This window comes from Hymenobacter radiodurans, from assembly GCF_004355185.1.
Classification (GTDB): Bacteria; Bacteroidota; Bacteroidia; order Cytophagales; family Hymenobacteraceae; genus Hymenobacter; species Hymenobacter radiodurans.
On record NZ_CP037922.1, the window covers coordinates 1,206,477 to 1,667,849 of the forward strand.

Below are 461,373 nucleotides of genomic sequence, written 5' to 3' on the forward strand. Positions count from 1 at the left end.
TGGTTAGCGCGTTGCGGTTTACGGTGTTGTTGATGCTGATAAAGTTCGGGTTCTGAAAAATCAGACCGATAACGTCCGTCTTCTCATTGCGAAGCTGCTCCACGGTGTTACCCAGCGTCAGGGTACCGCTGAAATTCTCGCTGAACTGATGGTTCAGGGTCGCCAGGAAGTTGGAGTTCAGAATGCGGTTAGCGTTGGTGGTCTCGGCAATACCGCCATCCTGGTTGTTCACCAAGGAGGTACCCACAGCCCGTACCGAGCGCACGCGCTCCTGGTAAAAGTCGGTGCCCAGGGTATAGCTGAAATTCAACCACTTATAGGCCGCAAAATTCAAAGTCGCGTTGCCGATAAAGCGGTTGGTGCGGTCGGTTTGGGGGTTGCGGTTTACCGTAAAGTAAGGGTTGTCGGCGTCGTTGGCGCTGGTAGATGCACCCGTGAGGCGGCGACGGCTGCCGTCGGGGTTCAGGTAAATGCGCGCATCATCGTTGCGGGGCCAGTTGAGCAAGCTGATCAAATAGCCCCCGAGCCGCCAAACAGGCCGGGGCCCTGCACGGGGCGCTCACCGCCCGAGTTCAGGTAGTTGGCCGAGGCGTTGGCGCTGAACTTAGGCGAAATCTTCACGGTGCCCGCTAGGCGTACGGAGGCTTTGTCGTACTTGCTTTCGGGTGTAATACCTTTCGAGTCGAGGTGCTGAACCGAGAGGAGGAAGCTGGCTTTTTCGGTGCCGCCCGTCATGTTCAGGTAGTTCTGGAAAGAGGTGCCTCGCTGGTAAAAATCTTCCAGGTTGTTAAATACTGTTTCGCCGGGCGCAAAGCGCGGGCCCCACGACTGGCGGGTGCCTGGGTCAGAAATGCCCAACGAACCCTGCTTGTATTGGTCCTGTAGCTTAGGCAAGCGGTTCACCTGGTCCACCGAAAATTGCGTGCGGTAGTTGAGCGTAATCCGACCCGCCGTGCCGCTCTTGGTTTTGATGATTACGGCGCCGTTGGCAGCGCGCAGGCCGTAGAGTACGGCCGCTGCGGGGCCCTTCAGCACCGTCATGCTCTCAATATCCTCGGGGTTAATGTCCGAAGCGCGGTTGGTAGTGCCCACCGAGCGACCCAGAATGCCATTGAAGGCCGAACCACCGCCCGGCGCCGTCGATTCGGCAAACGAGGAGTTGTCCATAATCACCCCATCGATGACAAATAGGGGCTGGTTGTCGCCGTCGAGCGAGGTGCCTCCCCGAATAACAATGGCTGCGCCCTCGCCGGGGCCACCACCCGAGCTGGTGATGTTTACGCCCGCGATTTTGCCTTGCAGGGCATTCACGATATTCGGCTGGCGCGAGTTGACCAGTTCGGTGCCCTGTACTTCCTGCACGCTGGTAACAATGCTGCGTTGTTCTTTCTCGATACCAAACGAAGTCGTGACCAGTACTTCCCCCAGATTGGTGGTGCTCGTGGCCAGAGCGACATCAACGGTAGCACCTGTAGCGGGTCGCTCTTGGGCTGTGTAGCCGATAAAGCTAAAAACGAGAGTGCTGCCTTCAGCTACATTGCTGAGCGTGTAACGACCTTCGGCATCAGTCTGAACACCGTTGGTAGTTCCTTTCACAATGACGTTCACGCCCGGCAGGGGCGAGCGGTCCTCGGCGGCTGTTACGACGCCGGTTACGGTTCGGGTGGTTTGGGCATGGACTGGCGGGGCTAACAGCCACCCCAGCGCCAGGAAAAACCATAAAAGTTTTTTCATAGAAGGGAGAGAAAGGTGAATAGATGAGGCGAGTGGAAAAAAAGAAAAGACCGGAATCCGAGCGCTCGAAGCAGTTGGATTCCGGTCGATGAAACGTCCGAAGTTATTGGGGGACAATACACAAGCAAGTACAAGTACCCATAGAAAGAGGGAATAATCGAATTACAAAGTCAGCTTTACTGGGCGGCAACTCTGCGATTCTGCGCTTCCAGAGCAGAAAAATATGAGTTAAAGCTAAATGCATGATTTAAGCTGCACAACTATATATGTAATTTTATTTAGTGAAGCTTATACCGAAAATGAGTTCAGCCGAATCAGAGGAGCATTTCCTAAAGCGTTTCTTTACCTTGGCGGGGCTGGCGAAACGGGACCTCTCCGATTATTCAGGCTGCCTGACGTCTGCTTTTTGTTTCTGGTAAACCTTACCTCTAGCTCATTTAACCTATGCAATCCACTACGCAGGCCGCCATCGAAACAACGCACACGGTACCGTTGGTGGAGGCCAGCGGCCCGGCCCGGCTGGTGTCGCTCGATGTATTTCGGGGCATCACCGTCATGGCCATGATTCTGGTGAACAACCCCGGCAGTTGGGGCCACATTTATGGGCCGCTGGAGCACGCCAAATGGCACGGCTGCACCCCCACCGACCTCATATTCCCCTTCTTCCTGTTCATTGTGGGTGTCAGCATTGTGTACGCGCTCGATTCGGCCAAACAAGATAAAAGCCGCCACCCGCAGCTGTTGCTGCGCATTGTGAAGCGTTCAGCTATTCTGTTTGGGCTGGGGCTGTTTTCGGCGCTGTTTCCCAGCTTCGTGTTCGAAACGGTGCGGATTCCGGGGGTACTGGCGCGTATCGCCGTTGTATTCTTGGTGTGCGGTACGATATTCCTGAAAACGAACTGGCGCACGCAGGCGTGGCTGCTGGGGGGCATTTTGGTGCTGTATAACATCCTCATGCAAGTGGTGCCGGTGCCCGGCTTCGGCCCAGCCAACTTGGAGCCCGCCACCAACCTTGGCGCCTGGCTCGATCGGCTCATACTAGGTGAAAATCACTTGTGGAAATCCAGCAAAACCTGGGACCCGGAAGGGTTGCTGAGCACCTTGCCCGCCATCGGGACAGGCATTGCTGGCATGCTTGCCGGGCAATGGCTGCGTCGGCGCAATACAGAGTCGGCCACTAAAGTGGCGTGGCTTTTTGTAGCTGGCGGCGCTGCTATTGTGCTGGGAATGAACTGGAATGGGTGGTTTCCAATCAACAAAAGCCTCTGGACGAGCTCGTATGTACTCTATACGGGCGGGATTGCAATAGCAATGTTGGCGGCTCTGTACTGGCTCTGCGACGTGCACGGCTACCGCGCCTGGACCAAGCCTTTTTTGGTGTACGGTGTGAATGCCATTACCGTATTCTTTCTGTCGGGCTTGGTGCCGCGCTTGCTGCAGATGATTAAAGTACCTGGTGCTAATGGCGAGTCGGTGGGCCTGCGCACCTGGCTTTACGACACGTTTTTTGTGCCCTATTTCAGTCCTATCAACGCTTCGTTGGCGGGCGCTATCGTGTGCGTGCTGATTTGGTTAGGGATATTGTGGGTGATGTATAATCGACGGATTATTATTAAGGTCTGATGAGCTGAATTGCGCAAATTTTACGAACAATAGTTATCTAGATGGTCATGCAGAGCGGAGCGAAGCATCTCGCGGGCTGATGTTAGGTTACTAATCTAACGGCGCGGGCGAGATGCTTCGCTCCGCTCTGCATGACCATCTAGGGTTTTGTTTTAGAAAGTATAGCCCGCGAAATCCTGACGCAACTTGGTTTTGAGCAGTTTGCCTGTGGCGGTGTGGGGCAATTGGTCCACAAATTCTACCGCGTCGGGCGTCCACCAGCGCGCAATTTTGCCCTCGAAGAATTGCAACAGCTCTTCCTTGCTGACTTCAGCGCCCGGTTTGAGCACTATTACCAGTAATGGCCGCTCGCTCCACTTCGGATGGGGCACGCCGATAACGGCTGCCTCGGCTACGGCCGGGTGCGCAATCGCGTGGTTTTCCAGATCAATAGACGAAATCCACTCGCCGCCCGACTTGATGACATCCTTGGAACGGTCGGTGATTTGCATGAAGCCATCGGGGTCGATGGTGGCTACGTCGCCGGTTTTGAACCAGCCACTTTGAGTTAGCTGCCCCGGCTCACCGGCCCGGAAATAGTCGCCCACGATGAAGGGGCCGCGCACGAGCAAGTCGCCGAAGGCAACGCCGTTGTGCGGCAACTCTTGGCCGGCATCGTCCACGATTTTCATGTCTACCCCAAAGATGGCGCGTCCCTGCTTGGTTTGAATGGCGAATTGCTCATCGGGAGAGAGGAGCAAGTGCTTGGCTTTGAGCGTGCAGGCCGTGCCCAGCGGACTGGTTTCGGTCATGCCCCAGGCGTGACGGATTTCGATATGTAATTCCTCATCAAAGGCTTTTAGCAACGCCGGCGGGCAAGACGATCCGCCCACAATCATGCGCTTGAGAGTGCTGAATTGTAGCTTTTTCTCCCGCATAAACGTCAGCAGGCCAAACCAAATAGTGGGCACACCAGCCGTAAACGTGACTTTTTCCTGCTCATACAGTTCGAACAAGCTAGCAGCGTCGAGGCCGGGGCCGGGCATCACCAGCTTACAGCCATTCATGGGCGCCACGTAGGGAATGCCCCAGGCGTTGACGTGAAACATGGGCACGACGGGCAACACTACGTCGCGGGCCGAGCAGTTGAAGCAGTCGGGCAGGGAGGCGGCGTAGCTGTGCAGCAGGGTGGAGCGATGGGAGTAGAGCACACCCTTGGGCTCGTCGGTGGTACCAGAAGTATAGCAGAGCGACGAGGCGGTGTTCTCGTCGAAAACGGGCCACTCAAAGTCAGCTGTTTGGGCAGCTAGTAGCTCCTCATAGCAGAGCAGTTCGCCGGGCAAAGTGGAGTCGGCGGGCATGTGGGCGCGGTCGGTGAGCAGAACCCAGCCGGCAACTTTTTGGCAGTGGGGGGCTAATTTCTCAGCCAGCGGCAGAAAAGTGAGGTCCAGAAATATGTAGCTGTCCTCGGCGTGGTTGATGATGAATACCAACTGCTCAGCAAACAAGCGCGGGTTAATGGTGTGACAAATGGCTCCCAGCCCCGACACGCCATAATACAGCTCGAAGTGGCGGTGGTTGTTCCAGGCCAGCGTCCCGATTCGGTCGCCCATGCCGATACCCAAACTCTTGAGCGCGTTGGCTAACTGCTTGCTGCGCTGGTGGGCATCGTGGTAGGTGTAGCGGTGGATGCCGCCTTCCGTTAGGCGCGACACAATTTCCGTGTCGGAGTGCCATTTGGCCGCGTGTTCAAGAAGCCCCGCGATGCGCAGGGGCTGATTCATCATCAAGCCGAGCATAGAAAAATGGGTTGGGTGGGAAACGGACGATACCGCTTTCTAAGCTAAGAAAAAACAACGATTGGTCTCGCGTGCGCCTCACCCCCCGGCCCCTCTCCAAGGGGTAACGCGCATTGAGCGTTTGCGGGGGTGCCAGACGCTCAGCCTACGCGGCTACGTCGGCTACTGCCTCCGCAACCGCTACAGCGCGATTAGCTTTAACACAAAAAAGCCCCCAGAGAATTTCTGGGGGCTTTTTTATAACGCTTCACTTCCTAACGAAAGCGGTAGCCGTACTGGAGGCGCGAGCCAAAAGTGCGGCGTAGAATGATTAGCGTCAGGCTCCCCCTCTTCCCTTGGAGAGGGGGCCGGGGGGTGAGGCCAATCGTTGAAGCCTCTTAATTCTCCTTCAGCACCGGCGATTCAGTGGGCGTACTTTTGCCCTGCTGCACCGCTTCGATGGCAACTTGCAATAAGTGACTGCGCACGCTCAGGTCGCTGATTTTATTGTTGTTGCGAGTTGGGTTGACCCGGTTTGAAAGGAAGATAACCACCACATCATACTGCGGATCGACCCAGAAGTAGGTGCCGGTGTAACCCGTGTGGCCGTAGCTGCTTGGGCTAGCATTTTTGGCCGAATTCACCGAGGGGTTGGCAGCAGGCCGGTCGAAGCCGAGGGCGCGACGATTGTCGGGGCAGAACTGGCAGCGCGTGTACTCGGCTATGGTCTCGGGTTTGATGAGCTGCTGTCCACCATACTTGCCATTCCAGGCGTACATCTGCACTACTTTGGCTAGGTCATTGGCGTTGCCGAACAGGCCCGCGTGCCCAGAAATGCCCCCCAGCAGAGCTGCGCCTTCGTCGTGCACGGTGCCGTGCAGCTGGCTGTGGCGGAACAAAGAGTCATATTCGGTGGGAGTAATGCGGCTAAGCGGGAAGCGGCGGGTGGGGTTGTAGCCCATAGTTGTCGCGCCCAACGGCTTATAAATCTCATCCACCACAAACTGATTGAGCGGTTTGCCCGAAGCTGAGCGCACAAACTGCGGATACATGATAAACGACAAATCGGAGTACACGTAGCCGGGCTTCTCATTCAGCGGCGACTCGGCAATGGCTTCGCGAATGCGCTCGGGGAAGTCTTTGCGGGCCCACAGATTGGTGGCAGCCTGATAGGGAAAGCGAGCCGACGAATCGGAGCGGAAGAAGCGGCGGTTTAGCTCCGATGGCTTGGTGGCGGATACGTTGGCTGCATCGGGACTTTTGCCAAACAGCTTATTAAAAATGCCGCGGGGCTTGGTATAATCTTTCCAGAAGGGAATCCAGGCTTTGAGGCGGGCTTGGTGGGTAAGCACGTCACGTAGCTTCAAATCCTGCTTGTTCGTGCCCACAAACTCGGGGTAAAGCTGCCCCATGGTCATGTCGGGGTTGAACTTGCCCTGATCCTGAAGGCGCATGAGTGCCGGCAGTGCCGCCGATACTTTCGTGACTGAAGCCAAGTCGTAAATGTCGGTGTTCTGCACTGGGCGCGGCTTTTTGCCCCCCAAGCGTGGATTGTCGGCGTAGTCGTGGGTGCCGTAGCTTTTGCGCAACACTACCGTGCCGTTGCGGGCAATCAGCACTTCGCCACCGGGGAATGCCTTGGCTGCCAACGCCTGCTGCATCATCGAGTCCACGCGGGCTTCGAGGTTGTTGCTCATGCCCACCGCTTCGGGGTAGCTATAGCTCAGGCGCATGCCGCCCTGGGTGCTGAGGCCGAAGCCGCGCGGGTAGTCGTCGGAGATGGTGACGGGCAATTTGCCTTGGGCGCCAATGCCGCCAAAAATCATTTGCGCAGTCAGATCCTGGGCGTTTCTGCTTTCCTGATACGCTAGTACCACGGCATCGGCGCGGGCTAGGTCGCGGACTTTGGCCACGGCGTAGGCATTGCCAAACACGCTGACTACAATGCGCTGTTTGGCGGTTGCCAGCTCTCGCAGGAGCACGTTGGTTTCCGGCGTTACTCCAAAGTTGGTAGCTGGCAACCGGCCTAAGTTATTCAGACCGACAAGCAGCGTATTGTAGCCTTTCAGCGCCTCCCGAATCTTCACTAGCTCATCCAGTGTAGGCGTGGCCGACAGCCAAAAATGGTCGGCTGGTGCGTAGTCCGCCACCATGCGCTGGAAGTCGGTGGTGTCTTTGGTGCCGATGGCCACCGTGGCAATACGTAGCGTGTCCAGGCCTTGCAGCGGCAGCATGCTCTTCTCGTTGCGCAGCAAGGTTAGAGACAACTCGCTCAGGCGCTGACTCAGGTAGTTGGCGTGCGGGGTGTTGAGGTCCTTGTACAGGTTTTTGAGGTCGATGGGCTGATACTTATTCAGCCCCGCCCACTCCTTCAGCGCCAGTACTTTGCGACAACGGCGGTCAATTTCTTCCTGCGTGATTTCGCCCCGATTAATGGCTTCCCGAACCATCGTTAGGGCCAGCGGAATATTTTTGGAGAACTCCAACACGTCGTTGCCGGCGAGAAGGGCACGTACATCGCCTTCACCGGGCGGGAACATATTGGTGAGGCCCTTCATGTTCATAGCATCCGTGAAAATGACGCCTTCAAAGCCCATTTTCTCCTTCACCATGCCCGTCACGATGGGCTTGGAAAGGGTGGAGGGAATGCCAGTGCTGTCGAGGGCTGGGATGTTGAGGTGAGCAATCATAATGCCCCCCAAGCCGCGCCGCATCAGGTCGCGGAAGGGAAATAGCTCCAGGGTGTCAATGCGGCGCTTGTCTACCCGAATTAGGGGCAGGGCGAGGTGAGAGTCCGTGTCAGTGTCGCCGTGGCCGGGGAAGTGCTTGGCTACGGCGAGAATGCCGTTGTCCTGCATGCCGCGCATGTATTGGTAGCTCTTGGCCGTTACTTCTTCGCGGTTGTCGCCCCAGGAGCGGTAGCCAATGACGGGGTTAGCCGCGTTGTTATTCACATCGACCACCGGCGCAAAGTTGACGTGCATACCGGTGCGCTTGAACTGGCGGGCAATCTCGGCGCCCATCTCGTAGAGCAAGGCGGTGTCCTGCACGCCGCCCATGCTCATTTGGTACGGAAACCGCGTGGTACTATCCAACCGCATACCGATGCCCCACTCCGCATCCATGGCCACCAGCAGCGGCACTTTCGCTTGGGCTTGATAGCGGTTCAGCAACTTGCTTTGGCGCACTGGGCCGCCCTGGAAGAAAATAAGCCCCCCAACGCCGTACTGCTGCACCAACTGCGACACGGAGTCTTCATCGATGCGCTTGCGGTTAGAATACGCCGCCACCATAAAGAGCTGCGCCACCCGCTGATCGGGGGTGAGCGTGGCCATCACCGAATCAACCCAGTGTGACTTTGCCAGTTGGGGGGCAAAAGGCACCGGCGCGTTCAGTGAAACCGGCTTTATCGGAGCAGCAACTTTAGGTTTAGTCGGTTTCTTCCGTCGTTGCTGGGCCGAAGTGGCGAAAGGCAGGAACAACAGAAGCAGGATGAAGAGCGAGAAATTCCGGGGCGTAAGCAAGGGCGCAGGGTTCGGGTGGAAGTCAGCCGTAAAAATACGGCAACCCACGAAGTTATGCGAGAATACCTGAGAAAGTGGATCGGAAATAAAGACGAACAGGCTGTAGACTAATCTAGAGTTTTCCATATGCCCTTCATGCCGAGCACAGCGAAGTATATCTACCACCCCATTTGTCATCCTGAGCTTGCGAAGGACCTTATAGCAGTTGAACGACTCGTTCTCAGGTGAGAAGGTCCTTCGCAAGCTCAGGATGACAGAAGGGTTAGTTAACGACTCTAGGCAAGATGCTTCGCTCCGCTCTGCATGACGTTCTACTTATTGGTCAGTTTTGTTGAATTCGAGATAATAGTCGCACAAAAAAGAGCTGAAGATATCTTCAGCTCTTTTGGCTCACCAACAGAAGTCTGTATTACTGAATGACTGTTTTCTCCGCGTAAAAAACCTCTCCGTTTTCGCCCTTCAACTCCATAGTTGTTAGGAGCTTTTTGCCTTTCTGCCGAAGGCGAAACAGAGCATAGTGTTTCTGATTGACCAGCGGACCTACGCGGTATTTATTTGGCTCGCCAGTGTTGTTGGTAGCTGGGTGCGTGAGGCCACTGGACGTGACTTCGTACACGGGATAAGGTACGCTAGGCACGGTCATTTTAGCTATTTCGCCAATGTGGCGGTCGCCGCTCATGAGCAGCACGCCTTTAGCTTTCGTGCTGGCTAGCAATGCCAGAAAGCGCTGGCGGGCAACCGGGAAATTGGCCCATTTCTCATACCGATGCTCTTCGGCCAGAAACTGAATGCCGGAGCCAATAATATGGGCATCGGCGTCGCTGTTGGTCAGTTGTTCTTCCAGCCAACGCCATTGCGCCTCGCCCAGAATATCGCCGGTAGGGTTGGGTTGATACACTTTGTTGGCGTCCCGAAACAAGGCATCTTGATGGTAGCGGTCATCGAGCAAAATTACCTTCACTCGTTTCTTCCCGACAGTATAAGTATACGCGGCATAAATGCCCTCCTGCTGGCGGCGGGGGCTGGCAGCAGGCTCCTGCAAGAAGTCGAGGGCTAGTTGCTGACTTTCTTTTTTGGGGCCAAACGATTTGTCGCCATCGTTGCGGCCATAGTCGTGGTCGTCCCAGGTACCGATGACGGGGACTTGGGTGCGGAAGGCTTTGTACTCGGGTTGGTTGAACTGCTGGTCGTACTTGGCTTTGAGCACGGTCATGTCTTCCGTGTCGCCGTAAATGTTGTCGCCCAGCCAGATCCAGAGGTCCGGTTTATCCTTGGAAATTGTCCCCCAGATGGTCTGCGGAAGGTCTTGGCGGTCGCAGGAGCCGAAAGCAATTGTCATTGCTTTGTTGCGCTGAGCCACGGCCGTCGGGCTGCCCAGAGTTAAAAGTAAACTCAGGATCAGGAGATAGTTTTTCATGCTGCAAATATGAAAAATAGAGCAGAAGGAGCGACGTGCTTGGTGTGAAGCTACGGTTATAAAAAGCCCCCCAGCCGTCAAAAGCATCCGCCGCCGGTCTAATTTTTGTGAGTCGGGCACACGCCACGCCGCCGCTGCGCGTTAAGTGTGCTACTTGCCTTGAAAACTAACCGACTCTTGCCCTTGAATACGCTCCTGATTTTTCTTGCTTTTCTTCGTGTGCGCCTGCTGGGCGGTAAACTCGCTGCCCGCTTTGGTGTCGTCATACTGTTGGTTGGTGGCTTAAGCCACGGCGCCTATGCCCAGTATCCAGTGCGGGGTATTATCCGGGATAAAGAAACCAAGGAGCCGCTGCCATTCGTGGGCATTGGTGTAAAAGGCACCACTATGGGCACGGCCAGTAATGAGAATGGGGAGTTTACCCTGAGCTTGCCCTCGGTGCCGCAAACGCTGATTTTTTCCGAGCTAGCCCATATAAAGGATACCGTGCGGGTTACGCAGGCAGGTCAGTCGTTGGAAATAGAGTTGGCGCCGGCTACAGTGGTGCTGTCGGAGGTGAAAGTGGCCAGCTACGCCTACCAGCTGGTAGACCGCGCGTACCAGCAGATGAAGAAAAACTACGGCCGCAAATTCTACGGCAAAGCCTATTACCGCCAGATTACGCGCATCGACAACGACCCCACGGAGCTGCTGGAAATGGTGTGGAATGCCAAGTCCAACATCGCCCGCATTGAAGGCACGAGCATAGCACAGGGGCGCTACGCTGCCAAGCAAGCCCTGATCAGCGACAAAAACTTTTCGCTGTACACCAAAGCTTTCGGTCTCTACGACGACAAGGCCGACACAACCAAAGCGCTGGGCTTGTTCAGCCCCAACGTAGTGGCAAACTATCTGCTGGAAATAAAAGGCGTGTTGGAGAAAGGAGAGACCGGCGGCGTGGCCGAAATTGCCTTCGAAACGCGCCCCGAGCAAACCAAATACCGCTCGAAAGGCACCGTCTGGATTGACGTGGATACCTACCAGGTAATTCGCTACAAAATGACCACGCCCCAGCTTACCCGCAAAGCCAACAACCCGACGTTCTCCTTCAAAAATACGGAGCTGGAGCTGGACATGGTGTTTCAGAACGATACTACCGCCGTAAACCCATTGGAGCACATCAAAGCAGACATGACCTACGATTTGGTGCGGCCTGGTTTGCCACCATCCAAAATGAAAGTGTCGGCGTTTACCTTCTTCTATGACACCAGCCGCAAGCCTACTAACCTGACATACAACAAAGTCACCAGCAACGAGCGCGACCTGGAAACCATCCGAAAGGTGAAATACGACCCTGAGTTTTGGGCCAATAATCCGGTGGTAAAACGTACGCCGCTGGAAGATGAAGTAGCCAAGTCGTTTGAGCAGAAAGGCGCCTTCGGAACGATGGTGAAAAAGCCCGAGCCTAAGGCCGACGTCCGCATTCGCAATGGCCGAATAGAATAGCACGCTGGGGGGCTTTTTGCTAGCCCCAAAACAATACTTTTCAACACCACGCCCCAACTTCTGCACGGAGTTGGGGCGTGGTGTTTTTGATGAAAGTGGCATTTACTTATGTTGCTCCCATTCGGCCAGCTTGGTTCGGTGCTCCCAATAAATTCGATTGATAATAGCTGTATCCGGATTGGTGCCGAGCGCAATGGTAGTGCCTTGTTCGCGGGCGTAGCTATTCTCAATTTTGCCCAGGCGCTGGTAGCTGGAAAAATGCCCCCCAAATTCCTCCGAGTCATCCGTGACCAGTAGTATGTGGCGATATGGCTGGGCAGGGCGCGCGGGAAACCAGTACAAGTAGCTGCCATTGAAGCTATGCGCCGCTGGCATATTCCGCTCCCGATTATAGTAGTTTAAAGTCCCGGCCTGGCCGTAGTTATCGCACAGCACCAGCGTGCGGCTGCGCGAAGAGTCGGGCAGACTTTGGTACGCTTGCCAGGCTTTGTCGGCCAGCTCTTGCCAGCCCAGCATATCGGCAAAATCCTGGGGTAGTGGGTGAATTTTGCCGTCTTCCCAGCGGTTGGCGCCAGTGTTGCGGTAGGCTTCACCAATCTTCTGCATTTGGGCCGGCGGATAGAGCGCATAGGCATACGGAAACAGGGGTATAGCCAGCACCAGCAACACGGCCGGCAATAGGGGTCGCGCCAGCTTGCTCAGGCGCGGGAAGCGCTCCAACTGCTGCTCCAGCCACGCCGCGCCGGCCGCGAACAGAATAGGGTAATAGCCCAAGGCATAGTAGCTCTTGCCGTGCAGCACAGTCAGCAATAAAAGCCCCCCAATGAAGATTAAGCCCACGCTGCGGTACGGCCGAAAGGGTTGGTAGAACAACAGGGCCAACAGCCCCGGTACCCACACCCACAAAGCCGGAAAACACATCAGCAATTGGTCTTGCCAAAAGTCAGCCGCCGACACATTCACTAGCTGCGACTCGTGCAGCAAAGCCATATGATGCAGGAAGGGTATGCCGTGCCGCAGCTGCCAGATTAGGTTGGGTAAAAACAGCGCTAGGGCAATGCCAGCCGCTATCCAACCGGCTTTAGTGACCAGAATACGGCGTTGCTCAGTCAGAAGGAGAGCGGTGAGAAGTGCTCCGATGAAAAAGAAAGTGGTGTACTTATTCAGCAAACTCAGGCCCAGCACTACGCCAATACCATACAGGTAGCGCGGCTTTGGCTGGTGGCTGTAGGCAATCAGCCAGTAGCAGCTTAGCGTAAAGGCAAAGACCTCAAACGAGTTGGGTTGAAAGAGAAAGTTGAGGCGCGAGTAAGCACAGACGATATAACTGAGGCACGCCAGCACCTGCGCCCACTTGCTGCCGCCCAGCCGCTGGGCCGCTCGCCCTACCACATACACGGTGCCCGCGCCCCACAGCAAGGGCCAGAATTTTACCCAAAAATACCCCCCGCCCAAGGCCAGCGTAACCCAGCTTTGCATGGCCATCAGGGGTGGTACTTCTAGGTAGCCCCAGGCCAGGTGCTGGCCATAGTTGAGGTACAGATATTCGTCGCGGTGCAGCTCGTACACCCGGCTGGCCAACACGAAGCCCAGCACAAACTTAAGGCTGGCGAAGAGCAGCGGAATCAGACGTTTCATGTCGGAATATATTCGATTTGCAATAAATGCCGACGTTACGTTATTTCTGGCCGATTGATGCAGCCTTTTCAGAGTAGAGCCCTCTTATGCACCGAAGTAAAATAATGCGTTTGACCAACCATAAGGTTACCCTAACCCCGCTTCAGCCTGCAATGGTAGCCTTACTGTGTAACTGACTAGCTATATTGCTCCCCACTCAACTCCTCCTCATCTTTCACCCCTTTCCCCATGAAAAAACTAGCCCTTACCGGGTTGCTGGTTGGCTCGTTGCTAACCGCTTGTAATCAGCAGAAAACCACGGCCGATGGCGGCAGCGACACGGCGGCTACCGGCACCGCCGAAGTGAATGATCTGTCGACGCTGTTTGCGAATTTCTGGGAAGAAAACCTCAAGCTCTTTCCGCTGGACGCCACCACCCAGGGCGATAATCGCTACAACGATCGGCTGCCCAACGACCAGACCAAAGCCTTCCGCGACACGCTCCAGACGACGTATCAAGACTACCTTACCCAACTGCAAAAGTTTGACCGCGAAAAGCTGTCGGATAATGACAAAATCAGCTACGATATTTTCAAGTATGACCTTGAAAATAAGCTGGCCGGCCTGAAGCAGAATACCTGGATGATTCCGTTTCAGCAGTTCTGGGGCATGCCTCTTACGCTGGGGCAGTTTGGCTCGGGTTCGAGCATTCAACCCTTCAAAACGGTGAAGGACTACGACGACTGGCTGAGCCGCGCTAAAGGCTTTGCCGCCTGGGGCGACTCGGCCATCGGCAACTTCCGCAAGGGCATGGCCACGGGCGTGGTGTTGCCGCGTCCGCTGGTGGAGAAGATGATTCCGCAGATGCAGGATTTGGTGGTCACGGACCCCACCAAAAGCTTGTTCTACGGTCCGGTAGCCAAGTTTCCGGCTGGCTTCTCCGATGCGGATAAGCAGCGCCTCACCGCCGCCTATAAGGATGTTATTCTGCAGGACCTTGTGCCGACCTACCGAAAGCTGGGGACCTTTTTGAAGAATGAATACCTACCCAAAGCCCGCACCACCACGGGTATTTCGGCTATTCCTCAGGGTCCGGCTTTGTATACTTACCTAGTGAAGAACTGGACGACTACCGACAAAACGCCCGAGGAAATCTATCAGACGGGCTTGTCGGAGGTAAAGCGTATTCGCTCGGAAATGGAGCGGGTGAAGAACGAAACGGGTTTTAAAGGCGACCTGCCGGCTTTCTTCACCTATCTGAAAACGGACAAGAAATTCACGCCTTACCAAACGCCGGAAGATGTATTGGGAGCGTTCCGTGCCATTCAGGCCAAGATTGACCCGAACCTGAAAAAGATGTTTGGGCGCACGCCCAAAACGCCATTTGAGATTCGGCAGACGGAGGCTTTCCGCGCTGCCTCAGCCTCAGCCGAGTACAACCAGGGTAGCCCGACGGCTCGCGTCCGGGCGTGTTCTACGTACCAATCCTGAACGCCAAGGAGTTCAACACGACCTCGGGTATGGAGTCGCTGTTTTTGCACGAAGCCATTCCGGGTCACCACTACCAAACTTCCTTACAGCAGGAAAATGAAAGCCTGCCCAAGTTTCGCCGTTTTGCCTGGTATGGTGCTATGGGTGAGGGCTGGGCATTGTATACCGAAAGCCTGGGCAAGGAGCTAGGCCTCTACAAAGATCCGTACCAGTACATGGGTGCGCTTGGCGACGAAATTCACCGCGCTATTCGCTTGGTAGTAGACGTAGGTATGCACACTAAAAACATGACCCGCGAAGAGGCTATCAAATACATGATGGAGAATGAAGCCATCAGCGAGCAGGGTGCCACGGCCGAGATTGAGCGCTACATGGCCATTCCGGCGCAGGCACTGTCGTACAAAATCGGGGCGCTGAAGATCCGGGAGCTGCGCCAGAAGTATGAGAAGCAGCTGGGGGGCAAATTCAAGCTCAGCGCCTTCCACGACGAGCTACTGAAAGATGGTGTAATGCCCTTGGCCGTGCTGGAGCGCAAAATGGACGCCTGGGCCGCCACACAGAAGTAGCCTTGCTTCTGGTTACCTAAAGCCATGTTGTCTTTACTAAAAAGCCCCCAACTCCATTTGGGGGGCTTTTTTTAGCCTAGCTGCAGACACTGAAAAAGCATTTACATTTGATGAGTTCTACTTCTTCCAGATTTATGAAAAAACTTTTTCTCTTTGCCTGGTTAGTCGTCGCGCTGGTAAATACTGCCCTCACTACCCCGACCCTGGCTCAAACCGCCCTGCCTGCTACGGCGCCACTAGATGTGGCAGCCGTGGACGCTGCAGTGACCCGCACTTTGAAAGCCTTCGATGTACCCGGCATCGCCGTGGCCGTGGTCAAGGATGGAAAAATAGTTATGTCCAAGGGCTACGGCGTAAGTTCCCTGAAAACCAAGGCGCCGATGGACGCCAATACGTTAGTGGGCATTGCCTCTAATACCAAGGCTTTCACCACGGCGGCGCTGGGTATACTCGTGGACGAGGGCAAGCTGCGCTGGGATGACAAGGTGACAAAATACATCCCGGAGTTCAAAATGTACGACCCTTACGTGACAGCCGAGTTTACCGTGCGCGACCTGCTCTGTCATCGTAGCGGTCTGGGCCTGGGCGCGGGCGACCTGGCCCGGTATCCTGACTCTGCCAACTTCACCATTCAGGACATGATTCACAACCTACGCTATTTCAAGCCCGTGTCCTCGTTTCGCAGCAAGTATGATTATGACAACGTCCTGTACCTGGTAGCCGGAGAAGTAGTGGCGCGCGTATCGGGCCAGCCTTGGACTGCTTTCGTGGAGACCCGCCTGCTCAAACCCTTGGGCATGAGCCGCAGCGCCACTAGTTTTATTCGCCTTCCCGACCCCACAAATGTGACTGATGCCCATGTATTGGTGGAGAAGAAAGTGCAGGTTGTTCGGCGCTATTTGGGCTCAACTGCCGACCCGACTGGGGCCATGTTTAGTGCGGGCGGCATTTACAGCAGCGTGGCCGACCTGAGCAAATGGGCCCTGATGCTGCTCGGCGGACCCGGCGCTCCGGCGTCCCTGCTTAAGCCAGCAACTCAGCACGAACTGTGGTCGCCCCAAACCATTCTGCCTGTTGGCCCAGCCCCGGCTGTGCCCTCGCCATTCAGCTACAATACACACTTTGCGGCCTACGGTTTGGGCTGGAACCTGCGCGATGTGCGCGGCTATAAGGAAGTATCGCACACTGGCGGCACTACGGGTATGGTGACCAAAGTTACCCTGGTGCCCGAATTGCGCCTAGGCATCATCGTGCTCACCAATCAGGAAAGCGGCGCCGCCTTCACGGCCGTTTCCAACACCCTTTTGGACCATTACCTGGGCGTGACGGGCAAAGACCGGGTGCAGGAAATGACCGACATCATGAAGACGAGGACCGCCGGCAACACGCAAGCCGATGAGGCCGTGTGGAAACAAGTAGCCGACGCCCAGAAGGCCGCGCCTAAAAAACCGAAATACGGCGCCTACGTCGGCCGCTACCACGACGCTTGGCTGGGTGATGTGAACATCATTGCCCAGGGCAACCAGCTCTGGCTCAAAGCCAAACGCTCGCCCCGCCTAACGGGGCAGCTACTGCCCTATGAAGCCAACACTTACGTGGTGCGCTGGCGCGACCGTAGCTTCAACGCTGATGCTTTCGCCGCCTTCACCCTCGACGAGCAGGGCCGGGCCAGCAGCATCAAGATGAAGCCTATTTCGCCCGCGACTGACTTCAGCTACGACTTTCAGGATTTGGACTTGCAGCGGGTAGAGTAGCGGCGGGCAGCAACGTGCCTTCTACTTTGGCCGCTACGCAGAAGCAGGCTTCTGCACTTAAAGTTAGATTGCATAAAAAGGCAGCCATTCGGCTGCCTTTTTATGCTCAGCTAGTGGCTACTACCGGGGGCGTCCCGTTTAAGGAATTATCCATTATTCTGTTAACAGTCAATCCAATGTCTAAGCAACTCCAACAAACGCTCGCCCTTGGTGCGATAGCCGGTATGCGCAGCATGTCGGCGCCCGCCACCATTAGTCACGTCCTCAGCAACAATAAATCGAAGGCTATTGGCCGGTCGCCGCTGCGGTTTTTGCAGTCGCCAACCACGGCTAAGCTGCTGAAAGGAGTAGCTATATCCGAAATGGCCGCCGACAAACTGCCCGGTATGCCCGACCGCACCGCGCCGCCGATTTTGCTGGGACGTATTTTGGCGGGCGGCTTGGCGGGTGCGGCAGCTTATAAAACCCAGAAAGACAGTGTAGTAAAAGGCGCGCTTATTGGCAGTGCAGTGGCGGTGGCCGCCACCTACGGAGCCTTGTACCTGCGCAAAGCACTAGGTTCTAGTACCGGCGTGCCCGATCCGGTGTGGGCGGTGCTGGAAGATAGCTTGGTTCTCAAAAGCGCCCTTTCCGTAGTGCACGATGCTCGTCGCAGCACCAATAATCAGTTGTACTAGAGCTTTATAGTCGTAAAAAAGCCCCCAGAGGATCTCTGGGGGCTTTTTTGTATCTACTAGTAGCGATTCGCTACTGTAGTTAGTGGTCTGTTATTGCTGCGTAGTTTGTCCACCGCCACTACCTGACGTTGTGCCGCCTGTTGTAGCGCCGTTGCCACTCTGATCGGTGCCTGAGGCTTGCGATGGTGCCTGCTTCGCGTTTTGGCTGTTGCCGTCCTGCGCTTTATCCACCGGAGCTGGCTGACCCGAGGCCGTTTGCGGCGACGTAGCCGTGTTGCCGCCCGGAGCCGAGTTCATCGCGTTATCAACAGACTGCTGCTGATCGGCGGCCGAACCTTTGCCCGCTGGGGGCTGCACGTTCTGTACACGGTTCACGCTGTCGCGGTCAGTCTCGTTGCTGGTCGCGTCTTTGGCCGCTTCCGTGTTGAGGTTCTTGTCGAATTGGGTGTTTTCGCCGGGGCCCTTTTCGTAGTCGCAGGAGGCTAGCGGGGCCGTAGCGACCAGCAGAATAGCCAGCGCGTAACGCTGTTGAAGTTTCATAGAAAGTGTTTTGAGTTGAAAGACTAGGGTTGGAAGCCCTGTATACGACAAGCGGGCGTCAATAGCCGAAGCTACTGCGGCAAGAAAGTTTGGGAAACGCATTTTTGTCAGATGAGCTAATTCCGCATGGCCCGATACCTTTGCCGGATGCCCGTTTCAGCCCTAATGAATTGGAGTGGGGGCAAAGACTCCGCCCTCGCTCTCTACCACGCCCTGCGCGACCCCAGCTACCAGGTGACGCATCTGCTCACCAGCATCAACGCTCACTACCAGCGCGTATCTATGCACGGCGTGCGAGTGGCGCTGCTCGAAGCGCAGGCCCAGCGCATCGGATTGCCGCTGGTGCCGCTGGCACTTCCCGAATCGCCCAGCATGGAGGAATATGAGCGGCTTATGCACGATGCCTTGGCTCCGTTGCAGGCCCAGGGCGTGAGTCAGGCTATTTTCGGGGATATTTATCTGGAAGATCTTCGGGCCTACCGGGAGCAGCAACTGGCGCGTGTGGGGTTGGGGGGCATTTTTCCACTCTGGCAACGCCCTACTGCCGATTTGCTGCGCGAATATATCGACTTAGGCTTTCAGGCTGTAGTGGTGTGCGTGAATGAGCAGCACCTCGACGCCAGCTTCTGCGGCCGCCTCCTCGACGCTGATTTCCTCCGCGATTTGCCCCCCGGCGTTGACCCTTGCGGCGAGAATGGCGAGTACCACAGCTTCGTCTTCGACGCCCCGTATTTTAGCAGCCCGATCCCGTTTGTGCGCGGCGAGTTGGTGCGCCGCACCTATCCGGCCCCTACGCCCGGCGCACCTGAAGCCGGCTTTTGGTACTGCGATTTGCTGCCAGCCTCGTAGCTCATTCCTGCGGTGTGGGCAAGTAGGCGTGAAGAATGATTTTATCAGCATAACTTGAATAACGCATCCATATTCCTCTCCAAATCTGAACGCCGCATGAGCCAGCCGTATACTATCCCCGCCACCACTCGCATTGGCCATGTACACCTGAAAGTGGCTGATTTAGATCGCGCCATCGACTTTTACTGCGGCCTGCTGGGCTTCGAGATAACCCAGCGCTACGGCTCACAGGCCGTGTTTATCTCGGCGGGGGGCTACCATCATCATATCGGGCTGAACACGTGGCATAGCCTGGGCGGACCACCCGCGCCGCGCAACACGGCTGGCCTGTATCACTTAGCCATTCTGTACGCCACGCGGCCAGAGCTGGCCATGGCCCTGAAGCGGCTGCTAGATGCCAACTATCCCGTCACCGGGGCCGCCGATCATGGCGTGTCGGAAGCTATTTATCTCAATGACCCCGACGGCAATGGCGTAGAGCTGTACTATGACCGCCCGCAGGAGGAGTGGCCTCGTTCTGCCACCGGCGAAATCAATATGGTGACCGATCCGTTGGATATTCCAGCATTGCTGGCATTAGCTAAATAAGTGCAAGAACCAAAAAAGCCCCCATAAACATTTCTGGGGGCTTTTTTGGTTATAAGCAATAGTCGTTTGCTTGGGCCCCTTCGCGCAAAACCCAGTTGCCGGGCTTATTGAGCCAGTGCAGCTTTTCACCGGGAGCTACGCCGCGGGCAAAGTTGAGCGAGCATACATCAATGGTTTCAGTCTCAACACGATTCACCGATACGTGCTCCACATATTGAAGCACGAGCTTTTGCTCATCAATGCAGTGCGGATGCAGCGCCAGATTGTGCGAAGGGCTGTTCATGGCCGCCGACGGATACAGGAGGCCATCGAACTTTTCGCCTAACCCCAAGGCTTCGGTAAGGGCAATGGATAAGCGGTAGCGGTGCTCTTCGCCGGGCTTAATGGGCTGAGTGAAGCAGCCTGTCATAAACTCAGTCATGAGTCGCTCCGGCTCCGGTAGCTGCTTTAGTGCCTTCCGTAGTACCTTCTCGCGGTCAGAGTGCGGGTCGTCGGCGCAGAGGTCGGCGTGGCTGAAGCCTGCAATGCGCAACGGCTCCCGGGCCTGCCAGCGGCTGATGATGATTTGGTCGCCTTTTTTTACACCGGCCTCAAAAAATGGTGGGTGCCAGGTGGCGCTGCAGTAAAACATGGGTACGCCCGCCCGGTTGGCGCGCTGATCGTTTTTTACCCGCTCAGCCGGCGCATACGACACATCGGCGAAGCGGTGCGGGAGCTTCTCGCAGGGCGTACCCCGGTACAGCAGCAGGCCGGCATCAAAGTCCAGGCAGCGTAGTGAGTGACCCGCGAGTAGCTCACGCATCAGTGGTACCAGATCGTCAACGGATTGCTCGCGAAGGTCGAGCTTATGAATAGCGGCTATTTTCTCTTTAATTTCCTTCGCAGCCGATTTGTGGGTGTTGGGTTGGGAGGAACGCATGGGTGGGAAAGCTGAATAAGTATAGACGAGCTTGGTGGCTATAGAACCTAATGAGACCTCACCCCAGCCCTTCTGGAAAGGGGCAGAGTGAGGTCTCACTGGGGAATCCAGGGTAGTTTACGGCAAAAATTAGCGGCGGTAGCGCTTCTTGCCCTTTTTGTTCTTCACTACTACCAGCGCCACTGTGGCAGCCAAGCCCAACCCTAGCGCCCACTTAGAGAAGGCGGTGCTCACCGCCGGCGGTACCGAGGTCACGCCGGTTTCGTCAGCGGTAGCGGGCTGGGGCACGTAGCGGCCGTGCTTCGGAATGGCTACTTCATCGAAGTTATCTACGAGCGCCTGAAGCTGCTGCAGGAGTTGCGTGCCGTGCATCGGAATGCCGTGGCCGGTAGCAGCAATTTGGGGCTTCAAATCGGCCAGCAGCGCCACTGATTGGCAGGCCTGGGGCCAGTTGGGCGTGAAATAAGCGGGCGGACCATGTACCTCTTGGCGTTGCTCCCACACCGCCGAGCCCGATTCCTGCTTCACGGTCACGAAGGCGTCGCCGGCAAGCAGTACGCGGTCGTGCTCGCGGAAAAACGCAACGTGGCCGGGTGTATGGCCGGGCGTATGATACCAGCGCCAGCCGGGCAAGTGCGGTACCGAGCCATCGGCTGGCAGCTCCTGCACCCGGCTGCCGAGGTCGATGGGCTGCTTGGGGTAGAGAAAAGACAAAGCCGCCATCGCGCCGCCTCCCACGGTTGGGTCGGGTGGGGGATAAGACGAGCGGCCCGTGAGGTAAGGCAGTTCCAGCTTGTGCGCGTACACGGGCACATCCCACTCGGTGGCCAGCGTAATTAGCGCCCCTACGTGGTCGAAGTGGCCGTGGGTGAGAATGATGGCGGAGGGCCGCGCCTCCGGGCCAAATATCTCGGCCGCATGGCGACGAATAGTGCCAGCCGAGCCCGGCAGGCCCGCATCTACTAATACCCAGTCAGGGGTTGGCGCTTCCGGCTCGCGCACATAGTACAGATTGGTAAATACATTACGCAAACCCCAGATACCCGGCGCAACGGCCTGAAGCTGGGGCGTACTAGCTCGGTTAGCCATATAGAAATGTGTTTTGGTTAGAGATAATGAAGTAGGTAGGAAGTGATACGCCGGGGGGCTTTTTCTGGTTGATTTCAACCAGAAAAAGCCCCCCGTAAAGCCAGCGGCAACGCACTGGTCAAGGAAATGGCAGAGGCTGCTTATTTGGTGGGCAGCGCGGTTTCGCAGCTACAGAGCACTTCCCGAGTGGGCTTAACCACCCGATAGTTGGGCTGCGAAACTTCCTTCATATAAATGACATCCAGCCGCTGTACGGGGGCATTGCTGGAGTCTTCATTCCATACGCGCAACAGATAGTTGCAGTAGTACGGGCGCAGGTAAGCGTTGGAAATGAACAGGTAATTCTCAGAATACTTGCGCCACCGGTCGTTTTTAAACAACGACACCACCGACTTTGGCTTGGCCAACGTAACGGGCTTTCCCTTGCGATTCAAGTCAATATGTTGGCCTTTAGGCGTGGTGGCATCCAGAATGTACCAGCCGTCATCTTTGAAAACAGCCGGCGCAAACATGCCCCAGTGCTGATCGACGCGAAACAGATACCCAAACCACCGCAAGGGCTCCGACATGGTGAGTGAAGGCTTGGCAATCGAGTCGAGGTTCCACCAGCATATGTACGCCAGTAGCAACGTGACCACTCCGTTGCGTAAGCCGTGCAGTATTTGGATGGTCTTGGGGGGTAAATTCAGGCTCGATTCCACGTTTACCCGCACCGGGCTGCGCCAGCTATACAGGCGGGCCAAATGGGGCTGCAGGCGCTGCGTGCGCGTCCGCACGTGCCGATCTATCCAGTCCATGGCTGGTGTCGGCAACAAGCCCAGCACCGAGGCCATATTGATGAGGAAGAATAAGCCCACAAACAACGTCAGGCTGATGCCGAAGTGAAACCCGTACATCACCACCACAAACAGCACCCGCCAGAACGGCACGCCCACCGGGATAAACAGCACAAACGGCAGCAGCAGCTCGGTGTAATAAACTGCGAAGGTGAGAAAGCGCATCACCTCCGGAAACTGGTACAGAATCCGGCCGCCCGGCATCAACACTTGGTCGAGGCTAAGAGCGTAGTAGATGGCGGTGCCTTCCGTGGTCCATTCGGGGGCATTTTTGAGCAACGCCGTACACCAGTACACCAGTGCCAGCTGCACCACATACGCCACCGTGGCTGCGCTGAAGTACGAATACGAAGCTGGCTTAGGCTCCGTTCGGCCCGCATCGGCGGAGTACATACGACCCCAAGGCAGAAAAATGCCCCAGAACAGCAGCATCCGCAGCAAATCGTCGCCGCCCTGCCCGATGATGGGGTTCCTATTTTGCAGCGACACCAGCAGCAGCCACGATACCACCGTTGCTAAGCGGGTTTTGTAGCCCAGCAGCAGTAGTATGGCAAACCCAGCCGCCACCAAAAACAGCAGCGCCTGTATTTGCCACAACCCACTGATGTTGTGCAGACTAACTTGGTAAGCATTCCAGTTGCGCTCGTACAGCACATGCAGCGGCAGAATGCCCATGTTGGCATAGTGCGCCTCCAAATCGGTGCTGCGGATGGCAAGGTCGGTCAGAACAACGGCGGCTGTTGCTATGCGCAGCAAGGCCAGCGCCCGCAGGTCGAGCACGAACGGCCGGCGCAAAAAATCGAGGACACGGGTCATAGGAGCCGCGCTGGGGGGCAAAATGGGAGAAAAAAGAAAGCGAAAAGGTACGCCACCGAGTTGGATGGTTTGCCTTTTCGCCTTCAAAAAGAGCAACCGACTTTTAAGGTCGGAATCAGAAATTAGTTTGTCGTGGTGCCGGTAGTAGAGCCACTGGTGGTGCTACCGCTGGTAGAACCCATTGTGCTACTGCCACTAGTAGTGCCAGTGGTGGTACGACCTGACGTGGTGCCGGTGGTCGTACGGCCTGACGTAGTGCCGGTAGTAGTACTACCTGACGTGGTGCCGGTAGTGGTCCGGCCAGTACCCGTAGTAGTGCTACCCGATGTGGTACGGGTATTTGTGCGGCCCGACGTAGTACCGGTAGTAGAAGTGCGGGTAGACTGTGTAGCCGTGGTACGGCCACTAGTTGTGCCAGCAGTAGTTCCAGCAGTGGTACCGACCGTAGTGCCCGTGGTGCTGCCGGCCGTTGAGCCAGCGGTAATAGTGCCCGCCGTGGTGCTACCGGCTGTCATGGTGCCTGTGGTAGAACCGGTGGTCATGGTACCGGCGGTGCTGCCCGCCGTCATCGTGCCAGCGGTGGTTCCTCGGGTCGTACCGGCTGTGGTAGAGCCTGCAGTTACGCTTCCGGTAGTGGCACCAGCCGTAGTTCCATAGGTAGTGCCCGTAGTGGCACTTGTAGTGGTGCCCGTAGTCGAGCCGGTGCTACCGGTGGTCGAGCCTGCGGTAGTTTGTGCAGTGGCGCTAGCCGAAACAAAGACTGCTGCCAAAAGGGCTGCGAACGAAACAAAAGATGACTTTTTCATAGCTTTTTGAGAATGAGTGATAAGAACATGAACAGTAGCATAACAGAAACCATAAACGGTAACTTGTAAGCTGGTAAGCAACTTAAGAGTAGGCCTACGGTCGAAAAATGACCTCCGAAACCAACTTCTATCTATAAAAAGAGGGATAATTACTAGACAGTAATTATCCCTCTGGTCTTAGGTTATATGTTCAAATGAATGAACATGACCCTAGCGGGTGGTTGTGCCCGTAGTAGTGGAGCCCGTAGTAGTGCTACCTGAAGTAGTACCGGTGGTGGTACCAGTAGTGGTGCCCGTGGTAGTACCCATGGTCGTGCTACCGCTGGTGCTACCCGACGTGCTACCCATAGTAGTGGTGCCAGTAGTACCCGTTGTGGTTGAACCAGTCGTGGTGCCGGTAGTAGTAGTGCCGGTGGTGGTACCGCTGGTGCTGCCGGTATCATAAGTCGTGCTGCCGCTGGTGCTGCCCGAAGTAGAGCCGCTGGTGCTACCAGTTGAAGTGTCGCTGGTGGTACCCGTGGTGCTACCGCTGGTCGTGGCGCTATCAGTGCCAGTAGAGGCGCAAGATGACATCAGCGAAGCTGATACAAACATGCCGGCGAATGCGAGAGTCGAGAGAAGAATCCGTGATTTTTTCATTGGAAGGATTAGTTGGTGAATGGGTTAAACCAGAGCGGGATAGAATTCAAGGAGCCCCTTCTACGTGCAAACCGAAAGAAATAGTTACTGATAGATGCATTTATTTTTATGGACGTTTCAAAATAATAGACAATAAATCAAGGTTTTAATTATAAAAACTCGCCTGTAGGCCCTGATTTTACTACTATTGCAGGGTTAAATAAGAATCAGATATAGATCTGTAATTAGAGAGTAAAACAGTTGTAGGGGGCTTTTTAGCTATCGATTAGCGGGTTGTAGAACTACTATATACTCCAGCACCCGCACCTGCACTAGTAGCATCTGCGCCAGCCATTGAACCAGTTGGGCCTGCCGGTAAACTGTGGTGGTGCATACTGTTATGTCTGTGGTCGTACCAGCAATACCTATTGTTGAGTCAGCAGTAGTACTAGGGGCTGGTGGGCCGGGGAAAGTTTCGTCATCGCGGAGAACAACGCCTGCTGATAAGCCCATAACGCCAGTCGCAGTGGCCGATAGTAACAGCGCAATTAGAATGAAAAGTGATTTACCTGTACTACACGTTTGAGATGGAGGGATAACGAAACACTTATCTTTAATGTATTCAAACTAATCAACCGCATTATGTGTGGCTCGTATGGCTACTAAACGCTACGTTTCAGCGTAGCCGTTTGTGTTTGGAAGTAGTCGTATCCTCTATGAAAAATCAGCCCGCCGTTATCTTGTTCGATGGAGTTTGTAACCTCTGCAACGGCTTCGTGCAGTTCGTTATTAACCACGACTCCGGGAGGCATTTTCGGTTTACTTCGCTGCAATCGGAGGCGGGTCAGAAGCTGCTGACTCAATACGGCACAACCGTAACTCCCACTCCCGAAACAGTAGTATTGATTGAGCAAGGACAGGTATTTACTCACTCCACGGCCGTACTGCGCATCCTGCGTGGCTTAGGCGGAGCCTGGCAATTGCTGTACGTGGGTATTCTGCTGCCGCGCGCGCTGCGCGACGCGCTGTACCGTTTCGTGGCGCGGCACCGCTACCAATGGTTTGGCCAGCAAGAGTCGTGCATGTTACCTACACCTGAACTGGCACAACGCTTTTTATAGACTAGAGCGCTTCTAGAAAGTACCTGTACTCGAAGCGTCCAGCCAGCCTATGTAGCCGCCGCCTCGGTGACGGCGGGCAGCAATGTTTTTAGCTGCTTGAGCACCGCCGCATCGGCACCCATAGAGGCGAAAAACCGACTCTCAAATTCTTCTACGGCCCATGCGGCCTGCACCGCCGCCCGTACACCCGCCGGAGTAAGACTTATGGCTTTGGCGCGGGTATCGGTGGCATGTTCAGCGCGCAGGAGTAGGCCTTTGGCCTGCAGTGTACGGAGCAGCTTACTGGTCATCATCTTATCGATGCGGGCGTGGACTGCTAAGTCCGTCTGCGTAATTGTACCCTGCTGGCCCAGCCAATAGGCTGCCGCCAGCACCACAAACTGAGCATGGGTGAGCCCAAATTGCTCCAGTGCCTTCTTTATTTCCCGCTGCCAATGATTGCTGACCTGCCAAAGCAAAAAGCCAGGGCTGTCATCTGGGCTTTCAAAGGAAAAAAGCGAGTGGGCAACCATCGTGCGTAGTCATGAGAAGTAAGTGAACAGAATCTGCCGCTTCATCATACGGACAGGTGCATAATGGTGCTTAAAAAGCCCCCCAGTAATTTTTTAAGCCATGTTTGATCTCTCAAAGGAATCAGTACATTCGAGCTGCCGCCGTGATAAACTAATCAGATCATAGCGCCTCGCTAGCACAGCATGCATGGCTAGCCAACGAGCTAGATATAGCGCCCTCACCAGAGGAGAGAAAGCTTGATCTGAGTCAATAAGAGCGCATTTTATTAGCAAGGTGAGTAGTAATCGAGATTATAGTAATCATGTTTACTATAACTATGCGTGCGCTTTTTGCTTTCTCTGCGTACTAAATTCTATTCCCTCACTTACGCTACATTCATGCAAGTTTTACAACTCGATGGCATCAACCAGCCACTAGTTATTCAGGAAGTACCTACCCCCACACCAGCCGCTGGCGAAGTGCTGGTAGAACTTCGGGCCGCGGCCTTCAATCACCGCGATGTCTGGATTCAGAAGGGGCAATATGGTGGCCTTAAATTCCCGTGCATTCTGGGTTCCGATGGGGCTGGCGTAATAAGCGCCGTGGGGGAGGGAGGCGATGAGTCGCTGTTAGGCCAAGCGGTAGTTATTAATCCGGGCCATAACTGGGGCGACAACCCGAGGGCTCAAGCGAAAAACTTCAAGATTCTGGGCTTGCCCGATCAGGGTACGTTTGCTGAGTACATCAGCGTTCCCGCCCACTATGTGCGAGCCATGCCGGCCCATTTGAGCTTTGAGCAAGCCGCTGCGCTGCCCCTTGGCGGGCTTACCGCTTACCGCGCAGCCTTCACCCGGGCAGAATTGCAGGCGGGCGAGCGAGTACTCATCACGGGTATCGGTGGGGGAGTAGCAGTGCTGGCGCTGCAGATGGCCGTAGCACGCGGCGCTGAGGTGTGGGTAACGTCCAGTTCGGTTGAAAAGCTGGCTCGGGCCCAAGAGCTAGGTGCGAAAGGTGGAGCCAATTACAACGACGAAAACTGGGTGGCCGACCTCACGAAGGAGGCTGGGGGGCTTTTTGACGTAATTATAGATAGTGCTGCTGGTCCCAGCTTCAATGCCTTGCTTGATGCTGCCGCCCCTGGTGGTCGTATCGTGTTCTTTGGTGGCACGCTGGGGGCTATTCCGCAGGTGCCGCCGGCAAAGGTATTCTGGAAGCAACTCACCATCCTCGGCTCCACGATGGGCACGGAGCAAGATTTTGCCGCTATGGTGAGCTTGGTAGAGGAAAAGCAGATTGTTCCGGTCGTAGATCAGGTATTTCCGCTCGCCGAGGGAGAAGCTGCCATCCGCCGTCTGGCCGACGGCGCACAGTTCGGTAAAGTAGTCCTTAGAGTTAAGGACTAGAGCGCGGATTTCGGGCTTTTAAAGAAGGCTAAAATAGAGTAAGTAGAGGCGGTGTTTTAGATGCCAATCTGCGGAAAAATACAAGCTGATAATAGGCAAATCAGGGAATGAAAATGATGCTAAAGCTGTTGTCTTTTTGACTGCTTTTCTGATGTATACCTTACTGCTCTGGCTATGAAATCACCCGCTGAATACCTTACTGGTCCGGTTTTTCAACTGACTTATCCTACCGGCGAAACTGATGAGTCGGTGCCGGTCGTTACCTACGACGATGCATTGCGGGCGCTGGAAGAAGCGTTGGCTGACGCGGAAGAGTACAAGTATTTGTTGCTGCGTGCTATCCGTCGCAATGCCTCGGACGCAGTTGCTCCTGAAGGCACTATAATTACTCCCGAAATGCCGGTAGTTCCTATGTATGCCGAAGCGGCTTAGAGTATTAATCTAGTGATAATAAAGGGCGCCACATATGGCGCCCTTTTTTGTTGCTGGCAGGTTTGGAAAACGTACGTTTACAGTTGGCTAAGGATGTGTTGAGCCAGTGCAGCTGCCTGCTCCCGTAACTCGGGCACGGCTGTCGATTCGAAATAGGCAGGGCGTCGGCTGGGGCCTAAGGTGAAAAACAGCGAAGAAGCCAGGCCATCAGCATCCAGGAGTGCTCCGTGCTCGTCGGTCTGAATGCCCAAACGCAACGGGTCGGAAAGAAGATGCTGTGCTTCCCGGAGGCCTTTAATAAGTGGATCTTGCACGCGGCTGTAGTCGAGTAAAGGACCAGTGCAGGCAATAACATGACGAGCCAAAAGCTGCGCTTGTTGGCTACCGTGCGTTATTTCAACACTTAAGTCGGAGCCTTGGGGGGCAATTTGGCGCACGCGGCCCAAGTGGGTTTGAAGCTGTCCGCGGCTCCGCAGCTGCTCTACCATTGCTACATTCTGCTCCGGGCTTCGGTGCCGCACCACTGACCACAGAGATGATACATGACGCAGAAAACGCTCCTGCTCCGGCAGCGGCCAATTAGTCCATATCCGCCCCAGATCAGGGCGAAGCGAGTCCAGCACATCGCGCCAGTTGTAGCCAGCAGCCTGGGCCGCGCGGATGTGTTGGCGCACTACGCGCACTACCGCGCCTACATCTGTGAGATGAACTAAATCGGAAGCATAAAAACTGGGGTACTGCGCGTGCTGTCCTGGACCGTGCACCGTTGGCCACCAGCCATGACGCGAGACGGCCACAATGGAGCCCTGGTGCCCATCGGCGTGCAAGGCCATGAGTACATCCACGGAAGTAAGGCCAGTGCCAATAAGCAAAACGGAATCCTGGGGGGCAATTCCGGTTAGTGCGCCGGGCGTCCACGGATTGGGATGATAGTTAGGAGGAAAATTGCCCCCTAATCCCGCACTAGCAAGCCCAAGTGGCGGGAAATTGCCCAATGCCAATACCACGCGGTGGCTGCGCAACACGTGGCCATCCGCAAGCTCTACCAACGCCGTATTATCTGTCTTATCGATGGTAGCGGCTATTGCTGCCTGAGAATGCCATTGGATACGCATGCCATTAGCTGCCTCGCCCAGAACCTGACTGACGCATTCCTGGATGTACTGCCCATACGTCTGGCGCGGATAAAAAACGTCTTCGTCGCCCGGCAGGCCTTTTGCCCGTAGCCATTCCACAAAATGCTGTGGCTTATCAGGAAAGGCGCTGATACGGCCCGCCCGCACATTCAGCAAATACTCCGGCCGCGGCGCCGAATAAGCTAAACCCAGTCCCGGCGCGGGACGCGGGTCAACCAGATGTATGTCGTAAGGATAGTGGCCTTTCGCGTGGGCAAACTGCACAGCCAACATGGAACCCGAAAACCCCGCGCCTATTATCGTAATGGTACATCGCTGGGGCATGCAAGTGCAGTAAAAACGGGTGAACGAGTAAAAGCAGGAGGAAGCTCAGGCTTTAAAACGGACAGCCTGACCAAGAGTTTACCAAGGTCAGGCTGTTTTATATTTATCCGGAAAAAGGAGACCGACTGATTTATAAATAAGCGCCGCTCACTAAATAATTCTGCACGTAGTCTTGAATGCCATCCTCGAGCCGCGTGAATGGCCGATCATAGCCAATGCTGCGCAGCTTCTGCATTTCGGCCTGCGTGAAGTATTGGTAAGTATCGCGAATATCTTCGGGCGTGTCTTTAAAACGAATGTCCGCTGTTTGATTAAGGGCCGCGAATGTGTTCAGCGCCAGATCTAAGAAGGTGCGCGCCTCGCCGCTGCCCAAGTTATAAATGCCCGAATTTTTGCGGTGGTGCATCAGAAAATAGCACACCTCGCACACGTCCTTCACATACACAAAGTCGCGCTTCTGCTCGCCATCGGCGTATTCAGGGTTGTGAGAGCGGAATAGTTCCATGGAGCCCGTACGCCGAATTTGCTCGTAGGCGTGAAATATCACCGAAGCCATGCGGCCCTTGTGGTATTCATTGGGCCCATACACGTTGAAAAACTTTAAGCCGGCCCAAAAAAATGGCTTTTCAGTCTGCGCGACGGCCCAGTTGTCGAAGTCATTTTTTGACTCACCATAGGGGTTAAGCGGGCGTAGCAACGGCAGCAGCGCATCCTCATCGGCGTAGCCCAGCGTGCCCGAGCCATACGTAGCCGCCGACGAAGCGTACACCAGCGGCAGCTGGTATTGGCAGCAGGCCTGCCACACTTTTTTAGAGTACTCCAGATTCAGCAAATCCAGGATTTCACGACTCTTCTCGGTGGTATCGGTGCGGGCGCCGAGGTGGAAGATGAATTCTACCTGCTCGTGGTTTTTGTCGAGCCAGTCAAAAAAATCGGTGCGGTCCACGTACTCGCGCAGACGCTTGCCTTTGAGGTTGGCAAGCTTGCGCTCCACGGTGAAATTATCGACCACCACAATATCATTGAAATTGGCGGCATTCAGGCGGGTGACAAGGCAGCTGGCGATAAAGCCGGCGGCCCCAGTGACGACGATCATAGGGCTAATTTTGCCTTAAAAGTAGGCAAAAGCCATGGAGTAGACTCTCAATCCTCATGAACATACTGACAGATCATGCACAAATAGAACGTCATGCAGAGCAGCGCGACGCATCTCGCGTGATGACGTATGGTTACTAATCCAACTAAACACGCGAGATGCTTCGCTCCGCTCGGCATGACGGGCTAGAGTGACGCTCTATCAAATAGCTGTGAGGCAAGTGAAATCACCATCTTTGTGCTATGCATCGTTTTTTGCTTCAATTCCTGGCATTCCTCCCGTTTGGGCTGGTGCTCACGGCGTGTAATTCAGATCAAAAAGCCCCCCAAGCCACTGCGGTCGCCAGAAATGCCCCCCAGCACCTGCGCGACGACCTCGGGCGACCCGTGGTGGTGCCAGCGCATCCGCGGCGCATCATGGCGCTGGCCCCATCCATGACCGAGATGCTGTATGCCGTGGCCGATACTGCTACTATCATTGGCCGTACTCAGGTGTGTGACTTTCCGAATGCGGTGCTGAGTAAGCCTGTTGTGAATAGCTATCCGCTGGACATGGAGCGCTTAGTTGCTCTCCAGCCCGATATCGTGTTTACAGTAGAAGGCATCACCTCGCTCGATGATGCCACGCGCCTTCAGCAACTCGGCGTGCAAGTGTATTACCAACGCTATACCACCGTGCCTGATGTGCTGCGCGGCATGCGTGATATAGGCCGCATTCTGCACCGCGAGCCTCAAGCGCGCCGCCTCACCGACTCGTTGGCTGCGGAACTCAAGCAGTTGGAGCAGCAAACAACAAATAGCTCACGACCCAAAGTGCTGGCCATTACCTGGCAGGACCCCATTTACGTGTACGGCCAGAATACATTGTTTACGGACAAAATTTGGCGGGCTGGGGGGCAAAATGCGGTAGTTGAGAAGTTTACACAGCCCTATCCAGCGCTCACCCGCGAGTACATTCTGCAGCTTAACCCCGATGTGCTGTTAGGCGGTAGTTTCGGTAAGCTCGATAGCACATTCTTCAAAAGCTATCCGGAGCTACGCCGCATCCGGGCCTACCAGACGCGGCAAGTGCACGGCATCAACGGCAACCTGATGGAGCGCCCCGGTCCGCGCGTAGTAGAATCGGTGCGGGAACTCCAGCAGTTGTTGCGCCAAAGTCCGGCTCAGCTATGAGCCGCCGCGTGGGTCCCTGGCTGTTGGCCAGCCTGCTACTTACCATTTTGCTCTTGATTGTCGGGCTTCGGGTGGGCAGCTTCGAAACTGATTATGCCATCATCTGGCGCGCCCTAAGTCATTACGACCCCACCGATCCGGTGCAGTTGGTATTGGTGCAATTGCGCCTGCCGCGCCTACTTCTGGCCCTACTGGCCGGCGCGGGGCTGGCTTTTAGTGGCTACTTAATGCAAGCGATGGTCAATAATGCCCTAGCCGACCCGTATTTGCTCGGAACGGCTTCCGGTGCATCACTAGGGGCCATTCTGTGCTTTGCTTTTCTGGATACCTTAGTGCTGGGGGGCTTTTATCTGCCGCCCTTAGCCGCCTTGGCCGGCGCGTTACTCACCACGATAGTTGTAGTCACGCTTGGTACTCAGCAGGGCCAACTTCGGCCAGCCCAACTGCTACTGGGCGGAGTGGCCGTAGGCGCGCTCACCGCGGCTATTGGCAGTCTGGTTACATTTCTGGCCGCCACCGACGCCAAGCTAAGTACCGTTATTTTTTGGGCGATGGGAAGCTTCGAGCGAGCCGGCTGGAACCTGTTGCCCTACCCAGCCGTGGCCGTTGGCGGAGCATTATTGCTTTTTACTTTTCTACAAAAGGACCTGAATGTGTTGCTGCTAGGGGAGGAGCGCGCCCAGGCGTTGGGCCTGAATGTGATGCGCCTGCGCTGGATACTCATCCTCACCGCTTCCGGCCTGACGGGCTGTATTGTGGCGCTTTGTGGCCCTATAGGTTTTGTCGGGCTAATGATTCCTCACCTTACACGCTGGTTGCTGGGCGTCACGGGTAGGGCCAATTTATTGTTCTGCGCCTTGCTGGGGGGCAATTTTATGCTGGCCTGCGACTTACTGGCCCGCTTGCTCTACCCGCCCGCTGGGCTTCCGGTAGGCTTGATCACCGCCCTTTTCGGCGTACCGTTCTTCGTATATTTGCTGCGGAAAAAGCGCGTCGCGCTTTGAGAAGCTGATCTGCTGCGCTGTTAGTCATTTCATTCCCGTTTCAGCTTCTTTCGCATCCGCCTATTATTTTACTAGCACCGCCACAAATGATTTACGTCAGCCGCCAGGAGCATTTCAATGCCGCGCACAAGCTGCACAACCCCAACTGGTCCGACGAGCGCAACCGCGAAGTATTTGGCCCCTGCGCCAATACCAACTGGCACGGCCACAATTACGACCTCATCGTAACCGTAAAAGGCCAGCCCGATCCGGAGACCGGCTTCGTAATTGATCTCAAACAACTAAGCAACCTTATTCGCGAGCACATTACCGAACAGGTAGATCACAAAAATCTTAACCTGGATGTGCCCTTCATGCAGGGCAAAATGGCCAGTACCGAAAACTTGGTAGTAGCGTTTTGGGAAATCCTGACGCGTGAATTAGGCTCTATATCCTCCGCTCAACTCCACTGCATCAAACTGTACGAAACGCCCCGGAACTTCGTAGAATATTACGGCGAGTAAAGGGTTATTATGGTGAGCGTCACCCGCGAATAATCTGTCACCTATTCAATTCTGTACCCATTGAAATATTACCTCATTGCCGGCGAGCGTTCCGGAGATTTTCACGCCGCTAACCTGATGTGTGCGCTACGCACAGAAGATGCCGCGGCCGAATTCCGGTGTTGGGGCGGCGATATGATGGAGGCTGCGGGGGGCAAATTAGTGCATCATTACCAGGAAATGGCCATTATGGGTTTCCTAGAAGCGGCCACCAGTATTCTCAAGTTTCGCGGATTCCTGAAAGAATGTCAGCGCGATTTACTAGCGTACAAGCCTGACGTTTTGATTCTGGTTGATTATGCGGGTTTCAACCTGCGGGTTGCCAAGTTTGCCAAGCAGCACGGCATTAAGGTATTCTATTATATCTCCCCTAAAATCTGGGCTTGGAACCAAGGCCGCGTACATACGGTGAAAGCTGTAGTCGATAAGATGTTTGTCATCTTACCTTTCGAGCAGGAATTCTACCAGCGTTTCGGCTACGATGTCGATTACATTGGTAACCCTACCGTTGATGCCGTTGCCGAGCACGAAGCCTCGACTGACTTCCGCGAACGAAACCGAATTCCGGCTAACAAGCCCATCATTGCCGTTCTGCCTGGCTCGCGCAAGCAGGAAATTGAGAGCATGCTCTATGTGATGCTTTCGGTGCTGCCGCCGTTTCTAAATTACCAGTTCGTTATTGCTGCCGTCTCCAATCTGGACCGCAACTACTATCAGAACTTCCAACGTAGCGAAAACATCACCATCGTCTCCGACCAAACCTACGATCTGCTCCGCCACGCCGATGGAGCTATGGTTACGTCTGGTACGGCTACCCTCGAAACCGCGCTCTTCGATGTGCCGCAGGTGGTGTGTTACAGCACCAGCATTGTTTCCTACACCATTGCCAAAGCCTTAATTAAGGTGCCCTATATTTCCCTGGTGAACTTAGTGGCTGGCAAAGAAGTCGTGAAAGAATTGATTCAGGGCGAGTTCAACTCCCGTAATCTGGTGCAAGAGTTGAAAAATATTCTAGAGAATCCCGAATACATCGCTCGCCAAAAAGCCGATTATGCCGAGCTGCGAGAGAAGCTTGGGCGTAGCAATGCCGCGCAGAAAGCTGCTAAGCTGATGATAGGGTATTTACAGTAGCAGATCCAATGCGGTTGTGATAGTTCGATTCTAATAGCATTGCTTAAAAAAGGAAAGCCCGAGGATATATCCTCGGGGCTTTCCTTTTTTAAGCAATGCTTTAATCCACTAAGCTGCTCGCAACTGCTTCAGCGGTGATTTCTCAAATTTGCTTTGCGCGTAATCCAGGTCGATAACGAGTTCCTGAACATCCGTTTCAGAAGGCATATCAAACATGGCATCTGTCATGATGCTTTCGCAGATAGAGCGCAAGCCGCGAGCACCAAGACGATATTCGTCGGCTTTCACAACAATGTACTCCATAGCCGCCTCAGAGAAGGAAAGTTTGATGTTTTCCATCTCAAATAAGCGCTGATATTGCTTTACAATCGAGTTTTTAGGTTCTGTTAGAATCTTACGTAGCGTAGCGTGGTCGAGCGGATTTAGGTGGGTGAGTACCGGCAAGCGGCCGATCAGCTCAGGAATGAGCCCAAACTGTTTCAAATCCACGGCTGTCACGTAGCGCAGGAAATTCTGGGTATCGACCTTCTCATCCAACATCGTTTTGGAGAAGCCCATGGGCTTGGTGTTCAAGCGGCTCTTGATGATGCGCTCAATGCCAACAAAAGCCCCCCGCAGATGAACAGGATGTTTTCGGTGTTCACCGTAATCATCTTTTGCTCAGGGTGTTTGCGGCCACCGTGGGGAGGTACATTCACTGTAGTGCCTTCTAGGAGCTTCAGCATTGCCTGCTGTACACCCTCGCCACTCACGTCGCGCGTGATGCTAGGGTTGTCGCTCTTACGAGCGATTTTGTCAATTTCGTCGATATAAACGATGCCGCGCTCGGCAGCCTCTACATTGTAATCAGCTGATTGGAGCAGGCGAGTCAGAATGCTTTCTACATCTTCTCCCACATAGCCGGCCTCCGTAAGCACAGTAGCATCGGCAATGCAGAACGGTACTTGCAGAATGTTGGCCAGCATACGCGCCAGAAAGGTTTTACCCGTTCCGGTTTCGCCGACCATAATGATGTTTGACTTCTCGATTACTACATCATCCTTGGTGGCGGGTTTCTGCATCAGGCGCTTGTAGTGGTTATACACCGCCACTGACATCACCTTTTTCGCTTCATCCTGACCAACCACGTACTGATCCAGATACTCCTTCATCTCGCGCGGCTTCACGAGGTTGAATTTTGGCGTCTTGCTGTTTGAGCGAATTTTGTTCTCTTCGTTCAATATCTGCTGGGCCTGACCCACACAACGCTCACAGATGTGCGCGTTGATACCGGAAATCATTACCGAGACGTCTTTTTTGCTCTTACCGCAGAAGGAGCACGTAATATCTGCCATTGCCTGGATTATCAGAATAGGATAGGTAATCTCCGCTCACGCCGGAGCGGCATCAAAGGTACAAAAGGCTAACGCCCTGCGTACAAAAAAAAGTTGCCCTTCCTTAGAGCTTCTATTTAAAAGTAAAAATCCCATCCCTGGTTTTTAGGCCAGAAATGGGATTTCAATTTAGATTAGACCGTCGTATTGATCGATCAACAAAGACAGCTTAAGCTACTTTGCGCTCAAGTACTTCATCAATCAGGCCATATTCCTTGGCTTCATCAGCACGCATCCAGTAGTCACGGTCGGAGTTGTCATGAATTTCCTGATATGTCTTGCCTGTGTGCTGCGCCAAAATGTCGTACAGCTCTTTTTTGAGCTTCAGGATCTCGCGAGCGGTGATTTCGATATCAGAAGACTGGCCTTGTGCACCACCAGAAGGTTGGTGAATCATAACGCGAGCGTGGGGGAGGGCTGAACGCTTGTCTTTGGCACCACCAGCCAGCAGTACTGCGCCCATCGACGCAGCTAGGCCAGTGCAGATAGTGGCTACATCAGGACCCACATACTGCATGGTATCATAAATACCCAGACCGGCATACACGGAGCCACCGGGTGAGTTGATGTAGAGCAGAATATCCTTTTTGGCGTCCGCTGATTCTAGAAATAGCAGTTGAGCAGTGATGATATTGGCAATATAATCGTCAACGGCCGTACCCAGGAATACGATGCGGTCCATAATCAGGCGAGAGAATACGTCAATCTCAGCAAAGCGGGTGGGGCGCTCCTCAATGACCGAGCGGGTCATGCCCGTTACGGAATGGCGCATCTGGCCTTCCATGTGGTGCAGGTATTGATCGACACCCAAGCCGCTCAAGCCTTGGCCTTTAACAGCAAACTTGCGGAATTCTTGTTTATTCAGCATGGCAAATAATAATGGGAGAAGAAGTGTAAAAGCGAAGCCGTTGGGCAACAAAAAAGCCCTAACGGCAAGTAAGGGCTTTTTTGTGGGTTAGAAAACCGACAGACTAGCGTTGGCTAGCTGCCTGATTCCGGAAGTCCTCAGCCGAAATCGGCTTATCAGTAACAACAACTTTGCCGCGCAGGTTTTCAAGTACTTTCTCTGCCAGAATGGCCTCATACTCGTCTACGTAGTTTTTGCCATTCTCCTGCTTCAAGTAATTGTCGGCGAAGCTGCGGATAGAATCCTGCAGTTCTGGCGTCATTTCCATGTTGAACTGACCCAAAATCTTCTGCATAGTACGCTCTACGATTTCGTCGTTCGACACCTTCAGACCCTGCTCTTCTACTACTTTATTGCGAATCATCGACCACTTCAATTCGCGCTCGTAGTCGTCGTAGTGCTCTTCTACTTGCTCCTCAGTGAGTTTGCCTTTGTTCGCGCGCACCAGCCACTTCTTGAAGAACTCCTTGGGAACTTCGATGGTCGTATTATTTACCATCTGGTCCACTATCTGACGGTTAAGCAAGCCATCAGACTCACGGTCGTAGTTCTCCTGTACCGTAGTGCGCACTTTCTCATCGAATTCCTCGCGAGAAGTAATGATGTCCTTGCCGAAAACTTTGTCGAACAACTCCTGATCCAACTCGGGCTTGGTCGTGCGGTTGATTTTCTCAACATTCAGCACGTATTCGCCGCTTGCGTTGGCAGCCTCATCTTTCGAAAGGCCGGAGAAGTTGGCAATAGCAGAAGCATCGCCATCGAAAGCGTCCTTCAAATCGAAGGTCACGGAATCATTAGGCTTGACACCGATAAATTTATCGACGTTGTTCTTTACCTTATTAATAGGCAGCAACACCGTGCGGCCTTCGCCTTCCTCATCAGCTTTTTTGAGCTTACCATAGAGGTAATCAGTAGCTTCCGAGGCCTCAGGGTTGGTGCTCTCACCATACTGGCGAGAAATCTGGTCGTAGGTTTCCTGTAATGTAGCCTCGTCAACACCTATTTGATGACGCTCCACATTCAGTGTTTGATCAGCAGGCAGCTCAAAATCAGGAAGTAAGCCCAATTCGAACTTGAAATCGAAATCCTTCTGCGTGTCAAAGTCGATATCACTAGCCACGGGCAGGGGCTCGCCCAGAATGCGCACGTTGTTTTCTTTGATGTAATTATCAACTGCTTTGCCTAGCAAACCGTTGATTTCTTCTACCAGAATGCTCTTTCCGTACATCTTACGAACTAAGCCTACGGGTACTTTACCCGGCCGGAACCCTTTGATTTGCGCTCTCTTGCTGTAGTCCTTGAGCTTGTTATCAACTGTGGCAGCATAGTCAGCCTCAGTCAGGTGTACTGTCAGGATGGCACTAAGCTGGTCGTCGTTTTTATCGAGGGTAATATCCAAAACAGATGGTCGGTTAAAGGGTAACGGAAAAGAAACGGGCCGGCAGCCGGCGAAAAAGAAACCCCCAACGTTTGGGTTGAGGGTTTGGGCATTCTTTAAACTAATATGTGCGGATGGAGGGACTCGAACCCACACGCCTTGCGGCACCAGATCCTAAGTCTGGCACGTCTACCAATTTCGCCACATCCGCCGCAAGGCCAACTGCCTCGGGGCCGCAAAGCTACGCAACGAGTTGGGAAATTCAAACCAACTCCGCAATGAGTAGAGAAGGATTATAGTAAACCCGCGCAGATTTGCCCCCGCGCACTTTATTTAATGAAATTCAGTGCTGCTCGCTTTCATTCGGATAGCAATCTAGTCTTCTTAAGCCTGATTTTGCCCCCCAGCAGTTGAGCCGCACCTTTTTATGCTGCTGGGTTGTTATAAATGCAACTCGCCCGCTAATCATACGCTGAGTTCGTACTTTCGCAGATAACCACGGAGTATTTGCTCCGCCCGCTTACATGGCTACCCTAATTGATCCTGAAGTAGAGCGCAACGAGATTCTGCGGCATTATCGCCGCTTACTTCGTACCGCTAAGCCGTACTTGCACGGCAACGACGCTAAGCTTATTAAGAAAGCTTTTAATACTTCCTTGGAGGCGCATAAGAATATGCGTCGCAAGTCTGGCGAGCCATATATTCTGCACCCGTTGGCGGTAGCGCAGATTGCCGTGGAGGAAATCGGGCTGGGCACCACGAGTATTGTTTCGGCGCTGCTGCATGACGTAGTAGAGGACACGCCGATGGAAATATCGGATGTCGAGCGTGAGTTTGGACCCAAGGTGGCGCGCATCATTGACGGGCTAACCAAAATTTCAGGCGTGTTCGACTACGGTACCAGCGAGCAGGCCGAGAACTTTCGCAAAATGCTGCTTACCCTTTCCGAAGATGTACGCGTCATTTTGATAAAGCTTGCCGACCGGTTGCATAATATGCGCACGCTGGAGTCGATGCCCCGGCATAAGCAACTCAAAATAGCCTCCGAAACTATTTACTTATACGCTCCGCTAGCGCATCGTTTGGGGCTATATGCTATCAAAACCGAGCTGGAGGACCTGTACTTAAAGTACACCGATACGGAAGTCTATAATGACTTGGTGACGAAAGTACGCCAGAGTCGCAGCGCGCGTAATCGCTTTATTAAGGAGTTTGTCGCGCCTATCGACGAGGAATTGAAAGATCAGGGCTTCGATTTTGAGATTAAAGGCCGCCCCAAATCGATTTATTCCATTCTGCGCAAAATGCGTAAGCAGAACGTGACCTTCGATGAGGTGTATGATTTGTTTGCCATTCGCGTCATTCTGGATGTGCCGCAGGAGCAAGAAAAAGCCGCTTGTTGGCAAGTGTATTCGATCGTTACCGACTTTTATCAGCCCAATCCCGACCGCCTGCGCGATTGGGTAAGTACGCCCAAGGCCAACGGTTACGAAAGCCTGCATACTACGGTCATGTCGCGCACAGGGCAGTGGGTAGAGGTGCAGATACGCTCTAAGCGTATGGACGACATCGCCGAGAAGGGCTACGCCGCTCATTGGAAATACAAGGATACCGGCACCGTGCAAGCGGAATCGACGCTGGAGGCTTGGATTGCGAAGGTGCGTGAGATGCTTGAAACCAATAATTCAAGCGCGCTGGAGTTCATGGATGAGTTTAGGCAGAACCTCTTTGTTAAAGAGGTGTATGCTTTCACACCTAAAGGTAAGCTGGTGATTCTACCTGATAAGGCTACGGCATTGGATTTTGCCTTTGATATTCACTCGCAAATTGGCTTACAGTGCTTGGGGGCCAAAGTCAATCAGAAGTTGCAGCCATTAAGCTATCAGCTCCGCAACGGTGATCAGGTAGAAATCCTGACTTCTCACAAGCAGCGCCCCACGGAGGAATGGTTGCAGTATGTAATTACGTCGAAAGCCCGCTCAAAAATTAAAGAATACCTGCGTGATGATAAGCGCTCGAAAGCAGAGGACGGGCGTTATCTGGTAGAGAAGCGGCTGGAACTACTGGGAATCGAGAATAACCAGGAAAACTTAAACCGCCTGCTGGCTCACTTTAATATTTACAACGCACAAGATTTCTTCTATCGCTTGGCAATCGGCCAACTTGACGGGCGTGAAATCAAGGTGGAATTGTTCGATCCAACGATTGAATCGCCTCAGTTGCCTTCTTCCTTGGCGCCAAGATCCTTCGATCAGGAAGTGCAAAAGATTCGGGGTGTGAATGCCAATATGCTCGTTATTGGGGAGCACACAGATAAGTTCGACTATCATATTGCCCCTTGCTGCAATCCGATTCCGGGTGATGATGTGTTTGGTTTTGAGACAGAAACCGAAGGCATTATCATTCACCGAACGTCTTGTCCACAGGCTGTAAAGCTCATGTCGAACTACGGCAGTCGCATTGTGCGTGCCAAGTGGACTGATCAGTTGGAGCTGGCTTTTCTGGCTGGTATCCGCATCAAGGGTTCTGACCGGGTAGGCTTGGTCAATGACGTGACGCGTATTATTTCCAATAGCCTCAAAGTCAATATGCGCTCCATCACCATCGATTCGAACGATGGAATGTTTGAGGGGCAGATTATGGTTTTTGTCAATGATACCGACCACTTGCACAAAATGATTCAGCGCCTCAGTAGGGTAAATGGCGTGCTGCTAGTGGAGCGCTTTGCTACATAAGTTCTTAATAGTCCTAGTGAGCCCTAGTTGGTATAAAGAATAAGCTGGGGGGCTTTTTAGCGGTCAGTAATTGGCTTCATCATTATTCAATGGGCAGAAAAGCCTCCCAGTGCTGGAAAGAATTTGGTGATTTAGACAAACGCCCGAAAGTTGAGACTACTAACTCATCTTACCCCCTTACCTTTGTTACTCCTTATATATAAGGTTACAGAATGCTTGATAGAGATAAATTTGAGGAGGTGAAGAAAATTTTCACCGCTTACTTAGAGAATAAAGGATTGCGCAAGACCTCCGAACGCTATGCCATATTGGAGGAAATATATTCTCGTACCGGTCACTTTGATGTTGAGGAGCTGTATACTGGCATGAAAGCCCAAGGCCTACAAGTGAGCCGAGCTACAGTATATAATACGCTTGACTTGTTGGTAGAACATGGGTTGGTAAGCAAGCATCAATTCGGACGTAACCTCGCTCAATATGAGAAGTCATATGGCTACCGGCAGCACGATCATGTTATCTGTACGGAGTGCCACAAAGTAGTCGAATTCTGCGACCCCCGCATTCATGGCATTCAAACCATGGTCGGTGAGCTTTTGAATTTCCATATCTTGCACCACTCTTTGAATCTGTATGGCGTTTGTGGCGATTGCCGCGCTAAAGCCGCCCGCTTACTTCCTGAATGAAAACTGAATCCGCCGTTCAAGACGGTATCCTCTTCGTTCGCCTCACTGGCGACCTCATCGGCAGCCCCGATTCCCAGCCTCTACTGCAAACTATCAATGACCACCTCGGTGAAGGTATAATTCACTGTGCCATCGATCTGTCTAATGTGCGTTTTATCAATAGCACAGGTATTGGGGTAATGGTATCCATTCTAACAAAATTCCGCAACCAAGGAGGCGAATTAGTACTGATCAATCCTTCCGACCTCGTTCGTAAGCTTTTGGTTATTACCAAGCTCGACGCCATTTTCATTATTGCGGCTGATGACGCATCAGCTGCCGAACAATTGAAAGCTACAATCTAATGCCAGTTGACGTACTTGTTGGATTACAGTGGGGAGATGAAGGGAAAGGCAAAATAGTAGATGTATTAGCCCCCACATATGATGTGGTAGCCCGTTTTCAGGGTGGGCCAAATGCTGGTCATACCCTTACGTTTGATGGCCTAAAGCATGTGCTGCACCAAGTCCCTTCGGGTATTTTCCACTCACACATAATAAATGTAGTTGGTAATGGTGTTGTTCTTGACCCCGTGGTTTTCCGGGGTGAGCTGCAAAAGCTCACTGATCGGGGAGTCAACTGGGCTCCCAACCTATATATCTCTAAAAAAGCACAGCTTATACTTCCCTCTCATCGTGCTCTCGATCGTATTTCAGAAGAAATGCGTGGGGGGGCAAAATTGGGTCTACTCTCAAAGGTATTGGTCCCACTTATCAGGATAAGATTGGCCGTACAGGATTACGAATAGGGGATGTATTGTTGCCCACCTTTCGGCAGCGGTATACAGAAGCCGTAGCCCGGCATGCGCAGTTTGCGTCTTTCCACGGCCGAGATCTTGAGATTGAATCCTTAGAAGAGGATTTTTTCTCTGCAGTCGAATTTCTGCGTACGCTTCAACTCAGTGATACTGAGTACTTGCTGAACGATTTGCTAAGACAGGGAAAACGCATTCTCGCTGAAGGGGCTCAAGGTTCTTTGCTAGACGTTGATTTTGGAACCTACCCATTTGTCACTTCGTCTAGCACCATCGTTGCCGGCGCTTGTACAGGTTTGGGCGTAGCACCCCGTCATATTGACCGAGTATATGGTATTAGCAAAGCCTACTGTACTCGTGTTGGTAGTGGTCCATTCCCTACTGAGCTACATGATGAAGTAGGAGAGCAGATACGTCAGGCAGGTCGTGAATTTGGTTCTACCACTGGTCGACCGCGGCGTTGCGGTTGGATAGATTTGCCTTCCTTACGCTATAGCATTATGCTGAATGGCGTAACGGAACTGCACTTGATGAAGGCAGATGTACTTGATGAGTTTGCTGAAATTCAGGTATGCACTCACTATCGGACGCTAGATGGGCAGGATACAGACCTCCTGCCAGATTACGAAGCAATGCAGACCTTGACTCCGGTATATACTACATTGCCCGGCTGGCGTACTGAGCTACAAAATATTTCAGATGCTGAAGCCCTCCCCATTGAGCTTCAGTCATACTTGCAATTCCTTGAACACCACTTAGAAGTACCCATCCGTATAGTAAGTGTTGGTCCCGATCGGATAAGTACTTTACACTTGAAGTAAGAAAAAAGATACGGCGAGCCTTGACTTATTTAAAACTCGCCGTATCTTTGTCGTCCTATTCAGCAACAGGCTGAAAAGTGGTACTTAATTCTTTTGTTTTTCTCTTGAGATTGGACATATAAAGGTAGTAGCTTTGTAGCCCAATTGATTAGAAAAAGCATACGTTTAGCACTCACTGTGTTTGTATAGTAAGCCCAAAGCTGAGCAAAAATAAATCTTACTTATTTCTTGCTAAAAGGATTTTAAAAATAGTATCTTTGCAGCCCCAACGCAGAGACGCTTCAATCGGAAGCAGCGGCAAAAAATAATTTCTTTGTTTAGTTGCGGGAAAAGAAACAGTTCGTACCTTTGCCACCCCGAACGAAAAGCCACTCGGCGTAAGGCAGCAAAATAAGGCTACACGGGTAGCCACAGGGTTAGTCCAATTGGGACTGGCACACGTTCTTTGAATGATTGGAAAAGACAAATTGGTAAGGCTGCCCTAAGTAGGTAACTACCGCGGGCAGCAAGCGTAACCAGACGAGTTCAACACAAAGAGTTGGATCAAGCCCATGACAGCAGCCTATGTTCGCATAGGTGAAGAGAATTTATACAATGGAGAGTTTGATCCTGGCTCAGGATGAACGCTAGCGGCAGGCCTAATACATGCAAGTCGAACGGGTGTAGCAATACACTAGTGGCGCACGGGTGCGTAACGCGTAACCAACCTACCTGGATCTGGGGGATAGCCCGCCGAAAGGCGGATTAATACCGCATAAGCCGTGTGAGTGGCATCACTTGGACGGTAAAGATTTATTGGATTCAGATGGGGTTGCGTAGCATTAGCTAGATGGCGGGGTAACGGCCCACCATGGCGACGATGCTTAGGGGACCTGAGAGGGTGATCCCCCACACTGGCACTGAGATACGGGCCAGACTCCTACGGGAGGCAGCAGTAGGGAATATTGGGCAATGGGCGAGAGCCTGACCCAGCCATGCCGCGTGCCGGATGAAGGCCTTCTGGGTTGTAAACGGCTTTTCTCAGGGAAGAAAAAGAGGATGCGTCCTAAACTGACGGTACCTGAGGAATAAGCACCGGCTAACTCCGTGCCAGCAGCCGCGGTAATACGGAGGGTGCAAGCGTTGTCCGGATTTATTGGGTTTAAAGGGTGCGTAGGTGGCTTGTTAAGTCCGGGGTGAAAGCCCACAGCTCAACTGTGGAACTGCCCTGGATACTGGCAAGCTTGAGAGTAGTCGAGGGTGGCGGAATGGACGGTGTAGCGGTGAAATGCATAGATACCGTCCAGAACCCCAATTGCGTAGGCAGCTGCCTAGGCTACATCTGACACTGAGGCACGAAAGCGTGGGGAGCGAACAGGATTAGATACCCTGGTAGTCCACGCCGTAAACGATGGATACTCGTTGCCAGCGATAGACTGTTGGTGACTTAGCGAAAGCGTTAAGTATCCCACCTGGGGAGTACGCTCGCAAGAGTGAAACTCAAAGGAATTGACGGGGGCCCGCACAAGTGGTGGAGCATGTGGTTTAATTCGATGATACGCGAGGAACCTTACCTAGGCTAGAATGCGCGTGACCGCCTGAGAGATCAGGCTTTCCTTCGGGACACAAAGCAAGGTGCTGCATGGCCGTCGTCAGCTCGTGCCGTGAGGTGTTGGGTTAAGTCCCGCAACGAGCGCAACCCCTACTTTTAGTTGCCAGCGGGTTAAGCCGGGGACTCTAGAAGGACTGCCTGCGCAAGCAGTGAGGAAGGCGGGGACGACGTCAGGTCATCATGGCCCTTACGCCTAGGGCTACACACGTGCTACAATGGCCGGTACAGAGGGTCGCTACTGCGCGAGCAGACGCCAATCTCACAAAACCGGTCTCAGTTCGGATCGGAGTCTGCAACTCGACTCCGTGAAGCTGGAATCACTAGTAATCGCGTATCAGCAATGACGCGGTGAATACGTTCCCGGGCCTTGTACACACCGCCCGTCAAGCCATGGAAGTCTGGTAGACCTGAAGCTGGTGCTCGTCACAGAAGCCAGTTAGGGTAGAACAGGTAACTGGGGCTAAGTCGTAACAAGGTAGCCGTACCGGAAGGTGCGGCTGGATCACCTCCTTTCTGGAGCGGATCCAACTCTTGACCTTTAGTCGTTACACGACAAACCTACCAATACGTCTTTTCCTCTCATTCAAATGATTTTTCGGATTCGATTCTAAATCGAAACCCGGGCTAGTAGCTCAGGTGGTTAGAGCGCGACACTGATAATGTCGAGGTCCGTGGTTCGAGTCCACGCTGGCCCACAGGGGGAAGGCGGGGAGGAGCAGAGCACACGGGGGATTAGCTCAGCTGGCTAGAGCACCTGCCTTGCACGCAGGGGGTCAACGGTTCGAATCCGTTATTCTCCACTAGAGTTGCCCACAGATGGTGGGTAGGCTAGGAGAGTACTCAATACACACTACTAAGCGAGGTCACTCCTTAGTAGTACTGTGTCTTCAACCGGAAGACAGATGTTCTTTGACGTAGGATAACGAGTAAGAAGAAAAAGAAAGAAGCGAGGATTACTTCAATGTAGTTTCTTGTTATGAGCCCTCCTTTCCTTGTGGAAGGAGATAAGGTAAGTAAACAAGGGCACACGGGGGATGCCTAGGCTCTCAGAGGCGAGGAAGGACGTGATAAGCTGCGAAAAGCCGCGGGGATTGGCACATACGAGGTGATCCGCGGGTATCCGAATGGGGCAACCCACCTGTGTGAAGCACAGGGGCGTCTATCTTTAGTGGTAGACGGGCAAACCCGGGGAACTGAAACATCTAAGTACCCGGAGGAACAGAAAATAACAATGATTCCCTAAGTAGTGGCGAGCGAACGGGGACGAGCCCAAACCGGGTTGGTTACGGCCAGCGCGGGGTTGTAGGACCTCAACATCTGATTGTTTGGTTTTAGCTGAACGACGTGGGAAAGTCGATCATAGAGGGTGAGAATCCCGTAAGCGAGAGAATCAAGCACGGTAGAGGATTCCTGAGTAGGGGGGGACCGGAGAAATCCCCTCTGAATCCAGCGGCACCATCCGCTAAGGCTACATACTCCTGAGAGACCGATAGTGAACCAGTACCGTGAGGGAAAGGTGAAAAGAACCTCGAATAGAGGAGTGAAAAGAACCTGAAACCGTGTGCTTACAAGCGGTCGGAGCCCTTTTGTGGGGTGACGGCGTGCCTTTTGCATAATGAGCCTACGAGTTACTCCTCCCTGGCAAGGTTAAATGACTCAAGTCATGGAGCCGCAGCGAAAGCGAGTCTGAATAGGGCGCAGAGTCAGGGGGGTAGACGCGAAACTTTGTGATCTACCCATGACCAGGGTGAAGGTTGGGTAAAACCAACTGGAGGCCCGAACCAGTTTCCGTTGAAAAGGATTTGGATGAGTTGTGGGTAGGGGTGAAAGGCCAATCAAACTGAGAAATAGCTCGTACTCCCCGAAATGTATTTAGGTACAGCGTCGGCGTTGAGTTACGTGGAGGTAGAGCTACCGATTGGACTAGGGGGTGTCAAAGCCTACCGAATCCAGACGAACTCCGAATGCCACGTAATATAGCCGGCAGTGAGGCGTGGGGTGCTAAGGTCCCATGCCGAGAGGGAAAGAACCCAGACCATCCGCTAAGGTCCCTAAATTCGGACTAAGTTGAACAAAGGAGGTCCACTTGCCTTGACAGCCAGGATGTTGGCTTGGAAGCAGCCATTCATTTAAAGAGTGCGTAACAGCTCACTGGTCGAGCGAGAGGGCATCGATAATACGCGGGCATCAAGTCCGGTACCGAAGCGATGGATTTATGCTATGCATAAGTGGTAGGGGAGCATTCTAGCAGCGGTGAAGGTATGCTGTCAGGCGTGCTGGAGCGGCTAGAAAAGCAAATGTAGGCATGAGTAACGATAAGGCGGGTGAGAAACCCGCCCCCGATAGACTAAGGTTTCCTGCTCAACGCTAATCGGAGCAGGGTTAGTCGGGACCTAAGGCTACGCCGAGAGGCTACGTCGATGGACAGCTGGTTGATATTCCAGCACTTACAATGAGAAGTGATGCAGTGACGCAGAAGTGAAAGTACCGCGGGCGGACGGAAGTGCCCGTTGAAGCGCGTAGGTATAGAGACAGTAGGTAAATCCGCTGACTTTGCTGAAACGTGATAGTACCCTACGGCCTCGGCCACGGGGATAGTGTACCTAATCAGACTGCCAAGAAAACCTGCTAAGCGTTTTAATCTTATTGTAACCCGTACCGCAAACCGACACAGGTAGTCAAGGAGAGTATCCTGAGGGGCTCGAGTGAATCACGGCCAAGGAACTCGGCAAAATGGACCTGTAACTTCGGGAGAAGGGTCGCTTCCTTGTCGCAAGACAAGAAGCCGCAGTGAAAAGGCCCAGGCGACTGTTTAACAAAAACACATGACTTTGCGAACGCGTAAGCGGAAGTATAAGGTCTGACACCTGCCCGGTGCCGGAAGGTTAAGAGGGGAACTTAGTCGCAAGGCGAAGGTTTGAATCGAAGCCCCGGTAAACGGCGGCCGTAACTATAACGGTCCTAAGGTAGCGAAATTCCTTGTCGGGTAAGTTCCGACCTGCACGAATGGTGTAACGATCTGGGCGCTGTCTCAGCCGTGAGCTCGGTGAAATTGTAGTCTCGGTGAAGATGCCGAGTACCCGCCACGGGACGGAAAGACCCCGTGCACCTTTACTATAGCTTGACATTGACGCTGGGTAACACATGTGTAGGATAGGTGGGAGGCTATGAGCCGGAGGCGCCAGCTTTCGGGGAGCCAACGTTGAAATACCACCCTTGTGTTACTCGGTGCCTAATCTCCGAGACGGGGAAACAGTGTCTGGTGGGTAGTTTGACTGGGGTGGTCGCCTCCAAAAGAGTATCGGAGGCTTTCAAAGGTCCGCTCAGTACGCTTGGTAACCGTACGCAGAGCGCAATAGCAGAAGCGGGCTTGACTGTGAGGCCTACAAGCCGAGCAGGGTCGAAAGACGGATATAGTGATCCGGTGGTTCCGCATGGAAGGGCCATCGCTCAAAGGATAAAAGGTACGCCGGGGATAACAGGCTGATCTCCCCCAAGAGCTCATATCGACGGGGAGGTTTGGCACCTCGATGTCGGCTCGTCACGTCCTGGGGCTGGAGAAGGTCCCAAGGGTTCGGCTGTTCGCCGATTAAAGTGGCACGCGAGCTGGGTTCAGAACGTCGTGAGACAGTTCGGTCCCTATCTGTGGTGGGCGTTAGAGATTTGCGAGGACCTGTCCTTAGTACGAGAGGACCGGGATGGACCAGCCGCTAGTGCACCGGTTGTGGCGCCAGCTGCAGCGCCGGGTAGCTACGCTGGGATGAGATAAGCGCTGAAAGCATCTAAGTGCGAAACTCACCTCAAGATGAGATCTCTCATATACGAAGAGTCGTGGTAGACTACCACGTCGATAGGCTACAGGTGGAAGGTCCGAAATGGCTGAGCCGAGTAGTACTAATGACTCGAACACTTACCTAGTACCAGCTCTTTTCTGTGGCTTCTTACTCGTTTTCTACGTCAACGTTTTTGTTGTGGCTGTGCACTAGCCACAACCGCCAGTAATGGTGGCTTTAGCCCGGGTGTTCACCTCTTCCCATTCCGAACAGAGCAGTTAAGCCCCGGAGCGCCTATGGTACTACCTTCACCGGTGGGAGAGTCGGTCGCCGCCAACCTTACTTTCAGTTCAGCCCCCAGCGTCCCTTTATCAGCGGATGCGGGGGGCTGTTCGCGTTTACATACGAACCCCATTTTACCTAGGCGAGAAGCCGTCTTTCTCTCCTATGTGAAATAGGAGTAGACTATCTTTAAATGGTATCTTTAGCAATGGCGTTATTATCTCCGTGGTTTTTAATGGGATTACTTGCTGTAGCTATTCCTATTGTTATTCATTTTTTTGAGTTGCGCAGGCCTCAACTCATTCATTTTACCAATGTTGGCTTTATTAAGGAGGTAAAACTCGTAACTGCTCGTCAAAGGAAATTAAAGCACTTACTAGTTTTACTGGCTCGGATTGGGTTTATTCTGTTCTTGGTCCTGATGTTCTGTCAGCCATTTATCCCGGCCGCAAAGGAAGACATAAGGGAAGGAGACTCTGTTTCTATGCTTGTAGATACTTCACCAAGTATGCAAGCTCAAGGTAGTGATCAATCTTTGTTGGATAGGGCATTGGAAGAGGCTAGAAATCTTGCTGATGTCTATCCAGCCACAACTCGGTTTCATCTTCCTCCAGCTGGTAATACACTTAGTAAAGCTGCATTCCAGAGTGCTACAGAACAGCTTACTATATCAGGGCAAGCCGGAGGTTTAAGCACATTTTTAGTTAAGAGAGAAAGGTTGGCTAGAGATGGAAGTGGGCAAACTTTCATCTTTTCAGATTTTCAGAAAAATGATTTCTCTTCTGAACTATTATCTCAGCTTGATTCCACGAATAAGATTTTTCTGGTGCCTACAGGTCAGCAAGATATCGTCAAGAATGTATATGTAGATAGCGTAGTGCTAGATGATGCATTCGTGCGACGCGGTGCTGATATAATATTGCGAATTCGATTACGCAATGGCGGGCAAGAGGCGGTTGAAAATTGTCAGGTCAAGTTATTCATAGGTGATAAGCAAGCAGCGGTATATCGTACGACCGTTGGGATTGAGAACCCAATAACTACCCCCGTAAGGGTACGCATTGACAGTAATGAGTTGCAACGTTGTAGGGTAGAGATCGAGGATTTTCCAGTAACCTTTGATAATACCTACTACTTTACCCTCCAGCCTTCGCCGCAGATCCGTATCGTTGATTTGGCCACGGGTGAACCAGCTACGCAACGTTTATATGCAAATGAAGTCTTATTCTCATACAGAAAAAGCACTCCACAGACCATAAATTATAGTGAGTTAGCAGGGGCTAATCTTGCTATAGTTCAGCAGCCACGCGTGGATGCTAGCCTGCGCGAAAATATAAAGAGGCTAGTAGATAATGGCGGCTCAGTAGTTATTGTGCCACCTGCACTTGCCGCAGGGCGCGCATCTTACATGCAACTGTTCAAAGAGTTAGGAATAGGCTCGGTGCAATGGGAGCCTGTGCCTACTGGCACGCCAGGGCTCAAGGATGTATCTGTTCCAAGTCCTCAAAATCCTTTCTTTAAAGAAGTATTTGCAGCCCGTAACCGACAGACTGTAATGCCAAAAGTGTCGCCTGTATTACGCTGGTCAAGGTCTGAAACAGACATTCTGCGGCTAGCAGATGGCGACGGCTATCTAGCCAGCTTCAACAGCGGTAGGGGTACTGTATATTTATTTTCTGCCCCATTTGAGACAGAATATTCAGACTTTACTAGTCATGCTTTATTTGTGCCAGTAATGTACCGATTGGCAATGGAAAGCTTTCGAAATGACCAGAATCCAGCTTACCGATTAAATCAACGGACAGTAGTAGTGGCTGTACCAGAAGCAACAGACAATGCCGAGCAAGTATTTAAGCTAACAAAGGATAGTTCAACATTCATTCCTGTGCAGCGACTACAAGCGGGCGCGTTGCGTTTTGATGTTCCACCTGGAATGCAAGATGCCGGCTTTTATCAGCTTACGCGTAACGGTCGTACAGTCAAAACCCTGGCATTTAACCTCGATAAGCGAGAATCAGATTTGGCGCGCTACTCAGCCGATGAACTGCGGAACATGATTGGCAATAACCATCCAAATATTCAGGTTTATGACGCATCTGGGGGGCAAACTGTAGCAGCACAGTATCGGGCTGAGCGAATCGGTACACCCTTATGGCAATACTGCTTGTGGGCTGCACTTGCCTGTTTGCTGGTCGAAGCGCTGTTACTTCGTTTTATGACCAGACCTAAACTAGCGGAACCAATGGCCGTGGCCGCCTAGAAATCTATCCAATAGTCTTTGCGGCAGGTGTCTACTATCTTGCTTTACCACCTTCCAAATCAAGTGAACTCAGCCTCCGAACCTAACAAGCTTACTGTACGCCATGCGCTCCGCTACGGAATTGGAGCTGGATTCATATGTGTTATTTGGGTAATCGTACTTTATCTGACCGACAACAATCCATATGGACCTAAGCGTTTGCTGAGTGTGTTCGTACCACCATTGGCTGTATTACTCTGCCAATGGGCAATTCGGCGTTCCTTTTTGCCAGTGGGGCCAGGCTTGCGACGTGCATTATTAGCTGGTATTCTGACGACCGTTCTGGCTGCTGTGACGTCGGCGGCCGGTATCTATGGCTTTGCACGAATCACTGGGCAAGCACCAATTGATCGACATTTGGCAGAGATGAAAGTGCTTCTTGAGGCTAGTAAGGCAGAATTTGTAAAGCAGCCAGGAGGCCAAGAACAATACGACCGAGCCCGTCAAAGCTTAGCGCACACGCCGCAGGCGTTGGCATCTGATGATTTTGAGAAGAAATTGCTGTTTGGATTGCTTTTAAGCTTTCCGGGGGGCGTTTTCTTTAGAAAATAACTGCGTTATTGCCGCTATTATTCATCTTTCTCTCATTTCATAAATGCCATGGCAAATAATTCTACTCCAGTTTCTACTACCTCTGTTGGCTTACGTTATGGCCTTTTGACGGGTATTGTATCTATTATTTACTCCTTTATTCTGCTGGCTGCTAATCTGCAACAGAATAGTGCTTTAGCATTATTAAGCTTCGTTATTCTGATCGTTGGAATTATTCTAGCGCATAAAACTTATAAAGAGAGTAATAATGGTTTTATGTCCTATGGACAAGGGTTAGGTATTGGAGCGCTTGTAGGCTTAGTTACTGGTCTTTTAGGTGGTGTTTTTAATTATATATATACGACGTTTATTGATCCTAGCGCCGCTCAGCGTGCGATGGAGCAAGCGCGTGCCAAGTTGGAAGAATCAGGCAGTATGAGTGACGCTCAAATTGATCAAACTGTTCAAATGTCTCAGCGTTTCTCAAGTGGCCCAGTGGGGATAGTGGTCGCACTTATATCATTTGCGATTGCAGGGTTTCTACTTAGCCTTATTATAGCTGCTATTACCAAGCATAATCGTCCCGAATTTGAGTAAGCGTTTGCCTCAACATTTTCCTGTTGAAATATCAGTCGTAATCCCACTGCTCAACGAAGCAGAATCGTTGCCAGAATTGACACGTTGGATTCATCGGGTACTGGCTCAGCACGGACTCACGTACGAAGTCATTTTGATTGATGACGGTAGTACCGATGATTCTTGGGAGGTAATCGAGGAATTGGCGCAGGCCGATACTCATCTACGCGGCATCCGCTTCAATCGTAATTATGGTAAGTCGGCCGCTCTCAATGTGGGCTTTCGGGCAGCAGTGGGGCGTGTGGTGTGCACCATGGATGCCGACTTGCAGGATTCCCCGGAGGAGTTGCCCGAACTCTATCGTATGATTACGGAAGAGCACTATGACTTGGTGAGTGGCTGGAAGAAAAAGCGTTTCGACCCACTGAGCAAGACCATTCCAACCAAGCTTTTTAACGGCGTTACACGTTGGATATCAGGTATTCAGCTGCATGATTTCAACTGCGGTCTTAAAGCCTACGACCAACGCGTGGTAAAAGGCATTGAGGTGTACGGGGAGATGCATCGCTACATCCCGGTAATTGCCAAATGGAACGGCTTTGCCCGCATCGGGGAGAAGCCGGTACAGCATCAGGAGCGGAAGTACGGGGTGACGAAGTTTGGCCTAGAACGCTTTGTATACGGCTTTCTGGACTTGCTGAGCATCACCTTCGTAAGTCGTTTTCGGCGGCGTCCCATGCACTTTTTTGGCACGATGGGCACGTTGTCATTTCTGCTCGGAATGATCATCACCCTATGGATTGGGGGGCAAAAAGTCTATCTGGCTCTAAACAACTTAAAAGCGCGCGACGTAACCGCACAGCCTTTATTCTTTCTGGCTTTGGTAGCGGTAATTGTAGGTGTTCAATTGTTTTTAGCGGGATTTCTGGCCGAGATGATTTCTTTGAGCGGCGCCCGTCGGAATGACTACTTAGTAAGGGAGAAACTGAATATTAAATAGCGGAGTAGCCCGTAATCAGCAAGCGTTAAAACATGCTGATTACGGGCTGTTTCTTGTTTCATTTATGCCAAGCTGAAACTATGCGCGTCGTCATTATTGGGCCTGCGTATCCGTTACGGGGTGGACTAGCCACCTACAATGAGCGGTTAGCGCGGGCTTTCCGCGACGCCGGTGACGATGTGCGGCTCGTAACATTTAGCTTACAATATCCTAGCTTTCTATTTCCGGGGCAAACCCAGTTTAGTACCGAAAAAGCCCCCCACGACTTACAAATTGAGGTTAGTATTAATTCGGTGAGTCCGGTATCGTGGTGGCGCGTAGGGAATCGGTTGCGTCGCGAAAAGCCGGATTTGGTTGTTTTCCGCTTTTGGCTGCCGTTTATGGGCCCGGCGTTGGGCACCATTGCCCGCCTTATTGCCCGCAATCGCCACACGCGTGTAGTCGCCATCACCGACAATGTAATTCCGCACGAAAAACGCCCCGGCGACCGGCCCCTGACGCGCTATTTCCTGTCGGCTTGTCATGGGTTCGTGACGATGTCGCGCTCCGTGCTGGCTGATCTGCGCCGCTTGCATTTCAACCAGCCCGCTCGCTACCAGCCACACCCGCTTTACGATAATTTCGGCCCTTTAAAGCCCAAAAAGCAAGCTCTGCAGGCGCTAAATCTTAGCCCGGATTTTCAATACATTCTGTTTTTTGGCTTCATTCGAGCTTATAAAGGCTTGGATCTTTTGCTTGAAGCCTTCGCTGATACGCGACTTAGCGCCTTGCCAGTTAAGCTTCTTATTGCCGGCGAATTTTATGAGCCTGCTGCACCTTACGATGCTTTGATTCAGCAGTATAAATTGGAAGAACGGTTGGTGCGGGCCACCGACTTTATTCCCAATGAGCGCGTCGCTGACTACTTCTGCGCCGCCGATCTGGTCGTTCAACCGTACAAAAACGCGACTCAAAGCGGCGTATCACAGATCGCCTATCACTTTGAGCGCCCTATGCTGGTCACTGATGTTGGCGGCTTATCGGAGCTGATACCCGACGGCGAGGTGGGCTACGTTACCAAAGCACAGCCAAAAGCTATTGCCGACGCATTGGTTGATTTTTATCAAAATAAGCGGGAGCAGCAGTTTACGGCAGGGGTGCGAGAGCAAAAAAAACAGTTTTCCTGGAGTGAGATTGTAACAGCGCTCAAAGCCGTGGCAAACTAACTTTGTAGGATCGAAGTGGGCAATGAAGCCTGCACGGCTGCAAAAACCTTAGCGGGGGGCAAATCTTCCATACAGCTCGTCCCTACCTTACAGGTACCACGGTAAAAGCAAACACACTGCCGGTCAGGCTGCACGATCTGACCGCGGCCGTACAGATCGAATTCATGGGGATTGAAGATATTGTTCATCAGCACGGTTGGCTTGCCAAGCGCAATGCTAATGTGCATGGCCATCGTAACCTGAGTCACAACCAGATCCATCTGCTGCATCATGTTGATAAACTGCTCCAACGGAAACGTGCCCAGATAAGCAGCTCCGGTAGCTAGGCGCAGGCGCTGGTTACGTTCGTCTTCCGCAGTACCACCAAGTAGCACGGGCGTATAGCCAGCTTGTTGAAGTTGAGTGATTAGCTCTATCCAGTGCGTGTCGGACCATAAGCGGGTGGTCCAACGGTCGCCACAGCCAGTATTAAGACCAATGCGCGGGCGGCTCGTCGGTAAGGCGTCCCATTGGTATCCTTTATCGTCGTGGTTATCGAAAACGTACTCCTCGCCCCGAAACTCGTAGCCACACAGCTCAAAGATCTCCTGCACATACGGCTTCTGATTTTCTAAGCTCAACTCATCAAATACACCCGTAAGGAACTTGTGATTAGCCAAGGTATTGCCAGGCCATGGTATGCCATTCGGGAGCAGTGTATAACCAAACTTCTGCACCGCCCGAATAGTATCGTGCAGGGCGCAGGCTTCTTTGTCTTTATCTAAGTTGAATAGCAGCTCAAACTCGCGGGCCTGCAAGTGCAACACCGTGGCTAAGTCCAGCTTCAGAATCTCATCTACGGCGCTGGGGGGCAAAATAGCGGGCGTATGCGTGAGCCAAGTGATTTTAGCCGCCGGATATTCCTGACGAAGCCGGCGCAGCAGGGGGGTAGTCCGAATTACGTCGCCAATGGCACCGAGCTTAATGATGAGAATCCGTTGCTGCGTAGGTGCATATACTGGGCAGCCGGCGCATTGGTAGCCATGCTCTTTATTAGGCTGGCAAGGAACGTCACCGCGGAAATGGCGGCAGTCAGGGTGGACGAGGATGCCGTTGAGTTCGGGCATTGAGGGCTGGAATTATCTTTTGTTTAATCTGCAAGCTGGCGGATGGAGTTGTCACTCTAAGTACATTCGCCGGCAATCAACGGCTGTTAAATACCCACATAATTCATGGGAGAAATGGCTCGCAGCTCAGCCTTCACTTCTTCGCTTACCGTCAGGGTATCGATGAACTCCCGAATTGTTTGCTCAGTAATCGGGCCGTGGGTGCGAGTGAGCGCCTTGAGCGCGTTGTAAGGATCGGGGTAATTCTCGCGGCGCAAAATGGTTTGGATGGCCTCCGCTACCACGGGCCAGTTAGCGTCAAGGTCGCGGCGGAGGGCTTGTTCATCGAGGGCTAACTTGCTTAAGCCACGTTGTAAAGAGTTCAACGCCAATAGTGTGTGGCCAAGTGGCACGCCCAGATTACGCAGTACTGTGGAGTCGGTGAGGTCGCGCTGAAGGCGGGAGATAGGCAGCTTGGCAGCCAAATGCTCCAGCAAAGCGTTGGCTACTCCCAAGTTACCTTCTGCATTCTCAAAATCAATAGGGTTGACCTTGTGCGGCATAGCCGACGAGCCCACTTCGCCGGCCTTGATGGTCTGACGGAAATACCCCAGCGAAATGTATTGCCACACGTCGCGGGCGAAGTCAATCAGAATGGTATTCAGCCTCTTTAAGCCGTCGCAGGTAGCAGCCAAGTGGTCGTAATGCTCAATCTGAGTGGTCGGGTGGCTTCGATGCAAGCCTAAGGTGTTATTTACAAATTGGTTAGCAAACTCCTTCCAATCTACCAAGGGGTAGGCGACATGATGCGCATTAAAGTTGCCAGTGGCTCCTCCGAACTTAGCGCCGAACGGGACCTGAGCTAGCAGCTCCAACTGTGCTGCTAGCCGAGCAGCGAATACCTCTATTTCTTTACCCAGGCGGGTTGGGGAAGCCGGCTGCCCATGCGTGCGGGCAAGCATCGGAATTGCCCCCAGGTTTGGGAAAATGCCTGCAAATGCTGTTGCAAGCCAACATATTGTGGCAATATTATTTCCGTCAGTGCCTCGCGCAAGCTGAGAGGAATAGCCGTGTTATTGATGTCTTGAGAAGTGAGGCCAAAATGAATAAACTCCAGATAATCGCCTAACCCTAGTGAGGAGAACTGGTCGCGCAGGAAATACTCAACAGCCTTTACGTCGTGGTTCGTCACGCGCTCATGAGCTTTCACCGCTTCCGCATCCTTAATGGAGAACTTTTTGTAAACTTCTCTTAATGAGGCAAATGTATTAGAATCAACGCTGGATAATTGGGGTAGAGGTAGCTCACAGAGCGCAATAAAGTATTCTACTTCCACCCGCACCCGGTAACGAATCAGCGCCAGCTCGGAGAAATAAGGGGCTAATGGAGCCGTCTGGCGGTGGTAGCGGCCATCGAGGGGAGAGAGGGCCGTGAGCGGAGAAAGTGTAGTGTCAGGGGCAGACATGAGAGGCAGAAAAAGTCAGAAGGACCAAAGGTAGCGAATGCGCTCACGCTACCATAAACGCCGCGTTCGGCTTTTCGCTACCTTTGTGGCTCGTGCGGCCGTGGGTTCGGCGCGAATTTCGCAGAGCCTGGTCGCGATATCCTCTCCCTGATTATTCGCGTGACTCCTGCTACTAAGAAAAAAATCGCCCTTGGCTTCGGCATCCTCGTGCTGCTGTTGGCTGGCGCCGTTGGCGTATTCTTCCTGAAGCGCCAACAACTTCTGGACTATGCTCTCGCTCAGGTCAAAACGCGGGTAGAGCGAAAGTATCCTGTGCAGCTGACCCTTGGACCGGCTAAGTTTACTGACTTCAACACGGTGCGTGTTGAGGGCGTTTCTCTGGTGCCTACGGGCAAGGATACATTACTGCGGGCCCGTAGCATCAATGCTTCTTTGAGTGCCCGCTCCTTGTTCGCGGGGCGGCCGGTATTCAGCAATTTGCAGATCGATAATGCCCGACTAACGGCCCTTAAAACGGCTGCTACCGATAATTTTTCTTTCCTCTACAAAAAGAAAAGCCGGCCGACTGCCGTGGTGCGTGATACTACACAGGGCACCAATTATGGCCTGCTACTGAATCAACTCATCGAGGCCGGATTCGATAATATTCCCGCTGAGGCTGATTTTAAGAACTTTCTCGTCACCTACCGCAGCCCAGGCCATGCGGCGACCATTGATATGCCCAGCCTGACCATTGAAGATGGTAATATTGCGGGGCAACTAACAGCAACTATCGATTCCGTTGAAAATCGAGTAGGCATTCAGGGGCGGGTTGAACCCCGCGACTACGTGGTGCAGGCCAAGGTATATGGCTTAAATAAGCGCCCGGTAGTATTCCCTTACTTACAGCAGCGCTATAAAGCGCGCGTACAGTTTGATACGCTACGCTTTAGCCTGACCGATAAGGAACTAGATGACGATGAGCTGACACTACGCGGTACAGCAGCAGCCAGCAACTTTGCTGTTTATCAGGCCAAGCTTGCTGATCGGGATATTGTAGTGCGCAGTGGAGTTATGGATTTTGTGGCTACGCTGGGCCAGGGGGCTTTTTCGCTGGATGAGGGCACAAAGGTGACGCTGAATAAGATGGTGTTTTACCCCGCCATCAGTTTGCGCAAGCTGCCGGTTCAGCAGCGGCGCATCGGTAAAAAGCTGAACGGCCTAACCTCCCGCAATGACTTACTGGCCGGCTTGCAGTTTAAAGCGGATATCAAGTCGACGGAAACGACAGCCAATGACTTTTTCGCTTCGTTGCCGGAAGGCATGTTTGAAACCCTGGAAGGAACGAAGGGCGAGGGCACGCTTACGTACAGCCTGAAGGCAGCGTTGGACATGAACCAGCTCGATAGCCTGACGTTCAATTCAACACTGCGCAGCAAAAACTTCCGCGTTACGCGCTGGGGCAATGAAGATCTGAGTAAGCTGAATCAAGCCTTTGCTTATACCGCTTATAACGACAAGGGCGACTCTATTCGCACCTTCAAAGTAGGGACTCCTAACCGGGATTTTACGCCTTTCAACCGAATTTCCAATCACCTCAAAAACGCCATCCTGACGGCCGAAGACCCGCGCTTCTTCACGCATAAAGGATTCATGGAAAAGGCGTTTGTGAAGTCAGCCATTCAGAATATTAAAGAGAAGCGCTTCGCACGTGGTGGCAGCACTATCTCGATGCAGTTGGTCAAAAACGTATTTCTGACGCGTAAGAAAACTCTGGCTCGGAAAGCAGAAGAGACGCTGATTGTGTGGATTATTGAAAATACGCGTGTTGCGTCGAAGGAACGCATGTTTGAAGTGTATCTCAACATTATTGAGTGGGGACCCAAAGTGTATGGAGTAACAGATGCAGCCCGCTTCTATTTTGATAAATCACCCAGCGAGTTGAATTTATCCGAAAGCCTGTACCTAGCCAGCATTGTGCCCAAGCCTAAGTTCTACCGTTACTCCTTCGATAGCTACGGTAACCTGCGCGGCAGTGCGCGATATTTCTACCGACTTATTGCTGGTATTATGGCCAAGCGGGGTATGATCTCCCAAAGTGCCTATGATGATCTGTCGTTGGGTGTGGCGCTCAATGGTCCGGCGCGTAAGTACATTGTGACGGCCGTGGATACCGTACGCGCCTTCGCGCCTGCCGACTCTGCGCAGTTTGAGCCTCTGAATTTGATTGATTTGCTTGGGGGCAATACAACCCCTGATGCGGGCGTAAATACCACTCCGCCTGATCAAGATGATAACAACAACCCTACTCCAAATCCGCAACAGCCATAAGTACATTGTTGCCCGTGATTCAGGAAAATACAGTTACAAAAAAGCCCCCAGAATACTTCTGGGGAGCTTTTTTGTGGTCAATCAATTACTTGTGCAGTGGCAGAGTGTCTTCCTTTTCCTTCTTGGGCAACACCAGAGATAGGATAACCGATATCACCAGAATGAAGCCTACCACTCCCAAAGAAATGGCCATAGGAATATGGAGGTAATCAGTAATTAAGAGTTTGAAACCGATAAATATCAGGATCAGGGATAAGCCGTAGTGCAGGTAGTGGAAAAGTCGCATAAGCCCTTCCAAAGCAAAGTACAAAGCTCGCAGACCAAGCAGTGCAAACACATTGGAAGTGTACACGATAAACGTGTCGCGGGAAACGGCGAGAATGGCGGGGATAGAATCGGCGGCAAACACGACGTCTGTAGTTTCGACCATTACTAGTACTACAAACAGGGGAGTAGCGAACAGCAGGTTTTCTTTGCGCACAAAGAAGCGCCCATCTTCTATCTTGCTGGTAATGGGCATATAGCGACTCAAGAACTTGACCACGGGATTATTATCAGGGTCAATTTCGGGCTCACTACCGCTGGTGGCCATTTTGATGCCCGTATAAATCAGGAACGCGCCTAGTACATACAGCAAGAAGTGAAACTTGGCCAGTAAAGCCGCTCCTACCAGGATAAAGACTGCCCGCAGCACCAAGGCTCCAATAATTCCCCAAAAAAGGATTTTGTGCTGGTATTGCTGGGGAACCTTGAAGTAACTGAAAATGAGCAGGAACACGAATAAATTGTCCACACTCAGAGACTTCTCAATCAGGTAGCCGGTCAGAAATTCCAGTCCGGCCTGCTTGCCCATCGTGCGATACACGAGGTAATTGAACGTGAGGGAAAGGGCAATCCAGAATGCGCTCCAACCCAGGGCTTCGCGCATTTTTACCACATGGGCCTTGCGGTTGAACACCAGCAAATCCAGCATTAGCATTGCTAATACAAAGACGTTGAAGCCAACCCAAAAGGCGGGGGTATTTTCCATTCGTTGTTAGTAGGTAGATACTGGACCACGGCCCGGCAGCAACTCCGCCGTAGGTGCCTTACCTGGTTTGGCGGGCCGGGGTTACGGTCGGAACCGAAATAGCATTGGAACTAGCTGCTGAATTCCGGTCGAAGCGACGAAACCAACTGGCTACTTTCATCTGCACGACTCCGAAAAAAGCTTCTTTAAAAATACCCTTCGACATCTTGGAGGTGCCACGGGTGCGGTCGGTGAAGATGATCGGAACTTCTTTTATGCGGAAACCATACTTGTAAGCTAGCCATTTCATTTCAATCTGGAAGGCGTAGCCCACGAAGCGAATACGGTCGAGCTCAATAGTGCGCAGTACCTCCGCCGAATAGCATTTAAAGCCCGCCGTAGCATCGGCGATAGGCATACCCGTAATGAAGCGAACGTAGGCAGAGGCAAACCACGACATCAATACCCTATCCATGGGCCAGTTGACGACGTTTACCCCCTGACAGTAGCGGCTACCGATGGCCATGTCATAGCCTTCCACGGTGCAGGCTTCATATAAGCGCTGGAGGTCGTCGGGGTTATGCGAGAAGTCGGCGTCCATCTCAAAAATGTAGCTGTAGCCGTGTTGCAGAGCCCACCCGAAGCCATGAATATAGGCCGTGCCTAAGCCGAGCTTACCGCGCCGTTCTTCCAAAAACAAGCGACCCGGAAACTCATTTTGCAGTTCACGTACAACCTGAGCGGTACCGTCAGGCGAGCCATCGTCGATGACAAGCACGTCGAAAGCTTTAGGTAGCGAGAATACTTTACGGATAATCAATTCCGCGTTTTCGCGCTCGTTGTACGTCGGAATTAGGACCAGCCCATCATTCATTGGATCAAAGATAGAAATATAGGCACTCAAGCTGCACTATCAGCGATTTTTTCTGCCATTTGGCGCGCATAGCGTACGCAATCGGGTACACCAACTCCAGCCCGCCAATTAGCCACAGACTCTATTCCCTGCGCCGCCAGTTCATCGGCAGCAGCGTGTGCCGCTATAATGCGTGTATCAAATTGCGGAATAGCCTTCGCCCAGTAATATTGGTGCTGCCACAGTGGAGCACTCTTAATTCCGTAGAAACGACTTAACTCCTCATGCACAGCCGCCTTTTGCTCCTCGGCAGCCTGATCAGCTTGTGCTGCATATTGACTGCCGCCCACGAAGGTGGTGAACAGCACTTGATCGGTGGGCGCGCGGTCGGGAAAGATGGAGGTGGTCCAGATACTGCCGGCTGCGTAGGACTGCTCTACTTTTGGGTGGAGAGCCCCAAAGCCATCCAGCGGGTGAGTAACATCAGTACGGCGGTAGGCGGTGAATACGGCGGCCATGGGCGGATAATTCACAGCTGCTAGGGCAGAAGCTGCTTCCGGAAAAAGCGGTTTAAGTAGTGGGGCAGCGGCGTAGGCAGGTAGGGCCAGGGCGACGACATCATAGGACGCATCTGAAAAAGCCCCTCGAGCCGTCTGAACCTGGTAGTTGCCCGCCGTATCACGTGTCAGGCCCGTGACTAGCTGGCCGGTGTGGCGGTGGGTAAGCTGATTGGTAAGGGCTGTGGCCAGCGTTTGGAGGCCACCACGCAGGGAGAAAATTTTGCGCCGTCCACCCGCGCCGCCCGATTTGGCTAGGCCACGCAGCACGGAGCCATACGTTTGCTCCAGCGCGGCTAGTTTCGGGAAGGTCTTGTGCAGAAGGAGCTGTTCCGGGTCGCCAGCATAAATGCCCGAGATAAATGGATTGAGCGCGTAATCGACGATTTCGGAGCCAAAGCGTCGCCGAAAAAAGCCCCCCAGTGTCTCCTGCGCATCCGGCAGCACAGCAGGACGGGCCAATTCGCGCAGTATATTCAGCTTGGCTTTGAAGCTAAAAAAACCACTGGTAAGCAACGCTGGCGGCGAGGCAGGCAAGCGATGGTAGCGGCCATTGCGCAGGATGTAACGGTTGGCGCTGACGGCGGCCGTTTCCTGAATTTCGCTAGTAAGGTTCAAGTCGGCGAGTAGGTCGCCCAACTCGTCGCTGAGCTGAAGGGAGTTGGGGCCGGTTTCGAGCAGATAGCCATCGCGGCGCTCGGTGCGCAAATTGCCCCCCAGCGTATCATTAGCCTCAAATAGATCGTAAGCGACGCCAGCTTTTTGCAGATAAAAAGCGAGTGTGAGCCCCGAAATGCCTCCTCCCAGAATAGCGACTTTCATAGTCAGCGAAAAGTAAGTGCCGCTAAGTTGTGTGGGATGAACAGCGGCCCACAAGTGACACTCTTACCAACACAACCTACGGCTAATAAATGCCTTTTATCAGCAGTGGCATCAAAGTTAAGGCCGCTAATTTGCCCCCCAGCCAGAATCAGTAGCTTTATGCCAATGAATAACCCACAAACTGAGCATTCCTCTCATGCTAAAGCCATCTTTCTGGACCGTGATGGCGTTTTGAATAAAGAAATTGGCGAATACGTGTGGCGCCCAGCCGACTTTGAGATACTGGAAGGCGTGCCCGCAAGCCTAGCTCGTCTGAAAGCAGCCGGTTATTATCTGATTGTAGTGACCAACCAGGCCGGCATTGCCAAAGGCCTGTACACGGCTGCTGAGGTAAAGGCCTGCCACGCTAAGCTACAGGCAGCCTGCGGTGATGCACTGGACGCGCTTTACTTCGCGCCGGGTCATCCTTCGGTAAGTGAGTCGCTGTTGCGCAAACCGGATTCGTTGATGATAGAGAAAGGTATTGCCCGCTTTCAACTCGATCCGGCTCAGTGCTGGATAATCGGCGACCGGCTTCGCGACATGGAGGCCGGCGCACGCGCCGGCGTACGTGGCATTCTGATTGGCGATACAACTATTCACCCCAACCTTATGCAAGCCAATGATTTAGTGGGTGCTACCGACTTGATTCTGGGTAATAACTAAATAACTGCTTACCTCTCTACACGCACCAAAGCCGGCCTCCCCTGAAGGAAAGCCGGCTTTGGTGCGTGTAGCAAAACCTTTGGCAACCTACTGCCGCGCGGCCGAAGTTTGTTCTGCGCTAGCCGTAATGGAAGACGAAACCTGGGTAGCAGGCTTGGTAGTGGAATAAGCCGGGCACTTAGTGCGGCACGAGCCCAGGCCGGCCAGTCCGACAACGGCTACTAGAAGCAGTTTTTTCATGATAAAATACAAGTTGAGAGGAAATTCGGACGCTTACACTCTATTCCTCAAATGTTATGCCCGATAACGCTTAGTCGCGATTTAAATTATCTGTGAAGCTGCGAATAATCCAGAGCTTATGCGAAACCAATGCATCAGCTTATGTTTTAGTCTCTAATATACTTGGGTCTTCCCTAGTGTTCAAGTGTTCGTAGCGTTACGAATAATTTTCTCAGCATAGTGGCAGCTGAGACCTGTTCTTGACAACTAAAAGTATTTCTCTTAAGCAAAAAAGCCCCCCACATGGAATTTGGGAGGCTTTTTTGCTTATGTTAAAGGACCTTTTAACGGCAGCAGCATTAAAAAACTGCTGGTCTACTGCTGATAGCCCAGAATCCGCATCATACTGTCGCTGTTCTGCTCTGGGGCAAACTCCCAATCAAGGAGGGTTCCGTCTTCAGCGCGGTCGAGGATGACGTGCTTAGGGGCTGGAATCAAGCAGTGTTTAACGCCGCCATAGCCAGAAAGGCTTTCCTGATACGCGCCGGTATGGAAAAATCCAACGTACTGCGGCTCCACCGTTTCTTGATTCTTGGTGCGCAACTCGGGCAGGAAGACCTGATAAATGTGCTTCTCGGCGTTGTAGTAGTCTTGCGAGTCGCAGGTAAGGCCGCCCAGTTGAATCTTGTTGTAGCGCTTCTCCCAGCCATTCAATGCCAACATGATAAAGCGCTGATTCAGGGCCCAAGTGTCGGGAAGATTGGTAATAAACGAGCCGTCAATCATGTACCACAACTCCTTGTCGTTCTGTAGCTTCTCGCCCAGAATAGAGTACAGCGTCATGCCACTCTCGCCGACGGTAAAAATGCCAAACTCGGTGAAAATATGGGGTTCTGGTACACCTTCTTCCGCACAGATACGCTGAATAGTGCGCAGAATTTCTTCTACCATGTACTGATAATCGTACTCCGGCTGGATGCTGGTTTGAATAGGCAATCCGCCGCCGATATCGATGGTAGTAAGGGTAGGACACACCTTTCGTAGCTCACAATACTTGTGCACAAAACGGCTTAGCTCCGACCAATAGTAGCTGGTGTCTTTTATGCCCGTATTGATGAAGTAGTGCAGCATTTTGAGCTCGAAGCGCGGGTCATCCTTGATCTTCTGCTCATACAGCGGAATCGCATCGGCGTAGCGAACACCCAGGCGGGAGGTGTAGAACTGGAAACGTGGCTCTTCATCGGAGGCCAAGCGCATGCCGACGCTGCATTTCTCGCGGACGTGGTCGTGGTAATAATCGATTTCGCCCAGGTTATCGAGGATGGGCATACAGTTCACGAAGCCGTCGTTGATCAGATCGGAAATATCGCGCTTGTATTCTTCGCGCTTGTAGCCATTGCAAATCACGTACGTGTCTTTTGTGAGCTTGCCTTTCGCGTACATAGCCCGCACAATATTGATATCGAACCAAGATGAAGTCTCGATATGAATGTCGTTTTTGAGGGCCTCCTCAACAATGAAGCTGAAGTGCGACGATTTCGTGCAGTAGCTATAAGTGTACGTGCCGTTATAGCCTATTTTCTCGATTGCATCAGCAAACCATGTCTTGGCACGCTGAATCTGCGAGCTGATTTTGGGCAAGTACGTGAGGCGCAGCGGCGTGCCATGCTTGCGCACGATTTCCATGAGCGGAATATCATGGAAGCGTAGCTCGTTATTCTGAACAGTAAAATCGGCCGTGGGAAAATCGAAGGTTTGGGAAATCAGGTCGTGGTAGGTATCCATTAGGGGAAATGAAAGGGCTGAATGGGTAGAATTTTGGGGCGAAAAGGGTAATAAAGTGAGTGGGCGGTAATCCACTCATCATCATTTCCGCCAGTTAACAACAGATTGGCCTTTTGCGGGCTTTTCCGCACCTTTGTAGGCCGACAAAGATAGGCGGTAGGTGGGTACTCCGATGCGGGGCGCCCAGGGCGAGAGCGGTGAGACGTGGTCCTGCTCTCTGGTATTCGGCCAAGGCCCTTAGCCGTCCGTTCCTGTCGGCGCATCGTTCTTTTATGAAACGTATTAAGCTCATCGAAGTCCGCTCCGAGCTAGGAGCCGGGACTCGCGGGCCAGTCTGGGCGTAGATGCGCTACGGATTGCCTGTTTAAACAAAGGTTCTGATTATTTCCGCCGGTTCAATTCCGTAGCTGTGCCGGACCTGAATCATGTGCTGTTCGATAAAAACCACTTCCCTTACGCCAAGCACATCGACTCAGTTTATACGGTACAAAAAAACATTGCTAACACGGTTGAACAAACAGTACGCCTCGGAGAATTTCCACTAGTTCTGGCCGGCGACCATTCCAACGCTGCCGCCACTATAGCGGGCATTAAAACTGCTTATCCGCACAAAACGCTGGGCGTGGTGTGGATAGATGCCCACGCCGATATTCATTCACCTTACACCACACCCTCGGGCAATATTCACGGCATGCCCATCGCCATGGCGCTGAACGAGGACAACTTGGAGTGCCAGCGGAATGTGCCGGAGCCGGAAACCGAGTTTTTCTGGCATCGCTTAAAAAACTTGGGCGAACCCGGTCCTAAGATTAAGCCCGAACACCTGGTGTATGTGGTGGTGCGCGATACGGAGCACGAAGAAAACGAAGTAATTAAGCGCCATAACATCAAGAACTTCAGCTTGGCTGAGTTCAAAGAGAAAGGCCCGAAGCAGGTAGCCCGCGAGATTTATGAGCGCTTACGTTTCTGCGACTTAGTGTATATATCGTTCGACGTAGATTCTCTGGACTCACGCTTCAGCAAAGGCACCGGTACACCTGTGAAGGAAGGATTGAACGTAGATGAAGCAATTGCTTTATGCCAAGCCCTTTTGGATAACGACCGGATAGTATGCTTCGAAATGGTGGAAATAAACCCGACGCTCGACTCCGAAAATACGATGGCCAGAAATGCCTTCGACATTCTGGAAGCGGCCACGGATACCATTCAGAATCATCTGCACCTCGCCGACGCTACCTCGCGTCAGAGTCGCGCCACCACATAGCTCTATTGCGCCCAAAAAAGCCCCCCAGCGCTTGTTTGTGGGGATGAGTGTCAACTAAACAACTGCTGCCATTGAAGTCGGGGTATTAAAGCTGCGGCGGCTTGCCTATATTCAATTCCAGTTCAGGCTAAAACCTAGTAATATGAAGCTCAGGAACGTGCGGTTGGGAGTAATAGCTTTGGCACTTAGTGCCTGCTCCGTAACGCCCCAGAAGCGCGGCCCTGAAGGCGATGTGCCTGGCCAGACCGTAAGCGCCGCTGTTACGGGCACAGTGAGCTACCGCGAGCGAATAGCGCTGCCGCCCACGGCCATCGTAAAGCTGCAACTCCTAGACGTAAGCTTCGCCGATGTAGCCGCCACCGTGCTCGACTCCTTGACCTTGCGCCCTTCGGAGGGCAAGCAGGTGCCGTACGAGTTTTTACTGCGCTACGACCCCGCCCAAATCAAGGCGCAGAGTACTTACGCCGTGCAAGCTCGCATTCTGGCAGATGGCAAATTGCTATTCACGACCACCCAAGCCTACCCCGTTATTACCCACGGCAACCCCCTCGACGTGAACATTGTGCTCCAACAGGTGAGTGCTAAATAAGGGTCTGGGGGCTTTTTCGTAACCTAAGCCGTAGCTTGCACTACTTTTGTGCCGCTTAACTTCCTAATTCTCCGCACCCCGTGCAACAACTCGAACAAGACATCAAAGCGGCGCTGAGCGCCGCTATTCAGCAGATATTTGGCGCTACGGTCGCAACGGAGCAGCTTGTTATTCAGCCTACTCGCAAAGAATTCGCCGGCACATTTACGCTCGTGACGTTTTCCTTGACCAAAAGCCTAGGCAAAGGCCCTGAGCAGATAGGGCAGGCCCTAGGTGAATGGTTAACCACGCATGAGCCCCGAGTGAGCGGGTTTAACGTGGTCAAAGGCTTCCTGAACTTAGAAGTGGCCGACCGTGAATGGCTGCGCCAGTTTCAAGACTTGGTGCAGCAGCCCGAGAATGCGCCGGTACTCACTAACGGCCCTCAGAATGTGGTGGTGGAGTATTCCTCGCCGAATACCAACAAGCCTTTGCACCTAGGACATTTGCGCAATAATTTTCTGGGCTACTCTGTAGCTGAGATTCTGAAAGCCACTGGTGCTACCGTGTCAAAGGTAAACCTAGTCAATGACCGGGGCATTCACATCTGTAAATCGATGCTGGGCTACCAGCGGTTTGGCCACGCCGAGACACCCGAAAGTGACAGCATCAAGGGCGACCATTTGGTAGGTAAATACTACGTGCTGTTTGAGAAGCATTACCGGGAGCAAGTTGCTCAATTGGTAGCCGAAGGCGTGGCCGAAGACAAGGCTAAGGCGTCGGCGCCGCTGATGCTGGAAGCCCGCGACATGCTGCAAAAGTGGGAGGCCGGCGACGAGGAAGTGGTCAGCCTATGGCGGCAGATGAACGGCTGGGTCTACGAAGGTCACAATGCTACCTACGCGGCCATCGGTGTCGATTTCGACAAGTTCTACTACGAGTCGGGTACTTACCTACTGGGTAAGGAGCGGGTGCAGGAGGGGCTGGATCGGGGATTATTCTACCGCAAGGAAGATGGCTCCACTTGGGTAGACTTAGCTCAGGAAGGCCTCGATCAGAAGATTCTACTCCGCTCAGATGGCACCAGCGTTTATCTGACCCAAGACCTAGGTACGGCCGAGCTGAAGTATGCCGACTTTCACTACGACTCGAGCATCTACGTTATTGCCGACGAGCAGAACTACCATATGCAGGTGTTGCAGGCCACGCTTCAGAAGCTTGAAAAGCCCTACGCCGCCGCCATTCACCACCTCAGCTATGGCATGGTAGATTTGCCCACGGGTAAAATGAAAACCCGTGAAGGCACGGTTGTAGACGCCGACGAGCTGGTGCGCGAAGTAGTGGAAGCCGCCAAAGTCGCGACCCTTGAAAAAGGCAAAATCGAAGGCCTAACTGAGGACGAGCAAACCGAGCTGTTCCACATCTTGGGCCTCGGCGCCCTGAAATACTATCTGCTAAAAGTTGACCCTAAGAAGCGGATGCTGTTCAATCCGGAGGAATCGGTGCAGTTGGAAGGGCACACGGGGCCGTTTATTCAGTATTCCCACGCTCGGATTGCTCAGTTGCGCCGCAAAGCCGAGCAAATGGGCGTCAGCGAAAAAAACGATTTTCTGAGTCTTGGCGACTTGCAGAAGGCCGAGCGAGAAATGATTGAGGAACTGGCCCGGTATGCCAACGTGGTAAAGGAAGCAGCCCGCACTTTCTCACCGGCTATTGTAGCCCAGTATGCCTATGATTTGGCCAAAACCTACAACCGCTTCTACGCCGAAGTGCAGGTACTGGCCGAGCCCGACGAAGCCAAGCGGGCCTTCCGCGTGGCGCTGTCGGCCCAAACGGGCTGCGCCATCAAGGCTAGCATGAAGCTACTTGGTATTGCGGTGCCGGAGCGTATGTAAACCCTTTGAAACTCCTCTCCCTAAGCAAGAGGGGAGTTTTGCTTTAAGCCTATTGAATTACCAAACTTCCCAGATGAAAAGTGTAGCAGTATACTGCGGTTCCAGCGCCGGACACAATGATATCTACCGCCAGCAAGCAGACGCGATGGGGCAAGCCCTAGCTGAGCGCAACATGACGCTGGTGTACGGTGGCGGCCGGGTAGGCCTGATGGGGGCCGTGGCCGACAGCGTTATGCGCCACGGCGGCCGTGTCATTGGTGTTATCCCTGATTTTCTGGCGGATAAAGAACTGGCTCATTTAGGCCTTACGGAGCTGCACATCGTGAAGTCTATGCACGAGCGGAAGCTGCTGATGGCTGATTTGGCAGAAGGCTTCGTGGCCATGCCCGGCGGTTACGGCACTCTGGAAGAGCTTTTCGAGGTCCTAACTTGGGCTCAACTTGGGCTGCACCGCAAGCCGGTAGCGGTGCTCAATGTGGATGGCTACTACGACCAACTCCTGGCCCTGCTCGATACGATGGCGGGGGAGGGGCTGCTACGGCTGGAGAATCGTGGGCAGCTTTTGCAGGACGAATCGCCGGTGCTACTGCTGGATAAAATGCTGCGTTTTGAGCCAATAGCAGTCGAGAAGTGGCTTAGCCCACCCACTACATAAGTCGGCAGTAGGCTAATTAAGATAGAGTCGAGCGGGTTGTATCATCATTTTTGTGAGCTCCAAAACATTGGGTTCTTACTTGTGGTTTGGCCGATGCCAGGACGTAGTATCTTCATGCTCACCCATTGAAAAAGCCCCCCATGCAAGCTTTCAGTATTCTTCTGCTCGTTGCGCTCGCCTCCTGCGGATTTTCCTCCTCTCAACCCACAACTGCCCTTACTATGAATACCGCTTCCGAAACTGCTGCCGGCACCGTATACGACTATACCGTAAAAACTATTGAGGGTAAAGATGTGAAGCTAAGCCAGTTTGCAGGCAAGAAGCTGCTCATTGTGAATGTGGCCTCGGAATGCGGCTATACCCCGCAGTACAAGGAATTGGAAGAGCTACACAAAAAGCACGGCGACAAAGTAACGGTACTGGGCTTTCCAGCCAACAATTTCGGCGGTCAGGAACCTGGCACCAACGAGGAAATTGCCACCTTCTGCGAGAAGAACTTCGGCGTTACCTTCCCTATGTTTGAGAAAGTATCGGTAAAAGGCGACGACACGGCGCCTCTATTTCAGTTTCTGGCCGACAAGACGAAGAACGGGGCCATCAGCGACGCGCCTACCTGGAATTTCTGCAAATACCTGGTGGATGAGCAAGGCCACGTCGTTGGTTACTATCCTTCCAAAGTAAAGCCCATGAGTGATGAACTGGTGGCCGCTATTCTGAAATAGAAGGATTGTACCTTTGTTCCTTCCGCAAAACGTCATGCTTCGATAGTCTTAGCATGACGTTTTGGTTTTCGCTTCCGGCGTATGACTACTTCCTCGGCTTCTTCCACATCTCCAAACTCAAACCCAAGCTCCGTCAGCGCTTGGGTTTCGGCTTTTCGGCCACGCACGCTGCCCTTAGCATTGGCCAGTATTCTCACGGGGGCTTTTTAGCCGCTGCCGGGGGGCAATTCAATGGCGCCGTTGTGGGGCTGGCCGCGCTTACTACCATCTTACTCCAGATTCTGAGTAACCTCGCCAACGACTACGGCGATTCGCAGAACGGGGCCGACAGCGTGCACCGCGAAGGTCCGCTGCGGGCGGTACAGGCTGGCTATATCACACCGGCCCGTATGAAGCAGGCCATGGGCGTATTTGGCGTAGCGGCCTTTATCTCGGGGCTGGCGCTGCTATGGGTAGCACTGGGCGCGGCAGGCATGTGGATTCTGCTGATTTTTCTGCTGCTCGGCCTGGCCGCTATTTGGGCCGCTATCAACTACACAGCGGGCAGCAATCCGTATGGCTACGCCGGCTTGGGCGATGCCTCGGTATTCATCTTTTTTGGGCTGGTTGGCGTGGGCGGTACCTACTTTCTGCAAACCCAGACCCTGCCACTGGCTATTCTGCTGCCTGCCATTACCTTAGGCTGCTTCGCTACGGCCGTGCTCAACGTCAACAACATCCGCGACATTCGCTCCGACGAGCTAGCCGGTAAAATCACGATTCCCGTGCGGCTGGGGGGCAAATCGGCGCGGCGCTACCACTGGCTACTGCTGATCTTCGGCTTGGGCAGCGCTGCCATCTATGTAGCCCTCACGTACCATTCGCCCTGGCAGTGGCTATTCCTGCTTTCTATTCCACTGTTCTGGTTCAATGGTCGTCAGGTATGGGCCCGACAGGAATCAAAGCAGCTTGACCCGCTGCTGAAGCAAATGGCTATGAGCACGCTGGTGTTTGTGCTCTTATTCGGAATAGGGCAGGTGCTATAGCAACGACATTTGCACGCTCGAATGGAATGCTAGTGAGCGGTTTCTGGGGGGCAAATGTGTACATTAGCCTGCACTATGCGCGCACTAAACCTGCCCTCGTTCTTGTCTGGTCGACTTCTGTTACTGTGGAGCTGCTTACTTACTCTATGTGCCGCCATGTCGGCTCAGGCGGCAGCGGAGGATACATTGGTAATGCGGCCATCCGGCGCCGACTTTTTTATTGACGGCACTTATTACAGTGTGTTAGAGGACCCTACGGGTCAATTAACGCTACATGATGTGCGCCGTCCAGACAAGGCCAGGCAATTTGCCCCCTACACTGGCGCACCCAATATGAGCAATACGAATTCGGCGTATTGGCTGCGTTTTACCGTGCGCAACGATGACCATTCGGGTACGCACTGGTACCTCGATTTATTCGATTCTCACATCAACGACGTCCGGTTTTTTCAGCCTATCGCTAGCGGCGGCTACAAGCAGTTTCATACCGGTGCCGATCTGCCTTTTGCTACCCGGCCCCATCCCTACAAAGACTTTCTGTTTGATCTGCCCCAGCCGCTGGGCCAGACCCAAACGTATTACCTACGCTTAGCGTCTAATTCCAAAACGAGCTTCCGCGCCATGATGCGCAATGAGCCTGTGCTGCTCACCCATTTTCAGGCCCAATACGGCTTGCTGGGGGCCTTTTATGGAGTGCTTTTCATCATGGTGGTGTACAATCTGTGCATCTACCTTTTTATCGGGGAAGAAACCTACCTGCGCTATGTGCTATATGTGCTGAGCTGTAGTCTCCTTTTTTTATCGGAGGATGGGCTGGGGTTTGAGTATGTGTGGTCCGATTTGCCGTGGCTTAATCACCTGATCAATGCCGGGGCTCCCGTATTGCTGCTCTTTACCTTCATGCACTATGCGCGCGGCTTCCTCGATACATCCCTGCGCGTGCCCCAACTCGATTGGTGGATCCGGCTGATTGGTGCCCTGAGTGTTGTTCTGCTAGTAGCAGATATCATGGTAGTGCAATCAGGCTTCAGCTTCTGGCTATATCTGCTGCCTTACTGCCTTATTTATTATGCTGCCTTGCTGGTGTATCGGCAAGGATTGCGGGCGGCGCGCTATTTTCTGCTGGCGCATGCGTTGGTTGCTATCAGTCTGGTTTTCCTGATTACCCGCAAGCTTGGCATCGAATTTTTGAATAATCACTTCACCGTGTATAGCATGAACGTGGCGTTTGTGGTAGAAGTGACCATCTTATCCTACGCGCTGGGCGAAAAGATTAAGGGAATCAAGGATGCCCGGCTGGCCGTGCAGGCTCGCCTGGTTAAGCAGCTTCGCAAAAAACATCTTGCCCAAGACCGCTTAGTAGAGCAACTCCAGCAAAATCAACAGCTTAAGGATCAGCTGAATTCGGAGCTGGAGGCACAGGTAGCCCGCCGCACCCAGGAACTACGCCAGCAAAGCGAAACCATAGCCGCCCAAAACCGCGAGCTGGTGCAGGCCAATAGCCTCTTGGCTCTGCAATCGGCTGCTATTGAGAAGCTTAACGCCAACCTTCAGCACGATTTGCAGCAAGCACAAACCGCTCGCGTCTTGGCAAAGGAGGTGGACTTTGGCGAGTTCAGCCAGATATACCCCGATAAGGATGCCTGCCTGAGCTACCTAGCCGACCTGAAATGGGCACACGGCTACCAGTGCCGCAAGTGTGGCTACGAGAAGTATTGCGCTGGCCGTGAGCCACATGCAAGGCGCTGTACGCGTTGTCGCTACGTAGAGTCGGCCACAGCTTACACGATGTTGCAGAAGTGTAAGTTCTCTATTGTCAAGGCTTTGTATGCTGTCTTTCTAATTAATGCCCACCAAGGGAATTACTCTTCCCAAGAGATGTCCCGGCTTCTGGACCTGCGTCAGGCCACGTGTTGGAGTTTCAGCCAGAAGGTAATGGACGCCATGCGTCGCCGTCGCCAGTCGCCCGACTACGAAGTGAGTGAAAGCTGGACCCATATCCTGCTCGATGCTACCAGCGAAACAGAAGAAGCATCTGAGTCTGACTGCTCCACCACATTATCTCAAAAGGTGTAACCCTTACTCAAAGAAGCGCACCGGCTTGGGCAACGCATTGGAGTTAAGATAATAGTGGATCTAGATATTGCCTTGAACCAGTAACTATTTCGATTACGGAACAGCATTTCTGGTTTTGGAGAGTAAATAGCTTAGAATGTGGGACGGAGGCAGCTTTTGGCAAAAAAAATTAGCGGATGCCCACTTTTTTTCATTGTTTTTTAGCCGCTTCTGCGCGTCTCTAGCGAAAGTCAGCTAAAGCGCGTTAGCCCGCAATTAGCTCTATTTTACGTGTGTAGTAAGTGTATAAGTAAGATTTGATATACCTATAAAATCTTCGTTTTGAGGCTGTGGGGGGCTTTTTTGCCTTGCGTTTTCAAAACAAGGACGGATATATTTGGTGAAACTTCCCTGTCCTCATGAGCATACCTACTTCCTTTTTACGGGTATCTTTTCTTTTCACAAATACGGGAGTATCATCGGCGCGCCGTCTTCGTCAGCTTGGCTCACAAGGGCTCATGCTCGTCGCATTACTTAGTGCTGGTCAGAGTTGCCAGCGGGCAAGTACTTCTGCTGCCATAGCTCCAGCAACCACAGTCACGGCGGCGGCGCAATTCACAACCGGCTTTAAGTCCGTGCCCGTAAGTGAGCGGGTGCGGACCTTGCTTGCGCAAACGACGTTGGAGGAGAAAATCGGGCAGATGACCCAGCTCGCCAATACCACCATTAATAACACCGGACAGCAAAAGGATATAACACTGGATTCAGCCAAGCTAATACCGCTGATCAAGCAGTTTCATATCGGCTCCTTTCTAAATGGAGAGGCCGTGGCTCCGGCGCAGTGGGCTGCTTATTCAGCGGCTTTGCAGCGCATTGCGATGCGCGAATCGCGGTTGCACATTCCCATTATCTACGGCATCGACCATATGCACGGGGCCAGCTACGTATCCGGCGCAGCTATTTTCCCCCATAATCTGAACCTAGGAGCCACTTTCAATCCAGAGTTTTCGCGGCAGGCTGCTCGGGCTACCGTGCTTGAGTCGGCTGATCTGGGGCATCATTGGGTGTTCGCTCCGGTTCTGGACTTGGGCGTGAATGCGCAGTGGCCACGCTTGTATGAAACCTACGGCGAAGATCCGTTGGTAGCGTCGGTGATGGGTGCCGCTTATGTTCGGGAACTACAAGAGAATAAAGAAATTGCCCCCTACAAGGTGGCGGCCTGCGGTAAGCACTTTCTCGGTTATTCTGATCCACGTACTGACTGGGACCGCACAGTGGCGGAAATCTCCGATCAGCGCATCGAAGAATTTTTTCGCCCTTCTTTTCAGGCCGCAATCGATTCAGGCCTTAAGAGTATCATGATAAACAGCGGCCAGATCAATGGAGAGCCGGTGCACGCCTCGCGCCGCATTCTCACCGATTTGCTCCGCACCAAAATGGGCTTCCAGGGCGTGGCTGTTACCGATTGGGAAGATATTATACGCTTAGTGCGCATCCAAAAAGTAGCCGCCAACGAGAAAGAGGCAACGTTCATGGCCATCGACGCGGGCGTAGATATGGCTATGACACCCTACACCACTACATTTTGCAAGCTAGTTAAGGAACTGGTGAAGGAAGGACGCCTGACGGAAGAGCGCATCAACTTGTCGGCGGGTCGCATACTGCAATTGAAGGATGACTTGGGCTTGTTCGACAACCCCATGCCCCGCACCGACCGCCTTAGCCGAATTGGCGACCCTGCTCTGAAGCAACAGACGGTAGAAGCTGCCCGCGAGTCTATCGTACTGCTCAAAAACACGAATAATATACTCCCACTCTCGGCGTCCAAAGTGAAACGTCTGTTGGTAGTGGGCCCCTCCACCGACTCACGGGCAAACTTAGCCGGCGGCTGGACGCTGGCGTGGCAGGGCCGGCCTGAAGATGCGTATCCTAAGGAAGTTCTGACCATTTACGCCGCCTTAAAGAAGGAATATTCGAATACCCAGGTTGAAACCGTTGCTTACCGTGACGCAAAAGGTGCGTTGGCTTTGGCCGGCGTAACAGCTGCCGCTCGCCGTGCCGATGCCGTAATTATGGCTCTCGGCGAACGTCCCTACACGGAAGGGCTAGGTAATACCAGCGACCTGACGCTGCCCGAGGACCAACTGCAATTGGCTCGGGCAGTGCAGGCCGTGGGTAAGCCTTCGGTAATAGTAGTGATAGGAGGGAGGCCCAGTATTATTCGGGGTATAGCAGAGGGCTGGGGGGGCATTTTGTGGGGCGGATTGCCGGGCTTTGGTGGCGGACAGGCCATCGCGGAAATCATCAGCGGCAAGGTAAATCCTAGTAGTAAGCTACCCTTTACCTATCCACAGTTTGCCGGACACTTCTCGCCATATCACCACGACAATAATGAAAATAGCCTAGAGTTGAGTGACTTCGGAGCTGGTTTCGAGAACTGGGGGGCAAAATACAAGCCTTCTATGCTCACTGAGTTTGGCCAAGGCCTGAGCTATACCACCTTCCGCTACTCCGATTTAAGCCTTGCCGATACAGTGCTCAGCGGTAATACCACGCTACAGGCTACCGTGCGTGTAACCAACGTAGGCGCCCGCGCCGGAAAAGAGGCTGTGCTATGGTTTTTGACTGATGAAGTAGGCCGTATCACCCGCCCCGTGCGCCTACTTAAGCACTTCGAAAAAAGTGACTTCAAAGCCGGCGAAAGCCGTGAGTTAGTTTTTGAGATTCAACCCCAGCGCGACCTTACTTATCCCGACAGTGATGGTCGGCGGCTACTCGAAGATGGCTACTTTACACTTCGTGTTGGCGATCAACTAAAACGTTTTCGCTACAATGGTGCCACTGCACAAGTACCCACTTCATTGGGAGGTGCAACAGGTGCTATAAAGGGCTCGGCTCCTTAACCTTTACCTGGCTGTGCTATCCCACAAGCCGCACTACCAGGGAGTATTTCTGCATATGCTTTCAGCTTACTTATTCCTACCCAAATGACCCTAAATTCTTACTCATCCTTCTTGCGAAGAGCTATTCTGCTGACAGCCTGTGGGTTGCCAGTGGTAGCGGCTCCCGCCTTGGCCGGGCGAAATTTGCCCCCCAACCCCGTTGTTGCTACACTGGCAACAGCCGATGTGCCCGTCACGGGGCGCGTAACCCAGTCGAATGGTGATGGCCTGCCCGGTGTCACGGTGCTGGTAAAAGGCACTTCTCAGGGTACTTCCACCAACAGCGACGGCACGTTCTCGATTACTGTACCCGAGGGCAGCACATTGGTATTCAGCTCAATTGGTTTTACCAGCCGGGAATTGTCGGTTACTAGCTCGACTTCCATCCTCAACGTGACGCTGGAAGCCGATACCAAAGCCCTGAGCGAGGTAGTCGTGGTAGGCTACGGCACCCAGGAGCGCGGGAGCGTAACGGGCGCAATATCATCGGTTAACAATGCCGAGATAGTACGCCAGCCCGTGGCCGACCCCACGCAGGCAATTCAAGGCAAGGTTTCTGGTGTAACTATTATCTCTAACGGTGGCGCTCCTGGTGGCGCAGCCGGTACCTCAGTGCGGATTCGCGGTATAACTTCCGCTGGCAATAACAGCCCGCTGTATGTGGTAGATGGTTTTCCGCTACCTTCAAACGACCGGGAAAATCAGCTCAATGCTATTAGTCCTAACGACATCGAAAGCATTGATATTCTGAAGGATGCATCGGCTACGGCTATTTACGGGGTACGCGCGGCTAACGGGGTAGTGATTATCACGACCAAGCGGGGCAAAGCGGGTAAGACCAACGTGAACTTCGATGTGTACCGCGGTATACAGAACGTAGCTCGCAAGCTAGACTTGCTGAACGCGGAAGAATATGCAGTTGTCAACAATGAGAACCGCATCGCGGCAGGTTTGCCTATCGTGGTTGATAAGCTGCGCAATCCAGCCGCTCTCGGTGAAGGCACTGATTGGCAGGACTTAGTGTTCCGTCAGGCTCAGATTCAAAACTACGCTCTGTCGGCTACAGGTGGCACCGAAAGCGCCCGCTATGCCCTCTCGGGTACTTATTTTCAGCAAGATGGTACCATCGTAGGGACCAACTTCGAGCGCTTTACTCTGCGGGCCAACGGTGACGTGAAGGTTGGCCGCATGCTCAAACTAGGCAATAGCCTTCAGCTCACTCACTTGGAAGACCGCCAGGTAACGACCAACGACGGCGAATACGGTGTTGTACAGCACATGCTGCGTATTCCGGCCACGGTACAGCCCTACCGCCCCGATGGCTACTGGTATGAGCCTAGCGGCGGCGTCGACAATTTTATTGAGGAGAACCCCTTGGCCAGCGCTCAGCGGACCAACCAAAAATTCCAGCGCAACCGGGCTCTCATCTCTTTATATGCTGAGCTAGAGCCCGTGAAAGGCTTACGCTTCCGCACTAACGTAGGTGGTGACTTCGTCTTCGACAACTTCAACTCATTTGCTCCGTCTGCCCCAGTCCTGGCTGGCTATACCTCGCGGTACACGGTAGCCGGCGCTTCGGCGACATCTAGCTACTCACCTACTTATCTGATTGAGAATACGGCCACATATGATCACCTCTTCGGGGATAAGCACCAGGTGACTTTCCTGCTTGGGCAATCGGCGCAGGAGTTCAACTACAGCAACGTGGAAGCCTACCGCACTAACTATCTGCGTAATAGCCTGCAGGTAATCAACGCGGGCCCCATTAACACGCAGTTGGCTAACGCGGGTACCATAAATGCCCCCCAGCGCCTAGCCAGCTACTTCGGTCGTCTCAACTATGAGTTTGCTGGTAAGTACCTGTTCTCGGCCGTAGCCCGCTACGATGGCTCGTCGGTGTTTCCTCCCGGCGATAAGTTTGGCTTCTTCCCTGGTGTATCGGCCGGCTGGCGCATTTCGGAAGAAGAGTTCATGAAAGACAACAGCACCATCAGCAACCTGAAGCTGCGGGCTGGCTACGGTAAAGTAGGTAACCCCCTCAATGCTGGTCGCTTTGCTTATCTCTACTCTGTCAACTTCGGTATCACCTATCCATTTGGTCCGGATGGAACCATCAATACGGGCGGTGCTCCCACCCGTTTGGCCAATCCCGAACTGCGTTGGGAAACTAATAACCAGACAAACATTGGCTTGGACATGGGCTTCCTAGAAAACCGGTTCGAGGCCAGCATTGACCTCTACAACCGTAGCTCGCCCAACCTGATTGCCCCAGTGCCAGTGTCGCTTGTGTCGGGTACGTATGAAAGCGTAAATACCAACGCAGCTTCTGCTTACAACCGTGGCGTCGACTTCTCCTTCACTTCGCGCAACGTACAGGGCGCAGGTCAAGGCTTTAACTGGACGACGAATTTGAACTTTTCAGCCTTTAAAACAGAGTTGGAGTCATTGGGCCAAGGCTTGCCTTACAATGGCTTAGGTACTCTGAGCGGTACCGTTGTCCGCTATGACGAGGGTCAACCTTTCGGTTCGTTCTTCGGCTATGTAGCTGACGGAATCTTCCAGACGGCTGATGAAGTAGCTGCCCACGCCAAGCAACAAACTGGCACCTCTCCCGGCGACATTCGCTTCAAAGACCTGAACGGAGACGGCACTATCAATGCAGATGACCGCAAGTATATTGGTAATCCTAACCCAGATTTCGTATACGGTGTTACCAATACAATGACCTTCAAGGGTTTTGATCTGAGCTTCTTTATTCAGGGCTCACAGGGCAACGATGTCTACAACCAAAACCGCTACATCACGGAAGGCGCGTTATATGGTACTACCAACGGCACCACCCGCATACTGAATCGCTGGACTGGTCCCGGCACCAGCAATGATGTGCCCCGCGCCGTTAGCGGCGACCCGAACCAGAACCTGCGGGTATCGACCTACTTCCTCGAGGATGGCTCTTACGCCCGCCTCAAAAACCTGACCCTCGGCTATACGCTGCCCGCAAGCTTGATGAGCCGGATTTCGGCCACCCAACTGCGCGTATATGTTACTGCCCAAAACCTGGCAACGCTAACCAAGTACAGCGGCTTCGACCCCGAAGTGAGCTCCAGAGGTGTTGACCTCGGCATTTACCCACAGGCGCGTGTGTTCATGGCTGGCTTAAACATTGGGTTCTAAACCTTATAAACTCCCACACAACAATGAATATCTCAAAATATACGTGCGGCGCTTTCCTGCTCACGCTCGGTCTGCTGACCGGCTGCGGCGAGAAGTTTCTGGAAGAAGCCCCCACCGACCAGATAACGGACGCTAACTTCTACAAGACCCAAACGGACGCCATTCAAGCCGTGACGGCCGCTTACAGCGAGCTGACTAAAGAAGGCCAGTACAATGCCGCTCTGTGGGCCATGGATATTATGGCCGACGTATCGACTACCGGTGGTGGTGGCGGCGGGGATGGTATCGAGTATCAGCAGCTCGATAACTACAACATCCCGAATACCAATATTATCGCCTCTCGCCTCTGGGGCGGAAGCTTTATTGGTATTCAGCGCGCCAATATTGTGATACAGAAAGTGCCGCTGATTACCGACATCGATCCGGCTATTCAGAAGCGCTGCCTGGGCGAAGCGCAGTTTCTGCGCGCCAAATACTACTTCGATCTGGTGCGCGCTTACGGCGATGTACCACTATTTACGGCGCCTCCCGCCAGCGTAGCGGAGGTCTCTATTCCGCGTACGCCTGCCGTGCAGGTATATGCGCAGATTGAGCAGGATTTGATCGATGCTATTGGCAACCTGCCTGCTTCTTATAGTGGAGAAGATATAGGCCGGGCCACGAAGTGGGCAGCTACAGGTCTGTTGGCCAAGGTATACCTGACGGAAAATAAGAAACCGGAAGCCGCCCAGCGGGCTCGCGAGGTGATTGCCGGTTCAGGTAAAACCCTGTACGCCAACTACGCCGACATCTTCAAGGTCGAAAATGACAATGGGCAAGAATCACTGTTTGAGGTACAGTTTCAAAACGGCCGCAATCAGTATGACCGCAACAACGTAGGTTCGGCCGCCAATCAGTTTTTTGCCCCCCGCGGTGGTGGTCTCACGCCCGTTGGCGACGGATACGGCTTCAACATTCCGGAACCTGACTTTGTGAATGGCTACGAAGCCGGCGATACGCGCAAAGCTGTTTCCATCTTTGCTCCCGGCGACGCCTGGCCCGGTGGAGGCACCAATCCCAACAGCCTGCCTGGCTCACCCTTTGGCTTTAGCTCCAAGAAGTGGTTTATCGGCAAAGTGAACACCAACATCTGGGATTCACCCCTGAATATGAAAGTGCTTCGCCTGGCCGAAATGTATCTGATTCTGGCCGAGGCTGTTGGACCGACGCCTGAGGGAGTGGAGGCCATCAACAAAGTGCGCCGTCGTGCCTTTGGGTTGCCCATCAATACGCCATCGGCGGCCCGCGACCTCACAACCGCTACGCCCAACTTCACCGATGCCGTACTGCGGGAGCGCCTCTACGAGCTGGCTTTCGAGATGGACCGCTGGTTTGACCTCAAGCGCACGGGTAAGTTCATTTCGCGCATGACAGAGCACGCTGCTTTTCTGCGCACGGTGGGCGTACAGCGTGGCGTACCTACTGAAGCGAATCTGGTGCTGCCTATTCCGCAGTCGGAGCTTGACACCAACCCCGCTTTAGTTCAGAACCCCGGCTACTAAGCCACTTCCCACCGACGATTTTAGCTGACTTTATATGAAAAATACTTGGAACAAAGCGGTGTGCGTGCTGCTGGGCGGCTCCGTATTTCTGGCATCTTGCGAGAAGGAAGACACGGGCGAGCTGGAAGGCGTGGCACCCACGGCCGATTTTACGGCGGCCATCAATACAACGGAGTTTCCTACAGTTGTCACTTTCACCAATACCAGCCAGAATGGCTTTCTCTACCAATGGGAGTTTGGCGACAACTCTACGGGCACCGGCGAAACCGTAACGCATACGTACCCACGGGGCGGCACCTACAAGGTGCGCCTCACGGCCGCCGGGCGGGGGGGCACGGGCACTTCGCCCGAGAAGGACGTTGTAGTGCCTTCACCCTGCGCTAATGCCTCTTTCGCGGGACTGACTGATTGTGCCGGCGGTGGCGTCACCGTTTGGACCTATTCACAGGCAGCAGGCGCCATTGAGGTGCTAGCCGCCGATGATCGCACGGTGGTATCAAGTTCGGCTGCGAACAGCCTACCTGCCTGCCAGGCCGATGACCAGTTCAGCTTTAGCGGCGGTTACCAGTATATCTACAAGAGTGGGGGGCAAACTTCCGTGAACGGCGCCTGTGCTACGGCAGCTGACGTTACTACTAACTTCCGGTTCCGGCCCAACGGTAGCGGCCCCGCTCAGATTATTCTGCAAGCCGACAACGCATTCATTGGGACATCGAGCCCCGCCGCGGCCCGCACCTACGACATCGTAGAGGCTACCGCTCAGCGTTTGCGCCTGAAAAGCACAAATGCCAATGGCACCAAAACGGTGGTAACGCTTGTGCCTTTCAATGCTACCGATCCAATTCGCCAGCTGCTCACCGGCGGCTCGTCCAAAACCTGGATGCTGGATAATGCTACTGATGCGCCCATCATTGTAGGCACAGAAGGCAACCCACTCCAGTACTTCGCGGGCGTAAAGGCTGGTGAGCTGCCTACTTGTCAGTCGGACGACGAGTACACGTTCTCCTCCACCAATACGCTGACCTACAATGCCAAGGCCGAAACATTCTCGGCAGCGGCTGGCTTCACTTGTCAGCCCGCACAGTCCGGTACGTCGGCATTCACATTTGGGCCGGCTAGCGGCACTGGATTGGCTCAGTTCGTTCTGGCCCGGACCAATGCCTTTATCGGCACTACTGATGCTTCCCCTACAGAGCGCGTGTATCGCATCATTTCTATTGATGATAAAAAGATGACCCTGCGTGCTGGCAGTGGCTCGAATGGAGGTACCGTATTCACCATGAAGTTTGTCGCTAAGTAGTGCAGTGCTGCGGGGCAAAGATGTTGTTGATTAAATCACTAGGAAGCTTATGAAAAAGAATAGCTTACAATACCGCAGGGCACTGGGGGGCTTTTTGGGCGCTGCCATGCTGTGCTGCCTGACGGCCACGGCTTGCACTGAGGAGAAGGAAAAATCGGTTCCGACTCCAACTCCTACGCCTCCCGCCGCGACCGAAGTAAATGCCGAAGCTCGCGACTTCAGCCAATACACGGAGTTGGTGTGGAGCGACAACTTCGACGGGAGCGCCCTAGATCAGAGCAAGTGGACCTATGAAGTCAGCGACAACTGGTACAACAATGAACTGCAAGCCACTACCAATAGCAGCGAAAACTTGTATCTGAACGGCGGCAACCTGGTCATTCAGGCGAAGCGGGAGCAACTGCGCAACCGACAGTATACCTCGGCCCGCATCGTTACCAAGGGCAAGCAGGATTTTGCCTTCGGCCGTGTTGATATCCGGGCCAAACTCCCGAAGGGCAAAGGCATCTGGCCGGCAATCTGGATGCTCGGTTCCAACGACTCTCAGGCCCCTTGGCCGGCTTGTGGCGAGATTGACATTATGGAGCTGCGCGGTAGCCAACCAGCTGTGAATATTAGTACCATTCACTTTGGCAATACTACCGCCGACCGAAAGCAAAAAGGCACAGAAGTACGCCTACCCACCGGCGACTTCGCGGATGATTATCACATCTTCAGCTTGGTGCGTAGCAAAGGTCAGCTACGGTGGTACTTAGATGGCCAGCAATACTTCTCGGTCACGTCCAGCGAGGTTTCGCCTTATCCCTTCGACAACAAGTTCTACATGATTCTGAACATAGCCGTGGGGGGCGATTTTGACGGTAATCCTGATGCCAGCACCACTTTTCCCAAGCAGATGCAGGTAGATTATGTGCGCTACTATCAGTACAAATAATTGTATGGCGCTTGGGGGGCTTTTTTAAGCCTGCATTCTTGAGTAATTAATCTTACTCACACCGGTCTGCTCAATCCAGACTAGTGAGGGCCGGGGCCGGAGCTGTTGCGTTTGAGGTGCAGCCCGGCCTCTTGGCTTTCAGGCAAATGTTATCTGTTTAAAAGGCCGCTTTCTCTGGAATTTCACCAGGGGAAGCGGCCTTCGTATTTATTACAATGCGGCTGTTACTTTAGTTTATTGCGTTGCTAGGAGGGAGCCAGAGAAGGAGCATCTCATGGGGTGATACTTGTTTTGATACCCTTTATATAAGTGTATTGTCGCTAGCATCTGGTATAATATCAAGTACGTAAACGTCTAAGATATAATTTAATGCGAAAAATCACATATAGATAAAATATAACTTTAGCAACAATGTTTGCTAGTTTAAACGATTGTTATATAATAATTCTATGATCTATTTGTTCAGGTGAAATAAAGGCTATTTCTTGTCGGCGTCAGTCAAATATGTCTAACGCTTTAAAACCGACAAATGAGAAAAGTTTTACTACTGTGCATGCTTATGGTGTGTACTATTCTGGCCTATCGGGCAGAGGCACAGGTGCGTACCATCTCCGGAAAGGTGGTAGCATCTGATGGCAATACGCTGCCTGGCGTAACCGTGGTGGTGAAAGGCACTACCCAAGGCGCCTCTACCGATGCCAACGGTACTTACACCTTAGCTTCGGTGCCCACCACGGCCACCGTCTTAGTGTATTCTTTTATCGGCTACGACACGAAAGAGGTAGCAATAGGCGATAAGACGACCATTGATGTGAGCTTGGTGCCGAATACTACCGGCCTCGATGAAGTAGTAGTAATCGGCTACGGTACCCAGCTTCGCCGTGAGCTGACAGGCTCGGTGGCTACCATCAGCGGAGCTGATATAGCCCAGAAGCCTGTGCAAAGCTTCGAGCAGTCGCTGCAAGGGCGCGCTCCCGGCGTAAACGTCACGACTCCTAACGGCGTGCTGAATACGCCTCCCGTGGTTCGAATTCGGGGGGTGAACTCCATCAACCTCAGCTCTTCGCCACTATATGTTATTGACGGCATTCCGGCATTCAGCGGCAACAACTCGGCACTTTCCAGTGTGCCCAATAACCCGCTCAGCAACGTGAACCCCAATGATATCGAAAGCATTGAAGTACTGAAGGATGCTGCCGCTGCCGCTATCTATGGCTCGCGGGCAGCAGGCGGCGTTATTCTGGTAACTACCAAGAATGGTAAAAAAGGGCAGAGCCGTATCTCCCTCGATTCGTGGGTTGGCTGGAGCAAGCCTGTTCGCCTGTATGAGGTGCTGGGTGCCGAGGACTACATGCTGATCAAGAATGAGGCTGTTCGCAATCTGAATGCAAACCGTGCCTCCGTAGGGGCAGCGGCCAACAACCGAGAAGGTTTCCTGCCTTCGTATGATGCTGATGGAAACGTGGTTAATACGCGTTGGTATGACTATATCTACCGTACTGGCTTCTCTCATTCCAATGCCCTGAACTTCTCCGGCGGTACCGAAAAGACGAGCTATTATGCCTCGGTTGGCTACACGGGCCAGAATGGCATGTTGAAGAATAACGAATTCAAGCGCCTGTCGGGTCGAATAAACATTGACCACAAGGTGTATAAGAACTTCACCGTTGGCGCCCGCATTGGTTATTCTAATAACTACAACTCTTCGCCTAACTCCGGCTCAATAGGAGATGCGGCTTTCAGCATAGCAGGCTTGGGCCGGGCCCCACTGGTTTTGCCCCCCAACGTAGCTGCCCGCAATCCGGATGGCACTCCTAACATCAATACAGCAGGCAATGGCGTGGGTCCGGGAGCTAATACCAACCCAGCTCCCAACTACGCCCCCTTGGTTACTGGCTACTACAATCCCTTGGTTGACCTCGAGAACAACTACTTCACGTCGGAAGGCAACGAGATTCAGGGTAGCCTTTATGCCAACTGGGAAATCCTAAAAGGTCTGAACGTGCGAACCACATATGGTTTGAACAACAGCTCTTTTGAGGATCAATTGTTCTACACGGCGCTATCAGGTGATGGCTATGCTACGGGTGGACAGGCCGCCAACTACTTCCGCACCAATAAGCGCTGGAACTGGCAGAACACCGCTCAGTACGACCGCAGCTTTGGCAACCACAACGCATCTATTCTGCTAGGTGGCGAACAACAGCGCACACAGGTAGACCGCTGGGGTGCCAGCCGCACGCAGGTAGCTGATGACTTCTTTAACACGTATCAGGGCAACTACACCAATATTGCCGTATCCGGTAACTCACAGGGTGAGAACTACTTGGTGTCTTACTTTGGCCGTCTGACCTACGACTTCAACAAGAAGTATCTGGCCTCCATCAATGTGCGTCGCGATGGCTACTCAGCCTGGGGCAACGAAAAGTGGGGTAACTTCTACGGAGCATCTCTGGGCTACATTGTATCGGAAGAACAATTCTGGAAGGATGCTGCCTTTTCCAATGTCTTCAACTTTCTGAAGTTTACGGGTAGCTACGGCGAGGTAGGCAATAGTCAGGGCATCAATGACTTCGCTTCGCTGTCTACGTATGGTTCGGGCCTATATGGCTCTAGCGCCACGCTGGGTTACTCTACAGCTGGCAACCCTGATTTGACCTGGGAAACCAGCAAAAAGACCGATGTTGGCTTCTCTTTCGGCTTATTTCAGGATCGGGTACAGGGTGACTTCTCTTACTATCGCAACCTTGTTGATGGGTTGATTCTGGATGTACCTCAGGCACCTTCCAGAGGCGTTCCGAATAATACCATTGCCGCCAACGTAGGCTCGATGCGCAACACGGGTATTGAGTTAAACATGAACCTCCGCGCTATCCAGGGTAAAGACTTTAGCTGGACAGTAAACGGTAACTATACCACCCTGAAAAACCGCGTAGAGACACTTGTAACGGAAGGCCAGCGCATTGCGACCGCTACTTCTGGTCTTGAGATTGTCAACTTCACGGAAGTAGGCCGGTCAGTCGGCGAAATTCTGGCTGTTCCATCGTTAGGGGTTAACCCACTCACCGGGCAGCGCATGGTGCGCAAAATTGACGGTACTGTGGTGCAGTACAACCACTTAGGTACCACTGGCCCAGGCTCTACGGGCTGGACAACGCTCGATGGTGTAAACACTACGGCTCCTACGCAGCTGGCCGACGGTATTTACTATGGCCCAACACTGCCCAAGTGGTATGGTGGCTTCGACAACACGTTCCGCTACAAGAATTTTGACCTAGGCGTATTCATTCAGTTCTCGGGGGCAATTATATCTATAATGGCACCAAATCGGGCTTGCATGACCAGCGCTTCTGGAACAATGAAAAAGATATCATGAACCGCTGGACCTCGGAAAATACCAATGCTGAATGGCCCCGCGTCGTGTACGGCGATAACGTGTCCAACGGCTCAGCGCTGATCATGTCGAGCAACGTAGAGAAGGGTGATTTTGCTCGTCTGCGCAATGTGGCGCTGGGCTATTCGGTGCCTTCTACATTGGCTACTCGCCTGGGTCTGGCTACTGCCCGCGTGTATGTGCAGGTGCAGAATGCTGCCTTGCTAACGAAGTATTCCGGTATTGACCCTGAAATCTCGACGAACGGCAACACCAACACGGGTGCTGGCGTCGACCGCAACTCCATCGGTCAGGCCCGCACATTCACGGCTGGCTTCAACATTGGTTTCTAATACTAGCTCTCTCTGACACTGATGAATACGATACTAAAGAATAAGGCAAAGGTGGCTGTTTTCACTGCCTTACTAAGCATGGGAGCCTTCTCCTGCCAGACTGATTTGCTGGAGCCGGTTCCAGAAACTGTATTTTCTGACTTGGTAGTGTTTGACACCCCCACGCGTGTTGCACTGCAGGTTAATTCACTATACACCTATGTAAAGGCTGGCGCCTTTTATGGCGGCCGCTACCAGGTGTACGGCGATATTCGGGCCGACGATTTTATCGTGCAAACGAGTAATAACGTGACCGGCTACAGTGTATGGAATCATACGCTCACCGAGTCATCGCAAAACGACGTTACTAACCTCTGGAACGCAGCGTATGCCGCTATCAACCAGGTGAATGTGTTCCTGGCTGGACTTGACGCCAACACGGCGAAGTTTGTAGCTCCGGCTTTTCCCGCCGACTTTGCGACTACTACGGCCAACGCTTACCGGGGTGAGGCTCGGCTGCTCCGGGCGCTGAGCTACCACGCGCTTTTGCAGCTGTATGCCCGGCCTTATGCCGATGCTCAGGGTAGCAAGCCCGGCTTGCCCTTACGCATTCTGGCAGAAACAGGATCGACCAACAATGACCTGGCACGTAGCACAGTAGCCGAAGTGTATGACCAGATTTTGGCTGATCTGATCTTCGCTGAGCAAAACTTGCCCCTGACGTATAGTAGTGCTGCCTTAAGCACAACCAGAGCACATCGTAATACCGCTATTGCGCTAAAAACGCGGGTGCTTCTGACTATGGGCCGCTATGCTGAAGTTATTACGGAAGCCAATAAGATTGTGCCCGCCACTGCGCCTTTCACAGCAACCACCGGCGTAGCACATGCTTTGAATCCGTCGATAGCTGCCGTATTTACTTTTCCCCAGGAAACCACGGAGAACATTCTGGGCTTCCCGTTCACAGCTCAGAACGCACCTGGCACCCAGAATCAGCTTGGGTATTATTTCCTGCCCGGTTCGCGGGGAGGCAATGGCGAATATGCCCTGAACTCCGATGGTATTCTGGGCAATGCGGCTTGGTCGGCGACGGATACGCGCAGAACGAGTTTTGTATTCCGGGTCGGAACTACTCCTTATCTGACGAAGTATTCCAATGGCTCTACCTCCACAAATCCTTATCTGGATAAAGCGCCGGTTATTCGCTACGCCGAGGTGCTCCTGAATCTGGCAGAGGCTCGGGCTCGGGTAAATGGCCCTGCCGATGCTCAGGCAGTGGCCCTACTCAACGCTGTGCGTACGCGCTCGGCCGGCACGCCCTATACGCAAGCCACGGTGAACAATATTCTACTGGAGCGCCGTATCGAGTTTTTGGGCGAAGGAATTCGCAACATGGACATCATGCGTTTGAACGCAACAATTCCCGCCAAAAGCTCCGTTGGTGCCGTAGCCCCATCCGACCCACTCTATGTGTGGCCAATTCCGTCTGGCGAACTGCAAGCCAATGCGCTGATGACCCGCAACTAGACTATTCATCACAAGCCCAAAAAAGCCCCCCAAGTTGGGGGGCTTTTTTGGGCTTGTGATGAATGCTACTGAATCTTCATAGATGAAAATTTAGCGAACTGCAAATGGGAGAAATAAACTTTCATTCTCAGGCTCACAAGCAGCTATAGTTTCAATAAAAAGCCCCAGCTATCATTCAGGTAGCTGGGGCTTTTTATTGAAATTCTACGGCCAGATTAGTGGGCGTGAATGCGCTTGCGCTTTTGGATACGACGTTGTTGGGCCTGCTTAACCCGACGATACAACGCCTCTAGAGGCGTTTCGGCTTGGCGCGTGGTGGGAGCTGCATCTTTCAGCTCTTCAACCTTTTTTGATTTGGTAGGCTTCATAAGGGGAGTGTGTAAGTATCTCTCAACGGTAGAGTTCCCCGGAAAGATACGCCGCCTCGTTGGATTAGCCGACGTAAGGGTTGTTGATAAAAACATTTATGTATTCAGATTATGCAATAGGCATTACGTCGGCATCGTTGGAAATATGCACCCTATTTCCCCGGTAGCGACTCCGGTTCCGCGTCGCACTCGTATGAAGTACTGTAGTGTTTTCCTGTTGCTGATGGCACTGAGCGTGACCGCTTGCAGTGCCCAATCGGATGAGACGGTAGTGGCCCGCGGCGAGTTCGGCCAAGCGACGAATGGCCTTATCTACTCGCCGCAGACCATGCGCCAGCTCCGCCACATCGTGGACTCGCTGAACCTGCGGCATAAGGTGTGCGATGCGCGCCCGGTATACCGCAGCCAGTGCCAAGGGCGGGCGCACTATGTACGGTTGGATGAGGGCAACTTTAAGCAGGCTCGTCAAGCACTCGAACAAGGTATTACGCCCGAAGCATTTGCGGTGCGTTTTCCGAAAGCGACCATTGCGAAAAACTTGCTGGTAGTCTGCTACGAAGACGAGGAAGCAACAAGCGATGCCGACACAGGCGATGACCGAAAGAGAGTAAACGTCACGGTGTACCGCAGCATTCCTTTCAACGGAGAGGGTGATTACACGCTAAGAATTAGCGGTGCCAAGCGAAACCAGACCACAGAAGGTGGCCGCTGGGTCATGGATCACCAGTCGCAAACATCATATTCTGACCAGTATGTGGAAGGCTTTTGTTTTACCACGGAGCTAACGCAATCTACGCTACCAGTGCAGTATGCATCGATGGTGCAATATGCTGATTGCTTGATTGATACCACAACCCAGATTTACTTTGACTCCGCCAAGCGTACGGGCCGCAGGTATCAGCCAGAGCCGGCGAAAGCGCAGGAGGTTTTTATGAGCTATGTTCATCAGCAAATCCAGCGCCCGTCGACAGACTATAAGGAGAAGTTGACTGAGGCTCAGCAAGAGGCTCGGTGGCGGGCCTATTATGAATGGGATTCACTACGGCTAGAAAAGGTAGACGCGCTGGCCAAGGCGCCCAAGTTTCGGGCGTTGTTAACCCAAGCCGTTACGGATACAAACAGCCGGGGTACGACCACCGACGAATTTGAAGAATATGTAGCCCGGTACTATTCGCCTAAAAAAGCACTGGAGTTCAAGCGCAGCCGCATTGTGGTGGGCGGGTGCAGCCAGGATAATAGTCCGCGCTATCATGCGCTTAACATAGCCCAGCTTTCGGCGGAAACCGTGAATTGGGAGACGTTTCTGCGGGCCCACCTCGACATTATGAACGACCGGTTTGAGCGCGCATCGGATGGTAGCTACGCATGGGCTGCGCGCAAAACCTACTTGCGTGAGCTCGAAGAGCTGGATATTGATGTACCCAATCTGATGCTTGGCATCACGTTGCGCATCGACAAACCGAGCCGTAACCATTACTTCGGCAGTCTGGGGCGCTTAGGCCGTGCCCTGGCCGAAACCCAGCAACCCCGGGAACTAGAGCAACGCCTATTAGACATTGTCGCCGATCCTGCTCTGGACACCTACAACCGTGTGCTGGCTTACTACCTGTTCTTAAATTATAACAACTACTTGGAAAATGAGCAGCTTAAAAAGCAGAACGTAGTGAGGCTAAATGAAGCCGTACAGAAACTGCCGTCCTACTTAGTGGCCCGCGCGACTGTAAAGGAGAGTAGATAGAACCTAAAAAAGCCCCCCGGTATGAACTGGGGGCTTTTTTTAATTGATTTGCGAAACCAGGAGTTATTCTCCGGTAGACACGGGAGGTGCGGTCTGCGTGGTTTCTGCGCCACTAGCTTCGGGTCGCGGGCCACGGTTATTGCGGTTGCGGCCGCCACGCTTGCGGCGTTTCTGAGCTTCACCAGCTTCGCCTTCGGCCCGAGGCTCGCGTGGTGTCCTTGGTTGGCTGCTGCCATTCGTTGGTTCTCCCTCAGCTCTGGGCGCACGCGGCTCCCGCACTTCGCCTTCCGGGCGCGGGGCGCGGGGCGGGCGCTGGTAAGGCTGCGCTGGTGCACCACCGGCGTCGAGAGCAGCTAGGGCAGCATTGGCCTTCGCAATACGCTCTTTCTGCGCTGGGTCGTTGGCATCAGCATCGCGGCGGGGTGGGCGGCTGCCATCACGGGGGCCTTCGCGGCGTGGACCACGGCCGCCACCATCACGCGAGCTGCCACCGCCAGAATGACCATTGCGAGCCGGACGACCCCCAATTTTGCCCCCCAGACCACTAAAGCGCTTCGGATCGAACTCCGGAGCGGGGCCCAAACCTAGCTCTTCAGTAATATTCTTCTTTTCCAGCTCCCGCTCAATAAGCTTTTCAATCTTAAGCACGCGGTCCTGGTCCTGATCGGCAATGAAGGTAATGGCCGTACCGGTGGTAGCAGCGCGAGCCGTGCGGCCGATGCGGTGAACGTAATCTTCCGCGGCCCGCGGAATATCGTAGTTCACCACGTGCGAAAGGCTGTCAATGTCGATGCCGCGGCTAAGCACGTCGGTAGCTACCAGAATCGGGAACTGCTTGTTTTTGAAGTCGCGCATAATCTTCTCGCGCTCTTCCTGAGTGCGGTCGGAACTGATGCCCTGGGCCACGTAACCTAGCTTATTGATAGACCGCACAATGTTGCCCACGGCCGCTTTTTGGGAGGTAAATAGCACCATACTCTGCACATTCTGGGTTTTGAGAATGTGTTCCAGAATATAGATTTTCTGGCGGTCGAAAGCCATGTACAGCTGCTGATCGATGCCAGCAGCAGGCTTGGATACAGCCAACCGAATTTCCTCGGGCTCGTTTAGAATCTGCTTCGAGAAATCGCGGATTTTATTGGGCATGGTAGCCGAGAACAGCAGCGTCTGGCGCTTCTTCGGTAGCTGGCGCACGATGTTGAGGATGTCATCGGAGAAGCCCATGTCCATCATCTTATCGGCCTCATCCAGCACCAGATACTTGATCTGGTCGAACTTCACGTAGCCCATTTGCAAGTGGGCAATCAGGCGGCCCGGCGTAGCAATAATAATGTCGGCGCCGCTGGTGAGGGCGCGTTTCTGCTGCTCCCAACCTTCGCTTTTGCCGCCGCCATAAATTGCAATGCTGCTGGCTTCTACGAAGTAGCCAAAGCCCGTTACCTGCTCATCAATCTGCGTGGCCAGTTCACGGGTTGGCACCAGAATAAGGGTGGAGGTATGGCCGTGCTTGGCGTGCGAAATGCGGTCGAGGAGGGGGAGGAGGTAGGCCGCCGTTTTGCCGGTACCCGTCTGGGCGCAGGCAATCAGGTCTTTACCTTCAATAATTTTGGGAATCGCCTGCTCCTGTATGGGCGTGGCATTCAGATAATTCATGGCGTCCACACCGGCCAGGAGGTCGTCGTGGAGATTAAACTCGCTAAATTTCAAGGTACAGCTAAGTGAAGTGAAGAAATAGCTGACCTTGTTTTTCTGGTCAGCGAACCGCTTGATTTAAGGCAAAGATACGCCATTTTGAAGCGCTGCCGTTGAGGCTACATTTGCCTGCATTACTGAGGAGTGCGGCGTATATAGAATAAGACAATTACACCCGTACTGCGGTTCAAAAGCGACTACTGCCAGCTTCGAGAAGTGCCGCTTGCCGGATTTATCTTGTCGGACTTTTGATAGCTAAAAATGACTGTATCAATTCCGAATTCTACTACCTCCGTCGTTGAAAAAGCCCCCAGCCTTTCGCGGGCCTGCTTATTTTGGAGCTGGCCTCCGTGCTGGCGGGGCCGCAGGTCGGGCAGTTCTTCGCCGAGCTTGGGGCGACGGTACTAAAAATAGAAGCTCCCAGCGGCGACGTAACCCGCACCTGGAAGACCTCATCCGAAACTTCTGAAACGGATATCTCCGCCTATTTCGCCGCTTCCAACTGGGGCAAAAAGTCTATCGTGTTAGACCTGACCACGGATCACGGTCAAGAAGCTATTCGTGCCTTTGCCGCTCGTGCTGATATTGTGCTAACCAGCTACAAACCAGGCGATTCCGAAAAGCTGGGTGCTAATTACGCCACCTTTTCAGCTATCAATCCGCGCCTCATCTACGGGCATCTTACTGGTTACGGCCCTGCCACCAACCGTGCGGGCTACGATGCCGTGCTACAGGCCGAAGCAGGATTTATGTACCTGAACGGCCCGCCCGGCAGCGAACCACTGAAAATGCCCGTGGCCATGATCGATCTGCTCGCAGCTCATCAGCTAAAAGAAGGCCTGCTCACCGCGCTCTACCAGCGCACACACACAAACCGGGGTGCCTACGTGCAGGTGTCGTTGCTCGACAGCGCATTGGCTTCCCTGGCCAACCAGGCCGCAACCTGGCTTGTTACTGGCCACGATCCCAAGCCTTTAGGATCTGGGCATCCGGGCATTGTGCCTTACGGCACCGTGTATCGCGCCGCCGATGGCCGGCAGCTTGTGCTGGCCGTGGGCAGCGACCGACAGTTTGGATTGCTGTGTGAATTCTTGGCCCGACCAGAGTGGGCCGTGGATGCCCGCTTTCAAACGAATGTGCTGCGCGTGGCTAACCGGACTGTATTGGAAGAGCTATTGCGGCAACGCATAGGGCAGGTAAATGGCGACGAACTGCTCCAAACGCTGGAAAAGCAGGCGGTACCGGCAGGTGCTGTGCGCACGGTAGGAGAAGCGCTGCAACACGCGTCAGCGGCGCAAATGATTTTGCCCCCCACAGCTGATTTTCCGCATCCGGGTCTGCGAACGGTCGCTTTTCAGAGTAATACTTGGCAATGCGCGGCCGCACTCACGAGCCCGCCGCATCTTGCTCAGCATCAAGTAGAAACTGAGTCGTTGAACCCTGGATCTGGCCAGCACGATTTAGGCTAGACAGGCTTGGCACAGCTTTGGTTTACTAACTTATCAAGCTCAGCCGCGTAACTTCTTACGACTGCTCATGGCTTTCAGGGCCGATTGTAGCCTTTCTTTTCTTTGCGATTATGGCCAAAAGAACCTCTAAAAAATCAGTTGCCACCTCTGTAGGAGACGCTGAAACTGCTCAGACTCATGAGAAGGCAATGGCTGCCGCCGAAGAGGTTACGGCGGAAGTAGCCATTGAGCGTTTAGCGCTTATTTCTGAAGGCCTGAAGCAAAAAGCCACAGCCAAGCAAGCTATCTTCCGCAATACCAGCGCCGCCTTCGAACTGTTGCGTCAGGTATCGATGGAGCTGACGCTGGAGCTAAGCCGGCGCATCACAGCCATTGATTCTACAGTGGTAATTGAGTACCGACCCATCAACGAAATGGAGTTTCACATCCGTTTCTCCGGCGACCTGCTCATGTTCGTGATGCACTCCAACATTGTGACTTTCCCCGACGACTACGGTCCCATGCCGACCAAGTACGTGGAAGAGGATTTTCGGCGGCGCTTTTTCGGCCATATCATGGCCTACAATTTTATGGCCGACAGCATCAAATATCAGCGCCTCAATGACCCCGGTTATTTGGTTGGTCGATTGCTTATCAACATCGAGAATCACTACTTCATCGAGGGGGTAAAAGAGCTGGAATTGCCTGACATAAATATGGCGGATAACATGCTCACCCACGATGCCCTGAAGTTGTTCGTGGAAAGCGCCATGATTGCCGCCGTAAACAACGATTTAATTGCCCCTCCGCTCCAGGAAATTCAGAAAATTACGGTAAAACAAAAAATTGAGAATCAACAGGTAAGCCGCGGCAGTAAACTAGGGTTTAGCTTTTACAACGGGCAGCACCACCCCGAATAGCCATACTGCTGGCGCTTCAATTTACATGCCTTTTTTCAGCAAGAAAGCCCCCCAGAAGTACTTCTGGGGGCTTTCTTGCTGAAAAAATTTGCTACAGTTATACTGTTTTATTTATCAGGTTCAAGTAGATGTTTCTAGATCGAATACCCAACTTTTTCGCGCACTCTATTAAGAATCTCACGGCCATAAGTCTGCGCTTTGCGGGCACCTTCGGCCAAGCGTGCGTCAAGTTCAGGCAGGTTTTGCATGAAGAAATTAAACTGCTCCCGCTCAGTAGCAAAACGCTGCATAATCAGGTCGAATAACGCCTGTTTGGCGTGGCCATAACCGTAGCCGCCAGCCAGATATTTCTTGCGCATTATCTGAGTGTCGGCGGGGGAGGCGAGCAGGGAATACAGCTTGAAAATAGTATCGTTTTCCGGGTCTTTCGGGTCGTCAAGTCCGCGGCTATCCGTCACGATAGTTTTGATGGTTTTGAGCAGCTCTTTTTCGGGAGCAAATATGTCGATAATGTTGCCGTAGCTCTTGCTCATTTTCTGTCCATCGGTACCCGGAATCGTCATCAGTTGCTCATCGACACGGGCCTTCGGAAGCACAAACGTTTCGCCGTAGCGGCTGTTGAATGTAGCGGCAATATCACGCGTGATTTCCAGGTGCTGAATCTGGTCTTTCCCCACGGGCACGATGTCGGCATCATAGAGCAGAATATCAGCGGCCATAAGCACCGGATACGTAAACAGGCCCGCATTTACGTCTGCCAGACGATCCGATTTATCCTTGAATGAGTGCGCATTTGCCAGCATCGGATACGGCGTAAAGCAGCTCAGATACCACGTCAGCTCCGTTACTTGGGGCACATCGGACTGGCGGTAAAACAGGTTCTTCTCGGTATCAAATCCGCAGGCCAGCCAGGCTGCTGCTACGGCGTAGGTATTTTGCCGCAGTACCTGCGCGTCGCGCACCGTAGTTAGGGAGTGCAGATCAGCAATGAAATACAGCGAGTCGTTCTGGGCGCTTTTCGACAGCTCAATAGCGGGCAAAATGGCCCCCAGTAAGTTGCCGAGGTGCGGGCGGCCGGTGCTTTGGATGCCGGTGAGAATTCGGGACATGTTTAGTTGTGCGTAGTTCGTGGTTTTAAGCTCAGACTCAAGTCACTTTTGCTGCTAGTGCCGATAATCGACTTACTTGTCAAGCAGTCTTTTAATTTAAAAGATGTGTAATCAAAATCTGAATTACACACTTACATCGGCAGCGGCTTCCTGTTGCAATTCCACCGTTTCTTCTTGGCCTAAATATCTGTCTATGAGAAAATGGGCCAAATAAATAACCGGCGTCAGCAGAATTGCCGCCGCGAATTTATACCAGTAATTGGTGTTGGCTACGCTCAGCACTTGCTCAAACGACCAATTGCCGAATAAGTAAAACGCCACATACAGCACCACAAAGCTATCCACAAGCTGCGACACGAGAGTGGAACCCGTAGCGCGCAGCCACACGTAGCGCCCGCCCGTCAGCCGCCGAATAGCTTGAAATACCGTAGCATCGAGTACTTGCCCAATCAGAAAGGCTGTGATGGAGCCCGCAATAATGCCCAAGCCTTGGCGGAAGATGCTCTGGTAAGCGAAGTCAATATTGAAGGGGCGGCCAGCGGCATCGGTCTTGTTTACATCGAGCCAAAAGGCGGCGGGGGCAAATGTGTGGTGGCCAGAATAACCACGAAGGAATACAGGATCAGGCCCACCGTAAGGTAGCTGATGCGTAGCACGCCCGCCCGCCCAAAGTACTCGTTAATGATATCGGTAGTGACAAATACGACGGGCCAGATTAGTACGCCGGCCGTCAGGTTGCCGGGCAGTCCCATGAGGGCATCTACCGAAAAAATCTTGACTCCAATGATTTCTGCCAGCAGTGCATTCACCACAAAAATCCCGCTGAGCACGAGATAAAGCTGCTGTTTTTTGCGTGCGAAAGGAGTCATAAGTCTAAGAATGCGCCACGGCGCATTCAATCATTAGTAGGTTGAAAAAAGCCCCCCGCACCTCACTAAGCAGCGTATAGAGCGAACGCTCCGTGGCACATTCTTACAGCGTCACAATTTTGCCTTCGGTCGCCAACTCTACCCACTCAAACACTGCTTTTGCCTCATCTAATAAAGGCTCTAACTCGCGGTAACGGGAGGAGAAGTGACCAATGAGCAGGCGGTGAGCATTGGCCCGGCGCGCCAGATGTGCTGCTTGCCGCGCCGTAGAATGATGGGTGAGCGTGGCCCGCTCGCGCATATCATCCAAAAAAGTAGCTTCGTGATACAGCAGATCTACGTCGCGCACTAGGTCCGCTAGGGCAGGCGTGTAGAGCGTATCGGAGCAGTAGGCGTAGCTGCGTGAAGGCGAAGGATCAGTGGTTACGTCGGCGTTGGCCACTACTATATTGCCGGCTTCGTCGAAGATGTCTTCGCCTTGGGCCAAGCGGCTGAGCTGAGTGGGAGTGAGGTCGGCCGGGAGGCGGGTTTTATCGAGGTGGCGGCGCTTGGGGTGTTCCCGAAACAAGTAGCCACAACACGGAATCCGGTGCCGCATCGGCAGGGTATGCACCGTCAAATACTTGTCCTCATACACCAGCGCGTGCTGCGTGGTATCGACGGGCGTAAAGTTCAGCTCAAAAGAAAGCTGGGTATGCGAATAGCGAAACTGCGTACTAAGAATATCGTCGAGGCCAGCCGGGCCGAAGAGCAGCAGCGGCTCGGTGCGGCCGTGCAGATGCATGGTGGAAAGCAGCCCAAACAGTCCGAAGAAGTGGTCGCCGTGGAGGTGAGAAATAAAAATGGCCCCCAGTCGCTGGTGGCGCACCTTGTATTCCATCAGGCGTCGCTGCGTGCCTTCGCCGCAATCAATGAGGTAAGAGTTCGCGTCGACGGAGAGCACCTGGGCTGTGTGGTGCCGATTGAGAAAAGGCGTGGCCGAAGCACTACCCAGGATTTTTAGCTCAAACTCCATGTGAGAAAGATGAATGGCTGAATGGAGAAGTGAGGAAAGCGTCAGTCAGATAAATGACAGTCATTCCTTCATTCGGCCATTCACTCATCTAGCTATAAAAAAAAGTTGGTCGTCTACTATCAGCTTCGTTAAACTGACAACAGACAACCAACAGCAGATTACTAAAGAAACCTATTCCTTGCTGGTCAAGTCGCGCTCGATAGCGTGCAGAAATACGCGGTCAATACCTTCTTCAACAGTAGGCAGAATATGCAGTACTGATTCAAGCTTGCTGATGGTGATAAGCTTCATCACGTGATCTTGCAAGCCCGTGAGCACCAGCAAACCGCCGGTAGAGTTACATAAGCGGTTGGCAATCAGAATGGAGCTAAGGCCAGAAGAATCAGTGTACTTCACGTTGCCCAGATCCAAGATGAGGTTATTGATGCCTTCCGCGTTCAGCTTGACAAACTCCGATTTTAGGTCCGGGGCCACCGTGGTGTCCAGCTTCTTCTCATCAATAGTGATGATGGTGTAAGTTTCCTTTTTATCGATGGAGTACTTCATACGGACGTTAGGGACGGGTTAATGGGAATTGCGAAGGTAACAAAAAATCAGTTTGCGTGAAATGAGCGAGTCTCGGATAAAGAATACTCGTGCAGCGACAAAAATACGATAAGAGAATGCACTAATGGAGTTCATGTTAGCCGAATAAGTACCCAATTAGTCGTTATTCTCTGGCGAAAATCAAGTCTAAGCTAGGAAAAATACTGATTAAAATTCAGTACTAATACCCGGCATCTATACCCCCTTTTGGGGGGCAAATCCAAATGTAAGGGTAGTCCAGGTGCTTTGCCAATCGGCGGTTATGCGGTCTTTGGTAGGTACTATATGTACCGCACTGACCATATAGCTGCCCGGCGCCGACAAGTGAAACAGTACTCGCCCGTTTTGGTTGGTGTATAATTTGGTCCGACGCGTAATTGTTTGATTTGGGGCGCCACGCTGCCAGATCTGCACCATCGTTCCCGGCAATGGTTTTCCCTCATACAGCACGCGTACCGTGAGGGCGGCTCCTATTTTGAGCGCGTAAGGATTTTGCTCCGGAACTAGCTCCAAGGCCTGTCCGGTGACACAAGCAAATGTACTGTCGTGGGGAATGAGTGAGCCAGCGAGCAGCAGCGTTTTAGCGCAACGCCGGTACACTTCCCGACCGGGCTTAGTGGTTTCGTTACGCTGGCGGCGTAAGGCTAAGGCATTTTCAAGCCCAGCCTCTTGCAGATAAGCTGTGAACTGATCGGCTGTTAGCTCAGCAAAGGCATTCGTGGTTGAGAGCGTCACTAAGTGTAAGCCAGGTTTGTGAAAAGCAAGGTTGGCTTGCAGCGTATCCAAGCGAGTAGCCGCTGAAGTGAGGTTCAGAGAGTCGGTGGCAGTGTACTGCATAAGCCGGGCAACACGACTGCTTTTGCCCATCCAGCGCTTACCCAGAAAGTCTTCTCCTATAAATATATAAAGATTTTGCTTGCTCCCAGATACCACAAAAAAGCGCAATGGAAGTAGCCAGAATTCGCTGGCCTGAGCTATAATAGATGATGCTAATAACAGCACGTAAATCAAAGTCTTCAAGTATAAACGCACGGGATAAAAACGAGATTAAAATTGTAATATAGCTGATTTAAAGCTTTTTAATTAAAAATTAATATAAACAAATTCTACGTTAAGCAGTATTGATGTTTGAAATTTTGTTTAACATTTTACTTATAAAAACTAAACAAATGAAAATCAACAATTTCTTTCAACCGCTTCCTATGTATCGCGCCTTGCGGTTGCTTACTGTTGGGTTGTTTATTGGACTAAGTGCTACCAGCTGTGATGACGATGAAGTCATCATTCCGCCGGTTACTCAGCAGAACATTGTGCAAGTAGCGCAAAGCAATGCCGACTTCAGTGTACTGGTAGCGGCCGTCACCAAAGCTGATCTGGCCACCACGCTAAGCGGCGCGGGGCCGTTCACGGTGTTTGCTCCCAACAATGCTGCATTTGCCAAACTAGCCGGCGGACCTTTAGATGCCTTCAGCTCAGTAGCCAAAATTAATGCCGTAACAGATGCCAGCCAGATTGCTGCGTTGCGTGGAGTATTGCTCTACCACGTATTGCCAAGCAATGTGATGGCCAGCAATATTGCCACTGGGGCCAGCACTAGCACTACGGCGCGGCCCGCCAGCGCTTCCGGCGTCAACGACAACTCTATTTACCTGACCAAAACGGGTAGCAACGTCTTTATCAATGGCGCTACCAGTGTCGTAACAGCTGATATATCGGCCAGCAATGGCACCATTCACGCCATCGACAATGTATTGCTTCCCCCAAGTCAGACTATTGCCGGTATCGTACAGAGTAGTGCAGCCGCGTCGCCAGCTCAATTCACGCAGTTGCTGCGGGCTTTGCAGCGACCCGCTGCGCAAGCTTTGTTAGCGGCAGCAGCCAGCAACTCATCCAATATCACCGTATTTGCGCCCACCGATGCTGCCTTCCAAGCTGCTCTCACGGCGCTGAACTTGCAAAACGTAGATCAAATTCCTGATGCTACCCTCGTGGGTATTTTACAAAAGCATATCGTCAGTTCAGGTCGAGTATTCTCGTCTGATTTAGTGCCCGGCAACGTCGCTACGCTCAATGGTAACGTGACTATTGCCGCATCCGGTACAGGCTTCACGGTGCGCGGCGGCTCCGGCACTGCGGCCAATATTACTCCCGCCAATATTCTGGCTACCAACGGAGTGGTTCACGTAATCAATCAAGTTCTGCTGCCCTAGCGCGTATTCAATTAGTAAAAAGCAATAGCACACAGACGCCCGCTTGCCTAGGCAAGCGGGCGTCTGTTTTTTATAATGTCTGGGGGGCTTTTTTGCGGTTGTTACGAGCGTTCTAACGCCAAAGAGTAAGCTCTATCGTAATGCTCGCGCAGGTTTTTCCAGTCGAATAGCTCGGAAGAACTTTCTACTTTATTGCGCTGCATAATTCGCTCGCGCCGGTTAAGCAGCACAAAATTCCAGAGCATATTGGTGAGTTCTTCAGCGGCTTCGTCGAAGGTTTTCTCCTGACGCTGCACTACAAAAATGCCTTTGTCTTCGTGGTCCGGCACGTTCTGCATGACATAATCACCGAAGCCCGATAAGTCGCTGGTAATGGCTGGTACGCCGCGGGCCACGCACTCCAGTGGCGTATAGCCCCAAGGCTCATAATAGGAGGGGAAAATGCCCAAATGACAACCCCGCACAAACTGCCCGTATTCCATGCCAAACAAGGGCGACGTAGGCGAAACAAAATCAGGATGGTACACGATTTTGACGCGGTCGTGCTGGTGATTGATCATGTTTGAACGACGCAGGAAATTTAGAATATCATCCTTCGCGTCGTCAACTAGGTTGTGCGTAATAACTGAGGGTAGCGCATTGGTTTTCCAGCTTTGCAACGTGCGGCGGTAGCGCAGACGCCAGTAGTCGTCTACCATATCCGAGAGATTAGGCAGGCGATGATCGGTGCTGGCGGCGGCGGCATATACGAGGCGCTCGCCCACCTGCCGCTCAATAGCCGCGCAAGTTTCGCGCACTTCATCCAGCACCGCTCGGCTTTGAAGTACTAGTGGGTTTATGCTGGTAAACGGCCGCTTCGTAATGAAAAACATAACTACCTGACCTTCCATGCCGCTTTGCTGCAAGCGGTAGTTTAGGCGCGCCAACGCTTCCAGGGTTATGTCGAAGCCTTTGTTGTGATACTCATAGCGGCCCGAGGTGAACATGTACAGCGTATTATCCAGATCGAAGGCGTAGCTCTGGAAAAAGTGCGCCATCACAAAGTCATGAATCTTGGCTTTGTACTGCTGGTGCAGATTCTGGAATTCGTGCAGAGCCACAAAGCGCTCAATGTTGAGACCGTTGGGCAGTACCGCATCCGGAATCCGATCCAGTAAATAAATACACTCGCGCACCGTTAGCTCACTCACGGTAGTAAACACGTGGGAGCCGTGGGCCGCCGCACGCTCAATCCGCACCGCTGTTTCGATATTGAAATGGCGACATTCTGCTTCCCAATTGACCTGCATGAGATGGTCGTAGAAGTTGGGATCATTCATGGCCAAGTAGCGGCCCAGCAGCGTGGCATGCGTGGTAAACACAATGTGCGCAGGCACCTGCTCACGACGCAATACGGGAATAGCCACGCCCGTCATCCACTCGTGGAAATGCGCCACTACGCGCTGAGGCGGTACTACTTCAGCGGTCAGAATTTGCAGGAAAATAGTGGCCAGATGTCCGAAGGCTTCTACCTGATGCAGTAGGTCGTCGTGGTCGGGCGTGGGAATGCCGTGGTGCTGCCAGAGGTCGGCTTTAATGCTGCCCAAGCGGTCGTACACCTGAAAAGGATTGATGAGCACCACGCGCGGCCGACCCGTTACCAGCCAAGTACCATACTGCACGTCGTAGCCCATCAGGCGCATCTGACGCACGGCTCCGGCAAAGGGATCCGTCAGCAGAGTTAGCTCATGATCTTCGATGGGCTCAAACTCGCCTTGGGCCTGCTGCGGAAAATAAGGTCCAAGTAGGCAATAACGGTCGCCCCAGCCCTGCACGGTAGCCGGTACTTTGGAGCGAATAACGGTATAAATGCCCCCCACCTGGTTGCAGACTTCCCAAGCGACTTCAACAAGCAGAGCATCGGGAGCAATGATTTCGGGGGCTGATGGAGGTGGCTGCATGTGGGGAGAGTTTTAGTAGGTCGTAGGGCTGGCAAGATAGACGGGCTTACGGATTTTCCGCAGGCTGGCACATAGGAAAACGCAGAAGAGCGCAGAACTCGCTATTTGCTCTGCGCTCTTCTGTAAGCTTCGATTTACGACTTTTACTGCGAGATAATCAAGACTGAGTACGGCGCCAGTCCAAAACAGGCGTGAAATGGCAATTCATCGTACTCGCCTTCTTCGGCTTCAGCGCCAAAGCTTTCGAAGTTACTGAACTCTTGATCGTAGCCTTCCCAGTCGCTATTAAAGCGTACCTGCCACTGGCCCGCCGCGGGTAGCCCAATACAGTAGCCTTCGCGCGTGGTATCAGCAAAGTTCGCCAGAACGATGGTTTCATCACCGGGGCCGCCCTGGTCCCAGCGGCGGAAGGCAATAATCTTATCCTCGTTGTTGACGTGAAAGACCTCCGTATGCTGGCCCGAAAGCCCGCGCGTGGTGCCAGCGAAATTGCGGCGCAAGGCTATCAGGTCGCGGTAGAGATGAATCAGACCGCTATGTTTTTCGGCCCGGCTCCAGTCGAGGGGCTGATCGTCGGAGAAAAAGCCGTCGGCCAGCATCGCCTGACCTTGAAACAGCATCGGAATGCCAGGGGCCGTGAGTACCAATGCGGCCCCTAGCGTCGCGCGCTTTTTCGGGTACCAATGGTGGGCCGCGCCGGGCATAATTTCCTCCGGTACCCGCGACTTTCCATTGGCCACCTCGTCGTGCGACTCAGTGTAGATAACCCGCTGAAAAGCGTCGCCATTATACGTTTGGGCGATGGCGCCGGCTACGGCTTGCATGTCGCGGTCGGCGTCGTGCTGCGTTGTCAGGGCTTCGCGAATGGGATGCAAAAAGGCCATATCCCATTGAGTCGAAAATCCCTGCCCGTCCTGATCGGTGGGGCGGGTGATGTACTCATTGCCCAATAAGTCTTCCGCAATCGTGATTTTCCAGGGTGTACGGGCCTGAATTTCCTCGTTAATCCAGCGCATTAGGTCCCAGCCTTCCGGTAAGTCGGTGGAGGGGTCACTGCTGCCGTTCACGTTGCGAATGTGCGAAATAGAATCGGCGCGCAGGCCATCGACCCGAAACTCCTCTAGCCACATCAGAGCGTTGTCGCGGATATATTGGCGCACCTGGGGTCGGCCGTAGTCGGGGCGGTTGTGGCCCCAGGGCGTTTCGGCCCGCCAGTCGTTGTAGAAGTAGATGCCGCCCCCGTCATTTTCGTGCCAGCCGTCGAACTGCCACAGGTCGAGGTCGCCGGGACCAAAGTGGTTATACACCACATCCAGAATAACAGCAATGCCGTGACGATGAGCTTCTTTTATGAGCTGCTTAAGCGCTTTAGCCCCGCCATAATCAGTTTCGATAGCGAAAGGATGCGATGGATTGTATCCCCAACTGCGGCTGCCTGGAAACTCCGTGGGGGGCATTATTTCGAGGGCATTGATGCCTAGCTCCCGCAGATAATCCAGCTTCTCAATAACGTTGTAAAACGTGCCGGGCTTGTCAGGATCGGGGGCGTTGAAGGTGCCTACGTGGATCTCGTAAATAACGAGTGTGTTCCAAGGAGGCATTTCGAAGTGGTCGTCTTCCCAATCAAAGTCGTGATCAGGTACCACGGAGTTGCCAGCCGAGTGCGTGACTTCGCGGGCATAAGGGTCGTTTTTGCTTAGCTCCTGCCCGTTATTGCAGATCAGAAACCGATATTCATCACCGGGCTTCACGCCGGCCACATCGGTTGCCCAATAGCCATCGGCCTCGGGCTGGAGCGGGTGGCTTTTGTTGGACCAGTCGTTAAAAGTGCCTGTTACGTTAACTTCTTCAGCGTGAGGCGCCCATACGCGAAAGGTGGTGCCAGTAGAATGTGGAATAGCGCCCATACCCAGCTGTAGGGTAGAGGCAATGAGGGTAGGGTGAGTTGGCATGTAGGAGTAGTAATACACGGAGCCGTCGCAATAAAAACTAGACGGTAGAGCACGTTAAACTGCCGAGGTTCATATTTGGTTGTCTGGGGGGCAATTTGGGCCCTTAGGGCACTACCGCAGCCATTTGCCATCGCATTGCACAAGCCCGGAAATTTGCCGTGCTTAGTTGCTATGAATCCTGCTGCTCCATCCAATCACACCTTACTCTACGACAAGCGCCATGCGCTCCGCCAGCGGGCAAAGGGCCTTTCTCACCTGATGCCCGCGTTTGTGCTCCTGACCGGCATTTTGGCTGTAATAGGTGGCAAGGAGCCATTGACTACCATGGTCATCATTGAGCTGGTTGTAGGGGCCGCCTACATTATTCTGCTTGTGCAGGAACTGCGCCACCTGAGCCGGGGGCATCTGCATCCTGGCAAAGTGGCGTGGCTGGAAATTGCGGCTGGTGGCGTGCTGGCTCTGGAAGGGTACCACATCATGCACCGCCATCAGGTGGCCGAAGCGGCGGGCGCTCCACAGCGGTTTCATGTATTGCCCTGGCTGTATTTTGCGGTGGCAGTGGTATATGTAGGACTGGCGTTTTGGCTGCCGCGCGTATTAGGGCGGCGCCATTTGTATTTGCACGAGGCCGGTTTTGGCGGGCGTCTGCACCCGCTACGTCCAGGGTTTTCCTTTGCCTGGGAGCAAGTAGCGTCGGTGGAGGCCGTGGGAGCCGCCGACGTGCTGGTGCACCTGAAGGATGGTAGTGAAAAGCAGATTTCCTTCGCCAAGATGCACGACGGTGCTGCCCACCGCGACCGGCTGCTAGCTCATGCCAAGCAGAAGTTGAGGAACTAGCGCCCTGTTGCAGGCCCGTAAAAAAGTGACGAAAGCCAAGGGAGTAGCCAGTATTGCGGAATAAATTGCCGGCGTTTTGTGTTCTAAAATTTGCCCCCCAGCTATGCCCAACCTATTGGTGGGCGGCTGGTTGTTGAATTTTCGTATCTATTTCGCTTTCATGGCTCGACCTAAACCTGTTCGTTACGGCTTATACCCCTGGACTCCCGATTATGGCCTGCGCTACATCCATCCGGCCAACCGCCGCACCTTCGAGTGGCTGGAGCCGATGGGTAAGCTATTTGAGAAAATTGATGAAACCGATGACTGGATTTTGATTCGCTACGACGAGCAGCAGTTCAAAGTCAGCGGCGAATTGTTCACGGAACTGAGCGAGAAACCCGTATTCAGCTTCGGAGACTTGGTAGAAGAAGTTAATCCTGAGCCTGGCCGCGAACCGCACCGTGGCCTCATCTCCGACGTGTACTGGGACGAAAGCCGCGACCGGCCACGGTTTCAAATTGTAGAGAAAAAGCGCAAGATAAAGCGCGTGTTTGAGCCCGAAGAGTTGCGTAGCGTGTAGTGGCAATAGTAGTTATTTCACGAAAAAAGTCCCCCAGATACCTTTCTGGGGGCTTTTTTTGATGGATTATTGTAAACCGACTGTAATACCGACTACTACCGCCAGCGCGCCCAAGACTAGCAGCCCCAGATAGAGCGGCAGCACAAACTTCCACCACGCGTCAAACCGCACGCCGCAGGCCGCTACAATGGCCATCAGGGCGCCGTTGGTGGGCGTAATCAGTTCGCAGAGGCCAGCGCCGTATTGGTACGCCAGCACCGTCACCTGGCGCGACAACCCCAGCAAATCGGAGAGGGGCGTGAGAATAGGCATCGTGAGCACCGCCTGGCCGCTTACGCTAGGCACAGGCAAGTGCAGCGCCGTATGCACCGCCATCATGCCTAAGGCCGACAGCGTAACCGGTAGCCCAGCCAGTGGCGCCGACATAGCCTGCACAATGGTATCCACGATTTGGCCTTGTTCCAATACCACGAAAATGGCACGGGCAAAACCAATCAGCAAAGCCGAAAAAGCTAGGTCGCGGAAGCCGGCAATAAAGCTTTCAGCCGTGCCCGTCAGGCCCAATCCACCCACTAAGCCAGCGACTACGCCCAGCACGAAAAACAACGCGCCCATCTGCTCAAACTCCCACCCCAGATGTAGTACGCCGTACGTAAATGCGGCAAACGTGAGCAGGAGCAATAGCAGCACCAGCCCATGACGGCCTGCGCCGCCCGCCGTTTGCGTTTCGGGTTCTGCTAGCTCAGGTGCTACCCGATTGCGGGCAGCGTAGCGCATGGTTCCGCCAATCCAAAGAGCCAAGGCAGCGGCCAAAAAAATCAGCCGAAAGCCCGCTCCGGAAAGCAGCGGCAATTGCGCCAGTTTTTGAGCAATGCCTACCTGAAATGGATTGATTGGGCTAAAGGCTGCTCCTACTGCGGCCGCGCCTAAGCTCACTGCTGCGGCCGTCAGGACAGGATAGCCCAAACGACGCATAAGTACCAGCAATACGGGCACCAGCGGAATGATTTCCTCCTGCATATTCTCCAGTGCGCCCATCGTGGCGAAAAGCAGGGAAATAAGCGGAATAACGAGCGCCTCACGCCCTCGAAAGCGCGTCAAAAGCCAGTCGACGCCGCGCCGCAACGCGCCCGTTTGGTCTACCACGGTAAAAGCTCCACCCGTCAGGAAAACGAAGAAGATAACGCTGGCTGCTTCCTGCAAACCGCGCGGAATACTAACCACCGCCTCCAGCGGACTGACCGGCGAAGGCGCTACCCGGTGATAGGAGCCCGGAATTACTACTTCACGGCCGGTGGCGGCATCGGCGCGGCGCTCAAATACGCCAGCGGGTAGCACGTAGCTCAGCACGGTGGCCAGCACAATAAACCCAACCAGAAGAACTAGCGGGTGCGGAAAGCGAAAGGTGTTCATGAAGTGGAATAAGGAATGCTGAACAGTCAGCAAACATCCACGAAAAAACGCACTCTCTGCTCTCTTGCTCAGAAACTAAGTTGATCTGCGGCTAATTAATGGGCTGCTGACCATGCCGGCGCTATTCAGCGCTTGGCTGTAGCTCCCGATCAGGCGGAGATGCTGGCGTAGTGGTCATCAATAGCTTTATCCATCGATTCGCGAAAAGTCACCAGTAGCTTATTGCGCTCGGTATCGGGCATACTTTGCAATGCCTGCTCAAACGTAGTACGGTACACATGCACCATAAACTCCGCGCCATGACTAGCCAGAAAGCCGTCGTGAATGCTTTTGAACACTACCTTCTCAGCGGAGGAAATAGAAAGTGAAAGGGATAGCCACTCCTTCGCGTTATTGGCTAAGCTGAGGCGTAAGTCTTCGTTCATAAGCGTACTGGTAGAAGAAAAAGGTAATGATTGGAGGTTCGTGAAAAGAGTAACAATTCCGCTTACTACATGGCCCCTGACACTTACAAAGAACTAGGCGCAGGAGGCTCCGCTGACCAGTTTACCTGCCGCAGCAGCACGCGAAACTCTGCTTCGGAAGCCAGACGGCCTTGAAAGCTGTAGAGCATCTGACCATCAACTACTTCCAGCAAGGTGAGCTCATCGTCCTCATAGAGCACAACGGTTTCCTGACCGCAGGCGCTGGGGCGGCTGTACCGCATTTGGCGGGGTGGCGAGCGAAATTGTACGAAGCCCAAGGCTTGCAGCAACTCTGCGGATGGTTGATAAAAAACAGACATGTGGAACGGCCCCTGATGAGAGCGCCAAGCAACTACGCCGAGCGGTAAGCTATAACGCGTAATGAGCTAAAAGACTGGCCAATAGCCCGCTGCATGGGATGAAGAGCGGGCGTCGTATTGGCAGGTTTCGGCTTTCTCGTCTGTTGCAATAATCAGAATTGAAAGCGCGCCACCTATTCAAGCCTCCTTGTGCTTAACATATGATACACAAGGAACGGTCCAGCTTAGCCCAAGTTCAAGCAGTATCGGTTGGTAATTCCATATTTTATAGATGGTGATTCGTAAATATCTGTTTAATAAGTAGTTGTGTTAAAAATAAATAATCTCATCAGCTATATAACGCGTCATTATAAAGGCAAGGAGAAGAGGCAGAAAATACTCTTGTGCCCAGCGGCTCACAATTCGAGTCCCTTTCATATTTGCCCCCAGGAAGGTAGTCGTGGTCACTTAGGGGCGCCCGGCAGCGGAGGTAGGCTCGGTGGGCGGCATTGCGGCAGCGGAGGTAGGCTCGGTGGGCGGCATTGCGGCAGCAGCGGCATCGAGGGGGCGGTGGGAGCCAAAGAAAAGCCGATAGAAACCCAGCAGCTTGCGTTTTTCCAGCAAAAAGAATAGCACTGTACAAAAAATGGTCGTGAAAATAATGACGGCGAAAGTGATGGTTTGAATGGTGGAGCCGCTAGGCAGACCCCGCTGGGCGGGCAGCGTAGCCAGCACGGCCGCCCCAAACCCTTGGGAATCATAATGCTCATAAAAGACATATCGAACAGCGGGGCTTTGGTGTCGGCAGAAGCCAGCACAACCGGAATGCGCACCAGAAAAAGTAGAACGGTAATAGCAGCTCCCAGCCCTATGAGGTAGGCATTGTTGAGTACAATGGACATGCCTACATACACGAAGAAAAACGTGCGCAGCAGAAACACCATTTCGGAGAAAAAGTCTTTCTCCACGGAAGTAAGCTCGATGTGGTGAGTAGGCAGAAATGAGGAAAGCAGGCGCGGGCGCAGCAGCGTCACGTTGCCCAGCGTGATACTGAAAAACAGCACCGCAATCGGGCCGCTGAAATTCAGCAGTTCTACCAGCCCGTACACAATGAAGACAAAGGCTGGCGTGGAAAAGCGGGTTTTGAGCAATGTGGGTACTTTCGTCAGCAGTATTGACCACAGGTAGCCCGTGCCGACGCCCGCCACCACCGCCAGCACCAGTGAGGTGAAGATGTGCCCAAACATGGAGCCCAGACTAAACGAGGCGCCCGTGTAGAGGCTGATCAGAGAGATGGGAATGGCCAGGGTGTACACGTCGCTGAAGGCCGATTCCATGACTAGGGTGGTGGAGGTTTGCTCCTGTATATCCACCTTACGAGCCAAAGTGGTAACTACTGCGGAGGACGTGCCCCCAGAATAGTGCCCAGAATAACGGAGCTAAGGAAATCGAGGTCGGCGAACATCTGGGCCATGGCCGCCACCAGCATGGTGGTCACAATGAAGTTGAGCGTAGTGAGGGCAGCAGTGCCCCGCAGCGCCAGTTTCAGCTGCTCAAAACGTACCTCCAGACCACTTTCAAACAGAATAAATACCAGCACAATGTTGGTAAAAACTCGGCCCGCCTGCCCAAACGAAGCCGGATCGATGAGGTGAAATACGGGGCCCAGCAGTATTCCCACCAGCAGTAAGCCCACTACATCGGGAATACGGGTCCGGTCGAACATCTCGGCCAGATAATGGCCAAAGAAGATCAGGAAACCGATAAAAATAATGAGGACGGGAGTTATCATACTGAAGTTAGTTACCCCCAAATCCGGGTCAGGTTCCCCAGAAACGGCCCGGGCGCAGTAGCCGGTCGGTGTGGGCAGTACGTGCGAAGCAGGACGCGTAGTTGTCTGCGGCAACGTACTAATTTTGGGAGCTGGGGGGCAAATTCAGCGCTGCATCGCTGGAAGCAGCCCGCCAGCGTATCCCCTTGGAACCCGCCTGGCGGCATCGCCCGTTGTGGAATTATACCTTTATGCAACTCACCGCCTTCAAACAGCTACCTATGGGCCATCAGGCCGTCCTGCTACGGCAAGGGGGCATTTTCTGGCTGAACGCCAGCAAGATAGCTTCAGCCTGCAACTCTATGCGTTTGGTGATTTTTACGCCGAGGTGTGGCGCGTGCAGGGTGAGGAGCGTATTCTGTTCATCCATTTGTTTCAGCACCCGGCAGGGCTGGCCGCTTACCTGGAGAAAATTCGATTGCCCGAGGTATAAAAAAGCCCCCCACGACTTACAAACAAAAAAAGCGCAGCCCATGGCTGCGCTTTTTTTGTTTGTAAGTCGTGGCCGAGCTATTGGATCACCAGCTTCTGCGAAGATGAACGGCCGGCCACCTCAAACTTGGTGATGTACATGCCCTTGGGCAGCGAGCCCAGGTTCTGGGTCAGCGACAGGCGCTGCGTGCCTTTGGTGCGGAATACCTCGCGCCCGCTCAAATCAGATACCACCACGCTGATGGGCTGATTATCCGCGGCTACTACGTTGAAAGTAACCTCGCCTGTGGAAGGGTTGGGGTACACGCTGGCTTCGGTACCGATAGGTAGGCTGCCGCTGCCTTTGATGGAAGAAGCTGCTACTGCCGTCAGCGATTCGCTTCTCACGCGATTCTTCAGTTCTTCGAAGATTACATCGGCCTGTACGAAACCATAGCCGGTTTTGAAATCAAAGCCCGTATCGAAAACGCCAGGAGTCAGCGGGTTGTCCATATCAAGCGCGGAGGAAATCAGGCGCTTCCGGATTTGGGTGGGGGGCAAATTGCCAACCACGCCGCCCAGCATGAGTGCGCCTACTGCCGCTACGTGCGGAGCCGCCGCTGACGTGCCGAAGAAGTTAGGGAAAGCATCCGCGTCAATGGGGCTATCGCCGCCCACTGGGAAGAAAGTAGTATTGGCGCCATCGGGGCCGGTTACTTCGGGCTTCTGATATATCTGAGGCTTTTTCAACTCTACGCCATCCTCAAAATAAATCGGCGTGCCACCCAAAGATGAAAAGCCATTGATGATCGGACGGGGCGTATTGGGGTTAAACTGGGGCGTATTGAAATAGGCCGAAGCGCCCACGGCAATAACCTTCTCCGCGTTGGCATGGCCAGCAATAGTAGAACTGCGCGTGTCGTACTCCACGGCTAGGGGCGTGCTGCCATAGTTTATATACTTCAGCAGCTTAGGATCGGGGCCCGCAAATTTGGTGATAACAAGCTCCAGCGTAATTGGAGTAGCAAAGGGGCTGCTTACTCCCAGAATCTCCACCGGGTCGCCATTGGCGATATTATCGGCGGCAGAAAGCGCAACGAGGCTACCGTTAAAGAACAGATACATATCCATGTCGGTCTTGGCACCGATTACGCCATTAGCCGAGAAAAACGGATCAGTCCATTGTAAGGAAATAGTCAGGCTGCCACGAGCCGGTATGGTGATGCTCTGGCGCACGTCGCCGGGGGCGAAGGCGTGGGCCGTACCATCAAGGCCCGGTACTACGATGCCCGAATTGGCGTAGGGAGCCTGGTAGGATTGCTGGCCCTGGTTGCCCGCCGAGGAGAAATACGAAGAGCCCCGATCTACTACTTCCTCGGCGGCCTGCGCGATGATGCCATCCTCGAAGAAAGGCTCCGCGAAGAAAATAACATCGTCCACAATCATGCGGCTTCCGGCTTCCTCCAACCGAATAATGCCTTGGGCAAAGCTAGCCTGACCCAGAAAAGCCGTGTGGAAGGCAATGTCGGCGCCGGGAGCTACGTCGTGCACCAGTTCGGCCATGCCGCGGCCTTCGTCGCTGCCGCCACTGGGTAGATCTGCTAGCACCTGCACGTTGGCTGGCAAGTCGCCGCTGGCTACTCCGGCCGCGGCCCCATTCCTGTTATTGTAGCTATCGGAGAGAATACCCACTTTCACACCTGCCCCCGAAACGCCATACTGTGCCCGTACCAGGTCCGACTTTAGCGATACGTCGCCTTGGCTGGTTACGGCGCCCACGTTGCGGGCCGGTGTGTAGGCTGGGCGCACAAACCGTAGCGAGCTAACGGCTTCCAGCCCTGCCAGCTTGTCAATCGGGAACAGGCCCGAAACCATTACTCCATATGAGGCGCCGTCTTTCAGACCTTGGGCCTGCAACTCCTGCAATAGGCCACTTGCGTTGCCTTCAAGAGCGGTGGCCTCAATAACGACATAGCCGTCAAAAATCTGCACGTCAGATGTAGCCGTTAAACCTTCTACCTGACTGACAACAGGGGCGGAGCGTTGCGACTTAGCTGCCTGATTTTCGGCCACCTTCATCAGATCGGCCGAAATTTTGGATTTCTTGCTTTTGGCTGCACCTGCGCCTCTTTCCTGACTTTTTCCCTGAGCCAGTGCTGGGGTTTCGCTAACTAATGCGAGAGCTAATGTGCCTAGCAGTAGTGGCTTCATGTAATGTTTTTTCATGCAAAAACAGTTAAGTGAGGGTGGAATGGATTAGGAGAAAAGCAATGTCTTAAGGTAGAGCTTATATAATTATTAAAGTGAAAAAATGTTATATACCATTGTTCAGTTCATGTAAAGTTTTTGCACAAATAGAGTGAGGCTCAACCTCAACTATTAGTTATTGACCACAGAAGCCAGTTTATCACCGTATGAGTGGCAGATCGAATAGTAGAATTTCTGCCATTATTTTATTGCTGCTCGTCTGGGGGTTAAGCCTTGATGGCTCCTGAAAAGCCCCCCAGACACACTCTTATCTGCCGTACTTGTTGGCCATGCCGCAGCAAGGGGGATGGGCCCAAACTCCTGTACGGCGGGCCTGTGGCTCAATAACTTTGCCCCCCGCCCGCCGTACTGTGGAGTGCCCGGTAAGCCGACGCGGCTAGGTAGCTGGAAAGGGGTGAGTGCCGGGGTAGTTGATGTAGCCGAAGCGTATGTGGATTGTCTTTTCGTTGTTAGCAGCCGTGTCGGCGGCTGTGGTAGTCACCCTTTCCAAGGCCGGCATTAAAAACGTCGATTCTAGCCTCGCCTTTGCCATTCAGTCAGTGTTGATTCTGGTTGTGGCCTGGAGCGTGGTTGCGTATCAGGGCAATCTGCCCGATGTATCGCGCATCGACCGGCGCAGCCTGACGTTTCTGGTTATTGCCGGCGTCGTGACGTGCGTGTCGTCGCTGCTGTCGTTTCAGGCCCTCAAGCTTGGTGAGGCCTCGCGTGCTTCGCCTTTGGATAAAATATCGCTGGTATTCTCGATAATTCTGGCCGTCGTTTTCCTGAAAGAAAAGATCAACTGGCAGGTAATTGTGGGCGCACTGCTGATGGCCGCGGGCGCGCTCTTTATCGCCTTGGCTAAACCTTCGTCAAACTAAAATGCTCGGCTGAATCAGACCGTTTACGACCGGCGCATGGGGATGTGCGGAATGCCGTCTTCTAGGTACATTTCGCCGCACTGCACGAAGCCGAAACCGCCGTAAAATTTTTCTAAGTATTGCTGCGCGCCAATCTTGATAGGCTGGGGGGCAAAATGTTGCTCGCAGTGCGCAATTGCCTGCCGCATCAGCTCCTGCCCAAGGCCAAAGCGCCGAAACGCAGGCGCCACAATCACCCGCCCGATACTGACTTCTTCGTAAGCTATACCCGCGTCGAAAAGCCGGGCGTAGGCGGCTAGTTTCCCGTCCGACGTGTGCCCCAACAGGTGATACGCCGCCATATCCTGACCATCAATATCCTGAAACGCGCAGGCTTGCTCCACTACAAATACTTCGCTGCGGAGTTGCAGCAGTTCGTACAATTCGGCTAGAGATAAATCGTTGAATTGCTTGCTGGTCCAGGATAACGTCATGGTTGGTAGTGCGGCTATTACGGGCAAAATAAGGGCTGCTTCCGTTTCCGAAAATGAGGCTTAGTTGTGCTTGATTTTCCTCAACGATTCCGCCAACTCTTTGGCCGAATAAAGCTTGCCGCGCGAAATAACTGTGTCAATTTTTTTGATGTTGCTGATATCGGTCAACGGGTTCTGATTTAGCAGCACCAGATCAGCGTATTTGCCGGGTCCGATGCTGCCCGACTTATCGGCCACGCCCATAAACGTAGCGCCGTTGATGGTGGCTGCGCGCAACGCCTGCGCGGGAGTAAGTCCGGCCTGCACCAGCAGCTCTAGCTCGCCCTGCAACGACGCACCCGGATACACAAACGAGTTGAACGGGCCGCTGTCGGAGCCGGCCAGAATGGTGACGCCGGCGGCCTGCATTTCCGGTATCATCGACATGAATTTGGCCGAGAGTTTTTTGCCGAATGCAACGGTCTCTTTGGGTTGGCGCTTCGCGTTGTTGTAGCGGCCCATGTAAGTAGCCTGAATTCGGGGGTCGATGTAGGCAAGCATCGTGTCGCGGGCGTGGTCTTGCTCGGTTATATTAGCCAGCGTTTTCTGGATAAATAATGTTGGCACCACGGCCGTTTTGCGGTCGGCCAGGGTTTTGAACATCGCGGCCGCTACCGTTGGGTCATAGGTTTTATAAATGGTGGGCAGCACCGCGAACAGGCCCAACGGCTTAGATGTGAGCAGGCTCTGCTTGATGGCGGTTGTCAGGCTGTCTTCGCGCGAGGAGCAGCCTTTGAATACATAATACAGGTGCTCGCTGGCATCGAGGCCGCGCTCCGAAGCCTCGCGCAGCGTGACGGTGTAGGGCATGTGCCCCGTCGTTTTGAGCCCGCGCTTTTCGGCTTCGGAAATAACGTTCAGGAAAGCTTCCCCCGAAATTTTGCTTTCGTAAATCTTGACGTAATCTACCTTTAGTTTCTGCAAGGAATCCAGCGCGGCGGTTATCTGAGCGGGCGTTTCAACTCCCAACGAGCCCGGCCAGGTGCCGCCCGGACCATCGATCTTGGGGCCGGAAGTGAAGATTCTGGGCCCTGCTAAGTTGCCGGCATTAATCTGCTCACGCCAGGCGTAAACGGCTGGCGTCAAGTCGCCGCCCGCGTCGCGTACGGTGGTAATACCATGCGCCATATACAGCGGCAACAGGTTTTTGTTGGCCTCCGTCAGCGTGTCGCCACCCCGAAAGTGCACGTGCATATCCCATAAGCCCGGCATCAGGTATTTACCCGTGCCATCTACGCGCTGTGAAGCGCGCTGGGGGGCTTTTTGGGCGCTCTCTATTCGTTGAATCAGGCCGTTTGCAATGACCACATTCTGATCGGGCTGCACGGTGCCGGTTAGCACATCAATCACATTGACGTGGGTGATAACCAGATCAGCATTATCTGATTTTACTGCGGCACAATTTGTCAGAAACAAGGCGAGCGAGCAGGCAGCAGTGAGGTTGCGTAGTTTCATAAAAGCAGAGAAGCGGCGAGAAACAGGAGTGGAGAAATTCCAACCGTACTTGGCTCAGCTAAAGTAGCGCAATTTGCCCCCCAGCCCTTTACGTGACTATAACAACCTTGTATTCTTACCTTACAGAACGTCATGCAGAGGCGGAGCCGAAGCATCTCGCGTGCTGACGTTGGATTGGTATTCCTGCTAAACACGCGAGATGCTTCGGCTCCGCCTCTGCATGACGTTCTTATTGGATAACAGATTGAGATGACCTTGCTGCTCTTTACCGGCTATTCGTGCGGTCGATGATATTCTGCACATCCTTGGTCGATACTTTCTGGCCGGTTTCGGCGGCGCGGTAGATGGCGGCCATCAGCTGCACGTCGCGCAGGCCCATTTCGCCGGGCACGCGGGTGGGCTTGTTGTTGAGAATACAGTCGGCAAAGTTGTCCATTTGCAGAGCCTGCTGATTTACATTCTGGATGTTCATCGGGCCCTTGCTGGTTGTGCCTTTTATACCACCATAGCCAAAGGCTGGCGAGAGTTCAAACTTGCCTTTGGCCGCCTCGGCTTGGAGGCGGTTGGGCAGGCTTTCGGCGTAGCTGGTGCGGCAATCGGCCACGGAGCCATCAGCAAACTGGAACTGCCAGTTCACGCCGGCCTCCACTTCCTTGAAATATTGATTATTGGCGGGCTTGGGCGCAAACTTGGCCGTCACGGAAGCCGGAATCTGGCCTTTGGTGTACACCACGCCTTGTACACAGTAAATTCCTAAGTCCACCAGTGGACCGCCACCGGCCAGTTCCTTATCCACGCGCCAGGGCGTATCGTTGCTGAATACGTACCCATTGTCGGCCACCAGGCGCTTGATGGGGCCATAGATTTCCTTCTGGCCTAAACGCATCACTTCCTGGTGGTGGGGCTCGAAGTGCAGGCGGTAGCCGATGCTAAATTTCTTGTTAGCTTTTTTGGCGGCCTCAATCATCTGTCGGCACTCGGCGGGCGTCATGGCCATCGGCTTTTCGCAGATCACGTGCTTGCCCGCCTGCAAGGCTCGAATCGTGTATTCGGCGTGCATGGCAATGGGCAGCACCACGTACACTATATCAATATCAGGGTTGTCGATGATGCGGTCAAACGACTTGTAGTCGTAGACGTTTTTGTCGGGGATATTATACTTGGCTTTCCACACCGGCACTTTCTCCGGCGAGCCCGTCACGATGCCGGCCAAGCGGCACAGCTTGGTTTCCTGCAAGGCAGGCGCCAGCTGTCCGGTGCTGTAATTGCCCAACCCCACCAGCGCCACATTCAGCTGCTTGCCCGCCTGCCACGCTTCCAAACTAGCCGGCCCAAAGCTGTTTGCCTCTAACCCAGAAAGCGAGCCAGCCAGCCCCGATGTGCCCAGCAAAATGCCCCCCAGGCCTAGTGAGGCGTGCCGCAGAAAGTCGCGGCGGGAGGTGGAAGCACTGGCAGAGGAAAAGGAAGTGTTGTCGAAGGTTTTCATAGCTGAAAGTTGGGGTATAGTAGCAGTACCTAGTCAGGCAATGCTGGGTTGCATTTACAAGCTGGTAACAAGGATGACATCCAAACAGGAAACTCGACTTTTGGGTGACAAGCAAGGCAACAAAAAGGGGGCAGCTGCCGATGCAGCTGCCCCCTTTTTAGTTAGATGTACAATCCTAATTAGCGCAGGCGCTCACCGTCACTAAGGGGCCGATCGATGATACGGCTGCGCAGGACGGTATTCGTTGCGACGGGCTGGTCTGCTGGAACTGTAGGGTCTGGGTGAGGAAAAGGAGCAGGACCGTGCGCCGAAAGGGGCACGCCGCCGTGCTTGGCAACATAGCGACGGGCATACTCGGAGGCATTCACAGCACCGTGCTGATCAAGTACGTGCTGCACTTGCTCGGCATCCTGGCGGGTACGTACGTGCACTGTAAGGGTAGTGCCGCAGCGGGCGGCCGCAGCATGGTCTTTCACCTCGTGCTCATGGCCCGTAAATACGGCCCGGAAAAAGTTGTGAAAGGAATCATTTTCCGGAAACTCACCCGTTGGATTATCCTGGTTGACATCGGCGGCAGTCACGTCGATATGCTCGCGGCCAATACCTTGACCGAGTAGCGCGTGGAGGGCTTTATTCGCAACGTCGGCGCTTTCAAAAACGCCAATTACAGTGTATGCCATAGCAGATCGGGTTTAGGGAGTGAGAATGGAGTAGGAAGATCGGGAATATTTGCTCCCGCAGAAAGGAGTTTTTTCAACGTTGGATAACGGCCATAGGTTGGGAGGACGGCTGAGTTGCCGCGACCGCCAAGTGACTAGATATAACGGCTCCAGCAGGTAGGTCTCGCCGGGTTGGTAACCCGGCCACACGCTTCATCCGCCTTATCCGACACTTCAGTAACCTTTCTTTTCATCGGGCTTAGCAGCCGGCCACTTTTGGTCATCACTTCGCTGCTACCCCCATGAAACGCATCCTGCTTCCGCTGTTTTTATTGCTGATTACCGCCAGCTACGTAACCGCCCAAACAGCCGCTACCACGCTGAGTGGCACTGTTCGCGACCAGAGCGGACGGGCACTGCCGGGCGTCAACGTATTTCTGAAAACAACCTTCGATGGCGCCAGCACCGACTCACTAGGGCATTTTCGCTTCAGCACGAAACAGGCCGGCACCCTTCCGCTGGTTGTTACGCTGCTCGGCTACCAACTTCAGGAGCAAGCCGTGGTGCTTGACGGTAAACCGCAGCGCTTCGCTTTCACGCTGAAGGAAGTTCGCAACCAACTCGGCGCCGTAACCATCACATCGGGCACATTCGAGGCCGGCGGCGACAAGCGCAACACCGTCTTTTCGGCCCGCGACGTGGTAACTACGGCCGGCGCCTCGGCCGATGTGGCGGGTGCGCTGAACACCATGCCTGGCACCACCCGCAACGGGGAGGAAGGTCGCTTGTTTGTGCGCGGCGGCGCGGCCGGCGAAACCCGCCAATACCTGGATGGGGTGCCCTTGCAAAGCCCCTACAATGCCAGCGTATCCGGGGTGCCGGCTAGGGGGCGTTTTTCACCCATGCTGTTCAAGGGCATGGCCTTTAGCACGGGCGGCTACTCCGCTGAGTACGGGCAGGCGCTGTCGGCAATTGTGGCGTTGCAGTCCGAAGATTTGGCCCCCGAGACGCAGACCGGTATTTCGCTGCTGTCGTTGGGGGCGCTGAGCTTGTCGCACCAGCAGCGCTACGAGCGCTCGTCGGTGGCCGTAACGGGCGACTACATGAATATGCGGCCTTATTTCGGGCTGGTGCCTCAGCGGCTGCTCACAGCATTTCAATCGTCGGGCGGCTCAATAGCATTGCGCCAGCGTACGGGTGAAGCGGGCATGGTGAAGGCTTATGGCGCGTTCAATCAGCAGCACATCGGCGTGCAACAGCCCGAAGCCGGGTGGGAGCACGGCCGGCCCGTGCATCTGGAGGCCAACAATGTGTACTTGAATACCACTTTCCGCAGCCCATTGCGGCGGGGCTGGTCGGTGCAGACGGGTGCGGCAGCTACTCGGGATGTGCAAACGGCCCGCATTGCCGTCCGCGACACGCAAACTCAGCAAGTAAGCGACCAAGCCCGGCACGAGCTAGAGCAGTCGGTAGTGGGGCGCATGGTGCTCACCAACGACTCGGCCAGCGCTTATTGGAACGTTAAGCTGGGCGTAGAGGGTCTCGCGCAAAGCAACCAACAGCGCTACGAATTTTCCCCCCAGGATACTGTGTTTCGCTTTTCGGAGCAGCGTTTGGCCACGTTTGCTGAATCCGGTATTGCCTTCACCAACAAGCTCGTGGGCCGGGTAGGTAGCCGGGCCGAGTACTCAGCAATACTGAACCGATGGAATGTCGCGCCTCGCGTGGCGCTGGCCTATCAGGTGAATGAAAAAACGCAGCTGTCGGGCGCTTGGGGCTACTTCTACCAAACTCCCGGCAGCGACATACTGCTGCGGGCCGAGAATCCACAACGGCTGCGCTTCGAGCGGGCCCAGCATTTTCAGCTCACGTATCTGCGCAGCCACAACGACCGCACGCTGCGGGTTGAAGCCTACGCCAAAACCTACGCTCACCTCGTCCGCTTCACTGAAAATGCCCCCCAAAGCCTACTCACGCCTTATGATCCAGCTTCGTACCGCAGCACGGGCCGCGGCTACGCCAACGGCGTGGATATCCTGTGGCGCGACCGCAAAACCGTCAAGAATGCTGATTACTGGGTAAGCTACGGCTTCCTGGAAACGCGCCGGCAGCAGCGCCTCGACCCGGTGCTGGCGGTGCCTACCTTCGCCGCACGGCACAACCTATCGGTGGTGGGCAAATATTGGTTCTCGAAGCTGCACACGCAGGTAGGCGCCACCTATACCTACAATAGCCCCCGCGCTTTCCACAATCCGAATGAAGCCGATGGCTACAATCAGGGCCGCTTGCCCAGCTTCCAGGATCTCAGCCTGAACGCCAGCTATGTCACTACGCTCTGGAAAAACCTGACCATCGTGCATGTGTCGTGCACCAATGTGCTGGGGCGCGAGAATGTATTTGGCTACCGCTACGCTGCTGCGCCGGACGCGAATGGCGTGTATAGCGGCACGGCCGTGCGGCCATCGGCCCCGCGCATGGTGTTCGTGGCGCTGCTCATCTCCATCAACAAAAAGCGCCCCGCCGATATCGACACGGCCCCGGAGTAAAAACTCATCCGCCGGCTTCTGCACTTCATCCTGCCCATCCGACGCTTCAGTAACACGGAATTTTTCTGCCCTGTGACTTCGCTCATCTTTGACTCAGCTCTCCACTACACAGCTTTTCTCACTTCATATTTCCTGCAACCCATGAAAACGCTCATCCTCCTGCTGGCCCTCGTCGCTGCTTCCTTCTCCGCCTCCGCCCAACAAGCTACCGCACCCGCTGGCTACTCCGAAATGATGGCGGCCACCATCACCGAATTAAACAGTACCGGCGACCCCGCTCAGCTCAAGCAAATCGTGAGCAAGTTTGAGCGGGCGGCCACCGCAGCTCCCACCGATTGGCTACCAGCCTATTATCAGGCGTACGGCCTGCTGCTCACTACTTTCCAAACTAAAGAAGACGCCGCCACCAAGGACAAATACCTCGACCAGGCCGAAGCCGCATTAACTCAAGCCCGCAAGCTGCGCGGCGACGAATCGGAGCTGCTGGTGTTGCAAGGCTACATCTACCAGGCACGGCTGGGCATTTCGCCCATGGACCGCTCAGCCAAATACTCACGCCTGGTGAGCGAAGTGTTGGGGCAGGCCAAAGGCGTAAACCCCGCCAACCCCCGCATTTATCTGGTGCTCGGCAACAACATCTACTTTACACCCAAGATGTTTGGGGGCGGGCCCGAGGCTGCCAAGCCGTTTTTTGAGGAAGGTAAAACCCGGTTTGCCGCTTATCAGCCCAGCAGTCCGCTGGCACCTAACTGGGGCGAACGGCAGCTAGCGAGCCGTTTGAAAGCATACGAGCAGTCGGCCGGCGTCCAGGCGGCTAAGTAATAACCGGCACAGGCCACGTTGCTGAGGGCAGCGCGGCCTGCCCTCGATTTCTCTCCGTAACTTCTGCCATCATGGAGCTGCTGCATCAGGCTAATATCGGCTTACACATCGTGTGCGGCACGCTGGCTATGCTGTTTGGCCTCGTGCCCATGGTGGGGCGCAAGGGCGGCGCGAGCCACCGTCGCTTTGGGCGGTGGTTTCTGGGGGCTACTGCGGGCGTGCTCGCGACGGCGGTGCTGGGGCTGGCGGTGTTCAATTTTCGCGGTTATCTAGTCGGAATCGTGCTGTTGAGCGTGTACCAGGCGTGGTCGGGGTATAGGGCGGTGCTCACGCGCACTACGGGTCCTACCCGGTTGGATGGCTGGTTGGCCACCGGGGCTTTGGTAAGTAGTGTGGTGCTGGTAGCTTGCCTCAAAGCCATTGAGCTGGTCTGGACGCCGGGCATTATCTATTCTACCCTTGGTGCTTTGGTAGTGATGACGCTCTATGATCTGGCGCGTTTTCGTTTTGTGCCGCTGTGGCGTCGCACGTTGTGGCGCTACGACCATCTGTGGAAGATGATTAGCGCCTATTTTGCCTTAGTATCGGCTTTCACGGGCACGGTGCTGCCCCAGTATAAGCCCTATAGCCAGTTTGGGCCGTCGGTGGTGGGCATAACGCTGGTAGTGGGCTTTGGGCTGTATTATGCTCTGCGTCCAACAGCCGCTCAGCCCAATTTATCAACGAATAGCCGTTCTGCCTGACCCCATGACTTCTCGCCCGTATCTTGCCGGTATTCCCACGCTCGCACCTGTCGCCCAGACTGGCTCTATGCCTGTAAACCATCCTACAATGCCCCCCAGACAAGCCACCCGGGCCTGGCTGCGCGTGCTGCTGATACTCCTGCTGCTTTCCGTCACCATCAGCTTTCTTACTTGCCTGAAGTGCCTCGACAATCCTCGGGAAATGGCGGTGAACTTCGCGTTGACTGCCATTTACACGACGGGGCTGTGGCTGGCCAACGGCTACTCCGTGGATTGGCTTGACCGATACGTGAAGTGGAAGCAGGCGCCGGCCAAGCGATTGGTCCTCACGCTGCTCGTGTCGCTGGGGGCTCTTTGGTGGTGATTATGCTCGTCCGGCTCGGATTCATTTTGTATAGAGGCAGAAATCCAGCGTTGCTGTTCTCGCCTGAATACGTGGATGGTTACTTGTTTCCGCTGGTCATCACGGCTTTGATTTCTATGTTCATGCACAGCCGGTCGTTCTTGCTGGGCTGGCGCGAGGCCGTAGTGCAAACGGAGCGTTTGCAAAAGGAAATGGCCCAGGCCGAAGCCGAAACGCTCCGTCAGCAGCTCGATCCGCACTTCATGTTCAATGCCCTGAACGCCCTTACCTCGCTGGTAGAGGAAGAGCCGCAGTTGGCCGTGCGCTTTATTCGGCAATTGTCGCAGGTGTACCGCTACGTGCTCGATGCCCGCGGCCGGGAAGTGGTGTCGCTCACCGACGAGCTAGAGTTTGCCAAAGCGTATCTGTTTTTGCAGCGCATCCGCTACGGCGAAGCCCTGCAGGCCGAGCTGCCCGACCCGAATAGTGTGTCCTCGCACCTCATGGTGCCGCCGCTGAGCTTACAATTGCTACTGGAAAACGCGCTCAAGCATAACGTTGCGCTCCAGCAGCAACCCTTGCATATCAGCTTCGAACTGAACTTGCCAGCCCGACAACTCACCGTGCGCAACACGCTGCGGCCGCGCCGCCTCAGCCCCGAAGAAACCAGCGGCTTGGGTCTGCGCAACCTGCAAGCCCGCTACGCTTTTCTAACCAATCAGCCCCTGCTTATTCAGCCCACCGCCACCGAGTTTGTCGTGACGCTGCCCTTGCTGGAACTGGGATGATCAAGGAGTAGCAACGCGACTACACGCCTCCAAATTCAGTGAAAAAAAGCCCCCCGGAGCCCCCGAAACTATCAACTAACACATGTCTACTTTACCTGCGCTTCGAGCCCTACTTATTGAAGATGAGCCCCTGGCGGCTCGGCGTCTGACGGAGCTGTTGCGGCGTCAGACGCCAGCGGTGGAGGTGATAAGCACGGCCGAATCGGTGGCGGCGGCCAAGGTGTTGCTCGATACCCTACAACCCGCGCCCGACGTGTTGTTTCTGGATATTCACCTGGCCGATGGGTTGAGCTTTGAGCTGTTCGAGCAAACTACGGTGCCCTGTCCGGTTATCTTCACCACCGCCTACGACCAGTATGCTATTCGGGCTTTCAAGGTGAATAGCGTGGATTATCTGCTCAAACCCATTGATGCCAGTGAGTTGGAAGCTGCCGTGCAGAAGCTGCGCCGTTCACGCAGTGCCGCCCAAGCGGCCACGCCCGCTACAGCTTTCGACCCGGCCTTGCTGGCGCAGGTATTACAGCAGATGCAAGTCCGGCCAGCCTATAAAGAGCAGTTTGTGGTGCGAGTGGGCGAGCACCTCAAAACTATTGCCACGGAGCAGATAGCCTACTTTTTTAGCCTCGAAAAAGCTACTCTGCTCCAAACCCGCGAGAACCGCCGGTTCGTGGTGGACTATACGCTCGAGCAGCTGGAAGGCTTGCTCGATCCGCGCCAGTTCTTCCGCCTCAACCGCACATATCTGGCGCAGGCCAGCGCCATTCAGGACATTATTCACTACACCAACTCCCGCCTCCAAACCGTGCTCCAGCATTGCCCCGAAGGGCCGGTGCTGGTAAGCCGCGAGCGAGTGCCCGCGTTCAAAGCGTGGCTGGATAGGTAGAAAATTTGCCCCCCAAACCAGGTTTAGACCACCTAAATCAGCCCTCCAGCCATTGCTTAAATACGCTGGCTTTCTCCCGGCTCACCACCACTTCATCGGTAGGATTGGGGGCCAAATCCAGCTTCAGCTTGCCATTAAAATAAGGATGTAGGCGCTGTACGGACTGCAAATGAGCGACAAACTGCCGATTCAGACGAAAAAACTGGCGTGGGTTGAGCAAGCTTTCCAGCTGCTCGAGTGTGTAGTCCACCACGAACCGGCGCCCATCTACTGCGGCCAGCGTCGTGACCTCATTGCGGCTTTGGAACCAAGCAATCTGCTCCGCCAGCAGGGGTAATAGCTGCTCGCCGCTACGCACCAGAAAGCGTGATTTGTACGGCTGGTCGGGGCGAGGGAAGCTGTCGAGCAGGCGCTCCAAGCGCTGGGCCGCGTCGGGTGGGGGCGGCGCGGCCGGCGTCCGCCAGTACTCCAGCTTGGTGAGGGCCGATTTTAGCTCCACTACCTTGATAGGCTTCAGCAAATAATCGACGCTATTCGTCTTGAACGCCCGAATTGCATAGGCATCGTAGGCCGTGGTGAAGATGACCGGGCTGCGTACCACCGCGCGCTCAAACAGCTCGAAGCTCAGCCCGTCGGCCAGGTGAATATCAGCCAGAATAAGGTCGGGGGGCAAATTTGACTGTATCCACGCTACTCCTGATGCCACGCTATCCAGCACCGCCACAACGTTGGCTTCGGGCGCCGCCTGGTGCAGCACGCGCTGAATGCGCTCGGCGGCCGGGTACTCATCTTCCAGTATTAAAACGGTCATGGAGAACGTACGGGTAACCTAAATTACATGAGAAAAATTAGCGAGATATGAAGGCCAAGCCAGGGAGAAAGTCCAAGTCCAATAAATAAAAAATAGCTGAAGCGGAATCCGAAACCAGAGGTAGCGCAAGCCCGGTCCATCGAGGGTTCCGGTTTGGTAGTTCAGGTGCCGACGAGCCGCGATGATATTGCCGGGCAAAATCAGGATGAAAAAGGCGATGAGAAGCCAAGCCGTGAGTGGGCGCAAGGCTGGAAGTAGCAAGCCCACGGCCGCCACGATTTCCAAGACCCCTGTAGCCAGCACCCACGCCTTTTTGGCTGGCAAAAAGTCCGGCAGCATCCCCATCATGCCTTTGGTAAAAGCGAAGTGCGCTGCACCCGTAAACAACAGCATGGCAGCCATAGCGCCGTTGCCGGCAAGCACAACATTAACGTAGCCTTGCCAAAAATACGTGCCCGCCGCCAACAGCCCGAATACGCCGAGCAATACAAGTAAGGGTTTCATAGCGGGAAATGAGAGAGAAAAAGAGCGGTTTTTAGCGGGGCCCCAGCAGCGGTAGTCGCACCCGAAACCATCGGTTTGCGGTGCTGATTTCAACGGGCTGAGGAGCGTGGAGCAGCTCGTAGCGGTGCTGCACATTGCGCAGGCCGGTACCAGTGCCCGGCGCCAAGCCCGCCAGGCGCGGGCGTAAGGCGTTTTCTACGGTCAAGTAGCCCGTTGCTGGGTCGGCGGTGAGGCGCAGCTCCAGCGGATTTTCGCGCGATACGACGTTGTGCTTGAGCGCATTCTCTACCAGCAGCTGCACGCTAAGCGGAGCTACATGCTGCTCCAGCGCTTCGGCCGGAATGTGCTGCTCAACTCGCAGGTTATCGCGAAAACGGACTTTTTGCAGGGCCACGTAAGTATCCACAAACGCCAGCTCCTCGGCCAGCGGCACAGTTACTTTTTCGCGGCTGAGCAGCACGTAGCGGTACACATCGGCCAGCTGCTCCACAAACTCTTGGGCCGCTGCATTGCCCGGCTCGATGAGGGCCGAAAGGGTATTAAGCGAATTGAACAGAAAGTGCGGGTCGAGCTGGTTTTGCAGAGCTTCGAGCTGGCTTTGTACGCCCGCCTGCGTGAGCTGCTCGGCCCGCCGCACGTTTTGCTCCCACTGCTGAAAAAAATGCTGGCTTTCGTACACCAGCATCACCACCGACGTGGGCACCAGATTTACCAGCACCTGCACTAGGAGGCGCTCGGTGCTCAACGCCCCGAATAGCGCGGGGGGCAAAATCATGGTCAGGCTGACGGTGATGGCAACGGTAGCCAGGCTGGAGTAAACGATGCAGGCAGTGGCCAGCCACCACAGACGCACCGCCGTTTGGCCCACCTGCGGATAGCGTCGGCACAGCCACTGCCAGATGGTGCGCGTGCCCAGCCAAATGATGAGGGTATAGAGCAGCGAAATCGCCCAGCTAACCAGAAAGGCGGGAACTGACTGAAACGCATAATTAGCCTCAGGCAGGAGCATCATCAGGCTGACAATCGGCACTCCAAACAGCAGCAACTGACGGTCTTGCATGGTAGGTAGCGTGGATTTTGGCCCCCGTGGGCTTGGCGGCAACTTACGCACTTTCCCTTAGTACGAAAGCAAGGGCAGCCCACTTAGCGCCCGCCAGTACAGCAGGGCCACGCCGCCCGCGTAGAGCGCGGCGAAGGCAAAAATGCTGGCCGTTTGGGCAACACTACGTTCGTGCAGTGCCGTGCGGCCTAGCAGCCAACCAACCAAGGGAATAACCTGTAAGGCGTGGAGGCCCAGGAAGTGCGCGGCGCGCAAATCGCCGGCGCGAGTGCTCCAGCCTAGTACGGGCAAGCCGGCGCCGCCATCGGGGGCTCCTACGGTGTGGCCATTTTGCCCAATCATGGCGCCGCCGATGGCGCTGCCCAGCAAAAACAGCAGCAGCCCCAGGCGCATGCCCCACACGTACCCCGCCGACCCAAATGGCCGGTAGCGCAGCATCAGCACCAGCGCCCACACCAGCAGCAGCGTATTGATGGCAATAAAAAGGCCCATCAGGGCAAATACCAACCCGTCGAATGCGGAGCTGTTGTTGAAGTGAGACGTAGTGCCCCGCACAGCCTGCAGGAAAATAGCCGCAATTTCGACCGTCATGCTAATGGCTACGCCCCAGCTGATAAAACGCACTGACCGCTGCGCGGGTGCGGGCAAATCGGCCAGCAGCCAGCCCAAGGTCCACAGATAAATGAGGTTGGAAAGGGAGAATTTGAGCGGCTTAAACCAGACGTTGAGGCCCGTAACCACGCGTTCATCAAAAGGAGCTAGCGCCAGGGCCGTCAGGGCCAAGCCCACACTCAGCCAGCCCGCCCACGACAGCACCGGATTGCTACGATGCAGAATAAGCAGCCACTCGCGCACTTGCTGAAGGAAAGGCAGGAGCAACGGACGGCGGGGGGCAAATTCGGCGGAATTGTCGGAAGCGAAAAGGAGCGTTTTCATACTTACGATGGATAAGATGAGGAGACAGACTGCGGAGTGGTGGCGGGGCTGGGGGGCAAATTCAGGGGGTAAAAGCGGCGTGCGGCAGCGTACAGCAGTATGCCTACCGGCCCAAGCAAAAAGGTAAATAGCAGGCACGGAATCAGCAGCAGGTGCGGCACTCCGCGGCGGTGCGCATCGCGCGCTTCCCAGGCGCCAATGGCCAAATCGAAGCAGAGATAATGCACCCAACCGGCCAGCAGCGCCCACGGATCCTGGAATAGTAGTGCCACATCAGCCAGCGAAGAAAAGCCCCCCACACTGCCCTCCGGCCCGGCATAGTGCACCCCAATTACCACGGCATATACCACGGCCAGAGCCAGGGGCAGAATTCCGCTAAGCACCAGCCGGCGCGTGACTGTCCAGCGGGGCGCAATCAGCAGCAACACCCACCCGAGCATGGCAACCGGGTTGGCAACAGAAAACAACGTGGCGGGCGTAAGCATAGCGGGGGGCTTTTTTGCTCTAAAGTACCCGCCGTTCTTGCCTATGAAAACCCGAAAACAGGTGAAGCCACTCCCGCGACCGGTGAACCGCCGATAGCAAGACGTGAAACGTCATGGCGGCCTTGTTGCATGAGAGCCTATAAGGGCGCAATGCCGCCTCCCACCGCTACCAAACCCGAAATGCTCAGTAGTTAGTGTGGGAAATAAACGCGGAACGTGGAGCCCACGCCAGCTTCTGTTTCCACCTCAATTTTGCCCCCCGCATTTTCCACCATCTTCTTGACCATGTATAGCCCAATGCCGGAGCCTTCCACATGGTCGTGGAAGCGCTTGAACATGGTAAAGAGCTGGTCGAGGCGCCCGCTTTCTATGCCCAGACCATTGTCCGTGACGGAAAGCACGTCGTATTCCGGCGTGACGCTGCACTGCAATTGCACCCGCAGCGCTCGGTCTGGGGAGCGGTACTTCAGGGCATTACTCAGTAAGTTGAACACCACCGAGCGCAGATTTTTGGCCGAAAAGCGAATGACCGGGCAGGCCGTTACCTCTACTTCTACGTGAGCATCCGCCAACGCCCGCTGCGCCTCCAAATCCAGCAGCACATGCTCAATTACTTCCGCTAGCTGTATCTGAACCGTTTCTTCTTTGTTCTCCTTCTGGAGCTTCACAATGTCGGTGAGGTTGGCAATGGTCTTGGTGAAGCGCTCCACCGATTCCTGCATCATGCCCAGCAACTGCTGCACCTGCTCCGACTGCATGCTCTCCGTGGAAGGCGTGCGCAGTAGGGCGTGCAGGAGACCCTCTATATTGGAAATAGGCGCTTTCAAGTCGTGCGAGGCCGTGTACACGAAGTTGTCCAAGTCGTTGTTGATGCGCACCAACTGCTCGTTGGCCTTCTTTAGCTCAGTAATATCAATGGCCGAGCCCACGTAGCCGTATATCTCGCCGTTGGGATAATAGCTGGGGGCGCCCTGCGCCAGCAGCCAGCGGTACTCGCCGTCTTGGCGTCGCATGCGGTGCTCCATGCTATAGATCGTCCGGCTGCGTATGGCTTCCGTCAACGTTTTCTGAGCAAATTCCAGCTCCTCCTCCGGCAGGTAAGCCGACCAGCCAGTGGTGGCGTATTCTTCCATACTCACGCCCACAAACTCCACGAACGCTTTATTCACGTATCGAATCGTAGAATCGGGGTGAACGGCCCACACCAGATTGGGAGTAGCATCGGCCATAATGCGAAACCGCTCCTCGCTTTCCCGCAGGGCTTCTGTAAACTTTTTTTGCTGGGTTATATCCCGGGGGATGGCAAACAAATGAGGTTTTCCGCCTAGCAGAAGCCCGGCCAGGCTCACCTCTACCGGAAAGAGCTGCCCATTCTTGCGCTTATGCATCGTTTCCACCTTCGGGATGGTTTCCCGCTGGGCCAAGGCAAACAGTTGGGCAAATCCTTCCTGGTCATGAATGGCATCCACATCGGGCACGCGCAGATTCTGGGCTTCTTCCTCCGTATAGCCCAAGGCCTCCAGCGCTTTGTGGTTGAGGTAGGCAAATGAGCCATCCTCGCGCATCAGAATAAAAGGGTCGCGGGCCTGATCGGCCATAAACTTGAAGCGCTTGAGCTCTTCGCTGTGCTCCTCCACTTCCTGGCGAGCCCGCACCTGCTCCGTTACATCGATGGCTAAGTGAATGACCCCAGTTACCAGCCCAGCTTCAATCAGTGGGGTATACGATACGTTGTAGTAGCGCTGCTCCAACTCACCGTTGTCACTCAGCATCTTAATCGGTACTTCATTGCCGCGGAAAGCCTGACCGGTTTCGGTTACCGCTTTGGCCATCTCCAAAATGACTTGTGATCCGACATGGGGCAGCACCTCCACCATCATTTTGCCCAGCACTTCCGCCGCCGTTGCCTTGCCTAGCATTCGCAGCATGGGCGTATTAATGCTCTCGATAACCACATCGAGGCCGCGCGTAAGCGTGATGGCCACCGGAGCCTGCTCCACCACGTTGCGGAAGCGTGATTCGTTTTCTTGGGCCCGTTGCTGGGTCCGCACCTGCGCGGTGATATCCTCGGTTGTGTGAATCAGGTACTGCACCTCGCCCGCCGAGTTCAACACGGGCTTGGTGTGGGCCGACCAGTACCGCGCCTCAACTGCGCCCTCGGCATCGGACTCATCGTAGCAGATTAAAGTCAGCCGCTCTGGCTGCTTCGTGCGCAAGGAATTTTGTAGTGAGGCCCGCAGGGTGGAGGGGCCATCGGCCGTCACTGCCGCAGAGTATTCCGGAAATACGTCGAATACACTGTTGCCTACCACATCGGCCCTGTTCTGAGCGCTGAGGCGCAGCAGCTCATCACTGATAGCCAGAATCGTGAACTGGGGGGCATTTGGCTCCAATAGCAGGGTGTTGCCCGGCAGCGCCTCGAAAGCCATTTGAAAATTCACGGTCTTGTCTATCACTCGCTAGCCGCTTTTCCGTTAGGGATAGGCTTATCAAAGGTAAAACTATATCCAAGCAACTGAACCAGCCGACGTGAATGTATATAACGGCATCTATATTTTTTCATTATACGTTGATAATAAAGCGATTAAACCCTATACATGACTTGCAGACTAAAGTAGCTAGGCACCCTGATTGTTAGTTGCGCGTATGGGCAGAGGTACGGCCGTACCCGATAGTCGCGTACTTTTCGCCTGTGAATAAGGTCAGTCTACTTCTACTGGTGCTGGTGTTGCTGCTGGGGGCGCAGGCCCCGTCGTGCGGAGCGGGGATATCCGCTGTGGCCGATAGCTCCTTTGTGCGCCAGCGCCACCGCCGGCCCGTATTTCAGTTCGACCAGCGGTTTTCGCTGCTCAATGGGAAAGTAGTTGGTATCAATGGCCTGAAAGGCGGCATCGAGTTCAATGGGCGCCTGCGAGCTGGCTTAGGCGTGTACCTGCTCAGCGGCGGCGTGCCCACCGATGCGCCCCTGCCGCCAGATTTGCCCCCCAATACCCGCGATGAGCTGCGCTTTCGCTACCTAGTAGGCTACGGCGAGTACGTGCTCGTCGGCAACCCACGCTGGGAAGTGAGCACGCCCGTGCAGATAGGCGTCGGTAGCTTTTACTCTCGTTACCGGCTTCCCGATGGTAAAGTGCGCCGCTCCGCCAAAGACCAGATTTATATTCTGGAACCTTCCATCGCCAGCCATTATCGGGTGTTTCAGTGGCTGGGCTTGGGGGCGGGGGCGGGGTACCGTCAGATGCTGTTTATCAATGATAAGCTGGAAGATGAGTTGAGCGGCGTCATCTTCTACGGCCGCGTTAAGCTGTTTCTGGGCGACTTATACAAGATAACGCGCGGCCGCCAGAAGCTGTTTTCGCAGGATGGCCTACGCGCAAGGGATTGGCAGAAGTAGAGGCTGCACCTTGCTATAAATCGACTTGCTCATCCCAATTATGAGGAGAATTGGTCGAATTGTAGGGGGCAACAGTAGTGCGCCTTTTAAGCTGGCTACATGCTGGCCAAAATGAATGAAAGCGTTATCGTAGTGCTGCGGCATCCGCTGAGCACCGCGCCGGCAATACGCTTGAACTGGTCTTATGCGTACAATTGCACAGTGGCGCACCGAATGCTTTTACTTTGCCCCGCTATTCCGGCTCCGCTGTGCGCCCTCGCCCCATGACTAATGCGACCCGTCAAATACAATACTTCTTACTCAGTCAGGATTTCTCAGATGGCGTGCGCATCACCCTGGCGGTACTGCTGCCGCCGTTGCTGCTAGGGCAAATTGGACAACTTGACACGGGTATTTCCCTTTCCATCGGGGCGCTGTGTATTAGCCTGATCGACTCGCCGGGACCGGTAAAGCACAAGCGCAACGGCATGCTCTACGGCAACCTGGCCATATTCCTGGTAGCGATGCTTACCGGTTTTGCCCGACTCAGCCCCTGGACGATGGGGTTGGAAGTGCTGGTGCTCAGCTTTCTATTTACCATGTTCAACGTCTATGGCAACCGGGCGGCGGCGCTGGGCTCGGCGGCGCTGCTGATCATGATTCTGAACATGGATCGGCCGCTTACGCCGCCGCAAGTGCTCACGCACAGTCTGCTGACCCTACTGGGGGCATTTGGTATATGGCGCTGGGACTGCTGATTTTTCGCGTGTGGCCCTACCGACCGGCCCAGCTGGCCATCGGCGAATGTGTACACGCTATTGCTCAGTTTCTCCGAATAAAGGCAAGCTTTTACCACGCCCACACCGACCTGAACAGGAGTTACCGCCAGTTGGTGGCCCAACAGGTAGTGGTGAATGAAAAGCAGGAGGCCGTGCGCGAGCTCCTGTTCAAAACCCGGCAGATCGTGCGCGAATCCACGCCCGAGAGCCGCCGGCTTCTGCTCACCTTTGTGGACGTGGTTGATTTGTACGAGCACATCACCGCCACTTACTACGACTACGCGGCCTTGCGGGCGCAATTTCAGAATACGGGCGTGCTGACGGAGGTAGGCCGACTGATAGAGCAGCTGGCTGAGGAAATGGACACAATTAGCCTAGCGATGCAGGCCAACCGCGGGTTTCATGCGGCCCCCAACTACAGCCAGCAGCTGGAGCACTTGCAGGCTCATATTGAGGCCGTAGGCAGGCAACACCCAGAGGTGCGTACGCTGGTTTTGAAGAAACTGCTCATTAGTCTGCGAAACCTCGTTCAGCGCCTGGAAGACGTGATAGGCTATTTCAATACCCAGGCTCACAAGCCCACTCGCCGCACGGCGGAGGTGGAGTACGGCCGCTTTGTATCGCATCAGGACTACGGCATAGGCGTTTTGCGCAGCAACCTGACGTTTAAGTCGGCCATTTTTCGCCACGCGGTGCGCGTACTGCTGGCCAGCGGAGTGGCGTTTCTTATCGCGAAGCTGGTGTTTGCCGGCAGCCATAGCTACTGGATCGTGATGACGACGATCTATATGCTCAAGCCAGCCTTTAGCCTGACCAAGCAGCGTAACTACCAGCGCATCATCGGGACGCTGCTGGGGGCTTTTTGGGGGTGCTGCTGCTGGTGGGCATCACCAGTCAGACTTTGCAATTCGTCTTTCTACTGCTGCTGATGGTGCTGGCTTTCAGCTTTCAACGCCGTCATTACCTCACCTACGTCACATTCATCACGTCCTTCGTGGTTGTCATGCTCAGCTTTCTGGGCGGAAGCTACCTGGCCGTGGCCCAGGAGCGGGTGCTGGATACGGTGGTCGGTTGCTTTATCGCCCTGACGGCGGGCTACCTGCTGTTTCCCAACTGGGAGTCGGAGCAGCTGCGCGATTACATGGCCCGGGTGCTGTCGGCCAACCGTCGCTATTTGCAACAGTTAGCCGAAAGCATAGCCGGCCATCCTCCCGATTTTATCCACTACCGACTGGCGCGCAAAGACGTGTATGTGAGTTCAGCCAACCTGGCAGCGGCTTTTCAGCGCATGCTGTCCGAGCCCAAAAGCAAGCAGCAGCGTAGTGAGGATGTCCATCAGTTTGTGGTGCTCAACCATATTCTGTCTTCCAACATCGCCACGCTGAGTGCCGCCCTGCGGGCTCAGCCTTCCAGGGCGCTTTCCGCAGAAGGGCAGCGGGCCCTGCGCCGGGCCTTATCTGCCCTGACTACCAGCCTGCAAAAGCTGACCCCCACCGCGCCGCCCGAACCGGTGCCCGCGCTACCTGCAGCCCCAGCGGCGCAAGCAGAAAAGCCCCCACCGCCGACGATCGGCAGGTGCTGGAGCAACTGGAGTTTATTCAGAAAGTAAGCGGCGACATCAGTCGGGTGACGGAGGCAGTACTGGCGTAGCCGGTCACTCTCTGAGTAACACGGTGGGGATCCTTATCTGTTCGGATTGCTGTTCGCGCCGGTCGCCAGTGCAGCTTTCAGCGTTGCCCGCCGATCAAGCTTGCCGGATGCCGTGGTTTGAAATTGCGCTACATACAACAGCTCTTTGGGAAGCTCATACCGGCCCAGGCGCTCGGTCAGCAACGCCAGTAACTGCTCACGCTTAGCTGCTGACAGGGCTTCGCCTTCCAGAAAAGCCGTGACTTGCTCGCCTAGGCGCTCATCGGGGCGGCCGGCCACAAAGGCACGCCTGGGGGGTAAATTTAGTTCGGCCAGCGCCACTTCCAGCACCTGCTCCACCTTTTCGGCCTGCACCTTCACGCCCCCGGAGTTAATCACAAAGTCGGCGCGACCCAGCCACTCAAACGCGTGCTCCTCGGGCAGCAGGCGCACTTGGTCATTGGTCACGATGAGCTGATCGTTGGTGACGTCGGCGCGCACAGTCAGGCAGCCGCGCTCATCTTGGTCCACATGAATGCCAGGCAAGACTTTGTAGGTTGGGGAGGCGTCGGGGCCATTTAAGCGGCGTAGGGCAATATGCGAGGCGGTTTCGGTCATGCCATACGTGTGGTATACGGGCACTGTCAGGGCCTGTGCGGCTTGCGCCAACCCACTTTCCACGGCCGCACCGCCCACCAGAATGGCCTTCATCGTATTGAGCCGGGCCGCGTGCCCATTATCCAGCACCGTGCGCAGTTGCAGAGGCACGAAAGAAGCAAAGTCAAAGGTGGCTTCAGTCGGCACCAGAGCCAGCGGGTCGGCGTGGGGCTCCACGATGGTCAGGTGCAGATTCAACTCTAGGCCACGCACCAGCATCATCAGCCCGCCCACGTACTCACAGTTTAGGCACACCAACATCCGGTCGCCGGGCCCCAGGTCGAAGTAGTCGCCGGTGCGCCGCGCACTGGCTGCAAGCTGCTGCCGTCGAAGGGCTATGCGCTGCGGCTCACCTGTAGAGCCCGAGGTTTGTAAACCAAATTCCAGCGCTCCATTCAACCACTGCCGACAAAAGTCTAGCACCTTAGCCTCGTAGCCGTTTAGATCTACGGGCGTGTTGGCGGGATATTGCTTGATGTCGGCGTAGTGAAATTCGCGGCCGTTGAGCAGGAGAGAATCGGGGAGCAGAGCAGAGTCAGGCATTGATGCTTGGGAAGTGCAGGCTTTAGAATTAGATGCTTCCCTATACGCAACAATAAAGTGGGAAAGTTAGAGTGCTGCTTTGGGAGTCTGTAGCTGAAAGTGAAGGTATAGCCATCGTCCCGCTTGGGAAAGCCAGCTTTGTTGCTTACCTTAAGAGAGGAACCAAGAGAATCAGGCCATGAAACCGACTCAGCCAACTTCCGCGCCATCCGTTAAACCCGTTACCCTTGTGGGTGCTCCGAAGCTGCCCGTTTCCCTGTTAGTTCCCAACACGGATAATTCGCTCAGAGAAAAGGAGAGACAGGGCCAACAAGACCCGGAGCAGGAAAGCTTCTTCCGTGCCTGGTGCTGCGCTTGTGAAGGTTACGGCTCCATTTTTTAACCTGAATAATTAGTCACCCACACCGGTCTAGTTTGTCGGGTAGCGATAGACTGGCTGTAAACTGGTTGTTGCCATAGAATACGACCTACAACTCCGCACTAGTTAGAAGGTATGCCACCGAAGCCCAGTTAGCTCTTCTTATTTTTTGTTTTTTCCTGTTGCTGCTGAATAAACCGGTCTGTCATCTTCTCTAAAATAGAGAGCGTGACGGTGCCGTTGGAAAGCACCATGTCGTGAAAGGCGCGAACGTCGAAGTCGTCTTTCAACGCGGCTTCCGCCTTTTGGCGCATTTCCTTGATTTTCAACTCGCCCATTTTGTAGGCCAGCGCCTGCCCCGGCCACAAAATGTAGCGGTTGACCTCCGTATTTACTTCGTGCAGGGAAAGTGCCGTGTTATCGGCTAGGTAGGCCACGGCTTGGGCCCGCGTCCAGCCTTTGGAGTGAATGCCCACGTCAATCACGAGGCGGCAGGCCCGCCACATTTCGTAGGTCAGCCGGCCAAATAAGCTATATGGGTCCTTGTAGAAGCCCATTTCGTGCCCCAGGTATTCGCTGTACAAGCCCCAGCCTTCGCCAAAGGCATTGATGTAGTTGTTTCTCCTGAACTCAGGCAAATCGGTCAGCTCCTGCGTCAAGGCATTCTGCAAATGATGACCCGGCACCGCCTCGTGCAGCGTCAACGACTCCAGCGTGTACAGCGTACGGTTTGGTAGGTTGGACGTGTTTACCCAGTATTGACCGGCCCGGGTGCTGCTGATGGGTGCACCCGAATATCGTCCTGCGGTATAATTGGGGGCTAAATGTTCCGGTACGGGCACTACCGTAAATGGCTGTCGGGGCAGTTTGCCAAAGAGCGAAGGCAATTTGCCCTCCACGGTTTTCGCGATGTAGGCGGCATCCTTCAATAAGGCATCGGCTGTTTTGGGCTGAAACTGCGGGTCGGTGCGCAAAAAGGCAATGAACTCTTTAAAGTCGCCTTTGAACTTCACGTCCCGAATAACCTTGTCCATTTCCCCTCTTATCCGCGCTACTTCCCTCAAGCCAAGCTGATACACCTCTTCCGACGGGAGACTGGTGGTCGTAAAGTGCCGCACTCGGTCCTCGTAATAGGCACGGCCATCCGGAAACCCTGAGGCGCCCAGCGTGGGACGAGCTTTGGGTAAATAGTCCTGATCAAAAAACGTCTTGATCTTCTGGTAGCTGCTAATTACATCCTTCGTGATGACGGCCTTCGCAGTAGTTTGCAAGGCTGCCCAATCAGCCTCGGAAATTGCGGCTGGTTTCTTAGTAAAAGGCTTCCAAAACACCGATTGCTCAGCCGTTGCTACTATGTGCTGGGTGTAGCTGATTTCATAGCCATTAAGCACTTCTCGGGGCTGCGTGATACCCAAAGAAATGCCCTGACGCATTAATTGCAAGTTCTCATCGACAAAACGCGGGATGTCTTTTATGAGAATAATGTACTGCTCGGCATCCTTTTTAGAATTGATAGTAGCATTGCCTCTCGACGCTAAACTAGCATGAAAACCAGCATCGGTTTGGATGGGATTCAAATAGGATTTGAACTGATACTCGGCCAATTCATCCAGTACATCGTGGCTTAATAACTCCAGGTTAATCTGGTCGTCAAACGACAGATCCTTTTTCTTAATCGCCTTTAATTGCGCGTTGATTTTCTGGTAGAAAAGCCCTTTGGCTATAAAGCTGCTTTCCGTTCGGGAGCGCAATACATGATTGCTGCTGCTGTCGCGCTTCCATGCCTGCTTCTCAAAATCTTTGATAGCCGTCAAAGCGGCGGCAATATCTTTCTGAACAGTCTTTTGTTGGGCCCGAAGTCCGCCCGCGACGAGCAGTAGGGAAAAGGTGCAGAGTACTGAAATTCTCATAAATAATTAGTTAGGAGTGAGCCTTGCCACTAGTAGACCAAGGCCGGAAGTACAGCGTTACCCAATAAGCCACCGCTGATACGTTTTGGCCGAAGGTGCCATTACCGCGCAGAGCGTGAGCAATAAACACCCGAAGAATACTAAATCGATGGGACTCTTGGTGATGGTGAAAGTGACGAGCGGTGGTAAGCCAGTGAGCCCTAATAGGCTGTTGCGTAGAAAAATGCGGCTTTGGTACAGCCGCAGGTTCTCCGTCGCTGGCCGGCGTAGGTTCGGCTTAATCTGGGAAGAAACCAGGTACACGAGCACACCCACCAACAGCAATAAGCCCCCAGGAGCAAAAGTGCCGGCCATGTGGCAAGCTGCGGATTTACGGTTCCTGATCCGGCGGTTCGGCGGCTGGCGGCCAAGACGAATGCGGCCATGACGGCTGCCTGTATAGGGTAGTGCAGCCAATGCATGCGCCGAATTCGCCGGATAGCTTCGTCGTATGTGGGGTCTGCCATGCCTTCGGCTAGGAGTAAATCTTTGGCCAAGTTAGAAGCATTATTATAGTCAATCAGCCAGTACAAACGCAACATTTGCCTACTCCTATAATAGAAGGAAATAATCTCTTAGCTTCCTACTTGCTGTCAAGAATATGGGAATCTATTTTCTGTCTCATTGAAGAATAATACGGGCGAGTGCATAAAGCGGAGTCATATCTACCGGGTATAGCAAAAGGTATATTTATATATTATAATAGGATCATACTAATTAATAATTGTATATTGTTTACACGATCTGGCTGATCTATCTAGATGAAATACCTGATACTGTTAGTGTCGATACTATCGGTTTCTGAGCGTTTAGTGGCTCAGAAACACCCGCATGAGGTATATCTATCTTACGGATTTGTTAAGCCGCTAACTATCGAGTTCGATCTAGGTTGGGGATATAGCAATTCTAAAATCGAAAAATCGACGCTAGGCCCAATGAGTGTAGGCTATCGGTATTTCTTTAGTCCGGTCGTCGGGGTGAGTGGGCAGGCATCCTACATCAAGCAGAAAAGAGACGTCATCACTGCCGGTATACAAACAAGCTCCAGTACAACTACAAAGGCAGCCGCCTTACTAGTGCGAGCTGATATTTACTATGTGCGCCAGCCAACAATGAAAGTATACTCAGGGCTGGGAATAGGTATGCTGTGGGAAAAGCGTTCGGACTCGCAACAGCCATACCGCCAGCCATCCAGAAATTATCGAAGCATTACACCCCATTTGACAGCAGTAGGCATACGGGTTGGGGAGCGAGTCTGAGTATCAATGGTGTATTTCAGGTCGGCTTAGCGGTCAGACCTTGAATAGGCAACTAGTTAGCTTTGGCGGGCTCCGGCAAAAGCTTAAAATAGCTGGCTTTGAAGCGGTTGTCAACTACTTCGCCCTGCACTTCCGCCTTGCGAATGGCGCTACAGAAGCCGTCTTTTGCGTGCGCGTCCCCGTGCGAATCGATGTCGGACCCGTCGACGAAATAGGCTTTGCCATCAATCCGCACCGCCAAATCGCAGCTTTTGCCCGGGAGTCCCAGCTTGCATTGCCCGCACGAAGCGTCTACCACCATCATTTCCTTGGCCTTATCTGGGGCGGCAGCTACACCAGCAGCGGCTTGGGTAGTCTGGGCAGTGGCCGCGGATACCGCGAAAAAGCCTAAGAGAGCTAGTAGTAACAAAGACTTCATAGGGCAACTGGTTATTTGATGAGTCATCGGCAACAAGATTGCCATGTGTAAATAACGGAAAAAAGTACCTGCTCTAGCACTAACACGCAGGAAGGCGGGGGGCAAATTTTGCGGCCGCATCTGGGTTATTTCATAGGTCCATCCAGCGGAATCCACCCGGCGCTTTGCAGGACCTGAATCAACTGCGGATCTTCGGCGGACATAGCTCTTAGCCAGATGCCTACTCGCTCTCGATTCCACCAAAGCCCTTGGTCGTTGCCGGGCTCCGCAAACGAATACCGGTACAGCACAGCCCGGATATAGCGTGGCGGCTGATTGGGAAAAGGATTACTCGCAAACAGACTCACCGTGCCTGGATCGTTGTGCAAAAGTTTCCAGACCAAATTCACCGTCCAAGGGTACTCAGCGGGGGACGACATGGAAGCGAACCACATTTGCCAGTCTAACCGCAGTTGGTAGGGGGCAATTTGGGACGGCCGCTCGTCCAGAGCCACTGGCAGACCTTTGTAGATATAGGGTTTCCAGTTGGCTTGGTCGGTGGGGTTCTCATCCATCGTTCCTTCAAACACCACGTTCAACCTTTCCTTTCCCACCGTTCCGAAGGCGCCGTAGGTATTTACAAGGTCCAGTGGGTCGAAGGAGGTGTTCATAATTTGCCCCGGCGACACGATGTTCAGGGCAGGCTTAATGCTTAGAATGGCGATAAGAGCTGTTACAACCCAGGCGGTGGTAAGCAAGGGTCTGGATTCTTCAGCGTGTTCAGCCGCTTCTTCTGCCATACCAACGAGGCGACGGGGAAGAATTCTGGACCAGAAGCCATCATCGAAACAAGCCAGCGCCGGCACAATCGTCAGCCAGTTTAGGAATGAGAGGTTGCCGCTCAGAATGATGCTGATCTGAAATAACACGATTACCGCTCCCGCGATGTGGCGTGCTACCCGAGGCCAGAACACGAAGAAGGGCGCTACAATCTCGGCCAGCCAATTAAACCAGACGCCAACCTGAAGCATGGGGCGCGGCAGAAAATGGAACCAGCGGCTCAGCGGGCCGGGAATAGGCTGCGTTTCGAAATGGTAATAGAGGACCGTACTGTTGCGCCATATTTCATCCCCGCGCAGTTTAATTAATCCGGCCCCCAGCATAATGCGGAAAGCCAGCCATCGAAATAAAACGATGATGGGCATGGGGGGCGCGTACCTCGGAAAAGGCCGCAGATCAAGCAGGGGGCAAAGGAAGATGGCGAGAAAACCAGTTTCCGTAAGCTGAATTTCCCAGCCGTAACCATACCATTCCTGGCCCACGTGCACAAAGGAAATGTAGAGAAACCAGAGCATCGCCAGCAGCAGGGCATTCGCGTAGCCGGCCACTACCACGCAGGAAAGCACAAACCCGACCCAAGCCGCCATGAGCAGGGCCGCGTCCGAGTGCCAGAGCCAAAAAAGCGACGGTAAACGGGTGAAGCCTGCCCCATTTGAACCGAGTGCATCGCTCACCTGCTTTAGGTAGATTCCTACGGGAAGGAGGCCATTAGAGCCAATCAGGGGAATGATTTGGTTGATTGCCACGAGAAAAGCCACGGCATAGATGACGCCCAACAGGCGCAGCATAACAAAGCGGGTGAGCCAGTAGGAGGAAGAGCTATCCAGGGCCCGCGTAGTACGTTGAGATTCGCTGGCCATGTCGTTTCTGTTCCAGTCGTGTATTATCGATGGAAGTTTAATACGACTTCTTGTTCGCGGTTGGCGGCTACTGATGGGCTATAAATGATTGTAAAGTGTTGCCCCCTGAGTTGGTTTTAGGCCTGCTTAAATTATTCTTTTAAACTCAATCCTGGTAATAGTTTTCCTCAACAATATATTGTTAGACAAGAACATAGCCCTCTACAGGATTAGGAATGCCTTTGAGAGTAAGGACTTTCTTTTCGGCATCTGGAAATTGCTCTTTCACTTCCTTGAAGACTTCTTCCGTGACCATAATTTCGCCTACGCCAGCCGCGCCCTGAAGCCTCGATGTCAGATTAACCACCGGGCCTATAGCGGTAAAATCTTTGTAAGTGGTTCCCACTTCCCCCACGTAGGCTTCACCGGTATGAATTCCGATGCCCACCCCAAGCGTTTGGAGATCACGTAAGCCAATTTCCTCCTTCATATGCTGACAGTCTTTTTGCAGTTGCACAGCGGCGCTAACGGCATTTTGCACATGGTCTTTCCTAATTAATGGGAAATTGAAGATGGCCAGCACAGCATCACCAATGAACTTGTTGACAATCCCGTCTTTTTCCCATACTGCCGCTGAGCATCGGTCGTAAAAATGGTGTAGCAGTTCGTTCAGCTTCTCAGGTTCTACTTGCTGCGACAAATCTGTGTAGCCCCGAATATCAGCGAAGAGAATGGTAGTAGAAACAGGGACCTGTTTATGCTTCATTATCTTGGCAAAATTGCTCTCGCAAAAGGTGCACATATTAGGATGCATTTTGCTTCGTTTGATACCAAACGTTCTGAAGAAAGCAGAAAAAGGACCACGTATGGCAGTCGGCATATGCATATGCTCCCAGCAGCCTTGGCAAATCTGTGTCTCTTTCATACTGACCTTGAAATCCCATGTTAAGGCTTCAAGTTTAATATAGTATTATATCAACTAATATTTACACGTTTCTAACAAAATTCTGCCTGATCATTGCTACTGTAAGCTTTTGGCTTAGCCTTTAGTTTGGGATATTAGTCTGATATAAGCTCGGAACAGAAGTTAGGCTTAATGCAATACATGGGTAAAGTGGCCGTGAAGTAACCTTACTAAACAGGTACTTACTTTTTCTTTTCCCTGATGTAATACGCCTGAATTCGGGGTACTTGGTCGGGTGTGAGGGTGAAGCTTACTTCTAGATTCTTCTTTTCTCCCTCTAATAAGAAGCTGCCCCGTAACCCATTTTGTGGAACTAGTTCTCCAACTCGCACAATCTTACCAGCCTGCTCAAAAAGTGTAGTTGCTTCTTTGCGCAAAGAGGAAGTGAAGTAATCTAGAAAGAAATTATCTGCGAAAATACCGCTTGCTTCAGCCTCGTTCCAAGATGGTAAGAACTCCACTAACTGATCCTTACGCTCATTCAATACGCTAGAAGGACGAAGCTGGCGAGGCTTCAGGTCAGCTAGTGTCGCGAGCGTGTCAAGCATCCGGATCACGATGGGGGAAGTGGGGGCGTATGTAACGTTTGCGAAGCACGCTAGCCCAATACCATAATCAGGCAAAATCGCCCAGTTGCTACCGAAGCCCGGCAGCCCGCCGCTGTGCCCAACTGTCACCCGGTTCTCACAATCCTTGCTCCACCGTATGCCATAGCCATACGCCGCCATCAGCGAACAAGCGCGCCCAGATGGGTATTTGTATTGGGCATTCTGGCCAATCAAATTTGATGGGTACTGAATTTCCCGTAACGAGCTTCTTTTCACGGGGCCTTTATCTGGTGCGCTAGAAGCTGGCCAAGCCGATTGATAAAAGGCCATGTATTTGCCAAAGTCTTCCATAGTCGTGATTAGGCCGCCCATTGCCCCGCCGGCACCATCATGTAGCATAGGCTGCTCTACCCATTGTTCCTCCAGCCAACGGTATCCATGCGCTAATTGGGCAGGAGGCACTTGGCCATAGTCCCAGTATGTGTGCGTCATGCCTAGAGGCTTCAATATATTTTCGTTTATATACTGTTGGTAAGGCTTCCCTGAGACTTTCCTGATAATGTATCCTAGGGTAATAAATCCAAGGTTACTGTATTCATACGTTACTGCCGGATTGTTTGAGTAGCTGAGCCCATTGTTAATAAAGTCAACCAGTTGCGCATCGCTCATAGCCAGCTGACGGTCGCCCCAAGGGTTATCTTCCGGTAAGCCCGCCGCATGCGTAAGAAGATGCCGAATGATTACTACCGGAGCGTCGGCAGTCGGAAAGTGCTGTTTTTTAAAACCGGGTACGTAGCGCGACACAGGGTCATCAAGGCGGAGCTTCCCTGCGTCACGGAGCTTCAGAATCGCCATAGCGGTGAAGCTCTTGGTCATGGAAGCAATCCGAAAAGCTGATTGCGGAGTGGCGAGGATTTTCTGGTCAATATTGGCATAACCAGTACCACCTGATGCGAGTAGCTGTCCATCAACCATCACCCCGTACACAAAGCCCGGTGCATGCATAGCAGTAGCATATTTTTTATACATCCTGTCGAGCACGGGCAGGGCTCTCCGAATCTTCGTCATCCGGGCTGTATCGGTAAAAACAGCCTCAGGGTAGGTGATAGACGTGGATTTTAGCTGTGCAAATGCGTTCAAAGAGAACAACAGAAGCAGGAGTAAAGAAGGGCTGCGCATAGAGTGGGTTTGAAGGATCAATATATATGAATTGTTTACCTGTATTGCATCATAACTATTATTTATATAATTCAATGCTAGCCCCGCTGTGCTCTGGTATTACCCGAGTTAGTCCTCATTAGATTGTTGTAAATAAAAAGGCCTGTACCACGTGGTACAGGCCTTTTTATAAAAATCAATTACCAGTTACGGAAACTTAGGGTACTTGTCGAAGTCAGGCTTGCGCTTCTCAACGAAGGCGTTGCGGCCTTCCTTGGCTTCTTCGCTCAGGTAATAGAGCAGCGTAGCATTGCCAGCCAGCTCCTGAATGCCAGCTTGTCCATCAAGCTCAGCATTGAAGCTGGATTTGAGCATACGTAGCGCCAGGGGGCTTTTTTCGAGGATCTTGCGGCACCAAGCCACGGTCGTTTCTTCGAGCTGCTCCAGCGGCACTACTTTATTCACAAGGCCCATGTCGAGGGCTTCCTGCGCGTCGTACTGGTCGCAGAGGAACCAGATTTCGCGGGCTTTTTTCTGGCCTACTACGCGGGCCAGATAGCTCGCCCCAAAGCCACCATCGAAGGAACCTACTTTGGGACCCGTCTGGCCGAAGCGGGCGTTTTCAGCGGCAATACTCAGGTCGCAAACTACGTGCAGCACGTGACCGCCGCCGATGGCCCAACCAGCCACCATCGCAATAACGGGCTTAGGAATGGAGCGGATTTGCTTCTGCAAATCGAGCACGTTGAGGCGGGGCACGGTGTCTTCGCCCACGTAGCCGCCGTGGCCGCGCACGCTCTGGTCGCCGCCCGAGCAGAACGCCTTGCCGCCTTCGCCGGTGAGGATAACTACGCCAATGTCGGTGCGGTTGCGGCAGATATCCATAGCCTCAATCATCTCCTGCACCGTGAGCGGCGTGAAAGCGTTGTGCACCTGCGGGCGGTTGATGCTGATTTTGGCGATGCCTTCGTGGAAGGTGAAGAGAATCTCGCGGAATTCCTTGATGGGAGTCCAGGTAATGGCCATAGAGAAGGTGATTATGCTAAGAGAAAGAGGTTCTGACAGAAGTACGGTAGTGCTCAAAAAAGGCCGCGTTGGTGGCGCTGTCGGTAGTAATTTCCAATAAGGCCGCGCCGCCTTCGGGTGCAAAGAAAACCGGTAAAGCCGATTCTAGTTCGGCGAAAGTAGAAACGGGGAAGTAGCGCAGGTTGAAATCGCGCGCCGTATTCTCGGCGGTAAGCGGCTGATGCGTTTCAAAAAACTCTTCCAGCTCCGGCTGCTGCCGCGGTCCGTCGATAAGGCGAAAAATGCCCCCCGCGTGGTTATTGAACAACACAATACGCAGATTGGGCAGCGGGTAATTGTGCCAGAGCGCGTTGCGGTCGTAAAAAAACGCCACGTCGCCGGTGAGCAGCACCACGGGCCGGTTGGGCTGTGCCAGCGCCGTACCCACCGCCGTGCTGGTGCAGCCATCGATGCCGCTGGTGCCACGGTTGGCAAAAACCTCCGTAGCAGCACAGTTATCCAACCCCAAAATATTCGCGTAGCGCACGGCCATGCTATTGGCTAGGTGGAGGGCCGTGTTTTTGGGAAGAAGCTGGAGCGTGTGCTGAAAGGCCGTAAACTCGTTGAAAGGCTGGTTTTGACCAGCAAAAAAATCAGCTAAAAAGCCATCCGCCCACTGCTCTGCGCGCTGCCAATGCGACGCATAGGAAATATCGGCTGCATCTGTAGATTCCGATGCGCTTCCGGGTGTCGGAATACCCAATGGCACGGCAGCAGGAGCAACGCGGGTAACATCGGCCGCTGCTGTAAGCCTGTTTGCCTTGGCCGTTGTTAGTTCTGAGCTCGTAAAATGGTGTTTATCAAGCAATAGCAATTGCTCGAAAAAAGTGGTGGGCTCCAGCCGAATAATGCGCGTCAGAGACTTAAAGGTGTCGGCGACTGGGCCGGCGGCTTGCACGTGCCAGTGCTGCTGGGGGGCAAATTCGCGCAGATATAGCTTCAACGCTTTCGAAATCAGCGACTGCCCAAACGTGATGAGCAATTCCGGGCGCAGGTTAGCTTTCAGACTTGCATCCGGCACGGCCAAAAATACATCCTGATGCCCCATCGGCGCGGTGCCGGAAGCCTCAGAATTGCCCCCCACCGGCTGATGCACATTCGCAATCACATCGCCCACTACCGGCACCTGATACGCGGCCGCAAACTTCCGCAGACTGCGCACCAACTGCTCATCAAAAACATGCTGGCCGGCCACCACGAGTAACCGCGAAGTATCGCGCAGGGCCTGGGCCAAGCTAGTTAGCTTGCTGGGGGGCAAAGTTGGCGTGCCGGCCTGCTCCCGTATTACTTTGACTTCCTCAAACCGCAGCTCCTGGCCAGCTTTTGGATAAAAGGGTTCGCGAAGGGGAATGTTCACCTGCACTGGCCCGGCCGGAAATTGTTGGGCACTATTAATTGCCTCCGACACAATGCGGGCCGAATGCCACTTGGCATCGGCGTGGTTGGTATCGGCGGGAAATGTAAACGTCCCTTTGGCGTGCGCACCATACAGGTCGGTTTGGCGAATGGTCTGGCCGTCGAGCTGATCAATCCACTCCGGCGGGCGGTCGGCGGTGAAAATAACGAGCGGAATCTGCTGAAAATACGCTTCGGCCACGGCTGGCGCGTAGTTCAGGCCTGCCGTGCCGGAAGTGCACACCAGCGCCACTGCCCGCCGCTGGCTTTGCGCCAAGCCCAACCCGATAAACGCGGCGGCCCGCTCATCGGGCACTGTGCGCACCCGAATCTCAGGATGACGGGCAAAGGCAATGGTCAAGGGCGCACACCGCGAGCCCGGCGACAGCACCACATCCGTAATGCCGTGGCGCGCACAAATTTCCGCGATGTTATAAACTGCCTGCATGACCACGTTTTAATATAACTACCATTTTTATGTGAGCAGATTTATCCTTCTAAAACTGCTCCGGCGGTCTGGAGTTTCAGCTCAGTTTCTTCCCACTCCCGTTCCGGGTCGGAGTCGATGGTGAGGCCAGTGCCGGCGTACAGAATTGCTTCGGTGGGACGGAGCTGCATGCAGCGCAGATTCACAAACAAGCGTGCCACGCCTGCCTGCGGTAGATTTACCGGGCCTAGGAATCCACTGTAATACGCCCGGTCGTAGCCTTCGTATTGATGCAAAAAGTCGAGCGCCGCTTGCCGGGGCATTCCACCCACCGCCGACGTGGGATGGAGCAAGCGAAGCATATCGGTGCCTAAAGATGGAAACGGCACCTGCCGCAAATGCACGGCAAAATCGGTGCGCAGATGCAGCAATTCGCCGGCTACCACGGTACGGGGGCCGATTTCGTCGTACTCGCGAAGGCGCAGCTGCTTAAAGCAACTCACAATGTAGCGGGCCACCAGCGCCTGCTCCTCTATTTCCTTTTGCCGCCAAATGGCTTTTTGAGGTGTCAGGCCGGGTGTAAGGGGTTGGGTCGCGGCCAGGGCCATGGTGCGAAATGTGCCTTCTGCTGTTACCTCCGCCAATACTTCGGGCGTAGCGCCCAGCCAAGTGCCCGCGCCCGGTGCACTCACCAACGACACAAAGGCCTGCGGATAACGTACCTGCAATTCTTCGAACGCCAGCAGCGCATCAAAGTCGGGGGGCAAAAGTTGGCGCGCTGCCCGCGACGACACCACTTTTTGTACCGTTCCCTGCTCAATAGCTGCTACGCCCCGCCGTACAAGCGCCGTGTACTCAGCAAATGAAGCGGTAGCAGGAGCCGGCTGCGGACTCTGATGCCAACGTAGCGAAGTCGTATCCGGGGTGGCTTGCAGAAACTCCCGCAGCTCGGCTAATCGGAAGTCGGCTATGCCGGTCTTATTTACCCAAAACTGACCGGTTTGCCTCGTGTCAAAAAAACGTTGGCGGGCAGAAACAAAGCCGGGTTGTGGTCGGAGTCGCGGAAAGGGAAGAACGCGAAGCCTGCCGGCGCACTGGGTTCCAGGTTGGGGGGCAAACCAGTCAGGGCTTCTTCCCAAGAGAAGCTTAGGCAAAGCTGCGCGTGGGCCGCACCAGGTAGCCGCCACAGCGCTACCGGCAGGCCCGCCTGCAGGGCAAAGGCTACCAGCTGCCGCAGCTGCTCCGTCGGCGTTAGCTGCTCACTGCCGGGGTACGGGACCAGCGTAGGCCGGGGGCGCTGGCTCATGCGGCCTCACCCGCTCTGGGGGGCAAATCAATGACGGCCATGGTAATACGACTCACGCACACCAAGTCCCCCGATTCTTCGTGCGTAATCCGGATTTCCCACACCTGCGTAGTGCGCCCCACATGCAAGGCCAATGCCCGCCCAACCACAAACCCCGAGCGAACTCCTTTCAGGTGATTCGCGTTGATTTCGAGCCCTACACAGGCTTTCTTAGTTCTGTCGACTTGCAAGGCGGCGCCTATGCTGCCCAGCGTTTCGGCCAGCGCCACGGAAGCGCCACCGTGCAACAGGCCCATCGGCTGGTGCGTACGATGATCAACGGGCATGCGGCCAACCAACAGTTTATCACCGATTTCGGTCAATTCCATACCGAGGTGTTCGCCCATCGTATTGCGACACCAAGCATTGAGCTGCTCGAGGGTAGGGGTGGGTGGTATCATAAGGGAAAATGAAAAAAGCTGGGTCAGCGGCCTGAAAAACCAGTACTTTCGGACCCGTCACAACAAAGCTAGGGGTAAAGTGAGCGTCAAAAAAATATACCTCATTCGGCACGGGCAAACCGATTTTAACGTGCAAGGTATCGTGCAGGGCAGCGGCGTCGACTCTTCCCTGAACGCGGCCGGCCACGAACAGGCGCGCCGTTTCTTCGCCGCGTATAAACATCTGGCGTTCGATAAAGTCTACACTTCTACCTTGCAGCGCACCCAGCAGTCGGTGCAGGGCTTCCTCGATCTGGGCTTGCCCCACGAAGCGCATCCGGGCCTGAACGAGATTAGCTGGGGTCTGCGCGAAGGCACCCGCATTACGCCCGAAGAAGATGCTGAATATCAGGGTGTGCTGAACCAGTGGGCCAAGGGCGAAACCCACGCCCGGCTCAGTGGCGGCGAAAGCCCGGATGAAGTAGCGGCCCGCCAGCGGGCTTTTATTGAGTTGATAATAAGCCGCCCGGAGGAAGAAACTATTCTGGTGTGTATGCACGGACGGGCTATGCGGGTGCTGTTGTGCCAGCTACTCAACTACAACCTAAGCCACATGGATGCCTTCGAGCACCGCAACCTGTGCTTATACCGGGTGCACTACACCGGCTCCATGTTCTCGGTGCGAAGTTTTTTAGATACAGCGCATTTGACGTAACACCCTAAGCGGTTTGCTGCGTTAACACAGGTATCCTTTCTAGTACCAAAATTGACTTTTGCTCATTAGCCTACGCACGTCCTGCGTTTAGCATTTGCCAGCGCAGATTTTCAGGCTAATTTTGACCCTTCACAACCCAAGCCCAACAAGCAGATGGCCGAAATCATAAAAATGCCCAAAATGAGCGACACGATGACCGAAGGGGTTATCGCGGCGTGGCTCAAAAAGGTAGGCGATAAAGTGAAGTCCGGGGATATCCTGGCCGAAGTGGAAACCGACAAAGCCACGATGGAGCTGGAAAACTATGAGGATGGCACTCTGCTCTACATTGGTCCCAAAGAAAAAGACTCGGTGCCCGTAGATGGGGTATTGGCTATTGTAGGCAAAGAGGGCGAAGACATTTCAGCCTTGTTGGCCGGCATTAGCGGAGGCAGCACTCCTGCCGCTGCACCCGCTCAGGAGGCGCCCAAAGCAGATGCTGCTCCTGTAGCTGAAGCACCCAAAACGGCTCCGACGTCCGCACCTGCTGCTCCGGCCGCCGCGCCACAAGCTGCTGCACCCGCCGCCGCGGGCAATGGCAAAAAAGCAACCGTGGTACGTATGCCCAAAATGAGCGACACGATGACGGAAGGCGTCATTGCCGGCTGGCTCAAAAAAGTAGGCGACAAAGTAAAATCAGGTGATGTGCTGGCCGAAGTAGAAACCGACAAGGCGACTATGGAGCTGGAAAACTACGAAGATGGTACCCTGCTGTATATCGGCCCGAAGGATGGTGAATCGGTAGCCGTTGACGGTGTACTAGCCATCATCGGGGAGGAAGGTGCCGATATCGAAGCCTTACTGGGGGGCAAATCTGGTGGCGCTGCGGCTGCTCCGGAAGCGGCAGCGCCTGCCGCCGAAGCTCCGGCGGCTCCGGCTACCGCCGCCCCTGCCTCGGCTACTACCTCTGCACCCGCCGATGCCGCACCAAGTGGGGGGCGCCTGTTCGCTTCACCACTAGCCAAGCGTATCGCCCAGGAAAAAGGTATTGATATCAGCCAGGTGAAAGGCTCCGGCGAGAACGGCCGCATTGTGCAGCGCGACGTGGAGAACTTCCAGCCCGGCGCTGCTCCTGCCGCTAAGCCCGCTGCCGCACCGCTACCGGAATACATCGCGCCTGTTGAAGCGCCCAAAGCAGCACCCGCTGCTCAGCCAAGTGCTCCGGCTCCCGCACCAACCAGCGCTCAGCCCGAAGGCACGTACACCGATACGCCCGTTTCGCAGATGCGCCGCGTCATTGCACGCCGCCTCGCAGAAAGCAAGTTCTCGGCCCCGCATTTCTATCTGACGATGGAGATTACCATGGACCGCGCCATGGAAGTTCGCACCCAGCTCAATGCATTGTCGCCCATAAAGCTGTCGTTCAACGACTTGGTAATCAAAGCAGCGGCCGTAGCCTTGAAGCAGCATCCAACGATCAACTCCTCATGGCTCGGCGACAAAATTCGCCAGAACCATATGGTCAACATCGGGGTGGCCGTAGCCGTGGACGAAGGTTTACTGGTGCCCGTAGTGCGCAATGCTGATGGTAAAGGGCTGTCTACTATTGCTGCCGAGGTGAAAGAACTGGCCGGCAAAGCCAAGAGCAAGAAGCTGCAACCCGCCGAGTGGGAGGGCAGCACCTTCACCATCTCGAACCTGGGCATGTTCGGTATTGATGAATTTACGGCCATCATTAACCCCCCAGATGCCTGCATTCTGGCCGTGGGGGCATTAAGCAGACCGCCGTGGTAAAAGATGGTCAGCTAGCCGTGGGCAATATTATGAAAGTGACTCTGAGCTGCGACCACCGCGTGGTAGACGGAGCGTCGGGCGCCGCCTTCCTCCAGACGTTGAAAGCGCTGTTGGAAGACCCCATGCGTATGCTGATCTGATAGTTAAGTTTGTATTCTAGCTTTGAAAAGCCAGCCCTCACGGGCTGGCTTTTTTATTTATTCGCTTTATTGTGAAATCAATATGTTTTTGTCCTGCTCCATCTAGCCAAATCATCCATTCACTTTTCTTTTTAAGCAATGAAACAGCTAGTACCAATTACAATGATGTGCCTGACTAGTGTCATGGCCATGGGGCAAGATCAAACCCTAACGGGACAAGTGCTGGACGTGGCGGACCGGCCGGTAGTGGGCGCTACGGTGCTGGAAAAAGGCACTAACAATGGCACCGGCACCGACGGCAGTGGCCGATTCACGCTGCGCGCTCGTTCCCAGTCGCCCACGCTGGTCATCAGCTCCATCGGATTTGCCCCCCAGGAAGTGAGTGGGGGCGCTGGCCCCATAAGCGTGCGGCTGGCCGAATCCACCACCAGCCTGGATGCCGTGCAGGTGGTCGGCTCGCGCAGTCAAAACCGGTCCGTCACCGATTCGCCTTCGCCGGTTGATATAATTGATATTCGGGAAGTGACGGCCAAAACCGGGCAGCTCGATGTAAATCAGTTGCTGCAGTTTGTGGCGCCTTCCTTCAACTCTAACCGCCAAACCGGTTCCGACGGCGCCGACCACGTCGATCCGGCGTCTTTGCGCGGCCTGGGTCCTGATCAGACGTTGGTTCTTGTGAACGGGAAGCGCCAGCATCAGTCGGCGCTGGTCAACCTGTTTGGCTCGCGCGGACGGGGCAATACCGGCACCGACTTGAACGTGATTCCGGCGGCTTCCATTCAGCGAATTGAGATTTTGCGCGATGGCGCGGCGGCCCAATACGGCTCCGACGCCATTGCCGGCGTCATCAATATTGTGCTGAAAAACAGCGTGGACGAACTGACGGTAAGCGCTAACTACGGCGCCTACGACGCGAAATACCGCTTCGACAACGAGACGTTTGATGGTGGCAATTTCAACGTCAATGCCAACTATGGTATCGGAGTGGGGAGCAAAGGTGGTTTCGTGAATGCCACGCTCGACTACAACAAGCGCGAGCACACCCAACGCGCCGATGTACCCTCCTCGGCCGATGGCATAGCTCGGCGGCAGTACGGCGACCCGGAAGTGTCGAATGCGGCGGCTTACCTCAACGCCAAGTTTCCGCTCAGCGACAAAGCCCACATCTACACGTTTGGCGGCATGAATAAGCGCAAGGGCGACGCCTACGCCTGGACGCGCTTCCCCGACGATGACCGCAACGTGCCCGCCATTTACCCCAACGGCTTCGACCCAATTATTACCAGCGACATCATAGACGGCTCGGCGGTGGTCGGCGCGCGGGTAATGGTGGGCGAGTGGGACCTGGATTTGAGCAATAATTTCGGCTCCAACCGTTTTGAGTACGGCCTGCGCAACACGCTCAACGCGACGTTAGGCGAGAGTTCGCCTACTAGGTTTGATGCGGGGGGCTTTCAGCTCCAGCAGAACGTCGTTGGTCTGAGCGCCACTCGCAACTACAAAACGGTGCTGCAAGGCTTTAACCTGGCCGCCGGAGCCGAGTATCGGCGCGAGTGGTACTCACTTTTTGCCGGCGAAGAAGCCTCTTACCGCAACTATGCGCCCGGCTCCGACATAGCGGGCGGCTCCCAAGGCTTCCCCGGTTATCAGCCCAGCGACGTCATTAAGGCCAACCGCGACAATATAGGCGTGTACGTTGATGCCGAATTGAACGTGACCCAGCGCTGGCTGCTGGCCGCTGCTCTGCGCTACGAGAACTACAGCGACTTCGGCAGTACGCTCAATTACAAAGGCGCCACCCGCTACAACCTGACCGAGTTTTTGACCTTGCGGGGCACGTTCAGCACCGGCTTTCGGGCGCCTTCACTAGCGCAAATCAACTTCAACTCCACCTTCACCAACTTTATTGAGGGTCAAGCCGTGGAGGTACTGTTGGCCCGCAACAACAGCGTCGTCACCCAGAAACTGGGCATTCCGAGCCTTAAGCAGGAAACCTCCACCAACGCTAGCGTAGGCCTAACCAGCCGGATAGGCTCGTCATTGAGCTTAACTCTGGATGGCTATTACATCAAGATAAAGGATCGGGTGGTCCTCACCAGTCAATTCTCCAACGACGACCCTGTGATTGGGGCTGATTTGCAGGCGTTGAACGTGGGACAAGCTCAGTTTTTCGCCAATGCCGCTTCCACTTCTTCGCTGGGCCTCGATGCTGTGTTGAGCCATTCACTCATCCTAACCGGCAGCCGGTTGAATTCCACGCTGGCTGCCAACTTTAACCGCTTGCGCATCGACCGGGTGACGACTTCGGGCCGACTGGCCGGGCGCGAAGATGAGTTTTTTGGTCCGCGTGAACAGGCCTTTGTGAAGGCTTCCGCGCCACCCTCCAAGATCAACCTCACGTTTGATTATCAGCTCGGCCGCTTTGGAGCGCTACTGCGCTTTGTGCGCTTCGCCGAGATTGAGCTGATTGGGTACGATGATAATCCGCAGGTGTATAAGCCCCGCACCACCACCGACCTCTCGCTCAGCTACGCCCTCACCGACCACTTGCAGCTCTCAGTGGGCAGCTCCAACCTGTTTGATGTATACCCCAACCGCTTCGACCCACAGCTCACCGAAACCGGTGGCGCCTGGGACCCAGTGCAGATGGGTTCGAACGGCCGGTTTTACTTTGCTAAATTGCAGGCCCGTTTCTAAGCAGGTGCCAGCCAATAATCATCTGTCATCCTACGAAGGAAGGACCTTGCCCAGTTGGAACACCTCATTCCGGCTGGACAAGGTCCTTCCTTCGTAGGATGACAAGTATTTTCTGACAGCTGCCAATTACTAATTCTCACCTAAGCATGAAAATAAGATCAACTACTGTCCTGGGAGTGCGCCACAACGGGCAGATTGCCGTGGGCGCTGATGGCCAGGCTACCATGGACAAGCACGTGGCCAAGAGCAACGTGCGTAAAATTCGTAAGCTGCACGATGGCAAAGTAGTAACCGGGTTTGCCGGCTCCACGGCTGATGCCTTTATGCTGCTCGATAAGTTTGAAGAGAAGCTAGGCAGCTATAATGGTCAGTTGCGTCGCGCTGCTATTGAACTCGCCAAAGAGTGGCGCAAAGATCAGTATTTGCGCAAGTTGGAGGCTATGATGGTGGTAGCCGACAAAGACGAGCTACTCATCATTGCTGGTACTGGCGACGTACTTGAGCCTGATTTCGACGTCGCGGCCATCGGTTCAGGCGCCATGTATGCCCAAGCCGCTGCGCTGGCTCTGAAGAAGCACGCCCCTCACCTTACGGCCCGCCAGATGGTAGAAGATGCCCTGCACATTGCAGCAGATATCTGCATCTACACCAACCACAACCTCATGATTGAGGAGCTTAAGTAAAGCTGCTTTTGTAAGCAACCCAGGTCGGATTGAGCGCTGCTAATAATCTTTACTAAGCAGGGCTCGTAATGAACGATTCTGAACTGCTGATTGATTGTACACCGCACACCCACTATTACACTGAACGACGATTCGATGAACGTAACGAACTTCCTCAAGCACCACTACCGCCACTTCAACGCTGCTGCACTGATTGATGCCGCTGAAGGCTACAACAAGCACCTCGCGGAAGGTGGTAAAATGATGATCACGCTGGCTGGCGCGATGAGCACGGCCGAAATGGGCATCCAACTGGCCGAGTTGATTCGCCAGGACAAGGTGCAAATCATCAGCTGCACCGGTGCCAACCTGGAAGAGGATATCTTCAACTTGGTAGCCCACGACTTTTACGAGCGGGTGCCTAATTACCGTGACCTAACGCCCGCCGACGAGCAGGCCTTGCTGGAGCGTCACATGAACCGCGTAACCGACACTTGCATTCCGGAAGAAGAGGCGATGCGCCGCCTCGAGCACTCAGTGCTGAAGTTCTGGGAGCAGGCCGACAAGGCTGGTGAGCGGTACTTCCCTCATGAGTTTTTCTACCAAATCCTGAAGTCGGGCGAGCTGGAGCAGTACTACCAGATTGACCCCAAAGACTCCTGGATGCTGGCCGCCGCCGAGAAAAACCTGCCGATCATCTGCCCCGGTTGGGAAGATTCTACACTGGGCAACATTTTCGCGGGCCACGTTATTTCGGGCGATGTAAAGAATGTACACACCGTGCGTACGGGCATCGAGTACATGATTTATCTGGCCGAATGGTACACTAAGCAGGCTACCGAGGAAAGCAAAGTAGGTTTCTTCCAGATTGGCGGCGGTATTGCCGGCGACTTCCCGATTTGCGTAGTGCCGATGCTGCACCAAGACCTAGGCCGCACCAGCGTGCCGCTGTGGGGCTATTTCTGCCAAATCTCGGACTCTACTACCTCGTACGGTTCGTACTCCGGTGCTGTGCCCAACGAGAAAATCACTTGGGGCAAACTGGGCCAGGACACGCCTAAGTTTATTATCGAGTCGGATGCTACGATTGTAGCGCCGCTGGTGTTTGCTATGGTGCTGGGGCAATAAGTTGCAGTAGCCTTTAAAAGAAAAGCCCCCCACTGGATTCAGTGGGGGCTTTTTTGTGCCTTGATGATAACCCCAGCTTTAGCGGGTCTGTGGTGTAGCAGCCGGCTTAGCGGCGCTAGCTTGCTTTTGCATTTCCTGCTTCATGGCCTCTTTAAACGTAGACCAATTCAGGGCATAAGTGAGAGACACCATAACTATGACGCAGGTCAGATAGCCCAGCAAATAAGTCATGAAGCCGCGCCAGAGGCGGCCAGCTAAGCTCATGCCAGTGTGGGCCAGCAAGCTGCCGTAGGCCCAAGTGGCGTATCCAAAGACTGGCAGCATGAACACTAGGCTGACCGTGCCAATTTGGGCCGTGCCGCTGTATGCGTATAGAACTGGCAGGTACAGCACGGCAAAAAAGTTCATGATGGCCGTGATGAACGCCACAATGATGAGGCACTCGGCGTAATTGTAGCCGCCACGCCGCAAAAACCAACGCGCAAACAGTGCCCACACTGGCACCATGGCTATGTAGCACCAACTCAGGTACTTCATCATGAAGCCAGTGGATGCCTGCTGCATCTGCCACACGGCATCTGGGATGGAAGGGTCTTTAGGCGGCAACATCTGGATGTGCAGCACCGACGACACCAAAGCATAAAAGCTGGTCACGATTAGCAGCAGCGACAGCGGCCGAAAATGGTCGACGCGCTTGCCGGCCAAGTAGGCCCGAATGGTGGGGCCAGGCCGCGAGATCATTGTTTTGAGGGTGAATAAAATGCCCTTATCCACATGCCAGATAGAGTGGGGAATGTCGTGGAGCATGTCGGCCATCGTGAGGCGATGGGTGTGATGGGCGTCTTGCCCGCAGCGGCCACAGAAGCGGTCGGGCACCTCATGGCCACAGTTGAGGCAAGCCATTGCGTGGTGATGCGTAGCACTCAGTGTATCTGAAGCTGAACTGGCAGTAAGCGTAGAGTGCATAGACGAAGTGTATGTAACTTGGAATAAGTAATATCTGAAACAAAAGATATGTAGTTCACCGCAGAATCCCCACTTTTTTTAGGTTGATTTGTTGCGTAAGTGTATCGCCACTTCTGCTACTTATTCTGATTGTATGGCCTCCACACCCATTCCCAGGAAAATTCTGGCTCGCCAGCACGAAATAACGGCTGATTTTCTGCGCCTAATTGACGTGCACATAGCCGATGTAGCGGCAGGGAGGGTCACGGAAATGCTTGAAATTCGGGACTTTGCCGATCAGCTGCACATTCATCCTACGCACCTGAGCAATACCATTAAGCTAACCACGGGCCACTCGCCCTGCTACTACTTTGAGGCACGCATTATGGATATAGCCCGGCAGCAACTCACGGATTCCAACCGGTCCGTAGCCGATATAGCCACTGGGCTCACCTTCGACCCTTCCAATTTTACCAAGTTCTTTAAGCGCTTTGCGGGCTGCACGCCCAAGCAGTACCGCGAGCAACAGTGGGCAACTCAGCGAGCAGCAAAAACGGAAACTGTCACCATTTAAACTGAAGCTGTCACCATACTTTAGGGTATTCGTCGGGCCACCTTTGTGCTATCAACTTAACACTGAAAGTTATGAGCACAAACAAGATAGCCCTCGTTACGGGTGGCAGCCGGGGCCTCGGCCGCAATAGCGCCCTCCAACTCGCCCAAGCCGGCCACGACCTCATTATCACCTACCGCAGCAAAGAAACAGAGGCCAAACAAGTTGTGACCCGAATAGAAGCCTTGGGTCGTAAGGCCGTAGCTCTGCAACTCGACACCAGCATCACGGCCTCGTTTCCAGCGTTTGCGGCCACTGTAACCCAGCACCTGCAGCAGCACTGGAACCGCAGTACTTTCGATTTTCTCATCAACAACGCCGGTATCGACGCCTCCTCGCCCTTCGCCGAAACGACCGAGGAAGACTTCGATAACCTGCTGAATGTGCACTTCAAGGGGGTGTATTTTCTGACGCAGAAGCTCCTGCCCCTGCTGGCCGATGGCGGCGGCATTGTGAATTTCTCGACTGGCTTGGCGCGCTTCACCACGCCGGGCTACGCGGCTTATGCCTCCATGAAAGGCGCCGTGGAAACGCTGACAAAGTACATGGCAAAAGAGCTGGGCGGCCGCGGCATTCGCGCCAATATTGTGGCACCTGGTATCATCAAAACTGACTTTACGGCTAAAGTTCGGGAGGCGCATCCGCAGCTAGAGCAGTATATGGCGGGCAATACCGCCCTAGGCCGTATCGGTGAGCCCGATGATATTGGCAGCGTAGTCGCCTTCCTGTGTTCCGACGCGGCGCGCTGGGTAAACGCACAACGCATAGAAGCTTCTGGTGGCTATTCATTGTAAGCCATTGAAAATGCATAAAAAAGCCCCCAGAATACTTCTGGGGGCTTTTTTATGTGACCTAAGGTCAATTTACTTTTTGGTCACGCGCACATCTACGCGCCGGTTCTGAGCGCGGCCTTCAGGAGTGTCGTTTGAGGCTATAGGGTGCTCCTGCCCGTAGCCTTCGGCGGCTACGCGGCCGGCCTCAATGCCGTTATCCATCATCGCTTTGCGGGCGGCGTTGGCACGGTCGGCGCTGAGCGTTAGGTTCATATCGGCTTTGCCCTTATTATCCGTGTAGCCACCTAGCTTGATGGCTGCATTGGGGAAAGCTTTCAGAATAGCTGCTGCATTTTTCAGCTGCGCCTGCGACTCAGCCGTGAGTGCAGACTTGCCCGTGGTGAAGTACACGCGGTCCAAGCTCAACCAACCCTGCGTTTTGTCATCGCTCACGGTTTGGTTTGGGTCGTTCAGGAAATTATACAACCGGGCTTCAAACGAGTTGCTGCCCACGTTTAGCACCGTGCCATCGGGTAGCTTAATGTCGGTGTTGGCACCGGTATCGTAGATGTAGTTGCCGCTGGCCTCGTCATAGCGACCGGTAGGGGCCGCGATGGGGGCAGCAGCTACGGCAGCTGTGTCGGTCGTCATTTCGGTTGTGGCTGGCGCGGTGGCTTCGGGCTCTTTATCGCAGCCGCGCACGAAGAAAAACGCCGCTGCAAGAGCCAGAAGGCCCAACAGTATCCAAGGCCACCGGCTCGGCGAATCGGCGACGGCTTCCACGTCGCGGGCGGTGTTGCGGACCGCGTCGCCGGTGCGGTTGGCGGCCGCCGAAACGGTATTACCAAAGGTATTGGTAGCCGCGCTGGCGGCGCTGCCTACGCTGGCCGCTGCTCCACCCAGACCCAGACCGGAGAGCATGCCGCCGATGTTGCCGGGCAGGCTGCCCAAAGCACCCATTATGCTGCCGCGCTGGCTGCTCAAGTAAGTTCCAAAGCCGTTGGAGTCTAAGTTGTTATCGGCCGCATGCTTGCCCAGCAAGCCCAAAATCACTGGCGTAGCCATACCCATCAGGCTGCTCGTGGTAGATGTGCGCACGCCGGCCTGCTGACTGATGCCATCTACGGCGGAGGTATAATTGCTGCCAAATACGGAGCGCAGCATTTCGGCTCCCTTATTTAGTAGGCTGCCATCGGTGGCGGGTGCGGTGGTGCTGGTGCTGCTAGTGCCGCCTACCAAACTGCCCAGATTACCTAGAATGCCGCTGCTGTGCGCTTGGCGGGATAGGTCGAATAATTCGGTGTTACCCCCAGGCTGTTGGGAGCGAGCAAATAATCCGCCTAATACCAAGGGAATTATGCTTTTCAAGGCTGTGCCAATACTACTTTCGTTTTCGCCCAGCGCGTTGCTGGTTTGGCGTACGGTGTCGCCACTGAAGTAGCTCTGAACAAGCTCTAATAAATTCTGGCTCATAGGGTTTTGGCATTTAGTGAAGAGATATATCAATATACGAATCCTTTCCACTTAAGGGCGTTTTTATAGATATTTTAATCTTAAGTAGAACTTATTTCTGACGAGATGATGACTATAGAATTGGCGCACGGCACAAAAAAGCCCCCCAGTCATATGGCTGGGGGGCTTTTTTGTGCTTGAAGAAATCTAGAATCGGAACAGCGGACGCTCAGGATTCCAGATGCCCCACGGAATCATGAGCAGCACCAATACCAGCGCCACAGCAAACCAAATAAAGGCTTTTTTGTGCTTGGAGACGGGGTTGATAGCTTTCTTGGAGAGCGAGCGGCCCACCTGTGCAATGATAACGGCGAGAATCATAGTCGCGATATGCTCCACACCCCAGAAGCGCAGTTCGGGATTTTTCATGGCGGCGCCCATGCTTTGGGTGGCTGCCTTTGCTACCGGGCTCAGCCCGAAATACAGAATCAGGCCCAGCAGCAGTTGCAGATGCATGGAGCCCACAAAGGCGGCTGCCATGCCATTGTCGGCACCGAGATAAGGACGACGATTTTGCCAACCTACGAAGGCGCGGTACAACGCAATCAGCCCAAAAATAACCACCAGCCAGCGCGACCAGGAGTGCAGCGCAAGTACGATATCATACATAGGAAAAGGGAAAGGTGAGGCGGTAAAGGTCGGGAGTGGGAACGAAAATGCCACATTGGGGGGCAAAATCTTGGTTGATGGCCTTTATTAGAGGGTGGCCGAAAGGGAAAAGCTAAAAAAGCAGTGGGGCTTTTTCATTTTTATGCCCTTCAAAAGCGAAGACTTTTTCCTGCACGAACTGCTCGCCTTCCTGCCGCAGAATAGCGATGTTGTTGATGTTGAGCCTCAGGTTAAACGTCTCCTCATTAAGGTGTTGGAGCACTGGTCCCAGTAAATCCGGGGAGGTGTCGTGCAGGGCCAGCGAAATGTGCGGCATCCAGCAGTCGGGGCCGCTGAACTTATCGGTGCGCAGACAAAGCGGCGCGGTGGCATTCACGATGCGCATGTGCAGCTGGTTAAGCGCGTCGGAGCGCAGTACTGGGATGTAGATTACCGGATTGGGCCCCGGAAACACTCCCAAGCCCGTCGTAAAGGCCGGAAATGGCTTGGTAGTGCGGGCTACATCGCGCAGCACAGATTTCAGCAACGACAGCTTACGCACCCCCGCCAGCTGGTAGGTGATATGCGGATCGGCGGTGGCCTGCACGTCGTCGAGGCCAAACTGCGTTTCCAACTCCTTTATAATGCGGTTGATGCGCGCCGCATTGGGCGGACTGAGCAGGGTAGTGATTGCGAGCATAGGTCCCTAAACTACCGAATCTTGTGTAGGGTTTGCCCGCGCCCGCACTTGCTGGGTGAAGTTTTCGCTTTGCCCGCGCGGCACACTCAGGTTTTGCCACGCATCCCCCCGTATCATCTTGGCTAAAAATACCAGTTGTCCTACGTGTAAGCTGTAGTGAGCCACCTGCCGTTGCAACGCTTCCAGCACCAAGTGCGCCTCGCCCCGGATCGTAACGGTGCGCAGCAAATCGCTGGGCTGCAACGTGTTCAGTAAATCGAGTAAGATAGCCCAGGCCTGTTCCCACTGCTGCTGTAAAGCCGGTACGTAGCTGGCAGCGGTGGAAGTAGGTTCCTCAAATTCTTGGTCTCGGCTACGGGTTGGCTTTTCGCCGTCGGTGGTCAGAAAATCGGTGAAGCGGGAGCGGAGGTTGCCCACCATGTGCTGCACAATCACGGCGGCGCTGTTGGAGCCGGGGGCGGGACTGTATAGCCAGTCATCGGGCGTGAGCTGCGCCAGTGCTCGATCGGCTAGCGTTTTGTACTGCGCAAAGGTGGTGCGGAAATTGGCCAGTACAGCTTGGCCCAGCGTATCATTCGGCGGCATTGACATAGCGCTTGCAACGAGGGTTTAACAAGTACTAGATTACAAAAAAGGCTGCCCAAATGCACGGGCAGCCTTTTGGTTTTTGCGGATAGCGCCGCTGGGTTCGCTAGTTTAGAACCGAACTTTATTGATGCTGAAGTCTGATACTGGCGGATTTTGCCCCCCAAATAGCGCGCTCAGGTAAGCGTAGAGCACATAGGTTTCGCTGCCGCGGCGCGTGAGGGTTGTTGGGAAGACGTTGCCGGTGGCAAAATTGCCCCCCACAGTAGCCGAAGCGAAGTTATCTGTCGAGGTAAGGCGAAATACGGTGCTTTGGCTGTTTGATACGACTAGCAGCGTACGGTTATCTTGGAGCAGAATGCCGTCGGCACCTTCCAGATTCTGAGCGCTGGCCACCGGGCTAAACGCGGCGGGGTTGCTCAACGGCACTTTATACACTACGCCCTGTGTCGATTGGGCCACCAGCAAATAGCCATCGGGATGATAAGCGATACCGTTCAGGCCGAATGCGCCGGCTGGGGCGGCTAGCTGGCTGCTCTCGAGAAATACAGAAGCATTGCCCCGTAAATCGACCTTGTAAATAATGGGCGAGAAGCTATCCGTGATATACGCATTGCCCTGCGCGTCGACGGTAATATCATTAGCAAAGTGCCCTTGGCCAGGCCGCAAAGCCCCCAAGTTAACAAAGGTGTCAAGCTTGCTATTGTCGGAGTTGAAAATAGCGAGGGCCGCCAACTGGCCCGCAGTGGCGGCGGTAGAGCGGCTCGAATTAGCACCCGGATCGGAAACGGCCGCCAGAAGCCGCTTGCGGTCCGCATCGAGGTGGAGGCCGATGGTGGAAACCAGGCGGGCATCATCGGCAAACACGCGGTAATTGCCATTGTCCTGCACCTGCCCAATTGCGCCGCGCGTCAGGGAGCTGACGAAGAAATTATTGGTTTTGTCGTTGTACTGCACGCCTTCGGGATACAGCGCGGGCTGGGTGAAGGTGATGGTGTTTGGCCCAACAGGGGAGGGAAGCGCTCCGTTGTCTTCGGAGCAGGAGGAAGCGACGCTCAGCAAGCCACCAAGCAGCAAAGCAGAAAAAGCGCGCGGGGAGAAAGAGTAGGACATAATGGGTGGATAGGTAAGCTGGAACATGGATGCTAAACCAGCAGGACCCAGTAGTGGGGGTTGGTGGGGGCTTTTATTCGTTGAACGGGGAGTAAGCTCCGCCGAAATGCCCCCACAGCCTTTGATTGCGTTCGCTTACTACCAACTATTCCACTGCGCCGGTGTTATTGGCGCACACGTTATCCCCGTTTTATGCTGCCGGCCAAGCTCACCAAAGGCAACCTTCCCACCAAGATCTGCGCCACCTGCGGCCGCCCTTTTGAGTACCGTAAGAAGTGGCGCAACTGCTGGGATGAAGTGAAATATTGCGGCGAGAAGTGTCAGCGCTCTAAGCCCAAAAGCCAGGCGTAAAAAGAAAGCGAAGCCCGCAGGCTTCGCTTGTAAAAGTATTGCGCGCTACGAAAAAAGCCCCCCGATGCTGCTATTTGTGCTTGTGGCCGGGCTCGTAGATCAGGCGCAGGAAGGAGCTGAGCCGCTGCTCTTCCCGCCGTACCGGAATGCCCCCCACAATGCCCACAAGTAGATTATCGGCAATACCTACGCGCATCTGGGGCCGGATGGTCATGTCAAAGTCGCCGTGCTGCCACCCTTTGTTGAACTCGACGCCCAGAAAGTTGCGGGTGCCTGGTATCATGTAGTGAAAGCTGGAGTTGAGCTGATACGACCACTCGACGTGGCCTGTGGCAAAGTGCTGATCGGCAATGGGGCCGGTATAAATCAGGGAGTGATAATTGTCGCCCCAGCGCTTGGCCGCCACGAAGAAGGGACTGTACACGTTGCCCGTAATAAACTTCTGATTAAGCTGCCGAAACTCATTCATGGTCAGCTCATTAATGTAGCCAACGGCCATCGAGGTCTTCAGCTTCTCCGAGACGAAGAAGGAATATTGAAAAGCCGTTTTTAGCCCATTTAGTTGGCTGCGGGGCTGCCGCACATCTTCCCCGCGGGCACCAGAGTAGAAAGTCAGGGGCACTTCTACTTCCAGCCCCAGGCGGTTGAGGGGCGCCCACTCGTATTCGACCAACACCTCGTAGCTGTCGTAGCGCAGATTATCGGTCAGGCCCGCGCCCACATTCCACTCTCTTTCGCCTTTTCGGGCGCCCAAGTCACGGATAAGGTCAACGAACAGAGGCTCGGCGTGCAGCACTTTATTCGGCTCCTGCGCATCCTCAATTTCCTGCACATAAAGGCTGTCGAGCGTGCTGTTGGTTGGTTCCGTGGGTTCAAGTTGTTGGGCCCAAGCCGAAGAAACTGTCAGGCAGAAAACCGACAAAAGAAGAGAAAGAAATTTCATGAAAATAAAGGATTAGCGAAGCCGCCGGCGAACAAAAACGTTGCCGCCAGCCTGCTAGGCCACTATTTTTAATCACCTTTTAACAAGAAGCTGCCATAACCGTTTCTACTCCGACGCGAACTGACAGGGCACACAACGCACGCTGTAGTAGCGAATGAGCAAAGGTTGTATCTGTACCAGCAGCGGTAGCTGTACCCACTTTTATTCCAGTGAAAAATAACCGCCGTGCCGTGGCGCTCCTGTTCACGGCCAATGCTATTTCTGGCTTTGCTCAAGGCATCACGATGCTGGCCGTGCCGTGGTTTTTTGCCCGCCAAGGCGCTTCCAGTACCTTTAATTTATTGTACGGACTAGTCACATTTGCCTCCTTATTCTGGGGCATGTACGCGGGCGCCTTAGTCGACCGTTTCGACCGGAAGCGGGTGTTTTTGGCGTCGAATATGGTGGAAGGGGCAGTGCTGCTCGGCGTGGCCAGCTATGGCTTTGCGACGGGCGGTGTGCCGCTGGGGGGCATTTTGCTGGCTTTCACTACCACCGTGTTTGGCTACGGCATTCACTACCCCAACCTCTACGCCTTTGCCCAGGAAATCAGTCTGCCTAAAGACTACCCGCGTATCACTTCCGCCATCGAAATTGTGGGGCAGGCTACGTCGGTGGTGAGTGGAGCGCTGGCGGCGCTGTTGCTGGAGGGCTTGCCCGCGGGCCAAACGTATACTTTGTTTGGGGCGCAACTAGCCTTGCCTTTTTCGCTGGAAGCCTGGCCTTTGCATCAGATATTCCTGCTCGACGGCATTACTTACGCGGTGGCCGTTGGGCTCATCGCTTTCATTCGTCACCACCCAGTCATACATACCCAAGTAGAGTTGGGCTCACTCTGGAAAAGGCTGGGTACGGGCATCACATATCTGCGGGAGCACCGCGCCGTGTGGGTATTTGGCCTATTTTCCTTCTCGGTGTTTGTGGGGCTGCTGGTTAGCCTGAATGCACTTATGCCCCTATATGTGCACAATCATTTGAAAGCCGGAGCGGGCGTATTTGGCGCAGCCGAAGTCGCTTACGCCGTGGGGGCCCTCAGTGCTGGCCTTTTTGTGCGGCGGGTATTTCTGCGCCACCCCACGTTGCGCTCCGTCATTGTACTAATGATGATTGCCGGAGTAAGCTTTGGCGTAGCTGCGGCCACGCGGTCAGTGGGATTATTTCTGGCCTTTTCACTGGTTCTGGGCTTCACCAATGCAGGCACGCGTATCCTACGAGTCAGCTACTTGTTTGTGCACGTGCCGAATGAGGTAATTGGGCGAGTAAACAGCATTTTCAACGTCGTAAATGTGCTTTTGCGCACTGGCTTCATTCTGCTGTTCTCGTTGCGGTTTTTCACCCTGGGCTCCAATATAGCGTGGGGCTATGCCTTGCTGGGGGGCTTTATTGTGGCCTCGGCAGCGGTTCTGGTGGTGCGCTACCGCGAGCTAAGCGCCACGCCAGTTCCGGCCTAGCCTCCGGCGCAGGTGGGGGGCTTTTCTGGGCTCCGAATCTGGGAGTTACACGTAGCGTTCCACGAAGCATAATCATTTCTATATCGTATACCCAGCTTCCAATGCGCGCTTTTTTTACCCTCACTAACGCTACACCAGTGCTGTATTTTCTGCCATTGCTAAAGTCGAGCTTCAAATAGCATAATTAACGGATGGCATGAGGCTTTCATGAGGTAGATATATGGAGGAAAAGGATGAATTTTCTCCGTATAAAGTGCAAAATGCATGAGAATAGTTTAATGAAATTGCGCAAAAAATACTTATTTAAGTGATATAAATACGGGTTATTGGATTTTGTGAAATATAACTGCTACCTTAATTACGTATGGAGATAGTCAACAATTTTCACCACTTAATACAAATAATTATGTCGCATATTTCTCACAAAAGCTCCGAGGCAGAAAATGCTCAGGAGGAAGTACTAGTGCCCCTGCAACGCCGGGCGTTTCTGCGCTACTCTGGTGCCAGTGTGGCTTTGGGCGGACTGGTTTTGTCTGGCTGTACCGACGACCGTTTGAATGATATATTCAAGCAGGTTGACCGCAACAGCGGCGTAGTAAATGTAGGCAGTGGTGATGTTGGCATTTTGAACTATGCGTACGCGCTCGAGCAACTGGAAGCGGCTTTCTACGCTAAAGTGACTCAGGAGCAGTATTATCTGAACGCCACGCGCGCCGAAAGAATTATTCTGAAGGACCTGGCCGATCACGAAAAAATTCACTCTGATTTCCTGTATGCCGCTATCAAAGCGGCGGGGGCCATTCCGATCAAAAAGCTGACCCCTGATTTCTCGTCCGTCAACTTCGCCAGCCGGGCTAGTGTATTGGGTACGGCCAAAGCGTTTGAAGATCTGGGCGTAGCTGCCTATAACGGCGCTGGTAAGCTGATCAGCAACCCAGCGTATTTGACGATTGCTGGTAAAATTGTGTCGGTAGAAGCCCGCCACGCGGCTCTTATCCGCGACTTGTTGCAGAATGGCACTTTCGTAGGACCCGATGTAGTCGATCTGAACACAGGTTTAGAGAAGTCGAAGTCGCCTGCCGAGGTAGCTGCTGTTGCCAATACTTTCTTGGCTCAAGGCTCCAAAATCGATGTGAGCAGCCTGCCTAAGGACTAAGGCTAGTCCGCAACATTCTATTCCTTCTATCGTCAAAAAACTTACCCCATGAATATTCTCAAAATCATTACCGAAATCGAGAAAGTAGATCCAGAAGTCTACGAGCGTCTCGATCAGCGCCGCCAGATGTTCAAGCATTTCGCTGGTTTCGGCAAAAAGCTCGCCGTGGCCGCCGTGCCACTGGCAATGGGCTCCATGTTGCAGAAAGCTTACGGCCAATCCAGCGGGCTCAGTGCTCAGATTCGTGAAGTTTTGAATTTTGCCCTCCGCCTGGAGTATCTGGAAACGTATTTCTACCAGCTGGGCTTGGAAGCACCAGGTCTGCTCACGGGCCAGAATCGCTCCGACATCAACCTGATCTATATCGACGAGCAGAATCACGTCAAGTTTTTGCGCTCTGTGCTGGGTGCTGATGCTATTCCGGATCCTACGGTTAATGCTTTCGACTACACCGGCGCCAAGGGTGGTGCTCGTCCGGCGCTACTGCCTAACGTATTCAGTAACCTCGGTACTTTCTTGGCATTAGCTCAATCGTTTGAAGACACTGGGGTACGCGCTTACAAAGGTGGCGCGCCGTTGCTCATCAGCAACAACACCGTACTGGAAGCTGCTCTAAATATTCACTCTGTAGAAGCCCGTCATGCTTCGCACTTGCGCACCATGCGCCGCGGCGGCCCACAAAGCGAGCCCGGTGATCCAAGCAGCGCACCTCAAAGCTGGCCCTCGCTCAATGATAATGGCGGCCCGGCACCTGCTATTACGGCGGCCATCTATGGCGCCGGTAACCCAGCCAGCTTGTACCCTAGCGAAGCCAACGTAGTTCAGGGTGGCCTCAATGTTCAGAATATCAGCCAGGTATCGCCAAACGAAGCCTCTGAGGCCTTCGACGAGCCTTTGGATATGGGAACGGTGCTTGCCATTGCCGCCAACTTCATCAAATAAGCGCGAATCCAGTTTGCTTAAGCTATTAAAGGACAGCCCTCAAGGCTGTCCTTTTTGTTTTAAACGAAATCGGAGCTGATTTCAATGCTGCCAGACAGCATTCTTGTTTTCAAGAAAGCCGCTAAGCAACCTTATTACCCTGGTTTCTATCTACCTTGACAAAGATTGAACTATCCGCCCAATGCGCTCCTATCTACTTTTTGCTTTAGTCTTATGCAAGGCTGTCCTGTTCACAACACTATATGGGTATGCTGGTATTATCCGGGGCCGGGTGACGGATGCGCAGGGAACAGCGCTGGCCTACGCCAACGTGGCGGTGCGCACCACTGCCACCAGTACGGCCGCTAATGAGCAGGGCGATTATCAGCTAAAATTGCCCCCCGGTCGCTACGAATTGGTGTTTCAGTACGTGGGCTACAAGCCGCGCATCGAAGCCGTGCAGGTAGCCGGCGGCGACACGCTGACGGTGCTCAACGTGAGTCTGCAAACCGAGACCTATAAAGTAGGTGAGGTGCTGGTACGCTCCACCGACCGTGACCCCGCTTACGCCTTGGTGCAGCACGCTATTCAGTGGCGACGCTACCACCGCTCGGAAATTGCAGCCTTCTCAGCGCGCACTTATATCAAAGCCATCATTCGCCTGACCGATGTGCCCGGCAAGATTCTGGGTCTTATCAAAACGGATCCTAGCCTTAAGCCGGGAGTCATTTATTTGTCAGAATCGGTGTCGGAACTATCGTTTCGCCAGCCGGGCCAGATTCGGGAACGCATGATTTCCTCGCGGGTAAGCGGCAGCAGTAAGGGCTTTAGCTTTAATCGAGCGTCGGGGCGGAGCTTTAATTTCTACGATAACCTGATTCAGTCGGGCTTCTCAGAGCGCGGTTTCGTGTCGCCTATTGCCCAGAACGCCATGCTGTTCTACCGTTACGAGCTAGTGGGCACCAGCACCCAGGATGGGCGGCAAATCCATAAAATACGCGTCACGCCCCGCCGCCGCAACGACCCGGCTTTCACCGGCTTTATCTATCTGGTTGATGGCACCTGGCGTATCCACAGCCTGGAATTGAGCTTGAGTAAGAATTCGGGAATCGAGTACGTGGAGAGCATTCGCATTGCCCAGCAGTTTGCGCCCGCGCCGGGGCCATCGGATGTGTGGGTGATGCAGTCGCAAAAGGTAAACTTGATAGGGGAGGGGCTGGGGTTTAAAGGCAACGGCTCGTTCAACGCTATCCTGTCTAACTACCGCGTCACGCCCACCTATCCCAACCGCCCCGACGAGAAAGTAGTAGCCGCCGCGCCTGTCGCGCCTGAAGCAACGCCCGCCCCTGTGGGCCGCGAAACGGTAGCCGATGTGAAGAAGCAGCGCCCCGATCTGGGGGGCATTTCTCGCCAGGTGCGCAAGCAAACCAAGCTGGCCGATAAGCAGCTGGAGCAGCAAGCCCGCGAGGCCGGGATTGAGCCACTGGCCAAAGGCGAAGTAATGCGCGTGGAAGAAGGGGCCAACGAGCGCGACTCGGCCTATTGGGCCCAAATCAGGCCCATTCCGCTCACCGACGAAGAGGCCCGCGACTACCAGGTAAAGGACAGCACAGAGGTAATTAAAAGGTCGAGGCCCTACCAGGATTCGCTGGACCGCAAGCGCAATGAGATAGAGCCCGCCGAAATTCTGCTCACTGGCTACGAGTATTCTAACTCGTTCCGGCGGCGCACCGTCCGGCTAGAGCCCATCTTCAACACCTTGCAATACAGCACGGTAGAAGGCACTATTGTAAATGCTCAAGCCACCTTTACCCAGCGCTACGAAGACCGCCGCAATTACTCTTTCACGCCAACGTTGCGCTATGGCTTTGCGGCCAAACTGTTCAGTCCGAGCCTATCGGGTGGCTACACGTACAAGCCGCTTTCATTTAGCCGCATAGGCTTTATCGTGGGCCGTACCATTGAGAATTTCGACCCAGCCAGCCAGCTGACGCCATTCATTAACACCCAGTACACGCTGCTGCGCAACACCAATTACGCCAAATACTACCAGCGCGACGGGGGCGAAATTAACTTCCGCACCGAGCTGGTTAATGGCCTGACGCTGCGCACTGCCCTTGGCTACGCCGACCGCCGCGAGCTGCCAAACGCCACCATCAAAACCATTGTGGATGTGCCAGGTCGCGCCTTCACGCCCAATGATCCGATAAATGAAGAATTGCCCAGCGGCTCCAGCTTCGGTCGCAACCAGTCACTCACGGCTTATGCCGAGCTGCTCTGGCAACCGGGGCAGCAGTACATTATCCGACCGACGGGTAAGTTTAACCTAGGCTCCAAGTACCCAACTTTCCGGTTGGGGCTGCGGCAGGGATTTGGCGGCGTGCTTGGCTCCGATGTGCGCTACTCGCGCCTGGAAGGCGGCTTGCGTAAGACGCTGGAGCTGGGTCTTTTCGGAGAAAGCAACTTCGACTTGACCGTGGGGGGCTTTTTGGGCCGCCCTCAACTCTCGTTTATGGACTACCGGCACTTCGCCGGCAACCAAACCATTTTCGCCGCCGACTTCAGCCAGTTTCAGCTGCTCGATTACTACAACTTCAGCACGCGCCGCAGCTATATTGAGGGCCACTACAATCACCATTTCAACGGCTTCTTCCTGAATAAAATACCGCTGCTTCGCCGCCTGAAATGGCAGGAAGTGGCCACGCTAAATTACCTGCGTACGCCCAACGTCGGGCATTATGTAGAGCTAGGCGTAGGCGTAGAGCACATTTTCAAGGTATTTCGGTTTGATGTGTATACAGCCCTGCGTTCCGGCCAGAAGCTGGATACGGGTATTCGCATCGGGGCTGGCTTTTAGAGCCTTCATGTTACTACGCCCGGTCATGTTAACGTAGCCGGTCATGCAGAGCAATGCGAAGCATCTCGCGTGCGGTCGTTGCCAAGCTAAACAATGAAGCACGCGAGATGCTTCGCGTTGCTCTGCATGGCGTTCTGAAATCAAGAGCCACAACTGATTCCCACTTTCCCACCCGCGCCCCGCTAGCTACCCAAGCCAACTCATCTTATCTTAACAAGAAAAAACAGAAGATGAACCGAAGAGTATTTCTGCGTAACAGCAGCTTAGTTGGCGTCGCCCTTTCCACCCTCTCCCTCGACGCCTGCACCTCCGATACGAAAACTGCCGCTGCCACCGCCGCTGATACCGACGATACCTTCGCTCTCAATGAAATAACGGTAACGGAGCTACAGGAGAAAATGAGTGCGGGCCAGTACACTTCCCGCAGCATCACCGAGCTGTACCTGCGTCGCATAGCAGGAATAGATAAAAAAGGCCCCCAGCTGCGCTCTGTCATTGAGCTGAACCCCGATGCGCTCAGCATTGCGGATGAGATGGACAAAGAGCGCCGAGCCGGCAAAGTGCGCGGCCCGCTCCACGGTATTCCCGTCCTCATCAAGGACAATATCAACTCCGCCGACCAGATGCAAACCACCGCCGGCTCGTTGGCGCTGGCCGGCAACAAAGCCTCGCAGGACGCCTTCATTGTCAAGAAGCTGCGCGAAGCTGGCGCGGTGCTGCTAGGCAAAACCAATCTGAGCGAGTGGGCTAACTTCCGCTCCACGCGCTCGACTAGCGGTTGGAGCAGTCGTGGGGGGCAAACCAAGAACGCTTATATCCTCGACCGTACGCCCAGCGGCTCCAGCTCCGGCTCGGGCACCGCTGTGGCTGCCAACTTCTGCGCCCTGGCCATCGGTACCGAAACGGATGGTTCTATTGTGTCGCCGGCCTCGTGCAATGGGCTGGTGGGCTTCAAGCCGACGGTGGGCCTGCTCAGCCGCACCGGCATTATTCCCATCTCCGCTACCCAGGACACGGCCGGCCCCATGACGCGCACTGTCCGCGACGCCGCCATCCTGCTCTCCGCCATCGCCGGCCCCGATCCCGCCGACCCCATTACCCAGCAAAGCGCCGGCAAAACGGCCTCCGACTACACCAAATTCCTGTTTCCGCAGGCGTTGGGGGGCAAAATTATCGGCGTGGAGAAGTCCCACCTGGAAGGCAGCTCCGACGCTATTCCGCTATTCAAAAAAGCCATTGAGCTACTCAAAGCCCAAGGAGCTACTATTGTAGAAGTAGACGTGCTCAAGCAGATCAACCCCTTGGGTGAGGCTGAATACGACGTGCTGCTCTACGAATTCAAAGACGGCGTAAACAAGTACTTAGCCACGGCCAACGCCAAGGTGAAAACCCTAGCCGACGTTATTGCCTTCAACAAGCAAAACGAGCCCAAGGCCATGCCTTTCTTCAAGCAGGAAATTCTGGAAGCCTCTCAGAAGCTGGGCGACCTGAGCACCCCCAAATACCTGGAAGCCCGCCGCAAATCGTACGCCGGCGCCCGCCAGATTCTCAGCTCTACGCTGCGCAACAACAGGCTCGCCGCCATCATCGGCATTACCAACAGTCCCGCCCCCGCCATCGACCTGATCAACGGCGACTCCTGGCCCGGGCCAGGCTTCTCGTCGCCCGCCGCTATGGCTGGCTACCCGCACATTACGGTTCCCATGGGCCAGGCGCATGGCCTGCCGGTTGGCTTGTCCTTCGTCGGCCCGGCGTACGGGGAGGCGGGTTTATTGAGCGTGGCCTACGCCTACGAGCAAGCCTCGAAGCAGCGTAAGGCGCCGGAGTTTCGGGGGCCTTTTGTGGGGTAGGAGTGAACCAGTTGCTTGGCTGTGCCGAGCGACTGCGGAGGATAATCAACAAAATCTAAACCTATTGTTTACCTGAAGGTCACTCTTATGTCAGTTTTATAGAAAAATGAATAATAAAAATATATTAATCGGATTTCCACAGCCATTACTCTTAAAATGGTTGTCTGCTGTAGCAAATATTGTATTTGCGTTATTTGCATGTATTGTATTTTCCGTGTCTGAAAAAAATGACTACGGAATATCCCTACTTATTGTGTTTTGTGTAACATCATATAGTATATATTTACTGTTAACGACAGCAAATGTATCTTTAAAGGATGGGGTAATATATATTGAACATGCTATTGAAGGTGAAATAAGAAAGTCCTTTAACAATTTTGATAAGGTTAATATAGGCTTTTGGAATTGTAAAATATATTTTAAAGACGGAACAAAATACAAGTTTTTTATAGGTGCCAAAGGACTTCTATATTCCTTAGTTGGAAATAATGAGTATTATTCAAAGCTTATTTGTAAAACAATTGTGGATTATGGATACCATGCAACGTTATCAATGAAAGGAGACGCTAAAATAAGCTTTAAAAAAAGCGCTTAGCATACAAAAACAAGTTGTCTTTCAGCGCTCTTGTCCTTCTTGTCTCTATCATTGAGTCACTTACACGGTAGTCTCCCACCAACGTGGTTGCGGACCCCTGGTTGTTGGTAGTAACTGAGGGTTATACTTTCTCATTCACAAAGAGCCATATAGGTCGTACCTTTGCAGCTTCATAGCAAAGTAGGATGATTTCCATTAACGACTTAGACTTCCATTTTGGCTCGCGTACGCTCTACGACAAGGCCAGTCTCCACATAAAGCCCAAAGACAAAATCGGCCTGATTGGGCTGAATGGAACGGGCAAATCCACGCTGCTGCGCATTCTGGTGGGCGAGTACAAGCCCGACGGTGGTAGCATTCAGATGGGTAAAGAAGTGTCGTTGGGCTTCCTGAACCAGGATTTGCTCAGCTACGACACCCACGAGAGCATCCTCAACGTGGCCATGCAGGCCTTTGAGGAAGCCCTGAACGTGCAGAAGAAAATTGACCAGATTCTGGTCGAGTTTGAGAATAACTATCACGACGACCTCGTGCAGAAGCTCGCCGATTTGCAGGAGCGCTTCGAGGCCCTGGGCGGCTACACCATGCAGGCCGAGGCCGAAGAGATTCTGGAAGGTCTGGGCTTCACGACCGAGGAGCTACAGCGTCCGCTCAAAACCTTCAGCGGCGGCTGGCGGATGCGGGTAATGCTGGCCAAAATTCTGCTTCAGAAACCCTCGCTGCTCCTGCTCGACGAGCCTACCAACCACTTGGACCTTCCCAGTATCAAGTGGATTGAGAACTACCTGGCCGACTACGAAGGCGCCGTTATCATCGTATCCCACGACCGTGAGTTCCTAGACCGTACCACCAACACGACGGTGGAAGTGACGGGGGGCAAATTGGTGCAATACGCCGGTAACTACACCTATTACTTGGAGGAAAAGGAAGAGCGCAACGCTATCCAAAAAGGTGCTTTCGAGAACCAGCAGGCCCAAATCAGGCAGGCAGAGAAGTTTATTGAGCGCTTTAAAGCCAAAGCCTCCAAGGCCAAGCAGGCCCAAAGCCGCGTGAAGATGCTCGACAAGCTGGAGCGCATCGACGACGTAGCCAACGACGCGGCCCGCGTGAACATCAAATTCAATTTCACGGTGCAGCCCGGCCGCCACATCCTGCGCATGGAGCATGTGGGCAAGAAATACGGCGACAAACTCATCTTCCGCGACACCAACCTGCACATCGAGCGCGGCGACAAAATTGCGCTCGTCGGGGCCAACGGTAAGGGCAAATCCACGCTCATGCGCCTAGTAGCAGGGCAGGAGGCGCCCTCCAACGGCAACCACCAGCTCGGCCACAACGTGATTATGTCGTTCTACGCCCAGCACCAGCTGGAAAGCCTGAACGTGAACAACGAGATTTTGCAGGAGATGAACGAGGCCGGCTCTAAGCGCAACGAGATGGAGTTGCGCTCCGTGCTGGGTTCCTTCCTCTTCACCGGCGAGCAGGTATACAAGAAGATTAAGGTGCTCTCGGGGGGCGAAAAAAGCCGCGTGGCCCTAGCCAAAACGCTCATCTCGGAAGCCAACTTCCTCCTGCTTGACGAGCCGACCAACCACCTGGACATGCAATCAGTGAACATCCTGATTCAGGCCCTGGAGCAGTACGAAGGCACCTACATCGTCATCAGCCACGACCGTTTCTTCGTGGAGAACGTGGCCAACAAGATCTGGTTTATCGAGGATTACCAGCTCAAGGAATACCCCGGCACCTACTCTGAGTTTGAGCAGTGGATGGAAGACCGCGACAAAGCTGCCAAGAAAGCGGCTCTAATTGCCCCCCAGCCCTCTGCTAAAGCCGCTTCCAACCAAAAGCCAGCGTTTAAAGCTGAGCCGGCCAAACAAACCAGCAACGGCAGCACCAAAAGCAGCCGAGAGCTACAGGAAGTAGAAAGCCGCATCACTACCCTGGAAAAGGAACTGGCCCAATATGAAGCTCAACTCGCCGACCCCGGCATCTACAGCAATGCCGCCCAGTTGAAAGACGCTACGCTTAAATTTGAGCAAGTGCAGAAAGAGCTGACTCTCCAAACGAAGCGCTGGGAAGAGCTCGTGTGAGCAAGTGTAAAGTAGCTTATTAGGTATACAAAAAAGCCCCCTGAAATATTTCTGGGGGCTTTTTCTTTAACGAATAACAATTTGTGAAGGCATTAGAATTCTTACTCAACGGCCTCATCACCTTGACGCCGATCATTAAAGGTAATTATCTGAAGCTATATACATCAGCCCTGCTTTTAAAAACCTGATGTTGTACGCCGCTCTCAAACGCGGCAAAGTTGAAGTAGAATCTATTGCATTACGGATATTTAATATTATCTTAAGTAACGCATCCTTTATACTTAAAAGTAATTCCATGAAAAAGACATGTTATTTAATCGCACTTCTACTTTGCGTTAATACAATTAATGCCCAAAGCCAGAATTCAGAAAAAGAAATCAGGAATCTAGAGCAAATCGAAGTAAAAGCCGTTCTGGAAAAAGATTCGACAATGCTTTTGAAGTTGTGGGATAAAGAATATGTGGTTAATTCACCCGACAACGTAATTGTTTTTCCTGGAAAAACAACTTTGGATAGGCCCGTTATGAAAAGATCTAGAATGTCTTTTGCCCGTAACACCGAACAAGTTATTTTTAAAGGTGATATGGCTTTTGCAATGGGCAGCGAAACTGTTGTCACTACCGGTGATCAATCCCAAGCAGCACAAAGCATCAAGAGACGTTACACAAATGTCTGGATGAAAAAAAACACCAGTTGGAAGTTGGTTGCCAGGCATGCGAATATCATTTGTCGAGAATAAAGAACTTTGACATCAATAGTCCAATCTATCTTGTTTTAAATTTCTAACGTCAATTTCAGCTTGAATTTGCTTGAGATTTTGTTTTTGAATTTGTGAGTTCTTATAAATCAATAATATTAAAAATAATGGAATGGCAATATAGAGGAAGCCAAAGCCCTTCGTTACAATACCATAAATCATTATACCTACCATAAAACCTATCAGGCCCGCAGAAAAAACTGCGTTCTTTTTAACTTTTTTCTCCTCTATTAACAACTCTTCAAGTGTTAATTCTGAGTAATCTTTTTTATCAGACATAGTTTATTGTGTTGTTAGATTTTGTGTTGACTGTTTTGGCCACTACCAATAGCTGTTTACTCACCACACTGCCTCACGGATACAGCAGATACTTCAAGCGCCGCTGCTTGTACTGGCTGAGCTGCGGCTCCCAGGAGGCGCGGATTTCCTTGGCCGACTTGCCCGCTTCTATCTGTTGGCGAAACTCGGCCACGCCGGCCAGCTTGTTGATGTCGCCCATTTCCTTGCTGAGGCTGCGGTCGAAGAACTGGGCTTTGTTGGGGGAGGCGCGGTAGAGCTCCAGCATCCATTCAATGTGAATGCGGCCGGAGGTGCGCAGCTGGCGGGCGTCGAAGCGGCGCAGGTCGAGGCCGTAGCATAGCTGGTCCATGAATAGAGGCGTTTCGCTCATGCCTTTAATGCTGGTGGGCGTGAAGGAGAACGGATACTTACCTTTCAGGTGAGGGCTGCCCAGCACCGTGAACGGAAACTGCGTGCCCCGGCCCAGGTTGATGTACGCTCCCTCAAACAAGCACACCGATGGGTACAGCAGCACGCTTTGCTGGGTGTTGAGGTTGGGAGAAGGCGGTACCGGTAGCGTGTATTCCAAGTCGTGGCGGTAGTTTTTGATCTGCACGATGCGGAGCTTGCAGGTGCGCTTATCCGGTAGCCAGCCTTCGCCGTTTATCATCTTCGCAAACTCGGCTATGGTGAGGCCGTGTGCAATGGGAATCGGAAACTGCCCGATGCCCGACTTGTACTGCATATCCAGCACGGGGCCGTCGATGAGGTAGCCGTTGGGATTGGGTCGGTCCAGGATGAGTAGCTCCTTATTGTTCTCGGCGCAGGCCTCCATGATGTTGCGCAGCACGTTGATGTAGGTGTAAAAGCGCGTCCCCACATCCTGCACGTCGAACAGCATCACGTCCACATCGGCCAAATCTTCGGTGGAGGGCTTGCGCTTAGGGCCGTAGAGGGAAATAATGGGAATACCCGTGGCCGCATCCACTTCGTTCTGCACCTTCACGCCGGCGCTGGCATTGCCCCGAAAACCGTGTTCCGGCCCAAACACCTTCACGATGTTGATGCCCCGCTTCTGAAGACTATCCACGAGGTGACGCCGGCCGATGATGGTGGTGGGGTTCGCCAGTACACCTACGCGCTTGCCTTTCAGATAGGGGAGGTACTGCTCCGTTTGGTCGGCGCCGGTGATGATGGGGGGCTTTTTTGGCGTCTGCGGAACTGGCAGCAGGAAGCTGGTCAGCCAGAACAGGGGCGCTAGAAAATTGGAAAGCAGAATGTTGAGCATAGGAGCGCGGGATAAAGTCACCGTTAAGATAGGAAGCTGCCGCAGACCGAAGCGCCTGAGCAGGTCTGTGGTAAGAAGCGAAGCGCTAGGGCCTGCGCCGCAAAGTGATTCTACAGCAGGGCATAACCCGTGGCAAGTCCTATCTTCGCCCTTATGCGTCGCTACCTCTTTCTACTTCTGCTTGCCACTGCTTGCGTGCCCCTGGGTACGCCCATCACCGACCCTAATGCCGCCCGCTCGCCCGGCCAGCAAAGGCCCCCGAGTATTACGCCGACAAAACCCTGCGTTATCAAGACTTCATCTATAACCCCGATGTAAAGTCGGTGCAGTGCTACGTAGGCACGGGCCAGCCGACGGAAGTGTTTCAGCCGCCGGTAGCGCCGTTGCAGGGGCAAGGCTTTACGCTAGAGTTTGATTTGCTGGGCAGTAAGTCGGAGCGGCTGACGGCAAAGCTCGTGCACTGCGATGTGGACTGGAAGCCCTCCGTGCTCACCGATATGCAGTTTCTGAACGAGATAAACGAGTTTCTTATCACCGATTACCGCACTGGCGTCGGTACCAAAGTGCCTTACTACCACTACCGTTTGCGCGTGCCGCCGGTCAAAATCAGTGGTAATTACTTGCTGGTGGTGCAGAGTACGGGGCGCGTGCCGCTGCTTACGCGGCGGCTGATGGTATACCAAAACGACGTGGAAGTAGACCTGCGCCAGGGCATTCCGGTGGCAGGCGAGGAGCGCTACACCTTGCAGCAGGTTGACTTCGCCATTCGCTACGGCGCCATGAATCTGGTGAATCCGGCCCAGGAAGTGAAGGTGATTCTGCGCCAGAATTTTCGCTGGGATAACGCCAAAATCAATCTGCGGCCCACGTTCGTGCGTGATGCCGAGCGTCTGCTCCAATACCAGTATTTCAACTTCGAAAATGCCTTTCCGGGCCTCAGCGAGTTTCGCTTTTTTGACACCCGCTCCCTGCGCGTACTCGGTCAGGGCATGGCCAAACTAGACCCTGAAGCCAACCCCCGCGCTGTACTCCTGACGCTGGAAGGCACCCGCAACGGCCAGGGCTACACCCAATATGAGGATATCAATGGCCAGCGCGTATTTGAGAACCGCGAGTACGGCAACGGCGACTCCAATGCCGACTACGCCAACGTGACGTTTGAGCTGAAAGCCGAACAGCCCGCACCCGGCCCGGTATACATCATTGGCGCCCTCACCGACTGGCAGTTTAAGGATGAGTTTAAGCTCACCTACGATGCCGAGAATCAGATTTATCGCACCACGGCACTGCTCAAGCAAGGCTACTACAACTACTACTACGCCACCCAAACGCCTCAGGGCCCGAATAGTGTGCCGTGGGAAGGCAGTCACCAAGAAACCGAGAACCAATATGATCTGCTGGTGTACTACCGTCCGCCCGGCACCCGCGCCGACCTGCTGATCGGGTACCAGACGATAACTGCCAATGCCCGCCGACCCTGAGCGAAACAGCGACGAATAAAAAGCCCCCAGCCGCACACTAACGCTTTTTCTAAGCGACAGAAGATGCAAGTGCGCGGCTGGGGGGCTTTTTTGCAGGAACCTGCTGAGCAGCACTCGCTCTAAAACTGGAGCTAGAAAACTAAGAGTCTAGTTCCCCTCCTCAGTTGAGGAGGGGTTAGGGGTGGTTGAAGACGTTAGAACAAGTCTAGAAGTAAATAACTAGAGTTAGTATCGTCCAACGATTAGCAACTACCCCTAACCCCTCCTCAACTGAGGAGGGGAACTAGACTCTTAGTTTTCTAGCTCCAGTTGCCTGTGTTGATTATACATAAGCTAATGCGCATAAGTGACCTTGAATGTCATCACAGGCAGCAGCAGGCAGAATTATGTAACTATTCGGCGACGTTGGCGTTGCAGGAACACTCCTAGTTTCCTGCTCCTTCCACGCCTCCAGACTAGTGCTGGGGGCTTTTTTGCCACCCACTCCAATGAAAAGATCCTTCCTCTTCGCTAGCAATGCGGCATTTCTGCTGCTGTTGGCGGCCTGCACGACGAACCCCGTCACGGGCAAAAAGCAAGTCAGCCTGATGTCGGAAAGTCAGGAAGTAGCGCTAGGGCAGCAGTCCGACCCACAGGTGCTTGCCCAGTTTGGCTTGGTAGATAATCCAGCTTTACAGCGCTTTATTCAGGATAAAGGCCAAAAGATGGCTGCTGTATCGCACCGGCCAGAACTCAAATATGAGTTCAAGATTGTCGATTCGCCGGTTATCAATGCCTTTGCCGTACCGGGTGGCTACGTGTACTTTACGCGGGGCATTATGGCTCATTTCAATAATGAGGCACAGTTTGCGGGTGTGCTGGGTCACGAAATCGGGCACATCACGGCTCGCCATTCAGCTCAGCAGCAAACCAAAGCCACCTTTGGGCAATTGCTCCTTATCGGCGGCATGATTGCCTCGCCCCAATTGGCTCAATATGGCGAGCAAGCCATGCAGGGCTTACAAGTGCTCTTCCTCAAATTCGGCCGCGACGACGAGCGCGAATCTGACCGCCTGGGCGTGGAGTACTCCACCAAAATCGGCTACGACGCCAAGCAGATGGCCGATTTCTTCCTTACGCTTCAGCGCGAGCAGGATAAAGCAAGCGCCGCGGCTGGCGCCGAGCCCATTCCCGATTTTCTCTCTTCCCACCCCAACCCCGAAGACCGCTACAACACGGTAAAGCAACTAGCGGCCGAGACCCAGCAGCAGGTCGGTACAACCAACCTGGCTGTTGGCCGCGACTCCTACCTGCGCATGATTGAGGGCTTGGTGTATGGCGAAGACCCCAAGCAGGGATTTGTGGAGAACAATACCTTTTACCATCCTGAGCTGAAGTTTCAATTCTCGGTTCCTACGGGCTGGAAGCACCAAAACTCCCCCCAGCAGTTTCAGATGGCCGCCCCCGATGGCAAAGCCCTGATGGTACTGACGTTGGCCCCGGTGAGTCGTTGGAAGCGGCGGCCCAGCAGATGGTGCAGCAGTTCAAGTTACAGCCCGTTGAGTCGAAGCAGCTGACGGTGAACAGCTTCCCGGCTCTGGCTGTCGTGGCTGATCAGGTGGCTGAGCAACAGCAAGGCCAACCCCAACAGCAGCAGGGATCCGCTACGCGGGCGCTGATCTACCTTATTCAGGATGGCAAAACCATCTATGCGATGATTGGCGCCAGCAGCGGCCCGGATTTTGCAACTTACTTCCCAACGTTCACCAGTTCGATGGAGAACTTTCGCCGCCTCACCGATGCCGACAAGCTTAACCGCCAGCCTGAACGCGTCCGGATAAAGTCGGTAACCAGCGCTACTACCTTGTCGCAGGCCCTGACCCGCTTTCAGGTACCCAACGACCGTCTGGAAGAAATGGCTATCCTGAATGGCATGCAGCTTACCGACCGCCTGACGGCCGGTCAACTCATCAAGATAGTAGCAAAATAAAGTTTAGCAGTCCTTCCGTTTAGAGCGAAGAATGCCTGCTGGATTTTTACTTTCCTCCTCATTCTGGCGGCCACCTTACTCACTACTCTTCCTTATGCAATCCACCCAATTTCGTCGTTTGAGTGCCGCCGCCTTGCTGACTGCACTCTTGCCCCTGACCAGTGCCAGCAGCCTGAACTCCGGCCCTACCAAAGCCGCCGCACCTGTGCAGGGCGCGCAGCCCGATCCGCAGATTATAGCGCAGTTTGGCCTGCTTGATAATGCCAAGCTACAGAGCTACATCGACAGCAAAGGCATGCAGATGGGCAAAATCTCCGACCGCCCCGCAGATGTTAAGGGCTTTACCGTCGTCGATTCGCCGGTTATCAACGCTTTTGCCACGCCCGATGGCCACGTGTATTTCACCCGTGGTATTATGGCGCACTTCAATAATGAAGCGCAGTTTGCCGGCGTGCTAGGCCACGAAATCGGGCACATCACGGCTCGCCATGGCCAGAAGCAGCAAACGCGCTCTACCGTTGCCAATGGGGCTATTTTGTTGGGCTCCATATTCTCGCGGCGCATTGCCTCTATTGCGCAGCCCGCCGCGCAGGTGGTCGGGCTGGGCCTGCTTAAGTACGGCCGCGACGATGAAAACGAATCTGACCAGCTGGGCGTGAAATACTCCAGCAAAATTGGCTACGATCCGGCTTCCATGGCCGATTTCTTCCTGACGTTGCAGCGCACTGAGCAGAGCAGTGGCGCATCTCCCATCCCCACCTTTCTCTCATCGCACCCCAACTCCGCCGACCGGTATCAGAACGTAAAAAAGCTGGCTCAACAGGCCGAGCAGCAAGCCGGTCGTCAGCTAGCCGTCAACCGCGAGCAGTATCTGCGTCTCATCGAGGGCTTGCCTTACGGCGAAGATCCACGCCAGGGCTACGTAGAATCCGGCACCTTTTACCACCCTGATTTAAAATTCAGCTTTCCCATTCCTTCGGGCTGGAAGTCGCAGAATTCGCCTTCGCAGTTTCAGATGGGCGAGCCCAATGGTAAGGCCGTCTTGGTGTTGTTGCCTGCCCCCGGCAACTCCCTCGATGCCGCCGCGGAAGCCTTGGTGAAGCAGCTCAGCTTGCAGTCGGCCCAGGCCCAGCGCACTACTATCAACAGCTTTCCCGCTATTGCCATCCAGGCCGACCAAGTGCAACAGGCGCAAAACGGGCAGCAAGGCGTAAGCGCCCGCACGTTGTCTTACCTTATTCAGGATGGCCAGACCATCTATGCATTAGTCGGCCTCACATCGCCTGCCGATTTCAATACGTATGCTCCCCAGTTTCAGCGTAGTGCCCAAGGTTTCGCCCGCCTCACCGACGCTAGCAAACTGAACCGTCAGTCGGAGAAAATCCGCATCAAAACGGCGGCTAAAGCTACCACGCTGGCCCAAGCGCTTGCCGCCAACGGTATTCCTACCGCGCGCCGCGAGGAACTCGCCGTGCTGAACGGCATGAAGCTGACCGATCCGCTTAGCGCCGGGAGTTTGTATAAGGTGGTGGGAAAGTAATCCCAGACTAAGGTTAACAAAACGAGAGAATATCACATTAGTGCATATTCTCTCTCGTTTTGTCTTCGGTAACATTTGATAAAATGAATTTCTTAACTTTTACTATATGATAGTATTTATTGTGAAACTTATCAATATTCACTATCCCTGCTAAGTGCACGGTATCTACACGTTCTACTAGATCATCTTCTTCTTTAAAATAATTTTTCTCTTCGAGCGTCAGTTGAACAGCTGTTATATATTGACGTTTAGCGTGGTTTGATTCCTCAGCAATATAGAAAGAGTCGGAAGTAGAAACCCAGGCCGATTCAATAATGTCAAATTGATAAATATTAGGATTTACACGTCTTGCTATTGGTGCTTTAATATTATTCAGATTCTCCCATAGATTGAGAGTGTCATTAATTACACATGGAATAAAGTAATCAAAACTTCCATGATTGCGAGCACTGTCTAATACTAATATTCCATTCTCATGAATGTACTCCTTTCGCTGACTGCAATTTGAAAAGCAGATAGTTAGTGACAGGATTAAAATAAGTAGCTTCATGATTGGCTTGGTTGAATAAAATTAAAACGCCCCGACCAAATAATGGCCGGGGCGTTTAAGTTACAGAGCCGCCGAAGAAGTTGCAGCTTTTGTGTCTGTCATGCAGAGCGGCGCGAAGCATCTCGCTCGCGTCGTTATATTACTAATCCTGCGTCAGCACGCGAGATGGTTCGCTACGCTCTGTATGACGTTCTGAAGAACTATGCCTTCTTCAAAAACTCAGTTTTCAGCACCATGGTGCTGCCGCCCGCGCGGCCTTCAATTTCCTGAGGGCTGTTGGTGAGGCGGATGTTTTTTACCATCGTGCCGCGCTTTAGCGTGAGCGACGAGCCTTTTACTTTCAAATCTTTAATGAGTGTAACGGAGTCGCCTTCGTTGAGTAGGGTGCCGTTACTGTCTTTTACGTCCATGGGGGGCTTTTTTAAGGTTGTCGTGTGCGTGCGCTGGCTTGCCCTTCAACGATAGTGGTCCTACGACATTGGAGTCGTAGGACCACCGCAGGCATCCGCAACGTCTGGAAATCCGTGGATCAGACGTTGAAACGGAAGTGCATGATGTCGCCATCCTGCACCACGTATTCCTTGCCTTCCACGGCCATCTTGCCAGCTTCTTTGATCTTGGCTTCTGTCTTATAGTTCTGATAATCAGGCAGCTTGATTACTTCGGCGCGGATAAAGCCTTTCTCGAAGTCGGAGTGGATGACGCCGGCAGCCTGGGGGCTTTGTCGCCGCGATGAATGGTCCAGGCACGTACTTCTTTTACGCCGGCGGTGAAGTAGGTAATCAGGTTCAGCAACTCGTAGCTAGCGCGAATGAGGCGGCTCAAACCGGACTCTTTCAGGCCATATTCACCCAAAAACATCTCCTTTTCCTCGGGGTCTTCCATCTCCGCAATCTGCGATTCGATGGCGGCCGAAATCGGCACTACCTCAGCGTTTTCGCTTTTCACGTACTCGCGTAGGGCGTCCAGGTGCTTGTTGCCGGTGCGAATAGCAGCTTCGTCCACGTTGGCCACGTAGATAACGGGCTTAATGGTGAGCAACTGCAAATCTTCTACAGCCTCCAACTCGTCGGCATCAGCCTGGAGGGAGCGGGCATTCTGACCGGCTTCCAGGTGCTCTTTGAAGCGTTGCAGGGCCGCTACTTCTTTCTTGGCTTTGGCATCGCCAGCTTTGGCTGAGCGCTCCGACTTAATCAGCTTCTTATCGATGCCTTCTAAGTCTTTGAGCTGCAACTCCGTGTCGATAACTTCTTTGTCGAATACGGGATCAACGGAGCCGGCTACGTGCACGATGTTGGGGTCATCGAAGCAGCGGACAACGTGAATGATGGCGTCAACCTCGCGTATGTTGGCCAGGAACTTATTGCCCAAGCCTTCACCTTTGCTGGCGCCTTTTACGAGGCCGGCAATGTCTACGAATTCAATAACCGTGGGCAGCACGCGCTCCGGGTTTACCAGCGCTTCGAGTATCTGAAGGCGCTCATCGGGCACGGTGATGATGCCTACGTTCGGCTCGATGGTGCAAAAAGGATAGTTGGCCGATTCGGCCTTGGCATTCGAGAGGGCGTTGAATAGCGTGGACTTACCCACGTTCGGCAAACCGACGATTCCGCAGCGGAGACCCATTCTTTGTAAGTTTTGAGGGATGAATAGTAAGGGTTGAACTGGCCTTGGGGGGCAAATTCGAGGGGCAAAGGTACGGGTTGTTCACCGGGAAAGCACGGTGAGCCAACGATATGCGTACGAGGCCCCTTGCGGATAGCAAAACGGCGCGCTTTGGCCGAAACCAAAGCGCGCCGCGCGCTAAATAAATAGAGAAGTAAAAGCTTGTTTCGCTAGGCTGGCTTAATAAGTAGTGTCGGTGGTGTTGCCGTTGTAGGGCTCGTCGTTGTAGGCGGGGCGGGGGCGGTCTAGCTCGGCTACCTCTTCCTCCGTCAATAACTCTTCGCGCACATAATCCACGGCATCTTGCAGGGCATCTACAAACTTGGCAAAATCTTCCTTGTACAGGAAGATCTTGTGCTTCTCATACGAAAAGGTGTCGTCGTCGCGGAGCTTGCGCTTACTCTCGGTGATGGTGAGGTAATAGTCTTGGCCGCGCGTGGCTTTCACGTCGAAGAAGTACGTGCGTTTACCAGCTTTAATGCGCTGCGAATAAATTTCTTCCTGATCGTGACGGTCTTCCACGGTTCCTTCGGTAAAGTTTTCTTATTAAATAGTTGAATGGCCGACCAAAGTACTCTTCTCGAATGGGATATAAAAATTTAAATCTTAGGTTTTTGAATGAAAAAGCCCCCCAAAGTAGGAGCAGCTCGGCTGTGGGTGCGAGCAGCGGTAACCACCACTAGGGGCGATTCGCTACGTATCTTTACTCTGCTTCTTATAATCTGTACAAGAAATAACTGTTAGTAAAGGGACGTCATGCAGAGCGCAAGCGAAGCATTCCGCGTGTTTTCCTTAGGCAATCTCAAAAGCATTATATCCCTAATTGCATATGGCTCAACCCCTTGATTTAGCTGCCGTCAGCTCGTTTGAGAATCTGGAGTTTCTGGCCCGTCAGCTGGTCGAGGGCTTTATTACGGGCTTGCACCAGTCGCCGTACCACGGCTTTTCGGTGGAGTTTTCGGAGCACAGGCTCTACAACCCCGGCGAAAGTACCCGCCACCTCGACTGGAAAGTGTTTGCCCGTACCGATAAGCTGTTTGTGAAGCGCTACGAGGAGGAAACCAACCTGCGCTGCCACTTGCTGCTCGATGTATCGCCAAGTATGTATTACCCAGCGCCGGGCAACGACAAGCTGCGCTTTTCTATTCTGTGCGCCGCCGCCCTTATTACTCTGCTCCAGAAGCAGCGCGATGCCGTGGGCTTGGTCACGTTTGCCGATCAGGTAGAATTACAAACACCGGTTCGCTCCACCAGCACCCACCGCCACACGCTGCTCCTGACACTGCAACAATTGCTGGAAAGGCCCCCCACGCGCCGCGTTACCGATGTAGCGCACGTTATCCATCAGATTGCCCAGCAGATTCCTAAGCGCTCCTTGGTGGTGCTCTTTAGCGATATGCTGGGCCGTGCGCCGGAGGAGCAAACGACCATGTTGGCGGCTTTGCAACACCTGCGCCACCAGCATCATGAGGTATTGCTGTTTCACATCATGGACCGCGCCACGGAGTCGGAGTTTGCCTTTGCCGACCGTCCGTATCTGTTTGAGGACATCGAAACCGGAGAGCAAATCAAGCTTCAACCCAATCAGGTGCGCGACCAGTATCGCGCCGCCATGCAGCGCTACGAGCAGGAATTGGCCCTGCGCTGCGGACAGTACAAAATTGATTTCGTGCCGGTAGATATCCGGGAGCCGTTTGATAAGGCCCTCTATGCGTACTTGGTGAAGCGGGGAAAAGTGCGGTAAAAAAGCCCCCCAGCGGGAGAAATACGGTTACTTCTCTGGTTTTGGGGTAGTTGGCAACGACTGCCACAAGTACTTGCAGGCCAACGTTCGATATGGCCGCCAGTCTTCCGCTATGTGCGTAATGCGGCGTAGCAGCGGCCGGCCAGTTTCTTCCAGCTGGTAGGCGCGGCGCATTGCGTTTTGCACGCCTAAATCACCTTCGGGAAACACGTCGGGCTGATCTAAGGCGAACATCTGAATCATCTGGGCTGTCCAGCGGCCTACGCCGCGAATGGCGGTAAGATGATTCGTGAGTTCCTCCTCTGTCAAGCCTGCAATGAAGGTGTATTCAAGCTTGTCTTGGAGAGAAAATTCGGCAATAGCCCGCAGATAGCCCGCTTTCTGGCGCGATAATCCAGCGGCGCGCAGCTCATCATCGCTCATCAGCACCAGCACGCTGGGCTCCGGATAGCCATCAGGCCGAAACAAGGCTTCTACCTTTTTCCAGATGGCCGCCGCGGCTTTCGTCGAAATCTGCTGGCTGACAATTGCTTTGATCAGCGCCAGATAAATGTCCTCATGGGGGCGGGGCTCAACGGGGCGGCAACCATCGATAATGGCAGCCAGGATGGGGTCGCGGCGCAGGTGCGCCACAGCCGCTTCGTGGGAAAAATCAGGGAGCAACATAAAATCGAAAGCTGATTTAACGAAAGCTGATGTCGGTGCGGTGCGTATCGACGGCAATGTATTCCAATACTTCGCCATCCGGAGTCAGTTTCACACCCGTAAGACAGTTGCCCATATAGGCGCCTGTATCAATGTAGAGGGCTTGGTGGGCCGCATCGAAGGCCGGCCGGCAATCCTGGGTGGGCGTGTGGCCAACTATCTGCAAGCGGCCAATATTGCGCAAGGGTCCCCGACGCCATAATACGCCGTCCTGATCATCCTCGTCCAACGGGTTGGGTGTGCTGGCCAGGCCTGCGTGGCTCACAAACATGGCTTCGTTTTCCCAGTACAAAGGGCGCTGAGCCAGCCAGATAAGGTGCGGCAGCTGCAAGTGAGCCTGCGTAGTATACTGCTCCAAGGTTTCGCGCCCGCCCCACTCCAGCCAGCTTGGATACGGGCCTTGGGGGCCATAATATTTCAGCATTCCCGCTTCGTGGTTGCCTTTCAAAAATACAGTCTGCTTGGGGTGCTTCAGGTTGAGAGAAATGGCGGCGGCTACTGTTTCGGGCGAGAAGTTACCCCGATCCACGAGGTCGCCCACCTGAATGAGGATTTCCCGGGCCGGGTTCCAGTGCTGCAAGAGCTCCAGAAAGGTGAAATAACAGCCATGCACATCACCAACTATAAACAGGTTCATACGGAAGCAATCAAGCGAAAAGCCGGAGGTCAAAACGAAACCTCCGTGGGGCCGCCCACATACCTGCTGCTGCACCACAGGGGAGCTTCGCGGAATGGGTGAGCAAAAGTAGCACAAACCCTAGTTGTTGCCTTGTTCTTCTGTCGGCACTTCAGGAATAGATTAGCCTAGCTATCTCACCAGTAAATCACCGGAGGAATATCACGTGCCAGCCAGCGGCAATAACCATCTTATTGTTACTGCTCCCCATGAATGCTGCATGCAATGATAAAGTCAGGACCAAAAAAGCCCCCCAGCTCTCTATCAGGCTACTGGGGGCTTTTTTATGGTAGGATCAGAGGCCCAGATAGCTGGGGAAATGTTCTGGGTACGAATGCACATCAGGCACCCTGTTGCTCATTTATCGTTTTTTAGACTCGTAAATTTGCTTTTTCCTCCGTATTGCTCTTTTGCCCGAGCACCAACGACCCTTTCAATGCCCACATTTTACCGAAGAGTTATTAGCCCTATCCGCGATTTATCAGAAAGTGGAAAGCTTTCGGGCCTGCTGTTGCTGCTGGCTACGGTATTTTCGTTGGCAATCAGCAATTCGGCTTTGGGCGAAAGCTATTTGCGCCTGTGGGAAACGCACATCGGTATTGCTCCGCTTGAGAAAACCGTGTCCCATTGGATAAATGATGGGTTAATGGTCATCTTTTTCTTTTTGGTAGGACTGGAAATCAAGCGCGAAGTGCTCTACGGGGAACTGACCAATTTGCGGGCGGCCCTATTGCCAGTAGTGGCGGCTGTGGGCGGCGTCACGGCGCCGGCCCTCATCTACTTACTATTTACCACGGGCACCGACCTAACGCACGGCTGGGCAGTGCCCACCGCTACAGACATCGCTTTTTCGCTAGGTATTCTCTCGCTGCTCGGGGATCGGGTGCCATTTAGCCTACGCATTTTCCTCACGGCGCTGGCCATTATCGATGATTTGATGGCGGTCGTGATTATCGCAATTTTCTATACCGCCGATCTGAATATGACCTACTTGCTCGGTAGTGTAGGCATATTAGCAGTTCTAGTAGCGCTAAATCGGTTGAAAATAGGTTGGTTGCCGCTTTACTTTTTGCTGGGTCTAGCCTTGTGGTATTGCGTGCTGAAATCGGGGGTGCACGCTACCATTGCAGGAGTATTGCTCGCGCTTACTATTCCTACCGATGCTATTGAGCGAATTGAGCACGCCTTGCAAAAGCCGGTCAGCTACATTATTCTGCCCGTGTTTGCCTTGGCTAATACGGCCATTATCCTCTCCGTCGATACGCTGCGTGAATTAACATCGCCATTGAGCTTGGGTATCGCGCTGGGGCTGCTTTTGGGCAAACCCATCGGAATTTTTGGGGCCTGCTGGCTCATGATTAAAACCGGAATGGCTTCTTTGCCGGCTAACGTGAACTGGCGGCGCTTGCTGGGGCTGGGCTTTACGGCTGGCATCGGCTTCACGATGGCAATATTTATCGCCAACCTTTCATTCTCCGATGCCAGCCGCATTGACCTAGCCAAACTCGCCGTCATTTTAGGCTCTATTCTTTCTGCCTTGGTCGGTATTTTTCTGCTGCGTCCGCGCCCAGATATGGTGGCCGCAACAGCTGACAAACCTAAGCTGGTGAAGGAAGCCTAAGCACTGACCGTCGCTACGGGCACGGAAGCTAATGCTGCTTCTATTCGAGTCACCATAGCATCATCGATATCGAGGTGGGTTACGAAGCGAATCATCTGGGGGCCAAATGATGACGCCCGAATACCTTGCTCTTCCAGATGCTCCAGGAAAGCTTTAGAGGACATGTCATCGGCCAGCCGGAAGATGAGCAGGTTAGTTTCGACGGGCAGCACCTCCGCTACATAGGGCTGGCTTTGGAGAACTGCACTCAACTGGAGGGCGCGACGGTGGTCGTCGGCTAGGCGCGCTACGTTATGCTCCAGTGCGTACAATCCGGCTGCCGCCAGATAGCCCGCCTGCCGCATACCGCCGCCCATCACCTTCCGAATGCGCTTCGACTTTTGAATCAACGCTTTACTGCCCAATAACACAGAGCCAACCGGTGCTCCTAAGCCCTTCGACAAGCACACCGAGATAGAATCAAAGTACTCGCCGTATTCCTGCGCTGATTGGCCAGTGGCAACCAAAGCGTTATAAACGCGGGCGCCATCCAAGTGTAAACTCAAACCATGACGACGCGTCACCTCGGCAATTTGCTGGATGCTTTCCATGGAGTAGCAGCTGCCGCCGCCGCGGTTACTGGTGTTTTCGAGGCACACGAGGCGGGTATCTGGGTAGTGCACGTTGTTGGCGGGCCGAATAGCCGCTTCCACCTGCGCCGCGGAAATGCGACCCCGGTCGCCGGGGAGCAGGGCCGTAGAGGCACCCGAGTGAAAGGCAATACCACCCACTTCCCACAGATAGACGTGGGCGGTCTGCTCGCAGATAACCTCAGCTAACGGCTCCGTCTGCGCTTTAATAGCAATCTGATTGGTCATGGTGCCGGAAGGACAAAACAAGCCGGCCTCCAAGCCAAACTGAGCAGCGGCCGTTGCTTCTAGCTCCCGCACGGTTGGGTCTTCTTCGTACACATCGTCGCCGACCGGGGCGCGGAACATGGCCTCCAGCATAGCCGGCGTCGGACGGGTGACAGTGTCGGAGCGCAAATCGATAATAGGTTCAGACATAGGGCTTGGGCGTGAGAATACAGATATACAAACGATGGTTTCAGGATTCAAAAATAAGACTTACTTTTGCCCCTCCTTTACAAATCGACTTTAACCGACCCGGATATGAGCGTCACCCGACTGAAGCGTAAGCACCGCAAGAACATTGCGCGTCAAAATAACAAGCAGCGTATCATTAAGCAGCTACTCCTCACGCCCGTTCTGAAGAACGTGGACATCGAAGAGCTGAAAGCCAGCTTCAATGGCGGTGCTGCCCCTGCCCAATCTGCAACGAAGGCTGAAAAAGCTGCTGCCCGCTCGCAAAAGCAGGCCGATGCTAACGCTGCTGATGCCGCTGCCCAGTCAGCTCCTACCCAGTCGGTAGAAGCCAATCAGACCGGTACGGAAGGCTTCGACGAAGCTGAAGCTGTTACCAAGCCAGTAAACGAAGACGGCCAGGAAGGCGACAAGCCAAAGCCTGAAATTGCCCTCTAAATCGGCCTGCCACCGGCGTCGGTTGGCTCAATAATTTACAAAAAGCGTCTTTCTTGCAAAGGAAAGACGCTTTTTCGTTGCAGACTTAGTCAAAGTAAATTTTTATTTTGGACCTAATTCTACCACTTGTAACTTTTGAATTTTGCCCCCCAGTACCTCAAATAGCAGCAGCGTACGCACTTTATGAAAGCCATGCCTCCCAGCAGCTCCCGGATTCAAGTGTAGTAGCCCCAGCTTCGGGTCGGGCATAACTTTGAGAATGTGCGAATGACCGCTAATAAATAAGCCAGGATGCTCTTGGGCAAGCAGTAGCCGAGCGGCCGGACTGTAGTGCCCCGGATAACCACCAATATGTGTCATGAGCACGCGCAAACCCTCTAGCTCAAACGATTGGACCAGCGGTTGGGTGCGACGCACATCCTGCCCATCGATGTTGCCGTAAACGCCGCGTAGGGGGGCGATTTCTGCCAATTCCTCCGCTACCGCAGCAGTTCCGAAGTCGCCGGCGTGCCATATTTCGTCGCGGCCAGTAAGATGATGGCAGATACGCTCGTCGAGGTAGCTGTGCGTATCAGATAGTAAGCCAATTTTCTTCATTTAAAGTAGGAATAGGGTAGGAGGCAACGGGGTATAAACTGCATAAAACGTCGAATACGGCTCAAAATCAAGCGGTAATAGTTGAAACAGCCATATTCACCAACTCTTAAACATACTACCTCGTATCTTGCCCATCCATTAAGTAATTTTCGTTTGCGGATATTTATCCGCTGTTTTATGGCAAGCTTTGCCTGATTTTCTCTTTCCGCCCTCTCTTCATATTGCCCTCCGATGAATGTGTTCATCAACGACATTCCGCTGATCATCAAGAAGAACAGCGAGAAAGTGTACAAGCACCGCTACGACCTGATTCTGAATGCGGAAGATGAATTTATCTCCAAGGATCTGGTAGGCGACGTGCTGGTACGCGACGTGACCGACGTCTTCGTCGATCGATTATTGCGGCTGATGGAGGTGAAAAAGCTGAAAAAGCTTACTTCGTTGACGCTGCTGGCCCGCAAAAAAAAGCGTCTCATTCTGCATCTTAAAGACCAGTTCCGAATCGTGAAAGCGGCCGGGGGCTTGGTGGTAAAAGATGGCATGGTGCTGATGATATATCGACTTGGTAAGTGGGATTTGCCCAAGGGCAAACTCAAAAAGGATGAAGATCCGGCTTTAGGCGCCCTGCGCGAAGTAGAGGAGGAGTGCAACGTAAAGGTTGAGCTAGGCGAAGAGTTGCCTAGCACTTGGCACTCCTACGCCTACAATGGCAATAAAATTCTGAAGAAGACGAATTGGTACGTGATGAACTGCCTCGACGATTCGCTTATTAAGCCCCAGGCCGAGGAATATATTGAGGAAGTGCGCTGGATGACGCCCCAGGAGGCGCTAGCGGTACTTTCTGAATCCTATGCTTCTATCACGTTAGTCGTGCGCCACTACCTGAGCGAAAAGGTTGGCACGACCTCTGCCGAAGAAGCTCCCGCGAAGTAGCATCTTCGCTCTGTGGGAGCCTATGCGTTTATTTTACCCGTCAGTTTTTGCAGTACTAGTCTTGAGCGCGGGGGCCTGTACCCGCTCGCAGCCGCCGAGTGAAATAAAGCCCCCCGCCGCGGTAGCGCCCTCCGTTACACTTCCGGTAGCCGTAGACCTGCCTTCTTTAGTGGGCTATTCGATTGAAGAAATTCGCGAGCGCCTTGGCGCACCCCGCGAAACCCAGGCGGAGCCGCTTGCTGTCCAGCCGAAGCCACGCAATAGCAAGTCGCTTCGCATCAAAGACGAGGGCTGGATAAACACGTTTGAGACAGGAGGCGTTACGCTCATTGTTACTTTCAACGCCCGCACTCGTAAAGTGCGCGATATCGTGATGACGGGTAATAATGAAGAAGAACTCATGCAGCGCGGTAACCTGACCTTGACGGCTCCCTCGTACATCGTGCTACCGGTATTCGCTCCTGAGACAGCCACCCAATTATCAGGCGTACGGGTAATTAAGCGTCGTTAGGACGCAGTAGGTGCTTCGTAGGCGGGCAAGCTGAAGGGCACAAAGCTGTCCACATTGCCACCGAAGCGATGCACCTCCCGGATGATGGTGCTGCTAATGGCCGCCAAGGCCGGCGCCGTAATCAGAAACACGGTTTCCAGTTCCGGATTCAGGTGGCGGTTGGCCTGCGCGATGGTATTCTCATACTCAAAGTCGGTGGTGTTGCGCAGCCCGCGCAATAAGTATCGTGCCCCTACTTCCCGGGCGAAGTCGGCGGTCAGACCTTTGTAAGAGCGCACGGATACACGCGGCTCATCCCGAAAAACCTCTTCAATCATCGCCACCATTTGCTCTACGGGCAGATAGCGGCTTTTACTGCTGTTGTTGCCGATGGCAATAATAACCTCGTCGAACAAATTTGCCCCCCGGCGCACTACATCAAGATGACCATTGGTAAACGGGTCAAAGGAGCCGGGAAACAAGGCAACGCGGGTTGTCATAGGTATGCTGGTTTGTGCTAATGCGGATTCTGTGCAATAGCTGTCAGGGTGAAAACTTCTGACTTTTCTGTGGAATTAATGATCGGCGTTACTCGCAAAGATGCAGGCTGTACAGCTCAAAATAGCGGTATTCAAACACTTCATTCAGTCGATAGCTGTACGACAGATCCAGCGGACGATTGCCAAACTTGAGGTGGCGAATGTATTTGCGCAGGATAGTGAATAGCTCGGAGTGGTGCATCAAATCGCCCCACAGCACCACGGGGTCCTGGTCAGGGTTGAGCTGGAGTTCCTGCATCACCAGGATAGTGTAGTAGATGAGGTCCTCGGCAGTGGTGAAGGCAAACGTGTTGCAAAACTCCGGACGCTTACCGCGCACGGCTACTATCGTTACTTCCTGGTAACCAATGCTCAGGTACAGGCGGCGGGGAGTGGCCTGCTGACTCTGGTGTACGACACCTTCGAGCAAGGCGCTGGTTTGGTGAATAAGGCGACCCGTCGGATATACGCTGCGAAACCACTCAGCAAGAGCCTTTTCGACTGCAAACACGCTTACCATCTCTAGGCCCGGATGCGTGTAGTGATGTACCGTTTCGTGGCCCGGATCAAAGGTATGGTGGAGCTGCAGATAACGGCCCTCGTCGCCGGCCCGGAAGAGGGGCTGAGGCAACTGCGTGAAATGACGGTTCTGCACCGCTAACCGAACGTGGTTCCAGCCCGCCTGACCCACCAGATCGTGCTGGGCAGCCAAGGTGCGAAATTGGCCAGCCAGCGAGGTGGCTGAAAGTGCGGAATACTCTTCTAACACTACAAACTTATTGCGACGCACATCGGCCACGCCTACGCGCAAGCCAGCGGGCCCCGCTGTGAGGTAAAGGTTGTAAGTGCCTAGTTGGGCAGCATCGAAGGTCTCGTCGCGCAGATCGAGCAGGGAAGTAGGCGACGAAGAGGAAAAGGTAGGGGAGGAAGCGGACACGGCAGAAAGGGCAATAAGCGCCAGGTAGACCGCTAAAGGTAAGAAGGCAAATGGCTACGTAGCTAAAAAGATAACCGCCCAAAGAAGCAAGCATTGGCTAACTAGTTCATTAGCGACAGATCTTATTATCAAAAAAGCCCCCAACGCCATGTGCTGGGGGGCTTTTTTAGGAAAATTCACAGCCAGTTACTTGAATTGGATATGCGGAATGTACAGGTCGTCGGGGCTGATGATTTGGTGCAAGATGGGGTGCACATGCGGCAAGGGCATGGCCACCAGTTGCCGCGGCGTAATAAATGCCAGCTGCGTAAGCAGCTGCGCATCAGTAGCGTGCTCAGGATCGGTGCCGAGTTTGGGTACGGCAGTGGCGTCCACGGGCTTTACCTCAAAGAATAGCTCTAACGCCTGCAGGTTGTTGCTCCGAAACTCGTGCAGGTGCAGAAAACGCCCCACCGTAATCGCTAATCCGGTCTCCTCCTGAAACTCCCGCACCAAGCATTCCTTTACCGACTCGCCAAAATGCCAGCCGCCGCCCGGGGGCGACCAAAAGAGTGCAGTATTGGGCAGCCCACGGTGGGCAGTAAGCAGTATCGCGCCTTGGTGCACGAGCAGGCCGCAAACGCGCACGCGCACTTGGCCATTGTAAGCGTTTAGCAAGTCGGGGTGTGATTCGGAGGGCATAATGGGGTTGGAGGGGCCGCCCAAAAGGCGGTATCTTTGACTATTGATGCCTCCTACGCAAAACTCCGCCCCATCGCCCGATTTGGTCGCCCGAATCCGGCAAAAGCTCACCCGCCAACAGTTTATGCACCACATCGGTGCCGACCTAACGCTCATCGAACCTGGCCGCGTCGAAGCTGAACTTCCCCTCGAACTCCTTCATCAACAGCAGCGCGGCTTCGTGCATGGCGGCGTCATCGCCACTATGGCCGATTTGGTAGCCGGTTTTGCCGGCGTTACGCTCATCCCGGACAATTATGGCATGGTAACGGCCGACCTGAAAGTGTCTTACCTAAATCCGGGCGTTGGGAAAAAAATCGTGGCTAAAGGGTGGGTGCTAAAAGCTGGCCGCCGCCTTCATTTTTGCGAGGCCGAAGTTTGGTGCGACGACGTGCTCATTGCCAAAGCCACCGCGACGATGGCGGTAATTGAACCTCAGTAGATAATTTGATGGTCGCTGATCCGAATAAGGCTTTAAAAGCAATCCACAAACTGCTAGTGCACGGCAGAATTTTAGCTCATGAAGGGCTCAAGGGGGCGGAACTAGTTGATTTTTTTGATACCCTAGAATATCTGCCAGCACTTATGTTGGAACGAGATGATAAAAGCGCATGGTTTGGTGAGTATCTGAAAGAGATATGCTTAAGGTTTAGATGTGACCACATTTATCTGCGATACATTGAATAATCGCTAGCAATGTTTCTGCTTTTGAATCACAGTTTTCATTATAAATATGCTTACCGTCCGCACGCCTTCTGTCCGCGATTATTTTCCGTACGAACCCACCCAGGATCAGGCGCAGCTTTTCCGACAGCTCGATGAGTTTCTGAAAGATGATCTGCCTGGCCGTAAGGTATTTGTATTGCGTGGCTACGCGGGTACGGGCAAAACCACCGTTGTTAGTGCGTTGGTGCAATGGCTGCATCAGCTAGGCCGCAAATACACACTGATGGCTCCTACGGGCCGCGCCGCGAAGGTGATGAGCGCATACTCAGGCGTTGCGGCCAGCACCATTCACAAGAAGATTTACCGCCAGACCTCTGGCTCACCTTCCGAAAGCCTGAGTTTTCAGCGCCAGCCCAACCGCACCGCTGATACGCTGTACATCGTGGATGAGGCCTCCATGATTTCCGACGAAAAAGCCTTCGGCGAAAATGGCCTGCTCGATGATTTGCTAGGCTACGTGTTCGAAAAGCCGACTAATCGTCTACTCCTTATTGGTGATACGGCCCAGCTGCCCCCCGTAGGCCAGCTACTCAGCCCCGCCCTCGACCCGGAGCTGCTGGCGGCGCGCTTCCGGGCGAAGGTAGATTCGGTGGAGCTTCGTCAGGTAATGCGACAAGCGGAGGAATCGGGGATTCTGGTGAATGCGACCATTCTGCGGGAAGAGTTGCGGGAGGAAAAGCCGCATATTCAGTTTCACACTCGCGGCTACTCCGATATTTTTCCGGTGGGGGGCGAAAAGTTGGAAGATGGCCTACGGTGGGCCTACAAAAACTTCGGGCACGAGAACACGACCATCATTTGCCGTTCCAACAAGAACGCCAATATGTATAACCAGCACATTCGGCACGCGCTGTTTGGGGCGGAGGAGGAAATAGAAGCCGGCGACTATCTCATGGTGGTGCGCAACAACTATTTCTGGCTGCCCAAAGACTCCGAAATGGGTTTTCTGGCCAACGGCGACTTTGTGCAGGTCAGCAAAATCGTGCGGCGGCAGGAGGAGTTCGGTTTCCGTTTCGCCGATGCCCGCATCCGCTTCGTCGATTACCCGGATGAGGAAGAAATAGAGGTGAAGCTGATGCTGGATACGTTGCACACCGAGTCGCCAGCCCTGCCCGCCGACCGCAGCAACGCGCTGTATCAGACCATTTCGGCCGATTACGCGCATCTTGGCACGAAGCGCGAGAAAAGCGCGGCTCTACGCAAAGATCCGTATTTGAACGCTTTACAGGTAAAATTTGCTTATGCCCTTACCTGCCATAAGGCGCAAGGCGGACAGTGGCAGGCGGTATTCGTTGACCACGGATTTTTGAAAGAAGACATGGTAAACGCCGAATTTGCCCGCTGGCTGTACACAGCCGTCACGCGCGCTGCCGATCGGTTATTTTTGCTTAATTTCAATAGTAAGCTACTAGCCGATTAAGTAAAAACGTATTACTGACTTGGGGTAAGCAGTTTGGCTACGCCTCCCGTATCTGGAATTGATAACTCATATATTTGTACCTCTCAACACTTTAAGCATTCAACTCATGAAAAAAGCCCTTGTTCTGGCATTGTCGCTTTCGCTGGCTGGCTTCGCTGCCCAAGCCCAAACAGCGGCCATAAAGCCGGCCAACGCTCAGCAAAAAGTAGCTGGCCCGCAGATTCAGTTTGAAGAAATGAAGTACGACTTCGGCAGCGTGAAGCAGGGCGACATCGTAGAGCACGTGTTCAAATTCAAGAACGTGGGTACTGCGCCGCTTGTCATTGCCAACATCGGCACCACCTGCGGCTGCACCGTGCCTGATTGGACGAAGGAGCCCATTATGCCCGGCAAATCGGGTACTGTGACGGCTAAGTTCAACAGCGCCGGCAAAATGGGTATGCAGAATAAAGTGCTTACCGTAGAGTCGAATTCAGCTGGTGGAAACACGATGGTAGCGCTGGTAGGCGAAATTAAAGATGCCGCAACCGCTACAACCGAAGCTATACCCGCCAAAACCGACGTCTCGGCTGGAGAAGGCGATGTCAAGCAAAAAACCAAGATGAACGACAGCAAAATCAAAGCGAAGCGCAAGTCTTCGTAAGGATCAGGTCACAAAAAAGCCCCCAGCAGTTCTATGAGCGTCTGGGGGCTTTTTTGTGTATTGACGCGAGTCAGAAACTCGTGCTTATAGTTGGCGCGCCGCCCACAATAGTCGCAGCCAGCCAGCAATCAGCAGTAGGCCGCCAATGGGCGCAACGGCGCCCATCTTGGTGATGCCCGTAAAGCAAAGGGTGTACAGGGAGCCGCTGAACAGCAAAATGCCCCCCAGAAACAGCCAAGCGGTTAAGCTCAGTCCGCGAATGTCGGGACGCATGGCCAGCAAAATACCCACGGCCAGCAGCGCCAGCGTATGATAAAACTGATAGCGCACGGCCGTTTCAAACGTATCGAACCGGCCGGTTTCTTCCAGCATCTTGCGTAAGCCGTGTGCCCCAAAGGCGCCGATACCGACGCCCAGGGCACCAAGCAAAGCCGCGATTTGAAGAATTAAGCGAGCCGTCATAGTAGATCGGATAGGATGTGTCGTGTGATGGAGAAGCGGTTTTTGAACGAGGAAAGAAAGCGGCTATTGAGCTTAAATCTTGCTGTTAGCCTTGCGGAGTTGGCCGGGCACCAAAAATAGCGCTGCCCACCCTGATAAGCGTGCTACCTTCTTCAATAGCCAGCTTATAATCGGCGCTCATACCCATCGAAATCTCCTGGAACGCGGGCTGGGGGGCAAAATACCGCTCCTTCAGTAACTCAAAGTAGCCCCGCAGCTCCCGAAACTCGTGGCGTAGCTGATTTTCATCGTTGGTGAAGGTGGCCACGCCCATCACACCTGTTAGCTGCACGTGCTGCAAAGTGCGGAATGCGTCCGAGTGCAGGATTTCCTCCGCTTCCGCCAAGCTCAGACCCGACTTCGTTTCTTCCGCAGCAATATGGAATTGCAGTAGTCCGTAGATAACACGGTTGTGTTTGGCGGCTTGCTTTTCGATTTCGAGCAGCAGCTTCAGGCTGTCGATACTCTGAATGGTGTGTACGAAAGGCGCGATATACTTTACCTTGTTCGTTTGCAGATGACCGATAAGATGCCATTCCACGTCGGGGGGCAAATCGGGCTGCTTGGCGGCCATTTCCTGCACTTTATTTTCGCCAAAAAGCCGCGCACCAGCATCATACACTTCGCGCAAGCGCTCTACTGGATGCGTTTTGGTGACAGCTACTAAACGGCAGTTAGTGCCTTGCAACTCGGTTTGTACGGCGTGAAAATTATCGGCGATGGACATTAATTTGAATTAGTGGTAATCAGTAATACTCAGCCTGCTAGGCAGCTATTAAATGCGAAGGACGAGCAGTTCAGTCCTCCAAAGCATTAGTCAAAAACGTATTTTTCAACCCCAGCCAAACGAGCCACAAACCTATACAGCAAAACAGATATAAGCGGTAATAGTCTTTGGTATTGCGAAAACGAGTCTGTTTAATTTCTGATTTTTCGTACGTATTGATCTGGCGGAACACGCGCTGCAAGCCGGCGTTGTCGGTGGCCCGGAAGAATTGCCCTTCGCCCGCCTGGGCAATCTGGCGCATGGTGGTCTCGTCGAGGCGAGTTTCGACGTAGCGCGGCCGGCCAGTTTCATCGGTTCCGTAGGGCACGGTTCCATCCTGGCCAAGCCCTACGGTGTAGATCTTGAGGCCATAAGCATGTGCTAGCTGGGCTGCCGTCAGCGGGTCGAGGCTGCCGGCGGTGTTTTCGCCATCTGAAATAAGGATGATAACTTTCGTGCGGCTGCGGGAGTCGCGCAGGCGGTTGGTGGCTACACCTAGGGCCGTGCCGATGGCCGTGCCGTCGTTGGCAATCATGCCCAGGCGCAAGCCGTCGAGGCTTTCGCGTAGCAAATCGTAATCGGTGGTGAGGGGCGCAAGCGAGTAAGCATCACCAGCAAAAACCACCAAGCCCAGCCGGTCGCCGATGCGTCCGGCTATAAATTCCCGCCCTACCCGCTTCGCTGCCTCTAGTCGATTAGGCAGCAAATCCTGTAGTTCCATCGAGCCCGATACGTCCATCACCAGCAGCATATCAATACCCTCGCCGGTTTGTACCACGCGTTCATCCGTGCGCTGAGGGCGCGCCAAGGCCACTAGGCCAAATGCCAAGCTGAACATCAGGACAATATCGGGGAGGAAGCGGAGCAGCGCACTCCAATCGCGCCTTGCTTGGCCAGCTACAAAAGCAACGTCGAGGTGCGGGCGCCGCCGATGCACCAGCAGCCAGCGCAGCCCAAATAGCAGGGGTAGCGCCGGAATCAGCAACAGCAGGCGCGGCTCTTGCCAGGTGTAGCTACTCAGCGTGGCATAGCGCAGCCCATCAAGTAAAGGAGCCAGAAAGCGTTGCCAGAACTGTTCAATCATGAGTTGTTTCAATCCTTAAGTACTGAGCCAAGCTGCCATTTGCTTTTCTATATCTCCTAAAAAAGCACCCCAATGCTATCAGCTTCTGGCCGCTCCACTAAGCAAGGTATAACGCCTGTCGGCAAAGTCGCGCAGCAGGTCGAAAGCAGTACCGGTTTCCGTGTCATCTTCGTTAAACTGGTTGCCATATATCAGCCGATCCGTGATGCGCAGGGCGCGGCTCACCGCCACATCATTCTGATAGTAAGCCACAATCTCACGCGTGGTGAGGCTGTTGATGGTGTTGTTTTCGAGGGTTGTGAGGTAGTTTTTCCAGAGCGTAATGGCGCGCTCCATATTCGTGAGGGAGCGCGACAGCTCGAACCGCTCAATATGGCGCGCATATTGGGCCAGGAAATATGCGTGGTTTTTTCGCAGCTTATACAGCTGGTAGCGGCGGCGCCAGTAGCTGCCAAAGCCAAACCACAAGCCGGCGCCCACCAGTGCTACTAATCCTAGCCCCGCCAGCCAAAACGGATAATTGAACGCCTCATCTACTGGCAGTAACGTGGTATTTTGCTTCAGCACAGGCGTAGTGGGCGGAATAACTTCCGGCACTGGTGCCGTGCGCTCCAGCCGAATGCTGGCTACCTGCGTGTTCACAGTAAGCGTGTCGTGCCCGCGCAGAATCATAACCGGCAAACTCAGTCGCTGCACCGAGTCGAGGCTGAACGTGCGGAGCTGATATACAGTCCGGTCGAAGCTGCGGCCCCGGCGGGTGAGCGTGGGCTGAAAGGTTTTGCCCACATACTCAAACGGTTTAAACTCGGCCGTAGAATCAGGGAATACAACCTCCAGCGTAGGATCGTGACGAAAGGTGAGCTCAAAGCTGACGACTTCTCCCACGCGCACCGATTGGCGAAGAAAACGTCCCTGCGGCTGCTCGGGGGGCAATTCCTGGCCCTGCACACCTGACGAAAGGAACAGCAGCCAGACCAGCCATATGCTGGGTGCCAGCAACTGCACATTGCCCCGCAACAAAACGACTGGGGGGCTTTTTTTCGCTGAATCCTTACGCACGTCCACCCCGCTGATTGCGCCGCCGAAACAAGCTGGCCAACTGCGTCACGTAGTCGGCATCGGTGGCAATGGATAAGAACTCCGTTCGATGACGCCGGCAAATCTGCCCGATTTGCGCCCGGTTCTGCTCATAGGTGGCCCGGTACCGCGCCCGGAAAGACTCCGCCGAGGTATTCACCCACATCGTGCGGCCGGTTTCCTGGTCGTGGAGCGGCACAATGCCAAGCGGCGGAAATTCCCGTTCGCGCTTGTCGAGCAGCTGCAACACCACTAAGTCGTGCTTGCGGGCCAGCATGGTTAGCTCCCGCTCGTAGTTGGTATCAATAAAATCGGAAATCAGCAGCACAATGCTGCGGCGCTTCAGCATGCCTAATGCTTGCTTGATTCCGGCCCCGACCGCCGTGCGGGGAGAGCGGGGCGTCAATTCAAACAGGCGTTTTATGAGGCTATAGGCGTGCCGGATACCTTTGCCGGGGGCCAAATACAGCTCTTTTTGATCAGAGAAAGCCAGGATTCCGAGTTGCGCATCCTGGCGGGCAGCGGCCAACGCCAGCAGCCCGCAGATTTCACGGCCCACATCGAGCTTGCGCCGGCCAGCGGCACCCACTTGCTGCGAAGCACTGACATCCAGCAAAAGCAGAACTGATTGCTCGCGTTCTTCCTTATACGTTTTGACGAAGGTGCCGTGGCCTTTGCTCGATACCGCCCAGTCGATGGCCCGCACCTCATCGCCGTACTGGTAGAGGCGCACATCGTCGAATTCAAGCCCCGTACCTTTAAAGACGGAGTGAAAATTGCCCTGCAACTGCGCATCTACTGTCTTGATGATGCGTATCTCCATCTGCCGAAGCTTACGCACGAGTTGCTGGAGCGGAGTGAGGTCGGCGGTATTCATTTCAGCTAAACTACGGGTTCCTCCTAACTTTGCCGTTGTGAAAAAGCTCCCTGCATCCCTTTACTCTACCTTAAGCCTGCTGCTGATGCTGATATTTACGCAGTGTCAGCGCCCCGAAGAGCCATTGGTGCCACAGCCATTGTTACCGAAAGATAAAATGGTAACCATGCTCATCGACGTGCATCTGAACGAAAGCCGCGTAGATGCCGCTGCTTTGCCCCCCGATTCAGCTCGCGCGGCCTTCAACTTGCTGCATCGTCAGCTGCTGACTCGTTACAAGGTCACCGACACTATTTTTCAGCGCAGCTACCGCTATTACGCCATCCACGACAAAGACTTGGATGATATTTACGGAGCCGTCATCGACAGCCTCTCTGCCCGCGAGGCCAAGCTAGGAGCAAAAGATCAGGCCGAGGAAGCAAAGCGTCGGCAGTAGATTAAATCAATCGGCTGCCATTGGGTACTGGGCCGGCAAGCGCCGCCAATACGATATCACCGTTTTCGTCGGCGGCACCGGTTACCAGCACTTCCGAGCGGAAGGGACCAATTTTCTTCACCGGAAAATTAACCACGCACAACACCTGCCGGCCCACTAAATCCTCGGGTTGATAGTGGCGGGTAATCTGCGCGCTGGAGCGTTTGGTGCCAATCTCAGGACCTAGGTCTATCAACAGTTGATAAGCGGGCTTGCGCGCTTCGGGAAAAGTACGGGCTTCCAACACGGTACCAACGCGCAAATCAACGCGCTCAAACTCTGACCAAGTAAGGGGGCTACTGATGTTTCCATGGCCGCAAAGTAGCAAAAAGGCTATTTCCCGGTGGTGGGCTTCGAAGCATATTGCTCTAGCAAAGCCATTCGCTGCTTTACCTGAATCTCCCAGGTTTTCTGGCGGTCCAGGTTCAGACCGTGGTTGGTTTCCTGGTCATAACGCGCTTCCTCTTTTTGCCACTCCGTGAAAATAGCGTTGGTCGCATTTTTAAAAGCGGGTTGCAGGCGTTTGCAGTCCAACTTCAGCAGCGCTATTTTCTGGCGCATGCGCCGGGCGTGCAATTCCGTGATGTTAAAGTGTATCTGCTCGTGACGCAGCAAGTTGGGTGTGGCCGTAGCCGAGTCGCGCACCCATGATTCGGTAGGCACAAATACGGCTTGCACCGAAGACGTGAACTTGAAATCGACGCAGCCAGCTTTTACGTCAATAGTGGCTGAGGTAAGGGCTGCCAGTCTATCGGCTGGGGTGGGCTTACTCTTAAAATCGGCCCAGGTAAGCGGCCGGTTTGCCGCCCAAACAATGGTACCAGGCGCATCGGCTGGAGCAGTAGGCGCGCTCTGAGGTGGACTAACAACCGGTAGAAAAGGAAGCAAAAAGGAAATAAAGGAAAGCGGCAAGCCGTGCAACATAGGAAAGGGGCTGGGGGGCTTTTTTAGAAGTGAATGGCGATTCTGGAGTATGAACGCAGCTACCTAACGGTTGAGTGCAACCGTCCGTGCTAAAAAATAATGCCAGCCTCGATTTAATGCACCGCCACCACCGCTGGCACCGGTACCACGCTTAGCCGACGGAAGCGCCAGAGCAGAAGGCCAGCCACCAGCGTAAGGCCCGTGAGCAAGCCTATCCAGATGCCAACAGCGCCCATATTCAGCTTGAAGCCAAGGCAGTAACCCAATGGCAAGGCTACCGCCCAATACGCTAGCAACGCCACCACAGAGGGGATTTTGACATCTTCCAGCCCTCGCAATGCTCCCAGCCCCACAACCTGTAAGCCGTCGGATATTTGAAACAGCGCTGCGATGAGCAATAGCGTAGCCGCTTGCGCCACCACGGCTGCATCGTTGTTGTAGAAATAGGGAATAAACTCACGAGCCAGAATCAAAATCAAGCCCATCGCACCCATAAAGAGAAAGGTGAGGCCATAAGCCGTAAACCCTGCTTGGCGTGCTCCCTCCGCATCGCCGAGGCCGCGCATATTACCCACCCGAATGGTAGCCGCCGCTGCAATGCCGCTGGCCGCCATATAGGTAGCCGAAGCCACATTAATGGCGATTTGATGCGCGGCCAGACTGGTAGTGCCCAACCAGCCAATCATGACGGCCGAAAAGCTGAACGCGCCCATCTCAAACATCATCTGCACGCCAATAGGGGAGCCCAAACCCAGCAGACGCCGCAGTGTGGGGCCGTGGAGGCCCAGCCCGCTTGCCGCTGCTTCGCGGTAGGGCCGTAGGCGGGCGGCGCGCAATACATACGTAGCCATCAGGATGGCCATCAGAACACGGGAAATGAGCGTGGCCCAGGCGGCCCCAATCATGCCCATCTGCGGGGCGCCAAGGTTGCCGAACACGAACATGTAGCACAGCAGGGCATTCAGCAAATTGGCTCCTACTGACAGATACATCGCCTGACGTGTGAGACCCAAGCCTTCGGCAAACTGTTTGAAGCCCTGAAAAATCATCAGGGGCAGGAAGGATAGGAAGATGAGGCGGACCCACGGCATGGCCAAGGCTACTACCTCCGCTGGCTGATTGAGGTATCGAAGCTGGGGGGCAATTACAAGCCCCAAACCCGCCAGCCCCACGCCAGCCAGGGTGCTAAGTAGTACTCCATTTACCAGCAGCCGCCCCAACAAAGGCATATCGCGCTTGCCATCAGCGGCCGCAACCAAAGGCGTAATGCCCATCGATAAACCCAGTCCCAGCACCATTACCACCGTGCTCACGCTTACGCTCAGCGACACGGCCGCCAACGCAACTTTGCCGGTTTGGCCTACTACCACGCTGTCGACTACGTTTACCAGTACGTGGCCTAATTGGCTAAGTATTACTGGGTAAGCCAGTAACAACATAGGTTTGATATGCGGACGAACAGCGGTGAGCGGCATGAGGCAATGGAAAAAAGAGCCGCAAAGGTACGCCCCTAATTCGGGCTATGGGCCAGACTTACCAGAGTAAAACGCTCCTGACCGTTAGCTCATCCGGCTTGCCTGGCCTAAGAGAACGGCTTGCAAGCGCTGCAGTGCTTCCCGTAACGCCAGCTCAGGCACAGCATAAGAAATGCGCGCAAAGCCCGGCGCTCCACAACTTGCGCCATCCACCACATCTACCCCCCGGCCCGCAACTGCGCGACCAATGCCGCCGAAGATTCCGTTGCTGAGTGCGCGGGGGGCAAAAACGGCCGCAAATCAGCGAAAACGTAGTAAGTACCTTCCGGCTCCACATAGCCCACACCGGGCAGCGCCGACAAGGCAGCTAGGAGCAAAGAGCGGGTGGGGGCTAACCGTGTGAGCAACTCTTGGGCAATTGTCGCGCTATGCTCCGTTGCCGCCAGGGCTGCGTGCTGATTCGGCACGGGAACGGGCGCGCCAGTAGCAAATTGCCCCCCAGCCGCCGCCCGAACCACCGCTGGCGGCGCCACCAAATATCCCACGCCCCACCCAATCAGTGCCAACGATTTGGAGAAGCCATTTACGACTAAGTGCTGCCCATGTGGGTCGGGAAATGCCAGCAGAGTGGGCACCGGTGCCGAACTGAAGTTGATGAGATTATATATCTCATCGGAAAAAACAAACAGTTCTGGGTAGCGGCGCGTGACGGCTAACAAGGCCTCCACCTCATCGTGGCGATAGATTCGGCCTGTCGGGTTATTCGGATTCGAAAAGAGGAAAACCCGCGTGCGCGGTGTAAGAGCGGCTTCCAGTACTTCCGGCCGCAGGTCATACCCATCGGCTGAGTCTAGGGGGAGGGAGCGCATGGTCCCACCGGCCCGGGTAATCAATTCACCAAAGCCAAACCAATTGGGAGTAGGCACCAGTACCTCGTCGCCGGGGCGCAGAATGGCTTTCAGCAAAGCAACCAGCGCTACCTTTACTCCGGGCGTAACCATGATATGGGCGGGCGTAATCTGGGGGGCTTTTTGGCGATGATAATTTGTTGCTATTGCCTCCCGTAGCGCCAGCAAGCCTTCCACCGGCCCCGGTGTAAGCTGGTCAGCATGAATACTAGCGATGGCCCGCTCAGCGGCAACAGTTGGCGTAGCAAAATTGCCGTAGCCCGAAGCCAGACTGATAACAGCGGGGAAATCGGCCGCAGCCGGGGGCGTTGTCACGAAGGAATCGGGTAGCAAATCAGCCACTGCTTTTACGCTTGCGGAGCCAGGACTACATCAACAAAATAGGCCTGCTCATCGGTGAAAAAATTCTGCACTTCCAGCCCCGCTTCCGTCGCTAACTGACTGATGAGAGGCCGGGTAAATTTGTAAGAATTTTCGGTGTGAATAATTTCCCAAGCAGCGAAATCAACGGTTTGGGCCAGTGCCTCCAGGTGTACTTGCTGGGCGCGGGTGCTCACTAAAAAGGAGCGTACAACGCCCGCAATCGGGTCATAATCGGTGTAGTGCTGCCAATGGGCTAGGTCAAAATTGCCCCCCAACTCCCGGTTCAGCCGGGTAAGTAGGTTAAGGTTGAAGGCCGCCGTTACGCCCTGGGTATCATCGTAAGCGGCGCGGATAAGGCGGGGGCTTTTTGCAGATCGAAGCCAATGAGCAGGCGGTCGTCGGGGGAGAGCGGCTGCGTGAGGGCGCGTAGAAATTCGCGGCGGTCGGAAGGGGAGAAGTTGCCGATGTTGGACCCCAGAAACAGCACCGCTTTCCGGCCGGGCCGGGCGGCCATCAACGTGAGCGCCGCCGTGTACTCGGCTACTACTGGCTCCACCCGCAAGGTGGGCAATTCAGTGCTCAGACTAGCTGCCAGTCCATCTAAGGCCCCCGACGAGATATCGACGGGCACATAGCTGAAATTGGCCCCCAACTCCAATAATTCACGCAGTAATATCTTGGTTTTCAGTCCATCACCGGCGCCAAGCTCTATGAGATAAAACGGCTCATCAGAGGCTGGACGCAGGGCGGCGGTAATGGCGGCGCGGTGGGTAGTTAGCAATCCAAACTCCGTGCGCGTAGGGTAGTACTCCGGCAGCGCCATAATCTGCTGAAACAGCTCGCTGCCCGCGTCATCATAGAAATACTTGGAGGAAAGCGTTTTAGGTGTTTTTTGCAAACCCGCAGCTACATGGCTGGCTAATTCGGTGTTGGCAGTGGCGAGGCGAGGCATGGGGAGCAGTTACGGATGAAATAGGGGATTACTGGCCTTGCTCCGCAGCAAGTATAAGCTGCGTGATTTGACCAGAAATGGCAGCTAAAGCTTAGCGTGCCAAGCGGATACCGGTGAATTGCCAGCGCTTATCCGCGTGAAAGAAATTGCGGTACGTGAGGCGAATATGGCTCGCGGAGGTAGCACAGGAGCCGCCGCGCAGCACCAATTGATTCAGCATAAACTTGCCATTATACTCGCCCAAAGCGCCAGCTGCGCGCTCATAGCCGGGGTAAGGGTGGTAGGCCGAGTACGTCCATTCCCACACATCGCCCAAAAGCTGATGACATTGCTCGGGATCCGCATCGGCGGGGAGAGGTTGAGGATCAAATAGGTTGCTTTCCAGGAAGTTGCCGGCCGCAATCTGCGGCTGAAACTGGCGGGCCGCTATTTCCCATTCCTGCTCCGTAGGCAGCCGGTAACCGGCCCAGTGGGCGTACGCATCGGCCTCGTAGAAGCTAATATGCGTGACCGGCGCGGCCCAATCGACGGGTTGCAGGCCGTGGTGGGTAAAGCGGTGCCACACGCCATCTTTCTGCACCCAATACAAAGGCGCTTCCCAGCCAGCCTGCTCGGCCAGTTCCCAGCCTTCGCCCAGCCAGTAGCGGAAGTCGCGGTAGCCACCCGCTTCCATAAACTGACGGTACTCGCCGTTGGTCACTAAGCGGTTTTGTAGCGCGAAATCGGCTACGTAGGTATCGTGGGGGGCTTTTTCGTTGTCAAAGCAGAATCCCTCTTCCTCAAAGCCAATCCGATAAACGCCGCCCGCCACCGGCAGCCAAGTGGCTGGGGTAGGCTCGGGCGTGGGCGGTGCTTTCGGAGCCGACTTATAAGCCGGCGCCAACGGACTGGTGCTCAAAATGTACTTTATATCCGTAACGAGCAACTCTTGGTGCTGCTGCTCATGCTGAAGGCCCAACTCAAAGATTTCGGCGAAGCTGGGGGGCAAATCGTTAGGGGCAAGCGTGGTAAGCAAGCGGCCCATGTGCTCATCTACGTGCGCGCGGTAGGCGTACACATCGGCGAGAGCAGGGCGGGAGATAGTGCCGCGGTCGGCGCGGTTTACGCGACTGCCCAGCGAGTTATAGTAGGAGTTGAACAGGTAGGCATAATCAGGATGAAATACCTGGTAGCCAGCTAGGTATTCGCGCAGCAGGAAGGTTTCGAAAAACCAGGTAGTATGCGCTAAGTGCCACTTCGGCGGGCTCACATCGAGCATAGGCTGCACCACAGTATCCTCCGGCAGCAAGGGCCGACAGAGGTCTTCCGTTTGCTGCCGCACGGCGTGGTAGCGAGCGGGGAGTTGGGCCAACATGGGCTCGGCAACGGTTTGGGGGGCAAATACGGAGGAAGACATAGACACAGGAATAGGGGTTAACTACTTATTAACCTTAACTCAAAAAACGACGACGGGTTTTGTTCTAGAGGGCTTCGAGTTTAATTAATCAGCCCCAAGACTACGGCAAATACCGAGTACAAATGCTTAGCGAAGACCTCGTTTGGTAGACGTCGCGGCTAGTACGTAGCACAACAGTAGCAGCGGGTATTTATCGCGTTTACGGCAAGCTCAACTACGGAGTAAACGTCGGTAGAAAGCGGTATTTTGGGCTGGAAATGCGGTTTTTGGGTTCCAAATCGTTATCCTTACTATCGCTATTTCGTTCAAATAAGGAGTGGTTCAGCACCTGTTTTCCTTCTTTGGGACGCAATCAAAATACCATAGATACTTCTCCCAAACCCCAAACGCTATGATCTCGAACCAGCAAAACCAGCGCGGCAATGCCGCAACTCAGTCGTCAAGCCGTAGTGGCGCGACTAAGCAAGCAACTTCTACGGGCAAAAGCCTGCGTGGCTTCGCCGCTATGGATCCAGCTGAGCAGCGTCGTATTGCCAGCGAAGGTGGTAAAGCCTCGCACGAAAGTGGTCGCGGCCACCGGTTTACATCAGAGGAAGCCCGCGCCGCCGGCCGTAAGGGGGGTCAGGCGAGCCGCGGACGGAGCAACCAGGGCGGTGCTACCCGATAGTTTCCATTGATGTAACGACGGCACTTCTCCCGTAGCGGTGCCGCCGACTTTGTAAACCAGCCTTTGCGCACAGCGCAAAGGCTGGTTTTTTTGTTCGTTACTTGTCAGACGGTTGAAATCCCGAACAGCCGGTTCTGAAGTGTATACGATTCCGCTGATAGCCAGCACCTGCCCCGCCCAATGCTTCATCTTACGTATTGCCAGCGCGCTTTGCGCTTCAACTTTCCGGCCCGTACCTCGCGTGGGGCGCTTACCGAGCACGTAGCCTATTATTTAGTATTGCGCGATACAGCGCAGCCGGAACATCTGGGGCTGGGAGAAGCAGCGCCATTGGCTGGCCTGAGCCCCGATTTTGGGCCTGCTTTCGAGCCTAGAGTAGCTGCGCTATGCGCCGATTTTAACCGCCGCCAGCTCACCGATTTGCCCCCCAATGCATCCATCTACTTAGTTGATGAGCTTGTAGAGCCTACTTGGCCCGCGCTCCGATTTGCGCTTGAAATAGCCTTGCTGGACTGGCAGCTCGGTGGCCGACGTCAGCTTTTCGATAATGCATTCAGCCGGGGCGAGGTGGGCATTCCTATCAACGGCCTCGTCTGGATGGGCGAGGCGGCCTTTATGCAGACCCAGATTCAGAAGAAGCTAGCCGATGGCTATTCCTGTTTAAAGATGAAAATCGGGGGAATTGATTTTGCCACCGAATTGCAGCTACTAGCTGAAATCAGGGCCGTAGCTGGCCCCGAGCAGCTCACACTGCGCGTAGATGCCAACGGCGCATTTGCCCCCCACGAGGCTTTGAGCAAGCTGGAGCAGCTGGCCCGCTTCGATCTGCATTCCATCGAGCAGCCCATTGCGGCCGGGCAGCCGGCGCTCATGGCGGATCTGTGTCGGCAGTCGCCTATTCCTATTGCGTTGGATGAAGAACTGATTGGGGTGACGCAGCCTGAGCAGCAACAGGCGCTGCTGGCCCACATTCAGCCAGCCTACGTTATACTCAAGCCTACGCTGGTAGGCGGACTGCACGCCACCCGGCAGTGGCTGCGCGTGGCGGAAGCAAACAATGCCGCCTGGTGGCTGACTTCGGCCTTGGAATCGAATGTGGGGCTAAATTCCGTGAGCCAGTTGGCGGGCGAGTACGCCCGGTCCGATTTTCCCCAAGGCTTGGGCACGGGCCAACTTTATCATAACAACGTGATGGCACCCCTCCGAATAGCATCCGGCCACCTGCACTATGACCCCGCGGGAGATTGGGAAATTCCGTGCTGATATACGTGGTTGATAAGTGGTGCTAAGGCGGTTTTTTCAGTAACTTACCCAACCCACCACCCTCCCTGCATGATTGCCTCTTGGCTCGTTACTGTGCTGCTTTTCGGAAGAACCCTGCGGGGCTGGGGGGCTTTTTTGGGGTTGCTGCTAAGCTTAACAGCTACTGGCCAGTCAACCCAATCGGCAACCGCAGCATTCAGTTTTAAGAGTGCCAAAACGCGCAGCCTTGCGGTGCCCGTCGAATTGCAGCGCAACCTGATTATTATCAGCGCTTCCCTTAACGGACAGGGGCCGTTCAACTTTCTGCTGGATACCGGCGTGAGTACGTCCATTCTCACCGACCCAACGCTGCGCACACAGTTGGGACTACGGCTGGGGCAGCGCTTCCGCGTAGCGGGTGCCGGCGAGGATCAGGCCCTAGAAGCTTTCCAGACCGATAGTGTGCACGTGACCTTAGCCGATGGCAAGGTGGAAGCGCCAGCCCTCACGTTCCTGATTCTTTCCAGTGATGTGCTCAACCTGTCGGGCTACGTGGGTATGCCCATCCATGGCATTCTGGGCTATGATGTGTTTCGCAGCTTTGTTGTGCGCATTCACCCGGTCGAGTCCCGGGTAGTGTTGATTAATCCCGCGTCGTTTCGGGCGCCCAAGGGAAGGCGCTGGACTTCTATGGGCATCGATATGGAAGGCAGTAAGGCCTACTTACGTACCGAGGCCGTGGTGCACGACTCGCTGCAGCTGCCGCTCAAGCTGGTGCTCGACACTGGGGCAGGGCACGCGTTGTCGCTCGAAACCACCTCCGACCCGCGCCTGACTCTGCCGCCGCGGCGGATACGGTCGCAGCTGGGCCGGGGACTCAATGGGCTCATTAATGGGTACCTGGGCCGGGTAACATCGTTGCAGCTAGGTAAATACAAGGTCAAATCCTTAGTTACCTCTTTCCCCGATGCAGCCGATGTAAGCCATCGGGCCGAGGTATTTCGTAATGGCAACGTGGGTCTGGAGCTGCTCAAGCGTTTCGATATTATCATTGATTACACCCGCAATCGGCTCTGGTTGCGTCCCAATAGTCTTTATCGCGACCCCTTCGAGCACGATATGAGTGGTATCGACTTGCTGGCTACCGGCTCCGACTATCACCAGTATATTATCCTCAAAGTAGAAAAAGGTTCGCCCGCTGATGAGGCCGGCCTGAAGCCCACCGACGAGATTATAGCTATTAATCTGATGCCCGTAGCGGGCCTTTCGCTCACCCAAATCAGCCGAATTCTGCACTCCGATGATGGCCGCCAACTCCTGTTCATCGTGCGCCGCGCCGATGGCGAACTGATCACAACCAGTGTGCGTCTAAGGCGTCAGATTTAGCCGTATGAGCAGTTGGCTGCGGTTAGCCCTGCTTACAAATTGTTCATAAAAGCACTACATTAGAAGCCCACCTACCTTGCTTTTCGCCTGATGCCAACGGCCCCTTCGCCCGCGCTGCCGCTACCGTCGCCTGCCATCTTGGCCAATCAGCACATCTACTCCGATTATTTCGACGAGGAATACGTGCGGGCCGTCGACAAGCACCTGCTGCAGCTACTCGATCGGGTGTGGTTCCGCTCCAAGCTGGTGGGTTTCGAGCAGTATCCGCAACGGAATAACCCGGAGCGCCCATTGCTTTTCGCCAGCAATCATTCGGGCATGGCGTTTCCCTGGGATGCCATGGTAGCCCTCTCGCACTTGCTGCGCGTGCTGCCTGGTATGTACGACCTGCCGCGGCCCCTTTCAGCGCCCATGCTCTCGCAATCGGTGCTGATGAACCCGTATCTGATTCCGCATTTCTGGAAGAAATGCGGCTGTGTTGATGCTACCACGCTCAATTTTGAGACGATGATGTTCTGCAACGACCACAACTTGATGCTGTACCCCGAGGGCGTGCCGGGCATTGGCAAAGGGTTTAACCGCAAGTATCAACTGCAGCGCCTCGCTACCAGCATCATCCGGCTAGGCATCGAGCACCGCACCGATATTGTGCCGTACTATACCGTAAATGGGGAATACCTGAACCCCTACGCTTATAGCTGGGACTGGCTGAACAAATGGACCAAAAAGATTGGGATTCCCTTCATTCCCGTGGGGCCCATTATCATCATGGTGCTGCTCCAGCCCTGGTTTTTTTACCTCGCGTATCCGGCCAAGCTCACCTTTGTGTTGGGCACGCGCATCAAGCCCTACGAACTGACCGAAAAGCCCCCCAGCGAGCTTACCCGCGAAGATTATCTGGCCTTGTCGGAGCAAGTGCGCCAACAAATGCAGACGGAGCTGGATGCGGCTGTGCGCAACCACGGCAAGCATCCTTACTGCTGGAGCGAGCTTTGGCAACGTATGAAAGCCAACTGGAGCTACTTTCCTTTCTTTCTGCCCTTTGCCTGGCCCGAACTCTTCCGGGAGTTTGAGCGCCAATACGCAGAGAAAGGTCCCGAGGGGGTAGATCTGAAACTAACTAAGCGCGGCTCTTGGCTGCGTATGATTTGGCGCAACCCCTTCACCCTCACTTTCTTCATTCCCGTATTAGGATGGATACCTATTGCTATTCGCGGCTACAAGGGGCATCGAATAGGAAAAAAAGCATAACCAGTCATTGGGAAGGATTCCCCAATTCTTGCCACCAACAATATTCTTGCGTGTAAAAGCCCCCCGCTACTGCTCGCAGTCCGTACCCGCCCTGCCTCCCTTCCCACCCAATAGTATACAAATGCCCTCCACCCAGCATTTACTGCTCAAACAACTCCTGACGGCGGCAACTGGCCCGCTTGCCCGCAAGCGGCCCGGCCTTGGAGCCATGCGGCTAGCTATGGAAGTGAGCTCGTTGTTTCAATTTATGCCGTGGGGTGTACACCTCGAAAAGACAACGATTGACGGCATGAGTGCCGAATGGGCCCGGCCCGCCAATGCGGATCCGTGCCGAGTAATGCTCTATTTGCATGGCGGCGGCTATGTACTCGGCTCTCTGAATACGCACCGCAGCTTGGTAGGAACGTTAGCCAAACGCTGCAATACCAATGCTTTAGCCATCAACTACCGTAAGGCCCCCGACTATCCTTTCCCCGGTGCCCTCGACGATGCCTTGCTGGCGTATCATTGGCTGCTAAAGCAAGGATTTGACCCTCACAACATTATTGTGGCCGGCGACTCGGCCGGCGGGGGCTTAGCTCTAGCCTTGCTTATTGCCCTACGCGAAGAAGGCCAGCCCTTGCCTGCTGCGGCCGTGGGGCTTTCTCCCTGGACCGACCTTGATATGCCTGATGCGCTGCTGCGCCGGGTAGCGCGTGAGGAAACCCAGTTGTTGGAGGCCCTTGAGATGCGCGGCTGGGGACCGCACTACGCCGGCGAAACGTCTCTCACGCACCCGTTAGTATCGCCGGCCCGCGCCGCGGTACACGGATTGCCGCCGCTGCTCATTCAGATATCGGACTCGGAAGTGCTGTGCGAAAGCGTCTTGTGCTTTACCGACAAAGCCCGCACAGCCGGCGTAGCGGTTACTCTGCAATCGTTTACAGGGTTGGTACACTGGTGGCACCTGTTCTGGCGCTTGCTACCCGAGGCCCGCGAAGCCCTCGATGGCGTAGCCACCTTTGTCAATGCTATATGGGCGGCTCAGCCGACGATACTACCTCTCCCTACTCTCAGGCCCAGCAGCCCGATAGTCATAGCAACTGCCACGCGGCCCCGTAAAAGAGCAGCGTAAAATTGAAACGAAAAAAAGCCCCCAGGCATTAGGAATAGGTGAAAAAACCCATAAAACACGGTTGTATGAAGAGGCGGTGACGAGGAATCTGAAAAATTTCTACCTCAGCACCAACTATATAGCTATGTTTTCGTAGGTTTGCCAAAAGTAGTCGGCTTGCATACTATTTTTTCCGGCGTGCAAATCCGTAACGCCATTTTTCGTTTCATTTCACCTCCTTTTAACTAACTCAACAACATGGAAGATCTGTTTAAAAAATTCATCAATGCCGGCGTTGGTTTTGTTTCGCTGACCAGTGACCGTTTCCAAAGCACCATCGATAAGTTGGTGAAGGAAAGCAAGCTGTCGGAAAAAGAGGGGCAGAAGATCATGGATGATCTGAAGAAGAATACCGATACGAAGCGGAAGGAGTTGGAAGCACAATTCACGGGTATTGCCAACCGCCTGATGAAAGGTGTGGGCGTAGCTACCAACGCCGATGTAGAAGAGCTAAAGCGCAGTGTGCGTGGCACTAAGACCTCAACGGGTGCTGCTGCCGGCAGCAAGAGCAGCGCCAAGCCAGCTTCAAGTACAACTGCCAAAGCCGCAGGTGCTACCAAGAAGGCCGCCGACAAAGTGAGCAGCGCCGCTGGTACTGCCCAAAAATCGGCTGCTGCTAAAGCAGGGGCCGCCAAGCCTGCTGCCAAACCTGCCGCTAAGCCAGCAGCTAAAAAAGAAACCCCAAAGCCCGCTGATAGTGGCAACAATGGCGCTTCCAACGCGTCATAGTTTTGCTATAAGCGCCTTGCGTGAAAAGCCAGCGCCGCTACTGCGGGCGCTGGCTTTTTCGTAGACACACCGTACGCATCGCACTTCAAGCGGTGCGGTTTTGATTTTTAGCTAGCTGGGGGGCATTTTGCTTACCTTTCTTGTCGAGGCTGGCCAGGCTGCCTCTTCACGGGCTTCTTTTTTCGCGCATGTTCAAAAACACGATTTCTAATCTGGGCCGCATCCGGCAGGTAATGGAGGTGCTGGTGCGCTACGGGTTTGAGGATGTAGTAACCAGCACGGCCCTACGCCGCTTAGTGCCCCAAGGACGTCGGGTATCGTGGCAGCACGCGGAGAAAACGGTGTTTGACACCAACCGCTGGGAGCGTATCCGCTTGATTATTGAAGAATTGGGCCCCACGTTTATCAAGCTGGCCCAAGCCTTGAGCAACCGCCCCGATTTGCTCCCCGAAGCCCTGATTGACGAGTTTGAGAAGCTGCAAAGCGACGTGCCGCCCTTTGATGTTGTCACGGCCCGCCGCCTGATTGAAGAAGAGTTGGGGCGGCCCATCTCAGAGGTTTTTAGTGAATTCAACGACGTAGTACTGGGCTCGGCCAGCATCGGGCAGGTGCATAAGGCCCGCCTGCTCACGGGCGAGGAAGTAGTGGTAAAAGTGCAGCGCCCCGGCGTGCAGGAAAAGGTGCGCACCGACCTGAGTTTGCTGCGCGAACTAGTGCGTCTGACAGCCGGTTTTCTGCGCAAGCAGGGCCTTAGCAACCCGCAGGATATTGTGGACGCCTTCGAGCGTAGCATGACTAAGGAATTGGACTACACCTCCGAGGCCCGGAGCATGGACCAGTTTCGCAAGCTCTACGCCGACTACGAGACGTTTTATGTGCCGAAGCCTTACCGTGAGTTCTCTACTAGCAAGGTTCTGGTTATTGAGTTTGTGAGTGGCTGCAAAATATCCAACAAGCCGCAACTGCTGAAATGGGGCCTCGACCCCGCCAAGGTGGCCGAAACGGGCATGGATATTTACCTGACCCAGATTTTTGAGTTTGGCGTTTTCCACGCCGATCCGCACCCTGGTAACGTACTGGTGCGGCCCGATGGCACCATCGTGCTCATCGACTTTGGGATGGTGGGCAAGCTCACTAAGCAGCAGAAATACGCTTTTGCCGGTGTGTTTATCGGGATGGCGCGGCAGGATGCACGCAGTATGGCGCTCAACTTCCGCCGCCTCGCGCTCCACGCCGAAATTCCGGATATGCGCCGCTTTGAGGCCGACCTCAACGAGCTAATCGAGGATTTTACGGTGCTCGATGTGAAGGAGATGAGCATGTCGGACCTCGCCGACCGCCTGCAAGTCATCATCTACGATTATAAGCTGCAAGTACCGGGGGCTGTCTTCCTAATTCTGCGGGCGCTCGTGATTCTGGAAGGAATCGGAAAGGTGCTGCACCCGTCATTCAATACGTTTGAGTTCGTGCGGCCTTACGGCGCCCGCATTATTGCGGAGCAATACTCGCCCGAAAATTTGATGAGTGAGGCCCAATACACGGGCGTGCAACTTCTGTCGTTGCTGAGCACCTTGCCCACGGATGTGCGGCAAATCATGCGCAAAATTTCCCGAGGAGATTTGCGTGTAAAAGTAGAGTTGGGCGGTTATCAGCCGCTGCTACGCAAAGCCGACCAACTCGTAAGCCGCACCATTATCGCTCTGCTGGCAATAGCGTTTCTCCTGTTTTCGGGCCTGAGTCTGATGGGCAGGTATTCGCCCGAAATGGCCTATCACCGCGGCATTCCCATGCTGACGTGGTTTAGTCTGGGCGTAACTGGGTTTCTGTTGCTAGTGCTGGTTATTCTGGGGCTACGGAAGCCGCGGGAGTAAATTATGAAGCCAACGATCATATTGATCGTTGGCTTCATAGTAATAAGAGCACAAGACTAGCGTCTATACTCTTAAGGTTGAAGCTATTTCGACGCCTAGAATTTGCTTTAAGTTCTCTGCCTTAATTAAGGCTTGATCTTGCTTTTCAATGGCCGCGATAATACCGACGCGGGAATTTTGGATACTAAGCAGCACTTTATATAAGCCACGTTCTTGAACTGTCATACTTGGAGCTATAGAATCATTCATAACATAGGCTGCATTGAAAGGCGCAACTGTGATCCGTACTACTTCGGGCAAGTGTAACCATTCTTCGCCTTGACGAAAACCAGCAACCCAATTATAGTTAGTGTATCGTTTGGTACGGGCGTCAATCGTGATGCCTTCGTAACTAGTGACCATGGCATACCCTAATGCTAGACAGATCGGACCCGCCAATAATTGAATGAGAGTTACTTCTCCTGAAAGTAAACCCGCTACTGATGTAAGTAAGATGAATCCGCCTAAGCCTAAGAATACGAAACCAGCAAATCGGGCCGTAGACGGAAACATGTGCCTTACTTTTCCATCATATCGTAATGCGTGAGAATCTTTTATTATTTCAACTTCATATCCTCAATAATCCGGGCAATTTTGCCCCCCAGTTCTTCATAACCTTGCTCAAACTTATCTACTGAATCGAGCGGCTGTTTTACGCTGAAATAGAACTTGATTTTGGGCTCGGTGCCGGAGGGGCGGGCGGAAATCTTGCTGCCGTCTTCGGTTAGGAACTGGAGCACGTTGGAGGCCTCTAAGCCGGTGCGCGTTTCCTGGCCGGTGCGCAGGTCGCGGACGATACCTGTGTGATAATCGCGAATTTCTACTACCGGCGAGCCAGCAATGGTGTGGGGCGCCTGGGCACGTAGGTCACGCATCATCTCCTGAATTTCCTCGGCACCGCGCTGGCCTTTTTTAGTGAGCGAAATCAGGTCTTCGCGGTAGAGGCCGTAGGTGGCGTACATCTGCACCATTTCCTCGTAGAGCGTGCGTCCGTTGTCTTTAGCTACGGCGGCCATTTCAGCTATCATGGCGCAGGCCGACACGGCGTCCTTGTCGCGCACAAAGTCGCCAATCATGAAACCATAGCTTTCCTCGCCACCACCGATGTATGTTTCCTTGCCTTCCAAGTCGCGGATGAGACCGGCGATGTACTTGAAGCCCGTCAGCGTCTGGTACGACTTCACGCCGTGCGCCTTGGCAATGTCACCCAGCACTTCGCTGGTTACGATGGTGTAGACGATGAAATCCTGCTCGGTCATTTTGCCGGCATTTTTGCGCGCCGACAGTAGGTAGAAAGTGAGCAGTGCGGCCGTTTGGTTGCCATTTACCAGCACCCATTCGCCCTGGGTATTTTTCACGGCAATACCTACGCGGTCCGCGTCGGGGTCGGTGGCAATGACCAGGTCAGCGTCGAGTTGGCGGGCTTGGTCGAGGGCCATTTGCATGGCAACTTTTTCCTCGGGGTTCGGCGAGACAACGGTAGGGAAGTTGCCATCGGGAGTAGCCTGGGCCTCCACAATGCTGACATTGGTGAAGCCGAAGCGCTCCAATACTTTTGGTACTAACGTAATGCCGGTGCCATGGATGGGCGTGTACACAATTTTTAGATCGTGCTGCCGCTTAATGGCTTCGGGATTGATGCTAAGCTTTTGAACTTCATTCAAATAGGCTTCGTCCAGCTCCGCTCCAATCAGATGAATGCGCGACTCAACGGCTTTGAACTTTACCGCGTCTACGCTCTGAATCTCATTCACTTCGCGGATGATGTTCGTGTCGTGTGGCGCAACTACTTGCGCACCGTCGTTCCAGTACACTTTGTAGCCGTTGTACTCCTTGGGGTTGTGCGAAGCCGTGATAACCACGCCGCTTTGGCAACCCAAGTGGCGGATGGTAAACGACAACTCCGGTGTGGGGCGCAGGGCTTCGAACAAGTAAACTGTGATGCCATTCGCAGAGAAAATCCCAGCGGCAATGCGCGCGAACTCGGAGCTATTATTACGCGAATCGTGGGCTACGGCCACCTTTATTTCCTGACTCGGAAAGGAGTCCAGCAGGTAATTGCATAGTCCTTGGGTAGCCATGCCCAAAGTGTAGCGATTCATGCGGTTGGAGCCCGTACCCATGACGCCACGCAGACCACCTGTTCCAAACTCCAAGTCGCGGTAGAAGGCGTCATTCAGGGCCTCTTCCTGATTGCTGTCGAGCAACTGTTGGATGTCGGCTTGGGTTTGGGCGTCGTAGTTGCCTTTTAGCCAGGTGTTTATTTTTTGCTGAACGTCGGAGGTGAGGGCCATAGGATTATAAAAAAGTGCGATTGGACTAAAGAACGAGCGTAAAGAAAAGAGGTTTGATGAAAGCAATCACAAAAAAGAACGTCATGCTTTGGCTTCGCCTCGGCATGACGTTCTTTTATGAGCGTTCTATTACGTATTACAAATTCCCGCGTAGCGCCTGCTCACGCTCTATGGACTCAAACAACGCCTTAAAATTGCCTTTACCAAAGCTTTTGGCGCCTTTACGCTGGATGATTTCATAAAATACCGTGGGCCGGTCTTCTACGGGCTTGGTGAAGATCTGCAGTAAGTAGCCTTCCTCGTCGCGGTCCACCAAGATGTTCAGATCCTTCAGCGTCTGGAGGTCTTCCTCAATACTACCGATGCGCTCCAACAGGTCGTCATAATACACGGCTGGCACAGTTAGGAACTCTACGCCGCGGCGGCGCAACTCCGTGACGGTGTGACGAATATCTTTGGTGGCAATGGCGATGTGCTGCACACCGGGCGAATGATAAAAGTCGAGGTACTCTTCAATCTGCGACTTCTTCTTGCCCTCGGCTGGCTCGTTGATAGGGAATTTGACGTACCCATTGCCGTTGCTGACCACCTTGCTCATTAAGGCCGAGTACTCAGTGGAAATATCTTCGTCGTCGAAGGTCAGCAGGAGCTTAAAGCCCATCACGTCTTCGTAGAATTTCACCCACTGGTTCATCTCGCCCCACCCTACATTGCCTACGCAGTGGTCAACGTGCAACAGACCCACGGGAGTAGGTTGTGGAATCAGGCTGGTTTTGGGCACGAAGCCCGGCATAAAAGCCCCCCGATAGTTACGGCGCTCCACAAACGTGTGGATGGTTTCGCCATAAGTATAGATACCCGAGAGCGTTACTTCGCCGTGCTCGTCGCTGATGGTATAGGGCTCGAAAGCGGCCTTTGCGCCGCGCTTGGTGGTTTCTTCGAATGATTTGCGGGCGTCATCTACCCACAACGCCATCACTTTTACGCCGTCGCCGTGCTTGCGTACATGCTCCGAAATGTCGGAGTCGGGGAGGAGGGAGGTGGTGAGTACTAAGCGGATTTTTCCTTGCTGCAATACGTAACTGGCGCGGTCGCGGAGGCCGGTTTCGGGGCCGGCGTAGGCTACCAACTCGTAGCCAAAGGCCGCTTGGTAATAATAAGCCGATTGCTTGGCGTTACCAACATAAAACTCAACGTAATCAGTACCGTTCAGGGGGAGGAAGTCGTGGGCGGGGTGGGCCTGCACGGCCGGCGAGGTCATCGTCTGCATAGCGGATGGGGTGGAAATCGGGTGAGAAAAATGTTAGTTTGGTAAAAATAAGGGTTTAGGTTAAATAGCTTGGGCAAATACGCTAGTCTGGTGCGCTGGGGGGCAAAAGTGCCCTATGTCTGACCCGACACAGAATTGCCGAATCCTACGCACCTTTGTACTACACTTATGCACGAGTAGCTATGAATAAAGAGGAATTAAATAAAGCCCTGGTCGCCCTGATCGAGAAGAAGCAGGAGTTGCACAAACTGCCTTACAACCACGACAGCTACGACGACATTGAGGAGGAACTGCACGACCTGGAGGATGACTTCAATGAGGAGTACGGCGCTTACCTGGAAGAAGTGCTGGAAAAAGTACACCAGCAGCTCTGCCCCGACACCGACGTGCTGCTGCCCACCGCCTATCTGCCCAACGACGTGGGCGGCGACACCGGCTACGAGCCTTCGCATAAGGAAGGCGTATGGGTCGATTCGGATGAGTTCCCGGGCAAAGAAGCCCGCCTTGTGCTTGTGCCCAATCCTACTCGCCTGATTCTGTCGGTAGGCAAAAAGGTGCGCAAAGAAGTGTGGCAGGCGTAAGCACGCTACCATTTTCGTAACAAGCGTTTTCTCTCTGGTGCACTTGAAGAACCTCTCCTGCAATGGTAGCTACTGTTGCGAGAGAGGTTCTTTACGTTGTGCTGGGGGGTAAATACTTCCCGCTTTCTACCATGATTTATCGCATCGCCGAACTAGCTGATTGGCAACATGCTCAGCAAACCGGCTTTTTTGCCAGTGCCGATTTATCGGCCGAAGGCTTCATTCACGCTTCCGAACTGTATCAGGTAGAAGCCACTGCGAACCGCTACTACGCTGGTCGCTCCGATATTATCCTGTTGGAACTCGACGAATCGGAGTTGTGGGTGGCGGCGGTGCCTGTGAAGCGGGAATACGCCGAAGCGCGCAATGACTATTTTCCTCACATTTTTGCGCCCATTCCGCTCGCCGCTATTGCCCGTGCTTTGCCATTTCAAGTTGGTTCCGATGGACAGCACGAGTTGCCGCCGGAGTTAGAAGATGAAGCTTAATACGTGAAGAAAAAAGCCCCCAGAAGTACTTCTGGGGGGCTTTTTTCTGCTGTTTGTTGATATTACATAAAGTCGGCTAGCTCTAGCCACCGCTCGCCTTTGCTATCTAAGGCAGCGTCGGTGCGCTTTAGTTCGGCGGCCCAATCAGCCAAGTCTTTATGGGAACCAGTGCCGGCATTGAGCTTCTCGATAAGCTGCTGCTTCACTTCTTCGAGCTTCTCGATTTCCTTTTCTAAGGTCTCGTACTCCTTTTTCTCCGCGAAAGTGGCCTTGCGTTTTGGTGCCTCAGCAGGGGCAGTTGCTACTGCTTTCACTGGGGCAGCTGAAGGCGCTACGCCTGCAGCCGCTTTGGCCGTTTTGGCTTGCTCTTTCGCGTATTCTTCGGCGTTGTTTTCCTTCTGCCACTCGCGGTAGTCGGTGTAGTTGCCGGGGAAGTGTCGAATTTGCCCCCCGGGCTCCAACACAAACACGTGCTCCACCAGCGCATCCATGAAGTAGCGGTCGTGGGAAACAATGAGCAGGCAACCACCAAAATTCAGCAGAAAATCCTCCAGAATATTGAGCGTGATGATGTCCAGATCGTTTGTGGGCTCGTCAAGAATCAGGAAGTTTGGGTTCTTGATAAGCACGCGCAGCAGTTGCAAACGCCGCTTTTCGCCTCCTGAGAGCTTACTAACCAGCGTGTACTGCTGGGCTGGCGGGAACTGGAAGTGCTGCAAAAACTGCGACGCCGTGACCACCTCGCCGTTGGCCATTTCCACCACTTCGGCCACCTCCTTCACAATGTCGATGACGCGCTGGGTAGGATCAAATTCCAGCTCCGTTTGGGTGTAGTAACCGAAAACGGTGGTCTGGCCCTTGTCGATGGTGCCGCTATCCGGCTCCTGGCGGCCGGTGAGCATGTTGAGCAAGGTAGATTTGCCGGCGCCATTCGGGCCAATCAGGCCAATACGGTCCTTTTTCTTGAATACATAGCTGAAGTCATCGAGCACTACTTTATCGCCAAATTGCTTGTGCAGGTGCTCCACCTCAATGATTTTGCCCCCCTGACGCGTGGTTTTCACCGATAGCTCCAGCTGCGGACCGCTAATCTTGGTCTTGGCCTTTTCTTGGGTTTCGTAGAAGGCATCGATGCGGGCCTTTTGCTTCGTGCCGCGGGCTTGCGGTTGCCTACGCATCCAATCCAGTTCCTTACGTAGCAGGTTGCGGGCTTTTTCTACCTCCGCTACCTCAATCTGCTCGCGCTCAGCCTTTTTCTCGACGAAGTAGGAATAATTGCCCTGGTAGCGGTGCACGCGACCTTGGTCGAGTTCCACGATTTCATTGGCTACTTTATCGAGGAAGTAGCGGTCGTGGGTCACCATTAATAAGGTGAGATTAGGCGAAGCCAGCCGGTTTTCGAGCCACTCAATTGTGTCGAGGTCCAGATGGTTGGTGGGCTCGTCAAGAATCAGAACTTCCGGCTCTTCAATCAGAACGCGCGCCAAAGCTACGCGCTTGCGCTGTCCGCCCGATAATTTGCTGACCGGCCGCTCCAGTAAGTCACCCAGAATACCCAAACGTCCTAGGATTTGCTTCACCTGCGACTCGTAGTCCCAGGCGTTCAGGGCGTCCATGCGCTCCATTACGCGCTGCAAATCGTCGGATTTGTGCGCGGGGTCATTCACTACATGCTCGTAGTCGCGGATGGCCGCCAGCGTATCGTTCTGACTGGCAAAAATGGTTTGCTCTACAGTCAGGGCCTCATCAAAAATGGGCTGCTGGCCCAAAAAAGCCACCCGGATATCCTTGCGTACGCTCACCGAGCCGGTGTCGCCGGGCTCCAAACCGGCCAGAATGCGAAGTAGAGTCGTTTTTCCCGACCCGTTGATGCCCACCAGTGCCACCCGCTGACCTTGGCTCAGGCCAAAGGAAAGGTCGCGAAACAGCCAGCGGTCGGCGTAATTTTTAGAGATATTCTCAGCTGATAACAGATTCATGCCGCAAAGGTAGGCAAGGCATCCCAGCTAGGAAGCAGAAGAGTTAATTCTGAGCCGCGTAATATCCCCGGCAGTCTATGAAGGCTAGGCTTTTTATTAGCAACAACGTTACTGGGGGGCTTTTTTGGCAGCTAATGCTTGTATATCGAGGTGCATCTGCTCAATTATTTGCAGCAACAGGTTGTTCACGGTTTCAATGCGAGGTTGCAGCACATGGGGGGCAAAGTTGCCTTCCCACGAATCCAATTCCTCCACTAAGGAGAGTGCCTGATGCACTTGCAGATGATCGAGGCTGGGCTTGAGCTTATGGGTGGTGGCTTTTAGAAGCGTCACATCATGGGTCTGCAACGCCTGTGTGAAGTCGCGCACGGCTTCTTCACAGCTCTCAATAAAGCTCTCGAGCATGAGGGCCACGAAGTCATCATCGCCCTGGCCTACTTGGTGTAACAGGTCAAGCTTGTAGAGCGGGGTGGGGGAGTTGGAGCTGACAATTGGGCCGGCAGCAACTGGCGTCGCATCCGTGTCGGAAACAGCAGGGCCTAGTACCCAGTCACCAATCAATTTTAGCAGCTCATCTTCCCGGAACGGCTTTGCCAGGTAGTCATCCATGCCTGCAGCCAAGCATTTCTCCCGCTCCCCTTTGATGGCATTCGCCGTTAGAGCAATAATCGGCGTTTTTAAAGCTAGCTGCTCGCGCAATATGGCCGTGGCTTCCAACCCATTCATGACGGGCATTTGCATGTCCATCAAAATCAAGTCGAAATGCCGGGTCTGCAATAGCTCCACCGCCAGCGCGCCATTCTCCGCCTCCGCCACGTGGATCTGCGCATTAGTAAGTAAAGCCTTCGCAATCTGTCGGTTAAACTTGTTGTCCTCCACTAGCAGCACTTCCTTCCCGCGTAGCCTTTCGCGCAATCCCTGATCGACGGTTTCCTTGCGCGGCAAATCACTTTCGCTGCCTATCTGCAACAGGAGCGAAAAGGAGCTAACGGTGCCTTGGTGCTTCTCACTCTCAATCTGTAATTCGCCCCCATCAGGTTCACCAGGCTTTTACTGATGCTGAGCCCGAGGCCAGTGCCGCCAAATTTGCGGGTCACCGAGGGGTCCTCCTGGCTAAACTCTTTGAAAATGTGGCGCAGGTACGTTGGGTCGATGCCAATACCGGTGTCAGCCACGGAAAACTTGATTTCCACGGCGTCATCGATCTGTCGGATGAAGTCACACGAAATCGTGACGTGCCCTTTTTCCGTGAACTTAATGGCATTTCCGGCCAGATTCAGCAGTACTTGAGTGATGCGGTAAGGATCGCCGAGCAGCACCGCGGGCAGCTGTGGCGCTACCTTCGTCTCAAAGAACAAACCTTTCTCTTCCGCTTTGTAGTGCAGCGTTTGCTCAATCTGAGCCATAAACTGATTGGCACTGAAGCCAATCTTCTCGACTTGCAGTTGGCCCGCCTCTATTTTAGAAAGGTCCAGAATATCGTTGATGATCACCAGCAGGTTTTCGCCCGATATAGTAATAGCGCGCAAGTATTCGTCCTGATCTGGAGCAAGCGGAGTTTTGGCAAGAAGTTGCGCCATGCCCAGAATGGCGTTCATCGGTGTCCGAATTTCGTGGCTCATATTGGCCAGAAATAGCTCCTTTGCTTTCGACGAGTCCTCGGCGTGCTCCTTGGCGGCACGCAGCTTGTGCTCCAGCGTTTTCTGGTGGGTAATATCCAGCGTGATATGGATGGAGCCTATAGGCTGGCGGTCATCGTCGTATACGGGCGCGCGGCTTACCAATAGCCACTTGTAGCTACCATCTTTGCCCAACACCATGCGCTCGTAGGCCCCCTGATCATCCTGCGCAGTGGACGCTGCTTCCTGCGCTAACAGAGGATGCAAGAGATGCTGTTCCAGAATTTCGGCACTGGTAAAGCCGAGCATATCACAGAAAGCCTGGTTGATATACAGCACCTGCTCCGTTAAATCCGTCTCGATAAGACCCAGATTCATTCGCTCGATGATGCGGCGGTACTTCTCTTCGCGCCGCTTCAGGATGTCCTCTGCGTTTTTCTGCTCCGTCACATCCTGAAATTTCCACAGATAGCCCAGGGAAGCGTCGTGGCTGAGTATGGGAATAAAGTCACGCTGGAATACTTTACCGTTTCTGCGCGGAAGCAGCTCGCCAATGACAGCCTGCTGCTCCAGAACACGGCCATCGGTGCCCTCCAGCCACCCGAGTTCTGTAGGAAGCTCAACGGCGGCCAGCAGCGCTGCGGTTTCTACGCCAATCAATTGCTCAGGCATCACCTGAGTGTTCAGCATTCGGCAGAAAGCCTCGTTTACCAATACCACACGGCGGAGTTCATCCTCTATTAAAATACCTTCCTGAAAGTTGGCAATAGTAGTTGACAATCGCCGCGTAGAGGCCTCAATGGCCAGATTAGCTTGTTTTATGGCCGAAATATCCGTGTGGACGCCGGTCATAATGAGCGGCGCGCCATTGGCGTCTCGCTTGGTTATGAGGCCCCGGGTCAGCACCCACTTATACTCGCCATTCTTGCAGAGCAGGCGGCGTTCCACGGAGTAAATGGGGAGGTCGCCGCGTAAGTAGGCATCGGAGGCCTGCATACTAGCTACATGGTCGTCGGGGTGAACGTGGTTCTGCCAGGCATGAAAGCCCGTCGGAAAATCCTCATTCGGGTAGCCAAGCATGGTGCGGTAGGCGTTGGAAAAATACTCGTCGCCTGTTTGATAGTTAAACTCCCACGCGCCGTCGCCAAACCGCTCGATAGCCAAGTGCCAGCGCTGCTCGCTGTCCTGCACCGCTTCTTCCGCCTCTTTTAGGGGGCTGATATCCTGTATAATGCCGCTGTACAGAATACCCTCGGCGTCGCTGGCCGTAGGTTGGCAATCGGCTTGAAACCAACGCAATGGCTGCCCCGGCACCAGCGCACGACCTTCAAACGAGGCTGATCCGGCACTAGGAGGCCGCTTCCAAAACTTAACCCACGCTGCTCGGTCGTCGGGGTGAATGATTTCTCCGAGGTGAGCTAATTGGGCTGGGTTGTACCCAAATATTTTCGAGGCATTATCACTCAGGTAAGTGAGGTGGGAAGAGCCATCGTAATTATTGCGCCATTGAAAAAGTACACCCGGAACCTGCGCCAATAAGTGTCGCTGCTGCGTCTGATAAGCTTGAGTTGCTAACTGCTCAGCTTTCCACGTAGTGATATCTTCCAACAGTACCAAAAACCGAGTCGACTCGTGCGGCTCGGTTGGCACACTGGGTTGCAGCTTGGCGCGCATCCAACGGGCGCTACCATCGGAGGTAGTTACCCGGCCCTCATATTGCAGAGCGGTCTTAGCATTCAGGCTAGCCGTAGGGGACAAATCTGGCGCTATATCAGCGGGCTCGGGGGGCAAAAGCTGCCATAAGGTATGCTCCGACAACGTGCCAGCTTTACCCCCAAAAAGCGTGAAAAAACTATCGTTAGCCCACTCCAGACGACCTTGTTCGTTGATGATAGCCACGGCCGCAAAGGCGTGCTGAATCAATAGTAGCGCCTGCTGCAACTGCTCCGGTAGTTTGGAGTCCTCAGGCGATTGGCTGGGCTTCACCCGTTCTGGTATCGAGGACGTGTGAACACCACTTTGCTTCATAGCATCAACAGCACTTGGAGGTCTTATTTGCTATAAAAACCCCGGCTAGTATATTAAAAATGCACTAAAAATCTATTTCCACTAAGCTGATTTAAACAACAATATACAGGTAAAAGGAGAAATATTTATGTAAGCTCTCTTGACAGCCAAGCGCAGTTGAGTATCCTCATAGGAAGACGCAATATGACTTTTGGAAGCTGAGTGCCAGATCATGTATGGTAAGGCAGTACCACTTCGTAACTGTATTGGGGGCTTTTATGACGGAGGTTAGATTACCCGCACGCGGTCCACATACAACTCGTCGCGCAGGATCTCGAGGCCCTTATAGGCAAGCGGGCGACCGGTGTTAGTTGTTAGCTCGCCACCATCGCGGTACAGATGAGCGACGTCGAGCACCAGCTGAGTGTATTTTAGCTCACCCAACTCTATAGCCACTGGCCGGCCCTGGCTAACGTCGAAGGCGGCAATGGCATGGTCTATTTCTTCTAAAATCTTACTCATAAAAAGGCAAAGCTTGAGCGAAGAGGCGTCAAGATAGAACATTACTAAAAATTACACATTTCCTAAGACCCCAAATTACAAAGCAGGTTGCCTAAAGCCCGTACCTTCGCCTCTATGGCATCTTCTTCTGCTTCCGCCGATTTGCGGACCCGGCCCATTGGAATGTTTGATAGCGGTATCGGCGGGCTCACTGTGGCACGGGCTGTCAGCCGCCTTTTGCCCCACGAACAGCTTATTTACTTCGGCGACACGGCTCACCTGCCTTACGGCGACAAAAGCACGGCTGCTATTCAGGCTTACTCAGTCAAAATCTGCGACTTACTGCTCAAGCAGCAGTGCAAAGTCATTATGATTGCCTGCAACTCGGCTTCGGCGGCGGCCTACGAGCTGGTGCGTGAGTATGTAGGCTCTAAAGCGCGGGTACTCAATGTAATTGACCCGATTGTCGCGCACGTAGGGAGGGCATATGCTGGGCGCGCCGTAGGTCTTATTGGCACCAAGCAAACCGTCAATTCTAATGTGTACAAAAAAAAGCTGGACGACCTCGATGCCGGCGTGCGACTACAGTCTCTGGCCACGCCGCTGCTAGCGCCCATGATTGAGGAGGGCTTTTTCAATAATAGTGTCAGCGACAATATTATTCAGAACTACCTCACCAATCCGGCCCTTGATGATATTGAAGCGTTGGTACTGGCCTGCACGCATTACCCCATGATTAAGGAGCAGATTGCCCAGTTTTATGAGGGTAAAGTAGAAGTATTGGATGCTTCTGATGCAGTGGCTACTCACGCGCAAGCTTATTTGGCGGAGCACAACTTGGCTGCGGGGCCAGCAAAAAAGCCCCCCACGCATCATTTTTACGTTTCTGACTTCACCCAGTCTTTCGAGGAAAGTACCCGCATTTTCTTTGGGCAAGAGGTTCATCTGGAGCACTATCCGCTCTGGGAGTAGTGTTTGCATAAAGAACCTCAGTGAGCCGTTCTACAGGCCGTAAGACGCCCTTGATAGCTGTCTAATAAGCCAAAGTAGATTCGACCTTTTTCAAAGCTATTCACGTTTATATAGTCTGATTAATTTGCCATTCCTGAAGCGCGCAACGTCTCAGGTATATGCAGTAAGGAGCTAATAACCATGAAAAAGACCTATTACCGTCTCGGCGACTGGCGCCGCAATACATTACTGGTAGCGGCCGCCGCTACCTTAGGCCTATCGGTGTTGCCGGCCTGCTCGGGCAATAGTGGCTCCGAAACCAGCCAGGAACAGTGGAGTGGGGGCGAGACCTACTCGCAGGGTGTTATCACGGAAATGACCGAAGTACAGCCGGGCGAATGGAAAGTAACCGCTGAGCGCCCCGCTGGAAAAGAGGAAGTAGCTGCTATTCTCAAGCACTTCGACGGTCAGGTGGACACACTACAGGGACAGGCCTTGCAGAAACAGATGCAGGATTACAGCCAGCAACACCCCGAAAACCGGGTGGCTGGCACCGGCATGATGGATATTTTGATGTGGAGTGGCATTGGGTATATGGCCGGTCGCTTTCTTACGCCCAACCGGGCGGCATATGCTAACCCCGGATTGCTACAGCAGAATGCCGGCTGGCGCCAAAATGTGGCGCGGGAGCAACAGCAAGGCCGTGGTTTCTTTGGGCGGGGCTTTACTGGCAACCGCACTGCTGGCGCTGGTATTCGTCCGAGTACATCCGTGAACCGGTCGGGAGTGCGTAGTACTGCCCCACGAGCGGGCCGCAGCAGTGGTTTCTCTAGTCGGGGAGGCGGTAGCTTCGGTGGCTAGATCAAAAGACTTGTTTCTCCTATAATTTGCCCCCCAACACCTTATACAGGGCGTTGGGGGCAAATATATAGTATACCGTTGCTAACGTTAACCGTATGATAAAGCTGTTACCTCTGACCGGTGATATTGCACCTGCTGTGCGTGGCTTAGGCTGGGATTGGGCCATTGAGGAGGCTTGCGCCGCTTACGTAGCGCGCGAAGCCGTTGTATTGACTGAGAATGAGGCTGATACCTTGCTCCAGGCTGCTGATACCCTGTATGAGATGCTCGTAGCTTCCATACCCGACCCGATTCCGGATGATTTGCTCCAACTGCTGGCTATTCCGCCCAACTTGTGGGCCGCGGTGCGTCATTCCTGGAATGATGAGCGGCACTGGCACATATATGGTCGGTTCGATATTGCCGTCACGTCCGATGGCCCTAAGCTGCTTGAGTTCAATGCTGACACCGCAACCAGCCTGCCCGAAACTGCTGTAGTACAATGGGCTAGCTTGGTGGCAGCGGGCACCTCCGACGAAAGCCGGCAAGCCAATGGGCTGTTTGAAGGGCTGAGTGCGCAGTTTCGCGAGTGGCTTGATCTCAATTCAGACTTAGAACCAAGCTTATTGCTCGTGTATTTGCCCGGCAGCCCAGAAGATGAAGCCAACTGTGCTGTGTTGGCTGAAGCCGCTCGCGAGGCTGGTTTTGAGCAGGTGCATATCTGCTCGGTAGATACTATGCAGGTGTCAGTAGCAGGAGAAGAGCGCGGCGTGTGGGCACCAGTTGAAGCAGATCAATGGCAACGCTTTGGCTTCCTATTTAAGCTGGTACCATGGGAAGTTTTAGCGGAGGAGGAGCCAGCGCTTACCGCTGACTTATGCGAACTGCTTTTAAGCCGTGACGTAATTATTGCTAATCCAGCTTATGCGCTTTTATTTCAGAGCAAGGGCATTCTAGCGTGGCTCTGGCAAGTATATCCACACCACCCGCTACTTCTAGAGGCTTCCTTGCAGGATTTGTCGGGCCACAGTGTGCGCAAGCCACTTTTCGGTCGCGAAGGCCAGAACGTAGCTGAGATGCAAAATGGGCAGGTGGCGTATGAAATTCCAGGTGATTTTGCCCCCCAGCCCCAAGTGCGTCAGCGTTGGGCCGATCTTCCTGCGGATGGGCAACGGCGCCTTTATCAGGCGGGCGTATTCTGGGCGGGTGAAGCATGCGCCTTGGGATTTCGCCGAGAGAAAGGCTTTATAACCAACCTGTCGGAGTTCGTACCTCATATCCTGGAGTAGCACGCTATTCGCTTGGTAGCAACATGATTCGAAGACAAGTCGACTAGTTTATCTAATCATGTACAGATCAAAATAGCGTCGTGTATAGCTAAAGTCTAAAATCTATTAATAGAATACCCAGCCTACATAGCGCTGCTCATATATGGGCAGTCATATGTAGGCTGGGTATTTTATTATCAAAAAAAATACTGAGCCTGGTGAATTTAAGGTATGCTAATTGTAGAAGGAGGACTCAAAAGTCAGGTTGGATATTACTGAGAATCAGATTTATGGCTTATTCAAAAAATAATTGTACTCCTGCATGTTTTGCGAAATGGCTGTTATAAAAATTAGATTCTGCAAGTATAAGACTAGACTTTAAATAGAGACTCATAGCGCATTTTACAAGTCACATCTCATTCTCTATAAACTTTCTTTCCCACGCGTATGAAAAACACTTACCTAAGTACCCTGGCTCGAGCACTACGACCTCGAACTTGGACTCTTCTATGTTTGATGCTTTTGCCATTTTTCACTATGGCTCAAACCATCACCTATACACCCAAACAGTCAACTCGACAAACTCTAGACTTTGGTGATCAAGCCGTTGGCACTCAAGCATCACCACCTGAAGAGTATGTTGTTACGGGTAACGGATTGACTGAGCGTATTCTGGTAACGGCTCCAAATGGGTTTGTAGTAAGTACTAACGGAAGTACTTACAGCTCATCTATAACCTTAGCTAATAATGGTGGTAATTTCTTTCTAACCTTTGCTCCTTCGGCTGGGGGGCTTTATAGCGGCAATGTTGTGCTCGGTAGTGCCGGCGCAACCGATGCTACTATTAGAGTAGCAGGTAACGGAATTGCCCCATTGGTTACTCCGAGTACTCGTAACATAGTGTTTGGTAGTGTTACGGTAAACACTTCTGCCACACGTCAATTGACGATTGATGGAGAAAATTTGCAGGGAGACTTAATCCTTTCAATTCCGACTAACTCGGGTTATCAGGTAAGATATAATGGAGTTACTGCTAACACAGTTACAATACCGAATAAGCCCAATGGTCGCTTGAGCAACATAACTGTCGACGTAATATTTTCACCTACTTCGACCAGAGACTTCAGCTCAAACCTTCAGATTTCCAGTACTAATCTTGCACCTGCTGTAAGCATCGGGTTGGATGGATCTGGTGTTCCTCAACCATTATTAACTGCTCAACCTGCTACTCTCCCCAACTTTGGTGCTGTTGTAGTCGGTCAAACTTCTTTCACTCAGTCATTTGAAGTCAAAGGCAGTTTCTTGCAGGCACCAGTAACGATTGCTGCTCCTGCTAATGGCGCTTTCCGAATTCGGACTGGCACCAATACTTTCTCTACAAGCACTATCACTCTAAATCCCGCTGCTGATGGATCGATAGATGCTACTATTGATGTGGTATTTGCCCCTACTGCTACCGGTGCGGTTAGTGGAGCAATTGCCATCGCTTCTTCGGGAGTAAATTCTGCTCAGGTTCAGGTTAGCGGTACAGGTACAGCTGTTGGCCAGCCTGCAATTGTTGCTTCACCCACTTTGCTTGACTTCGGGACAGTAAGCAGCAACGGTTCGGCTAATACACTAACGTTTACCTTGAGTGCTACTGGACTTACTGAGTCCCTCGTATTAACTCCTTCCTTTACTACCTCTGGTGGCGAAGAGATTCGCAATATTGAGTTCCGTGACACTTCGGTGCCAAGCTTGTTTCAAAACCGTCCGCTGACAATCAATCAAGTAAACGGCAATATTCAGACCCGCACAATTGAAGTTAACTTAGCTGGAACAATAGCCACTGGCAAATTTCGTGGCTCATTGATCCTGAGCAGTTCAGGCGCACAAACGGTTGTTACAATTGAGGCAAATAGCACCGGTAATCAGTCCGTTATTGTAACCTCACCGGGTGCGTTTTCGCAATTTACCACTGTTCCTAATGTGCCTTCAGCGGTACAGTCTTATCAGCTATCCGGACAAAACCTGCTACAGCCTATTACTGTAACTGCCCCACTGCTTTTTCAAGTATCGAAATTCGCTGACTTCAGTGATCTGACAGATTCAAAAGCGACTGGTAACTCAATCACCTTTGCTCCAAACAAAGGCAATGATCTGACCCCAGCTGTCAATGTATATGTGCGCTTCTATCCTACTACCGCTACAACGGTTTCAGATGGCGTGAGAAACACAAGTGCCCCGGCTACTGGTACCAGCATCCCGGTGTCTGCGACCAGCGTTCCGTCTATTCAAACGGCCGATGTTGCTCTTATCAAGCAGGTAGTGATTTATACTTCCAAGGATGCACAAACGCCGATTACCGTGCGGGCTTCACGAGTACAGCGTGATATTACCCTCTCTGTAGCACAATCCCCTAACTCGTTCAATCCAAACAGAACGCCTCAGTACCAATTATCACTCGATGGTACGACGTTTGGATCAACAGTAGTTCTACGCCCTAATCTAGATCCAAATAGCGCGGCGGTTTATACTGTAGATCAGCCGGTTTATGTTCGCTATAACCCAACTTATTTAGGCGTTGCAGATGCTGCATTGCAGTATCAGAGTGGTGACTTTGCAGTGCAAACAGCACAGTCTTTCACTGCTAATGGCTTGATTACTGGTCAGTCGATTGCTACTGAGCCCGCTCAGATATTGGTAGCGGCGCAACAGTCTATCACTCGTAGCGCTGATGGTAAGTCGGCTACTGTAAACTTCAATCCGGTACCAGAGCGTACTGGCACTTCAACTTACGGCGAAGGTCGTTTGATAGTAGCGAGTGAGAATGGCACTCTAACCAATGCTCCTGCGAGCCAGCCTAATGATGGTGCTGGTTATGAGACGTCTAATGGAGTGTATAACGGACAGAACCAGGGAACTATAGCTCCGGGCTTCTATACCGTATTCGCTGGTACTGCTGTTCCAAGTACTACTATCACTGGTCTAGATCCTTACAAGACGTACTACTTCTACGTTTATGGCTACAACAACATTGACCCCACGCAGAACATCAGCGTAACCGGTGCTGAAAATTATCTCACGCCAACAACTCCTACTACGCTTGTGGGTATTGAAGTTGTTGGTCTGCCTCCTGTTATTCTGCCAGTTGAGTTAGTGTCCTTCACGGCTAAGCTGCAAAACAACAAGGTCAATTTGAGCTGGGTAACTGCTTCGGAGAAGAATAACAAAGGTTTCGAGATTCAGCGCAGCCAGGATGCTACTACGTTCTCTACCATCCTGTTTAAAAATGGCAAGGGTACTACCAACAACAAGACTACTTACACGGCCCTTGATGAGCAACCCTTATCGGGTGTATCTTACTATCGCCTTAAGCAGATAGATAATGATGGCAAAATCAGCTTGTCAAATGTGGTAGCCGTTACTGGTCCCGAACTGGCTGAAATAGCTATGTATCCGAATCCGACACAGCACATCCTCAACATTCGTTTGCCTTATGCTAGCAAAGCTGGCGCGCAGGTAACAGTAACTGATTTGAGCGGCCGAGTGGTGCGTACAGAGAAGTTGGCTGCCAACGGTGAAATGAATATGAATTCTTTGAGCAACGGCACTTATTTGGTGACTGTGAATGATGGAGTGAAAAAGGTTACCCGTCGCATCGTAAAGAACTAGTACAGACTAAACAGTTTATAAAAAGCCCCCCAGATTCTGGGGGCTTTTTTTATATGATTTGCTGACTGTGGCATGATTTGGGGTAAGCGGCAATCACCTTCAAATATTCCTATCTGTGTTATTATTTAAGAGATGAAAATCTTTACCGTTCAAGTACGTTTTCTACGCCTTTCATTCTCAGTAATTACTTTAGTTATTGCCTTTATATTGGTTACGACAGCCAATGCAGCCACCTATACTTGGGTAGGAACAGGTGGGAACACCAATTGGTCAAACGCCAACAACTGGGAGCCGGCGCGCACGCCGGCTAACGATGATGTACTAATTTTTGATGGTAGCAAAACGGCGGCAGCGAGCGTGAACGTTGACTTTGCTTCGCCGCAGATTATTGGTCAGTTGCGGTTCATTAACGGTGTAGTTGCCGTACTGACTGTGCAGCCTAATACAGACGCCACTGCGGCACCGCCGGCTCGGCAATTGACACTGGCTGGTACACCGTTAGCAGGTGCTAATCTTGACATTGCTGCTGGTAGCTCCGTCCAGGTTAAAAGCCCGGATGGAGTGAAGTCGACTGCTGGGATGGGATTTTATCTGGGCTCTGATGGAACAGCTGTTATTGCCGGTACGCTCATATTTGGAAGCAGCAGTGCAGCATCACTTACTAATGATCCGCATCAGCTAATCTCTTTGAAAAAGGGATTCAACATGATTCAATTTACTGCAGGCAGTACTTTTCGAGCAGATAAAACCTTTACCGGTTTTCCCTTTAATGATAAGGCCGAGTCCAGCGGCACCGTCGTTTTTAGGAGCAATTCGGTATATGATCATAGAGGCGGCAGCGCTCCATTCGGTACAAGTCTTCCGACCGCGCCAGTAACTGCTTTTGAGAAAGGGAATCGTTACGTTTATTCAGTTACGTCTACGGCTGCTGGCCCACAATTGTCTGGTCGTACGTATGGCTCCATCGAATATAACCGGGCCACTACGGCTACTGGAATTGTAGGAGGAACCACAACAATAGCTTCCTCAAGTCTGCCACTAATAATCCTTAATGATCTGATTCTCTCGACGGGTAACGTTCGTCTTAACGTCGCAAATGTGAATGTGCAAGGCAACCTGATCATAAACGCGGGCACGCTAGTAAATACACTCGGACCGTCTACTATAGCCTTTAATGGGAGCACTGCTCAACTCATAACAAGTGCGGCGGTTCCAGGGGTGCCTGTTTCATTCGGCAGTGACATCATAGTGGTTATAAACAATCCTACAGGTGTGACTTTGCAAACACCCGTGCAGGTAGCCAAAGCACTGACTCTAACTAATGGTAAGCTGATTACTACCACGGCTGGGTCTCTCACTTTAGGAGCAGGCGCAAGTACAACCGCCAACGAAAATAGCTTTGTAGTTGGCCCACTCACCCGCGTTGTAGCAGCCAGTGGCATAACCGGCCTAGATTTCCCCATTGGCTTTGGAGCAGCATATCGCCCCCTGACACTCACCATAAATCATGCTGACGGTACCGAGGCACGCTATACTGCAGAGCACATAAAAGGTAAGCCCCAATCCAGAAATCTTACTGGCGACTTAAAGAAAGTGTCGGCTGTACGTCACTTTACTATAACCAGGAGTTCTAGTATGCCTAACCTGGTCAGCGGTACGGTGAAACTAAGCTATGGCACAGATGATCAAGTTGATAACATAGAAAAATTACGCATTGCTAAGTCATCCGCTGATAATCAGACTTGGGAGGATCTGGGTGGCACGGGAAGTGGAATACCTACTGGCACCATCACCTCCAGCGTACCTTTTGCCAGTTTTGGCACCTTCCTATTGGCGAGCACAGATGCCGGTGCTTTAACAGGAGCAGGAGCCAATCCATTACCTGTTGAGCTTATCTCTTTCTCGGCTGAACTTCAAACTCAAGGCGTATTACTGCGGTGGGCGACGGCCAGCGAAAAGAACAACGCTGGCTTTGAAGTGGAGCGTAGCACTGACGGACGCGTATTCGAAACTGTAGGTAAAATGAAAGGGCAAGGCCAGAGCACGCAAAAGCAGGCGTATAGCATATGGGATACTGCACCTCTCAGTAACTCCATTACCTATTACCGCTTGCGGCAAATTGACTTGGATGGTGCAGCAACCTACTCAAATGTTATAGTCGTGAGAGGGGAGACTAAGGAGGAGATTTTCCCTAATCCTGCTCATAACCTGCTCACATTTCGTTTGCCATACAATGGTGTGGCTAAATATCGGATTCTGGCTTCAACTGGTCAGGCTTTGCAAACTGGGCAGTCTACGAGTGCTTCAACAACCCTTGATATAGCAAGGCTGCCGGCCGGCCTCTATTATCTGGAGATAGAGATTCAAGGCGCGCGAACGGTTCGCAAGTTTGTTAAGCAGGTAGATTAAGTATTATACTATAAAGTAGATCATTAAAAAAGCCCCCCAGACGACGTCTGGGGGCTTTTTTAATAAGAAAACGGATCTATACGGAGAAACTTTCACCGCAACCGCAGGTGCGAGATGCGTTGGGGTTATCAAAGTAAAAACCTTTGCCGTTGAGGCCGTCGGAAAAGTCGAGTTGCGTACCAGCCAGATAGAGAAAGCTCTTCATATCGACTACTACCCGTACGCCTTTGTCCTCAAACTCCTGGTCCATGGGCTTGACTTCGTTATCAAAATCAAGCTTGTAGGAAAGACCTGAACAGCCACCTCCCGCTACTGAAGCCCGCAGACGATATGTCTCGTCGAGCTGCGCGTCGTGCATGAGATGCGTTACTTTTTCCTTTGCTTTATCAGATACAGTAATCATGGGAATTGCCAGTTACGAGTTGTAAGTTGTCAATTATGAAGAGCCTGCCTTTAGCTCAAAGCAAGCTCTTCATACGAACATTCGCAACGAATTAATGGTGCGATTTGGCTTCTTCCAGTGCTGGCAAACCGTTCTTCACGCGGTAGTCGTTGATAGCCGATTTGATCGCATCTTCAGCCAGTACCGAGCAGTGAATCTTAACAGGAGGAAGAGCAAGCTCTTCTACAATCTCCATGTTGTCGATGCTTAGCGCTTCGTCTACTGTTTTGCCTTTCAGCCACTCAGTAGCCAATGAGGAAGAGGCAATAGCCGAACCACAACCGAACGTTTTAAACTTGGCGTCGGTGATAGTGTTGGTGGCTTCGTCTACTTCAATTTGCAGGCGCATTACGTCGCCGCACTCAGGAGCACCCACGAGGCCAGTACCTACGTTCTTTTTGCTTTTGTCCAGCGTGCCCACATTGCGGGGGTTGCTGTAGTGGTCGATTACTTTATCGGAGTAAGCCATTATAGTAGAATTAGGAAGTTACAAGTGAGATGTGAGACTAAAAATCGTTAATAGACAAAAGAGCCTCACTACTCATGTCTTGGTACAGAAGGGTTAAATCAATGCTCAGCCCACTCAATCTTGCTGAGGTCAACACCCTCCTTGAACATCTCCCATAGCGGAGACATTTCGCGGAGTTTGTTCACAGCCTCTTTTACGTGGTTGATGGCATAGTCAATCTGCTCATCGGTGGTAAAGCGGCTCAATCCGAAACGGAGGGAAGAGTGCGCTAAGTCGTCGCTCAGACCCAACGCCTTCAATACGTACGAAGGCTCCAAAGAGGCTGAAGTACAGGCAGAACCGGACGATACGGCTAAGTCTTTTACACCCATCATCAGGCCTTCACCCTCTACATAAGTGAAAGAGATATTGGTTACGTGCGGCAGGCGATGCTCACGTGAGCCGTTAACGTAGCTCTCTTCCATCTCCAGCAAAGAATTCTCAAGCCGGTCGCGCATAGCGGAAAGACGCTTGGTGTCGTTCTCCATTTCGAGGCGGCATAGCTCACATGCTTTACCTAGGCCTACGATACCAGGAACGTTGAGTGTACCCGAACGCATACCACGCTCGTGCCCGCCACCGTCCATCTGGGCAGTCACTTTTACCCGAGGATTCTTACGACGTACATACAATGCGCCTACGCCTTTCGGGCCATACATCTTGTGGGCAGTGAATGCCATGATGTCGATGCCGTCAGCTTGAACGTCCACTGGTATTTTGCCGACAGCCTGCGTAGCGTCAGTCATGAAGAGCGCACCGTGCTTGTGGGCAATAGCCGCGATTTCACGAATTGGCTGAATAGTGCCGGTTTCGTTGTTGCCGTACATGATAGTCACCAGAATAGTCTGGGGCGTCATAGCAGCTTCGAGGTCGGCTAGGCTGATAAGTCCTTCGCGGTTTACCGGAAGATACGTCACTTTGCCCCCCAGCTTCTCAATATGCTTGCAGGTATCGAGCACCGCTTTGTGCTCAGTGGTAGCGGTGATGACATGATTACCCTTCTGGGAATACATCTCAAACACGCCTTTAATACCTAAATTGTCTGATTCGGTAGCGCCTGAGGTGAAGATAATCTCCTTGGGGTCGCTATTGATGAGTTGAGCAATCTGCTCACGGGCATAATCCACGGCCTCTTCCGCTGCCCAGCCGAAAGGGTGGTTACGAGAGGCCGCGTTACCAAATACCTCCGTGAGGTAGGGCATCATGGCTTCTAACACACGCGGGTCGAGTGGCGTGGTGGCGTTGTTATCGAGGTAAATAGGTAGCTTGAGCATGGCTCGAATTTCAGTAAGTCAACGGAAAACCAATGAAAGTCCAAAGGTAACTCAGTGGAGAATCATTCGCATCTAGAACAGCAAAACAAACAAACTGGTTTTACTTTGCGCCCACAAAAGTAGAGATAATCCAAGTAAGCTTTCTCACCCACATTATTTGCCCCCCATGTTTACTAATCTGGAGCACCTTGGCTTAGCCGTACACGACTTAGAAGCAGCTACTGCGCTGTACAGCACGCTCTTAAATCAAGAGCCCTATAAGCAGGAGCATGTAGCCAGCGAAGGTGTAGACACCGTTTTCTTTCGGGTGGGCGGCTCCAAGATTGAATTATTGGCCGGTACGACGCCTGACAGCGCCATTACCCGCTATTTGAGTAAAAAAGGGGAGGGAATCCACCATGTTGCCTTTGAGGTGGCCGACATCCGAGCAACCATGGCGCGCTTGAAGGAGCAAGGCTTTACGCTCTTAAATGAGGAGCCTAAGCGTGGGGCCGACAATAAACTGGTGTGCTTCGTGCATCCGAAAAGCGCGGCTGGCGTATTGGTAGAGCTGTGTCAGGAGATTGTCTGAGCAAGCAAAACGTTTTTCTGTCCTCTATCTACTAGCTACGTGGCCAATTTTCAACAAGAAGTAGAAGCCGCCGTCGAGGCGTTGCTCTTTCAGCAAATCATACTGTATCCTACTGATACCGTGTGGGGAATAGGCTGCGACGCCGAGGTGCCACGGGCTGTAGAGCGCCTCTATAAACTAAAGGAGCGCCCCGAAGGCAAGCCCAGCATTGTACTGGTAGCTGACCTGGATATGCTGCGCCACTATACTGCCGAGGTGCCCGAAGGCTTGGAGCAAGCTATAGCGGAGCAAACGCGTCCTACTACCTATATTTTACCAGCCAACCATCGGTTGGCCCCGCAACTACTAGGTCCAGACGGCACTATAGGCTTGCGCATTCCGCAGGACGAGTTTTGCCACAAACTAGTACGCCGCCTCGGTCACGGCGTAGTTTCTACCTCCGCCAACAAAGCTGGGGAGCCTACCCCGGCTACGTATGCTACCGTTGATCCTAAGCTGGTGCGGGCCGTAGATCATGTAGTAGGCTGGCGGCAGGAAGATGTAGCGAGCACCGCGCCCTCGCGGGTGGTTCGATTTGGCGCCGATGGGCAGTTGGAAGTAGTACGTGAGTAGAAGCCAAGGTCACAAATTTGCCCCCCAGCCACAGTGGGAGTGCTACCTTTGCGGCGTAAAATGCCCCCCAGTACTCTTATGAATTCTCCCCAGCTTCCTGACCTACCTATTTTCCGAGTTATTGCCGATGCCGCCGGTGAGTTGAATTTTCCGGCTTATGTGATTGGCGGTTACGTGCGCGATTTGGCTCTGAATCGGCCCAGCAAGGATATTGACGTAGTTTGCGTGGGCGACGGTATTCAACTGGCGCAGGCCGTGGGCAAAAAACTGCCCGGTCGGCCCCGCGTAACGGTATTCAAAAACTTCGGCACGGCCATGCTGCCCACGCCGGAGGTTGAGGTTGAGTTTGTAGGTGCCCGCAAAGAGAGCTACCGCAGCGAATCGCGCAAGCCGGAAGTGGCGGCGGGCACGCTGGAAGAGGATTTGGCGCGCCGTGATTTTACCATAAATGCCTTAGGGTTGAGCCTGAATCCGCAGGATTTTGGGGCGCTGGTAGACCGCTACGATGGGATGGGCGACCTCAAGCGCAAAACTATTCGCACGCCCCTCGACCCGGATATTACGTTCTCCGACGACCCGTTGCGCATGATGCGCGCCGTGCGCTTTGCTACGCAGCTCGACTTTGATATTGAGCCAGATACCTACGACGCTATTGCCCGCAATAAGGAGCGAATTCGCATTGTGTCGCAGGAGCGGATTACGGATGAGCTGAACAAGATCATATTAGCCCCCCAGCCCAGCTATGGCTTCAAGCTGCTGTTTCAAACGGGTTTATTGCAGCTGATCTTCCCGAAAATGGCCTTGTTGCAAGGCGTCGACAAAGTAGGCCAGCACGCGCACAAGGATAATTTCTACCACACTCTGCAAGTGCTGGATAATGTGGTGGCAGCCGGCGGTGACTTGTGGTTGCGCTGGGCTGCTATTCTGCACGATATTGCCAAGCCCGCCACCAAGCGCTTCGACCCTAAAGTAGGCTGGACATTCCATGGCCACGAAGACCGCGGCGCGCGCTGGGTTCCCCAGATTTTTACGGAACTGAAGCTTCCCCAGGGTGAGGAGATGCGCCAGGTGCAGAAGCTAGTAAGGCTACATTTGCGCCCAATTGCCTTGGTTAAGGAGACCGTGACCGACTCGGCAGTACGGCGCCTATTATTTGAAGCTGGCGACGACATCGACCGCCTTATGCTGCTGTGCCGCGCCGATATCACCAGTAAAGACCACCAACGGAAGGAACGCTATCTGCGCAACTTTGGAGTGGTGGAGCAGAAGCTGAAAGAAGTAGAGGAGAAAGACCACCTGCGCAACTTCAAGCCAGTTATTACGGGAGAGGTCATCATGGAGACCTTCAACCTGAAACCTTCGCGCGAAGTGGGTGAGTTGAAAGAAGCGGTGCTAGAGGCTATTCTGGACGGGAAAGTGCGGAATGAGCTGGAAGAAGCGTACGCCTTGTTGCTGGAACTCGGAAAAGCAAAAGGGCTGACTCCGGTTCAGCCCTCAACTCAGCCGTAAACCTTTGACTACACAATGTAAATGTGTAAGGGCCCGGTAGTTCGCAGTAGGTGCACTGCGAACTACCGGGCCCTTACACAAATGTGAGGAAGCTTCTACCCCCAGTTGCAGCTCGGTTAGGTAGAAAGCTTCCTCAGGGTCCACCTTTCACTCACTTTCAGACCCTATACTTTGTTCACCGCAATAATAGATGGTGATTATGAAGGCAAGGTTGCCCGATCGTCACGGTTTTGTTGCGTAAAATTTAGGTAGCGACCAATTCAGGTGTTAAAAAAGCCCCCCTCACTTATACTGGGGGGCTTTTTTACTCATTAACCCGAGTAATACGGGAAGCACCTACGTCGCTCACTTTCACGCTATTGGGGTTGCCACTGTACTCAATCACGCTGGCACCCACGGCATCAGCCCGAAGCGACTCCTCAATCCGTAGGCGAGCCTTGCTCATGCCAGCCAGATCCACATCGGCCGAGCGGGCAGTGAAGTTAGCGGCCGCCAATTCGCAGGCGCCGGCACCGTCTACTTCTAATGTCTCGGCGCGGCCTTGCAATGTGGTGCGGCAAGCACCAGCCAAATCCAGATTCAGCGTGCGATAGTCACCATTCAACCGCAAGTGACTAGCGCCGGCCTGATCTACTTCCAGTGTCGATTGGTTTGAAAAGCCTGATACATCGGCGCGCACGGCTCCGGCTAAATCCAGCTTGTCCAGCGCAGGCATCTCAATCGTGATCAACACCTTCTCACGGTCGTCATCACGACCCCAGTTGCCACCAAAAAGGGAGCGGTTGCGGGGGCGTACTAACAACTCATCGCCCTCGCGGTCTACTCTCAGATCACGCAGTTCCCGCTCTGGACCAGCCGCTGTCACCCGGAAGGTGTTGCCTGACCGAATAACTGTCCGGTAAGAACCGACCACCGTTACTTCCCGAAACCCATCCATATTATACGTCTCACGGCCCGAGCCGTAGTCATCGGCGTTGGTAGAGAAGCTGGGTGCACCGCCGTAATCCAAGGATACGTTTGTGTCGCCGGTTTCTTCATTCTCGTCAATATCAATATTGATCTCGCCTTCCTCGTCCGTGTTCTCGTCCTCGTCTGTGGTTCTGTGCAGATCTTCCTCTGTGCAGTCAACGCACTCGAGCTCGTTGCCTTTCAGGCGATAGAGATGTTGCTCTACGTTCTCGGGCATATCGTTGTCGACGAAGTTGTCGCTGCCGAGCCAGTGCGCCGCGCCTTGGCTCAACCGAATGGTCCGATTGCGGGGCAATTTGAGCGTCACATCTACTCCTTGGTCGCGGAAGCGGGCGTTTGGGCGGAAGGTAAAGTGATCATCGAAGCGCAGGGTAGTGTCGTTTACCTGCCGCACATTATAGGCTATGCTGCTAAGGGCCATCTGGCGAGCTTCTTCCTCAGTAGCGCCTTCAGCTCGGAACGTTTTGTCAACAGAAACCACCTGATTGCTGTCTACGGCGGCTATCTGCGCGCTCACCCATTGGTCGTGGCCGTTGTCGGTTCCCCGGATATCCAGATAGAGGTTAGAGGCACGGAGGGTTGGGAAAGCCTGGTTTTGCGTCACGTCGGCCTCTTCTTGGAAATCGTGGCTGATGCGGGTGGCACCGATGGAGGTACCCACTATACCCAGCAACCACAGGCCCAGCAACGTCAAGCCTACTGTACGAGTAAGAATGGAACGGCGGAGTAACAAGCCCAAACCACCCAGCAACAGCGCAAGAGCAGGAATGGCAGTGGTCAGATAGAAGGCAAACATTGCCCATACTGGAACGCCATTGAGGAAAACGTGCGCTGGAATATCACCAGTCATGAAGCTGTTGGTGGCTGGAACCATGCCCAGTCCGATACCTAAGGCTATAGTGAGGCCCAGCAGCATCGAGAAGCCGATAATGACTAGCAGGATGCCAGCAAACACCCGAATCAGGGAGCCTAGGAAGTTAACCAGCGGGCGCAGATTGCGGGCTAGCTCTTCCAAAAATGTTCCTACCTGGCGGCCGCTCCCTGCTACGCCGCCAGCTTCAAAAGCGTTGTTGCGCAGGCTATTGTCGATGCCAGAGAGGGTTACTGCGTCGCCGCGCATCCGCATCTTTTCAGATACGGTGCGGGCTTCGGGTATCACAATCCACAACAACAAGTAGAGTAACAGGCCAAAGCCGGTAAACAAGCTCAGCACAAACAGGATGCGGATTAGGGTCACATCGGCTTTGAAGTAAGCAGCTAAGCCAGCCGAAACGCCCCCGATTTTACCGGTATCCGTGTCGCGGAAAAGCTTCCGCTCGCCGGTGGCCTCACCAATACCCACTGGGTCAGGTAGGTCGTTGCGCTTAGGCAATACAGCCCACAGGATCACGTAGGCCAGAATGGTGAAGGCCGGTAAGGCACCCACAAAGTCGCCGATGACAACCGAGAACAGCGAAGCAAGCGCAATCAGCCGGATCCAAACGGCATTGATGCCGAAGTAGTGAGCCAAGCCAGCGCAGACACCAGCAATCTTCTTGTTGGCTACATCGCGGAAAAGACGACGGGGCTCAGCGGTATCAGCGGCGGCGGTAGCAGAAGCTGCGCCGGCACCAGCGCCAGTGGTGTTGTAGGCATACTCGGGGCGAGCGTAGGTGCCAGCAGCCGTGCCGCTATTTACGGCGGAGGCGAGTAGCTCTTCGTCGTCCTCGGCATCGTCGGCGGCTTGGAAATCGCGCACCCGGCCCATTTTGGCGGTCATGGCTTCTACATCCTCCAACGAAATAATTTGCTTGGTAGGGGAGAGGCGAGCCACAAATAGCTCGGCAATGCGGCTCTCAATGTCGGCCACGATTTCCTCGTGTCCGCGGTAGCCGCTGAAGTGGGCTTTTACCTCGGCCAGGTAGCGGCTGAGTACGTCGTAGCCATCTTCCTCGATGTGAAAGATGATGCCCTGGAGGTTGATACTGATGTTCTTTTTCATCTCAGTGCTGCAAGAAAACGTCGAAAGAAAGGTGGAAGCGGCGCTACTGCTGCGCCGGAGCAGTGCCGTTCACATGCGGCTTTTGGCGAATGATGCGAATTGAGTCGGCAACTTCTTCCCAAGTCAAGCGCAGCTGGTGCAAAAACTCCAGACCAACGGAGGTAAGGGTGTAGTACTTGCGCGGTGGCCCTGACGTGGACTCCTTCCAAGTATAATCAAGTAAACCCGCATTTTTTAGTCGGGTCAGGAGCGGATACAGCGTGCCTTCCACTACGATCATGCGAGCGGAAGTTAGCTCTTCCAGCATATCGGAGGCGTAGACCTCGCCGCGGGCGATAATTTCCAGAATGCAGAATTCCAGGATGCCCTTCCGCATCTGCACTTGGGTGTTCTCTACTTTCATGGGCTTGAGGCAGATATCGGTGAAGAATGAGTCAAAGATAACAGAAGGTACTATGTAACGCAAGGTACTTGTTAAAATTATTTTTGCGGATTGCTATTGAGGCGCAATCTGTAGTGAGAGAAAACATGTAAAATCAAGTAAAAAAGCCCCCCAGATCATATCTGGGGGGCTTTTTTACTTCCTAATAATTTCTTTTAAGTCACTAAAATAAAAATGAGTCGCTTTTACTGACGAGTGGAAAGCAGGGGACGAGTCGAAGAGAAATAACAATGCTCAGGTAGGATCAGATGATAATAAGCAGAGGTTCAAAAACTGAATTTTGTCCCCCACGCATTTCTCACTTCCCAAAAAGCCCTCCAGCTACCGCCCGGCCCGATTTATGCGGACCACACAGGCATTATTAGCCCGATTAAGCCAGCAGACGCAGTAGAAATAAGTAACTTGCGCTACTGCTGCAATTATTCGTTTTTCCCTACTTTATTCTATGCTGCACTTCTCCAAAGTAGTCCCTTTGCTGGTTGGCTTGGGACTGAGCTTGGGCGCGGCGCCCGCCGCGTGGGCACAGTCGAACGATGCCACTCCTAAGTACAGCAATGAATTCCTGAACATCGGGGTAGGCGGCCGGGCTCTTGGTATGGGCAACACCCAAGTCAGCATTGTGCAGGATGCCACCGCTGGCTACTGGAACCCAGCTGGTTTGCTCGATTTGAAAACTAAGTACGACGGCGTGCTCATGCACTCCGAGCTGTTTTCGGGCATTGTAAAAAATGACTACGCGGCCTTCGCTATGCCGCTCGATGAGAGTAGCGCCATTGGAGCTAGCATAATCCGCTTGGGCGTTGATGATATTGCTGATACCCGCGACCTCGTGAATGAGTACGGCTACATCCAGTACGACCGGATTCGTTATTTCTCCGTGGCCGACTATGCGTTGCTACTCTCGTATGCCCGGCGCATTGGTGCTATCGAGGGCTTAAAGCTGGGTGTCAACGCCAAGATTATCTATCGCAACGTTGGCAAATTCGCTAATGCCTACGGGTTTGGTGTCGATGCCGGCTTGCAATACGAGCACCAAGGCTGGCGCCTCGGCCTGATGGCCCGCGATATTACTACCACCTTTAATGTGTGGTCTATTGATGCAGATGAGTTCAAAGGATCTGCTACTACCATCGACGAAATTCCGAGTAACAGCTCGGAAGTAACGCTACCGCGCCTCGTGTTGGGTGTAGCGCGCGCTATTAAGTTACCCGGTCAGTTCACGGCCCTCGTCGCCACCGATCTGGAAATGACCACCGATGGGCAGCGCAATACACCTATTTCTACTGGCTTAATCAGCATCGATCCGCACGCGGGCTTAGAAATCGGCTACAACAATATCGTGTTTTTGCGCGGCGGGGTCAGCAACTTTCAGAAGATACAGGCCTTCAGCGGCAAAGAGGAGTGGAAAGCCCAGCCGAGCCTTGGCGTAGGTGTAGCTACCAGCGGTCTGCGCTTGGACTTAGCGTTGTCGCGGCTGGCGGTGGAAAAACTGGGGCAGCGCTCCCAAACCAACTCTATTATCGTCTCGCTGGGCTACGGATTTAAATAAGCAAGTGAATGAGTACTGGCGATGGGTTAACCATCTGGCCAGCCGATTATTCAGCCATACAACTAGCATGAAACAAAAGTACACATTACGCTACCTGCTGGGGGCTTTTTGGGGCTCCTGCTGCTTTTCAGTAGTCTCCCAGCTGCCGCACAGTCGGGCCCTTACGGCAACGAGTGGATAGTGCCAGGTCAGCAGTATTATAAGATCAGGGTAACACAGGATGGCATTCACCGCCTCGACAACCAATACCTAACTCGCGCTGGCCTCAGCAACGGCACCGATCCGCGCCGCCTGCAACTCTGGCGGCGGGGCCAGGAAGTAGCTATCTATGTGGGTGGCAACCAAACCAGCCTCGACCCCAGCACCTTCATCGAGTTCTACGGCCAGCGCAACGATGGGCGCCTAGACCGCGGCATGTATAAAAAGGCCGGGGATCAACCGCAGCCGCTTTACAGCCTTTTCACGGATACCGCCGCTTATTTTCTGACAGTTGCTCCCACGGCTACTGGCCGGCGCATGGCGGAGCCCACCGCAGCGGCTTCAGCTGGTCAGCCTTACCACTTACAGCAACGGCAGCGTATATTTTCTAACGAATACTCTGATATAACCGAGGGGGTGCTCGCTTATATGCCGTGGGCAAGCGCCGGGGAAGGTTTTTTGTCGGGTCAATTTGGCCGCAACGCCGTTAACCCCATCGAGTTTGAGGTAGATTCCCTGCAAAACGTAGCTATTAGTGGTGCGCTACGCGTGATAGTCGGGCTGGTCGGAACCAGCCCTTCCGAACACATTACGCAGGTATCGGTGGTGCAGCCAAGCGGCACGGTACGGCTCCTAGGCACCGTAGCCAATTACGACAGCTTCGATAGAGTGAAGGCGCAGTTCCCGCTGCTACGCTCCGATATCAGCGCCGACGGAAAAGTGAAGATGCGGTTTGAAAATACGGGGCCCAATGACAGCCGCTTCCCCCGCGACCGTTCGCGGCTAGCGTACATAACGGTGGTTACTCCCCGCGAGAATCGCGTATTCAGCGAACGGCGCAGCACTGCCTTCAGCAATGATTCGACGTTGCAGGGCCCGGCAACCTATGTGTTGGAAAATGTGCCTGCTACCCTGCGCGGCTACGATGTGACCGATGCCACTGCGGTGCAGCGTATAGAAGGAAATAGCACCGGCGACACTCAGCGTAGCTATGTGTTTCCGGCTGCTGTGGGCCGTACGCGCAACTTATTACTTGTGGATGCAGCCCGTCCTAGGGTGCCGCTGCCCGCTCGCCTTGTTCGGTTCCGCACGATTACGCCCGCCGACTACAGTTTTCTGGTAGTGAGCCACAGTTCATTAATGCGCCCTGTTGGTAACATACCTAACCCAGTGCGGGCCTATGCCGGCTACCGCGCTTCCGCGTCCGGCGGCCGCCACGATACCTTGGTGGTAACGAGCCAACAACTCTACGATCAGTTTCACTACGGTGAGAAATCACCGCTAGCTATTCGGCAGTTTGCGCAGTGGATGCTGACAAACAACCGCGAAAAATATCTGCTGCTGTTGGGCAAAGGCCTAGCCACGGCAGAAACCGTTCGTACGGGCGCGGGGGTATTTTATCATCGGCAGGTGTCGGATAGAGATTCGCCGGTGCCGGATTTAGTGCCAACCAGCACCCGATCTCCATCGGATATATTTTTTACGGCTGAGTGGCAGCGCAACCAGTACGTGCCGCGCATCCCTACGGGCCGCATATCGGCCAAGACACCGCAGCAAGTAGTCAACTACCTCAATAAACTGCGAGAACACGAAAGTCTTGGGCCAGAGCCATGGCGCAAGAACCTGCTGCACCTAGCAGGCGGCGCCGATGAATCAGAATTCGCTCAGTTTCAGAGCTATGTAAATGGGTATAAGGAGCGAGCCGAGAAGCCTTGCTTTGGAGGAACTGTAGTTAAAACCTACACCCGCGACACGCCCGGCGACTATCAGCGTTTTCCGATAACTATCAATATTTCGCCGGAGCTGAATGCTGGCTTAAGCTTGATAACGTACTTCGGGCACGGCTCCCCGCTGGTCTTCGATCTGAACCTGGGCGATATCAACGACCCGAGCAACAACTATAATAATCGGGGCAAGTATCCAGTCTTCATAGTCAATGGCTGCGCCGGAGGATTTGCTTACGGTTCCTTTACCTCCATTGGCGAGGACTGGACGCTGGCGGCTGACAAAGGCGCCATCGGCTTTTTGGCGGATTCTGACTTTGGCTACGACGGGCAGTTGGATGCCTTCTGCGACCGGATGTACCAGCTGCTGTTCAATGACCCTAACTGGTACGGTAAACCTATTGCCGTTATTCAGGGGGAAGTATCGCGGCGCCTGCAAGCAGTGTTTGGCAACAACCCAAATGGGGTTTCGCTGTTGATGAACACCACTTGGCAGGGCGACCCCGCACTAAAGCTTTACGCGCCAGACAAGCCAGATTTCGCCACCACCGATCCACGCTTGCAAATTGCCCCCCAGGCGCCCGAAACTACGGTTCAGGCTTCTTCGCCCCGCTTTCAATTGCGGGTAGGCGTGAGCAATGCCGGTAGCCTCTGCTCCGGCAGCACGAGCCTGGGTATTTCCGTAACGCGCCGCTATCCGGCAACGGCTGCGCGGCCCGCTGAGGTTCTGCGTTTTGAGGTTCCGCAGCCCCGCCGCGATACGACTTACGTTTTTGAGTTGACAAATACAGGCAATGTATTCGGCGAAAACGAGTTCACCGTTGTGCTGGACGAAGGCAATAAAATTGCCGAGCTAAGCGAGACAAATAACCAAGCAACGATTAAGTTTAACTTTTTGCAAGGCGGCGTTACGGCCCTCAGTCCTCCCGAGTTTGCGATTGTATCTAATCCGGCCGTTCGCTTAATCGGGCAAAACAACGACCCCAAAGGTCAGCTGCGCTTCTATGAAATGGAGCTGGATACGGTGCCGACGTTCAACAGCCCACTAGTGCGCCGCACCACCGTACAGGCTGCTGTGGCCCCGGAGTGGAAGCCAACTTTGCCCCCCACCGCTGGCCGCGACAGTGTAGTATGGTATTGGCGGTTGCGTTTTCAAACCAGCGGCCCCAGCGAAAATCAGGAGTGGGCTGTCAGCTCTTTCCGTCTCATTAACGGTAGCCCCGGCGGTTGGTCGCAGAGCCACCACGGACAGTTTCGCCGCGATGGACGCACCACTGTGGATGTTGCGGCTCCATCGGGCAAGTGGGACTTCAGCGACCAAAGTATTAGCGTGAAGCTTTCTACCCGCGGCGGAAGCACCGGCGCCGGCCCTACTTTCCTGACTTCCTATGGCATTGCGCCAGAAGGTACCAGTCCGTACGTCATCAACTGTGCGCCCTCAACGCCCAATATGTTGGCTGCCGTATTTGATGGACTGACGTTGAAGGCGGTGCGCAACGTGCCGGGCGCATACGATTCCTGCGGTCTTAAACCCAATATGTATTATCACTTCGCCCGCGAAGGCACAGCTGATAACCTGAATACGCCTGCCCGTCAGGCGCAGCTTCTGGCCTTGCTGAATAACCTGAAGCCTGGTCAGTACGTGGCGCTGGTATCGATGAACAAGGTGAACTTTGCTTCCTTCTCGCCCGAGTTGAAAACGGCGCTGAAGTCACTTGGTTCGCAGCTTATTGATCAGTTGCAGGACGGCGACCCATTCGTATTCCTTGGGCAAAAGGGCCCCGGAGCCCGGCCGGCGCAGGAGCGGTCATTCGACGCGACCAGCACGGTGGCTCGCGCTGAGCAGATTGTAACCCTGGATGCCTTCCTGCGCACCCGCGCTGCCCGCGGCACGATAACTTCTACCCTGATTGGGCCGGCCAAGCAGTGGGGTACACTCTTCCATACGGTGCGCACGGAGGCTTCCGATAGCTACACACTCCGCCTGATTGGTATTGATAAAGACGGCAATCAGCGACAGTTAAATCCCGACGTGAAAAACCGGGAATTAGCCTTGGCTGGCGTATCGGCGCAGGAATACCCTTATTTGCAGCTGGTGCTACAAATGCGCGACACGCTCAACCGGACGGCTCCACAGCTCAAGCAATGGCTGGTAACGTATGAGGGCTTGCCAGAAGGAATTGTGCGCCGCGACTTGGCGGAAGCGAAAGAAGCGAAAGTATACGATGCCGCTACGTTGGCCCAGCAGGCCATGAGCCGCGGCGAATTAACCTTTCCGGTTTACTTCCAAAACGTATCGTCTGTGGCGTTTGGCCAGCCGCTCATTGCCGAAATCACGGTGCGCGACGCCAGCAATAATGTGCGCACGGCTAAAATTCAGTCGCTCCGTCCGCTCAAAGCCGACTCGACGGCTACGTTCAATATCCGCCTCGATGTGCGCGGGTTGCTGGGGCCATTACGGGGCAGGTAAACGTGAATCCACGCTTGCTGCCGGAGCAGTTCTACTTTAACAACGAGCTAATACTGCCGCCTTTCACGATAGAAGACCGCAATACGCCGCCCGTGCTCGATGTGGCCTTCGATGGGCAGCATATTCTGGATGGAGATATCGTGTCGCCGATGCCCGTTATCATGGTGCAGCTCAATGATGAGGACAAGTTGAATGCTGTCCGCGACCCTAGCAATTTTGACTTATTCCTGACGAAGCCCGGCGAATCTATTCCAATTAAGGTGCCCATGACGGGCTCCGATGTACTGTTCACGACTGACGTAGAGAAAGGAATTGCGCGCGTGGAGTATCAGCCGGGTAAGCAGACGCCTTTGCTGAATGGCATCTACAAGCTGGAAGTACAAGGCCGTGACGCGACCAACCTGGCGGCCAGCACGCAGCGCTACTCCATTCGCTTTGAGGTGATTAACGAGTCGACCATTACGAATTTCTATCCGTATCCGAACCCTATTACCAGCAAAGCTAAGTTCGTGTTTACGCTCACGGGCGCCGAGCTGCCCCGCGACTTGAAAATTCAGGTGATGACGCTGACGGGCAAAGTGGTTCGCGAGATAATGATGGCTGAACTCGGGCCTCTGCACATCGGCAACAACATTACCGACTATGCCTGGGACGGCACCGATGAGTTTGGCGACCAATTGGCAAACGGTACCTATCTGTACCGCGTGGTAATGGATAACCCCGGCCAGTTTGAGCGCCGCCGCACTGCCGGCGACCAGGTCTTCAAGAAAGATTGGGGTAAGCTAGTGCTATTGCGTTAACCTTTATTTAAGCACAAAAAAAGCCCCCAGAGAAGTTCTGGGGGCTTTTTTGTGCTATTTACTTTTGCAATTAACGCCGACGCAGGGTCACGAAACTGAACGGATAGGCGTGCTTCTCATCAGGCCCATGACGTTCCCGCGTTTCTTCGCGCCATTCCGTGTGGCTGAGGTCGGGAAAAGTAACATCGCCCTCAAAGTCGTGGTGCACTTCGGTCAGGTAGATCGTGTCGGCCGCCGAGAGGGACTGACGGTAGATCTCGCCGCCGCCAATGACAAAGATGTTTTCATCGTGCGTTTGGGCCAATTCTATTGCCTCGGGTACAGAGTAAGTTGTTTCCGTGCCGTCGGCTTTCCAATCAGGCTGACGGGTCACCACAATATTCTGCCGCCCCGGCAGCGGCTTCCCGATGGCTTCATACGTGCGCCGGCCCATGATAATTGGGTGACCCAGTGTCAGGGCTTTGAAATGCTTCAAATCTTTCGGCAAGTGCCAGATAAGCTGATTATCACGACCTATAATACCATTCTGAGCTACTGCTACTACTAAAGCAATCATATAATTCTTTCGATTAACGAGAAGTGTTTTCTTCTCACTCTATTATGCGATGTCGGGTTGCTGCAAGCGCAGTCGGACATTGCGTAAAAGCTTATCGTGGGCCGGAAGCAGATGGCTATTTCTGCAATGCCGACAGATTAAAACCGCGCAGAAACTCCTGGATCGACATGCGCTTTTTACCCTCTAGCTGTACGTCCAGCAGATCTAGTAGGCCATTGGTCGTTTGTACGCGCAGATACGTCCGACCGTCGGAAAACCATGTGCCCGGATACGTGGTGGTAGGGCCGGTGGAGTCTTCATCATCCAGGGCCTGAGCACGAAATATCTTGAGGGTGCGGCCATCGGGTAGCGTGGCGAAGGCCGTAGGGATGGGGAGAGGCCACGCACCAAATTTACCAGCTGGGGGGCATGTTGCTTAAAATCGAGGCGGCCAGTTTCCTTCTGAATCTTGGGAGCGGCGCGCAGTTCCCCGCTTTCCATTTGGGGCAAGCTAGGCGCGGTACCATGCGCAATGGCTTGCACGGTGCGCAGCGCCAGCGCTGCACCAGCTATTTTTAGCTTTTCATACAGGGAGCCAAAATCGTCCTCATCTGTAATCGGCACGACATCCTGAAAAATCAGGTCGCCGGTGTCAATCTCATGGCGGAGGAAAAAAGACGTGACGCCGGTTTGCGTTTCCCCATGAATCAGGGCCCAGTTGATTGGCGCTGCTCCCCGATACTGCGGCAGCAAAGAGGCGTGAATGTTAATGGAGCCCATGGGCGGCATACTCCACACGGCCTGCGGCAACATTCGAAACGCCACGACAACCTGCAAATCAGCCTCTAACTCCTTCAGCGCAGCCTGAAATTCCGGGTCTTTCAGATTGGTGGGCTGCAATACGGGCACATTATGTGCCTGCGCGGCCTGCTTCACTGCCGACTCGGCTAGCTGGCGGCCGCGCCCGGCAGGCTTATCGGGAGCCGTAATGACCGCCACCACCACGCACCCAGGCCAGGAAAGCAAGGCTTCCAGCGTGGGTACGGCAAATTCGGGCGTACCCATGAAGACAATGCGCAGGGGTTGAAGCATGATACTTAGTCGCGGTGAACAGAGATAAAGGGTTGTGTATGCCGTACTAGCGTAGCTTTTATGTGATTACGCGCCTCGCTAGCACAGCGGCAGGTTACGCCTCAGGATACAACAAATACTTCTTGCGCATAGCCTTGTACTGGCTCAACGCCGGCTCCCAGGTCTTACGAATCTCAGCCTCCGACTTACCGGCGATAATTTGCTGGCGTAGGGCTGCCGTACCAACTAGGCGCTCAAATCCTTTATTAAAGAAGTTTGCTTTGTCGGTGCTTTGCTGGTAGAAGTCGAGCAGGTATTTCAGCGTGAAACCGATGTCGCCGTTGGTCTGACGCAGGTCGAGGCCGTAGCAAAGTTTGCCTTTTTGGGGTGGCGCGGTAGAGGCAGCGTTAGGAGTAGGCGTGAAGCTGAACGGGCGGCTAGTTGGCTGAGTAGGCGCACCAATTACTTCAAACGGCATCGCTGTGCCCCGGCCCACGCTGACATCCGTGCCCTCAAACAGACACATGGTCGCATACAGATCAACTGAGTGCGCGTTCGGCAGGTTGGGCGAGGGACGTACGGGCAGCTTGTAGCGGGTGGCATGGGTGTAGCCTTCCACTGGTATCACCGTTAGGGAGCATTTTTTGCCCCCCGCGAGCCAGCCTTCCCCATTTATCATTTGCGCTAGCTCGCCCATTGTCAGCCCATGAACCACCGGAATAGGGTTCAGGCCGACGAATGTTTTAAACTGCGGCTCCAGCACCGGTCCATCTACGTAATGGCCGTTGGGGTTGGGACGATCCAGCACAATTACCGTTTTGCCCTGCTCGGCGGCGGCCTCCATTACATAATGTAAGGTGCTGCTGAACGTATAGAACCGAGCGCCTACGTCCTGAATGTCGAATACCAATACATCTAGGTCTTTCAGCATTTCGGGCGTGGGCTTGTGGGTGGCGCCGTAGAGGGAGCGCACGGGCAGACCGCTACGAGCATCGCGTCCATCCTTAATCGTAGCTCCATCAGCCTCTTCGCCCCGAAAGCCATGTTCGGGAGCAAAGATGGTCTTGACCTGAATGCCTTGCCGAAGCAGCGTATCTACTAAGTGAGAGCGGCCCACCAGCGAGGTCTGATTGACGACTAGCCCCACGCGTTTGCCCTTAAGCAAGGGCAGGTAGCGGTTGCCTAGCTCAGCGCCCATGCGCGGACCCTCCATAATTTGCTGCGGCGCCGACTGCGCTGTTACCGGCGCGACTGCTGTACTGGCTTTGGTAGTCGTGCTGGGGGGCAAAGTTGGCGTGGTTTGGGCTGCGGAGCAGTTGGCCATCAGTACACTCAAACTTAGCAGATTAGGGAGGAAGGACGAATACATGCGGAAATGGGGCTAGAAAACTGGATGGGTTAGAGTAGCTTTACGGCAGTGAATATATCGCGCTACATCTCCAGTAAGATTGACGGAGCCGACTCCGGGTCGTTTACTTCGTCGGTGACAAAAATAGCCATTATCAGCATTGCCCTCGGGCTGGCTGTGATGATTGTGTCATTTTCCATCCTGGAGGGCTTCCGCAACGAGATACAAAGCAAGATCTTTTCCTTCGGCGCGCACCTGCAAATCAGCAAGTACGACACCAATAACTCCCTGAATGCTGAGCCCATCAGCGGGCCGCGCCTGATTCAAACTTTGCGCCGTTCGCCGCAGGTAGATGTTATTCAGCCCTTTGCCCGCAAGACGGCAATTATCAAAACCAAGGATGAGGTGCTGGGCATCGTGCTCAAAGGTATCGATGAGAAAACCAGTCGCTCGCCCATGCGCCAGAATCTGGTGGCTGGTGAGTTTCTGACATTTCCCGATTCCAGCGCCAGCAACGACGTGCTGCTTTCCCGTAAAGTGGCCGATAAGCTGCGTTTGAAAGTTGGCGATGAGGCGCTGTTTTATTTTATCCAAAATCCACCCCGGGTGCGCAAATTCCAGGTGCGCGGCATTTATCAGACCGGCCTCGATGAGTTTGACGAGGTGTACATCATTGGCGATATTCGGCAGATTCGGGAGTTGAACGCTTGGCCCGATACGTTGGTGGGCGGACTGGAAGTGACGCTACGCGACTTTCAGCGCCTCGACCCTGTGTCGGATACCTTGTACGAAACCCTGCCCTACGACCTGAAGCTGGACAAGATTACCGATCAGTACGCCCAGCTTTTCGACTGGCTGAAGCTGCTAAACAAGAACGTTGTCATCTTCCTGATCCTCATCATCTTCGTGGCTACCTTCAATATGGTGGCTACTATATTTATCATGATTCTGGAGCGCACCAATATGATTGGTGTGCTCAAAGCCATCGGCGCTACCGATAACCAGATTCGGAGCATGTTTTTCTTTCGAGGCCTAAGCCTGACCCTGCGCGGCATGCTCATCGGCAACCTGATTGGTCTGGGTTTCTGCGCCTTGCAGTACTACACGCACCTCATTCCCCTCGACCCCGAGAACTACTACATGGACCGCGTGCCGATTCACTGGGACCTTACCATCATCATCGTCCTGAATGTGGCTACGTTCCTCACGTCGCTCTTAGCCGTACTTATCCCAACGTATCTGATTTCGCGCATTATGCCCGTAGCCGCTATCAAGTTCGACTAAACCAGCTAGATTAAGAGTATCATATAAAAAGCCCCCTAGCGCATGGCTGGGGGCTTTTTTATTACGTAGAGTGTCGTTCTTGATTTCTGCGCTAGTCGAGGTGCCGGCTTTGCAGAATCAGGTTCGGATTGGGGCACAAATCGGCCCATTTCTCTCGCTCCGCTGGGAGCGCTACGCCCGGAAAATCACCCTCTAGGCTCTGCATATCAGCTATAACCTGAAAGTGAAGGTGAGGTGGCCAGTCGCCATTCTCGGGGTGTGGGCCTACTTCGGCAAACGTGATGCCCGGCTCCACCAGCATTCCCGGCCGCAGCAACGCCACTTCACGGCGGCCTAAGTGCCCATAGAGGGTATAAAATGTGGTGCCTTCCAGCTTGTGCTCCAGAATAACGGTAGGGCCATAATCACCGAAATTATCATTGTCGGCGAGGCTGTGTACGGTAGCTGGCAAGGGCGACCAAACGGGCGTGCCGGCCCGCACCCAGACATCGACGCCCAGGTGCAAAGAGCGCGCTGGCACGGCTGGGTCGCCAAACAAACCAGGGCTGCGGCGGTAGATAATACGATTCTCCAAATAGCCACCAACCCCAATTAATGCTCCCTGAGCTTCCAGCAGTTCAGTTACCAACTCCTCAAAAGCAGCGGTATCGCGCAAATCAGCTTCCAAGACTCGCGGATTGCGGTCGGTAAAGTCGAGCCGACATACTTCCGGGCTGTTCAGGTCAATGGGCAGCACCGGCCCGAATTGCGCCTGATGCCGTTGTAAGAGTTGAGAAAGTTCAGTCATATAAATTTCGGGAGCAGATGACCGTTTATGAGGCATTCGTAAATACAGAAAGCTCATAACCGCGCTGACCTTACCACGTAAAGTCGGGCGCAAGCTAAGGTCTGAGCAGCATTAATCCCGTACTTTTGTACCTAGGTTTCCAAGTTCCTAAGCCCCAGTCCTCCATCCAGAATGAGCAGTCCTTACCTCACCCTCCACGTTGTCGAGCTCACCCACGAAACGCCCGACGCCGTTACTATCCATCTTGAACAACCCACCCGCCAGCCCATTGCCTGCCAGCCCGGCCAGTTTCTAACTCTGATTCTGCCCTGCGGTCCGGGGGGCAAAAAAGAGCGCCGCGCCTACTCCCTGAGCAGCACGCCGCACGAAGCCCCGCGCCTGTCCGTCACGGTGAAGCGCGTGCCGGGAGGTTTGGTAAGCAACTATCTGCTTGATACAGTGCGCGTAGGCCAGCAAATCGAGGCAATGGCGCCGCTCGGAAACTTTACAGTGAAGCCCAGCCCAAAATCGGCCCGCTCGTTGGTGCTGGTGGGTGCCGGCAGCGGCATTACGCCCCTGATGAGCATACTAAAAGCCGTGCTACGCGAGGAGCCACAAAGCCATATCTTGCTCGTGTACGGCAACCGCAACGAAGAATCCGTGATTTTTCGGCAGCAGCTGGCCACGCTGGAGCAGGAGTCGGGGGGGCGTTTGCAAGTCGAGCACGTATATAGCCAACCTGCCAATCCGGCAACTACCCAGCACAAAGGCCGCCTGAACCGCACCATGCTGCTGCGCATTCTGGAGCAGCGCCACCAGTTTCCGGCCGAGCAAGCCGAATACTACCTGTGCGGCCCCGATGGCCTGATGCAGGAAGCTCGCTCTGCGCTGGACTTGCTAGGTGTTCCTGCTGCTAATATTCATCGTGAAAGCTTTGTAGCCGCCGCCGACAGCACCGAAGCCGCTGCTGCCCAGCCAAACGGTCACGGCGACGTATCAACGGCCGACGACGATGGCAAAATCGTGACCCGCACGGTAACTATTAATTATGAAGGCAGTGAGTATAAACTGGTAGTTGAGCCCAACCAAACGATTCTGGAAGCGGCTCTCGATCAGGATATCGACTTGCCATATTCCTGTCAGGCAGGCTTGTGCACGGCTTGCCGCGGCAAGTGTCTGTCGGGCAAAGTGCACTTGGATGAGCGTGAAGGCTTATCCGACTCCGAAATGAAACAAGGCTACGTACTTACTTGCGTTGGTCATCCGCTCACAGCCGACGTCGTTATTGAGATAGCATAAAGACTTGGCGGAACGGAATTTCGCGTAAATGCCTCCTGTTGAGGCTGATTTGTACTAAGTTGATAGGAATTTGCCTCAACTATCGACAACATTAAATCGCTGGCTTATCTTGTACTCCCTATGCTACACGCCGCCCCCGAAATTCAACTCGCCTCGGCCACAGATACCCAGCGCCCAGCGCGCCGCTACTTGCCCGAAGATTTTGTCGTAACAGATTGGTCTGCCCTTGAATCATACTTTATTGAGCTGCGCGACCGGGAAATAAATGCCCCCCAGGAGCTGGAAGAGTGGCTGCTAGACCGGAGTGAACTGGAAAGCGCGTTGAGTGAAAACCTGGCGTGGCGCTACATCCGCATGACCTGCGATACGCAGGATGAGGAACGCGCCGAAGCCTTCCAATACTTCGTGAGTGAAATTGAGCCCAACGTAGCGCCCTACGATCACGCCCTGAACGAAAAGCTTATCCAATCGGAGTACGTGGGCGAGCTGGATCCGCAGCGGTATCGTGTGTTTATCCGTTCGGTTCGGCAAGCTCTGGAGATTTATCGGGCCGAGAATATTCCGCTCAAAACCGATATCAGCACGAAGCAGCAGCAATATGCGGCTACAGTAGGCGCGATGACGGTCACGATAAACGGGGAGGAAATGACGCTGCCGCGGGCAGCTGATTTCCTGAAAAACCCTGATCGGGCAGTACGTGAGCAAGCTTACGTAGCTGTGCAGGAGCGACGCTTACAAGACAAAGACTCTCTCGATACGTTATTTACGCAGTTGGTGCGTTTGCGCCACCAGATGGCTTTGAACGCGGGTTTTAAGAACTTCCGCGATTACATGTTTGCCGCGCTGGGTCGCTTCGACTACACGCCCCAGGATTGCTTCAACTTCCACCGCGCCATTCGCGAAACGGTAGTGCCACTCATCGACGACCTCGACTTAGAGCGCCGCCAGGATCTAAATTTGCCAGAGCTGCGTCCGTGGGATCTGGATGTGGATGTGAGCGGTAAAGCGCCGTTGCGCCCATTTGAGACGGGCGCGGAACTGCTCGAAAAAACCATCACCGTTTTCCAACACCTTGACCCTTATCTCGGTGATTGTCTGCGCACGATGCGTCAGATGGGCCACCTCGACCTAGAGTCGCGGAAAGGGAAAGCGCCTGGTGGCTACAACTATCCGCTGGATGAAACCGGGGTGCCGTTCATCTTCATGAACGCAACCTCTTCCTTGCGCGACGTGGTTACAATGCTGCACGAAGGCGGCCACGCCGTGCACTCTTTCCTGACCCGTACGTTGCCGTTATCGGCCGACAAGCACCCACCGAGTGAAGTAGCCGAGTTAGCCTCCATGAGCATGGAGCTAATGAGCATGGATCATTGGGACGAGTTTTTTCCAGATGCTGATGAACTGCGTCGGGCTAAGAAAACGCATCTGGAAAGCGTACTTGAAACCTTCCCTTGGGTAGCTACCATCGATAAGTTTCAGCACTGGATTTACGAAAACCCGGAGCATACCACGGAGCAGCGCTACGAGCGCTGGGTGCAGGTATTCGACGAGTTTAACCAACGCACAGTAAGCTGGAAAGGCCTTGAGCAATACAAGCCGTATCTGTGGCAGAAGCAGTTGCATCTGTATGAGGTGCCGTTCTACTACATTGAGTACGCCATGGCTCAGCTTGGGGCTATTGCCGTTTGGCGTAATTACCGTCAGAATCCGCAGCAGGGCCTAGAGGCCTATAAGCGCGCTTTGGCATTGGGCTACACGGCGCCCATCGGCGAAATTTATGCTGCCGCCGGTATTCGCTTCGATTTTAGCACCGAATATCTGCGCTCCCTAGCTGACTTTGTGCGTGAGGAAATGGCTCGGTTGTAAGAAATAGAGGCATAACTCACTACTACCCAAAAAAGCCCCCAGATAGTTCTGGGGGCTTTTTTGGGTAGTAGTGAGTTATGCTTATTGCTGCAGCTCGAACAAAGGCACAGGCTGTAACTGCCGGTACTCACCACCTATCTTAGAAATCTCAGACTCGTGCAGCTTTAAGTAGTTGTTAAACTGTTTTGCCGCCTGATCGTAGCGGACGCGGTAGCCAACCACTTCATTATCAGCTATCTTAATATTTTCGGTAAGCGTCTGTACAGTTTCGTTGACAGGGCCACTAGCAGTGAGTGCTACGGCATAAACTGCCCGTAGCACTGAATCCTGAGCGTTGTCGTAAGCATCAATGCGTTCAGAAGCAGCCATGCTTTGTTGGTTGTAGCGCAACGCTTTGAGCCGCTCATTAGCACGTGTTAGCTGTTGCACCTGAGTTGCATCAGTATTGGGTTGCTTGCGCAACTCGCTCAGTACTTGTGTAGTGGCTTCTATTTTGGCGTCGTCACTGGCTATCATCGTCTTCCAGCGTACATCCAGCGTGTCGCGGAATACATCGAGCTGTGCCTTGGCAGCGGCCGGCGATACAGGATCGACAACGGCATTTTTATTGGCTGGGTCAGTTTTACAGGCGGTAAAGGCGGCCACAAATAGAAAGAATGCTAGCTGAATTAACTTTTTCATAGGGGCAATAACGCCGAAGTTCGGCGAAGAAATATATGGTAAGGGTTAAACAGGTTTAAATTGTTCAAATAGTTGTCGACAGTCGTTACAATAGTGCATAGAACGACACAAAGTAGCTCCAAAAGGCGTCCGCAGCTCCGTATTATGACTGTTGCAGTGCGGACACTGAGCATACTCCAGAATATCAAGGTCTAGAATCCCTTGGTACGTGGGGGGAGGCGCAAGGCCAAAGTTCTTCAGTGCCTCCCGACCTTTATCCGAAACCATATTTGTATCCCAAGGTTCCTCAAAGCTCATTTCCGTGGTCACTTCGGCTATGCCGTGCGCTTGTAGCGTTTGCACTACGTCACGCTGCATGTAGTCCATGGCCGGGCAGCCCGAAAACGTCGGCGTCATCTTCACTGTTACGCGCCCGCTCTCGTCTATCACTACGTCGCGGATTACTCCCAAATCCACCAACGACAGCACTGGAATCTCGGGATCTTTTACCGCTTCGAGCCAGGTAAGAATGGTGGCCTTATCCATGAGTAGTGAGTAGTGAACTTCGGTTTAGAGGTTACGGATGCTAAGGTTGAACAAGCGATTCCGCATTACCATTCCGCCGTCGGATCGACCCGAAATACTTCGGCCATCTCATCCAGTAAGGGCTGCAGATATTCTGTGTGTTGACCAACTCGCCCGCCATAGACGGGTGTAAGAGTAGCCAAATCGGGAATGTCCAACGCAGTTTGACTCAGCACTTTGGTAATGTTCTCCTGCCAGTGTGCCTTGATTTCGTCTTCGCCTACGAAAATGCCTTCGGAGATAATCTCGGCTTCGGCTGCTGTTTTCTCGAACAAACCCAGCGCGTACGGTAAGGTGTAATTCAGTGAGTTTTGCAGTCTCTCAATAGCTTCTTCCGTCGAGCTACCAAGCTGCTTTATCCAGGTATTGGCGTGTAGCGTGTGGTACTTCAACTCGCCTTTGAGCTTGCGCGCTACCTGAGCTAACGGCTCGTAGCTGCTGTGGCTAAGCGCCTCGAAGCGTAGGATTTCGGCGTGGTCGTACAGGAAATGACGAATCAGGCTGAAGTCGTATTCCCCGATGGGTAGCTCTACTAACTGCGCGCAATGGAACTGGGGGGCATTTCTGGTGAAAGCTACCGTGTCGGGCTCCGCTTCGCCGAGCTGGTGCAGGAGGGTGTAGAGCTGCAGACTGTGGCCCAGTTTGTCTTGAGCCATGGAAGAAAAGGCAATATCTTCTTCCAGAATTGGCCCCAAGCCGTTCCACTCGGAGTTGCGATGACCTAGGATTAGCTGGTCGTCGGCGAGGCGGTAGAGCAGGTCTTTTAGCGCGTCGGTGTTCATGCTTGGGGGGCGTTTTCGGGATTCTCAGCTTTGAAGCGCTCGATTTTGTCCTGCACTTTGTAGGCCAGGGCGTCGCGGTATTTTTTCTCAGGGGTAGTCGACCAGATGTCACGGTCGTCTTCGTCGGAGAGCAGAATATCGGCCGAGCGAATCACCCACACATTTACTACTGGCTTTTGCTCGCCAAAAACTGCTTTGGCTTGCTGTAAGGCCATTGCATGCGAGCTAGCCCGCACTTTACCCACGTGCACGTGGGCTTTGCCGCGCTTCTTCAGGTGAAAAATATCGTAGTCTTCCTCACCCGCCGCGTAAGCTGCCTGTTCCTCCGCCGATTCGGAAAGTGGTGCTTCCGTGGGCTCATTTTGACCCCCAGGCAGCGTGTCGTACACAGAACCGGCATCGTCGCCGTATGCTGTCACCTGCACGGCGCTAGTAGGCGTCACCCACAGACCAGTGCACGCAAAACGACGACTATACTGCTCTTTACCAAATAAAAAAGCTACCTCCAGCGAAGGCGCATGCACTGGCCCGACGTAAGTGTAAGCCGTGCCTTCCTTTTTCTGGTGGAACACTTCATACGTCTCGAACTGGTCTAGCTCAGGCTTATCGGGTGGGGGCGTAGGCGAATCGGGCAGCCCAAGGCGGGCAATGCGCGGGTCGAGGGAGGAGAGGGACATGGGAGAATCGTATATCAAGCTAATGGAACGTCATGCAGAGCGGCAGCGAAGCATCTTGCCCACTTCGTTGGAGTTAGCATTACAACGACCGCGAGCGAGATGCTTCGCTGCCGCTCTGCATGACGTTCTTCTTTATTTGAATCGGGCTACGCTAGGGGCTTTACGTATTTCGCTTTGGGCGAAAGCAAGGCACGGCGTACCCAAGCGCCATTTTCCTCCGCGGCGCGGCGTACGGCTAGGCGCTCAGCATTGCAAGGACCATCACCATTGATAACGCGCTTAAAGTCTTCCCAATCAGGCTCAGTGAATTCCCACACGCCATCTTCGTTTTTGCGCAGCTTAGCATCGGGCACCGTCAAGCCAAGTTCCCAGATTTTGGGCACGTACATATCGAGGAATTGCTGGCGGCAATGATCGTTGGAGGCCATTTTCACCTTCCAACGCATCAGAATTTCGGTGTGCACGCTCATCTTATCCGAAGGGCCGAAGAAGGTCATAATCGGCGGCCACCAACGATTCAGGGCCTCCTGAATCATGCGGCGCTGAATAGGCGTACCAGTAGCCAAATGTACCACGGCATCGTGACCGTACTTCAAGTGGAAGCTTTCCTCGGCGCAAATCCGCTCCAGAGCGCGGCAATATGGGCCGTAGCTGCCTTTGGCGTTGGCCATCTGGTTGACGATGGCGCCGGCGTCAATCAGCCAAGAAATGACGTTGGAATCAGCCCAGGTGAAGGCGGGATAGTTGAAGACGTTGGAGTACTTGCTCTTACCGTTAATCAGGTCAGAAAGCATCTGCTCGCGAGTTTTGCCCAGAGTCTCGGCCGCCGAATACAGTAGCTGCGCATGGCCTACTTCGTCCTGCACTTTGGCCATTTGAGCCATTTTACGACGGAAGCCGGGAGCGCGCGTAATCCAAGTGCCTTCGGGCAAGGAACCGATGATTTCGGAGTGGGCGTGCTGCTCAATCATGCGAATGAGCTGCTTGCGGTACAAAGCCGGCATCCAGTCGCGCGGCTCGATTTTTTCGCCGCGGGCAATACGCGCCTCAAACTCAGCCAATAGGATTGGATCTTCGTTTTCGAGGCCGGTAGTAGCGCTGGCCGGAATATCGTGGGTGCTTGCGGAGCCGTACATAAGGGTGGGATTATGAAGGTGGAATGCTAAGTTTAGGAGTTGGCCAGACCAAGCAACAGCTGGTCGGCCAAGCGGTGCGCAATTTCACTGGGGGGCAATTTGCCCTCGGGCTTATACCAAGTTGGCAGCCAATTCAGACTAGCAAGTAGCGTGAGCGTTGCAAAAGCGGCATCAGGTGTGCGCAAGTCGTTTTGCTCGATGCCGCGCTGAATTAAAAGTCGGAAGCCAGTTTCGTACCGCTCGCGCAACGCCAAAAATTCGGTGCGGGCGGGTTCGCTCAGGTGGCGCCACTCGTGCAGAAACACGGCAGAAGCGGCTACATCCTGGGTCAGTACGCGCACGTGGCTTTCGATGGCCCGGCGCAGTTGCACGGCGGCAGGCTCAGCAGCATCATGGGTAGCGGCGGCAAAGCCAGCAAAAAAGTCTTCAGCCAAGCGGAAGCAGATGCGGTGCAGTAGCTCTTGCTTGGACTTAATATGGGAATACAAGCTGCCTGCCTCTAGGCCCAACGCCTCCGCTAGCTCGCGCATACTGGTGGCCGCAAAACCCCGTGTCCGAAACAGGGCCGTAGCCGTCTGGTCGATCTGGGCTTTCCGCGAAAGGGTAGGGGCAGTGGCTTCCATATTCTAGTCAACAAAGCTAAGGTTCCTAACGTTCGTTAGCAAGTGGAAGTTGCGTTTAGTATAGTGCTGCAAATCACTCCCTAAACCCAATACTACTCAGCGGTAAACCTTATGAGCAAATTGCTGCCAACGCCAGCCCAAAACCTCACGTACCTTTGCACCTATGAGCGACATCACACCTCTCGATAAAGTCGGCGAATTCGGCCTTATCCGCCGCATCCAAGAAACCATCACCCTGCGCCAGCCCAGCACCACGCTCGGCATCGGCGACGACGCCGCCATCCTGACGCCCGCTGCCCAACACGATATCGTGGTGAGCACCGACCTGCTGGTGGAAGGCGTCCACTTCGATCTTACGTTTTGCCCCCTAAAGCACGTGGGCTACAAAGCCGTGGCCGTCAACGTGTCGGATATTGCCGCCATGAATGCCCTGCCCACACAAATTGTGGTAGGCCTCGCCATCGGCAGCCGCTACTCCGTGGAGGCCATTGATGAGCTATACGAAGGCATGCGCTTAGCCTGCGAGGCCTACAAAGTAGACTTAGTTGGCGGCGACACCACCGCTAGCCGCGGTGGCCTCACCATCAGCATCACGGCCATGGGCCAAGTAGAAACTGGCCGCGCCGTACGCCGCAGCGGAGCCCAGCCCAACGACCTGATTTGTGTAACCGGCGACCTCGGGGGGCTTTTTTGGGCCTACAAGTGCTCGAACGCGAAAAAGCCGCCTTCCTCGCCGACCCCGACATGCAGCCCGAGCTAGCTAACTACACCTACGTGCTCCAGCGCCAGCTCCGCCCCGAAGCCCGCCTTGACATTATTCACGAGTTGCGCGACTTGGGCCTCACACCCACCAGCATGATCGATATTTCCGACGGCCTGGCCTCCGAAATCCTGCACATCTGCACGGCCTCGGGTACGGGAGCCCGCATTTTCTCCGAGAATCTGCCCGCCGCCAACCCTATGCTGGAAGTCGCTAACGAGTTCAACCTCGATCCCATCACGTGCATGCTCAACGGTGGCGAAGATTACGAACTACTCTTCACGCTGCCCCTAGCCGACCACGCTAAAATCAAAAACCATCCCGACATCACCATCCTCGGCCACATCACCGAGAAAAGCGACGGTGTAAACCTTATCACCAAAGCCGGCCAGCCCGTCCCCATCACCGCGCAAGGATTTCAGCATTTCTAGATCGTAGTGCCTTGTAGATTACCAAGAAAAAAGCCCCCCAGACTAGTCTGGGGGCTTTTTCTTGGTGAAACTCATCTTAAACCTAATCCTCAGGATAAGGCACGTACACGAAATTCGTAAACTCCTCATCAAGTACGAATAAGCAGCAATACTCTTCCGGGTCTTTATAGGTCTGCTCGAAAGCCTCAATGCCTTCCGGGCTGATGACGCGCTGCTGCACGAATACATCCAGATACGAGGCGAAGACGTGCCACTCTAGGTTTAGCTCATCGGCATTCACCAAAAGGCCCCCAGCGGCACCTCCTGCCGGGCAAACACAAAGATGGGATACTTCGAAATCTCCCGCTTCCGAATTTGATAAGATGCTTCCTTCAGCGTGTCCGATACCGTGGCGAAATCCTTAGTGATAGTGCCGAGGTATTTACCGTTCAGTTCAGGGTCGTTAGCGTAGTCCATATTATAGAATTTGGTTACCAGCTGATAATGACAACTGTTTGGCCTTCCACGAATTGTTGGACGAAGAAAGTGTCAAAATCAGCTTTGTGTTCTTGGTCGACATAAGCCAGCATCCGCTTAACTTCGTGCTGACGGGTTAAGCATGTATCGTTGGCAAAGTCGATATAGAAAGCTTTAAGTACTCCTTTCGACTGGAAAGCTATTTCTTCAAAGTAGTATACTTCCGCATCAAACTCTTCATCCACATAAGCAAAATGCTTCGTGCGCATAAGGTGGTGAAAGAGCGGATACAACTCTGGGCATTCCTTAGCCTCCAGCCAGCACCCCTCCATTACTTCATGATTAACTATTCTAGCCAAGGTTATATCCAAACCCATAACTGTACAGTTAATAGATGAAAGACTACCGCAACTCCAGCGCCACCACATTCTCCACATGATGCGTGTGCGGAAACATATCCACCGGCTGCACGCGCGTCACGCGGTACGCGGCGTCTAGCAGCTCCAAATCCCGCGCTTGGGTGGCGGGGTTGCAGCTGACGTACACAATGCGGGGTGCGCGGATTTCGAGCAGGCGCTGCACTACGTCAGGGTGCATGCCGGCGCGGGGCGGGTCGGTGATGATGACGTCGGGGCGACCGTGCTGGGCGGTGAAGTCGGCGGTGAGTACGTCCTTCATGTCGCCGGCGAAAAAGGCCGTGTTCGTAATATGGTTGATTTCTGAGTTCACGTAGGCATCCTGCACGGCCTGCTCCACATACTCCACCCCGATAACTTTGCTAGCCTGCCGGGCCACAAAATTGGCAATGGTGCCGGCGCCGGTGTACAGGTCATACACCAGCTCATTGCCAGTTAGCTGGGCAAAGTCGCGGGCAATTTTGTAGAGGTTGTACGCTCCCTCGGAGTTGGTTTGGTAGAAGGACTTCGGCCCCACGCGGAAGCGCAGCCCCTCCATCTCCTCATGAATGTGGGGCTCACCTTTGTAGCACACCACCTCCAGGTCGTGGAAAGTCTCGTTGCCCTTGTTGTTGAGCACGTAGTTAAGCGACGTGATTTGGGGAAACTTCGCGTGCAGATAATCCAGCAGGGGCACTAGGGCATCGTGGTGGTAGTAGCACTGCAAAATCACCATCAGGTCGCCGGTATTGGCCGTGCGGATAATGAGGTTGCGTAAGAAGCCCTCCTGCGTCACCAGGTTATTAAAAGGCAAATCGTGCTCGTGAGCGTAGTTGCGCACCGCCAATCGAATCTCATTCGAAGGCTCGGGCTGCAGCCAGCAGTGCTGCACGTCGATGATCTTGTCGAAGCGGGCCGGAGTGTGAAAGCCCAGCACCCGGCGCTCAATCTCCGCGCCCGACTGAATCTGCTCGTTGGTAAGCCAGCCGTTGTGACTGAAGGTGTATTCGAGCTTGTTGCGGTAATAGGTGCGGGCCGGCGAATGCTGAATAGGCGCCACGGGGGCATTTCTACCTTACCAATGCGTTGCAAGGTGTCCTCTACCTGCTGCTGCTTGTACTGAAGCTGGGTATTGTAACCCAAGTGCTGCCACTTGCAGCCACCGCAGGTTCCGAAGTGCTGGCAAAACGGCTCCACGCGCAGGTCGGAATACTTATGGAAACGCGTCGGCACAGCTTCCAAGAAGCTTTTCTTGGCTTTGGTAATGCGCAGATCCACCACGTCGCCGGGCGCTACACCGGTCACGAAGATGACCAAGTTATCATGGCGCACGAGGCATTTGCCTTCGGCTACCATGGTCGTAATTTCAATTTCGCGGAGTCCTTCCGTCTTGAGTTTTTTAGCTGTCGTAGTCACGGGTGCAAAGGTAAGAGGTTAGACATGAGACTTTGGGATAGGAGAAATGAGATAAACGACCCTGACACGTGCTTCGCCTGTCTCACGTCTCACAGTCTCCTATCCCAAAGTCTCATGTCCAGGCTCTAAAATACCCCCCAACGGCCCCGCGAAAACCCGTAGTTTTGCCCCCAACTTGTCACAAGACAGCAGCTTTCGTTTCGCAGGGATGAATAGTAACATGAGTGAAGTGCTCAATAAGCGAGGCACCGTTTAAGCTCTCATGTTTCACAGTCCCGTGTCCCATAGTCTCACGTCTCACATATGAAAGATAAAGTAGTGCTCATCACTGGCGGAACCTCGGGCATCGGCCGGGCCTGCGCCGTAGTATTCGGGCAAGCCGGCGCCCGCGTCGTCGTCACCGGCCGCGACGGAGCCAAGCTCGCCGAAACCGCTCAACAGCTCACCCAGCTCGGCATTCAGCACCGCACCGTGCGCGCCGACGTGGGCGTAGAAACTGACTCAGCCCGCGCCGTCGAAGAAACCGTAGCCGCTTTCGGCCGCCTGGATGTGCTGATTAATAATGCCGGAATTTCTATGCGCGCCTTATTTCAGGATGCTGATTTGGAAGTGATTAAGCGCTTGATGCAAACTAACTTCTTCGGCACCGTCTTCACCACCAAGTTCGCCTTGCCGCATATTCTGGCCGCCAAAGGCTCAATCGTAGGCATCTCCAGCATCGCCGGTTACCGCGGACTTCCCGGCCGCACGGGCTATTCCGCCTCCAAATTCGCCATGCAGGGTTTCCTAGAAGCCCTCCGCACCGAGTTATTACCCCAAGGCGTACACGTGCTGGTCGCTTGTCCCGGCTTTACCGCCTCCAATATTCGCCAAACGGCCCTGGCCGCTGATGGCTCCGCCCAAGGTGAGTCGCCCCGCGACGAAGGCCAGATGATGAGCAGCGAAGAAGTAGCCGGCCACCTGCTGCGCGCCGTGCAGCAGCGCCGCCGCGACCTCGTACTCACCAGTCAGGGTAAACTGACCGTTTTCCTGAATAAATGGCTACCCGCTCTCACGGACAAGCTTGTGCTCAATCACTTTCGCAAGGAAGAAGGTTCACCTATCAAGTAGGACTGCCTAGCAACTAAAAAAAGCCCCCAGCTAGCCATAATGCCTTGCTGGGGGCTTTTTTCTTATTGCACAAGCATCAAATCGTGCCGTCGAATGTAGGCTGACTGTCCGCGCCATTGCACTTCGTACCAGATATCGCGCTGGCCTGTCACCACCAATCGGTCGCCAGCGGCGGCAGTTGTGAGCCAAGTAGCCCCAGGACTGGGAGCCCCCATTAGCGCCGCGGCAGACTTTGATACGATGCCTACCTTTTCCGGCCCGAATACATTTAGGTAAACAGCCGTCAATCCTATATACACAGCGTAAATTGCCCACCAGCCGGCTCCTATCTGGCGGTGCCGCACCAGAAGGAGCGTGCCACCTACCACCGCGCCCACCAACAATACCTGTAGAACGCGGTAGTAGTAGCGCCGAATAGTGATCAGGAGTTGTTGTTGCCAGGTGTTCGTATAGCCAGTAAGGCGATAATTTTGCGCCAGTTCTGTCATTTTACGCCAAGTCGCTGCCCGAGGCTGACGCGCCTGGGCAAGGCTCAGATAGTAAAGCGCGGCTGGGTAATGTTCCAGACCTTCCTGGATATAAGCCATGCGCAGCAGCAAACGTGTCGAGACCAACTGCTCTTGCCGCAATACCTGTCGATATAAAGGATAAGCCTGCTCGTAAGCCTTAGCTTCAAACAGAGAATCTGCTTTAGTAAGAACTGAGCTATTCTTTTGGCCCAGAACAGGTTGACTGAAAAACGCCAAAAAAAGAAAAAAAGATACAGCTTTTTCAACAAAACGTTTGGTGGTTAAAGAGCGGACCTCTACTTTTGTACCCGCAATCAAGGAAGGCAATTTCCAGTTGCAAATAAACGATTCTGTAGCTCAGCTGGTAGAGCAATACACTTTTAATGTATGGGTCCTGGGTTCGAATCCCAGCGGGATCACGAAAGCCACTCTTAACGGGGTGGCTTTTTTTGTTTTTAATACGTTTCTATACAAGCGTATAAGGCCTATTTCAGTTGAAGTAGTTTAAAACATAATCTTACATTTTGACCAAATTGTGGTCTTACAACTCAGGTTTGTAAGATTATATTTTTGCTCAAAGCTTAGGGTAGAAACTGTTTCTGTTCTCCTCTCCCACCCTATAGGCTGGGAGAGGGTGACGCAATCCGCCTAAAAAATCCTGATAACCTCCCGAAGTAGGCGGCAGCATCCCTCCGACTCTAAAGGCTATGCATCTAGGCTACGCCGCCGTGCTGGCTATCGAGGAAAGGCTGCCTTACCCTTATATTTTCTTAGCACCCCACTGGTAGGCCGTGCTCCGCCGTGCCCACTAAGCCGGGCAAAAGCCCGAGCATTTCGCTCCGCCCGAAAAAGCGAATCAGGATACTTAGACGGCTCGCGCAACCTGCACTGTCATTTAAGAACCAGACCAAGGAAAAGACCAATGCCATGGTTGACCGCTACTTCCGCCTCGATGGTGTCGCCTCTTACACCGCCCAAAACTTAAGTAAAGAAGCCAGCAGAAAGCAGCATACATTACTATTAACGTATACCGCTTCCAGCCGGCTTCTTTACTTTGAGGTACCGCTTACTTACGAATCAATTTTACGTGAGTTTGAATCTTTGCTCCTTTTAAGTGTAGGTAATATTCGCCTATCACGCTCATCTTATCTGCAAAATCGAGTTTTAACAGGGAGGTTGCAGCAGGCAAAACAACCCTACCGCTACTTACCTTCGACCCAGTCGACGACACCAGTGTATAGGTAATATCACCTTGAAAAGCTTCCGGCAATTCAATGTTAAAATACCCATCAGAAGAGGGGTTTGGATACACGTTTACTAGGGAGGTTGAAAAAATTAATTCCTTTTCTTCAAGCGTCGTTGATGTAGTGGAAGCAGTTAGAGCCGTCTGATTAGTAACGGTGAAGTTGACAGTGAGCGCGGTTCCGGCCGTGCCAGCCCCATTGCCTTGTGTGTATGGGGTAGCTTTGAGCGTGTAGCTACCTACGGGTGGGGTCCAGGGGTGGTAGTTGTAGCCCGTCGTAGGGTAAAGGGCGTAGGGCGCATTTGGATCGCTCTCACTCTCGGTCAGGTTAACGGTGCCACTTAAGATAAACACCACACTTCCTACCACCGTTGGGTTGGTATTGGCCCGTATGTTGAGATTTTTGGTGGGCAGGGTGGCCAAGTTCAGGACATCGCCCGCGACCAAGTCGCGAATGGGTAGGTCCGTGTCCGCATTGATAAGTGTGAAGCTCGTTACTTGCTGACCTGCTGGGATGGTAGCGGGGTTGACGGTGACGGTGACCTGATCCGCGGCACTGGCCTTGCCCAGGTTGTCGGTGACCACCAGGGCGAAGGTGTAGGTGCCGGCCACCAGGCTGCTGGCCGTCAAGCTCGCCGTGTTAGCCCCGCTCAAGCTGGCCGTACTGGGCGTGGTGCCCACCTGGCTCCAGCTGTAGCTGGCAATCGAGCCATCATCGGTGCCGGTGCCGGTGAGTACGACACTGTTGGTAGGTAGGGTGAGGGTCTTGTCGGCGCCGGCATTGGCCACGGGCGCCGGGTTGGTGGGCGTCGTGCCGCCCACACTGTAGATCTCGATGGCCGAGACCTTGGCGTTTTCCACCCCGCCCTCGCTGGCCAGCGAGCTGAAGGCCAGGTTGAGCGTGCCATCGGCGGCCGTCACAGTGACGGTTTCGCTGATGGCCGTGAAATTGCCCCCCGCCTTTTGGAAGATGTCGTAGTTGTCGAGCACTTTGGTGCCTTCCGCGCTCACGTCGAAGACGCGCAGCCCGGGGCCCCATTTGTCGATCTCGGCGAAGTGCAGCACGACCCGGTACTGCTGGCCGCTGGTGACGGGGAAGGCATAGGAGAAGAGGTTGCCGTAGCGCTCGCTCTGATACAGGCCATCGTCGGTGGTGTTGGCAATGGCGGTGCTGGTCGTGTAGGAGTTGCCCGGGGCGGGGGTGAAGCTGTTATCGGCGGCAAACGTGCCCAGTGAGGTGGTCAGTTGCCCCCCGCCCGCGTTCACCCGGTACAAGGCCGTACTGCTGGGCGGCGTGGTCGTGGCCGGGTTAACGGTGACAGAAACAGCCTCTGAGTCTGTAGCGGTGCCATCGGAGACGACCACAGTGATGGTATGGTTACCAACCTGAGCAGCGGTAGGTGTCCAGCTAAAGGCTCCGGAGGAGCTAATAGTGGCACCTGTCGGTATAGTGCCTGTCAAGCTGAAGGTCAGGCTTTGACCAGCATTGGGGTCCGTAGCTTGGGCCGAGAAGGTCAGGGCTGAGAGGGCATTCACCGTTTTAGGACCAATGGTGGCTAATACCGGCGGCTGGTTCGTAGGGGTGGTGGCGGGGTTGACGGTGACGGTGACCTGATCCGCGGCACTGGCCTTGCCCAGGTTGTCGGTGACCACCAGGGCGAAGGTGTAGGTGCCGGCCACCAGGCTGCTGGCCGTCAAGCTCGCCGTGTTAGCCCCGCTCAAGCTGGCCGTACTGGGCGTGGTGCCCACCTGGCTCCAGCTGTAGCTGGCAATCGAGCCATCATCGGTGCCGGTGCCGGTGAGTACGACACTGTTGGTAGGTAGGGTGAGGGTCTTGTCGGCGCCGGCATTGGCCACGGGCGCCGGGTTGGTGGGCGTCGTGCCGCCCACACTGTAGATCTCGATGGCCGAGACCTTGGCGTTTTCCACCCCGCCCTCGCTGGCCAGCGAGCTGAAGGCCAGGTTGAGCGTGCCATCGGCGGCCGTCACAGTGACGGTTTCGCTGATGGCCGTGAAATTGCCCCCCGCCTTTTGGAAGATGTCGTAGTTGTCGAGCACTTTGGTGCCTTCCGCGCTCACGTCGAAGACGCGCAGCCCGGGGCCCCATTTGTCGATCTCGGCGAAGTGCAGCACGACCCGGTACTGCTGGCCGCTGGTGACGGGGAAGGCATAGGAGAAGAGGTTGCCGTAGCGCTCGCTCTGATACAGGCCATCGTCGGTGGTGTTGGCAATGGCGGTGCTGGTCGTGTAGGAGTTGCCCGGGGCGGGGGTGAAGCTGTTATCGGCGGCAAACGTGCCCAGTGAGGTGGTCAGTTGCCCCCCGCCCGCGTTCACCCGGTACAAGGCCGTACTGCTGGGCGGCGTGGTCGTGGCCGGGTTAACGGTGACAGAAACAGCCTCTGAGTCTGTAGCGGTGCCATCGGAGACGACCACAGTGATGGTATGGTTACCAACCTGAGCAGCGGTAGGTGTCCAGCTAAAGGCTCCGGAGGAGCTAATAGTGGCACCTGTCGGTATAGTGCCTGTCAAGCTGAAGGTCAGGCTTTGACCAGCATTGGGGTCCGTAGCTTGGGCCGAGAAGGTCAGGGCTGAGAGGGCATTCACCGTTTTAGGACCAATGGTGGCTAATACCGGCGGCTGGTTCGTAGGGGTGGTGGCGGGGTTGACGGTGACGGTGACCTGATCCGCGGCACTGGCCTTGCCCAGGTTGTCGGTGACCACCAGGGCGAAGGTGTAGGTGCCGGCCACCAGGCTGCTGGCCGTCAAGCTCGCCGTGTTAGCCCCGCTCAAGCTGGCCGTACTGGGCGTGGTGCCCACCTGGCTCCAGCTGTAGCTGGCAATCGAGCCATCATCGGTGCCGGTGCCGGTGAGTACGACACTGTTGGTAGGTAGGGTGAGGGTCTTGTCGGCGCCGGCATTGGCCACGGGCGCCGGGTTGGTGGGCGTCGTGCCGCCCACACTGTAGATCTCGATGGCCGAGACCTTGGCGTTTTCCACCCCGCCCTCGCTGGCCAGCGAGCTGAAGGCCAGGTTGAGCGTGCCATCGGCGGCCGTCACAGTGACGGTTTCGCTGATGGCCGTGAAATTGCCCCCCGCCTTTTGGAAGATGTCGTAGTTGTCGAGCACTTTGGTGCCTTCCGCGCTCACGTCGAAGACGCGCAGCCCGGGGCCCCATTTGTCGATCTCGGCGAAGTGCAGCACGACCCGGTACTGCTGGCCGCTGGTGACGGGGAAGGCATAGGAGAAGAGGTTGCCGTAGCGCTCGCTCTGATACAGGCCATCGTCGGTGGTGTTGGCAATGGCGGTGCTGGTCGTGTAGGAGTTGCCCGGGGCGGGGGTGAAGCTGTTATCGGCGGCAAACGTGCCCAGTGAGGTGGTCAGTTGCCCCCCGCCCGCGTTCACCCGGTACAAGGCCGTGCCTGCTTCCGCTGTAATGGTTACTTGGAACGTATCTTCCACGAACAAGCCTTCCGCGTCGGTTGCCCGAATGGTCACGTTTGCGGCGCTTACTGCATTCGGAGCGTACGTGAGCGTTAGGGTGGTTCCGCTGAGGGAAGCAGAAACTACGTTCGGGTCGGAGTTAGCTGCAATTGTTAGGGTAAGGTTGGCGGTGCCGCCGTTATCAGCGAAGACAGTAGCTAGGTTGAGCTGCGTGGGGGGGCTGTTTTTTGGTACTGTAACATCCGCGATAGGAGTAGCGACCGTCGGAGCCGAAGCCGTAGGATTATCATTCACCCCGGATGCCCACTGTACCAAACGCTGGGCAAAGAGTTTGTTATCTACGCGGCTCAGTTGCGTACCCGCACCCGCATTCCAGAAGGCATTGCGATCAAAAAAGCCGAGTACTCGTCCTTGGCCCACTTTTGCGGCGGCAATAGCGGCATCCGCGGGGGTTACGGCGCCATCCAAGCTGTTGAGCTTGGCGCAGCAGGCGGGCATATAAGCCAGAATGGTAGCCGGGGCGCTCGTCCGAATAGGACTGGCTCCTTCTGCTTCAATCGTTAAGCCGCTGGTTTTATTAAATCCATTGATGTAGTGATCAACAGCCCACTGCGTTAAACTGAAAGTAGTCACCCCATTATCCCGCAAGAACTGCATGCCAAACTGTTGGGTGAGGTCATTATCACTTAACGATCCCGCCGTACTATTAATGCCCCCTCCAAATGCTCCATCCGACCAAGCTACTAAGCCGCCCCCAGCGTTCACCCAGGTAGCCACAGCCGCTTTTTCGGCGTCGGTAAAGCGGCGATTATTAGAGCTTAAAATCAATACTTTGTATTGGTTTAGCGTAGTAGCATTTAGGGTGACACTAGCGTCCAAGGCTTCCGTGGTTACCATGCCAACATCCTTCAACGCCTGATTGAATTGCGACATGCCTGTGGTGCCGGTATCTGAGAGTTTCATATCTACCTCGGCAGGCGGAATACTACCATAGAGGTAGAGGACCTTTACGGTCGCAGCGGACCCCGAAACCGTGAGAGACACGGGCAAGGTAACATTAGGGTACCCTGGCGCGGTTGCGGTAATCGTAGCGGAGTAGTTACCAGCTGTTAAGCCCGTTGTGTTCACCGTCAGCGTGACCTCACTGCCTCCTAACAAGTCTATAGTGCCTGTGGCTGGGCTTACTGTAAGCCATGCGGGGAGCTGGTTTGTGGCGATACTATAAGTAGGCGCGCCACTCAATGACCACAGCAATACCTCTTTGCTAGTCGTAGACCCCTGCGTAGCCGTTAACTGTACCTGGGCTGGTGAGAAGCCTATTGTATAATTAGGCGTGCGGGGAAAGTACCGCTTACGGGCGGTCGTTTGCGGGTTCGTGCGGGCGTTGAGGGAGCCGTTGGAGACAAATAGCTCTTCCCCGATTACTTCAGCGCTGGGGCCAAACAAATTAACGGGAAGCGGCGCCTGTTCGGCCCACGTGTCCGTGGCCGGGTCATACGTGGTGATCGTATTTAAAATATTATTATTCAGTGAAACGCCCCCCACCAGTGTTATTTTACCATCGGCAACAAAGGTGGCCGATTCACTGTGGGAGCGGGCATAAGGCAATGCCTTCAGGTCGGACCATGTGTTCGTAGTCGGATCATACACATTTGCCGCACTGACGTCTAGGACGGGGCCATCATGGCCAGTCTGGCCGCCGAGGGCATATATTTTGCCGGCCACGACCGCGCTGGCAAAGTGGCAGCGCGGCAGTGGCATAGGGGCAGCGTTACTCCAGCCCGCCGCGAGGTTATCTAAGTCCAGCACATAGTGGGCGGCATTGCCTGTTTGACGGTCGGGCATCATACCCCCAAACGAGTACAGCTTACGCCCGACTCGAACGAGTGCATTCCCACCCATTACAGCTGGCAACTTGGGCCCACTACTCCAGGTGTTGGTGTTTACATCATAGATCTGCAGCGCGTCCGTGTTAGGCTTGCCGGCCTCCAGTCCTGTAAAGCCACCAGCGACGTATATCTTGCTCCCATCAGTGGCAACACCTGCGTGGGTGACCGGAAGAGGCATATCCGCCAGATACGTCCACGTGTTCGTGGCTGGGTCGTACGACTCACACTTGGGGGTAGTTCCTGTTTCGGCCGTAAAGAAGCCGGACATAACTTGCATTTTATTAGCCACCGAAACACTGACACCAACCCACTTAGGCGTGTTGGAAGGAGCAATGTTTACCCAATCGGTTGTTTGCGTATTGGCCGTCACATAGAGAAAGTCCCAGGTAGCAGTGAAGGGCGTGGCCCCCGCGACGTGGCGATAACACCGACTGCATAGGCTTTGCCACTCTGCAGGGCGCTCAGAAGCGCCCCGCTTACCTGAATAGGGTTGCCTAGGTTAGTACTTGCTCCCCCGTTGATAGCGTACTTCGGCTGCACGGCGCCCGTCGTCGGGTTAACAACGAAAAAGAAGTCCAACGTGGAACTAGGAATGCCACCGGGTAAGGGAAAGGTCGTGGTCACCGGGGATCCAGCATTTTCATAGACTACTTCGAGCCCACCTGTACCGTTATTGGCCGTGAGCGCTATTTTCAAGTAGTTATCTTGGTCCCCATTGCTGAGGTAAATTCCCTGTGACTGGAAATTTTGAGGCGTCTTGTTATTAAAGAAAGGTCCCAGTAATCGTCCCTGCACCGTGAAGGGGGCTGTGGAAGCCTTCACCCCAAAATGAAAAGCATTTTCTTGGCTATTTAATGCTCCGAGAGCATCGCCGGGGGTTGTATTCACGACGGAAAAGGCACCTACCGCGCCCCCGGCAATGAGGTTGTTTTCATCAAATAACTCCGTATAAACGGTCGTCTTATTACTGAGCAAGCCAGTAAAGCCCACGCCGAACAGGCCTGTTCCGGGGCTATTGTTGAATAAGTCGTACTTGATGGGAAGGACCGTTGTCAACCCATTGGTGTTATCTAAAGGAAAGAAGTCGAAGTTGTCCGCAATGGCATCGTTATCATCGTCTATATCATTTAAATCCGAGATGTAATCGCCATCAGCATCGGGGGGCATACTAGAGGCGGAACACGGCTGGGTAGCGTTATCAATCTCGTCCGCATTCGTATACCGGTCTAGGTCATCGTCGTTGCTATCGTATTTGCCCGTACAAACCAAAAAGTCCTGGGGCTCAAATATGGTAATAGCATTAGCTCCGTAGGTAACGGCCCATACGGATCCGGGAAAGATATCATTATCACCCTGGGCAACAATATCTAAAGGGGTGGAGCCAAAACCTGAAGCAAAAGGGAGATCTTCATTTAATTTATTTGTTGTGTTCCGGGGGTTTGTTACGTCAGTACCATCGGCCGTCAGGGCGATTTTAACGATGTTACCGTCAAAGCTGCAAGCCAGCAAGCTACCTTGCAGAGCTCCGCCAAAATTGGAAGCGGTATACTCCGCCATTCCATTCGTTGAGGCGGTAAACGTTAGCAGGTCCGTGCTCAGCGAGCTTCCGGGCATTTTAAAATCCCCTTCAATCGGATTTGCGTTTGCCACCGGAGGCCAGTCAGCAGGCAAGGGCGGGGTCCCAGTTTTGCTGGTGCGCCACACCCCGGAGGTGCCATTATGGGTATAGAGTCCAGCCCCAGCAGGGTTAGCTCTAGTGGGGTTGGGGTGACCCCCATAGTAGCTGCCCGGCGTATAGGTGTCCAGGCTGCCGACAAAGTCTAAATTATCGAGGTTATTGACTTGCCCTTCGCTCGGTGCAGGCCCGGTCGAGCCGGGTTCGCCCACGACATAGTTATTATTGGCATTGGCCGTACCCTCATTTTGGGGATAGCCTCCCCAGCCTTGGTTAGGACCGTTATCGATGGTATACATCCGCCGGGCCTTAGTAATCACTAAGTCATAAACATTGCGATAGCCAGGAGAATAAATCTGTACAGGCCCTCCTGCAACAATCTTCGCCTGGTTTAGCCCGTCATTCCCTCCAAAAGGGTCAAAAGGGTCGGAGCCATCCGGGTTGTTCGCCCGATCTGGGTCATCCAGCGTTGGGAGGTTATATTTAAAGGCGTTATTGCCGGTTCCCTGCGTAGGCAAGGCGTCAATGACCGTTAGATTAATCGAGAGGATAGCTGCTGAGAGCGCGTACTCGGGCGTATACGCAAAGTTTTTGGACGTACCTCCTGCATTGGTGTGTCCCCCTTGGGCCACATACAAGATATTGGTTTTCTCATCCAACTGCATACCATTAGAGGCGTGGTTCTCTTCCGAGCGCGGTAATCCACGCACTAAATCCAGCTTGGTCCAACTGGTGCCGCTACGCGTAAGTCTAGAAATAATGCCGGAGTTGGTATCCAAATTGAAATCGCCATCCGGACCACCAATGCGGCTGTCGCTGGAAGTGACATAAATAATTGGAGTAGCCGCCGTGCCTTTCACGAGTATGCCCGTAACCTGTCGGGTGGTGACGCTCGTGTTTAAACTTCCGTTATCGTTATGATTAGGAATTTGATTAATAAGGTGGATCACCTCTGTCGCCGTAACGGAGTAGTCATTAGCTGCATTTCTTTTGATAGTAAAAACCTGAATAATTCCAGCTTGTTGAGAGACGTATAAACGCCCATCAGGCCCAAATTGCAGAGAAGTGGGTTGACCTAGCGCGGTACCCTTCAACCCACTTGGGGCGAAGTTATACTGCGCATTAGCAAGCATCGTCCCGGCTATATCGATTGGCGGGAGTTTTGCTCCTTTCTTCTTTTCTTTTTGCGCTAGTACACTAGCAGGATAAATGCCCGATAGAAGTATACCTAGAATGGTAAGCCAACAAAAGCATCTCCTCCCGACAGAATGCTTAACATAAAGTAGGTGCTGATTCATAACACGTGATATTGAAAGGATGTTGAACACTGACCACAATCACCCCAAATGTTAATTTAAATGACTGAAAATCAGTTAATAGATAAAAGTACGGTGAGCGCAAACTATCCTAAAGCGGCAAAAGCCGGTTAGGTATATCTTGAAATTTGTGTGTGCTGAGTGTAAGGCTATGAATGCTCCTCCCTTAGGATAAAAAGTGAAAGCCTGGGCTTGGCATTGAGGGCTAATAAAGCATAGCCAGCGTCAACCTCGTAAGCCTACTTCTTTCCAAGAGATCTGCCTATAATCAGACCGCACTATGACCCGGTCATCTGAGGCAGTACCAAGCAGGCTTAGTAGGCGTTAGGTTGGCGGCCTAACCATAGGCCAAGCGTGCGGGCGATGATATGCACATCCAGCAGGAGGGACCAATTATGCAAATACCAGAGGTCCGCCTTGACGCGGTTTTCCATGGCGCTGAGTTCCTTTGTTTCGCCTCGGTGGCCGTTGACTTGGGCCCATCCCGTGATTCCGGGACATACGCAGTGGCGCACCATGAAGTAATCAATAGCTTGCGCGTAAACTTCAGTTTGACGCAGCATATGCGGCCGGGGCCCAACGACCGACATATCGCCGCGTAACACATTAATAAACTGCGGCAACTCGTCGAGATTATTACGTCGCATAAACGCCCCTACTCGCGTTACGCGCGGGTCGTTAGGGCAGGCCTGCCGCAGGTCAGCTTCGGTATTGAGACGCATGCTGCGAAATTTCAAGCAGTAAAAGGGCTTCCCGTTGCAGCCTGTACGTAACTGCTTAAAGAAAACAGGCCCTCGTGACTCTAGGCGAATGAGTAAAGCTAAGAGCGGAGCCAACCAACTCAGGACAAATAGGACGGCCACTAAAGCTACTATAATATCAAAGGTGCGCTTCAGGCCGTGGTTGACGGTAATCGAGCTGCGATGTACATCAGAAGCGAGTACATACTCGATACTTTTCGTCTGCGGCGTAGTATAAGAGTGTATCATGTGCGTTTAATAGTTTCTTATTAGGCGACTAACACATTTTTTCGATCCATAGGTCTTCTCAGCTTTACTTCTCAAAGTCCAAAAACAACTCTGTAAACCATGTAAAATTCTATTTATATACTTATCCTATATTTTTTATAAACATAGCAATAAATGTCTGCTTTTCTAAAGTTTAAATCAAAAAAAATCTTCGAATATAAATAGAAGAGTTACGTAATTGCTCTATTTATATTCGAAGATTGAATATAAATATAATTGTATTGAAATTATATTTATCTGTTATTCAGCTGAATAACTCAGTAATCAAGAGCGATTGGCAAGTGTATTTCAGTCAGCATGAAGACTAGATAGGGGAAACGTTACCAAGAAGGATAGATTAGTTGTTTCCTATACCTTCACACCTGTAGCTTAATACACCTTTTAAAGAGCTAGTTGGGCGTAGGAAAACAGTCAGCGAGTACGGAGGCTCTAGCTACGCATCCCCAATGGGCAGAATTTGCGTATGATTATCCAAGCTTACAGTAAGGGCACTTACGCCTCTAAATGTTAAAGCGCAGGGTATTGTACATAAGCGCGACTACTCGCAATAAGCAAGCTATAGGGTGCGCATCCTAAAACTTTTAAGTGACCCGATATATTAGCCTATGGATAAAGACTTGCCTCGGGCAACAAACGATGAGGCAACGAGTAATCACACTACGATCTGTCCAGTCAAATTAAGTAGCAGGCTTAAATATTGTTTTACACGTATTGCTAGTCCTTACGTACTTGGTTATTATAATCCTGGCGTAGCGTTTCCAATTGTCGTGACATGGCTTCGAGTTCCTGGATAAGGATGCCAGCTTGCTTTCCATAAGAAGTATGGGGGTTGGTCCAAGCCAAGAATTGCTTTAGCTCCGCTTTGGCAAATCGCAGCAGCGTGCTAGCATTCTCGATAAATTCGTCTTCCGGCTCCATAGAAAAACTGCCATCTGTTTTAGCGTCTCAGCTCTTTCGCAAACCATCCAAAGGCTGGAACACTTAATAACGAGCAGTGCTTAAAGTTCAATATCTATCATGCTAAGATAAGTTATAGACTCGTCAATTACTTAGTAAGCGTTTTAGGAAAGGGTCAGCTGACCAAAGGGATGGGGAAGAAGTATGGGAGCCGTCTAACTACGCCAGCGTGCTTTTGGTTCTAATTTATTTGGGTATTAGGTAGCTTTCAGCGCTGGCTTCGCACCACTTTGTAATACACTTAACGGCCTGAAATCACCGGTATCAGGGGCTACTCCTGGGGCGAGGGCAGCATCACCCCAGGATTGATCTATTACCAAACCGCGACGCTACAGCTCCCTCTATCTAAAGCCCTCGGCTATAGGAACCAAGGCGAGCCAGCGGATACCTGACCATCTATTATATAACCCCTTAGCGCACTCGTTTGTAAACCTGTCCTACTACCCCTTAAGGGCGACGGAGCCGGGGCCGAGCAGGACTCGGTAAAGAAGAAAGACAACTGCTTGAAGTGCTTGCCAAGAAAGTTACTTGGTAGACTTACAGTTAAACCATTCCTCTATTAACAAGATCATTTACTGCTCATCTTGGTCTGTATTTTATACCTATTCAATATTAAATAAAGCCTAGATTAACGTATTTCGTTAAATTTATCAAATAATTTATTATTAATAGCAGAAATAGTACTTAATTTTTCGATCGGTACTGCCAATTTATTGCCATCACGATGTGATGCATTCTCCTCGATTAAAGTGTAATCTTTGTGGCAAAAAATACCTAAAAAAGGCCTATTAGCAATCAAGTTAAAGATCTTGTATTTTTCCGGAAAAAGTAAATCCAATTCAATGCTAAACTCTCTCTCGTTGGCACTCCATTCAAAAAAAACAACTGGTCTATAAGTATCCAGAGTATGGCGGAGACCACGAAGTGCTTGAGGCTCGAAGCCTTCAATATCCATCTTTATAAAATCGATTTTAGATAGCTTTAATGTTTTTACATATTCATCACCTCTTCTTATAGGAAGCGTTATTTTAAATGAGTTATCAACAGAAGTAGCAATAAAGGAGCCTGACCCCGTATTATGTTCTGACGGTGGAGTAAAAAGCGAATCTTCATCTGCCTCTCCCAAAGCAATTTCATGTACTTTAATATTCGTTATAGCATTGGCTTTAATTTTTTCGTGAATTTTAGCTATAACTTTGGGAAAAGGTTCAAAGGAGTGTACTTCCTTCGCTATAGTAGAGGCGTAAAGGGAGTGGTGGCCAATATTAGCGCCAATATCTAATACGATAGGATCTACAATTTTCGCTAATGTGTCACGCATTAATTCTAGTTCCTCGCCGGAGTACGCCCCATAATAATAGGTGCTCCAATCAACAAAAACGGAAAGGTCGCCTGTATACGTTTTACCAAAAAATGGTACCGTGAATGGTTTACTTGGTGAGGTATCAGGGTTGTTGAAGGCACGGATTATTCGATCACGTATACCAAAGCGAATCCATTTTTGATGACCAATGTAGCGAAGTAATGGCTGGATGAACATGAGACAAATGTTATTAATTCAGGCTGCATATTTTGTCCAAGAAATGTATTGCAAAAAAATATAAAATATTGTTATTGCCAGTAGATGAAAGCTAAAAGCTATTAGTTCTCATTCTATCTGCTAATAATTTATGCTCAATTGCGTAACATTTTAGTACTAGAATCACACTTCTGAGATTGTATGTAATGAGTATCCGTACGTTAAAAATTAAATAATTTATACTATGCACCCGATTTATTTTGTATTTGCTGAATACCATCGTAATAATGGCACCAGAATAATTACGGGGACGGGAGACACAAGGAAATGCAAGAGGTGACTAGTAATAATTGTAAGGGAAAAATTAGGACCAACTAGTTTGTTCGTTACCAGTAACAATAGCGAAATGATAGATGTAATACCATAGAAAAAAAGCACATATCGTCGTTGTCTAGGATAGGGTAACAACAAAAAGAGCAATGCCAAACAGACTGTCACATACAAGAGACTATATAAAATAACAGCTGGAATACTATGCGGTCGATTCATAGTCTGACTGATCACGCTACCTTGTTCAAAAAATCGAGGTAGGTATGGCGTCAGGCCTAACGTATCAAAGAGCCTTTGACAAAAAGTGCCGAGTACAGCATATAGCTGTTCAGCGTAAAACGAAGCACTAAATAGAATTAGGACCAATAATAAGCAGCAGCCTAGGCGCATACCAGTATGGTCAGTAAGCCTCTTAAATGCTGGTTTGTGTTCAATACTAATTGAGTCTTTAAGCGGGGACATGCTGGGTTGAGTTGACAGGAACTTTGGTTGCCAGACGCGTAGCCCACCAGATCCATAACAGGAAGATAAACCCGTACACGAGGAAAGTAAACGTATAGTGGTGATTAAAGTCTACAGTCTGGTGCCAGTATAGATGATTTAAACAAAGAGCCGCAATACGTAAAATATTGATGCTATAAATAAGGATAAGACCCATGGGGATAAACCATATTTTGTGCCGTATGGGCCCGGGAAAAGCCAACACAAATCCTGCGAACAAGGCATACAATACTAACCCATCACAGTAATACCCAATCTTGACAGCGGGGGTATTCGATAAGAGAATCAAGTTTGCTTGGTCACTTGATACCGCAGCTTCGAAACCAAATAAACGAAGAACTGCGGCACCCGCTGTTGCGATATTCTGCGTTAAAGCAGCATCGAGACGACCATCAATAGCTAAATATTGCTCATAGCCAAAAAGCCAAACCAAATAAAGGCTTCCAGCTATAAGCATAAAACGTATTAGAGGGTTCATAATTAATATCGAAGAATTAATGTTCTTTTAATTATATACTGTATAATAAAAGAATAGCCTTGCGGGTCAGCAGGGCTAGTCTTTTATTATATAGTCAAATCTAAAGCTGTGCCTTCTTATTAAGTCGAGCCTTATTGATACGACGCAAGGCATAGGCTGCTCCTCCAGCGAGAAGCAATGAAGCTCCTCCATCTATGGGGGCATCTGTAGGACCACCCTTGTCTTTGTCTTTGCCTTGCACAGGTGTGATTGCCAGGCTTAACAGGAAGACTAGAGCTGACAAGGAAAATAAACTCACAAGTTTTTTCATAACAGTACTACTTTAAAAGGTGAAAAGAAAAGGAAATTAGATTGGGAGTTGATGAAGCCTAAAGCTGTGCCTTCTTATTAAGTCGAGCCTTATTGATACGACGCAAGGCATAGGCTGCTCCTCCAGCGAGAAGCAATGAAGCTCCTCCATCTATGGGGGCATCTGTAGGACCACCATTGGGGCCACCATTTCCTTTACCATTGCCATTATTGCCTTGGCAATTTCCACACTGGTTAGGTTCTCCACCCTTACCAGTATCCTTATCCTTATCGTTTTTTGCCTGTACGGGTGTGATTGTCATCCCTAACAGAAGGATTAAGGCGGATGAGGAAAGTAAACTCATAAGCTTTTTCATAAGAGTACTATTTAAAAAGGTGAAAAATGAGGAAATGAACAGGAAATAGTGCTCATAATAAGGAGGTATAGGCTGCATGCCTCGTAAGGGTTTATACTATTGAATGATAGTATAAAAGGCTTGTAATTAACTATAGCTCAGCAGTTCTCTAGGAGCGCAAGCTTTTCAAAGAGTTATAATAATACTACGGAGAAATGGTTTTTGCAACCAGTTTTATCCAAATTTATTTGGTTTTATTTATATAATGTAACTGTATTAGTTTTGTATAATTTATAAAGTTCTTCTATTTGAATAAAAGAATCTTTAAATTAATATCTCATTCGGGTCAGGGAGCCTGTTATAACTAATACCTATGACTATGAGGCGCCTTGGATTATGTGTCGCGGTATTAACAGCTTGGGTATGGGGTAATGGTGCACTAACAGCTGCCGCTCAAACCAGTATATTCAACGCAAGTCCAACGGGTCAGCCAGGGGAGACGATCAACTTACAAGGCCATTTCAGTGCTACAGTCAAAGTGTATCTTGCGCAAGCAACCGCTGGCACAGCCATTACTCCATCCATCCTAGTGCAGAGCGCGGGGCAGGCTACAGTGGCAATTCCCAACAACTGGCCGTTAGATGTTTATAAACTGTGGGTGGAAGACAGCACCTCCCACAGTCCTGCCTTCTATATAAATCGCGCTAGAGGCATACATTACGACTCCCCTGAAGTGATAGCGGGGGGGACGGTGCGAATCTTTGGCCGAAATTTGAAGTTTGCCCAGGGCACCTGTGGTGTTCGGTTCGTGCAGCATGATTCAGGCGCTTCAACGGACGCAACCATTGAGGAAAGTGAATCCGAGGAATACAAAATCCGCGTTCACATCCCTCCAAGTTTACTCGCTGGCCGGACTTACGATGTTTATATAACAAACGGGCTGGGGGCTTATTAGGAGAAACTAAAGTGGAGCAGCCGCTTACTGTTATTGAAAGAAACACTAATACCTATGACCTTCCTGTTGGCTGGGGCCATAAATACAACTTTACTCAAAACATCTATAATGTAAAAACTGATTCTCGTCTCGCAGTAAAGGCCGTAGGAGACGGAATAACGAATGACAAGCCAGCTATCCAAACCGCCATAAGTATGGCTAAAAAAGCGGGCGGAGGGATTATTTTCTTCCCAGAGGGAATCTATAAGTTACTCCATAGTGGTTGGGGAGGATTGGAGTTAGGAGACCGAGTGATACTAGCAGGGGAAGGAATTGATAAAACGGTTCTCCGCTATGGCTACCCTGGGGAAAGTGGTGTTGGAGTACGCCTAAATCCGGGCGTAAAAACCACAGGGTTGGCCGATTTAACTATTGAGAATATATCCGATGGTGGCCATTGGGCTTCCAACTTGAGTGCTTCTGGGGTCGAGGAATTCTTTATGCAGCGAGTGTGCTGGAAGCTGAACCAAGGCAGGTGGCTAGATATCGCCGATGCTAATAAGGTATGTATCGTCAACTGTGACTTCACCCAGGGAGTAACAGCAACAACAGGTTATCGAGGTCCCTTGCGTATGGATGGTAGCCAGAATGTGGTGTATGCAGATAATAAAATGGTATATGCAAACGATGGACTGCACTTCGGCCATACCCGAGAAAGGGGGGGGGCGCAAAACATTGTGTTTGAGAATAATAAAACTTACCGGGATGGTAGTGCGCGGTGGCCACGTAATGCTCGAGTGATCACGCACGTCACCACCTGGAATTTTGCCCGTAATGTGGCTATTCTGAACAATACATTTCACGTGATTAATGGACGCCCGCAGAACACGAATGACGGGGAAACCATTTTATCAGAACAAGGTGCTAATTATGCGCCTGATGAGTCCGTTGGCACCGTTTCCAGTGCGACCAGCAATACCCTTACTGACAATACCAAAGCTTGGGGAATTTGGTACAACCTCGGGTTGGGGTCGGCATTGTGCATGGCAAAGGGATGGGCCAATGGCGGCAGATTACGAACCGGACCGCAACCACCCTCACCTTGGAAAGTAATTGGGAAGTGATACCTGATCATACGTCCCGCTATGCTATCTGGACTTGGGGGGCAGAAAATTGGCTGGTGCAAGGAAATGTAATGGAAGGTAACCAGCGCGGGATTATGTTGTCGCAAAACGCTAACCACGACATTGCCATAGTAGGTAATACCCTGATTAATAATGGTTCCATTGATATTGCCCCTTTCAACGAGAAACACCAAACTGGCAAACTACCATTGGGATGTATCCTACCTGGAATATCCAGATAGTAAAGAACTCGGTTTCCGACCTCAATGGTGAAATGGGGGTTTTTATTGGCGTTCATCCAACCCAGCATATTCAACACAAGCCTTTTGGCACCTTAGCCCTGGGCGTAGAGATGCGGAATAACTCGATTACGGCGCATATTCCTAATGTAATAGCACGAGTAGACGATAATTTTCCCAATGGCTACCTGAATTACTTGGAATTCCATAAGCTGGAGCACAATTATGTGGATGAAGGTATTCCCGCCATTCTCGGCAGTATCATTCAAAACAACAGTGCCACCAACTGTGAGAACGCCGTCTACCTTAATTCGGGTACGTACAACGCGGTTGTTTGTAATACCCGTTTGGTCAATACAGCCCATGGCATCAAGGATAAGACACTGCAGGGGCTGAATCATGCCTCAGTCCAGACCACTACCTGTGCGGACGGGACTACAGGTCAACTCCCGCTAGCAGATCCTAAAACAAATCTGCCTATTCTGAGCAGTGCGGGCCTCACCCGTCTGCTGCCCCTTACTGGCTCTACTCATAGGGGAGAAATTACGGCATTCACAATTAGCAAATTGCCGTCCGTCACGAGTGGGATACTTTATATTAATGAGACTCCAGTAGCAAAAGATACCGTTGTCTCGAGTGATCAAGCCGCTTTTGTAAGCTTTTACCCTAGCCTAAACTATACTGGCACTGTGAGCTTTGCCTATTGCTCTATTGATGATCAAAGCAATAGGAGCTTACCGGCTACTTTTAGTATTCCCATCATTTCCCCGCCCTCCGTCCAACAAATGCACTTTGCCGTTGAAGGTGATAGCGCAAATGCATTTCTACACTGGGAAATAGCTTCTAAAACGAATGTAAAGTACTTTACGGTGCAGCGCAGCCTCGAAGGGATTCACTTTACTGCAGTCGGTCGAATAAATGTGCGTGACAGCATAACATCAGTCAAAACAACCTATGATTACCAGGATATAGGTATTGGTACAACCTCTCAGGGTTCTATTTACTATCGACTAGAACAATTTAATACAGATGGTTCAATCCAGCATAGCTACGCGCGATCAATTTACTTTCTGACGAAGAATGCCCCTAAGGTAAATATCTATCCCAATCCAACCGACAATAATCTGTACGTGGGTTTATCTGCCCCCCGGCGCAACTTGAAATTTATTCGGTAGCAGGGGCATTGATACAAATTACTTATACGTCTACCAAAGAGAGCGTACTAAATGTAAGGAGATTACCAGCCGGGGTATATATTTTATTGATTAAAACCCGAGTAGGCGATCAAACACGGCACTATTTCATTAAAAATTAAAAAAGAAAATAATATAGACCCAAATATAATGTATAGGTTATAATGCTAGGGCTTGAAAAGATTTCATGATCGTGTCAATTTCTAAGTATCGATCCGCGTAAGAGCGAGCATTTATTCTAATATTATCATTAGGCTCATTTAGGGCATCCATTAAACCCTTGTTTAACGCTACTTGATTTTCTGGTTCAACAACCAAAGCTATATTGTGTTTCTTAATTAAAGAGCTAAGGCCAGAGTCTCCATTAGCCGTTACTAAAGCTAATCCCCAATAGCTAGTATTGTAGTGAGTTTAGATGGCATTACTAAATCACACGTGCTGCATTTTTGAATAACTAAATGAACATCAGCTAGGTTGAGAAAATAGTTGAACTTTTCAAGTGGCTGCACCGGAAAAAATTGAATGTTAGTAAGATTCAGCTCTTGCGCTAACCGTATCAAGTGATCTTTATAGGGGCCGGATCCACAGATAATAAATTTAATATTAGTGTGGTTTTCTCGGAATTGGTTTGCAACATACAAAATGTTTTCTAATCCTTGCTTTTCCCCAATTGCACCTGAGTATAAAACAATTCTTTCGGCGTTACTAAAGCCAAATAAGGTTTTCAGTTTGCACTTGTCTTGTATAGGAAAAAAAAGACTGGTGTCGGCCCAATTTGGGAAAAAGTGAACTTTTTTCTCTGATTTTTCATGTATTTTGATTGCCATAGCTTCGGATATAGTAGTGATGAAATCCGATTTATCGAAAATGAATCTTTCAATTTTAAATAGTACCTTGATTAAGAAGGCGGATTTAATCATGTGTAGATCACGAGCGGCTTCGATTTGCATATCTTGTATGTGATAAATAAAGGTAGATTTTTGTAAAAACTTACATAATATTCCTAAAAAACCGAGTTCAAAAGCGGGCGCGATAGTAATCACATATTCGAATTTGTGTTTGCAAAGCAAGTGAATTAGCTTAATTAATGCAGTAAATAAGAAAGATAAATCTAAAATAATTCTTTTGATGCCCGAAGGTTTAGCCGGTACATAAATTGGGCAGCGACAAATAGTGATTTTGCCTCCAGATGGATAGGCTATAACTTCGGTTGTAAAAGAAAAGCGATTTTTAAAATAGGGTTCTTGAACCTTCCAGTAAGGATAATACGGATAGGTAGTAATGACGGTACAGGTATATCCTTTTTTAGCAAGCCAAGCAATCATTTCCCCGTTGTACTTACCAATTCCTGTAGGCTCAGGATAGAAATTATAGCCTATCAATAACAGATGTTTTTTGCTAGTTATCATCGCGTTTAATACTTTAGTAGTAGGTCTTTAAAATGTTGAACATTCTTCGTTGTCCGCTATGGGAAAGATGAATATTGTCCCTGTAATCATGGGGTTGCATATTGTAATCTAATTCTTCAACTAACTTTATTTTGTTACTTTCGCAAAAATCAATTATCAGTTGTCCCTGTGCGTTGTAGCGCCGGAAATTAAGTTCGTTGATGTCAGCATGTAAATAGATTGTTAACGGTATTTTAGCGCTATCACAGTAGGCTTTAAATGCACTGAATCCGGTATTAAAATTTGCGCCTCGTTTATATTTATTTATTAATAGTTGATCGGTTCTGGTACTTTTAGTCCACTCTTCATTAGAAAAAAATTGCTTGAGGTAAGGATGGTATAGGTAGCGATCTAGAACCTCACAGATTGCTGAACCATATTGGGTATTAGGGTAGTTAGGATGAATACCGACTATTTTCTCAAAAGTCATATTATCGTAAGCATCGTGAGAACTTACTACTAACAAAATGCCTTTAGCCTTAAAGTTGCCGTATTTTTTTAAATAAGCATAGCAGTTGTCTGGGCCCCACGAGCCCGCGCTAATGTTGGTAAATAATATCTCCTTCTTATATTTTTTGGACAGGTAGCTAGAAAGCATAGTTGTGGCCAAGCTATCTTGCTCGGTCAAGGCGCCCCCATTCAAGATAGAATCGCCGAATCCAAGGATAACAGTTGAGTCAGTGGGTAACAATTCTCGGTTCCTTTGAGAGAAAGAGTTATATAGATTGTTATGACCAAATCTTTGTTTTGTTTGCGGAATAGGAATATACTCCATATGAGCATCTTCTCTAAATAAGATAGCATTGCCAAATCCAAAATAGCTACGCAATACTATTTCCATAGTGAATAAAAGTACAATGAAGATGATTATTCCATAAATTAAGTTTTTGCTTGATATTCTTCGCATACACAAACTTGAACTATGCCGAAAACAACTTTTAACGGCTGTGTTCATCACTGGAAAAAATTAATATCTAAAATGTTCGCGCACTAATTTTGTATTGTTTTAAATGTGCATAGTACGAGCTCTGACGAATGCTGCCGGATTGCCCGAATAAATGGACCAGGCCTCCATATTCTTTGTAGCCACCGATTGCACGGTTAAGATCGAATGAGATTTACAAATAACCCCTGGGCAAACAACCGACCGAGCTCCAATCCACACGCCATCTTCTAATTGTATTTTGCCCAAGCGATAAGGAAAGTTACTCAGTCTATAATCATGGTTGCCTGTAAGCAACATAGCCCCCTGTGATATACTTACGTTATTTCCTATGGAAACAGTATCCAGGTTGTCTATCCATACCGATTCTCCTATCCAACAATTTCTTCCGAGGGTTAACAACCAAGGATATTTAATTCTTACTTTAGTTTTAATCACGATTCCTTCTCCTATTTGAGCCCCAAAGAAGCGCAATAACATTACTTTGAATTTATAGGGCCAAGGAAATGCAGAGTCAAAAATGTAATAATTAATGAAATACCAAGCAATTACTTTTCCTTTAGAGCCCGCTTTGTAATCACCAACATCAAATTTAGACAGATCAGTTTGCATTGAGCAACGAGAAAATTATTAAGGTGACGTTTAGTAAAAAAACAGCTCTAATGTTCACTTCAGGGAGCTGGGCAATATCATGAACTAAAAATTATGCATGTAATGATTGCATCTTCCCCACCAAACGAAACCTAGTAGCGGATTTACCATCCAATGATAATTCCTTCGGTAAGACCCTCCAGTTATTCGACTGTTATAACTCGTATCTTCAAAGCGCGCTTAAATTCTTTTAATATCAGCTTAATCAAAAAAATAAAAGTAAGCTAAGCAACTTTGCTTACTTTTAAGGTAGGGTTATCTCTTTGATACAGGTCTTACTTTTATTTTTCGCCCATAATATTTTATTAAAACAGATTATTGATTCGTGCTTTTCAACGCTTCTGACAATGTTTGCGCAGCTGCAGCAATATCGAAATTATGTTGGTATGATTCCCGTGCTCGCTGTTCCATTAGTTTTTTCTGAGCGGGGGTAAATCTATCCAGCGTTCCAATAATTCTTGTGTACCCTTTAAGGTGTCATCCGCCACTAACCCGCACCCGTTCGCTATAACCTCGCGCCAGATATTTACTTTATTAGTGATAAGAACCGGCTTGCTACATGCTAACGCCTCCACCACTGCAATCCCAAAGTTTTCTTGATGACTAGGCAACACAAAGGACTCACAGCCGTAGAAAGCCCCCCACTTAGCGTCACCAGTAAGCATTCCTGGAAAGAAAACGACAGATGCGGGTAGTTCGGCAGCTGCCTGACGCAGGCCTTGGCCGTAGCGTGAGTCCAGCCCCGGACCGGCAATAACGAGTGTTGGCATCTGCTTACGGGCGGCAGGCAGAGAAGTCGGCGCCTTACCAAGACCAGCTGCGCGAGTAATACATACCCCATCTTCAGCCAACTGCCGAAAGAGCATTTTGTAACCATTAATCAACAAATCAACGCCTTTTTTTTCGTCTATCCGGCTCAGAAACAGCAGATAGGAACGATTGCCCAGCGCAGGGCAGGTGGCCAAAAATGCTTCCCGCATCCGAGGCGTAAACGGGGGGGGGCTTCCACACCTAGCCCAACTACCATTTCTCGTTGGGGGTGATAGGGGGTAAATGGCTCGTGGGCCAGTAGTTGCTCCGTTTCACAGGTGAAAAGCAGGCCGGTGCTCTCGTTCACCACTCCCGCTTCGATCAGGTGCCAGTATGCCCAATTCCGCCATGCTTTCAGCCTGCGACCAGAAGCTCGCTGGAAGTAGGGGTCTAGCATGCCATGCGGCATAATAAACAGATTAGGTACGTTCTTTTTTTTAAGCCCTGCGGCAGAGCTTTGCCTATGCAATAAGCGCACGGCCTTGTGTACGGCGTAGCTATGATAAAGCCATAGGCCGTGCACAATTACGGCATCAAATCGCGGTAAGTTATCCAGCAGCCAAGGAAGCAGGGTGGGACTGTACCGCCAGGGCCCTCGTCCGGGCCCGAGCGAATGAAGGTGAAATGACTCGGCCTGAAGTTCTGGAACGGCGGGAGCATCTAGGCTTACAACTTCACTAAGGTCTCCGAAGGGGGTTAACCCCGCAATTATGGTGCGGACCGCTTGGGCAACCCCTCCCTGTTGGGGATCCATACTGGCAACAATGTGAAGCAGCCTCATTCGCTTGGAAACGTAGGAAGAATACTCTGATAAATTTCTTCTATGCGGTTCAATGCCTTATTGGTCTCAAATCTACCCGCGTTGGTTAATCCTGCGGCCACAACCTGGGCCCGTTCGCGTGGAGGGAGCGTAACGACCTGCTCGATAAGCGTCGCCCCATCCTGCGCCCAAGTCGTGGCATTGTCTGTCGCCGGCCGGCGCGGCAGGTAAAATGCCACAGTTCCTCCTACCTCCGTCATGGGCGCTTCACCGGTTGTAATGACTGGACAGCCTGAAGCCATAGCTTCAGCAATGGGCCATCCAAAGCCCTCCGCTAGCGACGGAAAAAGAAGAACCAAGGCTCCTGTGTAAGCTAGCTGCACTAATTCATCCGGAACGCTGCTTATAAAATAGATGCTTTTTTTATATGGCGACTGGATTTGGGCTTGTAATAGCTGGGGGGATGGTTGTTCACCTATTAATAAGAGTGGTAGGGCTGCTCCCCCTTGTAAACGCCAAGCATTATAGAGTTCAATAACGCCTATGCGATTTTTATAAAACAAGTTGCCTCCTACATGAAGTAGGTAACCGGAAGCGAGATTTAAGCCCATTGCTGCCCCTACTAGGTGTCGTGCTTTACGGGGTTCGAGTGGAGTGTAGTTCCAGTTCAGACCATTATACACTACGGTTGAGTACAGGGGTAATTCCGGAAGAAAGTGATGCAGATCATGTTGCGTTTTTTCCGAGACCGAGATAAAATATTTCCCTTTTGAATAACCCCACTGAATAAACGATTGATATAGTCGGCCAGTCCAGCTCGTTGGATTTTCCTGAATTTGACCTTTTGCCGATTGCTGCGCTAAAAAATCGTGACAATGAATAATATGGGGGCGGTCATGAACTAAGGGAACCCATGGACCTAGCGCTTGATCAGTAAAGACAAAGAGCGTATGAGGAGAGCATAACTTTATTCGTCGTTGTATTTGACTGGGAAATAGGATGTACTGATCTATATAGCCCAACCATTTTTTCAAAGTGCTTGGGCCTGATAAGCGGCAAAGCCTGGGAGGGGAGGACCAAATTTCTACCTTATGCCCGCGTTCTCGCATCCCCTCTGCAAGCATCCGGGCGAAACGGGGCATGCTTTGAGACTTTATAAAATCGGGATGGGTAAAAAAAACAAGCTGCATAGTATAGTCATATTAAGTAGGAGCAATAATAAGGTTAGCCAATATGCCAATGGGTCAGAATTTTGCGGCAAATACTTTCATTTCCAACTTGTAAGGCTAGGACTCGTTTTTGGCCCGCTACCCGGATATTCTCCCGTAGCGAGTCATTCAAGAGTAGCCTTTGGCAAATACTTGCGCACTCCTTAGCATCAGACCAAAAAACTGCTTCTTTCCCTTCCTGATACATTTCCAGATGCTCTGCTGTGCGTTCCGCACATAATAAGCCGGCGGCAAACGGTACTTCTAAGGATCGTTGGGTATGGAGATCACGATTTCCTTTTGAGAGCAAGCCGAGACATATTTTGGATCCCTGAATGGCAGCAACATAATCGCGACCGCTCAAGGAGCCCCCACGGTAGGCTATTTGCAACTTGGCCCAATACGGTGATTTTTGCCAACGGCTACCCCAAATACTAAGGGGAATACCTTGTTCTAGGAGTTGAAGCAGGAACTCATCCCGTTTCTCATAGCGCATCCAAGTGCCGATAAAAATCACTTCGGAGCGAAACTTGGTTGGAATATCTGTTGGGTTCAGAAAAGGTTGATGCGCAACCTCATCATAGCTTCTTATTACACGCATCACCTGTTTCGCTCCTAAGCTAAGGCATTCTGCTTCCGTTTCTTTGCGTACTACCACTACTAAGTCGTACAGCGGCAACGCTTTTAGCAACGAGTCGAATCTTCGACCATCTCTTGGGCCCGTAGGGTCATCAACATTGTAGAGTAAGATGGGGCATGCTAGCCCTTTTAAACAGGCAATGGCCGTAGGTCCAAAGAATTCACCGCTATCCACCCAAACCAGATCAGGCTTTGGTATTGAATCAATAATTTTACTTAGCCAGGAACGTATAGGTGATTGCAAGATCCGGTAGCCCGTCCGGTAATGAATAGGGTCGAGCCATGGGGATCCCATGACTCCAGTAGCCGCTGCCGCGGGATTATGATGCGAAATAGTATGTCCTAGCCGGGCAAGCGCTTGCGCCCGGTGGAGGGACGTAGAACCATGCACATCACAACCTAAATAAAGAATATTTGCCATCACTTGCTCTTATTCTATTCAGTAAATTATGGAGATATCCTTAATAAATGGGCTGACTTTGGCGCTTAACCCGTCGGGAAGGAGTAAGTACTGTTAAGCCCTTATCCAGAAAATAAGTCAGATGATATAATACGAAATATAAAATAATCATTTGCAGCCAGCCACGGAGCAAAAACGCACCAATCTTTTCTACACTTTCTGCTGGAAAGAACTGAAAAATGGGAGTTAGGAATAACAATCCGCAAAAACTAAAGCGCAATTTGGGGTGAAATGCTGTGGTCGGTAGGTGTAGAACACGAGATTGAATAGTTAACTTATCATATAAGAAATAAACCGGAATCATGCCTACTCCTAATATTGCTAAATACCACCAGCCAAATGCAGCCATACCGGTGCCGGCAAAGTGACCTGTAAAAAAACTGCCTAGTGCTTGAGGTTTTGCATAAACTTTAGAAAAAAGATAATCCCCAAATGATACTTGATTAACTGATCTTTTATCGAAATTAACTTCTATCAAGTTTAATATGGGCGAAGGTAAATTGGCCAAAAAATGATTAATTGTGAAATCAAACACATCCATATCGTATTCACTTATTTTTGAAGATAGTAATAAACTAGTATCATTGTATTTTAAGTTAGAAAACCTAGCTATAAATATATTATCTAAATAGTGCTCATCCCAATCCTGTTTTTCAGAACTTTCCGCCATTCTATATAACCGGATAGATTCTTTGTCGTGGAACGTTTCTAACGTTAAACTCACAAGCTCGGAATAGGAGATGTCATTGCGTTGTTGTCGTACCAGAACCATTGCCGTACCGATATCAGCTACTGGTCCGGTAAAAAGCCAGAAAGAAGTTAAGCCAATGAACAGATACCGTAGTGTAAAAAAACGAGCCTTATAATATCCTAGTAAAAGTCCCAATGCATAGGCAAATGCTAATGAAGCAAATCCAATCATAAAAGTGCCCCGACTATTGCGCGCAATACTTATAGCAAAAATGGCAATAGTGTAAGCGATTAATAGCAGCACAGATCTTGTTGATAATGGTTTTACTTCGCCAAATAATTTAGTGAATGGAATAAAATAGGGAGCGTATGAGAACGGAACCAAAGCTTCTATAAACTTATCTGTTGCAGTTCCAACTGTCTTAGTTGCTGTTAAGGCATACAAGTAAACATAAAAGGTAGCAGCCAATCCAATAATTCCCATAAGCCACAATTGCAGTTCATTAGGAGGAGTAAAAAATTTGTATTTTTCCAGAGTTGACACCTTTCTCGCACTAAACTGGTTCATTAAACCCCGATATAATACGTGTGACAGTATTAATATAAGCAATGCAACAAATGAATGAAAAAAGACTAATAATGGAAGTTCTAAATTGAAAATGAGCGGTTTGCCTTCTAACAGAGTAAAGAGTAGAGGAAAATAAAATTGAGTCGATACATACCCTATTAAAATAAAAATAGATAAAGGGTAGGTATTTATATTTTTATAGCTGAGTACAGCGTGGCAAAGCAGTAACCACGCAAGAATTACAGCTCCGGTGGCGATGATATTTTCTAAACTGCTAAATAAAACAATTTGGAATAAAGAAGCGATGCTAAGTATGATCCAAGACCAGCGAATAAAGGTAGGAAGAGATTGCGCTTCCTGCCTATATAAGGCAGTCCTAAGGTTCCAATCGATATAAGGGGGTTGCGTTTCCATCAAATTTAGGGGCTTAAAAATTGCGTTTTTAATAAATAATATATTATGAAAAATATACTATGAAAAGCCCAGATTTTTAAAGTGATTTTATTAACTGGGTAAATGAGTTGCCATAACTGTCCCATCCTCCCAAGGCCTTTACCCTTAGTTTGGCAGCCTCCGACATTTCTAGTCTTAACTGATTATCCTCTAGCAATTGCTCAAGTCGTTCCCTAAGCTTTTCTGGCGCGCGAATGGGCACTATGTATCCTTCTACTTTATCGCTAAACAAGTCTTCGGCACCAGTATTCGTCGACGCAATAACGGGACATCCGCATGCTAGTGCTTCACCTTGCACCATGCTCAACCCTTCTTCAATACTAGGAAGGACAAAGACATGTGCCGTGCTGTAAAGCATGGGCAATTCTTGATTCGACACGGTACCGCGAAAACATACCCCCTCTACCTTTCGTCGGCTTTTTAACAAGCTTTTCATTTCTGGGTCTACTGACCCGACGACAAGCAATTCTTTGTTATGGGATTTAAGCGATGCAAATGCCTCAAGCAAATCTAGGAACCCTTTCCGTAAACTGACACTTCCTACCCACAGCACTCGGAATCGATCCTTTGGCGGCTCTCCAACTGGTTTAAAGCGATCTAATCGGGCCCCATAAACCATTTTTACAAGTTTCCTTACCGGTACCCCCATTTCGATAAATGATTTTTTAACGAACTCCGACGGTACCGTTATAAAATCCGCTTGTTGGTATTCCGCTTCCTCTTTGGCTATGATGCGCGGGTCAATGCCCGGAAATGGTACGCCAAAGCGGGCGTACTCTTCCCGTAAGATGCGGTCTTGAAATCGTATATGAGACGAACCACGATCACATATATGATAGCCACCTTGTCGTTGGGCTACTGCTCCTGAGTGCAAACCAGATCCTGACAGAGCGATTAATGTAGTTGCCTGCTTCAGTTGAGCCGCTACATAACGGTCCAAGGTATCTTGCGCCAACCATGACCATTCTCTGTTGAGCCATGGCCATTTGGCTAATCCAAAGCGTCCCCGCGCCATATAAGGAGTGTGCAACCAAGGGAACGTCCGAATTTTGCCCGTGGGAATTCCTTCCTCATCTCCTAATTTTAGTAAGGGATACCCTGTCCAGATGCAGGTCAACAGGCCATTGCGTTCCATTTGTCGTGCTAAATGGAAATGATGAAACCGCCCAAGTGAGATCTGAGTAACACTCATACGAGACCAGATTAGTTGCTTGTTTTATCATACCGGTAATGTTGCCCTTCTCCATAGAAACTTACTGGCTAGTCGTAGAATGTGCTGTACAGCGATTGCAGGCAAGACTTGCCAGTAACGCCAAGTATTTACACTAAAAAGCAGGAGGGAAATGGCTACGATTGGCCATTTTGCTAGGGGAAATACGATCATGAGCACCATCGCCACGGCCGCAATACTAATGGAAGTAACTGCTACCAAAAAGGAAGAATTAGGCCATTTCATGCCGTGTTGATGCATCCACCGTTGAGCCACTGTCTTGTAGCCTGCCGATGTGATCATTTCTGCACCTAATAAGGCAACACCAGCACCTACAATACCAATTCGGGGTACGAATAGGTAAATCCCCCCTACCACGCTTAGCGCGGCCAAGGTCGAGAGCAGTAATTGGGGCTTAAGTAAATTATTCCCTACTACGATGGTCGTGGCCGGCTGCACGACGGCGAAAACAAGCACACTTAAAGACAGTAGTGCAAACAGCCAAGGGTTAAAGGCAATATGTCCCCTAGTCCAGACTACGTACAACGGTTCAATAACTGCTTGGAGTACTACAACTGCTGGCGCCATTAGAGCCACTACGATAATCCAAACGGCCCCAAAAACTGACTCGCATCGTGCTTGATCACGTTGCTGGAGAAAACGCATTAAATCCGGAATCAATGGATTTGTAATGGTATTGAGGCCCTGTAAAGCAATGTTAGATCCCGTACGCATGGTAGAAAAAGCCGCTAAGCCACCCACCCCCACCAGCGGCGCCATTACTATCCTTACCCTTGCTGACGAATATTCTCAAGAGATATTTTTCCAAAGACGGCAAGGGAAAGTAAGAAATTAACATGGCCTACGTGCCAGGAGGGATAGCTAAACGGAATATTTTCTTTGCGCATCAAGCGTACCAAATCGCAGTATTTCGGGATACTGAAAATGACCGTGACAGCAGCGGTGACAACACCAGTAGTGAGCAGGTCAGCGCCCAGCGACACTGCAACTAGGGGCGTTAGGGCGGATATAATAGCGTCAATAAAATTCCACCAAGCCATCCTTGGATAATAGCCGAACGGGGCGAGGACTCTAAATAACAAGCCTGAAATGCTTGTTCCAATAAGCCAAGCAATTCCTTGTGCAATTAAAATAATGCCAACCGTACGTATGATTCCCGGAGCAAGGATATTTGAACTACCGAGTAAATCTGATATAACGCCAGTAATTAAAAAAAAACTGATTAATAAAAGTTGAAACAAATTAATTCCAATACTGAAAACGATACCCGACCAAAGGTAGCGGCTCAACTTTAAACAGTTGTGTTTCCCAATGCGCATGAACTCATAGCCTAAAAACTCTTGGTGTCCCAGATCAAGGGTAAAGAGTAAGCTAGCTAGGGCTTGAGTAGCCAGCCATATTCCGTAGAGTTCGACGTCCCAATGCGTAAGATAGAGGGGAACTAATGCAATCTGCGCCACTACTGTAACGCCCACACGTGCCCAAGATGCTGCACTTGCCGAAAGAAACCTTTTTACGGTTGACATAAAGGAGAAAAAACAAGCTATTCTATTTAGTATAGCGCACCAAAGGCCAGAGAGCCCGTGAACCCTTCAAATATGATTTGCAGGTTGCTTCTACGTTTGACACTATATTTATTGGTTTTCCTAATCCATTTAAATACAGCCAATAAATTAGTTGTGCGCGGGAAGTAGATGATAATTTTTGTAGGGCGGCAAGCAACTCTTTTTTCTCTGTTTCGTCGTAAATGTCCCAAGCCAAGCAATTCGCATGTTTGCACGCGAGCTGGGTTTTGCTAGCCAATACGTCTTTTATTTCCCACCCCCGTTGACGGTAAGCTGGCTCTAGGACCTCTTCAAATACTCGTTGAAGACCTGTGATTTCCGTGAGCTTGCGTTTGCGTCTTGCATGTCCAGTCGTTTCCCAAACTCGGTAAAAAGCTAGGGTTTCATCTAGGTAAACGTTATCGTAACCAGCGGCACAGATAGCCGATGCTAAACTATAATCTTCTACTTGGGTCGGTCTTCCTGATACATAATTCACGGTAGCCAGTGCCTCCTGTTTAAACATGATGATGTTGGCTGCTACTCGGTAGCCTTTCAGCATAGACCGTAAAGCCTCATTACTTGCTTGAGGGCCTGACTTCCTAAATAATTTTCTATGTTGTAAAAATGCCCCAGCATGATCAATCTCCTGAACAGCAGCGTGAGCATAGCCAGCTTTGGGAAACTTAAGTAGTTGCTGCCCTAATTTTTCTATATAATCAGGTGATAAATAGTCATCAGAATCAAGTCGAACGATAAAATCTCCTGATGCTTGGCGAAGACAGGCGTCCGTATTACCCATTATTCCTACATTCTGGCATTGTCGAATAACCTTTAAGAAAGGGATTTCAGCCGCAAGCTTGGCTAAAAGCGCAGACGTATCATCGGTGCTACAATCATCTGCAACAATTATCTCCAAGGGAGTATGAGATTGTTTTGCAGCGCTCTGAATGGCTTGCTCTAAATATGCGCTTTGGTTATAGGTAGGAATACAAACCGAAACTTTCATGGATTAACAGCTCATTTCAGGTAGAAAATAAATATCAACAAGTCGTAAAGCACATTTGAATCACGATAGCAAGGACTTTTTTGCAGATTTACTTTGTTTGTAGCCATACCCGTAACCATATTTTGGTAGATGATTATCCGCAGCATCATTTAGTACAAGCATGCAATTAGTTAATCTTTTATTCTCACACATTTTATTCATTAAGCTAATCTGAGATTTAAGAGTATAGTTATACCTTGCTATATAGATGGTAGCATCAACATTGTGCGCTAAAGCAAAGGCATCCGCCACCTGACCTACTGGGGCCGTATCAATAATAATGAAGTCAAAATTTTCCCTTAACACGCGCAATAACTGCTCGATTTTAGGGCTCATCATTAGCTCTGCGGGATTAGATGGAAGTGGCCCTGAATTAATAATATACAAGTCTGGGATGGTCTTTGAAGGCGTGACGATGTCATCAACAAATACATCGATATGCATTAGATAATCAGTCAGGCCATTCACCGACTCGGAATTCAAGGTTTGCTTTCGTAAATCCATATTTATTATAACTACCTTTTTTCCAATTAGTAATAAGCTTGATGCAAAATTAACGCAAAAGAAAGTTTTGCCTTCGCCACTCATACTAGACGTTACTAATAGTACACGACTAGACTTATTTATATTACTAGTAAATTGTAAATTCGTCCGAATAAGTCTGAACATTTCTGATAGGGGGCTGCGACTATCTTTAGCAACCACAATTCCATTACTAGATTTATTATGCATAAGCTCCCCTAAAATGGGAACAGAGGTAGCTTGTTCAACATCCTTTATTAACTGGATTTTATTATTGAAATGATGCTTTACAAATATAATGGCTAACGGTATGCCTAAGCCAAGGAGAAGAGCTATCAAGTAAATAGCTGATTTCTTTGGGCTAACGGGCTTGGTGTACCAAATCGCGGGATCCACAATTTTTGAATTAGAAACAGTTGCTGCTAAAGTCAATCCAGCTTCTTCTCTCTTTTGCAAGAGGTACAAGTACAACGAGTTCTTAATTTCCTGTTGCCTATTTATCCCCATAAGTTCACGTTCAATAGTGGGCACCTTTTGAATCCTAGACGAAAACTGATTGGATTTAGCGGATAAACTCCTGCTTGTAATAATTAAGCTGTTCTTAGTTGATTTTAGATTATTTAGGATGTTATTTCTTAAGTAAGCTAATTGTTCATTCATGTTTAGCACAAATGGATTCGTTGGAGATGCTGTTCGCAATAGCCGTTCACGGTCCAACTGTAGCTCATTAAACTTAACGATTAACCCCGCAAGCGTTGGGTCTGCGACACTAAGAGCGCTAGGAATTAATTGATTCTGAACGTTGTTTCCTTTTGTTATATAGTTTTCAATGGATTCTAATACCTCGAGTTGAATTCGTGCTTCTGATAGCTCTTTATTATACCCACTGGCATCTTGTAGTGATTGGTGAATTTGTGAGCTGACATCGGCTACCTCATTCTTGCGCTTAAATTCCTCAACTCCTTTTTCAACAGTTGATAACTCAATCCGCAAGCCTTTTAATCGCTCATCAATGAACTTTATAGTATTAGAAGCTATTAAATTCTTGTCTTCAGTAGCCTCTTTATTATAAACTTCCATTAATTTATTTATAATGTCCTGTCCTTTATTGGGGACAGCATCCGTCAAACTTATCGTAACTACTGTTGATAACTTATTTACTGGATTTACCCGAAGCTTATCTACATATTCATAAGCTAATGTAGTAAGGTCATGGAATTTTACGATGATAGGTTTATTATATGTTAATGGCAATCGCGCTGACGACGCTACTACCGTAAAAGTAGCGTACGGCTTTTTTATTAGTTCACCAAACTTGTAAACAGATCCTTTTCCGTTCTCTTCTAGTAAAAAAGTGTTATTGTTCTTGGTTGTAATTGTGATAGACTTTTCATATCCTTCCGGAGCCAAATTTTCTATAATTACTTCGAAAGGCACAGATTTCTTATATATTTCTTGCTCTCTTGCCCACCCCTTTATATAATAACTAGTTGTTAATGATAGTTCAGCTAAAACACGCTGCACTAAGCTATGGGACTTTAAAGCTATAATTTCGTTATCAACGTTTGTAGTGTTGGTCATCATACCTAACTCACTTACCAATCCGTTTTCTGAGTACCGACTTACATTTCTTCCGTCCTTAATTAACAAAGTTCCGTTTATAACATATTGCGCCTCGGAGCGATTTATATATAGGAATGCTCCCGCTAAACTCAAAACTATTCCAAGTAAAAACAATGGCCAGTATTTCAAATATTGAGAAAGCAATAGGCGATAATTTGCTTCTTCAGCCCCATCTAAATGCGTTTTATTATCGTACATCTCATTGAATTTCATAATAACAAATTTTTAATTTTAGCAAAAAGTTAAAAAGCAGTACAACCTATACCTCTTTTTTTAAGCAGCCTTATGTGCGAGTGCGTTTGCCAAGTGCGCTAAAATTATTCCATTCACTTACGCAAAGTGTGGCTCCCGCGCGAATAAATGACATGTGTATTCATTGTTACATTATTGGTGCAGGAACTCCCTTTCTTTATTGGGCCACTGCTTCATTAACTGGTGAATAAGTCATTCATCATTTTCAAAATGGTAAAGTTCCACCGAGATGCGCAACCACTGGAAAAGCTGATCCTTGGGCTGTAACGGATACATCAAACTTAACCCTTAAATAGGATAAGAGCAAATAATAATACAATTTATTTACGGTAAATTACAATAATGCAATCGTTATTAGGATAATTCAAAATAAGCTTCTTTAGTTGCTATCATTCTCGCTCGAGTGGCTCTTGCTAATCTGATTGACTATGACCTGTGTTGTGTAATTACACTATTAGAATATTTATTGATCTTTTCTACTGAAGACCCCAATTATACTTACTTATTGGAGGTTACTGAAAGTCTTAACCTACTGCAGGAAAGGTCAAGCTGACAGAACGGGTAGGGCAACCTGCTGTTTTACTTTTAAGACTTCTTGTGATCGAATTCTAACACTCAGTGCCGGAGTCAAACCGATATTATGGGTTTCTCAATCCCGGGCCTTTTCCATCTGCACCTTTTTCTGTGCATCAGCCTCTTTAGCGTAGCGCATTAGCGTTTTAAGGTCTTTATGAGTGGTAAATTTCTGAAGTGCTTCTATGGGTATCCCACGTTCTAGACTCTGAGTTACAGAGGGGTGCCGACCTGTATGAGAGGATAAGAGGCTATACTTTGGTACGCGCTCCGTAATGCGTTTAGTGTTTTGATAATGCAATACAAAAGTTGATTCGTCGAGACCACAACGCTGTCCCAGTTCTTTCACATGCTCATTAAACTTCTGCTAGGAGAGCCCATTATGCTAGCGCTGTGGAATCGTCCGCTAATATTGGTTAAGGTCTAATCTAAGCCAGACCCCCATTTTTATGGTGCGCCACACCAACTGATCATTCTTAATATTCTCTGAGCGAATGGTGCTGAAGTCTGAATGCTTTAGCCCAGTGTTACAGCCTAAGACAAAGAAGGTCACGCACCTTAGCCATGCGCGGTTCCGCTGACAAAGCTGCTTCGAATAGAAATTGCAACTCACTTTGGGTTAAGTGGATAACACAGCTTCCATATGTTTCAGGAGCTTGAATTTGCAGAAAGCGATATTATCGGTTAATCCTTTGTGCAGCGCGTAACTCATCACTACTTCACCCCCTTAAGCTGGTTATTGACTGTGCCATTCGTCAGTTCCAACTCTTTGGTCAAAAACTGGACAAAGTCGTGGTAAAAGTTGGTGTTCACATAAGATGAGTCAGTTTGATGCCTTGTTTCGTCACATAGGCTTTAACGAAAGTCGAGGCTTTTTCACCTCCGTATTATAGCCTACTGCAGGCTTGCTGCGTTAGGTATGATGATTTACAAAGCCCACAACTCTTCCCAGCTGGTAGTGTAGGCTCCACTTTTAAAATCAGCATTGCCAAGCCAGGACACTGACTGCTTGCCTCTGGGAATGGCGGCCGTAGCAAACCGTACCGTACCAGTGCCGAAGCGCTGGTTGAGCTGGTCAAGATCCTGTAGGAGTCGGGTGCGGGCCTCGCCTTTATTGGTTGTCGAGAACAAGTTGAGCTGCTGCTGACCCGCTCCCTCCAGGCCATCGAGGATCACGCCGGCTTTGATATAAGTAGTATGGGGCTGCCAAATACGCTTCAGCGCAATACGGGCATAGCGCAGCAGGTCGCTGGTATCATTGGTGGCTACGGGTAAGGATATAACAGTAGAAAAGGTGTAGGGTGGAGGCTCGTTGCTATACTTGTTTTTACTGATAAATACTGTCATCGTGTTGACGGCAGAGCCTTGCTGCCGCAGCTTCTCAGCAGCCCGCGACGCGAAGGCGCCAACTGCGCCCAGTAAATCAGCGAAGGTGGAGAGGGGCTTCCCAAACGTGCGAGTGCAGGCGATGCTTTGCCGGACGGTTGTGCCACCATCTGACGGCTGGAAGGCATGACAGGGAATGCCCTGTAGCTCGCGCACCAGCCGGGCGCCAACCACGCCGCCTAGGTACTTGCGCACCCACGACTCGGAGCACTGAGCCAGCGCAGCAGCGGTCCGGATGCCGGCATCATGCAGCTTCTGGGCGTACTGCCGCCCAATGCCCCACACGTCTTCTACGGCTACTTGCTCCAAGGCCCACTGCCGTTTCGCTTCGGTATCAAGGCAAAAAATGCCCCCCAGCGCCGGTTTTTTCTTTGTTATGCGGTTGGCGAGCTTAGCCAGCGTTTTGGTGGGCCCGATGCCAACGCAGGTCGGAATGTGGGTGCGGCGGTATACTTCCTGTCTGATGTCGGCGGCATACGTAGTGAGGCAGCCGTGGTAGCGCTCCATGCCGCGCAGATCCAGAAAGGCCTCGTCGATGGAGTAAATCTCAACGTCGGGCACCACGGAGCTGAGGTAGTGCATCACGCGGCGGCTCATGTCGCCGTAGAGGACGTAGTTGCTGGAAAATACCCGCACCCCGTGTTGCGCCAGCAGGGGCTTCACTTTAAAATACGGCTCGCCCATCTTGATTCCCAAGTCTTTGGCTTCCTGGGAGCGCGAAATAATGCAGCCGTCATTATTGCTAAGCACCACCACGGGAACGCCCTTGAGTCGGTTTTGAAAAGCCCGTTCACAGCTCACGTAAAAGTTGTTGCAATCAACGAGCGCGAACATGCTGGCCAAGTTTGCCGGGGCGGGTTTCGTTCACGATATGCGTGACCACGCCCCAGACGGTGAACACGTCCGGCGACTCAATGGGAACGGCCGTATAGGTGGGGTTGTCCGGCACAAGCCACCACGACTGGTCGGGGCGCTGAATGAGGCGCTTCAGCGTGTAATCCATGCCGTCGAGGGAGGCAATAACGACGTCATTTGATTGGGGCTTGAGCGTGCAGTCAACGGCCAGCAAAGAGCCGCTGCGGATGCCGTCCTCGCCACCCATCATACTGTCGCCGAAGCAGCGGATGAGGTAGGTGGCATCGGGGTGGGGCAGCAGCAGGGCGTTCAGGTCGAGCGCGGCAGACTCATGGTCGAGGGCCGGGGAGGGAAAGCCCGCTGGCACTAGGCTTTCGATGAAAGGCAGCCATACAGGCTGATGTAGAACAGAGACAACAATAAATTCACGCATAGCAGGGCAGCAACAGGTTTGTTGCAAGTATACTCTATGCTAATTAAATTAGTATATGTTTTGACAATATTTTTAGTAAAACGGATGTAAAGTGCCACACGGAATACTACGTGAACTGAATTTTGCCTTGAAAAACAAAAAAGATGCGGAGGGATAACTGTTCAGCTTAAAGCCTACTCTCGCTAAAATAAAGCTGCTACCTTACGAACATTATCCACCCTTACTGCAACACACCCATGATGTTCAAACCCTTACGAAATGGCGCAGATTTGCCCATTACCATAAACTTGGATCAGGTCGTTGCATTTCGCCAGACAGAGACTGCCCCTGGCCTCATCGATGTATCCATCATTATGACGCGCCCTGAGGCCGACATTACGATGAAAGCAATTCCCCAGGAAAAGGTGGAAGATCTGATCCGAGACATTCTGACCCGAGACGGGGAAATTAAGCCCAAACCCAAGCACATAAACTCCACCTTCTACAAAGCTGATGAGCGATGGGAGCCAGGTGAGCAGTATAATTAGGAGCCAACCTGATAGCCCCTGAACTTAAATAAAAGCCCCCCAGATTAGTTCTGGGGGCTTTTTTTGCGGGAGTATTGTACAGCTGTGCGGTCAGTGGGAAGCCAGAAGCAGGACCCAATCGAGTAGCAGCACGCCCAACAATCCCACCACCGAAACGATGGTTTCCATCGCCGACCAAGAGCGAAATGTATCGCGCACCGACAGGTTAAAATATTCCTTAAACAGCCAGAAGCCGCTATCGTTGACGTGCGAAAGCAGCAGGCTGCCCGCGCCGATGGCTAGCACCATCAGGTTCGGATTTACGGCGACCTGTGTCATGGTAGGCAGCATAACTCCGGCCGCCGTCAGGCCCGCTACCGTAGCTGAACCCAGGCAAACCCGGATAAAACCCGCGATCAGCCAGCCCAGCAGCAAGGGCGGCAAACCGGTGCCCTGCAAGCCAGCGGCAATTGCGGAACTGGCACCGCTGGCAATTAATACTTCCTTTAATGCCCCTGCGCCGCCAATGATAAGCAGCAGCAAGGCCACGTCGCGGATAGCAGAGCCGTAAGTTTCCATTATCTCGGGCATGCTTTTGCCCTGCCCACGACCTAAGCTGAACGTGGCTACCAGCACCGAAAGCAGCATTACCACGCCCGGATCGGCGACAAACGCCAGGACTGGAGCCAGCGGCCCGTTGGGGGGCAAAATTGCCTGCAAACTGAACACGAGCGAGAGCACCAGCACCGGCAGCAACGAAGACAGAAAGCTGTTCAGCCGGCCGGGTAATTGGTTGGTGGGGAGGGGCTCGCTCACAAACCCTGTCAGGGGCTGCGAGATAATGCCGCGCAGCGTGCGACTGTAAAAGATACCGGCGACTAGCACGGCCGGCACTGCCACCAGCAGCCCATACCCAAACGTCAGGCCTACATCAGCCTTGAATAGCACAACCAGTGCCGTGGGGGCAGGGTGAGGCGGCAAAAAGCCGTGCAGCACGGAAAGCGCAGCAAGTAGAGGCAACCCCACAAACAAGGTCGGGAGCCGGTATTGGTAGGCTACCGAGAAGATAAGCGGGATGACCAGCAGAAAGCCCACATTATAAAACAGCGGAATACCGATGATAAAGCCCGTAGCCATCATGGTCCACTGAATGTTTTTGGCCCCCAACTGACCGACCAGCACGGCGGCAATTTGCTGGGCAGCGCCACTTTCGGCCACCAGTTTGCCCAGCATGGCGCCCAGCACCACCACCAGCACCACTGAGCCCAGCGTGTCGCCCAAGCCTTTTTGCACCGCAGCCAGCACCTGCCCCGGCGCTAGACCTAGCGCTAGTCCCGCGGGAATGGTAACCAGCAAAAAGGCTAGGAAGGCATTCACCTTACCCCAGTTGATGAGGGCGATGAGAGCCAGCACCGTCAGCAGGATGATGAGTAAAGTCATGGGGGGCAAAATGAGGTATCTAGTGTAGGTGCCTTACTGCACTTACCACCGTAAAAGCCAGCGGGCAATGGCTACTGGCTGCTGGCTTTTTTTCCTTTGGCAACGGGGTCAAAGCGCAGCTCGCTTACTTGACTAACGGGCGCTTCTACCAACAGGCGCAAGATATGGGAGCCCGGCCGTAAGATGGGGGTAGGAAGCGAAACGCTAGTCCAAGTGGTGCCGGCCGGGACGGTAATCGTGCCTAGTGGCTGGGTGTCTAGCTCCAGCCGGAGGCGGCCAGGCGTAGTGTTCGGTTGTAGGCGTATCTCGGCGGTATAAGGCCCGCCCGCAGCTACCGTCACGGTATAGGCGAGCCACTCGCCTGCGGCCAATTGGCTCACGGCAAACCCATTGGCAGCGTCGGGGCTGGCGCTGATGTCTACACCGTCGTTGCGGTAGGCCTTGCCTTGGTTGTGCGGCGTATGGTCGCGGTAATCGGTGCGGGCGGAAAAGCTATCGTGGTAGGCTACGCCGTCGCGGCCCAGGTCGTAATCGGTGGCGGGAATAGTGCCGGGAATCGTGTGGGGGGCAAAAGGTACGCGCGTGCCGGCTGGTTGGGTGAGGGCCGCCAGCACATCCCGGTTTACCTGACAATTGGCAAACTGCACGTTGCGCAGCAGCGCCGTCCGGCCTTGGGGCGTGAGCAGGCTGCCGTAGGGCGCCACGCGCAGCAAGCCCGCGCCAGAATCTACGCGCTTGATATTCCAGTGGCACCAGCCAATATTCTGCGCGTTAAGCCCCTGCACGGCGGCGGCAAACCACTCATTGGAGTTCTCGCCGGTTTCGCCTACCCACACCGGCACCTGCCAACGGTCGCGGAACGCCACTAGGTTACGGATCAGGTTAACTTGATTCGGATTCGGGTCGGTGGCCTCGGGTGCGTTGGAGCACCAGTAACGATGGGCGTTATACACGAGGTTGGTACGGTCGCTGACGCCCAGCTTATCAGGTGTGAGGTTAGTATACTCGTTGCCGTAGCCGTTGCCTTCCAGCATGATCAGGTGCTGGTCGCCCTGGGCGCGCACGGCCGTAATCAGGCGAGCGTATAGAGCCCATAGCTCCTGGTTATCGGCTGATAAACCATTGGCTGCGTTCAAGTTGTGCGGCTCATTGATGAGGTCGTACATGGCAATGCGCGCGTCCTGCTTGTAGCGGGCTGCCAGCTTTTCCCACAAGCGCACGGTCACGTCCTGATAGACTAGCCGACCCTTTTTGTCGCGTCGCTTCCATAGGTCGAGCGGCCGGAAATTGTCGTTGATATTGCTATCGGTGCCCTGGCCGCCGGGGGCCGCGTGCAAGTCCAGAATGACGTACATGTTGTTGGCCGCGCACCAATTCACGACGTCATCAATGAAGCGAAACCCTTCCAAATCCTGATCAGTGAAGAGCTGATTCTGGTCGTGCCAGGTGCTGAGCTGCTCCACGTAGGCTGCTACTTGTGCCTCGCTGCGTGGGTTGCGGATAACGGCCGTGCGGGCGCGGCGCTGGGGCGGCGTCAGGAACAAATCGTAGTGAAAAGGCAGCCGGACGGCGTTGAATCCCTGCTTACCCAGAAAATCAATGTCGGCCTTGGTAATGAAGTTCTTTCGGTACTGCCGATAGAACTCCTCGACTTCCGCCTCGGGCATGGTGCGCAGCAACCCTTGCTGAATACGCCACTGACTATTGAGCGTATCGGTACCGAGAATGTAGCTTTCCTGGAGCAGCCAGCCGCCCACGTTGTAGCCCCGCAGCACCACTTCGCGGCCGGCCGCATCTACCACGCGCGGCCCCGATGCGTGCAGAGGGCTCAGCGTTTGGGACAGGCAAAAAAGCCCCCCACCAAATAAGTAACACATAACTAGGCCCAGGTAACGGCCAAAAAGGAGAAGCAGGCGGGGAGTTTGGGGTAAGCGAGTCGTCATGCTGCGGGACTTAAGACGCTTCCCTACTTCGGCCAAACCACCGCCTGCGGCAGACGCTGATCAAACCGTTTTAGGAAGGAAGTGGAGAGGAAAAGCAGCGCTTTTATGAGCCGCCGCTTCCGGATCGGCCCAATAAGGTAGAAGGCTTTTGCGAAAGAAAAGAGCACTCGTTTCAACCAAAAAAGCCCCCCAGTCGCTTGCCTGACGCTTAAGGCACACGCTTACTCAAGCTGTCGAATGCTCATCTGTAGCGCTTGGGCGCGCTTACTGGCCAGCGCGCTCCATCATCATTGGCGCTTAAAAAACAATTGCGTTCCGGAAAAAATGTGCCCTTGTCTAAGGCTGGATTCGTGGATCCGGCCTTGCCTTTGGGAGATTTTATGGGTCTAGTCTTCGCAAAGTAGCGTTACATCAGGTTGGCCTACATAGCAAAAGCCCCCCGTGAGGAGGGCTTTTGCTATTTCATGTAAATAAGGCTCGCTGGTGGAGCGGGGATACCCGCACAGTCTAGCTGACCTCGCCGCGCAGCACCTCCAACGGCGGGCGCGTCAGTACGTCGCGGCTATTGAGCAAACCGATAAGCGCGGTGAGAGCCGTGGTGAGCAAGGCCAGCAGGAGCAGCGGACTGATTTGGGGGGCAAAAGGCACCTCAAAAACGAACACACCTAACGCCCAAGCTGCCATTACGGCTAATCCCAGTCCAGCCACTGCTGAGAGCAAGCCCAGCAGCGCGTATTCGACCAACGTAATGCGCAGAATCTGGGCCCGGCTGGCGCCGAGAGTGCGCAGCAGCACGCTTTCCCGCACCCGCTGGTAGCGGCTTACCACTACCGAACTCACCAGTACCAGCAAGCCCGTAGCCATACTAAACAAGGCCATAAAGCGGATGACGAAGGAAATTTTGGTGAGAATCTCATCCAGCGTTTGCAGAATCAACCCTAAGTCAATGGCTGATACGTTGGGATAATTAGCGACTAGTTCGCGCTGCACCGTGGCCAGGGTCGCATTGTCGGGCACGCGGGTGAGCAGCACGTGAAACTGCGGAGCCGGCTCTAATACACCCTTCGGAAAGACCACTAGAAAGTTGGTTTGCACCCGGCTCCAATCGACGGTGCGGGTGCCGCCCACGATGGTCACGAGCGGAGCGCCTTGCACGTTGAAGGTCAGTGTATCGCCAATTTTAATCTTTAGCCGATCCGTAAATCCGTCATCGAAGGAAACGCGCGGAATGCCGTCTGGGCCGACGAAAGGGGCCTTGCCAGCAGCCAGTGTTTCAGAACTAATCAGAGAATCGCGGTAAGTGACGCGATACTCCCGCCCCAAAGCCCCTTTGGAAACACCGCTGGTAGTATCTTTTTTCAACTCCGCAGCCGAGCGCCCATTGATAGCGGACAAACGCATCGTCACGACGGGAACCTGCTGTAATACGGGCAACTTATTGCGCTTTACGAGCTGGGTGACGCCTTCCCGCTGGGCCGATTGAATATCGAACAGAACCAAATTGGGCTGCCCGTTGGTGGACGATATTTCAACTTGGCTCAGGAGCAAACCTTGCAATAAATACAGCGTTGCCAGCAGAAATACGCCCAGTCCGATAGAAACGGTGAGTAATAGCGTCTGGTTATTAGGTCGATATAAGTTGGCTAAACCTTGCCGCCACACATAGCTCCAGGAACTAGGGAAATACTTTCGCACAGCGCGACGTAGGCCTTCACCGAGCCCAGCCAATACCGCAAACGTGAGCAATAAGCCCCCGCGAAGCCTAGCGCCAGCTTCCAGTCGCGAGTTTGGAGGTAGGCGAAGCCGGTGATAAACAGGATAATCAGCCCGTACACCAAGCCCCGCAGCGGATCGGGGCTCGCCGTGTCTTCTTCCAGCGAGGCGCGCAACGTGCGCAGCGGCGACACCCGCCGAATGCTCAGCAAGGGCAGAAGCGCAAACAACACCGCCACGAATACGCCCGTGAGAATACCTTCGGCCACCGCCGACCACGAAATGCCCACGCTCACCGTGACGGGCAGAAAACCTTCCACCACCTTCGGCAGCAGCAACTGCACGCCGGTGCCCAAGGCAGCGCCCAAAATGGCCCCCAGCAGACCCATTAGCGCCGTTTGGAGCAAATAGATTAGGACGGCCTGCCAGCCGCTGGCACCTAAGCAGCGCAACACGGCTACCGCGGCCACCTTCTCGCGCACATACAAACTCACGGCACTCGCCACGCCCACGCAGCCCAGCAGCAGTGCCACGAAAGCCACCAGATTCAGAAATCGAGTGACATTGGTGAACGAACGACCCGTCTGGCGCTTGCGCTCAGCCACGGTGTCGCTGTCGATGTTAGCTTGGTCGAGGCGGGCCTCCAGGGGTTTGATGGTTTGGTCGACGTTGGTACCAGGCGCGAACTGATAATAGGTGCGATACTGCACCCGACTGCCGCGCTGCAAGAGGCCAGTTTGCTCCACAAACTCACGCGGAATAAATACCGTGGGCGCAACGGAGGCGCTAAAACCAGACTGGCCCGGCGTCTTGCGCACCCGGCCGGCAATGCGAAAAGTCAGTTCCCCAACCTTGATAGAATCACCGGGACGAGCGGCAAATTGCGCCAGCAACGCGTCATCCACTAAGGCCACGCGCTGATTGGTGGTGCCTGCTTCCCGAAACGCAGCTACGGCAGTAGTTGGCTCCGTGAGCCACTCGCCATAATATGGAAAGCCCCCCGTGAGCGCGCGCACCTGAGCCAAGCGTACGCCCTGGCCTTTGGGAAACTGCACCAAAGAAGCAAAAGCGACTTCGTCGCTGCGGCGTTGACCGAGTTGGTGCAGAGTGGTTTGGAGGGTGGAGTCAAACGGTTGGTTGGCGGAGAGCACCAAATCGGCCCCCACTAGCTCACGCGCCTGCTCGTCGATGCTGCGGGCCAAGTTGTCGCCGAAGCCGTTGATACCCACCAGCGCCGCAATGCCCAGCACAATAGCCGAGGTAAACAGCAGCAAGCGGGAACGGCTGCGGCGGCTGTCGCGCCACGCCATGCGCCAAAGCCAGGGAAGATTAGACATAATGAGCTTCGTACTTAATAACTAGAAATGATTTCGAACCATATCCACCGCCTCCCTCACGTCTGTCATCCTGAGGAACGAAGGACCTTATGGGATGAGAACGACTTATGCTAGCGTGATAAGGTCCTTCGTTCCTCAGGATGACAACAGGGTGGATGACAGATGTTATTGGGGATGAGAAACGGAGATAATTGGCTTATGATGCCACCCCCACATTCACTTGATTAACCGTATCCGAAACCACGGCGCCGCCCTTGATGCGGACGATGCGCTGGGTGCGGGCGGCTAACTCTAGGTCGTGGGTGACGAGCACCAGCGTGGTGCCGGCTTCCCGGTTTAGCTCAAAGAGGAGTTCCACGACTGTAGCGCTGGTGTCGGCGTCGAGGTTGCCGGTGGGCTCGTCGGCGAAGAGGATTTTGGGCCGATTAGCAAAGGCCCGCGCCAAGGACACGCGCTGCTGCTCGCCACCCGAAAGCTGAGTAGGGTAGTGGTGGCCGCGCCCGCCAAGGCCTACGCGTTCCAGCAGTTCCAGAGCCGTTTTTGTGCCTCCGCGCACGCCGCGCAATTCCAACGGCACTAGCACGTTTTCGAGGGCAGTAAGGGAAGGCAAGAGCTGGAAATTCTGGAAAACGAAGCCTACATGCTCGTTGCGCACGGCGGCGCGCTGGTCTTCGCTGAGGTTGTCGAGCTGAATGCCGTTGAGCCAGACACTGCCCGCGCTGGCCCGGTCGAGGCCGGCGCACAACCCTAGCAATGTGGTTTTGCCGCTGCCCGAGGGCCCTACAATAGCAAACGTGTCTTGAGGCTGTAATTCAAAGCTGACGGCCTCTAGTACGGTGAGCTCTCGGCCGCCACTGGCGTATGATTTGGTGAGATTTTCTACTTTAAGCACGAACGATGGACGTATGGATTGTTAAGAGAAAGAGGCGATAAGCAGGAGGTTAGCTGCATTCTAAACGACGTTTTAATCTTTATAATACTTTCTATCGTTAGGCATATACCTCAAAAAGGCCCCCCACGCATGAAAACCCTATTGTCTGTATTTAGTTGCTGCTTGCTGCTCACGCTAGCTAGCTGCGGCTCCGATTCACAAACCGCTACGTCGGTCGCTAGCCCGCCGGCGGCTGATAAAAAGCCCCCCACAGCGGGCTCACGCACTATTCTGTTCTTTGGCAATAGCCTGACGGCGGGCCTCGGCGTAGAGCCAGAAGAAGCTTTTCCAGCGTTGGTAGGCCAAAAGATTGATTCGGCTGGCCTAGGCTACACGGTGATAAATGCTGGTTTGAGCGGCGAGACAACTGCTGGCGGCCGCAGCCGCGTGGGTTGGGTGCTGCGTCAGCCCGTGGATGTGTTTGTGCTGGAGCTGGGGGGCAATGATGGCCTGCGCGGCCTGCCGCTCACCGATACGCGCCGCAACCTGCAGGCTATTATCGACACCGTGCGCCGAATCAGCCCCCAAACCCAAATTGTGCTGGCCGGCATGCAGATTCCCCCTAACCTAGGTGCCGATTATGCCACCCAATTCAAGCAGACGTATATCGATCTGGCCCGCGAAAACAAGCTGGTGCTCATTCCTTTCCTGCTCGAAGGCGTAGGCGGCGTAGCCAAGCTCAACCAGCCCGACGGGATTCATCCCACGCCCGCCGGCCACCGCCTCATTGCCCGTACCGTGTGGGATATCTTGCAGCCACTGCTTAAGCAGCCCGTAGCGGCCGATGCAGCGGTGAGGTAGTACAAGCCAGGTTGCGCTCTATTAAGATTTCTTACCTGAAACGGCTTGCTGTTGCACTAATTTCTCGGCGCGAAATAAGTCGTCGCTGGCTTGCAGAATCTTCGCCCGCAGTTTCGGATTATACGTGGGGTTTTTCGTGATAAATGCGCGAACAGTGCGAGCTGCGGTTGGGGATTGGTAAGCGCCAAATGTAGCCTGTAGCCAGGAATATGGGAAGAAAATATCACCCGTCTGCTGAATTTCAGTCAGCAGATTCAAACTCTCCGGCAAATACTTTTCAGATGATTCAGCGCGCAACGGATGATGTAAATAGGCTAGCGCGGCGACTACCCAAGCTTCTTTGCTGCGGTTCTTTTCTTCTTTTAACGAAGTAAAAAAAGCGTCCCGGATTCTAACGTCAGCGGACAAGGCTGGAATCAAAAACTCCATGCGCTTTTTGCGGTCTTCATTCTTAATTCGGGCTAGCTGCTTCCGCAGAATTTCGCCATCGGAGCCATAGTCGCGCACGGCTAGCGCTAGGGCCAACGCGGTGTAGTCATCTTCCGTTAATTTGACCCCATCCGGAGCCTTTTCCGTCGCCCAAACATCGTATAATTTGGCTTGCGCGGTGGGAGTTAAAGCCACCGATTGATAGGCTTTGAATAACTGCTTTTTGGCGTTGCTATTTGGGTTCTGCTGCATCGCCTGCCAAATCTCATTTTCCAGAGCAGGGGCCAGTTCAGGGCGTTTTGTGGGGGGCAAAAATTTCCAGAAAATATCGCTTAGCTGACTGGTCAGTAGCTTCAAATTTAGCTCTTCCTTTTCTTGGGTAAGGCCCTGCCGATTCAGCGCCAAAAGCTCCAGCGGCGCTACCACGCGCCCATCGAGCATGTTCTCATACAAGTTCACGTAAGCCGCCGCCCGTGCCACCGGATTGTTGAGCGCAAACACGTTGGGGGGCATTTTCTTGTCTACCGGAAACAGGCCGTAACCGAGACCTGTCGAATTGAAAAGAATATACGTGGGTACCGGTTCGCCTTCCACTGCTTTTAGTGCCACTTCACGCTGATCCATTGTCACCGTAAACTCTTTCGTAGACGTCGGATATACCAGCGTGATTTCAAATAGCTGCGGCCAGATTCGGTCCGACTTATCTTCTGCTTTTTGCGTCAGCGTTAAGCGCGAAATTTTGCCCCCCAGCGTCTGCAAATCGTACGCAAATTCGGGGCGGCCGGGCTCATTTACCCACACTTGGTTCCAGGCCTGCAAATCGGCGGGTGTGCGGGCGTCGAGTATGCTAATTAAGTCGGGCCAAGTGGCGTTGCCGAAGGCGTATTTCCGCAGATATTCCTGCAAGCCCTGCTGAAACTGTTCGGGTCCCATTAGCCGCTCCAACTGCCGCATCATGATGGGCGCTTTATGGTAAATAATGTTGCCGTACAGCGAGCCCGCATCCTGCAAATTATCCAGCGGCTGCCGAATCGGATTGGCGCCTTCCGTCCGGTCGATGCCGTAGGCGGCTGGGTAATGATCCAGCACGAATTTGAGGTCGTAATTGGAATTTTTGACGGCTATTTGGGTGATTTTATCAGCCATGAAATTGGCAAATACCTCCTTCATCCACACGTCGTTAAACCACTGCATCGTCACCAAATCGCCGAACCACATATGGGCGGTCTCGTGAGCAATAAGGTTGGAACGCGCAAGTTTCTGATCCTGCGTAGCGCCTTCATCTAAGAACAATGTGGAGGCCTTATAATCGATGGCACCCACGTGCTCCATGCCTCCATATTGGAAGTCGGGAATGGCTGCAAAATCAAACTTTTGAAACGGGTAGGGCATACCCGTGTACGTTTGCATAAACGCCAGCGCATCGCCGTGAATCTGGAATATCGGGTCCAGACTTAGCTTTAGTTTATTAGGGTCAGTTTCGCGGTGCAAAAACTGCATAACACGGCCCTTTTCCGTGCGCGAAATACGTTTGAATTCGCCAGCGACAAACGAAAATAAGTAGTTACTTATCGTGTCCGATGGAGCGAAAGAATACGTTTTAAATCCGGGCACTCTGCCGTCGAGAGTAGGTTCAGTTAAGTTGGTTAGCGGCCCGTTAGCTACTGCATCCCATAATCGAGGCACTGTGAGCGCGAGTTGAAAAGTAGCCTTTAAGCTAGGCTGATCGAAGACTGGAAATACAGCGCGGGCCCGGTCGGGTACGAGCAGGGTGTACAGAAAATCGTCGCTCCGATTCAGAGATAAATCACCTGCTACAAACTCAATGTCAATCTGGTTTTTACCGGTTTGCAGATTCGTCGTGGGGATGATAATATGCTCGTTGCGGTGGTCAATAGTAACTGGTTTTTTATTGACAATAAGACGCTTGAGATGGTCCGTATTTTCTTTAAAATCGAGTTGTAGGGGGCTTTTATTTTCACTTAGAACAAATGAGACAGATTCGGTTGCCAGAATAGGCTGTTCTTTGACCGCTGGAATAGTAAAGTGTAAGGTATAGACCAAATCAGACACGACTTGGCTTCTATAGGCGGCTAACTCTTGCGAAACACCTTTCTCTATTGCTATAGTTGTTGTTTTCACTGCTTTGCTACAACAGATTAGGGCCGCTGCCGCAAAGAATAATACACCAAATTGTAGGTACTTATTGAACCTGATTTTCATAGGAAAGCAACGAGTGAATGACTAAGATACTTCTATCATTCTTCGCTGGTCAAACTTTCGTTTGGGGCAAAACGAAAGGTCCTGTTGGGATGACAATCTTTGTCATCCCAACAGGACCTAAACTAACTTACTCGTACGATTAGCTTTGCTTTTCGGCCAAGCGCTTCAACTTGTCATACGTTGCCTGCGACTGCGTATGCTGACGCTCTACTTCCTGGCGCAACTGACCGGTTAGGCTACGGTCGCTGAGGGCTTCTTTGTAGGCTTTCAAAGCCCACATCTCACCGTGGATGTTAGTGGCCAGAATCGTTTTTTCGCTGTGTCCTGTCACTGCGGAAGTAGCTTCCATGAAGCGACGGTAGATTTTGCCTTTCACCGTAGTGCCGTCTTCCCGCTCGCCGCCCTGCTGACGTAGGTGGTTGTTGAGCTCGTTGGCAAAGCGCTGGCTCTGACTCACCAATTGCTTGTAGTAGCCGGTAAGCTCCGTGTCTTGGCTTTCGTCGGCGGCCTTTTTGTAGCCCTCAATCCGGTCGTTGACGAAGAGCAGTAGCTCCTGCAGTGTGTTGGCTTTTTTGTTGCCCTTACCCTTTTTGCGATTGGTGAGCAACAAGCCCACGCCCAATGCTATGGCAGCGCCACCAACTACTTTTTGGGTAGTGCTGAGCTTGTTGTAGCCGGTAGTTGCTTTCGTGCCCAAGTCCTTTACTGAATTGGGTAACTGGCCAAGCAGATCGGATACGTTACCTTGGTTGACCCATTTTTTGGCTTGGTCGAGTAGCTGGCCTGCGCCTTGCGACTGCGTCGATGTGCTATTTTGCGGAGATGATTGCTGTGATTGGTCCATGATGCAATAAGTTATTATAGTACTGATATGGCTTACGGCAGTGTGGGGCAAGTAGTTAAGTTGAACTTGCTTAACCGATGAGCTGCTTCAGCGCTAAGCCCGATATTTTTGTCGATTTTCACCTGCGCTTTCAAGCTTCTCCTAATTCTATATGTGCTTGTTAGCTAGCACAGTCGGCCGCCCTGCGGTTGAAAACGAGCGAGTTAAGCGCAGGCTCTGGTGGGAAGCTCTGCCAGTGAAAAGAGAACAGAATTTATTTAATCAGCCGATGCAAAACCGACGTGGGGGGCAAATTCAATGGTCACAACCCCAAATTTATCCTTTGGGCGATTCGGGCATCGTGCTGCAGTTCAGCCGCGTCTATAATACGGAAGTCCAGCAGCGTATTCAGGCTTGCTGCGCCTATCTCGACCAGCTACAAGTGCTGGGGCTGCTAGAATATGTGCCGGCCTACACGACGCTCACCCTGTACTATAACCCGTGGCTGATGAGCGAAGAAGGCCGCCTCGACCCCTACGTCCGCATGACCGAAATAGCGCAGGCAATGCTGGCGCAGGCGCAAACTCCCCAACCAAAAATTGCCCCTACCCTGGTAGAAATACCGGTGTGCTACGGCGGAAAGCTGGGCCCTGACTTGGAAGAAGTGGCTCGCCATGCAGGCTTGTCGGAGGCCGAAGTAGTTCAGCTCCATTGCGAGCCAGAGTATGTGGTGGCTATGGTGGGGTTCGCTCCCGGATTTCCCTATTTAGCCGGTCTGAATGAGCAAATAGCCACTCCCCGCAAGTCCCAGCCCCGAACTTTGGTGCCGGCCGGGTCGGTGGGAATTGCGGGTCAGCAAACGGGCGTATATTCCATCCCCACGCCGGGCGGCTGGCAATTAATTGGCCGCACGCCCCGGCGACTTTTTCGCCCGCGTCAGGAGAACCCAAGCTTGCTACGGGCAGGTAATCAGGTGCGTTTTGTGCCCATTACAGCCGCCGAGTTTGAGCAGCAAAACAAGCATGAGTCTTAGCATCCTCAGCCCCGGCCTCCTGACCACGATTCAGGATTTAGGTAGAATCGGCTACCAGAAAGAAGGCATTATCGTGAGTGGGGCGATGGACGCGCTGGCGCTGCGCGTGGCCAATTTGCTGGTAGGAAATCAGGAAAATGAAGCGGGCCTGGAAGTCACGTTGCTCGGGCCCAAAATCCGGTTCGACGAAGATCAACTTATGGCACTTACCGGCGCCAATCTGGCTCCTGCCATCAATGGGCAGCCCATAAAAATGAACCGGCCCATCTTTGTGCGCCAGGGCAGCGTGCTGCAATTTGCCCCCCAAGGCTCTGGTTGCCGCACCTACATGGCCCTTGCCGGCGGCCTCACGGTGCCCACGGTGCTGGGGTCTCGTTCCACGTATCTGCAGGCGGGCATCGGCGGCCGGCAGGGGAGGGCCTTAAAAACCGGCGACGTAATACCCTGCCCCGGACCACCAGCATTAGCGAAGCAATTATGGCTAAAAAGGTTTGTTGCCAGTCCGGCCAAAGCTTGGGTGCAAGCTGCCTGGACGCCCAGCCCCGAACTGTATCAGGGGCCGCAGCCCGACCCCCGTATTCGGGCGGTGGCGGGTCCGGAGTATAGCTTGTTCTCCAATGCTGGTCAGCAGGATTTCTGGGCGCAGGAGTACACCGTGACGCTGGCTTCCAACCGCATGGGCTACCGCCTGCGCGGCGATGGCGCAGTTCTGACCCTAATGCAGCCTGAGGAAATGCTCTCCAGCGCCGTTACCTTCGGCACGGTGCAAGTACCTCCCGAAGGCAACCCCATCGTCTTGCTGGCCGACCACCAAACCACAGGCGGCTATCCGCGCATCGCGCAGGTAGTTACGGCCGACTTCTCGCTGCTGGCGCAGGTACCACCGGGGGGCAAAATTCGCTTTCAGGAGGTGTCGCTGGCCGAAGCTCAGCGCTTGTATTGCCAGCAGGAACTCAACATCCGGCAACTGCAACAGTCTTTACAGCTTAAACTGACTGGTTGAAGCAGAGTTATGCGATTCATAAGAACGTCATGCAGAGCAGAGCGAAGCATCTCGCGTGCTGACGCAGGATTAGTAATCAGACATCAGCACGCGAGATGCTTCGCTCTGCTCTGCATGACGTTTTGGAGTTAGTGTCATAAAAATGAATAGATGAACCAACCGTTTACTGTTGACTTGAATTGTGACATGGGGGAAAGCTTCGGCTCTTATAATCTGGGCAACGACGCGGCTATTCTTCCTTATATCACCTCCGCCAATATTGCCTGTGGCTTCCATGCCGGCGACCCAGTCGTGATGCGCAAAACCGTGCGCCTCGCCCTCCAGCACCAAGTCGCCATCGGTGCCCACCCCGGCCTGCCGGATTTGGTCGGGTTCGGTCGCCGCGAAATGGCAGTTTCCCCCGAAGAAGCCTTCGATATGGTGGTGTACCAAATAGGAGCACTGGGGGCTTTTTGGCGGCCGAAGGAGGCAGGCTCCACCACGTAAAACCCCACGGCGCCTTATACAATATGGCGGCCGCTAGTGCGCCGCTGGCCGAAGCTATTGCCGAAGCCGTGTACCGCATCAATCCGGAGCTGGTGCTCTACGGCCTGGCTGGTAGCGAGCTTACCAAAGCCGGCACCAAACTGGGTTTGCAGGTAGCCCATGAGGTTTTCGCCGACCGCACCTACCAGCCCGACGGTAACCTGACCTCCCGCCGCTTGCCCAACGCCCTGCTCACCACGCCCGAAGAAGCCGCCCAGCAAGTAGTGCGCATGGTAAAAGAAGGCACAGTGCGCGCCCAGCAAGGCTCCGACGTAGCCATTCAGGCCGATACCATCTGCATCCACGGCGACGGTGCCCATGCCCTCGAATTTGCCCGCCACATCCGGCAAACTCTGCAAAACGAAGGAGTAAGCTTGCAAGCGTTTAGAAAAACTGCCCAATGAAGCAGGCCCGAAACTGGAGTGTATTGTTAGGGGCAGGTTTTCTGATGGCGACGTCGGCGGTTGGGCCCGGTTTTCTTACCCAAACAACTGTTTTTACCCAAGCCTTGGGAGCCAGCTTTGGCTTCGTTATCCTGGCTTCTATCCTCATTGATCTGGGCGTACAACTCACCATTTGGCGCGTCATTGCGGTGTCCGAAATGCGGGCCCAGGATATAGCCAATGCAGTGTTGCCGGGTCTGGGGGGCTTTATTTCCTTCCTGATAGTGCTAGGTGGGCTAGCCTTCAACATTGGCAACGTGGGCGGCGCCGGGCTTGGTTTGCAAGTGCTGTTTGGGATTCCGGTAGAAGTTGGAGCTGCCATATCTGCGGCTCTCACCATTGCTATTTTCCTGGTAAAGGAGGCCGGCAAAGCTATGGACCGATTTGCCCAGTTCATGGGCCTGCTCATGATTCTGATTATCGTGTACGTGGTCTTTACATCGGAGCCGCCGGTGGGCGAAGCGTTGGTTAGAACTTTCGCCCCCACCAAGCTGGATGTCATGGCCATCGTGACGCTGGTGGGCGGCACGGTGGGCGGCTACATCACCTTTGCCGGCGGCCACCGCCTGCTTGATGCCGGCGTGAAAGGCCCCGCCGCCCTGCCTCAGGTAATGACCAGCGCGGTTTCTGGAATCACGGTGGCTTCTATTATTCGGGTGCTGTTGTTTCTGGCGTCATTGGGCGTTGTTAGCCAAGGCCTGACCATCGCCGCCGACAATCCGCCGGCTTCCGTATTTCAGCTGGCGGCCGGCAATTTTGGCTACAAGCTATTCGGCGTGGTGATGTTTGCGGCGGCCGTCACCTCCGTGATAGGGTCGGCCTACACTTCGGTTTCCTTTATGAAATCGTTTCATTCCAGCATCAGCCGGCACGAAAACCGCCTCATCATTGCCTTCATTTTAATCTCAACGCTCATCTTTATTACCATCGGCAAACCAGTTAGCCTGCTCATCTTGGCGGGCGCTCTAAACGGATTTATTCTGCCTATCACGCTGGCTACTATGCTGGTAGCCGCCTACCGCAAAAAAGTAGTGGGCGAGTATCGGCACCCGCTGTGGCTGGCCGTTGTGGGGGTGCTGGTGGTGCTGGTAATGACGTGGATGAGCGCGCAGGTATTTGTGCAGCAGCTGAGTAGCTTGTTTAATTAACTCTAAAACCAGCAGAGCTTATCGCCGCATTTCTCCTGCTTCAGGACCGCCGTAGTACTAACTCATCCTATTGAAACCCCTTTAGCATTTTATAAAAAGCCTCGGCATAGGTATCACTGATGGGAATGAGTTGGTCGGCAATGCGAATGCGGTTTTTCTCGATGTGGTCAATTTTATCAAGTGCCACCAGAAAGGATCGGTGCACGCGGGCGAAATCCTGAGCGGGCAGCAGTTCTTCTAGTTTGGCAAAGTTCAACAGAGTCATAATCTTCTCCTCCGTGGTATGAATCCGTAAATAGTCTTTCATACCCTCCACAAAGAGAATATTGCGGGTAGCCACTTTCTGAATGCGGTGGCCCACCTTGAGAAAAATATACTCCTGCTCCGGCTTCGCTTCCGCTTTTTCTTCCTTCTTCGCCAAGGAGCTTGGGGGCTTTTTTCCTGATACAGACGCAACACGCCTTTGTAAAACCGTTCAAACGTGAAGGGTTTCAACAGGTAGTCCTTCACCTCTAAGTCATAAGCCTTCAGCGCATACTGGTCGTAGGCGGTAGTCAGGATAATCATGGGTTTGGGGTTCAGCATCGGGATGAAGCTGAGCCCATCCAGGTCCGGCATGTTGATATCCAGAAACAGTAGGTCGGGTTTGTCTTCCTCCAAATGACCGGCGGCCTCCAGGGGGCTCACGAATGACCCTTTCAGCTCCAGAAACGGGACTTTCCGGATGTATTCTTCCATTATTTCCTGGGCCAGGTACTCATCCTCAATGATGTAGCAGGTGAGCTTTTCTTTCATGCGCCGGTAAATGAAGGCCTTGGATGGTAAGGGCAACCGTGAAGGTTTCGCCAGTGTTCTGAATAGTCAGTGTATGCTGATCAGGATACAACAAAGCCAGCCTTTTTCGAACATTGGGTAAGCCGATGCCGCCCGGTTCTTCGAGCGCGTTGGTCGATTTTTTTCCTATTGGGTTCTGCACGCTGAAGGCAAGGATATCGTCCTGTATTTCCACCCTTACCTTCAGGTCGCCGGGCTCCAACCGGGCGGGGCTATGTTTGTAGGCATTTTCCAGCAGGTGAATGAACAGCAACGGGGCAATGTAGCATGATTCAGTTTCCCCCTCTATCTGTAGGTCCACTACTGGGCTGTGCTTGTAGCGGAGCTGCTGCAAACTCACATAGTCCCGCAAATAATCCATCTCCCTGGTCAGCGGAACCGTGGCCGCGTTGGACTCATAAATCATGTAGCGCATCAACGAGGCCAGGTGCATGACCGCCTCCGGGGCGGCCGGAGCTTGCTTATATACCAGCGTGTGGATGTTGTTGAGGGTGTTGAACAGAAAATGCGGGTTAATCTGTGATTTCAAATTAACCAATTCGGCCTCCACGGCCTGCTTCTCCAACTGTTCTTTCCGAATGGTGTTAAGCACTAAGTTCTCGGTGACCCGGGCCAGCCAGCTCAGGAAGAGAAAGATGGGGACTGTGGTGATTAAGTGCATTGAATAATACCCAAAATCAAACGGCTGCTGGTGGAAAAGCAAAAAGCACAAAGGCGCGGTCAGCGCGATGCCCGCCAGTCGGAGCCAATAGTCTCTTCCCTTTCTCTTGCCGGTAGTAAGGGTTAATAGGTAGAAATGACCGTAAAAAACATACATACAGGTGGTTATAAAACCCGCCGTGGTGGTACGCCAGTGGGCGTCGGTATCACCTTTAAGTTGTAAGACTACCGCCAAGGTGAATAAGACCCAGACAGATAGGTGAATCAGCCGGAAGATTCTTTTGACGCGCTCCATAGCACAAAGGTGGGTTTTTCGGTGCTAGTCCGGGCCAGCATTTCGACCAGCTACGAAGGCTAATCTACGGGAGAGGCAAAGGAGCCTGCCAGTGCGTTGGCAGAAGCAAAGTCCAACTTGGTCGAGTACTTCACCGCATCAGCATATCACATTTCGCTATTCGATTCGGTAACGATTGCTTCGTTCTGAAATAGAAAGGTAACTGAAGCAAATCCGATAAAATGGGAACTCACCCCTTAGGCCTGATCATCCGCAATGTCTCGAAAAGGTATGCGAATGGCGTGCAGGCATTGCATAATATATCGCTGGATATTCCGCTGGGCATGTACGGGCTGCTGGGCCCCAACGGCGCGGGTAAATCAACCTTGATGCGCACCATTGCCACGTTGCAGGAGCCGGATGGGGGGCAAATATTTTTAGGCGACATCGACGTGGTGAACCAGAAGGAAGCGGTGCGCCAAACCTTGGGCTACTTACCTCAGGAATTCGGCGTGTACCCCAAAGCCAGCGCGGAAGAGCTGCTCGACTACTTCGCCGTACTGAAAGGCATTACCAATCGGGCGGTGCGCCGTGAAACCACCGAGGCCCTGCTCAAGCAAACCAATCTGTGGGATAAGCGCAAGCAGAAGCTGGGGGGCTTTTCTGGCGGCATGAAGCAGCGCTTTGGCGTGGCGGTGGCCTTGCTGGGCAACCCGCGGCTGCTCATCGTCGACGAGCCCACCGCGGGCCTGGACCCAGCCGAGCGGGTGCGCTTCCTGAATTTGCTCAGTGAGCTGGGCGAGAACAGCGTGGTGATTCTCTCCACGCACATCGTGGAAGACGTTTCGGAGCTGTGCACCAACATGGCCATCATCAACCAAGGCCAAATCCTGCTCGAAGCCGAGCCCCTGGAGGCCGTGGCCTCGCTCAAAGGCCGCATCTGGCGCAAGCTGACTGATAAACGGGCCCTGCCAGCGCTAAACCAGGAACACCAGATTATTTCCGCCAAGCTACTCAGCGGGCGCACTATGGTACACGTGTACAGCCCGGATCGGCCCGGCGCCGGATTCGAGCCAGTGGAGCCGGACCTGGAAGATGTCTACTTCAGTGCCATGACGGGCTGCTTCGGCACGGTTAGTCAGCAACCCAAAGCGGAGGGAGTAGCGCTATGAAGTTCCAACGGATTTTTGCGCTGGAATTCACTTACCAGCTGCGCCGGGCCGCTACCTGGCTCTACTTCGGGGTCATCTTAGTCATCACGTTTCTGGTGGTCATTGCCAACTATGCCTCCGATGCGCGGGACGGGTACATTTTACTGAATGCGCCCATCGTCATGGCCGCCGTCACGGTTATCTGCTGCGTGTTTTGGCTGGTGATAGGCGCCTCCGTAGCCGGCGAGGCGGCGGCGCGCGACGTGCAGACCCGCATGCATTTGCTTACCTACGCGGCCCCCGCCAGCAAAGCCGCCTACTTGGGTGGGCGGTACCTGGCCGCCTTGGCCCTCAGCGCCTTCCAGCTGCTCGCCATCCCGGTGGGGATGCTGCTGGCCATGCACTTTGCCGGGGTCGAGGCCGAGATTCTGGGTCCGTTTCGGGTGGCGCCCTACCTGACTACCTTTTTCTTCATCGCACTGCCCAACGCCTTTTTCGCAACGGCCATGCAGTTTTCGGCGGCGGTGCTCAGCCGCAAGGCCTTGGCCAGTTATCTGGTCGGCGCGGCTCTGTTCGCGGCGTCCTACACCATATGGCCGCTGCTGGAAAAAGGGGAAGCATGGGGCAATCTGGCCGACCCGATGAGTTTTGGCCCGGTGCTGAGCCATCTGTCCATTGACTGGAGCCCGCAGGAGAAAAACACGCGCTTTCTGCTGCTGGAAGGCTCCTTTCTCGCCAACCGCCTTTTGTGGTTCGGCATTTCGCTGGGTCTGCTCGCGTTTACCTACTTCCGGTTTCAGTTTGTGTTGCCCGGAACCGGCCAAAAACCGCCGTCGGGCAAACCGCTACCCGCCGCGGTGGCGGCCTGGGAGAAGCTGCACTGGGGAACCGGGCAGGCGCTGCCACAGGCCAAGGGAACGTATGGCTGGGCCACCCAGCTGCATCAGTTGCGCCTCATTACCTGGGAATCCTTTCTGCAACTGGCCAAAAGCAAGGCCGGGCTGCCGCTGCTGGCCGTTTTTGCCCTGCTGGTGGGGGCCACCATATCCGGCAACCTGAAGGGCCGGGGCGTGCCCTTGCTGCCCCGCACCGACTTCATCCTGGAGTACCTTACCGCTCCCCTGGCGGGGCCGGCCGCTTTTTGGGTCCTTGTTGCGTTGGTCATTATCTTCTACGCCGGCGAGCTGGTGTGGCGGGAACGGGAAACCGGGCTGAGCGAGGTTGCCAACGCGGCGCCAGTGCCCGAATGGGTGCTGTTCCTGAGCCGGTTTCTGGCGCTAAGCCTGGTGCTGGTGGTGTGGCTGGCCTTCTTAATGACGGCCGGAATGGTGGCGCAGGTGGCCATCGGTGGCGCTTCGCCTGAAATTGGACTGTACGTGCGGACCCTATTCGGGCTGCAGCTAGTCGACTGCTTGCTTTTTGCCCTGCTGGCCCTCACCGTGCATGTGCTGGTGAATCAGAAGTTTGTGGCGCATCTGGTGGCGCTGCTGGTCTACGGGTTCATGTCCTTTGCGCCTACGCTGGGCATCGAGCACAAGCTGCTCATCTTTGGCGCCAGTCCGCAATGGACCTACACCGACATGGCCGGCTTTGGCTCGTCGCTGGCGCCTTGGCTGTGGTTCAAAGGGTATTGGGTGGCCTGGGCGCTGTTGCTGGCGGTTGTGGCGCTGCTGTTCTGGGTGCGGGGCCGGGAGGGCAGTGGTGCAGCGCGGCTCCAGCTGGCTCGCCGGCGCTTCACGCCTATCACCGCGCTGGTTTCGGCGGTGGCCGTGGGGGGCATTTTTACTCTGGGTGGGTTCATCTTTTACAATACCAACGTGTTGAATGGCTATCTGAGCTCGTCAGCAGCCACCGCGCAGCGTGCCGCCTACGAGCAGCGCTACCGCCGGTACCATAACGCCCCCCAACCCCTGCTAACTGGCGTAAACCTACAAGTGGAAATCTACCCGCAGCAGCGGGCGGTGACGATACAGGGAACGTACCTGCTCGTGAACAACAGCCCGGCTCCCATTGACTCCATTCATCTAGCAACCGGGGCCGGCGTTGAAACCGCTGCGGTAAACTTTGACCAGCCCTTCAAACAGGTTCACCGGGACGAGGAGCATGGCTACCGCATGTACGCCCTGGCCCAGCCCCTGCAACCCGGCGACTCGCTGCGCCTGCGCTTCCAAGTGAATCATAAAGCGCAGGGCTTTTCCAACAACGGGGCCGGCGCGCAAGTGCTGGCCAACGGTACCAGCTTTCGAAATCTAGAGTGGCTGCCGGTGCTAGGGTATCAGCCCTACCGCGAGCTGGACGAGGCCGGCGACCGCAAAGCGCACGGCTTGGCACCCCGGCCCGCTACCTACTCGCTCTACGACGTGGCAGCCCGCCGGTACGCCCCGTTCCCTGAACAAATCCGCTTCGAGGCCATCGTGGGCACAGATGCCGGCCAGACCGTTGTGGCCCCGGGCACCCTGCGCCGGACTTGGTCCAAAGCCGGCCGCCGCTACTTTCATTACGCCACAGACGCGCCTATTCGCAATGAATACGCCTTTTTCTCGGCCAACTACGCGGTGCAGGAAGGGGTATGGCGCAACCTCTCGGCCGGCTCTGGGCAGGATGTGGCCATCCAGGTTTACTATCCTCCGGGGATGACGGAGAACCCGGCGCGCATGGTTCGGAGCGCCCAGGCGTCGTTGGATTATTACACCAAGCAGTTTGGGCCCTACCCGCACCGGCAGTTGCGCTTCGTGGCCCATGCCAGCTACGCCTTCGGCAACCATGCCTCGCCCATCAACATCACGGCGGAGGAAGGCTTTTTCCTCATGAACCCCAAGGCTGACGAGCGGGGCTTTGACCTGGTGACGGCCGTGGTAGCCCACGAGGTAGCGCACCAGTGGTGGGGCAACCAGCTCAAGCAAGCCTACGTGGAGGGCGCCGGCCTGATTACCGAAAGCCTGGCCTGGTACTCGGCCATGGGCGTGCTGGAGGACAAATATGGTCCGGAGCACCTGCAGGCGCTACTGCGCTTCCTGCGGGAAGAGAACGAAACCCCGCGCACCCGGGCCGCCAAGCCACTGCTACAGGCCGAGGGCTTTTACCAGAACTACCGCAAAGGCCCCTTCGCGCTGTACGCGCTGAGCCAATACATGGGCCGCGACCGGGTAAACGGCGCGCTCCGGCAACTGCTGGCGAAGCACCGACCTGGGACCATTCCCCGCCCCACGTCGCTCGACCTCTACCGAGAGCTGCAAACGGCCACGCCGGACTCGCTCCAACCGCTGCTACACGACCTATTCGAGGCCAACACCTTCTGGGAACTGGCAACGGAAACCGCGACCGCCAAACAACTCCCTGGTGGCACTTGGCAGGTGACGCTCACCCTACAAGCGAATAAGCTGGTAGTGAATAGCGCCGGCACCGAGACGAAATTACCAATGAAGGATTGGGTAGAAATCGGAGTTTTTGCGCCCGCTGAATCGGGAAAGGGAATAGGCAAGCAGCTCTACCTGCAAAAGCATCTTATAAAATCCGGCGAGCAGACGATTGTGTTAATGATACCAGACAAACCCGCTAAAGTGAGTTTTGATCCTCGCCATTTGTTAATTGATTGGGAGCTGGTAGATAATGACAAAGTGGTAGAGCCAAAAAAATAAGGGTGCTGCACGAGGAGCATCCGGACAGCATTGTCCTGCACGAAACGAGGAACAACCCGGCTGCCGAGATGGCCTGATGTAATTTCTCGGCGCATTGTAACTAGAAGCCCATAAGTAACGAATGCGACTAGGTGCGAACAACTATCTCTCCAGCGCGGAGCGAAGCGGCTGAGATGCTGCGGCAAGCTTAGGATGACCATTTAATAAACAAGCAAAGAACATCATTCTCGATTGCCAACCACCCTTAACCCACGCCGCTTGATGCGCGGAATTCAGCTGAGGAGGGGTTAGGGTCTTCTAGCTCTCTAGTGATCTAGTGTTTTAGTAACTGAATGGCTAGCTACCACAATTCAGCCGACGCTGGAAAGCTTCTAGAAACTGCCCTACGTGGTATCCATCGGCTAAGCCGTGGTGCACATGCACCGATACGGGCAGCAGGCGGGTGGCACCTTCCAGATACACCTGCCCATACGAAAGCTTGGGGCAGCTATCGGCGTGGCGGAAGCTGCGGGCGTGCGACAACGCGGTGAAGCGTACCCACGGCACGGCCGAGCAGTGCAGCACGTCGGGGCGGCCAGTGGCGTCGGAGAGGCGCAGGCCGGTGCTTTGCTGGACGGCTTCTATTTCGCGGTTGGCGGCAGCCACGAAATCGGGTAGGGAGTCGTGTAGCTCGATAAAGGAAAAGCCGAATGTGTGATCGGGGCGGCCGATGGTGGCCGAGGCGTGCACTCGGTCGTAGCACACTACCTGCTCGCCCTCGACGCGGTAGCGAAATGCCTCCACTTCCTGGGCCGCCTGCAAGGAATGATACAAGTAATACAGAAAGAAAGGTACTCCTTGTAGCTTGGCTTCGGTGTAGGCCTGGGTGCAGTCCACGGTAGCCGTCAGTCCGAAGAAAGGCTCATCAAAAGTTGAGAAAAACGCGAAATGCTCCCGGCGGGGCCACTGAGCGAGGTCAATCAGCTGTTTCATGAGCCGCAAGTTCGGTAACTTTGCTTAACTCAGTGCCACAAATTCCGCCCGCATGACCGTAGCTCCCGGATTGAAGAAAGCAGCTGTACTCTGTGTGTTGCGCCACGCCGACGCCTTCTTGTTGCTTCAGCGGCTGAAGCCACCCCACCAAGGGTTATTTACGCCCGTGGGGGGCAAATTAGACCCATACGAAAGCCCCCAACAAGCAGCTTTCCGGGAAGTACAAGAGGAAACCGGCTTGCAGCCGCTGGAAATGGTCTGGCGGGGGATGCTGGTTGAAACCTCACCTGTCGACTACAACTGGATCAGCTTCGTATTTGAAGCCCACATCGAGCGGGTGCCCCCACCGGCCTGTTCGGAAGGCACGCTGGTTTGGGTGGAGAAGGCTGAGCTGGCCGTGGTGCCCACCCCGCTCACCGATCATTTTATTTACGAGTACTTACTGGCCAATCGGCCCTTTCAATTCGACGCGACCTACGACGCAACGCTGCGCCCCTTGGTCATGCGCGAGGAACTGCAAGGCCTGAGCTTGCCCCTTATTTCCTAGCCAACTCAAGATAATGCCCGCCTCTCAACTTATTGCTTTCGACGCCGACGACACGCTATGGTCCAATCAGTCTCATTTCGACCACGTGGAGGCGCAATTATTCGCCATCCTTATCCGCTGCGGCGACCCGGTCGTCATCGGCCCGCACCTGTACGAGGTACAACGGCGTAATATGCAGCTGTTTGGCTACGGGGCCAAGTCGTTTATGCTGTCGATGATTGAAACGGCCATTCAACTCACCGAAGGAAACGTTGCCGGCCACGAAATCCAGCAAATCATTGATTTGGGTAAGCGCCTCCTCGACTATCCCATTGAGCCGCTGCCGGGAGTAGAGCAAGTGCTGAGCACGCTTAAAGAGCGCGGTCAGCCCCTGATGGTGCTTACCAAAGGCGACTTGTTTGACCAGGAAAGCAAGCTGGCCCGCTCCGGCCTAGGCGACTTCTTCGACCACGTGGAAATAGTAAGCGAGAAAAACGAGGCCACGTATCGGCGCATTTTAGCTCACTACGGAGTGCCCATCTCTGAATTCACCATGATTGGCAATTCGCTGAAATCAGATGTGTTACCGGTGGCGCAGCTCGGTGCAAGGGCCGTGCACGTGCCCTATCACACCAACTGGATACACGAAGAGGTGCCCGCCGAGCAGTTAGAAGGTGTGGCATTCTACGAGGCCGCCTCCATGACTGATGTGCTGAGCTACCTCAATTAAGAGCAGCCAACGTTTACTTTCGGTTCAACTTCTCACCGAACGCCTACCTTGCTACTTCTTTCTTAACGCTTATCCATGCTTGCTTCCAAGTGGTACGATTTGATCGGCGTGCGCGCGACTGAGGTCAAAACCGTATGGCTATTCTTTCTGCATAACTTTTTGCTAGGCATCGGCACCATCTTGGTGTACGTGTCGGCCAACGTTATCCTGCTCGAAAATAACCCCGAGCGCAACCTGCCGCTGGCCTACGGCCTAGCCGCGCTGGCCATGATGGCGGCGGGCAAGGCATATACCTATTTCGAGCACCATTTGCCCCTGCAGCGCCTCGCCGTACGGGTGCTGTTGGCCGTGGTGGCGTTTACGGGTGTTATAAGTGTGCTGGTGGCCGTAGGGCACTCGGTGGCAGCGGCCGTTACCATTATGTCAGGTTATCGGGTGATTTATCTGCTGACCAATCTGGAGTTTTGGGGTGTGTCGGCGGTAGTGTTCGATGTACGCCAGAGCAAGCGTCTCTTCGGCCTGATCGGGTCGGGCGATATGCCGGCGAAGGCGTTGGGGGCCATTTTGGCGCTGCTCGTGCACGCCCACACCGATTTGCTATTTCTGCTGTTGCTGGCCTTGGGGGCCTATTTGGGGGCGTTGTACACCTTACGTACTACCCTAAGCTCGCATTCGGTAGAAGCGCGGCCTACTTCACGTCCTCAGCGCCTGACCAGTCTGGCGCCGGGCCTGCAACGCTGGTTCGGCGACAGCCAATTGGTGCTGTCCACGTGCCTGAGTATCACGGCCATTGCGGCAGTTACGGCGGGTGTGGAGTACTCTTTCTTTGTCAACGTTAAGCACAAGTTCCACGACCAAGCCACGGTGATGCGCTATGTAAGTAGCGTGCTGGTAGTCACGTATTTGCTGGCAATGGTTTTCAAAATGCTACTCACCCAGAAAGCCCTGGAGCAGGTTGGTATTCGTCGGATGCTGGTGACCTTGCCCGTGGCTTTGCTAATTGGGCTGCTGGTATTTGGCGGCTTATGGCAGGTTGGCGCCAATGATTCGGTGCTGCTGCTTTATTTCTGTGGCTTGTACCTGGGGCTGGAAGTACTGCGCCGCGCCGTGTTCGACCCTGTGTTTCTGGTACTATTTCAGCCACTTTCCCCGCCCGAGCGGCTGCGGGCACATACGCGGGCCAAAGGCTTTTACGAGCCGCTGGGAATGGCACTGGGGGGGCTTTTATTGTTCGCCCTGCACGATTTTCCCGGCCTGAATGAGTGGGCGCCGTTTGTCTGGATGAGCCTGTTTGCTGCGGGCGCGTTGTTTTTCTTGCACCGCACCTATGGCCATTATATGGCTGAGCTTCAACATGCCTTGGGTCGTCGCTTTGGCGGTTCGGCGGAAGCGGCAGTTCTAACGAGCGAATTCTTAGCCGAAGAGCAGCTGCCAGCTAGCCCAGCCGAAGTGCAAGCTCTGATTGACGCGTTGGAGGACAAAACTCAGCGCCGGGCAGCTACAGCCCAACTCCTACAACTGGATTCCAGCGTCTTACCTGAGCTGATTCAAACGCTGGAATCACCCACGGCGAGTGATGCCCTGGTACGGCGGGTGGCGCAACTGTGTGCCCGTCAGCCAGTACCTGCCAGCCGTCAAGCACTGGTCGCGCTAGCTCGTCGCGCCAACTTGCACCAGCGCGAAACAGCGCTGCGCGCGCTGCGCCCCATGGAGCAAGTGGAAACCGACGCGCCAATCTTTCAGGCATTGGTGCAGGAGGAAATGCGGCTGGCGCATCAGCTGTTGCAGGGCATTGCTGCCTTTAGCCACGACGAGCTGCGCCGCTGCCTCTACTATGAATTGGCTAAAGTGCAGCAGCGGATTTTTGGTTTGCTTTTCCAGCTTTACACCCCGCATATCATTGCCGATGCCCAGCGCGGCGTAGACCACGCGGCCCGCGAACGTCAAGCCAACGCCCTCGAAATTCTGGACAACATCATTCCGCGTTCCCTCTATCAGGGCCTGCAAGCCTTGCTCGATGTAGCGCCGGTAGCGGAGAAAGTGCGTGTATTTGATCGGCTGCTGGGGCCGCTCAGCCAGCCTGCGCGCGTAGTCCCGTTTATTGTTGAGCAGGGGGAAGTGGCCTTTTCCGACTGGACCATCAGTGTAGCCCTGCGCCATTGGCACGCCGAACCCCACACAATCAGACTGTTATTACCGTATATACATAGTTCCAACTACCTTATTCGGGAAAGTGCCTTCTTTGTGCTGAAAAAGCTGTCGGAGCGTCAACCTGAACTCTATGAACAGCTTATGGATGTCGAGCCAGCCTTACCTGCCCTGCTTATGAGCCACACCCACGCTACCACTGCTACCATCTCGGCCCGCGACCGGGTGCATATACTTCAGCAAACTGCTTTGTTTGCCGAGACGCCCGAAAACGTGCTGAGCAGCATCGTGCCCATTATGCGGGAAGTAAGCTTCCGCGATGGGCAACAGATTTTTGCCAAAGGCGACCTGGGTACTTCGCTCTTTATCGTGTACGGAGGCGAAGTAGGTATTTTCAACGGCACTCAGCACCTCACTACTTTCCGCAAAGGTGACTTCTTTGGCGAGCTAGCTTTACTCGATGCCGAGCCTCGCTCAGCCTCCGCCGTTGCCCAAGGTGAGGTTGTTGCTTTCCGCCTCGATCAGGAGGACTTCTATGATGTGATGGAGGAGCGCAGCGAGGTATTGCGTAACATCATGAAGGTGCTCTGCCAACGCCTGCGTCGCCAGAATGAGAAGATGCAAACTCAAGCCCCACTCAGCAATCCAGCCTGATGCTGGGGGGCAAATTTGCCCCCCAGCATCAGGCTGGCTGTATTCATTCAGTCTAAAACGGTTATTCCAGCTTAAACGCGGCTTCCTGCACATCGCGGGAATTGCCACCAACAAACACCTGAAAGTCGCCGGGCTCCGACACGAATTTTAGGTCGTTGTTATAAAACTTTAGATCGTCGGGGTGAGGCGGAAGGTGAGGGTTTTGCTTTCGCCTTTTTTCAAGGTCACCTTCTGGAATCCTTTTAATTCTTTTACTGGTCGGGTAATAGAACCAACCATGTCGCGGATGTAGAGCTGGGCAGTTTCTTCGCCGTCGTAGTTGCCGGTATTGCGCACGGTTACGCGCACTTCCAGCGGCTCACTTTGCTTGATTGAGGTTTTGCTGAGTTCCGGTTTGCTGTAGCTGAACGTGGTGTAGCTCAGCCCATAGCCGAAAGGATACAGCGGGTCATTGCTCACGTCCAAGTAGCGCGACTTGTACTTGTCGAGCTTGTCGGTGCCGTTGAAGGGGCGGCCGGTGCTTTTGTGGTTGTAATAGAGTGGCACCTGACCCACAACCTGCGGAAACGTAGCCGTAATTTTGCCCGATGGATTGTAGTCGCCGAACAGTATATCGGCAATAGCGTTGCCGCCCTGCGTGCCCGAAAACCAGGTTTCCAGAATAGCATCGGCATTCTGATTTTCCCAGCTCAGTGCCATGGGCCGGCCATTCATCAGCACCAATACCAGCGGCTTACCGGTCTTTTTCAGGGCTTTCAACAATTCCATCTGTGGGGCCGGAATGCTGATATCAGCGCGGCTGGCTGCCTCGCCCGTCATGCCCTGCGACTCGCCTACAGCGACTACTATCACATCGGCACTTTGGGCCGCTTGTACCGCCTCCTGAATCATGGCTTCGGGCGTGCGCTTGTCAATGTTCAGGTCGCCACCGTGGGCGTTGAGGCGCTCAATCATCTGCGCATCATCGGTGATGTTGGCACCTTGGGCGTATACTATCTTCACGCCGCTGGCTACGTTTTTGATGCCTTGCTCCAAGGAAACGGCCTGTTTCCAGTCGCCGGCGCCGCTCCAGGAGCCAATCATATCGCGTTGGCGGTTGGCCAGGGGACCTATCAGCGCAATTGTGCCAATCTTTTTGAGCGGCAGCGTGTTCTTGTCGTTTTTGAGCAACACCATGCTCTTGCGACTGATGCTGCGCGCATCGGCGATGAACTCTTTCTTCATCATGGTTGCCTTGGCGCGCTTTTCCGTCACGCCGCGGTAGGGGTCCTGGAATAGACCAAGCCTGTATTTAGCCTCTAGCACCCGACGGCAGGCTAGGTCAATCTGCTCTTGCTTGACGGTGCCGTCTTTCAGGTTTTTCGCCAGGTTTTTCAGGAAAATCTCACCCACCATGTCCTGATCCGTACCTGCGCTCAGCGCCAGGGCCGACACTTGCGCGTCGTTGCCCATGCCATGCGCAGTCATTTCGTTGATGGCGGTATAGTCGGTAGCCACGAACCCGTTGAAGCCCCACTGCGTGCGCAGCAAGTCGGTCATTAGCCATTTATTGCCCGTAGCCGGCACGCCGTTGATATCGTTGAATGAGGTCATTACCGAGCCCACCCCGGCTTCGATAGCAGCTTTGTAGGGGGGCAAATATTCGTTGTACATGCGCACCAGACTCATGTCGGTGGTATTGTAGTCGCGGCCGGCTTCGGCGGCGCCGTAGAGGGCAAAGTGCTTGAGGCAAGCCATCACGTTGGTGGGCTTGCTCATATCGTTGTCGGTGCCCTGGTAGCCGCGCACCATCGCGCGGGCGATCTGGGCGCCGAGGTATGGGTCTTCGCCGGCCCCTTCGGCAATGCGGCCCCAGCGCGGATCGCGGGCAATGTCCACCATGGGCGAATACACCCAGTTGATACCATCAGCAGCGGCTTCTTCAGCCGCAATTCGGGCGCTGCGCTCCATGGCGGCTAGGTCCCAACTGGCGGCCATACCCAGCGGAATGGGGAAGATGGTGCGGTGACCATGAATAACATCGTAGCCCAGAATCAGCGGAATCTTGAGGCGCGACTCTTTCACGGCTAGCTCTTGCAGCTTGCGCGCCGCCACCGGCGTGTACGTATTGAGCACCGCGCCCACATTGCCTTTTCGGATGTTGGCGTCTACGTCTTTGCTGACCACCGGCCCGGTCACGTCAAATCCCACCGACACCAGATTCAGCTGGCCGATTTTCTCGTCCAGCGTCATCTTTTTCATCAGCGCCTCCACAAACTGATTCATCTTCTGGGTATTGACACTGGAAGGCGGAGCAACAGTGGTCTGGGCTTGCAGCGTCGGGCTCAGCAAAAGCCCCAAAGACAGAAGCAAAGCGGTGCGGAACGTTCTTTTCATGTGGGAAAGGATAGGATGGGTTTGGAGCGCAAAAGGGAGGTGAAAAAGCCCCCAGAAGTGTTAGTTGAAAACGTATGTCATGCAGAGCGGAGCGAAGCATCTCGCGTGTTTAGTGGGATTGCTAATCCTGCGTCAGCACGCGAGATGCTTCGCTTTGCTCTGCATGACGTTCTGGTTATGAGGATAATGCTGTTCAACAAGTAGAGACAAATATGTGTCTCTACTTAGCCGTCACGACTGGTATTCTGGTGGAAATTCCGTTTTCGTTGATGGCTTCGATGGTGAAATAATAGGGAAGTTCTTTGTCCATGCCTTTGAAGTAAAACTCAGGGGAGCCGTGCACCATGATACAATTGTAGAGCTTATCGGAGCTGATGCCAACGTGGATGTTGTAAGCGTAAGCGTTGTCGACGGCTTTCCATTTCAGCCAGGCACTACGCTTGTCTTTTTCAGTCCGCAGCACGATGAAGTTCTTCACAGCTTCGGGCACAGAACCGTTGCCTTTACCAAATACGCGCAGGCCGCTGATGGCAAATTTGCCGGTGGGCATGTGGATGTTTTCGAGCTTGAGGTAGCGCGTTTTTATTGGCTCGGCTAGCTCAATATAGTCGTGGGGGACGTCGGTTTTGTTCTGGCTTTTATCCACCAGCATCTTCCATTTTTTGCCGTCCATGGAGTGCCAAAGCTTGTACTGGTGGTATGTGCCTTGTTGCTTACCTAGGAATTCTGCGTCTTGGTCGGCGTAGTTGATCTGGATGGCGTGCACCGTGCTGAGGTTGCCCAAATCGGTCTGGAGGTATTCGCCTTTATTGCCCGTGGCGGCGCTCCAGTAGGTTTTGATGCTTTCATCTACGGCGAAGTTGGGCGAAAAGCCCCCCAGCGTTGAGGATACCTGCACTGGCTTCTGGTAGTTAAGGAGCATCCAACCTGTGAAGCGACTTTTGAGGTGGTCGGCGGGGCCATCGGGCAAGTAGTGCGGATAGTCGCCAAACATGGTGTTGCTATACAGCACGCCGTCTTTATCGAAGCCCGCGGGCCAAAGGCCGAGGCGCCGCTCGAAGTTGTTTTTCACCGATACCACCATTGTGGAGTGGTGCCACCAGTTGCCGTAGGTATCCTGGAAAGTGTTGCCGTGGCCGGCGCCGCGGGCAAAGCCGCCGGGCTTGTAAGCAAATGGGTTGTGAGGCTGCGGTGTAAACGGGCCTAGGGGATTGTCGCTCACCTGCACCCCGTCGGCGTAGCCGCTAAATTCGGTGCCGGGCGCGCCGTACTGGAGGTAGTATTTGCCGTTGTGCTTGTTCATCCAGGCGCCTTCCATAAACGGGTCAAGGAAGGTGTTGTCGAGGTATTCGCCGAACCGCTGCCAGCCAAATCGCTCGTCATTCAGCCCGAACATTTCCTTGGGCTGCCCAATAGGCTGAAAAGTCTTGCGGTTGATCTGCTGGCCGTAGAGTGGAAACTCATTGCTACTGCCCCAGTACAGATAGAGCTTGCCATCATCGTCGAGGAAAAAAGCAGGGTCCCAAGCGCCGATTTGAAAGGGCTCTACGGCTTCTTTCCACTCGTTTGCTTTAGGGTTGGTGCTCATCCAGATCGGAAAGTTTTTCTCGTGCGTCGACCCAAATACCAGCAGCGTATCGCCCATTACAAACACGGCTGGCGCGCACAAGTCGTCATAGACTTTATGGTGAGGCTTGAGAAAGGACCGCGAAACGAACTTCCAGCTATACAGGTCTTTGCTGTGCCAGTAGCCCCATTGGTTGGTTGAAAAAAGGTAATAGTCACCTTTAAACAAAGTGATAACCGGGTCGGCCGTAGCGCGGTGCTTACCCGAAACTGCAAAGTCAGGAATGGGCGTGTAGCCGTAATCCAAGTTTAGTGGGTTGCAATACGTCCGCTGGCCAGGACTGGCCGTTGGTTGAGCTTGTGTAACCAAACTCAGCAACGCAGCAAAGCACAAGAGCAGGGTTCTGAGCATGGGCATTAATGAAAACAAAATCGTCTGTCATGCTCTATCTGGCGTCCACTTGCCGAAGCATCTCTCCCGCTTCGTTGAGATTAGCACTAAGGTAGAGATGCTTCGCTGCGCGCTGCATGACGTTCAGAGGAATTATTTCTTAATCTGAGGGCTTTCAAAGCCGAGTTTGGTGAGGCCGCGCTGCACATCGGGGCTGCTCATGAATAGCTTCCACAGGAGGCCGGTGCGGTGGTTTTCAATCATGACGATGATAGGGCCTTGATCGATGGCGAGGTGCGATTTGGCGTACCAATTATGGTGCTCACTGAAGCCATCCACGAAGCCGTATTCGCTCCATATTTTGTCCCCCAGATCGTTGTAGAAGTGCTTTAAGGCCGCCATCGACTCGGCCGGCGCGTAAGGCATAGCCGATAGGGCGGCAGTAGGCGAAATCACGCCCAAATCTTCAGACGGGGAGTGGGCCGCGTAACCTTTGTGACTATCTGAGGCGGTAAGGCCCCAGCTGTTGGGTCCGTAGCCTTTATACTTCTTCGGGTTGTCGACGCAGTAGGCGTAGTTGATGCGGGTGTGGGCCTGGTTTTGCTGCATGTAGTCGGCGTACTGATCTTTGAGCCCACGCGGGTCGATGCCCAGAAAAGAGTAGTGCGAGAAAAACAGCGGCCCGCCGTAGTCGAAGCCCAAGGGCAGCTTGATTTTGTAGAACTCCTTGCCATTCTTGAAGTAGTCGCCGGTGGCCCAGCCTTGGTCGTACACCTTTTTGTCGATGGGAAACTTAGGTGAGGAGGCCGCCATGACATAGGTAATTAAGCACTCATTCCAGCCATGAATTTGGTGGTTCATGCTCCAGCCGTTGTTGGGGCTCCAATGCCAGTAGAGCACATTTTGCCCCCCTTGCTGGTGCCAGTTCCATTCCACGCCTTCCCACATCCACAGAATACGGTTGCGCAGTTCCTGCTCCGTTTTGCTTTCCTGGGTGAAGTATTGGCGGGCACAAATCAGCCCCTGAAACAGAAAGGAAGTTTCCACTAAGTCGCCACCGTCGTCCTTTTGGCTAAAGCGGATAACCTTGCCGGTTTCCCCATTCAGCCAGTGCGGAAACACACCGTGAAATGAATCCGACTTCCCCAGAAACTTAACGATTTTCAGGATTCGCGCCGCCGCTTCGTCCCGCGTAATCCACTTCCGGTCGGCGGCCACAATGATGGCCATAATGCCGAAGCCCGTGCCGCCGGTGGTTACTACTTCGCCGCCATACTCGTAGGCCACGTTGCTCCGCTCGCGCGCCATGCCCGATACCGGGTGCCCAAAGTCCCAGAAGTACCGAAACGTCTGACGCTGAACCAAGTCCAGCAGTTGCTCATCTGAGAGGTTGCGGGGCCGTTGGCGTGGGTCGAATTTGGTGGTCTGGGGGGCTTTTTTGGGTGCTGGTTTTTGCTGGGCAACTAAAAATCCAGGTAGCAGCAGATACAGAAGTAGGAGAAGTTTTGCTTTCATAAGTCAGCTTAGACGACGTGTAACTAGGGCTAGGAAGCTAGTTCCCCTCCTCGGTTGAGGAGGGGCTAGGGGCGGTTGATGACGCTAGAACAAGAACTATTTCTAGAAAATGGGTCGCGATTGTCAACCACCCCTAACCCCTCCTCAGTTGAGGAGGGGAACTAGCTTTCTAACTCTAGTCTAGTAGTGTTTAGCAAGTTTCATTAATACCCGGGGTTCTGCGTCAGTTGGCCACCGCTTAAGTCAATCTGGGCCTGCGGAATGGGAAACAGCTCATGCTTGCCTTTCACAAAGGTTTTACCTTGTGCAGCAAAAATGGGAACGATGCGGCCGGGAATCACACTTTCCTGACGGACCAGGTCGAAAAACCGGTCGTGCTCAAGAGCAAGCTCTACGCGGCGCTCCGCCCAGATTTGCTCGAGGGTAGGAGCCGGAATGGCTGCTAAGCCAGCACGGCGACGCACCAAGTTCAAACTCGTAGCCGCAGCGGTAGTGTTACCAATTTGCCGGGCAGCCTCAGCATTGATGAGCAGGATCTCGCCATAGCGTAACACCCGAATATTCTTAGGCAAGAAGTCGTTGTTACCGCAATTAGCTTCGCGGGTGCGGCTATGGTAGGCTTTATAGCTGTAGCGGAAGCCTTCTACCGAGTCTTTGCTCGGAATGCGAAAGCCGTCCCACAGCACAGTGCCGGTGGAGCGCTGGCCCGCGGGGGCCGTTGGCTGAATGAAGATAATACTGGCTGCTCGCCGTACGTCGTTCGGCTCGTAGGCACTGGCCAGCGATGTGGTAGGCGTATTGAAACCGAAGCCTAAGTCAGCCCAGCCGCCCCGGCCACCCGAGCGTGGTCCCTGCGATACGGTGTATAGCTCCACTGCGGAGTTGTTGCAGGAAGCACTAACACCCGCCTGCACCTCAAAGATGGATTCGGGCCCATTTGCACCCGCCGTGCGCCAAATATCCGCGTAGTTTTCCTGCAATGCATACGTTCCCGAGCGACCCTGAATAATCTCGTTGGTCAGATTATAGGCCTGCTGATAGTTTTTGCGATACAGGTACACCTTAGCTAGCATGCCTTGCGCAGCCGCTTTCGTAACCCGCCCCGTCTGGGTGGCACCTTTCAACGGTAAGTTATCAGCGGCAAATTGTAGGTCGCTGATGACGAAATCATAAACGGCATCGGCGGTAGCACGCTGCTGAAACTCTGGGCTGTTAATCTCAGAGGTTTGAGGTACGCGGTCAAGCAAGGGCACTCCTCCGAAAAGGCGCACTAAGTTGAAGTAGAAGTAAGCGCGCAGAAAGCGCACCTCGCTGATCAAACGGTTTTTATCTGCCTCAGGCGCAGGGCTCAGCGGAATTTTGTCCAAGGCCTGATTGGCTCGTCCTATGCCTTGGAAGTACCCATTCCAAACGTTATTGGGGGTACCATTGCTGGAGGTTAGCGTAAAATTGTCGATGGTAAGCGCATCGCCATAGTCACTCGGAGTACTGCCTTTATCGGAGTCGTCGGAGGCGATGTCCGTCATGATAACGTATTGTAAGCCATGAACATCGGGGCCAAAGCCCCCAAGATACATGACGTTGTACACCCCATCGACTAGCTTTTGAGCTGCCGCTGGATCATTGCGAATTGCATCTTCACTCAGCTGGCCTTGGGGAGCTACATCAAGGAAATCTTTGCAGCCGCTGACCATCACTAGGGCTAGGGCTAAGGCAGCCGTACCGGCGCGGCGCGGGAGAGAGGTGGGAATAGAGAAATACATCGGCGTAGCTTATTTGAAGTTGACGTTCAGCCCTACCGTGATGGTGCGGCTGATGGGGTAGCTGTTTAGTTCGATGCCTGAATCGAGGGGGCCACCGGACAGCTCCGGCGTGAAGCCACTGTAGTTGGTTACCGTAAACACGTTCTGGGCAGCGGCAAATACACGAAGCGAAGTCATGCGAAACCGCTCAAGCGCAGCTATTGGGATTGAATAGCCTAGTACCACGTTGGTGAGGCGCAAAAACGACCCCGACTCCAGAAAGTAGGTCGAGTTGGGCATGCTGCTCATTAGGGACCGAGGGTCGGAGTTGGACGGGTTGGCGGCCGTCCAGCGGTCGTTAGCGAAATCAGCTTCGACGTTATCGGTGCTGGCGTTGCGCGCCTGCTTTTTGGCGTTGTACACCTTGTTGTTCAGATTGCCCGAAAACACGAAGGAGAAATCCACATTCCGGAAATTTAGCCCCCCATTCACACCGTAATAGATCGGTGGCTGATACGAGCCGAAGTAAGAGCGGTCGAGCAAGTCGACGGTGCCGTCGCCGTTGGTGTCAGCATACTTTAAGTCGCCCACCTGAGGATTGAAAGTGGAGCGGGGGCCGTTGGCAATTTCATCGGCCGATTGGTACACGCCAATAGCATCGAGCAGGTAGAAGCTGCCCGCCGCCACGCCGTTGTCGGAGCGCGTTACGTTGTTGGCACCAGCAAACAACGCCTGCCCACCGTTTAGCTCGGCAATGCGGTTTTTGTTGAAGGTGGCATTCACGCCAATGTTGTAGCTCCAGTCGGGGCTTTCGCCTATGCTGGTGCGCCAGTTAAGAGAGGTTTCCACGCCTTTATTGGTGATATCGGCGGCGTTGGTGATAAACTGGTTATTGGGGTCGCCTAAGATGCCGGGAATGTTAATCGGAATGAGGGCATCGGAAGTAGTCTTGTCGTAGTAGGTTACTTCGCCCGTCAAGCGGTTGTCGAGCAAGCCAAACTCTACTGCGAAGTCATACTCTGTGGTGGTTTCCCAGCGCACGTCCTGGTCCTTAATTTCCGTAATTGTGGCTCCCAATACTGGCTGGCCATTAAATACATAAGGAATATTCGAGTTAGCCGTCACGATGTAGGTATCAGCCGGAATCTGGTCGTTGCCAAGCTGGCCGTAGCTGGCCCGCAGCTTCAGGAAGTTCAGCACCGTGTTGCCTTTCAAAAAGGCTTCATCCGACACTACCCAGCCCAAGCCCACTGAGGGGAAAAAGCCGTTGCGCTGGTCGCGGTTAAACCGCGAAGTGGCATCGTGGCGGAGGTTGGTGGTGAAGAGGTAACGGTCGAGGAAGGCGTAGTTGATGCGCCCGAGGTACGATAGCCGGCTATCCTTCGAGGCTGCCGAACCGTTCACCGAAGAGTTCGGGTCGCCAGCATTTAAGTACCACTGATCCGGGTCGACGGGAACATCGCGGCGGGCGGCCGAAAACTGATTGTCAAAGCCTTTCTCTACCACAGTACCTACCAACACCGTTAGGTCGTGCTTATCGAGGAAGCGCTGCTGATACGTGGCGGTGTTTTCCCAGAGGTAGCGGGAGTTATTGTTCTGCGTCACGTTGAGGTTACTACGATCTGAGCGCTGGTTGCCACCGGAAGTCAGGAACGTCACCTCATCATTACGGTATTGGTAGTCATACACGCGACGGTTGTTGTAGTTCAGGTCGAGGTTGATGGCCGAGCGGAGGGTAAGCGCAGTAATGGGCTTTACGTCTACGGCCACGGTGCTCTGCAAGCGGTTTTCCAACGACTTATTGTTGTTCTTCTCGATATCCAGCAACGGATTACCGACGTTGCCGAAGGCGGAGGTGTTCCCGTACCGGTCGCCTACTTTGGACTGGATAATGGGGGCCGCGCGGTAGGCGTTGCCATAAGCGGCTCCTATGTTGACGTCGCGCGTATTGGCGTGGCTAAAGGATGCCTGCGAGCTGATCGTTACCTTATCCGAAAGATCGAAGGCGGTGTTAGAACGTACCGTCAGGCGCTGAAACTTGTTATTGATGACGATCCCGTCATCCTGAAGCAAATTGCCAGAGAAGTAGTAGCGCACGTTCTCACTCGCACCCGACACGGCTATGTTGTGATTCTGAAAGGTGCTGCGGCGCAGGATCTCGTCGTACCAGTTGGTAGTGCCCGTGAAATTCGGAATGTTGGTGCTAGGCGAAACATCACCCAAGTAGTTCACATACTGGTCGGCGCTGGCCATATCTACTAAGCGAGCTGCTTGCTTAAAGCCCCCCGTAGCGCTGTAGCTGAGCACCGGTTTGCCTTCTTTGCCCTGCTTGGTGGTGATGATAATAACACCATTTGCCCCCCGCACACCATAAATAGCTGCCGCCGACGCATCTTTCAGAACGTCGATGGTTGCAATGTCGGCGTTGCTCAGGTTGCGGATATCAGTGGTTTGCACGCCGTCTACCACATACAACGGGTTAGCGCCGGCCAGCAGGGTACCCGTTCCTCGGATACGCACGACGGGCTGGGAGTTAGGAGCACCGTTATTCGTGATTTGTACCCCAGAGATTTTGCCCTGCAACGCTTGGGTAGCCGTTTGTACGGGCTGATTGACAATCTCAGTGCCTTCCACGCGGGCCACGGCGCCGGTGAGGTCGCGCTTGCTTTGCGTACCGTAGCCCGTAACAACCACCTCACCGAGGGCCTGCGTATTAGGCGCCAGATTAATGTCGATGGTGGTACGGCCGCCGATGGCTACTTCCTGCGGGTTGTAGCCCACAAAGGAGAAAACCAGCGTGCCGTTATCCGGGGCGGTGATAGTGTAGCGACCCTCAGGATCGGTAGCGGTACCGTTGCTGGTGCCTTTCACCACTACGTTTACACCGGGCAGGCCCCCGCCCGTTTCGTCAATTACGCGGCCGGTTACGGTAATGTCGGCCGGCGTTTGGGCCAGGGTGGTAATAGCCGAGGATGCAGCGGTGGCGTAGGCTGGGGCGCTACCGACGCACAAAACGGCCCCGAGCGCCGCAAGGGCCGTAAGCTGCTTAACACACCTAGGAAGCCCAGGGAAGTGTAGAAGAGGGTGCATATAAAGGAAGGGTTTGGAGTGGGAAATAGAAATCAGAGAGTACTTCAAATGCCGGAATGAGCTCCTAATTGGAGACTACAGGCATTACTCGTCAGTTGTATAACTGCAACCAAATCAGGAGGAAAGCGCAATCGTTTGCGGGTCACTTCCAAGTCTTGGGTTTACTAGATGACACGTAGCACTGGAAAAGGTGAAGAAGCTTGTTGGCTCTGCATATAATGCAGCAGCGATATTAATCGGGCCTCCTACGCACGGAGGGTACTCAAACGACAGGCAGCGAATCGAAAAAACACGCAACCATTTGCTCATCATGTAGGAGGGCCGCGTCGGGCTGGGCAGGGGGCTTTTCGAATAGCCTGGGTCTCTGTCTTTCCTAATCCAGCAGATCGGTACTAGCTATCGGCTGTTTGTTTTGTTTAGAGCGAACGAAGCAAATAACTGCAGCCGTACAAGCAGTACTGTTCTAGACTGCGTAAGGTTGTGTCTGGGCAGTATTAAATGGCTATCTGAGAGGGCACAAAAAAGGTTGACGAGTTCATCGTCAACCTCTATGCTTTCTGCCGCAGCAAATTTGCCTATTGATAATCAGGATTTAAGGCCAAAAAAGCCCCCCAGCGTGATTTTTGGCTATCGTTCCAGCTTAAAATCCTTGTCTACAGCGGGGCGCTCCTTTTGGTTGGCTACGGCCCAGCCCGTTAGGTAAATCCAGCGGGTGACGCCGGCTAGTTTCTGAATATTAATGCGCTCGGGCTCGTCTTCAGGCGTATGGTAATCCTTGTGCAGCAGCGTGGTGTAGCAGATAGATGGAATATTGAGGCGGGCATAGGAAAGATGGTCGGAGCGGAAGTACCAGCCTTCGGGGTGAGTGGGCTTGTCCCAGAGCGTGTCGAGTTTAAATTGGGCGCTGGCTTGGTTGGCTGCCAGAGCCGTATTGACCAAGCCAAGGGAGTTGCGATGGGGCGGTTGCGAGCCCAGCAACGCCGCGCTATCCGGAGCATTGCGGCCCAGCATTTCCGCATTCAGCACCGCCACAATTGATTCACGCGGCACGGTAGGATGGGTAGCGTAGTAGCGCGAGCCTAGCAACCCACGCTCTTCGGCGCCGTGAAACACAAACAGAGCAGTGCGCTTGGCTGGCTTTTGCTTAAAAGCGCGCATCGTAGCGAGCAATGCCGCGCAACCCGTAGCGTTGTCGTCAGCGCCATTCCAGATGGAGTCGCCGGCCACGATTTTGCGCACGCCGTCGTGGTCTTGGTGGGTGCTGAACAGCACGTTTTCCTTTTTCAGCTGCGCGTCGGTGCCGGGCACTGTCGCCACAATATTTACCGATGGATACGCGAAGGTTTCCACTTTCAGGGTAGCCGTCAGCTGCTGGCCCGGCTGGCGGACCCAAGCTAACGCATCGGCGGGCAGCCAAACGGTGGGCGCCTGCTCAACTACTTTGGTGGCAACCTCGCCGGGCAAGCTGTAGCGGCCGCGCTCGTAGCTGGTGGTCCAGTTTTCATATAAGTTCTGGGCTCGCGCATCCGACACGAACACAACAGCCACAGCACCTGCCTTCACTAGCTCCACAGATTTGTCGCGCATGGTTTGCCCCACAAACCGGCGGTAGCTTAAGTCAGCTGATGGCGTGCCCGAAAACAGAATAGCTACGGCTTTACCTTTCACGTCGATGTTGGCCATTTCAGCCGCCGTACCATTACCCACAAATACCAGGGGGGCATTTATAGTAGCCACACCGGGGGCCAAAATCATGGCATCTTTGCCGTGGGTGAGCTGGTGCGTACCAATGCTCAGGCGGCTGTCTTTGGTGAGGCGGGTGCGCTGAATGTGAAAGAACTGGAAATAGGTGCCATCGTCGCCGGCGGGCTGGAGGCCGATGGCACGGGCCTGCTCCGCTATCCAGGCAGAGGCTTTTAGCTCGTCTAACGTGCCGCCTTCCCGGCCCCGGAAATGGTCGCCGCCAATAGCAAACAAGTCGCGTTTTAGATCTTCTTCCTTAATGGCCGAGCGTTTGTCGCCGGCAAACGGACTGCGCTGGGCCGTGGCCGCGCCGTTATTTAGGAGAAACAGCCCTAGCAAACTTCCGGACAGAAGGAAACGAGAAAGTATAGCGTGTTTCATGGAGGTAGGAGGAGAACGCTTTGACAAAGACTTTACAAAAGAACGTCATGCAGAGCGGCAGCAAAGCATCGCGCTCACTTCGTTGAAGTTACCGTTGCAACGACGCGAGCGCGATGCTTTGCTGCCGCTCTGCATGACGTTCTAGTATTTGATGAGGAATTAATTCTAGGCTACGACCTCGTAAGTCATGATGGGTTTCGACTTATTCTTCAGGCTGACCTCACCCACCTGACGGCACTGAAATGACTCTTTTATCTTGTTGTAGGTCGCTTCGGTAACGATAATCTGGCCGGGCTGAGCGGCGCCTTGCAGCCGCTGGCTTACGTTTACAGTGTCGCCAATTACGGTGTAATCCAAGCGCTTAAGCGAGGCAGAGCCGATGTTGCCGGACACCATTTCGCCCGTATTGATGCCGATAGACACCTGTGGTTGGTAGGGTGAGCCATCGGTGAGAGTGCCGGGGCTGGCGGCAATCAGACTGCGCACCGAGAGGGCCGCGTCGATGGCGCGGTCGAGGTGGTACTCGCCCCGGAATACGGCCATTACTGCGTCGCCCATGAACTTATCGATGTAGCCACTGTGTGCGATAATCTCGCGCACCATTTTATCGAAATAGGAATTGAGCATGTTCACCACATCGCCGGGGGGCAAAACTTCCGACAAGGAGGTAAAGCCACAGATATCAATGAAAACGACCGTGGCATCAACTGTTTCGCTAGCCAATAGCTTGTTCTCAAAGTCAGGGCGGGCCATAAAATTGAGCACCGTCTCGTCCACGTACATCTTCAGGATGTTGTTTTCCTGAATTGCCTGAAGCGTTTCGCGCAGCTGCTTTACCTGCACGATGGTTTTCTCGATGGTGAGCTCTAAGTCATTGAAATCGACTGGCTTACACACAAAGTCGAAGGCGCCGCGGTTCATGGCCGTGCGGATATTCTGCATGTCGCCGTAGGCCGATACCATTACGGTTTTGATGGCCGTATGCGCCTCGTGCAGCTTGGTAAGCATAGTGAGCCCATCCATGACGGGCATATTGATATCGGAGAGAATAATATCCGTATCGGGGTTTTCGGCCACGCGGGAAAGCGCCTCCTGCCCGTTGCTGGCAAACAGAAACTCGTACTGATTCTCCCGGATTTTGCGCCTGAATTTCTGCTTGATCAGCAGTTCTAAATCAGCTTCGTCGTCTACAACTAAAATCTTTGTTTTCATGCCTTTTCCATGGAAATCAACTTTTCCTTCAGGGCTGAGAAGTCTACTGGTTTGGTGAGGAAGTCATTGGCTCCCAATTGCATCGCTTGTCGGTGGCTTTCCTGGTCGGCGTAGGCCGTAATCATCATCACCGTGGGCGGGGCGGCGTAGGGTGCTCCTGCTTGATGCGCCGCAGCAGCTCCAGCCCACTCATGCCGGGCATATTGATATCGGATAAGATCAGGACAACTTCCGAGAAGTGATCGTGCAGGTACTCAAGGGCTTCCTCGCCCGAATAAGCAAAGGTGAAGGAGAACACGCCATTGCGGATTTCTCGCCGAAAACGCTGCTCAAATAGTTGGCGCACGTCTGGCTCATCATCAACTACTAATATTTTCATCATGGCGAAGGTAGTACTACTGGAAGATGATTTTGTCTTTAAATCGTAAATAAGTAATCGGCTACAACAAGAGGCCGCACCTTTGAAAAGCAGCCTTCTCATTAGACCCATTACACGCGAGTGAACAGGCCAAATAGGGCAGAAGATAATGACTTCAACCATACGGGCATGTTGCTTCAGACTTGGGCGCTAGCGCCACAAGCTGCACAGCATACGCTCTGCTTTGCTATACGATTTGAATATAGCTTAAGTAATGCTGGAAGAAGGAAAATTAGTGGATTATGGGCGCCGGATTTTGATCGGTGAGCGGCGTGAAAGGGGGTGCGTCTAAGGAGGAGGTGAGGGCGGGGGCGGAGTGGTTCTGGCGGTATTGCTCTAGGGCTTTGCGACCCATCAATCGAAACACGACCGGCGTGACGATGATATCGAGCAACGTAGAGGACAAAAGGCCCCCCAGAATGACCACGGCCACCGGATACAGAATTTCCTTGCCGGGCGCGTCCTTGGCCAACGTAAGCGGCACGAGGGCCAGGGCTGCGACGAGCGCCGTCATCAGCACGGGCACGAGGCGCTCCAGGGAGCCGCGCAGTATCATCTGGTCGGAGAACGATTCGCCCTCTTTTTCTACCAGATGGATGTAGTGGGAAATCATCATGATGCCGTTGCGCGAAGCAATGCCGGTGAGCGTGATAAACCCGACCAGCGAGGCGATGCTGAGCGTGCCGCCCGTGAGCAGGACGGCCGCCACCGAGCCGATAAGGGCCAGCGGAATATTGAGCATAATCTGGGCGACGAGCAGCCAGGATTTGAAATGGGCGTACAACACTAGAAAAATGCCCCCCAACGAGAACAAACTCAGCCACAGGATCCGGCTGCTGGCCGCCTGCTGACTTTCGAATTGCCCCCCATAGGTGAGGTAGTAGCCCGTGGGCAGTTTCACTTGCTGGCGAATGCGCTGCTGCATTTCCTGCACGGCACTGCCCAGGTCGCGGCCGGCCACGTTGGCCGAAATGGTGATGCGGCGCTGAGTGTTTTCGTGGTTGATGGTGTTGGGACCGGGCTCGTAGCTCACGTCGGCCACGGCGCTGACGGGCACGAAGCCGCCGCTGGGCGTTTCGAGACGAGTTTGGGCAATTTGGTCGAGGTCGGCGCGCAGGGAGTCGGGCAGCTTTACAATAAGTTCGAAGCTCTGCTGGCCCTGCAGAATGCGCGACACCACGGCGCCCTGAAACAGTGTTTCCAGGTCCTGCACTACCTCGCCGCGGGGCAGGCCCAGCGCCCGAATAGCGTCTTCGCGGGGCCGAATTAGCAGCTGGGGCACCTGCACCTGCTTTTCAACTTGCAAATCGACTACGCCCGGCACCGTGGCGGCCACGTCGCGGACTTCGTTGGCGTAGCGGCGCAATTCGAGCAAGTCGTTGCCAAAAACCTTGATAGCGACCTGGGCCCGCACGCCCGACAACAGGTGGTCGAGGCGGTGAGAAATGGGCTGTCCCACATTCACGCTGACGCCTTGCAGCAAACTCAGGCGCTGGCGCAGATCGGTTAGGATGACGTCTTTTTCGCGGCGCTTCAAGCCGGCTTTCTCCAACTCCGCGTCGGTTTTGAAAGCTACTTCTATTTCAGAGTTGTTCACCGATTCGGCGTGCTCGTCCAGCTCGGCGCGACCGGTGCGGCGGGCCGTGTAGGCCACTTCCGGCACTTGCAGCATCTGCTTTTCGGCAATGGTGCCCAGGCGGTTCGACTCCGCCAGCGACGTGCCGGCGGGGGCGGAGAAGTTGATGGTAAGCGAGCCTTCGTTGAAGGGCGGCAAAAACTCAGTACCAAAGAAAGGTACCATGGCCGCCGCCAGCACAAACAATAGTCCGGTAGTGCCCAGAATCAGCTTGGGGTGCCGAAAGCCGAAGCTCAGCAGGCGCGTATCCTTCGCCTTCAGCCAACGCACCAAGCGGCTGTCTTGCTCGGCGCGCATCTTCATTTTGGGCAGCAAATAATAGCACAGTACCGGCGTCACGGTCAAGGAAACGAACAGCGACGCAATGATGCTGGTGATGTAGGCCACGCCCAGGGGGGCAAAAATGCGCCCTTCCATACCCGACAACGCAAACAATGGCAGGAACACGAGCACCACAATAATGGTGGCGTACACAATGGAGTTGCGTACCTCGCTGGAAGCCTCATAAATCACCTGCAAAGCCGGGCGTGGCTGGGCCAGCTGCCGGTTTTCGCGCAAGCGCCGGAAGACGTTTTCCACGTCTACAATCGCGTCATCCACCAGCTCACCGATAGCAATTGCCAGGCCGCCGAGCGTAAGCGTGTTGATAGAAATGCCCCCCAGCTTGAATACTAGGGCCGTAACGAGCAAGGATAACGGAATGGCCGTGAGCGAAATAACGGTGGTACGCACGTTCAGCAGGAAAGCGAACAGCACAATCACTACCAGAATGGCCCCGTCGCGCAGGGCTTCTTCCACGTTGGTCAGCGAGGCATTGATAAACTCGGCCTGCTGGAACAAACGCGTGTTGAAACGCACATCGGTCGGCAGGGAAGGCTGTAAGTCGGCGAGGGCGGCTTCGATTTGGCGGGTGAGCTCGGGGGTGCTGGCGCCGGGCTGCTTCTCGATGCTGAGAATGACGGCCGGCTGGCCATTTACGCTGCCGTCGCCGCGCTTGAAACGTCCCCCAAACTGCACCGTGGCCACTTGTTTCACCGTCACAGGCGAGCCGTCGCGGTAGCTCACGATAATGTTCTCGATATCCTCCACCGAGCGCAAGCGGCCTAAGTTGCGAATGAGTACTTCGGAGCCATTGCGGTCGAAAAAGTTGCCGGTAGTATTCAGGTTCGACTGGCGCAGGGCTTCTTCCAGCTGATTGATAGTTAAGCCTGTAGCATTAAGCCGGGGCAAATCAACGAGCACCTGATACTGGCGTTGCTCTCCGCCGATGGGGATGACCTGGGCCACGCCCGCAATGCTGAGCAGACGCTGGCGCACGGTGTAGTCGGCAAGGGTGCGCAGGTCAGCGGCGTTGATGTGTTGTTCGGGCTTTGGCTGGTTCTGGGGGCAATTGTATCCTTCGTGGCCGGCGGGGTGTGGCCGCTCGTCAGGCCGACGAGCATAATCTGGCCCATTACGGAAGAAATAGGACCCAGCACCGGCGAGATGCCCTCGGGCAACTGCTCCTGCACCGTTTGCAGCTTCTCGCTCACGATTTGCCGAGCCGTGAAGATGTCGGTGCCGTAGTTGAATTCGATGAACACCATGCCCAGTCCCACAGCCGAGTTGGAGCGCACCGCCTCTACGCCGGTGGCGCCGTTGAGGGCCGTTTCCACGGGCCGCGTCACGAGGGCTTCTACCTCTTCCGGGGCCATGCCGGGTGCCTCCAAGAATACCGTTACGCGGGGGCGGTCCAGGTCGGGCAGCACATCGACGGGTAGGCCACGCAACGTAGCAAAGCCCCCACGAGCAGCGCTAGGGCGAAGGCCAGCGTGAGCAGGCGGTTTTCAAGGGAAAAGCGAATGATTCGGTCGAGCATGGGTGGAGCGAGCGTTGTTCTGGCAGCGCGGAGTTGACAGGAGAGCTTTATTCAAAAAGAACGTCATGCAGAGCGTAGCGAAGCATCTCGCGTGCTAACGATTGGGTTATCGTTGCAACGTCAGCACGCGAGATGCTTCGCTGCGCTCTGCATGACCACCTGTTTAGGGTATAAATGCAATTACTGATTCAAATACACTGACTTCAGCTGATAGGTATTCTGCGTCACTACTCGCTCGTTTTCGCTTAAGCCTTCGGCGATGGTGGTTTGCTGATCGTCGGCGGCGCCGGGGCGGATGTAGCGGAGCTTGAATACCTCGGGGGCCGTGTGCACGAAGACGGCTGGGCGCCCCCCGACGTCGGTGACAGCGCTGGTCGGGACAGTAAGTTGGGCTTCGGCGCCGCGGGTTTGGACGCGCACGTTTACGCTTTGGCCAGGTCGGAGCGTGGTGTTGCCCTGCACGGACAGCACCAGCTCGCGGGCCTGATTTACGGGGTTCACCACGTTACTGAACGACACTAAGCGAGCCGGTACCGAGGTGCCATCTTGCAGACCTTCAATCACAAACCGGCCGGCTTCATTCACCTGACTCATGTCGGCGGCAAACACCTGCGCCTGCACATACAGCTGGCCAGGGTTGATAACGCGCAGCAGGTCATCGCCTTGATTTACTTGTTGCCCCACAGCCAGCCCGAACACATCGACGGTGCCCATAATGGGAGCCCGTAGCTCGACGCGGCGCTGACTGCTTTGGTTGTTTAGAATGCCAGCGTTTTGGCGGGCTTGACGTAGGCGCAGCTCAGCGGCCACCACGTCTTTGCGGGCGGCTATATCCTCGATGCTTTTGAGGCGGGCGTAATCCTGCTGGGCGGCGCGTAGTTCGGCCTGGGCATTGGCGCGGTCGGTGGCCAGACCAATCTGCTCGGTGGCAGCCAGGGTTTGATCGAGCACCGCCAGCACCTGGCCGGCCCGCACGTTCTGCCCTACGCGCACATTCAGCGACACCAAACGGCCGGTTTGGGGCGCAACTACGCGGCCTTCGCCGCCGGGCGCCGCCGTCACTTGACCCAGCAAGGTGCGGCGCGTGAGTAGGGTGTCGGAGGTGACTAGCTGGGTGCGAATCTCAAATAGAAACTGGCTTTCCTTGGGCATAACTACCTCATCTGGGGCGCCGGAGGTAACGCCCGAAGCGGTGGCCGTTGCGCCGTGGTCTTCGCCGCCGTGGGCTGCCAACGGACGCGGCGGGGGCAGGAAAACTGCGAACAGGCCACAAAGCAGAGTTGTCAGCAGGAGGCTGGCTGCTTTCCAGTGGCGGAAGAATGGTTTTGGGGACGTTTTCATGAGTGTACCAAGGGCGGTTGGGCGTTGGTGACGCGGGTGCGGCGGCGGAGAAGCAAAGCGGTAAGGGCGACGCCCGCCAAAAAGCCCCCCAGCAGCAGTAAACCCATTTTCCAAGTCAGAAATGACTCTGTAGTTGGTGCTGCCGCCGCAACGGGAAGTTCCTTACCCACCTCTATGCCTTTGAGAAGCATTAAATCGGCCCGCTTGCCAGCTACAATGTTCACCGTGAGGCTATACGCTTGGTTGGCAGGAAACTGGCCTTCCACCAAATACTCGCCGGGTCCTTGGGGCGTGGCCGCGAATTGGAGTTTGTCGTTTTCGGGCACCGTGAAGGTGAGGCGGGCACCGGAGATGGGTGCGTTGGTGGCAAAATCTGATACAAACAGGCGCAAATGAGCGGGCTCGCCGGCCTTTATGGGCTCGTAGCGCAGCAGCAGCTCAAACTGCGTTGATTGGCTCGTAACCGAGAAATACTGCGCGCCCGCCGCCGAAGCAGTGGCGGTTTCGCCGTGGTCTTCGCCGCCGTGGGCCGTGGCGGATGGCGCCCCAAAACCCAGGGCGCCAAGGAGCAGAATGACTAGCAGATAGGGTTTCATTGGCCGCGTAAAAAGTTGAGTTGAATAAGCGCTTCCTGATACCCACGCACCGCAGCGAGGTAGTCGGCGCGGATCTGGAAGGCCTGATTAACGCTTTGCACGAACAAGTAGTAGCTAACTTCTCCGGCCTTGAATAACCGCTGGGCCGTGCTGATAATGGTCGTGGACTGGGGCAAGCCCGTTTGCTGAAAATAGCGCACGCTGGCTTCAAACTTGGTTACGTCAGCCAAGGCCTGCTGGGATTCGCGACTGACTTCCAACGTAGTAGCTGCCCGCTGCGCCAGCGACGCCTGCAAGCGGGCGTCGGCCGCCCGCACCTGTGAGCGGTAGGTCCAGAAATAAAGTGGTAGCGACAAACCCGCCTGAAAGCGGTTCTTGATGGGCGAATCCCGCTCCCCTTGGTTTTGATAACCGAGTATCACGCCCGGTAGGGCTCGCGCCCGCGCCAAACGCAGATTCAAGCGGCTCACCTCGATGTTTTGCAACGCAAACGCCAGCTGCGGATTAGCTTGAAGTTGTGCGCTGTCCGTTGCGGTTGCGACCGGGCTGGGGGGCAAAATCACTGTGCCCAAGGCCACTAAATCGGCGCCGGTGGTCAGCTCGGCGGTGGACTGGCCCAGGAGCAGCCCCAGCCGGGCCTGGGCAGCGCGGCGGTCGGCGGCGGCTTGCTGGAGACGGTTGGCAGCTTGCCTTGATTCGGCCTCGGTGCTTACGCGCTGCAAATAATCGACTTCGCCGGCGGCGTAGAGGCGCTCGGAGGCGGCAGCGAGGGTGCGGAGGAGGCTGTCTTGGCTGGCCAGCTGGCGCTGTTGGGCTTCGGCTATTTGCAGAGCCAAGTAGCTCAGGCGTACCTCGCGCTGCACCGTATTGCGACTAATCTGTTGGTTGCGCTGAGCCAACGTCACTTGCGCCCGGCCAACCTGAGCTTGGCGGGTGTACACGGTCGGAAATTCGAAGGTCTGCTGAACGCCCAGCGTGTAGAATTCCCCCGTGGGGCTTTCCACAATAATGCCCGGATTAATCAGCGAAAAAGCCCCCGCCGCAATGCTTCCTGCTCGCGCTGCTCCGCCCCCGCCTGCCGTAGCGCCGGGCTCACCCGCAAGGCGCCCGCCAGGGCACTATCCAGGCTAAGCACTTGCTGGGCGCGCGCCGGAAGCACAAGCAATAACATCCCAAGCGCTGCCAGTAGCCTCAGCTTGAAGTGTTTACATGAATATTCAAGGAGTTTATTCACTGAGAATTGACTCTATTGTTACTTCTTGATTCTCGTCTTTGATCCCATCCAGTAAGGCCGTCATGCAGAGCGGCAGCGAAGCATCTCGCTCGCTTCGTTGATTAGCTTGGCAACATCAGCACGCGAGATGCTTCGCTGCCGCTCTGCATGACGGCCTTACTGGATGGCTTTAGCTTTTCTTTACTAAGTCCATGTTGCACACGGGGCACTTGCCGGGCTGGGTGCTGGCGCTGCCCTCGCACTTCATGGGGCACTCGTAGGTGGCGGCGGCCGTGGCGCCGGCGGCTGGGGCTACGTTCACGGTGAAGTCGGCAGTGTGAATTTGCCCCCCATGATTAAACTGGAGGAAAACGCGGTATATACCGGCCTGCTCGAAGCCTGTTTGGAAACCGATGCTGGGGCCACGGTTGGCGCCCGCGTCGCCGGGGTGCACGTGCAAGTACTGCTTCGTGTCCTCGCTGATGATCACCATATGACCCAGCGCGCCGAGGTAGTTATCGAGGTTGGTAACGGGCTGACCATTGCGGCTCACGTTCACTTGTAAGGCCAAAGGCTGACCAACTTGCACAGCCTTATCGAAGGACAATACAGCCTCGTAGCCGTTTTTCTGCCAACGCATCTGGTCATTCGTAAACTTTACCTGCTCTTTCTTCGGACCGGCAACAGCCACTTCCTGGCGACCCAGCTGGTGGGCGCCGCCCTCCGGCTGATAGTCTTGGTAGAGCACGTAGTCGCCGCCGGTTTTGAAGGTGAAAGGCACATTATACTTGCCATCGGCCGTGAACTCGGGGTGCTCGTGGTAGAACTCCGATAAGTCTTTGCTCACGATGATGAGGTGCATTTTCTTCTCGTGTAGTATAGCCAGCGGCACAGGCGCTTTTTCCTGACCTTCGATCTGAGGCAGGAAAGACAAGGTGACGGGCTTACCAGCGGCAAGCTGAGCGGGCGCTGAAGTAAACACCATACGGTAGGTTTTGCCATCGTTATTGGCGCCGTCGGTGTGTTCCAGGGTCATGCCGCATTTAGGGCATTTGCCGGGCTCGTTGCTCACTACTTCGGGGTGCATCGGGCAGGTATAAATATGCTCGCCGGCGTGGGTAGCGCTTGCCTCCGTGCCGTGGTCATGGCCATCGGCGGCGGTTTGCGAGCTGTTTGAAGCGTTATCAGAGCAACTGGTGGTCGAGAGGGAGAGGCCAGCCAGGAGCAAGCCCACAGACAATAGGTTTTTCATAAAAAGGAGCATGTTATAAATGCGAAATGAAGCCCTGGGGGCTTTTTGTGTGAAGTCAGGAAGGGTGGAAGGAGGGAGGCTTGCAGTGCAACGGGGCTCAAAGCTTGATCAGACACGCGAAAAGGTCCGCGCCAGCCCACGGACAAGCCGGGGCAGCGCGGACCTTTTCAGACGCGAAACCTTAAATAGTCAGGGAACCAATAAACACCCGGATATCGGGAATCTTGGGCTTCAGATGGGCGGGTGGCACCAGCAACACAGGTTGCGTGCGGTCCCAAGCCTCAAAATGAGCTAGTGCAAAGCTGCTGGCTGGAGGCAGCGCCAGGTGCAGGGGCATTGCCTTATCGAAGCTAACCTTGGGCGGATGCGTGAGCGACGCGAAAAAAGTCGAGGTTTTGTCGCGGCAGCATTCGTCCTTCTGTCCTTGCTCATCGCCCGAAGCGTGGTCCTGATCGTGATGATGAGAAACTGCTTTGTGCTCGTGCGGAGTGCTCGTGGCGTGACTGTGCTGCTCCGTGGCCGCCACATACTGAGGCAGACTGCGGGCCTGCACGCCAAAGCACAAGCACAGAAACTGCACCGCGAACACGCTCAGAAAGACCCCCAGCAAGCTGGCGGCCACTCGACGACGAACAGGAGCAGTGAGTTTGTACATGGCGAATTCTTAACGACAAACTTACGTCAGTTGTTCACTGCCAAGCAAATCAGTATGGATTGCTGGGAAGGGCAAAAATGCGGCGTTGAAAGTCGATTGCGCCGCTTTAAGCCTCACTGATATCAGAATGCAGCCATTCCTAAAGGAAGCAGTGCCTCCGATTGCCGGACTAAGAGCCATAGTTCTATAAGCTCTGAGCTTAATTATGAACCTGCCGAAAAGGGGATAGTGACTTTAATTTAAGACGGTCATGCAGAGCACAGCGAAGCATCTCGCGTGCTGATGCGGGATTAGTAACCTGACATCAGCACGCGAGATGCTTCGCTGTGCTCTGCATGACGGACGGGTAAGCGCATGTTGAGAAAACAAATGCGCCGCAAAGGCAGAACTCTGTACTTCCTAGCGCGAATTGCGCACCTCCATCTGGGGCTGGCAGACGTTACTTTGTATAGCGTTTTGGACGTTTTCAGTCCCAGCTTTTGTTACCAATGAAATTCCCTGTTTTATGAATACTACGTCAGCACCATCGCCTTCGCAAGTGCCGACTCCCGGCGAGCCGGCAAATTTGCCCCCCAACACTACCACTGAAACCACAACGCTTAATATAGAGGGCATGACCTGCGCTTCCTGCTCCAATTTTGTGGAGCGCGCCTTGAGTCGTACGCCCGGTGTGCAGCGCGCTACCGTTAATCTGGCCAGCGAAAAAGCGACTGTCGAGTTTCTGCCTACTCAGATAGATAAGGCCGGTCTGCGGGCGGCGGTGGAGCAGGCCGGATACGCCGTGCACGAGCCGGTGGCGGCTGGGGTGCTGGGTTCCGACGAGGAACTGGCTCAGCGCAAAGCGGCTGCTTATCGCAAACTGCTGCGCCGGTTTTGGGTAGCAGTTGCCCTGGCGGCCATCATCATGCCGCTGTCTATGGTTATGCTGTGGCCGGCGCTGATGCAGCGCGTGTCGATGCCGGTACTCAACTATGTACAATTGCTGCTCACGTTGCCCGTGCTCTTGTATAGCGGGCGCGAGTTCTATGTGTCGGCCTGGAATGGGCTGCGCCACCGCACCGCCAGCATGGATACGCTTATTGCCGTGGGTACTGGCGCGGCATTTCTCTATAGCCTCGCGGCCACGCTGATACCGAACTGGTTTATGCGCCAAGGCCTGATGCCGGAGGTGTATTACGACACCACGGCCACCATCATTGCCCTGATTCTGCTGGGTAAAGTGCTGGAAAGCCGGGCTAAGCAACGTACGTCGGCCGCCATTCGGGCGCTGATGGATCTGCAAGCCAAAACGGCCCGCGTTGTGCGCCACGGTCAGGAAGTTGATATTCCTATCGAAGAAGTTCGGCTGAATGACATCGTACTTGTGCGGCCCGGCGAAAAAGTGGCCACCGATGGCGTTATCACAGAAGGCCGCTCGGCGCTGGATGAGGCTATGCTGACGGGCGAAAGTCTGCCGGTAGAAAAGAAGGTCGGAGACCCGGTATTTGGGGCTACGCTGAATAAAACCGGCTCCTTCCGCTTCCAAGTGACCAAAGTAGGCCACGAAACCATGCTGGCGCAAATTGTGAAGCTGGTGGAAGAAGCCCAAGGCAGCCGCGCACCCATTCAGCGCCTCGCTGATAAGGTGAGCGCCGTGTTTGTGCCGATCGTGGTCATGATTGCCATTGCGACCTTCGTAGTCTGGTTTCTGGCCGCGCCGGAGGCTACTCGTTTGCCGCTGGCTTTGGTCAATTTTGTGGCGGTGCTCATCATTGCCTGTCCCTGTGCGCTCGGCTTGGCCACGCCCACGGCCATCATGGTCGGTACAGGCAAAGGGGCTGAACATGGTGTGCTGATTCGCAATGCGGAGGCGCTGGAAAAAGCCTATCAGGTAAACACCGTGCTGCTCGACAAAACAGGTACCATCACCCGCGGCGAGCCCGCCGTGACGGACTTTATTCCCCTGAATTTGCCCCCCAGCACGGATCAGGCATCCGTGTTAGCTATGCTAACGGCGCTGGAGCGGCAGTCGGAACATCCGTTGGCTGAGGCTGTGGTACGCTACGCGGATGCGCAGGGCGTGGCATCATTGCTTGCTGCTGATTTCCAGGCCTATGAAGGCCGCGGTGCTGGTGCCACGGTAGAAGGCCAGCGGGTACTTATTGGCAACCGTCGGCTGCTAGAGGAACATAACGTACTACTAACTCCTGCCTCTACTGAAGCCGCTGACCGATTACTGGATGAGGCCAAAACGGTGCTCTATGCGGCCATTGGGGGGCAAATTGTCGCCTTATTTGGCGTGGCTGACACCGTACGCGAAACGTCGGCGGCGGCTATTCGGGAACTGCAACGGCAGGGCTTGGAAGTAGTTATGATGACCGGTGACAATCAGCAAACCGCTGCCAAAGTAGCTCAACAAGTAGGTATTACGCGCTTTTTCGCCGAAGTATTGCCGCAGGATAAAGCCAGTAAAGTGAAGGCGTTGCAAGCCGAAGGCCGCATCGTAGCGATGGTCGGCGACGGCATCAACGATGCTCCCGCGCTGGCGCAGGCCGACTTAGGCTTAGCGATGGGCGGCGGCACCGATGTAGCCATGGAAGCCGCCGGCATCACCCTCATGCGCTCCGACCTCAACGGGGTAGTCACGGCGCTGCGTCTCTCGCGCCAAACTATGCGCACTATCCGCCAAAACCTGTTTTTCGCCTTCGTTTACAACACGCTCGGTATTCCTATTGCCGCGGGCCTGCTGTATCCCTTCACTGGCTGGCTGCTCTCGCCTATGCTAGCTGCCGCCGCGATGGCTCTCAGCTCTGTGTCGGTGCTCACCAACTCGCTACGGCTGCGCGCCGCTAAGGTGTAGTCGTTGATTTGTCGTTTGTCATGCAGAGCGGAGCGAAGCATCTCGCGTGCTGATATTAGGTTGGTAATCCTACTACCGCTGCCGAGATGCTTCGCTCCGCTCTGCATGACGGACGGAATTTTGGCAGGTTGTAGTAATACTGTTTGAAAATCATGGACACAACTGAAATCATTGTTTTGCTTGGGGGCATGGCCTCCATTGGCTTCGTCGGCTGGTTCTTCTTTATGGCCCCGCACCAAGTAGCCACGGCTGTATCCTCGAGCAGCGGCGTGCAGCAGGTCGATATTATGGTGAAGGGCGGCTATTCGCCGAATGTAATTGAGGTGGAAAAGGATAAGCCCGTGCAGCTGAACTTTTACCGCGACGAAGACAACAGCTGCTCCGAGGAACTGCTGCTGCCCGATTTTCAGATTCGCCGTGAGTTGGCGCCTTTCCAAACGACGGCCGTGGAACTGCTGCCCCGGCAGGCGGGCACATTCGAGTTTACCTGCGGGATGCACATGCTACGCGGCCAACTCGTTGTGAAGTAACGGGTTATTCAATCAGGGGTGTTTGATTCCCGACTTTGGGGTTTTTCGGTTGAGGTTATTTGCGAAGCTGGGGGGCTTTTTTTCGACCTTCGGGCGCATAATTAAGTAACTACGCTGGAGCTATCCTGCGTATGCTGCTGTTACAACGCCATGACCGAAACCGACCCCTTCCGCCGCCCCGATCTGCTGCGCCTGCCCTACGATGATTACCGTGCACTGCCAGCCATTGCCAACTCCGATCTCTCGCGGCTGCGCGATGCCCTGAACGGGCGCTACCAGAAGCCGGCTTCTATGTCAGGCGCTTTAGGATTGGGCACCGCATTTCATACGGCCTTGCTGGAGCCTACTTTGTACGAGCCCGGCCTGCCCGGTATCAACGATACGCTGGTGTGGTGGATGGTAGAAGGCGTGCAGCTTAACCCCGAAATAAAGGAACTGCTAGCCACTGGCGTGCCTGAGCCGAGCTGCATTTTCACCGAGCCTTCTACCCAAACCGTCTGTAAGCTGCGTGCCGACCTTGTAGTGCCCGAAACCGACCGTGGCTACACCATCATCGACTTTAAAACCACCAACGCCCGCGACTACGACCACTTCCTGTGGCAGTGCTCCGGCTACGACTACGACCGCCAGGCCGCCTTCTACCTTGATGCCCTCCACGCCGACCGGTTTCTGCTAGTAGGGGTTCAAAAAGTGGAGCCCTTCAAGATTTTCACCGTGGAAGTATCGCGGACGATGCTGGGGGATGGCCGGGCCAAATACCTGCGTCTGTTGCGTTTGCTCCAGCCTAAAGCCGAGGTGCCCGCCCATTTGTCGGAAGCGGTGCGCGAGATAACCGAGGGGCTGAACGGAGAGTAAAACTGGGCTGAACGAACCCGGCTGTTAGGTTTTATTTCGGCTGAAAGCGTGCTTCAACTTCTGAAGCCACTGCGGCTCTTCCACCTCATCTTCCAGCAGAAACGCGTACGGGTGCAGGGCAGGTACGTGGGAGCAAATGATGCGGATGATAGCGAAAAGGGGCTCGAACAGAATCATGCCCGGTACGCCCCAAATCAGCTCGCCGAGCACCACGGCAACGATAGTGAAGATGGGGCTCAGGTTCAAATTGGCCCCCATCACTAGTGGCTCGATGATATTATTGTCGATAACCTGCGCGGCCACCATAATACCGACCGTTGGCAACACCTGACCGGAGGAGCCACTAACTAAGGCCATTATCAACGGAAAAAGCCCCCAACGAACGCGCCCACGTACGGAATGATGGTGGGAAAAGCCGCAATGAGGCCCAGCAGCACGGCATTCTGCAGACCGATGATGGAAAAGCCGATGGCGTAGAACACAGCCAGAAAAATAACGGAAATCATGCGGCCCACTAGGTACTGGCCCGACACTTGGCGGATCTGGTGTAGCATCCGGGCATACTCGGAGCGGTTTTCGGCGGGCGCCAGTCGCAGCAAAAACTCCCGGAACTTACTGCGCTGCCACAGTAGAAAGAATAAGTACAACAGCACCAGCACAAAGCCCCCCAGCAACCCAAAAATGCCTTTGAGAGAAGTAGTGAGGTAGCGGTTAGCCGACTGCGCAATCTTGCTGATCTGCTCCTGTACAAACTGAATCTGAGCTTTTGGCGTGACGCCAAACTCGCGTTGAATCAACTGCTGGCCCTGACCTAAAAGCTCCTGTAGCTTGGCCTGAATCTGGGGTAGCTGCTCGGAAATATTGGCGGCCTGCTCGCCAATGGCCCAGCCCATGGCCCCAATAACCAACAACAGCAGCACAAGGCAAACGAAAGAAGCAAGTCCGCGCCCTAGCCCCCAGCTTTCCAGCCGCCGACTAACCGGCGCCAGCAGCATGGCCAGCACAATGGCAAATGCCACCGGAATCAGAAATAATCGGCCGTAATAAAGCAGGGCCAACGCCAGCAAGGCAAGTAGTAGCAAACCATTGACACGGACCAGAGAAATGCTTCGCATGCAATAGGAATTAGTGGCAAAGAGAGGACGCCCGCAGGGAGAGGCACGCCCTCAATACGTTGCCCGGCTGGCAGCGTTTTATCGGGGTCAACTGGTTGAATTTGCCCCCCAGTAGTGCCTGTGTATGCTAGCCCGTTTGGGCCGTGATGTTCTGCACCGAAATGCCGGCCTTTAACAATGCTTCGCGAATATCATCCTGGCCGGGCGAATCGGGGTGGGTGACGGCAACTTCCACTTCGCCGGGCTCTATCCGGTCTACGAGCAGCTTGAGGCCGGTGAGCAGCTGGCGCACCTGCCCAATGCTTTCGGTGTCCCGCATGGCATCAATTTGCAGGATATAGCGGACCAGCTGGTTCGGGTTGACGTTGGGTGTAGGAATAGCCATAGCATTGATTTAAAAGGGAAAGACAAACTAATATGCTTACTGCATCTACTGTCTACGCGTTATGCCGAGCTTCGCTTGGGGCTGATACTCAGACATCGTACGTAATGGCAGCTACTTCCACTACTTCCTCTTTCGGCCCGAGGTGTAACGTGACGCGTTGGCCCAGCTTTGCCCCCTGCACGGCCTTGGCAATAGGTGCCACAAAGGCAATTTTGCCTTCCGCAATAGAAGATTCATCTACTCCAACCAACGTAAACTTTCGCGTAAAGCTGGATTTGCCGCCGCTCACGGTTCGCAGCGTAACGGTCGCGCCAAAGCGCACTTCATCGGTGGGCTGCTGGCGAGGGTCTACCACTTTGGCGCTGGCAATACGGGCGCTGAGGTCGCTGAGGCGGCCATTGAACAGGCTGAGCAGGCGGGTGCGGTCGGCGTCGTTGTCGCGGTTGGCCTCGGCTTGGGCGCGTTCCGCTTCCAGCTCTGTCAGCTCGGCGCGGAGTAGTTCCAAGCCGTGGGGCGTCACGTAGTTGGGCGTATCGGGTGGCAGGGCGGCGCGGGGCGGAATGATAGGCGGCTGCTGGGCGTCGTCCTCTTTGGTAAATGCTCGGCTCATGCTAGTTGCTAACGCAGCCCCGGAGTGGGAGTTGCGAAACCTGAGCTGGGGGGCAAATACCAAGCTTTGCAGTACTTGAACCCTATGCGCAAAAATGGTGGTGCGCCTCTTCGGCCAGCTCCCGCATCCGCTGCTTCAGCTCCGGCGGCGACACAATCGTGACATGCGTTGTAAACACGAGTAGCCAGCGGGCCAGATTATCCAAACACTCCACCAGAAACGTCATTTCCCGCCAGCCATCCGCCTGGAGCTGCTCGTGGGTCCAGTAGAAATAATGCTTGTTTTCTTGTACGTAACCCATGGCTTCCGGCGCAAAGCGCACGACCATCGCCTGGGCCTGCCGCCGTTGTGCCTGCTCCTGCCAGTACGACTGCAACGTATCGGGGCGGGGGGCAAAATGCTCGTCGCACAGGTGCAGGGCGGCAATGCGGTCGAGGCGAAAATTCCGGAACTCTTGGCGCAATCGGCAGAATGCTACCACGTGCCAGTATTGCCCAAAGTACAAGCCTATGGGCTCCACATCGCGCTGCGTAGCCACGCCGTTGTACCCGGCGCGGTAGTCGAGGCGCACCACCAGCTGTTGGGCAATGCTGGTGAGCAAAAGCTGATGCGTGTTCGTTGTGGGGGGCAAAATTGGGGTTCGCGCCGCGCGGGGCTGGAGCACCGTAATGCGCGGACTAAGCGCCTCCAGGTAGTCACGGTCGGGGCGGCGCAGCACGGCTCGCAGCTTGTCCATGGCCGCGTGGCTAAGCTGGGCAGTGTGCGCGTCGGTAAGCTGCGACACCAGTTTTTCAGCCGTGCTTAGGGCCGTGGCTTCTTCCCGCGTAAACATGACCGGAGGTAATCGGTAGCCCTCGGCCAGTGAATAGCCTACCCCGGGCTCCCCGCAGAGTGGTACGCCTGCTTCTTCGAGGGTGCGCAAGTCGCGGTATACGGTGCGCAAACTCACGTCAAACCGCTCTGCCAAATCTTGGCCTTTCACACTGCGCTTAGCTTGCAGCTGAATCAAAATGGCCGTGATGCGGTCGAAGCGGTTCATGGGTCGAAAAGCAAAGCAGTTGGGCCTAAAATCTCACCACTTAAGGGCAGCTCAATATGCACAGCCGCGCCCCTAACATATGCCCTGCAATAACTAAAGAATTTAGCTAAAAGGAAAGAAATAGCTAAATATCTCTATGCCTACTGACATAGAGCTGTCACTTGCTGCGACGTTCTTTACACCATCAAAACAAGGAGTTATCATTATGGAAGTCGCCTTTTTCACTGTTAACGCTACGCCAATGCAAAAAATGTTAGCATGCTCCGTCCGCCAGCTTTTTGTCGCCCCATGTCCGCTGCCAGCAGTAGAGGTTTTTCAAACTAACGTCAGCTCCCCACTTTTGGCTAACACTATTATCCGGGCGCTCCACACTCGGTTTATAAGCCTCAAAGCCACCTTCGATCTGGACGATTGCGACCGGGTGCTACGGGTGCAAAGCCCGTACGGTGAGCCGGCATTGTGGGACCAAGTTGCCGCGATAGTGCGCGGGTTTGGAGTGCAGATTGAGGTGCTGCCTGAGTGAACGATTGTAGATAAAGGGGGGCTTTTTGGTAAATACAATATGAGAATCGTGTCCAAATTGTCTTGCTAATCAATTAGAAGGCAAGAACTTAAACCCAAGCGCAAACTTGATATTAAGCATTAGCTTTAGGCAAGCATTTTTAGTGAATTCAATAAACAGCTATGCTTTTCTCAGACCGCCAGTTGGCGCAACGGCTAGAACGGACCGAGGCTAGCGCCAACGCCCAATTCGTGGAGGCCCGCGCCCGATTATTTCCCGAGAGTCAGGCGCAATGGATAGAGGTAGCCGGCGCCTATGCTATGTACGATGGCGCGGAGTCCTTTCTAACCCAAACGTTCGGGTTAGGCTTGTTTGGAGAAGTTGAGGCCGCTGATCTGAGTGCATTGGAAGCATTTTTCAAGCAGCGCAATGCACCTGTATACCATGAGATTAGTCCTCTGGCCGACGCAAGCTTACTGCCTTTGCTCACTCGGCGCGGGTATCAGCCTATGGAATTTACGAGCGTGTTATATCAACCGCTTGCGCTTACCGATAGAGAAACTGCCCCTTCAAACTCGCGCCTCACAACTCGCTTAGTAGAGGCTGAGGAGAAGGATTTGTGGGCCCGCACCTCGGCTCGTGGGTGGCACACGGAGCATCCCGACATGGCAGATTTCTTTCTGGAGTTCGGCCAGATTAGCGCGCAAACCCCGGGAGCCAGCCCTTTCCTCGCGGAGCTGGATGGCCAACCAATTGCGGCTGGCGGTTTATTTATTTACGACGGCGTAGCCTTGTTAGCGGGTGCCAGTACTGTACCCGAAGGTCGGCGCCAAGGAGCCCAGCAGGCGTTGTTGGATGCGCGTTTGAGCTACGCTGCCGAACAGGGTTGCAGCCTCGCCATGATGGGCGCATTGCCAGGCAGTCAGTCGCAACGCAATGCCGAAAAGCAAGGGTTTCGTATTGCGTATACACGCATCAAATGGCAGTTGGCGTAAACCCCAATCTGTCGTCTTCCCTAGTCACTTTCTTCTCTTGCCCCGCTGTGCGTGCGGCGCTGCCAGGCATAAATACCAGCCGCCACGCCTGCTACAAGTGCCGCTCCCAACCAGGCTTTGCTGCCAGATGAGTTCGAGTCGCCACGGTGCCCGCCCGTAATTTCAGTGCCGCGTGGAGCAGGTTGGGGGGCAAATATGCTGCCTTCGCTAACTGGCGCCGGATCGGCACGGCGCTGCGCAATCTTGAAAAAGCGCAGCATAGACCACTGCGTGACGCCCGGCGCCACCGCCCGGAACACCCGCATTACCCGGCCCGACCAGCCCACCATCACGCTGGGCCGGGGCCGCTGAGCCAGAGCCACCAGCGTATCGGCGACCAACTGGGGGGCAAATATGGGCGACACAGGTTTTACTACCTTCCCCGAATAATTGGCGCCGTGCTGAAAGCCGGGCGTATCCACAAACGCCGGATACACGCTGCAAACATGGATATCAGGCGAGTCGAGCAGCTCGGTGCGGAGCGCTTCGGCCATGCCGCGCAGCCCAAACTTACTAGTGATATAAGCCACCGTGTACGGCATGGGCACCCAGCCTCCCAATGAGTTCATAAAGATGAGCACCCCGTGCTGCTGACGCCGGAAGTAAGGCAGCACGGCATACGCCCCGTACAGATTCCCCAGCAAGTTGACACGCAACACTTGCTCGTGTGCCTCTAGCGGGGTTTTGTCGAATTCGCCTACCGCGCCTGTTCCCACGTTGTTTATCCAGACGTCAATTTGCCCCCCAAAGGCGGCAGCGGCTTCCGCCAGCTGAGCTACGGCTTGCGCATCGGTCACATCCGTGGGTACGGGGAGGGCCGCGCCTCCAAGTCGTTCGCATTCGGCGGCTACTTCAGCCAGCACCTCAGCGCGCCGGGCCGCCAGCACGAGCTTAGCGCCGTGGCGGGCAAATGTGAGGGCCGCAGCCCGGCCAATACCGCTGGAGGCGCCCGTGATAACCACCGTGGCGCCGCGTAGATTACGCTTGCTCATAACTTGATACGATAGGAGGGAAGTATGCTAAATCTAACGGCCCGCTTAAGCATTAGTTATAGTTCAGGTTGTTGCCCCGAGGCCTACTTTCGCTTGCCTATGGCATACTGAATGCCCCCCAGAAGATGGCGCAGAAACAGCGGCTCTTGGTAACTCTCATTGGTGTGGCCGCCAGCCGTATAAAAAGCCCGGCCACCGTCGAATTCATGGTGCCAAGCTATGGGGTGCGTGGCTCCGTTGGTGCCGCCGGAGTAGCTGCTCTCATCCAGCGTCGCTAGCACCGTAATGGTGGGCTGAATGTTCTTGAAGTTATACCACTCATCGGTGCGCGGCCAGGCATCGGGCAGGAAAGATGTGGCGCTATGCGTCTTGTTGGTTACCCGAATAATAGCTGGCTGAATGGCCGGATGACTGCTAAAATAGGCCCCCACTAGTCGGTTGTACCAAGGCCAGCCATACTCGGTATCAGTAGCAGCATGAATGCCCACAAAGCCTTTGCCGGAGCGGATATATTGTTCAAAGGCCGCCTGCTGTGCATCGTTGAGCACGTCTTGCGTGGTACTCAGAAACACCACGGCGTCGTACTGCTTTAGATTGTCAACGGTGAAGGCGCTAGCGTTTACCGTCGTATCTACTTTTATCCCGTTTTCCTGCCCCAATTTCTGAATGGCCGCCCGCCCCACGGGAATAGATTCGTGCTTGAAGCCAGCGGTTTTATAAAACACCAAAATAGCGGGCGTCGGCGTGGCCAATGGCGTAGAATTGGTGGCTGAAGCAGAGCAGCCCAATAAGCTTCCACAAACCAGGAATAGTAGGAGCTGTAGGCTTTTCATAGGATGGAAGTAGAGAGGAAAGAATTAAAAGTGCAGCGAGCCATTAATTGTGTCAAACCGACTAGAGAAACTATTCTGATGTAAAGTATTTAGCCGTCAACTGGCTCCTAATCAACGCTGGAAGAGGCTGGCCTGTCTGCCAACTTAGCAGCAGCTTCTGTTCACGTTTATGACTGTACTGAAGGAGATTGTAAATACTGGCCCCGGCAAATCCTCCGCCTGCGCTAGTCACTGCCGTCGTTGCCAAACTGGGTAGCGTACTATCTGTTTTGAGCATTACTGGAAACCAAAACGCTGTAAAGCCTACGCCAAATAGGGCTCCAAGTCGGGAGTGCTGGCGTTGTTCCTGAAACAGCCGGCGAACGGCTTGTACAGTATCGGCCTGCGCCATTTGAGGCTGGGCAACGATTGCTCCAATAACTGGCGTAGGAATAGTGGTTTGTGCGACGGAGGGAAGCGCCGAAATTGATAGTAATAGGATGATTGCCCCACTGCATAAAGTCCGTTTCATAAATAGCTTTGTATTAGGGTATATAGGTATTTATAAGGCTGAACGCTAGTATTCTACAAAAAGGTATAGGGTTCGGTAGTCTATTTCAAAAGGGTTATAACAGCCAAGCTGATACGAGTTGGTTACTAGTAGAGGCGAAGAACCGGATGCGTCTCCACTCAGGAAAAACGCGTCACTAGCTTTCTAGCTACCTTCGCTTAGTTCATTCTCGTTTCTAATTCCACCCCTAGCATGCCTTCATTCTTTCGCACCGCCACCTTGGCGGCCTTGCTGGCCACGACTGCGCCCGCCGTACAGGCCCAATCCGTTAAGGAGCTAACCTACACCGTCACGATGGACCCGGCGGCCAACAGCAACGAGTTTCAGGTGAAGCTTCAGCTGCCTAAGCTCAAGAAGTCGCAGGATATCTACCAGTTTGCGGCCACCGCACCCGGTACCTACCAGGTAATGGATATGGGTCGCTTTGTCAGCAAGTTTGAGGCATTCGATGCCAAGGGCAAACCGCTGGGGGCCAAAAAGCTATCTACCAATCAGTGGCAGCTTGACAACCCCAAGAAGACCCGCGAAATCCGCTACACCATTGCCGAAACTTGGGATACGAAGGTGGAGGAGCACCCGATCTATCTCATGTGCGGCTCGTCATTGGAGGCTGACCACGCCTTGCTCAACGGCCAGACCATTCTGGGCTACCCCGAGGATATGCAAGGCAAGCCCTTGCGCCTTAAGCTAGAGCACCCCAAGGAGTGGAAGGTAGGCACCGTGCTGGTGCCCGACGCGCAAGGCTACTACCGCCTCGACGACTACGACCACGCCGTTGATTCGCCCATTCTGCTGGGTCGCCTCACCGAAGCCAGCACCAAGCTCGGCGACGCCGATGTGGCCCTCTATTGCTACTCCGCCACCGATCAGGTGCAGGCCCAACCGCTACTCGGCTACATGCAGAAGATGCTGAATGCCGCCCAAGCCTTTCTGGGGGGCAATTTGCCGGTGAAGCGCTACGCTTTCCTGTATCATTTCGCCGACAAATCAGCCGGTGCTTGGGAGCACTCTTATAGCTCAGAGTACGTGCTGCGCGAAACGCCGCTCAATGCTGAAAGTGCTCAAAACGTAGTGGATATAGCTGCCCACGAGTTCTTTCACATCGTGACGCCGCTCAACATTCACTCCGAAATTATCGAGCAGTTCAACTTCGTAAACCCGACCGGCTCGGAGCACTTGTGGCTATACGAAGGCGTTACGGAGTGGGCTTCCCACACTATGCAGCTGCGTGGTGGCCTCGTTTCGCTCGATGACTATCTGGAAACCTTGCACGACAAGGTCGTCTACAACCAAACCCGCGCCGATACGACTTACAGTCTCAGCAAACTGGGTCTGAACTCGTTTGGCGACGAGGGCCAGAAGCAGTACGGCAACATTTACCAGCGCGGTGCGCTTACTGCCACCTTGCTCGATTTGCGCCTGCTGGAGCTGAGCGGCGGCAAGCGTGGCCTGCGTGAAGTGTTGCTGGAACTGGCCAAGAAATACGGCCCCAACAAGCCCATCAGCGAGAAGAACTTCTTCCAGGATTTCACCCAGCTCACCTATCCCGAAATCGGCGACTTCTTTGCCCGCTACATTCAGAAGGCCGAGCCGCTGCCTTTGCAGGAATACTTCGCCAAAGTGGGCATTCGCTACGACCGCGCCCTGCGCTCCGGCCGCCAGATCGCCACTATCGGGCAAGCATCCTATCAAGTTCAGGGAGATGAAGTTTATGTAACCGCGCCTAGTGCTCCGATGAAAGCGGCTGGCATTCGGGAAGGCGACCAGATCGGGGGCCTCGACGGCACGTTCGTAGATAGGCGCAACTTCGCTTCGGTCATCAGTAAGGTGCGGGAGCGGACGCCCAATACCGAGTTGCCTCTCACTATTCGCCGGGACGGCAAAGAGCAGATTGTGCGCGTGCGCCTCGCAGCTACGGACGAAGTAAAAAGCTACGCTTTCGTGCCCAACCCCGCTGCCACGCCCGCTCAGCTAGCGTTGCGCGAGGCCTGGATGAAGAATTTGTAATACTTCTTTTTGGTCGGACACAAGGTAAAAAAGCTCCAGCTACTTCAGCAGCTGGAGCTTTTTACTGTTTGAAACGCTTATGATCTGACAGACAGTACGCTACATCAGGTGAACGACTAAACACAGTAATAATGCGCATTGGGCTGAATGAGTAGCGTATCCTGTGTGTTCATCGTATTCAGTACATCAGCAGTAGGTGAAAGGCGGCATGCTTCGGCTGACCGTTATAACGAATAGATATGTCCTTAAATACGCAGCAATTAGATCAAGCCGATTTTCAGAACTCCTTTGTGGAGGAGCTGCGCGGTGAAGCATCTCGCAATAAAAACCCGCGCCAAGTACCTGGCTACCATTACTCGCGCATTGAGCCCACACCCGTCCGCGACCCGCATCTGTTGGCTTGGTCCGATGATCTGGGGGGCTTTTTAGGCATCGCCCGCCCAGCTGAGCGCGGCCCGGCCGTAGATGCCTTGGCCGGCAACCTCGTCACGGATAGCATGAAGCCATTTGCGGCCCGTTACGGCGGACACCAATTTGGCCACTGGGCGGGTCAGCTCGGCGATGGGCGCGCTATTTCCTTGGGCGAGCTTAAGGCTACCGATGGCTCGACGTGGGAAATTCAGCTGAAAGGCGCCGGCCCTACGCCGTACTCTCGCCGCGCCGATGGTCGCGCTGTGCTGCGCTCATCGCTGCGAGAGTTTTTGTGCTCTGAAGCCATGTATTATCTCGGCGTGCCCACCACGCGGGCGCTCAGCCTGGTAGGAACCGGCGATACGGTGGTGCGCGATATGTTCTACAACGGCAATCCGCAGGATGAGCCGGGCGCTGTGGTAGCGCGAGTGGCGACAACGTTTATTCGCTTCGGCAACTTCCAAATGATGGCCGTGGCCGGCGAGATGGACAACCTGCGCGCCCTCGCCGATTATGTAATTCAACATTTCTATCCCGAGTTGGGCGCACCTTCGCCGGAAGTGTACATGCGCTGGTTTGAGGAAGTATGTCGGCGCACGGCCGTCATGATTGCGCAATGGATGTCGGTGGGCTTCGTGCACGGAGTGATGAACACCGATAATATGTCTATTCTCGGCCTCACCATCGACTACGGCCCCTACGGCTGGCTGGAGCCGTATGACCTTGATTGGACGCCCAACACCACCGATTTCAGTAGCCGCCGCTATGCCTTTGGCCAGCAGCCCCAGGTGGCGCTCTGGAATCTGTACCAGCTGGCGCGGGCCATTGTGCCGCTGGTAAAAGAGCCAGAAGCGCTGCGTGAAAGCCTCGATCAGTACACCAAAACCTTGGCCGAAACCCGCCATGCCATGATGATGCGCAAGCTGGGTCTTACGACTCAAGCGTCAGATGATCAGACCTTAATTGAAGCGCTGCTCGAAGCCCTCGCCGAGTCGCAAGTGGACATGACGATATTCTTCCGCCGCCTCTCGCAGGCTGCACCGGCTTTGATTTCAAGCCCAGAAAACCAAGTGACTTTGTTCCAGGAGATAATCCAGGCTGCATCGTACGGCACATCGCCCGAAGGCGAGCAGCTGTTGACTCAATGGTTGCAGCGTTATGCCGACCGGCTCCGTCAAGAGCCTGCCGATCAGGCTTCAATTCGCGAAAGTATGCTCAGCGCCAACCCAAAGTATGTACTGCGCAATTACTTGGCGCAGCAAGCCATTGAAGCCGCCGAAACCGGTGACTTATCGGTGCTAAACAGGCTGATGGAAGTACTTAAAACACCGTTTGCCGAGCAGCCGGAGCACGATGAGCTAGCCGCCAAACGTCCCGACTGGGCACGGACCAAGGCTGGGTGTGCAACGTTGTCATGTAGCTCTTAGGAGATAGCCAAGACCAAAAGCGTGCTGATGGAAGTTACCTTTGCCGGGTAGCCTCCGTCAGCGCGCTTTGTGCTGCTTACTGCATGTTAAAATCTGAGGAATCGCATTCGTTTTCGGCGGCCGGGCCGCATCCGCACAAGTATGTGCTGCCGGCTATAACTGTAACCGAGCTGACGAGTACAGTTGTTGGGCTGCATTGCGTGGGCTTACCACCTACGGATAGCCGCATGTTGGCAGCCATTCAGCCTGAAACACTGGTGCTGGATAGTGGCACGTTTACTAGCGTAGCGCACGCGGCCAGTGAGCTGCGGTTTCCGACGGTAGTGGTGCAGCAAAATGGCCCAGACTTGGTAATGTCTTGTGCCTGTACTATTCCGAAGACAAGCTTGTGCGAGCATCAGGCGCTAGTGCTGCTCAGCATTGTGCAGCGCAAAGAGCTTCGCCTGTTTTTTGATAAACCGGCGCGCTATGCCTTCCTGCGCACCCTGGCCCGCGACTATGGTCTGGAGCAGGCAGATGATCTTGATGCTCATTTCGAGTTGATCTATAGCCGTCCATCGTCAGTTGCCGCAGTGCCTCGACGACCTGATTTATATGCCGTTACGGCCGCAACCAAGCAGGAATTGATAACGCAGTTGCTCCCTGCGAAACGTGGGCCAGCGGCAGATTTGCCCCCCAGCCACCAGTTGCTAGTGTTGAGCAAGCACCGCTACTACGGTCACCTGACTATCTACTTAGCCGAGGCGACCATGACGGCTACGGGCAAGGTCAAAAACCCGGTGAATGTCATCAATCCGCTGGATGGCATCTGGCAGCTTCAGCACCCCGACGAGGTTAAGTTTTACACCGCCATTTCCCACTTTCAGCGCAACTACGAAGACACCCGCACGAGTGCCGCTATCAGTGCCTTGCGAGCGGTGGTGCAGAACCCCGCTGGCCTGCCGGTGTACGCGCACAACACGAGTGTTTCCGACAATATCACGGCCCAGTCTGTTACGCCGGTGAAGCTCCGGCACACCAAGCTAGACCTGCGTATACTGGTGGAGCAGCAGGGTGATTATTACCAAGTTAGTGGTAAGCTGTGGCTCCACGATCAGCCCTTCGATCTGAAAGGCCTTTCGATTCAGTACGAGTATTTTGTGGCCGTGCATGGGGCTTTGTACTTGCTCGACGACTTGGATGTGTGGCGCGTGGTGGAGTTTTTTCAAAAGCGCAATAACACCCTGCTTATTCACCACTCGAAGTTCGGCGAGTTTCAACGCGACGTGCTGGCTAACCTGGAAAACCGTCTGCACATCACCTACGGCTATATGCGGCCCGCTACGCCGAAGCAGTTGGTGGAAAGTGGTTTTAATGAAGCGCCAGAGCTGCTGCTGTACCTCTCTGATGCTGGTGGGCACGTGGAGCTGCTGCCCGTGATGCGCTACGGACCCACGGAGGTATCCATTTTGTCGCGGCGGCAGCTGTATGCTACCGACGAGTTGGGCCGGACCTTTGTGCTGGCGCGGGATGCGGCGGCGGAGAACAGCTTCTTGGCGGCTTTGCTGCGTCATTACCCCGACTTTCAGGAGCAAGTCAATCAGGAAAGTCTGTACGTGCCGAAAAGTCAGTTTTTGCAGGGAGAATGGTTTCTGGATGCCTTTGAGGATTGGCGCAACTTAAGCATCACCATCTTGGGCTTTAATCAGCTCAAGAGCAACACATACAACCCCAACAAAGCCCACGTCACGGTGCGCGTGACGGGCGAAAATAACTGGTTTGATACCGTGCTGCGGGTGCGCTTTGGCAAGCAAGAGGCGTCTATGCGAAACCTGCACAAAGCCATTCGCAACAAGAGCCGCTACGTGCAGCTCGACGATGGCACCCGCGGCATTTTGCCCCAGGAATGGGTCGAGAAGTTTGCGAGCTATTTCGCGGCGGGCGAGGTAGTCGAGGATCGGATTCGGACGCCTAGCATCAGCTTTGCCACTCTCGAAGAGCTGTACGAGCCAGAGGCGCTGCTACCCAATGCCCAAAACCAATTAGCGCGCTACAAAGCCGCGGTGGCTGATTTTGCTGGCATCAAGCCCGTGAATTTGCCCCCCGACTTGCACGCTACCCTGCGCGATTACCAGCACCAGGGTCTGAACTGGCTGAACTTCCTGGATACCTTCAATTTCGGCGGCTGCCTGGCCGACGATATGGGCCTCGGTAAAACCTTGCAAGTGCTGGCCTTTATCCTGCTGCAGCGCGAAAAAAGCCCCCCAGGCGCTAACCTGGTCGTGGTGCCGACTTCGCTCGTGTTTAACTGGCTGGCAGAGGTCGAAAAGTTTGCGCCCTCGCTGCGTGTCCACGTCCTGCACGGCGCCGACCGTGGCCTGCACACCCGCGAGTTTGATGCCTGCGACATCGTGCTGACGACCTATAATACTATCGTATCGGATATTCGGTGGCTAAAGGAGTATCGTTTCAACTACGTGTTTTTGGATGAAGCTCAGGCCATTAAAAACCCGGATTCTCAGCGCTACCGGGTTGCTTGTTTGCTACAATCACGCAACCGCGTGGTGCTGACCGGCACGCCCGTTGAGAACAATACCTACGACCTGTACGGGCAGCTTTCCTTTGCTTGTCCTGGCCTGCTGGGCAGTCGGCAGCACTTCCAAGACTTGTATGCCGCGCCCATCGACAAGTTCAAAGACGCAAAACGGGCGCGAGCGCTCCAGCGCAAAATAAACCCCTTCGTGCTGCGCCGCACCAAGGCCCAGGTAGCCGCCGAGCTGCCCGACAAAACGGAAATGGTGCTTTACTGCGAGATGGGCGCTGAGCAGCGGCGGGTGTATGAGGCCTGCAAGCAAGAGTATCGGGCGAAGCTGATGGAGCTGCACGAAGAAACACCCGGCAAAAGCAGCCTGCATATTTTGCAGGGCCTCACCAAATTGCGCCAGATTTGTAATGCGCCGGCCTTGCTGCGCGAACAGGAATACTACGGCTCGGCGTCGGCTAAGATGGAGGTGTTGTTGGAGGAAATCAGCACAAAAGCCCCCCAGCACAAAATCCTGATCTTCTCGCAGTTTGTAGGCATGCTCAACCTGATCCGGCAGGAACTCGACCAGCGCAACATCAGCTACCAATACCTCACCGGCCAAACCCGTAACCGCGCCGCCGCCGTCACATCGTTCCAAGAAGACGAAACCGTGCGCGTCTTCCTCATCAGCCTAAAAGCTGGCGGCACCGGCCTGAATCTGACCGAAGCCGACTACGTTTACCTCGTGGACCCGTGGTGGAACCCAGCCGTTGAAAACCAAGCCATCGACCGCAGCCACCGCATCGGCCAAACCAAAAAAGTGGTGGCCGTGCGCCTCATTTGCCCCGATACCATCGAGGAGAAAATCATGAAGCTGCAAGAAGCTAAGCGCGAGCTGGCCTACGAGCTAATCAAAACCGACACAGCGCTAGTTAAATCCCTGACAAAACAGGAACTGCTAGAGCTGTTTAGTTGAGTTACTTGCTAATCTCCAGGCCGTCATGCCGAGCGCAGCGAAGCATCTCGCGTGCTGATGAGAGGTTAGTAATCTAACCGGCGCGAGCGAGATGCTTCGCTGCGCTCGGCATGACGGACTAGTAGCCTTGTATCATCTATTTTAATACGTGTAGTCAGTTCTACTTCCCCTTCACATAAAACGGAATGTTCGCCGTGGCTACGTTATCATGGCCATCATAGGCGTACACAAATAAGCGGTAGGCGCCTTCCTTGGTGGGGGCAGTGAGCTTGGTTTGGGCTTTTGCGCCAGTCGGAATCAAGCCCGGAACGGCAACAGGGCGGCTCTCCCGGTCGCCGCCCGATTTGAGGTCGGTGCTTTCGGGGAGCAGCTCGTAGCGGTAGGTGAGTGGGTCTTTGTTAGGGTCGGTGACGGTAGCCACGACGGGGTAGCTCTGGCCGGCTTGCAGGTAAATGTTGTCGGTAGACTTCTTGCCATCCAGCAAAAAGCCCCCCAGGTGCGGCGCCCGATTCTGGGGCCACTTCCCGCTCCACAGATACTGCATCACATCCACCACTTCCGATTCCTTGCCGTCCTCGGTGAAGATGCCGTACCAAGTAGGCGTGCGCTCCTGCTTCTGGCCCCACAAAAACACGTAAGTGCCTAGGCACTGAGTTTTATCCTTGGCTACGGAGGCTTCGTAGCGGCTTTGGTACACGGCGGCTTTCTGGCTGCTGGTTTCTTCTACTGAGGCTTTCCACGGCGTAACGGGACTTTCCCAGTGGCCGGTAGGGCCCCACTCAGCTACTACATAAGGGCCAGTCCAGCCGGTGGTGCGCACCTGCTGCGGAATAGCGGCCAGCCCAGCGTAGGTGTTGATGCTGAGAATATCCACAGCCGGGCACTTGGCCTTGATGTAGTCGACTTCCTTCTGGTTGAGGCCGGCCAGCACGGTGCTGGTGGGGTGGTTGGGGTCTACTTCATGAATCATCTGGGCAATCTGCTGCACGGCATCCCAGACCTTTGGGTTAGTGTACTCCAGGTTAAGTTCGTTGCCGATGCCCCAGAATAACACGGCCGGGTTGTCCTTGTATTTCACTACCTCAGCGCGCAGCTTCTGGAGCTGCTCTGCCACGGCCTGGGGGTTGTTGTAATCGAAGCCGTGCCGTTCGCGGGCCACATCGAGCCCCAGCATAACGGTGAGGCCATTTTTGTTGGCCTCGGCCAGTACTTTATCGGCGTTGTTGGTGCTCCAGGTGCGAATAGAATTGCCCCCGTACGCCTTGATGCGCTCCGGAAATTGCCCCCCACCGGCCCCATTGATAAAGTACGGCTTCCCCCGCGCAGCAGCTCATAGCGGCCATTGGCTTGTTTGACTTCCACTTTCACTGGCTCAGTTTGGGCATAGACCGACGCGGTGAAGGTGAGGAGAAAAAGGCAGGAGAGGAGCTTCATAGGTTCTGGGGGCTTTTTTGTTTGGTTAAAACTAGCTAGATCCGGCCACTATACATCCGATTATGCAGAAGCTTCTACAGCGGCTCGTCGTTGCTGGTGTTGCTGGCGCTGGGGTCAGAGTCACCGCCCATGTCAGACTGGGTACCCGCCGCCGTGGGGTCGGTAGGAGTGTCCGTCGCGGATTCGCTTTCTGAAGCGGACGTCGTATCCTCAGCATCTGCCGTTGCCGGTGGGGCGTCAGTGGGGGCGCTATCGGGGCGTGGCTGATTGGTGACGGTTTGAGTGTCGGCGCTCTGGGTATCGGAGGTGCCCTTGGTGGGTAGCGTGTTATCAGCCGGATTAGGCTGCTTGGGGGGCGTTTTTGGGTCCATGACGATGCAGATCTAGAAGTTGAGGGCCGCTAATAAGATAGTGGCTGCTAAGCGGATATACGGCGCAACTGAACCGTTGGACATGTCAACCCTGCTGGCTCAATCTGCGTTATATACCCTACACCATTTCCATTGTCAATCATGAGCATATTTGGTTCTAGCCGCTCAAGCGGCACACTAGGAGGCCTAATTTCGGGCTTGTTTGGCGGTGGTAGAGGGGGCGTAAACCCTGCTACTGGCAACTATGGTAACGTCGGCCGGTCTGGAGGCGTTGGGCGCAAACTGGCCACCGGAGCATTGCTGGCAGCCGGGGCCGCGTACCTCTATAATCGCAATAAGAACAAGGGCACAAATGCGTCTAATACCAACGTGTCCAACTTCAACCCGAATCTGTAGGCGCTCCGCCGCATGTTTCACAAAAGCCCCACTTCTGGCCTTTTATGGTCGGGGGTGGGGCTTTTGTGAAGTTTACTTAAAGTAAGCTTCGCGCATCCTAGCGATTGAAAGAGGAAAGATGAAAATTAGGTTGTGTTATGCTGAGCTTGCTGAAGCCCCTCTACTACTTCGGTGCAATGGCATTGATTAGTAACCAGTCGAGATGCTTCGACCAGCTCAGCATGACACGAAAAATGGAACCTTAGCCTCGTGCAGTAGTAACGGTGTGGTAGCAACTTGCCGCTTTACGGCAGTGGAGGCGTAACTTCCATCCTAAGCATGTCAAGAATTTAGCCTAGCTAGACCCGTATTAATAGAAGCACCTAACATTGATTTCTTGCCATGAGCTCATTTGAAATATAATAATAAAATTGGATTATAATATAAATAATTTGCATTTTAAATTTAAACTCTACAAATTTATTAAAGATTAAAATTCAGTATAGCCGTTCCAAGGCGCAGCGATTCAAGCTGCAACTCTCAATCCCACCTATTATTAAGTCTAAGTAATGCAGCCCAAGGCATTCTTGCTTCTGCGGCAGCCTGCTTATAAGGTAGTTATTGAGTTTAAAAACTGAAAATGATGCTCTCGACAGTTCAACCTTTTCTACGTTCGGATGCTGAAGTGTTCGAACGAGATGATTACTTAGAAATTCCAATTACCAATCCTTCGGAAGCTATTAAAGCTAATGCTTATTACTTCAATCATCCGGACTGGGCGCAGGAATATCTGACCTATTGTCATCGAAGTGAATCTTTCAAAAGCCGTTGGGAAGCTGCTCTGGGAGATTGTACAGGAAGTATAGTCGTAGACATTGGCTGCGGTCCTGGAAATATTTTCGCCACGATACAAGGAAAACCAAAGCTGCTGATTGGAATAGATGTAGCACCAAAATCTTTAGAGATTGCAAAGAGGCTAGGTTATGTACCTGTCCTTGCCGATGCAGTTAACCTGCCCTTTATTTCGGGTTTCGCAGATATTGTAGTACTAAATGCGGCTTTACATCACTGTGAGGACATGGCCGCAATTTTAAGAGAAGCAGCGCGTCTGGTGAAGCCAGGAGGTCTTATTATCACCGACCATGATCCTCAACTTAGCGCTTGGGATTATAAAGGAATTGCAAAACTGCTTTGGGAAGGCCGCTTAGTATTATATAAAATCACAGGCCACGGCTTCCATAAAACAGACAGTCAACAATACTGGGGATTACAATGTGAAATTCATCACAAACCTGGACATGGCGTTACGAAGCAATTTTTTATTGACAACTTGAAGCCACTTGGTTTTGAAGTAGATGTTTTTGCTCATAATCATGAGCTTGGCGCAGAAGTACTACAAGGCCAGAAGGGAAAAGCCGAGTTGAAATATAGAATTGGCAATCTTTTATCAGGTAGAAATCCCAGCGCAGAGGTAAGTGCTTTATCTCTGATGTGCGTGGCCAAAAAGCAAATTAGTGCTTAGTGTAGTAAGAAGAACCGGTCATACTCGGCCATTGCCGCGACAGTCAATAATAAGTGCGGTATTATATCTACTAATAGAGCTGCGTGTTCGTGGACCCAAATTTCAGTGTATGGTCGTCTACAAGCAGGCATTTTCCTTACTTAGACCTGTTGTCAGCCGTGAAGATTTATGTGGAATGACGTCAACCGATAGTACTAGTTTTGTCACGGCCGCGCCGCCATTCATAATTTCCTGATGCGGCAGAAACGGCCGCGTCAGTTTCTGCCCGTTGAGGCAACCTTCACAAGATTAATAATTATGAGTTACGCTGCGCTAAACTCGCGCCAGTTGAGGGAAATTCATCCGCACCTGCTAAAGTATCAGCGTTAACCGAAGCAGCCGAAGGACTGCGAAGACCAATAAACGAAGACTTATATGCTCAACTTTTTTGAAAGGAGCTTCTCAAATTTTAGAAATTTTGCAAAAGGAAATTTATTATCTCGCTCCTTTACAAAGCCTCTGTCTTTTAACGATAAGAACGTTTTTTTAGCTGTAAGTAAGCTATTATTAAGAGGGAATTAATATTGATTTCAAAGCTTATTAGCTCTTCAAGGTTCTTGATTTCATCGCCAAAACTTTCTGAGAACCCTTGAATCCTAACGAATGCTTTGTGCTTTTCCGAACTCAGCCTTACTATTTCGATTTGGTTGCCTCCTGGCTCATCATACCAGAAAAAACTTACACTATTCTGTCCAGTCATTAGGAGTTCTAATGCATGTATGAAATCGTAATAAGGATCACCGAAAACATGGGTGATATATAGCTCATACACTTTCCCCTGTACAAAAACGAGACAAGTACTCCACCCGTGGGGGTTAAGGGTTAGCATAAAATCAATGTCGTCTGTTGGAGCCTGCATTAATAAATCCGTGATTTTTTTGCTAGAACTTGACTTTACGGCCGCGCGGCCATCACAAACGTCAGCTCCCCACCCTTCATAATATCCTGATGCGGTAGAAACGGCCGCGTAAGCTTTTGCCCGTTTAGCCGCGCTTCCTTCACGTATACATTCTTGTCGCTCTGGTTTTTAACGCTGATGGTGAAGGTCTTACCGTTTTCTAAGTTGATGGTCGCGCCGTGCACGGCTGGGCTGCCCAGGGCGTAATCGGGGAGGCGGGCGCGACGGGGTAGAAGCCCAGGGCGCTGAAGATGTACCAGGCGCTCATTTGCCCGCAGTCGTCGTTGCCGCCAAGGCCGTCGGGGGTGGGGCGGTACATTTTAGGTAGAATCATGCGCACGCGAGCCTGGGTTTTCCAGGGCTGATCGGTCCAGTTGTAGAGGTAGGCGGCGTGGTGGGCGGGCTCATTGCCGTGCACGTAGTTGCCGATGATGCCCTCACGAGTGATGTCTTCGGTTTCGGCAAAGAATTTATCCGGCAAGTCCATTGTGAATAGCGAATCAAGGTGGGGCACGAAGCGAGAATTGCCCCCCATAAGCTGAATTAGCGCCGCCGGATCCTGGGGTACATAAAGACTATAGTTCCAAGCGTTGCCCTCAATAAAGCCTTGGTTGTGGGTGCTAAGTACGTCGAACTCTTTGCGGAAGCTGCCGTCGCTGAGACGGGGGCGCATGAAGCCGATGCGCTTGTCATACACGTTCTGCCAGTTTTGGGCCCGCTTGCTGAACTCCTGGTAGATATCCTGACGACCCAGCTTCTGCGCGGCCTGGGCAATGCACCAATCGTCGTAGGCGTATTCCAGGGTTTTTGAGACGGAAGAGCCACGCTTGTCTTCCGGCACGTAGCCCAGGCGCAGGTAGTCACCGATTCCGTCGTACCACTGCTGGCGGGCGGTAGTCACGCAGGCATCGAGGGCCTTGTTGGCATCGAAGGGTGCGTTGCCCTTCACAATGGCATCGGCAATAACGGGCACGCTGTGGTAGCCGATCATGCACCAGTTTTCGTTGGCGTGGTGGCTCCAGACGGGCAGCATGTGCTCGGCGCTCTGCGTAAAGTGCGCCAGCATCGACTGCACCATATCGGCGTTGCGCTTGGGCTGCAAGAGGTTGAACAGTGGGTGCAAGGCCCGGTAGGTATCCCAGAGCGAGAAAGTAGAATAGTTGGTGAAGCCCTCCGCCTTGTGTGTGTTCTGGTCGAGGCCACGGTACTGGCCGTCGGTGTCCTGATAAGTGGTGGGGCTGAGAAAGGTGTGATACAGCGCCGTGTAGAAGTTCTCCTTGTCCGCCCGCTTCGGCGACTGTATCGTAACGCGGCTCAGCTCCTGCTGCCACTGCTGTTGCCCCTGGCGCTTCACCTGCTCGAAATCCCAGCCGGGCGCTTCGGTGCGCAGATTCTTTAGGGCCCCGGCCGTACTCACCGGCGAAATGGCCATTTTGAGCTTGATCTTTTCGTTGGCTTTGGTCTGGAAATCGAAGTAGAGGCGCAACTGCTCACCGGCAAGCTCGGGGAAGTTCTTGCTCTGGTCAAACCGGCCCCAGAAGCCACGATATACCTGTTTGGGTGAGTAATTGCGGTGGCCGTACTGCTGGAAGGGCTTAGAAAACTGGAGGGCAAAATACAGCGTGCGGGTGCGGGCCCAGCCGTTGGTTTGGCGGTAGCCGGTCACCAGCGAATCGTTCTCCACCCGCACAAACGTCCAGACGTTTTTATCGGGGTAATTGTAAATGCCCGCCATCATATCCAGAATAATATGGGCCTGGTCGGACTGCGGGAAGGTGTATTGGTGGAAGCCCATACGGTTGGTGGCCGTCAGCTCGGCCAGGATGTTGTGATCTTCCAGCTTCACCTTGTAGTAAGCGGGCTCGGCTAATTCCGTTTGGTGCGAATAGGCGGATCGGTAGCCACTCTGGGGCTTGTCGGCCGTGCCGGGGTTTAGCTGTAATGGCCCGGTGGTGGGCATCACCAGAAAGTCGCCGAGGTCGGAGTGGCCGGTGCCGCTGAGGTGGGTGTGGCTGAAGCCGACGATGGTTTTGTCGGCATACTGGTAGCCAGCGCAATACTTATACACATCGGGGTTGTACTTGCCGTTCTGCTCGTAGCTCAGCGTGTCGGTATCAGGCGAGAGCTGCACCATCCCAAAGGGCACTGTAGCCCCCGGAAACGTATGCCCCATTTTGGCCGTGCCCACCAGCGGCTTCGCATACTGCACCAGGTTTTCGGTGGGCTTTGCTTTTTGAGCGAGGGTGGGAAAGAATGCGAGGAGGAACGCGGCGAGAAGCGGAAGTTTCATGTAGTTAGTCGTGGCGGGGGGCAAAAACGCGGGAAGGTAAGCAAGGGGCGCAAAGCAGGCATTTGCCATTATTTCAACTTCCGCGCTTCTACACCCGCGGTCGTAATCTTCACGGGTTGGATGCGGCCCTGGGCGTCGAAATAGAGGCGGTCGATGCAGGTGACGCGGTGGTCCCGGCCGGTGTCGCCCAGCGGGCGGCGGTGGTAAACGATGTACCACTCATCCTTACCTGGCACCTGAATGACAGAGTGATGCCCGGCGCCGGTCGCTACCTGCGGGTCTTGTTGCAGGATTCTGCCCACGCGCTCGAACGGGCCCAGGGGCGAGTCGGCCACGGCGTAGGCCACCGAGTAGTCGGGCCCGGTCCAGCCGCCCTCCGACCACATGAAGTAGTACTTACCGTCCTTGCGGAACATGAACGGGCCTTCTACGTAGCCCTGGGGGGTAATTTCCTTGTACACCGTGCCATCAGGGAAGGGCACGAAACCCGTAAAATCATCCTTCAGCCGCGCAATATTGCAGTGCGACCAGCCCCCGTAAATTATGTAGTAGGCGCCGTCCGTATCCTGAAACACAAACTGGTCGATGGGCTGGGCGCCATTGTGGATCTGTCCAATCAGGGGCTTTCCCAGGTGGTCGCGGAAGGGGCCTTCCGGGCGGTCGGCGACGGCCACGCCAATACCGCCTACTTCGCCCTCGTGCACATCGTTGGCGCCAAAGAAAAGGAAGTATTGGCTGCCCTTTTTAATCACGGACGGGGCCCACATGGCTTTGCGAGCCCATTTGATGGCGGTAGTATCTATAATTCGTGGGTGCTTGGTCCAGGTGACCAGGTCGGGCGAGGAGAAAGCGTCCAGGTGCACCTGCTGCTCGTAGCGGGCCGAATAGGTGGGGTAAATCCAATACTGCTTATCGAAGATGACAGCCTCCGGGTCGGCGTACCAGCCGGGAAACACCGGGTTGCCTGCGCGCGCCAAAGCCACCTTGGTTTTGGACGCAACTTTGGCTTTAGGGGCGGGCGCGGCAGATTGCGCAAACGCGGTGGACGCGGCCAAGCTAAGCACAACCGCTAGTATAAGAAGCTTTTTCATTGCAGTAGAGAGAGTTACGCGATATTCTCGGACTAGATTAATTTAAAGAACACTCTGTTGCCAGTCATGCCGAGCGGAGCGAAGCATCTCGCGTGCTGACGCCGGATTACTAATCTAACGGCGCGAGCGAGATGCTTCACTCTGCTCGGCATGACCGTCCTTTTACAGGTTTGCAGAAAAAAGCCCCCCAGTTGCGCTTTAGTCCAAAAGCTGCGGCTTTTGCTGGTACACCTGCCAGAGAAATTCCCCGAAAATAGTGTTGGCCCAGGCAAACCAGGCGCGGGTAAATTTGGCGGGATTGTCTTTGTGAAACGACTCGTGCATGTAGCCCGTGCCGGCGTGGGTGCTCTTCAAACTCTGCACGCAAGCCCGAATTTCGGCGTCGTTGGTGCTGGTCAGGCCGCGCATCGTGATGGCAATGGGCCAGATCATGTCCTGGCCTACGTGTGGACCGCCGATCCCTTCGGCCGCCGTGCCCTTGAAAAAGAACGGATTCGCCTGTGAGAGCAAAAACTTGCGGGTATTCTGGTACACGGCGTCGGTGGCGGGCACGGCGCCCAGGTATGGCAAGGACAGCAGACTGGGTACGTTGGCATCGTCCATGAGCACCTGACTGCCGAAGCCATCCACTTCGTAGGCGTAGAGCTTGCCGTGCTCGGGGTGGTTAACGATGGCGTATTGGCGCAGGGCGGCCTCCACTTCCGTGGCCAGCGCGGTAAGCTCCTGGGCGGTTTTGGTGTCTTTGGCCAGGCTGGTTATCATCTCGGCGGCTTGGCGCAGACTTACCACGGCGAAGAAGTTGCTGGGTACTAGGAAGGAGTAGAGCGTGGCGTCGTCGGAGGGGCGGAAAGCAGAGCAGATGAGGCCCACCGGCCGCACGGGGTAGCCGTAGCCGCTCATGGGCTGCGTATCAGTAGCCACGGCCGTTTCGCGCTGAAACTTGTAGGGGCCCAGTTCAGTCTTGCGCTGCTGCTCCCGAAACGTTTGCAAGGTGGCGCGGATGGCCTGTTGCCACTGCCCGTCGAAGGGCAGTGAGTCATTGGTTTTCTTCCAGTAATGATACGCCAGACGAATGGGGTAGCACAGGGAGTCGATTTCCCACTTGCGCTCGTGCACGCCGGGCTGCATCTTGGTCAGGTCCGATTTCCATTCCCCCACCTTGGTATCGTCGCCGTAGAAAGCGTTGGCGTAAGGATCCTTGATGATGCAGCGGGTCTGGCGGTTGATGACGCCTGCCACCAGTTGCCGCAGCTCAGCATCCTTGTCAATAAAATTAAGGTAGGGCCACACCTGCGCCGAGGAGTCACGCAGCCACATGGCGTCGATGTCGCCGGTGATGACGTAGGTATCGGGGCGGCCCTGGCGGTTGGTATGCGTGACGGTGGTATCGAGCGTGCTCGGAAAGCAATTATTGAATAGCCAGCCCAACTCCGGGTCTTTCACTTTCTTCTGAAACTCGGCAATAGCGGCCTCCACGGAGCGACTGGTAAACCGTCGCTTGGCCGTGGCCGGGCGTACCACCGGAAAGGCGGCAGCCCCACCCGCGAAGGAGTAGTGCCGAAACAATACGCTGCCGGTGAGCAATGAGAAGCTCTGAACAAAGGCTCTACGGTTCATAAAGAAGAGTATTGGTGAGCGTAAACGAAAGCTAAGGCTAAAGCTAAGACTAGTTCCCCTCCTCAACTGAGGAGGGGCTAGGGGTGGTTGAACACGATAGAACAAGACTAGAGCTACTTGCTAAAAAGCTCCCCAACGACCTTCAACCACCCTAACCCCTCCTCAACTGAGGAGGGGAACTAGTTCTTAGCCTTACTTAGCTTTTTTAGATTACTAGTCTGCACCCTGCGTTATTTATAAGAGAAGAGAGAAGCATCTTGCGGGCAGTTGCTGCTATATGACAGCCTGGGGTTTCCTGTTTTTCAGGCGGGCTTACATTTACTCGCACTACTTCGCCTTCGACATGGAAAACGGGGCGGCGTCGGGCTTGGTACCGCGGGTTTTGTTGGGCAGGGCGCTCATATCGAAGCTAAGATTGGCGCCCTGCATCAGCTCCGTGTGGCTGAGCCAGTTTTTCTCGTAGGGCTTGCCGTTGAGCGTAAGCTGGCGCACGTAGCGGTTCTGAGCCGAGTTCTGGGGGCATTTAGCACGATGTCCTTACCCGAGGGTAGGTGCAGCGTGGCCTTCGGGAAGAGCGGGGCACCGAGCACGTACTGATCCGTGCCGGGGCAAACGGGGTAAAAGCCCAGGGCCGAAAACACGTACCAAGCCGACGTCTGGCCGTTGTCCTCGTCGCCGCAGTAGCCGTCGGCGGTGGGCTGGTACATGCGGTTCATGGTTTCGCGTACCCAATACTGCGTTTTCCAGGGCTGACCGGCGTAGGTGTAGAGGTAAACCATGTGCTGGATGGGCTGGTTGCCGTGGGCGTAGTTGCCCATGTTGGCAATCTGCATCTCCCGAATTTCGTGAATCACGCTCTTGTAGTACGACTCATCGAAGACCGGCGGCAGGGTAAATACCGTGTCCAGAGTGGCTACGAACTTCTTTTTGCCCCCCATCAAATCCAGCAGGCCCTGCACATCGTGAAACACCGACCAGGTGTAGTGCCAGCTGTTGCCCTCGGTGAAGGCGTCGCCCCACTTGAAGGGGTTGAAGGGCGTCTGCCAGCTGCCGTCGGCGTTTTTGCCGCGCATTAGGCCGGTTTTCTTGTCGAAGAGCTTGCGGTAGTTCTGGCTGCGCTGGGCGTAGAGGTCCACTTCCTGCTTGGGCTTGCCCAGGGCTTTGGCCAGCTGATAAATCGTGAAATCGTCGTAGGCATATTCCAACGTGCGGGCCGCGCTTTCGTTAATTTTGACGTCGTAGGGCACGTAGCCTAGCTTGTTATAGTGCTCCACGCCCGCGCGTCCCACGGCCGTAAGCGGTCCGGCGTTGTTAGCCCCGTGGGTTAGAGCCTCATACAGCACGTTCATATCCTGGCCCCGAATGCCTTTCAGGTAAGCGTCGGCCACGACGGAAGCTGAGTTGTTGCCCACCATCACATTGCGCAGGCCGGGGCTGGCCCACTCCGGCAGCCAACCGCTTTCCCGGAAGTCGTTGGCCAGGCCCTGCTGAATTTCGACGTTCACGTCGGGATACAGCAGGTTCAGGAAGGGAAACAGGGCCCGGAACGTATCCCAAAAGCCCGTATCGGTGTAGAGGTAGCCGGGCAGCACCTGCCCGTTGAATGGGCTGTAGTGCACAATTTTGCCCCCCGCATCCACCTCATAAAACTTGCGCGGAAACAGCAGGGAGCGGTACAGACAGGAATAAAAAGTGCGTTGCTGATCGGAGGTGCCGCCCTCAATATCGATGCGGCCCAGGGCCTTGTTCCAGGCTGCGCGGCCCTGCTGGCGCACGGTTTCAAAATCGTTGCTGCCAATTTCCTTCAGGTTCAGCTCGGCCTGCTCGGGGCTGATAAACGAGGACGCCACGCGCGCCTGCACCTGCTCGCCCTTGCGGGTTTTGAAGCCCACCACGGCCCCAGCATGATTCACCTGAGCCTCCAGCGCGCCCGCGTCCAGCACTTTGTCTTTATACACGGCCATGCTCGTGAACGCGTGGTCGAACTCGATGACGAAGTAGTTCTTGAAGTTCTGAGGTACGCCGCCGCTGTTGCGGGTGGTGTAGCCGATGATTTTGCGCTGCTGAGGCAGCACCTTCACGTAGGAACCCTTGTCGAGGGCATCTATTACCACGTAGGCACTATCGGTTTTCGGAAATGTGAAGCGGAACCGAACGGCGCGCTCAGTAGGGGCCATTTCCGTCGTCACGTCGTGGTCGGCTAAGTACACGCGGTAGTAGCTGGGCTCGGCCACCTCGGCTTTGTGCGAAAACCAGCTGGCCCGCTCGTCCTCGTCAAATACGCGCTTGCCCGTAATGGGCATGAGCACAAACTGCCCGTAGTCGTTCATCCAGGGCGAAGGCTGGTGAGTCTGCTTGAACCCCCGGATCTTGTCGGCCGAGTACTGGTAGGCCCAGCCGTTGCCCATCTTGCCGGTCTGCGGCATCCAGAAGTTCATGCCCCAGGGCAGCGCAATGGCCGGGTAGGTGTTGCCATTCGAGAGACTGGGCTTGGAGTCGGTGCCGATGAGCGGGTTTACCCACTGCGCGTAATCTTTCGGGGCGGCAGACTGGGCTAGGGCAGAGGCGGCCGTCAGCAAGAAAGCGGTGAAAGCGGGAAAAAATCTGGGCATTCAGTTGGGAAAGGAGGGCGAATAGCAGGGGATGTGGGAAAATGTCCGGAAATATTTTTACTTAACCAAAATAAGCTAAAACCTTTTAGCTTATTTGTATAGGCGGTTTTAATTTGGAGCTTCACCGGTGACGTGGTAACGACGCTTGCGAGCTCCGAGCTGAGCGGGGTGGGGCGCCAGTAGCCCTGCTTTCTTCCATGTATACTTCAAGCTATTGTCTTCATGCCTTCATCCTCTACCCATCTGCCCCGCGAAGCCCCGCGGTTTCTGTTGTGGCTGTTTAGCTTGCTCTGGTTTGGGACCGCCACTCTGCCCGCCACAGGCCAGCGCCTAACTTCCCACGTCGACCCGATGATTGGCACGGGCGGGCACGGTCACGTTTTTTTGGGGGCCAATGTGCCCTTTGGAGCGGTGCAGCTCGGTCCGCAAAACATCTTCAAAGGCTGGGACTGGTGCTCAGGCTATCACTACTCCGATAGCCTACTGATCGGCTTTTCGCACACCCACCTAAGCGGCACCGGCGCTTCCGATCTGGGCGACGTGCTGATAATGCCCTACACCGGCCCGATCAGAACGGATAAGGGCCAGCAAAAAGCCCCCACGGGGGGTACCTGTCGCGCTACTCGCACCAGCGCGAAACCGCCAAGCCCGGCTACTACGCGGTGACCCTGGATGACTACGATATTCGGGCCGAGCTGACCAGCACCGAGCGGGTGGGCTTTCACCGCTATACCTTCCCGGCTGGTGGCAAGGAAGCCCATGTTATTATCGACCTTAAAGAAAGCATCGACGACAAAGCCACCGACACCTACATTGAACAGGTTGACCCGCAGACGTTTGTGGGCTACCGCTTCTCCAAGGGCTGGGCCAGCGACCAGCGCGTGTACTTCGCCATCAAGACCTCGGTGCCCATCCCGCAATTTGCCGTGTACGAGGAGGCGCAGCTACTCACCGGCAAAAAAGGGCAGGGGAAGGCCATAAAGGGCTTATTTAACTTTGCTAAAGCCCCAGCTACGTTGCAGCTGAAGGTGGGTATCTCACCGGTTAGCTCGCAGAACGCGCTGGCGAATATTGCGGCCGAGATTCCCGGCTGGGATTTCGCAGCGGTGCAGCAGGCGGCCGATGAAAAGTGGAATAAGGAGCTCAGCAAGATGACCATTGAAACCAAAGACCCCGCAACCCGGCGCATCTTCTACACCTCCATGTATCACGCCTTGTTCGCACCGGCTTTATTCAACGACGTGAACGGCGACTACCGCGGCACCGATAAGAAAGTTTACCCCAAGGCGCCCTTTGTTAATTACACCACGTTCTCGCTCTGGGATACGTACCGCACGGCTCACTCGCTGTTTTTGCTGGCCCAGCCCGAGCGGGTGAGCGATATGATGCAGTCCATGCTGGCTATTCAGGAGCAGCAGGGCAAGCTGCCTATCTGGCATTTGATGGGCTCCGAAACCAATACAATGGTAGGCTACAGCGCCGTGCCCGCCCTGGCCGAAGCCTTTCTGAAGGGTACGCCCGGCCTCGACGGGAAGCGGGTGCTGACCGCTATGAAAGCCTCCAGTACCCGCGACGACCAGGGGGTAAACTATGTCAAAACCCTGGGCTTCATTCCAGCTGACAAGGAAAACGAATCAGTAGCCAAGGCGATGGAGTACGCCATCGATGATTGGAGTATTGCGCAGGTAGCCAAAAAGTTAGACGACAAAGAAGCCTACAACACCTACAGCAAGCGCGCCAAATACTACCAGCGTTACTTCGACCCGAAAACCCGCTTTATGCGCGGCGTCACGGCCGATGGCAAATTTCAATTACCCTTCGACGCGTTTCAGTCCATTCACCGTCAGAATCCTTACACCGAGGGCAACGCCTGGCAGTACACCTGGCTGGTGCCCCACGACGTGCCGGGGCTCATCCAGCTGTTTGGCTCCGATGCGGCCTTCACTCAGAAGCTCGACAGCCTGTTTATTGTGCAGGGCAACCTGGGCGAAAGTGCCTCCCCCGATATTTCCGGCCTTATTGGGATGTATGCCCACGGCAACGAGCCCAGCCACGCCACCACCTATTTGTATGCCTACGCCGGTCAGCAGTGGAAAACGGCCGAAAAGGTGCGGCAAGTGCTGCGGGAGATGTACAAAGACAAGCCCGACGGCATCAGCGGAAACGAGGACTGCGGGCAGATGAGCGCCTGGTACATTCTCTCAGCCCTGGGTTTTTACCCCGTTAGCCCCAGCAGCGGCGCCTACGTGCTGGGCAGCCCCATCGTCGACAAGGCTACCTTGCAGCTGCCGGGGGGCAAATCCTTCGTGCTGGAGGTCAAGAATAATGCCCCCAGAACCTCTACATTCAGGCCGCCACCCTCAACGGTAAGCCTTACCCCAACAGCTACCTGCTCCACCGCGACATCATGGCCGGCGGTAAGCTACAGCTAACCATGGGGCCGAAGCCGAACCAGACGTTTGGGGCAGCAGCGGCTCACCGGCCGAAAGAAGTGTATGAGTAGCGGCTTAGATAATCAACCAGCTTCGGCAAAATTATTTCGCATTGAAAAAGAAAATCCTGATTCACGACATCGCTAAGCACCTGGACGTGTCCATTGCCACCGTGTCGCTGGTCTTGAACGGGAAGGCCAAAGACAACCGCATCAGCGACCAGCTGGCCGAGAAAGTGATGCAATACGTGCAGGAGGTTGGCTACAAGCCCAACCAATTGGCCAAAAGTCTGCGCACGGGCAAAACCCACGTCATTGGCCTGATGGTGGAAGATATTGCCAATCCCTTCTTCGCCACGGTGGCGGGCTTGATCGAGAAAAAAGCGCTGGCCCGCGGTTACCGCATCATTTATTGCAGCACCAACAACGACCCAGCCAAGACCCGCGACCTGCTAACCATGTTTCAGGAGCGGCACGTGGATGGCTACATTCTCGCCCCGCCCGCCGGAATTGGGCCCGAAGTAAGCGCCATCGTGCGCAGCGGCAAGCCCCTGGTGCTGTTCGACCGACTGCTGCCGGATGTGACGGCTAATGCCGTGGTGGTAGATGGGGCCACGGGCATGTACGAGGCTACCCGCCACCTGCTCACGCAGGGGTTCACGGCCATTGCGCTGGTTACGCTGGGCTCGGGCCAAATGCAGATGACGGCGCGCCGGGAGGGCTACGCGCAGGCACTGCGGGAGCAGCAGCTACCGGAACTCATGCTAGAGATAGAGTTTCAGCAGGAGCCCGAAGCCATTATTACCCAGATGCAGGCTTTTTTTCAGGCGCATCCGGCCTGCCACGCCGTGCTGTTTGCCACCAATTATCTGGGCGTATACGGCCTGGAAGCGCTCAGCCGCCTGAACTACCGCATCCCGGAGAACATGGCCGTGGTTTCCTTTGACGACAACGATTTGTTTCGGCTCTATTCGCCTCCCATCACCGTGGTAGCCCAACCAATGGAGGTGATATCGGAAAACGTAATTGGGACCCTCCTAAAGGCGCTGGAAGGCTCCCAGGAAAGCGACCATATGACCCAGTTGCAGCTAGTTCCCCAGCTTATTATCCGGCAGTCGTCCATCCGCGCGGCGGCGGACACAGGTCAGTAAGTTGATTTGATTGACCTTGGGGGGCTTTTTTTAATGTAGCGGCGCCCGTTTTGTGGTCTACAGAACGGGCGCCGTTTGCATGTTGCTGGTGGGGGGCAAAATTTACGCTGCCTCCACCCGACGACTGCCGCGCAGTCCGTACCACATGATATACACGTAGCAGACTACGGGCAGCAGCAGTGCCATGCGCAGCCCACTCTGATCGGCCACGAAGCCGAACAGCATCGGCATCAGGGCCCGCCTACCACAGCGGTACACAGTAGGCCGGAGCCTTCCTCGGTGTGCCGACCCAGTCCAGCTAGCGCCAGCGGAAAGATGACGGGCCACATAATGGAGTTCATCAGGCCCACCGCCAGCAAACTCCACATGGCCAGTTCGCCTGTGCTATTGATGGAGACAAGCACCAAAATGACCGCGCCCACGGCGTTGAAAGCCAGTAGCTTGCTGGGCGAAAATTTATTGAGCAAATAAGCCCCCGCAAACCGGCCCACCATGGCCGCGCCCCAGTATAGCGATACCCGGTCGCCGGCTGCTTTGGGGTCAAGGCCCATGACGTCGGGCAGGGCCAGATAACTAACGATGTGGGAGCCAATAGCTACTTCCGCGCCCACGTAAGCGAAAATGCCCACTACGCCCAGCACCAGATGTCGGTAGCTCCAAGCCCGGGTAGCGCCAGCCGCCACGTCGGGCACCTCCTCGGTGGTCAACTCAATTTGAGGGAGGGTAACGCGGCTCAGAACGAGACTGATCAGCAGCAGCACCGTCCCGATAATGAGGTAGGGAATCTGTACTGCCGTCACATCAATAGCAGCGGCGTTGGCGGCATTATCCAGCGTTGGGAGGCGGCTCAGAATCAGGGCGCTGCCGAGCAACGGCGCCAGGAAAGTGCCCAACGAATTGAAGGCTTGGGTGAGCGTGAGGCGCGCTGAGGCCGACTTGGGTGGGCCCAGGATAGCTACGTACGGATTGGCTGCTACCTGTAGGATGGTAATGCCCGATGCCAGCACGAACAGCGCCCCCAGAAATAGCCCGTACACGCGCTGCTCCGCTGCCGGATAAAATAAATAGGCCCCCAGCGCGGCAATGGCGAAGCCAATCAGCATGCCCCGCTTGTAGCCGACTCGTTGTACCAGCTTGCCCGCCGGAATGCTGACTAGAAAATAAGCCCCGAAAAAGCACAGGTTAATCAGGTTGGCCTGGGTGTAGGAGAGTTGAAAAATGGCCTTCAGGTAGGGAATCAGAATGTCGTTCAGACAGGTAATGAAGCCCCACAGAAAGAACAAAGTGGTCACGGCGCTCAGGGCCGAGGTGTAGCGTTCGGTTTGGGCCGGCGCGGCCGTGCCAGCGGGCCGGGGCGGGAGAACGGAGGGAGGGGAGGCCATTAGCGGAGTCAACAAATAGTGAAAGGTGGAATAAGGAGCCGTAGCGGCACCTCTCATCGGCGGAAATCGGAAGCGCTGCCGCTTCAAGAGCTAAGATGACGACAATTTTATAATCTTAAGACGCCTATCAAAGTTAAAGCTTAAAGGTTTTAGCAAATGTGAGCTGTTCCATCACTCATGAAGCCTCATGATTAGTGAGAAACTCCGCTGGAATCGGATTGTAGCCCATACTAGAGCATGTGGCGAATTTACTTGTCATCTGAAAAGGCTGTCATGCCTGATCTGTCGTCCGCTTGTCGAAGTATCTCTATTGGTTACTAGTCAACAGCATTGCAACGAAGCACGCGAGATGCTTCGCTCCGCTCAGCATGACAACTACTGTAGCAACGACTATTGGCCCGATGCTACATTCATGCTTGTAAGCAGAATGTCCTGTGTGACGATCCTTAACGACGTTACTTGATCAGCAGCTCGACTGGGGGGCTTTTTCGGCCATTGGGAGCAACGGTTACCGCTCGTACGGTGAGCTGCTGGTTGAGCGGCACGGCCAAGGGCTTGGTATAGAGGTCGGTAGTTTCGTCGGGCATTTTGCCGTCTATGGTGTAGCGAATTTGCCCCCCAGGCACCAAGGAGCGCAGCGTCAGTACGGCTTTGCCGCCCTGCCGAACCACACTGGCGCTATCGAGGCCCAGCGGCTCGGGCACCCGGTAGTTTATCCTGCGTGCATCGAGCCGGGCAAACTGCTGACTCATACGCGGCAAAAACTCGGCGTATTTTTTCCTCGCAGCAGGCGTCCAGGCGACCTCTGCCACCGCCAGTAGCCGCGGAAACAGCATATACTCCACCTTGGCCGGCGTCGTGATGTATTCAGTCCACAGGTTGGCTTGCGGACCCAGGATGTGCTTTTGCTGCTCCGGCGTCAGCTCCTGGGGCAGGGGATTAAAGCTGTATACTTTCTCCAGGGGCAGGTAGCCGCCAATCATGAGCGGCTCGTAGGGACTGTGGGGCTGCGGGTGCTGGCCATAATCCAGGTATAGATGGCTGGTGGGCGTCATCACCACATCGTTGCCGCGCCGGGCGGCTTCAATACCACCTTTCTCGCCCCGCCAACTCATGACGGTAGCGCTTGGAGAGATGCCGCCTTCCAGAATCTCATCCCAGCCGAGCAGCTTCTTGCCTTTGCTCTGCAAAAACTTCTCGATGCGGCGGTTAAACCAGCCCTGCACTTTTTCCACGTCATCCAGCCCTTCGCGCTTCATAATTTCCTGCACGGCGGCACTTTCCTTCCAGCGCCCCTTCGGCGACTCGTCGCCCCGATGTGGATGTACTGGCCGGGAAACAGGGCACTTACTTCCGTCAGCACATCCTCGAAAAACCGGAAGGTTGGCTCCGTGGGGCACACAATGTCCTCATTTACCCCCACTGCGTCCAGGCTTCATAGGGGCCGGGCCGGCACGCCAGCTCGGGGTAAGCGGCCAGCACGGCCACCGAATGCCCCGGCATTTCTATTTCCGGTACAATGGTAATGTAGCGCTTCTGGGCGTAGGCCACCACGTCCTTGATTTGCTCCTGGGTGTAGAAGCCGCCGTAGGGCGTGGCGTCGTACTTGAACTCGGCGGGCGTTTTAAACTGCTGCTGGGCGCCAATCAGGGTTTCCTTCCGGAAGGCGCTGATCTGCGTCAGCTTAGGGTGTTTTTTTATCTCAATGCGCCAGCCCTGGTCGTCGGTGAGGTGCCAGTGGAAGGTGTTGAACTTGTAGGCGGCCAGAAAGTCGATGTACTTCTTGACGAACTCCACCGGAAAGAAATGCCGGCTCACGTCGAGCATAGCGCCCCGCCAGCGGAACGCCGGCTCATCCATTATGCGCACGTGCGGCACGCCGGTGGTGGCCGCCGGGCGGGCCGGTAGTAATTGCAGAAACGTCTGACAGCCATAGAACAAGCCGGCGCCGGCCGAAGCGGTAATCTGCACACCCGCTTTATCCACAACCAGCTGATACGCCTCGGCGCCCGGCATAGCTTCCGTCACCAGCCTGATCTGCGCCGTTTGGCTGTTTGTAGTGAGGGCGACGGTTTTGCCCAGGGGCTCCAGCAGGCCCTTTAGCAGCTCCGCCACGTTTCGTTCGGCTGTGCTCTTGGCGTATATGCTGATTTTTTGGGGGAGGAAATACGTGCCGGTGTGCACCTGTACCTGGTGGGGCAACGGCACCAACCCCAGGCCTTGGGGCTGTGTTACCATTTGTTGGGCGAGGGCCGGTTGGCTGAGCAACAGACCCAGCGCCAGCAGCTTAATAAAACGACCAGGCAGAGAGAACAGTGCGAGCATAAGTAGGTGGCTTAAAGATAAATGGCGGGAACAATGTAACGCTGGTCAGTCTGCTCCGGCGCGGCGCGAAGCCAGTTGTGCTACCAGCTCAGCCACAATAGTTGTGTCCGTCTCCAGTAAGGTAGCGTCGAATAAGGCAGGTTCGGCGGCGGGTGAAGGCGGAATTGATCGGGTGGCGCTGGCATGAAACTCGGTGGCCCCGTGCGGGCCGCCAACGCCTTGATATTTTGGGGTGTGAAGCCCGCACCCGGCATGATACTGATCCGCCCGGCAGCCTGCTGAACCAGCGTCGCCAGCTGCGCCTGGCCCTGCATTGCGGTAATTTGCCCCCCAGAAGTGAGAATCCGCTGGCAGCCCAAGGCAATGATGTCTTCCAGAGCTTGCGCTTGGTTGGGGCAAGCATCGAAGGCGCGGTGAAACGTAACCGACATGGGGGCCGCCAGCGCGATGAGCAACCGACAACGCGCCAGGTCTACGCGACCTGCGTCGTCCAGAATGCCGAATACGACTCCAGCGCAGCCCAGGGCGCGGCACTGCTCAATGTCAGCGGCCATAATAGCCCACTCATCAGCGGTGTAGACGAAATTGCCCGGCCGCGGCCGAATCAGCACGAACACCGGAATCGTCAGCGACGCTTGCACTCGTCTGATCAGACCGAAGGACGCCGTGATGCCGCCCTGCTCCAGGTTCTGACACAGCTCAATGCGCTGCGCCCCGCCCGCCTGCGCCGCTAAGGCCGATTGTATGGAATTGGCGCAAATTTCTAGCATGCTACTCAGGCGAGCAAGAAGTCGCTTTGTACGAGCTGTTGCTGGTTTTTGGCGTCGCAGACGGCGTAGCTGAAGCCTTTTTGCAGAGCGTAGGCGCCGTGTTCACCCTTGGCGCTGATGGCAATAAAGCACACCTGAATGTCGCGGGCTTGGGCACCTTTAATTTTTGCAATACGCTCGATGGCAGCTTTGCAGGCAGCTTTGGGCGCGAGGCCCTGACGCATAAGCTCCACCACGGTATGAGCGCCGGCAATACGAATCACGTCTTCGCCCTGCCCGGTGGCCGCAGCCGCCCCAACGGCATTATCCACAAATAGACCCGAGCCGATGAGGGGCGAATCGCCGAGGCGGCCCCGCATTTTAAAGCCCATGCCGCTGGTGGTGCAGCTGCCGCTTAGGTTGCCCTGTGCATCTTGGGCCAGCATGGCAATCGTATCGTGGTTATTGGCGCCGCCCACGGGCCCCACGGCTTTCTTGCTGCCCGTGTTCTCGACGTTAATAATAGGCTTGTACTGACTGGTTTTCAGCCACTCCTTGTAGGCTTTGGCCGCGTCGGCGCTGAGCTGCTGCGGTTCCAGCGGAAAGCCTTGCGCCACGGCAAATTGTTGAGCGCCTTCGCCTACCAGCATCACATGCGGCGTGCGCTCCATTACCCGCCGCGCCACGCTGATGGGGTGCTTAATGCGCTCCAGCGCCGCCACGCTACCGCAGTTAAACTTCTCGTCCATGATGCACGCATCTAGGGTCACGATGCCGTCGCGGTCAGGATTGCCCCCCAGCCCCACGCAGCAGTTTTGCGAAGCCTCCGTCACCATCACGCCGGCCTCTACCGCGTCGAGGGCCCGCCCGCCCGGCCGCAATACCTTCCAGGCGCCTAAGTTGGCGGCCAGGCCAGTATCCCAGGTGGAAATAACCAACGGCTGCCCCACAGCAGTCACCGGCGACGAGGTAGCGGCCAGCCCGTAGCTGGGAACCGCCAGCCCCGCTAGTCCGGCCGCGGTGGAGGCAATAAACTTTCGGCGAGTACTCATAGAGTAGAAAGGCTGAAATGTTACGGTTAAACAAGATTTGGCGGATCAATTTTGCCCCCCAGATACTGCCAGGTACTTATTTTCGCCCGGAGTACTGCACTTCCACGGCTACCGGATAATGGTCGGAGGGCGTTTTGCCGCCGCCGTAGGTTTCGGTGAGGATGCCGTATCGGGTGGCTTTGAAAGCGGGACTCAGAAAGATATGGTCAATGCGGGCGTCGGTTTTGCGCTGGGAATTAAAGTCGTTGAACGTGCCGTTGGGCGCATATACTATTTGGGCCAGCTGGAAGGCATCACGTAAGTTGCTGGCCGTGTTCAGGATCGTGTAGCTCTCGTTGCGCTGGTCGATATTGAAATCACCCATCAGAATAACTGGCGTGGAGCCGGCCATCTCCTTCACCTTGGTCAGAATCAGCTTGGCGCTTTCTTTCCTGGCTTCTATGCCTACGTGGTCGAAGTGGGTATTGAAGAGGTAGAATGTAAAGCCGGTTTTTTTCTCCCGCAGCTGGCCCCAACTGCACACGCGCGGCAGCGCAGCATCCCAGCCCTTGCTCGGAACGGCGCTGGTGGGCGAAAGCCAGAACGTGCCGTGCTTGAGCAACTCATACTTGTCCTGCTTATAGAAAATAGCAGAAAACTCTCCGCCCTGCTTACCGTCGTCGCGACCCACACCGGTGTAGGCATAGCCCGGTAGCTGGCGCGTCATGTCCTGGAGCTGGCGATACAGAACTTCCTGGGTGCCAAAGACGTCAAAATCCTGAAAGCGAATGAGATTAGCCAGGTACGGCAGCCGCCGCGACCAGGCATTGACGGTATCCTGCGGGTTATCGTAGCGGACATTGTAGGTGGCCACTTTCATGGTCTGGGCGGCTAGCTCCAACCGGCTGCCAAGCAGCAAAAGCGCAACGAAGAGAAGCTTCCTGAACACAGACGAATGCATAGGCAGGGCAAAAAGAAGTGTCTTGGCTTACAAGGTAGAGAGATTTGGAAATGATGAGCGGTAAAGCGAAATCTTTCGCGACTGCGCCCTGCGCCACGGAGCTGTTTGTGCTCTTGCTATTGCCCTCCGAGTAGGAGCAAAATAAAAAAGTTTACACCGCCTGTAACCTTTTCGATTTTTTGCGGTGTCCACGTTTGAATTCTCTTCCCTTCTCAATCGTGTATTTCTGATCCGGCCACGCGCAACCGGACAGGCATCTGATTCCGGGCTGCTACTCGCGGCCTGCCGTCGGCATCGTGCCCTACGGGTAGCGAAAGGAGGATTCGTAGCCCGCTGCTACTGTCACTTGGCAGCTCGCTGACCCGATTCTTCTCGCATTGCCATCATTATCATTCTCCGAAGCATTATGCGCACGAACTCTACTTTATTCGTAGCCAGAATTTTACTGGTACTATTAGCCTGGCTTATCGCTGTTACCGCTACGGCTCAAACTCCCGGTAGCCTCACCGGAACGGTGCGTACATCAACCAGCGCCCCCATCGATTATGCCACCATTACCCTGCATCGCGCCGCCGACTCGTCGGTAGTTAAAACTGAGTTTAGTGATGCTCAGGGGGCTTTTCGCTTCGAAGGATTGAGTGAAGGAAGCTACCGCGTATCGGCGGCGCAGCTAGGGTACGTGCGGCACTGGAGTGCGCCCTTTATCCTGCCCGCTGGAGGGCAAATTTTGCCTGCTATTACGCTGCAAAAAAGCGCCGCTACGCAGTTAAAGGAAGTGCAGGTGATAGGGCAGAAGCCGCTGTTTGAGCGCCTGGCCGACCGCACCGTTGTGAACGTGGAAGGCTCGACGCTGGCTGCCGGCAATACCACGCTAGATGTATTGGCTCGGGCTCCCGGCGTAATCGTAGACGGCAACGACAACCTGGCATTACGCGGCCGCCAAGGCCTGCTGGTGCTCATTGACGGCAAGCGCCAGCCCATGACCGGCACCGAGCTAGCCGACTATCTGCGCTCCTTGCCGGCTGATCAATTGAAAAGCATTGAGCTCATTACCAACCCACCGGCCAAGTACGATGCCCAGGGCGGAGCCGGCATTATCGCAATTAACCTCAAAAAGGACCAGCGCCAGGGCACCAACGGCAACGCCAACATCAGCTACGGACGCGGTGAATACGGCAAGTTCTCCGGTAGCTTGTCGGGCAACCACCGCAACAAAGACGTTAACGTGTTTAGCGCGCTCACGTATGGCCGGCGCCGCAACTTTGGTGTTCGTGACACCTACCGCTACTTCTACGAGTCGCAGGACACGGGAGAGCCAGTCTTGATTGGTACCGCAGACCAGCGCAACCGGGCCGTTTTTGAGGATCATTTTATGATCTATAAAGTTGGAACGGATGTAAACCTGTCGAAAAATACCGTGCTGGGGGGCGTTATTTCGGGCTTTGGGGTGCCAAATCCGAAGCCCGGCGGGACGGGGGTCAATACCAGCACGTTTTACGATGGAGCAGGGCAGGTGAGTGATTATTATACCGCGCTAAGTACTAGCCGGGGCAACAACCCCAACATCACCGGCAACATCAATTTTAAGCACACCTTTGGCGAAGGTACGGGCCGCCCCGAACTGACTGCCGACGTAGATTATGCTCGCTACAACACGCACCGGACCCAAAGCCAAACCACTTTTTTTCAGTTGTCGGGCCAGCCGGATGCTACCTTAGCCAGCGACCAAACCAGCGAGCTAACCATCAAAGCCATAAAGACCGATTATACCCAGCAGCTGAATGCTGATACCCGCCTAGAAGCCGGCGCCAAAGCCAGCCAGGTGTATGCCGATAATGACATCCAATTCGAGAATACCCGCGAAGGCATCACCACACCCGACCTAAACCTGAGCAACCGCTTCCGCTACGACGAAGTCATTACGGCCGCTTACGTTAACCTCAATCATAATTTCAGCAAGCAATTTAATCTGCAAGCTGGCCTCCGGGGTGAGCAAACCAACGCTACCGGCCGTCAGATAGTGACCTCCGAAAACTTCGAGCGCAACTATTACCAGCTGTTCCCGAGCGCGGCCCTGAAATACGCGCCCACTGAGCAAAACGAAATAACGATGTCGTTGAGCCGTCGCATCAACCGTCCTTCTTACGGCCAGCTCAACCCTTTCCGCTTCATCATCGATCCGGCTACTTCCGGCAAAGGCAACCCCAACCTGCGCCCCGAAACCAGCTACAACATGGAGCTGAATTACACCTTCAAGCAGAAGTACACCGCCGGCCTCAGCTACAGCGTTACGAAAGATCCCATCACCGACGTGGCCTACCCCGAAACCGACACTACTACCGTTTCAACCAACGTAAACTTGGATCAGCAACAGTATGTGTCCCTCACGCTCACAGCTCCCATCACGGTAGGCAAGTGGTTGAGTATCTACAACAACGCCGTGTTCTTTTACATCCACTACGATGGCACCCTGGCTGGGACTTCCCTGCGGGCCGGACAGCCAGCTTACACCCTGAGCAGCAACAGTACCTTCACCTTCGGCAAAGGCTGGGGGGCAGAATTGAACGCCCGATACAATTCCCAGCAGCGGGTCGGTTTCTTCGAGTTCAGCGACTACGGGCAAGTCGGAATAGCTGTGAAAAAAGAAGTGATGGACCGCAAAGGCACCATCAAGCTGGCAGCTAACGACATTCTTTACACCTTGCCTTTTAGCGCCGTTTCGCTCTATAACAACTACCGGCAAGACCTTTACATCCGCCGCGACACGCGCGTGGTGACGCTCTCATTTGCTTGGAAATTTGGCAACGACAAGCTCACCACTACCAACCGCAAAACTGGAGCGGAGGAAGAGAAGCGCCGCGCGCAATAGTAATTCCTCTGTTTTGGAAGCAAATTCCAAGGTGTTGCCATCATTAGGCGTATCAACACTCCCGGCGCTAAGCGGCAACAGTTGCCTTAGCGCCGGGAGTGTTGCTGTTTTCGGCTGTGGGGGGCTTTTTTAGAGGTATAGCGCGGGTCAGCAGCAAAGCATTTCCATCTATGCTCAATGATCGTGGTCGTAGCTGACGACGCGCGTTACTTTCCACTGGCCGTCTTTTAGTCGCCATACCATCATATTTTTGAAGGTGCCGCAGTCGTCTTTGCCGTTCTCCACATGGCAGAAGCGGTGCAGGTGAGCATCTACGGCGCCGTAGCCTGGAATGGGATATACTTCCAAACTGCCCGGCACCAACTGCCGGTTTAGGCCAGTCGTTTTGTTCTGTTCAAAGAGGCTTCGAAAGCCATCCATGGTTTTTTTGAAATCGGCCAGGCCGCCTCTGTCGTGGTAGAATTCGAGGTCTTCAGCGAAGTAGGTTTGCAACTGGTCTGCGTCGTGGCGGTTGAAGGCCGCAAACATGGCGCTGTCGAGGCGGGCTATAGTGGCATACAGTTCCTTCGACTCAGGTAATTGTACGGTGGCGGCAGGCGGAGGTGCCGCGGGTTTGCTGGTAGAGCAACTCGCCATTACAAGTAGCGACATTGCGCCAAGTATAGTCCGCAGGTGGACGCCGGATGGAGTATTCGTTTTTAGCATAGTCATTAGGTTAAAAAGATCAACGTTTATCCATGGCTGGCTATTTCTGATCTGAGTTCAACATACTATTGCGTAGGCTTATTACCACCACTCACCCGCGAAATTCGTTAGGGAATTCAGGCTGGCTATGCTTGCCGCCTCCATCACCTCATCCCTTCTCCCGTAGTAATGGCGCTTCACTACTTGCGCGCGTCGAAACTTGCTGTTCTATTACCGCTTAGTCTAGTAGCGTTTCCAGTCTTAAGTCAATCTACTGAGCGGATAATAGACCGCAACGCTATAGGCTGGTTTACTTACAATGGCGACCACAAAATAGCCCCCCAGTGGGCCGTACACACGGAAGTGCAATTGCGCCGCACGCGTTTGGGCCTGGGCCGCCAGCAGCTACTCTCGCGCCTGGGCTTCGTGTATTCACACACCGAGCAAGTGACGCTATCGGGAGGCTATACGCAGCTGACCACGTATCCCTACGGCGACTACCCCACGGCTGGCCTCGGCGAAGCAACACCTGAGAACCGAGCGTATGAGGATGTGACGCTGGCCAGCACTTACGGCCGGTTGCAACTTACGCATCGGTTTCGGCTGGAGCAGCGCTGGCTAGGACAACTCGATGAAAGCTGCCCGAAGCAAGTAGCCAACTGGGAATACCAGAACCGCGCCCGCTACCAAGTGGCTGGTGAAATACCGTTGCAAGGCCCCACTATTGATGATGGGGAGCTGTATTTTACCTTCTTCGACGAGCTATTTATCGGTTTTGGGCAGAACGTGGGCCGGAACGTATTCAACCAAAACCGTATTTCGGGCGGCTTAGGCTACCAGATTCGCGACAATTGGAAGCTAGAGCTGAACTACCTAAACCAGTGGACCCAACACGCCGAGCCAGCGCCCAATACGCAGCAATCGGTATTTGAGAACAATAATGGGTTTCGCCTGAATGTGGTTTACGACCTGGATTTTACGTCGGCACCACCATCAAACTAACTCCCTGTGCTGGCCCCGACGAAGTGACCCCGGCGCTTAAGAATGCACGCCTGCGGAGTGCATAAGCTCAACCGGGTCGCGGTCCAATGCTTTAATCTTCGCTTTATAAGTTGGCGGTAACAGCGCACTTTTCACCCACTGACTAAGCGACAAATGCTGCGTGCGACGATACACCGGAACCACCGGCCGTAGCCACGACCTAGTGCCCAACTGAAGCAAGTCGCGCACGGTAGCCGGCACCACTAGGCGTTGCGCGTGGAGCAGCAGCCAGTACCGCACCGGCCCCAGGTGCTTCCGATACTGCTGATACAAATCTTTGGTAAAGCGGCTATACTCCAGGTCGGAAGCCAGATGCTGCTGTCGCACCACCAGCCACTGCGCGTAGGTGGGGGGCAAATCGGGAATACCCATGCGCTGCCCTACGCGAGAAAACACGGTGAATACCTCTTCTTTTTCGGGGCCACTCATGGGCCGCTCCAGTAGCTCGAATGCCCGAATAGAATAGTCAATTAGCAAGAACAGCACGTCGCGGTAGGCCCAGTCGGGAATGGCCGCGCCGCGCTTCGCTTCCACGGCCGCATGAATGGCAGCAATGCTGTCGATGGCACGCTCGGCGCTGGCCTGGGGGGCAAATACAATCTGGCGGGCGTACTCTACGGTGGAGAACAGGCGCGCCAGCGGGTCGGCGGGCAGTCGGCCGGTAAAGTAAAGCCAGTCAACAGCCTTATTGAGCGCAAACTCCGCCGCCGCGCCGGCAAAGATTACAAGTACCGTGTCGGCCTTACCCCAGATGGTCCGCACCACGGAGTGCTTCGGCACAAAATATTCCATAGAACAAGAACCGGAAAAGACAGCAAAAGGCTCCCAGAGCCTGTGATTACAACGGCTGCTGCGCTACTAAAGAGCCAAAGTAGCAGAACGTTAAGCTGCTGCCAACTCATATCCCGTCCAAAAGAAAAAATGTACCCTCACTCATCCGGGTACTGTGGCGGCTCTTCGTCATGGGAGGCGTGGGGGGAGCTGGGGCTGGGGCCGCAGCCGGCCATAATGGCGCACTCCAGGGGCTGGCCGTGGTGAAAGCGCAAAAAACCAACCGTCGCGAGCCACATAGCCAGGCAAGGCGCTACCCAATACACCCAAAGTGCATGATAGTGGCCGGCCGCTACAGCCGTGCCCAGCGAGCGGGCCGGGTTCAAGCTCATCCCGGAGTAAGGTGTTTCAACGAGAATATACAAGGCCACCAGCGCGCCCAACAGCCATCCAGCCCACTTTTTCAACCGGGTCGAATGCAGGGCAATGAGCGTTACTAGCATCATCACAAAACAGATAATAAACTCGGCGGCGAAGGCGATCAGCTCGCCTTGCAAATACAGCGGGTGGGGCTGCGTCACCGTGTATTTTACGGCCGGATGCGCGTAGAATTCGGGCAAACAAAGCTTCAGCAAGTGGGCCGCCCCAATGGCCCCGCATAGTTGCGCCAGTACATACCATACCGCATCAGGAAGGCGTATTTTTCCTAATTGGTAGAAGGCCAGCGTAACGGCGGGGTTGATGTGCGCGCCCGACCGCTTGCCCCAGGGATTATAAATAACAATAACCAGCACAAGGCCCATTCCAAGCCCCAGAAGGCCCCGCCGCAGCAAGTGGCTTTCCGCAAAGCTTTGCCGCACGGGCGAAGCTGGATGCTCAAACAAGATGGTCAGCAAACCGGCGCTTCCCACAAAAAAGGCTAAGCCCAATGTTTCCGCAACGTAGTGGGGCCAGTGCCGACGTAGCGCGGAAAGCAAACGGTAGGCAAAAGGCATAAGCGAAACAGGGCGGGAACAGACTGATACAACGCATCCACCGCCGATGGGTTGTGCCGGCCAACGCAGAGGATGGCGCGGGGGCTTTTTCGAACTGTATGTCTTTGTTGGTATGGCCTAGTATTACTTAGTTGGTATGGCCTAGTATTACTTAGGCAGATATGCCTTGTCCAAGCCCGACAAAAGAGTAGCTTTGATTCATCCCCTCACGTTATGCTATGCTGCCTGATATGCGAAAATTTACCGCTTTGGCCCTGGGTGCCACCTTATTGTTTTTCTCTACTTCCTCCACGGCCCCGCGCGACGAGTGGGAGCCGCTACTGGATAAGAAGCTGAGCAAGTGGGAAACCTTCCAAAGCTACCGGCACCAGCTAGGCTACAAAGGAAAAGTGCCCACCGACGCCCAAGGAAAGGAAATTGCGCCCATCGGCTACGGCAAAAACGAAGCGAATGTATTCTCCGTTGTGATGGAGAAAGGCGAGCCGGTGCTGCGCATCAGCGGCGAGATATACGGCTGCGTATTCACCAAGCAAGACTTCACTAATTACGCCCTCAAGCTGAAAGTGAAGTGGGGCGAGAAGAAGTGGGTGCCGCGCCTCAACGAGCCCCGCGACAGTGGCATTCTCTACAACAGCCAAGGCGAGTGCGGAGTAGACTACTGGCATAGCTGGATGCTGAGCCAGGAATTTCAAGTGTCGGAGTACGAGAAAGGCAACGCCATGGGCGACTTCTGGTGCATTGCCAACTCCACGGCCGACATTACCGCCACGCCAAACGAAACCAAAGACGGGCTAAAATACGACCCCACCGCGGCGCCCGTCACATTTGGCCGGGGCGGCCCCGGCTTTTGCCAGGCTTCAACCAATAACGGCGTGCCTAATGGGCAGTGGGATGAGTTGGAACTGATTCATGTAAATGGCAAAAGCGTCCACATTGTGAATGGCAAAGTGGTGCTGGCCGTGAACAACTCTGGCTACGTGGAAAACGGCCAGCGCCGGCCCCTCACGCACGGCAAAATTCAGCTGCAAAGCGAAGCGGCAGAGGTGTACTACAAAGGCATTATGATCAAGCCCCTGAACGCGATGCCCGCGGAGTACGCCCAGTATTTCAGCGACCAGCCAACCAAGTAACCCCAAATTTGCCCCCCAGAAAGCCTATAACTCCCGAACCCAAATGTTGCGGAAGCTGAGCGGCTCACTCGGGTCGCCGTGGGATTGCAGCTTAATAGGCGAGGGACCGTGCTTCTGGTAGCTGGGCTTGCCGATATACACGGTGGGGCCAGCCAAAGTGACATTGTTCTGCACCACTACGCCGTTAAAAAGTACCGTCACGCGGGCAGGCGACTGTACCGAACCATCAGCCTTAAAGGTGGGTGCCGTCCACAGCACGTCATACGACTGCCACTCGCCGGGTTTGCGGGTGGGGTTAGCCAACGGGATCAGCTGCTTATAGATGCTGCCAGCCATACCGTTCACGTAGGTTTTGTTCTGGTAAGAGTCCAGGATCTGTAGCTCGTAGCCTAGGTCGCCTTTGCCCAGTGAGGCTAGAAATAGGCCGCTGTTGCCACGTACTTGCCCCGTGCCCGCAATGGTGGCCGGCACGCGCCACTCCAAGTGCAGCTGGTAGTTGGTGAAGGTGCGCTTGGTTTCGATGTTGCCCGTCTTCTTGTCCACGGTAAAAATGCCCCCCGCGACTTTCCATTTGGCGGGCGCATTACGGTCATCAGCCGATACCCATTGGGTTAAGTCTTTGCCATCAAAAAGCACAATCGCATCGGAGGGCGGAGGCGTAAATTGCGGATTGGCAGACACCACTTTGGGCACTGGCTCCCACACTTCCGTGTCCTCTGGTTTTCCCGTTTGCTGCGCCTGAGCCATCAAAGAAGAGCTAAATAGTAGAACGGAAGCGAGGACAGCAAGGCGCATAAAATGCTTGGTGAAGTAGGTGGAAAGATGGCAATTATACGTCGCAAAGCTGCACGGCCTGGCGCAGAGAAGCGAGCTTATCGGCTTTTTGCGGAATAAACTCCTGGGCCACGTAGCCTTTGAAGCCGGTGGCCACAATGGCGCGCATGATGGCCGGGTAGTTCAGTTCCTGGGTGTCGTCCAGCTCGTGGCGGCCCGGTACGCCGGCCGTGTGGTAGTGGGCAATGTAGGGGTGAAACTCGGTGAGGGTGCGAATGACATCACCCTCGTCAATCTGCATGTGATAGATGTCGTAGAGCAGCTTGAAGTTATCGGAGCCCAGCCGCTTGGCGAGCTCCACGCCCCACTTGGTGTGGTCGCACTGGTAGTCTTTGTGGTCGATTTTGCTGTTGAGCAGTTCCATCACTAATACCACTTTATGCTGCGCGGCCAGTTTCACCAGCGGCTGTAATCCTTTTACACAGTTATTCCAGCCGGCCTCGTCGGTGATGCCCCGACGGCTGCCGCTGAAGCAAATCAGGTTGGTGTAGCCGGCCTTGGCTACCTGCGGAATCATGTCGGCGTACTGCTTCTGCAGGCGCGCGTGAAACTGCGGATCGTTGAAGCCGTCGGTGAGGTTGATTTCGGCCCCATTGCACATGGGCGAGTCCAGCCCGTATTTTTTCAGCGTAGGCCAGTCTTTGGGGCCTACTAAATCTATGCCCTGGATGCCCATTTCCTTGGCCGCGGCGCACAGCTTATCGAGCGGCAAATCCTGGAAGCACCACCGGCACACCGACTGTTTGATGTTGTTTTTCAACGGGCTATTCGGGCTGGGGGGCTTTTTGTCGGTGGTATAGGCGCTGGCCATGCCCAGGGTGCCCACGGCGGCAGTGCTGGTGAGGAGACCTTTCAGGGCAGTTCTTCGGTTCCAGGTGGCCATGCTGTCAGTTATTTAGCTTGAGCTAACTCGGGGGCTGAGTTGTACGTGTCCGACTCCGTAGCCTGAGCTTGGGGCCGGTCCCGGAACAATAATAGGAAAACCAGTACAACTGCCCCAGCAATACCAGCCGGAATCAGCCAGATCATGCGCCAGTCGTGCACGCCTTCCGAGAGTTGGTAGTTGTCAAAAATGCGCCCTGAAAGCAGCGTTCCGATCAACATGCCTACGCCGTAGGTAGCCAGGGTAATAAAGCCCTGAGCGGAGCTTTTGAACCGCTCCCCGGCCAGGTTATCGGTGTAAATTTGGCCCGTCACGAAGAAGAAATCGTAGCAGATGCCGTGTAGTACGATGCCCGCTATGAGCATCCAGTAGTTGCTTTGGCCGTCGCCGTAAGCAAAGAAAAGGTAGCGCACCACCCAGGCCAGCATGCCAATGGCTAGCATCTTTTTCACTCCCAAACGGGTAAAGAAAAACGGAATCAGCAGCATAAACAACAGCTCGGAAACCTGCCCGAGGCTTTGCACACCGGCCGCGGCTTTCATGCCTACCTCGTTCAAAAATGGGTTGGTGAAGCCGTAATAAAACGCCAGCGGGATGCAGATGGCGATGGAAGCCAGAAAGAAGATAAGGTAAGAGCGGTTTTTCAGCAACCCAATCGCATCGAGGCCCAGCATATCGCCCAGGGAAGAAGATTGGCCGCGTTTTACGGGCGGCGTGGCGGGCAGCGTAAAGCTAAACACGCCCAATAGAGCCGAGGCACCAGCGGCCATCAGGAAGGTAGCCCGCAGACTGCCGCTTTGCTCCCAGTTCAGCCAACCGATAGTCAGGCCGGCCACAATCCAGCCCAGCGTGCCCAGCACCCGAATGGTAGCAAATTCCTTCTGTGGATTCTGCATCTGCCTAAACGCGATGGAGTTCACCAACGCCAGCGTAGGCATATATAGAATCATGTAAGTCAGGATGTTAGGATAAAAAGAGCCGAAATCCGGCGACGAAGAAGCGCGCCAGAGCAGCAGCGCCCCAGCCAGATGCAGCACCCCCAAAATCTTCTGCGCAGAGAAAAACCGGTCGGCAATCAAGCCAATGATAAACGGCGCCACAATAGCCCCAATCGACTGCGTCAAAAAGGCTACGCCCACCTGCGTACCCGTCGCGCTGAGGTTGCGCAGCAGGTAGGTGCCTAACGTCACGAACCACGCGCCCCAGATGAAAAACTCCAGGAACATCATGATTGACAGCTTAATCCGAATGGAGGAAGTCATAGCTGGGAAGGGTTTCGGTGTCGTTAAGAAAGGAAGCTGTTTATGATTTATGCGCTCAACTGCGTAATACAGGCGGTCATGCAGAGGCGGAGCCGAAGCATCTCGCGTGCTGATGTGAGGTCACTAACCTTACTAAACACGCGAGATGCTTCGCTCCGCTCTGCATGACGGTTGGTTTATTACACATTAGCACTTAAAACATCAGCGCATCAGATGTTGCGCTCAGAATGACCGCCTCAATTTTGTCTTACTTCAGTGTGAGAATGTAGCGGGCCATTTCCTCCGCGTCGGCTACCGATATAGCGGGATGGGGCGTCATGGCGATATCGCCCCAGTTGCCTTTGCCGCCGGTAATAATTTTGCCCCCCAGCATCTTAATGTTGGCTTCCGTAGCCGGATATTTCTGGGCAACGGCCTGATAGGAAGGGCCCAGGAGCTTCTCGTTTACGCGGTGGCAGGTGGCGCAGTCGCTGCCTTCCATTAGCTTGGCGCCCTTGGCCAGCGCCCCACCAGTTGGCGTAGTTCCAATTTTGGTGACATTGGTATCAACCTGAGGCTGACGAGCCACGGCGCTCATATTGGCACCCGTGGTGCTGTCGCCATTCATGGTTTCTTCGGGTTCCGCCAGCGTATATTTCTCCTGGGGGCTTTATTTGACTCGGAGCTACAGGCAGCTAAAAAAGCGAAGGAGCTAAGGAGCAGAAGGGCTTTTTTCATAGTGCGAAAGGAGAATATTAAAGGCCCAGAAGGCTTTTGTTGTGAGCTTCATCGGTGCCGGCCGACGCAAAATCATCGAAGGCTTTGTCGGTGACGTGGATGATATGGTCGCGGATGAAGGTAGCACCTTCACGGGCGCCGTCTTCGGAATTTTTCAGCGCGCATTCCCACTCCAGTACGGCCCAGCCGGGGAAGTCGTATTGGGCCATTTTGCTGAAAATAGCCTTGAAGTCCACCTGTCCATCGCCGAGGGAGCGGAAGCGGCCTGCCCGGTCTACCCAGCTTTGGTAGCCCCCGTACACGCCCTGCCGGCCCGAGGGGTTAAACTCCGCATCCTTCACGTGGAAGGCTCGGATTCGCTCGTGGTAGATATCGATGTACTCCAGGTAATCAAGGCATTGGATTACAAAGTGGGAAGGGTCGTAGAGCAGGCAGGCGCGCGGATGGTGCTTCACTTTGTCGAGGAACATCTCGTAGCTAATGCCGTCGTGTAGGTCCTCGCCAGGGTGAATTTCGTAGCATACATCGACCCCGCACTCGTCGAAGGTTTGCAGGATAGGTAGCCAGCGGCGAGCCAACTCGTCGAAGCCAGTATCGACCAAGCCAGCGGGGCGCTGGGGCCAGGGATACACCATCGGCCAGAGCAATGCTCCGCTAAACGTGGCGTGAGCCGTCAGGCCCAGATTCTGCGAGGCTTTGGCGGCGTACTTAAGCTGCTGCACTGCCCATTCTTGCCGGGCTTTGGGGTTGCCGCGCACAGATTCGGGCGCGAAACCATCAAACAGCGAGTCGTACACCGGATTTACAGCGACTAGTTGGCCCTGCAAGTGCGTGGATAGCTCCGTGATTTCCAGCCCCGCGGCCTGCACTGTGCCTTTCACCTCGTCGGCATAGGTCTGGCTTTCGGCGGCTTTTTGCAGATCAATAAAGCGGCTATCCAGAGTCGGGATCTGTACGCCTTTGTAGCCCAGGCCGCTAGCCCATTCACAGATGGAAGTCAGGCTATTAAACGGCGCCTGATCGGAGATGAATTGCGCCAGGAAAATTGCGGGGCCTTTGATGGTTTTCATGCGCAGCTAGACGGTAAACTCAGTCCACTTCTGATCGGAGCGGCCCGAGGCAATGACGTTTTCGATAAAAGCCATTCCCCGCACGCCTTCCTCAATGCCAGGATAATCGAGGGCTTCGGGCGGCACCGATTTGCCCCCCAGGTCGGCTTGCAGGCTCAGCGCGAAGTTGCGGTAGAGGTTGGCAAAGGCTTCAAGATAGCCTTCCGGGTGTCCGGCCGGCGTGCGGGTATTGTGGCGGGCGTAGGAGCTGACGTAGCTCGCGCCGGTCCGCCGGATTTCCATCGGCCTATCCAGCCATTTCACTTGGAGCGTGTTGGCATCTACTTGTTGCCATTCCAAACCGCCTTTGTCGCCATACACGCGCAGGCGCACATTGTTTTCCTCACCCGCCGCCACCTGCGTCGCCACCAGCACACCGCTGGCCCCACCCGAAAGACGAAGCAACACGGCCCCATCATCGTCGAGCTTGCGGCCGGGTACAACCGTGTTGATGTCGGCGCAAAGTTGCGTGACGGATAAGCCCGTCACGTACTCTAACAGGTTGAAGGCGTGGGTGCCAATGTCGCCCATGGCGCCGGCCACGCCGCTGCGGGCGGGGTCGGTGCGCCAGGCAGCTTGCTTGTTATCGGAGCCTTCCTCGAAGTTGCTCAGCCAGCCCTGCGGATATTCCACGTAGGCTTTGCGCACGGTGCCCAGGTCGCCAGAAGCTACCAACTGCCGCGCCTCCTTCACCATGGGGTAGCCGGTATAGGTATGCGTGAGGCAGAAACGGCTTTTGCTGGCGGCAGCCACCGCTTGTAAGTCCTTAGCTTCAGCCAAAGAAAAGGTCATGGGCTTGTCCAGGATGACATGGAAGCCGTTTTCCAGCGCTAGCTTGGCTGGGGCAAAGTGCAGGTGGTTGGGCGTCACGATGGACAACACTTGCACGCGCTCGTCGGCGGGCAGGGCTTTCTCCCGCTCAATCAATTCCTCGTACGACCCATACACGCGGTCGGCGGACAAGCCCAGGAGCTGGCCGCTGGCTTTGGAGGTATCGGGGTTGCTGCTGAAGGCGCCGGCTACTAACTCGTAGAGGCCATCCAAGGCGGCGGCGTGCCGGTGCACGGCGCCAATAAAAGCCCCCTGGCCACCGCCAATCATGCCTAGTCGTAGTTTCATGCCGTCCAAGGTCGCAGATTAAGTGGTGGCCCAGGCTTTGTCGCCCTTTTTGTAGGGCACGCAGCCTTCGTACTTGCCCGGCACGGGCGAATACCGCAGGGCTTTGGTGCTGCCTACTTCCGAGGTAAAATAGCCGAGCAAGGTCAGCTCCTTAATCATGCGGAAGTAGTGGTTGGGATCCTCCTTCGTTTTGGTTTTGGCGTAGTTTTTCTGTTCCGCGTCGAGGGCCGTGAGCAGAGCCGTGCGCTGGGCGGCGTCAGAGGCCAGAAAGCCTTTGCCGTTCTTCTTTTTGGAAGCTTCTTCCAGCTGATCCAACCCTTTCAGAAAAATCTGCTGATCCTTCGGCTTGTAGCAGTCGCGGACCATTACAGCCATAAAACCGCCCACGTCGGCGGCTTTGGCGCCGGGCGAAGAAGTAGTTGGCAGAATAGTGTCGCCTACCTCATTCAAATAAGCGATTTGCTCCTGATTGAGAACGGGCTTCAGTTCCTTAGCCGCTGGGGGGCTTTTTTTGGCGGTTTTGGCTTCCTTTTCCTGGCTCGGGGAGGAGCAGCCGGTGAGGAAATAATCGGCGCCGATGATAGTGCCACCCATGATGAGGGCTACTCGGCCTAGTGCGTCTCTTCTGTTCATAATGCTGCCGAGTAAGAATTAGATATTCTGCTTTTTCAACTCGCTTACCGCATGATCCACCGCCCGAGCAGTCAGGGCCATGTACGTCAGCGACGGGTTCTGGCAGGCCGCCGAGGTCATGGCCGCACCGTCGGTCACGTACACGTTGGGGGCGTCCCACACCTGGTTGTGCTGGTTGAGTACGGAGGTTTTGGGGTCGCGGCCCATGCGGGCGGTGCCCATCTCGTGGATGCCGCCGCCTAGGGTGTAGCCGTTGTTGTAGGTGTTCACATTTTTCAGGCCCGCTTTTTCCAGCATCTCCTTGGCATCCTGCATCATATCGATGCGCATTTTCTGCTCATTTTCGCGAATAGTGGCGTCGATGGCTAGCACTGGCAGGCCCCACTTATCTTTTTTGGTTTTGTCGAGGTAAGTGCGGTTGTCGTGGTAGGGAAGGGTTTCGCCAAAGCCAGTCAGGCCCATAGTCCACTTGCCGGGCTCGGTGAGAGCATCCTTGAAGTCGCCACCAATGTTCATTTCCGCAATTTCCCGGCTCCAGCCTTCCCGGCCGGCACCGCCCTGGTAGCCAAAGCCGCGGATGTAGTCGCGCTTGTCGCCAAACAGATTGCGGTAGCGCGGAATGTAAATACCATTGGCCCGGCGCCCGTACACGTACTTATCGTCGTAGCCCTCGGCCTCGCCGCTGGCACCCGCCCGGAAGTGATGGTCCATCAGGTTGTGGCCCAGCTCCCCGCTGCTGCTGCCCAGGCCCTCGGGCCACACGTCGGTGGCCGAGTTCATCAGCACCCAGGCCGAGTTCAGGGCCGAGGCGTTCAGGAAGATGATTTTGGCGAAGTACTCGTAGGTCTCGTTGGTTTCCGCGTCGAGCACTTCTACGCCTTTGGCCCGCTTGGTATCCTTGTCGTAGAGAATTTTGGTGACGATGGAAAACGGCCGCAGCGTGAGGTTGCCAGTGGCCACAGCCGCGGGCAAACTCGCCGACTGCGTGCTGAAATAAGCCCCGAATGGGCAGCCCAGCCAGCACTTATTGCGGTACTGGCAGGCCACGCGGTTATTATGCCCCACCGTAATGTTAGCCGTGCGGCCAATGACCATGTGGCGGTCCTTGAAGTTTTTCCGAATGCGAGCCGCCACGTCCTTCTCCACGCAGTTCATCTCCATGGGGGGCATAAATTCGCCGTCCGGGAGCTGAGGCAGGCCGTCGCGGTTGCCGCTGATGCCGGCAAATTTCTCCACCCGGCTGTACCACGGCGCCAGATCCTTGTAGCGAATAGGCCAGTCCACGGCAATGCCATCCTTGGCATTGGCCTCGAAGTCGTAGTCGCTCAGGCGGTACGACTGCCGGCCCCACATCAACGAGCGCCCGCCTACTTGGTAGCCCCGAAACCAGTCGAAGGGCTTCACCTCTACGTAGGGGCTTTCCTTCTCCTTCACCCAGAAGTCCAGATTCTGCTCGTTCAGCGTGTAGTCGCGGCTCAGAACAGGGTAATCCTCAATCATCTGCTGGGTTTTGCCCCCCCGATGCGGATATTCCCACGGCGCCTTATTGGCGTTCACGTAGTCCTTAATGTGTTCTACGTTGCGGCCGCGCTCTAGCATGATGGTCTTCAGGCCTTTCTCGGTCAACTCTTTGGCGGCCATGCCGCCCGAAATACCTGATCCGATGACAATGGCATCGTAGGTGTTCTTTTCCATAAGGGGTGGGGTAAGGATAATGGAAGCGAGAGTCCGAGGCGGACTACACTAAAGTGCGCTTGATGTGCGTGATGCTTTTCTGGATGCTGTCGAAGGGTGAGCCGGGCGTTTGGTCCTGCTCTACAAAGTAGTATTTCAGGCCCGACTTACTGGCCTGAGCAAAGATTTTTTTGAAGTCGATAGTGCCGCTACCTACCTCCGTAAAGTTCTTTTTGGGTGTGTTATCCATGTCCTTCACGTGCCAGAGTGGGAACCGGCCGGGGTGCTGCTGAAATAGCGCAACGGGGTCTTTGCCGGCTTTCACGGTCCAGTACAGGTCTAGCTCCATCTTCACCAGTTCCTTATCCGTGCTGCTCAACAGCAAATCGTAGGGCGTTTTGCCGTTCTGGGGGGCAAATTCGAAGTCGTGGTTGTGGTAGCACATCTGGATGCCCGCTTTCTTGGCCCTTTCACCGGCTTTGTTAAGCTGATCGGCCACGTACTTATACTTATCGAGGCCACCGCGCTCGGCTTCCGATAGGTAAGCGCACACCATATACTTGATACCAACCTGAGCGGCATCGTCCACGGCTTTGTCCCAGCCGTGCAGCATGGTGCCCTGCACCGGCTGACCTTTTTCCTGCTCTTCTCCCAACCGGTAATGGCTGCTAGGCATGATCAGGCCATTCTGCTTGAGCACGCCGGCAAAAGCCGCGGGCGTCATGCCGTAGAATTTCTGGCTGCCCGTGTAGGTAGCGCCCTCCATCGAGTTGTAACCCAACTTGGCCACGCGGGCTAGCGTGCCCGCCGGATCCTTTTGCATCGCATCGCGCACGGTGTATAGCTGAAGCCCGATATACGATTTGGGTGCGGCCAGCAATGCAGGTGAAACAAGCGCACCAGCCGATAGCAGCGCAGCGGACTTCACAAAGGAACGGCGAGAGGTCATAAAGAGAAGTTGGTGGGAAGGAGAGAAATCGTGTGGTCTTATTTGAGCAATAGGCAACAAGTAACCGGAGACTGACACACCAGTGTCAGGTACTCACGCTGCTGCTTATTCAGAGCTGGTTGGCAAGGAAAAAAGCCTTACCGTAGAAGTACAGTTCACTAATTTATCCTTCCTTTTTCTGGTAATGCAAGCTTTTTCCAAGGAAAGATAGAACGCTGCTGCTTATTCCTACCCAAGCTAAACCGCTTAGTGCACAACCCTAAAACCTTGTTTCTTCGGATTTGGGGGCTTTTTGTTGATTTTTTGCTGATAAAAACACACGGATAAAAAACAAGTGAGGCGCTTGCTTCACGGAAAAGGTTTTTGTGCACACAAGCGCGTTGGCTGGCTTCTAGAGTGTTGTGTTGGGGCTTGAGATTACTCCTACGGTAGGCTATAAATTCAACCCGAATACAGGCGTTTTCTACCATACCAAGCAGGGGATATTACAGAGACATATACTGCCAGCCGCTACCCTTTGCATAAAGACAATGGTCCCAACAGCGCAGCAGTTTGCTGCGCTGTTGGGACCATTGCCAAATTCTAACTAAGAGTGCTTGCTTGTAGACTGCTAGTGCACCGGCTCCGCCATCTGATCAGTGGATACATTCACTTGCTCAGTAATCTGCCGGCGGCCGGTGAGTAGCAGCACTAAAGCCACCACCGATGTGACGGCCATGATAGCCACCATGGGAACTGCCGTGCCGTTGCTGAAAACACTGACCGCCATAGATGCCAACGCGCCCATCGCCATCCGAATGGCGCCCATCAGAGCTGAGGCGCTTCCGGCGGTGCGGGAAAAAGGAGCTAACGAAAGCGCGGCAGTGTTAGGACTACTAAAGCCGAGGCAGCATAGGAAAATAAACAGCAAGGCAATCGTGCCATAAAGGCCAATCCAGCCCCCGCTGATCAGCACCAGAAAAACCACGCCGGTCAGCACCTGACAGATCAGGGCAGCATACACCAGTTGCTCATTCTGATAATGCCGCAGCATGTAACTATTTACCTGACTGGCGCCAATCAAACCTACCGACAGGAAGGCGAAAATCCAGCCGTAGACCTCGCCACTTACCCCAAAAATCTCCATAAACACCAGCGGTGAACCGGCTACGTAAGCGAAGAGACCGCAGAAGGACATAGCGCCGGTAAACGTGTAGGTATAAAACTGCGGCTCGCGCAGCACCGACCAGAAATTAGCCAAAATAGGCTTGGGCTTTAATGACATAGTCGTGTCGGGCTCATAGCTTTCGGGCAACCAGAGAAAGGTGGCAATCAGCAGCAGCAAGCCCATTGCGCCCAGCACGATAAACACGCCGTGCCACCCGAAGGCTGCCGTTACATAACTACCGGCGGTGGGGGCAATCATGGGCGAAAGGCCAATCACGAGCATTATCAGGGCAAATACTTTCGCACTGTCTTTCACTGGGAACAGGTCGCGTATCATCGCCACGGAAGCAACCCCCGCGGCGCAGCTACCAATGGCCTGTATCAGGCGCAATACGATAAGTCCGTCGATGGTCTGAATCATGGCGCAGCCGATAGAGGCCAGCACGTACACAGCTAGCCCCACATACAGCGGCTTTTTGCGTCCAAACCGGTCGAGCAGCGGCCCATACAGTAGCTGGCCTGCCGAGATACCGACGAAGAAGCTGGATAAGGACAAGGTAACGCGGGCTGCCGTGGTATTCAGGTCTTCGGCAATGGCCGGAAAGCCCGGCAGATACATATCGATGGAAAATGGTCCGAGAGCTGATAGGCTTCCCAGAATCAGAATCAGAAAAAAGTACTGTTGCTTTGACATAAATGCTACTGGGGGCTTTTTTGCCCCTTATGATTTCACTGAGGAATACGTGTAGTAAGTAGCCCGGATGGCTTCATGGGGGCCAAAAGTATTCCCCGCTGGAACGCATGGAAAAGTGCAGGCTAGTTTTCGAGGGCGATACCACCGACGGATTCGGAATGGCTAAGACGTGTGAACGGCCTGACCGGCTGGATAATTCACCGGAATAAATATTTTAATATAATCCCATTAATTGCTCTTCGCCCGACTTCTGGGTTAGAAACTAGATATCGGAGTAAGCGGTGGGGCGTAGGAACACAATATCAATCTTCGATACGTTGTTCTGATACTCGGGCGCCGCAGACAGTTTTTTCCACTCGGGGTCCGCGCCGAATGCTTTCCAGTGCTCATCGCGGTCCGCTTGGTTTTCGAACGTGGTGAGATACATCAGGTTGGGCATGCGGCTACCGGCCACCACGCGGGCATAGAACACTGCGTTGAAGCCCAGGCGCTCGAACAGTGGTATTTCGCCGCCCTGGTCAAACATGTGCACCTTATTGCGGTGTTGTTTCTCGGTGGCGCTTTCGTAGCTGCGCAGCTCATACACGCGTTCGTTCCGCGGCCCTTGCAACTGCGGTTCCCGCAGGCGCAGCTTATCAGTAAAAGCCTCCAGCTGAATGGTTTCTACGCGTAGGTAGGGCGGAGCGGTATGGACGGCATTCCAGTAGGCGGGGCTGGTTTTGGCAAAGTCCGCGTCCTGTTCTAGTCGCTCCGCCACGCGCCCCAGATGAGCAAGGGAAGAGTAAGGAATGAGCACTACCACTCGCCGGTCGGTGGCCGTATCGTTGCCGATGGGCTTGAAAACCCCCACCTTCCGAACGCCCAGCTTGTGCAGTGCTGGCAGAAAAGCCCCCCGCAGAAAATTCTCCACCTGCTCTTCCTGCTGCCCGGTTTTCACGTGGTAAATTCGGAGCTGGTACATTTCGCGGTCGGCGGGCCGGTACGCCGACACGATTAGGAATGTTGTTAGCACTAACAGCAGAGCGCCAACTCTGCTGAGCCGCTGCGCCAGGAATAATTTGTTCATGAGAATACCGGAGTAGAAAGTAGGAGGGAGGTGAGCTAAGTATGGAAAAACACGTTACCCCAAACCGGGCGCCCATTTACCTGAAAAACCTACTACGTTAAAAACAAATAACCCGCCTTATGCTCCGCTGGCCCGACGTGCTGAAATTTGCCAAATACAGCAACCCCGAACCGCCCAGACGGGTGGAGCGCTCAGAGGACGAGTGGGAGGCGCAGCTGACGCCCGCCCAATATGAGGTAATGCGGCAGAAAGCCACGGAGCCGCCGTATCGCAACGCCTATTGCCGCTCCTACGAGCCGGGCGTGTATGCCTGTGCCGGATGCGGTAATTTATTATTCAACTCTACCGAGAAGTATCACGCCATATCCGGCTGGCCCAGCTTTACGCAGCCCATTGCCAAAAACGCCATCAAATACGCCTTCGACAACAGCCACAACATGCAGCGCCTTGAGGCACTCTGCAACGTCTGTGACTGTCATTTAGGCCACGTTTTCCCCGACGGACCCGCGCCCAGCGGCTTGCGCTACTGCATGAATTCGGAAAGCTTAATTCAGACTAAAGAAGTAGCGCTGGGGGGCAAATTTCAGTCTAACGACGAGAGCGGTAATCAGCTATAATGCCCTCGCAGATCCAGTTGGCTAAGGCCTGCCGGTTATCTGGAATAACGAAGCGGCGCTGGTCTTTGTCGTTGCGGATGTTGCCCAGTTCCATGAATACAGTCGGGGCGAGGCTCTTGCGCACCACGTACAGCGAATTGCGCGTCGATACATTGCCGGAGTAAGGCCGGTTGGGCTGGGCGCGGCGGTAGCGGGCGGTAAAGGTTTGGTGAATGCGCTGCGCCAACTGCTGACCCGCCTTGCTGTTGGAGTTGTGGTAGAAAAAAACGTCGATGTTCTGGCCGGCGCTCCGACTGTCCACGTGCAGCGTCAGTAGGCGTTGGTAAGCGCCCTTGTGCCGGGCATGCAGGCTATTCACGGCATTGATGCCCTGGCGCAGACGAGCCAATTGATTAAGCGGAATAGTCTGGCGCGGATACGTTACTTCGTCGTAGTCAATGGGCAGCACAGCCTGGTCGCGGATGCCGTCGTTGGGGTCCTGGATGATCATATACACCTGTGCGCCGTGCTCCATCAAGGCCCTAGCCAGCCGCAGCGTTACGTCATAAGCATATTCGTCTTCGGCCAACGCGGCGCTACCATACTGCCCAATAGCCCCCGGATCGGGCCCGCCGTGGCCGGCAGATACGTACAGTACAGCCCCTCGTAGTTGCTGGGTGCGAACAGTTACGCCCCCGTAAGTGGGGCCAAACAAGCTGGCCGGCGGAATGGGGCCCACCGTTTTGGCAGTGGCTACCGTTCTTTTTACCTCCTTGGGGCTGGGTGGGGGCGAGGCCACGGGTAGGCGGTATTTATGGCCTACAATCAAGCTCTGATTTTTGCCCAGCTTCGCCTGATTTAGTGCCAAAAAAGGACGTAAGTGCCTCGTCGGATTCAGGCCGTAGCGCCGCAGCAAGGTGTGGGTGCCGTCGCCGGCACGGGCCGTAACCAGGCGGTAGGTACCCTGACTAAACGCCTGAAACGAAGTCAGCAGCAGTACTAGGAAAAGGAAAATAGAACGCAAAAGCAGCAAGCCGTAGGTAGAGGAAAAATTCGTGTATACCGATATGGGCGTAAAAGTACCGCTGACATGCTTATAAACATGCGCTATTTCAGTACTTGTGGCATAACCTTTCGTTTCTGCCGGGAGTACGAGGCGTTTGTAAGGGGTTAAGTACCAGGTATAAATAAAGCTATTGCAGCAAGCGGATATATACTTCCACCTCGAATACGTATCTGCACACTGCTTTACCTGCCGTTTTTATTCCGCACTGCTGCTATATGGCCAAATCTTCTTCCGAGCCGGCGACTACTCCTTTTACTGGTTTTGTACACGTGCGCGGTGCCCGCGAGCACAACCTCAAAAACGTTGATGTAGAAATTCCGCGCGACGCTTTAGTCGTATTCACGGGCGTGTCGGGTTCGGGCAAGTCAAGTCTGGCGTTTGGGACGCTTTACGCGGAGGCGCAGCGCCGCTATCTGGAGTCGGTGTCGCCGTACGCGCGGCGCCTTTTTCACCAGATGGCCGTTCCCGAAGTCGATTCCATTGAAGGTTTGCCCCCCGCCGTGGCTTTGCAACAGCAGCGCGGCACGCCCACCACGCGCTCATCAGTAGGTAGCGTTACGACACTCTCGAACCTGGTGCGCATGCTGTACTCGCGGGCCGGCGACTACCCGGTGGGGCAAAGCATTATTTACGCCGAAGCCTTTTCGCCAAATACGCCCGAGGGTGCCTGTCCCACCTGTCACGGTTTGGGCCGCATTTATGAGGTAACCGAGCGCTCCATGGTGCCCGACGACTCGCTTACCATTCGGGAGCGAGCCATTGCCGCGTGGCCTCAGGCCTGGGGGGGCAAAATCAGCGCGATATTCTGGTCACGCTCGGCTACGACGTGGATCGGCCCTGGCGCGAGCTTTCCCAGAAAGACCGCGACTGGATTCTGTTCACTGAGGAGCAGCCGGTTGTGCCGGTGTACCCTGGGTATTCGCCCGCCGAAACCCAACGCGCCTTGAAACGCCGGGAGCCCCCAAATTACATGGGCACCTTCAGCAGCGCCAAGCGCCACGTGCTGCATACTTTCGCCACCACGCACAGTCCACTGATGAAAAAACGGGCCTTGCAATACATGCTCAGCACCGAGTGCCCGCTCTGCCACGGTAAGCGTCTCCGGCCCGAGTCGCTGTCTGTCAAGTTTGCGGGGCTGGATATTGCGGAGCTTTCGCATTTGCCCCTGAAGCGCGTAGCCAACTTGCTGCGCCCTTACGCCGACGGCACACACACTGGTCGCAAAAAGCATGATGCCGCCCACCCCGAGCAGGTTATCGTGGCCCAGCGCATTGCCGCCGACTTAGTTGCACGTCTCGCCGTGCTGCTCAATCTGGGGCTGGGTTATCTGTCTTTGGAGCGCAGTACGCCCACCTTGTCGCCGGGGGAGCTGCAGCGGCTACGCCTAGCTACTCAGCTGTACTCCAACCTGTTTGGCGTGGTGTACGTGTTAGACGAGCCCTCCGCTGGCCTGCACCCTTCTGATACCGAAGCATTGCTAGCCGCTCTGGCAAGTCTGAAGCAAAGCGGCAATTCTCTGTTTGTGGTCGAGCATAATCTGGACGTCATTCGGCAGGCAGATTGGCTGGTGGATGTGGGTCCGGCGGCTGGTGAACAGGGCGGGGAAGTACTGTATAGCGGCTCGCCTGCAGGTTTGGCAAAAGTCCCAGCTTCGCAAACACGCCGTTATCTGTTTGGAAAAGAAAAGCCCCCCACCCGTCCACCGCGCACACCTAGCGGCTGGCTGCGGCTGGCGGGCGTCACGCGCAACAACCTGAATGAGCTAGATATAGCGTTTCCACTGGGTGTGCTTACCACGGTTACCGGCGTGTCGGGGTCAGGCAAATCGAGCTTGGTTAGTCAGGTGCTGGTGGAGTTGGTAGCCGAACATTTGGGCCAACCCATAGAAGCCGAAGATGAGCAGGAAGGTGACGAACTGGCGCGGGCCGCACCCATTGCTACTGGGGGGCAAATTGTGAGCGGTATGGAAAATATTAAGCGCTTGGTACGCGTCGATCAGAAGCCAATTGGCCGCACGCCGCGCTCCAATATGGCCACCTACACGGGCCTCTTCGACCATGTGCGTAAGCTGTTTGCCGCCACTAAAATGGCCAAAGCCCGCCGCTACGATGCCGGCCGCTTTTCCTTCAACGTAGCCAAAGGGCGCTGCGAAAACTGCCAGGGCGAAGGCTTCGTGATGGTAGAATTGCTGTTTCTACCCAGCGTGTACGCGCCTTGCCCCGTTTGCCACGGTGCCCGCTACAACGCCAAAACGTTGGAGGTCAAGTATCAGGAAAAAAATATAGCGGAGGTGCTGGGCATGACCGTGGATGCGGCCTGGGAGTTTTTCGCTGCCGAGCCCACCGTGCAGCGCGCCCTCACCGTACTGCGGGAAGTAGGTCTGGGCTATCTGCGGCTGGGACAACCCGCCACCGAGTTGTCGGGCGGTGAGGCTCAGCGCATTAAGCTTGCTACCGAGCTCCAACGTACGCAGCGCGGCACCTCGCTTTATGTCCTCGACGAGCCTACAACTGGCCTGCACCCCTCCGACGTAGAAAAGCTCATGGCCCAGCTCGACGGCTTAGTAGAAGCCGGCAACACCGTCATTGTAGTGGAGCACGATATGCGCGTAGTAGCTGGCAGCGACTGGGTTATCGACATGGGCCCCGGTGCCGGCGATGAAGGAGGCCAGGTAGTTGCCGCCGATTCGCCTGCCAAAGTCGCCAGAAGTAAGGCCAGCCGCACCGCACCGTATCTGGCGCGCTTTCTTAGCGACGGGCAGGAAGTTAATAGATAAATGATCTATTAACGAGAACGTCATGCCGAGCGCAGCATCTTGCGTGTTTAGTAAAATTGCTAATCAGACGTCAGCACGCGAGATGCTTCGCTGCGCTCTGCATGACCGCCTTTTATTGTTCCATAACAGATACTTAGATTATCTCTATAATCTTTTCTAAACACAGTAACAGATTCCGCTTGCCCTAAACTCCCCGCATTATGCGTCCTTTGCAGGCCTCATTTTTCAGTTTCGTGTGCCTATGCCGGCTAATCTTTCTTTGAGAACCGTTGATGTAACGCGCTATGTGACGCCACTGCGAGAAGGTGGCTCCCTACCGGCACTAGCAGAGGCAGACGACGGATTTCTGTACGTTTTAAAATTCAGAGGAGCAGGGCAGGGCATTAAAGCTCTCATTGCCGAACTCATTGTGGGCGAAATAGCGCGCGTGATGGGGCTGCGCGTGCCGGAGCTGGTATTTTGTCAGCTCGATGAAGCCTTTGGGCGCACCGAGCCCGACGAAGAAATTCAGGATTTGCTGCGCGCCAGCACCGGCGTCAACCTGGGGCTGCATTACCTGTCGGGCGCTATCACCTTCGACCCGCTGGTAACTGCTATCGAGCCCTATCTGGCCTCCCAGATTGTGTGGCTCGACTCCCTAACCTTGAACGTCGACCGCACTGCCCGCAACACTAATATGCTGATGTGGCACAAGGAGTTATGGTTGATTGACCACGGCGCGGCCCTCTATGTGCACCACGCCGGCTCTGGCTGGGCTCAGCCGGAACGCCAGCGCTCCTTTGCCCAGGTGAAAGACCATGTGTTGTTGCCCAAAGCCGCTGAGTTGGAAGCCGTGAATGCCGAAAGCCGAGCATTGCTTTCAGGTAGTGTTATCCGAGATATTGTGGCTTTGGTGCCCGACGAATGGCTACTGGAAGCATTTTCAGCGGATACCACGGCCCAGGAGCAGCGCACGGCCTATGTGGAGTTTTTGGAAGCTCGCCTCGCCGCATCAGATACTTTTGTTCAAGAAGCGCAGCATGCCCGACAAGCACTTATTTGAGTATGCCGTTCTGCGCGTGGTGCCGCGCGTGGAGCGAGAGGAGTTCCTGAACGTCGGCGTCATTGTGTACTGTCGGGCGCAGGGCTTTTTGCAAACGCAGTTTGAGGTGCCCGGAGCGCGCCTGCGCGCTTTTGCCGGCGACCAACTGGATATGCAGGAGCTAACCGAACGCTTACAGGCTTTTGAGCGAATCTGTCGGGGGCGAACCGAGGGTGGCCCCATTGGTCAATTGCCTATTGCTGAGCGGTTTCGTTGGCTTACGGCCACGCGTAGCACGGTGGTGCAAACCTCGCCCGTACACCCCGGACTCTGCGAAGATGCCGCCGCGACGCTGGCGCGTTTGCACGCGCAGCTTGTGCAGTGAAGTTGCTGGCCTTAGCATCTGACGCCTTGTCCTTATTAGATAATCAATTGGAATTGGAGCTAAAAAAGCCCCCAGAAAAGTTATAGTTAATCTTCGGGCAAGCTAAAATTATACTAGTCAATCGATTAGCTCCCTTTCAGCGGTAATAGAGAACGCGAAAGTTAAATTTGTAAAAGTCAGCCGTTGGTATGGTAGTTGGGGCTACAGCCACTGCGCCAAGGTTCAGAGGCGGCACTTAGCAAATTTTGGGGAAGGGAGGTCAGGTTGAATATGTCGAATAACTACCACATTTATTATGAGAATCCCGTAGGGCGAGCCGTGGATGATCCGATGGGTTTTGCCCGCCTCACCTATCAGCCCGGCTTACGTTCCTTTGACGAATTCAAAGACCTCTTAAGGCACGTCATGAAGCTGCTGATTCGGCAGCAAGATGGCTGCCTGCTTATCGATCAGAGGGTAATGACTCCTTTCACGCCCGAAGAGCAGGAGTACGTGATTCAGCAGTGGCTCCCGCGCTTGGTGGAAGAAGGTGGCTATCGATATGGAGCTGTGCTGGTAGCGCAAAATGTATTTGCGCGTCTGGCTACGGCCACCGTGATATCTGCCGTGCGCGACTTATCCATCACGTACCAATACTTTGAGCAGGAAGCTGAAGCCATCACCTGGCTTATGAGTCAGCAACGCCAGGCAGTAAGGGCTTAGCGTAGAACCTAGTATGTCGGCAGTAAGCAGCTAAAACCGCGGCGCAACCACAGAAAGGGGTGGCCGTTTAGTCTTGCTGCGCGTAAGAGGGGGCTTATTTACGTGCCGCCTATCCGTTTGCCATGAGTCAGGTATTGACTGCCGTGCCCCCCGCATCTCCCACGCGGGCGCGACTTGCCATTGCACTATTCTTCTTTGTCTCAGGGTTTGGGTTTGCTACCTGGGCCTCTCGCATTCCCCTGATTCAACACCAGCTTGGGCTTAATGAGGCGCAGCTGGGAGGCGTTTTGCTGGCCCTGCCAGCTGGCCTAATGCTCACGCTGCCCGTTACCGGTCAGTTATTACAGCATTTCAGTAGCCGCCATGTGATGATGGCGGGCGCTATTCTCTACAATGGTGCACTAGCGCTTCTGGGTTTTGCTACCCACACCTGGCAGCTGGTAGCACTGCTATTCTGCTTTGGATCTTCTCGTAATCTGCTCAATCTGAGTATGAACGCGCAGTCGGTGGGCGTGCAGGCTTTGTATAAGCGCTCCATCATTGCTTCGTTTCATGGTGTGTGGAGCGTGGCGGGGTTTGCGGCTGCGGGAGTTGGCACCTTGCTGATTCGAGGCTCGGTGCCCATTAGCTACCACTTTTTGGGCGTAGCGGTGCTGCTCACGGCGCTGTCATTGGCGTTTTTCCCGAATGCGTTGGCGCTGCCGCCGTCACCACCCGCTACCAAATCGCGCTTTTCGTGGCCCGACAAACACCTGTTAAAATATGGCCTTATCACGTTCGCTTCTATGGCCTGCGAAGGCACGCTTTATGACTGGACGGGTGTGTACTTGGTGCAGGCAGTGCACGCACCCAAGGAATTAGCAACATTAGGCTTTACGGCCTACCTAGTTGCCATGACTACGGGCCGCTTCCTCGGCGACTGGGCAGTAAGCCGTTTTGGCACCAAGCTCATGTTGCAAGCCAGCGGCATCCTAATGACAACCGGCTTATTGCTGGCGGCCGCTTTTCCAACGCCTCTGTTGGCCGGCGTGGGGTTCGTGCTGGGCGGGCTGGGCGTGTCATGCGTGGTGCCGCTGGTGTTTGGGCTCGTTGGCAAGGCTAGTCCTGAGCGCGCTGGGGCCGCTATTGCTTCTGTTTCGACGGTGAGCTATTTCGGTTTTCTGATCGTGCCGCCGCTAGTAGGGTTCGTGGCGAAAGCTTCTAATCTGCGCTGGTCGTTTGCGCTGGTAGCGCTTCTGGGTGGGCTGGTGGTATGGCTGGTACCCAAGCTGCGGGAAGAAGCATAAAAAAGCCCCCCGGCAAGTGTCGCCATCCGTATTTGGCCCTAACCTGAACAACGGCCTTCGCCGCTTTCTGAGCGTATACGGTAGCCAGCACTTCAACACGACAGTATGGACTACATCCGTTTAGGGGCCTCGGGCCTTCAGGTTTCTAGAATTTGCCTAGGTACGATGACCTACGGCACCCCCACCGACCGCTGGCCGTGGGCTCTAAACGAGGAGCAGAGCCGGCCTTTCATTCAGAAAGCGTTGGAACTGGGAATCAACTTTTTCGATACGGCCGACGTGTATTCCAACGGCGCCAGCGAGGAAGTAGTCGGGCGGGCCCTGCGCGACTTTGCCTCGCGCGACGACGTGGTTATTGCCACCAAAGTATATAATGCGATGGGGGCGGGCCCTAACGATAAAGGGCTGTCGCGCAAGCACATAATGAAGGCTATCGATGCCAGCCTCAAGCGCCTCGGCACCGACTACGTCGACCTCTATCAGATTCACCGCTGGGACTACGATACGCCCATTGAGGAAACGCTGGAGGCCCTGCACGACGTGGTGAAAGCGGGTAAGGCGCGCTACATCGGCGCATCCTCGATGTTTTCGTGGCAGTTCGCGCAGGCGCTGTATTTGGCGGATCTGCACGGCTGGACGCGCTTTGTGAGTATGCAGCCCCACTACAACCTCGTGTACCGGGAGGAAGAACGCGAAATGCTGCCGCTGTGTCAGGATCAGAAGATCGGCGTCATTCCGTGGTCGCCGCTGGCGCGCGGGCTGCTCACGGGCAAGCGCAGCAAAGCCCGCAACGAAACCGAACGCGCCCGCACCGATATCTTTGGCCAAGCGCTGTATTCCCGCGACGATGACTTCGACGTGGCGGCCCGCGTGACGGAAGTGGCCGAAGCCCGCGGTTTGCCCAATGCGCAGGTGGCATTGGCCTGGATGCTGTCGAAGCCCGTGGTGACAGCGCCCATCATTGGGGCCAGCAAAACCGGCCATCTTGAGGATGCCGTAGCCGCGCTGGATGTGCAGCTTTCTGAGGATGAGATTACGCGTCTGGAAGAGCTGTATTTACCTCACCCGGTGCTTGGCTTCGCCTAAATCAGTTGTTCTATCTCTGTGTTTATAGCTATGAAAACGTTTCTTCTATTGCTTCTGCTGAGTTTGGCTGCCTGTGCACCTGAGCAGGTAAAAGATATCACGCAGCAATCGGGCGTCGATTTTACGACCTATAAAACCTATAACTTTATGGATGTGAGTGCTCGCAACGAGGCCGCATTCGAGGGCCCCGGCACCGGTATCGAAACCCTGAAGCAAGCCGTGAGCCGCGAGATGGCGCGGCGCGGCTATCAGCAGTCGGACTCGCCGGATCTGTTGGTGAATATTGGGGTCGTTATCAAGGACAAAACCCAAACCCGCCAGACTACTATTCAGGAAGCCCCCTTGTATATCGGGCAGCGCAACTACCGTTGGCAAAGCCAAGAGGTGGCAACGGGCACCTACGAAGAAGGTACCGCCACCATAGAAGTGGTGGACGCGGCCCGCAACGAACTGATTTGGGAAGGCTCGGTGGCCAGCATTCTGACACCCAAACCCGACAAGCTTACCAAGCGCATCAACGACGCCTTCAGAACGCTGTTTGACAAATACCCGGTGCCGCCCCAAGGCTAGCGCTACCATACAGTCGAAAAAGCCCCCGAACATTCTGGAATGTTTGGGGGCTTTTTCGACTGTATGGTAGCCAATTTCATATTTGATACGCTGGTCACAGCCTTCCAAAGCTACCTTTGCCGGATGCATACGCTTGATCAACTGCGTGCTGGAAAGCTGGCCGGCACTACTCGCCTCGATTTATCTGAAGGCCTTACGGAGTTTCCCACTGAGATTTTTGAGCTGGCCGACACGCTCGAAATCCTCAATCTTTCCGGCAATAAGCTATCCGATTTGCCCCCCGACTTTGGGCGGCTGCACAAGCTGCGCATTCTGTTCTGTTCCGACAATCAGTTTGCCAGCGTGCCCGAGGTCATAGGTCAATGCCCGCAGTTGAGCATGGTTGGGTTTAAGGCAAATCAAATTCAAACTCTGCCGGCAGCGGCGCTTACGTCCGCGTTGCGCTGGCTTATTCTCACCGATAACCAGGTCCGCGAACTCCCGCCCGACTTGGGCAACTGCCAATACCTGCAAAAGCTAATGCTGGCCGGCAACCAGCTCACGGAACTGCCCGCGAGCATGGTGGCCTGTACGCGGTTGGAGCTGGTGCGCATTGCTGCCAATCGATTTGAGGAATTGCCGCAGTGGCTTTTAACGCTGCCGCACCTGTCGTGGCTGGCATATGCCGGCAATCCTTTTAGCGAGGAAGCCGAACAGAAGGCCGTAGCCCAACACCCCATCACTACCATCGATTGGGCTGCCCTAACCTTGCAGCAGCAGTTGGGCGAGGGAGCATCGGGGGTTATTTATCAGGGGCAATGGCAGCGCGAAAATGCGGCTTCGCAGGCCGTGGCGGTGAAGCTTTTCAAAGGCGCCGTGACCAGCGATGGGCTGCCGCGCAGCGAAATGGCGGCTTGCATCAGCGCCGGTGTTCACACTAATCTGGTGGCCGTGGGGGGCAAAATCGGTGGTCATCCCGCGGGCGTCGAAGGGTTAGTGCTGGACTTGATTGACCCAGAATTTCGCAATCTGGCCGGCCCCCCCAGCTTTTTATCGTGCACCCGCGACGTGTACGCGGATGGTACGAGCTTTAGCTTAAAAGCTGCCTTGCAAATTGCCCACGGCATTGCTGCCGCCGCTGAGCACCTGCACGCCGGCGGCATCATGCATGGCGACTTATATGCCCACAATATTCTGGCTACGGAAGCCGGCGCCAGCCTGCTTAGCGACTTTGGTGCCGCCTGCTTCTTCGACCCCGAAAAATTGGAAAGCGCTCATGCCTTGCAGCGCTTGGAAGTGCGGGCCTTCGGTTGCTTGCTGGAAGAACTTGTAGTCCGTTGCCAAGACTCACTGGTTTTTCCCGAAGCCTTACATACGATGCGGGACTTGCAGGCGCAATGCACGCAACCTACTGCTTCGGCCAGGCCACTATTTGCCGAAATCCGCCAGACATTGGCAGATGTGCAAACTATGGGGCAAGTCTTGTAATCGGCATTAAACGTATTCCATCTAATGCTTTAAAAAGAAAGCCTCCGCTACTGATATAGCGGAGGCTTTTTTAAATTAATCGGGCAGGTAATCCTTGCCGAAAAATGGTAAGAGATTAGCTTTTCTTCTTGCTAGGGGCCTTTTTATCCGTTGGTTTGGTTGCTTTGGCCTCCGTTACCGGAAAGCCACGCTCGCGCATCAGGGCCTCCGTTTTGGGGTCGCGGCCACGGAACGAGCGGTACGCTTCGGCAGGGTCAACGGTATTGCCTACGGAGAAAATCTGCTGGGTAAGGCGCTTGCCCACGGCTTTGTCGTACGGGCCGCCAGCCTCAGTAAAGGCGCCATACGCATCAGCCGCAATTACCACCGACCAGAGGTAGCTGTAGTAGCCAGCAGAGTAGCCGTCAGACGAGAAAACGTGCGAGAACTGCGGCGTGCGGTGGCGCATGACAATCTCGCTCGGCATGCCTAGCTGCGCCAGGGTTTCACGCTCAAATTTGTCGGGGTCAATCTTCTGATCGCCGGCCAGGTGCAGCTTCATATCAATCAGAGCGCTGGCCAAAAACTCGGTGGTCTCGAAGCCCTGATTGAATGTAGCAGCCTTCTCAATGCGGTCAACTAATGCTTGCGGGATGGGCTTACCGGTCTGATAATGCACGGCAAAGCGCTGGAGTACTTGCGGCGTAGAAAGCCAGTTCTCCAGCACCTGCGAGGGGAACTCAACATAGTCGCGCACTACGCTAGTGCCGGATAGCGTGGGGTATGTAACGTTGGAAGAAAGCCCGTGCAAGGCATGACCAAACTCGTGGAAAAGGGTAGTGGCATCGGTCCAGGAAATCAAGGTTGGTGCACCGTCTTTACCCTTCACAAAGTTGGAGTTATTCGACACAATAGTTGTAACGGGCTTGCCGTCCATCCGCTCCTGCTTACGATAGGCATTCATCCAGGCCCCAGAGCGCTTGCCTGGGCGCGCATACGGGTCAAAATACCAGAGGCCTACCTGCTTGCCGGAAGTCTTATCTTTCACTTCCCACACCTTCACATCGGGGTGGTACACGGGTACATTGGTGACGGGGCTAAAGGTGAAGTTGAACAGCTCACCAGCGACCCAAAACATGCCTTCGCGCATCTTATCGAGCTGCAAATATTGCTTTACCTCATTCTGGTCGAGGTCGTAGCGGTCTTTGCGCACTTTCTCAGCGTAGTAGCGGTAGTCCCAGGGCTCAATCTTGAAAGTGGTGCCTTCCTTTTTGGCCAAAGCCTGCATATCGGCCACTTCCTCTTTCACGCGCGCTACGGCCGGCTTCCACACTTCTTCCATCAAAGCCATTGCCTTTTCGGGCGTCTTGGCCATGGTATTGTCGAGGCGCAGATGGGCGTGGGTGGCGTAACCTAATAGCTTGGCGCGCTCAGCGCGCAGCTGTAGAATCTGGGTAATAAGAGGGTTGTTGTCGTGGGCACCGCCATTGTCACCGCGGTTCACAAACATGCGCCAGGCTTTTTCGCGCAACTTGCGCTGGTCAGAATAAGTCAGAAATGGGTCAATGGAAGAACGCGTGTTGGTGATTACGCCCGCAGCCGAAAGCTTGCGGTCGGCGGCAGCTTTGGCGGCATCTTCACGCAGCGAAGTGGGCAAACCGCCGAGGTCAGCGGGCGTTTTTAACACCAATACGGAGTCCGTCTCATCGGCCAATACATTCTGGCTGAAGCGCGTGAAATGGCCAGCCAGCTCCTGGTTAATGGCTGATAAGCGCGTTTTGGCCTTCGCGTCGAGCTTGGCCCCGGCCCGCACGAAGTTGTTGTAATACACAAACGCCAGGCGCTGCTGCTCGGGTGTCAGCTTCTTTTTGTCGGGCGAGTTATACACCGCCTCAATGCGGCGGAAAAGCGGCTCGTTCTGAGTAATCTGATCGGAGAAGGCGGCCATTTTGGGGGCCATTTCCCGCTGCACCAGCTGCACTTCCGGGTTGCTCATTGTCCCCGTCCAGACGCCATACACTGTCTGCACCTGGTCGAGTGATTGACCAGCCCGCTCCAAGGCAGCAATCGTATTCTCGAAATTGGGAGCCTGCTTGTTACTGGCAATGGCCTGAATTTCCTTCAGGTTTTCGGCCATGGCAGCCTCAAGAGCCGGTTTAAATTGAGCTACTTCCACCTTATCGAAAGCCGGTACGCCACCGTAAGGCCCGGCCCAGGGAGCTAATACTGCATTATTGTCGGGGCGGGTGGCCGTGGCCGTAAACGTGGGAGCCGTCGTTTGGGCGTAGCTTGAAGTCGGATTCACAGTGGCAGCAAAACTGAAGGTGAAAAGCGTGTTTGCTAATAAAAGCCTACCAGGAGAAAAGAGTGGTTTGGGCATGAGGGAAGTGGTGGTTGAGGTAGCAATTTGAGCCTGAAAGGTAAGAAGGAACGCTTCGGTTCCCTTTCGCCGGTCCTGGGCTACGTGAACAGCAAAGGCTTCAAGCCAAATCATGAGCTTTATACAAAGGCAGAGCCTAAACTAGCTTGCTGCACATTAGGGTGAGATAGAGATGCTGGCTAGGACTCCCGATTATTCATCGCCCAAAATATTTTCTGACTTAGCTGTAACCTTGCTGAAATCGCGCAGTTACCAGCGCCGAATACAGTCATTACTCTTCCCACAGGCAGAGGCAGCGTTGAAAAAATATTTGAAGCCGGCTGTAACGTTTAGACTTAACTCCGGTAATCGCCTCGTTCAACATCCTGTCTCTGGTTTTTTGCTCCCACCAGCTACGTATTTGCACTACAGATTTCTCTTAGCAGCAAGCTGTTTTATTAGTTGATTCCGGCTGTACACGCGGCTTTCCCCATTCTGTTTTAATCACTTTTCGCGCCGCTTATTGCTGCTGCCAGCTACCGGTACGCCCCTATTTCTCGGGATCTTTTCTGCCGCTGGATTCCACTGCTCTACCTCACGTTTCTTCTAATTCCACCGCGCTATGTCTTTCAATTTTACGCTGCGTTTTTGCCTATTGCTGGCCGGCTTCGTGGCTGGGGGGCATTTTGCGGTAGCCCAGCAAACCCCAGCTCCCACCAGCTCCGCCACGGCCGCCCCCAAGCGTCAGCTCCAGGCCCTACGCATTACGGAGCCAATCAAGCTCGACGGGGAGCTAAATGAAGCCATGTGGCAGCAGGCTACGGTCGCCACCGATTTTATTCAGCAGCGGCCTAACCCCGGCATACCGGAAAAGCAAAAAACGGAAGTGCGCATACTCTATGATGACGCCAACCTCTACATCGGCGCCATCATGCACGACATTAGCCCCGATTCCATTCTGCGGGAAATGACCCAGCGTGACCAGTTTGGTAACACCGATCTGTTCTCCATTTTCCTGGATACCTATAACGACAAACTCAACGGCTACAACTTTACGGTAACCACTTCTGGCGTGCAGCTGGATGCGCGCTACTCGCCGGCCAGCGGCGAAGACTGGAACTGGAACGCCGTGTGGGACGCCCAAACCAGCCAGCGCGGCACCGACTGGATTGCCGAAATGCGCATTCCGTACTCGGCTATTCGCTTCAGCAAGGCGCCCGAGCAGCTCTGGGGACTGAATTTTGCCCGCCAGCGCAAGCGCGATAATGCGCAGTTTTTCTGGAATGAAGTAAAGCCCGAAGTCGATGGCTTTGTGAATCAATGGGGCGAGCTGCGCGGCATCCAAAATGTAGAGCCGCCACTGCGCCTGTCGCTCACGCCCTACGTGTCGGCCTACGTGAACCACAACCCGCTGAACGCCGACGGCACGCGCCGCACTACCACCAGCTTCAACGGTGGCGCTGACCTGAAATGGGGTATCAACGAAAGCTTCACCTTGGACGCCACGCTGGTGCCGGACTTCGGGCAAGTGCAGAGCGATAACCAGGTGCTCAACTTATCGCCTTTCGAGGTGCAATTCAATGAGAACCGGCCGTTTTTTACCGAGGGCACTGAGCTGTTTAACAAAGGCAATCTGTTCTACTCCCGTCGCGTGGGCGCCACGCCCATCGGCTTCTACAATGTAGCCACGGAGGAGAATGAAAAAATCGTGCGCAACCCCTCCGAAACGCGTCTGCTGAACGCCACCAAAGTATCCGGCCGCACCAGCAAAGGCTTGGGGATTGGGTTGTTCAATGCCTTAAGTAACGATGTGTACGCCACCGTGCGCAACACCGAAACGGGGGAAGAGCGCGAGGTGCAAACCCAGCCTTTCTCGAACTACAATATTGCCGTGCTCGACCAGAGCTTGAAGAATAACTCCTACGTAAGCTTAATCAATACCAACGTCACGCGCTGGGGCAAAACCTACGACGCCAACGTGACTGGGGGGCTTTTTCGCTTCGCTGATAAGAAGAACGCCTATGCCTTCGATGGCAGTGTTGTGTATTCGCGGCGGCGCGGCACTGCTTTCGGCTCCGACGACCAAGTAAGCGACCAAGACGGCTACAAATACCGCGTGGGAGTGGGCAAAATCAGCGGCAAATTTACCTGGGGCCTGAACCACGGTATCGAGTCGGATACCTATAATCCGAACGACCTGGGTATCCTGTTTGGTAACAACAAAATCACCCAGTCGCTGGACATGGGCTACTGGAAGTATAAGCCATTTTGGAAGGTGAATAACTTCTACCTGTTTGGTCAGGCCCGGCATACCTTGCTGTACAAGCCTACGCGCTACCAAAGCACGAGCTTCTACCTGGGCGCTAACACCACGTTTACCAAGAACTTTCTGCAAGTGGGCTTCGACTTCAACGTGGACCCGCGCAACCACGACTACTTTGAGCCGCGCGTGTTCCCGTTGGGCGAATATTACGTGCGCGTGCCCGGCAGCACGAGCCTGATTGTGTTCTTCAATTCGGATACGCGCAAGAAGTTCGCGCTGGGCATGAACGCCGGTAACAGCACATACGCCCTCGATAACCGTTTCGCCCGCGACCGGCGGGTAAGTTACCGGTTCGGCGCTTATCCACGCTACCGCGTGAATGATCACCTCACCTTCCGCTACAGCCTCGATTGGAGCTTTGATGGTAACCAGATTGGGTACGTAAACGGCGGTATGTCGCGCGACGAGCCTATGGATGAGCCCTTTATGGGGCAGGTTATTCTGGGTCGCCGCGACGTAGCCACCGTTTCCAACGTCTTGTCGGTGGCCTACACGTTCACTAATCGTATGTCGTTCACGCTGCGCACGCGCCACTATACTAGCAACGTACGCTACGCCGACTTCTCGGTGCTGTCGCCGGGCGGCAATGAGCAGATCGTGGACTACCGCCGCAACCGCGACAATACCTACAACGCCTTCAACGTGGACGCGGTGTATTCGTGGTGGTTTGCGCCCGGCTCCCAGATCAGCGTCGTGTGGAAGAACGCGGGCACGTCGTTTCTGCAAGCTAACGAAGCCACCCCGCTTTACTTCGACAACCTGAGCAACACCATTAACACGCCGCACAATAACTCCGTCTCCGTGAAGATCCTGTACTACCTCGACTACCTCGCGTTTAGAAAAAAATAAGGAGCTACTCTACGTCGCCAAAAAGCCCCCCAGTGCTGCTATCTACACACGATAGTGGTACTGGGGGCTTTTTTCGTGCGGCTAATCAGGTAGAACTTGTGTACTCATGGCCGGAAACTATCGTACAAGTTGCGGCGGGTACGCCTTGCTCCAACTCCAGATTCTTGCTTCATGATGTCGTCCTTTTTAGAAGAATTTCTGCGTAATCCTGCTGTGGTAGGTTCACTAGTGCCCAGCTCGCGCGAGCTAACCGAGAAAGTAATGGCGCCCATCGACTTTGCCAACGCTCGCTGTATAGTGGAGTACGGCCCTGGAACGGGCGTTTTCACCGATATTCTAGTTCAGCGCCGCAAAGCCGAAACAGCTATTGTGCTGATAGAAGTAAACCGGCGTTTTAGCCAAATGCTGAAGGAGCGTTACTCAGGCCAACCCAATGTGTACATCATCCACGGCTCGGCCGACAAAACCGGCGAATATTTGAAGAAACTGGGTCTGGATACCGTCGATTATGTGGTTTGTGGCTTGCCATTTTCTTCGCTGCCGCGCCGTCTGGGTTGGCGTATTATGCAGCAAACTCAGCAGGCGCTACTTCCTGATGGTAAGCTCATTCTGTTTCAATATTCTCTGCAAAACAAACGTCTTTTCGAGCGCTTCTTCCGCCTGCTCGATGACACGTATGTATTACTAAATATCCCGCCGGCCCACGTGCTAGTATATACCCCCGAAACCACCGTTTCTGCAGACGCTACGGCGGCCGAAGTAGCGCAGAATACCCCAGCCAAAGTGCCTGCTTAGTTGCCTGCTTAGTTGATAATGGAGTATAAATACCTCGTTGTGCAAGCTGCACGAAGCGTCGGTTTCTATGTGCTTACTTTTGCTCATGCCTAAGCCGGCCGCTCCACACTCTTTTTCGCTAGTATGAGTTTGTTAACAGTATCAGGAATTACACTGCAAGAAAAAGAGAAATACATTTTAAAGGACGTCGGCTTTACGCAGCAGAAATTACAGAAAATTGCTTTAGCTGGCGAAACGGGGGCGGGTAAAAGCACCCTCCTTCAAACCATCGCTGGCCTAGTGCAGCCCACTGCCGGTGAAGTATGGTTTGATGGCCGAAGAGCCAAAGGGCCGGCCGAACAATTGATGCCTGGCAATCCGGGTATTTCTTACCTGTCGCAACAGTTTGAGCTACCTAAGTTTTTGCGGGTAGAACAGGTGCTGAAATATGCTAATAAGCTGACAGGAGCGGAAGCTCAGACGCTGTTCGAAGTGTGTCGAATAGACCATTTGGGTGAGCGCCGCACCGACCAGTTATCCGGTGGCGAAAGGCAGCGGATTGCTTTGGCAAAACTGCTACTTTCTTCGCCCAAATTGCTCCTGCTGGACGAGCCATTTTCTAACCTGGATATGGTGCATAAAAACATCCTAAAATCTGTGATTCAAGATATCGGCGAGCGGCTGCAAATTACCTGCATTCTCATCTCCCACGATCCGCTGGATACGCTTTCGTGGGCCGATGAGATAGTGGTGATGTATGGGGGGCAAATCGTGCAAAAAGGCCCCCCAGCCCAGATTTATAACCAACCCGTTAATGAATATGTGGCGGGTCTTTTTGGTACATATAATCTAATAACAAGCGCTGGGCAAGCGAAGGCTTTCGTAGCGGCGGCCGGGGCGAAAAGCAAGCGTAAAACCATGCTGATTCGGCCGGAAAAATTCATGCTAAACCCAGTCGGGTTAGGTGCCCTTTCAGGCGAGGTAAAAACGGTACGTTTCTTCGGCTCTTATTCCGAACTTGATGTGCAAGTAGCCGGCAGTATTGTTAGGGTGCGCACCAACGTAGGCAGCGCCACTGCTGGTGATACAGTTAACGTTTCGCTGGCTGCTGATGCAGTCTGGTATATCTAGCCTTGATAAGTAAATTCAAGGCAAAGCAGCAGTGTGTCAGTAGAAACGAAACGCCTTATTTTCCTGCTGGTGTATGAATAGAAATAACGCCGCTTTTCTGGCTCATCAAGTGAGGGCAGCAGGCTGCCTACTGGCCCTGCTGACGCTTGCTGCTTTTGCCCCGCCCCAAACGACGCCCAAAGTGCTAAATACGTACCGCAACAAAGCGATAGTGATAAGCAGTGCAGCGCCCATTAGCACACCGCTTGGCGCCAAAGCACCAAATGGGTTTCTGGGGCGTACCGCTGCCTTTCGCAAGCGAGAAATGTCGGTGATGGTGACACTGGCCCGACCACTCTCCGAGGCGGAAGTCCTGCGTTTTACCGAAACCAAATCGTCGGTGCAAGTTACCTGCGCCACTATCACCATGTACGACGCCAACGGTACCCTGATGGCGATGGGTGAAAAGTGCACTTTGGCTCCCGCCAAAAAGAAGTAGTTACTGAAGTTCGCTCACCGTTTGAGCACAGACCACCAAAAAGGCCCGGTTATTACCGGGCCTTTTTGGTGGTCTAATACGCGCTTCAGAATTACTTCAAAATGCAAGTGTGCGTCTCGTTTTCTCTATTTGCGATCTTTGTCTCGAAGCTTATTTACCACAAAACTTGGAAATGCTTGGCCTTGGTCGTGGCTAGATACAGCTTTTCATCGCTGAAGCGAGCTAATTTGCCAATGCCGACGCCACCAAACAGGCCTACCAGTATCCCGTAGCCTAGAGGCGTAACTTCGAAGGTAGTCGTGACACCTGAGTCATTTGTTTTGGTGCCAGTTTGGGTGGTAATAAGTCCGATGGTGGCAGCCCCAGCGGTAAGCCATAAAAAGCCACCACGCTGTTTGCGACTAAACAAGTGGATAACGGCGCGCGCCTCCTTATCATTAGGGTAACGCTTAATTAGATAGTCTCTGTACTTTCCTTCCTTATACCTCGCTTCCTGTAGTTGTTTAGGAGCTAACAATGGTGCTAGCGTAGTAGCAGCTACTTCAGCCGAGGTAGGAGGTGTAGTGGGCGTGGCAACGGGAGCTTCTGATTGGGCATGGCTAGTAAAAACTACATTACTAACTAGCGCACCAACTAGAGAAATGCGAAGTAAAAAGGTCATAGAGTTGATGATACCGGTATTAATTGTGAGAATATGAACCATCAAATATAAGTGCTTTATATACACAGTGCAATTTTTTTGTTACATGCCCACGTTGCCTTTTTCTAACTTTTTGATTTTCAATTTTTCATAAAACAAGAAGGATATTGTAAAAAACAAGAGCTTAATAATCACTGCATTATTGCTTGAATTTATTAGATAATATTTATTTTAGCGTAATTCAAAATCTGCCTTGTTTTCAATTAGATATACGTATGCAAGAATCATCTACTCCGCATTTTAAAGCCCGTACTCCCTTATTAAGAGCTCTGCAAAAGGCTTTTGGATTAGCTACAGTAGCCAATGAATCTGGCGCGCCATCCGCCGACGAGTTGGCCCAGATGGCTACTAGCCAAAGTCGCCGAGATTTTTTGGCCAATACCGCCAAGCTAGGCTTGCTCATTGGGGCTGGTGGTTTGCTTACGGCCTGCGAGGCTGAGGTGGCAGAACCAACTCCGTCGCTGGGCGGCACCGCCACTGCCGATGCGAAAGGCACGCAGCCGCGCATTGTGGTAGTAGGAGCAGGAATAGCCGGACTCAACTGCGCGTATCAACTGCGCAAAAATGGTTTGCGTGCGGATATCTACGAGGCTAGCAACCGCGCTGGGGGGCGAATTTTTACTGCTCGCGACCTAATGGCTCCTGGCCTGACTACGGAGCTAGGCGGCGAGTTTATCGACAGTGGCCACCGCGACATGCTGCAGCTGGCTAGGGAGTTTGCTTTGCCTCTTTATGATGTGCAAGGTCCGAGTGAAACGATGCTTCAAAAAGATGCCTATTTTTTCAACGGCCAGCACTATTCCGTCGCGCAGGTAATTGAGGCTTTCCAGCCTTACGCTCGCCAAATTGCGGCCGATATTCGTGCTCTGCCCGGCACTATTACCTACGACAAGCTTACGCCGGCCGTGGTGCGCTTTGATCAGCTTTCCATTGCCCAATATTTTGACTCGTTAGGCATGACGGGCCTGATCAGGGAGTTGCTGGATGTGGCCTACCTCACGGAGTATGGTCGCGAGGTGAACGACCAGTCGGCCATTAATTTTCTGTATCTGTTTTCGGCCGATACGCATAAGGGCAGCTTCGACATCTTTGGGGAGAGTGACGAGCGCTACAAGATTCAGGGCGGCAATCAGCGCCTCACCGACGCCCTGGCCGAGCAACTCAGCGGCCAAATCACGCTGCAGCACAAGCTAGTGAAGCTGGCTCAGAACACCACCGGGCAGTATGTACTCAGCTTTGAATGCCCACAGGCCAGTATCCTCAATGTCGTGGCCGACTATGTAGTGCTCACGCTTCCCTTCACTGTGCTGCGCAACATTGATATTCAGGTGCCGCTGCCGGTCTGGAAAACGAACGCCATTCAACACCTGGGCTACGGTACCAACGCCAAACTGATTCTAGGTTTCAAAAGCCGCCCTTGGCGCACCGACGGCTACACGGGCTACATCTTTACGGACGGCACCGTGCAAACTGGCTGGGACTCAGGGCAATTGCAGCCTACTACCCAATCGGCTTATACGGTGTACGTGGGTGGCAACGAAGGCATACAAATAGGCACCGGCACGCCCGAATCACAGGTAAGTCGCTACTTGCCGGTGCTGGAGCAGGCTTGGCCTTCCGCCAGCGAACAGTATAATGGGCGGGTGGAGCGCATGCACTGGCCCACACATAAATACACGCTGGCTAGCTACGCCTGCTACCGGCCAGGGCAGTACAGCACCATTGCCGGTGCAGAGCGCAAGCCAGTAGGCAATATGTTCTTCGCTGGTGAGCACTGCAGCGCCTGGTATCAGGGCTATATGAATGGAGCCGCCGAAACTGGCCGCATGGCTGCCGAAGACGTACAAGCGGCCTTGCGCGGTAGTCGTCGGACGGCCCTGCACCGCCGCATGCAGCAGCGAGAATCTATGTTGGCTTAGAAAAAATAATCAGCAACCAAAAAGCCCCCGCTAATCACCGGGGGCTTTTTGGTGTTGGGCTATACACGGCTTAAACAACAGGATTTTCGCATGAAGGTACTAGCTTATGCGTTTTTCCGAGGGAGCTTTTTTACATATGTAAGTACGGCTTTGCGGAAGGCTTCGGGCTGCTCTACAAAAGGCACGTGGCCGGCTTGTAGCTGCGCTACCTGCTGATTGGGAAAGCGGAACATCTTGTAATGCTCCGGCCCAACGCAATAATCTTTGGTGCCCGTGATAATCAGCACGGGCGCTTTAATTTGGGGCGTGAGGGCGGTGAAATCCTTGCGGTAATCGGGCAGGCTGAAGCCGTAGCTACCGAACTCGCCCGTGCCGGGGTTGCCCTTGTCGGCTTCGGTTACCTTTTGGTGGCCGGCTTCGGTCTGGTACTGAAGCTTGAACCAGATGTTCTGCTCGCTCAGGACGGGCATGATCATGCCGAAGCGCTCATCCAGCGGCTTACTTTCGTCGAGGTAGGGGGCTTTGTCGGACAAGGTCGCGAAGTTCAGCCCGTTTGTCAGGGTACTTTTCATGGCTTCCTGTATGCTGAGCGTGCTATTCACGAGCACTAGGCCGCGCACGTGCTGCGGATAGCGCGCCGCATATTCCGTCGCGATGGTGCCGCCAAAAGAGTGGGCCATTACCAGCCAAGTTTCCAAGCCCAGTTGCTGGCGCAACTCTTCCATATCCTGCACCATACGGTCGAGGGAGTAGTTCTTATTCGAGTCGTTGGGGGTGCGGCCGCTGCCGCGCTGATCGTACCAAATCATCTGGAGCTTGTCCTCCAAACTTGGGCCCGCCAGCGCTTCCGGCATGCCGCTCCAAGCGCCCGGTCCGCCGTGCACAAACACGCAGGGAATGCCCTGCCCTGAAATTTTGGTGTAAAGCTTTATGCCGTCGCTGGTAGTGATATTTGGGGTGCCATTGTTAAGCGGCTTTGACCGTACCCCGGCGAGCAGGAGCGTAGTGGGCAGCAACAGCGCCCAAAGTAGAAGTGCAAAGGAGTAGCCGTGGCGGAAGAAACGGGTCATAGAAGAAAAGGTGGGTTAGGGAGAGAAAAGGAGTTGCAAACGGAGAGTGCGACTATTGGCTGCGTATAGGAAAATCGGCAGGTAAAGGAGAGCCGCAAGAAGTAATTAGCTAGACACAAAAAGTGCCTAGGGGGCAAATCAGCCTACAAAAATATAAAAAGACTCAGTATTTAACGCACGCCTAACTCTTCCCATAGCAAGGGGAATTGTAAGCCGTTTCCAACATTCTCAGGTAGCTGAAAAAAGCCCCCCACCTGTCATCCTTCGGGCCGCAGAATGATGAAGCGTGTGCAGCCAGGAAAGATGCTATGCATAACGGGCTACGACGTGACCATTCTTCAATGGTCGCGTTGTAGCCCGTCTGGTTGGCTTATGAAATGCTCTTTTAAAACGTCTCCGGGTGGAAGGTGAGTACTGGTGCTTTGGCCTGCACCGCTACGCTCTCGGCGGTGCTGCCACCGTGCAGGAAGTGCCAGAGGCCCGTGCGGCCGTGGGAGAGCATCACCACCAAGTCGGCGTGCGACTGCTCGGCGTAGCGCGGCACCCCGATGCTCACTTGGGGGGCATTTACCACGTCTGGCTCGAAGTTGAGAATGTGGTGGCGGTCGGCGAAGGCATTAATACGGTCGATGGCGTTGGAATAATCTTCCGCGCGGGTTACTACGTCGAGCAGGTGCAGGGTGGCTTCAGGGAAGGCGGCACACACCTGCTTCAAGCTCTTCACGGCGCGGTCGGCTTCCTGAGAAAAATCGGAGGCGAAAACGATGGAGCGCACCTCGAAATGAGGCGCTGGCAGCTTGACTGTAAGCACCGGACATGGCGCCAGCCGCACCAGCCGCTCAGCGTGCGAATCCAGCTCGAATAAATGCAGGAACGCCGGCGCGTGAACTTGGGCCCCGATTACGACCAAGTCCATGTGCTGCTCGCGGATAACTTCCAGAATGGCCTCGTCTACGTTGCCGGTGGCCACTTGGTCGTGTACCGTTACTTCGGGGGCAATTCGGGCCATTTCGGCAATCAGCTGACGCATTCGGTGCTTGGTGCGCTGCAGCAGCTCCACCATAAATACGCCGTGCAGCGAGGCTCCGCTCGATACGCCGCCGGTGGTTACCATACCACTGCCAGCCGACGCATCGACTACATGCAACAACGTGATCTGCCCATGCGTGCGGTGGGCCAATTGCATAGCTACCTCGAAGGCGTTGTGTGCTTCGGGGAGAAGTCGGTAGGTACAAGGATGTTTTGCATGGCAGTAAGGGGTGAATGGTAGGCCGAATTAAGTCCTGCACGCTCCTGCAAGGCTGGTGTAATAATTTACATATTAAACTTTAATAAAACAATATAGAAGCTCAACTTTATGCGCTGTTCATTTGCTCCAATCATTCGCTTAACTAACTGATATCGACATACAAACCAATTAATAACAGTGAAGTAATTCCGGGCAAAAGACCAGTAGCCTCAGTAGCGGCAAAATCCAGAGCGATACTGCAGAAAATGGTGATCAAGCCGCCGCGAGTCTATGTTCGTGCTGGGGGCTTTTTAGTGTATACAGTTCAAGCAGTGGTACAAAAAAGCCCCAGCTGCATGGCGGCTGGGGCTTTTTGAATGTGTAATGAGTGTTACCTGCTTCCGGGCAATATCGTTGGCTGCTGCTTATACGCTCCACAGCTGTAGCCCCAGCCACCCATACGACCCTAATACCGTCGCGATTAGGCCCAGGGCGCCATAAGTGAGCAGCAGGTACCAGGCTACCACGCGGCTGCGGAACAGGCGGAAGCGCCGCACCGTCAGAACCAGGCCCCAGAGCGTGAGCACGGCGAAGGCCAGCGGCGCCACGAAGAGCAACACACTTTCAAAACTTATGCGTCCGGCCGCCGCAACATTGCCCCCCAAACTGACCAGGGCAAATACAACTACTATCAGCGCTACCGTGGCCAGTAGCGGCAGCAGGCGGGGCAGCAGCTGAGGGCGTGGCAGTTGCTTGCGCAAGGCGTAAATAATCCAGATCAGTCCTGCAATGCTGGAAGTGGTGGCGAGCAGGATGCTGGCCCAGAATAGTGTAGGCGGCAACCACCACCACATGCCCGCTTTAAGCGCGTAACCCTGAGGTGAAATCAATACTAGCTCACCGTCGCGGTCGCGGGTGAGAGCTACGCTCGGCTGGGTCTGGCTGCTGATGCGGAAGGTGAGCGGGCCAGTAGCCAAGAGCGTATCGGGGGCGCCGATAAGAGGCTTGAGCGTAAGTAGCTGCCCACTTTGCTCTAACGAAATGCCCCCCAGCAAGTGAGTACTGAAGCCAGTTAAGGCATTGCGGGGTGCAGCGCTTTGATAGTGACCCAGATAAGGAGCAATGGCTGCCGCATCGAGGGGCAGGGTAGGCGGTGGGGGTGGAGTGGGGTAATCGCGCAGCAGGAAATCGCGCACCAGAATGCTGATGGTGGTAAGTGGCTTCGCGCCATTATTAGAAAGTGCATAGCCTAGGCCTAACTCCCGGTTGTAGGCGAACATGGAGGTAAACCCTTCAATGCCGCCATTGTGCCCCCGAAATGGGACCTTGCCTTTCTGGCTGACGATTGTGTTGGCGAGGGCGTAGCCGGTTTGCAGGCCGGCGCGGGCTTCGAGGGGGCTATGCACGGTTTCCATTTCGCGCAGACTGGCGGGCTGGAGTAAGGCCGCACCGCCGGGAGTGCGGAAGTCGCGGAGGAAGAACTGCACCCACTGAGCCATGTCGGTGGCTGAGGCACTCACGGAGCCCGCCGGACCCGCATAAATGGGCAGCGCGGATAGTGGCTGATAGCCGCCATCGGCGTAGGTATAGCCGCGCGCCAGCTTCGGATCCGACGCTGGTCGCAGGGTGGCTGTGGCGTCGGGCATACCCAGGGGGCGGAATACGTTTTTAGCGAGATAATGCTCATACGTTTCCCCACTTAGCTTTTCGAGCAGATAGCCCGCCACCAGATACCCGGGGTTGGAGTACGACATGCGCTCGCCGGGCCGCCACCGGCAGCGCAGCTCTTTACGAAAAACCTGAACTACGGCCGTGCCTCTGGGGTCGGTGGGCGTGGTATTGTAAACGTGGTTGAGATGCATGTCGTCGAAGCCGGCGGTGTGTTCCAGCACATGCACTACGCGCACAGGGTCAGTGGCTTCCCAGGGATTGTCGATGGGTACTTCAGGGGCAATTTTGCGAAGCTCGTCTTTGAGGCTAAGCTTGCCCTGCTCAATCAGTTGCAGCAGCCCCACCACGATAAATGGCTTAGTAACGGAGCCCACCCGAAACAGCGTGTGCGGCGTCACGGGCTTCTTCTGGGCTACATCGGCTAGGCCCAGCCCACCCGCAAAGAGAACTGAGTCGCGGGTAACGAGCGTGAGCAGCAGCCCCGGAATACGCTCCCGCTGCATGATGCGCTCAATCGAATCGGTAAGTTGGGGAATGGTGGTTATTGGCCGGCCTGGGCGCTGGGCCTGAGCGCTGAGATAAGGTGCCAGCAGCGCCAGAAATAGTAGAAGTCTTTTCACGATAAGCGCAGAAGGAATAAGTAGGTATATGCGGTGGAAGATAGGTGTTCTGCTATTTATTATAATACGAATGGATATTCCGGTAGAGTCTTGTGAATGAGAACGACTCGCTGGGGGGCTTTTTTGAATAATGCGCCTCTGCATGACAGAGGATTTTGGCAGATGCTCGATAAATTTCAAGCTCGAAAAATGCCCCCTACGGCCGCAGCAGACGCAGCGTGGTATCGAGGGGCTGGGTGAGCAGTAGTTGCCGGGCCTGCTGGCGCAGCAGTTCCTGCTGCTCGCGTTGTTCGGCTTTCTTGAATAAGCGCACCTTGTAGGGGCTTTTCGCGGCGGGGCGACGGAGGTTGACATAGGTAGGGCGGCCCCGCGCGCTCCGAATCAGGCGACCTTGCTGAATCCGCTCCACGCGCTTCTGGTTGTTGCCGAAAAGAACCTGCAACGGATTGAGGCTTACATATAAGTTGGCCCGTCCGTCCAGATGGTAATAGCCACTCACTTCCAGGTTGCTCAGGTTGCTGTTCAGGCGCAGGCTGGGAATCAGGATGCGCCCATCATGCAGCAGAAGCTGGGTGCTGACGGGCTCGAAAAACAAGTGACTGGTGCGCTCCGTTTTCATGAACTTCAACGATTCCGTAAAGAAATCAACGTTTAGCAGCTCCAAGTCGCGAATATCCGTTTTGAGGTAGCCCAGCGTGGTATCGAATACGGGCAGGAAAGTAGAGTCGAGGTCGGTGTGCAGGTCGGCAGCGCAGCGCAGGGTGCCACGCACGTTGTGGCCGTCGAGCAGGTTAATGTTCATATCGGTGAGCGTGGTGAAGAGCTCGGGAAGAGCAATTCCTTCCAGCTGCGTTTGAACATGCAGAGGGTGGTGGTTTTGGCCCGCATTGGTGAGCATGCGTCCGCGCAGCTTAATTTGCCCCCCAAGGGCATTTAGCGAACATTCTTCCAGTAATGCCTCTCCCTCGCGCAGCCGTGAGACCAGCTTAAATTGCGTGCCGCGCACCGCCGTGTACTGCACTTTGTCGGCCTGCACCCGCACTACGGCGCTCAAAATACCGTTGGAAAGCAGCGACTTATCGCGGGGGCTGCCGTTGGCGGTTGCGGCCGGTCTCTTCCTGCGGCTGCCGTTCTGGGCCGACTGGGGGGCATTTTCTTCCTTCACATCTAGGCCGGCCAGCATTTGCAGTAATTGCTGCACATCCAGGGTGGCGTAGCGCAGATCGAGGGTGGCGTTGGCGGCCAGCACGCGGGTACCTGCTACCTGCACGGTAGCCGTGGCTTTGCCGATGCCGCCGCGCGTAGTGGCGAAGTTCAGGTAAGGCATCCGTAGAGAACTGCCCGTTTTTTCTAAGCGCAGCCGCAAGTCCCTGATGTTTTCACCAGCCGACAATTGCATGGCATCAATAGTACAGGTAACGTGCCCGTTGGCAGCCAGCAGCAGCTCCCGTAGCGCCGGACTCGCGGGCTCCTTGGCCGAGCGTTGGGGCGGGCGCGCCGCGTGCCGCACCAGGTTCTGATAGTTGAGCTGGTCATATTTTACCGCCAGCTCGAAGCGGATGGGGGCCACCTGCTGACTGGTATCGGAAGGCCAGGAGGCGCGGCCGCTGACATCGGCGCCCCACACCTGGCCGCGAATGTTGTGGAGCTGTACCCGGTGGCCATCGTGGCGCACGGTCACGGCCAGACGGTTAACGGTATCAGCAGGCAGCAAAAGCCGGTCGCAGCGCAAGCCCACATTCAAGTGCAACCCCGGCGGAAACATGCTCATATCCAGCTTCCCCGACTTGGCGGGTACGGGTGCCGCTGTGCGTGCGGCACCCGGCGCCACTGGCCGCAATAGCTCGCGCAAGCGGTCAATACGGACTTCATCGACGGCAAAATTGCCGGTAATATCGGTGGTTGGGTGCCGCTTGGTCAAATAATCTAGCAAATGGTCCGTGGTGGCAGTGGCCCGAAACCGCATGCCATCCAGCACCCCGATGGCATTGGTTAAGTGCCAGCGACTATCCTGCAAACCAACTCGCACGTTCACGCCCGAGAAATTTGCCCCCCGATCGAGCAGCACGAAGGAAGCATCGCGCAACGTCACGTTGCCGCGCACCGAAAGGCTGTCGGGGTAGATGGGCCTGGTGCCATCTGATTGCGGCGGGAGCGGTCCTCGCAATTGCAAATCGAGCTCGGCCGTGCCGCGCCGTGCCCGCAATAGCTCAGGCGCCACCACGGCGGCCAGCTCAGGCAGCTCGGTGCGCCCAATAATCTGCCCGGTCAGAAAAGGACGGGTAAAGTCGCGAATAGTGAGGGATATATCGACCCAGCCCGGCGCGGTATGGATGCGACATTGGGGCAGCGTGAGCGTAGTGGTCTTGAGGTTGTGCCCCGGCCCATTGTCGTAGGTGCCGCTCAGGTCCCAGTTTTTGATATGACGCGTGGTGTCGGGCCAGGTGAGCTGAGCATCGCGCAGGGCAAAACGCAGGATATTGCGCGGACGGATAGTAGGTCCGCTCAGCCCTCGAATGGTGTAGCGAATGTAGGCTTTGCTGGGACTAGTGGCGCCTTCCACGATGGGGCGCAAACTTTGCGGCAACGCCAGGCGGAGCACATCGGGTAGGGGCTGGGTGCCCACAAACCGGAAGCTAAGCTGCGTGCCCGGCTGGCCAGGCACCACAGTATGCGTGCCGCTGATCTGGACGGTATCACCATTAAGCGTAGCGCGGGTGCGGTAGATATAGCCTTGGCGCTCCCTAAACTTATAGCGGTAATTAACCCAGGCCTGCATAGGTTCGCGCTCAAACAAGGGCTCCGTGGTGGAGCCCAGTCGGCCAAGCTCGCCATCGAGAGTGCCATCTATGCGTAGCACGCCCTGTTGCATATACGCCTTTAGCCGCGCCTGGCGCACATGGGCCGCAAACAAGCCGCCGGTAAAGTCGTTACGCGTGACGATACGGAAGTTGTTGATGGTCAGGGCATCCAATTTCAGATTCATCCTGGGTGCCCGACCCGGCCCAGGTTGGCGTTTGCCTTTGCGCCCCACACTCCAGCTGCGCCCCAGCGAATCGACCCGCTCGTGCAAGACGGCGTCATTGATTACTAAACGCGTGACGTGCACCTGACCTCGCAGCAGCTCGCGCAACGACAGTCGCATATCGGTGCGGGCGATGCTCAACACCGTCATTGGTTGTTGGTAGGCAGTGTCAGTCAGCCGCAAATGCAGGAGGGAAGCCGTAAGGTGCGGAAAGTCGCGCCAGGGCGAAATCTGAACTTCAAACGGGGCCAGCACCAGGGCAGAGTTTTGCCGGTGCTGCTCGCGTACCCATTGCTCCACGCGTCGCTGCCCGACCCGAGTGCCCACCAACGCAGCCACCAGCCCCAGCCCAATGATTACCAGCAATAACCCCGCAACTAATACGCGCCGAAGCCAGCTCAATTTCATAAATAGGACCGCACCAGTTGCGGCTACACGCCTAATTACGAGTAATTAGGGCTTGCCGTCGAGTTAAGGGTAGCTGGGGTAGAAGTGAAACGCAGGTAAGATAGATAGTCCTTTCCTAAGAACCTCAACCTTTGCCAGGCAGATGAGGGTTCGAATCAGTAAGTCTTTTTACCTGAACTCTCGTATTCGGCCGTACTTACTCCTGCTGATTTTCCTTGTATGCCTCCAACCGAGACGACCGCTCACCCTGCTAACATTCAGTATCCCTCGGTGCCGCCCGGCCTGAAACTGCTGCAACTGAAGTTTCGGGTACTATCGGCGCTATCTTCCGAGTGGGCTTTTAAGGCCGCCTGGGAGGTATTTACTACTCCGCGCCGTCTACCACTAAAGACTTGGGAGACGAAGGCGCTGGCCCATGCTACCCAGCATTGGGCTCAGGCGGAAAGTGGCCGAATTGCCTACTATGAGTGGAACGGGAGCGGCAGTCGCACGGTGCTGCTGGTGCATGGCTGGGAGCACCGGGCCAGCTTCTGGGGGCACATGGCCGACGGTCTGGCGAAAGCCGGCTTCCGGATCGTGGCTGTGGATGGACCGGCGCATGGCCTGTCGGACGGGAAGCGGGCTACCTTGGTGAGCTTTGCGGGAGCCGTGCAAGCCGTAGCCGATGCTATCGGACCAGTTCATGCCACGGTAGCACATTCCTTTGGGGCCGCGTGCACTGCGGGCGTGCCGGTGCGGTTCAATCAGGCCATTGGGGGGCAATTACCGCGGCTTGTTTTGATGAGTGCGCCCAGCAGTACCCGTAAGGTAGCCGCCCGCTTCGCCCATCTGCTGCATTTGCCCCCAGCGTAGTGCAGCGCATGGGGCGCTTCATTGAGGAGCAGTACGGCCGCAGTGCCGAAAGCTTCAGCCTACTCGAAACCGGTCGCCAATTGCCCGTGCAGCGCGCCCTGCTTCTCCACGACTACCTCGACCCCAACGTGCCCTTTGCCGAAGCTGAAGAAATTGCCAGTCACTGGCCCGCCTTGGAGTTTCGGCCTACTACCGGCTTGGGCCACAACCGCATCATGCGCGACCCTAACGTGATAAAGCAAGTAGTAGATTTTATTGCTTGATAGGTGTTAGGAAATAGTACGTGCTGGATTTTGAATTGGTATCTTAAACTGAATACTCACGAAGGAACTACAGTTTTGAGCTGAACAATACATAGTGTGTTAGACTTGACTACCCATTAGGTTACTCACTTCCATTTACCTCTAACACCCCAAGCGCATGGTCAACGTAGGACTGTTGGTGCGGCTCGAAGCCAAACCCGGAAAAGAACAAGCAGTAGCCGATTTTTTGCGCAGTGGGCTGCCGCTCGTGCAAGACGAGCCCGAAACCATTAACTGGTACGGTATCCAACTAGGGCCGTCAACTTTCGGTATTTTCGACACTTTCCCCGACGAGGCTGGTCGCAAAGCCCATCTTGGCGGCAAAGTTGCCGAAGCTCTCATGGCTAATGCTGGGGAATTACTGGCTACTGACCCAGTCATCGAAATGGTTGATATTCTCGCCTCTAAGTAAATCCTGATAGTAGTTCAGGTTAATCAATAAGTAGAAAAGCCCCTAGACATTAACACTGACGTCTGGGGGGCTTTTTCTGGCTGTCATGCAGAGCCCAGCGAAGCATCTCGCGTGTTTGACATCAGTAATCCAGCGTCAGCAAGCGAGATGCTTCGCTGGGCTCTGCATGACGGTTATTTAGTTGCTAAGCTCCTTCAATAGTTTAAGCTTCTTAAACCGTTTCCTGGCCTTCAGCTGCTAGTCCACGCAGCACTTCGCGCAAGCCTTCGGGCTCTTGAATTAAGCGAGCTACGTGCTGCACGTATTCAGCCTCAGCACGTAAGTAGCGCTTCAGTTGGCGCAGTTCGGCTTCCTGCTTCTTGCCAGTCCCGCTAAGCACTTTAGACGGCCCGTATTTCAACTCGTTCAATTGCTGCTTTAGCTCGATTTGCTGCTGGCGGAGCGCCTGAGTGTAGCGCGTAAGAACGTCGTCATCGGCGTGGTCGGTGGGGGCGGATTCGGATAGAAGCTGAAGCAGCGTGTACAGGTCGTTAGCCTCGTAGGCTTCCGTGATGCGCTGCATGAGCGCGGTTTTCTGCTGCTGCGCGTCGGGATTGCGCTCTAAGTCGGGGTGATGGGTGCGGGCGAGCTGGCGGTAGAGCGTTTTGGTATTGGATAACAGGCGTTGCTCCTCCTCGCGAGCGGCTTTTTCAGCGGCTTCTTGGGCTTTCTGGGCTTTAGTTTTGCGTCGGGCGCGGGCCTGCTCGGCTGCTTGTTCGTGCGGTGGCAGCGAAGAATCGAAGCTGGCGTTGGCGTCTGCAGAATCGGAGGCAGCACTTCGCGCCTTGCCTGACTGGCGCTGGGGGGCATATTTCAGCAATATATCCGCCGCATCTTCCCCAAACCGCTCCTGCAAAGCGCGGGCATTCCCCACAATTACGCCCGTAATCTGCTGCTCCTCGGCCCGACTGAAAAAGTGAAGCAACAGAGCGTTTTCCAGCGGGGCAAACAACGTCTGCCGCGCTTCCACCACCGCCCGGGCCGCTGGCCCTACCTGTTGCCAATAGCGGCGCCGGGCGTCGGCCTGCTCCGCCTGCAAGTCGCGCAGGCGTTGGCGCAAGCCTTCTACCTGTTGTACTGCCTCCCGAAATGCCTGTTGAGCAGGATTAATAGCTGTATCCGTTGCCGGAATGGGGTAAGAAGTAGCGGCCGGAAGATCGGAGGGGGCGGAAGTATTCATGGGACAGCAAAGGTAGCGATGACCATTGCGTTATATGTTCGAGCGCACCTTTACCTACACTTTTGAGTGTCAAGAGTGTGACCCGATGATAGAAAGCCCAGGCTTGGCGCAAACCACGAGTAGTTTTATGAGTAGTGTTGACTCATTATGTACTGGTGGGTATTTTCGGCTGACTCCCTTACATTCTTATCCAACTGCCTCTTACTGCTGCGTCCGTGTTTCCGCAAAACAATCGAGTTTTACTTTGTTGTCTACTAGCCCTTATGCTGCTAGACTTCCAGCCCTCGCTCCGGGCGCAAGGACAGGCCATCACGGTGAAAACAGACCTTGGAGTAGAGCTGGTGAATGCCCTTATGGTGCAGCTTTCCCCGGAATTTATAAAGGACTCAGTCGCCGACCCGCACCTGTTTCGTAGTACCCGGCTGATGCGCGAAAGCTACACCCACTTTGCGCCATTTCGCACTCACGTCGCTGTGCGCCGTACCCAATGGCTGGCCGACAAAATCGGTACCGGCGTCTACTTACTACCCTTATTCTATCAGGGATTTCCGCGCCCTCGACGGCACACGCCCATCTCGACGCCGTTGCTCGAAGCTATTCACGCGAATCCAGACTCGGCAGTACGCATAGCTGATGCTTATATGCGTTTAGTGGGGCGATTTTATCAGGACTCCCACTTCGCGCAATTTCAGCGTGCCAACCAAGCTGTGTACGAGGTGGCCATCTCGGAAGTGAAGCGCAACCTTCCTTCTCCAACCTTTATACCGACCATGGAGCGTTATTATGGCGCCCAAAAGGCAGCGTATTGTATTATCGTCAATCCATTTTTCAAGTCACAGTGGGGCATGGCTTGGGAAGTAGCAGGTGCCAATGGTCCGGTTGCTACCCAAATTGCGGCGCCTTTCGGCGAGCAGCTGCGCGTACGCGGAAACTTGTTAAAAGCTGGGTTTGACAACGCCGAAGAAGTGCGCAACCTGTCGGTGCATGAGTTCGGCCACACGTTTGTCAATACCTTAACTGCCCAGCCAGCCTTCGCGGCGGGTATTAAAGCGCAAAGCGCCTTGTTTCAACCCATTCCAGGGCATGGACAATACAGCGACTGGGAGACGTCATTCAACGAGCATCTGGTACGAGCCGGAGAGGTTCGCCTGGCGCTGGCACTTGGCCGGAGCGACGTCAGCGAGAAGCTCCGAGTAGACTACGCGGCTTGGATGTATCTGCCGTTTTTTGAGCAGCAGCTCCGGCGCTATGAAGCGGACCGGCAGCGCTATCCTACCTTAGAATCGTTTTTGCCAGACTTAATTAGTGCCTTACCCACGCTCAATCGATAGTTAGTTCAATTGTCACTCAACTGGCCATTATCTACTTATATCTGCGTGAGAAGAGGAAGGCGCTCAAAGACTTACCGAGTCACTCCATACTTCATATGCCACCCGAAACGTATTGCAGTGCGCATCCACGATGTCGCTGATCCGCTCGGAGTAGCCGCCGCCCATACTCACGGCCACGGGCAGGTTCTTCTCTCGACAAAGCCCCAACACGAACTCATCCCGCTGGCGGCAGCCCTCCTTCGTTAGAGCCAGCTTGCCGAGCTTATCCGTCGCCAGCACATCAACGCCCGCTTGAAAAAACACGAAATCAGGCTGCACTTCGGTGAGCAGACGGGGTAACGTAGCGGTTAGCTGCTGAAGGTATTCCGTATCAGATGTGCCCAGCGCGAACTCCACATCCAGGTCCGACTTCTCCTTGCGAAGCGGATAATTGGCCCCCGCGTGCATGGAAAAGGTGAATACCCGCGGCTCGTGCTGAAATATGCTGGCCGTACCGTCGCCCTGGTGCACGTCCAGATCCACCACCAATACTTGCTTGGCTAACCCGTGATGCAGCAAGTGCGCGGCGGCAATAGCAATGTCATTAAGCACACAAAAACCCTCACCCCGGTCGGCAAAGGCGTGGTGGGTGCCGCCCGCCAAATTAAGCGCCACGCCGTCAGTTAGGGCCCGCTGCGCCGACTGTAGCGTGCCGGCGCTGCTGCTCAACGAGCGGCGTACGAGCTGTTCACTTTGGGGCAAACCCAGGCGGCGCACCTCAGCAGGGGAGAGGCGTTGGTCGCGCACTTTGTGCCAGTACTCTTGGGTGTGCACGCGCAGGATATCCTCCTCGGCGCACAGGCCAGGGTCGTAAAAGTCGGTCTGGGGGGCAATTCCTTGCCACAGCAGCTGCTCCCGAATCAGCTCATATTTGGCAATCGGAAACCGATGACCGGGGGGCAAATCCAGCGTGTAGCGTTCGGAAGTAGCGAGGCAGGGCATGTAGCAGGGAAAGGGCCGAAACGTACGGCTAGCTACTCGTTACAACGCTAGGCAAAAGAGATTGTTCACATGCTTCGTTTACAAAAGCAAGCATAAAATTTATTTATAAATAGTATAAATTATAAAGTCGTAAATAATAAAAAATGCAGTAGCTTGATTTAAACGCTACTTTTAATAATTGTTGAAAAATAATTTAAAAAAAATATTCAATAACTATTGACTTTAATTGAATAACCTTTCTACCTTTGACTCGTTCAAAACACCACACATAACAATCCACTTCTTTTACCTGTCATGCGCCGCCATATTAATAAGCTAGATATGCCAAGTTTCTCACTGACCCAACGGGATCAGTTCGGGTTCGGCGCGTACGCAGATAGGTGAAATTCTAACGATAGAATTACCCCAAGCAAAACGCCCGAATCCAGCCAGATTCGGGCGTTTTGCTTTCTTATTAGGTTCTAACTTCCTTACTATCATGTTGTCACGACGCCCAACCCAGCCCAGCTTCTTGCCGCTCTCCAGCGTTGTTGCTCCGTGCCGGCGCGACAACAATTATCGAACAAGAAGCACTAGTCATCCAGACCGAAAACGGAAAGGCTAACCCCAAACTACTCCTTGCGGTAGAGCGATAAATTCGGATTTAATTTAATTAATCGACTTTGATTAGCTGCTTGAAAAAAGCAGCATGAAAAATTATTGTCTATAATTTCAGTGATAAAATAAATGCGATAGGTATTTATTTCGAGGTAAATAAAATCAGTCATTAACCTTTTTTGCAAAACATATCATGTACGAAAGCTTCAGAATTCTGCTCAGTGTGTCCGCCTTCGGGCCTACTTCTTCATCTGATTTTTTAATCGGTAAAATCCCTCGTGCAGGGAATCCTCCCCGATGTCCAACCGTAATAAAACCGTATCCCGCCAAGCGCTGGATACCCAACAAGCCCTAGAAGCTTTATCGCGGCACGCTGATCGGCGCAAGTGGTCGGCTAGGCAGCAAATAGACTTTCTCTTTTCTTGTGCTACTATCCAGGAGTTGCACGCCCAAGTTTCGGCCGATTCGCCTTTGGCGCTACGCTACCAACACTGGGTAATGGGCCGCAACGCTACGGACCGGCACCGCACCCGCCAAGCCTTGCTGACCTTGGCCGATAAGCGCACCGTTCTGCTGGAGCGCCCGGAAATGGTGCCGGCCCTGAGCGTACTAACCACTTACTACTTAAGCCGGCAGCGCGACCTGGCCGACTGGCAACCCCGGACGCGCAACGTGTATCGGCAACTGGAAAGCTTGGTGCGCCACCTCTTCGATGGCTACGGCGACGTACCCGGCTGGGTGCTGGAATCCTGGGCCACGGGCGAGCTAACCTGCGGCGGCGTCAATTTGGCCGAGCTGACCATTCATTTGGGCAACGGTCGGTCGTTGCGCAGCTTCTCTGGTCAGCCCCGGTCCATCACCAAAAAGCTGGAGCACGCCATGCGCCAGGCGCCGGCGGGCTGCACCTATATCGAAGCCTTACGCTATGCTCAGTTGGCGTGTCGGGGCGCGCTGGAGTGGATCGGGCCGGTGCTGCAAACCGCCTGGAGCCGCACGGTAGGTCCCGATGACGACTTCTGGCTGGATCTGGTCGACCTTTTTGCCACTACACCCATGGTCGACCCGCAGCAGTTCGGGCCGGTGTGCGACTGGATTCATCACAAGCGCACCGTGGGCATCGGCGACGAGCCGCCCCAGCCGGGTTTTTCCCTGAAAGGCCGCTCCATGGCTAGTCTGCTGGCGCAAACGGAGCAGTGGCACCGAAGCCTGGGCCTGCTGCGGCGTCACGCTGGGCACCTGCTCTCGGCTACCTGGAACCCGCTGCCAGTGAGTGACTTCACCAGTGGCGACGACCAGCGGGTGGTCATTACCCAACTGCGCACCTACGGGCAGTTGGTGGATGAGGGCAACGCCTTGCGACACTGCGTGGCTTCCTATCTGCAATCCTGCCAGAAAGGGCGTTGCAGCATCTTTTCGCTGAGGCTGGATGGTGCCCGTGCCATCACGCTGGAAGTGCAGCACAACCGCACTATTGTGCAGGCAAAGGGCCGCTACAACCGCGCTCTGGCCGATAATGAGCGGTTTTGGGTGACGCGCTGGGCTACTGAAGCTCAACTCACGCTCTCCAAGCATTTGTAAAACCAGCTTCTACAGCAATACCAAATCCAGAACACAAACACCACCCCACCCAAAAAAGCCCCCCATTATGCGCTTCAACCTTACTCTTCGCAAAGCTACTACTACCAACCACGAGGGCGCTGCGGCCTTCGCTCTCACTCCCCAGTTGGAGTTGTACGCCGCCGTAGCCACTGCCGCCCTCAGCGACCAGTTCTACGAAACCGCCGACACCCGCTTGCTCCGCTTGCGCGAGTTGGTGGCCCGCAACGACCCCGAGTTTGTGGCCCGCTTGGCGGTATATGCCCGCGAGCAGCTGTACTTGCGCACCGTACCCTTGGTGCTCACCGTGGAGCTGGCCCGCCTGCACCGCGGCGACAACCTGGTAAGCCGCTTGGTGGCCCGAGTGGTACAGCGCGCCGACGAAATCACGGAGTTGCTGGCCTTCTACGCCCAAGCCAACGAGCGCGACGGGGTGAAAACCCTCAACCGCCTCTCCAAGCAGCTCCAGAAAGGGTTAGCCCTGGCCTTCAACCGCTTCGACGGCTACCAGCTGGCCAAGTACGACCGCGCCGGTCGGGTGCGCCTCCGCGACGCATTGTTTCTGGTGCACCCCACGCCCCGAAATGCGGAGCAGCAAGTCTTGTTCGACCAGCTCGTGCAGGGTACGCTGCCCACGCCTTACACTTGGGAAACCGAGTTGTCGGCCTTGGGGCAGCAGCGCTTTGCTTCGGCATCGGAGCGTAAGGATGCCTTCTGCTCGGCTTGGGAAACGTTAGTTGGAAGTGGCAAGTTGGGCTATATGGCCTTGCTGCGCAACCTGCGCAACATCCTAGAAGCCGACGTGTCGGCGGAGGTGGTGGAGCAGGTGTGTGCCCGCCTTACCGACCAAGTGGCGGTGGCGCGCTCCAAGCAGTTGCCCTTCCGCTTCCTGGCCGCCTACCGCGAGGTCCTGACCGTACAGTCGGGCTACGTGGCGGTGGTGTTGGAAGCGCTGGAAACGGCTATTGCCCACAGCGCGGCCAACCTGCGCGGCTTCGACGCCGGTACCCGCGTACTGGTGGCCTGCGACGTGTCGGGCTCGATGCAGCAACCCATATCAGCGCGCAGCAAAGTGTTGCTCTACGACGTGGGCCTGGTGCTCGCCATGTTGTTGCAGAGCCGTTGCAGCCATGTAACCACCGGCATGTTCGGTGATACGTGGAAGCGCATCAGCCTGCCCCGCGGCCGGGTGTTGCAAAACGTGCAGGAGTTCTACCGCCGCGAAGGCGAGGTAGGCTACAGCACCAACGGCTACTTGGTTGTCCAAGACTTGGTGCAGCGCCGCGAAGTGGTGGACAAGGTGATGCTTTTTACCGACGCCCAACTCTGGAACAGCACCGGTGACGGTAACACGCTGGCCCGAGCCTGGAGCGACTACCGCCGCACCGTAGCACCCAACGCTCGTCTGTACCTGTTCGACTTGGCTGGCCACGGCACAACTCCCCTGGAGGTGCGCGCCGACCACGGCGTCGCCCTGATTGCGGGTTGGTCGGATAAGGTGTTCGACGTGCTGCAAGCCCTGGAAAACGGCGAGTCGGCCCTGGCTGAAATAGAGAAAATTGATTTGTAAACCTGAGTACCGAGAGGGGAGAAGTGCGCTGGCCACGGCCACAAAGTGCACGCTTGAAATCTCCCTTCTCACTCTCAGATCAACCCTTAAACCCAACAGTCGGGGGCCTAAATGCACAGCCAAACGGGCTGGGCCTGCTCCCGACTATTTGGAAACCAACCTATAGGCAAGGTGCCGTAGATGGGCGTTACTTCGTCGGTGAATCAGGCGGCCTTCGGGCTACCTGTTAGGGTTCGAATCCCGCTGGGGGCTTTTTGTCGCCCAGACACGCCTACCGCTGTTGCCCTTGCTGCTAGGGTTGGTTGATATATCCCGCCGGGTGTCGTCGGGTAGCATTTCTTCGGGTCGCGGGTTCGATTCCTGCCTTTCGCCTACCGCTCCAGGCGGCGAAAGTAGCTCAGTTGGTAGAGCAGAATGGCTTCGGCCGTGCTTCCCATTTTTTACCCCGTTTGGTATACATAAAAGTACCTCGTTGGGTGCCGTAGCCTAGCCTTACTTCGATTCAGATTCGCCGGGTCGGGGGTTCGATTCCCTCTCGTCAGCCTTCGGGCTGGCGGTAGCTCAGTTGGTTAGAGCAGGTCAGTTGGCTGGGCGCCTTGTTGCCCCAATGAGTAACCGAGCCGGAAGCGGTGTCATCGGGTAGTATTCCTTCGTTCTGAAAATACGCAATCGGACTGCCCACTTTTTTACCCGTTTTCGTGCCTCGGTAAATTGGCAATTTCATCTAGTCGGATGCCGTACGTCCGCGTTCCTTCGACCTGTCACGTCGGGTGTTACGCAAGTACCCCACAGACGCGGACGGTCTGTTGCTCCGGCTTTGCCAAACCTTTTTCACTCAATAAAAAAACTCTCATGGCTCAACAATTACGCGGCAACGACCTCCGTCAACTCGGCTTTCCCGAGGGCCGCGCCATCGGTCTCGCGCTAGCGCAATTGCAGCGCAAGCATCTCAAACGACTCTCGCTTACCGCTCAGCTCACGCTCTTACAGCAAATTCTGACCTCTCCCATGGACTTTGTTACGCACCTCGATTGGAGCCACGTGGCAGCCGCGTTGCTCCCACCACCTTCGCGCCATATCGAATTGGTGGCGCGCAAACCCTACGCCCTCTATGGGGCCGAACACATTGAAGCCGGCGCCCTGCACCAAATGGACACGGCCATGAAATTGCCTGTGACGGTAGCGGGTGCCCTCATGCCCGACGCCCACCACGGCTACGGCCTGCCCATTGGCGGCGTGCTGGCCACCGACAACGCCGTCATTCCTTACGCCGTGGGCGTAGACATTGGCTGCCGGATGGCGCTATCGGTCTTCAATTTGCCTCCCAAGCACCTCACCCAGCGGGTGCAGGAGTTGCAAAAACTGCTCTTGGACAACACCCGTTTCGGCAACCGGACTGGCTTTCAGCACGGCAAGAAAATGGGCCACGAGGTACTAGACCGGGACGAGTTTCGCGACATTCCGTTTCTGCGCAACAAGCAGGCAACTGCCGCCGAGCAAATCGGGACATCGGGCTCTGGCAACCACTTCGTCGAATTCGGCATCGTAGATATCACAGATCCGACGAACGAGATGGGCGTTCCGGTAGGTCAGTATGTGGGTTTGTTGTCGCACTCCGGCTCGCGGGGCCTGGGCGCGGGCGTGGCCAACCACTACACCAAGTTGGCCATGGAAAACTGCCAGCTGCCCTCTGAAGCCAAGCACTTAGCCTGGCTTTCCCTCGACGGGGAATTGGGGCAGGAATACTGGGCGGCCATGAACTTGGCGGGCGCGTACGCCTCGGCCTGCCACGAGCACATTCACCAGCGGATGGCGAAAGCCCTGGGCGAGCGGCCCTTGGCGAAAGTGGAAAACCACCACAACTTCGCCTGGCGTGAAAAGCTAGCCGACAGCCGAGAAGTGATTGTGCACCGCAAGGGCGCCACGCCCGCCGGCAAAGGCGTGCTCGGCATCATCCCCGGCTCGATGACGGCACCTGGCTTTATCGTGCGCGGCCGGGGCGTGGCTGATTCCCTGGGTTCGGCCTCGCACGGGGCCGGTCGCCTCATGTCCCGCACGCGGGCCAAGCAGGAGCTAAGCGAGTCGGCGGTGCGCCAGCACCTCACCGACCACGGCGTGGTGCTGCAAGGCGGCGGCCTCGACGAAGCGCCCATGGCCTACAAGGACATCCACGCCGTGATGCAAAGCCAGCAAGAGCTAGTAGATGTGCTCGGCTCCTTTACACCGAAAATCGTGCGCATGGACGGTGCGTAGAGGATGTAAAAAGCCCCCGGAATTTTCTGGGGGCTTTTTTTATGTGAGTAAGAAGCAAACAGACCGTCATGCCGAACGGAGTGAAGCATCTCGCTCACGCATTTAGATTAGTAATCTTATGACCGCGAGCGAGATGCTTCATTCCGTTCGGCATGACGGTCTTACGAGCATTACATCTTTTCAACCTCCCAATCTAAGCTCAACCATAACCTATAAGCGCCGATCAGCGCTACAACCGAGAACCACCCACCTCTCGGCATTATGGCCAAAGCGACCAACAAACTCCACAGCAAGGACCTGCGCCAGATCGGCTTTACCAACGACCAGCACATCAGCCTCGCCCTCGATATTCTCGACCAACGTGAGCTACGCCGACTCGATAAGGGCAGCGCGCAAGCCTTGCTACAGGAAATAAAAAACGACCCGTTCAAGTACCTACGCGACGAAAACTGGCGGCCTCTCGCTGAGCAGCTTGTGCCCCAGCCGTCGCGCGATGTGGCCCTCAATCCAGAAATTAAAGACTACCGCCGCTACGGCGAGGCTTTTATTGAAGATGGCGCCCGCAAGCAAATGGACACTGCCATGCAGTTGCCCGTCACAATTGACGGGGCGCTCATGCCTGATGCGCACCAGGGCTACGGCCTGCCCATCGGCGGCGTGTTGGCGGTCGATAACGCGGTGATTCCCTACGGTGTGGGAATGGATATAGGTTGCCGCATGGCGCTGTCCATCTTCGACATGCCAGCTAGCTACTTGAACAAGCACAGCCAGGATTTGCGCAAGCTGCTGCTGGAGCACACCAAGTTTGGCAACAAAGAAGTGTTCAAGAAACCCTTCACCGACGACCCCATTTTCGAGCGGCCGGAGTTTCGCGAAATCGGGGTGGTGCGGCAAAAGCGCGATTCGGCAATTTCTCAGATGGGTAGCTCCGGCTCGGGCAACCACTTTGTGGAATTTGGGCTAGTAGATATTACCGATCCGAATAATGAAATGGGCGTGCCCATTGGGCAGTACGTCGGCTTACTGTCGCACAGCGGCTCGCGAGGATTAGGAGCAGCCGTGGCCCAGCATTTCACCAAAGTAGCCATGGAAAAATGCCCCCTGCCGCCGCAGGCGCGGCATTTGGCGTGGTTGTCTTTGGATTCGCAGGAAGGGCAAGAGTACTGGCGCGCCATGAATCTAGCGGGTGACTACGCCTCGGCCTGCCACCACGATATTCACCGCCGACTCAGCAAAGCCTTAGGTAATAAACCGCTGGCCCAAGTAGAAAACCACCACAACTTCGCCTGGCGCGAAAAGCTGCCCGATGGCCGTGAAGCCATTGTACACCGCAAGGGAGCCACGCCCGCTGGCAAAGGCGTGCTCGGCGTGATTCCGGGCTCGATGACCGCGCCCGGCTTCATCGTGCGGGGCCGCGGCGAACGGGACTCGCTCCAATCGGCTTCCCATGGCGCCGGGCGCCGCCTCAGTCGCACCCAGGCCAAAGCGCAGATAGGAGAGGGCGACATGCGCCGCCAACTGCGCGACCACGGCATAGAGCTAATCGGCGGCGGCCTCGACGAAGCGCCCGCCGCCTACAAAGACATCCACCAGGTAATGGCCCACCAGCGCGACTTGGTAGATGTGCTGGGCACGTTCACGCCTAAAGTAGTACGTATGGATGCGGGCGGCGGTAGAGGGAAAGGGCGAGGGGAGTAGCTGGGGGGCTTTTTTGAATAGAAAGCCAGTGCGCTATCAGTATTGACGCCGATGGAATATGCTCTCATCAATATGATCCGGGCCTCGACCACTTCTTCCTATAGGCGTCTTCTGCCTTTTTCTGTTCGACTTTAAAAATGTCAACCTTATATTTAGCTAGGATGACACTGTCCATGAATTGGTTATAGCAAATCAAAGTCATTTCATCTTCATCAAGAGAACACCCTAGTGAGCGAACAAGCATACCATACTTCTTCCTTAGCGTATCCGGATCAACTGTCGCTCCACCAATGCCCCAAAAGTAATAGCCAATTATACCTCCTTTAATATCGGCCTTAGCTCGGGCTATACCCTTATGGCAAGGTCTTTCTTCCTGCGTGGCAGTTACTTTAGTCTCCGTAGTCCTGCCAGCTGGAGTGCTTGGATGGTGATCATTACAGGACCACATGAAAGCTATGCTCAAAAGCAGGACTGAATTTCTATTAATCAGCATAAGGAGAAAACATTTACCACAAGGTAGGCCTATTCAGCACTCATCAGCTCCTCCGTAGCAACCCCCAACCCAAAAATCGAGTACGGCAGAACTTCGCTTTGTGCGGCCAGCTTTGCGCGTAGCCGTATAAGTATCATTTTGCCAAACCTACATACCGCTATGGCTTCAGCTTCTACAAAACGCTTACACAAGCAAATTGCGCTGGTTACGGGAGGGAGTTCAGGAATTGGAACAGGCGTAGCGGTGGCCCTGGCCGAAGCGGGCGCAACCGTGGTGGTCAACTACCATAGTGATGCTGAAGAGGCGGAGCAGGTAGTGGCCCACATCAAGGAAAAAGGCGGCAAGGCCATTGCCATCAAGGCCGATGTGAGCAAGGAAGACCAGGTGCAGGCGATGTTTCGGCAGACGATTGAGCAGTTTGGAACCCTGCATATTCTGGTGGCCAACTCCGGTATCCAGCAGGATGCAACGCTGGTCAACATGACCCTGGAGCAATGGCAGAGGGTTATTGACGTGAACCTAACGGGTCAGTTTCTGTGCGCTCGTGAGGCGGCGCGGGAGTTTATCCGGCGCGGCGTGAAGGAAGATATATCTAGGGCCGCCGGCAAGATTATCTGCATGAGCTCGGTACACGAAACCATTCCGTGGGCGGGCCACGTCAATTACGCCGCTTCAAAGGGCGGGCTGATGCTGCTCATGAAAAGTATGGCCCAAGAGCTGGCACCGCACAAAATACGGGTGAACAGCATTGCGCCGGGCGCTATTAAAACGCCCATCAACAACGAGGCTTGGGAAACGCCCGAAGCGGCTCGCAAACTGCTGGAGTTGATTCCCTACGGGCGCATTGGGGAGGTGGAGGATATCGGGCGGGTGGCCGCGTGGCTGGCCTCCGACGAAGCCGATTATGTCCACGGCACCACTATCTACGTGGATGGTGGCATGACCTTGTATCCGGGCTTTGCCGACAACGGGTAGGAAGGTAAAACGCGGTAGCTGACCGAAAAAGGCCGACATTGTAACCGCCAGGTCCTGCTAAAATGAACCGCTAGAGCTTGCGTTTTGCCATGCCCAACACTACTTTTTAGCCGGGCAAACAGGCCCGTGCTTCAACACACTTATGACGCAAGAACACCTACGCTTAGCTGAATCAAACGCTCAAAATACCGTCTGGAAGAAGTTTGGACCTTACCTCACCGAACGGCAATGGGGTACCGTGCGCGAAGACTACAGCGCCAACGGCAACGCTTGGGAGTATATCACCCACGAGCTGGCTCGCAGCTATGCCTACCGTTGGGGTGAGGAAGGGCTGGGGGGCATTTCTGACCACCGACAGCGCCTGTGCTTCTCGGTGGCGCTCTGGAATGGGGCCGACCGTATTCTAAAAGAGCGCCTGTTTGGCCTGACCAACGGACAGGGTAACCACGGCGAGGACGTAAAGGAGTATTACTACTACCTCGACAGCACGCCCACGCACTCCTACATGAAGATGCTGTATAAGTATCCACAGCAGAAATTCCCGTACGAGCTGTTGGTAGAAGAAAACGCCAAGCGCACCCGCGACCAGCCTGAGTATGAGCTGGATGAGACCGGTATCTTCGACGACAACCGGTATTTCGATGTGTATGTGGAGTATGCTAAGGCGGGCATCAATGACATTCTGATTCAGATAACGGTGCACAACCGGGGGGCAAATATGGCCCCCATTATGGTGTTGCCGCAGGTGTGGTTTCGCAATACTTGGGCTTGGGGCCACGACGACTATCGGCCGACGATGAGCACGCCCGCGCCCGGCGTGGTGCAGACCGACCACAAGGTGATGGGGCGCTACCAGTTGTATTGCGACCAGAATCCGCCGCTGCTTTTCTGTGATAACGACACCAACGGCGACAAGCTGTATGGTCTGTCGGCGGAGGGTTTATTCTTCAAGGATGGCATCAACGATTATGTCGTTAATGGAAAACTGGATGCCATAAACCCGGCTCATACCGGCACCAAAGCCGCTGCTCAGTACACGCTGCACGTACCGGCTGGCGGCTCCCAAACGGTGTGCCTGCGCCTGAGCCAAGCCGAGCTGGAATCTCCGTTCGCTGATTTCGCCGACATTTTTACGGCCCGCCAGCAGGAATCCGATGAATTTTACGCCCGCATTCAGGAGAAGGTAAAAGACCCGGATGCGCGCAATATTCAGCGTCAGGCCTTTGCGGGAATGCTCTGGAGCAAGCAGTTCTACTACTATGACATGGCCCAGTGGATCGACGGCGACCCGAACATGCTGGCTCCGCCCAACCAACGCCGCACCGGCCGCAACAGCAACTGGCGCCACCTGTATAACGACGACATCATCTCGATGCCCGACAAGTGGGAATACCCGTGGTACGCGGCCTGGGACCTCGCTTTTCACTGTCTACCCTTAGCCATGGTAGATGCGCAGTTTGCCAAGCACCAGCTACGCCTGCTCACCCGCGACTGGTACATGCACCCTAACGGCCAGCTGCCGGCCTACGAGTGGAACCTGAGCGACGTGAACCCACC

The 461,373-nt window shown here is 54.0% G+C and carries 359 protein-coding genes, 4 tRNA genes, 3 rRNA genes and 22 pseudogenes (2 of these 388 running past the window's edge); 171 read left to right on the plus strand and 217 right to left on the minus strand.

Annotation, left to right across the window (positions count from 1 at the left end; genetic code table 11):
• On the minus strand, positions 1 to 505 hold the beginning of the coding sequence (locus EPD59_RS21765) for a TonB-dependent receptor domain-containing protein (RefSeq protein WP_205703488.1). The gene continues 1,388 nt to the left of window position 1, outside the view; the window shows 505 of its 1,893 coding nt (coding positions 1-505); its start codon is at positions 503 to 505; its stop codon lies off the left edge, out of view.
• 5 nt (positions 506 to 510) lie between these two features.
• Positions 511 to 1,734, minus strand: coding sequence for a carboxypeptidase-like regulatory domain-containing protein (locus EPD59_RS21770; protein WP_205703489.1), 1,224 nt, complete (start codon positions 1,732 to 1,734; stop codon positions 511 to 513).
• A gap of 444 nt (positions 1,735 to 2,178) precedes the next feature.
• On the opposite strand from EPD59_RS21770, the gene EPD59_RS06325 reads away from it, so the two are divergent.
• On the plus strand, positions 2,179 to 3,357 hold the full coding sequence (locus tag EPD59_RS06325; protein ID WP_133272049.1) for an acyltransferase family protein: 1,179 nt from the start codon (positions 2,179 to 2,181) through the stop codon (positions 3,355 to 3,357).
• A gap of 152 nt (positions 3,358 to 3,509) precedes the next feature.
• Here EPD59_RS06325 and EPD59_RS06330 read toward each other — a convergent pair whose 3' ends face one another.
• The 3 genes from EPD59_RS06330 to EPD59_RS06340 form a co-directional block, all read right to left on the minus strand.
• Positions 3,510 to 5,135 carry a 3-(methylthio)propionyl-CoA ligase gene (locus EPD59_RS06330; protein WP_205703490.1) on the minus strand — a complete coding sequence of 542 codons (1,626 nt, stop codon included), beginning with the start codon at positions 5,133 to 5,135 and terminating at the stop codon, positions 3,510 to 3,512.
• A 377-nt stretch (positions 5,136 to 5,512) separates the two neighbouring features.
• Positions 5,513 to 8,764: a glycoside hydrolase family 3 N-terminal domain-containing protein gene (locus tag EPD59_RS06335; protein ID WP_133272050.1), complete on the minus strand. Its 3,252-nt coding sequence runs from the start codon at positions 8,762 to 8,764 to the stop codon at positions 5,513 to 5,515.
• A 283-nt stretch (positions 8,765 to 9,047) separates the two neighbouring features.
• Positions 9,048 to 10,055, minus strand: a complete 1,008-nt coding sequence (locus EPD59_RS06340; RefSeq protein ID WP_133272051.1) for an alkaline phosphatase D family protein — start codon at positions 10,053 to 10,055, stop codon at positions 9,048 to 9,050.
• A gap of 159 nt (positions 10,056 to 10,214) precedes the next feature.
• Between EPD59_RS06340 and EPD59_RS06345 the strand changes: the two genes are divergently transcribed.
• Entirely contained in the window at positions 10,215 to 11,540 is a 1,326-nt protein-coding gene (locus tag EPD59_RS06345; RefSeq protein ID WP_165963493.1) for a carboxypeptidase-like regulatory domain-containing protein, read from the plus strand.
• 102 nt (positions 11,541 to 11,642) lie between these two features.
• On the opposite strand, the gene EPD59_RS06350 is transcribed toward EPD59_RS06345, so the two are convergent.
• Entirely contained in the window at positions 11,643 to 13,178 is a 1,536-nt protein-coding gene (locus EPD59_RS06350; protein ID WP_133272053.1) for an ArnT family glycosyltransferase, read from the minus strand.
• Positions 13,179 to 13,406: 228 nt separating this feature from the next.
• Between EPD59_RS06350 and EPD59_RS06355 the strand changes: the two are divergent.
• From EPD59_RS06355 to EPD59_RS06365, 3 genes and pseudogenes are all read left to right on the plus strand, one after another.
• Positions 13,407 to 15,214: pseudogene (locus tag EPD59_RS06355) on the plus strand (DUF885 domain-containing protein).
• 134 nt (positions 15,215 to 15,348) lie between these two features.
• Entirely contained in the window at positions 15,349 to 16,968 is a 1,620-nt protein-coding gene (locus EPD59_RS06360) for a serine hydrolase (RefSeq protein WP_133272054.1), read from the plus strand.
• Between the two features lie 176 nt (positions 16,969 to 17,144).
• On the plus strand, positions 17,145 to 17,645 hold the full coding sequence (locus EPD59_RS06365; RefSeq protein WP_133272055.1) for a DUF4126 family protein: 501 nt from the start codon (positions 17,145 to 17,147) through the stop codon (positions 17,643 to 17,645).
• Positions 17,646 to 17,735: 90 nt separating this feature from the next.
• On the opposite strand, the gene EPD59_RS06370 is transcribed toward EPD59_RS06365, so the two are convergent.
• A complete protein-coding gene (locus EPD59_RS06370; RefSeq protein WP_133272056.1) occupies positions 17,736 to 18,185 on the minus strand; it encodes a hypothetical protein in 450 nt (149 codons plus the stop codon).
• A 147-nt stretch (positions 18,186 to 18,332) separates the two neighbouring features.
• Between EPD59_RS06370 and EPD59_RS06375 the strand changes: the two genes are divergently transcribed.
• Together EPD59_RS06375 and EPD59_RS06380 are read left to right on the plus strand one after the other, a co-directional pair.
• Positions 18,333 to 19,034 (plus strand): Dph6-related ATP pyrophosphatase, encoded by a 702-nt coding sequence (locus tag EPD59_RS06375; RefSeq protein WP_240731645.1) that lies wholly within the window; start codon positions 18,333 to 18,335, stop codon positions 19,032 to 19,034.
• A 96-nt stretch (positions 19,035 to 19,130) separates the two neighbouring features.
• Entirely contained in the window at positions 19,131 to 19,622 is a 492-nt protein-coding gene (locus EPD59_RS06380) for a VOC family protein (protein WP_133272057.1), read from the plus strand.
• A 49-nt stretch (positions 19,623 to 19,671) separates the two neighbouring features.
• Here EPD59_RS06380 and EPD59_RS06385 read toward each other — a convergent pair whose 3' ends face one another.
• From EPD59_RS06385 to EPD59_RS21520, 5 genes are all read right to left on the minus strand, one after another.
• Positions 19,672 to 20,541: an RES domain-containing protein gene (locus EPD59_RS06385; RefSeq protein ID WP_133272058.1), complete on the minus strand. Its 870-nt coding sequence runs from the start codon at positions 20,539 to 20,541 to the stop codon at positions 19,672 to 19,674.
• A 129-nt stretch (positions 20,542 to 20,670) separates the two neighbouring features.
• Positions 20,671 to 21,630 (minus strand): MBL fold metallo-hydrolase, encoded by a 960-nt coding sequence (locus EPD59_RS06390; RefSeq protein WP_133272059.1) that lies wholly within the window; start codon positions 21,628 to 21,630, stop codon positions 20,671 to 20,673.
• Positions 21,631 to 21,770: 140 nt separating this feature from the next.
• A complete protein-coding gene (locus tag EPD59_RS06395) occupies positions 21,771 to 23,282 on the minus strand; it encodes a hypothetical protein (protein WP_133272060.1) in 1,512 nt (503 codons plus the stop codon).
• 122 nt (positions 23,283 to 23,404) lie between these two features.
• Positions 23,405 to 24,088 carry a hypothetical protein gene (locus EPD59_RS06400; protein ID WP_205703491.1) on the minus strand — a complete coding sequence of 228 codons (684 nt, stop codon included), beginning with the start codon at positions 24,086 to 24,088 and terminating at the stop codon, positions 23,405 to 23,407.
• Positions 24,089 to 24,298: 210 nt separating this feature from the next.
• Complete coding sequence (locus EPD59_RS21520) at positions 24,299 to 24,727, minus strand: hypothetical protein (RefSeq protein ID WP_165963494.1); 429 nt, start codon at positions 24,725 to 24,727, stop codon at positions 24,299 to 24,301.
• A gap of 695 nt (positions 24,728 to 25,422) precedes the next feature.
• On the opposite strand from EPD59_RS21520, the gene EPD59_RS06410 reads away from it, so the two are divergent.
• Positions 25,423 to 25,827 carry a thiol-disulfide oxidoreductase DCC family protein gene (locus tag EPD59_RS06410; RefSeq protein ID WP_133272061.1) on the plus strand — a complete coding sequence of 135 codons (405 nt, stop codon included), beginning with the start codon at positions 25,423 to 25,425 and terminating at the stop codon, positions 25,825 to 25,827.
• A 47-nt stretch (positions 25,828 to 25,874) separates the two neighbouring features.
• On the opposite strand, the gene EPD59_RS06415 is transcribed toward EPD59_RS06410, so the two are convergent.
• Positions 25,875 to 26,285, minus strand: a complete 411-nt coding sequence (locus EPD59_RS06415; RefSeq protein WP_205703492.1) for a MarR family winged helix-turn-helix transcriptional regulator — start codon at positions 26,283 to 26,285, stop codon at positions 25,875 to 25,877.
• 432 nt (positions 26,286 to 26,717) lie between these two features.
• Between EPD59_RS06415 and EPD59_RS06420 the strand changes: the two genes are divergently transcribed.
• Positions 26,718 to 27,722, plus strand: coding sequence for a zinc-binding dehydrogenase (locus EPD59_RS06420; RefSeq protein ID WP_133272063.1), 1,005 nt, complete (start codon positions 26,718 to 26,720; stop codon positions 27,720 to 27,722).
• Between the two features lie 174 nt (positions 27,723 to 27,896).
• Positions 27,897 to 28,154: a hypothetical protein gene (locus EPD59_RS06425; RefSeq protein ID WP_133272064.1), complete on the plus strand. Its 258-nt coding sequence runs from the start codon at positions 27,897 to 27,899 to the stop codon at positions 28,152 to 28,154.
• 77 nt (positions 28,155 to 28,231) lie between these two features.
• On the opposite strand, the gene EPD59_RS06430 is transcribed toward EPD59_RS06425, so the two are convergent.
• A complete protein-coding gene (locus EPD59_RS06430) occupies positions 28,232 to 29,614 on the minus strand; it encodes an FAD/NAD(P)-binding protein (protein ID WP_133272065.1) in 1,383 nt (460 codons plus the stop codon).
• 130 nt (positions 29,615 to 29,744) lie between these two features.
• On the minus strand, positions 29,745 to 30,710 hold the full coding sequence (gene rfaD / locus EPD59_RS06435; RefSeq protein ID WP_133272066.1) for an ADP-glyceromanno-heptose 6-epimerase: 966 nt from the start codon (positions 30,708 to 30,710) through the stop codon (positions 29,745 to 29,747).
• A 242-nt stretch (positions 30,711 to 30,952) separates the two neighbouring features.
• Between rfaD and EPD59_RS06440 the strand changes: the two genes are divergently transcribed.
• The 4 genes from EPD59_RS06440 to lpxB all read left to right on the plus strand — a co-directional run bounded on the left by EPD59_RS06440 (position 30,953) and on the right by lpxB (position 34,559).
• A complete protein-coding gene (locus EPD59_RS06440) occupies positions 30,953 to 31,882 on the plus strand; it encodes an ABC transporter substrate-binding protein (RefSeq protein WP_133272067.1) in 930 nt (309 codons plus the stop codon).
• Positions 31,879 to 32,886, plus strand: a complete 1,008-nt coding sequence (locus EPD59_RS06445; RefSeq protein WP_133272068.1) for a FecCD family ABC transporter permease — start codon at positions 31,879 to 31,881, stop codon at positions 32,884 to 32,886. The genes EPD59_RS06440 and EPD59_RS06445 overlap by 4 nt, the downstream gene beginning before the upstream one ends.
• 86 nt (positions 32,887 to 32,972) lie before the next feature.
• Positions 32,973 to 33,389 (plus strand): 6-pyruvoyl trahydropterin synthase family protein, encoded by a 417-nt coding sequence (locus tag EPD59_RS06450; protein ID WP_133272069.1) that lies wholly within the window; start codon positions 32,973 to 32,975, stop codon positions 33,387 to 33,389.
• Positions 33,390 to 33,449: 60 nt separating this feature from the next.
• Entirely contained in the window at positions 33,450 to 34,559 is a 1,110-nt protein-coding gene (gene lpxB / locus EPD59_RS06455) for a lipid-A-disaccharide synthase (RefSeq protein ID WP_133272070.1), read from the plus strand.
• Between the two features lie 108 nt (positions 34,560 to 34,667).
• Here the strand turns inward: lpxB and clpX are convergent.
• From clpX to EPD59_RS06475, 4 genes and pseudogenes are all read right to left on the minus strand, one after another.
• Positions 34,668 to 35,893: pseudogene (clpX, locus tag EPD59_RS06460) on the minus strand (ATP-dependent Clp protease ATP-binding subunit ClpX).
• Between the two features lie 208 nt (positions 35,894 to 36,101).
• A complete protein-coding gene (locus EPD59_RS06465; RefSeq protein ID WP_133272071.1) occupies positions 36,102 to 36,800 on the minus strand; it encodes a ClpP family protease in 699 nt (232 codons plus the stop codon).
• Positions 36,801 to 36,903: 103 nt separating this feature from the next.
• Positions 36,904 to 38,238, minus strand: a complete 1,335-nt coding sequence (gene tig, locus EPD59_RS06470; RefSeq protein ID WP_133272072.1) for a trigger factor — start codon at positions 38,236 to 38,238, stop codon at positions 36,904 to 36,906.
• A gap of 108 nt (positions 38,239 to 38,346) precedes the next feature.
• A tRNA-Leu gene (locus EPD59_RS06475) sits at positions 38,347 to 38,428 on the minus strand.
• Between the two features lie 313 nt (positions 38,429 to 38,741).
• On the opposite strand from EPD59_RS06475, the gene EPD59_RS06480 reads away from it, so the two are divergent.
• From EPD59_RS06480 to EPD59_RS06545, 14 genes and pseudogenes are all read left to right on the plus strand, one after another.
• Positions 38,742 to 40,952, plus strand: a complete 2,211-nt coding sequence (locus tag EPD59_RS06480; protein ID WP_133272073.1) for a RelA/SpoT family protein — start codon at positions 38,742 to 38,744, stop codon at positions 40,950 to 40,952.
• A gap of 212 nt (positions 40,953 to 41,164) precedes the next feature.
• A complete protein-coding gene (locus EPD59_RS06485; RefSeq protein ID WP_133272074.1) occupies positions 41,165 to 41,635 on the plus strand; it encodes a Fur family transcriptional regulator in 471 nt (156 codons plus the stop codon).
• Positions 41,632 to 41,979 carry an STAS domain-containing protein gene (locus tag EPD59_RS06490; RefSeq protein ID WP_133272075.1) on the plus strand — a complete coding sequence of 116 codons (348 nt, stop codon included), beginning with the start codon at positions 41,632 to 41,634 and terminating at the stop codon, positions 41,977 to 41,979. The genes EPD59_RS06485 and EPD59_RS06490 overlap by 4 nt, the downstream gene beginning before the upstream one ends.
• Positions 41,979 to 43,249 (plus strand): annotated as a pseudogene (locus EPD59_RS06495) (adenylosuccinate synthase). Before EPD59_RS06490 ends, EPD59_RS06495 begins: the two are co-directional and overlap by 1 nt.
• 591 nt (positions 43,250 to 43,840) lie before the next feature.
• Positions 43,841 to 45,353, plus strand: a 16S ribosomal RNA gene (locus tag EPD59_RS06500).
• A gap of 108 nt (positions 45,354 to 45,461) precedes the next feature.
• A tRNA-Ile gene (locus EPD59_RS06505) sits at positions 45,462 to 45,535 on the plus strand.
• Between the two features lie 31 nt (positions 45,536 to 45,566).
• A tRNA-Ala gene (locus tag EPD59_RS06510) sits at positions 45,567 to 45,640 on the plus strand.
• Between the two features lie 207 nt (positions 45,641 to 45,847).
• A 23S ribosomal RNA gene (locus EPD59_RS06515) occupies positions 45,848 to 48,758 on the plus strand.
• Between the two features lie 82 nt (positions 48,759 to 48,840).
• Positions 48,841 to 48,952: ribosomal RNA gene (rrf, locus tag EPD59_RS06520) — 5S ribosomal RNA — on the plus strand.
• The 16S, 23S and 5S rRNA genes sit together here with 2 tRNA genes alongside, the layout of an rRNA operon.
• Before the next feature lie 151 nt (positions 48,953 to 49,103).
• The gene (locus tag EPD59_RS06525) at positions 49,104 to 51,155 is read left to right on the plus strand and encodes a BatA domain-containing protein (RefSeq protein ID WP_165963495.1); all 2,052 of its coding nucleotides are present in this window, start codon (positions 49,104 to 49,106) and stop codon (positions 51,153 to 51,155) included.
• Between the two features lie 27 nt (positions 51,156 to 51,182).
• Positions 51,183 to 51,746 (plus strand): DUF4199 domain-containing protein, encoded by a 564-nt coding sequence (locus tag EPD59_RS06530; protein WP_165963496.1) that lies wholly within the window; start codon positions 51,183 to 51,185, stop codon positions 51,744 to 51,746.
• Between the two features lie 48 nt (positions 51,747 to 51,794).
• Entirely contained in the window at positions 51,795 to 52,322 is a 528-nt protein-coding gene (locus tag EPD59_RS06535; RefSeq protein WP_133272078.1) for a DUF4199 domain-containing protein, read from the plus strand.
• 4 nt (positions 52,323 to 52,326) lie between these two features.
• Positions 52,327 to 53,301: a glycosyltransferase family 2 protein gene (locus EPD59_RS06540; protein ID WP_240731646.1), complete on the plus strand. Its 975-nt coding sequence runs from the start codon at positions 52,327 to 52,329 to the stop codon at positions 53,299 to 53,301.
• A gap of 80 nt (positions 53,302 to 53,381) precedes the next feature.
• Positions 53,382 to 54,506 carry a glycosyltransferase gene (locus EPD59_RS06545; protein WP_133272080.1) on the plus strand — a complete coding sequence of 375 codons (1,125 nt, stop codon included), beginning with the start codon at positions 53,382 to 53,384 and terminating at the stop codon, positions 54,504 to 54,506.
• On the opposite strand, the gene EPD59_RS06550 is transcribed toward EPD59_RS06545, so the two are convergent.
• Complete coding sequence (locus EPD59_RS06550) at positions 54,503 to 55,612, minus strand: glycosyltransferase family 9 protein (protein WP_133272081.1); 1,110 nt, start codon at positions 55,610 to 55,612, stop codon at positions 54,503 to 54,505. The two genes, EPD59_RS06545 and EPD59_RS06550, sit on opposite strands and share 4 nt — an antisense overlap.
• Positions 55,613 to 55,698: 86 nt before the next feature.
• Positions 55,699 to 57,056, minus strand: a pseudogene (gene purB, locus EPD59_RS06555) (adenylosuccinate lyase).
• A gap of 159 nt (positions 57,057 to 57,215) precedes the next feature.
• Between purB and EPD59_RS06560 the strand changes: the two are divergent.
• Positions 57,216 to 59,366: a transglycosylase domain-containing protein gene (locus EPD59_RS06560; protein ID WP_133272082.1), complete on the plus strand. Its 2,151-nt coding sequence runs from the start codon at positions 57,216 to 57,218 to the stop codon at positions 59,364 to 59,366.
• 85 nt (positions 59,367 to 59,451) lie between these two features.
• Here the strand turns inward: EPD59_RS06560 and EPD59_RS06565 are convergent, their stop codons facing one another.
• From EPD59_RS06565 to hemG, 3 genes are read right to left on the minus strand one after another with little or no spacing between them, the layout of a single operon-like run.
• A complete protein-coding gene (locus EPD59_RS06565) occupies positions 59,452 to 60,396 on the minus strand; it encodes a TerC family protein (RefSeq protein WP_133272083.1) in 945 nt (314 codons plus the stop codon).
• A gap of 58 nt (positions 60,397 to 60,454) precedes the next feature.
• Complete coding sequence (locus EPD59_RS06570; protein WP_133272084.1) at positions 60,455 to 61,249, minus strand: polyprenol monophosphomannose synthase; 795 nt, start codon at positions 61,247 to 61,249, stop codon at positions 60,455 to 60,457.
• Between the two features lie 26 nt (positions 61,250 to 61,275).
• Positions 61,276 to 62,607: a protoporphyrinogen oxidase gene (hemG, locus tag EPD59_RS06575; RefSeq protein WP_133272085.1), complete on the minus strand. Its 1,332-nt coding sequence runs from the start codon at positions 62,605 to 62,607 to the stop codon at positions 61,276 to 61,278.
• A gap of 165 nt (positions 62,608 to 62,772) precedes the next feature.
• Between hemG and EPD59_RS06580 the strand changes: the two genes are divergently transcribed.
• On the plus strand, positions 62,773 to 63,312 hold the full coding sequence (locus EPD59_RS06580) for a D-glycero-alpha-D-manno-heptose-1,7-bisphosphate 7-phosphatase (RefSeq protein ID WP_133272086.1): 540 nt from the start codon (positions 62,773 to 62,775) through the stop codon (positions 63,310 to 63,312).
• An 87-nt stretch (positions 63,313 to 63,399) separates the two neighbouring features.
• On the opposite strand, the gene EPD59_RS21525 is transcribed toward EPD59_RS06580, so the two are convergent.
• Together EPD59_RS21525 and EPD59_RS06585 are read right to left on the minus strand one after the other, a co-directional pair.
• A complete protein-coding gene (locus EPD59_RS21525; RefSeq protein ID WP_165963497.1) occupies positions 63,400 to 63,552 on the minus strand; it encodes a hypothetical protein in 153 nt (50 codons plus the stop codon).
• 354 nt (positions 63,553 to 63,906) lie between these two features.
• Positions 63,907 to 65,316: a type III PLP-dependent enzyme domain-containing protein gene (locus EPD59_RS06585; RefSeq protein ID WP_133272087.1), complete on the minus strand. Its 1,410-nt coding sequence runs from the start codon at positions 65,314 to 65,316 to the stop codon at positions 63,907 to 63,909.
• A 355-nt stretch (positions 65,317 to 65,671) separates the two neighbouring features.
• On the opposite strand from EPD59_RS06585, the gene rocF reads away from it, so the two are divergent.
• The 15 genes and pseudogenes from rocF (at position 65,672) to EPD59_RS06655 (ending at position 88,623) form a co-directional block, all read left to right on the plus strand.
• Positions 65,672 to 66,580, plus strand: a complete 909-nt coding sequence (gene rocF / locus EPD59_RS06590; RefSeq protein WP_317128523.1) for an arginase — start codon at positions 65,672 to 65,674, stop codon at positions 66,578 to 66,580.
• A 142-nt stretch (positions 66,581 to 66,722) separates the two neighbouring features.
• Entirely contained in the window at positions 66,723 to 67,169 is a 447-nt protein-coding gene (locus tag EPD59_RS06595; RefSeq protein WP_133272088.1) for a YbaY family lipoprotein, read from the plus strand.
• Positions 67,170 to 67,249: 80 nt separating this feature from the next.
• Positions 67,250 to 69,043: an arginine--tRNA ligase gene (gene argS, locus EPD59_RS06600; protein WP_133272089.1), complete on the plus strand. Its 1,794-nt coding sequence runs from the start codon at positions 67,250 to 67,252 to the stop codon at positions 69,041 to 69,043.
• Between the two features lie 73 nt (positions 69,044 to 69,116).
• Positions 69,117 to 69,698 carry an LOG family protein gene (locus EPD59_RS06605; protein WP_133272090.1) on the plus strand — a complete coding sequence of 194 codons (582 nt, stop codon included), beginning with the start codon at positions 69,117 to 69,119 and terminating at the stop codon, positions 69,696 to 69,698.
• A 221-nt stretch (positions 69,699 to 69,919) separates the two neighbouring features.
• Positions 69,920 to 70,420, plus strand: a complete 501-nt coding sequence (locus EPD59_RS06610) for a glutathione peroxidase (RefSeq protein ID WP_240731647.1) — start codon at positions 69,920 to 69,922, stop codon at positions 70,418 to 70,420.
• An 81-nt stretch (positions 70,421 to 70,501) separates the two neighbouring features.
• A pseudogene (locus tag EPD59_RS06615) lies at positions 70,502 to 71,445 on the plus strand (1,4-dihydroxy-2-naphthoate polyprenyltransferase).
• Positions 71,446 to 71,601: 156 nt separating this feature from the next.
• Positions 71,602 to 73,521 (plus strand): 7TM diverse intracellular signaling domain-containing protein, encoded by a 1,920-nt coding sequence (locus tag EPD59_RS06620; protein ID WP_165963498.1) that lies wholly within the window; start codon positions 71,602 to 71,604, stop codon positions 73,519 to 73,521.
• Positions 73,522 to 74,018: 497 nt separating this feature from the next.
• On the plus strand, positions 74,019 to 76,403 hold the full coding sequence (locus EPD59_RS06625) for a beta-glucosidase (RefSeq protein WP_165963499.1): 2,385 nt from the start codon (positions 74,019 to 74,021) through the stop codon (positions 76,401 to 76,403).
• A gap of 84 nt (positions 76,404 to 76,487) precedes the next feature.
• Positions 76,488 to 79,616: a SusC/RagA family TonB-linked outer membrane protein gene (locus EPD59_RS06630; RefSeq protein WP_133272093.1), complete on the plus strand. Its 3,129-nt coding sequence runs from the start codon at positions 76,488 to 76,490 to the stop codon at positions 79,614 to 79,616.
• 23 nt (positions 79,617 to 79,639) lie between these two features.
• Positions 79,640 to 81,157: a RagB/SusD family nutrient uptake outer membrane protein gene (locus EPD59_RS06635; RefSeq protein ID WP_133272094.1), complete on the plus strand. Its 1,518-nt coding sequence runs from the start codon at positions 79,640 to 79,642 to the stop codon at positions 81,155 to 81,157.
• 34 nt (positions 81,158 to 81,191) lie between these two features.
• Positions 81,192 to 82,457: a PKD domain-containing protein gene (locus tag EPD59_RS06640; protein ID WP_133272095.1), complete on the plus strand. Its 1,266-nt coding sequence runs from the start codon at positions 81,192 to 81,194 to the stop codon at positions 82,455 to 82,457.
• Positions 82,458 to 82,506: 49 nt separating this feature from the next.
• A complete protein-coding gene (locus EPD59_RS06645; protein ID WP_133272096.1) occupies positions 82,507 to 83,391 on the plus strand; it encodes a glycoside hydrolase family 16 protein in 885 nt (294 codons plus the stop codon).
• Between the two features lie 529 nt (positions 83,392 to 83,920).
• Complete coding sequence (locus tag EPD59_RS06650; protein ID WP_240731648.1) at positions 83,921 to 86,767, plus strand: SusC/RagA family TonB-linked outer membrane protein; 2,847 nt, start codon at positions 83,921 to 83,923, stop codon at positions 86,765 to 86,767.
• Positions 86,764 to 87,117, plus strand: coding sequence for a hypothetical protein (locus EPD59_RS22310; RefSeq protein WP_240731649.1), 354 nt, complete (start codon positions 86,764 to 86,766; stop codon positions 87,115 to 87,117). Before EPD59_RS06650 ends, EPD59_RS22310 begins: the two co-directional genes overlap by 4 nt.
• 21 nt (positions 87,118 to 87,138) lie before the next feature.
• On the plus strand, positions 87,139 to 88,623 hold the full coding sequence (locus EPD59_RS06655) for a RagB/SusD family nutrient uptake outer membrane protein (protein WP_133272097.1): 1,485 nt from the start codon (positions 87,139 to 87,141) through the stop codon (positions 88,621 to 88,623).
• Positions 88,624 to 88,838: 215 nt separating this feature from the next.
• Here EPD59_RS06655 and EPD59_RS21530 read toward each other — a convergent pair whose 3' ends face one another.
• A complete protein-coding gene (locus tag EPD59_RS21530; protein ID WP_165963500.1) occupies positions 88,839 to 88,991 on the minus strand; it encodes a hypothetical protein in 153 nt (50 codons plus the stop codon).
• Between the two features lie 145 nt (positions 88,992 to 89,136).
• Between EPD59_RS21530 and EPD59_RS06660 the strand changes: the two genes are divergently transcribed.
• The gene (locus EPD59_RS06660) at positions 89,137 to 90,729 is read left to right on the plus strand and encodes a hypothetical protein (RefSeq protein ID WP_133272098.1); all 1,593 of its coding nucleotides are present in this window, start codon (positions 89,137 to 89,139) and stop codon (positions 90,727 to 90,729) included.
• Between the two features lie 63 nt (positions 90,730 to 90,792).
• On the opposite strand, the gene EPD59_RS06665 is transcribed toward EPD59_RS06660, so the two are convergent.
• Positions 90,793 to 92,382, minus strand: a complete 1,590-nt coding sequence (locus EPD59_RS06665; protein WP_165963700.1) for a DEAD/DEAH box helicase — start codon at positions 92,380 to 92,382, stop codon at positions 90,793 to 90,795.
• 374 nt (positions 92,383 to 92,756) lie between these two features.
• Between EPD59_RS06665 and EPD59_RS06670 the strand changes: the two genes are divergently transcribed.
• On the plus strand, positions 92,757 to 93,890 hold the full coding sequence (locus EPD59_RS06670; RefSeq protein WP_240731650.1) for a CaiB/BaiF CoA transferase family protein: 1,134 nt from the start codon (positions 92,757 to 92,759) through the stop codon (positions 93,888 to 93,890).
• Between the two features lie 110 nt (positions 93,891 to 94,000).
• Positions 94,001 to 94,789 carry a hypothetical protein gene (locus EPD59_RS06675; protein WP_240731651.1) on the plus strand — a complete coding sequence of 263 codons (789 nt, stop codon included), beginning with the start codon at positions 94,001 to 94,003 and terminating at the stop codon, positions 94,787 to 94,789.
• A 134-nt stretch (positions 94,790 to 94,923) separates the two neighbouring features.
• On the opposite strand, the gene trpS is transcribed toward EPD59_RS06675, so the two are convergent.
• From trpS to EPD59_RS06700, 5 genes and pseudogenes are all read right to left on the minus strand, one after another.
• Positions 94,924 to 95,898, minus strand: coding sequence for a tryptophan--tRNA ligase (gene trpS / locus EPD59_RS06680; RefSeq protein WP_133272101.1), 975 nt, complete (start codon positions 95,896 to 95,898; stop codon positions 94,924 to 94,926).
• Positions 95,899 to 96,021: 123 nt separating this feature from the next.
• A pseudogene (locus tag EPD59_RS06685) lies at positions 96,022 to 96,767 on the minus strand (queuosine precursor transporter).
• A gap of 103 nt (positions 96,768 to 96,870) precedes the next feature.
• Positions 96,871 to 97,782 (minus strand): ribonuclease Z, encoded by a 912-nt coding sequence (locus EPD59_RS06690; RefSeq protein WP_133272102.1) that lies wholly within the window; start codon positions 97,780 to 97,782, stop codon positions 96,871 to 96,873.
• 171 nt (positions 97,783 to 97,953) lie between these two features.
• Positions 97,954 to 98,328, minus strand: a complete 375-nt coding sequence (locus EPD59_RS06695) for an STAS domain-containing protein (protein WP_084446661.1) — start codon at positions 98,326 to 98,328, stop codon at positions 97,954 to 97,956.
• A 234-nt stretch (positions 98,329 to 98,562) separates the two neighbouring features.
• The gene (locus EPD59_RS06700; protein WP_165963501.1) at positions 98,563 to 99,387 is read right to left on the minus strand and encodes a DUF4198 domain-containing protein; all 825 of its coding nucleotides are present in this window, start codon (positions 99,385 to 99,387) and stop codon (positions 98,563 to 98,565) included.
• Between the two features lie 182 nt (positions 99,388 to 99,569).
• Between EPD59_RS06700 and EPD59_RS06705 the strand changes: the two genes are divergently transcribed.
• On the plus strand, positions 99,570 to 100,577 hold the full coding sequence (locus tag EPD59_RS06705; RefSeq protein ID WP_165963502.1) for a fasciclin domain-containing protein: 1,008 nt from the start codon (positions 99,570 to 99,572) through the stop codon (positions 100,575 to 100,577).
• Positions 100,578 to 100,678: 101 nt separating this feature from the next.
• Here EPD59_RS06705 and EPD59_RS06710 read toward each other — a convergent pair whose 3' ends face one another.
• Both EPD59_RS06710 and EPD59_RS06715 read right to left on the minus strand, forming a co-directional pair.
• The gene (locus EPD59_RS06710; RefSeq protein WP_133272105.1) at positions 100,679 to 102,517 is read right to left on the minus strand and encodes a glycosyltransferase; all 1,839 of its coding nucleotides are present in this window, start codon (positions 102,515 to 102,517) and stop codon (positions 100,679 to 100,681) included.
• A 143-nt stretch (positions 102,518 to 102,660) separates the two neighbouring features.
• The gene (locus tag EPD59_RS06715; RefSeq protein ID WP_240731652.1) at positions 102,661 to 104,469 is read right to left on the minus strand and encodes an alpha-amylase family glycosyl hydrolase; all 1,809 of its coding nucleotides are present in this window, start codon (positions 104,467 to 104,469) and stop codon (positions 102,661 to 102,663) included.
• A gap of 171 nt (positions 104,470 to 104,640) precedes the next feature.
• Between EPD59_RS06715 and EPD59_RS06720 the strand changes: the two genes are divergently transcribed.
• Positions 104,641 to 105,306 carry a hypothetical protein gene (locus EPD59_RS06720; RefSeq protein ID WP_133272106.1) on the plus strand — a complete coding sequence of 222 codons (666 nt, stop codon included), beginning with the start codon at positions 104,641 to 104,643 and terminating at the stop codon, positions 105,304 to 105,306.
• A 160-nt stretch (positions 105,307 to 105,466) separates the two neighbouring features.
• Complete coding sequence (locus EPD59_RS06725) at positions 105,467 to 105,868, plus strand: DUF6960 family protein (protein WP_133272107.1); 402 nt, start codon at positions 105,467 to 105,469, stop codon at positions 105,866 to 105,868.
• Positions 105,869 to 105,934: 66 nt separating this feature from the next.
• On the opposite strand, the gene EPD59_RS06730 is transcribed toward EPD59_RS06725, so the two are convergent.
• The 4 genes and pseudogenes from EPD59_RS06730 to EPD59_RS06745 all read right to left on the minus strand — a co-directional run bounded on the left by EPD59_RS06730 (position 105,935) and on the right by EPD59_RS06745 (position 109,836).
• Entirely contained in the window at positions 105,935 to 107,281 is a 1,347-nt protein-coding gene (locus tag EPD59_RS06730) for a YfcC family protein (protein WP_133272108.1), read from the minus strand.
• A gap of 149 nt (positions 107,282 to 107,430) precedes the next feature.
• Positions 107,431 to 107,706, minus strand: a complete 276-nt coding sequence (locus EPD59_RS06735) for a hypothetical protein (protein WP_133272109.1) — start codon at positions 107,704 to 107,706, stop codon at positions 107,431 to 107,433.
• 83 nt (positions 107,707 to 107,789) lie between these two features.
• Positions 107,790 to 108,065 (minus strand): hypothetical protein, encoded by a 276-nt coding sequence (locus EPD59_RS06740; protein WP_133272110.1) that lies wholly within the window; start codon positions 108,063 to 108,065, stop codon positions 107,790 to 107,792.
• Positions 108,066 to 108,508: 443 nt separating this feature from the next.
• Positions 108,509 to 109,836, minus strand: a pseudogene (locus EPD59_RS06745) (cation:proton antiporter domain-containing protein).
• Between the two features lie 214 nt (positions 109,837 to 110,050).
• Here EPD59_RS06745 and EPD59_RS06755 point away from each other — a divergent pair.
• A complete protein-coding gene (locus tag EPD59_RS06755) occupies positions 110,051 to 110,308 on the plus strand; it encodes a hypothetical protein (RefSeq protein ID WP_133272113.1) in 258 nt (85 codons plus the stop codon).
• 77 nt (positions 110,309 to 110,385) lie between these two features.
• Here EPD59_RS06755 and EPD59_RS06760 read toward each other — a convergent pair whose 3' ends face one another.
• Complete coding sequence (locus EPD59_RS06760; RefSeq protein WP_133272114.1) at positions 110,386 to 112,512, minus strand: T9SS type A sorting domain-containing protein; 2,127 nt, start codon at positions 112,510 to 112,512, stop codon at positions 110,386 to 110,388.
• A gap of 470 nt (positions 112,513 to 112,982) precedes the next feature.
• Between EPD59_RS06760 and EPD59_RS06765 the strand changes: the two genes are divergently transcribed.
• A complete protein-coding gene (locus EPD59_RS06765) occupies positions 112,983 to 113,414 on the plus strand; it encodes an EamA family transporter (RefSeq protein WP_133272115.1) in 432 nt (143 codons plus the stop codon).
• Positions 113,415 to 113,437: 23 nt separating this feature from the next.
• On the opposite strand, the gene EPD59_RS06770 is transcribed toward EPD59_RS06765, so the two are convergent.
• From EPD59_RS06770 to EPD59_RS06785, 4 genes are all read right to left on the minus strand, one after another.
• A complete protein-coding gene (locus EPD59_RS06770; protein WP_133272116.1) occupies positions 113,438 to 113,887 on the minus strand; it encodes a GNAT family N-acetyltransferase in 450 nt (149 codons plus the stop codon).
• A gap of 60 nt (positions 113,888 to 113,947) precedes the next feature.
• Complete coding sequence (locus tag EPD59_RS06775) at positions 113,948 to 115,381, minus strand: amidohydrolase family protein (protein WP_133272117.1); 1,434 nt, start codon at positions 115,379 to 115,381, stop codon at positions 113,948 to 113,950.
• 265 nt (positions 115,382 to 115,646) lie between these two features.
• Positions 115,647 to 116,867 carry a Gfo/Idh/MocA family protein gene (locus EPD59_RS06780; protein WP_133272118.1) on the minus strand — a complete coding sequence of 407 codons (1,221 nt, stop codon included), beginning with the start codon at positions 116,865 to 116,867 and terminating at the stop codon, positions 115,647 to 115,649.
• Between the two features lie 179 nt (positions 116,868 to 117,046).
• A complete protein-coding gene (locus EPD59_RS06785) occupies positions 117,047 to 117,547 on the minus strand; it encodes a hypothetical protein (protein ID WP_133272119.1) in 501 nt (166 codons plus the stop codon).
• Between the two features lie 281 nt (positions 117,548 to 117,828).
• Between EPD59_RS06785 and EPD59_RS06790 the strand changes: the two genes are divergently transcribed.
• The 6 genes from EPD59_RS06790 (at position 117,829) to EPD59_RS06815 (ending at position 123,651) form a co-directional block, all read left to right on the plus strand.
• Positions 117,829 to 120,072: a TonB-dependent receptor gene (locus EPD59_RS06790; protein WP_133272120.1), complete on the plus strand. Its 2,244-nt coding sequence runs from the start codon at positions 117,829 to 117,831 to the stop codon at positions 120,070 to 120,072.
• A gap of 141 nt (positions 120,073 to 120,213) precedes the next feature.
• Positions 120,214 to 120,894, plus strand: coding sequence for a hypothetical protein (locus tag EPD59_RS06795; RefSeq protein ID WP_133272121.1), 681 nt, complete (start codon positions 120,214 to 120,216; stop codon positions 120,892 to 120,894).
• Between the two features lie 71 nt (positions 120,895 to 120,965).
• Entirely contained in the window at positions 120,966 to 121,637 is a 672-nt protein-coding gene (locus tag EPD59_RS06800) for a DUF2306 domain-containing protein (RefSeq protein WP_133272122.1), read from the plus strand.
• A 4-nt stretch (positions 121,638 to 121,641) separates the two neighbouring features.
• Positions 121,642 to 122,001 carry a hypothetical protein gene (locus EPD59_RS06805; RefSeq protein ID WP_133272123.1) on the plus strand — a complete coding sequence of 120 codons (360 nt, stop codon included), beginning with the start codon at positions 121,642 to 121,644 and terminating at the stop codon, positions 121,999 to 122,001.
• A 2-nt stretch (positions 122,002 to 122,003) separates the two neighbouring features.
• Positions 122,004 to 122,768, plus strand: coding sequence for a sensor histidine kinase (locus tag EPD59_RS06810; RefSeq protein WP_133272124.1), 765 nt, complete (start codon positions 122,004 to 122,006; stop codon positions 122,766 to 122,768).
• 82 nt (positions 122,769 to 122,850) lie between these two features.
• The gene (locus EPD59_RS06815; RefSeq protein WP_133272125.1) at positions 122,851 to 123,651 is read left to right on the plus strand and encodes a LytR/AlgR family response regulator transcription factor; all 801 of its coding nucleotides are present in this window, start codon (positions 122,851 to 122,853) and stop codon (positions 123,649 to 123,651) included.
• 37 nt (positions 123,652 to 123,688) lie between these two features.
• Here the strand turns inward: EPD59_RS06815 and EPD59_RS06820 are convergent, their stop codons facing one another.
• The 6 genes from EPD59_RS06820 to EPD59_RS06845 form a co-directional block, all read right to left on the minus strand.
• Entirely contained in the window at positions 123,689 to 124,462 is a 774-nt protein-coding gene (locus tag EPD59_RS06820; RefSeq protein ID WP_133272126.1) for a LytR/AlgR family response regulator transcription factor, read from the minus strand.
• 18 nt (positions 124,463 to 124,480) lie between these two features.
• Positions 124,481 to 124,966, minus strand: coding sequence for a DoxX family protein (locus EPD59_RS06825; protein ID WP_133272127.1), 486 nt, complete (start codon positions 124,964 to 124,966; stop codon positions 124,481 to 124,483).
• Between the two features lie 31 nt (positions 124,967 to 124,997).
• The gene (locus EPD59_RS06830) at positions 124,998 to 126,026 is read right to left on the minus strand and encodes a sensor histidine kinase (protein ID WP_133272128.1); all 1,029 of its coding nucleotides are present in this window, start codon (positions 126,024 to 126,026) and stop codon (positions 124,998 to 125,000) included.
• 57 nt (positions 126,027 to 126,083) lie between these two features.
• On the minus strand, positions 126,084 to 126,962 hold the full coding sequence (locus EPD59_RS06835; RefSeq protein ID WP_133272129.1) for a hypothetical protein: 879 nt from the start codon (positions 126,960 to 126,962) through the stop codon (positions 126,084 to 126,086).
• 2 nt (positions 126,963 to 126,964) lie between these two features.
• Complete coding sequence (locus EPD59_RS06840) at positions 126,965 to 127,447, minus strand: ABA4-like family protein (protein ID WP_133272130.1); 483 nt, start codon at positions 127,445 to 127,447, stop codon at positions 126,965 to 126,967.
• Between the two features lie 191 nt (positions 127,448 to 127,638).
• Entirely contained in the window at positions 127,639 to 129,903 is a 2,265-nt protein-coding gene (locus EPD59_RS06845) for a PAS domain-containing sensor histidine kinase (protein ID WP_133272131.1), read from the minus strand.
• A gap of 236 nt (positions 129,904 to 130,139) precedes the next feature.
• On the opposite strand from EPD59_RS06845, the gene EPD59_RS06850 reads away from it, so the two are divergent.
• Positions 130,140 to 130,841 carry a hypothetical protein gene (locus tag EPD59_RS06850; protein WP_133272132.1) on the plus strand — a complete coding sequence of 234 codons (702 nt, stop codon included), beginning with the start codon at positions 130,140 to 130,142 and terminating at the stop codon, positions 130,839 to 130,841.
• Between the two features lie 503 nt (positions 130,842 to 131,344).
• A pseudogene (locus EPD59_RS06860) lies at positions 131,345 to 133,208 on the plus strand (FUSC family membrane protein).
• 74 nt (positions 133,209 to 133,282) lie between these two features.
• Here the strand turns inward: EPD59_RS06860 and EPD59_RS06870 are convergent.
• From EPD59_RS06870 to EPD59_RS06920, 12 genes are all read right to left on the minus strand, one after another.
• Entirely contained in the window at positions 133,283 to 134,428 is a 1,146-nt protein-coding gene (locus EPD59_RS06870; protein WP_133272136.1) for an AMP-binding protein, read from the minus strand.
• Positions 134,429 to 134,938: 510 nt separating this feature from the next.
• Positions 134,939 to 136,696, minus strand: a complete 1,758-nt coding sequence (locus EPD59_RS06875) for a DUF885 domain-containing protein (RefSeq protein WP_133272137.1) — start codon at positions 136,694 to 136,696, stop codon at positions 134,939 to 134,941.
• Positions 136,697 to 136,753: 57 nt separating this feature from the next.
• Positions 136,754 to 137,050 (minus strand): hypothetical protein, encoded by a 297-nt coding sequence (locus tag EPD59_RS06880; RefSeq protein ID WP_133272138.1) that lies wholly within the window; start codon positions 137,048 to 137,050, stop codon positions 136,754 to 136,756.
• A gap of 996 nt (positions 137,051 to 138,046) precedes the next feature.
• Positions 138,047 to 138,412 carry a DUF6370 family protein gene (locus EPD59_RS06885; protein ID WP_133272139.1) on the minus strand — a complete coding sequence of 122 codons (366 nt, stop codon included), beginning with the start codon at positions 138,410 to 138,412 and terminating at the stop codon, positions 138,047 to 138,049.
• Positions 138,413 to 138,537: 125 nt separating this feature from the next.
• Positions 138,538 to 140,091: a lipase maturation factor family protein gene (locus EPD59_RS06890; protein ID WP_133272140.1), complete on the minus strand. Its 1,554-nt coding sequence runs from the start codon at positions 140,089 to 140,091 to the stop codon at positions 138,538 to 138,540.
• 181 nt (positions 140,092 to 140,272) lie between these two features.
• Positions 140,273 to 140,995: an adenylate/guanylate cyclase domain-containing protein gene (locus EPD59_RS06895; RefSeq protein ID WP_133272141.1), complete on the minus strand. Its 723-nt coding sequence runs from the start codon at positions 140,993 to 140,995 to the stop codon at positions 140,273 to 140,275.
• Between the two features lie 221 nt (positions 140,996 to 141,216).
• Positions 141,217 to 142,836, minus strand: coding sequence for a serine hydrolase domain-containing protein (locus EPD59_RS06900; RefSeq protein WP_317128472.1), 1,620 nt, complete (start codon positions 142,834 to 142,836; stop codon positions 141,217 to 141,219).
• Between the two features lie 111 nt (positions 142,837 to 142,947).
• Complete coding sequence (gene menB, locus EPD59_RS06905) at positions 142,948 to 143,766, minus strand: 1,4-dihydroxy-2-naphthoyl-CoA synthase (RefSeq protein WP_133272142.1); 819 nt, start codon at positions 143,764 to 143,766, stop codon at positions 142,948 to 142,950.
• Positions 143,767 to 143,782: 16 nt separating this feature from the next.
• Positions 143,783 to 145,648, minus strand: coding sequence for a 2-succinyl-5-enolpyruvyl-6-hydroxy-3-cyclohexene-1-carboxylic-acid synthase (menD, locus tag EPD59_RS06910; RefSeq protein ID WP_133272143.1), 1,866 nt, complete (start codon positions 145,646 to 145,648; stop codon positions 143,783 to 143,785).
• Positions 145,649 to 145,689: 41 nt separating this feature from the next.
• Positions 145,690 to 146,598, minus strand: a complete 909-nt coding sequence (locus tag EPD59_RS06915) for a chorismate-binding protein (protein ID WP_240731724.1) — start codon at positions 146,596 to 146,598, stop codon at positions 145,690 to 145,692.
• A gap of 11 nt (positions 146,599 to 146,609) precedes the next feature.
• On the minus strand, positions 146,610 to 146,933 hold the full coding sequence (locus EPD59_RS22320; protein ID WP_240731654.1) for a hypothetical protein: 324 nt from the start codon (positions 146,931 to 146,933) through the stop codon (positions 146,610 to 146,612).
• A complete protein-coding gene (locus EPD59_RS06920) occupies positions 146,930 to 147,373 on the minus strand; it encodes a hotdog fold thioesterase (protein ID WP_133272144.1) in 444 nt (147 codons plus the stop codon). Before EPD59_RS06920 ends, EPD59_RS22320 begins: the two co-directional genes overlap by 4 nt.
• A gap of 79 nt (positions 147,374 to 147,452) precedes the next feature.
• On the opposite strand from EPD59_RS06920, the gene EPD59_RS06925 reads away from it, so the two are divergent.
• The 5 genes and pseudogenes from EPD59_RS06925 (at position 147,453) to EPD59_RS06945 (ending at position 154,467) form a co-directional block, all read left to right on the plus strand.
• Positions 147,453 to 148,067: a histidine phosphatase family protein gene (locus tag EPD59_RS06925; RefSeq protein ID WP_133272145.1), complete on the plus strand. Its 615-nt coding sequence runs from the start codon at positions 147,453 to 147,455 to the stop codon at positions 148,065 to 148,067.
• A 153-nt stretch (positions 148,068 to 148,220) separates the two neighbouring features.
• Positions 148,221 to 149,980, plus strand: a pseudogene (locus tag EPD59_RS06930) (pyruvate dehydrogenase complex dihydrolipoamide acetyltransferase).
• A 138-nt stretch (positions 149,981 to 150,118) separates the two neighbouring features.
• Positions 150,119 to 152,677: a TonB-dependent receptor gene (locus tag EPD59_RS06935; RefSeq protein ID WP_133272146.1), complete on the plus strand. Its 2,559-nt coding sequence runs from the start codon at positions 150,119 to 150,121 to the stop codon at positions 152,675 to 152,677.
• Between the two features lie 146 nt (positions 152,678 to 152,823).
• On the plus strand, positions 152,824 to 153,360 hold the full coding sequence (hslV, locus tag EPD59_RS06940; RefSeq protein ID WP_133272147.1) for an ATP-dependent protease subunit HslV: 537 nt from the start codon (positions 152,824 to 152,826) through the stop codon (positions 153,358 to 153,360).
• 135 nt (positions 153,361 to 153,495) lie between these two features.
• On the plus strand, positions 153,496 to 154,467 hold the full coding sequence (locus tag EPD59_RS06945) for a deoxyhypusine synthase family protein (protein ID WP_133274616.1): 972 nt from the start codon (positions 153,496 to 153,498) through the stop codon (positions 154,465 to 154,467).
• Positions 154,468 to 154,545: 78 nt separating this feature from the next.
• On the opposite strand, the gene EPD59_RS06950 is transcribed toward EPD59_RS06945, so the two are convergent.
• Positions 154,546 to 155,433: a DUF3667 domain-containing protein gene (locus EPD59_RS06950; RefSeq protein ID WP_133272148.1), complete on the minus strand. Its 888-nt coding sequence runs from the start codon at positions 155,431 to 155,433 to the stop codon at positions 154,546 to 154,548.
• Between the two features lie 133 nt (positions 155,434 to 155,566).
• On the opposite strand from EPD59_RS06950, the gene EPD59_RS06955 reads away from it, so the two are divergent.
• Positions 155,567 to 155,986 (plus strand): helix-turn-helix domain-containing protein, encoded by a 420-nt coding sequence (locus EPD59_RS06955; protein WP_133272149.1) that lies wholly within the window; start codon positions 155,567 to 155,569, stop codon positions 155,984 to 155,986.
• A 71-nt stretch (positions 155,987 to 156,057) separates the two neighbouring features.
• On the plus strand, positions 156,058 to 156,819 hold the full coding sequence (locus EPD59_RS06960) for an SDR family NAD(P)-dependent oxidoreductase (protein WP_133272150.1): 762 nt from the start codon (positions 156,058 to 156,060) through the stop codon (positions 156,817 to 156,819).
• Positions 156,820 to 156,888: 69 nt separating this feature from the next.
• Here the strand turns inward: EPD59_RS06960 and EPD59_RS06965 are convergent, their stop codons facing one another.
• The 5 genes from EPD59_RS06965 to EPD59_RS06985 all read right to left on the minus strand — a co-directional run bounded on the left by EPD59_RS06965 (position 156,889) and on the right by EPD59_RS06985 (position 161,296).
• A complete protein-coding gene (locus EPD59_RS06965) occupies positions 156,889 to 158,271 on the minus strand; it encodes an OmpA family protein (protein WP_133272151.1) in 1,383 nt (460 codons plus the stop codon).
• A 186-nt stretch (positions 158,272 to 158,457) separates the two neighbouring features.
• Positions 158,458 to 158,919 carry a hypothetical protein gene (locus tag EPD59_RS06970; RefSeq protein ID WP_133272152.1) on the minus strand — a complete coding sequence of 154 codons (462 nt, stop codon included), beginning with the start codon at positions 158,917 to 158,919 and terminating at the stop codon, positions 158,458 to 158,460.
• A 112-nt stretch (positions 158,920 to 159,031) separates the two neighbouring features.
• Entirely contained in the window at positions 159,032 to 159,598 is a 567-nt protein-coding gene (locus EPD59_RS06975) for a 2'-5' RNA ligase family protein (protein ID WP_133272153.1), read from the minus strand.
• Positions 159,599 to 159,604: 6 nt separating this feature from the next.
• Positions 159,605 to 160,189 (minus strand): DUF1572 family protein, encoded by a 585-nt coding sequence (locus EPD59_RS06980; protein WP_205703493.1) that lies wholly within the window; start codon positions 160,187 to 160,189, stop codon positions 159,605 to 159,607.
• Between the two features lie 105 nt (positions 160,190 to 160,294).
• Positions 160,295 to 161,296 (minus strand): SMP-30/gluconolactonase/LRE family protein, encoded by a 1,002-nt coding sequence (locus EPD59_RS06985; RefSeq protein WP_165963503.1) that lies wholly within the window; start codon positions 161,294 to 161,296, stop codon positions 160,295 to 160,297.
• A gap of 192 nt (positions 161,297 to 161,488) precedes the next feature.
• Between EPD59_RS06985 and EPD59_RS06990 the strand changes: the two genes are divergently transcribed.
• On the plus strand, positions 161,489 to 161,647 hold the full coding sequence (locus tag EPD59_RS06990) for a DUF2256 domain-containing protein (RefSeq protein ID WP_133272155.1): 159 nt from the start codon (positions 161,489 to 161,491) through the stop codon (positions 161,645 to 161,647).
• A 70-nt stretch (positions 161,648 to 161,717) separates the two neighbouring features.
• Here EPD59_RS06990 and EPD59_RS06995 read toward each other — a convergent pair whose 3' ends face one another.
• Positions 161,718 to 162,590 (minus strand): HAEPLYID family protein, encoded by an 873-nt coding sequence (locus EPD59_RS06995; RefSeq protein WP_133272156.1) that lies wholly within the window; start codon positions 162,588 to 162,590, stop codon positions 161,718 to 161,720.
• 209 nt (positions 162,591 to 162,799) lie between these two features.
• On the opposite strand from EPD59_RS06995, the gene EPD59_RS07000 reads away from it, so the two are divergent.
• The 8 genes from EPD59_RS07000 (at position 162,800) to EPD59_RS07035 (ending at position 174,291) form a co-directional block, all read left to right on the plus strand.
• Complete coding sequence (locus tag EPD59_RS07000; protein WP_133272157.1) at positions 162,800 to 164,080, plus strand: MFS transporter; 1,281 nt, start codon at positions 162,800 to 162,802, stop codon at positions 164,078 to 164,080.
• A 406-nt stretch (positions 164,081 to 164,486) separates the two neighbouring features.
• Positions 164,487 to 165,236 (plus strand): ferritin-like domain-containing protein, encoded by a 750-nt coding sequence (locus EPD59_RS07005; RefSeq protein WP_133272158.1) that lies wholly within the window; start codon positions 164,487 to 164,489, stop codon positions 165,234 to 165,236.
• 48 nt (positions 165,237 to 165,284) lie between these two features.
• A complete protein-coding gene (locus tag EPD59_RS07010) occupies positions 165,285 to 166,178 on the plus strand; it encodes a ferritin-like domain-containing protein (protein ID WP_133272159.1) in 894 nt (297 codons plus the stop codon).
• Positions 166,179 to 166,359: 181 nt separating this feature from the next.
• Positions 166,360 to 169,014 (plus strand): DUF5686 and carboxypeptidase regulatory-like domain-containing protein, encoded by a 2,655-nt coding sequence (locus EPD59_RS07015; protein WP_133272160.1) that lies wholly within the window; start codon positions 166,360 to 166,362, stop codon positions 169,012 to 169,014.
• 230 nt (positions 169,015 to 169,244) lie between these two features.
• Complete coding sequence (locus EPD59_RS07020; protein ID WP_133272161.1) at positions 169,245 to 170,864, plus strand: amidase; 1,620 nt, start codon at positions 169,245 to 169,247, stop codon at positions 170,862 to 170,864.
• 106 nt (positions 170,865 to 170,970) lie between these two features.
• Positions 170,971 to 171,459: a hypothetical protein gene (locus EPD59_RS07025; protein WP_133272162.1), complete on the plus strand. Its 489-nt coding sequence runs from the start codon at positions 170,971 to 170,973 to the stop codon at positions 171,457 to 171,459.
• 185 nt (positions 171,460 to 171,644) lie between these two features.
• Positions 171,645 to 173,552, plus strand: coding sequence for an ABC-F family ATP-binding cassette domain-containing protein (locus EPD59_RS07030; RefSeq protein WP_133272163.1), 1,908 nt, complete (start codon positions 171,645 to 171,647; stop codon positions 173,550 to 173,552).
• Between the two features lie 187 nt (positions 173,553 to 173,739).
• Positions 173,740 to 174,291 carry a YybH family protein gene (locus EPD59_RS07035; RefSeq protein ID WP_133272164.1) on the plus strand — a complete coding sequence of 184 codons (552 nt, stop codon included), beginning with the start codon at positions 173,740 to 173,742 and terminating at the stop codon, positions 174,289 to 174,291.
• 12 nt (positions 174,292 to 174,303) lie between these two features.
• On the opposite strand, the gene EPD59_RS07040 is transcribed toward EPD59_RS07035, so the two are convergent.
• Positions 174,304 to 174,588, minus strand: a complete 285-nt coding sequence (locus EPD59_RS07040) for an FUSC family protein (RefSeq protein ID WP_133272165.1) — start codon at positions 174,586 to 174,588, stop codon at positions 174,304 to 174,306.
• A 73-nt stretch (positions 174,589 to 174,661) separates the two neighbouring features.
• The gene (locus tag EPD59_RS07045) at positions 174,662 to 175,876 is read right to left on the minus strand and encodes an exo-beta-N-acetylmuramidase NamZ family protein (RefSeq protein WP_133274618.1); all 1,215 of its coding nucleotides are present in this window, start codon (positions 175,874 to 175,876) and stop codon (positions 174,662 to 174,664) included.
• 153 nt (positions 175,877 to 176,029) lie between these two features.
• Between EPD59_RS07045 and EPD59_RS21535 the strand changes: the two genes are divergently transcribed.
• The 5 genes from EPD59_RS21535 to EPD59_RS07060 all read left to right on the plus strand — a co-directional run bounded on the left by EPD59_RS21535 (position 176,030) and on the right by EPD59_RS07060 (position 180,866).
• Complete coding sequence (locus EPD59_RS21535; protein ID WP_165963504.1) at positions 176,030 to 176,194, plus strand: hypothetical protein; 165 nt, start codon at positions 176,030 to 176,032, stop codon at positions 176,192 to 176,194.
• A 5-nt stretch (positions 176,195 to 176,199) separates the two neighbouring features.
• Positions 176,200 to 177,357, plus strand: a complete 1,158-nt coding sequence (locus tag EPD59_RS07050; RefSeq protein WP_165963505.1) for a type IX secretion system plug protein — start codon at positions 176,200 to 176,202, stop codon at positions 177,355 to 177,357.
• 488 nt (positions 177,358 to 177,845) lie between these two features.
• A complete protein-coding gene (locus tag EPD59_RS07055) occupies positions 177,846 to 178,913 on the plus strand; it encodes a M48 family metalloprotease (RefSeq protein WP_317128474.1) in 1,068 nt (355 codons plus the stop codon).
• Positions 178,868 to 179,326 carry a hypothetical protein gene (locus tag EPD59_RS24280; protein ID WP_317128475.1) on the plus strand — a complete coding sequence of 153 codons (459 nt, stop codon included), beginning with the start codon at positions 178,868 to 178,870 and terminating at the stop codon, positions 179,324 to 179,326. The genes EPD59_RS07055 and EPD59_RS24280 overlap by 46 nt, the downstream gene beginning before the upstream one ends.
• Before the next feature lie 94 nt (positions 179,327 to 179,420).
• Positions 179,421 to 180,866: a M48 family metalloprotease gene (locus tag EPD59_RS07060; protein WP_133272167.1), complete on the plus strand. Its 1,446-nt coding sequence runs from the start codon at positions 179,421 to 179,423 to the stop codon at positions 180,864 to 180,866.
• Positions 180,867 to 180,903: 37 nt separating this feature from the next.
• On the opposite strand, the gene EPD59_RS07065 is transcribed toward EPD59_RS07060, so the two are convergent.
• The 4 genes and pseudogenes from EPD59_RS07065 to EPD59_RS07080 form a co-directional block, all read right to left on the minus strand.
• Positions 180,904 to 181,416: a hypothetical protein gene (locus EPD59_RS07065; RefSeq protein ID WP_133272168.1), complete on the minus strand. Its 513-nt coding sequence runs from the start codon at positions 181,414 to 181,416 to the stop codon at positions 180,904 to 180,906.
• 200 nt (positions 181,417 to 181,616) lie between these two features.
• Positions 181,617 to 181,826: a zinc ribbon domain-containing protein YjdM gene (locus EPD59_RS07070; RefSeq protein WP_133272169.1), complete on the minus strand. Its 210-nt coding sequence runs from the start codon at positions 181,824 to 181,826 to the stop codon at positions 181,617 to 181,619.
• A 119-nt stretch (positions 181,827 to 181,945) separates the two neighbouring features.
• Positions 181,946 to 183,042: pseudogene (gene ychF / locus EPD59_RS07075) on the minus strand (redox-regulated ATPase YchF).
• A 219-nt stretch (positions 183,043 to 183,261) separates the two neighbouring features.
• Complete coding sequence (locus EPD59_RS07080; RefSeq protein WP_133272170.1) at positions 183,262 to 183,603, minus strand: DUF3276 family protein; 342 nt, start codon at positions 183,601 to 183,603, stop codon at positions 183,262 to 183,264.
• 307 nt (positions 183,604 to 183,910) lie between these two features.
• Here EPD59_RS07080 and EPD59_RS07085 point away from each other — a divergent pair, with 307 nt between their 5' ends.
• On the plus strand, positions 183,911 to 184,825 hold the full coding sequence (locus EPD59_RS07085; RefSeq protein WP_133272171.1) for a DUF58 domain-containing protein: 915 nt from the start codon (positions 183,911 to 183,913) through the stop codon (positions 184,823 to 184,825).
• 27 nt (positions 184,826 to 184,852) lie between these two features.
• Here the strand turns inward: EPD59_RS07085 and EPD59_RS07090 are convergent, their stop codons facing one another.
• Positions 184,853 to 185,491, minus strand: coding sequence for a DNA-3-methyladenine glycosylase family protein (locus EPD59_RS07090; RefSeq protein WP_133272172.1), 639 nt, complete (start codon positions 185,489 to 185,491; stop codon positions 184,853 to 184,855).
• A gap of 16 nt (positions 185,492 to 185,507) precedes the next feature.
• A complete protein-coding gene (locus EPD59_RS07095; protein WP_133272173.1) occupies positions 185,508 to 186,167 on the minus strand; it encodes a metallophosphoesterase family protein in 660 nt (219 codons plus the stop codon).
• Positions 186,168 to 186,642: 475 nt separating this feature from the next.
• Between EPD59_RS07095 and nhaA the strand changes: the two genes are divergently transcribed.
• Positions 186,643 to 187,827, plus strand: a complete 1,185-nt coding sequence (gene nhaA / locus EPD59_RS07100) for a Na+/H+ antiporter NhaA (RefSeq protein WP_133272174.1) — start codon at positions 186,643 to 186,645, stop codon at positions 187,825 to 187,827.
• Here the strand turns inward: nhaA and EPD59_RS07105 are convergent.
• Positions 187,824 to 188,873, minus strand: coding sequence for a threonine aldolase family protein (locus EPD59_RS07105; RefSeq protein ID WP_133272175.1), 1,050 nt, complete (start codon positions 188,871 to 188,873; stop codon positions 187,824 to 187,826). The two genes, nhaA and EPD59_RS07105, sit on opposite strands and share 4 nt — an antisense overlap.
• A gap of 105 nt (positions 188,874 to 188,978) precedes the next feature.
• On the opposite strand from EPD59_RS07105, the gene EPD59_RS07110 reads away from it, so the two are divergent.
• The gene (locus EPD59_RS07110; RefSeq protein WP_133272176.1) at positions 188,979 to 189,347 is read left to right on the plus strand and encodes a hypothetical protein; all 369 of its coding nucleotides are present in this window, start codon (positions 188,979 to 188,981) and stop codon (positions 189,345 to 189,347) included.
• 102 nt (positions 189,348 to 189,449) lie between these two features.
• On the opposite strand, the gene EPD59_RS07115 is transcribed toward EPD59_RS07110, so the two are convergent.
• The gene (locus EPD59_RS07115; protein ID WP_133272177.1) at positions 189,450 to 189,944 is read right to left on the minus strand and encodes a metallophosphoesterase family protein; all 495 of its coding nucleotides are present in this window, start codon (positions 189,942 to 189,944) and stop codon (positions 189,450 to 189,452) included.
• Positions 189,945 to 190,175: 231 nt separating this feature from the next.
• Here EPD59_RS07115 and EPD59_RS07120 point away from each other — a divergent pair, with 231 nt between their 5' ends.
• On the plus strand, positions 190,176 to 190,877 hold the full coding sequence (locus tag EPD59_RS07120; RefSeq protein ID WP_133272178.1) for an NUDIX hydrolase: 702 nt from the start codon (positions 190,176 to 190,178) through the stop codon (positions 190,875 to 190,877).
• Between the two features lie 22 nt (positions 190,878 to 190,899).
• Positions 190,900 to 191,388 (plus strand): hypothetical protein, encoded by a 489-nt coding sequence (locus EPD59_RS07125; RefSeq protein WP_133272179.1) that lies wholly within the window; start codon positions 190,900 to 190,902, stop codon positions 191,386 to 191,388.
• Here the strand turns inward: EPD59_RS07125 and coaD are convergent.
• The 3 genes from coaD to EPD59_RS07140 form a co-directional block, all read right to left on the minus strand.
• Positions 191,385 to 191,867 carry a pantetheine-phosphate adenylyltransferase gene (gene coaD / locus EPD59_RS07130; protein ID WP_133272180.1) on the minus strand — a complete coding sequence of 161 codons (483 nt, stop codon included), beginning with the start codon at positions 191,865 to 191,867 and terminating at the stop codon, positions 191,385 to 191,387. The genes EPD59_RS07125 and coaD overlap by 4 nt on opposite strands.
• An 88-nt stretch (positions 191,868 to 191,955) precedes the next feature.
• The gene (locus EPD59_RS07135; protein ID WP_165963506.1) at positions 191,956 to 192,843 is read right to left on the minus strand and encodes a DUF3822 family protein; all 888 of its coding nucleotides are present in this window, start codon (positions 192,841 to 192,843) and stop codon (positions 191,956 to 191,958) included.
• Between the two features lie 186 nt (positions 192,844 to 193,029).
• Positions 193,030 to 193,524: an NUDIX domain-containing protein gene (locus tag EPD59_RS07140; RefSeq protein WP_165963507.1), complete on the minus strand. Its 495-nt coding sequence runs from the start codon at positions 193,522 to 193,524 to the stop codon at positions 193,030 to 193,032.
• Between the two features lie 46 nt (positions 193,525 to 193,570).
• On the opposite strand from EPD59_RS07140, the gene EPD59_RS07145 reads away from it, so the two are divergent.
• From EPD59_RS07145 to EPD59_RS07155, 3 genes are all read left to right on the plus strand, one after another.
• Positions 193,571 to 194,005, plus strand: coding sequence for a PaaI family thioesterase (locus tag EPD59_RS07145; RefSeq protein ID WP_133272183.1), 435 nt, complete (start codon positions 193,571 to 193,573; stop codon positions 194,003 to 194,005).
• Between the two features lie 291 nt (positions 194,006 to 194,296).
• Complete coding sequence (locus tag EPD59_RS07150) at positions 194,297 to 195,709, plus strand: ATP-dependent DNA helicase (protein ID WP_133272184.1); 1,413 nt, start codon at positions 194,297 to 194,299, stop codon at positions 195,707 to 195,709.
• A gap of 106 nt (positions 195,710 to 195,815) precedes the next feature.
• A complete protein-coding gene (locus EPD59_RS07155) occupies positions 195,816 to 196,352 on the plus strand; it encodes a DUF1573 domain-containing protein (RefSeq protein WP_133272185.1) in 537 nt (178 codons plus the stop codon).
• Between the two features lie 84 nt (positions 196,353 to 196,436).
• Here the strand turns inward: EPD59_RS07155 and EPD59_RS07160 are convergent, their stop codons facing one another.
• From EPD59_RS07160 to EPD59_RS07180, 5 genes are all read right to left on the minus strand, one after another.
• Positions 196,437 to 196,814 carry a DUF423 domain-containing protein gene (locus EPD59_RS07160; RefSeq protein ID WP_133272186.1) on the minus strand — a complete coding sequence of 126 codons (378 nt, stop codon included), beginning with the start codon at positions 196,812 to 196,814 and terminating at the stop codon, positions 196,437 to 196,439.
• Positions 196,815 to 196,899: 85 nt separating this feature from the next.
• The gene (locus EPD59_RS07165) at positions 196,900 to 197,580 is read right to left on the minus strand and encodes a YggS family pyridoxal phosphate-dependent enzyme (RefSeq protein WP_133272187.1); all 681 of its coding nucleotides are present in this window, start codon (positions 197,578 to 197,580) and stop codon (positions 196,900 to 196,902) included.
• Positions 197,581 to 197,650: 70 nt separating this feature from the next.
• Entirely contained in the window at positions 197,651 to 198,703 is a 1,053-nt protein-coding gene (locus EPD59_RS07170) for a vWA domain-containing protein (RefSeq protein WP_240731655.1), read from the minus strand.
• A gap of 78 nt (positions 198,704 to 198,781) precedes the next feature.
• Positions 198,782 to 199,762, minus strand: a complete 981-nt coding sequence (locus EPD59_RS07175) for a hypothetical protein (protein WP_133272188.1) — start codon at positions 199,760 to 199,762, stop codon at positions 198,782 to 198,784.
• The gene (locus EPD59_RS07180; protein WP_133272189.1) at positions 199,755 to 200,657 is read right to left on the minus strand and encodes a DUF58 domain-containing protein; all 903 of its coding nucleotides are present in this window, start codon (positions 200,655 to 200,657) and stop codon (positions 199,755 to 199,757) included. The genes EPD59_RS07175 and EPD59_RS07180 overlap by 8 nt, the downstream gene beginning before the upstream one ends.
• A gap of 37 nt (positions 200,658 to 200,694) precedes the next feature.
• Between EPD59_RS07180 and EPD59_RS07185 the strand changes: the two genes are divergently transcribed.
• Entirely contained in the window at positions 200,695 to 201,093 is a 399-nt protein-coding gene (locus tag EPD59_RS07185; protein ID WP_165963508.1) for a DUF4296 domain-containing protein, read from the plus strand.
• Position 201,094: 1 nt separating this feature from the next.
• Here the strand turns inward: EPD59_RS07185 and EPD59_RS07190 are convergent, their stop codons facing one another.
• The 6 genes and pseudogenes from EPD59_RS07190 to egtB form a co-directional block, all read right to left on the minus strand.
• Positions 201,095 to 201,394 (minus strand): tRNA-binding protein, encoded by a 300-nt coding sequence (locus tag EPD59_RS07190; protein ID WP_240731656.1) that lies wholly within the window; start codon positions 201,392 to 201,394, stop codon positions 201,095 to 201,097.
• 71 nt (positions 201,395 to 201,465) lie between these two features.
• Positions 201,466 to 202,056, minus strand: coding sequence for a DUF922 domain-containing protein (locus EPD59_RS07195; RefSeq protein WP_133272191.1), 591 nt, complete (start codon positions 202,054 to 202,056; stop codon positions 201,466 to 201,468).
• A 113-nt stretch (positions 202,057 to 202,169) separates the two neighbouring features.
• The gene (locus EPD59_RS07200; protein WP_133272192.1) at positions 202,170 to 203,531 is read right to left on the minus strand and encodes an MATE family efflux transporter; all 1,362 of its coding nucleotides are present in this window, start codon (positions 203,529 to 203,531) and stop codon (positions 202,170 to 202,172) included.
• A 218-nt stretch (positions 203,532 to 203,749) separates the two neighbouring features.
• Positions 203,750 to 204,781 (minus strand): pyridoxal phosphate-dependent aminotransferase, encoded by a 1,032-nt coding sequence (locus tag EPD59_RS07205; protein ID WP_133272193.1) that lies wholly within the window; start codon positions 204,779 to 204,781, stop codon positions 203,750 to 203,752.
• A 5-nt stretch (positions 204,782 to 204,786) separates the two neighbouring features.
• Positions 204,787 to 205,754, minus strand: a pseudogene (egtD, locus tag EPD59_RS22330) (L-histidine N(alpha)-methyltransferase).
• Positions 205,755 to 205,845: 91 nt separating this feature from the next.
• On the minus strand, positions 205,846 to 207,150 hold the full coding sequence (gene egtB, locus EPD59_RS07215; protein WP_165963509.1) for an ergothioneine biosynthesis protein EgtB: 1,305 nt from the start codon (positions 207,148 to 207,150) through the stop codon (positions 205,846 to 205,848).
• Between the two features lie 391 nt (positions 207,151 to 207,541).
• Between egtB and EPD59_RS07220 the strand changes: the two genes are divergently transcribed.
• The 7 genes from EPD59_RS07220 to EPD59_RS07250 all read left to right on the plus strand — a co-directional run bounded on the left by EPD59_RS07220 (position 207,542) and on the right by EPD59_RS07250 (position 215,449).
• Positions 207,542 to 207,817: a KGG domain-containing protein gene (locus EPD59_RS07220; protein WP_133272195.1), complete on the plus strand. Its 276-nt coding sequence runs from the start codon at positions 207,542 to 207,544 to the stop codon at positions 207,815 to 207,817.
• A gap of 180 nt (positions 207,818 to 207,997) precedes the next feature.
• A complete protein-coding gene (locus EPD59_RS07225; RefSeq protein WP_133272196.1) occupies positions 207,998 to 209,080 on the plus strand; it encodes an o-succinylbenzoate synthase in 1,083 nt (360 codons plus the stop codon).
• Between the two features lie 69 nt (positions 209,081 to 209,149).
• Positions 209,150 to 210,445, plus strand: a complete 1,296-nt coding sequence (locus tag EPD59_RS07230) for an aspartyl protease family protein (protein WP_133272197.1) — start codon at positions 209,150 to 209,152, stop codon at positions 210,443 to 210,445.
• 90 nt (positions 210,446 to 210,535) lie between these two features.
• Complete coding sequence (locus EPD59_RS07235) at positions 210,536 to 211,696, plus strand: lysophospholipid acyltransferase family protein (RefSeq protein ID WP_240731658.1); 1,161 nt, start codon at positions 210,536 to 210,538, stop codon at positions 211,694 to 211,696.
• Positions 211,697 to 211,817: 121 nt separating this feature from the next.
• Positions 211,818 to 212,810: an alpha/beta hydrolase gene (locus EPD59_RS07240; RefSeq protein ID WP_133272198.1), complete on the plus strand. Its 993-nt coding sequence runs from the start codon at positions 211,818 to 211,820 to the stop codon at positions 212,808 to 212,810.
• A gap of 237 nt (positions 212,811 to 213,047) precedes the next feature.
• Positions 213,048 to 213,578, plus strand: a complete 531-nt coding sequence (locus EPD59_RS07245; RefSeq protein ID WP_133272199.1) for a phasin family protein — start codon at positions 213,048 to 213,050, stop codon at positions 213,576 to 213,578.
• Between the two features lie 188 nt (positions 213,579 to 213,766).
• Positions 213,767 to 215,449, plus strand: a complete 1,683-nt coding sequence (locus EPD59_RS07250; protein ID WP_133272200.1) for an ABC1 kinase family protein — start codon at positions 213,767 to 213,769, stop codon at positions 215,447 to 215,449.
• 63 nt (positions 215,450 to 215,512) lie between these two features.
• Here the strand turns inward: EPD59_RS07250 and EPD59_RS07255 are convergent, their stop codons facing one another.
• From EPD59_RS07255 to hppD, 3 genes are all read right to left on the minus strand, one after another.
• Complete coding sequence (locus EPD59_RS07255) at positions 215,513 to 216,001, minus strand: hypothetical protein (protein ID WP_133272201.1); 489 nt, start codon at positions 215,999 to 216,001, stop codon at positions 215,513 to 215,515.
• Positions 216,002 to 216,045: 44 nt separating this feature from the next.
• Positions 216,046 to 217,782: a phospho-sugar mutase gene (locus EPD59_RS07260; protein ID WP_133272202.1), complete on the minus strand. Its 1,737-nt coding sequence runs from the start codon at positions 217,780 to 217,782 to the stop codon at positions 216,046 to 216,048.
• 136 nt (positions 217,783 to 217,918) lie between these two features.
• A complete protein-coding gene (hppD, locus tag EPD59_RS07265) occupies positions 217,919 to 219,052 on the minus strand; it encodes a 4-hydroxyphenylpyruvate dioxygenase (protein ID WP_133272203.1) in 1,134 nt (377 codons plus the stop codon).
• 182 nt (positions 219,053 to 219,234) lie between these two features.
• Between hppD and EPD59_RS07270 the strand changes: the two genes are divergently transcribed.
• Both EPD59_RS07270 and EPD59_RS07275 read left to right on the plus strand, forming a co-directional pair.
• Complete coding sequence (locus EPD59_RS07270) at positions 219,235 to 219,633, plus strand: hypothetical protein (RefSeq protein ID WP_133272204.1); 399 nt, start codon at positions 219,235 to 219,237, stop codon at positions 219,631 to 219,633.
• Between the two features lie 131 nt (positions 219,634 to 219,764).
• On the plus strand, positions 219,765 to 220,121 hold the full coding sequence (locus tag EPD59_RS07275) for a DUF952 domain-containing protein (RefSeq protein ID WP_165963510.1): 357 nt from the start codon (positions 219,765 to 219,767) through the stop codon (positions 220,119 to 220,121).
• Between the two features lie 62 nt (positions 220,122 to 220,183).
• Here the strand turns inward: EPD59_RS07275 and EPD59_RS07280 are convergent, their stop codons facing one another.
• From EPD59_RS07280 to EPD59_RS07295, 4 genes are all read right to left on the minus strand, one after another.
• Complete coding sequence (locus tag EPD59_RS07280) at positions 220,184 to 222,100, minus strand: ABC-F family ATP-binding cassette domain-containing protein (RefSeq protein ID WP_133272206.1); 1,917 nt, start codon at positions 222,098 to 222,100, stop codon at positions 220,184 to 220,186.
• 108 nt (positions 222,101 to 222,208) lie between these two features.
• Positions 222,209 to 223,069 carry a response regulator gene (locus tag EPD59_RS07285; RefSeq protein ID WP_165963511.1) on the minus strand — a complete coding sequence of 287 codons (861 nt, stop codon included), beginning with the start codon at positions 223,067 to 223,069 and terminating at the stop codon, positions 222,209 to 222,211.
• Positions 223,060 to 225,747 (minus strand): PAS domain-containing protein, encoded by a 2,688-nt coding sequence (locus EPD59_RS07290; protein ID WP_133272208.1) that lies wholly within the window; start codon positions 225,745 to 225,747, stop codon positions 223,060 to 223,062. Before EPD59_RS07290 ends, EPD59_RS07285 begins: the two co-directional genes overlap by 10 nt.
• A gap of 267 nt (positions 225,748 to 226,014) precedes the next feature.
• Positions 226,015 to 226,248: a hypothetical protein gene (locus EPD59_RS07295; RefSeq protein WP_133272209.1), complete on the minus strand. Its 234-nt coding sequence runs from the start codon at positions 226,246 to 226,248 to the stop codon at positions 226,015 to 226,017.
• A 114-nt stretch (positions 226,249 to 226,362) separates the two neighbouring features.
• On the opposite strand from EPD59_RS07295, the gene murI reads away from it, so the two are divergent.
• The 5 genes from murI to EPD59_RS07320 all read left to right on the plus strand — a co-directional run bounded on the left by murI (position 226,363) and on the right by EPD59_RS07320 (position 235,349).
• Complete coding sequence (murI, locus tag EPD59_RS07300; protein ID WP_133272210.1) at positions 226,363 to 227,199, plus strand: glutamate racemase; 837 nt, start codon at positions 226,363 to 226,365, stop codon at positions 227,197 to 227,199.
• Positions 227,200 to 227,379: 180 nt separating this feature from the next.
• The gene (locus EPD59_RS07305) at positions 227,380 to 228,039 is read left to right on the plus strand and encodes a hypothetical protein (RefSeq protein ID WP_133272211.1); all 660 of its coding nucleotides are present in this window, start codon (positions 227,380 to 227,382) and stop codon (positions 228,037 to 228,039) included.
• A 95-nt stretch (positions 228,040 to 228,134) separates the two neighbouring features.
• A complete protein-coding gene (locus EPD59_RS07310; RefSeq protein WP_133272212.1) occupies positions 228,135 to 229,307 on the plus strand; it encodes a glutathionylspermidine synthase family protein in 1,173 nt (390 codons plus the stop codon).
• A 495-nt stretch (positions 229,308 to 229,802) separates the two neighbouring features.
• The gene (locus EPD59_RS07315; RefSeq protein WP_165963512.1) at positions 229,803 to 232,940 is read left to right on the plus strand and encodes a T9SS type A sorting domain-containing protein; all 3,138 of its coding nucleotides are present in this window, start codon (positions 229,803 to 229,805) and stop codon (positions 232,938 to 232,940) included.
• A gap of 132 nt (positions 232,941 to 233,072) precedes the next feature.
• Entirely contained in the window at positions 233,073 to 235,349 is a 2,277-nt protein-coding gene (locus EPD59_RS07320; RefSeq protein WP_133272214.1) for a T9SS type A sorting domain-containing protein, read from the plus strand.
• 76 nt (positions 235,350 to 235,425) lie between these two features.
• Here EPD59_RS07320 and EPD59_RS07325 read toward each other — a convergent pair whose 3' ends face one another.
• From EPD59_RS07325 to EPD59_RS07335, 3 genes are all read right to left on the minus strand, one after another.
• A complete protein-coding gene (locus EPD59_RS07325) occupies positions 235,426 to 235,752 on the minus strand; it encodes a HesB/IscA family protein (RefSeq protein WP_133272215.1) in 327 nt (108 codons plus the stop codon).
• 91 nt (positions 235,753 to 235,843) lie between these two features.
• A complete protein-coding gene (gene iscU, locus EPD59_RS07330) occupies positions 235,844 to 236,260 on the minus strand; it encodes a Fe-S cluster assembly scaffold IscU (RefSeq protein ID WP_084446771.1) in 417 nt (138 codons plus the stop codon).
• 98 nt (positions 236,261 to 236,358) lie between these two features.
• On the minus strand, positions 236,359 to 237,573 hold the full coding sequence (locus EPD59_RS07335; RefSeq protein WP_133272216.1) for an IscS subfamily cysteine desulfurase: 1,215 nt from the start codon (positions 237,571 to 237,573) through the stop codon (positions 236,359 to 236,361).
• Positions 237,574 to 237,739: 166 nt separating this feature from the next.
• Here EPD59_RS07335 and mce point away from each other — a divergent pair, with 166 nt between their 5' ends.
• From mce to EPD59_RS07350, 3 genes are all read left to right on the plus strand, one after another.
• Complete coding sequence (gene mce, locus EPD59_RS07340; protein WP_133272217.1) at positions 237,740 to 238,144, plus strand: methylmalonyl-CoA epimerase; 405 nt, start codon at positions 237,740 to 237,742, stop codon at positions 238,142 to 238,144.
• A gap of 39 nt (positions 238,145 to 238,183) precedes the next feature.
• Positions 238,184 to 238,756, plus strand: a complete 573-nt coding sequence (locus EPD59_RS07345) for an L-threonylcarbamoyladenylate synthase (RefSeq protein ID WP_133272218.1) — start codon at positions 238,184 to 238,186, stop codon at positions 238,754 to 238,756.
• 78 nt (positions 238,757 to 238,834) lie between these two features.
• Positions 238,835 to 240,265, plus strand: coding sequence for a CCA tRNA nucleotidyltransferase (locus EPD59_RS07350; protein WP_133272219.1), 1,431 nt, complete (start codon positions 238,835 to 238,837; stop codon positions 240,263 to 240,265).
• 304 nt (positions 240,266 to 240,569) lie between these two features.
• Here the strand turns inward: EPD59_RS07350 and EPD59_RS07355 are convergent, their stop codons facing one another.
• Positions 240,570 to 243,215 (minus strand): PspC domain-containing protein, encoded by a 2,646-nt coding sequence (locus EPD59_RS07355; RefSeq protein ID WP_133272220.1) that lies wholly within the window; start codon positions 243,213 to 243,215, stop codon positions 240,570 to 240,572.
• 43 nt (positions 243,216 to 243,258) lie between these two features.
• Positions 243,259 to 243,618, minus strand: coding sequence for a PadR family transcriptional regulator (locus EPD59_RS07360; protein ID WP_133274623.1), 360 nt, complete (start codon positions 243,616 to 243,618; stop codon positions 243,259 to 243,261).
• A gap of 484 nt (positions 243,619 to 244,102) precedes the next feature.
• On the opposite strand from EPD59_RS07360, the gene EPD59_RS07365 reads away from it, so the two are divergent.
• From EPD59_RS07365 to EPD59_RS07375, 3 genes are all read left to right on the plus strand, one after another.
• Positions 244,103 to 245,206 carry a putative type IX sorting system protein PorV2 gene (locus EPD59_RS07365; protein ID WP_133272221.1) on the plus strand — a complete coding sequence of 368 codons (1,104 nt, stop codon included), beginning with the start codon at positions 244,103 to 244,105 and terminating at the stop codon, positions 245,204 to 245,206.
• Positions 245,207 to 245,314: 108 nt separating this feature from the next.
• Entirely contained in the window at positions 245,315 to 249,598 is a 4,284-nt protein-coding gene (gene porU2, locus EPD59_RS07370) for a putative type IX secretion system sortase PorU2 (RefSeq protein ID WP_133272222.1), read from the plus strand.
• A gap of 2 nt (positions 249,599 to 249,600) precedes the next feature.
• On the plus strand, positions 249,601 to 250,398 hold the full coding sequence (locus EPD59_RS07375; RefSeq protein ID WP_133272223.1) for a hypothetical protein: 798 nt from the start codon (positions 249,601 to 249,603) through the stop codon (positions 250,396 to 250,398).
• 70 nt (positions 250,399 to 250,468) lie between these two features.
• Here the strand turns inward: EPD59_RS07375 and EPD59_RS07380 are convergent, their stop codons facing one another.
• The 4 genes and pseudogenes from EPD59_RS07380 to EPD59_RS07390 form a co-directional block, all read right to left on the minus strand.
• Positions 250,469 to 250,954 carry a dihydrofolate reductase gene (locus tag EPD59_RS07380; RefSeq protein WP_133272224.1) on the minus strand — a complete coding sequence of 162 codons (486 nt, stop codon included), beginning with the start codon at positions 250,952 to 250,954 and terminating at the stop codon, positions 250,469 to 250,471.
• A 115-nt stretch (positions 250,955 to 251,069) separates the two neighbouring features.
• Positions 251,070 to 251,324 carry a hypothetical protein gene (locus EPD59_RS23565; protein ID WP_317128525.1) on the minus strand — a complete coding sequence of 85 codons (255 nt, stop codon included), beginning with the start codon at positions 251,322 to 251,324 and terminating at the stop codon, positions 251,070 to 251,072.
• 59 nt (positions 251,325 to 251,383) lie between these two features.
• Positions 251,384 to 252,025 (minus strand): annotated as a pseudogene (locus EPD59_RS07385) (methionyl-tRNA formyltransferase); the annotation flags it as partial.
• A gap of 94 nt (positions 252,026 to 252,119) precedes the next feature.
• Positions 252,120 to 253,373, minus strand: coding sequence for an exo-beta-N-acetylmuramidase NamZ family protein (locus EPD59_RS07390; protein ID WP_133272225.1), 1,254 nt, complete (start codon positions 253,371 to 253,373; stop codon positions 252,120 to 252,122).
• 48 nt (positions 253,374 to 253,421) lie between these two features.
• Here EPD59_RS07390 and EPD59_RS07395 point away from each other — a divergent pair, with 48 nt between their 5' ends.
• Positions 253,422 to 254,636: an ABC transporter permease gene (locus EPD59_RS07395; RefSeq protein WP_133272226.1), complete on the plus strand. Its 1,215-nt coding sequence runs from the start codon at positions 253,422 to 253,424 to the stop codon at positions 254,634 to 254,636.
• 91 nt (positions 254,637 to 254,727) lie between these two features.
• Here the strand turns inward: EPD59_RS07395 and EPD59_RS07400 are convergent, their stop codons facing one another.
• The gene (locus tag EPD59_RS07400) at positions 254,728 to 255,423 is read right to left on the minus strand and encodes a peptidoglycan DD-metalloendopeptidase family protein (protein WP_133272227.1); all 696 of its coding nucleotides are present in this window, start codon (positions 255,421 to 255,423) and stop codon (positions 254,728 to 254,730) included.
• 171 nt (positions 255,424 to 255,594) lie between these two features.
• Between EPD59_RS07400 and EPD59_RS07405 the strand changes: the two genes are divergently transcribed.
• A complete protein-coding gene (locus tag EPD59_RS07405) occupies positions 255,595 to 256,701 on the plus strand; it encodes a ferredoxin--NADP reductase (protein WP_133272228.1) in 1,107 nt (368 codons plus the stop codon).
• 120 nt (positions 256,702 to 256,821) lie between these two features.
• Positions 256,822 to 258,567 (plus strand): M3 family oligoendopeptidase, encoded by a 1,746-nt coding sequence (locus EPD59_RS07410; protein ID WP_133272229.1) that lies wholly within the window; start codon positions 256,822 to 256,824, stop codon positions 258,565 to 258,567.
• An 81-nt stretch (positions 258,568 to 258,648) separates the two neighbouring features.
• Here the strand turns inward: EPD59_RS07410 and EPD59_RS07415 are convergent, their stop codons facing one another.
• The 6 genes from EPD59_RS07415 to EPD59_RS07440 form a co-directional block, all read right to left on the minus strand.
• Positions 258,649 to 259,248: a hypothetical protein gene (locus EPD59_RS07415; protein ID WP_133272230.1), complete on the minus strand. Its 600-nt coding sequence runs from the start codon at positions 259,246 to 259,248 to the stop codon at positions 258,649 to 258,651.
• Between the two features lie 45 nt (positions 259,249 to 259,293).
• Positions 259,294 to 259,773 carry a 1,2-phenylacetyl-CoA epoxidase subunit PaaD gene (gene paaD, locus EPD59_RS07420; protein WP_133272231.1) on the minus strand — a complete coding sequence of 160 codons (480 nt, stop codon included), beginning with the start codon at positions 259,771 to 259,773 and terminating at the stop codon, positions 259,294 to 259,296.
• 65 nt (positions 259,774 to 259,838) lie between these two features.
• A complete protein-coding gene (gene paaC / locus EPD59_RS07425) occupies positions 259,839 to 260,594 on the minus strand; it encodes a 1,2-phenylacetyl-CoA epoxidase subunit PaaC (RefSeq protein WP_133272232.1) in 756 nt (251 codons plus the stop codon).
• Positions 260,591 to 261,271, minus strand: coding sequence for a phenylacetic acid degradation b (locus EPD59_RS07430; RefSeq protein WP_133272233.1), 681 nt, complete (start codon positions 261,269 to 261,271; stop codon positions 260,591 to 260,593). Before EPD59_RS07430 ends, paaC begins: the two co-directional genes overlap by 4 nt.
• Before the next feature lie 146 nt (positions 261,272 to 261,417).
• Positions 261,418 to 262,407: a 1,2-phenylacetyl-CoA epoxidase subunit PaaA gene (paaA, locus tag EPD59_RS07435; RefSeq protein WP_133272234.1), complete on the minus strand. Its 990-nt coding sequence runs from the start codon at positions 262,405 to 262,407 to the stop codon at positions 261,418 to 261,420.
• Between the two features lie 32 nt (positions 262,408 to 262,439).
• A complete protein-coding gene (locus tag EPD59_RS07440; RefSeq protein WP_133272235.1) occupies positions 262,440 to 263,030 on the minus strand; it encodes a TetR/AcrR family transcriptional regulator in 591 nt (196 codons plus the stop codon).
• 163 nt (positions 263,031 to 263,193) lie between these two features.
• Between EPD59_RS07440 and thiL the strand changes: the two are divergent.
• A pseudogene (gene thiL, locus EPD59_RS07445) lies at positions 263,194 to 264,221 on the plus strand (thiamine-phosphate kinase).
• 82 nt (positions 264,222 to 264,303) lie between these two features.
• Here thiL and EPD59_RS07450 read toward each other — a convergent pair.
• The 3 genes and pseudogenes from EPD59_RS07450 to rlmD all read right to left on the minus strand — a co-directional run bounded on the left by EPD59_RS07450 (position 264,304) and on the right by rlmD (position 266,428).
• Positions 264,304 to 264,677: pseudogene (locus EPD59_RS07450) on the minus strand (hypothetical protein).
• A gap of 14 nt (positions 264,678 to 264,691) precedes the next feature.
• Positions 264,692 to 265,054 (minus strand): hypothetical protein, encoded by a 363-nt coding sequence (locus EPD59_RS07455; RefSeq protein ID WP_133272236.1) that lies wholly within the window; start codon positions 265,052 to 265,054, stop codon positions 264,692 to 264,694.
• A 25-nt stretch (positions 265,055 to 265,079) separates the two neighbouring features.
• Positions 265,080 to 266,428: pseudogene (rlmD, locus tag EPD59_RS07460) on the minus strand (23S rRNA (uracil(1939)-C(5))-methyltransferase RlmD).
• A gap of 363 nt (positions 266,429 to 266,791) precedes the next feature.
• On the opposite strand from rlmD, the gene EPD59_RS07465 reads away from it, so the two are divergent.
• The gene (locus tag EPD59_RS07465) at positions 266,792 to 267,598 is read left to right on the plus strand and encodes an SDR family oxidoreductase (RefSeq protein ID WP_133272237.1); all 807 of its coding nucleotides are present in this window, start codon (positions 266,792 to 266,794) and stop codon (positions 267,596 to 267,598) included.
• 62 nt (positions 267,599 to 267,660) lie between these two features.
• On the opposite strand, the gene EPD59_RS07470 is transcribed toward EPD59_RS07465, so the two are convergent.
• On the minus strand, positions 267,661 to 268,344 hold the full coding sequence (locus EPD59_RS07470; protein ID WP_133272238.1) for a hypothetical protein: 684 nt from the start codon (positions 268,342 to 268,344) through the stop codon (positions 267,661 to 267,663).
• Positions 268,345 to 268,453: 109 nt separating this feature from the next.
• On the opposite strand from EPD59_RS07470, the gene EPD59_RS07475 reads away from it, so the two are divergent.
• Positions 268,454 to 268,526: transfer RNA gene (locus EPD59_RS07475), tRNA-Lys, on the plus strand.
• Positions 268,527 to 269,173: 647 nt separating this feature from the next.
• On the opposite strand, the gene EPD59_RS07480 is transcribed toward EPD59_RS07475, so the two are convergent.
• The 9 genes from EPD59_RS07480 to EPD59_RS22335 all read right to left on the minus strand — a co-directional run bounded on the left by EPD59_RS07480 (position 269,174) and on the right by EPD59_RS22335 (position 283,227).
• Positions 269,174 to 275,050, minus strand: coding sequence for a malectin domain-containing carbohydrate-binding protein (locus EPD59_RS07480; protein ID WP_133272239.1), 5,877 nt, complete (start codon positions 275,048 to 275,050; stop codon positions 269,174 to 269,176).
• The gene (locus tag EPD59_RS07485) at positions 275,047 to 277,488 is read right to left on the minus strand and encodes a hypothetical protein (RefSeq protein ID WP_133272240.1); all 2,442 of its coding nucleotides are present in this window, start codon (positions 277,486 to 277,488) and stop codon (positions 275,047 to 275,049) included. The genes EPD59_RS07480 and EPD59_RS07485 overlap by 4 nt, the downstream gene beginning before the upstream one ends.
• Before the next feature lie 497 nt (positions 277,489 to 277,985).
• A complete protein-coding gene (locus tag EPD59_RS07490) occupies positions 277,986 to 278,660 on the minus strand; it encodes an exopolysaccharide biosynthesis polyprenyl glycosylphosphotransferase (protein ID WP_133272241.1) in 675 nt (224 codons plus the stop codon).
• A 753-nt stretch (positions 278,661 to 279,413) separates the two neighbouring features.
• Entirely contained in the window at positions 279,414 to 279,617 is a 204-nt protein-coding gene (locus EPD59_RS07495) for a hypothetical protein (RefSeq protein WP_133272242.1), read from the minus strand.
• A gap of 667 nt (positions 279,618 to 280,284) precedes the next feature.
• A complete protein-coding gene (locus EPD59_RS07500; RefSeq protein WP_133272243.1) occupies positions 280,285 to 281,196 on the minus strand; it encodes an FkbM family methyltransferase in 912 nt (303 codons plus the stop codon).
• A gap of 234 nt (positions 281,197 to 281,430) precedes the next feature.
• Complete coding sequence (locus tag EPD59_RS24040; RefSeq protein ID WP_394347217.1) at positions 281,431 to 281,967, minus strand: XrtX-associated membrane protein; 537 nt, start codon at positions 281,965 to 281,967, stop codon at positions 281,431 to 281,433.
• Positions 281,954 to 282,484 carry an exosortase X gene (xrtX, locus tag EPD59_RS07505; RefSeq protein ID WP_240731659.1) on the minus strand — a complete coding sequence of 177 codons (531 nt, stop codon included), beginning with the start codon at positions 282,482 to 282,484 and terminating at the stop codon, positions 281,954 to 281,956. The genes EPD59_RS24040 and xrtX overlap by 14 nt, the downstream gene beginning before the upstream one ends.
• A gap of 100 nt (positions 282,485 to 282,584) precedes the next feature.
• Positions 282,585 to 282,794: a PID-CTERM protein-sorting domain-containing protein gene (locus EPD59_RS07510; RefSeq protein ID WP_133272244.1), complete on the minus strand. Its 210-nt coding sequence runs from the start codon at positions 282,792 to 282,794 to the stop codon at positions 282,585 to 282,587.
• A 58-nt stretch (positions 282,795 to 282,852) separates the two neighbouring features.
• Entirely contained in the window at positions 282,853 to 283,227 is a 375-nt protein-coding gene (locus tag EPD59_RS22335) for a PID-CTERM protein-sorting domain-containing protein (RefSeq protein WP_133272245.1), read from the minus strand.
• 867 nt (positions 283,228 to 284,094) lie between these two features.
• Here EPD59_RS22335 and EPD59_RS07525 point away from each other — a divergent pair.
• Genes EPD59_RS07525 through EPD59_RS24050 form a run of 4 tightly spaced genes read left to right on the plus strand, consistent with a single transcriptional unit; the run spans position 284,095 to position 286,740 of the window.
• A complete protein-coding gene (locus EPD59_RS07525) occupies positions 284,095 to 285,186 on the plus strand; it encodes a glycosyl hydrolase family 28-related protein (protein WP_165963514.1) in 1,092 nt (363 codons plus the stop codon).
• Complete coding sequence (locus tag EPD59_RS24045) at positions 285,117 to 285,428, plus strand: NosD domain-containing protein (protein WP_133272248.1); 312 nt, start codon at positions 285,117 to 285,119, stop codon at positions 285,426 to 285,428. The genes EPD59_RS07525 and EPD59_RS24045 overlap by 70 nt, the downstream gene beginning before the upstream one ends.
• Positions 285,401 to 286,600: a hypothetical protein gene (locus tag EPD59_RS07535; protein ID WP_133272249.1), complete on the plus strand. Its 1,200-nt coding sequence runs from the start codon at positions 285,401 to 285,403 to the stop codon at positions 286,598 to 286,600. The genes EPD59_RS24045 and EPD59_RS07535 overlap by 28 nt, the downstream gene beginning before the upstream one ends.
• An 8-nt stretch (positions 286,601 to 286,608) precedes the next feature.
• Complete coding sequence (locus EPD59_RS24050) at positions 286,609 to 286,740, plus strand: hypothetical protein (RefSeq protein WP_165963516.1); 132 nt, start codon at positions 286,609 to 286,611, stop codon at positions 286,738 to 286,740.
• A 258-nt stretch (positions 286,741 to 286,998) separates the two neighbouring features.
• Here EPD59_RS24050 and EPD59_RS07545 read toward each other — a convergent pair whose 3' ends face one another.
• From EPD59_RS07545 to EPD59_RS07615, 15 genes are all read right to left on the minus strand, one after another.
• Positions 286,999 to 288,027: a WcaI family glycosyltransferase gene (locus EPD59_RS07545; protein WP_205703494.1), complete on the minus strand. Its 1,029-nt coding sequence runs from the start codon at positions 288,025 to 288,027 to the stop codon at positions 286,999 to 287,001.
• Positions 288,028 to 288,040: 13 nt separating this feature from the next.
• Entirely contained in the window at positions 288,041 to 288,907 is an 867-nt protein-coding gene (locus EPD59_RS07550; protein ID WP_133272250.1) for a hypothetical protein, read from the minus strand.
• Between the two features lie 165 nt (positions 288,908 to 289,072).
• Entirely contained in the window at positions 289,073 to 289,621 is a 549-nt protein-coding gene (locus tag EPD59_RS07555) for a WcaF family extracellular polysaccharide biosynthesis acetyltransferase (RefSeq protein WP_133272251.1), read from the minus strand.
• Positions 289,622 to 290,070: 449 nt separating this feature from the next.
• Positions 290,071 to 290,640 carry a glycosyltransferase gene (locus tag EPD59_RS22340; protein WP_240731660.1) on the minus strand — a complete coding sequence of 190 codons (570 nt, stop codon included), beginning with the start codon at positions 290,638 to 290,640 and terminating at the stop codon, positions 290,071 to 290,073.
• 607 nt (positions 290,641 to 291,247) lie between these two features.
• Entirely contained in the window at positions 291,248 to 292,420 is a 1,173-nt protein-coding gene (locus EPD59_RS07565; protein WP_133272252.1) for a glycosyltransferase, read from the minus strand.
• Between the two features lie 34 nt (positions 292,421 to 292,454).
• Entirely contained in the window at positions 292,455 to 293,498 is a 1,044-nt protein-coding gene (locus EPD59_RS07570; RefSeq protein WP_133272253.1) for a CgeB family protein, read from the minus strand.
• A gap of 40 nt (positions 293,499 to 293,538) precedes the next feature.
• Positions 293,539 to 295,209 carry a hypothetical protein gene (locus EPD59_RS07575; protein WP_133272254.1) on the minus strand — a complete coding sequence of 557 codons (1,671 nt, stop codon included), beginning with the start codon at positions 295,207 to 295,209 and terminating at the stop codon, positions 293,539 to 293,541.
• 76 nt (positions 295,210 to 295,285) lie between these two features.
• Positions 295,286 to 296,440 (minus strand): glycosyltransferase family 4 protein, encoded by a 1,155-nt coding sequence (locus tag EPD59_RS07580; RefSeq protein ID WP_133272255.1) that lies wholly within the window; start codon positions 296,438 to 296,440, stop codon positions 295,286 to 295,288.
• A gap of 27 nt (positions 296,441 to 296,467) precedes the next feature.
• The gene (locus EPD59_RS07585; protein ID WP_133272256.1) at positions 296,468 to 297,238 is read right to left on the minus strand and encodes a polysaccharide biosynthesis protein; all 771 of its coding nucleotides are present in this window, start codon (positions 297,236 to 297,238) and stop codon (positions 296,468 to 296,470) included.
• A gap of 8 nt (positions 297,239 to 297,246) precedes the next feature.
• Entirely contained in the window at positions 297,247 to 298,005 is a 759-nt protein-coding gene (locus EPD59_RS07590; RefSeq protein WP_133272257.1) for a hypothetical protein, read from the minus strand.
• Positions 298,006 to 298,027: 22 nt separating this feature from the next.
• The gene (locus tag EPD59_RS07595) at positions 298,028 to 299,032 is read right to left on the minus strand and encodes a glycosyltransferase family 2 protein (RefSeq protein ID WP_133272258.1); all 1,005 of its coding nucleotides are present in this window, start codon (positions 299,030 to 299,032) and stop codon (positions 298,028 to 298,030) included.
• Positions 299,033 to 299,092: 60 nt separating this feature from the next.
• Positions 299,093 to 301,429: a GumC family protein gene (locus tag EPD59_RS07600; RefSeq protein WP_133272259.1), complete on the minus strand. Its 2,337-nt coding sequence runs from the start codon at positions 301,427 to 301,429 to the stop codon at positions 299,093 to 299,095.
• 688 nt (positions 301,430 to 302,117) lie between these two features.
• Positions 302,118 to 302,390: a tyrosine-type recombinase/integrase gene (locus tag EPD59_RS24055; RefSeq protein WP_133272260.1), complete on the minus strand. Its 273-nt coding sequence runs from the start codon at positions 302,388 to 302,390 to the stop codon at positions 302,118 to 302,120.
• 578 nt (positions 302,391 to 302,968) lie between these two features.
• On the minus strand, positions 302,969 to 304,261 hold the full coding sequence (locus EPD59_RS07610; protein ID WP_133272261.1) for a Y-family DNA polymerase: 1,293 nt from the start codon (positions 304,259 to 304,261) through the stop codon (positions 302,969 to 302,971).
• The gene (locus EPD59_RS07615; RefSeq protein WP_133272262.1) at positions 304,245 to 304,715 is read right to left on the minus strand and encodes a S24 family peptidase; all 471 of its coding nucleotides are present in this window, start codon (positions 304,713 to 304,715) and stop codon (positions 304,245 to 304,247) included. Before EPD59_RS07615 ends, EPD59_RS07610 begins: the two co-directional genes overlap by 17 nt.
• Positions 304,716 to 304,951: 236 nt before the next feature.
• On the opposite strand from EPD59_RS07615, the gene EPD59_RS07620 reads away from it, so the two are divergent.
• Positions 304,952 to 305,242: a hypothetical protein gene (locus EPD59_RS07620; RefSeq protein ID WP_133272263.1), complete on the plus strand. Its 291-nt coding sequence runs from the start codon at positions 304,952 to 304,954 to the stop codon at positions 305,240 to 305,242.
• Between the two features lie 90 nt (positions 305,243 to 305,332).
• Here the strand turns inward: EPD59_RS07620 and EPD59_RS07625 are convergent, their stop codons facing one another.
• From EPD59_RS07625 to EPD59_RS07640, 5 genes are all read right to left on the minus strand, one after another.
• Positions 305,333 to 306,661: a gluconate:H+ symporter gene (locus EPD59_RS07625; RefSeq protein WP_133272264.1), complete on the minus strand. Its 1,329-nt coding sequence runs from the start codon at positions 306,659 to 306,661 to the stop codon at positions 305,333 to 305,335.
• Positions 306,662 to 306,732: 71 nt separating this feature from the next.
• A complete protein-coding gene (locus tag EPD59_RS07630; RefSeq protein WP_133272265.1) occupies positions 306,733 to 308,604 on the minus strand; it encodes a cellulase family glycosylhydrolase in 1,872 nt (623 codons plus the stop codon).
• A 507-nt stretch (positions 308,605 to 309,111) separates the two neighbouring features.
• The gene (locus EPD59_RS23570) at positions 309,112 to 310,299 is read right to left on the minus strand and encodes an ABC transporter permease (protein WP_317128478.1); all 1,188 of its coding nucleotides are present in this window, start codon (positions 310,297 to 310,299) and stop codon (positions 309,112 to 309,114) included.
• Complete coding sequence (locus tag EPD59_RS23575; RefSeq protein WP_317128479.1) at positions 310,248 to 311,654, minus strand: ABC transporter permease; 1,407 nt, start codon at positions 311,652 to 311,654, stop codon at positions 310,248 to 310,250. The genes EPD59_RS23570 and EPD59_RS23575 overlap by 52 nt, the downstream gene beginning before the upstream one ends.
• Before the next feature lie 196 nt (positions 311,655 to 311,850).
• On the minus strand, positions 311,851 to 312,546 hold the full coding sequence (locus tag EPD59_RS07640) for an ABC transporter ATP-binding protein (RefSeq protein ID WP_240731661.1): 696 nt from the start codon (positions 312,544 to 312,546) through the stop codon (positions 311,851 to 311,853).
• A 129-nt stretch (positions 312,547 to 312,675) separates the two neighbouring features.
• Here EPD59_RS07640 and EPD59_RS07645 point away from each other — a divergent pair, with 129 nt between their 5' ends.
• Positions 312,676 to 313,386: an arylesterase gene (locus EPD59_RS07645; RefSeq protein ID WP_133272267.1), complete on the plus strand. Its 711-nt coding sequence runs from the start codon at positions 312,676 to 312,678 to the stop codon at positions 313,384 to 313,386.
• Between the two features lie 21 nt (positions 313,387 to 313,407).
• On the opposite strand, the gene EPD59_RS07650 is transcribed toward EPD59_RS07645, so the two are convergent.
• Complete coding sequence (locus tag EPD59_RS07650; RefSeq protein ID WP_317128480.1) at positions 313,408 to 315,888, minus strand: M1 family metallopeptidase; 2,481 nt, start codon at positions 315,886 to 315,888, stop codon at positions 313,408 to 313,410.
• Between the two features lie 289 nt (positions 315,889 to 316,177).
• Positions 316,178 to 316,882: a PA2169 family four-helix-bundle protein gene (locus tag EPD59_RS07655; protein ID WP_133272269.1), complete on the minus strand. Its 705-nt coding sequence runs from the start codon at positions 316,880 to 316,882 to the stop codon at positions 316,178 to 316,180.
• 268 nt (positions 316,883 to 317,150) lie between these two features.
• On the opposite strand from EPD59_RS07655, the gene pxpB reads away from it, so the two are divergent.
• The 4 genes and pseudogenes from pxpB to EPD59_RS07675 all read left to right on the plus strand — a co-directional run bounded on the left by pxpB (position 317,151) and on the right by EPD59_RS07675 (position 321,013).
• Positions 317,151 to 317,894 (plus strand): 5-oxoprolinase subunit PxpB, encoded by a 744-nt coding sequence (pxpB, locus tag EPD59_RS07660; protein WP_133272270.1) that lies wholly within the window; start codon positions 317,151 to 317,153, stop codon positions 317,892 to 317,894.
• Positions 317,884 to 318,897, plus strand: a complete 1,014-nt coding sequence (locus EPD59_RS07665) for a 5-oxoprolinase subunit C family protein (RefSeq protein WP_133272271.1) — start codon at positions 317,884 to 317,886, stop codon at positions 318,895 to 318,897. Before pxpB ends, EPD59_RS07665 begins: the two co-directional genes overlap by 11 nt.
• Before the next feature lie 186 nt (positions 318,898 to 319,083).
• A pseudogene (locus EPD59_RS07670) lies at positions 319,084 to 319,826 on the plus strand (LamB/YcsF family protein).
• Complete coding sequence (locus EPD59_RS07675) at positions 319,823 to 321,013, plus strand: NRAMP family divalent metal transporter (RefSeq protein ID WP_133272272.1); 1,191 nt, start codon at positions 319,823 to 319,825, stop codon at positions 321,011 to 321,013. The pseudogene EPD59_RS07670 and the gene EPD59_RS07675 overlap by 4 nt, the downstream one beginning before the upstream one ends.
• Before the next feature lie 67 nt (positions 321,014 to 321,080).
• On the opposite strand, the gene EPD59_RS22345 is transcribed toward EPD59_RS07675, so the two are convergent.
• From EPD59_RS22345 to EPD59_RS07685, 3 genes are read right to left on the minus strand one after another with little or no spacing between them, the layout of a single operon-like run.
• Positions 321,081 to 321,320 (minus strand): LytR/AlgR family response regulator transcription factor, encoded by a 240-nt coding sequence (locus tag EPD59_RS22345; RefSeq protein ID WP_240731662.1) that lies wholly within the window; start codon positions 321,318 to 321,320, stop codon positions 321,081 to 321,083.
• Complete coding sequence (locus EPD59_RS07680) at positions 321,317 to 321,808, minus strand: LytR/AlgR family response regulator transcription factor (protein ID WP_240731663.1); 492 nt, start codon at positions 321,806 to 321,808, stop codon at positions 321,317 to 321,319. The genes EPD59_RS22345 and EPD59_RS07680 overlap by 4 nt, the downstream gene beginning before the upstream one ends.
• Complete coding sequence (locus tag EPD59_RS07685; RefSeq protein WP_133272273.1) at positions 321,777 to 322,802, minus strand: sensor histidine kinase; 1,026 nt, start codon at positions 322,800 to 322,802, stop codon at positions 321,777 to 321,779. Before EPD59_RS07685 ends, EPD59_RS07680 begins: the two co-directional genes overlap by 32 nt.
• Positions 322,803 to 323,023: 221 nt before the next feature.
• Between EPD59_RS07685 and EPD59_RS07690 the strand changes: the two genes are divergently transcribed.
• Together EPD59_RS07690 and EPD59_RS07695 are read left to right on the plus strand one after the other, a co-directional pair.
• Positions 323,024 to 323,953 (plus strand): ABC transporter ATP-binding protein, encoded by a 930-nt coding sequence (locus tag EPD59_RS07690; RefSeq protein ID WP_133272274.1) that lies wholly within the window; start codon positions 323,024 to 323,026, stop codon positions 323,951 to 323,953.
• Complete coding sequence (locus EPD59_RS07695; protein WP_133272275.1) at positions 323,950 to 327,570, plus strand: ABC transporter permease/M1 family aminopeptidase; 3,621 nt, start codon at positions 323,950 to 323,952, stop codon at positions 327,568 to 327,570. The genes EPD59_RS07690 and EPD59_RS07695 overlap by 4 nt, the downstream gene beginning before the upstream one ends.
• Positions 327,571 to 327,906: 336 nt before the next feature.
• On the opposite strand, the gene EPD59_RS07700 is transcribed toward EPD59_RS07695, so the two are convergent.
• The gene (locus EPD59_RS07700) at positions 327,907 to 328,542 is read right to left on the minus strand and encodes a chloramphenicol acetyltransferase (protein ID WP_133272276.1); all 636 of its coding nucleotides are present in this window, start codon (positions 328,540 to 328,542) and stop codon (positions 327,907 to 327,909) included.
• A 52-nt stretch (positions 328,543 to 328,594) separates the two neighbouring features.
• Here EPD59_RS07700 and EPD59_RS07705 point away from each other — a divergent pair, with 52 nt between their 5' ends.
• From EPD59_RS07705 to EPD59_RS07715, 3 genes are all read left to right on the plus strand, one after another.
• Positions 328,595 to 329,089, plus strand: a complete 495-nt coding sequence (locus tag EPD59_RS07705; RefSeq protein ID WP_133272277.1) for an NUDIX hydrolase — start codon at positions 328,595 to 328,597, stop codon at positions 329,087 to 329,089.
• A 13-nt stretch (positions 329,090 to 329,102) separates the two neighbouring features.
• Entirely contained in the window at positions 329,103 to 329,798 is a 696-nt protein-coding gene (locus tag EPD59_RS07710) for an HAD family hydrolase (RefSeq protein WP_133272278.1), read from the plus strand.
• A gap of 75 nt (positions 329,799 to 329,873) precedes the next feature.
• The gene (locus EPD59_RS07715; RefSeq protein ID WP_133272279.1) at positions 329,874 to 332,600 is read left to right on the plus strand and encodes a cyclic nucleotide-binding domain-containing protein; all 2,727 of its coding nucleotides are present in this window, start codon (positions 329,874 to 329,876) and stop codon (positions 332,598 to 332,600) included.
• A gap of 168 nt (positions 332,601 to 332,768) precedes the next feature.
• On the opposite strand, the gene bglX is transcribed toward EPD59_RS07715, so the two are convergent.
• The 17 genes and pseudogenes from bglX to EPD59_RS07785 form a co-directional block, all read right to left on the minus strand.
• On the minus strand, positions 332,769 to 334,976 hold the full coding sequence (gene bglX / locus EPD59_RS07720; protein ID WP_240731664.1) for a beta-glucosidase BglX: 2,208 nt from the start codon (positions 334,974 to 334,976) through the stop codon (positions 332,769 to 332,771).
• Between the two features lie 220 nt (positions 334,977 to 335,196).
• On the minus strand, positions 335,197 to 336,954 hold the full coding sequence (locus EPD59_RS07725; RefSeq protein WP_133272280.1) for a family 43 glycosylhydrolase: 1,758 nt from the start codon (positions 336,952 to 336,954) through the stop codon (positions 335,197 to 335,199).
• Positions 336,955 to 337,086: 132 nt separating this feature from the next.
• The gene (locus EPD59_RS07730; RefSeq protein ID WP_133272281.1) at positions 337,087 to 338,448 is read right to left on the minus strand and encodes a glucoamylase family protein; all 1,362 of its coding nucleotides are present in this window, start codon (positions 338,446 to 338,448) and stop codon (positions 337,087 to 337,089) included.
• Positions 338,449 to 338,651: 203 nt separating this feature from the next.
• Entirely contained in the window at positions 338,652 to 340,211 is a 1,560-nt protein-coding gene (locus EPD59_RS07735) for a RagB/SusD family nutrient uptake outer membrane protein (RefSeq protein ID WP_133272282.1), read from the minus strand.
• Between the two features lie 9 nt (positions 340,212 to 340,220).
• Positions 340,221 to 343,280 carry a SusC/RagA family TonB-linked outer membrane protein gene (locus EPD59_RS07740; RefSeq protein ID WP_133272283.1) on the minus strand — a complete coding sequence of 1,020 codons (3,060 nt, stop codon included), beginning with the start codon at positions 343,278 to 343,280 and terminating at the stop codon, positions 340,221 to 340,223.
• Between the two features lie 627 nt (positions 343,281 to 343,907).
• The gene (locus EPD59_RS07745) at positions 343,908 to 345,404 is read right to left on the minus strand and encodes a M28 family peptidase (protein WP_133272284.1); all 1,497 of its coding nucleotides are present in this window, start codon (positions 345,402 to 345,404) and stop codon (positions 343,908 to 343,910) included.
• A 165-nt stretch (positions 345,405 to 345,569) separates the two neighbouring features.
• Positions 345,570 to 346,616 carry an adenylate/guanylate cyclase domain-containing protein gene (locus tag EPD59_RS07750; protein WP_133272285.1) on the minus strand — a complete coding sequence of 349 codons (1,047 nt, stop codon included), beginning with the start codon at positions 346,614 to 346,616 and terminating at the stop codon, positions 345,570 to 345,572.
• Positions 346,613 to 346,995, minus strand: a pseudogene (locus EPD59_RS07755) (response regulator). The gene EPD59_RS07750 and the pseudogene EPD59_RS07755 overlap by 4 nt, the downstream one beginning before the upstream one ends.
• A gap of 271 nt (positions 346,996 to 347,266) precedes the next feature.
• Positions 347,267 to 349,987: an efflux RND transporter permease subunit gene (locus EPD59_RS07760; protein WP_262712931.1), complete on the minus strand. Its 2,721-nt coding sequence runs from the start codon at positions 349,985 to 349,987 to the stop codon at positions 347,267 to 347,269.
• Positions 349,873 to 350,418, minus strand: a complete 546-nt coding sequence (locus EPD59_RS23140) for an efflux RND transporter permease subunit (RefSeq protein ID WP_262712932.1) — start codon at positions 350,416 to 350,418, stop codon at positions 349,873 to 349,875. The genes EPD59_RS07760 and EPD59_RS23140 overlap by 115 nt, the downstream gene beginning before the upstream one ends.
• Complete coding sequence (locus EPD59_RS22350) at positions 350,388 to 350,528, minus strand: hypothetical protein (protein WP_240731665.1); 141 nt, start codon at positions 350,526 to 350,528, stop codon at positions 350,388 to 350,390. Before EPD59_RS22350 ends, EPD59_RS23140 begins: the two co-directional genes overlap by 31 nt.
• Positions 350,529 to 350,708: 180 nt before the next feature.
• Positions 350,709 to 351,869 (minus strand): efflux RND transporter periplasmic adaptor subunit, encoded by a 1,161-nt coding sequence (locus tag EPD59_RS07765; RefSeq protein ID WP_133272286.1) that lies wholly within the window; start codon positions 351,867 to 351,869, stop codon positions 350,709 to 350,711.
• Positions 351,866 to 352,465 (minus strand): hypothetical protein, encoded by a 600-nt coding sequence (locus EPD59_RS07770; RefSeq protein WP_133272287.1) that lies wholly within the window; start codon positions 352,463 to 352,465, stop codon positions 351,866 to 351,868. Before EPD59_RS07770 ends, EPD59_RS07765 begins: the two co-directional genes overlap by 4 nt.
• Positions 352,462 to 353,469 carry a TolC family protein gene (locus EPD59_RS07775; RefSeq protein ID WP_133272288.1) on the minus strand — a complete coding sequence of 336 codons (1,008 nt, stop codon included), beginning with the start codon at positions 353,467 to 353,469 and terminating at the stop codon, positions 352,462 to 352,464. The genes EPD59_RS07770 and EPD59_RS07775 overlap by 4 nt, the downstream gene beginning before the upstream one ends.
• Before the next feature lie 17 nt (positions 353,470 to 353,486).
• On the minus strand, positions 353,487 to 353,624 hold the full coding sequence (locus EPD59_RS21550) for a hypothetical protein (protein ID WP_165963517.1): 138 nt from the start codon (positions 353,622 to 353,624) through the stop codon (positions 353,487 to 353,489).
• A 244-nt stretch (positions 353,625 to 353,868) separates the two neighbouring features.
• Positions 353,869 to 354,930 carry a heavy metal-binding domain-containing protein gene (locus EPD59_RS07780; RefSeq protein ID WP_133272289.1) on the minus strand — a complete coding sequence of 354 codons (1,062 nt, stop codon included), beginning with the start codon at positions 354,928 to 354,930 and terminating at the stop codon, positions 353,869 to 353,871.
• A 181-nt stretch (positions 354,931 to 355,111) separates the two neighbouring features.
• The gene (locus EPD59_RS07785) at positions 355,112 to 355,585 is read right to left on the minus strand and encodes a hypothetical protein (protein ID WP_133272290.1); all 474 of its coding nucleotides are present in this window, start codon (positions 355,583 to 355,585) and stop codon (positions 355,112 to 355,114) included.
• Between the two features lie 505 nt (positions 355,586 to 356,090).
• On the opposite strand from EPD59_RS07785, the gene EPD59_RS07790 reads away from it, so the two are divergent.
• The 3 genes from EPD59_RS07790 to EPD59_RS07800 all read left to right on the plus strand — a co-directional run bounded on the left by EPD59_RS07790 (position 356,091) and on the right by EPD59_RS07800 (position 359,809).
• On the plus strand, positions 356,091 to 358,424 hold the full coding sequence (locus tag EPD59_RS07790; RefSeq protein ID WP_133272291.1) for a heavy metal translocating P-type ATPase: 2,334 nt from the start codon (positions 356,091 to 356,093) through the stop codon (positions 358,422 to 358,424).
• A 152-nt stretch (positions 358,425 to 358,576) separates the two neighbouring features.
• Positions 358,577 to 358,954, plus strand: coding sequence for a cupredoxin domain-containing protein (locus EPD59_RS07795; RefSeq protein WP_133272292.1), 378 nt, complete (start codon positions 358,577 to 358,579; stop codon positions 358,952 to 358,954).
• 150 nt (positions 358,955 to 359,104) lie between these two features.
• Positions 359,105 to 359,809: a PD-(D/E)XK nuclease-like domain-containing protein gene (locus EPD59_RS07800; RefSeq protein ID WP_133272293.1), complete on the plus strand. Its 705-nt coding sequence runs from the start codon at positions 359,105 to 359,107 to the stop codon at positions 359,807 to 359,809.
• Positions 359,810 to 359,833: 24 nt separating this feature from the next.
• Here EPD59_RS07800 and EPD59_RS22355 read toward each other — a convergent pair whose 3' ends face one another.
• From EPD59_RS22355 to EPD59_RS07820, 5 genes are all read right to left on the minus strand, one after another.
• Positions 359,834 to 360,166 carry an AI-2E family transporter gene (locus tag EPD59_RS22355; RefSeq protein ID WP_240731666.1) on the minus strand — a complete coding sequence of 111 codons (333 nt, stop codon included), beginning with the start codon at positions 360,164 to 360,166 and terminating at the stop codon, positions 359,834 to 359,836.
• Between the two features lie 2 nt (positions 360,167 to 360,168).
• Positions 360,169 to 360,924: an AI-2E family transporter gene (locus EPD59_RS07805; protein ID WP_240731667.1), complete on the minus strand. Its 756-nt coding sequence runs from the start codon at positions 360,922 to 360,924 to the stop codon at positions 360,169 to 360,171.
• A gap of 127 nt (positions 360,925 to 361,051) precedes the next feature.
• On the minus strand, positions 361,052 to 361,309 hold the full coding sequence (locus EPD59_RS07810; RefSeq protein ID WP_133272294.1) for a hypothetical protein: 258 nt from the start codon (positions 361,307 to 361,309) through the stop codon (positions 361,052 to 361,054).
• An 88-nt stretch (positions 361,310 to 361,397) separates the two neighbouring features.
• The gene (locus EPD59_RS07815; protein ID WP_133272295.1) at positions 361,398 to 361,919 is read right to left on the minus strand and encodes a GreA/GreB family elongation factor; all 522 of its coding nucleotides are present in this window, start codon (positions 361,917 to 361,919) and stop codon (positions 361,398 to 361,400) included.
• Positions 361,920 to 362,001: 82 nt separating this feature from the next.
• Positions 362,002 to 362,958: a helix-turn-helix transcriptional regulator gene (locus EPD59_RS07820; protein WP_133272296.1), complete on the minus strand. Its 957-nt coding sequence runs from the start codon at positions 362,956 to 362,958 to the stop codon at positions 362,002 to 362,004.
• A 340-nt stretch (positions 362,959 to 363,298) separates the two neighbouring features.
• Here EPD59_RS07820 and EPD59_RS07825 point away from each other — a divergent pair, with 340 nt between their 5' ends.
• Positions 363,299 to 363,481 carry a hypothetical protein gene (locus EPD59_RS07825; protein WP_133272297.1) on the plus strand — a complete coding sequence of 61 codons (183 nt, stop codon included), beginning with the start codon at positions 363,299 to 363,301 and terminating at the stop codon, positions 363,479 to 363,481.
• Positions 363,482 to 363,642: 161 nt separating this feature from the next.
• On the plus strand, positions 363,643 to 364,455 hold the full coding sequence (locus EPD59_RS07830; RefSeq protein WP_133272298.1) for a GNAT family N-acetyltransferase: 813 nt from the start codon (positions 363,643 to 363,645) through the stop codon (positions 364,453 to 364,455).
• A 20-nt stretch (positions 364,456 to 364,475) separates the two neighbouring features.
• Here the strand turns inward: EPD59_RS07830 and EPD59_RS07835 are convergent, their stop codons facing one another.
• Complete coding sequence (locus EPD59_RS07835; RefSeq protein WP_133272299.1) at positions 364,476 to 365,486, minus strand: SDR family oxidoreductase; 1,011 nt, start codon at positions 365,484 to 365,486, stop codon at positions 364,476 to 364,478.
• An 83-nt stretch (positions 365,487 to 365,569) separates the two neighbouring features.
• Complete coding sequence (locus EPD59_RS07840) at positions 365,570 to 366,319, minus strand: ThuA domain-containing protein (protein ID WP_133272300.1); 750 nt, start codon at positions 366,317 to 366,319, stop codon at positions 365,570 to 365,572.
• A 742-nt stretch (positions 366,320 to 367,061) separates the two neighbouring features.
• On the opposite strand from EPD59_RS07840, the gene EPD59_RS07845 reads away from it, so the two are divergent.
• The 3 genes from EPD59_RS07845 to EPD59_RS07855 all read left to right on the plus strand — a co-directional run bounded on the left by EPD59_RS07845 (position 367,062) and on the right by EPD59_RS07855 (position 374,193).
• Positions 367,062 to 368,876: a M61 family metallopeptidase gene (locus tag EPD59_RS07845; protein WP_133272301.1), complete on the plus strand. Its 1,815-nt coding sequence runs from the start codon at positions 367,062 to 367,064 to the stop codon at positions 368,874 to 368,876.
• A gap of 239 nt (positions 368,877 to 369,115) precedes the next feature.
• On the plus strand, positions 369,116 to 370,714 hold the full coding sequence (locus tag EPD59_RS07850) for a protein adenylyltransferase SelO (protein ID WP_133272302.1): 1,599 nt from the start codon (positions 369,116 to 369,118) through the stop codon (positions 370,712 to 370,714).
• 83 nt (positions 370,715 to 370,797) lie between these two features.
• Positions 370,798 to 374,193 (plus strand): DEAD/DEAH box helicase, encoded by a 3,396-nt coding sequence (locus tag EPD59_RS07855; protein ID WP_133272303.1) that lies wholly within the window; start codon positions 370,798 to 370,800, stop codon positions 374,191 to 374,193.
• 160 nt (positions 374,194 to 374,353) lie between these two features.
• On the opposite strand, the gene EPD59_RS07860 is transcribed toward EPD59_RS07855, so the two are convergent.
• Together EPD59_RS07860 and EPD59_RS07865 are read right to left on the minus strand one after the other, a co-directional pair.
• Positions 374,354 to 375,367, minus strand: coding sequence for a glycoside hydrolase 5 family protein (locus tag EPD59_RS07860; RefSeq protein WP_240731668.1), 1,014 nt, complete (start codon positions 375,365 to 375,367; stop codon positions 374,354 to 374,356).
• A gap of 334 nt (positions 375,368 to 375,701) precedes the next feature.
• A complete protein-coding gene (locus EPD59_RS07865; RefSeq protein WP_133272305.1) occupies positions 375,702 to 375,998 on the minus strand; it encodes a hypothetical protein in 297 nt (98 codons plus the stop codon).
• Between the two features lie 141 nt (positions 375,999 to 376,139).
• On the opposite strand from EPD59_RS07865, the gene EPD59_RS07870 reads away from it, so the two are divergent.
• Together EPD59_RS07870 and EPD59_RS07875 are read left to right on the plus strand one after the other, a co-directional pair.
• On the plus strand, positions 376,140 to 376,394 hold the full coding sequence (locus EPD59_RS07870; RefSeq protein WP_133272306.1) for a hypothetical protein: 255 nt from the start codon (positions 376,140 to 376,142) through the stop codon (positions 376,392 to 376,394).
• 619 nt (positions 376,395 to 377,013) lie between these two features.
• Positions 377,014 to 377,895, plus strand: coding sequence for a class I SAM-dependent methyltransferase (locus EPD59_RS07875; protein ID WP_240731669.1), 882 nt, complete (start codon positions 377,014 to 377,016; stop codon positions 377,893 to 377,895).
• Positions 377,896 to 378,828: 933 nt separating this feature from the next.
• Here EPD59_RS07875 and EPD59_RS07880 read toward each other — a convergent pair.
• The 4 genes and pseudogenes from EPD59_RS07880 to EPD59_RS07895 form a co-directional block, all read right to left on the minus strand.
• Positions 378,829 to 381,191, minus strand: a pseudogene (locus tag EPD59_RS07880) (GH92 family glycosyl hydrolase).
• Positions 381,191 to 382,213 carry a glycoside hydrolase family 43 protein gene (locus EPD59_RS07885; protein ID WP_133272307.1) on the minus strand — a complete coding sequence of 341 codons (1,023 nt, stop codon included), beginning with the start codon at positions 382,211 to 382,213 and terminating at the stop codon, positions 381,191 to 381,193. Before EPD59_RS07885 ends, EPD59_RS07880 begins: the two are co-directional and overlap by 1 nt.
• A gap of 198 nt (positions 382,214 to 382,411) precedes the next feature.
• Entirely contained in the window at positions 382,412 to 383,830 is a 1,419-nt protein-coding gene (locus EPD59_RS07890; RefSeq protein WP_133272308.1) for a glycoside hydrolase family 125 protein, read from the minus strand.
• A 327-nt stretch (positions 383,831 to 384,157) separates the two neighbouring features.
• Positions 384,158 to 386,442: pseudogene (locus EPD59_RS07895) on the minus strand (GH92 family glycosyl hydrolase).
• A gap of 351 nt (positions 386,443 to 386,793) precedes the next feature.
• Here EPD59_RS07895 and EPD59_RS07900 point away from each other — a divergent pair.
• A pseudogene (locus EPD59_RS07900) lies at positions 386,794 to 388,945 on the plus strand (GH92 family glycosyl hydrolase).
• 41 nt (positions 388,946 to 388,986) lie between these two features.
• Positions 388,987 to 390,024: a LacI family DNA-binding transcriptional regulator gene (locus EPD59_RS07905; RefSeq protein ID WP_133272309.1), complete on the plus strand. Its 1,038-nt coding sequence runs from the start codon at positions 388,987 to 388,989 to the stop codon at positions 390,022 to 390,024.
• A 102-nt stretch (positions 390,025 to 390,126) separates the two neighbouring features.
• On the opposite strand, the gene EPD59_RS23150 is transcribed toward EPD59_RS07905, so the two are convergent.
• The 8 genes and pseudogenes from EPD59_RS23150 to EPD59_RS07935 all read right to left on the minus strand — a co-directional run bounded on the left by EPD59_RS23150 (position 390,127) and on the right by EPD59_RS07935 (position 396,472).
• Entirely contained in the window at positions 390,127 to 390,249 is a 123-nt protein-coding gene (locus EPD59_RS23150; protein ID WP_262712933.1) for a hypothetical protein, read from the minus strand.
• Positions 390,250 to 390,254: 5 nt separating this feature from the next.
• Positions 390,255 to 391,421, minus strand: a complete 1,167-nt coding sequence (locus tag EPD59_RS07910; RefSeq protein ID WP_240731670.1) for a sugar MFS transporter — start codon at positions 391,419 to 391,421, stop codon at positions 390,255 to 390,257.
• A gap of 440 nt (positions 391,422 to 391,861) precedes the next feature.
• Complete coding sequence (locus EPD59_RS24060) at positions 391,862 to 392,242, minus strand: FN3 associated domain-containing protein (protein WP_394347226.1); 381 nt, start codon at positions 392,240 to 392,242, stop codon at positions 391,862 to 391,864.
• Positions 392,243 to 392,254: 12 nt separating this feature from the next.
• Positions 392,255 to 392,829, minus strand: a pseudogene (locus tag EPD59_RS24065) (family 20 glycosylhydrolase); the annotation flags it as partial.
• Complete coding sequence (locus EPD59_RS23160) at positions 392,820 to 393,731, minus strand: beta-N-acetylhexosaminidase (RefSeq protein WP_133272311.1); 912 nt, start codon at positions 393,729 to 393,731, stop codon at positions 392,820 to 392,822. The pseudogene EPD59_RS24065 and the gene EPD59_RS23160, both read right to left, overlap by 10 nt.
• An 80-nt stretch (positions 393,732 to 393,811) precedes the next feature.
• Positions 393,812 to 394,501, minus strand: coding sequence for a copper homeostasis protein CutC (locus EPD59_RS07925; protein ID WP_205703496.1), 690 nt, complete (start codon positions 394,499 to 394,501; stop codon positions 393,812 to 393,814).
• 5 nt (positions 394,502 to 394,506) lie between these two features.
• Positions 394,507 to 395,532, minus strand: coding sequence for a N(4)-(beta-N-acetylglucosaminyl)-L-asparaginase (locus EPD59_RS07930; RefSeq protein WP_133272312.1), 1,026 nt, complete (start codon positions 395,530 to 395,532; stop codon positions 394,507 to 394,509).
• Between the two features lie 76 nt (positions 395,533 to 395,608).
• On the minus strand, positions 395,609 to 396,472 hold the full coding sequence (locus EPD59_RS07935; RefSeq protein ID WP_133272313.1) for an endonuclease/exonuclease/phosphatase family protein: 864 nt from the start codon (positions 396,470 to 396,472) through the stop codon (positions 395,609 to 395,611).
• Positions 396,473 to 396,878: 406 nt separating this feature from the next.
• Between EPD59_RS07935 and EPD59_RS07940 the strand changes: the two genes are divergently transcribed.
• Positions 396,879 to 399,341, plus strand: coding sequence for a TonB-dependent receptor domain-containing protein (locus tag EPD59_RS07940; RefSeq protein WP_133272314.1), 2,463 nt, complete (start codon positions 396,879 to 396,881; stop codon positions 399,339 to 399,341).
• Between the two features lie 174 nt (positions 399,342 to 399,515).
• Here EPD59_RS07940 and EPD59_RS07945 read toward each other — a convergent pair whose 3' ends face one another.
• Complete coding sequence (locus EPD59_RS07945; RefSeq protein ID WP_240731671.1) at positions 399,516 to 400,046, minus strand: nuclear transport factor 2 family protein; 531 nt, start codon at positions 400,044 to 400,046, stop codon at positions 399,516 to 399,518.
• Positions 400,047 to 400,214: 168 nt separating this feature from the next.
• Between EPD59_RS07945 and EPD59_RS07950 the strand changes: the two genes are divergently transcribed.
• Complete coding sequence (locus EPD59_RS07950; protein ID WP_133272316.1) at positions 400,215 to 401,027, plus strand: DUF2490 domain-containing protein; 813 nt, start codon at positions 400,215 to 400,217, stop codon at positions 401,025 to 401,027.
• A gap of 36 nt (positions 401,028 to 401,063) precedes the next feature.
• Here the strand turns inward: EPD59_RS07950 and EPD59_RS07955 are convergent, their stop codons facing one another.
• Together EPD59_RS07955 and EPD59_RS07960 are read right to left on the minus strand one after the other, a co-directional pair.
• Positions 401,064 to 401,858: an oxygenase MpaB family protein gene (locus tag EPD59_RS07955; RefSeq protein WP_133272317.1), complete on the minus strand. Its 795-nt coding sequence runs from the start codon at positions 401,856 to 401,858 to the stop codon at positions 401,064 to 401,066.
• Between the two features lie 137 nt (positions 401,859 to 401,995).
• On the minus strand, positions 401,996 to 402,832 hold the full coding sequence (locus EPD59_RS07960) for an MIP/aquaporin family protein (protein ID WP_133272318.1): 837 nt from the start codon (positions 402,830 to 402,832) through the stop codon (positions 401,996 to 401,998).
• A 230-nt stretch (positions 402,833 to 403,062) separates the two neighbouring features.
• Between EPD59_RS07960 and EPD59_RS07965 the strand changes: the two genes are divergently transcribed.
• Positions 403,063 to 403,962: a 3-keto-disaccharide hydrolase gene (locus EPD59_RS07965; protein WP_205703497.1), complete on the plus strand. Its 900-nt coding sequence runs from the start codon at positions 403,063 to 403,065 to the stop codon at positions 403,960 to 403,962.
• A 24-nt stretch (positions 403,963 to 403,986) separates the two neighbouring features.
• Here the strand turns inward: EPD59_RS07965 and EPD59_RS07970 are convergent, their stop codons facing one another.
• From EPD59_RS07970 to EPD59_RS08020, 11 genes are all read right to left on the minus strand, one after another.
• Positions 403,987 to 404,757, minus strand: coding sequence for a 3-keto-disaccharide hydrolase (locus tag EPD59_RS07970; RefSeq protein ID WP_133272320.1), 771 nt, complete (start codon positions 404,755 to 404,757; stop codon positions 403,987 to 403,989).
• A gap of 34 nt (positions 404,758 to 404,791) precedes the next feature.
• Positions 404,792 to 405,679 (minus strand): hydroxypyruvate isomerase family protein, encoded by an 888-nt coding sequence (locus tag EPD59_RS07975; RefSeq protein WP_133272321.1) that lies wholly within the window; start codon positions 405,677 to 405,679, stop codon positions 404,792 to 404,794.
• 8 nt (positions 405,680 to 405,687) lie between these two features.
• Positions 405,688 to 406,941, minus strand: coding sequence for a nucleoside permease (locus EPD59_RS07980; RefSeq protein WP_133272322.1), 1,254 nt, complete (start codon positions 406,939 to 406,941; stop codon positions 405,688 to 405,690).
• Between the two features lie 247 nt (positions 406,942 to 407,188).
• On the minus strand, positions 407,189 to 407,548 hold the full coding sequence (locus EPD59_RS07985; RefSeq protein ID WP_205703498.1) for a c-type cytochrome: 360 nt from the start codon (positions 407,546 to 407,548) through the stop codon (positions 407,189 to 407,191).
• Between the two features lie 127 nt (positions 407,549 to 407,675).
• Complete coding sequence (locus EPD59_RS07990) at positions 407,676 to 408,728, minus strand: sugar phosphate isomerase/epimerase family protein (RefSeq protein ID WP_133272323.1); 1,053 nt, start codon at positions 408,726 to 408,728, stop codon at positions 407,676 to 407,678.
• A gap of 6 nt (positions 408,729 to 408,734) precedes the next feature.
• Positions 408,735 to 409,886 carry a Gfo/Idh/MocA family protein gene (locus EPD59_RS07995; RefSeq protein WP_205703499.1) on the minus strand — a complete coding sequence of 384 codons (1,152 nt, stop codon included), beginning with the start codon at positions 409,884 to 409,886 and terminating at the stop codon, positions 408,735 to 408,737.
• 18 nt (positions 409,887 to 409,904) lie between these two features.
• Complete coding sequence (locus tag EPD59_RS08000) at positions 409,905 to 410,519, minus strand: gluconate 2-dehydrogenase subunit 3 family protein (protein WP_133272324.1); 615 nt, start codon at positions 410,517 to 410,519, stop codon at positions 409,905 to 409,907.
• 18 nt (positions 410,520 to 410,537) lie between these two features.
• Positions 410,538 to 412,214 carry a GMC oxidoreductase gene (locus EPD59_RS08005; protein WP_133272325.1) on the minus strand — a complete coding sequence of 559 codons (1,677 nt, stop codon included), beginning with the start codon at positions 412,212 to 412,214 and terminating at the stop codon, positions 410,538 to 410,540.
• 43 nt (positions 412,215 to 412,257) lie between these two features.
• The gene (locus EPD59_RS08010; RefSeq protein ID WP_133272326.1) at positions 412,258 to 413,142 is read right to left on the minus strand and encodes a sugar phosphate isomerase/epimerase family protein; all 885 of its coding nucleotides are present in this window, start codon (positions 413,140 to 413,142) and stop codon (positions 412,258 to 412,260) included.
• A gap of 610 nt (positions 413,143 to 413,752) precedes the next feature.
• Positions 413,753 to 414,982, minus strand: coding sequence for a multidrug effflux MFS transporter (locus EPD59_RS08015; protein WP_133272327.1), 1,230 nt, complete (start codon positions 414,980 to 414,982; stop codon positions 413,753 to 413,755).
• Positions 414,983 to 415,244: 262 nt separating this feature from the next.
• Positions 415,245 to 416,048 carry an NIPSNAP family protein gene (locus EPD59_RS08020; RefSeq protein ID WP_133272328.1) on the minus strand — a complete coding sequence of 268 codons (804 nt, stop codon included), beginning with the start codon at positions 416,046 to 416,048 and terminating at the stop codon, positions 415,245 to 415,247.
• A 119-nt stretch (positions 416,049 to 416,167) separates the two neighbouring features.
• Between EPD59_RS08020 and msrB the strand changes: the two genes are divergently transcribed.
• A complete protein-coding gene (gene msrB / locus EPD59_RS08025; protein WP_133272329.1) occupies positions 416,168 to 416,665 on the plus strand; it encodes a peptide-methionine (R)-S-oxide reductase MsrB in 498 nt (165 codons plus the stop codon).
• Here msrB and EPD59_RS08030 read toward each other — a convergent pair.
• The gene (locus EPD59_RS08030; RefSeq protein WP_240731672.1) at positions 416,637 to 417,668 is read right to left on the minus strand and encodes an N-acetylmuramoyl-L-alanine amidase family protein; all 1,032 of its coding nucleotides are present in this window, start codon (positions 417,666 to 417,668) and stop codon (positions 416,637 to 416,639) included. The two genes, msrB and EPD59_RS08030, sit on opposite strands and share 29 nt — an antisense overlap.
• A gap of 257 nt (positions 417,669 to 417,925) precedes the next feature.
• Between EPD59_RS08030 and uvrA the strand changes: the two are divergent.
• From uvrA to EPD59_RS08070, 8 genes and pseudogenes are all read left to right on the plus strand, one after another.
• Positions 417,926 to 420,486, plus strand: a pseudogene (gene uvrA / locus EPD59_RS08035) (excinuclease ABC subunit UvrA).
• A gap of 241 nt (positions 420,487 to 420,727) precedes the next feature.
• Positions 420,728 to 421,528, plus strand: coding sequence for a HipA family kinase (locus EPD59_RS08040; RefSeq protein WP_133272330.1), 801 nt, complete (start codon positions 420,728 to 420,730; stop codon positions 421,526 to 421,528).
• Positions 421,506 to 421,892 (plus strand): DUF3037 domain-containing protein, encoded by a 387-nt coding sequence (locus EPD59_RS08045; RefSeq protein ID WP_133272331.1) that lies wholly within the window; start codon positions 421,506 to 421,508, stop codon positions 421,890 to 421,892. The genes EPD59_RS08040 and EPD59_RS08045 overlap by 23 nt, the downstream gene beginning before the upstream one ends.
• Before the next feature lie 270 nt (positions 421,893 to 422,162).
• Positions 422,163 to 422,594, plus strand: a complete 432-nt coding sequence (locus EPD59_RS08050; RefSeq protein WP_133272332.1) for an STAS/SEC14 domain-containing protein — start codon at positions 422,163 to 422,165, stop codon at positions 422,592 to 422,594.
• A 122-nt stretch (positions 422,595 to 422,716) separates the two neighbouring features.
• Positions 422,717 to 423,880 carry an MFS transporter gene (locus tag EPD59_RS08055; RefSeq protein WP_165963518.1) on the plus strand — a complete coding sequence of 388 codons (1,164 nt, stop codon included), beginning with the start codon at positions 422,717 to 422,719 and terminating at the stop codon, positions 423,878 to 423,880.
• 165 nt (positions 423,881 to 424,045) lie between these two features.
• Positions 424,046 to 424,966 (plus strand): aldo/keto reductase, encoded by a 921-nt coding sequence (locus tag EPD59_RS08060; RefSeq protein WP_317128484.1) that lies wholly within the window; start codon positions 424,046 to 424,048, stop codon positions 424,964 to 424,966.
• A gap of 30 nt (positions 424,967 to 424,996) precedes the next feature.
• Entirely contained in the window at positions 424,997 to 425,536 is a 540-nt protein-coding gene (locus EPD59_RS08065; protein WP_133272334.1) for a DUF4136 domain-containing protein, read from the plus strand.
• Positions 425,537 to 425,659: 123 nt separating this feature from the next.
• On the plus strand, positions 425,660 to 427,003 hold the full coding sequence (locus EPD59_RS08070) for a leucine-rich repeat-containing protein kinase family protein (RefSeq protein ID WP_133272335.1): 1,344 nt from the start codon (positions 425,660 to 425,662) through the stop codon (positions 427,001 to 427,003).
• Positions 427,004 to 427,118: 115 nt separating this feature from the next.
• Here EPD59_RS08070 and EPD59_RS08075 read toward each other — a convergent pair whose 3' ends face one another.
• Positions 427,119 to 429,287 (minus strand): M3 family metallopeptidase, encoded by a 2,169-nt coding sequence (locus tag EPD59_RS08075; protein WP_240731673.1) that lies wholly within the window; start codon positions 429,285 to 429,287, stop codon positions 427,119 to 427,121.
• A 676-nt stretch (positions 429,288 to 429,963) separates the two neighbouring features.
• On the opposite strand from EPD59_RS08075, the gene EPD59_RS08080 reads away from it, so the two are divergent.
• The 4 genes from EPD59_RS08080 (at position 429,964) to EPD59_RS08095 (ending at position 434,896) form a co-directional block, all read left to right on the plus strand.
• Positions 429,964 to 432,513 (plus strand): DUF5916 domain-containing protein, encoded by a 2,550-nt coding sequence (locus EPD59_RS08080; RefSeq protein ID WP_133272337.1) that lies wholly within the window; start codon positions 429,964 to 429,966, stop codon positions 432,511 to 432,513.
• Between the two features lie 171 nt (positions 432,514 to 432,684).
• On the plus strand, positions 432,685 to 433,308 hold the full coding sequence (locus tag EPD59_RS08085; RefSeq protein ID WP_133272338.1) for a class I SAM-dependent methyltransferase: 624 nt from the start codon (positions 432,685 to 432,687) through the stop codon (positions 433,306 to 433,308).
• Positions 433,309 to 433,431: 123 nt separating this feature from the next.
• Positions 433,432 to 434,418, plus strand: coding sequence for an ABC transporter ATP-binding protein (locus EPD59_RS08090; RefSeq protein WP_133272339.1), 987 nt, complete (start codon positions 433,432 to 433,434; stop codon positions 434,416 to 434,418).
• A gap of 73 nt (positions 434,419 to 434,491) precedes the next feature.
• Positions 434,492 to 434,896 (plus strand): hypothetical protein, encoded by a 405-nt coding sequence (locus tag EPD59_RS08095; protein ID WP_133272340.1) that lies wholly within the window; start codon positions 434,492 to 434,494, stop codon positions 434,894 to 434,896.
• A gap of 154 nt (positions 434,897 to 435,050) precedes the next feature.
• Here EPD59_RS08095 and EPD59_RS08100 read toward each other — a convergent pair whose 3' ends face one another.
• Entirely contained in the window at positions 435,051 to 435,557 is a 507-nt protein-coding gene (locus EPD59_RS08100) for a hypothetical protein (RefSeq protein ID WP_133272341.1), read from the minus strand.
• Positions 435,558 to 435,811: 254 nt separating this feature from the next.
• Between EPD59_RS08100 and EPD59_RS08105 the strand changes: the two genes are divergently transcribed.
• Positions 435,812 to 437,515, plus strand: coding sequence for a flavin monoamine oxidase family protein (locus tag EPD59_RS08105; RefSeq protein WP_133272342.1), 1,704 nt, complete (start codon positions 435,812 to 435,814; stop codon positions 437,513 to 437,515).
• A gap of 104 nt (positions 437,516 to 437,619) precedes the next feature.
• Here EPD59_RS08105 and EPD59_RS08110 read toward each other — a convergent pair whose 3' ends face one another.
• The 4 genes from EPD59_RS08110 to EPD59_RS08125 form a co-directional block, all read right to left on the minus strand.
• Positions 437,620 to 438,585: an alpha/beta fold hydrolase gene (locus EPD59_RS08110; RefSeq protein WP_133272343.1), complete on the minus strand. Its 966-nt coding sequence runs from the start codon at positions 438,583 to 438,585 to the stop codon at positions 437,620 to 437,622.
• A gap of 385 nt (positions 438,586 to 438,970) precedes the next feature.
• Positions 438,971 to 439,771 (minus strand): universal stress protein, encoded by an 801-nt coding sequence (locus EPD59_RS08115; RefSeq protein WP_133272344.1) that lies wholly within the window; start codon positions 439,769 to 439,771, stop codon positions 438,971 to 438,973.
• Positions 439,772 to 440,238: 467 nt separating this feature from the next.
• A complete protein-coding gene (locus tag EPD59_RS08120; RefSeq protein WP_165963519.1) occupies positions 440,239 to 442,104 on the minus strand; it encodes a serine hydrolase domain-containing protein in 1,866 nt (621 codons plus the stop codon).
• Positions 442,105 to 442,300: 196 nt separating this feature from the next.
• Positions 442,301 to 445,537 carry an AsmA family protein gene (locus tag EPD59_RS08125; protein WP_133272346.1) on the minus strand — a complete coding sequence of 1,079 codons (3,237 nt, stop codon included), beginning with the start codon at positions 445,535 to 445,537 and terminating at the stop codon, positions 442,301 to 442,303.
• A gap of 219 nt (positions 445,538 to 445,756) precedes the next feature.
• Between EPD59_RS08125 and EPD59_RS08130 the strand changes: the two genes are divergently transcribed.
• The 3 genes from EPD59_RS08130 to EPD59_RS08140 all read left to right on the plus strand — a co-directional run bounded on the left by EPD59_RS08130 (position 445,757) and on the right by EPD59_RS08140 (position 447,103).
• A complete protein-coding gene (locus EPD59_RS08130; RefSeq protein WP_133272347.1) occupies positions 445,757 to 446,389 on the plus strand; it encodes an alpha/beta hydrolase in 633 nt (210 codons plus the stop codon).
• A gap of 8 nt (positions 446,390 to 446,397) precedes the next feature.
• Positions 446,398 to 446,652: a hypothetical protein gene (locus tag EPD59_RS08135; protein WP_133272348.1), complete on the plus strand. Its 255-nt coding sequence runs from the start codon at positions 446,398 to 446,400 to the stop codon at positions 446,650 to 446,652.
• 157 nt (positions 446,653 to 446,809) lie between these two features.
• Positions 446,810 to 447,103 carry a putative quinol monooxygenase gene (locus tag EPD59_RS08140; protein ID WP_133272349.1) on the plus strand — a complete coding sequence of 98 codons (294 nt, stop codon included), beginning with the start codon at positions 446,810 to 446,812 and terminating at the stop codon, positions 447,101 to 447,103.
• 211 nt (positions 447,104 to 447,314) lie between these two features.
• Here EPD59_RS08140 and EPD59_RS08145 read toward each other — a convergent pair whose 3' ends face one another.
• On the minus strand, positions 447,315 to 448,322 hold the full coding sequence (locus EPD59_RS08145; RefSeq protein WP_133272350.1) for a J domain-containing protein: 1,008 nt from the start codon (positions 448,320 to 448,322) through the stop codon (positions 447,315 to 447,317).
• Positions 448,323 to 448,585: 263 nt separating this feature from the next.
• Here EPD59_RS08145 and EPD59_RS08150 point away from each other — a divergent pair, with 263 nt between their 5' ends.
• Positions 448,586 to 449,653 (plus strand): DUF4932 domain-containing protein, encoded by a 1,068-nt coding sequence (locus EPD59_RS08150; protein ID WP_133272351.1) that lies wholly within the window; start codon positions 448,586 to 448,588, stop codon positions 449,651 to 449,653.
• 63 nt (positions 449,654 to 449,716) lie between these two features.
• Here EPD59_RS08150 and EPD59_RS08155 read toward each other — a convergent pair whose 3' ends face one another.
• Positions 449,717 to 450,634 carry a histone deacetylase family protein gene (locus EPD59_RS08155; RefSeq protein ID WP_133272352.1) on the minus strand — a complete coding sequence of 306 codons (918 nt, stop codon included), beginning with the start codon at positions 450,632 to 450,634 and terminating at the stop codon, positions 449,717 to 449,719.
• Between the two features lie 894 nt (positions 450,635 to 451,528).
• On the opposite strand from EPD59_RS08155, the gene EPD59_RS08160 reads away from it, so the two are divergent.
• Together EPD59_RS08160 and EPD59_RS08165 are read left to right on the plus strand one after the other, a co-directional pair.
• A complete protein-coding gene (locus EPD59_RS08160) occupies positions 451,529 to 452,809 on the plus strand; it encodes a PcfJ domain-containing protein (protein WP_133272353.1) in 1,281 nt (426 codons plus the stop codon).
• Positions 452,810 to 452,876: 67 nt separating this feature from the next.
• On the plus strand, positions 452,877 to 454,397 hold the full coding sequence (locus tag EPD59_RS08165) for a TROVE domain-containing protein (RefSeq protein WP_133272354.1): 1,521 nt from the start codon (positions 452,877 to 452,879) through the stop codon (positions 454,395 to 454,397).
• 538 nt (positions 454,398 to 454,935) lie between these two features.
• On the opposite strand, the gene EPD59_RS08170 is transcribed toward EPD59_RS08165, so the two are convergent.
• The gene (locus EPD59_RS08170) at positions 454,936 to 455,121 is read right to left on the minus strand and encodes a hypothetical protein (RefSeq protein WP_133272355.1); all 186 of its coding nucleotides are present in this window, start codon (positions 455,119 to 455,121) and stop codon (positions 454,936 to 454,938) included.
• A 128-nt stretch (positions 455,122 to 455,249) separates the two neighbouring features.
• Between EPD59_RS08170 and EPD59_RS08175 the strand changes: the two genes are divergently transcribed.
• The 4 genes from EPD59_RS08175 to EPD59_RS08190 form a co-directional block, all read left to right on the plus strand.
• The gene (locus tag EPD59_RS08175; RefSeq protein WP_133272356.1) at positions 455,250 to 456,650 is read left to right on the plus strand and encodes an RtcB family protein; all 1,401 of its coding nucleotides are present in this window, start codon (positions 455,250 to 455,252) and stop codon (positions 456,648 to 456,650) included.
• Positions 456,651 to 456,911: 261 nt separating this feature from the next.
• The gene (locus tag EPD59_RS08180; protein ID WP_133272357.1) at positions 456,912 to 458,348 is read left to right on the plus strand and encodes an RtcB family protein; all 1,437 of its coding nucleotides are present in this window, start codon (positions 456,912 to 456,914) and stop codon (positions 458,346 to 458,348) included.
• A 652-nt stretch (positions 458,349 to 459,000) separates the two neighbouring features.
• Positions 459,001 to 459,816: an SDR family oxidoreductase gene (locus EPD59_RS08185; RefSeq protein ID WP_133272358.1), complete on the plus strand. Its 816-nt coding sequence runs from the start codon at positions 459,001 to 459,003 to the stop codon at positions 459,814 to 459,816.
• A 142-nt stretch (positions 459,817 to 459,958) separates the two neighbouring features.
• Positions 459,959 to 461,373 carry the 5' portion of an MGH1-like glycoside hydrolase domain-containing protein gene (locus EPD59_RS08190; protein ID WP_133272359.1) on the plus strand. Its footprint extends 1,210 nt past the window's final position, so 1,415 of the gene's 2,625 nt are visible here — the first part of the coding sequence; it begins with the start codon at positions 459,959 to 459,961; the stop codon falls past the right edge of the window.

What these genes read in the sequence shown, in the direction of transcription:
- EPD59_RS21770 (WP_205703489.1), bottom strand. Translation starts at nt 1,734, where the DNA reads ATGAAAAAACTTTTATGGTTTTTCCTGGCGCTGGGGTGGCTGTTAGCC.
- EPD59_RS06325 (WP_133272049.1), top strand. Translation starts at nt 2,179, where the DNA reads ATGCAATCCACTACGCAGGCCGCCATCGAAACAACGCACACGGTACCG.
- EPD59_RS06330 (WP_205703490.1), bottom strand. Translation starts at nt 5,135, where the DNA reads ATGCTCGGCTTGATGATGAATCAGCCCCTGCGCATCGCGGGGCTTCTT.
- EPD59_RS06335 (WP_133272050.1), bottom strand. Translation starts at nt 8,764, where the DNA reads ATGGAAAACTCTAGATTAGTCTACAGCCTGTTCGTCTTTATTTCCGAT.
- EPD59_RS06340 (WP_133272051.1), bottom strand. Translation starts at nt 10,055, where the DNA reads ATGAAAAACTATCTCCTGATCCTGAGTTTACTTTTAACTCTGGGCAGC.
- EPD59_RS06350 (WP_133272053.1), bottom strand. Translation starts at nt 13,178, where the DNA reads ATGAAACGTCTGATTCCGCTGCTCTTCGCCAGCCTTAAGTTTGTGCTG.
- EPD59_RS06360 (WP_133272054.1), top strand. Translation starts at nt 15,349, where the DNA reads ATGAAAAAACTTTTTCTCTTTGCCTGGTTAGTCGTCGCGCTGGTAAAT.
- EPD59_RS06365 (WP_133272055.1), top strand. Translation starts at nt 17,145, where the DNA reads ATGTCTAAGCAACTCCAACAAACGCTCGCCCTTGGTGCGATAGCCGGT.
- EPD59_RS06370 (WP_133272056.1), bottom strand. Translation starts at nt 18,185, where the DNA reads ATGAAACTTCAACAGCGTTACGCGCTGGCTATTCTGCTGGTCGCTACG.
- EPD59_RS06375 (WP_240731645.1), top strand. Translation starts at nt 18,333, where the DNA reads ATGCCCGTTTCAGCCCTAATGAATTGGAGTGGGGGCAAAGACTCCGCC.
- EPD59_RS06380 (WP_133272057.1), top strand. Translation starts at nt 19,131, where the DNA reads ATGAGCCAGCCGTATACTATCCCCGCCACCACTCGCATTGGCCATGTA.
- EPD59_RS06385 (WP_133272058.1), bottom strand. Translation starts at nt 20,541, where the DNA reads ATGCGTTCCTCCCAACCCAACACCCACAAATCGGCTGCGAAGGAAATT.
- EPD59_RS06390 (WP_133272059.1), bottom strand. Translation starts at nt 21,630, where the DNA reads ATGGCTAACCGAGCTAGTACGCCCCAGCTTCAGGCCGTTGCGCCGGGT.
- EPD59_RS06395 (WP_133272060.1), bottom strand. Translation starts at nt 23,282, where the DNA reads ATGACCCGTGTCCTCGATTTTTTGCGCCGGCCGTTCGTGCTCGACCTG.
- EPD59_RS06400 (WP_205703491.1), bottom strand. Translation starts at nt 24,088, where the DNA reads ATGAAAAAGTCATCTTTTGTTTCGTTCGCAGCCCTTTTGGCAGCAGTC.
- EPD59_RS21520 (WP_165963494.1), bottom strand. Translation starts at nt 24,727, where the DNA reads ATGAAAAAATCACGGATTCTTCTCTCGACTCTCGCATTCGCCGGCATG.
- EPD59_RS06410 (WP_133272061.1), top strand. Translation starts at nt 25,423, where the DNA reads ATGAAAAATCAGCCCGCCGTTATCTTGTTCGATGGAGTTTGTAACCTC.
- EPD59_RS06420 (WP_133272063.1), top strand. Translation starts at nt 26,718, where the DNA reads ATGCAAGTTTTACAACTCGATGGCATCAACCAGCCACTAGTTATTCAG.
- EPD59_RS06425 (WP_133272064.1), top strand. Translation starts at nt 27,897, where the DNA reads ATGAAATCACCCGCTGAATACCTTACTGGTCCGGTTTTTCAACTGACT.
- EPD59_RS06430 (WP_133272065.1), bottom strand. Translation starts at nt 29,614, where the DNA reads ATGCCCCAGCGATGTACCATTACGATAATAGGCGCGGGGTTTTCGGGT.
- rfaD (WP_133272066.1), bottom strand. Translation starts at nt 30,710, where the DNA reads ATGATCGTCGTCACTGGGGCCGCCGGCTTTATCGCCAGCTGCCTTGTC.
- EPD59_RS06440 (WP_133272067.1), top strand. Translation starts at nt 30,953, where the DNA reads ATGCATCGTTTTTTGCTTCAATTCCTGGCATTCCTCCCGTTTGGGCTG.
- EPD59_RS06445 (WP_133272068.1), top strand. Translation starts at nt 31,879, where the DNA reads ATGAGCCGCCGCGTGGGTCCCTGGCTGTTGGCCAGCCTGCTACTTACC.
- EPD59_RS06450 (WP_133272069.1), top strand. Translation starts at nt 32,973, where the DNA reads ATGATTTACGTCAGCCGCCAGGAGCATTTCAATGCCGCGCACAAGCTG.
- EPD59_RS06465 (WP_133272071.1), bottom strand. Translation starts at nt 36,800, where the DNA reads ATGCTGAATAAACAAGAATTCCGCAAGTTTGCTGTTAAAGGCCAAGGC.
- EPD59_RS06480 (WP_133272073.1), top strand. Translation starts at nt 38,742, where the DNA reads ATGGCTACCCTAATTGATCCTGAAGTAGAGCGCAACGAGATTCTGCGG.
- EPD59_RS06485 (WP_133272074.1), top strand. Translation starts at nt 41,165, where the DNA reads ATGCTTGATAGAGATAAATTTGAGGAGGTGAAGAAAATTTTCACCGCT.
- EPD59_RS06490 (WP_133272075.1), top strand. Translation starts at nt 41,632, where the DNA reads ATGAAAACTGAATCCGCCGTTCAAGACGGTATCCTCTTCGTTCGCCTC.
- EPD59_RS06525 (WP_165963495.1), top strand. Translation starts at nt 49,104, where the DNA reads ATGGCGTTATTATCTCCGTGGTTTTTAATGGGATTACTTGCTGTAGCT.
- EPD59_RS06535 (WP_133272078.1), top strand. Translation starts at nt 51,795, where the DNA reads ATGGCAAATAATTCTACTCCAGTTTCTACTACCTCTGTTGGCTTACGT.
- EPD59_RS06545 (WP_133272080.1), top strand. Translation starts at nt 53,382, where the DNA reads ATGCGCGTCGTCATTATTGGGCCTGCGTATCCGTTACGGGGTGGACTA.
- EPD59_RS06550 (WP_133272081.1), bottom strand. Translation starts at nt 55,612, where the DNA reads ATGCCCGAACTCAACGGCATCCTCGTCCACCCTGACTGCCGCCATTTC.
- EPD59_RS06565 (WP_133272083.1), bottom strand. Translation starts at nt 60,396, where the DNA reads ATGGAAAATACCCCCGCCTTTTGGGTTGGCTTCAACGTCTTTGTATTA.
- EPD59_RS06570 (WP_133272084.1), bottom strand. Translation starts at nt 61,249, where the DNA reads ATGAATGATGGGCTGGTCCTAATTCCGACGTACAACGAGCGCGAAAAC.
- hemG (WP_133272085.1), bottom strand. Translation starts at nt 62,607, where the DNA reads ATGAAAGTCGCTATTCTGGGAGGAGGCATTTCGGGGCTCACACTCGCT.
- EPD59_RS06580 (WP_133272086.1), top strand. Translation starts at nt 62,773, where the DNA reads ATGAATAACCCACAAACTGAGCATTCCTCTCATGCTAAAGCCATCTTT.
- EPD59_RS21525 (WP_165963497.1), bottom strand. Translation starts at nt 63,552, where the DNA reads ATGAAAAAACTGCTTCTAGTAGCCGTTGTCGGACTGGCCGGCCTGGGC.
- EPD59_RS06585 (WP_133272087.1), bottom strand. Translation starts at nt 65,316, where the DNA reads ATGGATACCTACCACGACCTGATTTCCCAAACCTTCGATTTTCCCACG.
- EPD59_RS06595 (WP_133272088.1), top strand. Translation starts at nt 66,723, where the DNA reads ATGAAGCTCAGGAACGTGCGGTTGGGAGTAATAGCTTTGGCACTTAGT.
- EPD59_RS06605 (WP_133272090.1), top strand. Translation starts at nt 69,117, where the DNA reads ATGAAAAGTGTAGCAGTATACTGCGGTTCCAGCGCCGGACACAATGAT.
- EPD59_RS06610 (WP_240731647.1), top strand. Translation starts at nt 69,920, where the DNA reads ATGAATACCGCTTCCGAAACTGCTGCCGGCACCGTATACGACTATACC.
- EPD59_RS06620 (WP_165963498.1), top strand. Translation starts at nt 71,602, where the DNA reads ATGTCGGCTCAGGCGGCAGCGGAGGATACATTGGTAATGCGGCCATCC.
- EPD59_RS06625 (WP_165963499.1), top strand. Translation starts at nt 74,019, where the DNA reads ATGCTCGTCGCATTACTTAGTGCTGGTCAGAGTTGCCAGCGGGCAAGT.
- EPD59_RS06630 (WP_133272093.1), top strand. Translation starts at nt 76,488, where the DNA reads ATGACCCTAAATTCTTACTCATCCTTCTTGCGAAGAGCTATTCTGCTG.
- EPD59_RS06635 (WP_133272094.1), top strand. Translation starts at nt 79,640, where the DNA reads ATGAATATCTCAAAATATACGTGCGGCGCTTTCCTGCTCACGCTCGGT.
- EPD59_RS06640 (WP_133272095.1), top strand. Translation starts at nt 81,192, where the DNA reads ATGAAAAATACTTGGAACAAAGCGGTGTGCGTGCTGCTGGGCGGCTCC.
- EPD59_RS06645 (WP_133272096.1), top strand. Translation starts at nt 82,507, where the DNA reads ATGAAAAAGAATAGCTTACAATACCGCAGGGCACTGGGGGGCTTTTTG.
- EPD59_RS06650 (WP_240731648.1), top strand. Translation starts at nt 83,921, where the DNA reads ATGAGAAAAGTTTTACTACTGTGCATGCTTATGGTGTGTACTATTCTG.
- EPD59_RS22310 (WP_240731649.1), top strand. Translation starts at nt 86,764, where the DNA reads ATGAACCGCTGGACCTCGGAAAATACCAATGCTGAATGGCCCCGCGTC.
- EPD59_RS06655 (WP_133272097.1), top strand. Translation starts at nt 87,139, where the DNA reads ATGAATACGATACTAAAGAATAAGGCAAAGGTGGCTGTTTTCACTGCC.
- EPD59_RS21530 (WP_165963500.1), bottom strand. Translation starts at nt 88,991, where the DNA reads ATGAAGCCTACCAAATCAAAAAAGGTTGAAGAGCTGAAAGATGCAGCT.
- EPD59_RS06660 (WP_133272098.1), top strand. Translation starts at nt 89,137, where the DNA reads ATGCACCCTATTTCCCCGGTAGCGACTCCGGTTCCGCGTCGCACTCGT.
- EPD59_RS06665 (WP_165963700.1), bottom strand. Translation starts at nt 92,382, where the DNA reads ATGAATTATCTGAATGCCACGCCCATACAGGAGCAGGCGATTCCCAAA.
- EPD59_RS06675 (WP_240731651.1), top strand. Translation starts at nt 94,001, where the DNA reads ATGGCCAAAAGAACCTCTAAAAAATCAGTTGCCACCTCTGTAGGAGAC.
- trpS (WP_133272101.1), bottom strand. Translation starts at nt 95,898, where the DNA reads ATGTCCCGAATTCTCACCGGCATCCAAAGCACCGGCCGCCCGCACCTC.
- EPD59_RS06690 (WP_133272102.1), bottom strand. Translation starts at nt 97,782, where the DNA reads ATGGAGTTTGAGCTAAAAATCCTGGGTAGTGCTTCGGCCACGCCTTTT.
- EPD59_RS06695 (WP_084446661.1), bottom strand. Translation starts at nt 98,328, where the DNA reads ATGAAGTACTCCATCGATAAAAAGGAAACTTACACCATCATCACTATT.
- EPD59_RS06705 (WP_165963502.1), top strand. Translation starts at nt 99,570, where the DNA reads ATGTATCGCGCCTTGCGGTTGCTTACTGTTGGGTTGTTTATTGGACTA.
- EPD59_RS06710 (WP_133272105.1), bottom strand. Translation starts at nt 102,517, where the DNA reads ATGCAGCCACCTCCATCAGCCCCCGAAATCATTGCTCCCGATGCTCTG.
- EPD59_RS06715 (WP_240731652.1), bottom strand. Translation starts at nt 104,469, where the DNA reads ATGCCAACTCACCCTACCCTCATTGCCTCTACCCTACAGCTGGGTATG.
- EPD59_RS06720 (WP_133272106.1), top strand. Translation starts at nt 104,641, where the DNA reads ATGAATCCTGCTGCTCCATCCAATCACACCTTACTCTACGACAAGCGC.
- EPD59_RS06725 (WP_133272107.1), top strand. Translation starts at nt 105,467, where the DNA reads ATGGCTCGACCTAAACCTGTTCGTTACGGCTTATACCCCTGGACTCCC.
- EPD59_RS06730 (WP_133272108.1), bottom strand. Translation starts at nt 107,281, where the DNA reads ATGAACACCTTTCGCTTTCCGCACCCGCTAGTTCTTCTGGTTGGGTTT.
- EPD59_RS06735 (WP_133272109.1), bottom strand. Translation starts at nt 107,706, where the DNA reads ATGAACGAAGACTTACGCCTCAGCTTAGCCAATAACGCGAAGGAGTGG.
- EPD59_RS06740 (WP_133272110.1), bottom strand. Translation starts at nt 108,065, where the DNA reads ATGTCTGTTTTTTATCAACCATCCGCAGAGTTGCTGCAAGCCTTGGGC.
- EPD59_RS06760 (WP_133272114.1), bottom strand. Translation starts at nt 112,512, where the DNA reads ATGAAAAAACATTACATGAAGCCACTACTGCTAGGCACATTAGCTCTC.
- EPD59_RS06765 (WP_133272115.1), top strand. Translation starts at nt 112,983, where the DNA reads ATGTGGATTGTCTTTTCGTTGTTAGCAGCCGTGTCGGCGGCTGTGGTA.
- EPD59_RS06770 (WP_133272116.1), bottom strand. Translation starts at nt 113,887, where the DNA reads ATGACGTTATCCTGGACCAGCAAGCAATTCAACGATTTATCTCTAGCC.
- EPD59_RS06775 (WP_133272117.1), bottom strand. Translation starts at nt 115,381, where the DNA reads ATGAAACTACGCAACCTCACTGCTGCCTGCTCGCTCGCCTTGTTTCTG.
- EPD59_RS06780 (WP_133272118.1), bottom strand. Translation starts at nt 116,867, where the DNA reads ATGAAAACCTTCGACAACACTTCCTTTTCCTCTGCCAGTGCTTCCACC.
- EPD59_RS06785 (WP_133272119.1), bottom strand. Translation starts at nt 117,547, where the DNA reads ATGGCATACACTGTAATTGGCGTTTTTGAAAGCGCCGACGTTGCGAAT.
- EPD59_RS06790 (WP_133272120.1), top strand. Translation starts at nt 117,829, where the DNA reads ATGAAACGCATCCTGCTTCCGCTGTTTTTATTGCTGATTACCGCCAGC.
- EPD59_RS06795 (WP_133272121.1), top strand. Translation starts at nt 120,214, where the DNA reads ATGAAAACGCTCATCCTCCTGCTGGCCCTCGTCGCTGCTTCCTTCTCC.
- EPD59_RS06800 (WP_133272122.1), top strand. Translation starts at nt 120,966, where the DNA reads ATGGAGCTGCTGCATCAGGCTAATATCGGCTTACACATCGTGTGCGGC.
- EPD59_RS06805 (WP_133272123.1), top strand. Translation starts at nt 121,642, where the DNA reads ATGACTTCTCGCCCGTATCTTGCCGGTATTCCCACGCTCGCACCTGTC.
- EPD59_RS06810 (WP_133272124.1), top strand. Translation starts at nt 122,004, where the DNA reads ATGCTCGTCCGGCTCGGATTCATTTTGTATAGAGGCAGAAATCCAGCG.
- EPD59_RS06815 (WP_133272125.1), top strand. Translation starts at nt 122,851, where the DNA reads ATGTCTACTTTACCTGCGCTTCGAGCCCTACTTATTGAAGATGAGCCC.
- EPD59_RS06820 (WP_133272126.1), bottom strand. Translation starts at nt 124,462, where the DNA reads ATGACCGTTTTAATACTGGAAGATGAGTACCCGGCCGCCGAGCGCATT.
- EPD59_RS06825 (WP_133272127.1), bottom strand. Translation starts at nt 124,966, where the DNA reads ATGAAACCCTTACTTGTATTGCTCGGCGTATTCGGGCTGTTGGCGGCG.
- EPD59_RS06830 (WP_133272128.1), bottom strand. Translation starts at nt 126,026, where the DNA reads ATGCAAGACCGTCAGTTGCTGCTGTTTGGAGTGCCGATTGTCAGCCTG.
- EPD59_RS06835 (WP_133272129.1), bottom strand. Translation starts at nt 126,962, where the DNA reads ATGAAAACGCTCCTTTTCGCTTCCGACAATTCCGCCGAATTTGCCCCC.
- EPD59_RS06840 (WP_133272130.1), bottom strand. Translation starts at nt 127,447, where the DNA reads ATGCTTACGCCCGCCACGTTGTTTTCTGTTGCCAACCCGGTTGCCATG.
- EPD59_RS06870 (WP_133272136.1), bottom strand. Translation starts at nt 134,428, where the DNA reads ATGCCTGACTCTGCTCTGCTCCCCGATTCTCTCCTGCTCAACGGCCGC.
- EPD59_RS06875 (WP_133272137.1), bottom strand. Translation starts at nt 136,696, where the DNA reads ATGAGAATTTCAGTACTCTGCACCTTTTCCCTACTGCTCGTCGCGGGC.
- EPD59_RS06880 (WP_133272138.1), bottom strand. Translation starts at nt 137,050, where the DNA reads ATGGCCGGCACTTTTGCTCCTGGGGGCTTATTGCTGTTGGTGGGTGTG.
- EPD59_RS06885 (WP_133272139.1), bottom strand. Translation starts at nt 138,412, where the DNA reads ATGAAGTCTTTGTTACTACTAGCTCTCTTAGGCTTTTTCGCGGTATCC.
- EPD59_RS06890 (WP_133272140.1), bottom strand. Translation starts at nt 140,091, where the DNA reads ATGGCCAGCGAATCTCAACGTACTACGCGGGCCCTGGATAGCTCTTCC.
- EPD59_RS06895 (WP_133272141.1), bottom strand. Translation starts at nt 140,995, where the DNA reads ATGAAAGAGACACAGATTTGCCAAGGCTGCTGGGAGCATATGCATATG.
- menB (WP_133272142.1), bottom strand. Translation starts at nt 143,766, where the DNA reads ATGGCCATTACCTGGACTCCCATCAAGGAATTCCGCGAGATTCTCTTC.
- menD (WP_133272143.1), bottom strand. Translation starts at nt 145,648, where the DNA reads ATGCAGGCAGTTTATAACATCGCGGAAATTTGTGCGCGCCACGGCATT.
- EPD59_RS22320 (WP_240731654.1), bottom strand. Translation starts at nt 146,933, where the DNA reads ATGAGCCAGCGCCCCCGGCCTACGCTGGTCCCGTACCCCGGCAGTGAG.
- EPD59_RS06920 (WP_133272144.1), bottom strand. Translation starts at nt 147,373, where the DNA reads ATGATACCACCCACCCCTACCCTCGAGCAGCTCAATGCTTGGTGTCGC.
- EPD59_RS06935 (WP_133272146.1), top strand. Translation starts at nt 150,119, where the DNA reads ATGAAACAGCTAGTACCAATTACAATGATGTGCCTGACTAGTGTCATG.
- hslV (WP_133272147.1), top strand. Translation starts at nt 152,824, where the DNA reads ATGAAAATAAGATCAACTACTGTCCTGGGAGTGCGCCACAACGGGCAG.
- EPD59_RS06945 (WP_133274616.1), top strand. Translation starts at nt 153,496, where the DNA reads ATGAACGTAACGAACTTCCTCAAGCACCACTACCGCCACTTCAACGCT.
- EPD59_RS06950 (WP_133272148.1), bottom strand. Translation starts at nt 155,433, where the DNA reads ATGCACTCTACGCTTACTGCCAGTTCAGCTTCAGATACACTGAGTGCT.
- EPD59_RS06955 (WP_133272149.1), top strand. Translation starts at nt 155,567, where the DNA reads ATGGCCTCCACACCCATTCCCAGGAAAATTCTGGCTCGCCAGCACGAA.
- EPD59_RS06960 (WP_133272150.1), top strand. Translation starts at nt 156,058, where the DNA reads ATGAGCACAAACAAGATAGCCCTCGTTACGGGTGGCAGCCGGGGCCTC.
- EPD59_RS06965 (WP_133272151.1), bottom strand. Translation starts at nt 158,271, where the DNA reads ATGAGCCAGAATTTATTAGAGCTTGTTCAGAGCTACTTCAGTGGCGAC.
- EPD59_RS06970 (WP_133272152.1), bottom strand. Translation starts at nt 158,919, where the DNA reads ATGTATGATATCGTACTTGCGCTGCACTCCTGGTCGCGCTGGCTGGTG.
- EPD59_RS06975 (WP_133272153.1), bottom strand. Translation starts at nt 159,598, where the DNA reads ATGCTCGCAATCACTACCCTGCTCAGTCCGCCCAATGCGGCGCGCATC.
- EPD59_RS06980 (WP_205703493.1), bottom strand. Translation starts at nt 160,189, where the DNA reads ATGTCAATGCCGCCGAATGATACGCTGGGCCAAGCTGTACTGGCCAAT.
- EPD59_RS06985 (WP_165963503.1), bottom strand. Translation starts at nt 161,296, where the DNA reads ATGTCCTACTCTTTCTCCCCGCGCGCTTTTTCTGCTTTGCTGCTTGGT.
- EPD59_RS06990 (WP_133272155.1), top strand. Translation starts at nt 161,489, where the DNA reads ATGCTGCCGGCCAAGCTCACCAAAGGCAACCTTCCCACCAAGATCTGC.
- EPD59_RS06995 (WP_133272156.1), bottom strand. Translation starts at nt 162,590, where the DNA reads ATGAAATTTCTTTCTCTTCTTTTGTCGGTTTTCTGCCTGACAGTTTCT.
- EPD59_RS07005 (WP_133272158.1), top strand. Translation starts at nt 164,487, where the DNA reads ATGTCGCATATTTCTCACAAAAGCTCCGAGGCAGAAAATGCTCAGGAG.
- EPD59_RS07010 (WP_133272159.1), top strand. Translation starts at nt 165,285, where the DNA reads ATGAATATTCTCAAAATCATTACCGAAATCGAGAAAGTAGATCCAGAA.
- EPD59_RS07015 (WP_133272160.1), top strand. Translation starts at nt 166,360, where the DNA reads ATGCGCTCCTATCTACTTTTTGCTTTAGTCTTATGCAAGGCTGTCCTG.
- EPD59_RS07020 (WP_133272161.1), top strand. Translation starts at nt 169,245, where the DNA reads ATGAACCGAAGAGTATTTCTGCGTAACAGCAGCTTAGTTGGCGTCGCC.
- EPD59_RS07025 (WP_133272162.1), top strand. Translation starts at nt 170,971, where the DNA reads ATGAATAATAAAAATATATTAATCGGATTTCCACAGCCATTACTCTTA.
- EPD59_RS07030 (WP_133272163.1), top strand. Translation starts at nt 171,645, where the DNA reads ATGATTTCCATTAACGACTTAGACTTCCATTTTGGCTCGCGTACGCTC.
- EPD59_RS07035 (WP_133272164.1), top strand. Translation starts at nt 173,740, where the DNA reads ATGTTGTACGCCGCTCTCAAACGCGGCAAAGTTGAAGTAGAATCTATT.
- EPD59_RS07040 (WP_133272165.1), bottom strand. Translation starts at nt 174,588, where the DNA reads ATGTCTGATAAAAAAGATTACTCAGAATTAACACTTGAAGAGTTGTTA.
- EPD59_RS07045 (WP_133274618.1), bottom strand. Translation starts at nt 175,876, where the DNA reads ATGCTCAACATTCTGCTTTCCAATTTTCTAGCGCCCCTGTTCTGGCTG.
- EPD59_RS21535 (WP_165963504.1), top strand. Translation starts at nt 176,030, where the DNA reads ATGCGTCGCTACCTCTTTCTACTTCTGCTTGCCACTGCTTGCGTGCCC.
- EPD59_RS07055 (WP_317128474.1), top strand. Translation starts at nt 177,846, where the DNA reads ATGAAAAGATCCTTCCTCTTCGCTAGCAATGCGGCATTTCTGCTGCTG.
- EPD59_RS24280 (WP_317128475.1), top strand. Translation starts at nt 178,868, where the DNA reads ATGGTGCAGCAGTTCAAGTTACAGCCCGTTGAGTCGAAGCAGCTGACG.
- EPD59_RS07060 (WP_133272167.1), top strand. Translation starts at nt 179,421, where the DNA reads ATGCAATCCACCCAATTTCGTCGTTTGAGTGCCGCCGCCTTGCTGACT.
- EPD59_RS07065 (WP_133272168.1), bottom strand. Translation starts at nt 181,416, where the DNA reads ATGAAGCTACTTATTTTAATCCTGTCACTAACTATCTGCTTTTCAAAT.
- EPD59_RS07070 (WP_133272169.1), bottom strand. Translation starts at nt 181,826, where the DNA reads ATGGACGTAAAAGACAGTAACGGCACCCTACTCAACGAAGGCGACTCC.
- EPD59_RS07085 (WP_133272171.1), top strand. Translation starts at nt 183,911, where the DNA reads ATGGCTCAACCCCTTGATTTAGCTGCCGTCAGCTCGTTTGAGAATCTG.
- EPD59_RS07090 (WP_133272172.1), bottom strand. Translation starts at nt 185,491, where the DNA reads ATGTTGCTCCCTGATTTTTCCCACGAAGCGGCTGTGGCGCACCTGCGC.
- EPD59_RS07095 (WP_133272173.1), bottom strand. Translation starts at nt 186,167, where the DNA reads ATGAACCTGTTTATAGTTGGTGATGTGCATGGCTGTTATTTCACCTTT.
- nhaA (WP_133272174.1), top strand. Translation starts at nt 186,643, where the DNA reads ATGCCCACATTTTACCGAAGAGTTATTAGCCCTATCCGCGATTTATCA.
- EPD59_RS07105 (WP_133272175.1), bottom strand. Translation starts at nt 188,873, where the DNA reads ATGTCTGAACCTATTATCGATTTGCGCTCCGACACTGTCACCCGTCCG.
- EPD59_RS07110 (WP_133272176.1), top strand. Translation starts at nt 188,979, where the DNA reads ATGAGCGTCACCCGACTGAAGCGTAAGCACCGCAAGAACATTGCGCGT.
- EPD59_RS07115 (WP_133272177.1), bottom strand. Translation starts at nt 189,944, where the DNA reads ATGAAGAAAATTGGCTTACTATCTGATACGCACAGCTACCTCGACGAG.
- EPD59_RS07120 (WP_133272178.1), top strand. Translation starts at nt 190,176, where the DNA reads ATGAATGTGTTCATCAACGACATTCCGCTGATCATCAAGAAGAACAGC.
- EPD59_RS07125 (WP_133272179.1), top strand. Translation starts at nt 190,900, where the DNA reads ATGCGTTTATTTTACCCGTCAGTTTTTGCAGTACTAGTCTTGAGCGCG.
- coaD (WP_133272180.1), bottom strand. Translation starts at nt 191,867, where the DNA reads ATGACAACCCGCGTTGCCTTGTTTCCCGGCTCCTTTGACCCGTTTACC.
- EPD59_RS07140 (WP_165963507.1), bottom strand. Translation starts at nt 193,524, where the DNA reads ATGCCCTCCGAATCACACCCCGACTTGCTAAACGCTTACAATGGCCAA.
- EPD59_RS07145 (WP_133272183.1), top strand. Translation starts at nt 193,571, where the DNA reads ATGCCTCCTACGCAAAACTCCGCCCCATCGCCCGATTTGGTCGCCCGA.
- EPD59_RS07150 (WP_133272184.1), top strand. Translation starts at nt 194,297, where the DNA reads ATGCTTACCGTCCGCACGCCTTCTGTCCGCGATTATTTTCCGTACGAA.
- EPD59_RS07155 (WP_133272185.1), top strand. Translation starts at nt 195,816, where the DNA reads ATGAAAAAAGCCCTTGTTCTGGCATTGTCGCTTTCGCTGGCTGGCTTC.
- EPD59_RS07160 (WP_133272186.1), bottom strand. Translation starts at nt 196,814, where the DNA reads ATGACGGCTCGCTTAATTCTTCAAATCGCGGCTTTGCTTGGTGCCCTG.
- EPD59_RS07165 (WP_133272187.1), bottom strand. Translation starts at nt 197,580, where the DNA reads ATGTCCATCGCCGATAATTTTCACGCCGTACAAACCGAGTTGCAAGGC.
- EPD59_RS07170 (WP_240731655.1), bottom strand. Translation starts at nt 198,703, where the DNA reads ATGATTGAACAGTTCTGGCAACGCTTTCTGGCTCCTTTACTTGATGGG.
- EPD59_RS07180 (WP_133272189.1), bottom strand. Translation starts at nt 200,657, where the DNA reads ATGAATACCGCCGACCTCACTCCGCTCCAGCAACTCGTGCGTAAGCTT.
- EPD59_RS07195 (WP_133272191.1), bottom strand. Translation starts at nt 202,056, where the DNA reads ATGTTGCACGGCTTGCCGCTTTCCTTTATTTCCTTTTTGCTTCCTTTT.
- EPD59_RS07200 (WP_133272192.1), bottom strand. Translation starts at nt 203,531, where the DNA reads ATGCCGCTCACCGCTGTTCGTCCGCATATCAAACCTATGTTGTTACTG.
- egtB (WP_165963509.1), bottom strand. Translation starts at nt 207,150, where the DNA reads ATGTCTTCCTCCGTATTTGCCCCCCAAACCGTTGCCGAGCCCATGTTG.
- EPD59_RS07220 (WP_133272195.1), top strand. Translation starts at nt 207,542, where the DNA reads ATGATCTCGAACCAGCAAAACCAGCGCGGCAATGCCGCAACTCAGTCG.
- EPD59_RS07225 (WP_133272196.1), top strand. Translation starts at nt 207,998, where the DNA reads ATGCTTCATCTTACGTATTGCCAGCGCGCTTTGCGCTTCAACTTTCCG.
- EPD59_RS07230 (WP_133272197.1), top strand. Translation starts at nt 209,150, where the DNA reads ATGATTGCCTCTTGGCTCGTTACTGTGCTGCTTTTCGGAAGAACCCTG.
- EPD59_RS07235 (WP_240731658.1), top strand. Translation starts at nt 210,536, where the DNA reads ATGCCAACGGCCCCTTCGCCCGCGCTGCCGCTACCGTCGCCTGCCATC.
- EPD59_RS07240 (WP_133272198.1), top strand. Translation starts at nt 211,818, where the DNA reads ATGCCCTCCACCCAGCATTTACTGCTCAAACAACTCCTGACGGCGGCA.
- EPD59_RS07245 (WP_133272199.1), top strand. Translation starts at nt 213,048, where the DNA reads ATGGAAGATCTGTTTAAAAAATTCATCAATGCCGGCGTTGGTTTTGTT.
- EPD59_RS07250 (WP_133272200.1), top strand. Translation starts at nt 213,767, where the DNA reads ATGTTCAAAAACACGATTTCTAATCTGGGCCGCATCCGGCAGGTAATG.
- EPD59_RS07255 (WP_133272201.1), bottom strand. Translation starts at nt 216,001, where the DNA reads ATGTTTCCGTCTACGGCCCGATTTGCTGGTTTCGTATTCTTAGGCTTA.
- EPD59_RS07260 (WP_133272202.1), bottom strand. Translation starts at nt 217,782, where the DNA reads ATGGCCCTCACCTCCGACGTTCAGCAAAAAATAAACACCTGGCTAAAA.
- hppD (WP_133272203.1), bottom strand. Translation starts at nt 219,052, where the DNA reads ATGCAGACGATGACCTCGCCGGCCGTGCAGGCCCACCCCGCCCACGAC.
- EPD59_RS07270 (WP_133272204.1), top strand. Translation starts at nt 219,235, where the DNA reads ATGAATAAAGAGGAATTAAATAAAGCCCTGGTCGCCCTGATCGAGAAG.
- EPD59_RS07275 (WP_165963510.1), top strand. Translation starts at nt 219,765, where the DNA reads ATGATTTATCGCATCGCCGAACTAGCTGATTGGCAACATGCTCAGCAA.
- EPD59_RS07280 (WP_133272206.1), bottom strand. Translation starts at nt 222,100, where the DNA reads ATGAATCTGTTATCAGCTGAGAATATCTCTAAAAATTACGCCGACCGC.
- EPD59_RS07290 (WP_133272208.1), bottom strand. Translation starts at nt 225,747, where the DNA reads ATGAAGCAAAGTGGTGTTCACACGTCCTCGATACCAGAACGGGTGAAG.
- EPD59_RS07295 (WP_133272209.1), bottom strand. Translation starts at nt 226,248, where the DNA reads ATGAGTAAGATTTTAGAAGAAATAGACCATGCCATTGCCGCCTTCGAC.
- murI (WP_133272210.1), top strand. Translation starts at nt 226,363, where the DNA reads ATGGCATCTTCTTCTGCTTCCGCCGATTTGCGGACCCGGCCCATTGGA.
- EPD59_RS07305 (WP_133272211.1), top strand. Translation starts at nt 227,380, where the DNA reads ATGAAAAAGACCTATTACCGTCTCGGCGACTGGCGCCGCAATACATTA.
- EPD59_RS07310 (WP_133272212.1), top strand. Translation starts at nt 228,135, where the DNA reads ATGATAAAGCTGTTACCTCTGACCGGTGATATTGCACCTGCTGTGCGT.
- EPD59_RS07315 (WP_165963512.1), top strand. Translation starts at nt 229,803, where the DNA reads ATGCTTTTGCCATTTTTCACTATGGCTCAAACCATCACCTATACACCC.
- EPD59_RS07320 (WP_133272214.1), top strand. Translation starts at nt 233,073, where the DNA reads ATGAAAATCTTTACCGTTCAAGTACGTTTTCTACGCCTTTCATTCTCA.
- EPD59_RS07325 (WP_133272215.1), bottom strand. Translation starts at nt 235,752, where the DNA reads ATGATTACTGTATCTGATAAAGCAAAGGAAAAAGTAACGCATCTCATG.
- iscU (WP_084446771.1), bottom strand. Translation starts at nt 236,260, where the DNA reads ATGGCTTACTCCGATAAAGTAATCGACCACTACAGCAACCCCCGCAAT.
- EPD59_RS07335 (WP_133272216.1), bottom strand. Translation starts at nt 237,573, where the DNA reads ATGCTCAAGCTACCTATTTACCTCGATAACAACGCCACCACGCCACTC.
- mce (WP_133272217.1), top strand. Translation starts at nt 237,740, where the DNA reads ATGTTTACTAATCTGGAGCACCTTGGCTTAGCCGTACACGACTTAGAA.
- EPD59_RS07350 (WP_133272219.1), top strand. Translation starts at nt 238,835, where the DNA reads ATGAATTCTCCCCAGCTTCCTGACCTACCTATTTTCCGAGTTATTGCC.
- EPD59_RS07355 (WP_133272220.1), bottom strand. Translation starts at nt 243,215, where the DNA reads ATGAAAAAGAACATCAGTATCAACCTCCAGGGCATCATCTTTCACATC.
- EPD59_RS07360 (WP_133274623.1), bottom strand. Translation starts at nt 243,618, where the DNA reads ATGAAAGTAGAGAACACCCAAGTGCAGATGCGGAAGGGCATCCTGGAA.
- EPD59_RS07365 (WP_133272221.1), top strand. Translation starts at nt 244,103, where the DNA reads ATGCTGCACTTCTCCAAAGTAGTCCCTTTGCTGGTTGGCTTGGGACTG.
- EPD59_RS07380 (WP_133272224.1), bottom strand. Translation starts at nt 250,954, where the DNA reads ATGATTGCTTTAGTAGTAGCAGTAGCTCAGAATGGTATTATAGGTCGT.
- EPD59_RS07390 (WP_133272225.1), bottom strand. Translation starts at nt 253,373, where the DNA reads ATGTATTCGTCCTTCCTCCCTAATCTGCTAAGTTTGAGTGTACTGATG.
- EPD59_RS07400 (WP_133272227.1), bottom strand. Translation starts at nt 255,423, where the DNA reads ATGACTGAACTTTCTCAACTCTTACAACGGCATCAGGCGCAATTCGGG.
- EPD59_RS07405 (WP_133272228.1), top strand. Translation starts at nt 255,595, where the DNA reads ATGAGCAGTCCTTACCTCACCCTCCACGTTGTCGAGCTCACCCACGAA.
- EPD59_RS07410 (WP_133272229.1), top strand. Translation starts at nt 256,822, where the DNA reads ATGCTACACGCCGCCCCCGAAATTCAACTCGCCTCGGCCACAGATACC.
- EPD59_RS07415 (WP_133272230.1), bottom strand. Translation starts at nt 259,248, where the DNA reads ATGAAAAAGTTAATTCAGCTAGCATTCTTTCTATTTGTGGCCGCCTTT.
- paaD (WP_133272231.1), bottom strand. Translation starts at nt 259,773, where the DNA reads ATGGATAAGGCCACCATTCTTACCTGGCTCGAAGCGGTAAAAGATCCC.
- paaC (WP_133272232.1), bottom strand. Translation starts at nt 260,594, where the DNA reads ATGAACACCGACGCGCTAAAAGACCTGCTCTACCGCCTCGCCGACGAC.
- EPD59_RS07430 (WP_133272233.1), bottom strand. Translation starts at nt 261,271, where the DNA reads ATGTCCCTCTCCTCCCTCGACCCGCGCATTGCCCGCCTTGGGCTGCCC.
- paaA (WP_133272234.1), bottom strand. Translation starts at nt 262,407, where the DNA reads ATGTACGGCTCCGCAAGCACCCACGATATTCCGGCCAGCGCTACTACC.
- EPD59_RS07440 (WP_133272235.1), bottom strand. Translation starts at nt 263,030, where the DNA reads ATGGAAGCCACTGCCCCTACCCTTTCGCGGAAAGCCCAGATCGACCAG.
- EPD59_RS07455 (WP_133272236.1), bottom strand. Translation starts at nt 265,054, where the DNA reads ATGGGTTTGGATATAACCTTGGCTAGAATAGTTAATCATGAAGTAATG.
- EPD59_RS07465 (WP_133272237.1), top strand. Translation starts at nt 266,792, where the DNA reads ATGAAAGATAAAGTAGTGCTCATCACTGGCGGAACCTCGGGCATCGGC.
- EPD59_RS07485 (WP_133272240.1), bottom strand. Translation starts at nt 277,488, where the DNA reads ATGCTTGCTAATGCGCAGTATAACTTCGCCCCAAGTGGGTTGAAGGGT.
- EPD59_RS07490 (WP_133272241.1), bottom strand. Translation starts at nt 278,660, where the DNA reads ATGATACACTCTTATACTACGCCGCAGACGAAAAGTATCGAGTATGTA.
- EPD59_RS07495 (WP_133272242.1), bottom strand. Translation starts at nt 279,617, where the DNA reads ATGGAGCCGGAAGACGAATTTATCGAGAATGCTAGCACGCTGCTGCGA.
- EPD59_RS07500 (WP_133272243.1), bottom strand. Translation starts at nt 281,196, where the DNA reads ATGTTCATCCAGCCATTACTTCGCTACATTGGTCATCAAAAATGGATT.
- EPD59_RS24040 (WP_394347217.1), bottom strand. Translation starts at nt 281,967, where the DNA reads ATGTCCCCGCTTAAAGACTCAATTAGTATTGAACACAAACCAGCATTT.
- xrtX (WP_240731659.1), bottom strand. Translation starts at nt 282,484, where the DNA reads ATGAACCCTCTAATACGTTTTATGCTTATAGCTGGAAGCCTTTATTTG.
- EPD59_RS07510 (WP_133272244.1), bottom strand. Translation starts at nt 282,794, where the DNA reads ATGAAAAAACTTGTGAGTTTATTTTCCTTGTCAGCTCTAGTCTTCCTG.
- EPD59_RS22335 (WP_133272245.1), bottom strand. Translation starts at nt 283,227, where the DNA reads ATGCAGCCTATACCTCCTTATTATGAGCACTATTTCCTGTTCATTTCC.
- EPD59_RS24045 (WP_133272248.1), top strand. Translation starts at nt 285,117, where the DNA reads ATGGGCCAATGGCGGCAGATTACGAACCGGACCGCAACCACCCTCACC.
- EPD59_RS07535 (WP_133272249.1), top strand. Translation starts at nt 285,401, where the DNA reads ATGTATCCTACCTGGAATATCCAGATAGTAAAGAACTCGGTTTCCGAC.
- EPD59_RS07545 (WP_205703494.1), bottom strand. Translation starts at nt 288,027, where the DNA reads ATGATAACTAGCAAAAAACATCTGTTATTGATAGGCTATAATTTCTAT.
- EPD59_RS07550 (WP_133272250.1), bottom strand. Translation starts at nt 288,907, where the DNA reads ATGGAAATAGTATTGCGTAGCTATTTTGGATTTGGCAATGCTATCTTA.
- EPD59_RS07555 (WP_133272251.1), bottom strand. Translation starts at nt 289,621, where the DNA reads ATGCAAACTGATCTGTCTAAATTTGATGTTGGTGATTACAAAGCGGGC.
- EPD59_RS22340 (WP_240731660.1), bottom strand. Translation starts at nt 290,640, where the DNA reads ATGCGGGAAGCATTTTTGGCCACCTGCCCTGCGCTGGGCAATCGTTCC.
- EPD59_RS07565 (WP_133272252.1), bottom strand. Translation starts at nt 292,420, where the DNA reads ATGCAGCTTGTTTTTTTTACCCATCCCGATTTTATAAAGTCTCAAAGC.
- EPD59_RS07570 (WP_133272253.1), bottom strand. Translation starts at nt 293,498, where the DNA reads ATGGCAAATATTCTTTATTTAGGTTGTGATGTGCATGGTTCTACGTCC.
- EPD59_RS07575 (WP_133272254.1), bottom strand. Translation starts at nt 295,209, where the DNA reads ATGGAAACGCAACCCCCTTATATCGATTGGAACCTTAGGACTGCCTTA.
- EPD59_RS07580 (WP_133272255.1), bottom strand. Translation starts at nt 296,440, where the DNA reads ATGAGTGTTACTCAGATCTCACTTGGGCGGTTTCATCATTTCCATTTA.
- EPD59_RS07585 (WP_133272256.1), bottom strand. Translation starts at nt 297,238, where the DNA reads ATGGCGCCGCTGGTGGGGGTGGGTGGCTTAGCGGCTTTTTCTACCATG.
- EPD59_RS07590 (WP_133272257.1), bottom strand. Translation starts at nt 298,005, where the DNA reads ATGTCAACCGTAAAAAGGTTTCTTTCGGCAAGTGCAGCATCTTGGGCA.
- EPD59_RS07595 (WP_133272258.1), bottom strand. Translation starts at nt 299,032, where the DNA reads ATGAAAGTTTCGGTTTGTATTCCTACCTATAACCAAAGCGCATATTTA.
- EPD59_RS07600 (WP_133272259.1), bottom strand. Translation starts at nt 301,429, where the DNA reads ATGAAATTCAATGAGATGTACGATAATAAAACGCATTTAGATGGGGCT.
- EPD59_RS07610 (WP_133272261.1), bottom strand. Translation starts at nt 304,261, where the DNA reads ATGTTCGCGCTCGTTGATTGCAACAACTTTTACGTGAGCTGTGAACGG.
- EPD59_RS07615 (WP_133272262.1), bottom strand. Translation starts at nt 304,715, where the DNA reads ATGCGTGAATTTATTGTTGTCTCTGTTCTACATCAGCCTGTATGGCTG.
- EPD59_RS07620 (WP_133272263.1), top strand. Translation starts at nt 304,952, where the DNA reads ATGATGTTCAAACCCTTACGAAATGGCGCAGATTTGCCCATTACCATA.
- EPD59_RS07625 (WP_133272264.1), bottom strand. Translation starts at nt 306,661, where the DNA reads ATGACTTTACTCATCATCCTGCTGACGGTGCTGGCTCTCATCGCCCTC.
- EPD59_RS07630 (WP_133272265.1), bottom strand. Translation starts at nt 308,604, where the DNA reads ATGACGACTCGCTTACCCCAAACTCCCCGCCTGCTTCTCCTTTTTGGC.
- EPD59_RS23575 (WP_317128479.1), bottom strand. Translation starts at nt 311,654, where the DNA reads ATGTCTAATCTTCCCTGGCTTTGGCGCATGGCGTGGCGCGACAGCCGC.
- EPD59_RS07645 (WP_133272267.1), top strand. Translation starts at nt 312,676, where the DNA reads ATGAAAACCCTATTGTCTGTATTTAGTTGCTGCTTGCTGCTCACGCTA.
- EPD59_RS07655 (WP_133272269.1), bottom strand. Translation starts at nt 316,882, where the DNA reads ATGGACCAATCACAGCAATCATCTCCGCAAAATAGCACATCGACGCAG.
- pxpB (WP_133272270.1), top strand. Translation starts at nt 317,151, where the DNA reads ATGCAAAACCGACGTGGGGGGCAAATTCAATGGTCACAACCCCAAATT.
- EPD59_RS07665 (WP_133272271.1), top strand. Translation starts at nt 317,884, where the DNA reads ATGAGTCTTAGCATCCTCAGCCCCGGCCTCCTGACCACGATTCAGGAT.
- EPD59_RS07675 (WP_133272272.1), top strand. Translation starts at nt 319,823, where the DNA reads ATGAAGCAGGCCCGAAACTGGAGTGTATTGTTAGGGGCAGGTTTTCTG.
- EPD59_RS22345 (WP_240731662.1), bottom strand. Translation starts at nt 321,320, where the DNA reads ATGAAAGACTATTTACGGATTCATACCACGGAGGAGAAGATTATGACT.
- EPD59_RS07680 (WP_240731663.1), bottom strand. Translation starts at nt 321,808, where the DNA reads ATGAAAGAAAAGCTCACCTGCTACATCATTGAGGATGAGTACCTGGCC.
- EPD59_RS07685 (WP_133272273.1), bottom strand. Translation starts at nt 322,802, where the DNA reads ATGGAGCGCGTCAAAAGAATCTTCCGGCTGATTCACCTATCTGTCTGG.
- EPD59_RS07690 (WP_133272274.1), top strand. Translation starts at nt 323,024, where the DNA reads ATGGGAACTCACCCCTTAGGCCTGATCATCCGCAATGTCTCGAAAAGG.
- EPD59_RS07695 (WP_133272275.1), top strand. Translation starts at nt 323,950, where the DNA reads ATGAAGTTCCAACGGATTTTTGCGCTGGAATTCACTTACCAGCTGCGC.
- EPD59_RS07700 (WP_133272276.1), bottom strand. Translation starts at nt 328,542, where the DNA reads ATGAAACAGCTGATTGACCTCGCTCAGTGGCCCCGCCGGGAGCATTTC.
- EPD59_RS07705 (WP_133272277.1), top strand. Translation starts at nt 328,595, where the DNA reads ATGACCGTAGCTCCCGGATTGAAGAAAGCAGCTGTACTCTGTGTGTTG.
- EPD59_RS07710 (WP_133272278.1), top strand. Translation starts at nt 329,103, where the DNA reads ATGCCCGCCTCTCAACTTATTGCTTTCGACGCCGACGACACGCTATGG.
- EPD59_RS07715 (WP_133272279.1), top strand. Translation starts at nt 329,874, where the DNA reads ATGCTTGCTTCCAAGTGGTACGATTTGATCGGCGTGCGCGCGACTGAG.
- bglX (WP_240731664.1), bottom strand. Translation starts at nt 334,976, where the DNA reads ATGAAAAGAACGTTCCGCACCGCTTTGCTTCTGTCTTTGGGGCTTTTG.
- EPD59_RS07725 (WP_133272280.1), bottom strand. Translation starts at nt 336,954, where the DNA reads ATGCTCAGAACCCTGCTCTTGTGCTTTGCTGCGTTGCTGAGTTTGGTT.
- EPD59_RS07730 (WP_133272281.1), bottom strand. Translation starts at nt 338,448, where the DNA reads ATGAAAGCAAAACTTCTCCTACTTCTGTATCTGCTGCTACCTGGATTT.
- EPD59_RS07735 (WP_133272282.1), bottom strand. Translation starts at nt 340,211, where the DNA reads ATGTATTTCTCTATTCCCACCTCTCTCCCGCGCCGCGCCGGTACGGCT.
- EPD59_RS07740 (WP_133272283.1), bottom strand. Translation starts at nt 343,280, where the DNA reads ATGCACCCTCTTCTACACTTCCCTGGGCTTCCTAGGTGTGTTAAGCAG.
- EPD59_RS07745 (WP_133272284.1), bottom strand. Translation starts at nt 345,404, where the DNA reads ATGAAACACGCTATACTTTCTCGTTTCCTTCTGTCCGGAAGTTTGCTA.
- EPD59_RS07750 (WP_133272285.1), bottom strand. Translation starts at nt 346,616, where the DNA reads ATGAAAACAAAGATTTTAGTTGTAGACGACGAAGCTGATTTAGAACTG.
- EPD59_RS22350 (WP_240731665.1), bottom strand. Translation starts at nt 350,528, where the DNA reads ATGCTCGACCGAATCATTCGCTTTTCCCTTGAAAACCGCCTGCTCACG.
- EPD59_RS07765 (WP_133272286.1), bottom strand. Translation starts at nt 351,869, where the DNA reads ATGAAAACGTCCCCAAAACCATTCTTCCGCCACTGGAAAGCAGCCAGC.
- EPD59_RS07770 (WP_133272287.1), bottom strand. Translation starts at nt 352,465, where the DNA reads ATGAAACCCTATCTGCTAGTCATTCTGCTCCTTGGCGCCCTGGGTTTT.
- EPD59_RS07780 (WP_133272289.1), bottom strand. Translation starts at nt 354,930, where the DNA reads ATGAAAAACCTATTGTCTGTGGGCTTGCTCCTGGCTGGCCTCTCCCTC.
- EPD59_RS07785 (WP_133272290.1), bottom strand. Translation starts at nt 355,585, where the DNA reads ATGTACAAACTCACTGCTCCTGTTCGTCGTCGAGTGGCCGCCAGCTTG.
- EPD59_RS07790 (WP_133272291.1), top strand. Translation starts at nt 356,091, where the DNA reads ATGAATACTACGTCAGCACCATCGCCTTCGCAAGTGCCGACTCCCGGC.
- EPD59_RS07795 (WP_133272292.1), top strand. Translation starts at nt 358,577, where the DNA reads ATGGACACAACTGAAATCATTGTTTTGCTTGGGGGCATGGCCTCCATT.
- EPD59_RS07800 (WP_133272293.1), top strand. Translation starts at nt 359,105, where the DNA reads ATGACCGAAACCGACCCCTTCCGCCGCCCCGATCTGCTGCGCCTGCCC.
- EPD59_RS22355 (WP_240731666.1), bottom strand. Translation starts at nt 360,166, where the DNA reads ATGGCCTTAGTTAGTGGCTCCTCCGGTCAGGTGTTGCCAACGGTCGGT.
- EPD59_RS07805 (WP_240731667.1), bottom strand. Translation starts at nt 360,924, where the DNA reads ATGCGAAGCATTTCTCTGGTCCGTGTCAATGGTTTGCTACTACTTGCC.
- EPD59_RS07810 (WP_133272294.1), bottom strand. Translation starts at nt 361,309, where the DNA reads ATGGCTATTCCTACACCCAACGTCAACCCGAACCAGCTGGTCCGCTAT.
- EPD59_RS07815 (WP_133272295.1), bottom strand. Translation starts at nt 361,919, where the DNA reads ATGAGCCGAGCATTTACCAAAGAGGACGACGCCCAGCAGCCGCCTATC.
- EPD59_RS07820 (WP_133272296.1), bottom strand. Translation starts at nt 362,958, where the DNA reads ATGAACCGCTTCGACCGCATCACGGCCATTTTGATTCAGCTGCAAGCT.
- EPD59_RS07830 (WP_133272298.1), top strand. Translation starts at nt 363,643, where the DNA reads ATGCTTTTCTCAGACCGCCAGTTGGCGCAACGGCTAGAACGGACCGAG.
- EPD59_RS07835 (WP_133272299.1), bottom strand. Translation starts at nt 365,486, where the DNA reads ATGAGCAAGCGTAATCTACGCGGCGCCACGGTGGTTATCACGGGCGCC.
- EPD59_RS07840 (WP_133272300.1), bottom strand. Translation starts at nt 366,319, where the DNA reads ATGAAAAGCCTACAGCTCCTACTATTCCTGGTTTGTGGAAGCTTATTG.
- EPD59_RS07845 (WP_133272301.1), top strand. Translation starts at nt 367,062, where the DNA reads ATGCCTTCATTCTTTCGCACCGCCACCTTGGCGGCCTTGCTGGCCACG.
- EPD59_RS07850 (WP_133272302.1), top strand. Translation starts at nt 369,116, where the DNA reads ATGTCCTTAAATACGCAGCAATTAGATCAAGCCGATTTTCAGAACTCC.
- EPD59_RS07855 (WP_133272303.1), top strand. Translation starts at nt 370,798, where the DNA reads ATGTTAAAATCTGAGGAATCGCATTCGTTTTCGGCGGCCGGGCCGCAT.
- EPD59_RS07860 (WP_240731668.1), bottom strand. Translation starts at nt 375,367, where the DNA reads ATGCTGGGGCTCGATGTGGCCCGCGAACGGCACGGCTTCGATTACAAC.
- EPD59_RS07865 (WP_133272305.1), bottom strand. Translation starts at nt 375,998, where the DNA reads ATGGACCCAAAAACGCCCCCCAAGCAGCCTAATCCGGCTGATAACACG.
- EPD59_RS07870 (WP_133272306.1), top strand. Translation starts at nt 376,140, where the DNA reads ATGAGCATATTTGGTTCTAGCCGCTCAAGCGGCACACTAGGAGGCCTA.
- EPD59_RS07875 (WP_240731669.1), top strand. Translation starts at nt 377,014, where the DNA reads ATGATGCTCTCGACAGTTCAACCTTTTCTACGTTCGGATGCTGAAGTG.
- EPD59_RS07885 (WP_133272307.1), bottom strand. Translation starts at nt 382,213, where the DNA reads ATGAAAAAGCTTCTTATACTAGCGGTTGTGCTTAGCTTGGCCGCGTCC.
- EPD59_RS07890 (WP_133272308.1), bottom strand. Translation starts at nt 383,830, where the DNA reads ATGAACCGTAGAGCCTTTGTTCAGAGCTTCTCATTGCTCACCGGCAGC.
- EPD59_RS23150 (WP_262712933.1), bottom strand. Translation starts at nt 390,249, where the DNA reads ATGCTGTTCGGCTTCGTGGCCGATCAGAGTGGGCTGCGCATGGCACTG.
- EPD59_RS24060 (WP_394347226.1), bottom strand. Translation starts at nt 392,242, where the DNA reads ATGCTGTTTCCGCGGCTACTGGCGGTGGCAGAGGTCGCCTGGACGCCT.
- EPD59_RS23160 (WP_133272311.1), bottom strand. Translation starts at nt 393,731, where the DNA reads ATGCTCGCACTGTTCTCTCTGCCTGGTCGTTTTATTAAGCTGCTGGCG.
- EPD59_RS07925 (WP_205703496.1), bottom strand. Translation starts at nt 394,501, where the DNA reads ATGCTAGAAATTTGCGCCAATTCCATACAATCGGCCTTAGCGGCGCAG.
- EPD59_RS07930 (WP_133272312.1), bottom strand. Translation starts at nt 395,532, where the DNA reads ATGAGTACTCGCCGAAAGTTTATTGCCTCCACCGCGGCCGGACTAGCG.
- EPD59_RS07935 (WP_133272313.1), bottom strand. Translation starts at nt 396,472, where the DNA reads ATGCATTCGTCTGTGTTCAGGAAGCTTCTCTTCGTTGCGCTTTTGCTG.
- EPD59_RS07940 (WP_133272314.1), top strand. Translation starts at nt 396,879, where the DNA reads ATGCGCACGAACTCTACTTTATTCGTAGCCAGAATTTTACTGGTACTA.
- EPD59_RS07945 (WP_240731671.1), bottom strand. Translation starts at nt 400,046, where the DNA reads ATGCTAAAAACGAATACTCCATCCGGCGTCCACCTGCGGACTATACTT.
- EPD59_RS07950 (WP_133272316.1), top strand. Translation starts at nt 400,215, where the DNA reads ATGGCGCTTCACTACTTGCGCGCGTCGAAACTTGCTGTTCTATTACCG.
- EPD59_RS07955 (WP_133272317.1), bottom strand. Translation starts at nt 401,858, where the DNA reads ATGGAATATTTTGTGCCGAAGCACTCCGTGGTGCGGACCATCTGGGGT.
- EPD59_RS07960 (WP_133272318.1), bottom strand. Translation starts at nt 402,832, where the DNA reads ATGCCTTTTGCCTACCGTTTGCTTTCCGCGCTACGTCGGCACTGGCCC.
- EPD59_RS07965 (WP_205703497.1), top strand. Translation starts at nt 403,063, where the DNA reads ATGCGAAAATTTACCGCTTTGGCCCTGGGTGCCACCTTATTGTTTTTC.
- EPD59_RS07970 (WP_133272320.1), bottom strand. Translation starts at nt 404,757, where the DNA reads ATGCGCCTTGCTGTCCTCGCTTCCGTTCTACTATTTAGCTCTTCTTTG.
- EPD59_RS07975 (WP_133272321.1), bottom strand. Translation starts at nt 405,679, where the DNA reads ATGGCCACCTGGAACCGAAGAACTGCCCTGAAAGGTCTCCTCACCAGC.
- EPD59_RS07980 (WP_133272322.1), bottom strand. Translation starts at nt 406,941, where the DNA reads ATGACTTCCTCCATTCGGATTAAGCTGTCAATCATGATGTTCCTGGAG.
- EPD59_RS07985 (WP_205703498.1), bottom strand. Translation starts at nt 407,548, where the DNA reads ATGAATGGCGACAGCACCACGGGTGCCAATATGAGCGCCGTGGCTCGT.
- EPD59_RS07990 (WP_133272323.1), bottom strand. Translation starts at nt 408,728, where the DNA reads ATGAAAACCATCAAAGGCCCCGCAATTTTCCTGGCGCAATTCATCTCC.
- EPD59_RS07995 (WP_205703499.1), bottom strand. Translation starts at nt 409,886, where the DNA reads ATGAAACTACGACTAGGCATGATTGGCGGTGGCCAGGGGGCTTTTATT.
- EPD59_RS08000 (WP_133272324.1), bottom strand. Translation starts at nt 410,519, where the DNA reads ATGAACAGAAGAGACGCACTAGGCCGAGTAGCCCTCATCATGGGTGGC.
- EPD59_RS08005 (WP_133272325.1), bottom strand. Translation starts at nt 412,214, where the DNA reads ATGGAAAAGAACACCTACGATGCCATTGTCATCGGATCAGGTATTTCG.
- EPD59_RS08010 (WP_133272326.1), bottom strand. Translation starts at nt 413,142, where the DNA reads ATGACCTCTCGCCGTTCCTTTGTGAAGTCCGCTGCGCTGCTATCGGCT.
- EPD59_RS08015 (WP_133272327.1), bottom strand. Translation starts at nt 414,982, where the DNA reads ATGTCAAAGCAACAGTACTTTTTTCTGATTCTGATTCTGGGAAGCCTA.
- EPD59_RS08020 (WP_133272328.1), bottom strand. Translation starts at nt 416,048, where the DNA reads ATGAACAAATTATTCCTGGCGCAGCGGCTCAGCAGAGTTGGCGCTCTG.
- msrB (WP_133272329.1), top strand. Translation starts at nt 416,168, where the DNA reads ATGCTCCGCTGGCCCGACGTGCTGAAATTTGCCAAATACAGCAACCCC.
- EPD59_RS08040 (WP_133272330.1), top strand. Translation starts at nt 420,728, where the DNA reads ATGCCGGCTAATCTTTCTTTGAGAACCGTTGATGTAACGCGCTATGTG.
- EPD59_RS08045 (WP_133272331.1), top strand. Translation starts at nt 421,506, where the DNA reads ATGCCCGACAAGCACTTATTTGAGTATGCCGTTCTGCGCGTGGTGCCG.
- EPD59_RS08050 (WP_133272332.1), top strand. Translation starts at nt 422,163, where the DNA reads ATGTCGAATAACTACCACATTTATTATGAGAATCCCGTAGGGCGAGCC.
- EPD59_RS08055 (WP_165963518.1), top strand. Translation starts at nt 422,717, where the DNA reads ATGAGTCAGGTATTGACTGCCGTGCCCCCCGCATCTCCCACGCGGGCG.
- EPD59_RS08060 (WP_317128484.1), top strand. Translation starts at nt 424,046, where the DNA reads ATGACCTACGGCACCCCCACCGACCGCTGGCCGTGGGCTCTAAACGAG.
- EPD59_RS08065 (WP_133272334.1), top strand. Translation starts at nt 424,997, where the DNA reads ATGAAAACGTTTCTTCTATTGCTTCTGCTGAGTTTGGCTGCCTGTGCA.
- EPD59_RS08070 (WP_133272335.1), top strand. Translation starts at nt 425,660, where the DNA reads ATGCATACGCTTGATCAACTGCGTGCTGGAAAGCTGGCCGGCACTACT.
- EPD59_RS08080 (WP_133272337.1), top strand. Translation starts at nt 429,964, where the DNA reads ATGTCTTTCAATTTTACGCTGCGTTTTTGCCTATTGCTGGCCGGCTTC.
- EPD59_RS08085 (WP_133272338.1), top strand. Translation starts at nt 432,685, where the DNA reads ATGATGTCGTCCTTTTTAGAAGAATTTCTGCGTAATCCTGCTGTGGTA.
- EPD59_RS08090 (WP_133272339.1), top strand. Translation starts at nt 433,432, where the DNA reads ATGAGTTTGTTAACAGTATCAGGAATTACACTGCAAGAAAAAGAGAAA.
- EPD59_RS08095 (WP_133272340.1), top strand. Translation starts at nt 434,492, where the DNA reads ATGAATAGAAATAACGCCGCTTTTCTGGCTCATCAAGTGAGGGCAGCA.
- EPD59_RS08100 (WP_133272341.1), bottom strand. Translation starts at nt 435,557, where the DNA reads ATGACCTTTTTACTTCGCATTTCTCTAGTTGGTGCGCTAGTTAGTAAT.
- EPD59_RS08105 (WP_133272342.1), top strand. Translation starts at nt 435,812, where the DNA reads ATGCAAGAATCATCTACTCCGCATTTTAAAGCCCGTACTCCCTTATTA.
- EPD59_RS08110 (WP_133272343.1), bottom strand. Translation starts at nt 438,585, where the DNA reads ATGACCCGTTTCTTCCGCCACGGCTACTCCTTTGCACTTCTACTTTGG.
- EPD59_RS08115 (WP_133272344.1), bottom strand. Translation starts at nt 439,771, where the DNA reads ATGCAATTGGCCCACCGCACGCATGGGCAGATCACGTTGTTGCATGTA.
- EPD59_RS08125 (WP_133272346.1), bottom strand. Translation starts at nt 445,537, where the DNA reads ATGAAATTGAGCTGGCTTCGGCGCGTATTAGTTGCGGGGTTATTGCTG.
- EPD59_RS08130 (WP_133272347.1), top strand. Translation starts at nt 445,757, where the DNA reads ATGCCTCCAACCGAGACGACCGCTCACCCTGCTAACATTCAGTATCCC.
- EPD59_RS08135 (WP_133272348.1), top strand. Translation starts at nt 446,398, where the DNA reads ATGGGGCGCTTCATTGAGGAGCAGTACGGCCGCAGTGCCGAAAGCTTC.
- EPD59_RS08140 (WP_133272349.1), top strand. Translation starts at nt 446,810, where the DNA reads ATGGTCAACGTAGGACTGTTGGTGCGGCTCGAAGCCAAACCCGGAAAA.
- EPD59_RS08145 (WP_133272350.1), bottom strand. Translation starts at nt 448,322, where the DNA reads ATGAATACTTCCGCCCCCTCCGATCTTCCGGCCGCTACTTCTTACCCC.
- EPD59_RS08150 (WP_133272351.1), top strand. Translation starts at nt 448,586, where the DNA reads ATGCTGCTAGACTTCCAGCCCTCGCTCCGGGCGCAAGGACAGGCCATC.
- EPD59_RS08155 (WP_133272352.1), bottom strand. Translation starts at nt 450,634, where the DNA reads ATGCCCTGCCTCGCTACTTCCGAACGCTACACGCTGGATTTGCCCCCC.
- EPD59_RS08160 (WP_133272353.1), top strand. Translation starts at nt 451,529, where the DNA reads ATGTCCAACCGTAATAAAACCGTATCCCGCCAAGCGCTGGATACCCAA.
- EPD59_RS08165 (WP_133272354.1), top strand. Translation starts at nt 452,877, where the DNA reads ATGCGCTTCAACCTTACTCTTCGCAAAGCTACTACTACCAACCACGAG.
- EPD59_RS08170 (WP_133272355.1), bottom strand. Translation starts at nt 455,121, where the DNA reads ATGAAATTGCCAATTTACCGAGGCACGAAAACGGGTAAAAAAGTGGGC.
- EPD59_RS08175 (WP_133272356.1), top strand. Translation starts at nt 455,250, where the DNA reads ATGGCTCAACAATTACGCGGCAACGACCTCCGTCAACTCGGCTTTCCC.
- EPD59_RS08180 (WP_133272357.1), top strand. Translation starts at nt 456,912, where the DNA reads ATGGCCAAAGCGACCAACAAACTCCACAGCAAGGACCTGCGCCAGATC.
- EPD59_RS08185 (WP_133272358.1), top strand. Translation starts at nt 459,001, where the DNA reads ATGGCTTCAGCTTCTACAAAACGCTTACACAAGCAAATTGCGCTGGTT.